The 461,373-nt window shown below is 49.7% G+C and carries 413 protein-coding genes and 1 pseudogene (2 of these 414 only partly in view); 220 read left to right on the top strand and 194 right to left on the bottom strand.

Annotated features, from left to right (window positions below):
• Both ACZ5ZV_RS18235 and ACZ5ZV_RS18230 read right to left on the bottom strand, forming a co-directional pair.
• On the bottom strand, positions 1-151 hold the 5' end (the start) of the coding sequence (locus ACZ5ZV_RS18235; protein ID WP_464118637.1) for an aldo/keto reductase. 806 nt of this gene lie to the left of the window's left edge; only the first 151 of its 957 coding nucleotides appear in the window; it begins with the start codon at positions 149-151; its stop codon lies beyond the left edge, outside the window.
• Positions 152-180: 29 nt separating this feature from the next.
• Positions 181-582: a hypothetical protein gene (locus ACZ5ZV_RS18230; protein ID WP_464118636.1), complete on the bottom strand. Its 402-nt coding sequence runs from the start codon at positions 580-582 to the stop codon at positions 181-183.
• A 151-nt stretch (positions 583-733) separates the two neighbouring features.
• Here ACZ5ZV_RS18230 and ung point away from each other — a divergent pair, with 151 nt between their 5' ends.
• From ung to ACZ5ZV_RS18180, 10 genes are all read left to right on the top strand, one after another.
• Complete coding sequence (ung, locus tag ACZ5ZV_RS18225) at positions 734-1,432, top strand: uracil-DNA glycosylase (protein WP_262552824.1); 699 nt, start codon at positions 734-736, stop codon at positions 1,430-1,432.
• Positions 1,433-1,602: 170 nt separating this feature from the next.
• Positions 1,603-1,914, top strand: coding sequence for a hypothetical protein (locus ACZ5ZV_RS18220; RefSeq protein ID WP_262552825.1), 312 nt, complete (start codon positions 1,603-1,605; stop codon positions 1,912-1,914).
• A gap of 40 nt (positions 1,915-1,954) precedes the next feature.
• Entirely contained in the window at positions 1,955-2,371 is a 417-nt protein-coding gene (locus tag ACZ5ZV_RS18215) for a sll1863 family stress response protein (RefSeq protein ID WP_262552826.1), read from the top strand.
• Positions 2,371-3,423, top strand: a complete 1,053-nt coding sequence (locus ACZ5ZV_RS18210; RefSeq protein WP_262552827.1) for a 3-dehydroquinate synthase family protein — start codon at positions 2,371-2,373, stop codon at positions 3,421-3,423. The genes ACZ5ZV_RS18215 and ACZ5ZV_RS18210 overlap by 1 nt, the downstream gene beginning before the upstream one ends.
• Positions 3,416-4,591 carry a 3-phosphoshikimate 1-carboxyvinyltransferase gene (locus ACZ5ZV_RS18205; protein ID WP_464118635.1) on the top strand — a complete coding sequence of 392 codons (1,176 nt, stop codon included), beginning with the start codon at positions 3,416-3,418 and terminating at the stop codon, positions 4,589-4,591. The genes ACZ5ZV_RS18210 and ACZ5ZV_RS18205 overlap by 8 nt, the downstream gene beginning before the upstream one ends.
• Entirely contained in the window at positions 4,588-6,408 is a 1,821-nt protein-coding gene (locus tag ACZ5ZV_RS18200) for a shikimate kinase (protein WP_464118634.1), read from the top strand. Before ACZ5ZV_RS18205 ends, ACZ5ZV_RS18200 begins: the two co-directional genes overlap by 4 nt.
• Entirely contained in the window at positions 6,405-7,433 is a 1,029-nt protein-coding gene (gene aroC / locus ACZ5ZV_RS18195) for a chorismate synthase (RefSeq protein WP_262552830.1), read from the top strand. Before ACZ5ZV_RS18200 ends, aroC begins: the two co-directional genes overlap by 4 nt.
• Before the next feature lie 10 nt (positions 7,434-7,443).
• Positions 7,444-8,343 (top strand): 1,4-dihydroxy-2-naphthoyl-CoA synthase, encoded by a 900-nt coding sequence (locus ACZ5ZV_RS18190; RefSeq protein WP_262552831.1) that lies wholly within the window; start codon positions 7,444-7,446, stop codon positions 8,341-8,343.
• A 191-nt stretch (positions 8,344-8,534) separates the two neighbouring features.
• The gene (locus ACZ5ZV_RS18185) at positions 8,535-9,611 is read left to right on the top strand and encodes a hypothetical protein (protein ID WP_464118633.1); all 1,077 of its coding nucleotides are present in this window, start codon (positions 8,535-8,537) and stop codon (positions 9,609-9,611) included.
• A gap of 78 nt (positions 9,612-9,689) precedes the next feature.
• Positions 9,690-9,881 (top strand): hypothetical protein, encoded by a 192-nt coding sequence (locus tag ACZ5ZV_RS18180; protein ID WP_464118632.1) that lies wholly within the window; start codon positions 9,690-9,692, stop codon positions 9,879-9,881.
• 51 nt (positions 9,882-9,932) lie between these two features.
• On the opposite strand, the gene ubiE is transcribed toward ACZ5ZV_RS18180, so the two are convergent.
• Entirely contained in the window at positions 9,933-10,649 is a 717-nt protein-coding gene (gene ubiE / locus ACZ5ZV_RS18175; RefSeq protein ID WP_464118631.1) for a bifunctional demethylmenaquinone methyltransferase/2-methoxy-6-polyprenyl-1,4-benzoquinol methylase UbiE, read from the bottom strand.
• Complete coding sequence (gene aroF, locus ACZ5ZV_RS18170; protein WP_464118630.1) at positions 10,639-11,472, bottom strand: 3-deoxy-7-phosphoheptulonate synthase; 834 nt, start codon at positions 11,470-11,472, stop codon at positions 10,639-10,641. Before aroF ends, ubiE begins: the two co-directional genes overlap by 11 nt.
• A 314-nt stretch (positions 11,473-11,786) precedes the next feature.
• Here aroF and ACZ5ZV_RS18165 point away from each other — a divergent pair, with 314 nt between their 5' ends.
• Genes ACZ5ZV_RS18165 through ACZ5ZV_RS18155 form a run of 3 tightly spaced genes read left to right on the top strand, consistent with a single transcriptional unit; the run spans position 11,787 to position 14,961 of the window.
• On the top strand, positions 11,787-12,629 hold the full coding sequence (locus ACZ5ZV_RS18165; RefSeq protein WP_464118629.1) for a chorismate-binding protein: 843 nt from the start codon (positions 11,787-11,789) through the stop codon (positions 12,627-12,629).
• Positions 12,626-14,206 (top strand): 2-succinyl-5-enolpyruvyl-6-hydroxy-3-cyclohexene-1-carboxylic-acid synthase, encoded by a 1,581-nt coding sequence (gene menD, locus ACZ5ZV_RS18160; RefSeq protein ID WP_464118628.1) that lies wholly within the window; start codon positions 12,626-12,628, stop codon positions 14,204-14,206. Before ACZ5ZV_RS18165 ends, menD begins: the two co-directional genes overlap by 4 nt.
• Positions 14,194-14,961: an alpha/beta fold hydrolase gene (locus ACZ5ZV_RS18155; RefSeq protein WP_464118627.1), complete on the top strand. Its 768-nt coding sequence runs from the start codon at positions 14,194-14,196 to the stop codon at positions 14,959-14,961. Before menD ends, ACZ5ZV_RS18155 begins: the two co-directional genes overlap by 13 nt.
• Here ACZ5ZV_RS18155 and ACZ5ZV_RS18150 read toward each other — a convergent pair.
• The 6 genes from ACZ5ZV_RS18150 to add form a co-directional block, all read right to left on the bottom strand.
• The gene (locus ACZ5ZV_RS18150; protein WP_464118626.1) at positions 14,941-15,783 is read right to left on the bottom strand and encodes a S1 family peptidase; all 843 of its coding nucleotides are present in this window, start codon (positions 15,781-15,783) and stop codon (positions 14,941-14,943) included. The two genes, ACZ5ZV_RS18155 and ACZ5ZV_RS18150, sit on opposite strands and share 21 nt — an antisense overlap.
• A 94-nt stretch (positions 15,784-15,877) precedes the next feature.
• Positions 15,878-16,696: a S1 family peptidase gene (locus tag ACZ5ZV_RS18145; protein WP_464118625.1), complete on the bottom strand. Its 819-nt coding sequence runs from the start codon at positions 16,694-16,696 to the stop codon at positions 15,878-15,880.
• Positions 16,697-16,831: 135 nt separating this feature from the next.
• Positions 16,832-17,779, bottom strand: a complete 948-nt coding sequence (gene pip / locus ACZ5ZV_RS18140) for a prolyl aminopeptidase (protein ID WP_464118624.1) — start codon at positions 17,777-17,779, stop codon at positions 16,832-16,834.
• A gap of 108 nt (positions 17,780-17,887) precedes the next feature.
• Positions 17,888-19,627, bottom strand: coding sequence for a gamma-glutamyltransferase (gene ggt, locus ACZ5ZV_RS18135; protein WP_464118623.1), 1,740 nt, complete (start codon positions 19,625-19,627; stop codon positions 17,888-17,890).
• Positions 19,627-20,205, bottom strand: coding sequence for a DUF6624 domain-containing protein (locus ACZ5ZV_RS18130; protein WP_464118622.1), 579 nt, complete (start codon positions 20,203-20,205; stop codon positions 19,627-19,629). The genes ggt and ACZ5ZV_RS18130 overlap by 1 nt, the downstream gene beginning before the upstream one ends.
• A complete protein-coding gene (gene add / locus ACZ5ZV_RS18125) occupies positions 20,202-21,227 on the bottom strand; it encodes an adenosine deaminase (protein ID WP_464118621.1) in 1,026 nt (341 codons plus the stop codon). Before add ends, ACZ5ZV_RS18130 begins: the two co-directional genes overlap by 4 nt.
• Before the next feature lie 37 nt (positions 21,228-21,264).
• On the opposite strand from add, the gene ACZ5ZV_RS18120 reads away from it, so the two are divergent.
• From ACZ5ZV_RS18120 to ACZ5ZV_RS18110, 3 genes are all read left to right on the top strand, one after another.
• Positions 21,265-23,280 (top strand): transketolase C-terminal domain-containing protein, encoded by a 2,016-nt coding sequence (locus tag ACZ5ZV_RS18120; protein ID WP_464118620.1) that lies wholly within the window; start codon positions 21,265-21,267, stop codon positions 23,278-23,280.
• Positions 23,281-23,450: 170 nt separating this feature from the next.
• Entirely contained in the window at positions 23,451-24,548 is a 1,098-nt protein-coding gene (locus ACZ5ZV_RS18115) for a hypothetical protein (RefSeq protein ID WP_464118619.1), read from the top strand.
• Positions 24,545-24,931 (top strand): putative hemolysin, encoded by a 387-nt coding sequence (locus ACZ5ZV_RS18110; RefSeq protein ID WP_464118618.1) that lies wholly within the window; start codon positions 24,545-24,547, stop codon positions 24,929-24,931. Before ACZ5ZV_RS18115 ends, ACZ5ZV_RS18110 begins: the two co-directional genes overlap by 4 nt.
• A gap of 56 nt (positions 24,932-24,987) precedes the next feature.
• Here the strand turns inward: ACZ5ZV_RS18110 and ACZ5ZV_RS18105 are convergent, their stop codons facing one another.
• Positions 24,988-25,392, bottom strand: coding sequence for a hypothetical protein (locus tag ACZ5ZV_RS18105; protein WP_464118617.1), 405 nt, complete (start codon positions 25,390-25,392; stop codon positions 24,988-24,990).
• An 84-nt stretch (positions 25,393-25,476) separates the two neighbouring features.
• On the opposite strand from ACZ5ZV_RS18105, the gene ACZ5ZV_RS18100 reads away from it, so the two are divergent.
• Positions 25,477-25,620 (top strand): hypothetical protein, encoded by a 144-nt coding sequence (locus ACZ5ZV_RS18100; RefSeq protein WP_464118616.1) that lies wholly within the window; start codon positions 25,477-25,479, stop codon positions 25,618-25,620.
• On the opposite strand, the gene ACZ5ZV_RS18095 is transcribed toward ACZ5ZV_RS18100, so the two are convergent.
• Positions 25,617-26,114, bottom strand: coding sequence for a chemotaxis protein CheW (locus tag ACZ5ZV_RS18095; protein WP_464118615.1), 498 nt, complete (start codon positions 26,112-26,114; stop codon positions 25,617-25,619). The two genes, ACZ5ZV_RS18100 and ACZ5ZV_RS18095, sit on opposite strands and share 4 nt — an antisense overlap.
• A gap of 267 nt (positions 26,115-26,381) precedes the next feature.
• Here ACZ5ZV_RS18095 and ACZ5ZV_RS18090 point away from each other — a divergent pair, with 267 nt between their 5' ends.
• From ACZ5ZV_RS18090 to ACZ5ZV_RS18075, 4 genes are all read left to right on the top strand, one after another.
• Complete coding sequence (locus ACZ5ZV_RS18090) at positions 26,382-28,421, top strand: chemotaxis protein CheA (protein WP_464118614.1); 2,040 nt, start codon at positions 26,382-26,384, stop codon at positions 28,419-28,421.
• Positions 28,418-29,290: a CheR family methyltransferase gene (locus ACZ5ZV_RS18085; protein ID WP_464118613.1), complete on the top strand. Its 873-nt coding sequence runs from the start codon at positions 28,418-28,420 to the stop codon at positions 29,288-29,290. The genes ACZ5ZV_RS18090 and ACZ5ZV_RS18085 overlap by 4 nt, the downstream gene beginning before the upstream one ends.
• A 14-nt stretch (positions 29,291-29,304) precedes the next feature.
• Positions 29,305-30,366, top strand: coding sequence for a protein-glutamate methylesterase/protein-glutamine glutaminase (locus ACZ5ZV_RS18080; RefSeq protein WP_464118612.1), 1,062 nt, complete (start codon positions 29,305-29,307; stop codon positions 30,364-30,366).
• Between the two features lie 195 nt (positions 30,367-30,561).
• Positions 30,562-32,589: a prolyl oligopeptidase family serine peptidase gene (locus ACZ5ZV_RS18075; RefSeq protein ID WP_464118611.1), complete on the top strand. Its 2,028-nt coding sequence runs from the start codon at positions 30,562-30,564 to the stop codon at positions 32,587-32,589.
• A gap of 30 nt (positions 32,590-32,619) precedes the next feature.
• Here ACZ5ZV_RS18075 and ACZ5ZV_RS18070 read toward each other — a convergent pair whose 3' ends face one another.
• Positions 32,620-33,381 carry a cyclic nucleotide-binding domain-containing protein gene (locus ACZ5ZV_RS18070; RefSeq protein WP_464118610.1) on the bottom strand — a complete coding sequence of 254 codons (762 nt, stop codon included), beginning with the start codon at positions 33,379-33,381 and terminating at the stop codon, positions 32,620-32,622.
• 147 nt (positions 33,382-33,528) lie between these two features.
• The gene (locus ACZ5ZV_RS18065) at positions 33,529-34,734 is read right to left on the bottom strand and encodes a CCA tRNA nucleotidyltransferase (protein ID WP_464118609.1); all 1,206 of its coding nucleotides are present in this window, start codon (positions 34,732-34,734) and stop codon (positions 33,529-33,531) included.
• Between the two features lie 152 nt (positions 34,735-34,886).
• On the opposite strand from ACZ5ZV_RS18065, the gene ACZ5ZV_RS18060 reads away from it, so the two are divergent.
• The 3 genes from ACZ5ZV_RS18060 (at position 34,887) to ACZ5ZV_RS18050 (ending at position 38,750) form a co-directional block, all read left to right on the top strand.
• Positions 34,887-35,702, top strand: a complete 816-nt coding sequence (locus ACZ5ZV_RS18060; RefSeq protein WP_464118608.1) for an alpha/beta fold hydrolase — start codon at positions 34,887-34,889, stop codon at positions 35,700-35,702.
• Positions 35,703-35,767: 65 nt separating this feature from the next.
• Positions 35,768-37,414, top strand: a complete 1,647-nt coding sequence (locus ACZ5ZV_RS18055) for a DEAD/DEAH box helicase (RefSeq protein WP_464118607.1) — start codon at positions 35,768-35,770, stop codon at positions 37,412-37,414.
• Between the two features lie 100 nt (positions 37,415-37,514).
• Positions 37,515-38,750 (top strand): ISL3 family transposase, encoded by a 1,236-nt coding sequence (locus tag ACZ5ZV_RS18050; protein WP_464117565.1) that lies wholly within the window; start codon positions 37,515-37,517, stop codon positions 38,748-38,750.
• Positions 38,751-38,835: 85 nt separating this feature from the next.
• On the opposite strand, the gene ACZ5ZV_RS18045 is transcribed toward ACZ5ZV_RS18050, so the two are convergent.
• From ACZ5ZV_RS18045 to ACZ5ZV_RS18035, 3 genes are all read right to left on the bottom strand, one after another.
• A complete protein-coding gene (locus tag ACZ5ZV_RS18045) occupies positions 38,836-39,507 on the bottom strand; it encodes an ankyrin repeat domain-containing protein (RefSeq protein WP_464118606.1) in 672 nt (223 codons plus the stop codon).
• A gap of 12 nt (positions 39,508-39,519) precedes the next feature.
• Positions 39,520-40,827 (bottom strand): D-alanyl-D-alanine carboxypeptidase, encoded by a 1,308-nt coding sequence (locus ACZ5ZV_RS18040; RefSeq protein ID WP_464118605.1) that lies wholly within the window; start codon positions 40,825-40,827, stop codon positions 39,520-39,522.
• A 137-nt stretch (positions 40,828-40,964) separates the two neighbouring features.
• The gene (locus tag ACZ5ZV_RS18035) at positions 40,965-41,879 is read right to left on the bottom strand and encodes a hypothetical protein (protein WP_464118604.1); all 915 of its coding nucleotides are present in this window, start codon (positions 41,877-41,879) and stop codon (positions 40,965-40,967) included.
• 107 nt (positions 41,880-41,986) lie between these two features.
• On the opposite strand from ACZ5ZV_RS18035, the gene ACZ5ZV_RS18030 reads away from it, so the two are divergent.
• Both ACZ5ZV_RS18030 and ACZ5ZV_RS18025 read left to right on the top strand, forming a co-directional pair.
• Positions 41,987-42,343: a CidA/LrgA family protein gene (locus ACZ5ZV_RS18030; RefSeq protein WP_464118603.1), complete on the top strand. Its 357-nt coding sequence runs from the start codon at positions 41,987-41,989 to the stop codon at positions 42,341-42,343.
• Positions 42,340-43,020, top strand: a complete 681-nt coding sequence (locus tag ACZ5ZV_RS18025; RefSeq protein ID WP_464118602.1) for an LrgB family protein — start codon at positions 42,340-42,342, stop codon at positions 43,018-43,020. Before ACZ5ZV_RS18030 ends, ACZ5ZV_RS18025 begins: the two co-directional genes overlap by 4 nt.
• Here ACZ5ZV_RS18025 and hemH read toward each other — a convergent pair.
• The 9 genes from hemH to ACZ5ZV_RS17980 are packed head-to-tail and all read right to left on the bottom strand — an operon-like array spanning position 43,017 to position 52,834.
• Positions 43,017-44,039: a ferrochelatase gene (gene hemH, locus ACZ5ZV_RS18020; protein ID WP_464118601.1), complete on the bottom strand. Its 1,023-nt coding sequence runs from the start codon at positions 44,037-44,039 to the stop codon at positions 43,017-43,019. The genes ACZ5ZV_RS18025 and hemH overlap by 4 nt on opposite strands.
• Positions 44,032-45,249, bottom strand: a complete 1,218-nt coding sequence (locus ACZ5ZV_RS18015) for a protoporphyrinogen/coproporphyrinogen oxidase (protein ID WP_464118600.1) — start codon at positions 45,247-45,249, stop codon at positions 44,032-44,034. Before ACZ5ZV_RS18015 ends, hemH begins: the two co-directional genes overlap by 8 nt.
• The gene (gene hemN, locus ACZ5ZV_RS18010) at positions 45,246-46,595 is read right to left on the bottom strand and encodes an oxygen-independent coproporphyrinogen III oxidase (protein WP_464118599.1); all 1,350 of its coding nucleotides are present in this window, start codon (positions 46,593-46,595) and stop codon (positions 45,246-45,248) included. Before hemN ends, ACZ5ZV_RS18015 begins: the two co-directional genes overlap by 4 nt.
• On the bottom strand, positions 46,592-47,611 hold the full coding sequence (locus tag ACZ5ZV_RS18005) for a uroporphyrinogen decarboxylase family protein (protein ID WP_464118598.1): 1,020 nt from the start codon (positions 47,609-47,611) through the stop codon (positions 46,592-46,594). The genes hemN and ACZ5ZV_RS18005 overlap by 4 nt, the downstream gene beginning before the upstream one ends.
• The gene (locus tag ACZ5ZV_RS18000) at positions 47,608-48,282 is read right to left on the bottom strand and encodes a response regulator transcription factor (protein ID WP_464118597.1); all 675 of its coding nucleotides are present in this window, start codon (positions 48,280-48,282) and stop codon (positions 47,608-47,610) included. Before ACZ5ZV_RS18000 ends, ACZ5ZV_RS18005 begins: the two co-directional genes overlap by 4 nt.
• A complete protein-coding gene (locus ACZ5ZV_RS17995; protein ID WP_464118596.1) occupies positions 48,279-49,154 on the bottom strand; it encodes a sensor histidine kinase in 876 nt (291 codons plus the stop codon). The genes ACZ5ZV_RS18000 and ACZ5ZV_RS17995 overlap by 4 nt, the downstream gene beginning before the upstream one ends.
• Before the next feature lies 1 nt (position 49,155).
• Complete coding sequence (gene hemL, locus ACZ5ZV_RS17990; RefSeq protein ID WP_464118595.1) at positions 49,156-50,436, bottom strand: glutamate-1-semialdehyde 2,1-aminomutase; 1,281 nt, start codon at positions 50,434-50,436, stop codon at positions 49,156-49,158.
• Positions 50,424-51,932: a hydroxymethylbilane synthase gene (gene hemC / locus ACZ5ZV_RS17985; protein ID WP_464118594.1), complete on the bottom strand. Its 1,509-nt coding sequence runs from the start codon at positions 51,930-51,932 to the stop codon at positions 50,424-50,426. Before hemC ends, hemL begins: the two co-directional genes overlap by 13 nt.
• Positions 51,923-52,834, bottom strand: coding sequence for a Rossmann-fold NAD(P)-binding domain-containing protein (locus tag ACZ5ZV_RS17980; RefSeq protein ID WP_464118593.1), 912 nt, complete (start codon positions 52,832-52,834; stop codon positions 51,923-51,925). The genes hemC and ACZ5ZV_RS17980 overlap by 10 nt, the downstream gene beginning before the upstream one ends.
• A gap of 123 nt (positions 52,835-52,957) precedes the next feature.
• Here ACZ5ZV_RS17980 and hemB point away from each other — a divergent pair, with 123 nt between their 5' ends.
• Positions 52,958-53,944: a porphobilinogen synthase gene (gene hemB / locus ACZ5ZV_RS17975; protein ID WP_464118592.1), complete on the top strand. Its 987-nt coding sequence runs from the start codon at positions 52,958-52,960 to the stop codon at positions 53,942-53,944.
• 52 nt (positions 53,945-53,996) lie between these two features.
• Here the strand turns inward: hemB and ACZ5ZV_RS17970 are convergent, their stop codons facing one another.
• Both ACZ5ZV_RS17970 and ACZ5ZV_RS17965 read right to left on the bottom strand, forming a co-directional pair.
• Positions 53,997-54,338: a hypothetical protein gene (locus tag ACZ5ZV_RS17970; protein ID WP_464118591.1), complete on the bottom strand. Its 342-nt coding sequence runs from the start codon at positions 54,336-54,338 to the stop codon at positions 53,997-53,999.
• 158 nt (positions 54,339-54,496) lie between these two features.
• Positions 54,497-55,828, bottom strand: a complete 1,332-nt coding sequence (locus tag ACZ5ZV_RS17965; RefSeq protein ID WP_464117094.1) for an ISL3 family transposase — start codon at positions 55,826-55,828, stop codon at positions 54,497-54,499.
• Between the two features lie 44 nt (positions 55,829-55,872).
• On the opposite strand from ACZ5ZV_RS17965, the gene ACZ5ZV_RS17960 reads away from it, so the two are divergent.
• A complete protein-coding gene (locus tag ACZ5ZV_RS17960) occupies positions 55,873-56,244 on the top strand; it encodes a hypothetical protein (RefSeq protein ID WP_464117095.1) in 372 nt (123 codons plus the stop codon).
• Between the two features lie 149 nt (positions 56,245-56,393).
• Here the strand turns inward: ACZ5ZV_RS17960 and ACZ5ZV_RS17955 are convergent, their stop codons facing one another.
• From ACZ5ZV_RS17955 to ACZ5ZV_RS17945, 3 genes are read right to left on the bottom strand one after another with little or no spacing between them, the layout of a single operon-like run.
• A complete protein-coding gene (locus tag ACZ5ZV_RS17955) occupies positions 56,394-56,990 on the bottom strand; it encodes a hypothetical protein (RefSeq protein WP_464118590.1) in 597 nt (198 codons plus the stop codon).
• Positions 56,987-58,015 carry a TolB family protein gene (locus ACZ5ZV_RS17950; protein ID WP_464118589.1) on the bottom strand — a complete coding sequence of 343 codons (1,029 nt, stop codon included), beginning with the start codon at positions 58,013-58,015 and terminating at the stop codon, positions 56,987-56,989. The genes ACZ5ZV_RS17955 and ACZ5ZV_RS17950 overlap by 4 nt, the downstream gene beginning before the upstream one ends.
• On the bottom strand, positions 58,012-58,995 hold the full coding sequence (locus ACZ5ZV_RS17945; RefSeq protein WP_464118588.1) for an A/G-specific adenine glycosylase: 984 nt from the start codon (positions 58,993-58,995) through the stop codon (positions 58,012-58,014). The genes ACZ5ZV_RS17950 and ACZ5ZV_RS17945 overlap by 4 nt, the downstream gene beginning before the upstream one ends.
• Before the next feature lie 122 nt (positions 58,996-59,117).
• Between ACZ5ZV_RS17945 and speB the strand changes: the two genes are divergently transcribed.
• Positions 59,118-60,050, top strand: coding sequence for an agmatinase (speB, locus tag ACZ5ZV_RS17940; RefSeq protein WP_464118587.1), 933 nt, complete (start codon positions 59,118-59,120; stop codon positions 60,048-60,050).
• On the opposite strand, the gene ACZ5ZV_RS17935 is transcribed toward speB, so the two are convergent.
• Positions 60,051-60,548, bottom strand: coding sequence for a hypothetical protein (locus ACZ5ZV_RS17935; RefSeq protein WP_464118586.1), 498 nt, complete (start codon positions 60,546-60,548; stop codon positions 60,051-60,053).
• Between the two features lie 180 nt (positions 60,549-60,728).
• Here ACZ5ZV_RS17935 and ACZ5ZV_RS17930 point away from each other — a divergent pair, with 180 nt between their 5' ends.
• Complete coding sequence (locus ACZ5ZV_RS17930; protein WP_464118585.1) at positions 60,729-61,454, top strand: substrate-binding periplasmic protein; 726 nt, start codon at positions 60,729-60,731, stop codon at positions 61,452-61,454.
• 40 nt (positions 61,455-61,494) lie between these two features.
• Here the strand turns inward: ACZ5ZV_RS17930 and ACZ5ZV_RS17925 are convergent, their stop codons facing one another.
• The 4 genes from ACZ5ZV_RS17925 to ACZ5ZV_RS17910 form a co-directional block, all read right to left on the bottom strand.
• Entirely contained in the window at positions 61,495-62,898 is a 1,404-nt protein-coding gene (locus ACZ5ZV_RS17925; RefSeq protein ID WP_464118584.1) for a sigma-54-dependent transcriptional regulator, read from the bottom strand.
• 100 nt (positions 62,899-62,998) lie between these two features.
• Positions 62,999-64,855 carry a sensor histidine kinase gene (locus ACZ5ZV_RS17920; protein WP_464118583.1) on the bottom strand — a complete coding sequence of 619 codons (1,857 nt, stop codon included), beginning with the start codon at positions 64,853-64,855 and terminating at the stop codon, positions 62,999-63,001.
• A complete protein-coding gene (locus ACZ5ZV_RS17915; RefSeq protein ID WP_464118582.1) occupies positions 64,843-65,523 on the bottom strand; it encodes an HAD hydrolase-like protein in 681 nt (226 codons plus the stop codon). The genes ACZ5ZV_RS17920 and ACZ5ZV_RS17915 overlap by 13 nt, the downstream gene beginning before the upstream one ends.
• Positions 65,523-66,218, bottom strand: a complete 696-nt coding sequence (locus tag ACZ5ZV_RS17910; protein ID WP_464118581.1) for a M14 family murein peptide amidase A — start codon at positions 66,216-66,218, stop codon at positions 65,523-65,525. Before ACZ5ZV_RS17910 ends, ACZ5ZV_RS17915 begins: the two co-directional genes overlap by 1 nt.
• 58 nt (positions 66,219-66,276) lie before the next feature.
• Here ACZ5ZV_RS17910 and glmU point away from each other — a divergent pair, with 58 nt between their 5' ends.
• Both glmU and glmS read left to right on the top strand, forming a co-directional pair.
• Positions 66,277-67,671, top strand: a complete 1,395-nt coding sequence (gene glmU, locus ACZ5ZV_RS17905) for a bifunctional UDP-N-acetylglucosamine diphosphorylase/glucosamine-1-phosphate N-acetyltransferase GlmU (protein ID WP_464118580.1) — start codon at positions 66,277-66,279, stop codon at positions 67,669-67,671.
• An 8-nt stretch (positions 67,672-67,679) separates the two neighbouring features.
• Positions 67,680-69,566, top strand: coding sequence for a glutamine--fructose-6-phosphate transaminase (isomerizing) (gene glmS, locus ACZ5ZV_RS17900; RefSeq protein WP_464118579.1), 1,887 nt, complete (start codon positions 67,680-67,682; stop codon positions 69,564-69,566).
• 59 nt (positions 69,567-69,625) lie between these two features.
• On the opposite strand, the gene ACZ5ZV_RS17895 is transcribed toward glmS, so the two are convergent.
• Positions 69,626-70,123 carry a hypothetical protein gene (locus tag ACZ5ZV_RS17895; protein WP_464118578.1) on the bottom strand — a complete coding sequence of 166 codons (498 nt, stop codon included), beginning with the start codon at positions 70,121-70,123 and terminating at the stop codon, positions 69,626-69,628.
• A gap of 94 nt (positions 70,124-70,217) precedes the next feature.
• Positions 70,218-71,597: a membrane-bound lytic murein transglycosylase MltF gene (gene mltF / locus ACZ5ZV_RS17890; RefSeq protein WP_464118577.1), complete on the bottom strand. Its 1,380-nt coding sequence runs from the start codon at positions 71,595-71,597 to the stop codon at positions 70,218-70,220.
• 276 nt (positions 71,598-71,873) lie between these two features.
• Here mltF and ACZ5ZV_RS17885 point away from each other — a divergent pair, with 276 nt between their 5' ends.
• Positions 71,874-72,488 carry a thymidine kinase gene (locus ACZ5ZV_RS17885; RefSeq protein ID WP_464118576.1) on the top strand — a complete coding sequence of 205 codons (615 nt, stop codon included), beginning with the start codon at positions 71,874-71,876 and terminating at the stop codon, positions 72,486-72,488.
• A 61-nt stretch (positions 72,489-72,549) separates the two neighbouring features.
• On the opposite strand, the gene ACZ5ZV_RS17880 is transcribed toward ACZ5ZV_RS17885, so the two are convergent.
• The 3 genes from ACZ5ZV_RS17880 to trmFO all read right to left on the bottom strand — a co-directional run bounded on the left by ACZ5ZV_RS17880 (position 72,550) and on the right by trmFO (position 75,220).
• On the bottom strand, positions 72,550-73,395 hold the full coding sequence (locus ACZ5ZV_RS17880) for an IS3 family transposase (protein WP_464117088.1): 846 nt from the start codon (positions 73,393-73,395) through the stop codon (positions 72,550-72,552).
• The gene (locus ACZ5ZV_RS17875) at positions 73,392-73,796 is read right to left on the bottom strand and encodes a transposase (RefSeq protein WP_464117089.1); all 405 of its coding nucleotides are present in this window, start codon (positions 73,794-73,796) and stop codon (positions 73,392-73,394) included. The genes ACZ5ZV_RS17880 and ACZ5ZV_RS17875 overlap by 4 nt, the downstream gene beginning before the upstream one ends.
• Positions 73,797-73,897: 101 nt before the next feature.
• Positions 73,898-75,220 (bottom strand): methylenetetrahydrofolate--tRNA-(uracil(54)-C(5))-methyltransferase (FADH(2)-oxidizing) TrmFO, encoded by a 1,323-nt coding sequence (gene trmFO / locus ACZ5ZV_RS17870; RefSeq protein ID WP_464118575.1) that lies wholly within the window; start codon positions 75,218-75,220, stop codon positions 73,898-73,900.
• A gap of 23 nt (positions 75,221-75,243) precedes the next feature.
• Between trmFO and ACZ5ZV_RS17865 the strand changes: the two genes are divergently transcribed.
• Positions 75,244-75,639, top strand: a complete 396-nt coding sequence (locus ACZ5ZV_RS17865) for a DciA family protein (protein WP_464118574.1) — start codon at positions 75,244-75,246, stop codon at positions 75,637-75,639.
• Between the two features lie 7 nt (positions 75,640-75,646).
• Here ACZ5ZV_RS17865 and ACZ5ZV_RS17860 read toward each other — a convergent pair whose 3' ends face one another.
• The 8 genes from ACZ5ZV_RS17860 to ACZ5ZV_RS17825 form a co-directional block, all read right to left on the bottom strand.
• Entirely contained in the window at positions 75,647-78,217 is a 2,571-nt protein-coding gene (locus ACZ5ZV_RS17860) for a hypothetical protein (protein ID WP_464118573.1), read from the bottom strand.
• Between the two features lie 12 nt (positions 78,218-78,229).
• Positions 78,230-79,408 carry a hypothetical protein gene (locus ACZ5ZV_RS17855; protein ID WP_464118572.1) on the bottom strand — a complete coding sequence of 393 codons (1,179 nt, stop codon included), beginning with the start codon at positions 79,406-79,408 and terminating at the stop codon, positions 78,230-78,232.
• Between the two features lie 140 nt (positions 79,409-79,548).
• The gene (locus ACZ5ZV_RS17850) at positions 79,549-80,388 is read right to left on the bottom strand and encodes a S1 family peptidase (protein ID WP_464118571.1); all 840 of its coding nucleotides are present in this window, start codon (positions 80,386-80,388) and stop codon (positions 79,549-79,551) included.
• Between the two features lie 90 nt (positions 80,389-80,478).
• Positions 80,479-80,775 carry a hypothetical protein gene (locus ACZ5ZV_RS17845; protein ID WP_464118570.1) on the bottom strand — a complete coding sequence of 99 codons (297 nt, stop codon included), beginning with the start codon at positions 80,773-80,775 and terminating at the stop codon, positions 80,479-80,481.
• A gap of 128 nt (positions 80,776-80,903) precedes the next feature.
• Positions 80,904-81,719, bottom strand: a complete 816-nt coding sequence (locus tag ACZ5ZV_RS17840; protein ID WP_464118569.1) for an MlaD family protein — start codon at positions 81,717-81,719, stop codon at positions 80,904-80,906.
• Positions 81,719-82,465, bottom strand: a complete 747-nt coding sequence (locus ACZ5ZV_RS17835; RefSeq protein ID WP_464118568.1) for an ABC transporter ATP-binding protein — start codon at positions 82,463-82,465, stop codon at positions 81,719-81,721. The genes ACZ5ZV_RS17840 and ACZ5ZV_RS17835 overlap by 1 nt, the downstream gene beginning before the upstream one ends.
• Positions 82,462-83,250: an MlaE family ABC transporter permease gene (locus ACZ5ZV_RS17830; RefSeq protein ID WP_464118567.1), complete on the bottom strand. Its 789-nt coding sequence runs from the start codon at positions 83,248-83,250 to the stop codon at positions 82,462-82,464. The genes ACZ5ZV_RS17835 and ACZ5ZV_RS17830 overlap by 4 nt, the downstream gene beginning before the upstream one ends.
• Positions 83,250-83,735, bottom strand: coding sequence for a hypothetical protein (locus tag ACZ5ZV_RS17825; protein WP_464118566.1), 486 nt, complete (start codon positions 83,733-83,735; stop codon positions 83,250-83,252). Before ACZ5ZV_RS17825 ends, ACZ5ZV_RS17830 begins: the two co-directional genes overlap by 1 nt.
• 508 nt (positions 83,736-84,243) lie before the next feature.
• Here ACZ5ZV_RS17825 and ACZ5ZV_RS17820 point away from each other — a divergent pair.
• The 17 genes from ACZ5ZV_RS17820 to ACZ5ZV_RS17740 all read left to right on the top strand — a co-directional run bounded on the left by ACZ5ZV_RS17820 (position 84,244) and on the right by ACZ5ZV_RS17740 (position 102,426).
• A complete protein-coding gene (locus ACZ5ZV_RS17820) occupies positions 84,244-87,033 on the top strand; it encodes a tetratricopeptide repeat protein (RefSeq protein WP_464118565.1) in 2,790 nt (929 codons plus the stop codon).
• An 8-nt stretch (positions 87,034-87,041) separates the two neighbouring features.
• Positions 87,042-87,884: a sigma 54-interacting transcriptional regulator gene (locus ACZ5ZV_RS17815; protein ID WP_464118564.1), complete on the top strand. Its 843-nt coding sequence runs from the start codon at positions 87,042-87,044 to the stop codon at positions 87,882-87,884.
• Positions 87,881-88,291 (top strand): flagellar basal body rod protein FlgB, encoded by a 411-nt coding sequence (gene flgB, locus ACZ5ZV_RS17810; RefSeq protein WP_464118563.1) that lies wholly within the window; start codon positions 87,881-87,883, stop codon positions 88,289-88,291. Before ACZ5ZV_RS17815 ends, flgB begins: the two co-directional genes overlap by 4 nt.
• A 3-nt stretch (positions 88,292-88,294) precedes the next feature.
• Positions 88,295-88,738, top strand: coding sequence for a flagellar basal body rod protein FlgC (flgC, locus tag ACZ5ZV_RS17805; protein ID WP_464118562.1), 444 nt, complete (start codon positions 88,295-88,297; stop codon positions 88,736-88,738).
• A 79-nt stretch (positions 88,739-88,817) separates the two neighbouring features.
• Entirely contained in the window at positions 88,818-89,153 is a 336-nt protein-coding gene (fliE, locus tag ACZ5ZV_RS17800; RefSeq protein WP_262552912.1) for a flagellar hook-basal body complex protein FliE, read from the top strand.
• Between the two features lie 23 nt (positions 89,154-89,176).
• Complete coding sequence (fliF, locus tag ACZ5ZV_RS17795) at positions 89,177-90,826, top strand: flagellar basal-body MS-ring/collar protein FliF (protein ID WP_464118561.1); 1,650 nt, start codon at positions 89,177-89,179, stop codon at positions 90,824-90,826.
• The gene (gene fliG, locus ACZ5ZV_RS17790) at positions 90,826-91,860 is read left to right on the top strand and encodes a flagellar motor switch protein FliG (RefSeq protein WP_464118560.1); all 1,035 of its coding nucleotides are present in this window, start codon (positions 90,826-90,828) and stop codon (positions 91,858-91,860) included. Before fliF ends, fliG begins: the two co-directional genes overlap by 1 nt.
• A complete protein-coding gene (locus ACZ5ZV_RS17785; RefSeq protein WP_464118559.1) occupies positions 91,847-92,632 on the top strand; it encodes a FliH/SctL family protein in 786 nt (261 codons plus the stop codon). Before fliG ends, ACZ5ZV_RS17785 begins: the two co-directional genes overlap by 14 nt.
• Complete coding sequence (locus ACZ5ZV_RS17780; RefSeq protein ID WP_464118558.1) at positions 92,632-93,960, top strand: FliI/YscN family ATPase; 1,329 nt, start codon at positions 92,632-92,634, stop codon at positions 93,958-93,960. The genes ACZ5ZV_RS17785 and ACZ5ZV_RS17780 overlap by 1 nt, the downstream gene beginning before the upstream one ends.
• Positions 93,961-93,981: 21 nt before the next feature.
• Positions 93,982-94,431 (top strand): flagellar export protein FliJ, encoded by a 450-nt coding sequence (gene fliJ, locus ACZ5ZV_RS17775; protein WP_464118557.1) that lies wholly within the window; start codon positions 93,982-93,984, stop codon positions 94,429-94,431.
• 3 nt (positions 94,432-94,434) lie between these two features.
• The gene (locus ACZ5ZV_RS17770; RefSeq protein ID WP_464118556.1) at positions 94,435-95,247 is read left to right on the top strand and encodes a MotE family protein; all 813 of its coding nucleotides are present in this window, start codon (positions 94,435-94,437) and stop codon (positions 95,245-95,247) included.
• Between the two features lie 33 nt (positions 95,248-95,280).
• The gene (locus ACZ5ZV_RS17765; protein ID WP_464118555.1) at positions 95,281-97,101 is read left to right on the top strand and encodes a flagellar hook-length control protein FliK; all 1,821 of its coding nucleotides are present in this window, start codon (positions 95,281-95,283) and stop codon (positions 97,099-97,101) included.
• Between the two features lie 67 nt (positions 97,102-97,168).
• On the top strand, positions 97,169-98,173 hold the full coding sequence (locus tag ACZ5ZV_RS17760) for a flagellar hook assembly protein FlgD (RefSeq protein WP_464118554.1): 1,005 nt from the start codon (positions 97,169-97,171) through the stop codon (positions 98,171-98,173).
• Complete coding sequence (locus tag ACZ5ZV_RS17755; RefSeq protein ID WP_464118553.1) at positions 98,173-98,604, top strand: TIGR02530 family flagellar biosynthesis protein; 432 nt, start codon at positions 98,173-98,175, stop codon at positions 98,602-98,604. The genes ACZ5ZV_RS17760 and ACZ5ZV_RS17755 overlap by 1 nt, the downstream gene beginning before the upstream one ends.
• Positions 98,605-98,812: 208 nt before the next feature.
• On the top strand, positions 98,813-100,096 hold the full coding sequence (locus ACZ5ZV_RS17750; RefSeq protein ID WP_464118552.1) for a flagellar hook protein FlgE: 1,284 nt from the start codon (positions 98,813-98,815) through the stop codon (positions 100,094-100,096).
• 262 nt (positions 100,097-100,358) lie between these two features.
• Positions 100,359-101,033 (top strand): response regulator, encoded by a 675-nt coding sequence (locus ACZ5ZV_RS17745; RefSeq protein WP_464118551.1) that lies wholly within the window; start codon positions 100,359-100,361, stop codon positions 101,031-101,033.
• Entirely contained in the window at positions 101,014-102,426 is a 1,413-nt protein-coding gene (locus tag ACZ5ZV_RS17740; RefSeq protein WP_464118550.1) for a sensor histidine kinase, read from the top strand. Before ACZ5ZV_RS17745 ends, ACZ5ZV_RS17740 begins: the two co-directional genes overlap by 20 nt.
• A gap of 157 nt (positions 102,427-102,583) precedes the next feature.
• Here the strand turns inward: ACZ5ZV_RS17740 and ACZ5ZV_RS17735 are convergent, their stop codons facing one another.
• The 9 genes from ACZ5ZV_RS17735 to ACZ5ZV_RS17695 all read right to left on the bottom strand — a co-directional run bounded on the left by ACZ5ZV_RS17735 (position 102,584) and on the right by ACZ5ZV_RS17695 (position 109,668).
• Positions 102,584-103,297 (bottom strand): ABC transporter ATP-binding protein, encoded by a 714-nt coding sequence (locus ACZ5ZV_RS17735; protein ID WP_464118549.1) that lies wholly within the window; start codon positions 103,295-103,297, stop codon positions 102,584-102,586.
• On the bottom strand, positions 103,294-104,070 hold the full coding sequence (locus ACZ5ZV_RS17730) for an ABC transporter ATP-binding protein (RefSeq protein ID WP_464118548.1): 777 nt from the start codon (positions 104,068-104,070) through the stop codon (positions 103,294-103,296). Before ACZ5ZV_RS17730 ends, ACZ5ZV_RS17735 begins: the two co-directional genes overlap by 4 nt.
• Entirely contained in the window at positions 104,051-105,022 is a 972-nt protein-coding gene (locus tag ACZ5ZV_RS17725; protein ID WP_464118547.1) for a branched-chain amino acid ABC transporter permease, read from the bottom strand. The genes ACZ5ZV_RS17730 and ACZ5ZV_RS17725 overlap by 20 nt, the downstream gene beginning before the upstream one ends.
• Complete coding sequence (locus tag ACZ5ZV_RS17720; RefSeq protein WP_464118546.1) at positions 105,022-105,924, bottom strand: branched-chain amino acid ABC transporter permease; 903 nt, start codon at positions 105,922-105,924, stop codon at positions 105,022-105,024. Before ACZ5ZV_RS17720 ends, ACZ5ZV_RS17725 begins: the two co-directional genes overlap by 1 nt.
• A gap of 8 nt (positions 105,925-105,932) precedes the next feature.
• A complete protein-coding gene (locus ACZ5ZV_RS17715) occupies positions 105,933-107,054 on the bottom strand; it encodes an ABC transporter substrate-binding protein (RefSeq protein WP_464118545.1) in 1,122 nt (373 codons plus the stop codon).
• Positions 107,055-107,140: 86 nt separating this feature from the next.
• Positions 107,141-108,130, bottom strand: coding sequence for a 6-phosphofructokinase (gene pfkA, locus ACZ5ZV_RS17710; RefSeq protein WP_464118544.1), 990 nt, complete (start codon positions 108,128-108,130; stop codon positions 107,141-107,143).
• A 92-nt stretch (positions 108,131-108,222) separates the two neighbouring features.
• Positions 108,223-108,495 carry an HU family DNA-binding protein gene (locus ACZ5ZV_RS17705; RefSeq protein WP_464118543.1) on the bottom strand — a complete coding sequence of 91 codons (273 nt, stop codon included), beginning with the start codon at positions 108,493-108,495 and terminating at the stop codon, positions 108,223-108,225.
• Positions 108,496-108,656: 161 nt separating this feature from the next.
• Entirely contained in the window at positions 108,657-108,878 is a 222-nt protein-coding gene (locus tag ACZ5ZV_RS17700) for a DNA gyrase inhibitor YacG (RefSeq protein WP_464118542.1), read from the bottom strand.
• Between the two features lie 46 nt (positions 108,879-108,924).
• Entirely contained in the window at positions 108,925-109,668 is a 744-nt protein-coding gene (locus ACZ5ZV_RS17695; protein WP_464118541.1) for a hypothetical protein, read from the bottom strand.
• Positions 109,669-109,992: 324 nt separating this feature from the next.
• Here ACZ5ZV_RS17695 and ACZ5ZV_RS17690 point away from each other — a divergent pair, with 324 nt between their 5' ends.
• Positions 109,993-110,805: a hypothetical protein gene (locus ACZ5ZV_RS17690; protein ID WP_464118540.1), complete on the top strand. Its 813-nt coding sequence runs from the start codon at positions 109,993-109,995 to the stop codon at positions 110,803-110,805.
• Here ACZ5ZV_RS17690 and ACZ5ZV_RS17685 read toward each other — a convergent pair.
• A complete protein-coding gene (locus ACZ5ZV_RS17685) occupies positions 110,761-111,525 on the bottom strand; it encodes a prolipoprotein diacylglyceryl transferase (RefSeq protein ID WP_464118538.1) in 765 nt (254 codons plus the stop codon). The genes ACZ5ZV_RS17690 and ACZ5ZV_RS17685 overlap by 45 nt on opposite strands.
• A gap of 105 nt (positions 111,526-111,630) precedes the next feature.
• Here ACZ5ZV_RS17685 and ACZ5ZV_RS17680 point away from each other — a divergent pair, with 105 nt between their 5' ends.
• Complete coding sequence (locus ACZ5ZV_RS17680) at positions 111,631-113,058, top strand: cyclic nucleotide-binding domain-containing protein (RefSeq protein WP_464118537.1); 1,428 nt, start codon at positions 111,631-111,633, stop codon at positions 113,056-113,058.
• Here ACZ5ZV_RS17680 and ACZ5ZV_RS17675 read toward each other — a convergent pair.
• Genes ACZ5ZV_RS17675 through ACZ5ZV_RS17660 form a run of 4 tightly spaced genes read right to left on the bottom strand, consistent with a single transcriptional unit; the run spans position 113,043 to position 116,376 of the window.
• Entirely contained in the window at positions 113,043-113,855 is an 813-nt protein-coding gene (locus tag ACZ5ZV_RS17675) for a metal ABC transporter permease (RefSeq protein WP_464118535.1), read from the bottom strand. The two genes, ACZ5ZV_RS17680 and ACZ5ZV_RS17675, sit on opposite strands and share 16 nt — an antisense overlap.
• Positions 113,852-114,421 carry an ATP-binding cassette domain-containing protein gene (locus tag ACZ5ZV_RS17670; protein ID WP_464118533.1) on the bottom strand — a complete coding sequence of 190 codons (570 nt, stop codon included), beginning with the start codon at positions 114,419-114,421 and terminating at the stop codon, positions 113,852-113,854. Before ACZ5ZV_RS17670 ends, ACZ5ZV_RS17675 begins: the two co-directional genes overlap by 4 nt.
• A complete protein-coding gene (locus ACZ5ZV_RS17665) occupies positions 114,418-115,293 on the bottom strand; it encodes a metal ABC transporter substrate-binding protein (RefSeq protein ID WP_464118532.1) in 876 nt (291 codons plus the stop codon). Before ACZ5ZV_RS17665 ends, ACZ5ZV_RS17670 begins: the two co-directional genes overlap by 4 nt.
• A 9-nt stretch (positions 115,294-115,302) precedes the next feature.
• Positions 115,303-116,376, bottom strand: a complete 1,074-nt coding sequence (locus ACZ5ZV_RS17660) for an outer membrane beta-barrel protein (protein ID WP_464118531.1) — start codon at positions 116,374-116,376, stop codon at positions 115,303-115,305.
• Positions 116,377-116,624: 248 nt separating this feature from the next.
• On the opposite strand from ACZ5ZV_RS17660, the gene ACZ5ZV_RS17655 reads away from it, so the two are divergent.
• A complete protein-coding gene (locus ACZ5ZV_RS17655; protein WP_464118530.1) occupies positions 116,625-117,845 on the top strand; it encodes a sensor histidine kinase in 1,221 nt (406 codons plus the stop codon).
• A gap of 1 nt (position 117,846) precedes the next feature.
• The gene (locus ACZ5ZV_RS17650) at positions 117,847-118,377 is read left to right on the top strand and encodes a response regulator transcription factor (RefSeq protein ID WP_464118528.1); all 531 of its coding nucleotides are present in this window, start codon (positions 117,847-117,849) and stop codon (positions 118,375-118,377) included.
• Between the two features lie 10 nt (positions 118,378-118,387).
• Here ACZ5ZV_RS17650 and lspA read toward each other — a convergent pair whose 3' ends face one another.
• The 5 genes from lspA to ACZ5ZV_RS17625 all read right to left on the bottom strand — a co-directional run bounded on the left by lspA (position 118,388) and on the right by ACZ5ZV_RS17625 (position 124,643).
• Positions 118,388-118,903: a signal peptidase II gene (gene lspA, locus ACZ5ZV_RS17645; protein WP_464118527.1), complete on the bottom strand. Its 516-nt coding sequence runs from the start codon at positions 118,901-118,903 to the stop codon at positions 118,388-118,390.
• Positions 118,904-118,963: 60 nt separating this feature from the next.
• Complete coding sequence (locus ACZ5ZV_RS17640; protein WP_464118526.1) at positions 118,964-119,524, bottom strand: hypothetical protein; 561 nt, start codon at positions 119,522-119,524, stop codon at positions 118,964-118,966.
• A gap of 327 nt (positions 119,525-119,851) precedes the next feature.
• Entirely contained in the window at positions 119,852-121,375 is a 1,524-nt protein-coding gene (locus tag ACZ5ZV_RS17635) for a sigma-54-dependent transcriptional regulator (protein WP_464118525.1), read from the bottom strand.
• On the bottom strand, positions 121,368-123,248 hold the full coding sequence (locus ACZ5ZV_RS17630) for a CHASE2 domain-containing protein (RefSeq protein WP_464118524.1): 1,881 nt from the start codon (positions 123,246-123,248) through the stop codon (positions 121,368-121,370). The genes ACZ5ZV_RS17635 and ACZ5ZV_RS17630 overlap by 8 nt, the downstream gene beginning before the upstream one ends.
• Positions 123,249-123,386: 138 nt before the next feature.
• Positions 123,387-124,643, bottom strand: a complete 1,257-nt coding sequence (locus ACZ5ZV_RS17625; protein WP_464118523.1) for a radical SAM protein — start codon at positions 124,641-124,643, stop codon at positions 123,387-123,389.
• A 559-nt stretch (positions 124,644-125,202) separates the two neighbouring features.
• Here ACZ5ZV_RS17625 and ACZ5ZV_RS17620 point away from each other — a divergent pair.
• Entirely contained in the window at positions 125,203-127,125 is a 1,923-nt protein-coding gene (locus ACZ5ZV_RS17620) for a sensor histidine kinase (RefSeq protein ID WP_464118522.1), read from the top strand.
• A gap of 77 nt (positions 127,126-127,202) precedes the next feature.
• Here ACZ5ZV_RS17620 and ACZ5ZV_RS17615 read toward each other — a convergent pair whose 3' ends face one another.
• Positions 127,203-129,173, bottom strand: coding sequence for a hypothetical protein (locus ACZ5ZV_RS17615; RefSeq protein WP_464118521.1), 1,971 nt, complete (start codon positions 129,171-129,173; stop codon positions 127,203-127,205).
• A 194-nt stretch (positions 129,174-129,367) separates the two neighbouring features.
• On the opposite strand from ACZ5ZV_RS17615, the gene ACZ5ZV_RS17610 reads away from it, so the two are divergent.
• A complete protein-coding gene (locus ACZ5ZV_RS17610) occupies positions 129,368-129,628 on the top strand; it encodes a 2Fe-2S iron-sulfur cluster binding domain-containing protein (protein WP_464118520.1) in 261 nt (86 codons plus the stop codon).
• Between the two features lie 47 nt (positions 129,629-129,675).
• On the top strand, positions 129,676-130,656 hold the full coding sequence (locus ACZ5ZV_RS17605; RefSeq protein ID WP_464118519.1) for an MBL fold metallo-hydrolase: 981 nt from the start codon (positions 129,676-129,678) through the stop codon (positions 130,654-130,656).
• An 8-nt stretch (positions 130,657-130,664) separates the two neighbouring features.
• On the opposite strand, the gene ACZ5ZV_RS17600 is transcribed toward ACZ5ZV_RS17605, so the two are convergent.
• Positions 130,665-131,501: a DUF6279 family lipoprotein gene (locus ACZ5ZV_RS17600; protein WP_464118518.1), complete on the bottom strand. Its 837-nt coding sequence runs from the start codon at positions 131,499-131,501 to the stop codon at positions 130,665-130,667.
• A 129-nt stretch (positions 131,502-131,630) separates the two neighbouring features.
• Entirely contained in the window at positions 131,631-133,919 is a 2,289-nt protein-coding gene (locus ACZ5ZV_RS17595) for a transglycosylase domain-containing protein (protein ID WP_464118516.1), read from the bottom strand.
• A 113-nt stretch (positions 133,920-134,032) separates the two neighbouring features.
• On the opposite strand from ACZ5ZV_RS17595, the gene ACZ5ZV_RS17590 reads away from it, so the two are divergent.
• The 3 genes from ACZ5ZV_RS17590 (at position 134,033) to ACZ5ZV_RS17580 (ending at position 136,612) form a co-directional block, all read left to right on the top strand.
• Positions 134,033-134,677, top strand: a complete 645-nt coding sequence (locus tag ACZ5ZV_RS17590; RefSeq protein ID WP_464118515.1) for a co-chaperone GroES — start codon at positions 134,033-134,035, stop codon at positions 134,675-134,677.
• A 10-nt stretch (positions 134,678-134,687) separates the two neighbouring features.
• A complete protein-coding gene (locus ACZ5ZV_RS17585; RefSeq protein WP_464118513.1) occupies positions 134,688-136,067 on the top strand; it encodes an alginate export family protein in 1,380 nt (459 codons plus the stop codon).
• Positions 136,068-136,234: 167 nt separating this feature from the next.
• The gene (locus ACZ5ZV_RS17580; protein WP_464118512.1) at positions 136,235-136,612 is read left to right on the top strand and encodes a hypothetical protein; all 378 of its coding nucleotides are present in this window, start codon (positions 136,235-136,237) and stop codon (positions 136,610-136,612) included.
• Here ACZ5ZV_RS17580 and ACZ5ZV_RS17575 read toward each other — a convergent pair.
• The 3 genes from ACZ5ZV_RS17575 to ACZ5ZV_RS17565 form a co-directional block, all read right to left on the bottom strand.
• Positions 136,548-137,603, bottom strand: coding sequence for a hypothetical protein (locus tag ACZ5ZV_RS17575; protein ID WP_464118510.1), 1,056 nt, complete (start codon positions 137,601-137,603; stop codon positions 136,548-136,550). The two genes, ACZ5ZV_RS17580 and ACZ5ZV_RS17575, sit on opposite strands and share 65 nt — an antisense overlap.
• A complete protein-coding gene (locus tag ACZ5ZV_RS17570) occupies positions 137,600-138,622 on the bottom strand; it encodes a hypothetical protein (protein WP_464118509.1) in 1,023 nt (340 codons plus the stop codon). The genes ACZ5ZV_RS17575 and ACZ5ZV_RS17570 overlap by 4 nt, the downstream gene beginning before the upstream one ends.
• 68 nt (positions 138,623-138,690) lie before the next feature.
• Positions 138,691-140,106, bottom strand: coding sequence for a hypothetical protein (locus ACZ5ZV_RS17565; RefSeq protein ID WP_464118508.1), 1,416 nt, complete (start codon positions 140,104-140,106; stop codon positions 138,691-138,693).
• Between the two features lie 331 nt (positions 140,107-140,437).
• Here ACZ5ZV_RS17565 and ACZ5ZV_RS17560 point away from each other — a divergent pair, with 331 nt between their 5' ends.
• Both ACZ5ZV_RS17560 and ACZ5ZV_RS17555 read left to right on the top strand, forming a co-directional pair.
• Positions 140,438-141,634, top strand: coding sequence for a KamA family radical SAM protein (locus tag ACZ5ZV_RS17560; protein WP_464118507.1), 1,197 nt, complete (start codon positions 140,438-140,440; stop codon positions 141,632-141,634).
• 278 nt (positions 141,635-141,912) lie between these two features.
• Positions 141,913-142,746, top strand: coding sequence for a flagellin N-terminal helical domain-containing protein (locus ACZ5ZV_RS17555; protein ID WP_464118505.1), 834 nt, complete (start codon positions 141,913-141,915; stop codon positions 142,744-142,746).
• Between the two features lie 51 nt (positions 142,747-142,797).
• Here the strand turns inward: ACZ5ZV_RS17555 and ACZ5ZV_RS17550 are convergent, their stop codons facing one another.
• The 3 genes from ACZ5ZV_RS17550 to ACZ5ZV_RS17540 form a co-directional block, all read right to left on the bottom strand.
• On the bottom strand, positions 142,798-144,246 hold the full coding sequence (locus ACZ5ZV_RS17550; RefSeq protein ID WP_464118504.1) for a HAMP domain-containing methyl-accepting chemotaxis protein: 1,449 nt from the start codon (positions 144,244-144,246) through the stop codon (positions 142,798-142,800).
• 256 nt (positions 144,247-144,502) lie between these two features.
• Positions 144,503-144,997, bottom strand: a complete 495-nt coding sequence (locus tag ACZ5ZV_RS17545) for a hypothetical protein (RefSeq protein ID WP_464118503.1) — start codon at positions 144,995-144,997, stop codon at positions 144,503-144,505.
• 70 nt (positions 144,998-145,067) lie between these two features.
• The gene (locus ACZ5ZV_RS17540) at positions 145,068-147,368 is read right to left on the bottom strand and encodes an ATP-dependent helicase (protein ID WP_464118502.1); all 2,301 of its coding nucleotides are present in this window, start codon (positions 147,366-147,368) and stop codon (positions 145,068-145,070) included.
• 172 nt (positions 147,369-147,540) lie between these two features.
• Between ACZ5ZV_RS17540 and ACZ5ZV_RS17535 the strand changes: the two genes are divergently transcribed.
• Together ACZ5ZV_RS17535 and ACZ5ZV_RS17530 are read left to right on the top strand one after the other, a co-directional pair.
• A complete protein-coding gene (locus tag ACZ5ZV_RS17535; protein ID WP_464118501.1) occupies positions 147,541-148,875 on the top strand; it encodes a hypothetical protein in 1,335 nt (444 codons plus the stop codon).
• Entirely contained in the window at positions 148,872-149,468 is a 597-nt protein-coding gene (locus tag ACZ5ZV_RS17530; RefSeq protein ID WP_464118499.1) for a hypothetical protein, read from the top strand. The genes ACZ5ZV_RS17535 and ACZ5ZV_RS17530 overlap by 4 nt, the downstream gene beginning before the upstream one ends.
• Positions 149,469-149,532: 64 nt before the next feature.
• On the opposite strand, the gene ACZ5ZV_RS17525 is transcribed toward ACZ5ZV_RS17530, so the two are convergent.
• The gene (locus ACZ5ZV_RS17525; protein WP_464118497.1) at positions 149,533-150,324 is read right to left on the bottom strand and encodes an SPOR domain-containing protein; all 792 of its coding nucleotides are present in this window, start codon (positions 150,322-150,324) and stop codon (positions 149,533-149,535) included.
• Between the two features lie 133 nt (positions 150,325-150,457).
• Between ACZ5ZV_RS17525 and ACZ5ZV_RS17520 the strand changes: the two genes are divergently transcribed.
• On the top strand, positions 150,458-151,309 hold the full coding sequence (locus tag ACZ5ZV_RS17520; protein ID WP_464118495.1) for an inositol monophosphatase family protein: 852 nt from the start codon (positions 150,458-150,460) through the stop codon (positions 151,307-151,309).
• Between the two features lie 12 nt (positions 151,310-151,321).
• Here the strand turns inward: ACZ5ZV_RS17520 and ACZ5ZV_RS17515 are convergent, their stop codons facing one another.
• From ACZ5ZV_RS17515 to ACZ5ZV_RS17505, 3 genes are all read right to left on the bottom strand, one after another.
• The gene (locus ACZ5ZV_RS17515; RefSeq protein ID WP_464118494.1) at positions 151,322-152,110 is read right to left on the bottom strand and encodes a murein L,D-transpeptidase catalytic domain family protein; all 789 of its coding nucleotides are present in this window, start codon (positions 152,108-152,110) and stop codon (positions 151,322-151,324) included.
• Between the two features lie 165 nt (positions 152,111-152,275).
• Positions 152,276-152,572, bottom strand: a complete 297-nt coding sequence (locus tag ACZ5ZV_RS17510) for a hypothetical protein (RefSeq protein WP_464118493.1) — start codon at positions 152,570-152,572, stop codon at positions 152,276-152,278.
• 33 nt (positions 152,573-152,605) lie between these two features.
• Entirely contained in the window at positions 152,606-152,887 is a 282-nt protein-coding gene (locus ACZ5ZV_RS17505; RefSeq protein WP_464118492.1) for a CsbD family protein, read from the bottom strand.
• A gap of 252 nt (positions 152,888-153,139) precedes the next feature.
• Between ACZ5ZV_RS17505 and ACZ5ZV_RS17500 the strand changes: the two genes are divergently transcribed.
• From ACZ5ZV_RS17500 to ACZ5ZV_RS17435, 14 genes and pseudogenes are all read left to right on the top strand, one after another.
• A complete protein-coding gene (locus ACZ5ZV_RS17500) occupies positions 153,140-153,676 on the top strand; it encodes a flagellar basal body-associated FliL family protein (RefSeq protein ID WP_464118491.1) in 537 nt (178 codons plus the stop codon).
• 9 nt (positions 153,677-153,685) lie between these two features.
• Positions 153,686-154,687: a flagellar motor switch protein FliM gene (gene fliM, locus ACZ5ZV_RS17495; protein WP_464118489.1), complete on the top strand. Its 1,002-nt coding sequence runs from the start codon at positions 153,686-153,688 to the stop codon at positions 154,685-154,687.
• A 125-nt stretch (positions 154,688-154,812) separates the two neighbouring features.
• Positions 154,813-155,064 (top strand): annotated as a pseudogene (gene fliN, locus ACZ5ZV_RS17490) (flagellar motor switch protein FliN); the annotation flags it as partial.
• A 5-nt stretch (positions 155,065-155,069) separates the two neighbouring features.
• Positions 155,070-155,762 (top strand): FliO/MopB family protein, encoded by a 693-nt coding sequence (locus tag ACZ5ZV_RS17485; protein ID WP_464118487.1) that lies wholly within the window; start codon positions 155,070-155,072, stop codon positions 155,760-155,762.
• A complete protein-coding gene (fliP, locus tag ACZ5ZV_RS17480; protein ID WP_464118485.1) occupies positions 155,759-156,520 on the top strand; it encodes a flagellar type III secretion system pore protein FliP in 762 nt (253 codons plus the stop codon). The genes ACZ5ZV_RS17485 and fliP overlap by 4 nt, the downstream gene beginning before the upstream one ends.
• A gap of 8 nt (positions 156,521-156,528) precedes the next feature.
• A complete protein-coding gene (gene fliQ, locus ACZ5ZV_RS17475; protein ID WP_262553001.1) occupies positions 156,529-156,801 on the top strand; it encodes a flagellar biosynthesis protein FliQ in 273 nt (90 codons plus the stop codon).
• Between the two features lies 1 nt (position 156,802).
• Positions 156,803-157,582 carry a flagellar biosynthetic protein FliR gene (gene fliR, locus ACZ5ZV_RS17470; protein ID WP_464118484.1) on the top strand — a complete coding sequence of 260 codons (780 nt, stop codon included), beginning with the start codon at positions 156,803-156,805 and terminating at the stop codon, positions 157,580-157,582.
• Positions 157,583-157,614: 32 nt separating this feature from the next.
• On the top strand, positions 157,615-158,676 hold the full coding sequence (gene flhB, locus ACZ5ZV_RS17465) for a flagellar biosynthesis protein FlhB (RefSeq protein ID WP_464118483.1): 1,062 nt from the start codon (positions 157,615-157,617) through the stop codon (positions 158,674-158,676).
• The gene (gene flhA / locus ACZ5ZV_RS17460) at positions 158,676-160,775 is read left to right on the top strand and encodes a flagellar biosynthesis protein FlhA (protein ID WP_464118482.1); all 2,100 of its coding nucleotides are present in this window, start codon (positions 158,676-158,678) and stop codon (positions 160,773-160,775) included. The genes flhB and flhA overlap by 1 nt, the downstream gene beginning before the upstream one ends.
• Positions 160,765-162,225: a flagellar biosynthesis protein FlhF gene (gene flhF / locus ACZ5ZV_RS17455; RefSeq protein ID WP_464118481.1), complete on the top strand. Its 1,461-nt coding sequence runs from the start codon at positions 160,765-160,767 to the stop codon at positions 162,223-162,225. The genes flhA and flhF overlap by 11 nt, the downstream gene beginning before the upstream one ends.
• Positions 162,222-163,052: a MinD/ParA family protein gene (locus ACZ5ZV_RS17450; RefSeq protein ID WP_464118480.1), complete on the top strand. Its 831-nt coding sequence runs from the start codon at positions 162,222-162,224 to the stop codon at positions 163,050-163,052. Before flhF ends, ACZ5ZV_RS17450 begins: the two co-directional genes overlap by 4 nt.
• Positions 163,053-163,132: 80 nt before the next feature.
• Entirely contained in the window at positions 163,133-163,918 is a 786-nt protein-coding gene (locus tag ACZ5ZV_RS17445; RefSeq protein WP_011165664.1) for a FliA/WhiG family RNA polymerase sigma factor, read from the top strand.
• Between the two features lie 110 nt (positions 163,919-164,028).
• Positions 164,029-164,304 (top strand): hypothetical protein, encoded by a 276-nt coding sequence (locus ACZ5ZV_RS17440; RefSeq protein WP_464118479.1) that lies wholly within the window; start codon positions 164,029-164,031, stop codon positions 164,302-164,304.
• Between the two features lie 168 nt (positions 164,305-164,472).
• Positions 164,473-164,898 (top strand): hypothetical protein, encoded by a 426-nt coding sequence (locus ACZ5ZV_RS17435; protein WP_464118478.1) that lies wholly within the window; start codon positions 164,473-164,475, stop codon positions 164,896-164,898.
• Here the strand turns inward: ACZ5ZV_RS17435 and ACZ5ZV_RS17430 are convergent.
• On the bottom strand, positions 164,895-166,010 hold the full coding sequence (locus tag ACZ5ZV_RS17430) for a sigma-70 family RNA polymerase sigma factor (RefSeq protein WP_464118477.1): 1,116 nt from the start codon (positions 166,008-166,010) through the stop codon (positions 164,895-164,897). The genes ACZ5ZV_RS17435 and ACZ5ZV_RS17430 overlap by 4 nt on opposite strands.
• A gap of 9 nt (positions 166,011-166,019) precedes the next feature.
• Complete coding sequence (locus ACZ5ZV_RS17425) at positions 166,020-166,325, bottom strand: polyhydroxyalkanoic acid system family protein (protein WP_464118476.1); 306 nt, start codon at positions 166,323-166,325, stop codon at positions 166,020-166,022.
• Positions 166,326-166,637: 312 nt separating this feature from the next.
• Here ACZ5ZV_RS17425 and aspS point away from each other — a divergent pair, with 312 nt between their 5' ends.
• On the top strand, positions 166,638-168,452 hold the full coding sequence (gene aspS, locus ACZ5ZV_RS17420; RefSeq protein WP_464118475.1) for an aspartate--tRNA ligase: 1,815 nt from the start codon (positions 166,638-166,640) through the stop codon (positions 168,450-168,452).
• Positions 168,453-168,487: 35 nt separating this feature from the next.
• Here aspS and ACZ5ZV_RS17415 read toward each other — a convergent pair whose 3' ends face one another.
• Positions 168,488-169,147, bottom strand: coding sequence for a hypothetical protein (locus ACZ5ZV_RS17415; RefSeq protein ID WP_464118474.1), 660 nt, complete (start codon positions 169,145-169,147; stop codon positions 168,488-168,490).
• A gap of 86 nt (positions 169,148-169,233) precedes the next feature.
• Here ACZ5ZV_RS17415 and ACZ5ZV_RS17410 point away from each other — a divergent pair, with 86 nt between their 5' ends.
• Positions 169,234-170,004, top strand: a complete 771-nt coding sequence (locus ACZ5ZV_RS17410) for a DUF1266 domain-containing protein (RefSeq protein WP_464118473.1) — start codon at positions 169,234-169,236, stop codon at positions 170,002-170,004.
• Positions 170,005-170,111: 107 nt separating this feature from the next.
• The gene (locus tag ACZ5ZV_RS17405) at positions 170,112-170,537 is read left to right on the top strand and encodes a hypothetical protein (RefSeq protein WP_464118472.1); all 426 of its coding nucleotides are present in this window, start codon (positions 170,112-170,114) and stop codon (positions 170,535-170,537) included.
• 45 nt (positions 170,538-170,582) lie between these two features.
• Here the strand turns inward: ACZ5ZV_RS17405 and ACZ5ZV_RS17400 are convergent, their stop codons facing one another.
• The 3 genes from ACZ5ZV_RS17400 to ACZ5ZV_RS17390 all read right to left on the bottom strand — a co-directional run bounded on the left by ACZ5ZV_RS17400 (position 170,583) and on the right by ACZ5ZV_RS17390 (position 174,177).
• Complete coding sequence (locus tag ACZ5ZV_RS17400) at positions 170,583-171,692, bottom strand: CpaF family protein (RefSeq protein ID WP_464118471.1); 1,110 nt, start codon at positions 171,690-171,692, stop codon at positions 170,583-170,585.
• Complete coding sequence (locus ACZ5ZV_RS17395; RefSeq protein ID WP_464118470.1) at positions 171,689-172,996, bottom strand: type II and III secretion system protein family protein; 1,308 nt, start codon at positions 172,994-172,996, stop codon at positions 171,689-171,691. Before ACZ5ZV_RS17395 ends, ACZ5ZV_RS17400 begins: the two co-directional genes overlap by 4 nt.
• A 74-nt stretch (positions 172,997-173,070) precedes the next feature.
• Positions 173,071-174,177 carry a response regulator gene (locus tag ACZ5ZV_RS17390; RefSeq protein ID WP_464118468.1) on the bottom strand — a complete coding sequence of 369 codons (1,107 nt, stop codon included), beginning with the start codon at positions 174,175-174,177 and terminating at the stop codon, positions 173,071-173,073.
• Between the two features lie 219 nt (positions 174,178-174,396).
• Between ACZ5ZV_RS17390 and ACZ5ZV_RS17385 the strand changes: the two genes are divergently transcribed.
• A complete protein-coding gene (locus tag ACZ5ZV_RS17385) occupies positions 174,397-176,571 on the top strand; it encodes a hypothetical protein (RefSeq protein WP_464118467.1) in 2,175 nt (724 codons plus the stop codon).
• A gap of 53 nt (positions 176,572-176,624) precedes the next feature.
• On the top strand, positions 176,625-177,896 hold the full coding sequence (locus ACZ5ZV_RS17380) for an amidohydrolase (RefSeq protein WP_464118466.1): 1,272 nt from the start codon (positions 176,625-176,627) through the stop codon (positions 177,894-177,896).
• Here ACZ5ZV_RS17380 and ACZ5ZV_RS17375 read toward each other — a convergent pair.
• The 6 genes from ACZ5ZV_RS17375 to ACZ5ZV_RS17350 all read right to left on the bottom strand — a co-directional run bounded on the left by ACZ5ZV_RS17375 (position 177,885) and on the right by ACZ5ZV_RS17350 (position 181,101).
• Positions 177,885-178,772 (bottom strand): hypothetical protein, encoded by an 888-nt coding sequence (locus ACZ5ZV_RS17375; RefSeq protein WP_464118464.1) that lies wholly within the window; start codon positions 178,770-178,772, stop codon positions 177,885-177,887. The two genes, ACZ5ZV_RS17380 and ACZ5ZV_RS17375, sit on opposite strands and share 12 nt — an antisense overlap.
• 10 nt (positions 178,773-178,782) lie before the next feature.
• Positions 178,783-179,262, bottom strand: a complete 480-nt coding sequence (locus ACZ5ZV_RS17370; protein WP_464118462.1) for a hypothetical protein — start codon at positions 179,260-179,262, stop codon at positions 178,783-178,785.
• Positions 179,263-179,358: 96 nt separating this feature from the next.
• On the bottom strand, positions 179,359-180,102 hold the full coding sequence (locus ACZ5ZV_RS17365; RefSeq protein WP_464118461.1) for a hypothetical protein: 744 nt from the start codon (positions 180,100-180,102) through the stop codon (positions 179,359-179,361).
• Positions 180,103-180,110: 8 nt separating this feature from the next.
• Positions 180,111-180,443 (bottom strand): hypothetical protein, encoded by a 333-nt coding sequence (locus tag ACZ5ZV_RS17360; RefSeq protein ID WP_464118460.1) that lies wholly within the window; start codon positions 180,441-180,443, stop codon positions 180,111-180,113.
• A 6-nt stretch (positions 180,444-180,449) separates the two neighbouring features.
• Positions 180,450-180,722, bottom strand: a complete 273-nt coding sequence (locus ACZ5ZV_RS17355; protein ID WP_464118459.1) for a Flp family type IVb pilin — start codon at positions 180,720-180,722, stop codon at positions 180,450-180,452.
• A 94-nt stretch (positions 180,723-180,816) separates the two neighbouring features.
• A complete protein-coding gene (locus ACZ5ZV_RS17350; protein ID WP_262553026.1) occupies positions 180,817-181,101 on the bottom strand; it encodes a hypothetical protein in 285 nt (94 codons plus the stop codon).
• A gap of 251 nt (positions 181,102-181,352) precedes the next feature.
• Here ACZ5ZV_RS17350 and folD point away from each other — a divergent pair, with 251 nt between their 5' ends.
• The 4 genes from folD to ACZ5ZV_RS17330 are packed head-to-tail and all read left to right on the top strand — an operon-like array spanning position 181,353 to position 185,676.
• A complete protein-coding gene (gene folD, locus ACZ5ZV_RS17345) occupies positions 181,353-182,207 on the top strand; it encodes a bifunctional methylenetetrahydrofolate dehydrogenase/methenyltetrahydrofolate cyclohydrolase FolD (RefSeq protein ID WP_464118458.1) in 855 nt (284 codons plus the stop codon).
• Positions 182,208-182,225: 18 nt separating this feature from the next.
• A complete protein-coding gene (locus ACZ5ZV_RS17340; RefSeq protein ID WP_464118456.1) occupies positions 182,226-183,266 on the top strand; it encodes a Rieske 2Fe-2S domain-containing protein in 1,041 nt (346 codons plus the stop codon).
• 1 nt (position 183,267) lies between these two features.
• On the top strand, positions 183,268-184,368 hold the full coding sequence (locus ACZ5ZV_RS17335) for an esterase-like activity of phytase family protein (protein WP_464118455.1): 1,101 nt from the start codon (positions 183,268-183,270) through the stop codon (positions 184,366-184,368).
• A gap of 3 nt (positions 184,369-184,371) precedes the next feature.
• Positions 184,372-185,676 carry a class I SAM-dependent rRNA methyltransferase gene (locus ACZ5ZV_RS17330; protein ID WP_464118454.1) on the top strand — a complete coding sequence of 435 codons (1,305 nt, stop codon included), beginning with the start codon at positions 184,372-184,374 and terminating at the stop codon, positions 185,674-185,676.
• A 233-nt stretch (positions 185,677-185,909) separates the two neighbouring features.
• Here the strand turns inward: ACZ5ZV_RS17330 and ACZ5ZV_RS17325 are convergent, their stop codons facing one another.
• Complete coding sequence (locus tag ACZ5ZV_RS17325; protein ID WP_464118452.1) at positions 185,910-186,197, bottom strand: DUF3817 domain-containing protein; 288 nt, start codon at positions 186,195-186,197, stop codon at positions 185,910-185,912.
• 107 nt (positions 186,198-186,304) lie between these two features.
• Positions 186,305-187,594 carry an Hsp70 family protein gene (locus tag ACZ5ZV_RS17320; protein WP_464118450.1) on the bottom strand — a complete coding sequence of 430 codons (1,290 nt, stop codon included), beginning with the start codon at positions 187,592-187,594 and terminating at the stop codon, positions 186,305-186,307.
• Between the two features lie 147 nt (positions 187,595-187,741).
• Between ACZ5ZV_RS17320 and ACZ5ZV_RS17315 the strand changes: the two genes are divergently transcribed.
• Complete coding sequence (locus ACZ5ZV_RS17315; RefSeq protein WP_464118449.1) at positions 187,742-188,851, top strand: 3D domain-containing protein; 1,110 nt, start codon at positions 187,742-187,744, stop codon at positions 188,849-188,851.
• 34 nt (positions 188,852-188,885) lie between these two features.
• Here ACZ5ZV_RS17315 and ACZ5ZV_RS17310 read toward each other — a convergent pair whose 3' ends face one another.
• Positions 188,886-189,917 (bottom strand): hypothetical protein, encoded by a 1,032-nt coding sequence (locus ACZ5ZV_RS17310; protein ID WP_464118448.1) that lies wholly within the window; start codon positions 189,915-189,917, stop codon positions 188,886-188,888.
• Between the two features lie 111 nt (positions 189,918-190,028).
• Between ACZ5ZV_RS17310 and ACZ5ZV_RS17305 the strand changes: the two genes are divergently transcribed.
• The 8 genes from ACZ5ZV_RS17305 to ACZ5ZV_RS17270 all read left to right on the top strand — a co-directional run bounded on the left by ACZ5ZV_RS17305 (position 190,029) and on the right by ACZ5ZV_RS17270 (position 198,151).
• Positions 190,029-190,583 carry an SLBB domain-containing protein gene (locus ACZ5ZV_RS17305; RefSeq protein ID WP_464118446.1) on the top strand — a complete coding sequence of 185 codons (555 nt, stop codon included), beginning with the start codon at positions 190,029-190,031 and terminating at the stop codon, positions 190,581-190,583.
• A 2-nt stretch (positions 190,584-190,585) separates the two neighbouring features.
• The gene (locus ACZ5ZV_RS17300) at positions 190,586-191,869 is read left to right on the top strand and encodes an O-antigen ligase family protein (protein WP_464118445.1); all 1,284 of its coding nucleotides are present in this window, start codon (positions 190,586-190,588) and stop codon (positions 191,867-191,869) included.
• Complete coding sequence (locus tag ACZ5ZV_RS17295) at positions 191,866-193,134, top strand: MFS transporter (protein WP_464118444.1); 1,269 nt, start codon at positions 191,866-191,868, stop codon at positions 193,132-193,134. The genes ACZ5ZV_RS17300 and ACZ5ZV_RS17295 overlap by 4 nt, the downstream gene beginning before the upstream one ends.
• Before the next feature lie 102 nt (positions 193,135-193,236).
• Positions 193,237-194,658, top strand: a complete 1,422-nt coding sequence (locus ACZ5ZV_RS17290; protein ID WP_464118443.1) for a GumC domain-containing protein — start codon at positions 193,237-193,239, stop codon at positions 194,656-194,658.
• A gap of 6 nt (positions 194,659-194,664) precedes the next feature.
• On the top strand, positions 194,665-195,801 hold the full coding sequence (locus tag ACZ5ZV_RS17285) for a polysaccharide deacetylase family protein (RefSeq protein ID WP_464118441.1): 1,137 nt from the start codon (positions 194,665-194,667) through the stop codon (positions 195,799-195,801).
• Positions 195,802-195,813: 12 nt separating this feature from the next.
• Entirely contained in the window at positions 195,814-196,182 is a 369-nt protein-coding gene (locus tag ACZ5ZV_RS17280) for a YkgJ family cysteine cluster protein (protein ID WP_464118440.1), read from the top strand.
• Positions 196,183-196,312: 130 nt separating this feature from the next.
• Positions 196,313-197,362 carry a hypothetical protein gene (locus ACZ5ZV_RS17275; RefSeq protein ID WP_464118439.1) on the top strand — a complete coding sequence of 350 codons (1,050 nt, stop codon included), beginning with the start codon at positions 196,313-196,315 and terminating at the stop codon, positions 197,360-197,362.
• Positions 197,363-197,407: 45 nt separating this feature from the next.
• Positions 197,408-198,151, top strand: a complete 744-nt coding sequence (locus ACZ5ZV_RS17270) for a hypothetical protein (protein ID WP_464118438.1) — start codon at positions 197,408-197,410, stop codon at positions 198,149-198,151.
• Between the two features lie 148 nt (positions 198,152-198,299).
• On the opposite strand, the gene rfaE2 is transcribed toward ACZ5ZV_RS17270, so the two are convergent.
• From rfaE2 to ACZ5ZV_RS17215, 11 genes are all read right to left on the bottom strand, one after another.
• The gene (gene rfaE2 / locus ACZ5ZV_RS17265) at positions 198,300-198,767 is read right to left on the bottom strand and encodes a D-glycero-beta-D-manno-heptose 1-phosphate adenylyltransferase (RefSeq protein ID WP_464118437.1); all 468 of its coding nucleotides are present in this window, start codon (positions 198,765-198,767) and stop codon (positions 198,300-198,302) included.
• Positions 198,768-198,776: 9 nt separating this feature from the next.
• Positions 198,777-199,559, bottom strand: coding sequence for a metalloendopeptidase (locus ACZ5ZV_RS17260; protein WP_464118435.1), 783 nt, complete (start codon positions 199,557-199,559; stop codon positions 198,777-198,779).
• Positions 199,560-199,573: 14 nt separating this feature from the next.
• Positions 199,574-200,335, bottom strand: coding sequence for an RsmE family RNA methyltransferase (locus tag ACZ5ZV_RS17255; protein WP_464118434.1), 762 nt, complete (start codon positions 200,333-200,335; stop codon positions 199,574-199,576).
• Positions 200,332-201,231 (bottom strand): 50S ribosomal protein L11 methyltransferase, encoded by a 900-nt coding sequence (locus ACZ5ZV_RS17250; protein WP_464118433.1) that lies wholly within the window; start codon positions 201,229-201,231, stop codon positions 200,332-200,334. Before ACZ5ZV_RS17250 ends, ACZ5ZV_RS17255 begins: the two co-directional genes overlap by 4 nt.
• Positions 201,224-201,853, bottom strand: coding sequence for a hypothetical protein (locus ACZ5ZV_RS17245; RefSeq protein WP_464118432.1), 630 nt, complete (start codon positions 201,851-201,853; stop codon positions 201,224-201,226). Before ACZ5ZV_RS17245 ends, ACZ5ZV_RS17250 begins: the two co-directional genes overlap by 8 nt.
• Before the next feature lie 92 nt (positions 201,854-201,945).
• Positions 201,946-202,230: a hypothetical protein gene (locus ACZ5ZV_RS17240; protein ID WP_464118430.1), complete on the bottom strand. Its 285-nt coding sequence runs from the start codon at positions 202,228-202,230 to the stop codon at positions 201,946-201,948.
• A 22-nt stretch (positions 202,231-202,252) separates the two neighbouring features.
• On the bottom strand, positions 202,253-206,029 hold the full coding sequence (locus ACZ5ZV_RS17235) for a tail fiber domain-containing protein (protein ID WP_464118428.1): 3,777 nt from the start codon (positions 206,027-206,029) through the stop codon (positions 202,253-202,255).
• A gap of 72 nt (positions 206,030-206,101) precedes the next feature.
• Positions 206,102-210,430: a tail fiber domain-containing protein gene (locus tag ACZ5ZV_RS17230; protein WP_464118427.1), complete on the bottom strand. Its 4,329-nt coding sequence runs from the start codon at positions 210,428-210,430 to the stop codon at positions 206,102-206,104.
• 77 nt (positions 210,431-210,507) lie between these two features.
• Positions 210,508-211,398, bottom strand: a complete 891-nt coding sequence (locus ACZ5ZV_RS17225) for an EamA family transporter (protein WP_464118426.1) — start codon at positions 211,396-211,398, stop codon at positions 210,508-210,510.
• A 9-nt stretch (positions 211,399-211,407) separates the two neighbouring features.
• Positions 211,408-212,295, bottom strand: coding sequence for a pseudouridine synthase (locus ACZ5ZV_RS17220; RefSeq protein WP_464118425.1), 888 nt, complete (start codon positions 212,293-212,295; stop codon positions 211,408-211,410).
• Entirely contained in the window at positions 212,250-213,299 is a 1,050-nt protein-coding gene (locus ACZ5ZV_RS17215) for a hypothetical protein (protein WP_464118424.1), read from the bottom strand. The genes ACZ5ZV_RS17220 and ACZ5ZV_RS17215 overlap by 46 nt, the downstream gene beginning before the upstream one ends.
• A gap of 109 nt (positions 213,300-213,408) precedes the next feature.
• Between ACZ5ZV_RS17215 and ACZ5ZV_RS17210 the strand changes: the two genes are divergently transcribed.
• Both ACZ5ZV_RS17210 and ACZ5ZV_RS17205 read left to right on the top strand, forming a co-directional pair.
• Positions 213,409-213,912, top strand: coding sequence for a hypothetical protein (locus ACZ5ZV_RS17210; protein WP_464118423.1), 504 nt, complete (start codon positions 213,409-213,411; stop codon positions 213,910-213,912).
• A gap of 86 nt (positions 213,913-213,998) precedes the next feature.
• Positions 213,999-214,757 carry a DUF5020 domain-containing protein gene (locus ACZ5ZV_RS17205; RefSeq protein WP_464118422.1) on the top strand — a complete coding sequence of 253 codons (759 nt, stop codon included), beginning with the start codon at positions 213,999-214,001 and terminating at the stop codon, positions 214,755-214,757.
• Positions 214,758-214,788: 31 nt separating this feature from the next.
• On the opposite strand, the gene ACZ5ZV_RS17200 is transcribed toward ACZ5ZV_RS17205, so the two are convergent.
• Positions 214,789-215,001: a YgaP family membrane protein gene (locus tag ACZ5ZV_RS17200; protein WP_464118421.1), complete on the bottom strand. Its 213-nt coding sequence runs from the start codon at positions 214,999-215,001 to the stop codon at positions 214,789-214,791.
• Positions 215,002-215,084: 83 nt separating this feature from the next.
• Positions 215,085-216,887 carry a protein-disulfide reductase DsbD family protein gene (locus ACZ5ZV_RS17195; protein ID WP_464118420.1) on the bottom strand — a complete coding sequence of 601 codons (1,803 nt, stop codon included), beginning with the start codon at positions 216,885-216,887 and terminating at the stop codon, positions 215,085-215,087.
• Between the two features lie 113 nt (positions 216,888-217,000).
• Between ACZ5ZV_RS17195 and motA the strand changes: the two genes are divergently transcribed.
• Both motA and ACZ5ZV_RS17185 read left to right on the top strand, forming a co-directional pair.
• Positions 217,001-217,867, top strand: a complete 867-nt coding sequence (gene motA / locus ACZ5ZV_RS17190) for a flagellar motor stator protein MotA (protein ID WP_464118419.1) — start codon at positions 217,001-217,003, stop codon at positions 217,865-217,867.
• A gap of 20 nt (positions 217,868-217,887) precedes the next feature.
• Positions 217,888-218,844 carry a flagellar motor protein MotB gene (locus tag ACZ5ZV_RS17185; protein ID WP_464118418.1) on the top strand — a complete coding sequence of 319 codons (957 nt, stop codon included), beginning with the start codon at positions 217,888-217,890 and terminating at the stop codon, positions 218,842-218,844.
• Here ACZ5ZV_RS17185 and ACZ5ZV_RS17180 read toward each other — a convergent pair.
• Positions 218,816-219,514, bottom strand: coding sequence for a TorF family putative porin (locus ACZ5ZV_RS17180; RefSeq protein ID WP_464118416.1), 699 nt, complete (start codon positions 219,512-219,514; stop codon positions 218,816-218,818). The genes ACZ5ZV_RS17185 and ACZ5ZV_RS17180 overlap by 29 nt on opposite strands.
• Before the next feature lie 93 nt (positions 219,515-219,607).
• On the opposite strand from ACZ5ZV_RS17180, the gene ACZ5ZV_RS17175 reads away from it, so the two are divergent.
• Positions 219,608-220,438 carry an exonuclease domain-containing protein gene (locus ACZ5ZV_RS17175; RefSeq protein WP_464118415.1) on the top strand — a complete coding sequence of 277 codons (831 nt, stop codon included), beginning with the start codon at positions 219,608-219,610 and terminating at the stop codon, positions 220,436-220,438.
• Here ACZ5ZV_RS17175 and hflX read toward each other — a convergent pair.
• Both hflX and ACZ5ZV_RS17165 read right to left on the bottom strand, forming a co-directional pair.
• The gene (hflX, locus tag ACZ5ZV_RS17170) at positions 220,435-221,904 is read right to left on the bottom strand and encodes a GTPase HflX (RefSeq protein WP_464118414.1); all 1,470 of its coding nucleotides are present in this window, start codon (positions 221,902-221,904) and stop codon (positions 220,435-220,437) included. The genes ACZ5ZV_RS17175 and hflX overlap by 4 nt on opposite strands.
• 102 nt (positions 221,905-222,006) lie before the next feature.
• Positions 222,007-222,939, bottom strand: a complete 933-nt coding sequence (locus ACZ5ZV_RS17165) for a signal peptidase II (protein ID WP_464118413.1) — start codon at positions 222,937-222,939, stop codon at positions 222,007-222,009.
• A gap of 236 nt (positions 222,940-223,175) precedes the next feature.
• Here ACZ5ZV_RS17165 and dacB point away from each other — a divergent pair, with 236 nt between their 5' ends.
• Together dacB and ACZ5ZV_RS17155 are read left to right on the top strand one after the other, a co-directional pair.
• Positions 223,176-224,600, top strand: a complete 1,425-nt coding sequence (dacB, locus tag ACZ5ZV_RS17160) for a D-alanyl-D-alanine carboxypeptidase/D-alanyl-D-alanine endopeptidase (RefSeq protein ID WP_464118412.1) — start codon at positions 223,176-223,178, stop codon at positions 224,598-224,600.
• Positions 224,601-224,630: 30 nt separating this feature from the next.
• Positions 224,631-225,806, top strand: a complete 1,176-nt coding sequence (locus ACZ5ZV_RS17155; protein WP_464118411.1) for a lytic transglycosylase domain-containing protein — start codon at positions 224,631-224,633, stop codon at positions 225,804-225,806.
• A gap of 71 nt (positions 225,807-225,877) precedes the next feature.
• Here the strand turns inward: ACZ5ZV_RS17155 and ACZ5ZV_RS17150 are convergent, their stop codons facing one another.
• The 11 genes from ACZ5ZV_RS17150 to ACZ5ZV_RS17100 form a co-directional block, all read right to left on the bottom strand.
• Positions 225,878-226,555, bottom strand: a complete 678-nt coding sequence (locus ACZ5ZV_RS17150; RefSeq protein WP_464118410.1) for a TetR/AcrR family transcriptional regulator — start codon at positions 226,553-226,555, stop codon at positions 225,878-225,880.
• A gap of 146 nt (positions 226,556-226,701) precedes the next feature.
• Positions 226,702-227,151: a hypothetical protein gene (locus ACZ5ZV_RS17145; protein WP_464118409.1), complete on the bottom strand. Its 450-nt coding sequence runs from the start codon at positions 227,149-227,151 to the stop codon at positions 226,702-226,704.
• A 151-nt stretch (positions 227,152-227,302) separates the two neighbouring features.
• A complete protein-coding gene (locus ACZ5ZV_RS17140; RefSeq protein ID WP_464118408.1) occupies positions 227,303-228,856 on the bottom strand; it encodes a S8 family serine peptidase in 1,554 nt (517 codons plus the stop codon).
• 75 nt (positions 228,857-228,931) lie between these two features.
• Positions 228,932-229,600: a glutathione S-transferase family protein gene (locus ACZ5ZV_RS17135; protein WP_464118407.1), complete on the bottom strand. Its 669-nt coding sequence runs from the start codon at positions 229,598-229,600 to the stop codon at positions 228,932-228,934.
• Between the two features lie 38 nt (positions 229,601-229,638).
• A complete protein-coding gene (locus ACZ5ZV_RS17130) occupies positions 229,639-230,337 on the bottom strand; it encodes a hypothetical protein (protein WP_464118406.1) in 699 nt (232 codons plus the stop codon).
• 142 nt (positions 230,338-230,479) lie between these two features.
• Complete coding sequence (locus ACZ5ZV_RS17125; protein WP_464118405.1) at positions 230,480-231,715, bottom strand: M14 family metallopeptidase; 1,236 nt, start codon at positions 231,713-231,715, stop codon at positions 230,480-230,482.
• A 109-nt stretch (positions 231,716-231,824) separates the two neighbouring features.
• Positions 231,825-232,838 carry a UDP-N-acetylmuramate dehydrogenase gene (murB, locus tag ACZ5ZV_RS17120; RefSeq protein ID WP_464118404.1) on the bottom strand — a complete coding sequence of 338 codons (1,014 nt, stop codon included), beginning with the start codon at positions 232,836-232,838 and terminating at the stop codon, positions 231,825-231,827.
• A gap of 15 nt (positions 232,839-232,853) precedes the next feature.
• Complete coding sequence (locus ACZ5ZV_RS17115; protein ID WP_464118403.1) at positions 232,854-233,168, bottom strand: PilZ domain-containing protein; 315 nt, start codon at positions 233,166-233,168, stop codon at positions 232,854-232,856.
• Between the two features lie 104 nt (positions 233,169-233,272).
• Entirely contained in the window at positions 233,273-233,782 is a 510-nt protein-coding gene (locus ACZ5ZV_RS17110) for a dihydrofolate reductase (RefSeq protein ID WP_464118402.1), read from the bottom strand.
• A complete protein-coding gene (locus tag ACZ5ZV_RS17105) occupies positions 233,779-234,573 on the bottom strand; it encodes a thymidylate synthase (RefSeq protein ID WP_464118401.1) in 795 nt (264 codons plus the stop codon). The genes ACZ5ZV_RS17110 and ACZ5ZV_RS17105 overlap by 4 nt, the downstream gene beginning before the upstream one ends.
• Positions 234,574-234,632: 59 nt before the next feature.
• Positions 234,633-235,523, bottom strand: coding sequence for a LysR family transcriptional regulator (locus tag ACZ5ZV_RS17100; protein WP_464118400.1), 891 nt, complete (start codon positions 235,521-235,523; stop codon positions 234,633-234,635).
• Positions 235,524-235,676: 153 nt separating this feature from the next.
• Between ACZ5ZV_RS17100 and ACZ5ZV_RS17095 the strand changes: the two genes are divergently transcribed.
• Entirely contained in the window at positions 235,677-236,378 is a 702-nt protein-coding gene (locus ACZ5ZV_RS17095; protein WP_464118398.1) for a pirin family protein, read from the top strand.
• A gap of 115 nt (positions 236,379-236,493) precedes the next feature.
• On the opposite strand, the gene ACZ5ZV_RS17090 is transcribed toward ACZ5ZV_RS17095, so the two are convergent.
• Together ACZ5ZV_RS17090 and ACZ5ZV_RS17085 are read right to left on the bottom strand one after the other, a co-directional pair.
• Positions 236,494-236,952: a copper chaperone PCu(A)C gene (locus ACZ5ZV_RS17090; protein WP_464118397.1), complete on the bottom strand. Its 459-nt coding sequence runs from the start codon at positions 236,950-236,952 to the stop codon at positions 236,494-236,496.
• Positions 236,949-237,425 carry an SCO family protein gene (locus ACZ5ZV_RS17085; protein WP_464118396.1) on the bottom strand — a complete coding sequence of 159 codons (477 nt, stop codon included), beginning with the start codon at positions 237,423-237,425 and terminating at the stop codon, positions 236,949-236,951. The genes ACZ5ZV_RS17090 and ACZ5ZV_RS17085 overlap by 4 nt, the downstream gene beginning before the upstream one ends.
• A 415-nt stretch (positions 237,426-237,840) precedes the next feature.
• Between ACZ5ZV_RS17085 and ACZ5ZV_RS17080 the strand changes: the two genes are divergently transcribed.
• Together ACZ5ZV_RS17080 and ACZ5ZV_RS17075 are read left to right on the top strand one after the other, a co-directional pair.
• Entirely contained in the window at positions 237,841-238,392 is a 552-nt protein-coding gene (locus tag ACZ5ZV_RS17080; protein ID WP_464118395.1) for a TMEM165/GDT1 family protein, read from the top strand.
• 163 nt (positions 238,393-238,555) lie between these two features.
• The gene (locus ACZ5ZV_RS17075) at positions 238,556-239,041 is read left to right on the top strand and encodes a hypothetical protein (protein WP_464118394.1); all 486 of its coding nucleotides are present in this window, start codon (positions 238,556-238,558) and stop codon (positions 239,039-239,041) included.
• A gap of 69 nt (positions 239,042-239,110) precedes the next feature.
• Here ACZ5ZV_RS17075 and hpt read toward each other — a convergent pair whose 3' ends face one another.
• The 3 genes from hpt to ACZ5ZV_RS17060 are packed head-to-tail and all read right to left on the bottom strand — an operon-like array spanning position 239,111 to position 241,556.
• Complete coding sequence (gene hpt / locus ACZ5ZV_RS17070) at positions 239,111-239,641, bottom strand: hypoxanthine phosphoribosyltransferase (protein ID WP_464118392.1); 531 nt, start codon at positions 239,639-239,641, stop codon at positions 239,111-239,113.
• 19 nt (positions 239,642-239,660) lie between these two features.
• The gene (locus tag ACZ5ZV_RS17065) at positions 239,661-240,449 is read right to left on the bottom strand and encodes a uracil phosphoribosyltransferase (RefSeq protein ID WP_464118391.1); all 789 of its coding nucleotides are present in this window, start codon (positions 240,447-240,449) and stop codon (positions 239,661-239,663) included.
• 18 nt (positions 240,450-240,467) lie between these two features.
• Positions 240,468-241,556: a hypothetical protein gene (locus ACZ5ZV_RS17060; RefSeq protein WP_464118390.1), complete on the bottom strand. Its 1,089-nt coding sequence runs from the start codon at positions 241,554-241,556 to the stop codon at positions 240,468-240,470.
• Between the two features lie 47 nt (positions 241,557-241,603).
• Here ACZ5ZV_RS17060 and rsmH point away from each other — a divergent pair, with 47 nt between their 5' ends.
• The 5 genes from rsmH to ACZ5ZV_RS17035 all read left to right on the top strand — a co-directional run bounded on the left by rsmH (position 241,604) and on the right by ACZ5ZV_RS17035 (position 246,241).
• On the top strand, positions 241,604-242,590 hold the full coding sequence (rsmH, locus tag ACZ5ZV_RS17055; RefSeq protein ID WP_464118388.1) for a 16S rRNA (cytosine(1402)-N(4))-methyltransferase RsmH: 987 nt from the start codon (positions 241,604-241,606) through the stop codon (positions 242,588-242,590).
• On the top strand, positions 242,571-242,906 hold the full coding sequence (locus tag ACZ5ZV_RS17050) for a histidine kinase (RefSeq protein WP_464118386.1): 336 nt from the start codon (positions 242,571-242,573) through the stop codon (positions 242,904-242,906). The genes rsmH and ACZ5ZV_RS17050 overlap by 20 nt, the downstream gene beginning before the upstream one ends.
• Position 242,907: 1 nt before the next feature.
• A complete protein-coding gene (locus ACZ5ZV_RS17045) occupies positions 242,908-244,893 on the top strand; it encodes a penicillin-binding transpeptidase domain-containing protein (protein WP_464118384.1) in 1,986 nt (661 codons plus the stop codon).
• Positions 244,894-244,994: 101 nt separating this feature from the next.
• Entirely contained in the window at positions 244,995-245,399 is a 405-nt protein-coding gene (locus tag ACZ5ZV_RS17040; protein ID WP_464117089.1) for a transposase, read from the top strand.
• Positions 245,396-246,241: an IS3 family transposase gene (locus ACZ5ZV_RS17035; RefSeq protein ID WP_464117088.1), complete on the top strand. Its 846-nt coding sequence runs from the start codon at positions 245,396-245,398 to the stop codon at positions 246,239-246,241. Before ACZ5ZV_RS17040 ends, ACZ5ZV_RS17035 begins: the two co-directional genes overlap by 4 nt.
• A 60-nt stretch (positions 246,242-246,301) precedes the next feature.
• Here the strand turns inward: ACZ5ZV_RS17035 and ACZ5ZV_RS17030 are convergent, their stop codons facing one another.
• Complete coding sequence (locus ACZ5ZV_RS17030; protein ID WP_464118383.1) at positions 246,302-247,156, bottom strand: penicillin-binding transpeptidase domain-containing protein; 855 nt, start codon at positions 247,154-247,156, stop codon at positions 246,302-246,304.
• A 191-nt stretch (positions 247,157-247,347) separates the two neighbouring features.
• On the opposite strand from ACZ5ZV_RS17030, the gene ACZ5ZV_RS17025 reads away from it, so the two are divergent.
• From ACZ5ZV_RS17025 to ACZ5ZV_RS17015, 3 genes are all read left to right on the top strand, one after another.
• Positions 247,348-248,931, top strand: a complete 1,584-nt coding sequence (locus tag ACZ5ZV_RS17025; RefSeq protein ID WP_464118381.1) for a RecQ family ATP-dependent DNA helicase — start codon at positions 247,348-247,350, stop codon at positions 248,929-248,931.
• A 73-nt stretch (positions 248,932-249,004) separates the two neighbouring features.
• A complete protein-coding gene (locus ACZ5ZV_RS17020; RefSeq protein WP_464118380.1) occupies positions 249,005-249,748 on the top strand; it encodes a hypothetical protein in 744 nt (247 codons plus the stop codon).
• Positions 249,745-250,617 carry an NAD-dependent epimerase/dehydratase family protein gene (locus ACZ5ZV_RS17015; protein ID WP_464118379.1) on the top strand — a complete coding sequence of 291 codons (873 nt, stop codon included), beginning with the start codon at positions 249,745-249,747 and terminating at the stop codon, positions 250,615-250,617. The genes ACZ5ZV_RS17020 and ACZ5ZV_RS17015 overlap by 4 nt, the downstream gene beginning before the upstream one ends.
• Here the strand turns inward: ACZ5ZV_RS17015 and ACZ5ZV_RS17010 are convergent.
• Together ACZ5ZV_RS17010 and ACZ5ZV_RS17005 are read right to left on the bottom strand one after the other, a co-directional pair.
• Positions 250,606-251,382: a hypothetical protein gene (locus ACZ5ZV_RS17010; RefSeq protein ID WP_464118378.1), complete on the bottom strand. Its 777-nt coding sequence runs from the start codon at positions 251,380-251,382 to the stop codon at positions 250,606-250,608. The two genes, ACZ5ZV_RS17015 and ACZ5ZV_RS17010, sit on opposite strands and share 12 nt — an antisense overlap.
• 179 nt (positions 251,383-251,561) lie before the next feature.
• Positions 251,562-252,248: an alpha/beta hydrolase gene (locus ACZ5ZV_RS17005; protein ID WP_464118377.1), complete on the bottom strand. Its 687-nt coding sequence runs from the start codon at positions 252,246-252,248 to the stop codon at positions 251,562-251,564.
• Between the two features lie 27 nt (positions 252,249-252,275).
• Here ACZ5ZV_RS17005 and ACZ5ZV_RS17000 point away from each other — a divergent pair, with 27 nt between their 5' ends.
• The gene (locus ACZ5ZV_RS17000) at positions 252,276-253,766 is read left to right on the top strand and encodes a UDP-N-acetylmuramoyl-L-alanyl-D-glutamate--2,6-diaminopimelate ligase (RefSeq protein ID WP_464118376.1); all 1,491 of its coding nucleotides are present in this window, start codon (positions 252,276-252,278) and stop codon (positions 253,764-253,766) included.
• A gap of 4 nt (positions 253,767-253,770) precedes the next feature.
• On the top strand, positions 253,771-255,192 hold the full coding sequence (locus ACZ5ZV_RS16995) for a UDP-N-acetylmuramoyl-tripeptide--D-alanyl-D-alanine ligase (protein WP_464118375.1): 1,422 nt from the start codon (positions 253,771-253,773) through the stop codon (positions 255,190-255,192).
• A gap of 22 nt (positions 255,193-255,214) precedes the next feature.
• On the opposite strand, the gene ACZ5ZV_RS16990 is transcribed toward ACZ5ZV_RS16995, so the two are convergent.
• The gene (locus ACZ5ZV_RS16990) at positions 255,215-255,685 is read right to left on the bottom strand and encodes a CBS domain-containing protein (RefSeq protein ID WP_464118374.1); all 471 of its coding nucleotides are present in this window, start codon (positions 255,683-255,685) and stop codon (positions 255,215-255,217) included.
• Positions 255,686-255,885: 200 nt separating this feature from the next.
• Here ACZ5ZV_RS16990 and mraY point away from each other — a divergent pair, with 200 nt between their 5' ends.
• The 6 genes from mraY to murC all read left to right on the top strand — a co-directional run bounded on the left by mraY (position 255,886) and on the right by murC (position 262,457).
• Positions 255,886-256,962 carry a phospho-N-acetylmuramoyl-pentapeptide-transferase gene (gene mraY / locus ACZ5ZV_RS16985; RefSeq protein WP_464118373.1) on the top strand — a complete coding sequence of 359 codons (1,077 nt, stop codon included), beginning with the start codon at positions 255,886-255,888 and terminating at the stop codon, positions 256,960-256,962.
• A 4-nt stretch (positions 256,963-256,966) separates the two neighbouring features.
• Positions 256,967-258,355, top strand: a complete 1,389-nt coding sequence (gene murD / locus ACZ5ZV_RS16980; RefSeq protein ID WP_464118372.1) for a UDP-N-acetylmuramoyl-L-alanine--D-glutamate ligase — start codon at positions 256,967-256,969, stop codon at positions 258,353-258,355.
• A gap of 71 nt (positions 258,356-258,426) precedes the next feature.
• Entirely contained in the window at positions 258,427-258,804 is a 378-nt protein-coding gene (locus ACZ5ZV_RS16975; protein ID WP_464118370.1) for a hypothetical protein, read from the top strand.
• A 76-nt stretch (positions 258,805-258,880) separates the two neighbouring features.
• On the top strand, positions 258,881-260,026 hold the full coding sequence (gene ftsW / locus ACZ5ZV_RS16970; RefSeq protein ID WP_464118368.1) for a putative lipid II flippase FtsW: 1,146 nt from the start codon (positions 258,881-258,883) through the stop codon (positions 260,024-260,026).
• Positions 260,023-261,099 carry an undecaprenyldiphospho-muramoylpentapeptide beta-N-acetylglucosaminyltransferase gene (murG, locus tag ACZ5ZV_RS16965; protein ID WP_464118366.1) on the top strand — a complete coding sequence of 359 codons (1,077 nt, stop codon included), beginning with the start codon at positions 260,023-260,025 and terminating at the stop codon, positions 261,097-261,099. Before ftsW ends, murG begins: the two co-directional genes overlap by 4 nt.
• Positions 261,096-262,457, top strand: coding sequence for a UDP-N-acetylmuramate--L-alanine ligase (gene murC / locus ACZ5ZV_RS16960; RefSeq protein WP_464118364.1), 1,362 nt, complete (start codon positions 261,096-261,098; stop codon positions 262,455-262,457). The genes murG and murC overlap by 4 nt, the downstream gene beginning before the upstream one ends.
• Before the next feature lie 5 nt (positions 262,458-262,462).
• On the opposite strand, the gene ACZ5ZV_RS16955 is transcribed toward murC, so the two are convergent.
• From ACZ5ZV_RS16955 to ACZ5ZV_RS16945, 3 genes are all read right to left on the bottom strand, one after another.
• Complete coding sequence (locus tag ACZ5ZV_RS16955; RefSeq protein ID WP_464118363.1) at positions 262,463-264,283, bottom strand: hypothetical protein; 1,821 nt, start codon at positions 264,281-264,283, stop codon at positions 262,463-262,465.
• A 158-nt stretch (positions 264,284-264,441) separates the two neighbouring features.
• Positions 264,442-265,368 carry a universal stress protein gene (locus ACZ5ZV_RS16950; RefSeq protein ID WP_464118362.1) on the bottom strand — a complete coding sequence of 309 codons (927 nt, stop codon included), beginning with the start codon at positions 265,366-265,368 and terminating at the stop codon, positions 264,442-264,444.
• Positions 265,369-265,456: 88 nt separating this feature from the next.
• Entirely contained in the window at positions 265,457-266,992 is a 1,536-nt protein-coding gene (locus ACZ5ZV_RS16945) for a methyl-accepting chemotaxis protein (protein WP_464118361.1), read from the bottom strand.
• A gap of 204 nt (positions 266,993-267,196) precedes the next feature.
• On the opposite strand from ACZ5ZV_RS16945, the gene ACZ5ZV_RS16940 reads away from it, so the two are divergent.
• From ACZ5ZV_RS16940 to ACZ5ZV_RS16925, 4 genes are all read left to right on the top strand, one after another.
• On the top strand, positions 267,197-267,943 hold the full coding sequence (locus ACZ5ZV_RS16940) for a cell division protein FtsQ/DivIB (protein ID WP_464118360.1): 747 nt from the start codon (positions 267,197-267,199) through the stop codon (positions 267,941-267,943).
• Between the two features lie 121 nt (positions 267,944-268,064).
• Entirely contained in the window at positions 268,065-269,315 is a 1,251-nt protein-coding gene (gene ftsA / locus ACZ5ZV_RS16935) for a cell division protein FtsA (RefSeq protein WP_464118359.1), read from the top strand.
• Between the two features lie 63 nt (positions 269,316-269,378).
• A complete protein-coding gene (gene ftsZ / locus ACZ5ZV_RS16930) occupies positions 269,379-271,019 on the top strand; it encodes a cell division protein FtsZ (RefSeq protein ID WP_464118358.1) in 1,641 nt (546 codons plus the stop codon).
• Positions 271,019-271,780 (top strand): UDP-2,3-diacylglucosamine diphosphatase, encoded by a 762-nt coding sequence (locus tag ACZ5ZV_RS16925; protein ID WP_464118357.1) that lies wholly within the window; start codon positions 271,019-271,021, stop codon positions 271,778-271,780. The genes ftsZ and ACZ5ZV_RS16925 overlap by 1 nt, the downstream gene beginning before the upstream one ends.
• 36 nt (positions 271,781-271,816) lie before the next feature.
• On the opposite strand, the gene hmgA is transcribed toward ACZ5ZV_RS16925, so the two are convergent.
• The 5 genes from hmgA to ACZ5ZV_RS16900 form a co-directional block, all read right to left on the bottom strand.
• Positions 271,817-273,103: a homogentisate 1,2-dioxygenase gene (gene hmgA / locus ACZ5ZV_RS16920; protein WP_464118356.1), complete on the bottom strand. Its 1,287-nt coding sequence runs from the start codon at positions 273,101-273,103 to the stop codon at positions 271,817-271,819.
• 155 nt (positions 273,104-273,258) lie between these two features.
• Positions 273,259-274,434 (bottom strand): hypothetical protein, encoded by a 1,176-nt coding sequence (locus tag ACZ5ZV_RS16915; RefSeq protein WP_464118355.1) that lies wholly within the window; start codon positions 274,432-274,434, stop codon positions 273,259-273,261.
• Between the two features lie 122 nt (positions 274,435-274,556).
• Positions 274,557-277,463, bottom strand: a complete 2,907-nt coding sequence (locus tag ACZ5ZV_RS16910; protein ID WP_464118354.1) for a tail fiber domain-containing protein — start codon at positions 277,461-277,463, stop codon at positions 274,557-274,559.
• Positions 277,460-278,029 (bottom strand): hypothetical protein, encoded by a 570-nt coding sequence (locus ACZ5ZV_RS16905; protein ID WP_464118353.1) that lies wholly within the window; start codon positions 278,027-278,029, stop codon positions 277,460-277,462. The genes ACZ5ZV_RS16910 and ACZ5ZV_RS16905 overlap by 4 nt, the downstream gene beginning before the upstream one ends.
• A 120-nt stretch (positions 278,030-278,149) precedes the next feature.
• A complete protein-coding gene (locus ACZ5ZV_RS16900; protein ID WP_464118352.1) occupies positions 278,150-278,908 on the bottom strand; it encodes a hypothetical protein in 759 nt (252 codons plus the stop codon).
• A 195-nt stretch (positions 278,909-279,103) separates the two neighbouring features.
• Here ACZ5ZV_RS16900 and ACZ5ZV_RS16895 point away from each other — a divergent pair, with 195 nt between their 5' ends.
• From ACZ5ZV_RS16895 to ACZ5ZV_RS16885, 3 genes are all read left to right on the top strand, one after another.
• Complete coding sequence (locus tag ACZ5ZV_RS16895) at positions 279,104-279,652, top strand: NUDIX domain-containing protein (RefSeq protein WP_464118351.1); 549 nt, start codon at positions 279,104-279,106, stop codon at positions 279,650-279,652.
• Between the two features lie 19 nt (positions 279,653-279,671).
• Positions 279,672-282,356, top strand: a complete 2,685-nt coding sequence (acnA, locus tag ACZ5ZV_RS16890; RefSeq protein WP_464118350.1) for an aconitate hydratase AcnA — start codon at positions 279,672-279,674, stop codon at positions 282,354-282,356.
• A 162-nt stretch (positions 282,357-282,518) separates the two neighbouring features.
• Positions 282,519-283,325, top strand: coding sequence for a L,D-transpeptidase (locus ACZ5ZV_RS16885; protein WP_464118348.1), 807 nt, complete (start codon positions 282,519-282,521; stop codon positions 283,323-283,325).
• On the opposite strand, the gene ACZ5ZV_RS16880 is transcribed toward ACZ5ZV_RS16885, so the two are convergent.
• The 6 genes from ACZ5ZV_RS16880 to ACZ5ZV_RS16855 form a co-directional block, all read right to left on the bottom strand.
• Positions 283,322-285,370 carry a S9 family peptidase gene (locus ACZ5ZV_RS16880; RefSeq protein WP_464118347.1) on the bottom strand — a complete coding sequence of 683 codons (2,049 nt, stop codon included), beginning with the start codon at positions 285,368-285,370 and terminating at the stop codon, positions 283,322-283,324. The two genes, ACZ5ZV_RS16885 and ACZ5ZV_RS16880, sit on opposite strands and share 4 nt — an antisense overlap.
• 93 nt (positions 285,371-285,463) lie before the next feature.
• Positions 285,464-286,405, bottom strand: coding sequence for an NmrA family NAD(P)-binding protein (locus ACZ5ZV_RS16875; RefSeq protein ID WP_464118346.1), 942 nt, complete (start codon positions 286,403-286,405; stop codon positions 285,464-285,466).
• Between the two features lie 76 nt (positions 286,406-286,481).
• A complete protein-coding gene (recN, locus tag ACZ5ZV_RS16870) occupies positions 286,482-288,185 on the bottom strand; it encodes a DNA repair protein RecN (protein ID WP_464118345.1) in 1,704 nt (567 codons plus the stop codon).
• Between the two features lie 20 nt (positions 288,186-288,205).
• Entirely contained in the window at positions 288,206-289,117 is a 912-nt protein-coding gene (locus ACZ5ZV_RS16865; RefSeq protein ID WP_464118344.1) for an NAD(+)/NADH kinase, read from the bottom strand.
• Positions 289,117-291,156, bottom strand: coding sequence for a M3 family metallopeptidase (locus ACZ5ZV_RS16860; protein WP_464118343.1), 2,040 nt, complete (start codon positions 291,154-291,156; stop codon positions 289,117-289,119). Before ACZ5ZV_RS16860 ends, ACZ5ZV_RS16865 begins: the two co-directional genes overlap by 1 nt.
• Positions 291,157-291,616: 460 nt before the next feature.
• On the bottom strand, positions 291,617-292,222 hold the full coding sequence (locus ACZ5ZV_RS16855) for a hypothetical protein (RefSeq protein WP_464118342.1): 606 nt from the start codon (positions 292,220-292,222) through the stop codon (positions 291,617-291,619).
• 272 nt (positions 292,223-292,494) lie between these two features.
• On the opposite strand from ACZ5ZV_RS16855, the gene ACZ5ZV_RS16850 reads away from it, so the two are divergent.
• The 11 genes from ACZ5ZV_RS16850 to ACZ5ZV_RS16800 all read left to right on the top strand — a co-directional run bounded on the left by ACZ5ZV_RS16850 (position 292,495) and on the right by ACZ5ZV_RS16800 (position 302,908).
• Positions 292,495-293,010, top strand: coding sequence for a hypothetical protein (locus ACZ5ZV_RS16850; protein ID WP_464118340.1), 516 nt, complete (start codon positions 292,495-292,497; stop codon positions 293,008-293,010).
• 3 nt (positions 293,011-293,013) lie between these two features.
• Positions 293,014-293,769 (top strand): hypothetical protein, encoded by a 756-nt coding sequence (locus ACZ5ZV_RS16845; protein WP_464118339.1) that lies wholly within the window; start codon positions 293,014-293,016, stop codon positions 293,767-293,769.
• A gap of 13 nt (positions 293,770-293,782) precedes the next feature.
• Entirely contained in the window at positions 293,783-294,466 is a 684-nt protein-coding gene (locus ACZ5ZV_RS16840) for an ABC transporter ATP-binding protein (RefSeq protein ID WP_464118337.1), read from the top strand.
• The gene (locus ACZ5ZV_RS16835; protein ID WP_464118336.1) at positions 294,466-295,674 is read left to right on the top strand and encodes an ABC transporter permease; all 1,209 of its coding nucleotides are present in this window, start codon (positions 294,466-294,468) and stop codon (positions 295,672-295,674) included. Before ACZ5ZV_RS16840 ends, ACZ5ZV_RS16835 begins: the two co-directional genes overlap by 1 nt.
• Positions 295,675-295,883: 209 nt before the next feature.
• Complete coding sequence (locus ACZ5ZV_RS16830) at positions 295,884-296,882, top strand: diacylglycerol/lipid kinase family protein (protein ID WP_464118335.1); 999 nt, start codon at positions 295,884-295,886, stop codon at positions 296,880-296,882.
• Between the two features lie 18 nt (positions 296,883-296,900).
• Positions 296,901-297,038 (top strand): hypothetical protein, encoded by a 138-nt coding sequence (locus tag ACZ5ZV_RS16825; RefSeq protein ID WP_464118334.1) that lies wholly within the window; start codon positions 296,901-296,903, stop codon positions 297,036-297,038.
• Between the two features lie 12 nt (positions 297,039-297,050).
• Positions 297,051-297,920, top strand: coding sequence for an SDR family oxidoreductase (locus ACZ5ZV_RS16820; RefSeq protein ID WP_464121431.1), 870 nt, complete (start codon positions 297,051-297,053; stop codon positions 297,918-297,920).
• On the top strand, positions 297,895-300,024 hold the full coding sequence (locus ACZ5ZV_RS16815; protein ID WP_464118333.1) for a dehydrogenase: 2,130 nt from the start codon (positions 297,895-297,897) through the stop codon (positions 300,022-300,024). Before ACZ5ZV_RS16820 ends, ACZ5ZV_RS16815 begins: the two co-directional genes overlap by 26 nt.
• 9 nt (positions 300,025-300,033) lie before the next feature.
• On the top strand, positions 300,034-300,729 hold the full coding sequence (locus ACZ5ZV_RS16810; protein ID WP_464118331.1) for an outer membrane lipoprotein-sorting protein: 696 nt from the start codon (positions 300,034-300,036) through the stop codon (positions 300,727-300,729).
• Position 300,730: 1 nt separating this feature from the next.
• Complete coding sequence (locus tag ACZ5ZV_RS16805; RefSeq protein WP_464118329.1) at positions 300,731-301,798, top strand: hypothetical protein; 1,068 nt, start codon at positions 300,731-300,733, stop codon at positions 301,796-301,798.
• Between the two features lie 12 nt (positions 301,799-301,810).
• On the top strand, positions 301,811-302,908 hold the full coding sequence (locus tag ACZ5ZV_RS16800) for a BtaA family protein (RefSeq protein ID WP_464118327.1): 1,098 nt from the start codon (positions 301,811-301,813) through the stop codon (positions 302,906-302,908).
• An 11-nt stretch (positions 302,909-302,919) separates the two neighbouring features.
• Here ACZ5ZV_RS16800 and ACZ5ZV_RS16795 read toward each other — a convergent pair whose 3' ends face one another.
• Entirely contained in the window at positions 302,920-303,261 is a 342-nt protein-coding gene (locus tag ACZ5ZV_RS16795) for a hypothetical protein (RefSeq protein ID WP_464118325.1), read from the bottom strand.
• Positions 303,262-303,553: 292 nt separating this feature from the next.
• Here ACZ5ZV_RS16795 and ACZ5ZV_RS16790 point away from each other — a divergent pair, with 292 nt between their 5' ends.
• Positions 303,554-304,765: a hypothetical protein gene (locus tag ACZ5ZV_RS16790; protein WP_464118324.1), complete on the top strand. Its 1,212-nt coding sequence runs from the start codon at positions 303,554-303,556 to the stop codon at positions 304,763-304,765.
• Positions 304,766-304,899: 134 nt separating this feature from the next.
• Here the strand turns inward: ACZ5ZV_RS16790 and ACZ5ZV_RS16785 are convergent, their stop codons facing one another.
• Genes ACZ5ZV_RS16785 through ACZ5ZV_RS16760 form a run of 6 tightly spaced genes read right to left on the bottom strand, consistent with a single transcriptional unit; the run spans position 304,900 to position 315,361 of the window.
• Entirely contained in the window at positions 304,900-307,578 is a 2,679-nt protein-coding gene (locus ACZ5ZV_RS16785) for a phosphoenolpyruvate synthase (protein ID WP_464118323.1), read from the bottom strand.
• 2 nt (positions 307,579-307,580) lie between these two features.
• Positions 307,581-308,444 (bottom strand): UbiA family prenyltransferase, encoded by an 864-nt coding sequence (locus ACZ5ZV_RS16780; protein ID WP_464118322.1) that lies wholly within the window; start codon positions 308,442-308,444, stop codon positions 307,581-307,583.
• Positions 308,437-310,845 (bottom strand): alpha/beta fold hydrolase, encoded by a 2,409-nt coding sequence (locus tag ACZ5ZV_RS16775; RefSeq protein ID WP_464118321.1) that lies wholly within the window; start codon positions 310,843-310,845, stop codon positions 308,437-308,439. Before ACZ5ZV_RS16775 ends, ACZ5ZV_RS16780 begins: the two co-directional genes overlap by 8 nt.
• The gene (locus tag ACZ5ZV_RS16770) at positions 310,842-311,582 is read right to left on the bottom strand and encodes a formyltransferase family protein (RefSeq protein ID WP_464118320.1); all 741 of its coding nucleotides are present in this window, start codon (positions 311,580-311,582) and stop codon (positions 310,842-310,844) included. The genes ACZ5ZV_RS16775 and ACZ5ZV_RS16770 overlap by 4 nt, the downstream gene beginning before the upstream one ends.
• Positions 311,579-313,360: an AMP-dependent synthetase/ligase gene (locus ACZ5ZV_RS16765; RefSeq protein WP_464118319.1), complete on the bottom strand. Its 1,782-nt coding sequence runs from the start codon at positions 313,358-313,360 to the stop codon at positions 311,579-311,581. Before ACZ5ZV_RS16765 ends, ACZ5ZV_RS16770 begins: the two co-directional genes overlap by 4 nt.
• 42 nt (positions 313,361-313,402) lie before the next feature.
• Positions 313,403-315,361: a protein kinase domain-containing protein gene (locus tag ACZ5ZV_RS16760; protein ID WP_464118318.1), complete on the bottom strand. Its 1,959-nt coding sequence runs from the start codon at positions 315,359-315,361 to the stop codon at positions 313,403-313,405.
• A 65-nt stretch (positions 315,362-315,426) separates the two neighbouring features.
• Here ACZ5ZV_RS16760 and coaE point away from each other — a divergent pair, with 65 nt between their 5' ends.
• Entirely contained in the window at positions 315,427-316,020 is a 594-nt protein-coding gene (coaE, locus tag ACZ5ZV_RS16755; RefSeq protein ID WP_464118317.1) for a dephospho-CoA kinase, read from the top strand.
• Here the strand turns inward: coaE and ACZ5ZV_RS16750 are convergent.
• A complete protein-coding gene (locus ACZ5ZV_RS16750; protein WP_464118316.1) occupies positions 316,017-316,544 on the bottom strand; it encodes a hypothetical protein in 528 nt (175 codons plus the stop codon). The two genes, coaE and ACZ5ZV_RS16750, sit on opposite strands and share 4 nt — an antisense overlap.
• 95 nt (positions 316,545-316,639) lie before the next feature.
• Here ACZ5ZV_RS16750 and ACZ5ZV_RS16745 point away from each other — a divergent pair, with 95 nt between their 5' ends.
• Complete coding sequence (locus ACZ5ZV_RS16745; RefSeq protein ID WP_464118315.1) at positions 316,640-317,821, top strand: PorV/PorQ family protein; 1,182 nt, start codon at positions 316,640-316,642, stop codon at positions 317,819-317,821.
• 140 nt (positions 317,822-317,961) lie between these two features.
• On the opposite strand, the gene ACZ5ZV_RS16740 is transcribed toward ACZ5ZV_RS16745, so the two are convergent.
• Entirely contained in the window at positions 317,962-318,708 is a 747-nt protein-coding gene (locus ACZ5ZV_RS16740) for a hypothetical protein (protein WP_464118314.1), read from the bottom strand.
• A gap of 207 nt (positions 318,709-318,915) precedes the next feature.
• Between ACZ5ZV_RS16740 and ACZ5ZV_RS16735 the strand changes: the two genes are divergently transcribed.
• From ACZ5ZV_RS16735 to ACZ5ZV_RS16710, 6 genes are read left to right on the top strand one after another with little or no spacing between them, the layout of a single operon-like run.
• Entirely contained in the window at positions 318,916-320,001 is a 1,086-nt protein-coding gene (locus ACZ5ZV_RS16735; RefSeq protein WP_464118313.1) for a PorV/PorQ family protein, read from the top strand.
• 9 nt (positions 320,002-320,010) lie between these two features.
• Positions 320,011-320,997, top strand: coding sequence for a hypothetical protein (locus tag ACZ5ZV_RS16730; RefSeq protein ID WP_464118312.1), 987 nt, complete (start codon positions 320,011-320,013; stop codon positions 320,995-320,997).
• Positions 320,997-322,112, top strand: coding sequence for a hypothetical protein (locus ACZ5ZV_RS16725; RefSeq protein WP_464118311.1), 1,116 nt, complete (start codon positions 320,997-320,999; stop codon positions 322,110-322,112). The genes ACZ5ZV_RS16730 and ACZ5ZV_RS16725 overlap by 1 nt, the downstream gene beginning before the upstream one ends.
• Positions 322,113-322,119: 7 nt before the next feature.
• Positions 322,120-324,843, top strand: a complete 2,724-nt coding sequence (locus ACZ5ZV_RS16720; protein WP_464118310.1) for a PD-(D/E)XK nuclease family protein — start codon at positions 322,120-322,122, stop codon at positions 324,841-324,843.
• Positions 324,819-327,899 carry a UvrD-helicase domain-containing protein gene (locus ACZ5ZV_RS16715; protein ID WP_464118309.1) on the top strand — a complete coding sequence of 1,027 codons (3,081 nt, stop codon included), beginning with the start codon at positions 324,819-324,821 and terminating at the stop codon, positions 327,897-327,899. Before ACZ5ZV_RS16720 ends, ACZ5ZV_RS16715 begins: the two co-directional genes overlap by 25 nt.
• A 27-nt stretch (positions 327,900-327,926) precedes the next feature.
• Positions 327,927-328,721: a PilZ domain-containing protein gene (locus tag ACZ5ZV_RS16710; RefSeq protein ID WP_464118308.1), complete on the top strand. Its 795-nt coding sequence runs from the start codon at positions 327,927-327,929 to the stop codon at positions 328,719-328,721.
• Positions 328,722-328,764: 43 nt separating this feature from the next.
• On the opposite strand, the gene ACZ5ZV_RS16705 is transcribed toward ACZ5ZV_RS16710, so the two are convergent.
• Positions 328,765-329,238 (bottom strand): hypothetical protein, encoded by a 474-nt coding sequence (locus tag ACZ5ZV_RS16705; protein WP_464118307.1) that lies wholly within the window; start codon positions 329,236-329,238, stop codon positions 328,765-328,767.
• A gap of 88 nt (positions 329,239-329,326) precedes the next feature.
• Positions 329,327-334,186 (bottom strand): zinc-dependent metalloprotease, encoded by a 4,860-nt coding sequence (locus ACZ5ZV_RS16700; RefSeq protein WP_464118306.1) that lies wholly within the window; start codon positions 334,184-334,186, stop codon positions 329,327-329,329.
• A gap of 295 nt (positions 334,187-334,481) precedes the next feature.
• On the opposite strand from ACZ5ZV_RS16700, the gene ACZ5ZV_RS16695 reads away from it, so the two are divergent.
• On the top strand, positions 334,482-335,264 hold the full coding sequence (locus tag ACZ5ZV_RS16695) for a DUF5602 domain-containing protein (protein WP_464118305.1): 783 nt from the start codon (positions 334,482-334,484) through the stop codon (positions 335,262-335,264).
• Here the strand turns inward: ACZ5ZV_RS16695 and ACZ5ZV_RS16690 are convergent.
• Positions 335,218-336,006: a hypothetical protein gene (locus ACZ5ZV_RS16690; RefSeq protein ID WP_464118304.1), complete on the bottom strand. Its 789-nt coding sequence runs from the start codon at positions 336,004-336,006 to the stop codon at positions 335,218-335,220. The two genes, ACZ5ZV_RS16695 and ACZ5ZV_RS16690, sit on opposite strands and share 47 nt — an antisense overlap.
• Positions 336,007-336,013: 7 nt before the next feature.
• Positions 336,014-336,868: a hypothetical protein gene (locus tag ACZ5ZV_RS16685; protein ID WP_464118303.1), complete on the bottom strand. Its 855-nt coding sequence runs from the start codon at positions 336,866-336,868 to the stop codon at positions 336,014-336,016.
• A 197-nt stretch (positions 336,869-337,065) separates the two neighbouring features.
• Between ACZ5ZV_RS16685 and ACZ5ZV_RS16680 the strand changes: the two genes are divergently transcribed.
• The 3 genes from ACZ5ZV_RS16680 to ACZ5ZV_RS16670 all read left to right on the top strand — a co-directional run bounded on the left by ACZ5ZV_RS16680 (position 337,066) and on the right by ACZ5ZV_RS16670 (position 339,510).
• Complete coding sequence (locus ACZ5ZV_RS16680; protein WP_464118302.1) at positions 337,066-337,818, top strand: RNase H family protein; 753 nt, start codon at positions 337,066-337,068, stop codon at positions 337,816-337,818.
• 5 nt (positions 337,819-337,823) lie between these two features.
• Positions 337,824-338,600: an SDR family NAD(P)-dependent oxidoreductase gene (locus ACZ5ZV_RS16675; RefSeq protein WP_464118301.1), complete on the top strand. Its 777-nt coding sequence runs from the start codon at positions 337,824-337,826 to the stop codon at positions 338,598-338,600.
• Between the two features lie 136 nt (positions 338,601-338,736).
• Positions 338,737-339,510 (top strand): substrate-binding periplasmic protein, encoded by a 774-nt coding sequence (locus ACZ5ZV_RS16670; RefSeq protein ID WP_464118300.1) that lies wholly within the window; start codon positions 338,737-338,739, stop codon positions 339,508-339,510.
• Here the strand turns inward: ACZ5ZV_RS16670 and ACZ5ZV_RS16665 are convergent, their stop codons facing one another.
• The 3 genes from ACZ5ZV_RS16665 to nadB are packed head-to-tail and all read right to left on the bottom strand — an operon-like array spanning position 339,511 to position 342,605.
• Positions 339,511-340,101 (bottom strand): hypothetical protein, encoded by a 591-nt coding sequence (locus ACZ5ZV_RS16665; RefSeq protein WP_464118299.1) that lies wholly within the window; start codon positions 340,099-340,101, stop codon positions 339,511-339,513. It lies immediately after the preceding gene.
• Positions 340,101-340,952 carry an alpha/beta hydrolase gene (locus ACZ5ZV_RS16660; RefSeq protein ID WP_464118298.1) on the bottom strand — a complete coding sequence of 284 codons (852 nt, stop codon included), beginning with the start codon at positions 340,950-340,952 and terminating at the stop codon, positions 340,101-340,103. The genes ACZ5ZV_RS16665 and ACZ5ZV_RS16660 overlap by 1 nt, the downstream gene beginning before the upstream one ends.
• Before the next feature lie 39 nt (positions 340,953-340,991).
• Positions 340,992-342,605 (bottom strand): L-aspartate oxidase, encoded by a 1,614-nt coding sequence (gene nadB, locus ACZ5ZV_RS16655; protein WP_464118297.1) that lies wholly within the window; start codon positions 342,603-342,605, stop codon positions 340,992-340,994.
• A 125-nt stretch (positions 342,606-342,730) separates the two neighbouring features.
• Here nadB and ACZ5ZV_RS16650 point away from each other — a divergent pair, with 125 nt between their 5' ends.
• The 13 genes from ACZ5ZV_RS16650 to ACZ5ZV_RS16590 all read left to right on the top strand — a co-directional run bounded on the left by ACZ5ZV_RS16650 (position 342,731) and on the right by ACZ5ZV_RS16590 (position 356,133).
• Entirely contained in the window at positions 342,731-344,974 is a 2,244-nt protein-coding gene (locus tag ACZ5ZV_RS16650; RefSeq protein WP_464118296.1) for a sensor histidine kinase, read from the top strand.
• Positions 344,975-346,465: a diguanylate cyclase gene (locus ACZ5ZV_RS16645; RefSeq protein WP_464118295.1), complete on the top strand. Its 1,491-nt coding sequence runs from the start codon at positions 344,975-344,977 to the stop codon at positions 346,463-346,465.
• A 9-nt stretch (positions 346,466-346,474) separates the two neighbouring features.
• On the top strand, positions 346,475-347,674 hold the full coding sequence (alr, locus tag ACZ5ZV_RS16640) for an alanine racemase (protein WP_464118294.1): 1,200 nt from the start codon (positions 346,475-346,477) through the stop codon (positions 347,672-347,674).
• A gap of 3 nt (positions 347,675-347,677) precedes the next feature.
• Positions 347,678-348,505, top strand: coding sequence for an MlaE family ABC transporter permease (locus ACZ5ZV_RS16635; RefSeq protein ID WP_464118293.1), 828 nt, complete (start codon positions 347,678-347,680; stop codon positions 348,503-348,505).
• Positions 348,505-349,269, top strand: a complete 765-nt coding sequence (locus ACZ5ZV_RS16630; RefSeq protein WP_464118292.1) for an ABC transporter ATP-binding protein — start codon at positions 348,505-348,507, stop codon at positions 349,267-349,269. Before ACZ5ZV_RS16635 ends, ACZ5ZV_RS16630 begins: the two co-directional genes overlap by 1 nt.
• A complete protein-coding gene (locus tag ACZ5ZV_RS16625; protein WP_464118291.1) occupies positions 349,266-350,642 on the top strand; it encodes an MlaD family protein in 1,377 nt (458 codons plus the stop codon). The genes ACZ5ZV_RS16630 and ACZ5ZV_RS16625 overlap by 4 nt, the downstream gene beginning before the upstream one ends.
• Before the next feature lie 18 nt (positions 350,643-350,660).
• Entirely contained in the window at positions 350,661-352,421 is a 1,761-nt protein-coding gene (locus ACZ5ZV_RS16620; protein WP_464118290.1) for a tetratricopeptide repeat protein, read from the top strand.
• Positions 352,421-353,074 carry a hypothetical protein gene (locus ACZ5ZV_RS16615; RefSeq protein WP_464118289.1) on the top strand — a complete coding sequence of 218 codons (654 nt, stop codon included), beginning with the start codon at positions 352,421-352,423 and terminating at the stop codon, positions 353,072-353,074. The genes ACZ5ZV_RS16620 and ACZ5ZV_RS16615 overlap by 1 nt, the downstream gene beginning before the upstream one ends.
• Complete coding sequence (locus tag ACZ5ZV_RS16610; protein ID WP_464118288.1) at positions 353,074-354,036, top strand: 3'-5' exoribonuclease YhaM family protein; 963 nt, start codon at positions 353,074-353,076, stop codon at positions 354,034-354,036. The genes ACZ5ZV_RS16615 and ACZ5ZV_RS16610 overlap by 1 nt, the downstream gene beginning before the upstream one ends.
• A 5-nt stretch (positions 354,037-354,041) precedes the next feature.
• Positions 354,042-354,545 (top strand): serine O-acetyltransferase, encoded by a 504-nt coding sequence (cysE, locus tag ACZ5ZV_RS16605; RefSeq protein ID WP_464121430.1) that lies wholly within the window; start codon positions 354,042-354,044, stop codon positions 354,543-354,545.
• 15 nt (positions 354,546-354,560) lie between these two features.
• The gene (locus ACZ5ZV_RS16600) at positions 354,561-354,755 is read left to right on the top strand and encodes an Mpo1-like protein (RefSeq protein WP_464118287.1); all 195 of its coding nucleotides are present in this window, start codon (positions 354,561-354,563) and stop codon (positions 354,753-354,755) included.
• Positions 354,756-355,285: 530 nt separating this feature from the next.
• Entirely contained in the window at positions 355,286-355,912 is a 627-nt protein-coding gene (gene rpsD, locus ACZ5ZV_RS16595; protein WP_464118286.1) for a 30S ribosomal protein S4, read from the top strand.
• A complete protein-coding gene (locus ACZ5ZV_RS16590) occupies positions 355,912-356,133 on the top strand; it encodes a hypothetical protein (RefSeq protein ID WP_464118285.1) in 222 nt (73 codons plus the stop codon). Before rpsD ends, ACZ5ZV_RS16590 begins: the two co-directional genes overlap by 1 nt.
• Positions 356,134-356,174: 41 nt before the next feature.
• On the opposite strand, the gene ACZ5ZV_RS16585 is transcribed toward ACZ5ZV_RS16590, so the two are convergent.
• The 4 genes from ACZ5ZV_RS16585 to ACZ5ZV_RS16570 form a co-directional block, all read right to left on the bottom strand.
• The gene (locus tag ACZ5ZV_RS16585; RefSeq protein ID WP_464118284.1) at positions 356,175-356,681 is read right to left on the bottom strand and encodes a hypothetical protein; all 507 of its coding nucleotides are present in this window, start codon (positions 356,679-356,681) and stop codon (positions 356,175-356,177) included.
• Positions 356,682-356,782: 101 nt separating this feature from the next.
• On the bottom strand, positions 356,783-359,320 hold the full coding sequence (gene hrpB, locus ACZ5ZV_RS16580) for an ATP-dependent helicase HrpB (RefSeq protein WP_464118283.1): 2,538 nt from the start codon (positions 359,318-359,320) through the stop codon (positions 356,783-356,785).
• 2 nt (positions 359,321-359,322) lie between these two features.
• Complete coding sequence (gene rsmI / locus ACZ5ZV_RS16575) at positions 359,323-359,979, bottom strand: 16S rRNA (cytidine(1402)-2'-O)-methyltransferase (RefSeq protein WP_464118282.1); 657 nt, start codon at positions 359,977-359,979, stop codon at positions 359,323-359,325.
• Positions 359,979-360,707, bottom strand: coding sequence for an HAD family hydrolase (locus tag ACZ5ZV_RS16570; protein ID WP_464118281.1), 729 nt, complete (start codon positions 360,705-360,707; stop codon positions 359,979-359,981). Before ACZ5ZV_RS16570 ends, rsmI begins: the two co-directional genes overlap by 1 nt.
• Before the next feature lie 104 nt (positions 360,708-360,811).
• Here ACZ5ZV_RS16570 and ACZ5ZV_RS16565 point away from each other — a divergent pair, with 104 nt between their 5' ends.
• The 4 genes from ACZ5ZV_RS16565 to ACZ5ZV_RS16550 are packed head-to-tail and all read left to right on the top strand — an operon-like array spanning position 360,812 to position 363,892.
• Entirely contained in the window at positions 360,812-361,702 is an 891-nt protein-coding gene (locus ACZ5ZV_RS16565; protein WP_464118280.1) for a phosphate/phosphite/phosphonate ABC transporter substrate-binding protein, read from the top strand.
• Positions 361,703-361,705: 3 nt separating this feature from the next.
• The gene (gene phnC, locus ACZ5ZV_RS16560) at positions 361,706-362,485 is read left to right on the top strand and encodes a phosphonate ABC transporter ATP-binding protein (RefSeq protein ID WP_464118279.1); all 780 of its coding nucleotides are present in this window, start codon (positions 361,706-361,708) and stop codon (positions 362,483-362,485) included.
• Positions 362,463-363,476 (top strand): phosphonate ABC transporter, permease protein PhnE, encoded by a 1,014-nt coding sequence (gene phnE / locus ACZ5ZV_RS16555; RefSeq protein WP_464118278.1) that lies wholly within the window; start codon positions 362,463-362,465, stop codon positions 363,474-363,476. Before phnC ends, phnE begins: the two co-directional genes overlap by 23 nt.
• A gap of 11 nt (positions 363,477-363,487) precedes the next feature.
• The gene (locus ACZ5ZV_RS16550; RefSeq protein WP_464118277.1) at positions 363,488-363,892 is read left to right on the top strand and encodes an acyl-CoA thioesterase; all 405 of its coding nucleotides are present in this window, start codon (positions 363,488-363,490) and stop codon (positions 363,890-363,892) included.
• On the opposite strand, the gene ACZ5ZV_RS16545 is transcribed toward ACZ5ZV_RS16550, so the two are convergent.
• Entirely contained in the window at positions 363,889-364,806 is a 918-nt protein-coding gene (locus ACZ5ZV_RS16545) for a chemotaxis protein CheX (RefSeq protein WP_464118276.1), read from the bottom strand. The genes ACZ5ZV_RS16550 and ACZ5ZV_RS16545 overlap by 4 nt on opposite strands.
• A 222-nt stretch (positions 364,807-365,028) precedes the next feature.
• Between ACZ5ZV_RS16545 and ACZ5ZV_RS16540 the strand changes: the two genes are divergently transcribed.
• Both ACZ5ZV_RS16540 and ACZ5ZV_RS16535 read left to right on the top strand, forming a co-directional pair.
• Positions 365,029-365,820 carry a GYF domain-containing protein gene (locus tag ACZ5ZV_RS16540; RefSeq protein ID WP_464118275.1) on the top strand — a complete coding sequence of 264 codons (792 nt, stop codon included), beginning with the start codon at positions 365,029-365,031 and terminating at the stop codon, positions 365,818-365,820.
• 24 nt (positions 365,821-365,844) lie between these two features.
• Positions 365,845-366,834, top strand: coding sequence for a hypothetical protein (locus ACZ5ZV_RS16535; protein WP_464118274.1), 990 nt, complete (start codon positions 365,845-365,847; stop codon positions 366,832-366,834).
• On the opposite strand, the gene ACZ5ZV_RS16530 is transcribed toward ACZ5ZV_RS16535, so the two are convergent.
• Together ACZ5ZV_RS16530 and ACZ5ZV_RS16525 are read right to left on the bottom strand one after the other, a co-directional pair.
• Positions 366,765-368,576 carry an ABC transporter ATP-binding protein gene (locus ACZ5ZV_RS16530; RefSeq protein WP_464118273.1) on the bottom strand — a complete coding sequence of 604 codons (1,812 nt, stop codon included), beginning with the start codon at positions 368,574-368,576 and terminating at the stop codon, positions 366,765-366,767. The genes ACZ5ZV_RS16535 and ACZ5ZV_RS16530 overlap by 70 nt on opposite strands.
• Positions 368,569-370,326, bottom strand: coding sequence for an ABC transporter ATP-binding protein (locus ACZ5ZV_RS16525; RefSeq protein WP_464118272.1), 1,758 nt, complete (start codon positions 370,324-370,326; stop codon positions 368,569-368,571). Before ACZ5ZV_RS16525 ends, ACZ5ZV_RS16530 begins: the two co-directional genes overlap by 8 nt.
• Positions 370,327-370,587: 261 nt before the next feature.
• Between ACZ5ZV_RS16525 and ACZ5ZV_RS16520 the strand changes: the two genes are divergently transcribed.
• From ACZ5ZV_RS16520 to ACZ5ZV_RS16500, 5 genes are all read left to right on the top strand, one after another.
• Positions 370,588-371,322 carry a helix-turn-helix domain-containing protein gene (locus tag ACZ5ZV_RS16520; RefSeq protein ID WP_464118271.1) on the top strand — a complete coding sequence of 245 codons (735 nt, stop codon included), beginning with the start codon at positions 370,588-370,590 and terminating at the stop codon, positions 371,320-371,322.
• Between the two features lie 461 nt (positions 371,323-371,783).
• Positions 371,784-373,061, top strand: a complete 1,278-nt coding sequence (locus tag ACZ5ZV_RS16515) for an ISL3 family transposase (RefSeq protein ID WP_464118183.1) — start codon at positions 371,784-371,786, stop codon at positions 373,059-373,061.
• 116 nt (positions 373,062-373,177) lie between these two features.
• Entirely contained in the window at positions 373,178-373,915 is a 738-nt protein-coding gene (locus ACZ5ZV_RS16510; RefSeq protein ID WP_464118270.1) for a hypothetical protein, read from the top strand.
• A gap of 43 nt (positions 373,916-373,958) precedes the next feature.
• Positions 373,959-374,735, top strand: coding sequence for a murein L,D-transpeptidase catalytic domain family protein (locus tag ACZ5ZV_RS16505; RefSeq protein WP_464118269.1), 777 nt, complete (start codon positions 373,959-373,961; stop codon positions 374,733-374,735).
• A 110-nt stretch (positions 374,736-374,845) separates the two neighbouring features.
• The gene (locus ACZ5ZV_RS16500; RefSeq protein ID WP_464118268.1) at positions 374,846-376,309 is read left to right on the top strand and encodes a methyl-accepting chemotaxis protein; all 1,464 of its coding nucleotides are present in this window, start codon (positions 374,846-374,848) and stop codon (positions 376,307-376,309) included.
• Here ACZ5ZV_RS16500 and ACZ5ZV_RS16495 read toward each other — a convergent pair.
• The 4 genes from ACZ5ZV_RS16495 to ACZ5ZV_RS16480 form a co-directional block, all read right to left on the bottom strand.
• Positions 376,303-377,079 (bottom strand): HvfC/BufC family peptide modification chaperone, encoded by a 777-nt coding sequence (locus tag ACZ5ZV_RS16495; RefSeq protein WP_464118267.1) that lies wholly within the window; start codon positions 377,077-377,079, stop codon positions 376,303-376,305. The genes ACZ5ZV_RS16500 and ACZ5ZV_RS16495 overlap by 7 nt on opposite strands.
• Entirely contained in the window at positions 377,048-377,902 is an 855-nt protein-coding gene (locus ACZ5ZV_RS16490) for an MbnB/TglH/ChrH family RiPP precursor modification enzyme (protein WP_464118266.1), read from the bottom strand. The genes ACZ5ZV_RS16495 and ACZ5ZV_RS16490 overlap by 32 nt, the downstream gene beginning before the upstream one ends.
• A 9-nt stretch (positions 377,903-377,911) precedes the next feature.
• Positions 377,912-378,517 (bottom strand): YceI family protein, encoded by a 606-nt coding sequence (locus ACZ5ZV_RS16485; RefSeq protein WP_464118265.1) that lies wholly within the window; start codon positions 378,515-378,517, stop codon positions 377,912-377,914.
• Between the two features lie 160 nt (positions 378,518-378,677).
• Positions 378,678-380,108 carry a S8 family peptidase gene (locus tag ACZ5ZV_RS16480; RefSeq protein WP_464118264.1) on the bottom strand — a complete coding sequence of 477 codons (1,431 nt, stop codon included), beginning with the start codon at positions 380,106-380,108 and terminating at the stop codon, positions 378,678-378,680.
• 265 nt (positions 380,109-380,373) lie between these two features.
• On the opposite strand from ACZ5ZV_RS16480, the gene ACZ5ZV_RS16475 reads away from it, so the two are divergent.
• The 7 genes from ACZ5ZV_RS16475 to ACZ5ZV_RS16445 all read left to right on the top strand — a co-directional run bounded on the left by ACZ5ZV_RS16475 (position 380,374) and on the right by ACZ5ZV_RS16445 (position 386,964).
• Positions 380,374-380,862 carry an NADH-quinone oxidoreductase subunit B gene (locus ACZ5ZV_RS16475; RefSeq protein WP_464121429.1) on the top strand — a complete coding sequence of 163 codons (489 nt, stop codon included), beginning with the start codon at positions 380,374-380,376 and terminating at the stop codon, positions 380,860-380,862.
• On the top strand, positions 380,855-382,537 hold the full coding sequence (gene nuoD / locus ACZ5ZV_RS16470; protein ID WP_464118263.1) for an NADH dehydrogenase (quinone) subunit D: 1,683 nt from the start codon (positions 380,855-380,857) through the stop codon (positions 382,535-382,537). The genes ACZ5ZV_RS16475 and nuoD overlap by 8 nt, the downstream gene beginning before the upstream one ends.
• Positions 382,538-382,548: 11 nt before the next feature.
• Complete coding sequence (locus ACZ5ZV_RS16465) at positions 382,549-383,022, top strand: complex I 24 kDa subunit family protein (RefSeq protein WP_464118262.1); 474 nt, start codon at positions 382,549-382,551, stop codon at positions 383,020-383,022.
• Positions 383,022-384,314, top strand: coding sequence for an NADH-quinone oxidoreductase subunit NuoF (nuoF, locus tag ACZ5ZV_RS16460; protein WP_464118261.1), 1,293 nt, complete (start codon positions 383,022-383,024; stop codon positions 384,312-384,314). Before ACZ5ZV_RS16465 ends, nuoF begins: the two co-directional genes overlap by 1 nt.
• Positions 384,295-385,875 carry an NADH-quinone oxidoreductase subunit G gene (locus tag ACZ5ZV_RS16455; RefSeq protein WP_464118260.1) on the top strand — a complete coding sequence of 527 codons (1,581 nt, stop codon included), beginning with the start codon at positions 384,295-384,297 and terminating at the stop codon, positions 385,873-385,875. The genes nuoF and ACZ5ZV_RS16455 overlap by 20 nt, the downstream gene beginning before the upstream one ends.
• Positions 385,872-386,396, top strand: coding sequence for a NuoI/complex I 23 kDa subunit family protein (locus tag ACZ5ZV_RS16450; RefSeq protein ID WP_464118259.1), 525 nt, complete (start codon positions 385,872-385,874; stop codon positions 386,394-386,396). Before ACZ5ZV_RS16455 ends, ACZ5ZV_RS16450 begins: the two co-directional genes overlap by 4 nt.
• A gap of 175 nt (positions 386,397-386,571) precedes the next feature.
• A complete protein-coding gene (locus ACZ5ZV_RS16445) occupies positions 386,572-386,964 on the top strand; it encodes a hypothetical protein (RefSeq protein ID WP_464118258.1) in 393 nt (130 codons plus the stop codon).
• On the opposite strand, the gene thpR is transcribed toward ACZ5ZV_RS16445, so the two are convergent.
• Positions 386,914-387,543, bottom strand: coding sequence for an RNA 2',3'-cyclic phosphodiesterase (thpR, locus tag ACZ5ZV_RS16440; RefSeq protein ID WP_464118257.1), 630 nt, complete (start codon positions 387,541-387,543; stop codon positions 386,914-386,916). The two genes, ACZ5ZV_RS16445 and thpR, sit on opposite strands and share 51 nt — an antisense overlap.
• A gap of 51 nt (positions 387,544-387,594) precedes the next feature.
• On the bottom strand, positions 387,595-388,572 hold the full coding sequence (locus tag ACZ5ZV_RS16435) for a TerC family protein (protein ID WP_464118255.1): 978 nt from the start codon (positions 388,570-388,572) through the stop codon (positions 387,595-387,597).
• Between the two features lie 95 nt (positions 388,573-388,667).
• Between ACZ5ZV_RS16435 and ACZ5ZV_RS16430 the strand changes: the two genes are divergently transcribed.
• Positions 388,668-389,570, top strand: coding sequence for a LysR family transcriptional regulator (locus tag ACZ5ZV_RS16430; RefSeq protein WP_464118254.1), 903 nt, complete (start codon positions 388,668-388,670; stop codon positions 389,568-389,570).
• A gap of 31 nt (positions 389,571-389,601) precedes the next feature.
• On the opposite strand, the gene ACZ5ZV_RS16425 is transcribed toward ACZ5ZV_RS16430, so the two are convergent.
• The 4 genes from ACZ5ZV_RS16425 to ACZ5ZV_RS16410 all read right to left on the bottom strand — a co-directional run bounded on the left by ACZ5ZV_RS16425 (position 389,602) and on the right by ACZ5ZV_RS16410 (position 394,444).
• Positions 389,602-390,018 (bottom strand): hypothetical protein, encoded by a 417-nt coding sequence (locus tag ACZ5ZV_RS16425; RefSeq protein ID WP_464118253.1) that lies wholly within the window; start codon positions 390,016-390,018, stop codon positions 389,602-389,604.
• On the bottom strand, positions 390,006-391,343 hold the full coding sequence (locus ACZ5ZV_RS16420; protein ID WP_464118251.1) for a transglycosylase SLT domain-containing protein: 1,338 nt from the start codon (positions 391,341-391,343) through the stop codon (positions 390,006-390,008). Before ACZ5ZV_RS16420 ends, ACZ5ZV_RS16425 begins: the two co-directional genes overlap by 13 nt.
• Before the next feature lie 170 nt (positions 391,344-391,513).
• Entirely contained in the window at positions 391,514-392,959 is a 1,446-nt protein-coding gene (locus ACZ5ZV_RS16415) for an adenylate/guanylate cyclase domain-containing protein (protein ID WP_464118250.1), read from the bottom strand.
• Positions 392,960-392,977: 18 nt separating this feature from the next.
• On the bottom strand, positions 392,978-394,444 hold the full coding sequence (locus ACZ5ZV_RS16410; protein ID WP_464118249.1) for a class I SAM-dependent methyltransferase: 1,467 nt from the start codon (positions 394,442-394,444) through the stop codon (positions 392,978-392,980).
• 177 nt (positions 394,445-394,621) lie between these two features.
• Here ACZ5ZV_RS16410 and ACZ5ZV_RS16405 point away from each other — a divergent pair, with 177 nt between their 5' ends.
• The gene (locus tag ACZ5ZV_RS16405) at positions 394,622-396,157 is read left to right on the top strand and encodes a YiiX/YebB-like N1pC/P60 family cysteine hydrolase (RefSeq protein WP_464118248.1); all 1,536 of its coding nucleotides are present in this window, start codon (positions 394,622-394,624) and stop codon (positions 396,155-396,157) included.
• 66 nt (positions 396,158-396,223) lie between these two features.
• Here the strand turns inward: ACZ5ZV_RS16405 and ACZ5ZV_RS16400 are convergent, their stop codons facing one another.
• From ACZ5ZV_RS16400 to ACZ5ZV_RS16390, 3 genes are all read right to left on the bottom strand, one after another.
• The gene (locus tag ACZ5ZV_RS16400; protein ID WP_464118247.1) at positions 396,224-396,691 is read right to left on the bottom strand and encodes a hypothetical protein; all 468 of its coding nucleotides are present in this window, start codon (positions 396,689-396,691) and stop codon (positions 396,224-396,226) included.
• Positions 396,692-396,754: 63 nt separating this feature from the next.
• On the bottom strand, positions 396,755-397,861 hold the full coding sequence (locus ACZ5ZV_RS16395; protein WP_464118246.1) for a fatty acid desaturase: 1,107 nt from the start codon (positions 397,859-397,861) through the stop codon (positions 396,755-396,757).
• A 49-nt stretch (positions 397,862-397,910) separates the two neighbouring features.
• Complete coding sequence (locus tag ACZ5ZV_RS16390) at positions 397,911-398,528, bottom strand: porin family protein (protein WP_464118245.1); 618 nt, start codon at positions 398,526-398,528, stop codon at positions 397,911-397,913.
• A 124-nt stretch (positions 398,529-398,652) separates the two neighbouring features.
• Here ACZ5ZV_RS16390 and ACZ5ZV_RS16385 point away from each other — a divergent pair, with 124 nt between their 5' ends.
• Together ACZ5ZV_RS16385 and recO are read left to right on the top strand one after the other, a co-directional pair.
• A complete protein-coding gene (locus tag ACZ5ZV_RS16385; protein ID WP_464118243.1) occupies positions 398,653-399,639 on the top strand; it encodes a hypothetical protein in 987 nt (328 codons plus the stop codon).
• Entirely contained in the window at positions 399,636-400,235 is a 600-nt protein-coding gene (gene recO, locus ACZ5ZV_RS16380; protein ID WP_464118242.1) for a DNA repair protein RecO, read from the top strand. The genes ACZ5ZV_RS16385 and recO overlap by 4 nt, the downstream gene beginning before the upstream one ends.
• A gap of 2 nt (positions 400,236-400,237) precedes the next feature.
• Here recO and ACZ5ZV_RS16375 read toward each other — a convergent pair whose 3' ends face one another.
• A complete protein-coding gene (locus tag ACZ5ZV_RS16375) occupies positions 400,238-401,122 on the bottom strand; it encodes a tyrosine-type recombinase/integrase (RefSeq protein WP_464118241.1) in 885 nt (294 codons plus the stop codon).
• Between the two features lie 187 nt (positions 401,123-401,309).
• On the opposite strand from ACZ5ZV_RS16375, the gene ACZ5ZV_RS16370 reads away from it, so the two are divergent.
• Together ACZ5ZV_RS16370 and ACZ5ZV_RS16365 are read left to right on the top strand one after the other, a co-directional pair.
• Entirely contained in the window at positions 401,310-402,368 is a 1,059-nt protein-coding gene (locus tag ACZ5ZV_RS16370) for a sigma-54 interaction domain-containing protein (protein WP_464118240.1), read from the top strand.
• 71 nt (positions 402,369-402,439) lie between these two features.
• Complete coding sequence (locus ACZ5ZV_RS16365) at positions 402,440-403,549, top strand: hypothetical protein (protein ID WP_464118239.1); 1,110 nt, start codon at positions 402,440-402,442, stop codon at positions 403,547-403,549.
• Between the two features lie 12 nt (positions 403,550-403,561).
• On the opposite strand, the gene ACZ5ZV_RS16360 is transcribed toward ACZ5ZV_RS16365, so the two are convergent.
• Positions 403,562-404,206, bottom strand: a complete 645-nt coding sequence (locus ACZ5ZV_RS16360) for a M15 family metallopeptidase (RefSeq protein WP_464118238.1) — start codon at positions 404,204-404,206, stop codon at positions 403,562-403,564.
• Between the two features lie 487 nt (positions 404,207-404,693).
• Here ACZ5ZV_RS16360 and ACZ5ZV_RS16355 point away from each other — a divergent pair, with 487 nt between their 5' ends.
• Entirely contained in the window at positions 404,694-405,554 is an 861-nt protein-coding gene (locus ACZ5ZV_RS16355) for a hypothetical protein (RefSeq protein ID WP_464118237.1), read from the top strand.
• Positions 405,555-405,621: 67 nt separating this feature from the next.
• Here the strand turns inward: ACZ5ZV_RS16355 and ACZ5ZV_RS16350 are convergent, their stop codons facing one another.
• A complete protein-coding gene (locus tag ACZ5ZV_RS16350; RefSeq protein ID WP_464118236.1) occupies positions 405,622-406,269 on the bottom strand; it encodes a TetR/AcrR family transcriptional regulator in 648 nt (215 codons plus the stop codon).
• Positions 406,270-406,439: 170 nt separating this feature from the next.
• Here ACZ5ZV_RS16350 and ACZ5ZV_RS16345 point away from each other — a divergent pair, with 170 nt between their 5' ends.
• Genes ACZ5ZV_RS16345 through ACZ5ZV_RS16335 form a run of 3 tightly spaced genes read left to right on the top strand, consistent with a single transcriptional unit; the run spans position 406,440 to position 411,681 of the window.
• Complete coding sequence (locus ACZ5ZV_RS16345) at positions 406,440-407,882, top strand: TolC family protein (RefSeq protein ID WP_464118235.1); 1,443 nt, start codon at positions 406,440-406,442, stop codon at positions 407,880-407,882.
• Positions 407,883-407,884: 2 nt separating this feature from the next.
• Positions 407,885-411,103 carry an efflux RND transporter permease subunit gene (locus tag ACZ5ZV_RS16340; protein WP_464118234.1) on the top strand — a complete coding sequence of 1,073 codons (3,219 nt, stop codon included), beginning with the start codon at positions 407,885-407,887 and terminating at the stop codon, positions 411,101-411,103.
• Positions 411,104-411,162: 59 nt separating this feature from the next.
• Entirely contained in the window at positions 411,163-411,681 is a 519-nt protein-coding gene (locus tag ACZ5ZV_RS16335) for a MarR family winged helix-turn-helix transcriptional regulator (protein ID WP_464118233.1), read from the top strand.
• Between the two features lie 37 nt (positions 411,682-411,718).
• On the opposite strand, the gene ACZ5ZV_RS16330 is transcribed toward ACZ5ZV_RS16335, so the two are convergent.
• The 4 genes from ACZ5ZV_RS16330 to ACZ5ZV_RS16315 all read right to left on the bottom strand — a co-directional run bounded on the left by ACZ5ZV_RS16330 (position 411,719) and on the right by ACZ5ZV_RS16315 (position 415,450).
• Positions 411,719-412,867, bottom strand: a complete 1,149-nt coding sequence (locus ACZ5ZV_RS16330; RefSeq protein ID WP_464118232.1) for an aminotransferase class V-fold PLP-dependent enzyme — start codon at positions 412,865-412,867, stop codon at positions 411,719-411,721.
• Between the two features lie 64 nt (positions 412,868-412,931).
• The gene (locus ACZ5ZV_RS16325; protein ID WP_464118231.1) at positions 412,932-413,528 is read right to left on the bottom strand and encodes a hypothetical protein; all 597 of its coding nucleotides are present in this window, start codon (positions 413,526-413,528) and stop codon (positions 412,932-412,934) included.
• A gap of 108 nt (positions 413,529-413,636) precedes the next feature.
• Complete coding sequence (locus ACZ5ZV_RS16320; RefSeq protein ID WP_464118230.1) at positions 413,637-414,410, bottom strand: hypothetical protein; 774 nt, start codon at positions 414,408-414,410, stop codon at positions 413,637-413,639.
• A 206-nt stretch (positions 414,411-414,616) separates the two neighbouring features.
• Positions 414,617-415,450, bottom strand: a complete 834-nt coding sequence (locus tag ACZ5ZV_RS16315; protein WP_464118229.1) for a flagellin N-terminal helical domain-containing protein — start codon at positions 415,448-415,450, stop codon at positions 414,617-414,619.
• A gap of 585 nt (positions 415,451-416,035) precedes the next feature.
• Here ACZ5ZV_RS16315 and ACZ5ZV_RS16310 point away from each other — a divergent pair.
• Together ACZ5ZV_RS16310 and ACZ5ZV_RS16305 are read left to right on the top strand one after the other, a co-directional pair.
• Positions 416,036-418,765 carry a cation-translocating P-type ATPase gene (locus ACZ5ZV_RS16310; protein ID WP_464118228.1) on the top strand — a complete coding sequence of 910 codons (2,730 nt, stop codon included), beginning with the start codon at positions 416,036-416,038 and terminating at the stop codon, positions 418,763-418,765.
• Entirely contained in the window at positions 418,762-419,349 is a 588-nt protein-coding gene (locus tag ACZ5ZV_RS16305) for an AAA family ATPase (protein WP_464118227.1), read from the top strand. The genes ACZ5ZV_RS16310 and ACZ5ZV_RS16305 overlap by 4 nt, the downstream gene beginning before the upstream one ends.
• Before the next feature lie 42 nt (positions 419,350-419,391).
• Here ACZ5ZV_RS16305 and ACZ5ZV_RS16300 read toward each other — a convergent pair whose 3' ends face one another.
• Positions 419,392-419,652 carry a hypothetical protein gene (locus tag ACZ5ZV_RS16300; RefSeq protein ID WP_464118226.1) on the bottom strand — a complete coding sequence of 87 codons (261 nt, stop codon included), beginning with the start codon at positions 419,650-419,652 and terminating at the stop codon, positions 419,392-419,394.
• A 65-nt stretch (positions 419,653-419,717) separates the two neighbouring features.
• Between ACZ5ZV_RS16300 and clpB the strand changes: the two genes are divergently transcribed.
• The 14 genes from clpB (at position 419,718) to ACZ5ZV_RS16230 (ending at position 435,004) form a co-directional block, all read left to right on the top strand.
• Positions 419,718-422,306, top strand: coding sequence for an ATP-dependent chaperone ClpB (clpB, locus tag ACZ5ZV_RS16295; protein ID WP_464118225.1), 2,589 nt, complete (start codon positions 419,718-419,720; stop codon positions 422,304-422,306).
• 106 nt (positions 422,307-422,412) lie between these two features.
• Positions 422,413-422,811: a methylglyoxal synthase gene (locus ACZ5ZV_RS16290; RefSeq protein ID WP_464118224.1), complete on the top strand. Its 399-nt coding sequence runs from the start codon at positions 422,413-422,415 to the stop codon at positions 422,809-422,811.
• Between the two features lie 102 nt (positions 422,812-422,913).
• Complete coding sequence (locus ACZ5ZV_RS16285; protein ID WP_464118223.1) at positions 422,914-424,035, top strand: CapA family protein; 1,122 nt, start codon at positions 422,914-422,916, stop codon at positions 424,033-424,035.
• Positions 424,036-424,089: 54 nt separating this feature from the next.
• Positions 424,090-424,584 (top strand): hypothetical protein, encoded by a 495-nt coding sequence (locus tag ACZ5ZV_RS16280; protein WP_464118222.1) that lies wholly within the window; start codon positions 424,090-424,092, stop codon positions 424,582-424,584.
• Positions 424,585-424,598: 14 nt separating this feature from the next.
• On the top strand, positions 424,599-425,090 hold the full coding sequence (locus tag ACZ5ZV_RS16275) for a hypothetical protein (protein WP_464118220.1): 492 nt from the start codon (positions 424,599-424,601) through the stop codon (positions 425,088-425,090).
• Positions 425,091-425,170: 80 nt separating this feature from the next.
• Entirely contained in the window at positions 425,171-425,509 is a 339-nt protein-coding gene (locus tag ACZ5ZV_RS16270; RefSeq protein ID WP_464118219.1) for a hypothetical protein, read from the top strand.
• Between the two features lie 320 nt (positions 425,510-425,829).
• Positions 425,830-427,029: a hypothetical protein gene (locus ACZ5ZV_RS16265; protein ID WP_464118218.1), complete on the top strand. Its 1,200-nt coding sequence runs from the start codon at positions 425,830-425,832 to the stop codon at positions 427,027-427,029.
• A gap of 85 nt (positions 427,030-427,114) precedes the next feature.
• The gene (locus ACZ5ZV_RS16260) at positions 427,115-427,714 is read left to right on the top strand and encodes a riboflavin synthase (protein ID WP_464118217.1); all 600 of its coding nucleotides are present in this window, start codon (positions 427,115-427,117) and stop codon (positions 427,712-427,714) included.
• A 1-nt stretch (position 427,715) separates the two neighbouring features.
• Entirely contained in the window at positions 427,716-428,846 is a 1,131-nt protein-coding gene (ribB, locus tag ACZ5ZV_RS16255; RefSeq protein ID WP_464118216.1) for a 3,4-dihydroxy-2-butanone-4-phosphate synthase, read from the top strand.
• On the top strand, positions 428,846-429,385 hold the full coding sequence (gene ribH / locus ACZ5ZV_RS16250; protein ID WP_464118215.1) for a 6,7-dimethyl-8-ribityllumazine synthase: 540 nt from the start codon (positions 428,846-428,848) through the stop codon (positions 429,383-429,385). Before ribB ends, ribH begins: the two co-directional genes overlap by 1 nt.
• 15 nt (positions 429,386-429,400) lie before the next feature.
• The gene (locus ACZ5ZV_RS16245; protein WP_464118214.1) at positions 429,401-431,605 is read left to right on the top strand and encodes a sensor histidine kinase; all 2,205 of its coding nucleotides are present in this window, start codon (positions 429,401-429,403) and stop codon (positions 431,603-431,605) included.
• Between the two features lie 42 nt (positions 431,606-431,647).
• The gene (locus tag ACZ5ZV_RS16240) at positions 431,648-433,024 is read left to right on the top strand and encodes a sigma-54-dependent transcriptional regulator (RefSeq protein ID WP_464118213.1); all 1,377 of its coding nucleotides are present in this window, start codon (positions 431,648-431,650) and stop codon (positions 433,022-433,024) included.
• A gap of 13 nt (positions 433,025-433,037) precedes the next feature.
• Positions 433,038-434,537: a proline--tRNA ligase gene (gene proS, locus ACZ5ZV_RS16235; protein WP_464118212.1), complete on the top strand. Its 1,500-nt coding sequence runs from the start codon at positions 433,038-433,040 to the stop codon at positions 434,535-434,537.
• 194 nt (positions 434,538-434,731) lie between these two features.
• Positions 434,732-435,004 carry a KH domain-containing protein gene (locus tag ACZ5ZV_RS16230; RefSeq protein ID WP_464118211.1) on the top strand — a complete coding sequence of 91 codons (273 nt, stop codon included), beginning with the start codon at positions 434,732-434,734 and terminating at the stop codon, positions 435,002-435,004.
• A gap of 38 nt (positions 435,005-435,042) precedes the next feature.
• Here the strand turns inward: ACZ5ZV_RS16230 and ACZ5ZV_RS16225 are convergent, their stop codons facing one another.
• Positions 435,043-437,955, bottom strand: a complete 2,913-nt coding sequence (locus ACZ5ZV_RS16225) for a hypothetical protein (RefSeq protein ID WP_464118210.1) — start codon at positions 437,953-437,955, stop codon at positions 435,043-435,045.
• Positions 437,956-438,060: 105 nt separating this feature from the next.
• The gene (locus ACZ5ZV_RS16220) at positions 438,061-438,543 is read right to left on the bottom strand and encodes a hypothetical protein (protein WP_464118209.1); all 483 of its coding nucleotides are present in this window, start codon (positions 438,541-438,543) and stop codon (positions 438,061-438,063) included.
• 313 nt (positions 438,544-438,856) lie between these two features.
• Between ACZ5ZV_RS16220 and ACZ5ZV_RS16215 the strand changes: the two genes are divergently transcribed.
• Genes ACZ5ZV_RS16215 through ACZ5ZV_RS16190 form a run of 6 tightly spaced genes read left to right on the top strand, consistent with a single transcriptional unit; the run spans position 438,857 to position 458,818 of the window.
• Complete coding sequence (locus tag ACZ5ZV_RS16215; RefSeq protein ID WP_464118208.1) at positions 438,857-443,551, top strand: hypothetical protein; 4,695 nt, start codon at positions 438,857-438,859, stop codon at positions 443,549-443,551.
• Complete coding sequence (locus ACZ5ZV_RS16210) at positions 443,538-448,757, top strand: hypothetical protein (RefSeq protein ID WP_464118207.1); 5,220 nt, start codon at positions 443,538-443,540, stop codon at positions 448,755-448,757. Before ACZ5ZV_RS16215 ends, ACZ5ZV_RS16210 begins: the two co-directional genes overlap by 14 nt.
• A 25-nt stretch (positions 448,758-448,782) precedes the next feature.
• The gene (locus tag ACZ5ZV_RS16205) at positions 448,783-454,971 is read left to right on the top strand and encodes a hypothetical protein (RefSeq protein ID WP_464118206.1); all 6,189 of its coding nucleotides are present in this window, start codon (positions 448,783-448,785) and stop codon (positions 454,969-454,971) included.
• Positions 454,972-455,014: 43 nt separating this feature from the next.
• Positions 455,015-456,190, top strand: coding sequence for a hypothetical protein (locus ACZ5ZV_RS16200; RefSeq protein ID WP_464118205.1), 1,176 nt, complete (start codon positions 455,015-455,017; stop codon positions 456,188-456,190).
• Positions 456,187-457,599 (top strand): vWA domain-containing protein, encoded by a 1,413-nt coding sequence (locus ACZ5ZV_RS16195; protein WP_374000548.1) that lies wholly within the window; start codon positions 456,187-456,189, stop codon positions 457,597-457,599. The genes ACZ5ZV_RS16200 and ACZ5ZV_RS16195 overlap by 4 nt, the downstream gene beginning before the upstream one ends.
• Positions 457,592-458,818, top strand: coding sequence for a hypothetical protein (locus ACZ5ZV_RS16190; protein WP_464118204.1), 1,227 nt, complete (start codon positions 457,592-457,594; stop codon positions 458,816-458,818). The genes ACZ5ZV_RS16195 and ACZ5ZV_RS16190 overlap by 8 nt, the downstream gene beginning before the upstream one ends.
• Here the strand turns inward: ACZ5ZV_RS16190 and ACZ5ZV_RS16185 are convergent, their stop codons facing one another.
• Positions 458,819-459,256: a hypothetical protein gene (locus tag ACZ5ZV_RS16185; RefSeq protein WP_374000545.1), complete on the bottom strand. Its 438-nt coding sequence runs from the start codon at positions 459,254-459,256 to the stop codon at positions 458,819-458,821.
• A gap of 157 nt (positions 459,257-459,413) precedes the next feature.
• Between ACZ5ZV_RS16185 and ACZ5ZV_RS16180 the strand changes: the two genes are divergently transcribed.
• Both ACZ5ZV_RS16180 and ACZ5ZV_RS16175 read left to right on the top strand, forming a co-directional pair.
• Entirely contained in the window at positions 459,414-460,223 is an 810-nt protein-coding gene (locus ACZ5ZV_RS16180) for a motility protein A (RefSeq protein ID WP_464118203.1), read from the top strand.
• A 1-nt stretch (position 460,224) separates the two neighbouring features.
• On the top strand, positions 460,225-461,184 hold the full coding sequence (locus tag ACZ5ZV_RS16175; RefSeq protein ID WP_464118202.1) for an OmpA/MotB family protein: 960 nt from the start codon (positions 460,225-460,227) through the stop codon (positions 461,182-461,184).
• Here the strand turns inward: ACZ5ZV_RS16175 and ACZ5ZV_RS16170 are convergent, their stop codons facing one another.
• Positions 461,185-461,373, bottom strand: the final stretch of a protein-coding gene (locus tag ACZ5ZV_RS16170) for a hypothetical protein (protein WP_464118201.1). Its footprint extends 336 nt past the window's final position; the window shows 189 of its 525 coding nt (coding positions 337-525); its start codon lies beyond the right edge, outside the window — the gene reads right to left on this strand; it ends in the stop codon at positions 461,185-461,187.

Below are 461,373 nucleotides of genomic sequence, written 5' to 3'. Positions count from 1 at the left end.
TTCCGGCTTCGTAGGCCACACGCAGGATGCTGCGAACAGAAGTGAAGTCTTTGACGGTTCCACCGAACGTGGTCCATCCGCCCAAAGAGTAGGCGCCGATTTTTAAACCGCAACGACCGACGCTGCGATAAGGCATATTGGGATTGAACATGAGGGCCTCCTTGCAGAAGCCCCATTATCTTAATGAAGAACTGGATGTTGCAAGTAATGATTGATTTCAATAATTCGGTCTTGTTGGCTGACCACGGAATCTTGAATCGCAATCAATTTTTGCATCAAGTTGTGTTTAGCCATCCGAATTGCTTCGAAGATGTCCTCGTGAACACCTTCAGCCTCGGCCTTCGCGCCGCTTTCGTTCAAAACGATCGCAATGCGATACAGCTTCTTTAGTCCTTCCTTGGTGAACTCGCGACCTTCTGTTTCATACTGGAGCGCAAGTTTTCTCGGGTCCCGGGCTACGACAGCGACCACTGTTTGCGGAGTCACAAAGTGCTCGAACTCCGCGATCTGCTGGTAGATAAAGGACTTAACCTCAGGATTTTGTTCAATAAGCTCAATGGTGGGGTTGAGAAGGGTCGTCATAGGCGGCCTCCTTTTCCTCGTAGTTATAGTGTAACAATGGGGTCGAAATTTGTCTGGTCAAGAAGGTTGGCACCTAAAAAATAATTTGAAATCGAATAGGTTTGCATTAGAATCCCGAACCTGGACCATAGGCTTGTGTCAGATTGAGATAATGGAAAACACGAAATCCGAAATCAAATTAGACTCATCTTGGAAGCAGCATCTTCATATGGAGTTTGAAACAGACCGTATGAAGAAGCTGAAAAGTTTTTTGACCGCTGAATACAAGGCGGGGAAAACCATTTACCCGCGTGGTGATGAATATTTTGCGGCTTTGAACCTGACCCCTTTTGATAACGTGAAAGTGGTCATCGTTGGTCAGGACCCTTATCATGGTCCGGGGCAGGCTCATGGCCTGTGTTTCTCGGTGCGTGATGGGGTGCGCTTTCCACCGTCGCTTCAGAATATCTACAAAGAGCTGCACAGTGATCTGGGGCTGCCGATTCCTAAGAGCGGATCTTTGATAAAATGGGCGGAACAGGGTGTGCTTTTGCTGAATGCAGTTTTAACTGTTGAAGACGGCAAAGCGGCGGCCCATCAGGGTAAGGGCTGGGAAGAATTCACCGACAAGATCATCCATGTTCTGAATGATGAAAAAGAAAATCTGGTGTTCATTTTGTGGGGCTCTTACGCGCAAAAGAAGGCCTCGTTCGTGGATCGAAAAAAGCATCTGGTGCTGGAGGCTGTGCATCCGTCTCCATTGTCGGCACATCGTGGATTCTTCGGGACAAAACCGTTTTCCAGGGCCAATACCTATCTGAAATCCAAGGGGCTTGGCGAAATCGACTGGGATTTGACGAAGTCGTCCTAGTTTCCTTTTTTAAAACAGCAGCTCTCATCCTGGTACGCTGAGGAATTCCTTTGGAAGGACACCAAAGGAATTAAATGGATTTTTGCATGTAAAACAGTGCAAAAGCTCTAGCTATGCCCGCGCGTCTTGGTTAAGATTAAAGAAGAACTCTAAATCTAAAGGAGTGGATCATGAAGTGGCTTCTTGTGGTGGCAATGATGTCCCTGGGGTTGGTGGTCTCTCAAAAGGCGGAGGCCGGTCCGGCGATTCGCATTATTGCCAGCGTGGAAACTGTCAAAGTGGCTGACGTGGTTAGAAAACTGCGCAGCGATAAGGACGGTGTTAAGGTGATGTTTAGCAAGCATCAGGGGTCCTACTACCTTCCGAAAAGCAATCCGCATTATGCGGATCTTCTGAAAAAACTTGAGTCCAGTCTGAAAAGCCAGAAGGCCGTGGATGTCACTGCGGAGCAAGGTCAGCTCAATATTGTTGATGTAAAATAAGCCCGCGTTGTAAACTGGTCTCCATCTTAAGGAGACCTGTATGCGTAGTCTTGTTGTGGTTCTTGCACTTATCTCATTGTCTTCCCAATCCTTTGCCACTTCTGCTGAAGAAGTGAAGCAGAAAACAGCGGAGGCTGCCTCTGCGGCGGCCGAATATTCCAAAGAACAAAAAGAAGAATTCCAAAAAGACATGGAGACCAAGCTGAGTTCCATGAAAAAAGAAATCGCTGACATGAAAGCAGAAGCCTCCAAGAAAACCGGTGAAGCCAAAGCGGAAGTGAATGAACAGATCAAGGCTCTTGAAAAGAAACAAGAGGAAATGAAAAAGGATCTGGCGAAGATGAAGAAAAGCTCCGGTAAGGCCTGGGGCGAGATGAAAGCGGGCATGAGCAAAGCGTGGGATGCGATTTCTGATTCCTACGGCAAAGCCAAAGCTCACCTGTCTGAAGAGAAGTAATGAAAAAAAGTTCTTTGCTCTTTATCAAGGACCTGCCTCGTCTTTCGGATTTGGGAGATGAGCTTTTGCTGATTCACGATGACATTCTTCCAAAGAAATCAGCGGTGTTCCGCAAATGGATGAAGCAGTTTCCGCTGCGCTATTCTGTGAAGGCGGGAGAAACCTTAAAGTCTGTTGATCAATTCCCGGGACATATTTCCAAAATAGTTAAAATCTGCGAAGGCACCTCGGCTCGCCGTCTGACGCTGGTGGTGGCTGGCGGTGGCAGCGTGGGTGATTTCGGCGGCTTTGTTGCCAGTATCTTAAAGCGCGGTGTGCGCCTGGTTCATTTACCAAGCACGTGGTTGTCGGCAATTGATTCGGCTCACGGTGGGAAGACGGCCCTGAATGTGGGGGCGGCAAAAAATCAAATCGGAACATTTTATCCGGCGGACAAGATCATATTGTCACGTGCCCTTTTGTTGTCGCAGCCTGAAGCCCGGGCTTTTGAAGGTTTCGGGGAACTGCTGAAGATCGCTTTGATTTCCGGGGGATCTTTGTGGAAGGACCTTGCGCAGGAATTTGAGGTGCATGCGGATACTTTGTGGAAATATCTGGCGCGCTCTATCGAGGCAAAATACAGGGAAGTGGCCAAAGACCCTGAAGAAAAATCCGGACATCGCCATATTCTGAACCTGGGTCACACAGTGGGGCATGTGCTGGAGTCCTCGTACGAGCTTCCTCACGGGATTGCGATTAATTATGGACTGGACTTTGCTTTGCGTTTTAGTTTGCATAAGAAAGTCATCACTCCAAAAGAGTATGAAAAGCTGATGTTGTCGCCAGTGATGGGCTATTTGCTGTCGCCGATTCGGGATGGATTGTTGCAAAGTAAAGAATCGATGTTGAAGGAGTTCCGCCGTCAGCTTTTAAGTGACAAGAAGAAAACCAGTTCTTCGGTGCTGCGTTTTGTATTTTTAAAGAAACCCGGACAGTGTGTGATTCGTGAAGTTCCGGTGGACGAAATTCTGATGGAGATCGTTCGTCAAAAAGAAGACGAGTTGTATGACTGAGTATCGTTTTCGCGGAGAGATTCCGGGGTCCAAATCCATTTTCAACCGGGCTTTAATTGTAAAAAGTTATTTTTCGGTTTTAGACCTGCAGGGTCACGCAGATTGCGATGATGTTCGCTTTATGCGTGAAGGCTTAAAGGAAATCCGCGAGCGCAGTCGTATTGATTGTGGCGAAGGTGGTACAACCTTCCGTTTTATGGCTTTGAGAACCTCCCGGGTTCGGGGCGTTCATACATTGGAAGCCACTGCGCGCTTGCTGCAAAGGCCTCAGCAGGGGTTGTTGGATTTGCTGGCGCAGTTGGGGGTTCAGACGCAGGTGAAGGGGCGTGAGCTTTTTATCGTGTCCGACGGCTGGAAGCGCTCGCGGTCCCCGATCAGGGTGAACACCACTGAATCCAGTCAGTATGCTTCGGCGTTGATTTTGAATTCCTGGCTTTTGGATTTTGATCTTGAGTTCGAACTGATTGGCGACAAGGTTTCCGAATCCTATTTTGAACTGACTGTGAAAATGCTGAAAGATTTGGGTATGCGCTTGCAAGTGCAGGGGAATAAATATGTGGTGCCGGCCGGTCAGCGTATCAGCAAGCTTGAGTACCGTGTGGAATCTGATCTTAGTTCCGCCTTTACGATGGCCTCAGCCGGTGCACTTGTGGGTGGAGCACAGTTGGATAACTTCCCAGTGAAAAGTTCGCAGCCCGATGCCGTATTCCTGGAAATATTTAAACGCATGAATATTGCGTGGGAATTTCAGGACGGAGCCTTGTGTGTTTCGCCGACGGCGGCGTTGCGTTCTGTTGACTGTGACTTGTTTCAGTCGCCGGATCTTTTTCCGGTGCTGGCGGTGCTTTGCAGTTGGGCCACAGGAATTTCAAAGTTATACAATGCTCCTCACTTGGCGGCCAAAGAATCCAATCGTATTGCCAAGGTGGCAGAACTCTTGGAAAAGCTTGGCGTGACTCATGAAGTTCTGCCGGATGGCATGATTATTCATGGCAATCCTGCACAGACCTTAAAAAAAGGAATTGCTTTTAATCCTGATCAGGATCATCGCATGGTAATGGCGGCCACTTTGATGAAGTTAAAAGGCCATGACATCACGATTGAGCATCCTGAGGCTATCAATAAGAGTTTCCCGGAATTCTGGGGCATGATAGGAATCAAACCATGATTACTGCCGTTGTTGGACATCGTGGAACTGGAAAGACCGAGCTGATGAAGCGCTTGCAGGTCTATTTGCGTGATGCTGCTGTTGATTTCGTGGATCTGGATGAATTGATCGAGGAAAAAATCGGCAAGACCATTCCAGAACTTTTCATGGAACACGGAGAGACCTATTTCCGTGAATTGGAACGCCAGTTGTTTTTGGAAACCCTGCAAAAGCCTCATACGGAAATGTATCTGGTGCTGGGGGCGGGTTTTGATCTGACGGTCATCCCTGACAGCGTTCGGGTTTTATGGGTGCGTCGCCAGACTGATTTGGATGGACGTATTTTCCTGAATCGTCCACGTCTGAATCCTGAGATGTCGCCATTAGAGGAATATCAAAAACGAGCGGCTGCGCGCGAGGATAGCTACCGTGCTCACGCCGACGAAGTGTATCTGATGCCAGAGGGTCTTTTTGAAAATCGCCATCATGCCATGGCTGTTGAAAAAGCTCTTTTGACTCATGATCTGCAGGATATTTCCGGCTGTCTGACTTTGACATCGGAATTGTTTAAATCCGAAAAACGCTGGAATCTGTTCAAAGACCGCTTTGCCAAGAAAGGTGTGTCTTTATTTGAGCTACGGGATGATCTTTTAAGTTTTGAGCAAATTCAAAAGGTTCTGACAGAAATGCCCGAGGAAAAATTTGTTTATTCCTTCCGCATCGCCCGTGAAAATCTGGAGGCAGAGACAGCTTTGCTGGAGCTTTTGCAAAAAGTCCCTTGGGTGGACTGGGCGATTGAACTGGGCAGTCCGGAAAGTTTGTTGGCCCTGGTGCCAGGCACCAAGGTGATTCTGTCTTTGCATGAAGAAAAGCTGAAGGACATGTGGCAGGTCTTTTCCAGACAGGTGGCGCATCTGAAATTTGCGCCGTTGGTGGAAAGCTATGGTGATCTTTTGGAAGGTCACCAGTGGCAGCAGCAGGATGCAGCCCGCCGCAGTTTCCTGCCCCGCTCTCGAACGGGGCGTTGGGAATGGTATCGCCGTTTCCAAAAAGGCAAACAGTTGCTGAACTTCTGGCGCGAAGGCGACGGGACTTCTGGGGATCAGCCTTCTTTGTGGGGCTGGGCCATGACGTCAGCGCAGTCGTCCTCGTTTGCGGCAGTGCTGGGGGACCCGGTTGCGCACAGCTATACTCCAATGGAACATTCAGACTTTTTCTATAAAAAGAACCTGCCGGTTTTTGCCATCGCCATTTCCCGCGAGGAATGGGGAAAGGCCTTCCCGGTTTTGGAAACCTTGGGTTTGTCTTATGCCGCGGTGACCTCTCCGCATAAGGAAAACGCGGCAAAAAGCTGTCAGCATCAAACCTTGTCAGCGGTAAATACTTTGTTCCTGAATCCGAAAACAAAACGCTGGGTGGGAACCTCCACAGACGATCAGGGCTTTATGGAACTGATCGAAGGGGTGGGGATGCTGGCCCCTTTGCAAAAAGAAATTTTTGTCTGGGGCGGTGGTGGTGTGCTGGAAATGGTGGAAAAGGCTTTGCCTCATGCCACCTATTTCTCTTCACGCAGCGGCCGGCCACGCGAAGGTTCCGAACTGTCAGAAGGTGTGACGCCTAAAATAGTGATTTGGGCAGCACCTCGTTCGCCGGAAACAATGTTGCCCCCGGCAAGCTGGAATCCGGCGATGGTTTTTGATTTGAATTACAAAGAAGACTCTATGGGGCGTGAATATGCCCAGCGCTGTGGTGCCAACTATCAGTCTGGTTTGGTGATGTTCACGGCGCAAGCCCAGGGGCAACGGGCATTTTGGCGAGAATTTAAGGAAAATTTATGAGTGCAAGTCAGTTCGGCTCCCGATTCGTGATTACAACTTTTGGTGAAAGTCATGGCACAGCTTTGGGTGTGGTGATTGATGGTTGCCCAGCCGGGGTTCAATTTGATGAAGCCCTGCTGCGCAAAGAGCTGGAACGTCGTCGTCCGGGGCATCATGGCTCAGGTCAGATCGTGTCCGGCCGCCAGGAAGGTGATCAAGCCGAAGTGTTAAGCGGTGTTTTTGAAGGGAAAACTTTAGGAACTCCTATGGCGATCATCGTGCGCAATCAGGATGCGCGGTCTCAGGATTATAGTGCCATCAAGACTTCGCCGCGTGCGGGGCATGCGGATGATATGTGGAAAAATAAATTTGGTCACAGTGATCATCGTGGGGGCGGGCGTTCTTCAGGGCGTGAAACTGTTTCCCGTGTTATGGCGGGTTCCGTCGCGCAGATGATGATGAAACACGTCAGCGGTCCGACCAAGGTGATTGGCTATGCCTCGCAGATTGGTCCGATGACATTGACGGCGGAAGAGCGCTCTGAGGTTCTGAATAAGGATATTGATTCTTTCCAAGGTCGTTTCCCATCTTCAAGAGACAGTGAAGTGGCAGAACTCTTAAAGAAGGCGCAGGAAAACGGCGATAGTCACGGTGGAATCGCCGAGATTCTGATTCAGAATCCACCGGCTTATTTGGGGCAGCCGGTATTTCATAAACTGAAATCTGATCTGGCGATGGCTTTTTTAAGTGTGGGTGCGACCAATGGTTTTGAATTGGGTTTGGGTTTTGAGGCTTCTGAAGTCAAAGGAACTGAGTTCCATAAAAACAGCGCTGGATCGCAATATGGCGGGATTCGTGGGGGAATTTCGACAGGGGAAAGTATTTTACTGAGAGTTTCCTTTAAGCCGACCAGCTCGATTTTGGATGTGGCTAAAAAGGGTCGTCATGATCCGTGCATCGTGACCCGTGCAATTCCTGTGCTGGAAGCGATGACATGGCTGGTGTTGGCAGATCACTATTTGTGGTCTAAAACAGATCGTATCTAATGAGGTGATTATGGTTTCTGATATTTTCAATCCTGAATGGTGGACAGAAGTTCCCGGTTTTAAGTTCCAAGATATTACTTATCACCGCGCCAAAGATCAGGGGACTGTGCGAATTGCCTTCAACCGTCCTGAAGTTCGCAATGCTTTCCGCCCACAAACAGTGGACGAGCTTTACACGGCTTTGGAACATGCCCGTATCACTGCGGATGTAGGGGTGGTTTTGATCACAGGAAACGGCCCTTCGCCAAAAGATGGTGGCTGGGCTTTTTGTTCCGGTGGGGATCAGCGCATTCGTGGCAAAGATGGTTACAAGTACGAAGAAAAAGAAGCGCAAGGAAAAATGGATCTGGCTCGTCTGGGCCGTTTGCACATTCTGGAAGTTCAGCGTTTGATTCGCTTCATGCCAAAAGTGGTTGTGGCTGTTGTTCCGGGGTGGGCTGTGGGTGGTGGGCACTCGTTGCATGTGGTGTGTGACATGACGATCGCCAGCCAAGAACATGCGATTTTCAAGCAGACAGATCCGGATGTGGCAAGTTTCGACAGCGGTTATGGTTCTGCTTATCTGGCGCGCATGGTGGGTCAGAAGCGTGCTCGTGAAATCTTCTTCCTGGGGCGTAACTACAGTGCTCAGGAAGCTTTCGATATGGGCATGGTGAATGCCGTGGTTCCACACAAGGATCTTGAAAAAGTTGCTTTGGAATGGGCCTATGAAATGAACTCGAAAAGTCCTACGGCGATGCGCATGTTGAAATATGGTTTCAATATGATTGATGACGGTTTGGTGGGGCAGCAGCTCTTTGCTGGTGAAGCCACTCGTTTGGCTTACGGCACGGAAGAAGCTGTCGAGGGCCGCAACTCCTTCGTGGAAAAACGTCCAAAGGATTTCACCAAGTTTCCTTGGCACTACTAAAAACCATGCTTGTTAAAGATTGAGTAAAGAAAAGGAGGACAGTGTGTCCTCCTTTTTTGTTCTCAGGTTATTGGTCCAGTGATGTCCGAGCGGACTGGTCCTTATTTGAGCATTTCTTGAGTACGATAATTTATATGATTTCTTGTAATCTGTGTTTACACAAAAACACAAATGGCAAGGAGCCTAATAACATGAAATCTACATGGATGAAGATTCTATTCTCTACACTGGTACTTTCTCTCGCGGCATGTTCCGGTGGTGGCGGCGGCGGTGGTGGCGGCGGCGGTGGTGGGGCCTCCAGCAGCATGAGTGCCCAATTTATTGATGCGCCTGTAAAAGGTCTGAAAGTAAAAGTTAACGGGGTGGCGTCCTTGACGGATGCACAAGGTAAATTCACTTGCTCTGAGGGGCAAACGACAGAGTTTTTCTTGGGTGATTTGAGTCTTGGTTATGCGGCTTGCGGCGAAAAGATCTTCGTACAGGATCTGTCTTCATCCGTTATAGGTCACACTTGGGAAAAGGCAGCTGCTTTGATTCAGTCGTTCTCAGTTGCGGGCGACGGTATTTTAGATATGAGTGTTGTTAATCATAGTGCGCTTAATACCACGTCATTTAGCTATAGCGTTGCTGACATTGATTCTTTGATCACTAATAATACTGCGGCGGTAGCGGATGGTACAACTTTGGCTGCAGTTGATCCTACGACTGCAGCTACTAAAGCTGACACAGACCGCTTGGCGAACTTGAATCTGGATCCTACATTTGCTGGATTCCTGGCCAATTTTGTTTCTGCTAAAGGAGGAACATACTACATTAAAGGAAGCTTGGTATCCGGCTCAAAAGCATACTGTTATACGAACATTTACGCACAAGGTTTGGTTGAAGAAAACAGCGCATCGGGTAAAGATAGCGGCGGTGTATACTACACAAATAAAATTGTGAAGGCTGCTTTGTTCTCCCTAGATATGTTGAATAAGGATACTTTCACTTGCAAATCCCCAGAGGGCTATTCCCAAGTTCCATGTGAAGTTGCGTCCGGCTCAGAGTTGCCACCACTTAAAACTATTGCAGCGCCTATGATTGCTTCTATCTTCAGAGGTGACGATGGCAGCATCAATAATCTGAATTTAAAAGTGACTGTCAAATCCACAGAAGAAGCTGTTCTGAGCGGTAGCTTTATCAATACTTATGAGTATTATCCGGACACTAAAGGCGGTGATCCTGTGACCGTGACTTGCAAATATTCTCTAAGTGAAGATGAAAAGTAGGCTCTGGCCTTAAGTAAGACGGTATCCAGTGTTCTAAAACATCTGCCTCTATTGCGCTCAGAGAGAGACAATAGAGGCATGAAACTCATGCTCTTCTTCGTATTGCTGGCGGTTCTAGGCTTGGCATTCTGGGGATGCCCTTCGAAGAAGTATATTCCTGATCCAACACCTCCACAGCCTCAGGTCATGCGCTATGATGAAGTGCTAAGACAAAATGGTCAGGCGCCGCATGTAGGACCAAGGCAGGATCCAAGACGAATGCTGGCATAAAAAAAGACCCCTCGCGGAGTCTTTTTTATTTTTCAAATGTCGTAATCAGAATTATTTCACTGTGCCTTTGTAGATATAGGCGATTCCGCCGGTCAAAGAGATGTATTCCATTTCAGAATAGGCACCGCTTTCTTTCATCAGATCCAGGAAACCTTCCTTGCAAGGGAAAGCCGCAGAGGATTTTTGTAAATACTCGTAAGCTTCTTTTTGACCTGTCACCAAGCCGCCGATTTTAGGCAGGATGTTCTGGGAATAGAAGTTATAAAGCGCACCGAAAACAGGAATGCTGACCTGACCGAACTCCAACACCATGACTTTGCCACCCGGACGAGTCACACGTGCCATTTCTTTCAACGCTTTCACCGGATCACCGACGTTGCGGATACCGAAAGAGATACTGCAAATATCAAAGCTGTTATCTGCATACTGAAGCTGAGTCACATCGGCTTGTTCAAACTTAATGTCCAGGCCGCGCTCTTGCGCTTTGCCCGGAGCCGGGATCATCATCTCAGCACAGAAATCCGTACCGATAACAGTCCCCGTTCCCACGGTCTTTTTGAACTCAATCGCCAAGTCACCAGTGCCAGTCGCACAATCCAAAACCTGAAGACCTGCTTTGGCGCCGCTGTATTTGACCAGTTTTTTTCTCCACAAGTGGTGAATCCCCATGGAAAGGACATTGTTGCCCTTGTCATAGTTCGCCGCCACTTTTGAAAACATAGAGCGGATGATTTCAGGATTTGGAGAGTGCTTTTGATTAGTGTGCATGAGCGGTCACCTTGTGAAGAGGGCGGTCAATCGCAGTCAGGATCTTATCCAGTTTGCGCATCATCATCTGGAAGTCATTCAAAGTCAGGGCCTGCATGCCGTCGGAAAGAGCTTCCTCGGGGCGCGGGTGAACTTCCACGATGATACCGTCAGCGCCGACAGCGGCCGCCGCGTAAGCCAGATCCGGAACCAGGGCGCGGATGCCCACGGCATGGGACGGATCGACGATCACGGGAAGGTTGGTGTTTCTTTTCGCAAACGCCACGGCATTTAGATCCAAAGTGTTGCGAGTGGCAGTTTCAAAAGTGCGAATGCCACGCTCACACAAAATCACGTTCTGGTTTCCGCCATTGGTGATGTATTCAGCGGCTTTGATCCATTCTTCGATGTAAGCAGCCAGGCCACGCTTCAAAAGCACAGGCTTTTTCTGGCGACCCAGTTCCTTCAGAAGTTCGTAGTTCTGCATGCTGCGCGAACCCACCTGGAAACATTCAACCAGGTCATAGATTTCTTCGATTTGTCTGACGTCGGTGACTTCAGACACCAAGCTCATGTTCAGTTCTTTGCAAACGGACTTTACAATATCGAATGATCCGGAGCCCAAACCTTGGAAGGCTTTGGAAGAGGTGCGCATTTTCCAGATACCACCACGAAGCAAGTGCGCGCCTGCGGCTTTAACTCCGGAAGCAGTTTCCAGGAATTGGGCATGACTCTCGATGGAGCATGGGCCGGCGATCACAGTGAATTGAGGACCCCCGATAGAAAAACCGCCAACATTGACGATTTGGGTTGAGGGACTTGTTTGCATAGTTAGCGTTTCCATAATACGAACTTCTTCTCACCCTGGTTAACGTTTTAACAACTTGAAAGTCGTAAAAAGAGGGTCCTTTTGTGGAACGGCAGAATAGCATAACGCTGGAAGGCATTACAAACTTTTTGGAGGCAGGGGCCCTCTTGCGACATAGAAACCAATGGATTCTCATTGAAGGTCCGTTCAAGGCGGCCAATAGCCCGGATAGTGTCGAAATTTCAGTGTTTTGCCCCGATTTCTATGACCTGAACAGGCCCGCGTTGTGGCACGGAAAGGCCGTCCATAGGCTGTCTTCAGCAGATTTACGCCAGATTTGTGAGGAGTACTTGGCTCAAGGACCCTCTATTGCGGAGTCCTTAGCGAAGGCCGCGTGGGCGGAACCGCGTAAGGAGGATTTTGCCGAAGCCTTGCGTGTCATTCAGAGCAAAATTCAAAAAAATGAAATTCAAAAAGCAGTCCCCGCAGTCTTTGCGCGCACAACGCAGACAGTGGCAGCGCGCGACCGGGCCGAGATGATTTTGCAACTGCTTCAGGCGCCGCAGACCTTGTATGTCTATGGATTCTGGCAACAGGGCGAAGGACTTTTGGGAGCGACACCAGAAGTTCTTTTCGACTATTCGCAGGGTGTCCTGAAGACCATGGCCTTGGCAGGGACCTGCCCCAAAAGCGAAAGCACCGAGCGGGAGTCTCTTCTTAAAGACCCCAAGGAAATGCAAGAGCATCAGCTGGTGGTGGAAGATATCGCCAGACTTCTGGGGCAGTGGGGCGAGGTGCAGGCGCAAGGGCCTCACATTCTGGAGCTGCCGATTCTGTATCATCTAAAAACCGACATTCAGGTTCAGTGTCAGACGCGCCCTGACTTTGTGGCTTTGGCAAAAAGTCTGCACCCGACACCGGCGCTGGGTGTGGCTCCGCGTTCTCAAGGCTACTTGTGGATGCAAGATCTTCCGGGGCAGGAGGGGCGACGCTATTTCGGGGGGCCTTTTGCATTTATGAATGCGGAGGAGGCTCTGTGTCTTGTTGCGATTCGCAATTTGCAGTGGAGCAAAGACTCTGCGATGATTGGTTCCGGCTGCGGTGTTGTGGCAGCCAGCGAATTGGAAAGAGAATGGCGGGAACTTTATCAAAAGCGCCTGTCAGTAAAAAAAGTATTGGGGCTTGAAGTATGACAAACATGGAACTGGCAGCAAAAGTCATTCAGGAACTGGTTCACACCGGAGTGAGAGAATTCATTCTGTGTGCCGGAGCCCGCAACAGCCCCATGGTTCACATTCTGGACGAATGTAAAAATCTGAAGGTGTACTCGTTCTTTGAAGAACGTTCGGCTGGATTCTTCGCTTTGGGTCGTATTGCCAGCACTCGTCGTCCGGTGGCGGTGATCACCACTTCCGGAACAGCGGTGGCAGAACTTTTGCCGGCAGCGGTGGAAGGTACTTATTCCTCGTTGCCATTGATTCTGGTGACGGCAGACCGCCCGAAGCATTATCGCGGCTCGGGTGCGCCTCAGACGATTGAGCAGGTGGGTATTTTCTCTTACTACAATGAAGTGGCCTTGGATCTGGACAGTGAAAACTCGCACTTGTCGTTTAAGTCCCTGTCCTGGAAAAAGCCGATTCATGTGAATGTGAGTTTTGAAGAGCCTCTGATCGACGGTCCGGTGCCGACAATTCATATTCCCAGCGTTTCAGAAAGAACCAAGCTGCCGGCTCAGATTCCGCTGGGCACGTTAAAGGAAATGGAAGACTTCATCAACTCCCACAAGCCATTGGTGATTGTGGGGATTCTGCCGGAAAAAGCCTATGGCACGGTGCTGGAGTTTTTAAAGCAGTACAAGGCGCCGGTTTACTGCGAAGGTATTTCCAGTTTGCGCGGCCATCCGGACATCAAGGATGTTGAGATCCGTTCGGGCGAAAAAATGATTCATCGTATTCTGGGGATGGGGGTTTGTGATTCCATCCTGCGCATCGGCGGGGTGCCGACGGCGCGTGTGTGGCGTGATCTGGAAAGCAAGTACAAGGATCTTCCGGTTTTCTCTGTCAGCTTTAATCACTACACAGGTCTGAGCCGTCCGGCGCAGCATTGCAACTCGTTGGATCTGCTCAGTCAGGTGGAATTCAATTATCCTCACCATGAAAATGTAAAAATCAATATCGAGGATTCTGCGCGGGCCTTGCAGATTCGCCAGCTGCTGGAAAAATATCCTGACTCAGAACAAGGGCAGATCTACGCGCTTTCAAAACGTATGAAGGGGGCTTCGGTTTATCTGGGGAACTCGCTTCCGATTCGGGAATGGGACTCCAGTTCGTCGCACGATTTCCCTCCGGCGCGTGTGGCGGCCAATCGCGGCGCCAATGGTATTGACGGGCAGATTTCCACCTTCCTGGGCTGGGCTCATCCAGAGCTTGAAAACTGGTGTCTTGTTGGAGATTTAACCGCGCTGTATGATTTATCGTCACTTTGGGCAACTTCCCAGTTGGATGCGAAAAAACTGCGTATCGTGGTCATCAACAATGGAGGAGGCCAAATCTTCCATCGCATGTTTAAGAAAGAGATTTTCATAAACAAACACCAGATTTCGTTCGATTCATGGGCAAAGATGTGGAACTGGTCCTATCAGAAGTGGCATACTATTCCAGACGAGGCTGTGACGTTGGACTTTGCAGATCACCAGATCATTGAGCTCTGTCCGAACTGGGAGCACACCCAAGAATTCTGGAAGGAGTACGACTCGTTGTGGAAAGAGTGAATCTCTTTTTCCTTCATGGCTTCTTAGGAAGACCGACGGACTGGGCGCAGGTAAAAGCGCACCTTCCGCAAGTTGAAGGACTGCGCATTTATACGCCTGATTATTTTAAAGAACTGTCTTTGGGGCCCAGCAATTCATTTGAAAGCTGGGCAGAGAACTTCGTTAAACTGGTTGAAACCCACGGATCTGCGGCGGAAAGAAACATTGTCGTGGGCTATTCCCTGGGGGGACGCCTGGCTTTGCATGCTCTGGAAAAGAAGCCCGCCCTGTTTTATAAAGTCGTATTGATCTCGACCAATCCCGGCTTCAATGATGTTCATGAAGCTTTCGACCCTATCTCTGAAGAACGTCGTCAGCGCTGGATGAATGATTCCTATTGGGCGGAGGAATTTCTAAAAGCCCCGTGGGACATGGTGCTGCGTAACTGGAATGCGCAGCCTGTATTCGGTGGTGGGGAGGCCGAACCCCTGCGTCTGGAGAAAGACTATTCCCGGGAAACGTTAAGCCTGGCGCTGACCCAGTGGTCCCTGGCTCAACAAAAGAACATGCGTGGTCTGTTGGCCAAGCAGACGCAGAAACTGATCTGGCTGGTCGGTGAACGGGATGAAAAGTTTGTGGAAATGTCCAAGCGTATCGAGGATGAGGTGGCCGGCTTCCAGTTTGAAGTGATTCCGTCCTCATCCCATCGTGTTTTGTTCGACAGCCCCAAGGATCTGGGCGAACGAATTCGGCAGTTAGTTCAAAAGCTTCTTTGATTCCGTGTCGATCCAGGTGCGGAAAGTTTTAACGTTCATATAAATCGACTTCTCTTTGCAGACATCCTTGTTTTGGATGTACTGATTGCGTTCGTCGGCCTTCACTTCGTCAGGAACTGTCCAGGACACAGCAGAGGCTACACCCACGACATAGTCCTTGCCTTGATATCGCATCAACGCCGGACCACCGGAATCACCACTGCAGATGCCCTTGCCGATTTTTTGATCGATGTAAAATTGAGTTTCATCCTGACTGAACTGCTGGATGGCCAGGTCCACATGACGAAGCTGGCCCGAGCCCTGTGTGTCCGTCGGAGTGCTGCGTTTGCCGGAGATGCGCCCATAACCAGCCGCCGTGAAAACCTGCCCCTTGCGAATCGGGAAAGAGGCGTCGGCCAGTTCTACGGGGCGATAGTTTGAAGGGGCGGGCTCTTTCATCAAGATCAGTCCCAGGTCGTTACGATCTTTGGAGTTTTGTTTTTTGTATTTATCGTGTGTGGCGGTTTTATAAGCCTGGCGCAGAACATAGTTGCCGGTCAGCGGATTGATCCCAAAAGCCAAAGACAGGTCTGAAGCATTTGCTCCCACGCAATGAGCTGCTGTCAGGATCAGATTTCTTTTGATCAGAGTGCCTGTGCAATAGGTCTTTGTCGGGTTGTCATAGATCAATACGACATAATTGGAAACAGTGTCATTTTTGGTGGTGTTCGCACCACCGACAATAGCGCTGTCATTAGGGACAGGCGAAAAACTGTCCTGAGGTTCCGCACAGGCAGACAATGTTAAAACGATCAAAGAGCCAACGTACAACTTCGCTTTCATAGTCCCTCGGTCAAATAGGCCCATGAAATAACAAAAGGGCTGCTTTTTGAGTAGCAGCCCTTGGCGATTGTGAAAAAATTAGATGCTTATTTTATTAAAGAGCTTGCTCCGGATTGACCAGGGATTTGGACAGTTTGGTGGCCATACGGTTGATCCAGATCTTGTAGTACAACGTGCTGGTAAAGGCGGAGAACTGCGAACAGTCGTTGTTTTCGTCTTTCACTCCGCGGCTGGTGACACCCATCAGGTACAGCTCACCCTTGATTTCAACGTAGGCAGGACCACCCGAATCACCGTGGCAGGCACCAGTGCCCTTTGTTTGGTCAACAAGGAACTCTGAAGTGCTGTAATTCAAGTTACTGATGGTGACTTTGGTAGATCGCAGACGGCCTACACCCTCACCCGTGACGCCGTCAGAGATGCCATACCCTGCAACTGTGATTTCCATGCCTGCTTTTAAGTTGCGTTTGTTTGGCAAGAATTTAACAGGCTTGTATCCAGCAGGCACCGTCCCGGTGAAGTGAATCATGGCGATATCGCCCGTGTCGAATTCTTCATTCTGGCGATTTTCCCAGTAAGGGGAGAACTCAACTTTATCCACCTGGCGACGCTCGCTCAGGGCATTGATTTCTGTACCGAAGAAGACATACATGTCTTCAGTGAAGTAGCCGACACAGTGAGCGGCGGTCAGAACGATGTTGTTTGGAAGCAAAGACCCTGTGCAGATTTCGCCTTCGAAGGCGTCGTAAACAGCGACGATGCTGTTTTGAATCTTGTCGGTGGCTTGAACTTCGGTGCCGCCGATGATTCCGTCTCCATTTGTGATAACGCTGGAATTGTTCGCTTGAGGTGAGCAGGCTGTGAGAGCCAAGCTTGTTAGGATCCCCGAAATTAGCAACTCATTCAGCTTCACTAAAATCCCCCCGGATTACGACCTGCAAGCTCTGCAGTTCGTGGGCTGAATAAACCCCATTTTGGCACCACATGACAAGATGATAATACTAATGAGAAACATAAGGGGGACTTATCCCCCTTAGGCTTGAAAGACTTACAGGTTTTTGAAGCTGTCGGTGGCTTCAATCAAAGCTGAACGAGTTCCGGGCTCGGCCGCCGCATGGCCTGAGTCAGGAATGATTGTAAATTTTGCCTCCGGCCAGGCCTTATGAAGCTCCCACGCAGAGGTGGCCGGGCAGACCACATCGTAACGGCCTTGAACAATGACCCCGGGGATATGGCGGATTTTATCCACGTTTTCCAGGATCCAGTTATTGGTTGTGAAGAAGGCGTTATTGGTAAAGTAATGGCATTCGATACGGGCAAAGCTCAAGGCATATTCCGGATCATCGAATTCATCCACGGCTTTAGGGTCCACGATCAGGCGGGAGGTGGCGGCTTCCCACTTGCTCCACGCCTTGGCCGCTTCCAGGCGGATGTCGGCATTTTCGTGGGTCAGGCGTTTGTAGTAAGCTGCAACCAGATCATGGCGTTCGTTCTGCGGAATGGGCTTGAGGTATTCATCCCACACATCCGGGAAGATGTTGGAAGCACCCTCTTGATAGAACCATTTGATTTCAGAAGGACGGCACAGGAAGATTCCGCGCAGAACCAGGGCTTTTACGCGGTCAGTGTGAGTGATTGCATAAGTCAGTGCCAGGGTTGAACCCCAGCTCCCGCCGAAGACCACCCATTTGTCGATCTTCAACATCTCGCGAATGGTTTCAATGTCTTTCACTAGGTCCCACGTGGAATTTTCACGCAGTTCTGCGCAAGGAGTGGACTGACCGCTGCCACGCTGGTCGAACAAAATTATTCGGTAGGCCTTTGGATCAAAGAAACGCCGGTGATCCGGCGCAACACCGCCACCTGGTCCCCCGTGCAGAAAGACGACGGGTTTTCCCTGGGGGTTGCCGCATTCTTCCCAGTAAAGGGTGTGGATATCAGAAACTTTCAGCATGCCTTTGTTGTAAGGCTCGATGGCTGGATAAAATTCGCGCATATTAACCTCGCTGTGAGAGACAAAAAGCCTCTCGCAGATTAGTCTTTAAGTCAAAATGCGCGGAGCCGAAAAGAAGGGGTTGAGAATCAACCCCGATCCAGAGGGAGCTTATTTGGCAATACTGGTGCCGATATCGCGGGGATCAGCCACGCCGTGCAATTTGTCGCCTTCCTTGGTCACGGCCATCACGTTGCATGGAATAGGTTCCACGCGAACGTCATAGCCCATGTCCTTCAGTTCTTTCAGCACTTCAGGTCTTGGTCCTGGAGGATCAATGAACAGCACATCGGGTTGCCATTGCTGGTGATAGCGAACCATCGCGACAGAGTCATAAAGCGGAAGTTTGAACTCCACATAATTCAGGATGGTCTGGGCCACGCAACTGATGATGCGAGTCCCGCCGGGTGCTCCCACAGCCATCACGGGCTTATTATTTTCCAGCAAGATCGTCGGTGACATGCTGCTGAGGGGAGTTTTGCGGGGTGCGATGGCGTTGGGTTTACCACCGATGGCGCCGAACAAGTTGGAGGCTCCGACTTGAGCGGCGAAATCATCCATTTCGTTGTTGAGCACAATCCCGGTTCCTGGCGCCACAATGGCGGCACCCATCCAGCCGTTGATGGTTTGCGTGGAAGCCACGGCATTGCCCTGATTGTCGATCATGGACATATGAGTGGTGTCAGTGGATTCATATTTCAGAGGATCGCCACCATACACTTCCGAAGCTTTGCGGGCGCGTTTTTCTTCAAACTGGGAACGGCGTTGTTTGAGATAATCCTGCGACAGCAAGCCTTCCACCGGGACGTGGCCGAAGTCAGGATCACCCAGATAAACGGCACGATCTGCAAATGCGGACTGCAGGGCCGAAGCCGCCAAATGAATGGACTTGGTGGAAAGGGGACCGGCTTTGGCCAAAGAATCCTCCTCGAGCAAATCCAGGAACTGAATCACATGCACACCGCCGGAACTTGGAGGTGGCATGGAGATCACCTCAAACTTGCCGACTTTGCCTTCAACGGGTTTTCTGAATTTAACCTCGTAGGTGTCGAAATCTTTTTGGGTCAGCAGTCCCTTTCTTTGTTTGGAAAGTTTCAGGATGGAGTTTGCAACAGGGCCTTTGTAGAAACCGTCTTTACCTTTTTCGGCAATGAGTCTGAGTGTCTTTGCCAGATCCTTTTGCACAAGTTTTGTGCCGATCGGGGGAACTTGTCCGTCCTTGGTCAGGAAGATGGCTTTAGCGGCGGGATCCTTGGCAAGAACGTCCGCGCGGTCCATCAGGGCTCGGTGAAACTCAGGATAAATATCAAAACCGTTTTCAGCCAGATCAATAGCTGGTTGCATGATGGTTTTCAAAGGTAAAGAGCCGAATCTTTTGTGAATCTCCAAAAGACCTGCCACCATTCCCGGAACAGCGACAGCCAGGATGCCATCTTGAGAAAGTTTGGAATCCGCTTTGCCGTCTTTTCCGATGTACATGTTCTGTGTGGCTTTTAGTGGGGCGCGTTCGCGGAAGTCGATGGCATAGGTGTCTCCGGTTTTTGCTTCATGGAACATCATAAAGCCGCCACCGCCGATGCCTGTGGATTGCGGGCGCTCAACTGAAACAGTGAATGATGCCGCCACGGTCGCATCGATGATATTCCCGCCCAGATTAAACATTTTCTCTGCCGCCTGGCTGGAGTATCGCCCTTGGGTGGAAATGGCGAACTGGGTGCCGAAGGCCTCCGCCGTGGCGCGGTCGGGACGCTCTTGAGAAGTGCGAATGACCTGGTTTTGAATTGGTTTCGTGCTTTGACAACTGAGAGTCAAAACAGAAAGTGACAGCACGAGCAGCTTTGTTGTTTTCATCAGGCTTTCCTCCAACCTGTTTTATGAGTCCATTCAATGAATTCTTTGTGTCGTTTCATGGGATCGGGTGGGTGATAGTCGCCGTCCATGGGCGTGATCACCAGAGTTTCCAAAGGCGAAAGACCCATCTCGGCTCGGCGGGTGTTAAGAAGTTCTTCGTCCTCTACATCCGTAACGCGCAGGATTCCGTTTTCGTCCCAGTCGGCATTGGTGCCATAGATCTGTTTTCGGCCTTCGTAAAACCGAATGCGATCTATCATAAAGGCCACGTAGGACTTGGGAACTTGGCCGGCCTTTGCAAGATCGGTCAACACCGGTTCCTGTGCGCGCATGAATTCGGGCCAACTGATCGCATGCAGAATTATTCTTAAGGCCGCAGTGCAGGCCTCTTCACCCACCAGTGGAATTGTCGGGAAGCCATTTTTTTCGATCAATTCCTGCAGGCGGTGGGCATTGCGCAGATGAATCTTTTCCATCTGCGGGTGATAGCCGTGAAAAAGCTCGCCCGTACTGGCCAGGACTTCCCGCACGGCTTCGTCTTCTCTGATCAGATGAAGAATTTCTTCTGCATAGGTCATCCGAAGAACTCCGCCATCAGACGATTTTTTTCTTGTTCCGGGAAGAAGCTGGCGTCAAAGGCGATTTGATTGCAGCGATGGAATTCAGCCGCCGTGAATCCATGCACGCGGTGAAGAACCTCATAGTCATCACTCAGGCAGGTGGCAAAGACACCTGGGTCATCCGAGTTGATCGTCACCAAAACCCCGGCATTCATCAGTTGGCGAATCGGATGGGTTTCATAGGTTGGGAAGGACTGGGTCAGGTAGTTGCTGATCGGGCAGACTTCCAACGGAATGCGACGGTCCTTCACAAACTCGAGCACAGAGGGGTTGTTGATAATTTGAATCCCGTGGCCGATGCGTTCCGCCCCCAGGATCTCGATACTGTCGCGAACCCAGGACGCGGACTGTGGCTGTGGGGTTTCGCCAGAATGAACCGTGATACGCAGGCCTGCTTTCTTGGCTTTCTGAAAAAGGGGAGCAAATGTTTTCGGGTCAAAACCCTCTTCATTGTCCGCCAGATCCAGAGCCAAAAAGCTGTCCTTGTTGTCGATGGCGAAATCCACGACCTTTTCCGCGATCTCATAAGATTTGATCCTTTGAATGATGCAAATCAGTCCGATAAGCATAGGGAACTGCTTGCGTGCTTTATCGATGCCTTTTAGCAACGAGCGGTGGATTTTCTCAAAAGTCAGGGATTTGTGCCCGTCAGCAATAAAAGTCGGCGCATAACGCAACTCCAAAAGGCGCACGCCGTCGTTAAAAGCGTCTTCACAGGCCTCGTAGGCAACTCGGGTCAGGATCTCTTCACTGGCCAGCACCTTTTGGGCGTTCATGAATTTATTCAGCACAGATCCCAGATCTTTCATGGGGCCTGTGATCAAAAACTGATCCTTTTGTCCCTGTGAAGTGGGGGCTAAGGGAATTCCCACCTGGGGGGCCAGTTCCAAGATGGTGCTCCAACGCACTGAGCAGTCTAAATGGCGATGCAGATCCACCTTCAGGATGTCGCGAATATTGTGAGAATAAAGCCTTTCCATTTGATGTTCCTCGCTGTGGGCAGTAAAACTATATCCTATGACAGAACCTATTCAGATCAAAACAAAACTCGCAGGCAATCCTACCCAAGAACCCCAATTCAAAAGCTTTGTGAAAAGCAAAGACGGACGTCAGATTCCAGTGGCCGATCCTAACGCGACTCGCGCCCTAGTTTCTTTGATGGATATGAACGCCGTCCTTGGTGGAGCAGCTTCTCACTACGGTGGTCCTGCGGCCTTGGCTGAACTCATGTCCGCATTGCATGGACATGTTTTTGATGTGGCTCAACGCGAAGGCAAGCAGTGGTATGAGTTGTTCCATATCGTGAACGATGCGGGTCACTGTGAAAATGGTCTGTATGCCCTGAAGGCCAACTACAAAATGGCGGGTTTGACTTTGGACAGCCTGAAAAAGTTCCGCTCCATCGAAAGCGGTCTAACAGGTCACGGAGAGGTTCACTGCTTCCCTGAAGGTGTGTTTATTTCTAACGGTCCTTTGGGGTCTGCGTTCCCACAAACTCAAGGTGTCGCAATGGGTGAGGCTTTGTCCGGTCAAAATCGTGTGACAGTGACAACCATCTCTGACGGCGCCTGCATGGAAGGGGAGGCGAAAGAAGCGTTCGCTGCCATTCCGGGTTTGGCCAAAATTGGTAAGATGGGTCCTTATGTGCTGATCATCAGCGACAACAACACAAAACTGTCCGGTCGTATTGATGCGGAATCTTTCTCGATGGCTCCGACATTTGCGTCGTTGAAGGATCTGGGCTGGAATGTGATCCATCTTCCTGAAGGAAATGATCTGCAAAAGTGCTATGACACTTTGGTGACTGCGATCGAGACAGCCAAAGCCAATCCAAAAGCGCCTGTTGTGATTCATGCAAGAACCATCAAAGGGATCGGCACAAAGAAAACTGCCGAATCGGCTTCGGGCGGTCACGGTTTCCCTCTGAAAAGTCCTTCGGAGCTGCCAGCATTTTTGACAGAGATCTACAATGGCGCGGCACTGCCTGAAGTTTACAACACGTGGATTTCTGAATTGTTGAAATGGGAAGCCGATATCAAAGCCAGCGGCGTGAAAGACTCTGGCGAGAAGATCCAGGTGGGTATTTCTTCTGCGATGATTCGTGCCCGTAAGGCGGGTTTGCCGGTTCTGAGTGTGACTTCAGATCTTCCGGGCTCCACAGGGGTTGCGGGCTTCCGTAAAGAATTCCCTCAGGATTCTTTTGACGTCGGTATTGCTGAAAGTAACATGGTTTCCACAGCAGCGGGTCTTTCCAAGTTGGGTTACATCCCGGTGGTGGACACATTCGCTCAGTTTGGTGTAACCAAAGGGGCTCTGCCTTTGACGATGGGGGCTTTGTCTGAAGCGCCGATCATTGCGGTGTATTCTCACACAGGATTCCAGGATGCGGCCGACGGCGCTTCCCACCAGGCGTTAAGCTATGTGGCGATGACTTCTTCGATCCCTCATGTGGATGTTTATTCGTTGTCGTGCAGTGAAGAAGCCGACGCTTTGATGTATTCCGTGATCGAGAACTTTGCCAAAGCTCGCAAAGATGGCAAGGTTCCCAATTCAGCGGTGTTCTTCCTGGGGCGTGAAAACTTCCCTAAATCCTATGTGGCGGGTGCCACTTACGACTTGAGAAAAGCGCAGGTGCTGGCAGATACAACAGCCGGCAAAGCGAAGTCAGTGACTATCGCTACAACGGGTTCTTTGGTGCCTCAAGCTTTACAGGCGGCTAAAGATCTGGAAACCAAAGGTGTGGGTGCTGTTGTGGTGAATGCGGCTTGTGTGAACCACGTGGACGTGGCGACTTTCAAAGCGGCTTTGGGTAAAACACAAGGTCACTTGATCACAGTGGAAGATCACCAGTTGTTGGGCGGCTTTGGCCAGTTGTTGTGCCATGCCCTGCTGACGGCCGATGTGCCGATGAAAGCAAAAAGCCTGGGTGTGCAAGGTGAGTTCGGTCAGAGCGCTTATACGGCCTTGGATCTGTACCGCAAACACAAGATCGATGCGTCGGCCATCGTGGAAACAGCCGGATCTTTCTTCTAGATTAGCGCTCACGGGGCGATCTTAAAAATTGTAATGTTGAGGCCCACAGTGGAAACGCTGTGGGTTTTTTTGTATGCAAGGCTTTGGTCGCGTAAACAGAACTCGGGACTAGTAGGGTGCAAGGTCCTCGGTAAAAATAGAGAAATGAAACTGTGTTTCCCGAGGAGCCTATGAAGGTGTCGTGCATCCTGGCTTTGTTTTTTTCTGCAACTCCTGTGTGGGCGGCCACGATGCCTGCATTTACGAAGTTTGAAAAAAGCGCGTTTGCGGTTCAGCCAAAGTCTGAAGTTGTTGTGAGTATGCCGCGGGTGCAGTCTCAGGATACTCTGGGACTTTGTTATTCCTTTGCCACCTCCGCCATCTTAACTGCTGAAAACTGCCGGATTATGAAAAAAGACTGCAAGAGTCTTCCTGACTCTGAAGTCTTCTCTCCGGTGGATGTGGCCCGGTTCGGCAATCAGCCGGATGGGGAGGTGGGATTTGAGTCTTCTTATCGCGGCATTCGGGAAGGTGGGCCCGGTGCTTTCACCTTGGAAGTTGCGGGGACTTTCGTGGGCAGTTCCGCTTCGCTGGAATGCCTGTCGTTGGATAAGATCTTAGGCAAAATGGGGGGCGCGCAGTTTGGGACGGATGCTCAGTTGGCGGCGTTTAAACGCCTGCGCAAAAAGTATGATGAGTATCAGAAGATAGATAAGAACTGTCAGACGTGCCTCACGGACTTCTTTGCCACCGCCAAGACCGAAATGGATAAGGATTTCAGTCTGGATACCGATCCGACCCGATTGCTGAAGGTCTTCAGTGAGGAAACTTACGAAAAGTTCTTTGATCGCCTGATCTATCCCAAAGAATGCAGCCGAGCCAAGAATCGCGCCTATTTCGAGGGAAAAGATTCGACGGAATTAAAACTCTTCCCACAAAAGGGCCAGAAAGCAGATTATGCCAGTGCTATGGCACAAATTAAAAAGCAACTTGGCAACGGCCATCCGGTGATGATTTCCGGAATTTGCCTGAATGAAAAGTACACAAAAGATTGCTCAGTCCCCGGTGTTGAAGGTGGAAACCAGCATGCCACGGTGATTTCTGGTTATCGTCGGGTCTGTGATAAGGCCAACAAGTGCTACGACGCTCTTCAAATCCACAATAGTTGGGGACAGGCATGGCAGGATATGTATGACGGCGGCTGGGTCGATGCCGAAAGTCTTTTAAAGTACACCGGCTATGAAACCGAGATGCTGGCCTGGCTCGAAGATAAGCCAAAGGGGAAATGATGAAGAAGACGATCATAATTTTTCCGATGCTGATAGGGGCTTCGTGGGCTTCGGCTGACTTGAAAGTCTTTGATGGAAAAAGCTATCAGCCAGTCAAGGTGCAGGAGTATCAGCAGCTGAAGCTTTCAAAAAACTGCTTCAAAGGTAAGACGCCCCAGTGCGAGGCCTGGAAGGCAGCCCAGAAAAAAGCGTCCAGAACAAATCTGCCCCAGGCGTTGGGGGGAAATCCCGCGGCTCGCTATTGTCTGGATGCTGGGGGCGAGAACCGCATTGTCAAATCTGATGACGGGACGGAGTTTGACTATTGCCGATTTAAAGATGGCTCAATGATTGAATCCTGGGGGCTTTATTTCAAGTTCAGTCCGGTCAGTGTCAGAAAATAAAAAAGCCCTTGGGATTCCCAAAGGCTTTTTAGTAATGAGCTTAGCTGTGCGCGGGCTTACTTGACGGAAACTTCGCAGGCGAAAGTGCCTACTTCAGTTTGTTCGCCCAAACCCCACCAGTAAACTTTGGCAGTGTGGTCGACAACGCTGATGACCAGTTCGAACTCATAAGAACCTTCAACCCAGAAGTCATAACGAACTTCAGTGTCAGAAGCGGAACTGGATTCTCTTTCCAGTGCAGGACCGTTCATATCCAAAGTGGAGACAGAGTAGTCGCCAACGCTCAAGGACCAGTTCTTAGCATCTTCGATCAAGAGAACTGTCGGGTTCTTCTGGATGTTGAAATCGGCATTGATTTCAGGGTTTTTGGAAAGCTTGGTTGCCTGGCAGTCAAATACTCTTTGTCCTGCAAAAGAAAGGCTGGAGAAAAGCATCGCAGTCACGAAAAATACTGTTTTCATCGTCTAAGTCCTTTGTTTGATGGGCTCTTGCCTATCAAGACTTTGATGAAAAGTCTGTTTATAATTCTGTTAGCGGAATAAATCGTGAAGTTTTTTGCTGGTTCCGCGGTGGTGACGATCTGGGGGCCTGCTGCGGAGTGGACTAAGTTGCTGTATTTACTGAAAAAAGAAAGCCCGCGCTCTCGGCGCAGGCTTTCGTGGAAATTGCTGTTTTTAAGAGCTTATTAAGCCGCTTTGGCTTCGTCCTGATGGGAGAACTGCGCAATTTGACCCATTTGATCCTGGGAGAACGCCGAAACGATATCCACCAGAATAACCACTTTGTTGTCAACTTTACCCATACCACGCACGAAGGACATGGCATGTTCATTCCCCAGAACCGGAGATGGTTCGATTTGTGACTCCTGAAGATCCACAACCTCTTTAACGGAATCGACGATCATACCCACCTGACCGATGGAGGTGTCGATCACGATAATGCAAGTGTCACGAGTTGTATCTTGCGCCTGCATGCCAAATTTGATGCGTAGATTTACAACGGGAATGATTTTACCGCGCAGATTCATCACGCCCTTCACATAGTCCGGAGTTCTTGGAACAGGGGTGATTTCACCAAACTGGTTGATCTCGCGCACTGTTTCGATGGCCACGCCATATTGTTCAGACATAAGTTGGAACGTCAGATACTGGCCCGGTTTTGCTTTCATTGATACATCGCTCATTTTTATAGCCTTTCAAAGTCGTAAAGGAAGCTTGACCCTGATCTCATCGCGAAAAAGGGCGAACGACTTAAGAGGATTTCTCGAGGGGCATTAAAAAATAATATTCTCGGGTCTGGACTGCCTCATCCTGGGTCAATAGTCCTGTCAAATGTGACAACTTTTATACCTTGGGTGGAACCAGTCTCATTCTGGACCAAGGATGTAAATAGAAGACCTGCAGAGTCTCCGATAGAGGTTTGTGATTTTCTTACCTGATTTGGAGCGACCATGAGCGGTGATAATGCCTTTTTTGAAGAACTACAGATGGATTTCCTGAATGAATCCGCTTTTATGTTGGAACAGTACGAAGAGTACATGATGAGACTGGAAAACAGTGTCGATCCAGCCAAAGACCTGACAGATATCTTTCGTGTCGCCCACTCGGTAAAAGGAGGAGCCGCAGCGGTCGGTCTTGCGGATCTTTGTAAGTTCGCCCACGTGATGGAAGATCTTTTGGATCTGCTGCGTTCCCGTCCGGAACTGGTGAACTCCAATGTGATTTCCTTGCTTCTGCAATCCGGTGATGAGTTGAAGAATCGTGTGGGAGCTTTGCAGCAGGGACAGAACAATCCCTGGGATCCTTCGGCTTTGACGACTGAGCTGATCACCTTGACTGAACAGCTTTCCGGTAAAACTTCGAAGCACTCTCAGGCTTCAGCGCCTTCTGCTGACGAACCTAAGGTTGAAGCGCCTGATGATTTCTTTGCGCAGGCACCAGCAGCGGAAGCCGTGGGCCCTGCCGCTGAAGACGATGTGACTAATCACGATCTTTTAGCCGAACTTCTGGCACAATTGTCACCCGAAGATCAGGCCGAGTTCCACGCCAAAGAAGAGGCCGCAAAACGAGCGGCCAGTGAGGCAGTGCCAAAGCCGTCTCCGGTGACGGCTGTTGCGACTCCGGAGCCTGTTGTTGTTGAAAAGCCAGCTCCAGCCTTAAAGGTTGTTCCATCTGCTCCAGCGACACCAGCCCCGGCAGCCAGTGCCTCAGCAGGTAACAGTGGCGGTGGCAGCAATAAAGGCGGCAAGAACCTGAACAGCACCATCAAGGTGGACACCGGCCGTGTCGACTCTGTTTTGGATGCCGTGGGTGAGCTGGTTGTTCTGAAAAATCAATTGGTGCATGACGAAACAGTTCGCAGTGGTGTGAATCTACGTCTGGAAGCCATCGTGGATCAACTGGACAAGGCTGTGCGCGAGCTTTATGAAAAAACTCTGAGTATCCGCATGACGCCGCTGAAGTCCATGTTTATCAAAATTCAACGTATCGTTCGTGACGTGTCTTTGACTTTGGACAAACCGGTTGATTTGCAACTGATTGGTGAGGAAACCGAGGTTGAAAGAACCGTGTTTGAGCTTTTGGGGGACCCTTTGGTTCACCTTGTGCGCAACTCGATGGACCACGGTGTGGAGAAAAAAGAACTTCGCCAGGAGCGTGGCAAACCCGCAACTGCCAAAGTGGTGGTTTCTGCCAAACAATCAGGTGGTAATGTCATTATTGATATTTCTGATGACGGTGGTGGTATCAACCGCGAAAAGGTTTTGGGGAAAGCCATTGAAAAAGGCTTTGTACCTGCAGGCGTGGATCCGGCGTCCATCCCGGATGAACAGGTTTTCCAATACATCTTCTATCCGGGATTCTCTACGGCGGATAAGATCTCGGATCTGTCCGGTCGTGGTGTCGGTCTGGATGTAGTGAAATCGAATCTTGATAAAATCAATGGTAAAATCAACATCTATTCCAAAGCAGGTCAGGGAACAACTTTCCGCCTGACCATTCCATTGAGCACGGCAATCACGGATGGCATCATCGTGGCTTTGGATGGGGCTCGCTACATTCTTCCGATTCATTCGATTCGCGAAATTGTGCGTGTTCTGCCAAAGGACTACACGCATGTTTCCGGTGCAGGCAAAGTGGCCAGCATCCGCGGACATCTGCTGCCGGTGATTGATGTGACAAAAACATTGGGTTCTATTAACTGGGCCCTGAACAAGAAAGATGCGCAGTTGGCGCAACGTCGCGAAAACTCGTTAAGTGCGCGCCGTGAAGAAACCATGTTGGTGATCATCGAATCCATGACAGGTCAGATGGCGTTCCCGGTGGACGATGTTCTGGGACAGGCGCAGGTGGTTGTGAAACCAATCACCACCGGTCAGGATATTCCGGAGGTCGCGGGTGCTGCAATTCTGGGTGACGGTAAGACGGTTCTGATTTTGGAACCTGGTGCGTTGGTGAGTAATGTGTCCAAAGGTCGGGAGATCGCAGCATGACGGCTGTTAAGAAGAACGAAATTGTAGGATCTCTGTATGATTTTGAAGAGATCAAGCTTTCAGATAAGATGTTTTTGAAGTTCGCAGAGCGCATGTACAGTCTGGCAGGGGTGGATCTTCCATTGACGCCGAAGAATCATGCTCTGATTCGCAATCGTATTGTGAAGTTGCTGCGTCGTCATTCCTTGAAAAGCTATGAAGAGTACTGGTCCATGCTGGAACGGGGCGGTTCTGACCTGACGTCAGAATTTATCTCGGCACTGACGACCAATATGACGTCGTTCTATCGAGAGTCCAATCATTTTGATTTTCTTAAAAGTGTTCTGCCGGATCTGGCGAAGAAGTTCGGGGCCGATTTGCGCCTGTGGTGTGCTGCGGCCAGTACAGGGCAGGAGCCTTACACTATTGCGATGACTTTGAATGAGGCGGCTGCAGAGATGCCACCATCCACGAAACCCCGGGTGCTGGCGACAGATATTGATTTGCAGGTTCTGAAAAAAGCCTCGACAGGCACTTATGAAGATCGCGAAATGCAGGGGCTTCCTCCGGCGCAGCGTGCTCGTTACTTTGAAAAGGTCAAGGCCAACGGGGATGAATACTGGAGAGCCAAGGATCAGATTCACGACATGATTCGCTTTGCTCCGTTTAATTTGATGAATCCCAAGTACGAGTTTCAGCATAAGTTCCATGTGATCTTCTGTCGAAATGTACTGATTTACTTTGATGAGCCGACCACCAAAAGAGTCATCGACAATCTGGTGTCCTGTCTGGCGCCGGGTGGTTACTTGATCCTGGGGCACTCTGAATCAGGCAATGTGAAGCATCCTGGCTTGAAGCCCATGTCGCGCGCGGTTTATCAAAAACTTTAAAAATAGAGGCCCTTATGGCTCAGAAAATTCGTGTTTTGATTGTGGATGATTCGGCGGTGATTCGTAAGTTGCTGGAGAAGATTTTCTCCACCTGTCCGGACATCGAAGTGGTGGGGACTGCCTCAGACCCGTATATCGCTCGCGATAAGCTGGTGGCTCTGAAGCCGGATGTAATGACTTTGGATGTGGAAATGCCCCGTATGGATGGCATCAGCTTCCTGGAAAAAGTCATGCAGCACTTTCCGACTAGAACGATTATCTTTTCCAGTTTGGCGAAAACAGGCTCTGAGACCTATCTACGGGCATTGGAGGCCGGGGCGATTGAAATCATGGAAAAGCCTTCCATCGACGTCAGTCAAAGTCTGGAGTCTTTGTCCCAGTCTATTATTGAAAAAGTTAAAGCCGTTTCAAAAGCCCGCATCAATCCGGTAAAAGTTGTGGTGCCTACTGGGGCTGCAGCGGTCAAAAAGCCTGTGACTTCGTTGGCGCGCACGACGCACCAATTGTTGGCCGTGGCCTCGTCGACCGGTGGAACCGAAGCTTTGAAAGTTTTTTTAAGCGGAATGCCGGCAGATATCCCGGGAACTTTGGTGGTGCAGCACATGCCGCCGGGTTTTACCAAGTCCTTTGCTGAAAATCTGAATAAGATGTTTCCTTTCGAAGTCAAAGAGGCTGAAGAAGGGGATCAGGTTGTTCCCGGTCGTGTGTTGATTGCCCCGGGCAACTATCATATGGAAATCACGCGAAGTGGAGCGTTCTACTATGTGAAACTTCACCAGGGGCCGGCATTGCACAGTGTGCGCCCGGCGGCGGACTATCTGATGAAATCCGTGGCGAAGTTTGTTGGTAAGAATGCGATGGGTGTGGTTCTGACCGGTATGGGTAAGGATGGCGCGGAAGGTCTGTTGGAAATGAAGAATGCCGGTGCTTACACCGTGGCTCAGAACGAAGAAACCTGTGTGGTATACGGGATGCCTGCTGCAGCGGTGGCTTTAGGGGCGGCGGACAAAGTGCTGCCACTGGATCGCATCGCCAACGATCTGCTGAATCAACTGCAAGCTCGTAACGCGGCTTAAAACAATCCACAAATTTTCAGCGAAGACCCCTGCATCTTTTGCGGGGGTTTTTTATTGCCCTTTTCAGGATCTGCTTTCTAAAATGTTCGGATCGCAAGGAGCCCGTCGGTGTCCCAGAAATCTCTAGTGTTACTTTTGTCGTCTTTGTTGTTCATTGGTTGTAAATCGTCTGTGGTAAGAAATGAGGTTGAGGCTATGAATCTGAATGATCCCTATATCTGGCTTGAAGAAGTTGAAGGTCCGAAAGCTTTGGAGTTTGCCAAGGCAGAAAACAAACGCACGCTGGAGCACTTTCAGGGAACCTCGACCTACAAAGAAGTGGAGCAGGGGGTTCGCAAGATCCTGCTGGCTAAAGACCGCATTCCCGGTGTCAGTCTGAAAAAGGGCGAGCTTTACAACTTCTGGCAGGATGACAAGCATGTGCGCGGCCTGTGGCGCAAAACCACTTTGAGCAGCTACAAAACGGCTGAACCTCAATGGGATGTGATTCTGGATATTGATGCACTTGCGAAAAAGGAAAAGGAGAACTGGGTATGGAAAGGCGCCAGCACCCTGGGGCCGAAGCATGATCGTGCACTGGTGTACCTGTCCCGTGGTGGAAAAGATGCGACAGTCGTGCGTGAGTTTGACATGAACACACGACAGTTCGTCAAAGATGGTTTCAACTTACCGGAAGCCAAAGCCAATATGTCCTGGAAGGATGAAAACACTGTCTTTGTCGGAACTGATTTTGGCCCGGGCTCTTTGACTGATTCCGGCTATCCCCGCATTGTGAAGCTATGGAAGCGTGGCACGCCGTTGTCCGAAGCAACGGTTGTTCAGGAAGCAGCCCCGACAGACATGTCCGCTTATAGCTACATCATGGATGAAAATGACAAACGTTATGTTTTCCACAGCATCCGCAAAGGCTTTTACAGCAGCGCCAATTGGTATGAAGACAAAAGTGGCAACAAGATTCGCCTGCCGATGCCTGAAGATTCCGAATTCTGGGGTGTTTTTGAGGACAAGCTGTTCTTTGAACTGAAGTCCGATCTGGGCTCTTTCAAAACTGGCAGTATCGTGTTTATGCCCTTGAGTGAAATTGCAAAAGGCGAGGCTGCGCAGAAGTCTTTGAAGGCCTTGTTTGTGCCGACAGAAAAAAGATTCATTCAGGGGTTAAATCCCACGAAGAATCATATCCTTTTGCATGTAACTGATAATGTTCTGTCACGCATTGAAAAAGTGACGTTCACCTCGCAGGATACCTGGATCACGGAACCCGTGAAGCTGGGTGAAAATGGCATGGCCTACGTCACCTCTACAGAAGAGGAAAGTGACACCTATCTTGCGCAGTATGTGGATTTTCTGACGCCGACTTCCACTTATATCGGAAATGCTTCTGATAAAGGGAATCACCTGGAGCTTTTGAAAAAATCCCCCGAGCGTTTTAACAGCGAAGGGATGAAGACCGAGCGCTTTGAGGCCGTCAGTGCGGATGGAACAAAGATCCCGTACTTTGTGGTTTGCAAGAAGGATCTGAAGCTGAACGGGAAAAATCCGACACTTCTTTATGGATACGGCGGGTTTCAGTCACCGATGCAGCCTTCGTACCTCAACTTTGTTGGCAAAGTGTGGGTGGAAAAAGGTGGCGTTTATGTGCTGAGCAATCTGCGTGGCGGTGGAGAGTTTGGCCCCGCCTGGCATCAGGCAGTGCTGAAGGAAAACCGTTTCAAAGTTTATCAGGACAACATCGCCATTGCTGAAGATCTGATCCGTCGTGGATTTACGTCACCCCAGCACCTGGGGATCTCGGGTCGTTCCAACGGGGGGCTTTTGACAGGGGCTACGTTCACAACACGTCCGGATCTGTTCAATGCCGTGATCGTGGGTGTGCCGTTGTTGGACATGCTTCGCTATCACAAACTGCTGGCGGGGGCGAGCTGGATGGATGAATACGGAAACCCGGAAGAACCCAGAATGCGCGAGGCGATCTTGAAGTACTCGCCTTACCAGCGCGTGCAGAAGGATGCCAAGTATCCAGAAGTGCTGATCATGACCAGCACCAAGGACGATCGTGTTCATCCGGGTCATGCACGCAAGATGGTGGCACGTATGAAAGAACAGGGACATCCGGTTTACTATTATGAAAACATGGAAGGTGGGCACGCGGGCAGCGCCAACATCGAACAGGCCATCCTGTGGAACACGCTGGAATACAGCTATCTGTGGGAGAAGTTAAAATAAGGGCTGCCTTGCAGTCCGCTTGGTCGCGTTTTAGCCCGTCAGGGCTTTGTTGGCCTTTTTAAGGCGCTGGGACAGGGTTTTTACCAAAGCCTTGGCCCACGAAGGGCGCGCGAAGATCACGTTGTCCAAAGAGCCATTGGGGATGGCAATCAACTCCACCTCTGTGATGGCTTCGACGGTGGCGGAACGGGGTTCGTGATTGAAGTGGCCCATTTCGCCGACGAACTCGCCAGGCATGATTTCCCCGAGCATCACCTTGTCGCCATCGCTTCCTTCAGAGTAGGCGCGCAGGCTGCCTTTTTTTACGATGTAAGCCACTTCCGTGATGTCGCCTTCTTTGAAGAGAACATCACCGGGTTGCAGCTGTTTCAGTTCATACTGCGGTTGATTGGTGTCTGTCTTGGGCGAGATGATCTTTGCAACACAGTCCACCAGCGCTTTTTCGCGGTCCGGTTCCGTCAGGAACTGCACACGACCCGAAGCCACTTCGTTTTTGAAAATATCGTGATCCGCGACGTAAGACATGATGATGATGGCGATGTCGTCGTTGTTTTTCTCTTTCAGAATTTTGGAAACAATGTCAAAGCCTGACCCTTTGGGAAGATACTCATCCACCAGAACCGCTTTGGGATGAACGTTGTCGAGCTTGTATTTGGCTTCAAACCATTCCGCCCCATGAAAGACCGAGCAGTTTTCAAAATTCCGTTGCAGGCTTTCGGTGCATTTATGGATGCGCGTTTTATCGCCGCTGACAATAAGGAAAGTGTTCTTCTTTTGGTCGTTCCGTCCCATGGGTAAAACCTTCCATCGTTTTACGTGGATCTTTCAGGCAGTCCACGCTGGGTGACACTGCCTTTATTATCTGCTTTTCACAGGGGAGCTTCAATAAGTTGGTCTCAATTCAATTTGAAATGACTTGAATTGAGACTCTGAGGGAGCTTAGTGGTGGGTTTCCTCGTGTTTGGCCCGGGCGAAGGCGCCGGAACGGGAAAACTTCTCAAGCTGCTGATTCCAGAACAACATCTGCGCCGGTGACAACGAGAAGTCCATGATCGCCAGCTTCATCGCTAGCGGGAAGGCTTCGTTCATCACGAAAGCCGCCTGACGGCGTTCGCCTTTGCGGCTGTACTGCTCGATACGGTGAAGACCCTGCATGACGTGCAAGGCTTTAAAGAACACAGCGGCTTCCTGTTTGAAGATGCCCATTTCCTCTCGCATGAAGTAGGCAAGCTTTGCATCGTTGGCCAGTTCATCGTGATTCCACGGATCTTCGCCATATTGAGCTTTCATAAAGCCCATCATAAAGGCGGCAAACAGCTCCGTCGGATCATTCTTATCAATGCCGGCGATATTGATGCGAGCCATATGCAATTCAAAGGTTTCCATCTTCGCGGGGTTCACAAACACAGACTGCAAGCCCGGAAGGATCTGTTCCAGAATATGCAGATCAAACAGCTCCATGAAAGCCAGGTGTGGCTCTTTCAGGCGCATGAACTTCAGCCATTCCTCACGACGACGCGGAAGAACGGATTTTTTCAGTTCGCCACTGCAGTCAGCAATTGCTGCACGCATGCTGGATTCAATGGAAAAATGCAGTTTGTGCGACAGACGGATGGCGCGCAGAATGCGAATTGGATCTTCGATGAAGCGCTCTTTCGGATCGCCGATCATGCGCAAGACACGATTTTCGATATCCTGAATACCGCCGCAATAATCGATCAGCTTGTGAGCGCCCGGATCATAGAAGACGGCGTTGCAGGTAAAGTCGCGGCGAACTGCATCTTCCTGAACCGTTCCGAAATAGTTGTCACCTTCAATAGTGTCATCACCTTGCTCAGCCAGTTCTTCCTGGGTCACATTGCGACGGAAGGTCGCGACCTCGAACTGTTGATCACCACGCTTGACAAGCACCAGCTTGAAGCGGCGGCCGATCACGTAAGCATTGGGAACTTTTTTACGCACTTGATTGGGGTGGGCACTGGTGGCGATATCAAAATCTTTAGGATGAATCCCTACAAGCAAATCTCGAACGCAACCACCGACAAGGTAGGTTTCAAAACCGGCGTCTTGAAGGTTCCGAACAATTCTTAATGCGTAGGAGTCGATCCAGTCCTCGTGGAGCTGGGGTTTTTGTTGGGCAGTCATTGAGGGTGAATCTACATCCCTTCGCATCAAAATTCAAACGTGAATAATAAAAGACCTGCAGGACAAGTCTTTGATCTTAAGTCATTGAAATAATTGAGGGTCTTTTGAATAAATCAACATGACGGAGCGGATTTGGAGGAGTATAAAAAGTTATGTCTTACCTCAATAATTTCTACCATCATGTCTATGGCCCCGAAGACGGGCGCAAATGGGTTTTCGTTCACGGCCTTATGGGCTATGGGCAGAACTGGCGCAAGATCATTCAGGGGCTGGAGGCGACCGAGCGTTGTCTGGCGTTCGATCAACGGGGCCATGGCCGGTCTTTCCAACCGGCAGAAGGTTACAGCCCGGAAGATTATGCCGATGACCTCAGAATGATTGTGGACGAGTTGGGGTGGGATCAGTTCGTTTTGGTCGGTCATTCCATGGGAGGGCGCAATGTTTTGAACTTTGCCTCCCGGTTCCCGGAATATGTGTCCCAGTTGGTGATTGAGGACATTGGTCCAGAAGCCAACCCTCAGGCTCACGAGTATTACGAATATTTATTGAATTTGGTGCCGGCGCCGTTTGCCACCCGTGAAGAGGCCAAGCGCTATTTCTTTGAGGACTTTGTCAAAACTGCAAAGACCCGCGAGAACATCCAGGTGATGGCCAATTACTTTTATTCGAATATGACCGAGCAGCCGAATGGCACTGTCGATTGGCGCTTTTCTAAAAATGGCATTATTGATTCTGTTCGTTTGGGAAGAACGGATGAGAGATGGGACGAGGTGAAGTCCCTGAAAATGCCGACCCTGCTGGTAAGAGGAGCCAACTCCAAGGAGTTATCGCAGGAAAACTACGACAAGATGCTGGCTAGCAACCCTATGATTAAGGGCGTCGTAATCCCCGGAGCTGGACATTGGGTCCACTCAGATCAACCTCAGGCCTTTACAGAGGCGCTGAAAATGTTTGTGGGCGGCTTTTAAGCCCCTGCTTTGACTTTTAGCCTCCTGCTAAGTAGCTTGGAGGCTTCAGACCGGAGTAATGAAAGTTGAAATTCTCAGAATTGAATTTAGATTCCCTATTAGTATCTGCAATCCAAAAAATTGGCTACGATGATTGCACCCCAATCCAGGAACAGGCCATGCCTCCTGTTCTTGATGGCAAAGACGTTGCTGGTCTTGCTCAAACCGGCACTGGTAAAACAGCGGCCTTCCTGATTCCTTTGATGGAACGTATCTTGCGTGCTCGCCCGGCTCAGGGTGAAGTCTCTGAAGAACAAAAAGCCGTGATTGAAAAACGCGCTTTCGCGGACTGGAAACCTCAGAATTTTATTCTGATTCTTGTTCCAACCCGTGAATTGGCAGAGCAAGTTCAGGACAACATTAACAAGTTGAGCGTGGATTCAGGCCTTCGCGGCTTTGCGATCTACGGTGGGACTGGTTACGATAAACAAAAAGAGGCGCTAAAAAACGGTGTTGAGTTTATCGTGGCAACCCCAGGCCGCTTGATTGACCTGTACAAAGAGCACCTTGTTGATTTGAAACAAGTTCGTGCGATTGTTTTCGACGAAGCCGACCGTATGTTCGACATGGGTTTCAAGGACGACATGAAATACATCCTGCAACGTGTTCCTCGTGAACGTCAGTTGCTGGTGTTCAGTGCGACTTTGAACTTTGATGTTTTGAACACGATTTACCAGTTCGGTTCCGAGCCGGTTGAAATCAACATCAGTCGTGACCAGGCCAAAGCAGAAAACGTGAAAGACCAGATTTTCCACGTGGGAAGCGATGAAAAGCCTCAGCACCTTTTGTCTTTGCTGAAAGTGCATAATCCCAAACAAGCCATCATCTTCACGAACTTTAAAATGAGCGTGGAAAGAATTGCGAAGTTCCTGACTGAAAACGGAATTCCGGCGATGGCGATTTCCAGCCTTTTGACTCAAGCTCAGCGCAACCGCGTGATTGAACAATTCAAGGCTGAAAACGACATGAACATTCTTGTTGCTACAGACGTTGCGGCTCGCGGTCTGGACATCAAGGGTGTGGACATGGTTGTGAACTTCGAGCTTCCGATGGACTCTGAATCCTATGTTCACCGTATTGGCCGCACTGGTCGTGCGGGTACAACGGGTCAGGCGTTTTCTTTGGTGGGTGACAAAGATATCGAATCTTTGGCTCGTATCGAAGACTATTTGAAACACAAAATCGAAGTGGGCTATCTGGAAAATGACCAGCTGGTCAAAGAATTCAAACCGATGTCTTCCCACTTCGAAGGTCATTATCCAAAGTCTTTGGATCGTGCACGTGCGCCTCGTGAAGGCGGCCGTGGTGGTGACAGAGGCCCGCGCCGTGAAGGCGACCGTGGCCCTCGCCGTGAACGCGGTGATCGCGGACCTCGTCCAGAGCGTGGTCCACGTCCAGAAGGGCAGCAGAAGTCTGCGCAGGCCGGTGGTCAAGGCCAAGGTCAACCAGGCCGTCAGGACAACCGTCCGAAAAGACAGCATGAAGGCGGACCAAAACGTCAGCACGACCAAAAACGTGGTGAGCAGAAACCAAGACACGAACAGCAGGCTCGCAAGCCGCACGGTCAACCGCAACAACGTCAGGGAGCTTCTGCCAAGAAAAGAGTTCCAGTGGCGGCGCAAAAATCCATCGGCCAAAAGGTCGCAGGATTCTTCAAGCGTCTGTTCTCTTAATCCTTTCCCGGGATTAAAAAAAGAGGGTATTCCGAGTTTTTTGTGGGTAGCCCGGCGCGCACGAATTGAATTCGCTTAATTTATGAGCTTCGATTTTCGGATGAGAAATCCATCCGATTCACACCAGTTGTTCGAGCAGCTTCTCGGTCTTGTGCCGCCGTGGTCAGTCACTAACGTCAACCTTGATACCGTAAATCGTCTCGTCGAGGTTGATGTCGAGTGGTCGAAAGGCCACGAGCCGGAGTGCCCCGAGTGCGGGCGATCGTGTTCGATCAAAGATCACCGCGAGGAGCGCAGGTGGCGGCATTTGGACACGATGCAATTTCAAACGATCATTCGCTCACGTGTACCAAGATCAGATTGCAAGGAGCATGGGGCGAAGACAATCAACGTCCCATGGGCTGGTCCGAACTCTCGCTTCACTCTGCTTTTTGAGAGGCTCGCGATTGACGTCATGATTGCCGCCAAGAGCCTCAAAGAGGCGGCAAGGCTTTTAGGGCTTTCGTGGGACCAGGTCCATCACATCCAAAAGCGCGCGGTCGAACGCGGTCTTGAGCGTCGCAAGCTTGATGAGATCAAACACGTCGGTATCGATGAGAAAAGTTTTTTGAAAGGTCACAAGTACGCCTCACTGATGACCGACATCGGTGGTGCACGCGTTCTAGATGTCGTCGAAGGCAGAACACTTGAGGCCACAGACTCACTCTGGCAGAAGCTTCCAGAGGAGACGAGATCCGGCATCGATGCTGTTGCGATGGATATGTGGGACGCCTTCATCACGTCAACAAAGACGAATGCGCCCCAAGCCGACATCGTGCACGACAAGTTCCACATCTCAAAATACTTGGGCGATGCGGTCGACAAAGTGAGGCGCCAAGAGCATCGGGCGTTTATGAAAGACGATGTCGAGACACTCAAAGGTGCGAAATATCTGTTTCTGAAAAACCCCGAGAACATGAGCGATGCCGAGACCTCTCGGTTCAACGAGCTTCGCATGGATAAACTTAAATCAGGGCGAGCGTGGTCGATGAAGGAGATGTTCTCGGAGTTTTGGAGCTACACGTATCAAGCTTCGGCGAGAAAGTTCTTCGACCGATGGTATTGGTGGGCGACGCACTCCAGGCTTAAACCGATGAGCGACGTCGCCAAGCTCATGCGCCGGCATCTCGACAACATCTTGACCTACTTACGCCACCACATCACCAACGCGATGATGGAGGGGTTCAACTCGAAGATCCAATCCATCAAAGCCAATGCTCGTGGCTTCAGAAACTTTGCCAACTACCGAATCGCGATCTTGTTCTACTGCGGAAAACTTGAACTCTACCCGGCGTAAGGGCACAAGAACCTCGGAAGAACCAAAAAAGAAAAAGCCTGCTCCGAACGGATGCAGGCTTTTTTATTTTCAATGACTCTAAGTTTTACTTCTTAATTTTTTTGGCTAAAAGAGCCGTCGTGTCTGCATTGCTGGCTTCTTTTGCCACATCCAACGCAGTCTGACCTTTGGAGTTTTTCAGCTTCAGGTTCGCACCGTGTTTGATCAGGAACTGAATGTCTTCAGGTGTTCCATAGCGGGCTACCGAGAACAAAGCTGTTTCGCCCAGTTTATTGGTTTTGTTGATCAGAGCCTTGTTCTTTTTCAGAATGATTTCTGCCGTCTTCTTGTCGTTGGCGGCAGCTCTCATGAATAAAGTGTCCTGCTCGTCACCGGCGACGGTAATATCCACGTTGGCACCAGCGGCGATCAGGGCCTGAGCCACTTCATAGTTGTCATTGGTGACAGCAAAAGCCAGAGCTGTTTCGCCACCGTTATTTTTTAGTTCCAGTTTCACTTTCTTAGAAAGAAGAAACTTGACGATATCCAGGTTCCCGCCCATGGACGCCATCATCAAAGGTGTCATGCCGGTGCTGTCCTGGGCGTTAAGGTCGATTTTATTTTTCGTCAGCAAGGACTTCACTTTGGCAAGATCACCTTGCTCAGCAGCCTCGTTCAGAGCCGCGGAAGCCTTGCCGGTTCCGGCAAAGGCTGTTCCGTGAAGAAGTCCGGCGAAGAAGAAGATCAGCGCAGCCAGGACCATGGATTTCTTGCTCATAAATCACCTTCTCTATTTTTTCGCAACCACAGCTGGCGCAGCTGCGGCTACGAGATAAGATTTAGCATCAAATGGCAGAGGCAACTGCTCGGTGTAGCTGATTCTTTTCGGGCCACCGTTGGTGTTGATCAGCTGAGCCACTTTGTTTTTGATTTGCTGGCTGGCAACACCCCAGTCAGAACGATTTTTGTCCTGATCGGTATGCATAAGCACCGCAAAATAAATCTCACCATTTTTAGTGGAAATACTGCCAGCCAGAGTCTTGGCTTTGTTCACGCTGCCTGTCTTTGCAATCGTGGAGGCTGACATGACGCCGCTGTAGTTCTTAACTGTGGAATCACGATCTTTCCCGGCAACAGCCATCACATCACTTAAATCATATCCTTTTTCAGCCAGTTTTTTATCAAGACGATAAAGAACCTTCACCATCATTTCACAAGTGGCTTCGTTGTAAATTGGTCTGGCAACGGAACCTTCGTTGTTTCCGGAACCATTGTAGAAGACGATGTCTTCATCGCTGGCTGCCAAAGTTGTCTTTACATACTGTTCAAATTTATCAGTGCCACCCAGATTCCAGAACAGGGTGTCTGCGATATAGTTATTGGACTGATTGTTCATTCTTTTTAGAATGGAACGAAGAGGTGCCGATCTCAAAAGAACTGTTTTTGTTTGCGCATCTTTTTTGAATGTTGCTTTGGGAACATAAGCGACGTTGCGAATACTGAGGCTTGGCAACGATTCCATTTTAACGCCGATACGGGCCGCTTTGGATTTAAGCGACTGGTACATCAAAGGTTGCACAGCCGTGCCCAAAGCATTGATGATCGTACTGCGCACGACAGAGGCTTGTTGTTCCACCGTTTCGTATTTAGGAGTCGTGCCGGCCACCAAAGGTTTTTCCTCGGCCTTCCAGGTCAGAAGGAAGTTTTCATCGAACGTCATCTTCTCCACTTTTTTGATTTTCATGCGGTTGAGCTCTGAAATCAGGAAGTAGCTAAGATTGCGACCGAACATAGGGTCGCGGCTGCCTTCAATATGAATGTCCACTGAACCATTGGCTGTCGGGGTGATGTGGAGTTTGGTTGTATAGCGGTAGTCAGGCCCAAGACGATCAATGGCCCAAAGTGCGGTTACGACTTTTGAAATCGACGCCAGTGGGAACTTATCATCCTTGTTCTTGTCACCTTGAACAGCACCTTGAGTTGAATTCGCAGCCATGTGGCACATAGAATTCAGATAGACCTTGGCAGATGCCGCGGAACTAATCAGGAGCGTACCAACAGAAACGTGCAGTATTTTTTTGGTTAGACCTGTAAACATCAACAACCTCTCCTTTGAGACAATCCGGTTATTTCACAATCCGTACCAACATGAGATCCTCCTCAGCCACCTCAGAATCAACGAAGATGTCCATCCCGTTGACGAAGGTGCCCCAATTTGTCGGCACCTTGGGGGAGCTAAGGGGAACACCCGTGCAGGGTGCCCAGAGTCTTATGCAGGCTTTGCTCTGACTTATATATGGAAAGGGCATTTTGAACCTTTTCCAGATGAGATCCCGCATCCTGATTCACCCGGATCAGGGTTATCAGTTTTTGGGCTTCAATCGAGGCAATCTGTTCCGACCTGGTCAGGTTAAGGGAAGGATACGCCTGCTTGACGTCAGCCATTTCAACGGAGCTGAACTCGGGAAGAGTGGGGTCCGTTCCAATATAGACGAAGGCTGTTTGCAGAGACTCTTCCCCGCAGATGACATCCAAGTCAGAGCGCCAGAGATATTCGGCCATCATAATGTTTTCAGCCTTCAAGGCTCTTTGTAACAAAGAGCGGAAGCGTGCATTTTCCGGGCGCAGAATCGTGTTCAGGGTCATCTCCGAGATACGCATGGAATCGGGGATTTCGAAACCTGGATCAGCTGTCAGGTGGTGTTCGGCGTAAATGGCTTTTACGGTGTCCGACTGAAGATAAACTCCGCGAGCCAGGTTAATATAGAAGGTCGAAGGTTTGACCTTAAATTCGATCAGCATTTTTCCGTAACTTTCAGAAACACTGGGATCAATGGCAAGATAAAGCCCTTCCCCAGCAAAAAGCCCTTTGGCAGCGGAGGCCGGAGCCCAGAACTTTGAGGTCGCATATGAAATGCGGTCTAGCATAATCTTTCGTCGTCCCTCGGGAGAGGTCATTAAGGCCTGAGTGGAGCTGTCCTCTTCACGGTAGATATCAAAGTAATGATACAGGCGCTGTTCTTGTCCGAACTGAATCTTGGCAGCACGCAGGTCGCGGGCCAAAAGTGCTTCCGCCGAAAGCGCCAGGGCGTGGGAGGCGAAGGTCAGGCTCACGGCCGCAAATGCCAGGAATCTTCCAATCTTAATCATAGATAAGCTCACTCTCTTTGAATCTGTTTTAAGTGACTGCAAATCGCAGACCCGGATACGACCTCGGCAGTTGTCTCAAAATGAGATAGTGGTATAGTGCGAAGATCATGATTTTAGCTTTATTGATCCTGCTTTCCTTCCAGCTATTAGGTGAAGCCGTTGTGCACTTCCTGAATCTTTTTATTCCCGGACCGGTTCTGGGGATGGTGTTCTTTTTTGTCGCTCTGGTGCTGAAACCGTCACTGAAGGACAAGGTGGAGTCTCTCAGTCGTTCTATTACGGCACACTTGGCGTTGTTTTTTGTTCCAGCCGGGGTCGGTGTCATAGATTACTTTGATCTTTTCGGGCGCTATGGTGTGGGCATGGTGGTGACGGTTTTGTTAAGCACGGTGATCACTTTGGGAGTGACAGCTATGATCTTTCACCAGTTGATGAAGGTTGGATCCAAAGGGGGCCCAGCATGATTGAGCTTCTGGCACTGATTGTGACCTTGGGTTTTTATCTGGTCGCCCGTCGTCTGAGCAGTTGGGGGAAAGATCATCCGTTGCTAAGTCCACCCGTGCTGACCATGCTCGCGGTGGTGCTGGTTCTGCTTGTCAGTAAAATTCCCTACAAAGACTATTTCCAGGCAGTACGACCGATTCATTTTATGTTGGGACCGGCGACCGTGGCCTTGGCGTTGCCGCTATACAATCAGCTGGAAAAGCTAAAAAAAGTACTGGCCCCTTTGATGGTGGCTTTGGTGATCGGTTCGACAGTGGGTATTTTAAGTGCGGTCTTTTTCGGTGCGCTGTTTGGGCTTCCGCATGAAGTATTGCTGGCGCTGACTCCGAAGTCCGTGACGACTCCGATTGCCATGGGTATTGCTGAAAAGATCGGAGGCGCCCCTTCGCTGGCCACCGTGTTTGTCATGATCACCGGGATTGCCGGAGCTATCATCGCAACGACCGTCATGAAGCTGGTGCGGGTGCAGGATCCGGTGGTGAAAGGATTTGCCATGGGCCTGGCCGCCCACGGTCTGGGAACTGTGCGTGCTTTTCAGATCAGCGAAATGGCGGGGGCTTTTGCCGGTCTTGCCATGGCATTGAATGGCCTGATGACGGCCATTCTGGTGCCACTGCTTTTATCTTTCATTCCTTAGACGGACTTTGTCGGCAGGTTCTGAATCAGCTTGGCGAAGCCTTGAACCCATTGTGGATTTTCATTCACACAAGGAACCAGATAGTAATTTTCACCGCCGAACTCGTGGAAGGTCTCTTGGCCTCCCATGCCGATTTCTTCCAATGTCTCGATACAATCGGCGACAAAGGATGGACAGATCACTGCGATATTCTTCTTACCTGTTTTCGCCAGTACTTCCAGACTGTGATCCGTTGCAGGCTTCAGCCACTCGGCTCGTCCCAAACGTGATTGGAAGGAAACGCTCCAGTGACTTGGTTGCAGATTCAGGGATTCTGCGATCTTGGTGGCAGAGGCAAAACACTGCGCCCGATAACAGTTTTTAGCGCAGGCATTCTTCTCAAAGCAGCAGTCCTCGGAGATCAGGCAGCCTTCAATTCTGCGAATGTGACTTTCCGGCAGACCATGGAAGGAAAACAGATAGTGATCGACTTCCTTGTCCTGTAAGGACTCGCGCGCAATTTCGACAGAGGGCTCGATAAAGGCGGGCTGGTCGAAGAAGGCCGGCAGTCGGCGCAGAGGGATCTTAATTCCCTGAGATTTGACCAGCTCATCGACAAGATTGAAGGAGCTTCCATTGGTGGCTTCCGCGTACTGCGGGAACATCGGAGCCACGATGATTTCATCAACTCTGGCATCCACCAGTTCCTGTAAAGCTGTTTCCACGGAAGGTTCACTGTAACGCAGACCGATTTTAACGACATAGTCATCGCCCAGATGTTTTTTCAGATCATTGGCAAAACGACGCGTGTAAACGGCAATTGGGGAGCCTTCGTCCATCCAGACTTTTTTGTAGTTTTCGGCAGAAAATGGGGCTCGGCGAGGCACGATCAGCAGGTTTACCAAAGGCCAGCGCAGCAGGAAGGGAAGATTGATCACCTCCTTATCCATCAAAAAGGCTGTCAGGTATTTCTTCACATCCTCGACTTCGTAAGAGCGAGGGCTTCCGATATTAATTAGCAAAAGACCTTTTTTACTCATGTTGACTCGCAATTTTTTCTGCAATGAGGTCACTGCGTTCTAAAATTTTACTTAATCCGATGCCACTTAGATAATTGCCATGCAGATGAAGATCCTGTGGCAGCTGCACTTGATCTAGATCAGCCAGGGATTCTTCCAGCTGCACATTGTAATAGGGAAGGGCATTCTTCCAGCGGTTGATGCGATAGTCCAGCAAACTGTCTTTTTGTCCCAGAATGCGGAGGCGTTCTTCCGCGATCAGTTTGAGCAGATCCGCATCACTCAGATCCAAAAGCTTTTCTTCTTTGGCGCCGCCCAGGATCCAGGTTTCGTTGTAAGTTTTGTCGCGGTCCTTAAAGATATAGGAATTCATCAGAACCCCCAGAGCTTTCAGATCAAAACCACGTGGGATCAGGCAGCCAAATCCTTTGAACTTGTCCTGGGCCTTTGCGAAGAACAAAGTCACACTCATCAATGACGACATCTGTATGCGCGAAAGAACCTGAGCCACACTGGGGTACCGAACCTTGGTCAGTTCGGCAGCGGCTTTGGCGGAAGTGGCCACCACAACAGGGCCCTGCAGGTTTTCCAGTTTGATGTTTGTATTCAGGTGGATGTTCACGCCCAATTCACGAAGGCGCTGCTCCAGATGATTCACCAAATCCTGCATGCCTCCCGGACCTGTCAGAAGACCTTGGTATTTTCCTTTTTTGGTTCGGGAGAAAATCGGCCCCAGAATCAGACTGGCGCTGAGGTCGGTGATTTCATTGCCATAGATGCCCTGCATGGCCGGTCCCAGAATAAATCGTGTGGGGGCTTTCCCCAGGTGACGCTCGCCCCAGGTTTGCAGGGTTTCCCCGGCCTGCGGCTTAAAGCCTTTTTTTCCCCGCAGAAAAACCTGTGGCAGAACCCGGGCCAGAGTCGCAAGGGTTTCAAACAAACTTAAAGGCCATGTTTTCGGTGAGCCACGGAACAAGAATCTTTTTTTAGAAGACTCCAAGGGCAGGCTGACCGGAACTCCCAGTTCTTTAAACAGCTCCTCTGATTTTTCGGTGCGGATCAGCGCATTGGCAGCGCGTTCAGCGATACCGTACTCCGTTTGATCGGTGCCCAAAAGGCCACCGACCCGATGGGCGGTTTCATAGAGTTCAACTTGAAAGCCTTTTTGGGCGAGTCTTAGCGAAACCGTCAGTCCCGCAAAGCCCGCGCCGATCACGTGCACTGTTCTCATATGGATTGAGAGAAGATCTTCGTTTGAGGTTGTTTGTTTTTCAAGCGCTCATCAAAAAAGACACAAGCGTTACGCAGGAAGGGGCGGCCTTCCTCTTTAACCAACAGCTTGTGATCTTTGACCTCGACCAGGGCATCCTTGATCATTTCAGCCAGGAATTCTTTGGACTTGGTTTCTTGTTCTTCATTGATGAATGACACCTCGAAGTTTGTCATCAGCTGAAGGATCTGCTCGCGGCGGACTTTGTCTTCGTCAGTCAGGATATGACCACGCAGGGTCGGCAGGCGCCCTTCATTCAGAGCGGCCTCATACAGTGGCAGAACCTTTTCATTCTGATGGAAGCTGTAAGGTGTTTCAGAAATAGAGGAAACACCCATGCCCAAAAGAACGTCGGTGCGTTGATCCGTGTAACCCATAAAGTTTCGATGCAAACGCTTTTCATTCATGGCGATGCAAAGATTGTCGGTTGGAAGAGCAAAGTGATCCATGCCGACTTCAACATATCCGCCGTCCAGCAGAATGCCGCGGGCGATTTCATAAAGTTCGCGCTTTTCAGCAGACTTTGGCAGATCTTCGTCTTTAAACAGACGCTGTGCGGGCTTGATCCACGGTACAAGCGCAAAGCTGTACAAGGCAATACGATCTGGTCTTAGTGCCACGGTTGCCTTGGCCGTTTCTGTGATGGATTCTGGAGTTTGTTTTGCCAGTCCATAGATCAAGTCAAAGTTTACGGAAGTGTAGCCCATATCGCGGGCTTCCTGAGTCAGCTTCTGAGTGATTTCCAGGGGCTGAATACGATTCACCAGGCGCTGAACTTCGGGGTGGAAATCCTGAACACCCATGCTGACACGGTTAAAGCCCAGCTCACGCAGTGCTTTAAGCTGCTCAACATTGGTTCGACGGGGATCCACTTCGATAGAGCCTTCAAAATCCTTTGTGTCAATTTTCACGCGGGACAAGATGGGCTTAAGTAACTGGGTCAAGGCTTCTGCAGAAAGGAATGTCGGAGTTCCGCCGCCCAGGTGAATGTGCTTTAGCGGCTTTTCCAGAAGCTCGGGAACACGATCCAGGTAAAGCTGCCATTCTTTCAGCACCATATCCACGTAAGGTGTTTCGCGTTTGTGGTCTTTGGTGATGATGTTATTGCATCCGCAGAAAGTGCAAAGACTTTCACAGAACGGGATGTGCAGATACAAAGACCAGCCGCCAGTGCCTTCCTTCAAGGTCGCGCGCAGATGCTGCACCCATTGGTCGGTGGTGGGGTTGGTTTCCCAGTAAGGCACTGTCGGGTAGGAAGTGTAACGGGGAGCCGGAACATCATATTTTGCTAAAAGATCTTTCATCATGACAACACCTCACGAACAGTATCTACGAGCAGCTTCACGTGCTTTTCCGGGGTCTTTGGCAAGACCCCGTGGCCTAGGCCGCAAACCCAGCCTGCGCGTTGTTCAATGCTCATGTCTTTCATTGGTTTCAAGAAGGTCTGAACGGCTTTTTTGAAATCGCTTTCTTCCATGAACAACAGGCTTTGATCGAAGTTTCCTTGCACAAAACCCTTATTCTGGATGTTGAAGCATTCAGGGATATAACAGCGGTGATCAAAGCCCTGCCCCGCCCAAGGAAGCGCGCGGAAGGCTTCGTCAAAGAACACGGCCTGGGTGCCTTTGGAATAGTAACCGATCTTGCCCGGGTAGTCCTGCGACAGACGAGTCAGAACCGGTTGGATCCATTCCTTAAAGAACAGAGGCGACACTTCGCCTGCGGCAGTGTCAAAGATCATCACGATCTCCACGCCGCCTTCCAGTTGCAGACGGATATTTTCTTTAAGCAATGGATACATCTTTTCCAGGAACTGCGGGAACATCGGAGCCAGTTTTTTAGACTGAATCAACGAGCCAGCGTGAGAACCTTCCACCGCATAAACGAACAGTGTCCAAGGACCGCCGACAAAGCCGATCAAACTTTTATTGGAAGGCAGAACGGCCCGTGTGGCCAGGACAGCTTCTTTTTGGAAGTGCATGAATTTGACCGCTTCTTCCACGCCACCAAGCTGACCCAGGGTTTCCGGGTTCAATTTGAAGCCCAGTTGCGGACCGTGATCCGTGTACTCCAGACCCATACCCAAAGCTTCCAAAGGGAACAGGATGTCGCTGAACAGGATGGAAACGTCAAAGTCAAACTCTGCCACCGGACCACGAGCGACTTCCGCTGCCAACTCGGGCTTTTTGCAAAGTTCATCAAAAGAATGATTCGCGCGCATGCCTTGATAGTGTTTGTGATAACGACCGGCCTGACGCATAAACCAGATAGGTGGCACCGCCTGAGGAGTTCTCTTAAGAGCGTTTTGGAATAATGGATTCATGTTGCCTCCTCTGTGGACCACTGATAGCCAACCCCGCGAACCGAACGGATGTGTTTTTCTCCGTCGTCGCCCAGAAGCTGGCGCAAGCGCACAATAATGTTGTCGATAGTTCTATGGCTGGGGTTTTTATCAACGCCCCAGATTTCATTCATAATTTCATCCCGGCTTAGCACGCGGGGTGATTTTTCAATCAAAAGCTGCAGAATCTTCAGATCCGTCACCGGCGGATATTCGATCTGTCCGGTTTTTTTTGTGACCGACATCTGCGTGAAGTTCACGGTGCAGGTCTCAAGCTGCAGTTCACGCGTCGGCGCATGGGCATCCAGAACGTGTTTCACGCGGATCAGAAGTTCTTTCAAATGGAACGGCTTGGGAATGTATTCTTCCGCGCCCAGCTCAAACCCCTTCAGACGGGATTCCGCATCGGCTTGAGCCGTCAAAAACAGGAACAGAATCGGAGAAGTCTGGCGGATCTTTGCCGCCAGTTCAAAGCCGCTGCCATCAGGCAGTCCCACATCCAGAATCGCCAGATCAAAATCCTTGGTCTTTGAGAACAAAGACCAGGCCTCTGAAAGATTTTTGGCCCAGGCGACATCATAGTCGCGCTTCAGGCGTTCGTTCAGAGTTTCACCCAGGGAAATATCGTCCTCGACCAGAAGAATTTTTCTCATGGCAAAGTTCCTTGCAGTTCGATGTGAGATATAAAGCCTTCATTTTCCTTGGACTCAAACCAGATATCGCCCTTCATCTTTTCCAGAAGGCGTTTGGTCAAAAGCAATCCGATACCGTTGCTGCGAACATCCTGCGACATCAGAATTTCAGAACCGAGTTTTTTTAGAATGCCCTTGAAGCCCAGTCCGTTGTCCTGCAAGGTCAGCTCAATACGACCTTCGCCATGCGGACGGACTTTGATTTTTACCGTAGTGGCTTTTCCATGCAAAACTGAGTTTTGCAGCAGATTGCGCAAGACACTCAGCAGGGCACGGCGATCGCCAAGGATTTTGGCTTCACGCTCAAGCTCCACAGTAAGTTCAGAAAACTCACTGCGCAGACTGGAAAGAAGTTCACTCAAGGAAACCTGCTCTTTTAAAAGAGTTCCGGCTTCCAGATTCGCCAGCAACAAGGAATTTTCAAGCTGCAAATCCAGGCGCTGGATATCCTGAATCAGGCGTTTCATGACGGGATGGGAAGTGGTGTTCAGATCCTCTTCCAAAACTTCGGCCTGCAGGCGCAGACGGGCGATGGAGGTCTTGATGTCATGACTGAAGGTCGAAAAGAAGAAACGCAGACGCTGGTGGCGCTTTTGATCACGGTACGTGAAGATCACCAGCGCAATGCCGCCAAACAAGATTGCTGCCAAAAGGATGGAGCCCTCCCACGCAAACATGCGATGGGAAAACCTCATCTCTTCCAGGGATGCATTTTCCGGACTGAGCTTGATCAGGAAGTAAATCCACCACCATCCCACCAGCGAGAACGTAAAGGCGAACCAGAGGATCGCCAATGCCGTCTTGATATGGGGTTTGATGAAGGATTTGGTCATGTTACTCTGCCGCCTCAATAATGATTTGCGCAGCCTGATCCAGAAGATCTTCGGAATGGGCCATGGACACGAAACCTACTTCGTAGGCGTTTGGTGCCAGATACACGCCGTTGTTCAGGGACTTCAGGAACAAGTTCTTGAAAGTGCCACCCTGGTTTTGCGGGATCTGATCAATAGAGCGGATCGGAGCCGGTGTTTGGCCATGAATCCAGAACAAAGAGGCCACCTGGCTGACTTCCAGGTTCAGTCCTTTTTTCGCAAAGCCGGCTTTCAAAGTCTGTGCGAACTTGTGAGTTCTTTTTTCAAGAACATTCCAGCCATCCAGACGCTGCATTTTTTTAAGCGTGGTCAGACCCGCGCGCATCCCAATCGGGTTCGCACTCAAGGTTCCGGCCTGATAAACATCACCACTTGGCGCCACCATGTTCATCAGTTCCGCTTTACCGCCGTAGCAACCCACAGGGAAGCCACCACCGATGATTTTACCGTAAGTCACAAGGTCAGGACGAATGCCGGTTTTTTCAACCATGCCACCCAAACCTACGCGGAAGCCCGAGATCACTTCATCGAAGATCAGCAAGCTGCCGTTTTTCTCGCACAATTCAGCCACTTTACGCAAAAACTCCGGACGCTGAACCAAAAGACCATAGTTCGCCGGAAGAGGTTCAATGATCACGGCGGCAATGTCTTTGCCTTGGGCTGCAAACACTTCCGCCAGTTTCACTTCATCATCCAACGGGGCCACGACGGTGTGTGCGGCCACTTCTGCCGGAATTCCCGCGCTGGAGGAAGCTGCTGTTCCGGCAAGACCGCTACCGGCTTTCACCAGCAAGTTGTCCACGTGACCGTGGTAACAGCCTTCAAACTTTAAAATCTTTGTGCGACCAGTTGCCGCACGTGCCACACGCAAGGCGCTCATCACGGCTTCTGTGCCGGAAGAAACAAAGCGCAGTTTTTCCATGAACGGCAAAGTGCTGGTGATCCATTCCGCAAGTTCCAGCGAATAAACTTCGGCGGCGCCGAACGTCCAAGCGGTGTCGACCATGCGGTGAACTTCTTCTTTTACCTCTGCATCCAAGTGACCCAGAATCAGCGGGCCAAAGCTTTGGCAGAAGTCGATATATTTTTTGTCTTCAACAGAAGTCAGGAAGGCCCCTTCGGCCTGTTTGAAAAACACAGGGGCGCGATCCAAACCTTTAAAGGAACGAACCGGAGAGTGAACGCCACCAGGGGCAACTTTAAGAGCGCGTTGGAATAATTCTTCCGATGTTACTTTGTGCATTGTTTTCTCCAGTCTTCCTGATCCAAAAATATATGTAAACGCTTGGGATCGTATGATTTTTTATTTTCCAAGTAAGTGCGGATCACCTGGTGGCTGTTGCCGGGGCCTGAAGCGTGGTGTTGGGAAAGAATTTCGGGATTCTCTTCAACCGCTTTCAGGAACTGACTGCCGCTGCTCCAGAAGAAGAACTTTTTACCCTGCAGGGAGTTCTTATCCTGTTGCGCTTTCAGGGTGTAGGTCGGAACCAGGGTTATGTTTGCTTGAGCAGAGTCATAACCGTCTTCGTGGCTCAGCTTGGCCCAGGTCAGTTTTTCACCGGCCAGGATGTCCAAACGGGCTTCTTCCTGCTCGCCAAGGCTTTCCGCACATCCGTGCACCCATATACCTTTTTGAGAGAGGTTTTTCCATGTTTTTAGACCCGCAGTCCACACAAAATCCGACCATTTCAAGTCAGCAGGCCAGGCTTCACTGCGTGCAACGAAAAGCCCTCTGGTGCCAGCTGGAATCTGGTAGGTTTTAAGCGCCTCCCGCTCGGCCGTGACGTCAGAAGACCACAGTTCGTCCGCAGCAAATTGAGGCGCAGGGGATTTTAACTCCAGCTCTCTTTTATCCAGCACCTGGCCTGCGTCCGTCAGGCCTTTCAGTAAGGTGATGCGACCATAAGGGCGGGAAAGCACGGCGATACCGATTTTTTGGTGGCAGCCGCCCCCGAAACTGGAAAGAACATCACGTTCTTTTTGGGCACAGTGGAATGTTTCGGGATCATGAATGGTTTTTAGAATATCCAGAAGATCTGTGCGGGTTTTTAAAACCTCCACAGCCAGGGCTCCTTGTGCTGCCGCATTCGGATTCACAGACAAAGGCAGCACCACCCAGTTCAGTTCCTTGAAGTACTGGCGCAGCTGCTGTTGTCCTTCCAGGAACTCGGGCAAAGAGGCGCTGAACAGGCGGTCAAAAGCGGCTTTGGCCACGATCAGGCCATCTGTTTCCGGTGATTCAATCAGCTTACGCACACGAGTCAGCATGTTGCCGCGCACACTTTCAAATTTGACCTGCTGAAGACCAAAGGGAAGATGTTCCTTGAAGAAACCCGTCAGGTTGTATTCACGGCGTGGCGAAGAGCTGAAAACATTCAATGTCTTGCTGCTTTTGATTTTGTCGAAGTGGGATTTTTTCACCAGCAACAGATCGCGCTGATCGGCGCGCGGCAAAGTCGCGGCAATCACAGTTTCAGATTTGTGTTCGGTCGGAAGGTCTTTCCACGAATGAACCACCAGATCGGTTTCGCCGCGCAAAAGCTCGCCGAAGAAGTCTTCAGTGAAGACGCCTTTTTCGGGAATTTTCCACAAAGGGTCTGTGAGGTTTTTATCCCCCAGAGATTCCCGGAAGCGGTATTCGATCTCGATGTCTGGATTTTTTTCTTTGAGAGCGTCTCCGACCATGTAGGCCTGAAGACGGGCCAGATCACTTTTCCTTGCGGAAATTCTTAAGCGCATATGTCGTCCCAACCAAGTGGGCGAAGCTCTGTCCTTTGTGTGAAGGCCAGGGCTCTTTCAAGAAGAGCGGCTTTAAGGGCCTCCAGTTTAGTTGTTGTATCTTTCTTGGTTTCCTCGATCTCCGCAAAGAATTTGTGAAGACCCATGAAAGCCACATGAGGGAATTGTGTCGCCACGATTTCAGCAAGACGGTTGTCCTCGCCGCGCAGATCATAGACCGCAGAAGGACGGGTGTCTTGTTTGATCATCAGCTCGACAATGCGCTCATCAGTAAGAGGTGCAGCAATTACCAAAGCTTCGCCGTGAATATAAGCATCATTGTAAGTGGAAACAGTCAGGTTGTCGTATTTGTCGGCGAAGACCTGCATTTTGGCAGGATCACGGCAGATCACCTGATTGGACTTCTTCAGGGCCAGCCACGGCAGGATTTCCTGAGCCAGGTGGCCGGAACCGCAGATGGTCACAGAGTCCATGTCTTTGGTGTAGCGACGCAAAAGACTGCCGTAGCTTTGTGAGCCCAGTCCCACAAGATGTTGGGCGCGGGTCTTTTTCACTTCAGCCATGACAAAGTTCAACCACTTCTGATGGTCACCGAAGAGAGGGTCTTGAGCTTGTTTGCGAGATTCGACAAAGAGTTTGAACTGGCCGAACACTTCCGTTTCACCAATGATCGGTGAATGCAGGCCGCACAGAATCTCAAGCAACAAGCTTAATGCGTTTTCGCCACGAAGAATGGTGTCTTCTGGTTCAATGATATCCGCATAGTTGTTCAGCTCCATTTCAGTGCAGAACAAAATCTTGCGCAGGCAGGTTTTAAAGATGGCGGCGTCTTGAAGTGAAGCCGAAAAACCTTCCGCGAAGTTTCTATTGGATTTTCTGTGAACGAGAAGTATATCTTCCATGTGTACGTTAGGTTTATCACTAACCTTTCATTAAAGTGTCATCGAAATGTCATGGACCCTGCGGAAATGAAGCCTAAAAAATAGGCAATGACTCAATATAAGACCCCAGGGTGGAGGCCATATATGAAGCTCACTCAAAGACCGAGACGAAATCGTAATACTGAAGCTTTGCGCCAAATGGTGGCGGAGACCGATTTAAGGGTTTCCCAGCTTGTTTTGCCGCTCTTTCTAGTCGATGGAAAGGGGGAACAGCAAGAGATTAAGACAATGCCGGGCATTTTCCGTCTGAGCCCCGACATGATTTTGAAAGAAGTATCCAAAGCTGTGGATTTAGGGGTTAAGACCTTCGATTTGTTCCCGGCACTTCCGGAAACGCAGAAGGACAAATACGGGACCGAGTCTTTGAATCCGAATGGTTTGGTGCCAACGACCTTGAAAATGATCCGCGACAAGTTCCCCGATGTGACATTGATCACGGATGTGGCATTGGATCCGTATTCCTCGGATGGTCATGATGGCGTTGTGGAAAATGGCAAAATCCTGAATGATGAAACAGTGGAGCTTCTGGCGAAGATGTCTGTGGTTCATGCGCGTGCCGGAGCGGACATCGTGTCGCCTTCAGACATGATGGATGGGCGTGTGGGGGCGATTCGAGAAGCCTTGGACAACGAAGGCTTTATCAACACCGGCATTCTTTCTTACTCTGTGAAATATGCTTCCTGCTTCTATGGTCCGTTCCGTGATGCTTTGGATTCGGCGCCGAAGTTTGGCGATAAAAAAACGTATCAAATGGATTATCGCAACACGCGTGAGGCTTTGCGTGAAATTGATCTGGATGTGGCCGAAGGCGCTGACATGGTGATGGTGAAACCGGCGCTCAGCTATTTGGATGTGATTGCGAAAGTCAAAGCGCACACCCATCTTCCGGTGGCGGCTTACAACGTCAGTGGTGAATACAGTTTGATCAAAGCCGGTCACAAAGCCGGGATCATGGATGAAACACGCGGAATGGTGGAAACGCTTTATTCTATCCGCCGTGCGGGGGCGGATGTGATCTTCACGTACTTTGCTCTGCCGATGGCCGAGTGGCTCAGAAAAAATCAGAACTAAAAAAACAAAAGGGAGTCGGAAGGACTCCCTTTCTTTTTTCGAGCTCCCGCTTTTATCGGCTGCAAGGAGCCATTTTAATGTCGTAAACCCGTATGCCCGTGTCGATCTGGGCAATGATGAGGGTTTTCGTGGCAAGCTCCAGGGTCCTGATGTCGGTCAGTGCAAAATCGCCTCTGTTTTTAATGGTCTTTTGAATGATCTGTTCAATTTCTTCCAGGGTCCCCATGTAGCAGATCTTATCCGTGAGAAGAACATTGGCAGGGATCTTCGTCGCTTGGTCGATAATCGTAATTTCGTTGTAGGCGCTGACGATAATAGCAGCGCGTTGTTTAGCCTGTGCGGCGGTGGCGAACATAAAGGGCAAAGCGGTCAGGAAAAGAAGTTTGCGCATCATGAAAGTCTCCTTGTGTTTTTGTTAAAGCAGTTAAAACAAGGGCTTGCGCGGTTTATGCCAGTTGAGAATGTGAGCATATTTGTACTGAAGGCGTGGCGCCTGTTTAAGCCTCACCGGGAGTGACACCTTTGGGCACTGCGGAAGGTGCCTCTCCGTTTTTACTGGGGGTGGGGGATATGCCAATGCCATCCAGTCGTATCAATATGAGACGAGTTAAGAAGCCCACAGCGTTGCAATATTTTGAGTTCAAAAGATTCTTGGTTGCTGTATCCATACCCCATTCTCTTTAGAACTTTGATTTTATTATTGATGCCCTCTGAGATGGCAGTGGTCAGGTTAGATTTAATATATGCCTGAATATTAAGCCTGTATTTTCGAATCTTCTGAGCAAATTGTTTGAACACTTTGATACCTGATTCTCGAACCAAGTAGTACCATTGCGCCAGAGATTTTCGGAAGTTTGGAAGTGTTTTTTCATCCAGAACTTTATGGAAATAATCAACGATCAACATTCCCGCATTGATGTTTGTATTGAGCATTTTTAATTTCCCAAGAAGGTTTTGTTCTTCGATGGACAAGTTGGGATTGCGTTCCATGAGGATAAATCTGCGCCCCCCTTCGAGCATCCCGGCTTGAAAGCTGTCATTTCTTTTTTTTGCCAGTCTAAACTCGTCTTTGCGGAGAGTATTAAATGTTTCATTAAGGTTCTGAACTAAATGAAATCTATCCACAGCAATCTCTGCATTAGGACATAGCTTGGAAACAGCTCTGAAATATCCAGCATTCATATCTAAGGCAAAATATATAATTTGGTCCCGAGTTTTCTTAGATAAAGTCTTGAGGCAATTTGCTAGAGCCATAGCATCTCGTCCGCCAGCTGTTGCAATGACTTTTGAGAGCTTAGAGCAGACAAGGCTGGTTATATATTGAGTGGTCCAGCGCTCAGAAAAGGGGCTATTCCTTTGAGTATTTACTATAGTTCTAAAGTGTACTTCGTCGGCACTCATGTGACTGACGTTGAGATCATCAGGGAGTTTGTAGAATTTCTTCATGTGCCTCATTCTCCACTGATCCAGATCCCACATGGTTTTGGAATTCGTGCGGAAATAGCGACTTGTAGCTTCGCAGGTAAGCTCTTCCATGAGAAGACCAGCAACCTCAGCCATAGCCAAAGTCATGTTTGAGAATTGAGGGTGAACTCCCTTCATAGGAGACATTCGAAGTTGCCCTGAACACATGTCGCAAACAGCGCGTAATCTACGATAGTGAACTATCACTTCTTTATAAGCCCCCAGAGGGGGAGCTTTTAGTTTGCGTATTCTGTAGTCTTTGACATTTTTTAAAGAAAATCCACAGCTCTCACAAACACAAGTATCTTTTTTTTGCTGCACCCATAATTCACATGTTAGAGTTGATTTGTCAGTTTTGAAAGACTGCAGTACAACGTCTTGCAGACCTATGGAATCAATGATGAGATCAGAGCAGTCCATCCTTGGAAGCCTCCATTAGTAAAAATTTTAGGGAGATTTTATCAATGAACTTTGAACTTGAAACAACACAGCGCACCGTATGGGAGCTTGCCGATCGAGTGGAGTTTTTAAATCGTATGCGGCCATTACTGAATATTAGTGATGCCGAGGCCGAAGAAATCAAAGAATTGCTTCAGGAAAGAGATTTTGACTACTTAGAGATCGCAGCTTATTTGGGCAAGCAAGAAGATCCAGATGCGGCCCTAGTTTTTAATGGGAAAAAAGATATTTACTGGGATATTTTTAACTCAAAAAAATCAAAAGAAATTATCAATAAGATAAGTGAATTAGCGCATCCTCTTACAAAGTTGTCCCACACAAGAGGCCTCACTCAAAGAGACTGGATGAAAAGACTTGAGGCGCTTGGTAGTTTTTAAAAGATTTAAGCGTCCCGGCAATCAAGGCCGAGGATCGAATCTTCGAAAAACAAAGGTCAGAATTACTTGCTCAAATCGAAGATCTGAGTTGCTAGCCTCTCACCCCCATTTAAAACGGGGAGCCGCGGAAGGTCTGTTTCTGAGGTGACTTATTGCTTTTGGGTCGGAGCGGGAGTCTCTGGTGCTGGTACGCTGGTGGCCGTCTTTTTTTCGTCTTCTTTGGACCAGGCAAAGGACTTCATGATCTGGTTGCAGTTCTTCAAAGACTCGCTAAAGGTGGCTTTGTCATCAAGGCAGGTCATCACAGCCACACGGTCATCATGCTTCAGAATCACCTGGCGGATTTGTTTGTTCTTCGAGCGTGACAACATGTCAACCACCAGCGCCGGACTGCCATTGAGTTCAAAGTTCTTGGCAGAGATCACCTCGAAACCATAGTTCGGGTAATCGCGCATCCATTTGCGTGTGTAAAGATCCAAAGAGGCATTCTTGGCGATTTTATCGGTGCGAATACTCAGAGTGCCTTTGCCGTTTTCCTTGGCAGCAAAGCGGACGGTGTCCAGAATGCTTTGTTCAGAGTTGGCTTGGGGCACCCAGGAGGTGCCCTCGGTTTTCAGCGTAAAGCCCTTATGCAGGAAATAAAGCCCTTTTTCCGGATTGGTCAAGGCCGAGGAGCTGGTCGCCGGGTAAGGTGCCGCCAGGGACATGACAGGAGTTAAAAAAAGAAAGGCAATAAAGGTCTTCACTCCTTGATGGTAGCTTGAGCAGGTGGTTCCAAGCAAGGGCCTAAATCAGATGGCAAAGTCACAATGTAAATTTGTTTCTTGTCCTGAAAATTACGCGTGAAGGCCAGGCGTTCGGTGGACTCATCGGACACGGTTGGGGCCGCTAACGAGTCATTTCCCTTAAAGACGACCTGTGTGCACTGCCTTTCAATGTCATAAACCTCAAGCTGGCTGTGCTTTTCTCCTTTGCGTACGATGCTATAGAAAAGACGCAGTGGGGGGCGGGGCGCAAAGAACAAATCGCGATATTCGCCCTCATTGGATTTCAGGACGGACGGGATTCTTTCTTTCAACTTGAAAAGCACCAGGCTTTCCTCGTGGGTCTTTAAGTTCTTTTCAACCCACGCGACCTGCTTGGTGTCCAGGGTCAATGCCGGGAAGCGCTTTTCCTTGTCTTTTTCCGCAGAGATCAGGCTGACCGGCAGATTCTTCAGGTCCAGTCGGTAAATCCCGGTCAGGCCACCTCGACGAGAGGTGAATAGGATGGCAGGCTTGCTGGGGTGAGGCAGGAAGTTGCTTTGACCGTCATAGCCAGGTTGTTGGGTCAGGCGCAAAATCTGTGTGCCATACAGGTCGCTCATGTACAGATCTGACGGAGGAACTTCTTTGTCGAAGTTTTTGTTCAGCAGGGGGCTTTCCTTGATTTCATCAGTGGTTGAAGAATACAGAATTTCAAAAGGACTGATGTAGATCGCATCGAAGGCATCGCCATCAGAAAACGTGATTCTGCGTTCTTTGTTCTTCACCAGATCCATTTCGTAAATCTGCGAGCCCTTGTGGCTGTTGCGCTGACGGCTGCTGTAAAGCAGTTTGCCGCCATCATCGGAAAATCGCGGATGATTGTTGTCGCCCAGGAAAGTGATCTGTTTGGAACCCTTGGCCAGCAGGTAATCCGGAGTCAGAACATCTTTGGTCACACTGAGGTGGGAGCACCCCACGGAAAGAAAACAAAGAGCCCCGATCGCCTGACTGAACCACAACTTCATATCTCAACCTTGTGCAATACTTTCTGGAGTAGTGAAGAAGGATTCACCTTCTTCAGTTCTTTCAAATTCACCCACTGCAGATTTTTACCTGCCAAGGACTTCTTCTGGGTGATTTGAATAAAGATATCATGATGGGTAATGTTGTGTTTGGCATCATAGGCTTTGGGCTTGTTTTTTTCCATGCTGATTTCCCCGGGGAAAATCAACTGTCCCTTCAGGAATGGAGCATAGTCATTCTGTACCAAAGCCACCTTATGGTCTTTGATCGCGACCAGGGGCTTCCAGACCCAGACCTCGGATTCTTTGCGTGGCTTTTTCAGTGGTAACTTGTCCACCAGATTTTTTTCCCGGGACACACAGCTGGCAGCCCAAGGACACAGCATGCAAGTCACCTTTTGTGGTGTGCAGACAGTCGCTCCGAGCTCCATCAGGGCCTGATTGACCACGTCGGCTTGTCCTAACAGGGAAAGCTGATCAGAGATCTTTTGCAGTTGATCACGTCCCTTACCACTCCACCATTCCAGTTTTAATCCATATCGCCGGGACAGCACACGAATGACGTTGCCGTCCAGAACGCCGACCTTTTCACCAAAAGCAATGCTGGCAACCGCACGGGATGTGTAGGGTCCGAAGCCGGGCAGTTGCAAAAGCTCTGCTGCGGATTGTGGAAAGCCTTTTTCGGCCAAAGCTTTGGCGGCTTTGTGCAGGTTGCGCGCGCGCGAGTAATAACCAAGACCCGCCCAGGCTTCCAGAACTTCACTTTCCGGAGCTGCTGCCAGATCCTGAACGGTGGGAAACTTTGTTAGAAATTTCTCAAAATAAGGGATCACGGCAACCACGGTGGTTTGTTGCAACATCACTTCAGATAGCCAGATTCGATAAGGATTTTTATTTTCCCGCCAAGGCAGGGCGCGATGATTCTTTTTGTACCACTGGGTCAGTTGCTTGTGATCTGTCTTGTAATCGTATGGGGCCGTCATGCGCGGTAATTTAGTCGTCGGGTCATGGCAGAGTCAATGCTGGCCCCAAAACGGGGGAGCGTCATTGCCCAACTCCGGCCTGAGGGGTAGGATAAGACTTACTTTCGATGGAGGAGTTCATCATGGAATACAAACCTCTCAGCGGGCGTGAGTTCCCGCGTTTTTCTGCAATTAAAACTTTCTTCAGATTGCCTTATGTCTCTGTGGATGCTGACTACGAGGTGGGTATCTTTGGCATTCCCTATGACGGGGGAGTTTCTTATCGTCCCGGCGGGCGCTTTGCTCCGGCCAAGGTGCGCGAGGTTTCCAGTTTGGGACGTGGTTTCCATATGACCCGTATGGAAAATTTCTTTGAAAAGCTCAAGGTTGCGGACATCGGGGATTGCCCGACAGTTCCTATTGATCAGCATCAGACTTACGAGCGTATTGAAAAGTTTGTGGGTGAAGTATTAAGTCACAACAAACGCTTCCTGGCCGTGGGAGGAGATCATTCCACGACACTTCCGGTGCTGCGAGCTTTGCGCAAAAAGTACGGTCAACCTCTGGCATTCATTCACTTTGATGCCCACCTGGATACTTATCCGGCGGCCTGGGGGCAGGAATATCATCACGGTGCCTTTGCCCGTCATGCGGTTGAAGAAGGGTTGGTCGATCCTAAAAAAATGGTTCAAATCGGAATTCGTGGCCCTTTGGCGGGCGGGGATGATCTGGACTTTGTGAACAAGCACGGCATCCGTGTCATCACAGTGGATGAAATTCGCAATCAGCCCCTGAATGACTTCCTGCGCACACTGCCGGCGTTTGATGAAACGCCGACCTATATTAGCTACGACATTGATAACTTGGATCCAAGTTGCGCTCCGGGAACGGGGACTCCGGTTCCGGGTGGTCTGACCACCTATGAAGTGCAACGGATTTTCCGTGCTTTGAAAATCCCGAACCTGGTGGGTGGCGACGTGGTGGAAATTTCACCTCCGTTTGATCATGCCGACATCACAGCTTTGGCCGGCATGGACGCCCTGTTTGAGATGTTGCACCTGTTTCAGAAGAAGTAACTAATTGCGTTCGCCGTGGGATATCACCAGAATTTGTGACCTGTTGATGTTCACGGCGATAAAACTGACGGCATTCACGCTGGGAAACCAGTAAGTGTCGGGGTCCACCCAAAAATGCTCCAACCCCTGTTTGAGCTGTAGCAAGAACCAGTGATTTTTGGCTCTTGTTTTTTCCATGATCATTCGATCTGCAGGATCTTCATAGCGATTGATTTGATGATTCATGGAACTCATCAGAGCCTCGACCAGCAGGGGCCAGGAAGCTTGCTGCAGACGCCAGTCGTTGAGGTCCTTGAGTTCCTCCAAATCCTGAAATAAGGCTTGTGTTGAGCTTTGATAGAGTTCAAAACGCAGACAGGCAAAATCCGGAAAAGATTCTTCGACGCGGTCACATTCTGCTCGTAAGGCCATTTGATCAGGAGTTGGCGGGATCTCAGTCAACGCCCAGGCCTGTGCGGAAAAACTCAAGATAAATACAATTATATTCACAGATCTCATAAACACCTCGATGTCTTGCGTGTGCAAGGCAGGATCCCTGCGTGAAAGTTTTGAGAGGCCATTTTCAAGATAGGCCCTGTCCGAGGATTGGATTTGCAGACAAAAACACTGACGACAACTTGAGAAATTCTCTATTTTTCATAATTTGAAAGTTCCGGGCAGGGTTGTTAGGATGGGCACATGAGACTAATTATATTTTTGTTTTGTCTGTGTTCGACGGCGGTCGCTCAAGAGGTCTCCACCCCGAAGCCTTTGGTGATGGGCGTTCCTTTTCAAGTGAAACGGGTCAAAGCCATCATGGAGTTCCAGGATTTTATAAGTCAGGCCTTGGCGGATGCGGGCTACAGCGTTGTTATTCAGAACACTCCAGCGCAAAGACCGTATGAGCTTCTCATTGAAGGCAAACTGGATGCGATTCTTTATGATGACAAATCCTTCTCGGAACAAAGGGATCAGACGGTCTCGCTATCCTTTCCTCTGATGCAAACCAGCGGACGAGCCTTCTATCGGGGATCCGACGCGAAGTTTCGAGAGGATCAGCTGAAGGCAGTTAAGGGCGGCATTTCGATCAACAATCATGCTCTGGTGCTGGAGGCCACTCGCCGACGTTTGAAGTTTATCCATACGACGAACCCCATGCAAAGCGTGGCCCTGCTAGTGGATGGAAAAATTGATTACTTTCTGGCGATTCGGGAAGTGGGACTGAGTGCGATAGAGGCCTATCCAGCGGCAAAGGGAAAGGTGGTTATGGGGAAGAAAGACTTTTTGACGCTGCCTTTGTTTCTGACCTTTCATAAAAAGCTGAAGCCGGACCTTCCAAGGATCGAAGCCTCGGTTCGGAAAGCGCTGGCGGGGGATCTAAGCAAATATCCGCTGATTCGGGATAATCTGAACAAGAGCCCTTAAAAAGAAAAAACCCGCTGCAGGAACAGCGGGTTTTGTTTTTTTAAGTCGGGGTGACTTCGTTTGGAGGAGTCAGGCCTTTCTTTTTGATCTTCTCCACCAAAGTGGTGCGGTTCAGTCTTAGCAGGGCCGCCGCCTGGTTGCGATTCCAGCCGGTCTTTTCCAGGGCTTTCAGAATCAGCGCGTTTTCATAAGCATCGACTGCCGAGTTGAAGTCCATGCCCGCGTCGGGGATCTCCAGGCCTCCGACTTCCGCTGAAGCCGTCTTGCCGGATTTATATTTCAAAGGAAGATCAGATATGTCCACCTGGCCCTGACCTTTCAGGATGGTCATGCGTTCAACCAGATTTTCCAGTTCACGGATATTTCCAGGCCAAGGATAGTTCACAAGGCAGTCCAAAGCATCGGACGTGATGCCTGTCAGGCCACGGCCTTTGGATTTATTGAAGATATCCATGAAATGATTCAGAAGCATCGGGATGTCACTCTTACGTTCGCGCAAAGCTGGAACAGTGATGGGAATGACGTTCAGGCGATAGAACAGGTCCTCACGGAACCGCCCATTTTCAACAGCCTCTTCCAGATTCAAGTTTGTCGCTGCGATCACGCGGACATTGACGGTGACAGTTTTGGTGGACCCCACCGGCTCGAAACTGCGCTCTTGCAAGGCGCGCAACAGCTTTACCTGCAAGGACGGTTCAAGATCGCCAATTTCATCCAGGAAGATCGTTCCGCCGTCAGCCATTTCAAAGCGACCCACGCGGTTGGCAATGGCCCCGGTGAAGGCACCTTTCATATGTCCGAAAAGTTCACTTTCCAAAAGTTCAGACGGAATCGCGCCGCAGTTGATCGGAACAAAAGGTCCTTGCGCGCGCGGAGAATTGTAATGAATCGCGCGGGCAATCAATTCTTTACCGGTTCCGGATTCCCCGGTGACCAGTACTGTGGAATCTGAATCCGCTACACGCTCGATCATGCGCAGAACATTCTGGATTTGATCACTGCTGCCGATGATCTGGTCGAATTTGTATTTCTTGTTCAGCTCAGAACGCAGCTGCTGGTTTTCCTGCTGCAGTTTTTTGTGAGTCAGAGCTTTTTCGATCAAGCTCATCAGCTCTTCCAAATTGAAAGGCTTGGTCACGAAGTGGAAGGCCCCTTTTTGAGTCGCACGAATCGCAGACTCAATAGTGGCGTGACCGGTCAGGATGATCACTTCCGTGGAAGGGGTCAGGGATTTCAGGTAAGTCATGAACTCGATGCCATCGCCATCCGGCAGATTCAAATCGACAATGGCCAAATCCACCGGGGTGTCACCCTGGCACAGAACTTTGGCTTCTTCGATTTTGTTGGCAGTGATGACATTCAGGCCTTTGCGATCCAGCACTCTGAACAGAGCTGTGCGGAGCGAGGATTCGTCATCTAATATAAGCACACGTTGATTACGCATGAACCTTCCTTCCATGGTGGGTCCCAGCTGAATTTTCAGCTAGATTTAGGATAGGGGGTTTTTGACGGTACTGTCAAAAAATCCGCGCCTGGTAAGGCTTTCAGGACCTCAAAACTGGACGGGGGAAGGAAATTTTTGCCATATAAGGCTGGCCTAGAGCCGAGGAAAATTCGAGCTCGGCCTCGTGATCCCGCAGAATCTGTGATGCCACGGAAACTCCTAAGCCCATAGGAAGACTTGGATTTTTATCGGTAGGACCATTGTCTTTGATTAAAATAACGGCAGAATCCGCTTCGACATTGATTTCAATGTCGAGAAAAGCTCGAAATCCTTTTTCCTGGCGGATTCTATCTGTCAGGCGGTCGATGGAGTTTTGCAGGACATTCTTCAAAGCCTGCGCCAACAAATTTAAATGTCCTCTGACAGAAACATCGTCTGCCGGGAAGTGCAGCTTCACTTCAATACCTTGGGACTTCGTTTGCAGCTCGACAATTTTTAGGGCTCGCAAACAGATTTCTTTCACGCTGACTTCGCCTTCTCGATCGGCATTTGGATCGCGAGTGAAACCCAAAAGATTTTGCACGATCTCTTTGCAGCGTTGAACGCCGGCCTCCATTTCCACGACATCAGGATACAGAGGATGCTGCGGGTCCATGTCCATTTTGATCAGCTGGGTGAAGGAAAGAATGCCCCCCAGAGGATTGTTCAGTTCGTGTGCGATGCTGGAACCGATGGTTCCCAGCTCTGCCATTTTTGCAGACTCCAGGATCTGTCGCTCCATTTTCAGTTGCTGGGTGATGTCGTGGTAAAGATTCACAAACACCGGTGGCTTTTCGGAGTCCAGTAGCAAACTTTGCGAATAGACCTCAAAGGTGCGCGGGGAGGAACTGCGTGACTGAACGCGGAAGTTACTGCCGCGCTGACATCCGGGGCAGGGCTCGTCACGGTTGTAAAGGACCTTGAAGCACTTGCGTGAAGTTTCCTGGTGCGGCTGTTCTGCCAGTCGTTCTTCCAGAGCCTTGTTGGACTGAATGATGTCGTAGTTCGTATCAATCAACACAACCGGATCGGACATGGAATTAAACGTGGCCTCCCACTGTTCTTTCAGGGACTCGGATTCTTTCAGTTTCTGAATACGATCCAGTGCCAAAGCCACGGCTTCGGCGACACGGTTCAGGAAGTCACTTTCCTCGCGGGAAAAGGGATGATCCTGTGCCCGCAGGAAAAAGATCGAACCAACCTTTTCGTGCTGACGGAAGAGAGGCACCTGGTACTGGGTAAAGCTCAGCTGGCTTTGTACCTGATTGGCAAAAAGTTCGTCCTGTGGATGAAAGAACAGACGAATCCATGAAGTCTGAACCGTCGCTGCCAAAGAATCATTCAAGAGTTGTTCGATTTCCACCACTGAGCTGGCTTCATGCACCGCCATCAGGGCACGTTTGAAGCCTTCGATACGGGAGTTCGTCATAAAGAGTTTGCGGCGGGCTTCCGTCAGGAACTTGGTTCTTTTTTGAACACGTTCTTCCAGTTCAATTTGCAGGCGTTTTAGTTGCGATGTCTGTTCGCGTATCAAAAGAGCCAGATTTTCATCCTGCTTGCGCTGATTGGCCTCTTCCAGGGCGGAAAACAAATGTTGTTCCAGATCAGCATCCTGAAAGCTTTCCATCACGCGTAGGAACGAGTATTCCTCGTGCAGCAAGGCCAGTTGGTTGGCGGAAAAATCCGCCGGCACCACGGCGATAAACTGGGTTGCGGGATGGGCGCGTTTTATTTCGTCGTAGAACTCGCGAAACTTCTTTCCCAAAATCAATGTCACGGACAGGGCGACCACGTCATAGGTGGAATCCTGAATCCAGTGCCAGGCCTGGTTTAAGTCCGTGGCAATGTGAGCACCCAGCTCTTGCAGGCGTGGATCCCAGGGGCCAATTAACAAAAATCCGGCCTTTAAAGTCCGCATGTGGCGATCAAATCCTTATGGTGGGAAACGGTGAAATCCGGATGGTCCTCAGGGTATTGCGGTTTTTCGCCGACGTGCTCTCCATAGGCGAAGTAGCAGGTGTCAGCACCAATGCGCTTGCCGTCACGGATCTCGCTGGACAATCGGTTGCCGATGCTAAGCAGATGTTTGGGGTCGTGCCCCTGTTTGCGAACGATGTCGCGGAAGGCGCTGTCTTTTTTCTCGCCCAGAAAACCGTTCAAAATATAGATTCCGTCGAAGAACGGGGCGATGTTCAGGGCCTTGATCTTTTTTTCCTGGGAAGGGATCGAACCGACCGTCACCAGAAACAGTTTGTAGTTGGACTTCAAAGTCTTCAGATTTTCCAGCGCGCCTGCCATCAGCGGCAGGGATTCTGGAACCTGAGGGTTGTAGAATTCTTCCAGAGCATCGTGCACGGCTTTACCCTGTTGGTTGGTGCCAAAGCGATTGACGATGCGGGTGAAGATTTCCGTGTGAGAAAGCTCAGTGGCCAGTTCGGCGCGCGCCTGCATGCATTCATCCAAAGTACAGCGCAAGCCTGCCGCCAGCATGGCCTCGCATGCACGTCGGGACGCCATCGGAACCAGCAGGCCCGAGGTGTCCAAAAGAGTGTCATCCAAATCAAATGCGAGGCTTTTGTATTTCATCAAGAATTCCGTCCTGTGATCAGCATCTGGAGGCCCGTTCTAAAGTGAGGCCATACCAGATTCAGATCGATATTTTCCTGCTCTTCGATGCACACAACCGGTGTTTGTTTTTCCAGCCAGCCGTACTGTCCCAGACTGCCAGGGGTCGGGTAGCCAATGTCTTCGCGGGCTTCATAGCCCGTGCCGGTTGCAAGAATCTCCGCTGCTATTTTTCCGGGTTGGCCCGTGTAAACAACGCAAGGCTCCCACGAATGAAAGTGTACTATAAGCTGTGGCTTTTCGTCCTCAATGAGTTTTACCAATGCCTGAACTTCCTTTTCACTCCCGGGCGAAGGGCCAGGGTAATATCGAGGGGCCTTGGCTTCCGGGCTCCAGTCTCGGCAGGGGAAGTTGCGATTCAGGTCCACGCCATTGGCATTGGTGCGCTGATTTTGCGCGTAGCCGTCCGGGTTGATGCAGGGAATGAGAATCCAGGGGCGGATTTCCGCACTGCGGGTGGCTTCAGCCTGTTTCAGCCATTGCAGAAATTCTTCGGCCAGGCGGACACCCTCGGGTTCATCACCGTGAACACCGCCAACGAAGAGCACAGGACGTTCGGAAAAACCACTGAGACTGTGTGTTTTTTTATACAGCTCAATCGGCGTTCCCCGAATTGTTGTGGCCCAAGAAGTTTGATGAAAAATTTCTGCTTGCATGAGACAATTAAGCCTGTTTTTTTCAGAGAAGAAAAGCTTTTAAAAGGAAGTTTAAAACATGTCTGCAAATGCATCTGAGAAGTTGACGGTCATCGCTCTTGCGGCAGGAAAAGGGACGCGTATGAAGTCCCCGCTGCCAAAAGTTCTTCATCCTGTCGCGGGCCGTCCCATGATTGAAAAAGTGATTCAAGCTTCCAAACAGGCGGGTGCCGCGGAAGTGCGCGTGATTGTCGGCCATGGTCAAAATTTGGTGCGTCAGGTGGTGGAGCCCATGGGCGTGGCCTGTTATGTTCAGGACGAGCAGTTGGGAACAGCCCACGCCGTTCGTTGTGCAAAGCCTGAGACGATTGAAGGCATCGTCGTGATCATGAACGGGGATCATCCGCTGATCGAAGCGTCGGATATCAAGGATTTTGTGCGCATCTTCCGTGATGAAAAATGTGACTTGGCGGTTGTGACGGCCACACTGAAGAATCCGGCGGAGTTCGGTCGTATTGTGCGCCACAAGGGTGATCTGGCGGCGATTGTGGAAGCCAAAGATGCTTCCGCGGAAACCTTGAAGATCCGTGAAATCAACACTGGCATCTACGTGGTGAAGGCGTCTATTCTGAGCGAATATCTGCCGAAGATTCAAAATAACAACTCCAAAAAGGAATTCTACATCACCGATCTGATTTCCTTGTGCATTCAGGACAAGTGCCGTGTGCAAGCGATTCAGTCCACACCAAAAGTGGCTGTGGGAGTGAACAATCAGGTGGAACTGGCGAAGGCGACACGTTTGCTGTTTAAGCGCAAAGCCCTGCGTCTGATGGAAGAAGGTGTGCTGATGATCGATCCGCGCACTGTTTATATTGAAGACAGCGTGGAAATCGGCGCCGGGACTGTGATTTATCCCAATGTCTTTATCCGCGGCCGCAGCAAGATCGGTTCTTTCACGGTGATTGAATCCAATGCGTTTATCTCGGATTCAGAGATCGGCGACAGTGTTCAGGTGCGTGGGGGCAGCTACTTGGAAAACTCCAAGCTGCACAACAAAGTGTCTGTCGGACCTTATGCGCGTCTTCGTCCTGAAACAGAGATCTTCGAAGAAGCCCATGTCGGGAACTTCGTGGAAATGAAGAAAGTGAAGTTCGGCAAAAAATCCAAGGCCGGTCATTTGACTTATTTGGGGGATGCTGAAATCGGCGAAGAAGTGAACGTGGGTTGCGGAACTATCACTTGCAATTACGCTGCGGATAAAAAGAAATATAAAACGAAGATCGGCAATCGTGTCTTCGTGGGCAGTGATACTCAGTTTGTGGCTCCCATCGAAGTTGGTGATGATGCCATCATTGGTTCCGGCTCCACGATCACGAAGAACGTGCCAGCCAAGGCTTTGGCTGTGGCGCGTGGGAAACAGTTTGTAAAAGAAAATTATACTGCGAAAGCCCCAGTGGCTGAAGAAAAAGAGTAGGTGAGTTTATGTGCGGAATTGTCGGTTATTTGGGACCACAAAACCCTAAAGATGTGATTGTCAGTGGTTTGAAAAAGCTTGAATACCGCGGCTATGACAGTGCCGGTGTTGCTATTTTGAATCAGGGGAAAACCAAGCGTGTGCGTGCGCCTGGTAAATTGAAAGCCCTGGAAGACAAACTGGCGACAGAAACATTCGACGGTCACATCGGTATTGGTCACACCCGTTGGGCGACTCATGGAAAGCCTTCTGAGCGCAATGCCCATCCCCACCAGGTTCGTGGCATCAGTCTGGTTCACAACGGTATCATCGAAAACTATCTGGAAATCCGCGAGGAGCTTTTGGCCGAAGGGGCGGAGATCACTTCCGACACCGATTCCGAGCTGGTGGCCCACCTGATTTCCAAAGAGGTGGAAATCACCAAGGATCTGTTCAAGGCAGTTCAGAACACTCTGGAAAAAATCCGTGGGGCGTTTTCGATTTTGGTGATGTGGGAGCAAGAGCCCGATCGTTTGGTGGCCTTTAAAGACGGCCCACCGCTGGTTGTCGGCTTGGCGGAAAAAGAGATCTTCGTTGCCAGCGACGTACAGGCATTGATTCAGTACACCAAGAACTTTGTGTATCTTGAGGACCGCGAAGTAGCCTCTATCAAGGGTACGGATGTGCAGTTCTTCTCTGCCAACGGTTTCCCGATTCAGAAAAAAATCGTGGAACTGAACTGGAACCCTGAGATGGTGGAAAAGCAGGGCTATGCGCACTTCATGCTCAAAGAAATCTATGAGCAACCCCGTGCCGTGGCGGCGGCGATCGAGCCGCACGTCAACCCAGAGACCTTCTCTGTTGCATTGAAAAACATTGGCTTCGGTGGACATCCGGTTCAGAAATTGGAAGAACTCGACAGCAAAGCGGACTGGGCTAAAACGCAGGAAGTGTTCAAGGGCATTGAGCGCGTATTTATCATCGCCTGCGGGACCAGCAACTATGCCGGCATGATCGGAAAATACCTGATCGAGCAGTTGGCAAAGGTTCCTGTGGAAGTGGATATTGCCAGTGAGTTCCGTTACCGCAACCCAGTCATCCCGCCAAAAAGTCTGGTGATGACAGTTTCTCAAAGCGGTGAGACGGCTGACACTTTGGCAGCTATTCGCATGGCCAAGGAAATGGGTGCGATCACTTTGAGCATCTGCAACGTGAAGAACTCCACGATTGATCGTGAGGCGCATGGACATTTGTACATGAACTCCGGACCGGAAATCGGTGTGGCTTCCACCAAAGCGTTTACGAGCACGATGGCGGTTCTTAATACCGTGGCTATTGCCATGGCCCGCACTCGCGGTGTGATGAGCGAGGCAGAGGAAAAAGACCTGGTAAAATCCCTTCTGGCTGTTCCAAGCCAGATGGAAGGTGTTTTGGCTTACGACAAATACTTTGAGGAAGCAGCTTCTAAGTTGAAGCTTTTCCGCGGCTTCTTGTACATGGGCCGTGGCACGAGCTTCCCCATCGCAATGGAAGGCGCTCTGAAACTGAAGGAGCTGGCCTACATGCACGCGGAAGGTTATGCCGCCGGTGAAATGAAGCACGGTCCTTTGGCACTGATCGATGAACGCATGGCGATTGTGATGGTGGCTCCGACAGATCATCTGTACGAAAAAACCATCAGCAATTTAGAAGAAGCACGTGCTCGCGGCGGTAAAGTGATTTCCATCGGAACAGGCGACAATGAAAAGCTTCGTGGTATCAGTGAATACTATCTGGCGATTCCGAAGGCTCACTGGACTGTGAATGCGATCTTGTCGGTGATTCCATTGCAGTTGATGTCTTACCACCTGGCATGCAATCTGGGGTACGACGTGGATCAGCCACGAAATCTGGCGAAGTCCGTCACCGTAGAATAGATCTCAAAAAACATTTTTTTTATCAAAGACTGGGGCCGGTGATGGATATCACCGGCTTTTTATTTTGGAGTCATAGTTTGGCGATTGAAATAAAGAGCCATCAGAATCAGGATGAATCCCGCTACCATGACCATCATGTGCAGGTACATAAACTGAATCCATTCGTTGCGGATCGAAATCCAGTACACGGGCTCTGGTGCCATGGGATTGGCCCGGTACAGGATTTCGTTAAGTTTGTAGTGCCCCCAGTATGACAGAATGATTTCGTCGACAAGACAGAAGAAGGTCGCTGCGACACAGATGAATTCAAAGCTCTTCCAGAGTCGCCGACGCAGAATCAGCCATAGCGAAGTGCTTAGGATCATGGCGATGTAAAGCGATTGCACCCGGGGCTCAAAGATGGGAACGGCGGTCTGATGGAACTCGATGTATTGGCGCAGCTGCATGGCAAGCAGTGTGGGATTAACGACTGTCACAAAGAAGGTCACGAAGCCCGCAAAAAGGCCTACCAGAAGGACAGTAATAAAAATAGTCGCAGTCAACAGGCGTTCGGCCATTTTGAGCTATTCTATTTTCTGGATTTCAGAATTCAAATTTTAGATCGGTAAGAAAACTAAATGTCGGATGATTTGGGCCAGAGAGGGAGAGCCCTTAGCTGGCAGAGTTCATAAGATTGTAGAAGGACTTCACACGTTCAACAAAGTCCACAGTTTCGTAGCCACGGGCGGGACCGTATTCCAATTCAGCTGCATAATCGGGATCTGCCAGCAATGGCAGGATTTCCCGCATGTGTCTCCAAGAATGAGGATTGCGGCCCATTTTTTCTGCCAACTTTTGTGCGTCCTTCAGATGGGCTAGGCCCACATTGTATGCTGCCAAAGCCAAGGCCAGGCGATCTTTGGGATTCAGGTGGGCAGGAACACGATCCATCAGATAGCGAAGGTACTTGGCTCCACCCCAGATGCTTTGAACGGGGTCGGTGCGATCTTCAATTCCCACATGCAGGGCTGTATCCGTCGTTAACTGCATCAAACCACGCACGCCGGTGTAGCTGCGGGCCTCGGCGTTCCAGTGAGACTCCTGGTAAGCAACAGAGGCGATCAACTGCCATGGCAAATTATGCTCACGAGCTGCTTCACGGAAGGTGTCCTTATAAGTTGGTAAAGTCGAACGTACCTTTTTGAAGAACTGGGCAATGTCACGTTTATCCAACTGGGCCAGATAGGTTTTGTAGCGATCCAGAGTTTGCATGATTTCATCTTCACGCGAAGCTTGCTGATACCAGGACTGCATCAGATGCAATAGTGCTGCATTGTCCGGAGACAGTCTCCAGCTAAGAGAGTAGGGGGAAGTCAGAGTCGTCACTTTTTCGATCGAGGTGTGATAGCGGGAGTAGAAGTCGCCACTGAAGTTTTCGGCGATCACACAGTCTGATTTACGTTGAGCCAGATTGGCCATCAGATCTTGGGTTTTTGTGTTTTCCAGAATCTCTACACGCACTTGCGGGGAAAGCTGGTTCAGGCGTTGGGACAGTCCCAGGTAGTTGTCCTTGTTCAGCAGCGAGATGCTTTTGCCGTTCAAGTCTTTGATGTTCTGAATCTGGGCCTTCCTTTGGCAGTACAGACTCAGGTAAGTTTCTTCGTAAGCTGGGCCCGTCAAGGCCCCCGTACTATTGTGAGGAGTCCTCAAGCGGGCGGCTGCGATATCTCCTTCACCTTTGGAGAGCGCCCGCATCACCGAGTCCTCATCCGGTAAAACGATATACTTCAGTTTAAGTTTGTAATGAGTGGCGAAGTTCTCCAGCAAGTCATGGTCGATCCCGAAGGCGTCGCCACGTTTGGGCTTACTATATATAAGAGGACTTTGTGTGGTCAGGACAACGATCTCACCTTTGGACTGAACCTGAGTCAGGCTCTCCTGTTCGTCCCAGATCATGGCGTCGCAGCCATTCATGGCGACGGTCGTGAACCCAAGAGCTCCTACTAAAAGAGCCCGGGCGATTTTCTGTCGAAATCTTAAAATCGTTCCCATAGCGTGGGGCTTTGGTATCCTTTGGTGCGGCGCCAGTGCAAGCAATAAGCACCTTATTTCCGTCTTTAAATGCGAAAACTTTACGGATCTTGCACAAATTCGTCGCTCAATTGTAAAAAAGTACAGGCTCCGACAGCGCTTACAGAAGGGCGTCACAAAGTCTCAGTTCACTCATTTTTCTGACGCATGACTGTCAGAATTAGGCCAGATCGGGCGTTGACAGCTTTGTCGGATTCCATAATCGTGATTTTAAGAGGGTCACTAAGGGGGGATTTGGTGTCTGAGTTTTCCTATGTCCACAGCCGTGGATGGATTGAAGTTGTTGTAGGTTCCATGTTCAGCGGGAAAACGGAAGAACTGATTCGTCGTCTTCGTCGTGCAGAGTTCGCCCGCCTGCAGATTCAGGTTTTCAAACCTATTATAGATAAGCGCTATAACGATATGGCCGTGACGTCTCACGATCTGACGACGATTGACTCGACTCCTATTCACGATGCCGAAGAAATTTGGTCCTTGTTAAAGCCTGGTACGAAAGTGGTGGGTATTGATGAGGGGCAGTTCTTCTCTCACAATCTGGTGCAGATTTCTCAGGATCTGGCGGATCGCGGTTTGCGTGTCATTATTGCGGGATTGGACACCGACTGGCAGGGTAAGCCGTTTGAGCCGATGCCGACCTTGATGGCGATTGCCGAAAGTGTGACCAAACAGCACGCCGTCTGTGTGGTATGTGGAGCCCCGGCCAGCCGCACGCAAAGAACTGCGGGCGGGGACGGGCAGGTTCTGGTCGGAACTCACGATGCTTACGAAGCCCGCTGCCGTCAGCACTTCAAGCCGGAAGTGGATGCCCCCACAATGGATTGGAAACTAAAACGCGAAATGGAAATCTCCTAAAAGAAAAGGCCCTTGAAGTGATCTGTACCCCAAAAAGTGGACAGATAAATAAAAGGGTCCTCTAAGTGAAACCTCGGCATTCTGCCGGGGTTTTTCCTTTTAAGCCCCATTGGGGACGTTCGTTATTGTAGTAGTTAATATAACGGTCTATCTCTGCTACCAATTCCTCAAACGTATGGCAACTTTGAAGATCCACTTCATCTTTTAAATGACCAAAAAAACTTTCTATAGGCGCATTGTCCAGGCAGTTGCCTTTTCTGGACATGGACTGGGTGACACCCCACTTAGACAAAAGATCTCGATACGTCTTGGATGTATAGTGACACCCTTGGTCCGAATGCATGATCAAACTCTCTGGCTTTCGGCTGAATAGGTCTTCCAGGCCTCGAATCGCAACGTGTAGTCCAGCTCCAGGAGAAACCGTATAGTGGACGATATCTTTCACTGCCAAGTCTTTTACGGCTGACAGATAAGCCCTGTTTCCTTTGCCATAGTCTAAGTAGGTAATGTCTGTTGAATAAACTGTGTCTTTCTTTTCAACATTAAATTGCCTGCTTAGGATGTTCGGACTTACCCGGTGTTCCTCACCTGATGCCCAGCCTTGCTTGTACTTATTCTTACGTCGGATAGTCGCCTGAAGGCCGTACTTCTTCATTAACCGTCTAATTTTCTTCAGGTTCATGTTGATCCAGAAGTGGCGTTGCAAAAGCATCTTTATTGTCCTAGCGCCGGCTTTACCCCTTCTATACGCAAAAATGATTTGCACCCATTCCGCGTCTGTTGTGATGACCTGGGGAGATGCTCTTTGGGCAAACCAGTAGTAATAGCCACTGGTACTGACTTGAGCCTGAGCGCACAGCCTGCTGAGACATAGATCAGGCCGATGATTGACCGCCTTGCTAATCAACGCGAACTTTTCTTGTTTGCGTATTTTGCCTCCAAGGCGCGGAGCTTTTTTAGGAAGTCGTTCTCCGCGCGAAGATAAGCGATTTCATCTTCTGCTGATTTAAGCTTTTTTCCCTTGGGTCGACCTGTAGACTTAGAACCTCGGCGGTCTTTCTTTAATCCACCTTCTTGGGTAGACATCTTTTCCCAACGCTGAAGGCACTTCTTGGCATAATCCACACCAAATAAGGATAGGTTAATACCAGCATCTTTAAAAATTTGACTAGGAGTTTGTCCCTCTTCCCGAAGCCTTAAGGCCCTAACCTTAAATTCGGGGGTATAGGCAACATTGGACTGCGTTACCTTTAGAACATTCGGATTCTTCTCAAGATCTCGGCGATCTCTTTCGGACAGTGAGCCCATGATCTGCTTCCTTTTTATACGAAAATACCCCAAAAATGGGACAGGGTCTTTTATTTTCCTGTCCGAAATTTGGGGTACAGATCAAAGGGGCCTTTTTTATTTTATGGATTCCACTGCTCCATCGCAGCTCTGGCGATGGAGATTTGCTTTTCCTTGCGAACCGTTTTATCGCGCTCTTTTTCTGCCAAGGGTGGCAGCAACGCGAAGTTGATGTTGGTTGGTTGGAAGTGTTCCGCCCGCGTAGGGTCGGTGATCGCTTCCAGCAAAGAGCCAAAGGCGCTCGCTCTTGGCGGAGGATTGAACGGCTGATCTTTTAGTTTTTGGTTCAGGAAGCGGGAAACCATCAGGCCCGTGCACGTGGATTCAAAGTATCCTTCCACACCTGTGATTTGTCCGGCGAAGAACAACCAAGGGTCGTTCTTGCTGGAAAGGTCCTTGTTCAGGCGCTTCGGTGAATTGATGAACAGATTTCTGTGAATGCTTCCCAACTTCAGGAACTCTGCATTTTCCAATCCAGGAATCATCCGGAAGACGCGCACCTGTTCGCCATAGGCCATGCGGGTTTGGAAACCCACCATGTTGTAGGCGGTGCCTTCTTTGTTGTCCTGACGAAGTTGCACGACAGCCCATGGATAGCGGCCCGTGCGAGGATCATCCAAACCAATCGGCTTCATCGGGCCAAAACGCAACGTCTGAGGCCCGCGCTCGACCATCACTTCAATCGGCATGCAGCCCTCAAAAAACTCAGTAGTCTCGAAGTCCTTCGGCTCGATCTTGCGCGCTTTTTGGATTTCCTCAATGAAGCGGTTGTATTCTTCCTTGTTCATCGGGCAGTTGTAGTAGTCACCCGTGCCCTTGTCGTAGCGATCGGCTTTCCAAGCGATTTCCGTATTGATGGAATCCGCATCAATGATCGGTGCAATGGCATCAAAGAAATACAGGAACTCATCGCCGAAGTGCTGGCGCATGCTTTCGGCCAGATCATCGTGAGTCAAAGGGCCCGTGGCAATAACGGCCGGGCGGGGAATGTCGTCCAAGGACTTCACCACATCGTTGCGAACTTCGATGTTGGGGTGATTTTTGACCTTTTCAGTCATGATGGCAGAAAAGACCTCGCGATCCATACCCAAGGCCTGACCGGCAGGAACCTGAGCTTCAAAAGCGGCCTGCAGGATGTGAGAGTTCAGCTTTTTTGCCTCCCATTTCAGTTGGCCGGGAGCAGAGTGTTCACCCAAGCTGCCAAAGGAGTTGGAGCACACAAGTTCTGCGAATTTGTGGGTTTTGTGCGCCGGGGTCATGGTTTTATCGCGCATCTCGTAAAGTACGACACTGTATCCCATGTCAGCTAGCTGTAGAGCGCACTCTGAGCCCGCAAGGCCTGCGCCAACGACTGTAATTTTTTGATTTTGAGTGAAATTTGTCATCTTTGTGGTAGACCTTTTCTTACATGGATCCCAATCAGAAACCCAAAGGCAAATTATCTATCGGCTCGGAAGTACTACAGAGACTTTTCGAAAATGGCAAGTCGCCATTGTCCGAGCAGTTTATGCGCTGGAAGCTGTGGGCGAAGTGGGATGAAGTCGTAGGGCCCACAATTGCAAAAAACGCCGAGCCCGTGGGCTTCCAGAGGGGCGTATTGTACGTTTGGGTGCGAAATTCCTCGTGGATGCAGCAGATGATCTTTATGAAAGATCCTATTCGCGACACCATCAACCAGAAGTTTCAGAATAATTTTGTAAAATATATCAAGTTCACTCTGGATCGCCGTGAAGTTCCAACGCAGGATCAGACGGATTTCAAAGAGATGATTTCCAAGATTGCCCCTGAAAGTGATGATGACTAACAGGGTTCTATTTTAAATTTTTAAGAGCTTCCAACCATGGGGCCATCAGACGTTCCAACTGCGGACGGCTTTCTGCTGGCAAGTAGGGTTTTAGATCTTGTAACGCCAGCAGAGTTTGCAGGCGTTCCGGGAAGCTCAGTTGGCTGCCATCGCTGTTGGTATAGAATTCTTCTTTGGCACTGAACAAAGAGCGGTTCATTGCATAGTAAACTTCCTGTGCAGACCACAGGTAAGAATCAATATTCGTCAGTTGATACGCTTTTAGCAGAGCCCGGATAGCATAGGCCTGTTGCACCACCAGGAAGGGTTTTTTGCCGACCGCTTTACGATCGCTCAGACCCATCTGTGTGATTGCCAGTTTGTTTTCCTGAATCAACTGATTGGAAATGAAATTAGCCACAGCCAAAGCCAGCAGTTTCATATCTTTGCGACCAGCCAGCAAGACATCCAGAGGCGCTTCGTTGTTGGCATCTTTGCTCAGCAAGATAGAGGATTTGGTTTTTTCAACACCTTCCGTGGCTTCCAGGAATTCGCTCATGGCCAGCAGGAACTGGGCAGTGTCCTTGGTGGTCACAAAATTCAGGCGTTCCCCTTTTTTAATGTCCACGATGCCGGCCATGATGGCTGTGTCCGGAGTGCTGCCATAGCTGTCAGCCCAAAGCAGATTGTTCTCTGTCGTGAGCAGGAAGACGGGTGTCGCCTTTTTTGTGATGTCCTGAAGTAGAACGGCCGCATTTCCCAGATTCAAGGCAAAGAGCATGTCCTTGGGGAATAAAGGCTGCTTCAGATCGTCGTGTTCTGCATCGGTGGTCAGATCCTGAGCCATGATGTGCCCCAGTTGCTGATCCATGACGGTTTTCTCCCAGTCGCGAGTCAGGCGCATCATGCGGCTCAGCCCACGCACCTGGGCGGCAAAAGCCGCAGCCGAAAAGTCGCGTTCATAGATCATACTAGGATCGGCATGGTAGGGGTCCTGCAAAGCGATGGTGTCAGGAATACGGAAAGACAAATCCGGATCTTTGGATTCATCGAAGTTCATAATGTCCAGCAGTTTGCCGCGATGTTGGACTGGCGCCAATAAAGATGGAATCAGATTATTGTCGACATCGCGGTAGCCACCGACTGCCACCAGTTTGTTGACCTGAGCCAGCATATGCGAAAATGCCATCGGTCCCAGATTTCCGTCTTTCATCAGAAGTTCCGCACTGGCGGAAAGCCCGGCCCCCACCGTCTCTCCAGAGACATTCAGGGAAGCCGCAACAGTGCTCAGCTCAGTTTCTTTCCCCGAAGCGATATTGACCTTCACGCGGTGGGTTTCAAAACCAGGCAGGCGGCCCTCGGAGTCTGGCAGCACTTTTTTCTGCCAGACCTTGAACAGATTTGAAACGTAGTTGCCATAGCCATCGCGCACACGAGCGATCGCCGCGGCCTTGTCGATGATGGCCGCATCGATGTTGTCAGCAAAGGTTTGTGGCATGGTTTTCACAAACTCAGCCGCGAACGATTCAATCGAACTGATGACATAGCCTCGGGTGGCTTCGTTCATTTCGGCGCGAAGTTTGTCGATGCCGTACTTTTTAATCTTCGGCAGAATGAAAAGTTTCTTGGCAATACCGTTGATAATGCCACCCAGACATCCTTCGGTCTGCAGGCACTCAAGTTCTTTAGCGTCCTGCTTTGTCAGGAAGTCGTACAGATCCTCATTCACCGGCTTGAAGTATTGCGCGCGCTCTTCCGGCGTCAGGATGCGCCAGATGTCCACCAGAACGGCCAAGGAAGTCTGCGGTCCGTTAATGCCATCAAGGCCCTTGGCCAGCTGGCGTCCTTGCTTCATGCTCTTTTGAAGTTCGGGATCCAGTTCAATCTCGAACTTTAAGATGGCCTCGTCAATCAAAGCCAGGGATTGTGTCAGCGTCTTTGTCGCCATCAAACGCTGCAGGAATGCCCGGGCATCGGCAAAAAGAGGTTTGGTTGTGTCGATCAGACCCACTTTCAATCCGTCTTCAATTGTGGGCGTAAGCCCCATGCGTGGGATCTCGGCCAGAACCATATTGGTGAACATCTCCGCTCGAGTCAGCATCGCCCCAAGCCCCGTGACCGGAGTTTGTGGCAGTCTTTCGCCAAGGTTCAGAATATGGGTGCGGATCGTGGGGCGGGCGGCATCCAGTTCTGCCAGAACTTCCCCAAGTGTGGTGCGCACCTGTTCCTGGGTTTGGCCTGTGGCCAGAGCGGCAAATGGGGATTTAGCCAGCTCAATTGAAAGGGTGGAATCAGGTGTCTTATAGAACTTTCGGATCCAGGAAAGCCCGGTGTCTTTGAGTTGTTCCAGCGAAGTTTTTTCGCCCAATTCAATTAAGGTCTCTGCTTGTTCAAAGTAAGTGGCGGACGAAACAGTGTCCTTCCAAATCAGTGACGGGGCAGCCTGACCGTATTGGCGCAAACGCAGATTAAGCTGCGTGTCTTTTGATTGCGGTCCAAATGTGGTCTTGGGCTGGTCAAAGACACGATCTTCGACTTTGGGGGCACAGGCACTCAGAACAAGGGCGGATGATAGCAATATTTTTAAAGACTTTTTCATACGCCCTCCTTTCTAGAAGAACAACATCAGGTTCATTTCCTGAGCGGTTTGACGTTCGATATTCACGCCTGAGAAAGTGTCAGACACCTGGAAGGAAACCATCAGGGGGATCACGGCTGTTTTTTTGAAATAGGATTTGACCGAACTATAGGTGATCTCGGCCTTCACCCGGTGGGCTGTGGAGGCGGTGTTAGTGGCCAGAAGGTCGTAGCGAGTTCCGCGCTCACCAGTGTATCTGTCAGCATCTTTGGTGGAGTAGTCATAACCGCCCCCCACCATCCAACTGTCATTTATTTCATAGAAAAGATTGCCGCCCACGGTGGCGATGTTTCCCAGTGTGCGAGTCACATCTTCCTTGGTGTTGGCGTCTGGCAGGGTGTCGTCTTCATTCAGCGGAACCCGGGCCGTGACAGTGTCGGGAATATTAATCAGGTACGAGACATAAGGCACCATCGACAGACGACCGATCAGGTACTGTGAGTAAGCCAATGAGTTGGTGATATTGGTGCGACCAAAAACATTCAAAGAAGCCAGGTCATCGGGATCAAACTTCGGCCCTGTCGGAAGATTCACCTGCGCCTGATAGGTCAGGACCTTTTCGTTCTTTTCGTACAGTTTGTACATGCTGACGACCTGAATATCACCGACGAAGGTTTCATCGCGATTGTTCAAAGCTTTATAGCCTTTGCCAGTCAAAGTTTCGTTGGTGGCTTTGCTCAAGTCCGTGTTCAGGGCGTCATCCAGCTCAGGATTCAGACCCGAGAACTGCTGACGATAGTATTCGATATTGGAAAATTCCTGCGAAAGGGAGATTTTGTTAGTATAAGAAATAATTGGAACACCAACTCCGACGGTCCATCGGTTGGTGATTCCCCGGGCAAAAACCGGAGCTGAATACTGAACACGTGGCATTGTATCAACGCGCAGAACTCCCAGGTTGAATGAGTCCCCTAAAGCGTGGCCGCCAAAACGGTTCAAAGCATCAATCAGGCGTTTGGCATCAGAATTAAATTTGGCCAGATTTTTAGCATCAAAGACTACAGATTTGTAATCTCCAAGATTCATCAGGCTGCCGGATTCTGTGTACTTCTGACCGATGCCATCAATGATGCCGAAACGGAAAGAAGGGCTGTTGATGCCCTCGGGTAAGGTGCTTGTGGACATCAAGGCCTGAGCGCAAATTGAGCTCATCAGTCCGCAAAATGTTACAAGCAATGCCCGAAAGTTCACAGCATCATCCTCAAGAACGTTATATTGATAATAAAGGCGCAGTTTTAGCGCCTTTTGAAATTAAAGTAAAACTCTTGAAAAACCTGTGCCAACTGTTTGGACTATTGCATGATGAATTTTGCTGACTCCGTTAAAATCCAGTCTAGATGGAACTGCACATTCATGTACTGGCCTTCTAGCATGCACAGATTCTTTTCTTCATCAGGTGCCCACTCCAACTTGTGAGTTGCTTTTGAGGCGACACCCACAACGGTGTTCTTACCGTTGATAAGAGTTATTGCCGGACCACCGGAATCACCTTGGCAGAACCCTTTTCCTTCTTTTTGATTGACCATGAAGTAAGGAAGGGTCGGATCATACTTCGATACGTTCAGGTCCACAGTGCGCAGAATACCCGCATTTCCAGGTTGTGACGGGCGCCCATCCATTCTGCCATAGCCCGCAGCAGTGACCGAGGTCAGCAGCATCGGAACGTCTTTTTGTGGCAGATTCAAGATCTCAACATCAGGGGTTAGGTCTGATTCCAGATAGGCCAGGGCGACATCGAAGTTCTTGTCACCTTCAAGATACTTTGGATGAATTGCCACTTGAAGGGCTTTAAAAGTGATATTTTGCCCGTCACCATTTTTAATGTCCACGCGATGGGTGGCATCTTCTCTGGGAATAATGCAATGGGCGGCCGTCAGGATCAGGCGGGAGCCGATGGCGCTGCCGGTGCATTGAGCGACTTTATAGTAGGTTGTGATGCTCTCAGAGTCTTGTTTCGTAGTAGGGGAGTGGAATACACGGAAATTCAGAGCTTGTTTGGAAACGGGGTCTGAATCATCCACCTGGCGACCACCGACAATGGCGTCGTCAGTTAAAGGCGAGATCTCGCCATTTTGCAGGTTTTCTTGGCAGGCTGTTAGTAGTAGAAGTCCGAATATAAGCAGTTTTCTCATAAGGTGGCTTCTATGCAAAAAAGCAACACACCCCAAGTTGAAGATAACCGCCCTCGGCCTGTCAAAAAGTTAGATAGTGCCGCGAAATGATCAAAAATCCCAGCTGATCTGGGCTGTTGCCCCCACGTTTTCCGTGTTCATCAGGCTGGAAACCTGAACGGATATTGGGGCTTTTTTGAAGGTTTCAGTCCATGAAAAACGGACCTCTCTTTTCTCGTCTTCGGCGCTTTCTTCATCGTGATAGATTAGTTCCGTGCCGAATCGTTTCTCCTGAAGTCCATGAAGGGGCACTTCCATACGGTGTTCCTTGGCTTGTGCCGTGCCTGCCAGAATCAGAAGAAGAGTGATGCCTATTGTAATTGCTTCGAGTGTTTTTGATCTTTCCATGAATCTGAGCCTAGAGAGGCGGCCCGTGATTTTCCACTCAGGTTCTTCGCAATTCCGGACTTAGTGGAGGAAGCTTGCAGAATTAAAATGAAGAAGGCCCCAGAAGCATTTCCTAGGGCCAGCTTTAACTAGTCTTTGGTTTCTTTTTCGATCGATGTTCGCAGAAGCGACTCGACGTGGTTTTTGCGGTTTGAACCGCCCAGCATGGATTTCAGGCGGTTGTGAATGGAAGGGTCGTTAATCAAAGCGCCCAGGCTTCCTTCTCCGCGATCAATCTTTGACAGAATGGCATCCAGTTTGTCGATGGATTTCGCCAGCTTTTCGCCGCCGCCATGTGAATTCAATCCCGCCACAAATTTCTGACTGTCCTTGCTGGTTTGTGCCAGGCTGCTGGCCACGGTGTCCAGGTTGTTCATCACGCGCATCATGCGGTTGTCGACATTCATGGCGTGGGTGATTTTATACAGCTCATTGATAATATCAAAAATGCGCGATGTCTCATTGCCACGTTCGGCGATGATACCCAGCACGTCAGTGGGTTTGGCCACCGCCAGGATATCGCCTTCTTTCAGGTTTTCTGCGCGCGGGTCGCCCGGGATGATAAAGACGAATTTGTCACCCAAGGCTCCTTGAGTGCGGATTTCCACCTGTGATCCCTGACGGATGCGATCAATGTAGTCTTCGTTGATCTTCATTTTTACGTCCAAAGAGTTTTTCTCTGGCAGGAAGGTGATGGATTCGACATTTCCGACAGTCACACCGGACAGGGAAACGACACTGCCCACGGCCAACCCTTGAACCTGATCGAAATGGGCGTGAACACGAACGTAAGACGTGAAGATCGCCTTGTCGGCCCCGAGGAAAAAAATCGAGGCTAAGATCAGGAAAATCCCGATGGTCAGGAAGATGCCGACTTTGACTTGGGTGCTGAAGTGAGATTCCATTAAGCACTTTCTCCGTTAATAAACTGACTCATAACACCAGCAGGTTCCTGCTTGAGCTTTTCAATTGTGTATTGTTCACCGATTTTTCCATTCAAGAGCAACGCCACCTTGTCGCAGACGGCATAAACTGTCGGCATATCGTGGGTGACCAGAATGGAAGTCACACCTTTGGCTTTTAGATTTAAGATGGATTCCTGGATACGTTTGGTATTGTAGGGATCCAGCCCTGCCGTGGGTTCATCATACAGAACCACTTCCGGATGCATCATCATGGCACGAGCCAGACCCACGCGCTTTTGCATCCCTCCGGAAAGATTTCCTGGCAGAAGATTTTCCGAACCAGGCAGACCGAATTCCTGCAATTGATCATGGATCTGCTTGGCAATTTCCTCTTCCGTGAAATTGAAATGTTCGCGTAAGGGATAAGCCAGATTTTCATAAACTGACATCGAATCAAAAAGGGCGCCGCCTTGGAAGGCATAGGCCACTTTTTTGCGGATCTCAATAAGCTGCGTTTCGTTCATGGGGGTGATATCTGTACCTTTGATCAGAATCTGGCCCTTGTCCGGCTTTTCCAGGCCAACAAGGCTGCGTAGCAGAACGCTCTTGCCGGTGCCCGAGCCTCCAATCAGTCCCAGGCATTCGCCTTTGCGCACATAGAAGCTGACACCTTGGTGAACCTTTTTGCTGCCAAAGGATTTATGGAAATCAACGACTTCGATAACGCCATTGCGTTCGTTACTCATATCATTTTCTCCACAATCCAGAAAAGTTTTGACAGGAAGAAGTCACCCACAACAATCAGAATGGATGAAACGACCACGGCTTTGGTGGTCGCGATGCCGACCTCCTTGGTTCCGGCCTTTACATTCAAACCGAAGTAGCAAGAAGGAATCGCGATAAACAAAGCGAAGAAGAAGGTTTTAGCAAACCCTGACAAATAGTCCTGAATCGAAGAGGTGGTCATCACTTTGAGCAAATAGAAATTTGGGTCCAGATTCAGTTCAGTGGCCCCGACAATGAGACCTCCCAGGTTGCCGACCAGATTGGCGATAGAAACCAGAATGGGCAGAGTGATAAGGCAAGCCAGCACACGGGGAATAACAATTTTCTTAATCGGTGAGGTGCCAAGTGCCCGGATGGCATCAATCTGCTGAGTCACCACCATACTGCCAATCTCGCTGGCGATTCCGGCGCCGACACGCGCTGCCAGCATTAAACTTGTAAAGACCGGACCCATTTCACGCAAGATGGTCACGGCCAGAAGTTTTGGGACATAAAGTTTGCCACCGAATTTTTCCAGCCCCAGACCGAACTGCAGCGACATCACCATTCCAATGCTGACGGCAGTGATCACGATCAAAGGCAAAGAACGCATGCCAATCTGATAGATTTGTTCGGCGATCAGTTTGAAATAGATGCGGCCGTGAATGGTTTCACGTAAAACATCGCGGCTCAGCAAGCCCACTCCACCGATAAAGTGGAAGACTTCCATCATAAAAGCTGTCAGAGGAAGTGCGAGGTTATTCATTAGGGTGCCTTAAACTTTGTTTTAAACTCTTCAAAATAGTTTTGCTCAGCCGCAAACTGTTTCTGAACGCCACCATAGCTAAGAGTGTAGTTGCAGTTGTTTTTCTTAAAGACAACCAAAGCCAGTTGAACAGGTATGCCGTCGACAGTGCCCGTGGCCACGGATTGACGGGCCTCACGGCCATTAAACATCACAGATTCAGAGCTCTTCACATCCAGATTCGAAAGAGCCGCCTGGGACTCCGTTTCCATCTGCTGCAAGGAAGGGTCTGCCCCGCCACAGTCAGAAACAAAAGAAATGGTATTGCCCGTGGCCTCACTCAGCCAAGCCTTGTCAGAAGAAGCGGAATCAATAGCTTTAAAGGGCGCCCGAGGAGCAGAAAACTCCACCCCCTTGGCAGGCACGGATTTCCGGCCCGGCAAATTCACCGACACACAGCTCGTAAGCAGCACACTCAAGATGCAAACACCAAAGAAGTTTCTCATAGCACCCATCCATCGGAATAAATTGAGGAAAAATCCAGAGCTTGTCCGTCGAAACAGTGCCTCGGTCTAGGGGAAAGGGGGCAGTGAGCGGCTCATCCCCTTCGGACACATCCTCGCGGACGTGATCCCTGCGGGATCTACTGCTGCGGAACTTGGGGCTGATCCGCTCACTGCCCCCTTTCCCCTAGACCAAGCTTTCTCGTCGTTTAAACAATGCACTTTCCTCTGCTGTTGGCGCACCAAGCTCTTGGCGGAGGGCTTAGGGGAGTCCGACGCAAGTTCCGCAGCAGCAGCCCGAAGGGCGCGTCAGCGAGGACTGTCCGAAGCGGCGGCCTCCCCTAAGCCCTCCGCCAAGGGCCGGGTCGTCAAGCCGTCATTGTTTTGGCGGAGGTGTTGGAAATTCTATGAAACTTTTTGCCCAGCTTGAACTTATTTGCCATCAGGCCTTTGAAAGGGGTGGCACTGTATGTGCAACAGCAAAGCGAAGGGAAGAGAAGGGGTTCAAGGAGTGAACACTTTACGATTTGTGATGATGGCAGGATGCCTGTTCTTTGGTCTAGCTTCAGCAGAAGCTAACAAGGTCAATGGCGTGATCAATTTTCAGGGGGACACGGTTCACCTGGAGCTGACTGGTCAGCAGAACTGGGACTATGACGTTAAGCGCTTGGATAAAAAGGGCCAGACCGTTGTAGAGATGACAGTGCCTGCTCTGGATGAATCCACTATTGATTCTCTTTCTTCTTTTAAAAGTGATTTTGTGACCTCCGTGGCCGTGGATCGCAAGGGGCCGGATGGCAAGAACGTGATTCAGTTCACCTTGTCTGGTGAAGACATTGATACCTTTGATTACCTGACTGATCAGCCGTCGCGTTTGATTATGGACTTTTATGTGAATCCGTCTGCGAAAGCCTCCAAAGCGAGCAAAAAAACTGTGGCGGAAAAAGAGAAACATCTTCCCACAGAGCTGCCAGCTAAGGTCCTAAAACCTATAGCAAAAAACAAAACAGACAAGAATCGAAAGCCCGCGACAGCGGATACTTTGGCGATCGCTCAGCAAGGCGGCGTGGCGGTGGCTCAGAATGACAGTGTGAAGTCGGGGATTTTTGACGGAGGAGATCCAGAGTACGAGCGCTTCTCTATTAAAGATTATGAGATCAAAGAAGATGCCCTGATTCGCGCCAAGGATAACTATTATATCCCGTTCCCGATGCTGGAAACTCCTGTCAGCTATTGGGAGAAGATGAAGGTGACGCCGGCAATCTATCAGATCACGCCGAAATCTTCGGAAGAAAACAAACAGGCTCGTCTGCTTTTGACATTGTTTGAAAAGCAGCGCTATGGCGTTTATCTGAAAACCCAGCAGTGGTTCAAGGATAAGTATCCGCAATCAGAATACAATGAAGTCATCGACTTTATGACCGCCGATGTGCATCTGGCCATGTGGCAGGAAGAGGGTCGTGTAAAAGATTACGATCAGGCGATTCAGAAATACAAAGAAGCCGTGGCGAAGTATCCGCGGTCTCCTTTGGCGGAAAGAACCTCATTGAAGCTGGGCTATCTGGCTTTTGAAAAAGGTGACTATCTGAATTCACTGCGTTTCTTCCAGGAACACATTGAAAATAAGAACTTCGCTGACAAGGAATCCCTGTCCAAGGATCTGGCCCGTTTGGGAATGGGTTTGGATTTCATGAAGTTGAACAAGTGGGACGATGCGATTGCGCACTTTAATCAGGTTGAAAAAGACGCTTTCAATCGTGATCTAAAAGTGGAAGCGGCTTACCGCCGTGGCGATGTCTGGGTTCGCAGCAAAAACTATCCAAAAGCCATCGCTGAATACCAGAGCGCCTTGAAAAAGTATCCGGAAGGTCAGGGACTTTATCCGAATGCTTTCTTCAATCAGGCGGAATCCCTGTTTATGACCAATAAGTATCAGCAAAGTCTGGATACTTACCGTGAATTTGTGAAAAAGTTCCCAAGCAGCAATCATTCGGCTTTTGCCATGACACGCATGGGAGAACTGCTGGATATCTTCGGCGCAGACAAGTCCCGTGTCATGGGAGCTTATCTGGAGACTTATTTCCGCTATGGTGAAACTCCGAATGCTGTGATTGCGCGCTTGCGTTTGCTGAGTGCACGCATGAAAGGCATGAAGCCGAAGGAAGTGAACCATGCCGTGGCAGAAATCATGTCTTTGGCAAAGAAGATTGATCTTCCCAACATTGAACAGTTTGCAACGGTGATGGTGGCCGACGGTTACACCAATCGCGATGAACATCAAAAGGCCATTGACCTGCTGTCAAAGTACTACAAAGAGCATCCGACGTCAGTGGATGTTCCTCTGTTGACCAATCGTATTGTCTCCAACATCAACGACAAACTTGAATCTGAAGTCAATGCTGGCAACTTTATTGCGGCTTTGAAGACACACAGTCAATATGCTGACAACTGGCTGAAAAACTCCAGACGGCTGGATACGAAATACAATGTGGGGCGCGCATTTGAGATGGCGGGCGTTCCTGTTGAAGCCGAACGTTATTACAAAGATGTTTTGAATCGCACCTACGCGATTCGCGGGACCCCGGAAGCCAAGGAAGTTCAGGTAAAAGAACAGGTGCCCTCCGAGGATGAGTTGAACCTGCGATTGGCAACAGTCTTTACTGAAGAACAAAAATACAATCAGGCCTATGACTATCTAAAGAATATCAAAAATCCAGAGAAGATGGATGAGAACTCTCAGATTGAGCGAGTGAATGTGGCTGTTCGCCTGCTGGAAAAGCGTGGCGACAATGACTCCGCCGTTCGTTACCTGGGAGAGCTGTTACGCACTTGGAAGGGACAGCCACAACTGGTGGCTGAGCCGTACCTGAAACTGGCGGATCTTCAGATCAAGCAGGGGAAATCAGATGAGGCCCTGAGATCCTTGGAGATGATTGATCAGCTGCAAAACGATTCCGGCAAAATTGCGCCTGTGATCCATGCGAAAGCTCTTGAGACAATGGGCGATATCTATCTGGAAAAAAAGCAAAGGAATCTGGCCACAGGTTCTTATGAGAAGCTTCTGGAAAAATATGAAGACAGTCGTCCTCTTTCCTCCATTCGCTACAAGCTGGGTCAGATCTACTTCAAGGAAGGTGAGATTCAGAAGGCGGCGGAAGTCTGGAACGAGTTCAAAGGTGATAAGAGCGGCTTCTGGAAGAAGCTGGCTCAAGAACAACTGCAGAATTCGGACTGGAGAGACGGTTACAAGAAATATATCAAAAGAATTCCAGCTATGTCTGAGAACGAACAAGGCCAATAGGAGTTTGGATGTCGTACTTTGATTTTGATGCCCTACACATCGAAGATAGAAGAATGCACGAAGTGAAGCAGTTGAGTCTTCAATTGGCCGGCACCCAGGCCAGTTTGTTGTTGGTAGGTGAAGCCGGTTCGGGGAAAACAAGTCTGGCCCGCTATATTTACACAAAAAGCCGTTCTTCCCGTTTGTATTGTCTGGATTGCAAAAACGCCGGTGGCTTTGATTTTTCGCGTGTGGATGGTGGCACTTTACTGATCGAGGATCTGGATTGTGCGTCTGTGGCCTTGCAAAATGATCTGATGAAACTGGTGGAAAGAACTGACGGCACCCGTCCTCGTTTTATTTCAACAAGTCGTCGCGACATTCGTTCCTTGGTGAAGCAAGAGCAGTTCCGTCAGGATTTGTTCTATAAGTTGGCGGTGGTTCATTTGGAAATTCCAAGACTGGAAGATCGCAGTCTGGATTTCCAGAATATCGTGAACTTTGTTCTGGAAGTATCCCAGATCATGCATGGCAAGTCGGGCTTGCGTTTGACGGCCGAGGCCTATGAGCGCCTGAATGCCTGGAATTGGCCTGGCAATATCCGGGAGCTGGAAAATGTCCTGGAAAGAGCCGTGGTTCTTGCAAAAACTTCAGACATCGGCCCCGAATGTATTCAATTTGAGGCTGAATTTTCGGATATGGACCTGGATTTTGCTCCGGGCATGTCCCTTTCCGAGGTTGAAAAGCGTCTTATTCTACAGACCTTGGAGCTGACGGCCCAGAACCGCACTCGTGCGGCGCAGATGCTGGGAATCAGCATTCGAACATTGAGAAATAAACTTAATGAATACAAGGAAGAAGGTGTTTTATGAGTGGTCTATTCGATAAAACAACCAACGCACTGGCGACCTCATTGCACATGAGGCAGCTTCGTCACAATGTGACGGCGTCAAACATTGCCAATGCGGAAACCCCTGGTTATCACGCCAAGAAGATGGACTTTGAAGGGGCTCTGCAACGAGCTCTGGATCTGGATGGCGCCAACAGCCTGAGCACCAGCAATCCTGAACACTTCTCTGTCGGCGGTGTTTCTGTCGCTAAAACCCGTCCGGATATTTACGATGATCCGGAAGGGGCGGTGAACAACGACGGTAACACTGTGGACGTGGAAAAAGAAATGTCAGCGTTATCCGAGAATGCGATCCTTTACAAAACAGCCCTGCAACTTATCAACAAGAAAATGGCTGCTTTGAAGTACGCGGCTACGGAAGGGCGGTAATAGATGGCTGATTTTTTGACCGGTATGAGAATCAGCAGCAGTGGGATGGCAGCGCAAAGAATGCGCATGAACACCATTGCCAGTAATATTGCCAATATTAACACGACCCAGACGCCGGAGGGTGGTCCCTACCGTCGCAAGGATGTGGTTTTCGAATCCATGCCCGATGCGAAGAACTTTGGTGAGATCATTTCTTCGACGGATCCCGCAGGAAGCTTCCAGCGAGTCCAGGTCACGGATGTGATATCTGACCGAAAGGCTCCGCTGATGAAGTATGAGCCGGACCATCCTGATGCAAATGCAGAAGGGTATGTGGCCTATCCGAATATTAATCTGATGGAAGAAATGACCAATATGATACAGGCGTCGCGTTCTTATGAAGCCAACGTGACAGCGGTGCAGGCGTCCAAGGATATGGCCCTTTCCGCGCTGGAAATAGGCAGGTAATTCCTTCCTAGACCCCGGCAAAAATTAGGGACTTTTTTGTTTTAGTTTATTACAATTTTCATAAGGAGAAGGTGAAGCCATGGAGGGTTTTACTGTATCAAATGCAAACAGGTTTCTCGACACTGGGATCGTGCGTGATTCCAAGTCATTAAGCATCGAGAACACCCCTTCAACAAGTTCGACATCCGATACGGGCAAAAGCTTCGCCGACACCCTGAAAGACGCCGTTGGCAGTGTGAATGAAATGCAGAAGGCTTCAGACAAAGCCATGCAGAATCTCGCAACTGGCAAGACGGACAATGTGGCCGATGTGATGATCGCCGCGGAAAAAGCAGACATCGCCCTGAAGGTGATGGTGCAAGTGCGCAACAAGATCATTGATGCGTACCAAGAAGTTATGAAGATGCAGGTTTAGTTTCTTAGGCTGGAGGGGTTTCCTTGAATAAGATTTTTGGTGGATTGGTTGTCCAGTTTCGCGAGTTCTTCAAAAACCTGGGTCCGACCAAAAGACTTTCAGTAATTGCGGTTACTGTTATTGCGGCGGTGGCACTTTTCACGATGCTGTTTATGGCATCAGGGAAAGACTATGTGCCTCTGTTCACGAACATTCCGACCGAGCAGGTTTCCACAATCGTGGCAAAACTGAATGAAAAGAATGTGCCTTTCCAGCTGCGTGATGGCGGAAAAACTGTCGCTATTCCAAAAGAGCTTTTGCATTCCACGCAAATGACTTTGATGGCGGAAATCGGTTCTCCTAAAATGGGTTCTATCGGTCTTGAGATCTTCGATAAACAAGATTTCGGCATGAACTCGTACGCTCAAAAGATCAACTATCAAAGAGCTTTGCAGGGCGAGCTTATGCGCGCCATCAACACCTTGACGGCCGTTAAGCAGTCCAAGGTGATTCTGGCTTTGCCGAACAAAAAAACCTTCCTTGAAGAAGGCGGTCAGGCCTCTGCCTCTGTTGTGGTTGAATTGCACCAAGGCAAAGAACTGGCACCGGAACAGGTGCGCGGCATTCGCTATTTGGTGGCAAACTCTGTTGAAGGCATGGACGCTGACAAAGTGACAGTCCTGGACGAGCGTGGGAAGGTTCTAACCCGCGTGGCAGATGGAACTACCGGCGGATCCAATGAACTGCTGGACTTGAAAGCAAAAATCGAAGGTGACCTGGAAGACCGTATTGAAGACATCCTTTCCAAAGTTGTCGGTCATGCGAAGGTGGTGGCTAAGGTCGATGCGACTTTGAATCACCGTGTGATTTCTTCTGTGGAAGAATCTGTGGATCCGGACAAAACCGCGATCCGCTCCCAACAGTCCGAAGAGGAATCTTTGGATGGTTCCCGTACAAATCCAGCCGGAGTTCCGGGTTCCCGTTCCAATTTGCCGGGAGCGGAGGATCAAGGCACGGTGGGCTTCCGTCAGGATGTTAAGAAGGAAATCAAGACGACAAACTATGATGTTCCAAAGACGGTCCGCAATATCCGTGAATCTGCCGGGAATCTGGAGCGTGTCAGCGTCGCCGTCGTTGTTGATGGTGTGATGACCACAACAACGAAAGCAGATGGCACGACAGAAACCACCTGGAAACCACGTTCTGCGGAAGAGCTAAGAAAATACGAAGACCTGGTTAAGAATGCCATCGGGTTCAACACCGCTCGTGGTGACAGTGTTAAGATTGAAAACATCCAGTTCCAGCCGGAGGATTTCTCAGAAGCTGAAAAGATCCTGACGACACTGGAAAGAAAAAAGCTGATCCATGCTTTGTTTAAATGGGCATTGCTGGGCTTCAGTTTGGCGTTGTTCTTCTTCATCGTGGTTCGTCCATTCATGCAGTGGATTACTGACAGCTTCCAGGACTCTGTGGAAGAAATGCTTCCACGCACCATCGAAGAGCTGGAAGAGCTTCAGTCGGTGGATAACACCCTTCCAGGCATGTCGACGGCTTTGCCGGTGCTTCAGGAATCCATTGATCCTGAGAAGGCTGAAAGTGAATTGTTGAAAGATCGTATCCTGTCATCAATGAGTCGTGATGAGGAAAAAGCAGCCAATGCATTTGGAATGTGGCTGGTTAGGAAGGATGGCTAATGAAACTTCATAAGGCTGAAAATATTGAGTATGAAAATCTCAAAGGCTTCGACAAAGCCGCTATCCTGATCAATTACCTGGGCAAAGACGCCGTGAAGGTGCTTCTGCGCCGAATGGATGACTCTGACATCCGCAAGCTGATCAATCAGATGAGCAAACTGCGTGTGGTGCCGGTGCATGTGACAAAGCGTGTTCTGGAAGAGTATTACGAAATGATCTCTGAGACAGAAGATTATATCTTCTCCGAAAATATCTCCGCCAAGGACACCATCGTGGATGCTCTGGGCGAGGAAAGAGCCCGAGGTATCCTGGGGGGGTTGAATATCTCCACCGGTGGATCTCGTTCTTTGGAGTCCTTGGAGATGGTCGATGCGAAATCCCTGGCCACATTCCTGGTGAATGAGCACCCGCAGACAGTGGCCGTGATTCTGGCCCATTTGGAGCCAGAGAAAAAAGGCGAGGTTCTGAAGCGTCTGCCAGAGGCATTGCAGGCCGAAGTGGTTTTGCGTATGGCCAATCTGGAACACGTGGACCCTGAGCTTATTGCTGAAATTGACCGCGTTCTGAAAAATCAATTGTCCAATACAGCGACAGTTGAACAGGCAGCCCTGGGTGGTGTTCATCCTGTGGCGGAAATGCTGAACGTGATGGATAAGAACACGGAAACGGCGATCATGTCCCGTCTTGAGGAAAAAGATCCTCTGTTGGCGGAAGAGATCCGTAAGTTGATGTTCGTCTTCGATGACATCGTTAAAATCGATGACCGTGGTATTCAGACTCTTCTTAAGGAAGTGGCCAACGACAAGCTTCTGCTGGCACTGAAAACATCCAGCGAAGAGATTCGCACGAAGATCTTCAAGAATATCTCTGCCCGTGCGGCCGAGATGCTGCGTGAGGATCTGTCGAATATGGGACCTTCGCGTCTGTCCGACGTCGAGTCGGCACAGCAGGAGATCGTGAATGTGGCACGCCGTCTGGAAGCCGAAGGAAAGATCCTGATCGCAAGAGGTGGTTCAGAAGATGCAATGGTCTAATCGCGCGTCTAAGTCTGTCTTGCCCAAGGAGCTTGCCGAGAACACAGTTCTTGAGTTTGTTCCCATGCGCTTTGACTTGGGGACACCCGAGCAGGCCATGAACTATCTTGCTGAGAAGAAGAAAGGTTCGGACTTCCGCATGAACGATGCCGTGCGTGTGCAGACAGGCATCGACGAAGTCGAAAAAGGCAGCGAAGAGGAAAAAGTCGAAGTCGCTGCTTTGGAAAAGCTTAAGGAAATACAAGAGGCGGCTTACCAGGAAGCTTACAAGCTGGGTCTGGAAGAAGGCCGAAAAGAGGCGTTCGAGCAGATTTCTGCGGAGATTGCCGAGCGCATGTCCTCTTTGGATACGCTGCTATTGACGATCAAGGATCTGAAGAAGGACATGACTTCGTTCAACGAAGCTCATTTGTTGAAGTTGATGTTCCAGATGGCCGCTCGCTTGGCGAAAACGGAACTTCAAAGTAATAATGAGGCGATGGTCGGTATCCTGCGCGATGCTGTTGGTTTGGCGCAGGACGAAGAGGAGATCACCGTTCATGTATCGCAGGCGCAATTTGATTTCCTGGAGACTTTGAAGCAGGAAACGGGCCGCGAGTTTGAATTTATCAAGAAAATCAACTTCGAACCCAACCCCGATGTGGCTGAAGGTGGATGTATCGTGGAAACCAATTACGGTGAAGTCGATGCCCGCATTGAGCAGCGCATAGAACAGTTGTGGTCTGTGCTTTCTGAAAACATGCCAAAAGTAAAAGACAGGATTGCCGGCTGATGAGCGAGCTTGAACTGAATCTGGATAAGTATTCTGAAGTGATTCAGTCCATCCATTTGACCAAGGACAGTGGCAAGGTCACGGAAGTCAATGGGATGCTTATCAAGGGTTATCTGCCCGGAGCCAGTGTTGGCAGCATCGTTTCGATTAATCCCAGCGGGACCGAAAAGTCTTTCCTGGCTGAGGTGGTTGGTTTTAAAGACAAGCACGTACTGATGATGGCCCTCAACGATATGAGAGGCGTCGCTTTGGGGTCCAAGATCGTTTTGGCCCGCCAGATCGCCACGGTCCGTGCCGGGGAAGAGCTTTTAGGGCGTGTTGTGGACGGCTTGGGTCGTCCCCTGGATGCCCTGGGTGAAGTCGAAAATTTCAAAGAAGTTCCTTTATACAGTGAAGTCCGAAATCCGTTGGAGCGCAGACCCATTCGCGAGCCTATTGATCTGGGGATTCGCGCCATCAATGGCGCATTAACCGCAGGTCTAGGCCAGCGTGTCGCAATTATGGCGGGTTCTGGTGTGGGTAAGTCCGTCCTTCTGGGGATGATGGCCCGAAACACCAATGCCGATGTCAACGTGATTGCCATGATTGGTGAACGTGGTCGTGAGGTGCGCGAATTTATTGAACATGATCTGGGACCCGAAGGGATGAAACGATCCGTGGTCGTTTGTGTGACCAGTGATCAAAGCCCTCTGCTGCGTATGCGGGGAGCTTACGTGGCAACGGCCTTGGCTGAATATTTCTCCTCTCAGGGAAAGAACGTTCTGCTGATGATGGATTCGGTGACTCGTTTTGCCATGGCTCAGCGTGAAATCGGTTTGAGCACAGGCGAGCCGCCTTCTCAGAAAGGTTATACGCCGAGCGTGTTTGCGACCTTGCCGAAGCTGCTGGAACGTGCCGGTTCCTTTGAAGGTGAAGGCAGTATCACCGGATTCTATACGACCCTGGTTGAAGGGGACGACATGAATGACCCGATCGGGGACTCTGTACGTTCCATCGTGGACGGGCACATTGTTCTAAGCCGTGCTTTGGCGCAGAAGGGACACTTCCCTGCCATTGATGTCATGCAAAGTGCCAGTCGTGTGATGCGGGCGGTTTCATCACCAGAGCATGTGAAGCTGGCGCAGAAGCTGCGTGAGACCCTGGCGGTGTACAAAGATGCCGAAGATTTGATCAATATCGGGGCTTACAAACCAGGTTCTAATCCGAAAATTGATAAAGCTGTGAAGGTTATTGATGCTGTGAACGACTTCCTGAAGCAACGCGTGGAAGATCCGACCAACTTCACTCAGACGATCCGTCAAATGCAGCAAATTCTCTTAAATGCCTAGTGCCCTGACTCGAGGTTTTAGATGAAGTTTAAGTTTCCCCTGCAGAAGGTTCTTGAGCATCGCAAGATCAAGGAAAATCTGGCGCAGAAGGATTTCCAAGAGGTGGTGACCCAGCTCAATGAAGAACAGGGACGGCTGGAGGCCATGCTGGGGCAGGTGCAAAACGCCCATCAGCAGGCGGGAAGCCTGTCACAGGCGGGTGGGGCCCAAGGTCCAGCCCTAAGTCAGATTCATGAATTCCTGAAAGGTCAGGAAGTCCGCATTCAGCGTCAAAGGCAAAAAGTACAAGAAATCGAGAAATTGGTCGAGTCCAAGAGAGAAATTTTGCGACAAGCCGCTCTGGAATATAAAATTATGGAGAAGATGCGTGAGAACAAGTTCGAAGAATATCGGGCTGAGCGTCTTTCTAATGACCAGAAGGAAATGGATGAGCAGTCCATTCTGAGGTTCAAAGCTGTGAAGGAATCATAGTCGATGAAAAGCGGATACGATCAGTTCTTTAAGAATGCCCGTCAGGTGGCGGACAACAAATCAGGTGTAAAGTTTCAAAAAAGACCCCAGTCTGCAAAACTTCATCTGGATTTGGCTTCTGAGGACGTCGAACAGCAGATCCGCCGTCGCATGAAAATGTCGGCTCCGAAAAAATCCAAAAAAGCTCCAGTGCCCTGGAAGATGATCGTGTTTTCCTTTGTGGGTTTGCTGGTGGCGATCTGGGGATTCCAGAACTACGAGGAAGTCGAAAATATCGTTAAACGCGTCGAAGTTCAGATGACGGGCGAAGCCATTGCTCAGGCACCGGCACAGCCATCCGCTCCGGCTCCTGGAGATGCGGGACCTCAGTTGGAAAAAACCGAAGCTCCAGCGGCTTTAAGCAGTGTGGAGATTGATCATCTGCAAAAGTTGAATGAAAGAAAAAAAGAGCTTGATGCGCGTGAGGAAGAGCTAAACCGCATGGAAGCCGAACTGGGAACTCAGAAGGTGGAGCTGGAAAAGCGACTGAAGGACCTTGAAGAAATGCGTGCCCGTATTTCATCCATCCTGGAAGAGCGTGTGAAGGCCGATGCGGAGAAAGTCGATACTTTGGTACAGATGTACACCAATATGAAGCCTCCACAGGCGGCCAAAGTCTTTGAGACGATGGACGAGGATTTGGCCATTGAGATACTTGGCCGTATGAAAAAGAAGAATGCTGCTGATATTATGAATTTGTTGAAGCCTGAAAAAGCTCAGATCCTGTCTGAGATGTTTGCGGGCTATAAGCGTCGTGCTCCTGCGAGCGCGAAATAGTAACAACGATTTTTTCCAGGGAAGGAGGAAGGTTTGTTACAAAGTATCGTACCCCCCATGGCGGGTGCGACCGAGCTGAAGTCACCACCCGGCAGAACGGGGGACAAGGACTTCAAAGGTTCCGGATCCGATTCTTCATTCGGAAAGGCTCTCGAAGAGAAAATAACTTCGAAAAGCCCGAAGGAAGCGAAAGAATCTCCGCAACGGGAAGTGAAGGCAAAGAACGAAAAGCCGGAACAAACCGAAGCGAAGAAGGGGAAAGAACCCGAGGTCAGCCAAAGCGATGGGAAGATAGAAAAGAAGGGAACAGTTCGACAGCAAAAAATTAAAGAATTCATGGACTCCTTCGAGAGTGAATTCGAGATATCCCCCACGCGACTCGTGGAGGCGATGGCCCAGCTGGACGACACCCAACTAGTACAATCCCCGGAAGACACGGCAGAAGCTGTGATCGCGCAATTAGGACTGCCAGAGGAAGACGCTGACAAAGCTCAGGCGATGTACGCTTCCCTGTTGGTGCAATTGCAGCAGGCTCCTGTGCCGGCAAAAGCGCCGCAGTTCACAATAGGCACTGGCGTGACCCAACAGGGCATGCAGATGCGCGTGGATCAGGCGCAAGCCAAGCAGGATCTGTTGGGCGCCACGGTGGATCGCTTAAATCAAAAATTCTGGAAGTCCCCAGAGCCTCAGTCGGCAGCAATGTCCCATCTTGATGCGGGCATGATGCAGAATATGAATCTGGATGAAGCTTCTTTTGCAGAGCCGACGGAACTTCCTTTGGTGGAAGATATGGCTTTGCCGGAAATGCCGCCTCAGGCGCCGATGGCAAAACTTCCAGAGCTTCCTCCACATCTGCAAGGGCAGATGCAGGAAGTAATGTCTCCGGCGTTGTTGGCGGCTTTGGCAGCAAAGAAAGCCGCTGAGGCGCAGGCTGCTCAAGGAACCGGTGTTGCTGAGAGCATGGCCGCTTCTGAAGAAGGGGCTGAGCTGATGGCGGAGTTCACTCAGGCGCTCAAGGCGCCGGAAGCTCCGAAGGTGCCCACCTCGCAGTCTCTGAATCCATTGCAAGTGCAGGCGAAAATGCAGGATCTGATGCGCAATGAATCGCAAGGTTCAATGATGCAACAATCCAACAATTTCATGCAGCAGGGAACAGGCTCTGAGAAAGAGGCGGTCGTTGACAAAATGAACATCAAGTCAGCGGACTTCAAACAAAGTCTGCAGGGACTTGAAGGCATTCATGGTGCTCCGATCAAGGGCGAAACTTTAAGTGTGCCGACGAGTGCGGCTCCGGTTGCCGGCATGGCTCCGCAAGGGCAGGCCAATCCCGCTGAAAACGAAGCAGCGGTGAAGCAGCTGATGAATCAGGCGCAGTACCTGATCAAGCGCGGTGGCGGTGAAATGAAGGTTCAGATGACCCCCGAGGGCATGGGAACCATTCACCTTAAAGTGATGCTCCAGGATGGCAAAGTGAACCTGCAGATGTCAGCAGATACTCAGGAAGCTAAAAAGACCATCGAGTCTAGTCTAGCTGAACTGAAAACCAGTCTTGCTGCTCACAAATTGTCCATGGAGAATGTAAAGGTGGACGTTGTGAACTCGACTTCCGCAGATACGGCGACGCAAAACCAGACGAACATGAACGGCAATCAGCAAAGAGATCAAGCCCGTCAATTCTGGAACCAGTTTAATGAAAACTTCGGTTCACAGGGACGACGTGAATCTTTGACCGATATGCCTTCGTTGAAAGGTTACGGCGGACGTCGGGATCCACTTCAGCCGATCGAGACGCGCTCCACGGCGCCAGCTCGCAAAGTTGAAGGCAAAGGCAGTGGTCTTAATCTAGTGGCATAGCGGCGACAGCCGGCAAAGCTGAAGCCCCGGCAGGGGCGGAAGCTGAAGCAGCAGTAAAGGAGCATAAATGACAATGGTGAATCCGAAATTAGGAGTGAATGCATTCGGAGCGACTCAGGTGAAACCCGAGAACGCTGGCGCTTCTAATATCAGTGCCCACGATAAGGATAAGCTTGGCGGCGAAAATGTCGGCGAGGTTCTGAATAAGATTGTCGATGCCAACTGGCAGGATCCTGCGAAAAAAGTTCGTACCACTGGAAATCCAAACCTGGATAAGGATGCTTTCTTCCGCCTGATGATGGCGCAGATGAAAAATCAAGATCCTACGAATCCGCTGAAGAGTCACGAGATGGCGGCACAGCTTGCGAACTTCTCGTCACTTGAGCAGATGCAGAACATGAACCGAACACTTGATGAAATGAAGAATGGTCAAAAGCCTTCTGAAAATTTCCAGGCATTGAATCTGATTGGCAAAGCCGTTGCCGGGGATTCCTCCAAGGTGGTGCGCGGTGTGAATGATAAAGAGCATGACTTCAAGTTCAATCTGCCAATGGAAGCCAGTGAAGTGACAGTGAAGGTTCGCGATGCAGAAGGCACTGTTGTGCGCACGTACAACTTGAAAGGCCTGAAGCAAGGTGCGAACAAACTGACATGGAACGGTGAGGATGAAAGAGGCATGAAGTCCCTTCCCGGTGAATATCAATTCATGGCGGAAGCAAAGACAGCAGACGGCAAAAAGATGGGAATTAAGACAGACTTCGACGGGATGATCACGGGTGTGAGCTATTCCTCTGAGGGCCCTGTTCTGCACGTGGGGAATCAGGCGATTCGTTTCTCTGACGTGAAGAAGATTACGGACCCACGTCTTATGACCACTGACCAGAAAGTAAATGATGTAACAAACCTAGACTTGAAGAAAGATGATGCTAAAGGACAAACTGTAAAAGAGGGGAATGCAGAGTTACAAAACTCTTCCATGACTCCTGCTCCTGTAGCAAAATCTAACATCATGAACACTGTGGGTTTGTCCCGCGACATGATGGAAAAGATCGCTAAGGAGACAGCGAAGTAATGGTCGATTTAAAGAAGATACAAACTCTTGATCAACTCATCCCGCAGCAACCAGGGAAGGTGAAACAACCGGATCTGGCTGGGGGACCCTCCTTCAAGGAGACACTGAATCAGGTCGGCGGCGTCAAGCCTCAGAACCTGGGACAGATGCAACCTCCGGGGCTTGCAAAAGCTGTTGAAGGAGTGAAGTTTTCGAATCACGCGATTGAGCGGATGAGAACTCGGGGAATTAACTATTCACCGGAAGATATCTCAAGACTCTCAGAGGCGGTTTCGAAAGCGGCGGCGAAAGGTTCCAAGGATTCATTGATTCTGATGAATGACTCGGCACTGATCGTCAGCGTGAAGAACAACACGGTTGTGACAGTGATGGACAAGAATGCATTGAAAGAAAATGTGTTCACGAACATCGACTCAACAGTGGTGCTTTAAACGCAAGCGCTGAAGCTGTCCTGAAGAGACGGATAAAGCGTGGAATCCTCCTTCGCTCATGAATGAGCTACGGCGGATTAATTGTGAAGCTGTCCGGAAGTGGCAGATAAGCAATGATAGTAAAATTTAATATTAGGGCTGGTCCTCGCAGAGGAGGCCCTCCAAAACGGTGGTTCTCGACTAGAACTGCCAACGACATGGAGGTCACATGGGTATTCTTTCTTCATTGTACACGGGTGTTTCCGGTATGACTGCTCAGGGCGAGGCTTTGGGTGTTATCGGGGACAATATCGCCAATGCCAACACGACAGGTTTTAAAGCCAGCCGTGCAGAGTTCCAGGACATCATCTCTAAAAATCTTAAAGGTATCCTTGGTGGTAACCAAATCGGCCGTGGTGTGAAGATCGGTGCCGTAAATCCAATCCTGACTCAGGGTAATATCGACGCGACAGAAAAAGTGACTGACTTGGCGATTTCCGGTGACGGTTATTTCAAAGTTAAAGGTTCTGATGGTGAGTCTTACACTCGTGATGGTTCCTTCCACTTTGACCGCGAAGGTTACCTGGTGACTAACGACAATCAGAAAGTTCAAGGTTTCGCAACAGACGAAAAGGGCAATATCGTTAATAAAATGACTGATATCAAGTTCCCTCGTGCCTTGATTCCTGCCAAAGCGACGAAAGAGTTGAAGTTGGATCTGAACCTGGATTCCCGTATGGAGCCAACTAAGAAGTTCGATATCAACGATCCTTACTCCACTTCTCATTACTCTACGGGTGTTGAGATGTACGACTCTCAAGGTAACAAACACCTTGTCAGCTTCTTCTTCAACAAAGTGAATGACCGTGAGTGGGAATTCAAAGGGTTGGTTGACGGTAAAGAAGTCACTGGCGGCGAAGACGGAAAAATGTCTGAAGTTGCTGCAGGTAAATTGACGTTCACTGTTGACGGTAAGTTGGAGTCTCAGGAAACAACTTCCACAAACTTCAACTTCAAAGGTGGTGCTTTGCAGGACCAACAAGTGAAGTTGAACTTCGGTGATGCGATTAAAGAGGGTGGTAAAGGTTTGGACGGTACTAAACAGTACGGTAAAAACTCTGATCTGATCTCTTGGCACCAGGATGGTGCGGCGGCTGGTACGATCACTGGTTTGTCATTCAATGACGACGGTATCCTGACAGCGGTTTACTCCAACGGTCAGGCTTCTGACCTTGCTCAGATCGCTCTGGCGAAGTTCGAAAATCCGGAAGCTCTGTTCAAAGTGGGTAACAACCGTTTGAAAGAATCCAGAGATTCCGGTACAGCGTCTTTGGGCGGCCCGGGCGCTGCTGGTCGTGGTAAGTTGTTCGCAAAATCTCTGGAAAGATCCACTGTTGATTTGGCGACAGAGTTCGTAAACATGATCCAAAATCAGCGTGGTTTCCAAGCCAATGCGAAGACAATCACGACGACAGATGAACTTCTGAACGAGGTTATCCAGCTTAAGCGTTAATTCTAGATAATCTGCCCTAAACCATAGAAAGACCATGTCACAGGCTCCCTGACCAGGAGCCTGTTTATTTTCGTCTGGCAAGCGGGTTTCAAGGGTGGATTTGTTTCATCTCGGCAATTCTCATCGGGGTAGCGATTAAATCTCTGTAATGATGAGCTTTTCAGGCTACAATATGAATGTTCATCCTTTTGTTTAGAAACAAATCTGCTATAAATTGGCTTACAGATATTACATTAGGAACCCGAAACAAAGGTGACTCGAGATGAGATGCTTAGTAGTCGAAGACGATAACGAAATTGCAACGATCGTAAAGCAGGGCTTGGGCGAGCTGGAAGGCGAAGTCGAAGTTGAGTCCAACGGTCGCCGTGCTTACGAACGTGCACTGACGAATCATTACGATATCATTGTATTGGACCTTATGCTTCCGGAAATGGACGGTTACACTTTCGCAAAGTCGTTGCGTGAAAAAGAAGTGAACACTCCAATTCTGATCCTGAGTGCATTGTGCGAGCTGGATGACCGCCTCAAAGGTTTGAGCATGGGTGGTGATGACTATCTGACCAAGCCATTTGCAATGGCTGAACTACAGATCCGCGTGAAGAATCTTTTGAAAAGATCCCAAAAAGCTTCTGAAGTGACTCAGTTGGTGTTCCAGGATCTGAAGTTGAACCGTCTGAATCGTGATGTGGTTCGCGCGGGTCGTAAACTCGACCTTCAGGAAAGAGAATTTGTTCTTCTTGACCTGTTCATGAGCAATCCTAATAAAATCATTGGTAAGCAGACGATCCTGAAGGAAGTCTGGAACTATGATTTTGATCCCCAAACCAACGTGGTAGACGTACTTGTATGCAGACTCAGAAACAAGCTGGAAAAAGATTTCCCTACACGCCTTATCTATACGGTTAGAGGTGTAGGATATGTTCTCAAGTCGTCTTAAGCCGACGCTATTTCGAATCAGCACCAAGTTGACACTTGCGTACTCACTGGTTCTGATTCTGAGTTCCACCGTTATTTTCAGTTTTCTCTATTTTCAAATCAGCCATGGACTGCAAGACCAGGAAAGAGATCTTTTAACGTCAAAGTTGGAAGAGTATCGAAACCGCATTGAGGTGCGGGGGTTGAGCGAATTTAACGATTACTTTCTTTATATTCCCAATTATGACCGGGATGCCGCTTTGTTGGTGACCGTCTTTGCACCCAAAGGCCAGGTCAGCTTCTTTCATGAACCATTTCCCAGCTTCAAGTTGGATGAAGTCGCCTTAAAAAAGGAACTCGATACCCATCGGGGTCAAAACTTCGAATTTGTTATGCAGGAGCTTCATGGGGGCGATGCCGTCTTTGTGGTGGGTACGACTTTAAAGGATGGAAGCCGTCTTATTGTCGGAAAAAGCCGCGAAGCTTTAAGCCAGCAGCTGCATAATCTGCAAAAGATCTTTTGGTGGCTTTTGGGGCCCGTGGCATTGATTGGCTTCCTTGGGGGCTTGTTCCTTTCAAATAGAACTCTCAGTCCGGTCCGTGAGTTGATCACCTCGATGAAGAAAATTGAAAGTGGATCTCTTTCGACGCGGGTTCCGATCGGGGGCAGCGATGATGAGTTGGAAGAACTAAAAGTTCTTTTCAATAAGATGCTCGACAAGATCGAAGGTTTGGTCAGTGGCCTCAAAGGAGCCTTTGATCATTTGGCCCACGATATTCGGACTCCGGTGACCCGGCTTCGGGGGCGTGCGGAATTGGCTTTGACCAGTGAAGGGGATGTTGAGTCCTACCGCGAGGCTTTGCAGAGCTGTTATGAAAACTCGGATAAAATTCTGAATTTCTTGCAGGTTCTGACGGATATCACTGAGGCTGAAAATCGCAGCAAACGCCTGAAGCTGGAAAAGAAGTTCATCAGTGATCTGGTAAAAGAGATTATGAGTTTGTACGAGATGGCCTTTGAGGAGAAGGACATTAAGGTTATTCAGAAACTCGATCATCATGACTGGGCCATGGTTGATGCAAAACTCATCAGTCGAGTGATTGCCAATTTGCTGGATAATGCTCATAAATACACTCCATCTGGCGGTCAGGTTACAATTGAGACCATCAATCAAACCGAAAACGTGATTATCCGTGTGACAGACACCGGGCCCGGTATTTCAGCGGATGAACACGGTATGATCTGGCAGAAATTATATCGCAGTGATAAGAGTCGATCCGAGTATGGCATGGGCCTGGGGCTGACCTTTGTAAAAGCGGTGGTTGAAGCTCATGACGGAAAAGTTTCCGTGCGCAGTCCCGTTAAGGACGGCAAAGGAACAGAGTTCGAAGTTCTTCTTCAGAAGATGTCTTAAGGGCCTGCACTTTGAATGTTGCTGGAGCTTCGACCAAGGTCAGAGTTCCAGTAGAATCCCGCAATGAGACACGCTTCGAGTTCCCGTGCGCGACGCTGAGGAACATTTACAGACACTGGTCCAGTAAAAAGACAGTAAATCAGTAAGTAGCTCGAATTTAGACGCCCAAATAGCTCTTTCGAACCACGTCGTTGTTTAGCAGATTCTGTGCTGAGTCCTGCATCACCATGCGACCACATTCAAGAACATAGGCTCGGTGAGAGATCTTCAGAGCCATGCGTGCATTTTGTTCGACCAGCAGAATGGTCATGCCTTCCTGATTCAATTTTTTTACGATGTCGAAAATCTGTGCCACGATCAAGGGGGCCAGTCCCAAAGACGGCTCATCCAACAAAAGTAATTGTGGTTTCGCCATCAGCGCCCGTGAAATGGCCAGCATCTGTTGCTCGCCCCCGGACATGGTTCCTGCCATTTGGGCCAGTCGTTCTTTTATACGGGGGAAAAGTTCCAGGCACATGTCCAGGTCTTTTTTAATTTCGGCCTTGTCCTTGCGGGAATAAGCACCCATTTCAAGATTTTCCAAGACGCTCATCTGTGGGAAAACGCCGCGACCTTCTGGAGACTGAGCAATGCCCAACCCCACTCGACGGAACGTGGCAACGGCTGTAAGGTCCTGATCTTTGAACTGCAGTTTTCCAGAGCAGGGAACAATCCCGGAAATAGCGCGCAAGGTGGTGGTTTTACCCGCACCATTGGCACCGATTAAAGAAACGACTTCACCTTTGTTGACTTCGAAACTGACGCCTTTTAAGGCATGAATCGAGCCGTAGAAGACATCCAGGTTTTCGACTTTTAAAAGCGGGGAACTCATTCTTTTTCCTCCACGCCCAGATAAGCTTCAATCACTTTGGCAGAGCTTTGCACTTTGGCTGGGGTCCCCTCTTCGATCTTCACACCATGATCCAATACGATGATGTTTTCACAGATGCCCATGACTAACTTCATGTCATGTTCGATCAGAAGAACGGTCAGTTTGAACTCTTCGCGAATTTTGGCGATGGTTTCCATCAGATGATGGGTTTCGGAATGGTTCATTCCGGCCGCGGGTTCATCCAGCAGGATGATTTTTGGATCCGTCGCCAGGGCCCGGACGATCTCAAGTTTACGCTGCTCTCCATAAGGTAGTGAGTTGGCGGGTTTGTGAGCTTTGTCTTCCAGGTGAAAGATCTTAAGAAGATCAATGGCTTTATCCTGCAAACGACTTTCGTCAGTACGGAAGTTTTCAGTCTGAAAGAGCGTATCAAAAAGTCCGTATTTCACGTGCTGGTGTCCAGCTATTAAAACGTTGTCCAGGACTGTCAGATTTTTGAAAAGACGAATGTTCTGAAATGTACGGGTCACACCACGATGGGAAATTTCGTAAGGCGCCAGACCTTGCAGACTTTGGCCTTCCAGAAGAACTTCGCCTGAAGTGGGTTGATAGACGCCGGTGAGCATATTAAATACGGTGGTTTTTCCGGCGCCATTGGGGCCGATCAGGCCGGCTAATTGACCTTTTTTAATTTGGAACTCCAAAGAATCAACGGCTTTGAGGCCGCCGAAACGCATGGTGATCTTGCGGGCTTCAAGCAGAACGTCTGACATATTTTCTCCAAACATCGCCAAGTTCCATGTCGCCGAAAAGACCTTTGGGTCGCAGAATCATCATCAAGATCAAAGACAAGGAATAAATCACCATGCGCAGATCCACACCGGTCAGTTCCTGCAAGGGGCGCAGTGCTTCGGGCAGAATTGTGATAATGATCGCGGCCACAATAGATCCGGTCATGGAACCCATGCCTCCCAGAACCACCATGATGACGGCATTTACACTTTGCAGGAAGGTAAAGGATGATGGATTGATAAAGTTAGTGAAGTGCGCAAACAGGGCCCCCGCCACACCAGCAAAGAAGCTTGAAAGGACAAAAGCTTTCACCTTCATTCGAGTGGTGTTGATACCCATGGCTTCCGCGGCGATTTCATCTTCACGCACACTAAGGAAGCCACGGCCATGACTGGATCTCATGATGCGCCAGATGGTGAAGAAGCAGATCACAATCCACAAAGAGGCAAATGAGAAGGACCAAAGAAACGAGCCAAACCCCGGAATTCCTGAAAGACCGCGGGGGCCTCCTAAAAAGTCCATGTTCAGCAGGGCGACGCGGATGATTTCACCAAAACCCAAAGTCACGATTGCCAGATAGTCGCCCTTCAGGCGCAGGGAGGGCAGTCCCACCAGGAATCCCGCCGCTGCGGCGACAAGGCCGGCCCCTAAAGTGAAGACAAAATATTGAACTATGAGCAGGGATGATGGAGCAAAACTCCAGCGGGTGGAGGCGTAGGCCGAAAAGTAGGCCCCAATAGCCATAAAACCCGCATGACCCAAAGAAAACTGGCCGGTATATCCGTTGACCAGATTCAGGCTCATCGACATCAGGCAGTTCACGCCCGCAAAAAGAAGAATCAATTGAACATAAGCATTCACGCCAAAATTCAGCGCAAGACCCAGAAGACACAAACCCAACAGAGCTAAGGCGGGATTCTTAAGTGCTTTCATCACACCTTCTCCACAGAGTATTTGCCCAGAAGACCTGCAGGCTTGAAGATCAGAATGACAATCAAAATCCCAAAGGCCAGGGCGTCGCGGTAGGTACTGGAAAGATAGGCCACAACCATTTCTTCAGAAAGTCCCATGATCATGGCGCCGATCACTGCGCCACCAACGTTTCCGATGCCACCCAGCACGGCAGCAACGAAGGCTTTAAGTCCGATCATCATACCCATCAAAGGATCAATTTTCGGGTACTTCATTCCCACCAGTACACTGCCGATGCCAGCCAGGGAAGAGCCGACCACAAAGGTGAAGGCAATAATACGATCCGGATTCACGCCCATCAGACTGGCAACCATGGGGTTGGCACTGACGGCCCGCATGGCTCGTCCGATTTTGGTTTTAAACAAAAGAAACTGCAAAGCCAGCATGGCGGCAATGCCCACGCCAAGAACCGTGACATCGAAAGAGCGAACTTCGACATTTCCGATGGTGAAGATCACAAAATCTTTCATCACTTCGGGAAAGACTTTGGGATCGGCACCGAAAACAACCTGTCCGGAATATTCCAGGAACAAACTGACGCCGATGGCGGTAATAAGCACATTCAATTTGGGAGAGTTGCGTAAAGGGCGATAAGCCAGGCGCTCAATGACCAATCCCAGCAGACTGCAGCAGATCATGGAAACAACAATCAGGGTCAAAAGAGTGCTCAGACCCGGATCATTTTCAATTCCGATCCAGCGTGCGAAGTAGTAAGCGGCAAAGGCGCCCACCATGTAAACATCTGAGTGGGCGAAGTTGATCATTTTTAAGATTCCGTACACCATCGTGTAACCCAGAGCGATCAAGGCATAAATAGAACCCAGGCTCACTCCATTGATCAGATGCTGTACGAAATCTTGCATGTCAATCCTTACGGGTTGATGGTGGTGATGAATTTGCGATTGTTGCCATCCACCTGAATCACCACGGCGCTTTTAACAGCGTCACGGTTTTCATTTAAAGTGATCTTCCCGGTCACGCCAGGGAAATCCTTAGTCTTTGCCAGTTCATCACGAATGGCTTTTCCTGACAAGTCGGGAGCACGTTCAATCGCGGCCACCAGAATTTTTGCCGCATCATAACCCAAAGCGGCCAATGCGTCCGGAGTTTCGTTGTATTTCGCCTTGAATTTTTTAATGAACTCCGTCACAGCAGGATCTGTGGATTCAGTGGTGTAGTGGTTGGAGTAGTAGTTGCCGTTGATCGCCTCTTTGCCAATCTCGTACAGCTTGTCAGAGTCCCAGCCGTCTCCACCCATTAGGGGAACTTTCAAACCCAGTTGACGTGCCTGCTGGGCAATCAGTCCGACCTCGGTGTAGTAGCCTGGGATGTAAATGGCATCAGGGTTCTTCGAGCGGATCTGAGTCAATTGGGCTTTGAAATCGATGTCACCTGCCTGATAGCTCAGGTCCGAAACAATTTCGCCGCCGCGTTTTTTAAATTCGGCAGAAAACACATCAGCCAGGCCCACACTGTAGTCGTTTTTCACATCACGCAAAATGGCGGCTTTTTTTACCTTCAGGTTTTCGCTGGCAAACTTTGCCATCACCAGTCCTTGGAACGGATCGATGAAGCAAACGCGGAAGACGTAGTCGCCCACCTTTGTGACATCCGGATTTGTCGAAGCCGGGGAAACAAACGGGACACCGTGTGATTGCGCAATCGGAGCCGCCGCTTTGGAGCGACCGCTGGCGACTCCGCCAAGAATGGCGACAACATTGTTTTGTGTGATCAAGCGAGTGGTGGCAGAAGCGGCCTCTTCATTTTTTCCCTGATCGTCCAAAGTGACCAGGCTGATCTTTTTACCTTTGACTCCACCCGCGGCGTTGATTTCATCCAAAGCCAGACGAACGCCTTTGTTGGTGCTTAAACCGAAAGTGGCATCACTTCCAGTCAGGGAGTCATATTCACCAATAACAATTTCATTTTCTTTTTTGGTACATCCGCTCAGAAGCGGAAGAGTCAAAAGCAATGCTAGGAAAAGATTTTTCATGAGGACCTCGCTGTGGTTGCTTGAACGGAATATCCTATAGAATTCAAGCATCTACAGCAGAGGTCAAGATAAAACGTGAGGAAGTTTTAAGTCGCTAAAACGCTGGCCAAAGAAATCAAATCCAATTGATTCTTTTTTTCGTTCTTCGCGACAAGATCCAAAGGCACCTGAATAAGTCTTTCGCCTTCAGTTCCGATCATCACGTCACAGTAGCCTTTGAAAAGAGCGTCCACAGCGGCAGCACCCATGCGGCTTGCAAGAATGCGATCCGCAGCTGTAGGGGATCCCCCGCGCTGTTGGTGTCCAAGGATGCAGACTTTCGCGTCCATGCCGGATTTTTTGCGAATGGCATCGGCCAGATCGTACGCGCGTCCTGGCTTTTGTCCCTCGGCCGTGATGATGATGCTGCTGGTTTTGCCACGCGCTTTGGCATCCATGATGCGATCAATGGCTTTTTCCACGGTGGTGTTGGCATCGGGTGTGAAGATTTCTTCAGCACCGCCTGCAAGTCCTACGTGAGATGCGATGAAGCCTGAGTTTCTGCCCATGACCTCAACAATAAACAGACGATCGTGCGAAGCGGCCGTATCGCGAATGCGGTCAATGGCTTCTAGTGCCGTGTTGACGGCGGTGTCAAAGCCGATGGTTTTGTCACTGCCGAAAATGTCATTGTCGATAGTTCCTGGGACGCCGACAACGGGGATTTGATGTTCTTCCCAAAGGGAGTGGGCACCACGGAATGAACCATCGCCACCAATACATACTAAGGCGTCTATTCCGAGTGCTTTGATGTTGGCTGCGGCACGGGAGCGGCCTTCGGGGCGCATGAACTCAGGAGAGCGTCCTGTCTTCAGGATGGTTCCACCGCGCTGAATGATGTTGGCCATATCACGAAGTTGCAATGGTTCGATTTTGTTTTCCATCATTCCAACGTAGCCGTTGTGAATGCCGTAAACTTCAAGTTTTTGAGAGATTCCCACCCGAACAACCGCGCGAATCGCAGCATTCATCCCTGGGGCGTCGCCACCGCTTGTGTACACACCGATTTTTTGAATTTGCTTTTGAAATTGAGCCATGCAAAGAGGCTACCGGAGCTTTAGGATATAGACAAAATAAAAAAGGCGTCCTTGTGGGACGCCTTTACCAGGAAATCGAAAGTTCTGGTTAATTACTTAACCATAGCTTTGAATTCAGCACCTGCGCGGAACTTCGGAGCCCATGCAGCAGGGATTTTGATCGCTTTACCAGTTTGTGGGTTGCGACCAGTGCGAGCTTTACGTTTAGCTTTAGTGAATGTACCGAAGCCAACAAGTTTAACATCGTCACCTTTTTTAACGGATTTTTTGATGTTTTCTACTGCGCAATCAAGGATTGCTTCAGCTTGAGCTTTAGAAACTTTTGTTTCAGCTGCGATTTTTTCGATAAGTTGAGCTTTGTTCATTTGAACTCCTCTTTTGGATACGTTTGTGTATCCGATGTTGATAATAAAATCTTGATGATAACTCTTCGTCATCCAATGACAGCCTCATGAAAAGACAAAAAGGCAAATTCGTCAATAGCAAAATATGAAAAGGTCTCTGACTGCGGCTCTCCGCGCGGCTTCTAGTGTTTGTCTTCGCCTGGATAGTCATCATCATCAAGGGAAGTTAAAGCATCACTTGAAGAGTCCTTGACGGGAATTCTGTAGGATTCACTGGCCCACTCACCAAGATCGATCAGTCTGCATCTTTCAGAGCAGAAAGGACGGAAGGGATTTTCGGTTGAGTACAAAGTCAAACGCCCGCACTGCGGGCATTTGACCTGTCGAGATTGAGATTCGGTCATAGTCGAAATTTATTCCATGTCCTGCTGTTGAAGCAAGACGCAGAGTTTATTGGAAACGTTTTAGTGTTCCTGTTGCGAAAACCGCATTCTGCTTTCCATTTTTGTAAGCCAGATCATACTTGATTTCACTATTCGCCAAAGTGCCCTTATGAGCCTGAATTTGGATCAAATATTTACCGGATAAATTGTCTGCAGCACCATTAGCGCGAATCTCAAAAGCTTGGCTATGATTGCCTTCTTTATCTGGGATAAGGCTAAAGGTATTCTGGCTATTCAAATATAGTGGGTTGTGCGCCATGCCAGCGGCATCGATACCGAAGCTAAACCCATAGCTAAAGTATGAAGCCGGTGGGGGATAAGCTCTCAACACAACGGCAGGAATCATATTAGGCCCAATTGTGAAGCTTAAGAAGAGCGTTCCTGATGTCCACGTGTCGCAATTAGCAAGGCCGTAATCTCTACCCCAGATGTGGCTGTTTCTATCGCAAATTGCTAAGGCTTCTCGAAGAAACTCTTTATACCCACTTTTATTTGTTATTCTTAGGCTTCCGGCAAAATCCCTATTAGCAATGGTATAGCTTGTACTACCATCAGCAAAGCCAACAGTAGTAGTTACTATGTTGCCACCGCCAGTACCACCATTAGGTAGGATACAGGTACTTCCATTCCAGATATATCCGGAACCGCAAACTTGGGGATTCACATAGTTGGAATCACCACCACTTTTTCCACACGCCACCACAAACAACGCTGTGGAGATCGCGATCATCGAAGCTAAAAGCTTTTTCATAATGAACCTCTCTCTCAAGACTTCTCTTCACTACTAGTGCAATACAGGAGTCGTGCCATCGCATCCACGCGGCCGGATGCAAATAAACCCGCAATGATCATGGCAGCTGTGTTTAAGCTTTACCGAGCACGGCCAAATTGCGTCACTTTGTTCTGAGAGAAGGCAGTGACAGCCAATTCCCTCAAAAAATCGTAGGCTTGCGAGAGTGTCTCAAATCAAGACAGCTCCCTGCGCATGTGTGAGTGACAAATCCCGGAACCGAATTGCAATCATTAGCTAATGGGGTTACAGAAAAACTGAACTTGTGATAGATTACCGGCCGCTATGAGCAAAAAGACAAAGAAGTACTTACCCTATATTTTGGCTGTGATCCTGCTGGTGGGCTTGGTTGTGATGGTGCAAACACAAAAGCCCCTGAAAGCCAGGTCCTCCAGTATCTCGTATGCTCAGGATGCGGGATACTTCTATCTTCCACCGGGCAGTGCCAATGTCTCTGATGTGACGGAAGAACAGTATCGTCAGCTCCTTGCAGAGTTTCAGAGTAAGTACATGATGCGTGTCTATCAGCAAACCGGAAAACCTTTGGTTATTTCCTATGATTGGGTCAATCCGTATTTTGCGGGTGGTTCCATGGACAAGGGGACTTATTTGCAGGTGATCTTGTGGGGCGGATTGGCGCGGGCCCCGGGGGCTTCAATGGAAATCCTGGCGGGCATTCTCTGTCATGAGATCGGTCACACGATGGGTGAAGAACCTCGTCAGACCTTTGCTGGGGCCGAGTGGTCTTCTTCCGAAGGGCAAAGTGATTTCTTCACGGGTAGAACGTGTTTACCTGAGTTCTTAAGTGCTCATCCTGAGCTGGCCCAGAATGTCAGTGAGGAAGCCAAGTCCGTCTGTGAGGGCAATTTACTTTGTGCCCGCACAGCTCAGGTTGGTTTGGCAATGACTCAATTCTTTCAAAAGTATGATTCGCAAAAAACCGATGCGGTTTCTTTGTTAACTCCGGCTCCGACGGCGAAAGAACTTTTGCGCAATGTCTATCCGTCAATTCAGTGTCGGCTGGATACTTATGTGGCGGGGGCGAAATGTCAGCTAGGTGGAACTTGTCGTCCCCCGGCCTGCTGGTCTCCGCACTAACAAAAACAGTCCTAAAACTACGATCAGAACGCTGATCCATCCTGAAATCGAAAGTCCCAGCGAAGGACCACGGAAGTCATCGCGGAAGGACTCCATCATCAATCGGCCCAGTCCGTGCAAAACCATCCACAGATAAAAGATGCTGCCAGGATTTTGCAGCCACCGCGGACGAACGGGTCGTGCGATGGCTTCAGTTCCGAGCAGAACACACAAGACCCCCAGTTCCCATAAAGAAGCATAGGCTTGAGTGGGGTGGCGGCCTGCTATCGCCCAGGGAAGTTCGCATGTTTTACCATAGCAGCAGCCCGCAAAAAGACAGGCTATCCGGCCCAGCATGTAAGATAAAGACATCACGGGTGCAAACAAATCCAGATAATCTTCAAAGGGAACCCGGGCAATAAAGATCAGATAGACAACGCTGCACAAAGTGGCCAGAAGGGCCCCGCCATAAAAGACGAAGCCGCCATTCCAAAAATAGAGAATGCGCAGATAGTCTTCTTGATAGTAGGGATAACTTTCATAGAAGACGTGAAACAGTCGTCCGCCAATAAAACCACTGATCATGATGATGAGACTTAAGTCCAGAGACACTTTGCGGGAAAGTTCGCGCTGGTCGGCACGACGGGCAACCCAGAGAAGGCCAAGACAAACGGTCAGGCTCAGAATGAGATAATAGGTCGGTATTGATAGACTGGGTGAAATTGAGATGGTGGGAAACAAGCTTCCTCCGCTATACCGACGATAGACTTAATTTTCTTTCATTACAGGAAATATTCAAGACGATTCTAGTCAAGGGCCTGTAACTAAATACATAATAGTTCCTATATGAAATTGCATCCGGCTGAAATTGCCAAAGAAATTCGGGATTTCTCTTTCTTCAAATCCTTTACGGATAATTTGCTTTTGCAAACCTCTGTCATGATTCATACCGAATCATTTGCAGCTGGAACCATGCTTCTGCAAGAGGGAGTAACAAACAGTTCCTTGTTCTTTTTGCGAACAGGCAAAGTGGAAGTTTCTTTGGCCTCTGAGGTGATTGCCACACTTGATACCCCGGGTGAAGTCTTCGGCGAAATGAGTGTAATCACAAAAAATCCAACCTCGACCACGGTGAGGGCCTTAACGGCGGTGGAATGTTTCGTCATTCGCACCGAGGATTTTGCACACGTTCATCCGAAAGACAAAGATCGGTTTCAAGCTCTTCTATTTCAAATCTACTGTAATGTTCTGACCGAGCGCCTGGTCAAAACCAATGAAAAAGCACGACTTTTTGAAATCCTGAATCGTGAGCTTCACGAGGCTCAGCAGAAAATTGAAAAAGTCGGTGGTCGTGTTCTTTTGGTGGAGCCGGACAAAAAACAGCAACTTCCCGTGCGCATGGCCTTGGGTGGCACCGGTGTTCAGCTGGACATTGCCAATGATTCAGAGGGTGCCCGCCAGTTGTTGGCGGAAAACAAGTATGATCTGGTTCTTTGCGAGGAAGGCTGTGTTGAGATCCTTCAAGAGGTTCATGATAAGAAGGCCGCCAACTATTCCGTGCTTCTGACCAGCAAAGATGTGCAGGGGAATCTGCAGATTCTGCAAACAAATCGTCATGTGGATCATATCGTGTCCCGCGATGCGGAAGATCGCAACACCACCATCAGGTATATTCTGACGGCTTTGGGGAAACTTCTGAACAAGGATCTTTTCGGAATCGAGAAGTATCTGACGTGGGGAGTGGAAGTTCAGAGCAAACGGGTGTCCTGTTCCAATCAGCGCGAGGCGCTGCGAGAAGATCTTTACGGTTATTTCAAGAAGATGGGTGTGCGTTCGACGGTCCTGGATCGGGTGAATACTGTCGTTGAAGAAATGTTGATGAATGCCATCTACGATGCTCCGGTGGATTCGCAGGGTAAGTCCATCTTTAACCATGTTTCTCGTAAAGAGGAAATACAGTTGGACACCCATCAGCAATCACAGTTGCGCTATGCCAGTGACGGAGTGTTGTTGGCAGTGGCGGTCAAAGATCCATTTGGATCTCTGACCAAGGATAATATTATCGATTATCTGATTAGCTGTTACAGCGGTCAGGCCGGCAGTATGAATGCTGGCAAAGGTGGCGCGGGTCGTGGACTGCATCAGATCATTGAAAACGCGGATTTAACCATCTTCAACGTAAAAAAAGGCGTTCGCACGGAAGTGATCTGTCTATTTAACATTGACGGACAAAAGCGTGAGGCCCAGCCTTCTTTCCATTACTTCTTTGTATAAAGCAGTAATCCAATCAGCATCTGCCCCAGCAGTACACAAGGCACTGTGGGCAGATTTGTAGATTGTAGAGAAACGATAAACCCAGCTCCGCTCCCTACCAGAGCAATCACCAACATTCTTAAAAGATAACCTTTCAAGTTGCGGCTGCGTGAGGCCGCGAAGCTAGTTGCGATGAAAAGACTTCCCATCGTGTACAAATAGCCCATGTTTTGAATGGCCATCGTGGTTAGCAGCAAGGTTCCCAGGTCAAAAAGATGATTCTTCCAGCTATTATGTATGGCGCTGTGATTGGCCAGTTGAAAAGAGCGCAAAGAAAGTTTGTGCCAGTTGGTGATTAGATAGAATCCAAAAACCAGGGCCGCCAACAGGCAGCCAATGGCGCCGGTGTCACTCATCACGGCCAGATCACCAAAGTAAGAGGCGGCAATATGGCTTTCCAATGCCGGAGTCATGTAGCTGACCAAGTAGGTCAAAGACAAAAAGAAAACGAACAAGGTCAGGTAGATATGGTTGCGGTCGGACTTCGATTTAATAAGTAAATCTGTCAGTAACAATGTGACCCATCCCAAGGACAGCCCGATCAGCAGGCTGATACCATGAAAGTCAGTTCCTAAAAGGATATTGATGACAAGCCCCAGGACAATCCCAAGGGAGGCTCCTTGTCCCAAAACAAAGATCTGCGCACTTTTTTCGCGCGCCGTCCACTGTGCGCCGACCAGAGCCAGAACACCTGCCATAAAAACCGAAGAGGGAAGTGACCACTTGTAGATTTGCAGAAGGGGAAGCAATGAGCTCATCGAATCTCCAACGAGCGAAGGTTTTTCCAGACGGAACTTAATGGGCGATGAGATACCAGAATCAGAGAACTTTGAGGGTGTTCATTGAGGAAAAGACTTAAAGCCTCTTCCAGAATATGTCCGGACTCCTGATCAACATGATTGAAAGGCTCATCCAGAATCAGCAGGCGCGGCTTTTTTGCAAGGGCGGAGGTCAGAAGGATCTTTTGTCTTTCTCCTCCGCTGGCGGTGTTCCATTTTTTAGTCAGATCCAGATTCTTCAGCAGTCCTTGATCTGAGGGAACAGCGCCCAGTACATCCTGTAAAGTAAGTGGCAGATGAAAGTGCAAGTTTCCCAACTGCGGCAGATACTGAACATCCTGCAAGGGCACGTGAAACTTGTAAGATCCTTTATAAGGCTTGTGCAGACCCAGCAGTGTTTTCAGGAAAGAAGTTTTCCCGGATCCGTTTTCACCTTTTAAAAGCAACACTTCACCTTCCGCCAGATCAAAACTGATCTCTGGGGACAGAAAATTTCCCTCCGGGCTTAGAACCCGGACTTTTTCAACTTGCAGCAAGGACTTCATTGAATCGCGTTTCCTAAAATTTTCTGAAGGGCTTCGATCGATTTTGCTTCACCTTTGGTTTGCACATAGGAAGGAACAGTCACCACTTTGACCCCCGAAAGCTCTTGGAATCTTTCCAGCGTCTTGTGAGGCGCAGAAGGGCTCGCCAGCAGAACTTTCACATTTTGCTCTTTGGCTAGTTTTGCTGCCATTGCCATGCGAGCTGCTGAAGGAGGCATTCCCGGTTTTTCTTCAAGAGACCCTGCGGATGGCAGTCCATAAGAGCTGAAAAAGTAAGTAAACTCTTTGTGGTATTCCATCACTTTCACCTTCGGAAGACTTTTGCTCACCTGGGCGTGCAGATCTGACATGTTCTTTTTAAACGTATCATAATTCTTCTCAAAGAAAGCTTTCTGCGCGGGCAGTAGTGTCGAAAGAACGCGCACAACTTCCTGGCCTCCCTCTGCCAGCTTCATCGGATCCAGATTAAAATGCGGATTTCCGTGGGCATGAACATCACCCAAAGAGCGATCAATGATGCCTTTGGGAATATCCAAGGGCTTCACGGTTTTACCCAGAGAGCAAGAGCCAGTGCCGCCCTCTTGGACTTTCGCGTTGCCAGATTTTGAAAGAACTTTAGGAAGCCAGCCAATTTCAAGTTCCAGGCCCATCGCGCAGACAACGTCGGCGCGGTTGACCTTCAGGATATAATCCGGGCGCGCTTCCGCGAAGTGGGGATCTTCAGATCCACTGAGAAGGCTTTGAACCTCCACTTGATCCTGACCGATGGCTCGAACCACTTCAGCAATATCCGGAGTGGTTGTAACGACTTTGATTTTTGCTTCGCTGACAACGGCCAGGCTGATAATGATTGAGCAGATAAAATACTTCATGGTCATCCTTTAGAATGAGTGTGCCGGGTGCGCGCCCAGAATGGCAACCCACTGGAGCTCAAGCTTTTGGTTGATGGTGTCGGATTCACCCTGATAAGTCTGATTATCATAAGTATAAGCAACACGTAACAACGAGAATTCACTGTTTTTGAAAGTCAAAGTTGGTACCGCTGCATAGTTTAAGTTGCCCTGTTTGGAGCCATCGCTCAGTGACGTGCGGTTGAGCTCTGAGAAGAGGTCCATACGCAGACCCAGGAAGATTCTTTCAGAAAGGGCTGTTTGTGGAAACACATAGGCACCGACTTCTTCCTTGGTCTCATGTCCTGGCCCACTTTGGTTGCGATACCAGATTTCAGATTGAACCAGCAATTGAGTCGTCTTGCCTTCTGTTTTCTTAAAAACAAAATCAAGCCCGTAGAGCTGCGTTTGTAGCTCTTCGGCATCGGTTCTGCCAAGATAGTTGGCGCCCCACTGCAAAGCTCCTCTTTCACCCATGTCGACGAAGTTCACAGCATGCAGATAGTGGGTGGGAACATGTGGTCTTTCGCTTTCCTCGTGACCAGGCTCATCGTGGTGTTCATGAGTTCCAAAGGTGTAGCCGTTGGTCACACCGACGGTGATGTCCCAATAGGCGTCTGTTGGCAATAGGGTTGAAAACTCGGCTCCTGTGTCGGCAACACCCTCTTCTCCAAAGAAGTCCGATTGGACGCGCGGAGCGGAGATAAAGGCCCAGTCATGTCGATGAGTCTGATTCAGTTTGCCAACACCCAGGAAGAATTTTCCCGCGCGGAATCTTGAGTTAGGAATAAGTTTACTGGAGCCCAAATAGGCCTCGTGTACTTCTGCCACGAACTCGCCTTCTTCATTGTGAGCCGCAATGTTCAAAGTGGCATCAAAGGTCGGATCAAGTGGGCCGAAGAAAATCAGTTCAGCCGAGCGGACATCCAATTTGTTTTCAGCAGAATCCTCGAAGTGCAAAGGGGCGACAAGGTCCAGGGCAGCAGCTGACTGCATGTTCTGCAAAACTTGAGAGTGCGCTTGAACAGACGTGAGAAGCGAAAAAACAACTATGAGATATTTCATTCGTGAGCATCCTGTGATGGAAAGATGTTGGTGTTCGATCTTGATTCTGCTTGTAGCACTCTCACTTTCTAAATGCAATATATTTGCATTTAGATGCAAGTGTGAAAGGCACCACAGTCCGGCGTATTTGTAAGTGTTCGAAATAACTGAATATACAAGCAACAGGGGGGCTTTGGAGAGGGGGCAGCGAATCGTTGCATTTCAGAGTCTGCGGTTGCGGAGCCCGGTGGGCTCGGCTACAAGAAGGCATGCCTGGATTGATTCGTTTTCGCTGGATTGCCATTGTCTGTTTGTTGCTTGGAACCATCCCACTTTTGCAGTGGGGCTATTTGGACAAGCGTCATTTTCCGTACATCATTGCTGTGCTTGTGCTGCTGGGAATTTTGAATGTACTGGGGCAGGGCATTTGGCCCAAGAAAGAAGAATACAGTCAAAAGCACGTGTTGGTGCACTTGTGGGTGGATCTGCTGGCGGCGGTGGGACTGCTGTTTGTGAGCGGTTCTGCCAATAATCCGTTTGTCAGTATTCTCTGCATTCATTCATTCCTTGGCGGAATGCTTTTAAGAAAGAAGGCCTCTTACCTGTTCGGGGCTTCTGTTTTGTTTTTGCTTCTGATTTTACAGTACGAAACTTACCTGGATGCGCAAAAGACAGTGGGAGTGGATTTTTCGGAACTGTCGTTGCGGTTTCTATCTCAGTGGGTGTTGATCACGGCTTCGTGGTTTGTCAGTCATTATTTCTCGGCACTTCTGGCTAAGAAAGAGCGTCGCATCCGCCTGCTACAGGATCGTCAACATCAAGCGGATCGCCTGAAATCGTTAGGCGCATTGACCGCGGGGTTTTCACACCAGTTGGCAACTCCGATGAATTCCCTGAAGCTTCGAATGGAAAGAGGTTTGCGCAAACTGGACACCGATGTGATGTCGGCGCGGGAGGAATTGCAAAAGGCGCAGAGTTCCCTGGATGAGTGTGTAAACGTTTTTCAGCACATGGCTTCTGTCTTTTCCCGCTCTTCGCAAAGTGAACTGCAGCATGTCGAGTTGCAAACTTTGGTAAAAGATCTGGTGGCGGTCTGGGAAAAAGAGAATCCTGCGGTTAAAGTGGAAGCGTATCTGACGACAGACGCTTTGCCTTGTCGTTTGCAGACGTTGGCATTTTCGCAGACTCTGTTTGATCTTTTGGACAACGCTTTGGAGGCCTCCGCAACGGAAGCAATCTTGTATGTTCGCCTTTATCAAAGGGATGCCTGGGCGGTGTTAGAGGTGGTCGACAAAGGTTCGGGAATTTCAGAGGAAATTTTGTCGCGATTGGGAGAGCCCTTTGTCACAGGCAAAGAAGCGGGCAACGGATTGGGTATTTATTCCGCGCAGATGATGGCGCAGGCTTCGGGGGGCGATTTCACGATTGCCAATAACACTTCTGGAAAAGGCGTCACGGCGCAAATCCGTCTGCCTTTGGAGGAGAGATAATATGGAACAGCTGCACACGGCGAAAACTATTCTGCTTGTGGAGGACGACAAAGGCCTCCGTGAGGTTCTGACAGAAGAACTGCAAGAGCGCGGTTTTCAGGTCAAGGCCTTTGCTGAAACCCCACAGTGGACTGAAGTCCCACATCTGGATTGGGCGTTGCTGGATCTGCGTGTGGGCAGTGAAAACGGTTTGGATTTTCTGAAAGAACTTAAAAGCCGCTTTCCGCAAGTCAAAGTCGTCATGATGAGCGGCTTTGGCAGTGTGGCCTCGGCAGTGAAGGCCATGCAACTGGGCGCACACAATTTTATCGCCAAGCCAGTGACCGTGGAAATGATTCTGCGGGCCTTCTCCGATCAGGGCGGCGACACTGAACTGCCGGAAGAAGAGATCTCGTTGGCGCGCATGGAGCGTGAATATATAGACTATGTTCTGCAAAGCTCTGAGGGCAACATCACTCAGGCTGCCAAGAAGCTGGGACTGCATCGTCAGAGCCTGCAAAGAAAGCTTCGCAAAAACATTCCCCGCAAATAAAAAAAGGCGCCTATGTGGCGCCTTCTTCTTTTTCGTTATTATCTTTTTTCTTATTTTCCAGGAACATCAATAACAGCAGAAGTCCCACTCCGCCGACAATGGCCATGTCCGCGATATTAAACGCTGGCCAGCTCCAGCGGTTGTAAAGATGGAAATCCAGGAAGTCGATCACATAGCGGAAGCGCACGCGGTCGATGTAGTTTCCAATCGCGCCACCAAAGATGCTGGAAAGAGCGACGATTTGTTTCGTGTCAGTGTCTTTCACTCCACGCAAGATACCCAGGATGATCACCATAGCAATCGGTGGCATGGACAGGAAGAAGATCTCACGGAATGAAGGATGGCTTTCTGCCAGGAAGCCGAAGGCTGCGCCGAAGTTTCTTACATATGTTAGGTTGAAGAAATTCGGGATGACGATCACGGACTCACCCAGGTGGAAATGTGTATGGACGTACACTTTCACCAGTTGATCCATGGCTACCAAGAAGCCGGAAATAAGCACAAGCCAGATATATTTGTTCTTCATATGGGGGGCAGTATAGCCCAACTCCTGTCGGATATTAAATGATTTCGTAGAGATATAAGTTTACTTCAGAAGGGCCTTGGAACGGCTGTAGCCGACTTTGATCAGCATACGAAGGGCTTCAAGGTCTGAACTCAGATTGAATTCAGCTTTGACTTCCTGAATCATGGTTTTGGAGCCACAATCCAGCAGATCCACCAGATCCTGCGTGTGGGATGTCGTGGTCAGCGTCTTTTCGGTGTAGGACATGTGGGTTTGTGTGGCAGGCAAAGACGCCGCAGGCACCGGTTGAGCGACCGGAGTATGGGGAGTCATGACCGTCTGTTGAGCGGGAGCCATCATCGGCTGTGCCTGAACGGCAGCAGCAGCGGCGGCCGTCATGACAGGTCTGTCGAGCTCGCCCATCATGCCTGCCAGACTTTTCAGCTCATTTTTAAAATTCTGAATGGAAGGTCTTTCCAAAGAATGATCACCGTCGCGAGTGGCTTTCAGATACAAACTGACCAGAATGTCCGGAGTCGTCGCCATCTCCTTGATAGAGCTGTTCTGCACCATAAGCCATTGGTAGGCTTTGAGCATCGTCTCTTTCGTGTATGCCTGTGGTGGCAACGGATTCATGGTCATTAATTAAAAACTCCACGGGTGAGGGAGCCCAAACTACAGAGTTCATAACTTTGAGTCAATGCAGACTCGGCACTATTTCCAAACATTATGTGCTCAAAAAATATGCATCTCTAGATAGGGGGCCTGTCTGCCTATTACAAAACTAGAGGCGACGCAGAAAGGCTCTGTTTCTGAAAAACTTTTTCTTGATTTCAACATTTTCGTGTCTAACGGAGCGCCAATGAGATTCGCCTTTTTCCGGGGTGGATGTGTTTCGTGCGAAACCCCATTTGGCAGCCATTGGAAGAAAGAAAACTGCCGGGAGGTCCCGGCAGCTTTTAAGTGAATCTAGTTGGAATAGTCTTTTGCGACAATTCCGTACTTTTCGATCTTACGTAGAAGCGTTTTCTTCGGGATGTTCGCATGCAATGCTGTTTGATTGATGCGACCGCGGAAGGTTTTCAATGCCTTGATGATAAATTCTTTTTCAAAGGCTTCTTTCTGCGCATTGAAATCCAGATTTTCACCAGAGTACGGCACGATCTCGCCATCTTCCAGATCATCCGCATCCAGACCCATGTCACCATCTTCGTCATCACCCAAGGTCGCATGGGCTTGAGCCACAGAACCAAGACCTGCTGCTGCCACCGTCTGCGCTGTTTCCTGAACAGGCGGGATGTCGATCAGGTTCGTGCCTGTCGCCATCAACAACGCTTCCGGCAAAGAAGCAATCGTGATGATGTTGGTCATCTCCAGAACGAAAGCGTGTTCGATCACGTTTTCAAGTTCACGGATATTTCCAGGCCAGGAATGTTTCTTCAAAACCGCCATCGCATCCGGGGCAATTCCATTGATGCGTTTACCGTGAGCCTGATTGAACTTGCGGATAAAGATGTTCACCATGTGTTCCATGTCGTCCTTACGTTCCGCCAAGGCTGGCAGGAATATAGGTACAACGTTCAGGCGATAGAACAAATCTTCACGGAAAGTGCCCGCTTTGATCATTTCTTCCAACGGACGGTTGGTCGCAGCGATGATGCGAACATTGGTTGGGAATTCACGGTTGGAACCCACGGGAGTGAACAGTTTTTCCTGAAGTACACGCAGGATCTTGACCTGCATCAGTTGTGGCATATCGCCGACTTCATCCAGGAACAGGGTGCCGCCTTCGGCAAACTGGAATTTACCGATTTTGCGTTGATCTGCCCCTGTGAACGAACCTTTTTCGTGACCGAAGAGTTCAGATTCAAACAGATTTTCGGGAATGGCAGAGCAGTTGATGGCAACGAACTTTTCGTCTTTACGGGCCGAGTTGAAGTGAATCGCTTTGGCAACCAGCTCTTTGCCGGTACCGGAAGCCCCTCGGATCAGAACGGGAGTGTCAACCTTAGCCAGACGATGGATAATGTTGAAGACTTTTTGCATTTGCGAAGTGTGACCGATGATTTTTCGGCCTTCTTCAACCATAACAGGGGCGGAGGCTGCGATATTGGAAATCAGGGTGTGTGCATTAACGGCTTTGTCGATCAGGGCAATCAGGTCTTCACCAGCCACCGGTTTTTGCAGATAGTTGAAGGCACCATCTTTAACGGCCTGGATGGCGTCGTTCAGGGTCGCATGCGCCGTCATAATCAGGACAATCGTGCCCGGATCAAGTTCTTTGATCTGGCGAAGGGTTTCCAAACCGTTCATGCGAGGCATGTCCACGTCCAGGATCACCACGTCATACTTCTTGTCGCCAGCTTTGATTTTTTCCATGGCATTGACGCCATCGAAAGCCTCATCAACTTCGAAACGCTGAGTGACCGAAAGTGCGGACTTTACCGAAAGTCTTAAGCCCTGATCATCGTCTACAACCAAAACCTTAAGCATGAGTGCCCCCTTGTTCGATGGGTAGTTCTACCGTAAATGTGGAGCCATTACCATGGGAAGATTCTACAAAAATGCTTCCCCGGTGAAGCTCCGTGAAGTATTTCGCCAGATACAGGCCCAATCCAGACCCTTTGATCGGGGAGGATTTGACGTTTTTGGATCTGAAGAACTTCATAAAGATATTCTGCAATTCATCCTGTGGGATGCCCGGTCCCTGATCGGCCACTTGAACGATGACCTTGGTGTCGGTCTCTTCGCTGCTGACCATGATTTTCGTGTCTTCCGGGCTGTATTTGATGGCGTTTTCAACCAGGTTCGAGAAGACCTGCTTCATCAGTTCAGGGTCCACGGGAACAGGGAACATCGGCTCCAGTTCAGACACGATCTGGATGCGTTTCACTTTTGCAAGGAATTCGTGCTTGCGAATGACTTCCTGAAGCAGGTTGTTGATGTCCTTGCTTTGCAAGTTCAGCTGTACACCCTGGCTTTCGATACGCCCATAGCTCAGAATCGCATTGATAAACTTCAAAAGGTCGTCAGAGGAATGTTTGATCGTGTCGACGGCCTCGCGCTGCTGAGCGCTCAGAGCGACATTGTCAGACAGGATCACGTCCGTCATTCCCTGAATTCGCGCAATCGGCGTTTTCAAGTCATGCGACATCATCGAAATGAAGTTGGTTTTAAGTTCTTCCACCTGGCTGAGCAGTTTATTCTTCTGGTAGTACTCCCAACTGCGGCGGTTTTCGACGATCAGGCGATAGGGGATGAAGAAGTAGTAGCAGAGGAAGATAGTTAGAAGAGGGGCCGCCATAGGAAGCCACAGTCCCAGTGTCCAGAAAACAAGAGCTGAGATAATAATAAATCCAGTTAGGGTGGCGCCCAACACCAGAAGACCTCTTGTGGGCTTCATATTTAGAACAACCTGGGTTGTTAGAACCGAAGCAATAAGAATGAAAAGCCAACTGATGTACTTGGAGACTTTAATGGGACCTGAATTCTTAATCAGGGTGTCGATAATATTGGCCTGCATTTCAATGCGGGTCATGGCCATGACGTCACGACTGAACGGAGTAGTGATATACTCGGCCTCACTTAGGCCAAGGTCAGTTCCGATGAGTACGATCTTGTCTTTGAAACGGGAAAGATCCACCTGCCCGTTGCGAATAGCTTCGAAGGAAGTCGAAGGATAAGATTTTGCCGCATGGAAATCGATATAAGCTTGGTCAGTTCCGTAGAAGTCAAATAGCCCTCTGAGGTTTGCAATGTCAGCGGCTGCCGGTGTTACAAGGGCCGCCAGCCTGACTGGTAGCATGGTCTGATCTTGATAAGTCAGAATCATACGTCTGGTAACGCCGTCTTTGGCGAAATTTACCAGATCAGTTGTCTTCGGTGCTGGGACAATGGTCACCTTTTCCAGCGGATCTTGCAGGAACAGTTGATCCTCTTCGCCTTTCATAGGTGTGGTGCGGCCAGCCACATAGGTGTTTGGAGTAGAGATAATTGCGCTTTCCCAAGAGTTCTTTTCATCGACGCTACCGGGTGTTTCGTCGAAGTTAAAGTCATAGGCAATGGCTTTGGCTTGATGGGAGGCCAGCGCCTGTAAAAGAGCTGTTTGTTCTTTGGCCGACGGGAAGCCTTTGTAAAGCTGAACCGTCTGAGGAGTGATATAAATCAGTTCAATATTTCCAGAGGTCGTGCTGCCAATCTTGGTGCGAACACGGAGGTCGTATAGGTAAGACTCGAGATAGTCTAAATTAGTTTGAGCAATGAAAAATGAAATCCCTACCGCGAAGAGCATTCGCAGCACAAGAGCTTTAACGGAACTCTTAGCCGGAGTTCCTGATTTCTCTTCAGAGGAGGGGGGAAGAGTCATGTTAGCCTATCTGTTAGCGAATTGGGATGCAGCCTTCGCCAACACCACCAGTTCCAGGCCCCGCTTTTGGATTTGTGTTTGGTTTGGGCTTTTGAGGTTTGATTTTTTTGATGTGAGTTTGCTGTTCCATATCGTCCTCTAGCAGGATGCCCTGCTTAATTTATAATACATAAAAGTAGTTCCAAGCAAGCTGCGGGTGCGGTAGCAGAAGTGACCGTCCTTTTGATGCTTGTTACCAGTGCTCTTCTTGTGAATGAACATGCAGCCGCCACCGCACATAAATCGTGCCCAGCAGTTTTGGCAGTTGTTCTTTTCAATCAAGGGAGCGTTTTCATTTTCCATTCGGGCGAAATCCACATTAGTGTTTTCGCCCACTTGTTCGTCTTTATTCCCGACTTCCCAAGGGCATGTGTACAAGTTGTTCTTTGCATCCATAACTAGGAAGGATTTCCCGGAACCGCAGAAGTTCTCAGTCTGTTGCTGGGTATCAAGCGCGTTGAAGTATTGATTGAAGATATTAATCTTACGCAACTCAGACTCACCACCCAAAGCGTATGCTTTGGATGCAATAGTGTTCATTTGATCGACATAAAGCCTATTGGTTGCGTCGTCGCTTTCTTCAACAGAATATGTGAACTCATAACGATCTGCGTTCAGTGTTTGGAAGAACTCATAGGCCTTTTCGATTTGCATGTTTTCGCGATTAAAGACGCCGTGTAGAGTTAAGGTACCTAATTCGCTTCTGAACCTTTCCAAAAGTCTAAATCCCTCAACTACCAATGCGGTACTGCCGACACCGGTTCTGGTTGGGCGAGTTTTATCGTTAATCTCTGCGGGACCATCAAGGCTTACTGTAATATTGGCTTTCAGATTTCTTAGAATATTCAAGTTCGTTTCGTTGAACAGAGTTCCATTTGTCACGATGGAAAAGCGACTTGTAATATCTCGGCCCGCTGTCATCAGGCGAACATAGTTGCCGATTTCCTGAATCCCATCTGGATATAGCAGAGGCTCTCCCCCTAGGAACGTGATATTGAAGCTGCCGCCCGCAGGGACACGCTCAAGGAAGAGCTTTAGCTGAGGTAGGGTTTTCTCGACATTAATTTTTGTTTGTGGGGAACCATAAGTACCATCTCCACCCGCTGCGCAGTAGGTGCACTTTAGATTACAGATTTGTGTCACATTGATTGTAAGGCTGCGAATGCCCACAGACAGTTTGCCCGTCTTTACTTCAGGATTGCATTCGCTTTCCCAGGTTGTGAGAGCCTCGAATGCTGCAGACAGGCTTGGCTCCGCCAAAGACATTTCGTTCCAAGTGTCTTCGGAGATTTCGGCGACTTCAAGGTTTCGGGCATGGAAAGCCAAGGGGGAGCCTTGTCCCCATTTGAATGCCACAATGTCCTTGTATCGTCTTTGTTCCATAATCAACGGACTAGCTGCAATAAGCGTTCCATATTGAGACAGCAGGGCTGAAACAATATTTCTAGTAATTACATGTATTTACATCGACTGAGGGTGGTGTAAATTTGGTCGCCCCAGGGGGATGCTGGGGGCAAAAGGAAACTATTTCAGAGATGTCTATTTGGTGTCTAGAGGCCTTAATCCCCTCCCTCAAAGATCCGATAGATCCTAAGTGAAGAATACGTCACTTTTTTACCACCTTTTGCGTCGCCTGACCGTTGCGGGCGGCATTGCGCTGCTCTCCATCATAGGTGCCATTGTCTTGTTAAGTATCAAAATGGACTACCTCGATCACCTAAACTTAGACCTGAACGGATATTTGACGGCGCCGGAATACCCATTCAAAGGTGATGTGGCTGAAGTCTCTCTGTCCTATCTCAAGAGAGGGCACAACGGGGATGAGGGGTTGGATATCAAAGATGTTGTGTCTGCCCTGCAGGCTATCGCAAACGAAAAGCCCAAAGCTATTGTTCTGGCTCTTGGAACTCCAGAGATGAAAGGGGACAGTCAGGCTAAAGAACTGTTTCTAAAAGAGAGTGAGAAGATTCCAAACCTCTTTTACTATTCGAGATGGGGCCAGTCCTCAGGTGGCGCCTTCAATAACACAGATCCATACATCACCTTCAGTCGTCACATCGGGAACAAGTATGCCATCGATACCAAATTGGGGGGACAGGACAATAAGAGCCGCCGTTTGGTTCTTAGCATGAACGGTGTTGACTATGATGATGAACTTGCGCGTTTTGCAGAAGTCATGGGGTTGCGCCTGCCGGAGTTAAAACAAATGCCGGGGGCGTTTAAACTTTTTAACTCTATTCAGGTTTACTTTAGATTCTATTCCGAGACTTCCGTTAAAGACCTGACTGTTCCAGTAGAAAGTCTGTCAAAGGTGAAAGATAAAATTGTTTTTGTTGGCACGAGCGACGCTCATTCTTCTTATTTGGGTATTCACCCTTTTAGTAGATTTGAGATATTTTCTGATCAGACAACAGAGCACTATTTTTCGGAATCCTCCTATCTTTTGACCGTGTATGCAAATTTGAAAGCGGTTTCTTACATCAAACATCCTGGAGCCATTATGAACCATGCGTGGCTTGCACTTGTGCTGCTTGTGCAAATCATTCTTTTGGTGCGTTGGTCCGAAAGACCTCTTATTTATCTTTGTGCATCTTTTGGTGCTTTAGCAGTGGTTTGGATTATTGGAGTTGTGTCATTTGCGTGGTTCAGTGTTGTTCTGGATTTTGCCAGAGCAGCCTTGGGCACCATACTTATTCAATACATTGGAGTTCCGGTCCTGTTCTTGAAGTTTTTGCGCAAGTCAGATCACATGAAGATTGAGCAGAATCGCTATCTTGAACAACAGAAAGTGAAGAATAGATTTGTACTGAAGGCGGCGCGGGCTGATGCGAGTTTGAAGATCGCTGCCAAGATTTCTCATGACATTCGAAGTCCATTGATGGCGCTTCAAATGGCGACCCGTCTGGTAAAGGGGCAAGTGGCTGAAGACTTGGAAGAATTGCTTCGCGAGTCGACTTTGCGCTTGCAAGGTATCGCAGACAGTGCGCTTCATTCCTATAAGGAAATTTCCTCAAATGCCGGAGGACCTTCGGACCTAGCCTTGGCCTCAAAAGAATTGGTGGAGGCGTTTAGGAAACTTCATCCGCAGTGCCAATTTGAAATTAATTTTGATGGGGATCTAAATTGCATTGTTCCTAAATACTCCCTTCAAAGATGTCTTTCGAATCTGATTGTTAATGCGATTGAAGCCCCGGCCGTCGCTGGACGGACCAGAACTATCCAGGTGCATGGAAAAGCAGGTGTTGAGTCTGTAGATGTCGTGGTTAAAGATAACGGACCTGGAATATCTGATGAGATAGCCGCGCGATTGTTTCAGGAGGGGGCAACTTACGGCAAACGATCTGGAACGGGCCTTGGTCTTTATCAGGTTAAAGAAGAGCTAAGTGCCTATGGTGCCACCGTCATTTGTTCTAGTTCTTCTGAAGGTGCTGTCTTTGAGATTTCGATACCACGACAAGCCCCATTGGTGACCTTGCAAACTTCCAAAAACGTTCTGGTCTTTGAAGACGGTGGAGATCTATATCGTCATTTGGTCAGCTCAGGAAGAGAGCAAATTAATTTCATAGTTTGCCAGAGTTTGAAAGAAGCTGAAAGGCACCTTGACAGGATCATGCTGGAGCGCCAGGAGTGGACCGTGTTTATTGATTTGGCAATTAACTCAGAAGATGAAACCGGATTGGATTTATTGGAAAAAATTGATTCCTATGGAGCGGTGAAAACTATTTTGTTTACCTCTCTGAATGATTTCCACGAAATGAAGAATCTTTTGGATAGGCATAGAGTCATTTGTATAAGTAAAAGTCGGTTGCCTTATATTCGTTTTGTCTTGAAAGAATGAGTTTCCAATAAGCGCTCGATCATCTTTTTAGAGCAAAAAAAACCCGACATCTTCTGTCGGGTTTTTAGCTTCTTTGACTACATCAGCGGGGCTGGTTTTGTGTGAGTGCGGAACTCACCATTTTCATCAGCATACAGGCGCAGGTCGAAGCTGCGGTTGTGGATGATGTTTTGGATATACATCAAAGAGCGGTACAGCTTTTCTTCAGCGAAGGAACCGAAACCATATTGGATCGGAGTTACGCCCTTGGCAGAAAGAATCATCTCGTAACGCAGAAGCTGGTGCTGAGACGCCTCCGGAATCAAAGACATCAGGAAGCCGATGCCGCGCTCTCTCCAGATGCCCATTTCCTGAAGGTCATCAAAGGCCTCAAAGCGTTTTTCAACACTCGTCTTAGGATCAACAATCACCGCCAGGCGTGCGCCCACACGGCGGATGTCGCCAGTGAATGCCGCCACCCAGTTGGCAATAGAGCCCTTAGGGATGATAGCGCGGATGGACGGGCCAGAGCGAGGACGGGTCTTGCTGGCGATGTATTTTTCAAAGCGTGCAGACAGGGCTTCCTTGCTCAGATTCGGAAGCATGCTCAGTGCTTCAGGGTTGAAGAAGACTTCCTGCTTGAAGTAACCGTTTACGATCTTGCCGTTGGCAAAAGACCAGTTGTTCCATGGAATCTTGCTGAATTCCTTGTCGCCGATGGTCTCTTGCACGATTTTTTGAATTTCGCGGAAGTCGTGTTTGGAAACATCACGCATTTTCATTTCGTTGCTTGAAGTCAGGGTCACAAATCGAGCCGGTGCCCATTTGCTGTCCGCAGTGAAAAGAAGATTGGATGTATTCAGTGTCTGTTCACCGAACAAACCGAACAGGATCTTGCTCTTTTTGAATTTAGAGAAAGTGTCCAGAAGGAAGTATTGCTGCTGATCGTATTTGTCGAAGGAAAGAACTTTGTTTTCCCCGTAAGCACGGCCAGCTTCAAATTTCAACAGGCTCAGGCTGAACTTGGTCTTGGCATCACGATACATACCTTCAGAAGAACCTTTGAAGATGCGATCAATGCGGCGCTGTTGTGCAGGAATGGTAGAGTCTTCCAAAGCAATCTGTTCAACGTCGGAAAGGTCCGCCAGAAGTTGATTCTGCAGGTCTGTGCGGGAAGCCAGCGGATTCAGGATCTTCACGTCCTTGAACATAACTTTGTTTTGCAGCAGGCTGTCGTAGGCTTGTGCGGCCTGAGGGTTGTTGAGATCAAACACGTAGTCGAGCATGATCACGTCGTTTTTACCCAGGCCTGTGGAGGCCTTTAGGGGAGTGAAGCTCAGCCATTTTTCCAGGCGGTTATCCAGAACGCTGATACCCAGAACTTCAAAGTCCTCGATTTCAACACCGGCGTTGGCCCCAACACCCTCACCGCGTACGGCGATCAGTTTCACGCGCATTTTGTTGTCGGCCATACGGAACATATGAACCATGAAGTTGCCAGACAGGTAGGCGTGGGTAGATGCACCCGCTTCAAAAGTGCCATTAAGGGTGTCGTAACCCAATGACAGAACCAGGCTTAACTTTCCTTCAAAAGCCACGAAGTCGCCCGGAACCAGACGAGTGATGGCTTTTTCTGCTGTCAGGGGCAGATTTCTCATCGTGTAAGGAAGGGACAAAAGGGAGTCTTTCTGGGACTTGAACTGGCGGGCGAAGATGATTTCCGTGCCCTTATCAATGCCAAAGCTAATGGGGCTATCCATGTCGTTGATCAGATCGCCGACATTCACACCCATATTCATCATGTATTTATCAATACGCGTGTAGTAGCCGTCCACATAAGAGGGTTCGGATTCAATTTTATAGCGAAGAGAAGTGGAAATACCGTCAATGATGTCAGCATTTACCAAAGTCAAAGAACCGCCGATTTCTTGTTTGGCGACTTCTTTTTTGATTTTTTCCCAGGCATTGGCAGGTTTTAGAACTTCCCAGCCCGCAGAAGCAGGAACTGAGGTCAGAATAGAAACTCCTGCGGCCAAGATAGCCGTCAGGAAACTTTTTTTGAGCATCATAAGCTCTCCTTTTACATCCATGAACGAAACCGCAACGACTGTTCGATAAAAAATGCGTTACAGTTCGGCAAGACAGATAATAAAGATTCCCATAAAACACAAAGCAAAAACTCTACATCTGGGGGTTTTGCCTAAATTATGCCCAGCACTAGAAAGGGATTGTCCTCATGGAGGGGGGATGCTGTGATATTTACATGAAGATTACATATATAATCGGGAAAAAAGAGATAGAAGTCGACGGGGAGACTGGACGCAGTCTTTTAGACATCGCACTGATGAACCAATTGAACACCCCTTATTCCTGCATGGAGGGGCACTGTGGAACCTGTGAGGCGGTCATTGAGACGGGCTCAACAACAGAAGACCACGAGGGAAGTCGAGTTGTTCGCACCTGTCAGGCCCAACCATCGTCTGATTGGGTGATAGTGAATTACGACAAAAGCCCGACCAGATAATATGTATTTGATTCGTGTTTCTAAACAGTTCATCCTGTTAACCATATATGTCTCTCACGATTAAATTTTGGGGCGTACGAGGTTCATTACCTTCCGCTCCTCCACCGACGGATTGGGCGTACCATGTAGAAGGAGTTCTAAGGAACTTCTTCTCTGCCGGCTATCGTGACCCGTCCCAGATTTCCCGTTACATTCAAAGCCTTGAAGTCCCTAACGTCGGAGGCTATGGAGCTGCCACAACGTGCGTGGAAATCCAAAGTGCCAAAGGGCAGATTATTTTGGATGGGGGCAGCGGTATCCGCAACCTCAGTGAGCGCATTATGACCGGCACAACCGGCCGGGCTAAAGGGCCCTTTCATATCTTCATGACCCACTTCCATTGGGACCATGTGATCGGCCTGCCGTTCTTTACTCCACATTTTATTCCTGGTTGCGAGGTGCATTACTATGCTGTGCAGCCGGAACTGGAAAAGCTGATTCGTGGGATCTTCTGTCGTCCGTACTTCCCTGTGCCGTTTGAGGCTTTAAAGGCCAAGATCTTCTTCCATGTGATGGAGCCGCGCAAGCCCGTGCAGTTGGAGGATATGACTTTAACTCCTTATAAGCTGGATCATCCGGATCCGTGCTGGGGGTTGAAGGTCGAGTCTGGTGGAAAGGCCTATGCTCACTGCGTGGATACGGAGGGGACCCGTATTACTCGTGAGGAGCTGGGTGAGGATTTACCGCTTTATCAGAATGTCGATTTGATGTACTTCGATGCTCAGTACACTCTTCCCGAGCTGGCGGAGAAGGCCAACTGGGGGCACAGTGCGGCTCAGGTGGGACTTGATATTGCCCTTCGTGAAGGCATTCAGAAGGTGTTGTTCGCGCATCATGATCCGGGGGCACGGATTGAGCATGTCATGGAATTAAAGCGTCAGACCCGGGAATACTACGAATCCCGGCAGCGGTTTGCTTCTGCCAATAAAGGTGTTTTGCCTGAAGTGGATTGGGATTTTGCCTACGAAGGATTCGAGATCAAAATCTAAGGCGGGCGTTAACCCGCGTTGGCGATACGCTCCAGCTGAGCGGTTTTTTCATTCAAACTTTCAATCAGGTTTCTTTTCTGTTGTTCGGTCAGGGTGACCATCACTTCTATCACCAGCTTCTTTAGCTGATTTTGATAATTCTGATAGGCGTTCTGGTATTCGGGCAGATTCAGGGCTGTCGGATCATTGTAGTATTGCTTCAGGAACTGGCGACGGGCTTCAGCCGTCTTGTTGCCCTGAAGGTACAGCGAGATGATGTGAGCCTTGTTGCGCGCCTTGAGTTCTCCGGGGAATGGGGCCTCGGTTAAATGGGCGTCGATCAGGGCCTGCTGATCTTTGTTGAGTGAGCCCAGAAACATCTCGAAGTATTCCAGATATTTTTCGCGCATGTCCTTCCGGTACTGAGTGGTTTTTTGAAACCTCTCAAAATCCTCCCGTGTTTTCTTCTGGAAGGCTTTGGCAAAGTAGTCCAGTTGGTCGTTTTGGGTGTTCGAGATAAAGACATTGGCGGTGTCTGAGAACCTGCCATTGATATGCTCGATGTCTTTCATGAACAGATCAAAATAAAACTGAGTGCGTTCGGGATTCAGATTCCCGGTTTTCACCTCGGATTGAATGCTGCGAAAGCGGGCGACCCACTGAGGGATCGGATCCGATTTGAGGTCCTTTAGATCTTTCTTGAGGCCGTCCTTTAAAGAGGCGCTTTGCTTGGAGGAAATGTCAAAGTAGTCGTCGACCTTGGAGGCGATGTAGGTGTCAGCCCAGCGGAAAGCCAGGCCCAGTTGGTTGCAACCGGTTAAGCCCAGAAATCCAAGGCATAAAACAGCAGCCAGCACTCTGTTCATGAAATGTTTTTGCTTGCGAGTTCTTCAGACGGCGTAAAATCAAGATGGGGGACCCGGTTTTTGTAAACTCCTTCCTAAGAGCGTATCAGAGGAAGGAGTTGAATCCGGGCGAAAAAAAGAAACTTCCGTTCAAAGGTCCGGAGCTTTGGCTTTGTCAAAAATGAGTTCCACTTGTGTCGGGTCGCCTTCCTTGTAGGCGTTCAGGGACTCCAGAGTTTGTTGATCCAGCATTACTTTTTCGGTGTTTTCCGGCCAAGGGAAGTCATCGGCAGGGAAGCGTGTCCCCATTTTTTTCATGAACTGAGTCCACACGGGCACGGCGCCGTTGGAGCCCGTCAGCTTATGTGGCAGATTGTTGTCATAACCCACCCAAACCACGGTGGTGATGTAAGGTGTGAAGCCCGCAAACCACGCATCTTTGTTGTCGCTGGTTGTTCCGGTTTTACCTGCGGCGGGATTAAAGAAGCCATTCAAAGTGATAGAGCGGGCGGTTCCGGACAAAATGGTTTGTTTCATCATACTGACCAGACTTGCCACCGCTGCAGGATCAACTGTTGGTGTCGGACGCGGGTTGTGGACATAGACTTCCTGACCATCAGAATTCAGCGCCCTGCGAATGAAGGACAGGGAGGGTTTTTGCCCCATGGCCGCCAGACTCATATAGCTTTGCAGAACTTCGCGGGGATACATTTCAAAGGCCCCTAATGTCATGGCCGGGAAGGATTTCAGCTCGGAGGTCACCCCCATGGTGTGGGTTACATCAATGATATTTCCAAGCCCCACCGCCAAACCCAGGGACGCTGTTGCAGCATTCAGCGAGTTTTTCAAAGCATAGAACATCGGAACCGAGCCAAAATATTTTTTGCCGTAGTTATCTGGCGACCAAGCTTGCCCTTCGTATTTGTATGTGAACTTTTCGTCGTTCAGCAAAGTGATGGGAGTATAGGGTTGATCCGTTTCGGGGTTGTTGTTTATCAGGGCCGTCAGGTAAACGAACGGTTTCATGATGGAGCCAATCTGACGATGTCCATCAATGGCGCGGTTGAACTGAGTCATGCGGAAGTTACGCCCTCCGACGACGACACTGACCAGACCCGTCTTGTTGTTGCCAACCAGCACACTGCCTTCCAGGATGTTGCCCTTGGCTTTCAAGCCAGCGATGTGTTTGTTGGACTTTTCAAGATTTTCCAGGTGATTGCGCAAAGAGTCCTGTGCGACCTCTTGAGCCTCCAGATCCAAAGCGGTGTAAATTTTTAGTCCGTCGGGATTCATGCCTTGGCTGGCCAGTTGTTTGCGAACAGCATCAAGATAGTAAGGGGCGGTTTCAGAGGCCGTGCTTCGTGGGGCCCCCGGCAAAGGTTGGCGATCGGCTTCGTTGAACTGTTCTTCGGAAATGTATCCATAGCCTTTCATTTTATCCAAAACCAGATGGCGCCGGCGTTCCGCATTGACCGGTTTTTTGAACGGGTTGTAAAGGCCCGGACTGTTGACGATAGCCGCCATCAGTGCGCACTCACTGATGTTAAGATCTGTCAGTTCTTTGCCAAAATAGTAACGTGCAGCCGCGCCGTAACCACGAACCTGGAAGGCGCCATTTTGTCCCAAATAGATGATGTTCAGGTAGGTTTCCAGAATCTGGTCTTTGCTGAAACGAGACTCCAGCAAAATGGACATGATGAATTCCTGATATTTTCTTTTTAAAGTACGTTCGCTGGTCAGGAAGTAGTTTTTCACCAGCTGTTGGGTGATGGTGCTGCCACCTTGAGCTTTTCGACCGGTGGTGATGTTTTTTACCAAAGCGCGGAAGATGCCTTTGATGCTGACTCCTCCGTGTTCTAGGAATTGCGCATCTTCGATGGACATGATCGCATTTGAGCACATGGGGGGAACTTCCCCCAGGCTGACGGTCTTCTGCATCAAGGGTTCGTTGCCGATATATTGAGCAAGCAGTGGGGCCTCGCTGAATGCCTCGTGAACCTCCACAAAGGGGGCGCCTTTGTAGATTCGAGAAATCAGGCGGTCCTTCTGAATGACCAGAACCTGCAAGGAGCTGTCACTTTTTTGCGTCGGTGTGTCTTGAGTCACCCAACCAATACAGGCCTCTTGGTTTTCATCAAGGCCGACTTGCAGGCGGGCTGCGCACTGTTCGCGATCGGCAATAAAGTAATCCCCCGGCAGAATCCGCTGATCAAACTCGCGACGGCGGTAGTTCTGACGCAAAAGTTGTTTTTCGACGTCGTTAATTTGCATCAGACTTTGTGTTTGAAATGTCGGCGGAGCTGCATAGAACTCGGTCGGCACAATGAACTTCTTGGACTCCAATTTGGAGACAAGTTCCTTTTCCAGAGCAAAGTAGGAATAGACACCAACCCCAAGCCCGCAGATGATTACAAGCGTCAGAAGGATTGTAAAAGCCAATAAAATAGTCTTTAATCGTGGTCGCAACATAGATAACAGCGTAGTACGAAACTCACTTGCTGAACAACCTTTGAAATGTTTTTCATTAAGTTGCCTTTGTGAAAGGATTGTTTGTGGCTAAGAAGAAATCTTCTGCAAAAAAAGCCAATGTAAAAAAGGCCGTCAAAAAGACGCCTTCCAAAAAAGCTCCCGTAAAAAAATCATCCGCAACCAAGAAAGCGGCACCTAAAAAGGCGGCTGTGAAAAAGTCCGTCACTAAAAAAACGGTTGCTAAAAAGCCGGCGAAAAAAGCCGTGGTGAAGAAGGCAGCTGTCAAGAAGGCTGCTCCAAAGAAAGTTGCGGCTAAGAAAGCTCCTGTAAAAAAAGCAGCAGCGAAGAAGTCTGTGGCGCCGAAAACGGTGGCTATGCCGACAGCTCATTTGATCAAAAACACAGCTCCGGCAAAGAAATTGGATCTTAGCAACTTTGTGACTCCGTTGGATGATCGTCTGATTGTTCAGGTTTCTGGTGCGGAAAAGATGACTGCGGGCGGATTGTACATCCCTGATACGGTGGCGGACACCTCCGGCAACCTGCAAGGTTATGTCGTTGCGGCTGGACGTGGTCACATCAACAAAAAGGGCCATTTGCGTCCGATGGATGTTCAGGTGGGCGACAAAGTCGTTTTCTCTGAATATGCCGGTACTAAAATCAAAATTCAAAACGAAGACCTCATCATCCTGCGCGAAGGCGACGTGATGGGCGTTGTCTCTAAGTAAAGGAATGAAAATGTTGAACAAGAATCTTCTGAAAGCATTGGGTCTTTCTGTGGCGCTTTTGTCCCCAGCGGCTCATGCGATGTCTTTGGACTGGAGCGGCGGCTACCGTTTTGAATGGACAGAGGTGGATCGTCCGTCCTTGGGGACGCCGACAGAAAGAAAAGCCTACGGTACCAACTATCTTTACCTGAGTCCGAAAGTAATCGCAGCGGATGGTGTGAACGTTGTTTCCCGCTTCGATATTTTGAACAGTCAGGCGTATCCGAATTCTCAATTGGGTGATATCTGGGGATTGAACTCAGGTGCGCCTGCCAACTCTAACAACCAGGGCTCTGCGGATGTGAAGGTCAGCCAGTTGTATTTGACTGTGAACCAGGAATACGGCGCTCTGATCGTGGGTCGTTCGCCGTTTGATTTCGGTTTGGGCATGACCTACAGCTCTGGCAAGGGCATGTTTGATCACTGGTACGACACTCGCGACGTGGTTGCTTACAAAATTGTCGTGGGTGACTGGTTCTTTATGCCATCTGTTGGACGTAAGCAGTCCACAGGTTTTGGTCAGGGTGGATCTGTTACGACCATGGGATTCCAGCTTCAGTATGAAAGCGAAGAAAACAAGTCTCTTCTTGGTATCTATCAGGAAACAACCAAAGGTGTGAAAGAGGCACTGAACTATTCTGCGGATCAAATTGCTGCTTATGGTGGCGACAGTGTTAATTCCAACATGAACGTACAAAGAACCAACTTTGTCTTGGGTCGTGGTTTTGACTCCTTCGACTTCAAATTCGAAGCGGGTTTCCAATCCGGTGAAACAGGTGTGACAAATGGCACGAAAGACATCGGTTTGAACGGTTATGGGTTGGCGATGGAATTCAATGTTCCGGCAAAAGAATCCAAATGGGACTACAGAGTTCGTTTGGGTATGGCAACAGGGAATGACTCTTCCAATGACTTTGGTGGATATGCTTTCAACCGCAACTATGACGTGGCAATGCTTCTTTTCAACCAACGTTTGGGGCAAAAAGACTTCCTGAACACCAATGTGGTTAAAGACGGCACAATGAGCATCGGGAATTCTGCGGATGATGAATCTATCAGCAACACGATGTACTTGGCTCCGTCCGTGAACTATGCTTGGTCCGAAAGAATCGATCTTCGTAACACTTTGGTGTATGCACAATTGATGCAAACCCAAAATTCTTCTGTTGATTCTTCAAAAGATCTGGGCCTAGAATGGGATATCGACGTGGTTTACAAACACAGTGATCGTATCCAGTGGGTGAATCAGGTCGGATTGTTGTTCCCAGGCGAAGCTTGGAAGAACGGCAATGACAACCTGGAAAACGGGTTTACATTTGGATTTGCATCTAAAGCCGCCATCAGCTTTTGATTACAGCATGATTGCAACTTGTACGACAGCTTGATGACTACTTGAAACATCTTGTTTGGTGGTGAGCAGGGCCCGGGGGGCGAAAGTCCCCCGGGATTTTTTTTGCCTTAAAACAGCGTGGATAACCTCCGAGATCTTTGTAAGATCAGACTTCCAGGAGGCTATCTATGAAAACTTTCGCTCTATCGGCGGTCTTTCTATGGATTTCAGGTTTCACTTCTTCCGCTCAGGCTTGGACGGAAGTGGCCTATGAAACGATCTTTGCCGACTATCCTGTATACCAGCAGATTGTTTTGCGTAAAGGCAAGGTCGAGTATCAGGAAATCATGGTTCAAGTCATGAATCCGGGCGGCGCCCGCATTCAAAGAGCCGAAGTGATCACGGAAAACGGCTGGTCTTTACCTGCCTGGCGTTTGGAAGGCGATTATCGTTTTGGAATGCAGCAGTCCGACATATTCCAAAAATCCAAAGTCCGCTACGTTAGAATGTACCTGTCCACCCTGCGCCCTCGTGAACCGGTTCGCCTGCGGGTGATGATGCGCTAAGTGATGTTCTGTGAAGCCATGGATACTCTTGCATAGGGGTTACTATACTTTCCAGGCTTCTTATTAGAGGAATTAGTTGCTCTTGTAAAGGCGGTGCAATCCATGAGTCGGAGTATGTGCTAAATGTCGCTATAGGACCTTCTGTATCTAGCGTATACTCGATTTGAGAGGAGACGTTTTTTGGGAGTCCCCCAATAATGCCAGCGATAAACTTTTTCTTTTCTTCTGAAGATGAGTACTTCAACGATAGTTCGAGTAGTGCTCTGATTCCTATCTTTAAAGATTTATTATTTGAAGTAAACTGCAATAGGGTAGTTCTAATTTCATGTGAATCTATCAACGAGATCATGTATGGGTGATCCCATTTTTGATATCTTATTGCTGCTATGATGTATCTTTTAATAGCCTCTTTTATGTATGCTGTCGCGAGGGACTGTACGCAGTGGTTTTGCAACAGAGTAGCAGCAGTTTGGCTGCTTTGACCTGTGTTGTCAGCCATGAAAGAGTCCAGTGTTATGATGTCATTGCAGCTCATTCCCAGATCTTGTAGAGATTTCCATGTGTTCTCTAATGGCACAGGTTGGATAATTGTGTCTTTATAGAGTTTAAGACCCCAGCTTCCGACCAATGCTGCGTTTAGCTTTGAGGTGAGCATGAGCTCATAGGGTTTAGATGCAGAGGATGAACCTTTATGAAAGGGAGAAGCCCCTGCTTTCAGTAGCAAGTATACGATACTGCCGTTTCCTCTGATTAGAGCGGTTTCTAGTAAAGTTTTCCCATCTGATTCTAGAGTCGATAGCTCATGAGCTGGATGTGATTTTAAAAGAGCGGCGAGGTCTTCCACAGACGACGACAAAACAGAATGAAAAAGAGGATTTTCTCTGGTTTTGGCAGCTATTGGAGCATTGGTTTGATCTTCTTTTTTAAAGGCACATGAGCAAGATAACCCGACAAATGCAATAATTAGGCAGAGCTGTAAGAATCTGATCATCTTGGCTCCATATCCGGCACCTGCCAAAATATCCCTGGTTGTTCAGAAAGAGCATCGTTCATGATATCTACCAAAGTTGGATCTTTCAGAATCTCTTCATAAGTTACAATTCGTTCTGCATTTTGAAGATCTTTGCAGTCAGAGCTGCAAATCGCTATTGCATTGCTTTTTGACCAGTTGCTTAGATCCTGGATCTGCGCCGCTAATGACTCATGCTTTGGAGGAATACGACTGTTTCTCCATACTATAAGTGCCGCCGGACTAATATGATAGGTACTGTCCTCCGTATCAAATCTATAGCTGATGATAGAGGGGTGAGATTTGACAGAGAAGAATTTCAGTAGGGAAAAGTGAGGGTTTTCCGAGCTCAGTTGAGTATTAAGTTCTTTGATAAAAAGTTTCGAGGCAGTCTCTTTCTGTTTGGCTGTCAACTCACTGTCTAGGGATGGAGTAGCGATTATTTTCTCGACAATAGACAGAGGAAATTTTGGGTAAAGCTGAAAAAGGCTATCGAATATTATGGTAAGAGGTATATTTAATGTCAGAACCTTACGAAGATAGCCATCGGGATCTTGCGTGATAATTGACTTGATATTCGCTTTTATTTGCGAGACTGCCCGGGAACTGGTGAGGAAAGATTCAATTCTTAGGGAGTCGGTCTCTCCTTTTTTTACAGTTAGGTATGTGTCGTAAAGAGATCGTCCTGTTATTTTGTTCTTAATAAATGGAGACGCCCCTGCTGAAATAATTGCATCAGTGATTTCTGCATTCCCTCTATAAACAGCGGTTTCAAGGGGTGTGCTTCCGTCAGGAAAATGAGTGTTTATTTCTAGTTCTGACTTTGTCTTCAGAATGACATTTAGGTCTGAAAATGAGGAATAGAGAATTGAATGCTGAAAGGAGTTTGCATTCTTGAGTTCAGTAGATACAGGCTCTGCTGGCGTATGTTTATCCTTTGAAAAAGAACAACCCATCAAAATAGTCATCACTGCTAGTGAAATAGAAATGACTCTTTTCATGTTTTTTCTCCTTTCAGAAGGACAAGGGTCCATCGTGGACCCTTGGGAGGATTGGAATTGGTAATATCTTATTGTGTGCGACCGCGGATCTGTTGTCTCATTTGTAGAGCTTCCGCCGTTGCTTCACGAGGAGTTCCGAAGGACACTCCGCCGCCACTTGTGCTTAGCGGAGCCGACAGAGTAGACCCAGTTCTAGTTGATACGGGGTTTGTTGCTGCCGGAGCGGTTGTTCCCTGTTGAGGAATCACACCAATCTGAGTAGTCGGAACTTGAACTTGGCCAGGAATGGTGCCGATGCTTACACCGCGACCTGGATTTTGTAGTCTAGTACTTAGGTCAATAGATTGTGATGTCGGAACATTTTGCATGAAAGTGCTATCTTTTCCACTCAAGATTTGGGAAACAGCATTGCTGATCTCAAGCAGATATTTGTTGTAAGCTGTTGCTTGATCGGAGGTGATATTCTTTTCAGAACGAGCTTCTCTCAATGCGCTAGCTGAGTTAGAGATCAGCATGTCACGCAGGGAATTTACTTCCGGCATGCGGTGAAGCGCTTCATTTGAAAGGAAAAGACCTTCGTTTGTGCCTTTGCTTTGTTCTGCCTGAACGCGAACCTCTTTGTATTGAATAAGTTCTCTTTTTAGAATCTCAGCTTGAAGTGCAACAGCCTTCTGACGCACGACTTCGAACTTTTCCGGAGTGTCTCTCAAAATATCTGCTGAAGCGTCTGCGGCCTTATTTAGAGCCTCGCGTACTTGCTGTGTCGGGTTTTCGAACTCCAGCATATCATTGTAATATGTTGGATCGATCTGAGCTCTTCTCACCGTGGCGCTGATATGTCTGGCTTTTGCAATATCAGAAGCGATGCGAGATTGAATCTCTTCGTTGTAGAACTCCAAAGCTTGTTTAGCTGTGATATTTTTAGCTTTATTCTTGTCATTCAAGATATCAAGATACTTATCGCTGATACAGCTCACATCGGCTTCGTCTGTATAGGATGCAGCTTCACAATCTTTGATGATGTTTCTAAACGGGTCGACAACTTTCTTTTTCACTACAACTTCTTCTTTTTCCTCAACCGCATCTTCTTCTTCCACTTCCACTTTCTTTACGACTTTCTTTTTGGAAGCGGCAGAGTCTTTGGCAAGTTGCTTCATCAATTCCACGTTGAGGGAATCGATATCGGATTTGTTTTTAACACTCAAAGTAATGGTGTCATATCCGCATTTGCCTTCGCAGATTTTACCTTCAGTTGTTTTCTTTGGAACCAGGGCCAGGACTTCCTCATCCCCATTATCAATGTATTTAACGGGCATGACACCGTCAGCGGTGTACACCTTGCTTTCCATCAGATCGCCGCTTGTGGAAGCGAAGTCTGCGGAAGCAATCCCGTCAGAGTGAGAGTTGAAAGATACATTAACACCTAGAGCAGCCAGTAAGGCTGTCGTTAGAACCCATTTCTTTTGTGGGTATGTGAATTTCATAAGTCCTCCTATATGAAGGGAGCATCCAGTCCCTTTTATCTACACAGATGTAAAGCGAAGGCCGGGCCAAAACGGGGTGCCTATGCCAGAGGTTCTAAGCGCATGGAATGTCTAAGGGTTCTCATGTTGAGAAAGCAGATTTGCCAAAGGGCGACTGTAAAACTTGTGGTGTCCCACCCTGAGAATGGGTAAAAACCACGAATTTTCAGCTAGTTATAAGAGTCAAAGGGGACTGTGCGAGATTCCTTGAAAAGCGCCCCTTTCGGTCACTTTTTGCAAGGTAAAGGGCCTTCTCCTTGCTAAATAGAGCCATTTCCTTCATAAAACAGCCATGAAGTTTCATTTCCCGCGAAGCCCGCGCCCAGAATCTATTGCAGAATCCGATTGGAATAATTGGACCTGGCAGCTTCGTCATTCACTTAAAACGCAGGATGACTTTGCGGCTCACTTCGATTTGAACGAAGATGAAAAAGCGGCGTTTGTCGGTGGGAAAGAACTCTTCAATGTTCGAACGACGCCTTATTATGCAAGCCTTGCCAAGCAAGGTCCCGACGGGCAATCGTTGCGCCAGATTTTGATGCCACATCGATTTGAAATCGAAGAAGGCGATCAGCAGATGCTGGATCCTTTGGGCGAGCGTGTGAATAAAGCGGCTCCGCGTTTGATCCATCGCTATTCAGACCGCGTTCTGTTTTTGATCACGGATATTTGCAGTGTCTATTGTCGTTTCTGCACGCGAAAACACTTCACAGGACAAGAGCAGGCTTTTATCCGTAATGAAGAATACGAGCAGGCCCTGGCGTATATTCGCTCGCACACAGGATTGCGCGAGGTGATTCTGTCAGGCGGCGATCCGCTGACCGTCAGCGACAAGCAGCTGGATCGCGTTTTGACAGATCTGCGTGCGATTGAACATGTCGAGATCATCCGTATCGGTTCGCGTATGCCGGTGGTGTGCCCGATGCGTATTACTGACGATCTGGTGCAAATCATGAAGAAGCATAAGCCTGTCTTCCTGATGTCCCACTTCAATCATCCGGCAGAACTCACGGCGGAAGCGGTCGAGGCTCTGGAAAGGCTTGTGGATAACGGAATTCCGGTAATGAATCAGATGGTTCTGCTTAATGGAATCAACAATCATCCGGCGCTGGTGCAGGCTTTAAACCGTCGCTTGTTATATCTGCGCGTGAAGCCGTATTACATGTTCCAGTGTGACCCGTCACAAGGCACAGATCATTTGCGAACTTCTGTGGAAGATTCATTGGAAATTCAAAAAGAGCTGTGGGGGCATTTGTCAGGTCTGGCGATGCCGAATCTGTCTTTGGATATTCCCAACGGCGGTGGCAAAACTTACCTTGTTCCGAACTTTGAGGTCGGGCAGCAGGGGCGAACTCGCCATTATGTCGGCTGGGACGGCGTCAAAGCCGAGTACATCAGCCCTGCTCCGGAAAGAATCCGCAAGCCCGATGCTTCTTTGTACGAAGCCGAATGGGCGCACTTGAAAAACAGTAAATCCGGTCCTTCTTAAAAAAGAAAACTCTTTTCCTTCGCCCAACAGTCTTCTCGGTCTGAGACAACGGAGATGTATTCTTCCGGGAAAGAAAACAAGTTCCCGTAGAATAATCAGCCCTTCGCAGAGGTCGTGTCTTGTTAACGACCGGTAAAATTCGTTCCATAGTCTCGTGAAGTACTTTGCTGAACTCCCGAAAAGTTTTGTAAGGAACAAGTCGTCAACTCGGATGTTGGCGATGAACTGTACAGGGAGGCCGTGGCTATGATGATGACAGACTGATGGGGAAGTAAGAAATGGGAATGAGAGTAACAACCAACATTGCAGCACTCAACGCACAAAGAAATCTGGTGGGCGCGCAAAGAGTCGTTAATGACTCAATGGCCAAGCTCGCGTCCGGAAGTCGCATCAACAAAGCAGCAGATGATGCTGCAGGCTTGGCAATTTCCGAGGGCTTAAAGGCGCAGATCCGTTCCGCAGCTCAGGCACAGCGTAATGCAAACGATGGTATTTCCATGATTCAAACGGCCGAAGGTGGTTTGAACGAAGTGGGGAACATCATTGTTCGCTTGCGTGAACTGGGTATTCAGGCGGCTTCTGATACGGTCGGTGAAACTGAACGTGGCATGCTCAACAAAGAAGTGCAGCAGTTGACCAGCGAGATGCAAAGAATCGCAAAGTCCACGACTTGGGGGACGACGAAGCTTTTGGATGGCTCTGCGCCGAACTTCGATTTCCAGGTGGGAATTGGCAACGATCCGTTTGCAGATCGAATTTCTTTTGAAGCAGGTAAGCACGCAGCTACTTTGGATGCCCTGGGATTGGACGGTTTGGACTTCTCTACAAAAGAGGGAGCTCAAACAGCCTTGAAGAGATTGGATGATGCGCAGACAAATGTCAGTGGCACCCGAGCGTATTTGGGAGCTTTGCAGAATCGTCTGACATCCACAGCAGACAACTTGGGTGTGACGCAGGAAAACCTGTCCGCTGCCAACAGCCGTATCCGTGATACTGACGTCGCGGCCGCTTCCAGCGAGATGGTTAGAAATAATATTTTATTGCAGGCAGGAACTTCGGTTCTGTCGCAAGCAAATCAGGCAAATCAATTGGCACTCAAGCTGATTGGCTAGCCGAAACTCCGTTAATGAAAAGGGGGATCTCGTTTGAGATCCCCCTTTTTTTTATGCTGCTTTATGTCCTTCGATCAGATCGCGCAAATCTGTGATTAATCGGTCCACAGCCTCGGTCTTCTCGTTGAGGTCCCGAGCAATCTGGGACACCTGCTCAGAGGCTTTGGTGTTGTCCTGAGAGGTGGAATCAAGGCTGAGCAAAGCATCACTGACCTGTCGAATGCCCACTCTTTGTTCTTCGCTGGTGGAGGCGATATTCTGATTGTAGGACGATACTTGTTCGATGCTCTTTTGAATGGTCGTTAAGACATTCTGGCTTTGTTCAGCCTTGGCGACGCCATCTTGGATCGAGTGGGCACTAGCCGTTATGAGTTCTGAGATTTCTTTGGCCGAAACAGAGCTTCTTTGCGCCAGGGTTCGTACAGCGTCCGCGACAACAGCAAAGCCTCGGCCAGCTTCTCCTGCGCGTGCGGCTTCTACAGCAGCATTCAGTGCCAGTAGGTTTGTTTGAAAGGCGATGTCTTCGATGATGTTGATGATCTCCTGCATTTTGCGTGAGCTGGAGTTTATTTCATTCATCGATTGCATTAGTTGGTGAACTGTTTTCGAACCATCTGCTGCAGAAGTCATGGATTGTTCCGAAGCCTGCTTTGCGTGAAGGGCGTTTTCGTTGCTGATTCTGACAATGGACTCAATTTGTGTGATGGAGGCTGTGCTTGCTTCCAGCATTGAGGCCGCTTTGTTGGCTCCATCATGGACGGTTGAGCTTGCGTCAGAAAGGTTGCTTGCAGCGCGGTGGACTTCCGTGGAATTCAAAGCCAAAGCATCACAGATATTTTTGACCCTTCTTGCGATAGAGATCGAAGCCAGGAATGAAACAATTCCCGCAAGTGCGATGGCAACAAGAGAGAAAATACTGACCCATGATCGGGCATTCGCTTCGGCATTCTGAGCATTACCAGCTGAGCTGTCAGCATAGTCCACCTGATATTTTGTTTCTACCAGCAGGGGTTTGTAGATGGCTGCGGCCTTGACTTCGCAGATATCGCGGATCAAGGTGACAATCCGGTCCTCATTGTTTTTATAGTCCTTTGCCAGAGTCAGGACCTCGGTTCCAAACTCCTTGAACTCCTGCCAGCTTTTAAGGAACTCCTGAAAACTTTTTCGATTCTTAGATTGGCGGTCAATCTGAGTGTAGGCTTCTATGTGCTTTTCGAAAGAAGAGATTTGCATTTTGGATTGTTCAATATAGTGGTCTACATCCTCCTGTGAATTTCCTGCCAGGCCTATGCTGCGAACATGGATGCGGAGTTCACGGATGGTGGATCTTAAGTCGGCGAGCTCCTTCACAGAGGGCAGGTTGTCTTGGGCGACAACTTTGTATTCGGCACTGACTTTGTGAAGGAAGTAGAATCCGATTGCGCCGCTACTTGCCGAAAGCAAAGCCACAAACAGGCCCATTGATGTTAACTTTGCTTTTAAACTCCACGACTTGATCATCACATTCCCTTGAAGATGTTAAAATAACTTAACATCGCATCGGGTGATTGCCCTAGGGACATGAGCTAATACTTGACGGCATTTTGAATGCGTTGGCGAACTGGACGAATTCTCCTCTTACAGAATTGTTCGGCCAGCTATCTTCCAGATGATCGTGAAGCTTCCTCGGAGAGATCTTCGGGGGACGAATAACATTTGTGAGGTAAAAAAAAGCCCGGGGGTGCCGGGCTTTCTGGAACGCGATTGAATCTTGCAATTAGAAATTGAAAGAGTACACAACCGAAGTGAACGCAGTGCTAGAGAATGTGTCGCTGTCGAACCAGTTCCACGCCTCGAAGCGCTCAAGACCCAAAGCGCCAGCGCCGTTTGGAAGTTTCAACTGACCACCATAACGGAAGCTTGGGCCAACAACAGTTTTATCATCCATGCCATCCATCTTGATCATGGAAATACCAAAACCTGGCGCCAGATAAGCGGTGGCGTTGGAAGCTTCAACAAGTCTCAACATAGAGTGAGCACCGAAAGTAAGAACCTGAGGAACGTTGGCATCTTTCTTTTCAGTTTGCAGGAAGATGTAAGCACCCAAGGCACCCTGATCGTTGTCGAATTCCATTCTGCCACCGATGTTCAAAGCGGAGCTGGACATACCCAGGTTGATACTTGCTGTTTTACCGGAATAGGCAGCCACGTTTCTAGCTGCGAAGGACACGGAAGAAGACAATAGGCACAAAGCCACGATTAGTTTTTTCATTTAAGACTCCTTTAGTTTGTACGCCAAAGAAGTCTGTCAGGATTCATTTTTTTGGCAAGCCAAAACGCGCTTAGACGCGCTCCAGTCGAGCATATTTCACGACAAACTTTTTCACCGTATTGTCCGTGAACATGACACTGACCTTGAAGTTCTCGCCAGTGCCTTCCGTTGCGTAGACAGTGCCCACCCCAAAGGTGGGGTGTCGGACGCGCATGCCTTTTGAAAACGGAGCGCCGCCAGAACTGTCCCCATCGTAGTCCGGGAAGTCCTGCACATCATCATAGCTTTGACTGCGGGCTTTGTTGCGCTCAAAGCCTCCGCCACCGGTGTTGCCCCACTTGCCAGCGCCGCCGCCAAAGTCTGAATCGTAAGAACTGGAGCCATAGCGGGATACGAAGCGGGGAGCTTCGGCCGATGTTTTGAAATCGATCAAATTCTGCGGGATCTCTTTGATGAACCGGGATGGCGGATTGAACTGTTCCTGCCCCCAAACCCGGCGCATTTTTGCGTAGGTCAGCCAGAGCTTCTGGCGAGCGCGGGTCATGCCCACGTATGCCAAGCGGCGTTCTTCCTCGACGTCCTCTTCACTGTCGCTTTCAGCGCTGCGAGCACTCGGGAACAGATTCTCTTCCATTCCAACGACAAAGACATAAGGGTACTCCAGGCCTTTGGAGATATGCAAAGTCATCATTGTGACCGAGTTCTGTTCCTGATCCAAAGAATCCACATCGTTCACCAGGGCCATCTCTTCAAGGAAGCTTGTCAAAGTGGATTCTTCACCGCGCTCTTTGACGAATTGAGCAATGGCATTATCCAACTCTTCCAAGTTTTCGATCCGCGCTTGCGCTTCCGGGGATTCGTCTTTTTTCAGGGCTGCCAGATATTCGGTGCGATCCAGAACGATATGATAGAAGTCCACCAACTTGAAGTCCTTGGCGTTCGCTTGAAGCTCGGTCATCAGCTCCAGGAAACGACGAATCTTGCCGGTCGTTCCCGCATTGAACAGGCGTTCATCGCAGGCTTTAAAGGCCGCTTCGAACATGCTTAGGTTTTTATGGGCTGCGTACTCTTCAATCTTTTCGATCGTGGTCTTGCCGATACCACGTGCCGGGACGTTGATAATACGTTTCAAGGCAATATCGTCCGCCGGATTGATGGACAGCTTCATGTAAGAAAGCATGTCTTTGATTTCCATACGCTCATAGAAGCGCACGCCACCGACCAGGCGATACGGAATCCCCATGGTGCGAAGTTGTTCTTCCAGCACGCGCGACTGCGCATTGGTGCGATAGAAGATCGCATAGTCGTTATAGGACCCTTCGCCTTCATTCATCATGGACTGGATGGTCTTTGCAACAAAGCGTCCTTCTTCGTATTCGTTCTTTTCTTCGCGAACGTGAATCAAGTCACCGGCATCGTTGGAGGTGAAAAGAGTTTTATCTTTTCGTTGAGAGTTGTTTTTGATAACCGCCGTGGCGCCATTGACGATATTCGCAGAGGAACGATAGTTTTCCTCTAGCTTCACCACCTTGGCATCGCGGAAGTCTTTCTCAAAATCCAGGATGTTTTTAATATCCGCCCCACGCCAGCTGTAAATCGATTGATCCTCGTCACCAACCACGCAAAGATTGCGATGGGCAGAAGCCAGCATTTGCACCAGCAGGTACTGGATGTGATTGGTGTCCTGATACTCGTCGACCATGATGTAGCGGAACTTCTTCTGATACATCTGCAAAACATCCGGATACATGCGGAAAAGATCGTAAGTCTTAAGCAGCAAATCATCGAAGTCCAAACTGTTGGCTTTTTTCATTTCGTTTTCGTAGGCCTTGTACACCTGCACGGTCTTTTGATCCATCAGGCGCTTGGAGGACTTCTCAAGCCCGTCCGGTGAAAGTCCCATCATTTTCGCACTGCTGATGCGGCTTTGAAAGCTCTTCGCCGGATACATCTTGTCGTTGATATCCAGAGCCGTCATGACCTTCTTGATCTGACTGAGCTGATCGGAAGAATCATAGATCCCGAAGAAGGGTTTGTAGTCGAGCAAAGTGATGTGTTGGCGCAGGACACGCACGCAGAAGCTGTGGAAAGTGCTGATCCAAAGCTGGGAATGAATCATGGCGCCCATGTCAGACAGGATCTTGTAAATACGGTGCTCCATCTCTTTGGCGGCCTTGTTTGTGAAGGTCACGCAAAGGATCTCGTCCGGGGCGGCCACCCCTTGACCGATGATATTGGCCATACGGTGAGTCAGAACGCGGGTCTTGCCAGAACCAGCTCCGGCAAGAATCAGCAAAGGGCCTTCCAGGGTTTCAACGGCATCCTTCTGGGCGGGGTTCAGATTTTTGGTAACAAAATCAAGTACATCCATGGCGGCTTCCTTCACCTGCGTTCTCGGGGCTGTCAAACTTGTAGTGAGACTGACAAAGTTTGTCTATCTCTAAGTTTTTATTGAGGTTTTGGAGTTTTTTCACTATAACTATAACGCAATAAGTCAAGTGAGCGAGAGAACCCTCCCGTTTATAGAGCTTAGAGAGGACTTTGTGAAGCGCGTTTTTAGCCGGATCACCGCAACAATTTTAGCTGTCGGGACTTTAAGTGCCTGCGCTCCTCAGTCGGAAACGGCCGAGGAAAAAGGCACGGTCCGTGTTCTGGCTCCACAGTCGGATTCCCAATCAGGATATGCGCTAAAGACGGTGGATTTGTTAGGGATCAGTGATCTGCAAACCGTGTCCGGTAAATTTGTGCGCTTCTTTATGAGCCCTCGAATCGTGAAAGGCAAACTCACGGGCCGCCCGGCCGTCAGCCGTTTTATCAAAAACCCAGAGGGCGAGTTTATTCCGGCAAATGAGATGACCCAGCAGTTGGTGGCAATCTATGCCCACACTCAGCGACTGGCTCAGTTGGATGATGAGCTGGGGGCTGGTGGCATCAATAGCTGGCCGCGTGACGTAGGTGTCGGTGTTCGCGTCAAGGGTGGGCAGAACAACAATGCCTATTATGACGGTGACACGGATTCCATGCTGGTGGTGCCATACAATCAAGCGGGTCTGCCGATTGCGATCAATGGCGGAATTCTGGCTCACGAACACTTCCACTCCCTGTTCTACAAAGTGGTTATCAAAGACACAGCTGAAACCAAAGCCACTGCGCACACTCTTGAGAACTTCATTGGAACAACGTCGATTGTGGCCGAAGATCTGACTGCCAGAGGCCGGCTGAAGCCTTCTGACATTGAAGGGGCTGATCTGGAAGAGGCTTCTTTGCAAAAATACTATCGCCAAGCAATGCTGCGCGGTCTGAACGAAGGCCTGGCGGATTACTGGGGTTGGATGTACACCGGAAATCCGGACTTCATCGCACAGTCATTGCCGAAAGAAAAAATGAATCGTTCCATGAATGTGGATGGAGTCTTTGCGACTTACGAACTGCCAAGTGCAACCACAATTAAAAACAGCATTCAGGTGTTCTATAAAGCCGGTGATACCAAGAAATTTGAAAGTTATGTGACTGGCTATGCATATGTTATCGGGACGCAGTTTTCCCGCATGTTGAAAGGTTTTACGGAAGTTTCAGCCAAGGAACGCGGACTGGAATCATTAGCAGCCCGCAAGGACGTGGCGAAAGTGATTCTGCGCACGTTGAGCACTTTAAAGACTGAACTGGTTGAAGGTGAAGCTCCCTACTATCCTGCTGAAAAGTATGTCATGAGCTTTGCCAAGGAACTTCCGGAAATGAAGCAGGCAGAATGTGAATTCCTGGCTGGTGTTATGAATGATTCCACCGATGAGGCCAACACAAGATATTCCTGCAAGAAGAACGCGTCGGGTTTGAGCATTGAATCCAACACCATCAGCAATCAGGAAGTCGTGGAATGAGAGTTCTAGTTGCACTACTTATTCTGGCGATATCAGGAGGGGCTGGGGCTCAGGAATCCCGCATGAAGATCAAAGCTGAAGACACCGTGTCTTTGCTGGCTCTGTATCCCCTGACCTATGAAATGCGCTATGAGCGGGGTAATTCCCAGGATCTTGAAAGCCGTCAGCCTGTTAACTTCGGATTGGGCTATCACCGCAGTCGTTACAGTGTGCTTTTTGAATACAGTCATTTTTCTAATGAGACCGGCAACAGCACCTCGTCCATTGAACGAAAGCATAAGGACTTGTTGATGTGGGGGCGTTACAATCTGGTTTCCGGAGCCGAAGAGCATATGCGTGGCATTGTGTATCTGGGGGCGGGACTGGGGGGCTATGAAGAGGAAGTGATTACGACTTTCATGGGCTCCTCCCGCAGTGACAAGACCGGAATGAAAGTGATGGGCGGAGCAAGTGCTGGCCTGGAGATGTTTATGACCGGCCGCTATGGTGGCGTCTCGGCGGCTCTTGAGACTCGGGCTTTGATGGGCCCTGATTTTGATCCCAATCCAGTCTTCGGCGTTATTCTGCGCCTGGGTTTGGTTCTGCCTTTATAAAATAAAAAAGCCCCGCTTGTGGCGAGGCTTCTTTAAGGAATTTTAAAAGCGGTACTTCTAAAAACTATTCAGTGATTTTCTGAACAATTGCAGAGCCAACTTTGGCTTTCGTCACAAGCTCTGTGCGGTAAGCCTGAGCTTCTTTTTGTGTGGCGAATTGACCAACACTGACGCGGAACCAGGTTTTGCCTTTGATGTTCGCAGGAACATAGAAGGCGCTGTAGCCCTTGTTTTTAAGATCAGAAGCCATTTTCTGTGCTTCACCTTCATCCGCGTAAGAAGCCACTTGCACAGTGAATTTACCCACTGCGAACTGAGCGACATCTTTCGGCAAAGAGGATGGCAGACGGTCTTCTTTGGCAGCCACTTTTTTATCTACAGCTTCCAAAGAGGCCGGGGACTTGCCTGCTGCCACAGTTTTTGCCGCTTCAGATGGCTCGTGGTTCTGAGTCACTGGCGTCTTGTCGGCTTTGATGGGCATTGGTTTGTGCGGATCTTTTGGTTCTACTTTTGTTTCAGTTTTGCTTTCAGCCACTTCAGCGTGGTGGCCTTCAGCTGTAGGGGCTGTGGTTTCGCCAGCAGCGACCGGTGTGGTTTCGTCAGCTACAAATTCTTCAGCCAGTTTGGCAATTTCTTCATCTGTCATTGCGCCCACTTTGCCTTCAGAGGTCGGCTCAGAAGAAGGAACAGATGCAACTTCGCGTTCAGTGTGAGAAGACTTTTGCGGCTCCAAAGCAGATAGAGCGTGTTGGTTGTCACTATACTTTTTGCCGGCAAAAATACCGATAGAGAAGGACAACAAAGAGATAGAGAAAACTAATGTTAGTTTTACCACGACATCCATTTTAGAACCCATTTTTTCAATCCTCATAATTTTTAAACCCGCTTGAATGCTTAAGTTTCGGGCCCTTCCTTTGGCCCTTCAAACATGGTAGCGTTAATCCGCTAAACTGGTCAATCATCCAAGGGTCTGGCCCAAAGGGGAAAGCGTGGAAAACAGCGTAAAATCAAGGGATTGGAAGCAGGTCTTAGGTCAAGCTATCAAGGCTGTCAGTCTAGGGCGGGAAGTGCTTCTCAATTATTTCGGTAACTTAGAGCACGTGGAAGAAAAGTTCCAGGCGGGTCTTGTCAGTGAAGCCGATAAAGAATCAGAAAGAGTCATCGCAGAGCATCTTAGGAAAAATTTTCCTGAAATTGAATTTTTGGGCGAGGAAACCTTTGCCGCTTCTCATGGAACCGGGACCAATGTCGCGTGGAGCAAGGCCGGCCCCAACGGGCGCTGGATCCTCGATCCGCTGGATGGAACCACGAACTATGTTCATCGCTTTCCGATTTTCTGCATCAGTCTAGGGCTGGAAATTGACGGTCAGATTCAGTTGGCTGTGATTGATGTGCCTATTCTAAAGGAAACTTACACGGCGATTCGTGGCCACGGAGCCTTCGTCAACGGGCGCCGTTTAAGTGTCAGCAAAAACACGGAACTCAAAAAAGGTCTGCTGGCGACGGGTTTTGTGTCAGAGCATGAGCATGTGATCTCAGAGCAGTTGCGCATCTTCGATGAGATGGTCCGCAAATGTCGAGGCGTGCGTCGCCCTGGGGCTGCCGCCTATGATCTTGCGCAGGTGGCGCGGGGCGTGTTTGATGGCTACTGGGAACGAAATATCCAGCCGTGGGATGCGGCTGCGGGAATTCTGCTGGTGGAAGAAGCCGGTGGTGTTGTGCAGACTTATCGCGGAGACAAGTACACGCCTTATAAGAATTCGATAGTGGCAGGCAATGCGGCGATGGTGGCAGAGATACAAAAGGTGCTGGTGCCCCATTTGAGCGAAGGCACCAACTAGAAAGATCGACGGTTACTTTGGATTTGTGCCAACGACCAGTCGGCCGCTTTGTGATTCATCCAGCAAAGTGGAGTGGTAGTGGAAAATCACACTGCCTTTTTGCAGGTAAGGAATCAGTTTGTCAGCCATGGAAAGGGAGAGTGCTGGGCAACCCCAGCTAAGCCCCAGGCGGCCGAAAGGCTGACCGGTCTTTGGATTTTTCATATTTATAAAGTCCTCGCCCACATACCAGGCTCCGTGGACAACGATGTCACGGTTATAAGCCTGATCATTGGATTTTTGCAGACCATACATGCGCAAGGTCTTGCCGTAAGAGCCTGTGTAGATCTCTCCCGTCAGGTAGAAACCCAGAGAGGTCTGGCGGGAATCTTTGGTGTTACTAAATTTATAAGCGTAGTTGCCCTCACCACTGCCGATGCCGTGAGAGGCATAATATTTCTGCACATCCCCGGTGCGCATATTTATGAAGTAAAAACGACGTTGAGTGGAAGGGGCAGTATAATCCACGATAGCCACATACTGAGGGTTTTGCAGCGTGACTGTCTTGCTGCTGCGGATACGCTTGTTTTCTTCACAAGGACGGACGCTGGCCGGATCTTTTCCTTCGCAGATGTAGGTGTCCTGATTGAAGCTGCGGCCACGGTTTTCATACATGAATTTAGTCAGTCGAGAGAGCGCGTCGGCCGGAACCCCCGCACTGAGGATCTTTTTGGTGATGGCACTACCGGAAGATTGAGCGTGGGCCGTCAGCCCCAGAGTGCAAATCAGTCCGCCTAAAACCAGATTCAAATACAATTTCATTGGGTCTCCTACTAAATAGGAACCCGTTATAGTATGGCTTGGACAGAATGAAAACTGTCAGGATTTTAGACAGGAATAAAACACAAAAAAGGGACGGAAATTCGCTCTATTGCACCTGGTGTTCGCAAAAAAATAGGAGAGGGGTTGCCTCTCCTATTCTTCGGGTCAGTGGCTGAGTTTGTTTTTGATATCAGCTAATTTATCGCCCACTTTGTCGCCCCATTTTTCCATGAAGCCTTTGACGGTTGAGTCATCAATGCCGACAGTGCTCATGACCTGATGAACACGCTTGTCCGCTTCGTCCCGGGGAATGCCGGTTTTAGCGGAAACCAAGGACACCAGCTCGTCGGGGTTCTTTAAGGCTTTTCGAATTTCCTCATCGGTCAGATTAAGACCTGCGAACTTCTGTTTCAAAGCGCTGGAGAAAGCTCCGAATTTATTTTCGAAGGATTGCTTGTCCATAGATGCTCCTTCCTCGACCTGGGTCGGGATGTGCTAGTGAGACAACTTACTTTTTAGTTTGTCGATTTTTTCATTCACTTTGTCGCTGGCTTTATCTGCACCGCTGGTAAATTTTCTATCCAGGCCCGACATGAAGTCTTTGACCTGACGGGAGGCTTCTTCTTTGGACAGTCCGATCTTTTGTTGAACAAGTCCGCTTAATGCTTCCAAATTGCCTTTTGTTTTTTGGATGTCGTCGTCAGTGAGGTCACCCCATTTTTTGCGGATCTCGCCAGAGATCTCTTTAATTTTTCCCTGGAATATGTCTTTGTTCATAAGTACCTCCTTGAGTGGATTCAGCTATCTTTAGGAGGCTCCCGTTTGGTCAAATAGTCAAATTTCTGCGCCAAAACTTTGACTACTGTCATAGAATTACTACCCGGCAAACATTCACTACAGGGGCAAATTTTGCCTGAAATCAAATGTGTTGGACCGCAGTCTTCCTGACAGGACTTGGGTCCTGTTGGCATCTCTGTTGCTTTCAATCTTGATAGGACCACTATGTGGTCATTCATCATGGAGGATGAAGTGGCTGAAGAAAAAGCGGCAGCATCGGAAGCAGTGTCAGCTCCGAGCGGGGGATCTGGACAAAAGCCTATACTACTTATTGCCCTGGCGGTCATTAATATGCTCGTCGTTGCCGGCGTGGGTTTCATGCTTTATTCAAACCGAAAGAAAGAGGCGGCAGAGCCCAAGATCGAACACGTCATTAAAGGTGAGGCGGAAGCTCAACACAAAGAAGCGACCGAAGAGAAGGAAGTCATCGGCAAGGTGGTTCCTTTGGAAACCTTTATCGTTAATCTGGCTGGTTCTAAAGGCCGTCAGGTGGCCAAGGTGAACATGGAGCTGGAAGTGACCGGCACCCATGCCATGGAGGAACTGGAAAAGCGCAAGGCCCAGATCCGCGATATCATTATTATTATCCTTTCCAGCAAGACTTACGCGGAAGTTTCGTCCCGCGAAGGCAAAGACAGCTTAAGAAGTGAAATCAAGGACACCATTAACTCTTTCCTGGTCCAGGGGAAGATTTCAAACGTGTTCTTCACAGAGTTTATCTATAACTAAGGCAGGACTATGAATCAGGTTCTTTCACAAAGTGAAGTGGATGCTCTGTTAGCGGCGGTCTCCGATGGGGATGTCGCCTCTTCAGAAACATCCAAGCCCGAAGCTCAGAACGTCGGCAAGGTGGACGAGCGTAAGATCGTTTCCTACGATCTGACCAGTCAGGACCGTATTATTCGTGGCCGTCTTCCTCAATTGGAAGTTATCTACGAAAAATTCATGCGGGCCTTCCGGGTATCGTTGTCCTCGGCGCTTCGTAAGATCGCGTCTATCACACTGACCTCCACAGAATTCTTAAAGTTTGGCGAGTTTATCAATACACTTCCCATGCCCACGTGCATGAGCGTTCTGCGCTTTGGTAATCTGCGTGGTTCTGCCTTGTTTGTAATAGAGAGCAAGCTGGCTTACGCGTTGGTGGACAGCTTCTTCGGCGGGGCGGATCGTCCTTATACAAAAATTGACGGTAAAGACTTCACCCCGATTGAGCTATCCATTGTCCAAAAGGTGGTGGGGCTGGCGATCAATGACATGGAAATGGCCTGGGCCTCCATTGAAAAGATCGGTTGTTCTTTTGTGCGTACCGAGGTGAATCCGCAGTTCGTGGGGATTGTGCCACCGACGGACGTGGTTATTGCCTCCACATTTGACGTGGAATTGGAAAATGCGACGGGCACGATTTCCATCGTGATTCCTTACGCGACCATCGAGCCGATCAAACAGAAGCTACAGACTGGTTTCCAGGTGGAAACGGATCAGACGGACAAAAAGCTTTGGACGGCGATCATTCAGGAGCAGTTGCTGGAAACAGACATGGAAATCAAAGTGAACCTGGGTGAAACCGAAATCAAGTTGCGTGATCTGATGAATCTGAAGGTGGGCGATGTGATCCCGTTGGATCAGGATGCGTCCGGTGAATTCGACGTGGCTGTCGAAGGTGTTAGAAAGTTTAAAGGTTATTACGGAATACATCATGGAACCGTGGCTGTCCAAGTGACCAGACCGGTGGAAAAGTAGGGGGATGAATGAGCGACGATACATTGGACAACCTGGCAGATCAGCTGGTGGCCGAAGCCGCAGGAATGGCTGAAGCTGGCAGTAAAAGAGCCTCCAGCGAAATGCCGACACATAAAGATAGAAACTTGAACCTGATCCTGGATATTCCTCTCAAGGTTTCCGTGGAGCTGGGTCGTACCAAAATGCCGGTCAGCGAGCTTTTGAACCTGACTCAAGGCTCTGTGATTGAGCTGAGCAAATTGGCGGGGGAGCCGATGGAAGTGTACGTGAACGACAAGTTGATCGCACGCGGTGAGGCCGTGGTGGTGAACGAGAAGTTCGGTGTGCGTTTGACTGATATTATTTCTCCTGCTGAGCGTGTGGAACAGCTCAGATAAGAGGTATGAAAATGCGTTGGTTGCTTTCTTTGATCCTTGTTGTGTCAGTTTCTGCCCAGGCTTCTGAAAAGACGGCAGGCGCTGTTGTTGAGGAGACGACCTTGACGGCCCCGGTGGATTCTGAATCCCAGGAGCTGTCAGCGGCGGCTACGGCGGATCCAAAAGATCTGCCAAAAGTGGATAATCGCAAAGAGTCAGAAATTCTTCTGAATCTGGAAAGTAAAAAGACAGCCTCCAACGAAGGCAGTGGTGTGTTCCGTATTCTGTTTACGTTGTCCCTGTTGGGTATTGTGGGCACCGGAGCTTACTTCTTCCTGAAAAAATACAAAATCCCGCGCGCGATGAAACATCAGACGCAGATCAAGGTTTTGCAGCAGCACTATCTGGGGCCTAAAAAAAGTCTGGCGATTGTGCGTGTGGCGGGTGAATCCATCCTGATTGGCGTGACAGATCATAATATCTCCATGATCAAGTCGCTGTCTCTTTTGGATGATGAGGTTCCGGAAGAGGCTCCACAGAGCTTCGGGAAGGTTCTGGGGCAGTCCGCTCAAGACGCGGACTTTGATGAGACCGCAGAAGAAGTGCCAGCCCCCCGCAAGCGCAGTGCCAAGGACATGGACCTGGATGAAGAGTTCGCCATCAGTGGTATTAAAGACATCGTCTCCAAACGCCTGAAAGGCATGAGGTCTCTTCAGTGATTAAGAATAAATGGGCTCTTTGGAGTCTGCTTCTTTTGCCTCTGACGATCTTCTTGGCAAGTTCGCCAGCGTTGGCGCAGGTGACATTGCCAACAATGAATCTGGGATTTAAGACCACAGACAACCCTAATGAGGTTGTGAATGCTGTGAAGCTTATCATGGTCATGACGGTGCTGACCTTGGCTCCGGCCATTCTGATCATGATGACGGGCTTTACCCGTATTATCATCGTATTGTCTTTCCTAAGACAGGCGATGGGGGTTCAACAGATGCCACCCAACCAGCTTTTGGTGGGTCTGGCCTTATTTTTGACTTTCTTTGTGATGCAACCGGCGTTCAATGAAATGAACACCAATGGTATCCAGCCGTACATGGCCGGAAAGATCTCTCAGGATCAGGCGCTGGAAAACACGTTGGCGCCGCTACGTAAGTTTATGTTCCATCAGACCCGTGACTCGGATCTGGCGTTGTTCCTGAAGCTTTCCAAAGTGGATAAACCTAAAACTCGAGCGGATGTGCCGACGATGGTTTTGGTTCCGGCTTTTGTGGTTTCCGAATTGAAGACGGCATTCCAGATCGGTTTTATCATCTTCCTGCCATTCCTGGTGATCGACATCGTCGCCGCCAGTGTTTTGATGGCCATGGGTATGATGATGCTTCCTCCAGTCGTCATTTCGTTGCCGTTTAAAATTATGCTCTTTGTTCTTGTGGATGGATGGGGTCTGCTTATCGGGTCCATGGTCAAGAGTTTCGGGTGAGGTGAAAAGTGACAGATGAATTGGTGATTCGACTGGGACAGGATGCGCTTCGAACAACAGCCATGTTGGCGGCACCGCTTTTGATCAGCACATTGGTTGTGGGTCTGGCCGTGAGTGTGTTCCAGGCTTTGACTCAGATCAATGAGGCGACTTTGACGTTCATTCCAAAAATGATCGTGGTGGCGGCGGTGTTTATCCTGGCCGGCCCGTGGATGATGGACGTGATGAGTACTTACACCGTGAATTTATTTGAAAATATTGCCGTGATGGTGAGGGAATAGAGTGCTGAACTGGAGTGCGTTGACAGAGGCTCAGATTCTTCTTTTTGCGTTGGTTCTACTGCGCATGATTGCCTATGTCGTGTCCTCTTCGTTCTTTGGCTCTCCGCTGGTGAATGCGCCTATTAAGGTCCTGCTTTCACTGGTTTTAGCCATGGTTATTTTTCCAGTGGTGAAGGTTGGAAATGTTGATTATGGGCTAATTTCCAATGAAATCATCGGTTTGGCCGTGCGAGAGCTGCTTGTTGGATTGACCTTGGGTTTTTTAACCCGACTGTTCTTCTTTGTGGTCAGTATGACAGGGGATCTGGTTTCCATGAGCGTGGGTTTAAGTGCCGCTCAAATCTATAACCCGATGATGGGTTCCCAAGGGGGCGTCGTCGAGCAATTCTATTCCGCTATGGCCACCCTGGTGTTCCTGGCGATCAACGGGCACCACATGCTTTTGACCGCGATTGCGCAAAGCTATGAGCTGGTTCCGGTGAGCTCTTTGGCATTAAATATCGGGCCGTTTGCAGAAATCGCCGTTTACGGCCAGGCGGTTCTGGTCATGGCGATTAAAATGTGCGCCCCGATTCTGGTGGCGATTTTGATTGTGAATTTGGCGATGGGTATTCTGGGAAGAGCCGTGCCCCAGATCAACGTCCTGGTCACAAGTATGCCAGTGACGATTATGATGGGAATGGCGGTGGTTTTCATCTGCCTTCCTTTGTTGGTTATGGAAATGAATGGAGTTGTTGAAATCACAGCTAGCAAACTGTTCGATGTGATGAAACACTTATAGGGTAAGGCTTTTAAGTTCTAGGAAGGAACGAGATGGCTGAGGATAACGGCGAAAAGTCCGAAGAAGCAACGGACGCGAGACGGGAAGAGTTTCGCAAAAAAGGGAACGTTGCACATACAAAGGAGCTGGCGTCGGCAGTAATTTTACTGGCCGCGGCTGGTGGCGTGTATGCTTTGGGTCGCTTTTTCTTTCAGAACATCTTTGAGATCTTCCAGCATTCCTTCGGGGATGACATGGTCAAGATGGTGCGAGAAGGAAACTTTGTAGAGGCTTTCAAATATTGCGGGATCAAAGCCATGATCCTTGTGGCGCCCGTTTTGCTGTTTACCGGTATTATCGGTGCTGCTTCCTCGATTGTTCAGATCGGCTTCCTTCAGGTCGAAGACGCTGTTTCTCCTAATTTTGAAAAATTGAATCCGGCTGAAGGCTTCAAACGCATCTTCAGCCTTCGTGCCGTTGTTGAGGCCCTGAAATCCATTCTGAAAATGGGCACCGTGGGTTTGATTCTTTACTTCCTTCTGCGCAGTGAAGTGAATCAGGTTCCTTACATGCTGACGTACTCCATCGAACAGATCATCGCCTACGTGGGTGTTGTCGTGGTGAAGCTGCTTGGTGGTGTTGGTGGCGTGATGCTGGTGATTGCTGGCGCGGATTACTTCTATCAGCGCTATGATCTTGAAAAGAAAATGATGATGACCAAGCAAGAGGTCAAAGAAGAGCACAAGCAGCGTGAGGGTGATCCGCTGATCAAATCCCGCATCCGCCGAATCCAGCGTGAAATGGCGAGTAAGCGCATGATGTCGGAAATTCCCAAGGCCGATGTGGTCATCACCAATCCTACGCACATCGCGGTGGTTCTGAAATACACCGACAATCTGCCGGCACCACAGATCGTGGCCATGGGGGCGGATCATGTTGCGGAAAAAATCAAAGAAGTGGCGCGCGAGCACAATGTGCCGATCGTGGAAAACAAGCCACTGGCGCGCACGATCTTTAAGACTTTGAAAATTGGACAAGTTATTCCCCGGGAGCTTTTTGTGGCTGTGGCCGAAGTGCTTTCGTACGTTTACCGTTTGCGTAGGAAGAAAAGATAATGGATCAGTTGTTTCAGTTTCTAAAACGATTCGATAAGATCACGAAGAATACGGATCTTTTCATTGCTGTGGGTCTGTTGGCAGTCCTTGCGGTGATGATCATTCCTTTGCCTCCGGTAATGCTGGATTTGACCCTGACTTTCTCTTTGGCCATCAGCATTTTGATCCTGTTGGTTAGTATTTACACTGACAGAGCTTTGGATTTCACATCTTTCCCGTCATTGCTTCTGATGACGACCTTGTTCCGTCTGGCCCTGAACGTGGCCACGACGCGTTTGATTTTGACTCACGGGCATGAAGGGGAGCAGGCCGCCGGTCACGTGATCGCATCGTTTGCGAACTTTGTGGTGGGTGGAAACTATGTGATCGGTTTTGTGATGTTCTTGATCCTGATGGTCATCAACTTCATGGTTATCACCAAGGGTTCCGGGCGCGTGGCGGAAGTTGCAGCTCGCTTCACCTTGGATGCGATGCCTGGTAAGCAAATGTCCATCGATGCGGAACTGAATGCGGGTCATATCACCGAAGCTGAGGCTCGTAAGCGCCGTAAGCAGGTCGAAGGCGAAGCGGACTTCTATGGCGCAATGGATGGTGCCTCCAAGTTTGTTCGCGGTGATGCCATTGCCGGTATCATCATCACCATGATCAATATCATTGGTGGTTTGGCGATCGGGGTTATTCAAAAGGGTCTTGATGTCGGAACGGCTGCGAAATACTACACCATGCTGACCATTGGTGACGGTTTGCTTTCCCAGATCCCGGCGTTGGTGATCTCGACAGCTGCCGGTATTATCGTGACTCGTACTTCCAACTCTGAAAAAGACGTTGGTGAGGAAGTCACCGGTCAGTTGTTTGTGAAACCTCGTGCGGTGATGATCTCCGGTGCGGTTTTGATCCTGATGGGTCTGGTGCCGGGTCTTCCAACCATCCCATTCTTGTTGATGGGTGGTTTGTTGTGTGGAACTGCCTGGGTTATTAAAAAGGCCCGTGCCGAGCAGGCCGAAGTGGCGAAAAGACAGTCCGAAGCGGCTTTGTCAGCGCCGAAGAAAGAAAACATCGAAACGATGCTTCCGCTGGACATGGTCGAGCTGGAAGTGGGCTATGGCCTTATCAATATTGTTGAATCCGATCAAAGCGGTGACTTGCTTGAACGTATTGTCAGCATCCGCAAGCAGTTTGCTCTGGATCTGGGAATTTTGGTTCCAAGTATTCACATCCGCGACAATCTGCAACTGGCACCGGGCGAATACCGCCTGATGATCAAGGGCAATCGCGTCGGGGGCGGGACTCTTCGTCCGGAAGCTTTGCTGGCGATGGATCCGGGCAATGTGGCCGAAAGAATCGAAGGTATTCCGACAAAAGAGCCGGCATTTGGCTTGGATGCCCTTTGGATTTCGCCTGCGCGTAAAGAGGATGCAGAACTGGCTGGATACACCGTGGTGGATCTGCCGACAGTCATGGCAACTCACTTGACAGAAATCATCCGCACCCATGCGCATGAGCTTCTGGGTCGTCAGGAAGCCTCGGCACTTATTGAAAACTTCAAGAAATCTCATCCGAAGGTGGTGGAAGAACTTATCCCGGATCTGCTTCCGTTGGGATCTGTGGTGCGTGTCCTTCAGAACCTGTTGAAGGAACAAGTGTCCATTCGTGATCTTCTGACGATCTTTGAAACATTGGCGGATGATGCCCCTCGCACGAAGGACATCGAGGTGCTGACAGAGCAGGTTCGCCGCGCTCTGTCTCGTGGTATCACGGCGAAGTACACGACGGAGATGGGCAATATCCCGGTTATGACATTGCATCCTCATATTGAGGAATTGATCGCCAATTCGTTGCTGCAAACTGAGCAAGGGGTGCAGTTGGTGATGGATCCGAACACGGCACATCGTTTGATCAACGAAATTGCCCGCACGGTGGAAAACCATCCTGAAGTGGCCAGTCAGCCGATTCTGCTGACCAGCCCAACGTCACGTCGTCATTTATATAAATTAACGTCCCGCTTTATTCCTCAGTTGGTTGTGCTTTCACACAATGAATTGTCGTCGGATGCGGATGTGAACTCTGTTGCACTCGTGGAGATGAGCCATGCAGGTTAAGAAATTTGAAGCACGTACCATGAAAGAAGCTTTGGAGATGGTCAAGACCCAGCTGGGGCCTGATGCCATCATCCTGTCAGCGCGCGACAACAATAAAAGCTTCGGTCTTGTCGGAGAGGGCAGTGTGGAGATTACAGCCGCCGTTTCTGAAGAGACTTTGCAAAAAAAGAAGTTTGCTGAATCCAGATTGCGCGAACAGGATCGGGTTAAGTTCAATAACAGTTCTGCCAGACAGCAGAAAGAGCTGATCCAGAAGATGGTGGAAAAGCATGTGCAAAAGGCGGCGCCGGCTCAGGCTCAGCCCATCACGCAAAGACGATACATTGATATCGAAGATGAACATGAGTTGAATCGGCAGAACCGAGTGTCTGAAGAACGAGTGCGTTCTGCGGCACAAAGAGCGTTGAATGCCTTCCAGGAGCAGGATGAAATCTTCTCTCGTGGTGGGAATGCCGTAAAAAAGACCAATCCCCAGACAAAAACAACCGCGACGCAGGCACGGCCAGCGGCTCCGGTGGCGGTTGAAACGCCTGAAATTCAGGCCCTGAAAAATGAAATTGCCAGTCTGAAACAAGTTATCAGCCAGTTCCAGCAGATGCCTCAAACCTTTGCCGGTTCTCATCCCGGTGCTGACTATGGCATCAATTATGACCTAAGCTTTGTCTACTCCAAATTGACCGGTGCAGGAATGGCGCCCGAGATCGCTGCGGAAATCCTGACTCAGGCACAGGAAACTCTTCCGGCTCTGAAGCTGAAGAATCGATCTTTGGTCGAAGCTTGGGTGGCTCGTCATGTTCTGGATGCCACAAAGATCGCAACCAATCCAAGTCAGGGGAAGATTCATTGTTTTGTCGGCCCGGCAGGAAGCGGCAAAACCTCGGCCTTGATTAAAATGGCCAGCCACATGGTGGTTCGTGAAGGTAAAAAGATTGCCTTGTTCACGACGGACACCTTTAAGGTGGGGGCGGCCGATCAAATGAAAATTTACGCGCAGATTTTGAATGTCCCGTTCTCGGTGATTCGAACTCAGCAGGATTGGACGAATTTGATGCGCTATCTGGCAAATGTGGATTGCGTGTTGGTCGACTACACAGGTTTGAGCCTTAAGAGCAACGACGAGATTCAGATGTTGAAGAGTCTTCTGCCACCTGCGGCACTGAACCCGAACATTCATTTGACTCTGTCCACCAATGCCAAGGACAGCGACTGCACTGAACTGGGTCGTCGTTATTCCGTTCTGGGGTATAAAGATGTGATCTTCACATCTTTGGATGAATCCACCCAGCATGGGACCATTTATAACTTTATGAAGAGATTCGATGTGCCATTGCACTCGTTCGGGATCGGGCCTCGTGTTCCAGAGGACTTCGAGTTTGCAACCAAAGAACGTTTGCTGGATCTGATTTTCCGTATCACAAAACTTAAACAACAGGACTCTGAAGCTGTATGAGCAGAATGAATTCTTTCAATATGCAGCGCACGCGCACGATCAGTATCACATCCGGCAAAGGGGGTGTGGGTAAAACCACATTGGTCGCGAACATGGCACTGACTCTGGCGCAAAAAGGCAAAAAGGTTTTGATCCTCGATGGTGACCTGGGTATGGCTAATGTGGATATTCTGTTTGGTGTTCGTCCGACAGGAAATTTGCATGACATCATCGCCGGTCGCAAAGAGATGCGCGACATCCTGATGGAAGTTTCCAAGGATGTGTTCTTGATCCCTGGCGGCAGTGGCATCGTGGAATTCAATCATCTGAATCATTTTGAAAGAAGAGCAATGGTGGAGGCGGTCAGCGCACTTCCCTTGGGCTTTGACTATTTGTTGATCGATACCGCTCCGGGAATTGCTGAAAATGTTTTGTTCCTAAACTCTGCGGCACAGACCGTGTCCGTGGTGATCACGCCAGATCCTGCCAGTTTTGCGGATGCCTATGCGTTGATCAAAGTTTTACATAAGCAATACAAGGTCAATCATTTCTCCATCATCTGCAATCAAGTGCGTGATGAACAGGAGGGGTTGGGACTGTATCAACGCTTCAATGATGTGGTTAATAAGTTCCTCTACATAGGTCTGGATTATTGGGGTTCAGTTCCCAATGATGTGGTTCTGCGTAAGGCAAACCAAATGCAGCGTCTCATTGTGAGACATGAAATCGGGGCGGAATCTTCAAAGGCTATTCGTCAAATTTGTAATCAGGTGGAGAAGTCCTGCAAACAGATTGAGTGCGTCGGTGGCATGCAGATGTTTTGGGACCAGGTCGTCGGAAGTGCGTAGGTCCGAGTTTCCAATTCTGAGAGAATTGGACTTTTAGGGCACCGACCTGTTTGATAACATAGATTTCAAGAGGGAAAAATATGGGGAAAAATGCGGCATTGTTGAAGAAATATAAGGAAGAGCCACGTAAGCTCGCTCCCACTCAGAAAGATGACCTTATACGTGAATATGCGCCGTTGATTAAATTCATCGCTCAAAAGATTGCCGTCAGACTTCCCTCTAACATCGAACTGGATGATTTGATCTCTGCGGGTGTGATCGGTTTGATGGATGCCATCGAAAAATATGACTCCACCCGTGACAATAAGTTTAAAACCTATGCTGAATTCCGTATTCGTGGAGCGATTCTGGATGAATTGCGCGCTCAGGACTGGGTGCCTCGTTCGATTCGTGACAAAGCCAAACTTTTGGATAAAACCATGGTTCAGTTGGAAGCGGATCTGGGGCGCACACCTTCAGATGAAGAAGTGGCTAAGGCGTTGAATGTCAGCATTGACGAATTCCACGATCTGGTGAATCAGGTTCGCCCGGTCAGCTTGTTGCCTATTGATCAGGCGACGAGCTTTAGTAATACCGATAAAAAGTCCATCATGGATATTCTGGAAGGTTCCCGCACGAACAGTCCTTTCAATCAGTTGAATGTGAAGAACATCAAAGAAGTTGTGGCTCAGGCGATCGAAGAGCTGCCTGAAAGACAACGTCTGGTTCTATCTTTGTATTATTACGAGGATTTGAATCTGAAGGAAATCGGCCAAGTCTTGCGTGTGACAGAGTCCCGCGTGTCTCAGTTGCATGCACAGGCTGTCGCCCGATTGCGTGCGAAGCTGGCGGCCACTATCGGTGCCGGTGAACTGGAAATCGCGTAACATCCTTTGAAATAATTTGATTTTAAGCAAAAGCCTCCCAAGATATTTTTTCGGGAGGCTTTTTTCGTTTCTGAAGCCTGTGTTAAACAACTCATGGCAGGGTCTTTGCTTTGGGAAGAGAATATAAGCAAGCAAGCTTATATCAAAGCCAAGGAGGAACTCTATGGGCACAGAAAGAACGAACCGGCCACAGCAGCCAGATTCATCCCGAGAAAGAACTCAAAGAGAAGAAAGCAGCAGACATGAAAGATCTGAGCGCTCCTCTTCCTCTGAGCGGAGTTCAAAGGAGCCTCAAAGACCACAGACAGATAGAAGTGAAAGAAGAAACCCAAGTCGCTAAGTATGGCGATGGACTTCTGGATTCCGAAAGGATCTCTTCCAGCTGAAGAGATCCTTTTTTATTTTCTGAAGCACTGTGCGGCAGCAGGGGCCCATCACCCCGGGCGAAGGGGCGAATTGTCTCCAAGCCATGATATGAAATTTTCTTCATGCTGGAAAATGGTTTTGCGGTCGTCCAAGGGACCCTTCAGAATGAGGGTAACCAGGAGGTACTTATGAAAATTCTGCCATTTCTTTTCTTAGGTCTTCTCCTCGCTTCTCCCGTTCAGGCACAAGAGGGGTCCGAAAGCGTTTACGAACACAACCATGAGATTGTCTTTGGTGACGGAGTCCAAGCTCAGGATAGGGACTACTATTTTAACTTTGGAAGAGTTCGTCTTTTTCGTGAAGTACGCGCGAACTTCTATCTACGCAACAACACCAGCATTCCCATTTATATCAATGACCTCGATTTGAACGGAAGCGACGCCTTCAGTTTTCGCGACAATTGCCCTCGCCTTCTTTTTCGGGGGCAACAATGCCGCATTCGGGTCTTTTTTGAGCCGCGCTACTTAGGTTTGCATCGTGGTGATTTGGAATTGGAACTGACTCCACAGGAAGACATTGTCCTGCATTTGCGTGGTCGCGGAGTGCTTCGTTAGCCTTCGGAGTTCTCTTCCATTTTGGCTTTGATCTTTTTCATTAGGCGGGCCTCCATCTGACGGACGGCCTCGCGGGTGATTCCATATTTTTCACCGATCTCCTGCAGAGTCAGGGGATCGTCATTCAAAATACGCTCATCCAGGATGATCTTTTCCCGGTCAGAAAGCTCCGGGCGGATCTCTTCGATCTTTTGTTTCAGGATTTCCAGTTGTTCATTGTGCGCCAGCGCTTCATCCAGGGGTTGATCGGACTGATGGCGCTGCAAGTCCCCCAGGCTTGTGCCGGAGTCCTCGTCAACCGGGCGGTCCAGACTGACATCGCGGCCGGACATTCTCATGGTCATGTCGCGGACCTCGTCTTCCGGAATGCCAAGACGACTGCTGATCAGGGCTGTGTTGGGCTCAATACCCATGGCATCCAGTGCGTCTTTTTCTTTTTGCAACTGATAGAAAAGCTTGCGTTGGTTCTGAGTCGTTCCAATGCGCACCATCGAGTACTGGCGCATCAGGAATTCCTGGATATAACCGCGAATCCACCAGACGGCGTATGTTATCAAACGAGCGCCCTTGTAAGGATTGAATTCACGAACCGCATGCATCAGGCCGACATTGCCTTCCTGAATAAGATCGATCATTTTGGAGCCAAATTTGGAGTATTCAGCCGCAATTTTTACGACAAAACGCAGATTGGCTTTGACTAGTGCCTGGGCGGCTTCGGGATCCTTGCTTTCAAAATACTTCTTAGCCAAAGCCATTTCCTCTTCACGGGTCAGGACTTTATAGCGGCGTATTTCATTCAGATACATGACCAACGGATCCGCCGAGGTCAGGGCCTTGGAAGAATCCGCCAGAGCAAGGGCTTTGCTGTCTTCTTCGATCTCGGGAAGCTCTTCCTCGGGGGCAGGGACGGCGTAGGCTTTTTCAGCTTCCACCGTAGGGCGAATGTCGTCGGTTTGAACGTCTTCAACCAACTCCGCAACGACAGGTTTGGATTCCACTGTGGTCTTGACGGATTTGCGCGCAGGTGTTTTTGCAGCAGCTTTTTTAGGAGCTGCTTTTTTAACCGATGCGGTTTTACCGGAAGAGGTGGATTTTGCCTTCGTTTTCGCCATTATGAATGTTTAGCCAAGGTATTTAGCCAGTTTCCTTTGCAAGGTCTCGGTGACTTTACCTTTGAAGGGAGTCAGCATCAATGGCAGATCCACTGTGACAGAGACTTTGCTCCCTGCGCCAGATGTGGCCACGGTCATATCCGCTTTAAATTGGGATCCTTTAAGGTTGGCGCATTTGCTTCCATCATCGAAGGAGCACTGAATTTTTGGGTCAAAGCGTCGAATGTCCTGATCGTTCGAAAGGAATTCTTTAATCTTTTTGTAAGCTTCTTCTGCGGAATGGGCGCTTTGGTGGTCAATAGTAAATTTGGGCATGCATTCTCCTCGGCTGTTGAAAACGACGCATCCGACGGCGTTGTCGGGGGACCTTCTTCACTCCGACGTGCTTAGAGCACGCCTGCGCTTCGATGGGACCCCTCCGCCTTGCGGCTGCATCGTTTTGAGCAGCCGAAACAGAGGCGGGGATGTTTCAATTCTGAAATTATAAGGGGAAATTTATTGCAAATGAAGCAGAATGCCTGGGGTCGAGGGGGCTCTCTGAAGGTTTTGTTATGGAGGTTATAAGAATATGGTTTTTGACTGGGATGGCACAATATGTAAATCTGGGCCCACGAACAAGGTAGATATATGAAGTTTGTTAAAGAGCTAAAAAGAACACATTATTGCGGAAGTCTGAGCCTTTCTCAGGCAGGTCAAAAAGTTGTATTGATGGGTTGGGTGGATGTTCGACGCGACCACGGAAGTCTGGTTTTCATCGACTTGCGTGACCGTGAAGGCATTGTGCAAGTGGTTCTGGACCCAAACAAACCTGAAACATCTTCTGCAAAGAATCTTCGCGGCGAATTTGTCCTGGCCGTTGAAGGTGTGGTTCGTGCTCGCCCGGACGGCATGAAGAATGCCAAGATCAAAACAGGCGAAGTGGAAGTCGAAGCGGTTCGCTGCGAGATTCTCAATGAATCCGCTGTGCCTCCATTCCAGGTCAGCGACACCAACGTCAACGAGATGTTGCGTTTGAAATATCGTTATCTTGATTTGCGCTCTCCACGTTTGGCAGGGCATCTGATCACTCGTCACAAGGTGGCACAGTTGGTTCGTCGTTTCCTTTCTGACAATGGCTTCCTGGAAGTGGAAACTCCGATTCTTTACAAGTCCACTCCGGAAGGGGCGCGTGACTATCTTGTTCCGTCTCGTGTGAATCCGGGGCATTTCTATGCGCTGCCTCAGTCTCCGCAGACTTTGAAGCAGCTTTTGATGATCTCTGGATACGACAGATACTTCCAGATCGCCCGCTGCTTCCGTGACGAAGATTTGCGCGCGGACCGTCAGCCGGAATTCTCCCAGATCGATATGGAGATGTCCTACATCGATCAGGAAGACATTATGGAGATGAATGAAAAGATGCTGCGCATGATCTGGAAAGAGATCAAAGGCATCGACGTGGGTGCAATTCCTCGCATGACCTATCAGGAAGCGATGGACAGATATGGCATCGACAAACCGGACACACGCTTTGGTATTGAGATCAAGGATCTAAAATCCGTCGTAACGGGTTCTGGATTCAAGGTCTTTGACGATGTTCTGGCGCGCGGTGGGATTGTTCGTGGTATCGCGGCTCCGAAAGGCGGCAGTTATTCTCGCGGTCAGTTGGATAAATTGACGGATATGGCGAAACGCGCGGGCGCCAAAGGTCTTGTGTGGATCAAGTCCGAAGCCGATGGCACGTTGTCTTCTTCTGTTTCCAAGTTCTTCAGCCCTGAAAAGCTGGCTGAAATGTTCAAGACTTGTGGTGGGGAGCCAGGTGACTGTGCTTTGATCGTCGCAGACGATTTCGACACCGCTTGTGCGGCATTGTCCACTTTGCGTCTGCATTTGGGCCGAGAACTGGGTCTTATCGACAACAGCCAGTACAAGTTCCTGTGGGTTGTGGACTTCCCGCTGCTTGAATACTCTCCGGATGAAAAACGTTGGGTGGCTCGTCACCATCCGTTTACGTCTCCGAAGGATGAGTTTGCTCAGGACCTGATCAACAACAACGAAGCGGCTTACGGCAAAATGCTGGCCAAAGCTTACGACCTTGTTTGTAACGGTTATGAGATGGGCGGGGGCAGTATCCGTATCTATCGTAATGAGATTCAGCAGGGCATGTTCCGTTTGTTGGGCATGAGCGAGCAGGAAACTCAGCACAAGTTTGGATATTTCCTGGAGGCTTTGAAGTACGGAACGCCTCCTCACGGTGGTATTGCCTGGGGAATGGATCGTCTGGTGATGTTGCTTTGTGAAACGGATGCGATCCGTGAAGTGATCGCTTTCCCGAAAACGGCCAAAGCAACAGATCTTATGTCTGAATGTCCAAGCGATGTCAGCCGCGAGCAGCTGGCTGAAGTGGGAATTCGCTTAAGTCCAATGGCTGAAAAGCATTTGGAAGAATCTAAAAAAGTGTAGTGAAAGAAAACCCGCCGATGATAAGGCGGGTTTTTTTATTCCTGAGGTTCAACTGTGATCGCGCCTTCCACGGTACGAACTTGAATGTGGCCGACGTTCTGCGGCTGTACCTGCAGGGAAGGGGATGTTTCCATGCGGTTTGAAATGACCCCTTGCACAGACTGCAGGTCCAATTCATATAAAGCATCCTTCGGAAGATGCAAGGTGACGGCGCCTTCCTGGGTTTCAATGTTAATATGGTTTTTGTAGGATTCTGGCAGATAGATTTCGGCTTTAAGTTGAGAATCTGTCGTCTTGCTCAGTTCCTGACCATTGACGTTCATTTGAATCCAGTGACTTGCCAAGGGCTCCAGGAAGGTGACTTGCAGACGGTTCTTCTCAGTGGTTTGTAAGATGAATTTTCCCTCTTCAAAACGGGGAACTTTGCCTGAAAGACGAACTTTCAAAGTGCTGCCTTTGTGAAAGCGCACTTCCATCTCAACACGGCGTGAAGAGAGCTGAAGTTCTTCCATGCCCTGCAGAAAAAACTCCTCATTTTCTTCATGTGCTTCACCTTGCAAGAAGCGGTCAGCAACCGAGTTGAAAGCATTGAATACTGTGCCCGGGTTATTAAAGACGTAACCCATTAAGAGCATCAGTCCGCCAGCAAGAATAAAGAAAAGGGCCACAGCAGCCATCAGTAGTTTCTTTAGCATGCGAAGAAACTAACACATTGAAAAGGCATTGAAAACGTAATTGAATGAAGGAGTGTCGTCGGGCTTCTGAAAATAAGGAGGAGTGTATGCAGCGTATATTGCCAGAGACAGATCTTGAACGAAAGCTGATGTCACTGGGTGCTCCTTTTATTGAAGAAAATCAAGTTCTTGATGAGCTGTTTCAAGTTTTGGGACATGACCTTGGTGAAGACCAGGAGTTGTCCCCGGAAACCAAAGAACAGGTGTTGGATGAGATCGGCGAGTACTTCTTTCGTTTGGATATGAACTACGGTCCGGAGATCAAGGCTGACTGCATCGGGATCCTTGAAGAGTTTTGGAGCGTTGTGGATCGTGAGAGCTGCCAAAAAACTTTGGAAAATATCCGCACCCAAGGACATCGCACAAAGTTCAATGTCCTAAGATCAGCTCTGCCTGTGGATGGCAGCATAGATGCGGTCTCTATGGAAAAATTCCGTCAGATTTTCAATTTCGATTTGGAAGACGGGCAGGATCTGCAGATGACAGAGGCCGACTACAGCAAGCTGGCCCTGTGGGTGCAACGGACTAACAAATATCTTAAAGAGCCGGGTATTCTGGCCTGGGATGTCTCCCGCTATATCCATCTGGTTCGTCTCAGTTTTGTCGCAGGTTATCTGTCTGATATTCAGGCATGGTCTGAAATCTTGAAGCTGGCACCGATCGTGGAAGGGAAGTTTGAAAACTGGATGGATTTTTCCCAGAGCTTTCTGATTGGTCGCACCTTCTGGTCGGGGGCGGATGACCCCCGGGTGAAGAATATCTGCGAGAAGCTTCTGGGCCATCCGGCAAGTCCGTGGCAGTTTATTTCGTGGACTTAGGTCCAGAAATCCTTTTTTCGTCTCAAGTTTAAACGTTCGATTCCGATACGTTTCCTGTGAAGTGAAGACCAGGATGGCCTTCAAACACGCACACACGGAGGTGTGATATGGAAAAAATCAGCGGAATCCTGCCGGCTTCGGCGCGGACCAGAGCGATTGACACTTCGGCATCCCAGCCTGCGCGTCCCGGCGCTTTGGCCTTGGGGCGACCGATGGGAAAGAACTCGCTGGGAGATCGCATCACCTTAAGCAAACAAATGGAAGAGATGCGGGCGACCGGTCAACTTCCGGAGCTGGAAGCCTCTCCCGTTTATAAAAATCCAGCTGAAGTTAAAAAGCTCAAGGTGATCGAGGACCTGAATCAGAAGTTCTTCAATAATCCGAAATCCGTGGCTCGGGAAGGGGATCAGACCAAGTCTGAAGAAGCCTTCACCAAAGCCAGCGAAAATGAAGGGCTGTTCTATGTGGAAAAGGATCTCAGGGCGGAAGCCGCTCCTTTGACGCCACAGAAAGACACCACTAAAGTTGCTTAAAAATAGAAACCCGGAAGGCGCCCCTCGCTTTCCGGGTTTTTAGTTTCAGATTTCCTTTTCCAGAAGAAATCCATTTTCTTCCAATGAACAAAGGCGATAAACACCTTTGAGTCTGCGCTGGCCCGTTGGTGTGCGCTCGGCCACGATCACGTAATCCAAAGACATCTGAATCAGTCTTCGAATGGCGGTCAGACTCCATTGCGGAGCCCCCATTTGAATCAGCATTTCCAGACGGATCAGGGCCTGCGCCGCATCTTGCGCGTGCAAGGTTCCGAAACTTCCGCTGTGCCCGGTGGCCAGTGCCATCAGAAAATCTTTGGCCTCGGGCCCACGAACTTCCCCCATGACCAGACGATCCGGGCGTAAGCGCAGAGATCGACGCACCAGTTGCCCTTGTTCGACGGACGGAAGCACACCTTGCGGATCCTCGCGTGTTAAGAGTTTCAGGCTGGCGTTGTTCGGCAGCGATATTTCAGAGGTGTCTTCGATAACGACAAGACGCTCGTTGGCAGGCATCAGATTCAGAAACGAATTTAAGACCGAGGTCTTTCCAGAGCCGGTGGGACCGACAACCAGAAAGTTCTTTCGTTCCGCAATTAGACGGGCCAAAGCATGGACCTGTTCATTCGAGCACCATTGGTGTTCCGCTAGGCGGGGGAAGGTCCAAGGGTTCTTCGGATGGCGTCTTAAAGTCAGATGTGGATAGCTTTGGGTGAGCTCTGCCCCCACGAGACTGAGGCGGAAGTCAGCAAAGCGCCCATCGGCGCAGGGAAACTCGGTGGTGATGTGAGCCTTGGCCGCATGACTGATCCGATCCAGGAAATTGCGGTAACTGAGATCCGAGAAAAAAATATCCTGATGGTGATGCAGTTGTCCTTGGCGTTCAAACCAAATTGCCATGGGACCGTTCACCAGGATTTCAGTGATACTTTCATCCTCTAACAAGTCCTCCAAAGGCCCCCACGAATGAAATTCGCTCAAGACACGGGCTTTGACTTTTTCTGAGGCAGTCTGCGTGTGCGTCGCCAGAAGGTTTTCCACTCTTTGGGAGCGCAGCAGATTTTCATCATCACTACTCAGCAGAAACTCATTCAAGGGGAGGCGCTGAATGTCCTCGTGAATGCGTTCATAAATTCTTTGGGCCTCCTGAATCATTGAATGCCTCCGCGATAGGTTTTCAGGTGCTGGGGGGACTCCTCTTGTTCTTCCCCTTCATGAACGATGGAGGGGCGAACAAAAATGACCAGCTCGGTGCGATTTTCCAAAAAATCATTGCTGGAAAAAAGCGCGCCCAGAATCGGCAAACGCGACAGAAAGGGCAGACCTTCATGGCCTTTGGCGTCTTCGTTTTTGATTAAGCCTGAAAGAGCAATCGTCTGGGGACGTGTCAGGTCAAAGTGGCTTGAAACCCGGTTGGTCAAAATGCCCGGAATGTCACCCACCGCAGTGGCTTTGTCCATGGTGGAAACCTCGGTTTCAATCGACAGACTCATGCGTCCGGCAGCATCGGCCTTGGGCTTCACCCGCAGCAGAATTCCGTAGCGCTTCCAGACGATATCCTGAATTTTATAGTTCATGATTTTGATGGGGAACTCGCCGCCGGCCAGGAATTCGGCTTCTTTTCCACTGCGGCATAGAATATTCGGACTGGCTAAAATCTTCCCCAAACCCTTTTGTTCCATGGCGCGCAGATTAAATGGCAGCTCGTCCTGCGAAAAACCTCCGGCTGGCAGAAGGCGGGCGGAATAAGCCTCGGGCCATTGCAGTCCATACTTCAGGGCAAGATTTTTTCTGATCTCAGCCACTGTGATTTGCACTTTGATGGTGGGAGCAACATCCAAACTGTTTTCATCGCGCAGGACCTGAACTCCATAGGGCGTCAGCAACTTTACGTATTTCTTAAAGGCCAGATCGCTGGAGCTGATGCGTACCTCCAGCGAGGGCTCAAAGATCAAAGTTTGCGGGGGCAGTTTGGCTTTTTGAAAGAGCTGTTCGAAATAGGCTTGCGCCTCTTGTTGGCGTGCGCCGGTCATCTGGGCCCGCATTTGGTAAGAAAGATTTTTGTTTTTCATAAAGTCCGCCAGCTGCACCCAGTCCTGCAAGCGGTACAGATTGCCCTGAATCAGCAGGTCTCCTTCACTGAGGGCCGCTTTCAGGCCCAGGTGATTCTTCAGTTGGGACTGCAAAGCGCTGAACGAGGATTTTTTAGAGGGGTGCAGAACCTGAACGGAATAAAGTTCCGTGCCTATCTTGATTGTGGTTTGCCCTTCCTGGCGTCCGCGAATTTGCAAGTTGCGTCCCTGGCCTTCGGCAGTCAGGATGTTTCTGTCCTGAATCCAGATTCGATCCTGGGATCTTACGGACAAGGTGATCTGTTCCCCCAGCCCCAGAGTCAGCTCTATCTGGGCCGAAGCAAAAGAAACGTAAAAGAATGTCAAAGTGATAAGAAGTGTTTTCATCACGGGGCTGTGAAGCAACCCCCGTGCTACGATCAGGGCCTAAGCTTTTGAGAAGACGGACGACATCCGGACAATCAAACCAGAGGCAATTCGAAGAACACCATCACTCCTTGCGCGGTGTTTTTAAACTGAAGGGTTGAGCTGTGAGATTTTAAGATCGACTGACAAATGGTCAGACCTAGCCCGGTGCCGGTGGAGTGATGCATGACATCCTCGTCAATATAGAACGGCTTCATGATCTTGTCGGAAACGGAAGAGGGAAGCTGGGGACCCATATTGGAAACAACAAAACGCAGATTAGAGCCGCTTTTCAGGCTTTCCACATGAATCTCGCTGCCGTCATTTCCAAATTTCGCCGCATTGTGAATCAGGCGCAACATGACCTGCTTGATAAGGCGAACGTCTGCGTGAACGGCCAGGGGCTCAAGCTTGCTGACAAGTTTTTGCTGCTTCTTTGCGATCAGGTCCACGACTTCTTTTGAAAGCGCCTCATCAAACTGAGTAAACGCCACCTGCTGCATGTCGATTTTAAGCTGATTGGTTTCCGCACGAACCACCAGCAAAACATCATCCACGAGTGTTTTCAGCCGGTCGGCGCTTTTCATGATTCGATTCACCATCAGTTTGTCTTCGTCATTGAGTTTGGATTCAGCCAGCAAAGACGAAAAGCTCAGGATGGAAGTCAGTGGAGTTTTCAGTTCGTGATTGATCAGAATCATAAAGTTGGATTTTGCAACATCCAGACTTTTTAATTCTTCCAGGGCGCGTGCCAGCTCCTGATTTTTTTGTTTGAGTTCCTGTCCAAGAGCAAAGCGTTCAATCGCATGCTCTACGGTGTTGGAAAGATCGGTCGGATCCCAGGGTTTTGTCAGGTAGCGGAAGATCTGACCTTTGTTCACAGCCATAATCACTGACTCAAGATCTGTGTATCCAGTCAGCAGAATTCGCACTGTCTCAGGATGAGACTCCAGAGTTTTCTCTAAAAATTCCACCCCGGTCATCTCCGGCATTCTTTGATCCGTGATGATGAGTGCAACAGGACCTCGATGTTCGTCGAGAACAGCCAAGGCTTCTTTTCCTGAGGTGGCCTTTAGTACGGTGTACTTCTTCCGAAAGAGCCTCTCAAGCGCATCTACGTTATCTATTTCATCATCTACACAAAGAATTGTGTGCTTAGTCATAGAAGCTAGTGTAGGATTGTGGAAAGATCTGTGCAAAGTATTTTGTGCGGGTTTGTTGTCATGGATGACGATGCGGAAAAATTGCAGAAAACTATGCTGGCCATCAGTCTAGTTTCACAATGTTTCAATACTTTTGCTCAAGAATGAGTCAAGTTCAAGTCGACTCCTGACGATAATAGAGACGATAGAAGTATTTTTATCCTTTTCAGGAGATCGTGTATGAAGTTTTGGATGCGCATTGCAGCTCCCGTCACACTGGTGATGAGTATTGCAGGTGGTGCTCAAGCTCAAATGTGGGGTACGGGGATGTACGGAGGCATGCAAGCATGTCCTTATAACTATTCCGCCGGTGCCGGTTCCTCCAGCTATCTTGATGAAATCAAAGAAGCACAGGCTGAAATCAGTGAAGCTCAAAAGCAGCTTCGCTCCAAGCAGTCCGAACTGAAGAAGATCGACAGAGCTTTGAAGCGCTCTAGCGACGCTGTGAATGGTGTGGTTTCCGGTGACTACACAGAATTCATGTTCGAGCACATCTCCAACAACGTGAACTGTAAAGAGTATAAAGGCCTGGGGGCGGGTGATGAGTTCATCGCTCAAGGTCAGGAAGGTGATGCTTCCATCCAGGCACCAGCCACACGTGAAGTGTACGGCTTCCAGATCCAGGAATGGGCGCGTCTGTGCGATGCAAACAAAAATGGTTCCGTTTCCGGCGCTGTCTGTGAGAATCCAAAATATCGTCAGGGTGAAAAAGGCCGCTTTACAACCGCAGATTGTAAAAAAGGTCTGACGGACATGAGAAAGAGCTATGCGGAACGCAACAAAGTCACTCGTGAAATCGATGCTTTGAAAGCCCTTATCGAAAACAGAAAAGAAGATATCAAAATTGCCAAAGAAGACTATGCTGACGAACAACGTGAAAGACGTCGTGAGCAGTTGGAAGGTGGCGTTTGTATCGACTGTATCGCACAAGGTTCCGGCTATCAGTATCAGAAACCAGAAACAAACTGGGGCTCTGTGGTTGGTAACGTGGCGTTGGGTCTTGGTTCGATCTTCCTTGGTTACAAAACAAATCAAATGGTTGCTGACGCAAACTCCAACATCGGTTGGCCGACAGACCCTTGGGCATCCATGGGTTATGGTTATGGGTTGGGAGCGATCGGAACTGGTATCGGTCAGATGATCGGTGGTGGTAGCGGTATCTACGGCTCTATCGGCGGTGGTATCGGTGCGGGGGCCTTCGGTTGTGCCGGTAACAACGGTGGACCTTACGGTATGATGGGTCCTTATGGTGGTATGAACGCTGGCGGTATGTGGGGGAACCCGTATGCAATGGCAGGCCTAGGAATGGGCGGCATGGGCGGCGGTATCTTCATGCCGGGTATGGGTCCTTGGGGTATGGCCGGTCCTTGGGGCATGGGCGGACCTATGGGCGGTATGGGTGGCATGATGGGTGCTTACCCTGGCGCGATGATCGGTGGTTTCGGTGGCGGTCTCATGGGCGCATATCCTGGCGCTATGATGGGCGGCATGGCTGGTATGGGCGGCATGATGGGAGCTTACCCAGGTTCTATGATGGGTGGTATGGCCGGTATGATGGGCGCTTACCCAGGTGGAATGATGGGCATGGGTGCCTTGGCTAGCGGAATTATCGGCGCTTATCCTGGTGCAATGATGGGTGGTTACCCTGGCGCGATGATGGGCGGCATGGCCGGTATGGGCGGAGCTTTCCCTGGCGGCATGGTTGGTGGCATCGGTGGCGGTCTCATGGGCGCATACCCAGGTGGTATGGGCATGATGGGTGGTTACCCTGGCGCGATGATGGGCGGCATGGCCGGTATGGGCGGAGCTTTCCCTGGCGGCATGGTTGGCGGCATCGGCGGTGGTATGATGGGAGCCTTCCCGGGCGCCATGGCTGGTGGTATGGCCGGTATGATGGGTGCTTACCCTGGCGCGATGGTCGGAATGGGCGGTCTTGCTGGTGGCATGATGGGCGCTTATCCTGGCGCGATGATGGGTGGTATGGCCGGCGGTATGGCTGGCGGCATGGCAGGCAGCCTGGGTATGTTGCAAATGCAACAACAGATGATGCAAATGCAGATGCAGCAATACCAACAGTATATCCAGCAGCAGCAGTCTTATATGCAACAACAAATGCAAAGACAGCAGGTTGTGGCAAGCTTGCAGCAGGAACTTTATGGTCTGTTGTATAGAATCCAGCAGGTTCAGTACGGTGTGGGCGGCGTTGGCGGCTCTATCGGAATCGGTGGTGGTATCGGTGTAGGTGGTGGAGTTGTGCCAACACCAATCGGTGGCGGCACAGGAACAAGCCCCATCCCAGTTCCGGTTGGAAATGGAACGGGGACAGGCACTGCGCCAATTCCTTCTGCACGATAATTTCAACAAAACAGTTAAATAAACGAAGGCCCTCTGCTAAAACAGAGGGCCTTATGCTTTTCAGAATCCCGCGTCTTTATGATAGTCACACTCACTTTCTGGCCACCGGCGAATTCGCCTCGGGCCTGCGTTTGGAGGATGTCAACTCCAAGCAGGATTTGCAGAATATTGTGCGAACCAATCCGGGTTACTATCGCCGTCATTGGCTTTTGGGCTTTGGCTGGGATGAGCGCAAGTGGCCAGCTTCTGAACAGCCACACAAAAATCTTTTAGACGAAGTTTTCCCTGACATTCCTGTTTTCTTTGCGCGCCTGGATGGCCACAGTTGCTGGTTGAATACCAAAGCTTTGCAAGAAATGAATCTTCAGTCTGAAAATGGAATTCTGACAGAAAAAGATCATTTGCGCGCCTGGGACCAGCTTCCTGGTTTTACCAAGGAACAGGAGCGCTCTCACATCCTGCAAGCCTGCCGCACTTTCAACAAAGCCGGATTCACGCACGTGCGCGATATGAGCTGCACGGAATCCCTGTGGAGCATGCTGTGTGAAGTGGCCGACGCGGGTGATCTGACTCTGGCGATCGAGGAAAACTTCACCTCTCACGACATGAATGATTTTGAAACCATGCTGAAACTGGCAAAGTACGCCCGTCAGAACGAGCGTCCCTTACTGCGGGCCAAAGGCATCAAGGTTTTCTATGACGGCTCTTTGGGTTCAGAAACGGCGTTGTTATCCAAACCTTACAACGGTATTCGTGGTGGCAATCAGGGGCGTGTGCTGTGGGATTTGGCGGACATTGAAAATATCATGAAACAAACCTGGGCAGCGGGATTGGAGTTTTCCGTTCATGCGATCGGGGATGAGGCGTCTCACCACATCGTGCAGACGGCGCGCAAAATTTCGGCGCAGGGGGCATTGGGGCGTTTGAATCTGGAACACGCGCAAGTTTTGCGTCCGGAAACAATTCAGATGATGAAGCCTTTGCATGTGCGTTGTCATATGCAGCCTTGTCACTGGCTGAGTGACCGGGTGTGGTTGTTGGACAAACTCAAAGACCTCTATCCCTATGCCTTCCCGTGGGAAGCGCTGCGCGCGGCGCAGATTCCAATTTCCTTTGGCTGTGACAGTCCTGTGGAGCCGTCTTCTTTCTGGCGCAATAAGATCGCACTGGATGAAAGCCCGAAAGAAAGGATCCGTAAGTTCACAGGTGATTTGACTGTTGTGCACGCGCATCCCGATAAAACTTTTGCGGATTCTTACACGGTCATTGAGGATGGCGTCGTCAAAGAAATCAACTTCAATGGAAAGCCCTTGTCACTTGAATGACGACGTATCAATCACCAGTTTTTTGTCTTTCATAGCATAGATCCCACCGCCGATCAGTAAAGCTGCCGTGGGGTAAAGCCAGGCTTTATTACGCTGAATCCAACTTCGCTCTGATAAGTCGCTGTCTTGTCCTTCTTGCAGGCGACGCAGGCACTGGGGACCCCAAAAAACAGATCCTTGGTTTAAAACAGTCATGTTTTCAATATCAGCCTGAAAGCTTTCGCAGGTTCCAGAGACCAAACCAGTGCTTGTCAGATGTTGAGCTCTAAGCTCTGCATAAGTTCCATAAAAACTGACAGGCTTGTGCGTATTGGACAGCAGAGTGAAGTGATAGCGCGCTGAAGAGATCAGCAAAAGCCGACGGTTGTCCTCCAGCGGGTAAACAACACTTTCCACCATCAGGGTGTTCGCCCAAGAATTTCTGATGCGCAGCTCTTTCAGGTCCATCTGTTCTAAGGGACATTCAGAAGACGCAGCATTTTCCCCAAGCAGAAAGTTCACTTTGCAGGAAAGCTGAGTGACCGAATTTTTGGTGAATTTGCTTTGAGGCGTGACCGCAAGCCAGCGTCCCAGCAGGTCTTTTAAAAATTGCAGACTTAGGCTTGAAAGAGCGGTCTTTCGATTGATTTGCTCAACGGTTTCAAGACCGGCTTGAATATCGGAGGGGGGCAGATCGGCAAGAACAAAAAGCTTTTGCTCTTGCGCTGGTTGATTCTGCATTTCCACGATAGTGAAATTTTGAAATGACTGAACCCGGGGATTCAGGCTCAGATAGTTTTCAAACTCTTTCGGGGAAGTTCCCGGTCCTTGTACAAGAATTTGAGACTGGCCCAGCAAAGGCCAGAACATCGTCAGCACAACCATAAGTTTTTTCATGGGAACTTCCTTAGTTTTGATATTCCACTTTTAGTCGCTGAACAGAAGTCGACTTGGTGACCTCGGTGCCTTTTTCTTCGGGGTTTTGCACGACTGCGATAAAGGGACCGTTGAAGCTGAGCAAACGGGGACTTTCAGTGTCTTTCACCAAAACGGCGTATTGGTCAGGGTTCAGTGGGGCTCGCAGCAGCTTCAGTTTGCTGCCCACTTTCAGCCCGCCTTTTTGCCGATCGTTGGAGGCCAGGTAAAGATCCACGACGCCTCCCATGTCGCCGACAAGGGAAGCCAGGGATTCAGCGTTGCTGATTTCCAAAGGCACCAGCACGAAACCTCGGGGGATGTAGGTGTCTACAGAAGCCGGTGAAGGAACAGTCTGAAGCGCATCCTCTTTTTCGGATTTTGGACTTGAGATAAAGGCCACCAATCCAACAAGAATAAAACCTGTTAAAGGCCAATTACTTTTTAACTGGGAAAGTGTCTTTTGAAACATAAGACTTCTCCTTGATAAACTGGTGTTTGCGTTGGGCGGTTTTAAGTTCAGAGATTTTTGAAATAGCGGCAAAAAATATTAAGAAGATCAGGCTCATCACCAGACAGACTTCAATGAGTATTTGCCCTTTGTTATCAGAGTGCTCCATCCACGTACTTCCCGGGTTAATGTGACGGCGCAAGCTTTTTCGAACTGGAATGAACCAGATAGAAAGTAAGACAGAGGCCCGCGCGGCGTGAGCTGGTACTGCCAACGGTGGGCCAGGGCCTGACGTGTTTCAAAATTTTCTTCGGGGCTGTAAGTCGGAGCAATATCCGGTGAGTCCGGACGGACAGCCAGACGAGGCGGGCTTTCGGGAAGAGCGCGAAGGCTTAAGTTCAAAAAAAAGAATCGGTTTTGTATTTCCATCGATCTTTGTCGAATCTGATAGCCAGTGGAGCTGTGGTGGCGAGCCAGTGAAATATTGCTTTGCTGGATAAGCTGCTTTTGGCGGATGTCCAGTTCCTGCTGCCTCTGCTTTACCGCAGCCAGTTTGACTTTCAAGGCAGCAATAAGAGGCAGGTTCCCCGCGGCGGTGGCTGTCGCTAGTTTTGTCAGTAAGACGGTTTCCTGCATTTTCAAGGTTGTCGCCAGAGGGTTCAGCGCCAGCAGAGTTGTCAAATGAGGACGGACAGCGGCCTGGCCACTGAGTCCTCCCGTGCGGCATCGATGTTTCAGCTCCAGATCGATCTGCAGAAAACTCATCAGGACTGTGATTAGAAAAAATCCCGCCAATAGGCAAGGGAGTAAAGACACAATAAGAATCGCAGCAAAGCCGTGATTTGATTTTAATGATGCCATGAGGGGTCCTAGTGTGGAAGAGTCAGCTCTTTGGTGATTTTCATCGCCGGATGAAGATGAATGGTGACTTCTCCGGAGGCTCGGTATTTTTGCAATCGCACGGCCACGACCGTTTGGGCTGGAAGAATTTTACGCATCTGATTCTTCAGGTGACTTTCGCAGGAATAAGTCGTTTCGGAGGCTCCGCAAAGCAGAGCCTCGTGCAGGTGATAGTCGGCGATATAAAAGACCAAAGATCGATACAGCAGTACAGTCAGCACGCTGCCCAGCAGGAAAAGTAAGGGCAAAACCAGCACGGATTCCAGCAGACCTTGTCCTTGTTGTGTCTTCAGGAAATTCATGCTGATTTACTTTTTGTCGGCTTTGGAGTCGTTGACTGAGCCTTCAAAGAAATCACTGAAATCGCGTTTTTTATACATGCTTTCAGTCACAGCGTGTGCAGTCTTTTTGCGGCTGTCCGTACCGCCCAATGCTTGGGCCACATTGGCAAATTGAACGTCGATATTGGCGCCGACAACTTTGATGACCGAGATGCTGCCGATAGCAACGATCGCCACGATAATCAGATATTCGACCAAACCTTGGCCTCTTTTATTTTTAATATGGGACTTGTTTTTCATAGAACCTCCGAATGGGAGGCCTAGCAAGGTCTGTACGGCTGTGGGGTGCGTTTAAACCAAAAAAGAAAGTCCGGAAGATCCGGACTTTGTAAGCTTATTTTTTTTTGCCTTTTGCTTCGGCTTTTTTAGCAGCAGCTTTTTCTTCTTTAGCAGCGGCAGCAGCCTCTTTCTTAGCGCCGGCTTTTTTCGCCTTACGCTGGAAGATAATACGATCCAAAATATCGAAAGCTTCTTTTTGCAGGTCGTTTTCGAAGATAAAGCGATAGAAGCCCTCGATCTCAGGACTTTGACGGAACTTTTTTAGAGACGTAGGAAGGCTGTCAGATTGAACGAAGTCAATGGAACTACCGTCTTTTGAGAGTTTTACTTTTTCAGCCATTCGAAAATCCCCTAGTGTTTTAAAGGGTTTGTACAACGGAGGAGGGGGCGGAAGCAAGAAAAAAAGCCCCTTAGAGTGGTGAAAAAGGCCTATCTGAATGTGGGGCCCGCCCGCGCTGCGAGGGCCTACCTCCGCCTTGCATATGAACCTTTTTGGCGGGTCTCGATGGGGGCTGGGGACTTTCCTAATAACTATTGAATTTCTTTGGGAAATAGCGGAGATTTAAGACTTCAAAAACGGGAGGTCTTTCGGTGCTGATTCTTAACGGAAAAGAAGTCGCAAAGGAAGTGCGTTCTGCCCTTGTTCCCCGGGTTGCAAACTTCAAAGATAAGACCGGTCGGCCCCCTCACTTGTCAGTGGTCATTGTGGGCGACGATCCCGCCAGTCATACCTATGTAAAAAACAAGAAAATTGCCTGCGAAAAGGTGGGGATGACTTCCACGATTCACAGTATGCCGGCGACGACCACCCAGGCCCAGTTGAACCAGGCCCTTGAAAAGCTCAATGCAGATCCCGAGGTCGATGGGATTTTGGTTCAGTTCCCTCTGCCGAAACACTTAAGTTCTGATGAGGTTTTGCGTCTGGTATCGCCGGAAAAAGATGCCGATGGGCTGACCTATGCCTCTTTGGGTTATTTCTTTGCGGGTAAACCCTTTGTCAGTCCCTGCACCCCGGCTGGAGTCATGCAGATTCTGAAGCACTATCAAATTTCTGTTCAAGGGCGCAACGTGGTGGTCGTCGGACGCAGCAATATTGTTGGCAAGCCCATGGCGCATATGTTGACAGAGGCGCATGCGACAGTCACATTGTGCCACTCAAAAACCCAGAATCTGTCCGAGGTGACTCGACTGGCAGATATTGTGGTGGTGGCCGCCGGTAAGGCTCGCTTCCTAGGGAAAGAAGACTTCAAAAAGGATGCAATCGTGATCGACGTGGGAATGCACGGATCTGGTCAGGGTGGCAAACTGTGCGGCGATGTCCGCTTTGAAGAACTTGATGGCTGGGTTAAAGCCGCAACACCTGTTCCAGGTGGTGTGGGTCCGATGACAATCGCGATGCTTTTGCAGAACACCTGTCTGCTGGCGGAAAAGCGCGCCGGATTTTAGTTTGTAGGTGAGGATTTTATGTTCAGTGGATTCTTGAAAAATGTTTGGTATGTGGGACTTCCAAGTGCAGAGCTGGCTGTGAACAAAGCCACTTCTCGCAAGATCATGAATGAACCGATTGTGTTCTATCGCGACTCCAATGGAATAGTTTCCGCCATGCGCGACATCTGTCCTCATCGTGGCATTCCGCTGAGCTATGGCCGTGTGGTGAATGATCAAATTGAGTGTCCTTACCATGGCTGGAAATTTGATGGCACCGGCATGTGCACAGAGATTCCATCCCTGTGTCCTGATCAGGATTTAAATCCGAATAAAATCAAAGTGCGCGGTTATCCTGTTCACGAGGCTCAAGGTTTGATCTGGGTGTTCGTGGGTGACAAGGATTACGATGTTTCCAAGGCTCCGGCGATTCCGGTGATGAAAGCCTTCCCTGCAGACGTGAAGCCGAAGTTGACCTATGTGGTGAACTTCCCATGCCACGTCGATCACGCGGTGATTGGTTTGATGGATCCTGCTCACGGGCCTTACGTGCATAAGAGCTGGTTCTGGCGTTCTGAAAAGACCATGCTTGAAAAGAAAAAGAAGTTTGCTCCGGTCAATTACGGCTTCCAGATGGTGCGCCACCAGCCTTCGAAAAATTCCAAGGCCTATAAAATTTTAGGCGGAGCTCCGACAACCGAGATCACTTTCACTTTGCCGTGTGTTCGCGTCGAGCACATCGAGGTGGGGCCTCGTAATTTCTATTCCTACACGGCATTGACTCCGGTGGATGAAAACAACACACGGGTGACTCAGTTGGCGTATTGGGACATTCCATGGTTGAGTCTGATTAAGCCTGCGATCAACAGTTTCTCTAAAACCTTCCTGGGACAGGACATGGATGCGGTGACCAAACAGCAGGATGGTCTTCGCTATGATCCAAGTCTGATGCTGATTAAGGACGCCGATACCCAAGCGAAGTGGTACTACGCTTTAAAGACCGAGTATCATGATCATCTTCAGGAAAAGCGCGACTTCAATCACCCGGTTAAAGAAACAGAGCTTCGCTGGAGAAGTTAGTATGTCTTTTCTGACCCACGCTCTGCTGATTTTATTCATGGGCGGACAGGCTCAGGCACTCAGCCTGAGTTATGTGGGGGAGACGTCCATCGCAACAGGCACGGAATTTCAAAAGACCACCCTTGGCGGTCTTTCTGGCATTGTCTGGCGCGACGGCAAGCTGCTGGCGCTTTCCGATGATAAGGGCCGGATGGGCGAGCCGCGTTTTTATGAGTTCGACTTAAAAATATCGTCTTCCGAGGTCACTTTAAAACCACAGAAAGTTCATTTTATTTCAGGGCTTCCGGCGACTGGGGAAAAGAAGGCTTCTTTGGATCCTGAGGGACTGGCTGGGCTTCCTTCCGGGGATCTGGTGATTTCCTCTGAAGGCAATAACGACTCCAAACCCCGTGAAATGCCAAGAGTTTTCCAGATCTCTGCCACGGGAGCGTGGAAGACGGATCTGCCTGTGCCGGAGAAGTTTTTGCCCGAGCTGACGGGGCAGCAGAAAAAAGGTGTGCAGAACAATGCCGCGTTCGAGGGGCTGTCTGTGACCGCGGATGGCAAGCATGCCTTTGTGGGTGTAGAAACTTCTCTTTTTCAGGATTATGTGATCGGCGAAGAAGAAAAAGGCGACTGGATTCGAATTCTCAAGTACGAAGAGAAATCGGAAAAGGGTTTTCAGCCGGTGGGGGAGTACGCTTATCGCATTGAGCCTCTGAAGGATGCTCATGGCGGCAAGGAAGTCTTCCGCGGGGTTTCGGAAGTTCTGGCGGTCAGTGATACAAAGCTGCTGGTTTTGGAAAGAGGCGTTCGCCTTTTTCCCAAAAAGATCTGGGCCAACACGGTGGCTTTGTATGAAGTGGATCTCAGCAAGGGCAGTGATGTTTCGGGTTTCAATAAGCTGGAAGGGGCCAAGTTCACCGGAGTCAGCAAAAAACTGCTGGTGGATTTTGAGGTGGATCTGAAAGATCGCAAGGATAAAAAAGTTCAAAACTTTGAATCTTTGTCCTGGGGACCGAAACTTTCCGAGGGACGTCGCAGTTTGCTGGTGATGTCCGATAATAATTTTTCAAAAAAAGAAATCACCGAGTTAGTGGTTTTCGCAGTTGAGGGTGAATAGTTTATGATGACAGTGTGGCGTCTTCGTCCGGGTGCTGATAAAAGAATTCGCAGCGGACATCCTTGGGTGTTCTCCAATGAACTTTCCGCAAGTCCCAAAGGGCATCCTGCCGGAACTCCGGTGGAGCTTCAGGATGCAAAGGGGCAGTTTCTGGCCCGTGGATACGGCAATCCTCATTCCTTGATTGCGTTCCGGGCTTTGAGCTTTAATAGTCAGGATAAAGAACCCACCAGTTTTGATTTCCTTCACGAAAAAATCTTCAACTCTTGGCGCGTGCGCAAAGCGGCAGGTTTCCGTGGCAGCTTCCGTCTGGCTTTTGGTGAATCTGATTTTATTCCGGGCTTGGTACTGGATTACTACGTCATAGAACAAAATGGCAAAAAGGCCCAGTTGTTTGCAGCCCAGCTGGTGACCGCTGGGATGAATGAAGCTTTAAAGGATGCCGAGGGCTTCTTTAAAGGTTTGGCCGAAAAAGCCCATGCCCAAGGTTTGTCCGAGTTTTCATGGGAACAAACCGCTGTGGTGATTCGCAACGACGTGGGTGTGCGCAAGCTGGAAGGCCTGCAAGTCGAAGAACCGCGCCTGATCAAAGATCTTCCGGAGATGAATCTACGCGATGTCGAAATTCTTTTGAATGCCGCCGGTGATGAAGGTTTGGTGAAGATGAGCTGCGATCTGGTGGAAGGGCAAAAAACGGGCTTCTTCCTGGATCAGACTCATAATATCTTCCTAGCGGTGGGGCTTTTCAAAAACTGGGCGAAAACTCAAACCCCACGCAAGATCCGCGTCTTGGACCTGTGCTGCTATGTGGGTCACTGGTCCACGCAGATCACGCGTGCTTTGAAGTCTTTGGGCTTTGAGGTGGAAGTGTCGTTGGCGGATATCTCCAAGACCGCTCTGGCGTTCGCGAAGAAGAATGCGGAACGTGAAGGTGCTGAAGTCGTCGTGCATGAAATGGACGTGTCGGAAGGGCTGACCCAATTGGCCAGCACGCACTACGATATTGTGATTGCAGATCCTCCGGCGTTTATTAAATCCAAAAAAGACATTCCTATTGGGAAGCATGCTTACTTGAAAATGAACACTCACGCTTTCCGTCTGGTGAAAAAGAACGGCTTTGTCGCGTCTTGTTCCTGTTCAGGACTTTTGGAAGAAGAAGATTTCCGCGATGCCATTCGCAAGGCGTCCTTAAGAAACTACGCCGAACTTCGCAGCGTTCTGCGCGGCGGTCATGCGGCAGATCATCCGACGCTCATGCAGTTTCCAGAGGGTTTCTACCTAAAAATGTACGTCCACTATATTCATTAAGCGGTCGGTGAAAAAGGCCCATCTGACTTCGTTGGAGCTGAGCCTTCTCGCTCCGACGTGCTTGGAGCACGCCTGCGCTGCGAGGGCCCACCTCCGCCTCGCATCTGGACCTTTTTGACCGACCTTGAATCCTTGGGTCTCGTGGCTTTTAAGGCGGCTTTATTGAGCAGACGGGAGTGAATTTCCTGGCGCCGTTGCAATTTGTTTTAACAGGCGAAGATATCAATTCCTAACTAAGCGACTTCTTTTTTATCCAGATACTTTCGTTCAAACCAGAAAGTGCCTGCTGGCAAGACAGAGGCTACGAAAGCCAGAAGTCTGGTTTTCATTGACCAGTTCAATTCACCGGCAATGAAGTTCGCCATCAGGACATAACCGATGAACAGGAAGCCGTGGATGGGACCCAAGGACTTAACCAGGGCGGGATTGCCGGCCATGTATTTTACGGGCATGGCGATCAAAAGAAGAGCCAGGAAAGAAAGTCCTTCGAGCCAGCCTAGAATACGGAATGCTTGAATCATTTATCACCTCTCAACACGGGGTTGATACTCACTTTTACTCTATTATGCAGCTTAAAAGTGCTTCTTGAGGCGCAACATATTACTGCGTCTGGTAAGAACTCAATCTTTTAAACAACTTGCTGCCCATTGGCGACGAATCCCGCGGCCTCGGTCAGTCCGGAAAGAACCGAGTGGAAGTGGGACTGAGTCTGCAAACGTTGTGGGCCGAAGCGTTTTTCAAATTCTTTCTGGATGAACGGCACCTTGGCCGTGCCTCCGGTCAGGCAGACTAAATCCACCTGATCCACGGTGACATTGGCGTCTTTTAAGCACTGATCCAAAGAGTTGAATATATTCTGTCGGGTCTCTTCTGCCCATTCCACAAACATTTTGCTGGTAAAGTGCTCCCGAATTTCAAGGCCTGGATAGTCGAAGGTAAATTCAGTTTCCTCTGAATTCGAAAGTGCTCGTTTGGTTTTTTCGATGTTCTCAAAGAACGGGAAGATCTGCTGGTCTTCAATAAGGATGAATAATCTTTCCACCGCCGAGGCGTCTTTGGCGGTCAATGAGCACTTCTTCACCTCACGAATGAACTCGTAGGTGTCTTTTTCTTTCAAGTGAACGATGTGAGCCGGATGATTCAAACGCAAGGTCACACCCTTGGGCATCGTCATCACGTTGCTTCCCATCGGCAGTCGATAGCGGGATTTCGCGCCGAAATACTCATTGAGCTTGTGGCTCATGAACACACTGTCCAGAGCATCTCCCGCCAGGGGGCAACCATCGATTGCCAGGACATCTTCCTTGGAAAAACCAGAAGGGCGAAGTTTGATCAAGGTGAAATCTGACGTTCCCCCGCCGAAGTCACCGATCAGAACGATTTTTTCTGCTGTCAGCTCACGCCGATAATCAAAGGCTGCTGCCAGCGGTTCCGGGACAAAATGAACTTCTTTAAAGCCGGCAAAGGCTGCGGCCTTCTGCATGCGATGAAGGGCAAAACCATCTGCGACGGAATCCATGGAATAACGAGCCGGACGACCGATCACGGCTTTTTCGACCGAAGTGTCTAAAGTTTGTTCAGCTCTTTTTTTCAGCTCCAGCAGGAAGGTCCCGATCATGCTTTCCAAAGTCAGGATGCGATTGTCCAGAACGGTTCCCAGATAGTTCTGGTTCGGCAGATGGGATTTGAAGGATCTAAACAGGCGGCCTTCCATGTCCTGTTCAATGTATTGCTCAATGGCCTCAGATCCGTAATAGCACAGGTCCGGATTGGGGAAGTACAGCAGTGTGCGCATCATGGTGGGATCGTTGGCTTTTTTGTCCAACGTGAGGGCCTCGTAACGTTTTCCCTGATGGTAGGCACCCACCAAAGAGTTGCTGGTCCCGAAGTCAATAGAGAGATAAGTGTCTGTGCTCATAGGCTTACAAGTGTAACATGGCACCATATTTCACAGGTAACTATTTTCGGCACCGGATTTTTCTTCTTTTCAAGTGATTCGTAAATCTCCCGCAAGATCCCAGGGAATTGTTATTCTTGCTCTTGTCTTTAGGTTAGGAGTTTAAATATGACAGGGAAACATATTAAAATACCTACACTAATTTTCACTCTTCTGGCTCTTGCGGCTTGTGGAAATATGAATGTTGGTGTCACTTCCTTTGAAGCGAATTCTCAGGGCTCGCCTTACGGGCAGCAGGTTGATCAAGGGCCTGCACAGCAAGCAGATATGGGAAGCAGTGGTTACTATGGTTATGAAGAGGCCATGGACACCTACGAAGAGGTGGTACAGGAAACTCTTGCCCCGGCCAAAGACAAAAAAGACGCCAATTCAACTAAGACAACGTCGCCGGCACCAGCCAAGTCCAGCTCTGCCAAGAATGAAGCTGAGCCTGCTAAAGAGACCGAGGAAAAAACTTCTGGCAAAACTTCAGAGGTTGCTGAAGAAAAAGCGGAGCCCAAGGCTGAACCTAAAAAGAGCGAACAGCCTGCACCTAAAACAGAAGAGCCTGTACTTTCTAAAACTCCCAATGCTCCACGCAGTGAAGTGGTTGGGCCTGGGATTTTGAAGCCCACAGTCTATTTCTTTGCGATTCTTAACGAAGATAAAAATGGCTGTAAGCCAGAAACCAGAAGAACATTGCATGGAGCTGGCAGCAAGCCTCTGTTGAAGGTCTGCCCGAAAACGGCGGCAGCATGTTCCCTGCAGGGTTCCTGCGGTGTCATTCAAAAAGGCAAAATGCACACCTTCAATATTATCGGCCGATTTGACGGGCAGGATCGCTACTTTGAAATTCCAGAAGATGGTTGTCGCTTCGGTTACGGTGTGAACAGCAGCTGTCTTGATCCGTTCTATACTTTGGCAGCGGATCTAACCATCTACAAACCCGGTGAAGTGATCTTCGTTCCTGCAGTCGTTGGTTTGGAGCTTCCGGATGGAAGCAAACACAACGGTTACTTTGTCATTCGGGATAAGGGTCGCGGCATCAAGGGAATGGGACGTTTTGACTTTTTCTCTGGTCACTACAGCTGGAATGACTCTGAAAATCCGTTTAAGAAAATTGGATTGGGTGACGTGAACACCAATATCCCTTACTACAGAATCAAAGGGGAGGCGGCGAAAAAAGTGCAGGCCTCCCGAGCCTTCCCAAGCCTGCCACCACATGCGGTGACAGAATAAAAAAAAAGCCCGGTTCTTGCCGGGCTTTTTTCGTTTAGACATTGGATTGTTGCTGTTGCTGCGGGGCTTGGTGCTGCATTTGTACTGAGCTGCTCCCTTGAACCTGAGCGGCAGCGGCTTGAGCCATCTGCGCCACAGTCATTTGCGCCTGCTGAGCCTGTTGGTGGTAGTAGTTCAGCTTCGCCACGTATTCTTTCAAGGCTCCATTTTCCTGCTTCAGAACCCCCAGTTGGGTGAGGGCCTGTTGCAGATGACTGTAGTAGTCCTGCGCTTCCAGAGCCTTTTTATCCAGAGCCAGTTTCATTTCCACGATCTTGGTTTCAGCCACCGACATCAAGTTCTTCAGGACATCGTTCTGTTGCTGGGCAGAGGCTTCCACTTCGCTAAAGGATGTCGAGATTTTTTCAATCTCTTCGTTCAAAGAGGAAATCGTAGAGTCTCTGTCAGCCACCGTCATCTGCAGCTCTTCGACGTTCTGTTGCAGGTTCTGACGTTCTTCCTTCAGGCTGTGAATTTCTTTTTCAAACTGTTCGCGCTGTTCTTCCCAAAGTTCCTGTTCTTTGGCGAAAGCACTTTTGGCTTTCATCAGTTCCATCGCGGTTTCGTCTTTCAGGGCCTGATTCAGTTCCAGGTCTCTTTGCAGTTGCTTGTTCTTTTCAAACAAAGCCTGGCTGTATTTCTTTTCTTCGCTTTGCATTTGCAGGGCGCGCGCTTTCAGGCCTTGAATCTCCAGTTGAAGCTGAAGACTCAGCTCCAATGACTTCGCCAGATCACCACTGAGTTTGGTGTTATTTGCGCGCTCTGCGATCAATTGGTTTGCCAATTGCTGCAGTTGTGCGTCCAACGTTTCAGCGCCGTAAGACACGTTTTCCAGGGATTTGATCTTCTCGCGAAGTTCTTCCTGGCTGCCTTTCAGGTCTGAATGGAATTTTTTCATTTGAACCTGCATTTGCTCATACTTTGGTGGAGGCGGGACTAGACCCTCTTCAGGGTTGGTGCCCAGCTCGTTAAGTTTGCTGCAGATCTCATCAAAAAGTTTTTCGTGCTCAGGAACGGAGTTCGTCATAGACTTCATTGTGAGGCACAGACAGAAGTCAAGTCATCGAAATTTATTGACATGAGTCCAGCCTCTCGATTTAGGTCCAGTGTTGAATAGTCATGATTTGGGAGAGTTAAAATGAGTATCCAAAAGTCTTTGCAGTTTGCGATGGCTGTTTTAATGACGATCACTTGTGTAAGTACCGCTTACGGGCAGCAGGAACTGGGGTTGCTAAGTGACATCAAACCACCTCAACAATCCTCAGAATATATCTTTCGCTCTTCCCCCAAAGAATCCTTAATCAGCGTCCAATTGCTGGGGGCGGTCTACAAGCCGGGGATCTATTACATTCCGGCTAACACGGAATTGCTCAAGCTTCTGACGTTGGCTGGTGGAACCACCAATGGCGGGGACCTTTCCGAGATTCTGGTGCGTAAGTCAGAGCCGAAATCCTGGGCGGACCTCAAAATGAAGGCTATCAATGAATACCAGGGCGCATACGAAGTCGATGCTGAAAAAATCATCAAGTTTGGTGGGGGCAAGAATCTGAAACTGGGGCAGGATGATTTTGTCTATGTTCCACCACGCACTCCTTGGATCAGCAGCGAGGCCTCCCGAGGGATCACGATCGTTTCTGTGGTTCTGGGGATTGTGTTAACGGCTGTCCTTATTGATAAAAACACCGGGAAGTAAAGATGGTTGGGGCCCGCGACGGTCGAATTTTATTTTTGATCAAAGCCCTTGTGGCCCTGCTGTTTATCTCCAAAATTTCTTTGGGAAGTTTTCTGCTTCCTGTTCCACACAGTTTTTCCTATCTGATCTTCCAGCAGGGGCTGCATCCGTATGTGAACGTCTTTCTGTGTTTTCTGCTGGGGCTTCCGCTGGCCTTGTTATGGCTGAAGGTACGAGACCGACATCATCTCAGCGGCTTTTATAAGCTCTTTATCTTCCTTCTGATGCTGACGCTGATTGCGCAGACTCTTTTACAGATCAGCTATGTGAATACAGAGGAGTCCCCGGTTATGCAGGTGGGGGCCTTGCTGGTGTCCCTGTTCATGATCGTGGTCTATGGGGTTTTGATCCCAAGTCTTTGGGATGTTCGCGACTTTATGCGCTTTGTGCAGAAGTGGTCGGGTGTTCTGGTGCTGATGTCTTTGCTTTTGTGGGTGGTGGCCGGAGGTGCCGTCTTCAAAGGGGGACGTTTTGTTGGTGTTTTTAAACACATTCCCCACATGGTGACCTGTGCTACCGTGGCCTTTATTTTCTCTTTGGGGACCTTGCTGGACGACAGCAAAATGAAACATAAGGTTTGGGATGTCCTGGTGCTTGGAGGAAGTTTTCTGGCCATCATCCTGACAGGAACTCGCTCTTCCGCGGCGGCAGCCCTGATGGCCTTTGTTGTGACGATGGTTCTGCATAAAACGGCAACCAATCAAGGGCGGATCTTTAAGTTTGCCTTTTTGTCTTTGCTCGTGACCTTCACCCTGTTCTTTGGGAATCAGATCTATGACTTCGCCCGCGGGATTGCGACGGGCCAGAGTTCTTTGGGATCTCGCGAGGCCCAGGACGGCATTGCCTCCCGTTGGGAAGAGGTCGAGCGTGGCAGCCAGATTTTCCTTCAGGAGCCTTGGCTGGGGCATGGACTGCTTTCCAAATTTGCGGCCGGCAATGAGGTGGATGTTTCCAACTACAATGCCATGAAGGATCCGCATAATATCTTTATCTCGGCCGGGGTGATCGGTGGCTGGCCCCTTCTTGTGTTGGCGGGCATTTCATTGATTCTGATGGTTGTCGGTTCTTTCAAAGCGCTTTTGAGTTTTGACATTTCTAAACGGCAAGTGGCGATCTATTTGCTGTCCCATATTCCTATCCTCATTATCTATCACATACACTTGTCCATTGGGGGCATGGCCGACCGTCTTTATTGGATGGTCTTTGGCTTTATTGCGGCGTCGGTCTCCAGGATAGGAAAGAAATGAAAGGTCCTGGCTACGGCTTTGCGGAATTGGGAATCAACTGCGTTGAAATCTTCCTGCGTCTGCATTTGCTGGTCTTCTATACTCAGGAAGTAGGATTGAGCTCTTCGTGGGCCGGACTGGCTTTGGGGCTTTCCATTTTTTGGGATGCGCTGATTGATCCGCTCATCGGCTATTATTCTGACCGCGTGCGATCCCGTCGGGGAGAGCGTTATTCGTTCTTACCCTGGGGGCTGGTGTTTTTATCGGTTTCCATGATGGGTTTGCTGAACCCTCCTCCGATGACTTCCATGACAGCGAAGTTTTTCTATCTGCTGACGTTTTCCCTTTTGGTGAACACGGCCTACACCTGTTTAAGTGTGCCCTATTCCGCTTTGGTTGGTGATCTGGCTGGGGATTCCGCCGAACGCTCTCGTTTGATTGGCTGGCGACTGGCATTTGGAAATCTTGGCGCTATTTTTGGTATCGCAGTGCCAGGGTATTTTTTGATAGCCAGAGATTCCAAACCTTACGCGCAGGCTGCATGGATGATTGTTGGGCTGTTGTGTATCGGCACGCTGGTGTCCTGGTTGACGGCTCTGAAGTACAACCGTCCTTTGGCAGAGGGCAAAGCAAGCGCCAAGTTTTCGATGTGGCAGCCTTTGCACAATAAGAACTTTGTACCACTTTTGCTGGCTTACTTTGTAGCCAATATCGGGCTGACTTTTAACTCCTCTGTGGCGCTTTATTTTTATCGGGAAGGTCTTCGATTTTCTGAGACGGAAATCACCACCGTTCTATTGTTGTTCCTGCTTTCATTTACTTTGTCGATTCCGGGCTGGCTGTATTTGATTCGCTATGTGCCCAAGCGCAAGGCGCTGATGTGGGGAGTGTTTTTGTTGGGAATGGTCAGCTGCTTTATATACCCAATCCTGCCAGTGGAGCAGGTGGGGTGGGCCCTTCTGTGGGCCTCTTTGATCGGAGGGATTCTGGTGGGCTCGGCAGTGCTTTTAGAGTCCTTGCTGACAGATATCGTGAAAGCGGAAGAAGAGCGCACCGGGCATGACGAACTGGGCCTGTATTTTGGGGTCTGGAAAATGGTCGGCAAAATCTCTCGCGGGTTGGCGTTGGCTGTTACGGGACAGCTTCTGACCTGGGCGCTGACAAAAGAGCCAGAGACCACGCATTTTCGATTGAGTCTCGCCTTTGGCCCCCTGGTGGGCGGTCTTTTTATTCTGGCGGTCCTTGTGCTGTGGAAGCTGTCAAATGGGCGCCCTGCCGTGAAGTAATTTCAAACTCTTAATCCTCATTGCACATTAAACACAGGCCAAGGCTGAAAAACGGTGGCACAACCAATGCTTACGGTCTGTTAGATGAAAAGGTGGGGAAATATGAGTGATCAGCATATGGAACCGGAACTCACGGTAGGCGAAATTATCAAACTGTACTTATCTCATTGGCGGATGTTTGCCGTCTTTACGGCCGTGCTGTTTGCTATCAGTGTTCTTGTTTATATCGTTAAAATTCCGTTTGTGGCGAATTCCACGATAGTTATTCACGATTCCCAGAACTCTTCTTTGCAAGCCTTTTCCAATCAGTTCTATGGACTTTCAAAATCTGTTCAAGAGTCAAAAAAAGGCAGTAGTGTCTTATCCAAACACATCGAATACCTTAAAACCCGTGAGTTCTATGAGGCCCTTTTAAAGCGCATTGAAGAGCGCGGAAACAGCCAGGAAATCACTCTAGAGGAACGTAAAGGATTTGAGATCTTCCGTGACAAATATTTGAAGGACCTGGAAGGCAACCCTGAAGGCCGGGTTCAATTATTGCAAGTGCTGAATGCTTGGACTCGCATAAATCTGGATTCAGATTTCGAGATCCGTGTGGCAGCTGTGACCCCCGTAAAATCCATGTCCTTGTTCCTTTCGAACACGGCATCGGAACTGGCGGCAGATATGCTGAAAAAACGGGAACTGGCGGAAATCAACCGTGTGGAAGATTTCATGTCCAAACAAAAAGTCGATGCTGATCAGAAGCTGGTGGCCCTTGGGAAGCAACTGGCGGAGATGCAGAATAAAGATGAAAACCTTTTACCTTTGGCTTCCAAAGATAAAATGGGTGATTACGTGTCTGACCTTCTGGTGCGATCCAATGAGATCAAACTGAAGATGGCAGAAAATAGAAAAATGATCGACTACCTTCAAGCAGGACGTGGGAAGCAGAAGGAAAGTGCCCTTTATGGTGTGGGTGGTCGTATCGAAGCATTGAAAATTGAAAACAACATCCTGGCCGGGAAACTTGGTCAGGTGCAGGCTTCTATTGCGCGCCTGAAGAAGGAAGTGAAGGATCTACCGTTCGCAGCGCAAATGGTGGAAGACCTGAAAAAGAAGTCCGAGCTGGAGTTCAACCGCTATAAGGAACTGAGCACAGCTTTGACCAAATTGGATGCGATGAAAATTTCCATCGACACTCGTTTTGAAGTGTTGGAGCGCGCTCGTTGGGAGACGACATTGCCACAGATCGGACTTTTAAGTCTGGGGCTGTTGTCATTGCTATTAAGTCAGTTTGTGGGCTCCTTGGTAATTTATTTCCGTTACCTGTGGAATCCGCATGTGGTGACAGCGCAGGCGTCCCGCAACCTGGTTATTTTCGACAATCACTCTGTGGATCCACGGGTGATTATCGAGAATTCCAAAATTAAGTTTAGTTTGAAGAAACCGGAAACCAAGAAGGATGAAGTTAACGAGGACGAACAGCAGAAGATGGCTTGGAACGTTCTTAATGTCGGTCAAGGGACCGATGTTTCGCAGTAGGTGACTATGAAGAAGTTTGTTTTCGGGGGTATGATTTTATTATCTGCGACTTCCCTGGTGGGGTGTGGAAGTCAGATTGGCAGCAGTGTTCGTCAGGCAGTGACGGTCAACCAAGAGGCTAAGAACCTGGTTGAATGGGAAAACTCTGAAGCCAACCCGGAAGCCTTGTTCGCCAACTGGCGCCACGAGTTCATGGTTGATTCCACAAAGCGTGAAACCATGAAAGAAGAGTTGTGCGCGGAGCTGAACAAACTTGATGGTCAGTCCTTGACGATCTTTGAGAATGAAATCCGTGATGAAAATAACCGTGCTTTGGTCAGCTCTTGTAAAGAGGAGCTGTTACAGAAGGTGGATGAGCACTTCGACAAAGAACGTGAGACTTTGGAAGTTCCAGGTCACGCCCTTAAGGCGGTTTACTCTGGCAACAACTTCCAATTCCCGACGAATATTCAAAAACGCGACACTTCTAAGGGTTACTATGCAGTGACCGGGGATGTGGCGCGCAAAGAAGTGATCATCACTTTTGATGATGGTCCGAATGGTCAGTACACCGATGCAATCCTGCGTGCCTTCAGGGAAGTAAATGCGAAAGCGATCTTCTTCCACATGGGTAAGGCCGTCCGTGCAAACCCTGACATTGTGAAGCGAGTGGCGGCAGATGGCCACTCTATCGGAACGCACTCGACGACACACGCGTGCTTGGGCAGCAGCTCTGCCTGCCGTAAGACCAATGGTCGTAACCTGACTTTTGATGAAGCTGTGGCTGAAATCAAAGGCGGACACCAGGCTGTTTATGATGCCATTGGTTGGGTGGATCCGTTCTTCCGTTTCCCTTATGGTGAGGGTTCCCCGGAGCTGAAGAACTTCCTGAAGAACAGCTCCACAGGTGAATTCTTCTGGTCTATCGACAGCAATGACTGGAGAGCTCAGACGAATGAAAACTTGCTGCGCACCACAATCGCGGAAATTGAAAAGCGAGGTCGTGGACAGGTTCTATTCCATGACATCCAAAGGAAAACGGCGGAAATCATGCCTCAGTTCCTGCGTGAGCTTTACAACCGTGGCTACAGTATTGTACTAATTCAGCCCGCAGATTTGTCTGCGCGATACAACAGCAAGCTGGTTAAGAAAAGACTGCCATAGTTTTAAAAGTTCATGAGAAAAACGGATATCGATCGTCCATCAACCTGGAAGCCCTATAAGACGGGGATGTGCAATGGCTGCTTCGGCGGCTGCTGCACCATGCCGGTTGAAATCAAACTCTCGGACCTCATCCGGCTTGGTGTTGCCACCGAGGATGAGGCCCAAACCTCGATTAAAAAGTTAGCAAAACGACTGATAAAAGAAGGCATTATCGTCTCGTATCGATCCGGGACAGAGTTCTTTATGCTCTCTCAGAAGGCCAACCGGGACTGCCTGTTTTTAGATTCTAAAACGCGCCTGTGTACGGTCTATGAGAAGCGTCCGGACACCTGCCGTCAGTTCCCTTCCATTGGCCCCCGTCCGGGGTTCTGCCCGGGCTAGTTGTCGAAAATTCTGACAGGGGGGTGCTCTTGTTGGGCTCTGTCTCAGGGTGGGGCGTGCCAAGGCCTTTATATTCGCTCTGAAGTGGCATAAGCGCTGCTCTTACTCCTGATAAGAACAGGAGGCCCTTATGAGCTTCACAGATAAAAAACTCGAAATCGCGATCGCAGGCTTTGCCCTTCTTATGATTGGCGGGATGGGTTATCTGCTGAAGTCCCCTGTTCAAAGCGCTATCGGTGAAATGGAAGTGATCTACGAGATGCCTCGTCCTAAATCCATTCTGGCGGCGTTGTTTGATCTGGGGGATCGAGAGATTTCTCGCGATTATAAGAATCCGTTTGCAAAGAAGAAAGCTGACGAAAAGAAAGTGGATGCAAAGGCGGCAGCGCCTCAGCAGGCTCCGGCAAAAGCTGTTGCCAAGAAAGCGGATTCTAAGAAAACTCCGACTCCTATCAAAAAGCCTTCTGTGGAAGTGAATGTGGTCGATGCAGCGCCGGCTTCTGGTTTGACCTCTGACGACATCACCGTGGGTGATGGCAATGTTCCGCAGAACTATCAGCAAAATACAAACAAAACAAATACAGCCAATACGACTGACACCAAGAACACTCTTTCTGGTGACCAGTGGAGAGCCCTGTTGCAGGCTCAGCCGACCAAAGAAAACCTGGATAAGCTGATTGCCGCTTACAGTGCAAAAGAAGTGGATGATCAGACGTTCTATACAATCGTGACAGAGCTTCTTCGCAGCAATAAAACAGAGACGCAGGATCTGGGCTTGGCGGCGTTGAAGGGCACTTACAGTCAAAAAAGTTTCGCCGTGGCCGCTCAGTATTTCGATCAGGTGGCTCCGGAAGTGCAGACAAAGCTTCATTCCTACATGTTGAGTTATGCGGTTTCCGGTCGCATGGGAATTCTGATGTCAGTTCTAAAAAGCGACAATTCAGAATTAGTGACGGTGGCAACTCAGGTCGTGATGGAAGGTTATGTGGCGGCTAAGGCGGGCACGAACTTGAATGATCCCCGTGGGTCTCGCGGTGATGTGGCTATTAACTCTGTGGCTGGGTATGCGAAGTTTATCCCCGTCTTCCAGCAGTTGGCGCAAAGCCAGGACAGTGAAATCGCCAGCTTGGCCTCTGCAGCCTTGAGTCAAATCCAAACCTCGGCCGTTGCGGCTCTTTAAAACTGGACAGGCCCGCCTGTTTTCGACGAGAATAAGCCCATATTTATGGGCTTTCTTCATTTCTGGCGAAACATTCTTGTGATTGCTTTGATAGCTGGGACCTCTCAGGCCTTTGCGGCTACAGATTTGCCTAGAAATTTGGACGCCAAAGATCAGACACGCGCCCTGCAGATACTGGGATTTGGTTCGGCCTCCAAGATTTTGGACAATCCCTATCCTCTGGGTGGTTACACCGGAATTGAAGTGGGACTGTCCTCTGAATTTATTCCCGCCGAAGATTTGGCAAGCCTGGGAAGCAAGACCGAAGACAAAGGGGAGTTTAACTTCTACACCCTGACTGTCGGCAAAGGCCTTTACTACAACATCGACACCCTGTTTTATTTCACACCCACGATTCAGGGCGAGAAAATGCAGAACTACGGCGCTCAGTTGCGCTGGGGCTTTTATGAAGCCAGCTTCTTTCCTTTGAGTCTGACTGCGATGTTGTATGGTGGTGGAGCCAGTTTTTCCAACCTGATCAATGTTTCCACGATGGGGCTGGATCTGATTGCGACCGTGGCGATGGATCGACTTGCCATCTATACGGGATTTGGACGTGTTCGTGCGACAGGAACTTTCATCGGTGGAGCGGACGGCATCACGGCCGATCAGAATACGGTGACTCAGGATGTCGTCGAGGATCACGCTGTGTTTGGGCTTAACATCGATATTTCCAAGATGTTCTTGGCGATGCAAATTGATCGCTATTCAGACTCGGTCTATAGCGCCAAAATAGGCTTCCGCTTTTAGATCGGTGAAAAAGGCCCATCCGACTGCGTTGTCGGGGGACCGCCTTCGCTCCGACGTGCATTGAGCACGCCTGCGCTTCAGCGGGACCCCTCCGCCTTGCATATGGACCTTTTTGACCGATCTAAATAATTTATTTGTATAGGCTTTTTTATTTTTGGGCTTTTTCGATGAGTTTGGTGGTGGATTTTCCGTCCACAAACTGCAAGGACATGACTTTTCCGCCGTAGGACATAACAAACGGCGCGCCGACGATGGAGTCAATTTTCCAGTCGCCGCCTTTGACTAAAATGTCAGGCTTCACTTTGTGAATCAGATTTTCGGGTGTGTCTTCGGTGAAGATCACCGTGAAATTCACAGCACCCAAGGCTGCCAGAATCTCTGCGCGGTCGTTTTCAATTTGGACCGGGCGGGTAGGGCCTTTCAGGCGTTTGACGCTGGCATCAGAGTTCACACCCACAACCAGGATATCGCCCAGGCGCTGGGCTTCCTGCAAGTAGCGAACATGCCCTACGTGCAGAAGATCAAAGCAGCCATTGGTGAAAACGATTTTTTTGCCTTGAGCGCGAATCGGGGCCAGAGTTTCTTCAATATTTTCAAATGTGCAAACCTGACCCATAGATGTCTTTTATGCTTTCTTGTAAAGCTGTGCGCCGGTGATAGCGCCTGCGAAGTCTTTATTAAACAGAACAGATAGAATTGGCATCACCACGAAACCTGTCGCGATCACGAGCAGGCTGCGGGCAACCACTTTCAAAGAGTAAGCGGCTTTGTTCAGCTCTTCCGGCTTGCCGATTCTTTGATCAAACGCCCACTCTCCCGGAGTGCAGCCCACAAAGATACGATTCACTGTCAGATAAATGAACGCCACACCCGCAAACAGGCAGAAGGTGGAAAGATAGATCATGCCTTGAGCATCTGGATTGGTCAGATTGCCGATCAGATCCACTTTAGTGATCACCAAAAGGATGATCATGCACAGCAAGCTCGCAGCGATCACTAACATTCCGTCCAAAAGCGCTGCCGAGAAGCTCCAGGTCGTCTTTTTGAATTCTTCTCTGGCTGCCGTTCCAGTGATTTTTTGAGGCGCTTTGTCCAAATCCAAACGGCGATTTTTTTGCAGTGTCTTCAGGATCTCATCAACGGCTGTGGATGAAGCCGCACCATCACCGCCCACTTCGGTCAATGAACCCGGAGCTGGTGGGACAGGGGAGGCTTTTTTGCGAGGAAGTGGTGGACGAAGAGGATCCGTTGAAGCTTCTTCGATAAGCTCTAGACCTTTATCCTTAAGAACCGGGCTGACAGAGAAAGCTTCAGCTTTATCCTGAGCGGATGCATTGTTTTGTTTTTTCTTGTGAAAACCCAAACCATCGGTGAGCGGCTTAAATTCAAATTCCTCAAAAGGATCCATGCCTTCTCCTTAAATCAACACATCAGATCAAAGTCATACTTTAGGACGGAGACCAAGGTCATGCAAGCCGTTTCAACTCGCAGAACCTGGGGCCCTAAGGTGACTGGATGAAGGCCTAGTTTTTGGAATTCCTCAACCTCGCGGTGAGAGAATCCCCCCTCACTGCCCACGATAATCCAGATGTCTTTGATCCCTTGAGGACGGTCAGATTTAACTTTGGTGACATAATCCTTGATGCTTAGAGTCGCCGGACCCTCATAAGCAAATAGACCCACACCGGCGTCATTTCGGTTAATTAAATCCGAGATCTTTTCAAACGGAATGGCCGGATGGATCTTCATCAGGTCGCCACGTCCACTTTGTTGAGTGGCGGATTTGACGATTTTATCCCAGCGATCGGTTTTATTATCCGACAGCTTTTCCCCTTTTCTCAAGAAGCTAAATTCAGAGAAGAAGGGATGGATGCTGGAAACGCCCATTTCCACCGCCTTTTCCATGATGGCATCCATCACGGGAAAGCGGGACAGAGAAAGAACAAGATGAAGGTGAGGTTCTTTGAGAGCTGGGATATCCCGAGTTTCAAGAATCTGCGCGGTGGCAGTCTTTTTGGAAACCTGGGTGACTTCAACGAAGTAAGCTTTGCTGTCTTCAGTCAGCACTTCAAATTTGGATCCCACTTCCTGACGACAAACATCGAAGATGTGATGAAACACATCCCCGGTGAAGTTCACCTGATCTTGAAAGAGATCTTTTTTGTCGATCCAATAACGTCTCATGACTGAACCCAGTAACCAACCCACTCGTCTTTTTCAAGGCGACGGATCACAGTCAGGCCCGAGCCTTCCAGGAACTTTTCGAAGAAGTGGTTGTCACGCTCTTCGAGAATACCCGTTAGCAGCATGTGACCACCGGGTTTCAGAACGCGCATAAGGTCTTTTTTGATATTGATCAGAACGCCGTCGATGATATTGGCCACGACCACATCGTACTGTTCACGCAGGTCTTCGATCAAAGACTCGGGGATGGAGATTTGTTCCACCTTGTTGAGCTTGATATTTTCGCGCGCCACTCGGCGGGCTTCAGGGTCAATTTCGATCCCGGTGACCAGGCCCATACCGGCCATCTCTGCCAGCATTGCCAAAATGGCTGTGCCAGTGCCGACATCCAACATCGTCCAGTTGCCGATTTGATCTTTGTATTTTTCAGCCAGCTTGTGAATGAAAAAAGCCATCATCTGAGTGGTCGCATGAGTGCCTGTTCCGAAAGCCATGCCCGGATCAATATAGATCGGATGTTTGCATTCTGGAGGAGGCGTCAGCCAGGAAGGGACAACCCAGAAGTCACCGACAAGTTTGAACGGCTTGAAGCCCTTTTTCCATTCTTCCAACCAGTCTTTGGTTTCTTCTTCATGGATATGCCACTTGATGTCTTCGTTAAGTTCGATCAGGCCATCAAAGAAATTGCAGCCCGGGCGCTCTGGAAAAAACACGTCCAATTCATGGGCACGCACGTGAAGAATTTGAGGATCATAAGTCAGATCAGGCTGTGTGAACGTCAAGGCTTCAGTGACGCCCGAAGCGCCACATTCAAAGCAATGTGTGGTGATGATGTCTTCAAGTTCAGCAGGAACCTGGCTTAGGCGGATACGGAAGTAGGAATTTGTGTCACTCATTCCGAGTGGTGTTATCAGAAACCACCGATTTTTCAAGCTTTTCTGCGGTTTGCAGGGACGCCTGAACCACCGTGGATGTCACTGGTGGAGGGTTTGCAGAAACTACAGGGTTGGCGGTCTCTGGGGCCAGGTTGGGAGTCGTAATAACCTGCGTCTGAACCACGGTCACTGCCGGGGAGGGGGTGGCGGCCGGGGTATCAGCTTCGGCAACCTTGCGCCGTTTGGGTTTGGAGTTGTCAATAAACGAGCCCCCCAGATCAATGCGGTCGCCGGTCATAATGCCAATTTGCTCCAGCATGGGGAGCTCATCCCTGGATAGCAGGGTGAATTCGCGTGCCACGGCCACACGGTCATAGACGGCGATGATTTTAAGTTGTCCCACCGGGACCATGATTTCACCAACAGCATTGGCACCACTGGCATCACGCACGTTGATTTTTCGGACGGCGGTGACCACCAGATTCTTCTTTAAGTCAGAGCCGGGAGTGACATTGATGTAGAAGTCTTTGTAGACGGTGTCTTCTTCAGACAGCGTGATGTTTCTGCGCACATCCACCACTGACATGTCAGCGGCCTGCGATGGCGTCGAAAGTCCCAACAGGAATGCAATTAAGAACATCATAAGAAAACCCTTCCATGGTTTGTCTGTTCCCTTTATCGGCTGTCTTATTTTGAAACTTGAGGGCTCTGGACCTTGGTTTGACCGAAGGTCCGTCAGTTGGAAACGATGGCGCCCGGAACAGAGCTGTAGACTTTGTAGGTCTTGTCTTCGGTGGTCTGCTCGATACCGGACATGTAGTTACCCACAGTGCTTTGCACATGATAAGTCACACCGCCACCTGTGGCGGTTCCTGTCTGAGTGGAGCCGGAAACCAAACCGGTTGTTTTGGCAGGATCCTGAAATTTAATTGGAGAGTTCTCTGAAATTTGCTCCAGTGACGCATCCATCGAGCATCCTGTGGCAAGAATCATAAGTGAAGCCAGTACGATCCATTTCACGTGCAACCTCCGCACAGATTACTTATCGGCTGGAAGCCGGAGTTCTTTGAGTTTTCTCGTTTTGAGACCTGATATATTTCATTAGATCTTCATTCTGTTGGCGTAGATCCTCATTTTGTTTTTGTAAGGCGGTCATTTGCTTTTCCAACGCCGAAATTCGATCTTCGTGATTCATGAGCATCGCTTTGAATTTGTGATAAAGCTCCTGCACAGCGCCAGTGATCGGGGCGATCATGTTCATGTAAGACACGGACTTGATGCCACTTTTGTTCTGATCGACAACATGAGGGTAAATCTGTTCTAGTTCCTGGGCGATAAAGCCCATTTGCAACCGAGGATCCGCATAGGGGTCTTTCCAATGATACGAGGACGGTTTGAGCTGAAGGATCTTTTCCAGACTGCCTTCAAGAGTATGAATGTCTTTCTTCAGGCGGATGTCCGATGCACCGTTGACGGTGCCCACGGTCGTCAGATTTCCGACAGCAGACAAAACCATTTTGGGAGATATCGAACCGCCGTTTTTCGTGATGAAGTGCATATCGCCCCCCTCCATCTCGTTGGCGATGTTAAATAGTGTGCTCCCCGTGGTTGGTATGCCAAGATAACCGCTTCGAGTGGTGGGGCTTGCGGTGCGGGCAAAGAACTGAATATAAGTGTGATCGCCCGTGCCGGGCTTCAGGCTGAGTATTCCCATCCCGTTAGAGCCGGATTCACCCAAAGTCAGCAAGCCTGACGCATCCAAAGACATCAGCATCTGACCTGAACCCAAATTGCCTTTATAGAAATTCAGGCGACGGGAACTCCCAAATTCATTCACGATGTGGAAGTTGTTGGTGACAGTGGCGTCACTGCCGATCTGGAAAGAAGAGTATGCCGTATTACCCGCACCCGAGCTGCCAATATGCACGTTGGCCAGGGGCGAAGCGGTGTTAAATCCGGTAGGACCCGCAAAATAGTTCTTAGCCGTGCCGCTGGCTTGATAGACGCTGTATCGGTTCGTCGCAGTACCACCTGTTGTCGGAGCTGCCAGGAGAAGATCGTACATGGTTCCGATGGTTCCGGATTGAAGTTGGGGTAAGACATGTAACCCAATGGCATTGTTTGTTGTGGGAGAGTTGCCTGCTTCGAAGCCTTCGTGTCCGTACATAAAGCTTGCGGCTCGCAGGTCGCTGACGGTCCCGGCGTCTATATTGCCGGCATAGCGATTGCGGGTCGCCGCTGTATACAGCGCCTCGTTGGTGCTGGTGACGGTGACACCCGCGGGAACATTCGGCACAACAATACTGACCGACGCGTGGGTGGACAGTGTCGAGTTGGCAGACGGGTTGAAGCGTTGATAGACTCCGCTGCCAGTCAGGTTGCCGGAGGTTTCGGTGTTGTTGCGTAAAACCGCCATCTGAGTTTCAGTCGGGATGACGGAATAAGCTGCAGGGAACGGTGTGAGATCCCCGATGATGGCTCCACCTTTGACTTGAAAATTGGTGGCGGGGGTGGCTGTCTTGATCCCCACCTTTCCATCCGCCTTGATGGTCATCCAGCGATTGACTCCCATCATGTCAGTAAAGTGCAGGTCCGCGGAGGTTGTGTTCGTGAAGTCAGTGCCGGACTCAATATAGTTGACTCCGTTCTGAGTCAGGATGCGCAGAGTGGAGGGATTGGCCACTGATTTGTCATGAAGGCGAATGTCTGTGGCCCCCGTGCCCGACACCATAAAACTTCCCGTCGGGGAGGTTTCGTTGATACCGACAGCGCCGTTTGAAAGAATTGTCATTCGAGGCGAGCCATTGGTTTCCAAGGTCAGAGAGTTGGCATCGTTCGTTCCCAGAACCGCCGCAGTTCCGAAGCTGTTGCCTCCATTGGCGAAGATTCCTGAAGATGAATAGTTAGTGCAGCCCATGACACCTAAGGCATCAAAGGTCACCATTTGCCCCACAGCACAAGTGAAAGGCACGATGCTAGAGCCGGTGCCATCCGAGGCCAGCAGGCGATTTGCGGTGATCGAGGCAACGCCGGTTCCGCCATTGGTAACAGGCAAAGTGCCAGTGACTTCCGAGGCAAGATTGACGGCGGTCCCATTGGCAGCCGCAGTCAGGCGGCCTTGCGCATCGACGGTGATATTTGCGCGGGTATAAGACCCCGCAGCCACCGTCGTGTTTGCCAGTGAAATCGTTCCGGTTGTAGTGATTGTTCCACCGGTAAGTCCGGTTCCGGTGGCGATGCTTGTGACGGTTCCCCCTGAGGAAGTGTCGGTGTCATTTGCACACTCCCAGCGGTTGTTCGCAGAAACCCATTTCAGAACCTGGCCGTCCGTACATGCCGTGTTGTTCGGGCGATAGATAAAGTACTTTCCGGCAGCGTTACCGATATCACCCACATCCAAGGTCACGGAGCCTGTGCGGCCCGCAACGCTGGTGACAGGGAAGGCGATCGCAGCATTGGCCGCTGCGGTTAAACGCCCTTGTGCATCGACGGTGAAAGTGCCGACTTGAGTTGTGGACCCATAAGAGTTCGGCGTGACCGTGGTGTTGGCCAGAGAAATTGTTCCTGTCGTCGTGATCGGTCCACCGGAAAGACCGGTTCCCGTGGCAATGTTGGTGACGGTGCCGCCTGAGTTTGCATCGTTATCGGCGGCGGGCGCCCATTTCGTTCCATCATACTTCAGAACCTGCCCTGGCGTGAGGCCGGTTGTGTCGACAGCAACACCTTTGATTTTATTCACGGTCACAGCTCCGATGGTTCCACTGACATCACCAGCGACAGAGACATTGATCGCCTGACAGTTAAAACCACTCACCGCATTCCAGTACATGGTCTGGTGAGCACCACAACCCGCATTTGCAACAGCATCACTGAATTCCGCATCGGTCATGTAGTTGTTCAGTGTTGTGTTGAGTCCGTTGACGTCGGCTGTGTTGATTTGCGCGGACAACCACTGGGTGCCGTTGAATTTCAAAAAATGCCCATTGGTGGGAGCGGCGTTGGAGACAGCAGTCCCCTGAAGCGCGACAACGCTGGGATTTGGGTAAGTTCCACCCAGATCACCTGCGGCGGCACCCGAGGGCGTTCGTGCATCGCTTAGACGAGGATCGTTCCCCACGGTCACAGTGTTTGCTGTGTTTCCCACCTGCAAAGTCAGTTGCGGAGTGCTGGTTCCATTTGTGATGGTGATGAATCCATTGGCGGAGGTGACCTCTGAAACTGTTCCTCCATTGGCTCCGGTAACCCCCGCACAACTTAAAGCCGTGCCATTCCATTTCAGGAACGTGCCATCGGGACACGTTGGCAGAGCTCCCTTAAGCACGAAGTCTTCGGCTTTGTTTTGCCCCAGTTTTTCCGAGGACAGGGCATAGGCTGCGTAGGGAACCGTGCGAATTTCATTGGACGGGGAGATGACTTTCCAGCCCGAGCCGTCGTGGAACTGCACTTTCAAAAGACGCGTATCCCCGGCTTGTGCGGGATAAGTGGAGTTGCCATAGCAGTTGTGTGATTTGCTGTTGTTAAAAGCATCCAGCAAAGTGAAGAGAGGATCTGAGGGAAACAGTTTGGTTCCAGAGCCGATCGGAACATCAAAGACCCCGGCGGAGTTAAGCATGTTGATGCCATCTTTTTGTTCGCGATAGATGACACAACTGCCGTTGGGGCTTGTGATTTCAAATAAAAAGCTGACGCTGCTATTTTCCAACGGTTGACCATTGGATTTGATAATCCGGCCCTGATAGGTCAGAGAATTGGGCGAGGCTTCAGCAATAAAAGCGCAAAGCCATGAGAGTAACATTAATAAATACGTTCCATTTCTCATGCTTAACTTATCGGCTGTTCGGAGGATTCGAAAGAGGTAAATTATCGAATTTCTGCAAGAATTTAACGAATCTTACTTCTTTTTTTGGCAGATTTTGGCCTTTGGATTGACCTCGCAGATGGCTTCGCGCAGTTCTTGATTTTCCTGCTTTAAGGAAGCAATTTCGCGCTTCTGGGCCTGAAGCAAGGCCTGAACCCCTGAGATGGATTTATAGAGTTCCTTAAAGGCTTCGATCATCGGGCCGATTAATTTGGTATAAGCCACGGCACGGAAGCCTTTCTCATCTTTGTCGACGGCTTCCGGGAAGACTTTTTCAACATCCTGAGCGATCACACCCATGTCCTTTTTGTCGATCAGATCCAGATCGGGACGGACATCGTGACGCCAGTTGAAGGTCACACCTTTTAGAGACAGTATTTTTTGTAAGGAGTCCGGTATGATTTCGATATCCTGCTTTAATCGGGCATCGGATAAGTTTTCCCAGGCTGCGGTTCCTCCGGAAGTTCCATTGACGAACAGTTTCCGCGAACCTGTGTTGCCGCCGATATAAACGTTTCCGCTGTTGGTGACCGTGATAATGTCCGTGGTGCCTGTTGTTGGGCCTGGACGAATCCAGAAGTTGCCGCCGTCGACACCCATGAAGAATTTTTGGTTCGCATCAACTTCTTCAAAGCCGATGTATGGCGCCGTGGCGTTCTTGATGTAGAAGGGAGCCCCTGGAGTTCCTGCCATACCGACTCCGACCCATCCAAGAGCGGAGATGCGCATTCGTTCTGTGGGAACCAACATGGAGCCCGTGCCAGAGTTTACGGCAAACACCAAATCTGCTGGAGCCGAAGTTGAAGTCCAAGTGGCAGAAGCTTCACTGTAGATATTGGCACCAAGACCCACGGTCGTTGCATCCCCATAACCGTTGTAAAGCACATTTCCCAATGTGTCGCCGCTTTGAACGGCTGCTTTTGCTGATGCGGTTCCTCGCGACTTCATCAGTTGAATACCCGGGCCGGCGGTGGCGTTTTCATTGCGCTCAAGGGCTGCGGAAGAAGCATTGTAGTTGGATCCTTGCACATGCAATCGCACGCTCGGAGAAGTTGTTCCGATTCCTAATTGTCCCCCGCTGGTGATTCGCATGCGTTCACCGTAGGATCCATTGGAGATGGTTGAGAAGGCCATATAGGCAGACTTGGCTGTGGCATAGTCGGCTTCGGCATAGGAGCTGATGGCCGTGCTATTGGAGTAAGCGGTGCCGTCCCAACCGCGCATTGCCAAGAATCCTAGTGAATCACCCGTCAACACAGGGGACTCGGCACCCGCATTGTCCCGAGCCTTGGTCAAAACAACAGCGGCTTCGGCCGTGTTGCCGACACTTTGAATGTACAGGTCATCACTGATGCCGCCGCTGCCCTTCATATGGAAGCCACGCTCGGGACTGGTTAAGGTACTTCCGATGGCAATGCCTCCGGGAACGACCAACTTCAAATCCTGAGTCGAACGCCAGTCCCCTTGGGCATTGGCATTACCCAAGCGCACGGTACTGCTTGCAGGATTGGCCACAGGCCCGATTCCCCAGTAACCAGTGCTATTCCAGTTACCAACAAACTGTGCCTGCCCCAGAGTGTTGTGATAGGAGCCGACGAATACGGCGTTGTAGTTGGCCGTAGCATCCCACTGTCCGACCTGCAGACGAGCGCCTGGATTGATCGTGTCAATTCCGACCTTTCCGTCGTTGGTAACACGCATCTTTTCGACATTGTTTGTGTCAAAAATAATATGAGCGTTGGTTCCGTTGGTTACATAGAGATTTGAATTGGTGGCATCGGTATAGCCGATATTTCCCAGCCAGGCGGAATCGCGGATGTATTCCATTTCCACTTTGCCAGCATCAGGTCCTGAAAGAATAAGAGCTGATTTTGTTGTGGCTGGGGCTCTGACGATTAGAGAAGCATTGGTATCCGGAGTTGTATTGATACCGACATATCCATCCTTGTGGATGGTCATACGTGTGATGTTGGTGGTTTCAAAGTTCAAAGAGAAAGCGTCGTTGGTGCCCAGTGTGGCATTGGCTGCCAGAGTATTTCCACCATTAGCAAAGAAGCCGGCTGAAGAGAAATTCGTGCAGCCCATGATGCCTGACGCGTTGAAAGTGATCATCTGAGTTGTGCCGCACGTAAACGGAATAACCGCCGATCCCGTACTGTTAGACACAAGCAGACGATCAGCTGTTAAGGCTGTGGTACCAGTCCCGCCCTTGCTCACTGGAACTGCAGAAGGGAAGTTGGCCGGATCCGCAGAAATTGTACCCGCAGAAACGGCGATACCAGAGCCCACTTGCACCACGCCTTTGGTTGTCGTGGTGGCATTGTCAACCGAGATCACGGGTGTGGTTGTGCCGGTGGCGACTTGGATGGGAGCAGTCCCCGTGACATTGGTCACAGTGCCGACTGTTGGAGTCGCCCACTTCAGACCCGAAGCTTGTGCAGAATCCGCGGTCAGCACCTGACCGTTTAGGCCGACGGGAAGACGGATGTTGTTGGCGCCATCACGAATCAGAACATCCCCTTTGGCCGTCAAAGGGGATAGGGCATTGAAAGCCGCCAAAGCCGTGGTCGCTCCAGTTCCGCCGTTGGCAATCGGTAAAGTGCCAGTAACTTCAGAGGCCAGGTTGATGGCGGCACCATTAGTCGCAGCAATCAAACGGCCTTGAGCATCGACGGTGATATTCGCGCGAGTGTAAGCTCCAGGAGTGACCGCCGTGTTGGTCAGGGCAATGGTTCCAGTGGAGGTGATAGGACCTCCGGTCAAGCCCGTGCCTGTGGCAATGTTCGTCACAGTGCCACCGGAAGAAGTGTCTGTATCCGTGCCGCATTCCCATCGATTGTTGGCAGCAACCCATTTCAGGACCTGTCCGTCAGTACAAGCTGTATTGTTAGGGCGATAGATAAAGTATTTCCCTGCGCCATTGCCGATGTCACCCACGTCTAATGTGACAGCGCCCGTGCGGCCGGCCACAGTGGTTACCGGAAAGGCAATGGCCTGATTGGCGGCAGCAGTCAGGCGCCCTTGCGCATCGACGGTGAACGTGGCCACTTGAGTAGTGGAACCATAGGAGTTCGGAGTCACCGAAGTGTTTGCCAGGGAGATCGTCCCCGTCGTGCTGATCGGGCCTCCGCTCAGGCCGGTACCGGTGGCTATATTAGTCACTGTTCCGCCGGAATTTGAATCGTTGTCGGCCGCCGGAGCCCATTTGCTTCCGTCATACTTTAAGACCTGTCCGGTGGCGAGACCGGTTGTATCCACGGGGACACCTTTTATTTTGTTCACAGATGTTGCGCCGATAGTTCCACCGACATCCCCGGCAACAGACACATTGATCGGCTGACAGGAGAATCCAGCCACAGAATTCCAGTACATGGTCTCATGCGGATTGCAGCCCGCGTTCGCCACAGCCGCACTGAATTCGGCGTCAGACATGTAGTTGTTCAAGGTCGCTGACAAGCCACTGACATCACTTTGGCTGATTGTCGATGGTGTCCATTCTGTACCAACATACTTTAAGAACTGGTTTGCGGTCGGTGCTGTCGCAGTGACGGCAACGCCCTGGATTTTTGCAACCGACGGTGAAGGGTAGTTGCCAGACAGGTCCCCACTGGCTGCCCCGATGGGGGCACGAGAGTCTGTGAAACGAGGATCATTCCCTGCTGCCACGGTTCCTGCAGTTTGGCCTATGTTCAAAGTGATCACCGGAGCTGTTGCATTGTCAGTGATGGTCAAGGCGGCGCTGCCAGAGCTGACATTGGTCACAGTACCACCATTGGCGCCAGAAATACCGGCGCAGGACAAGGTGCTGCCCGTGCGAGTCAGGAAGCTATTTGCCGGGCAGACGGGAAAGTCAGATTTTAAAAAGAAGTCATCGATGACATTGGCGCCCAGCATTTCCGCGGACTTGGCATAAGCCGCATAAGGAACTGTGCGAATTTCATTCGCCGGAGAAATCACTTTCCAGCCGGAGCCGTCATGAAACTGCACTTTGAGGAAACGAATATCACCGGAAACAGCTTGATACTTGGAGCCCCCGGCGCAGTTGTGCTCCAGGGTGTTGTTGAAGGCATCCAGCAGTGTAAATAACGGGTCCGTCGGGAACATCTTGGTGCCGGAACCTATGGGAACATCAAAAACCCCACCGGAGTTTTGCAGGTTCACGCCATTTTTTTGCTCGCGATAGATGACGCAAGTTCCGTTGGGACTTGTGATCTCAAAAAGAAAGCTGACGTTATTGTACTCAAGACCTTTGCCATCACTGTTGATAATGCGCCCTTGATAGGTCAGAGAATTCGGAGCCGCACCGGCGATTCCGGCGCACAGAAACACGATAATTTGTATCAGGTACGTACCGCTTCTCATGCTTATCTTGTCGGTTTTTTAACAAGAAACATGAGCTTTTAGGGTCTGGATTGCACTATTAAAAGGGATCCCTGAGTTTAGCTCTGTCTCACTTTGAGAGTGGTCGTGTTGATGACGAGGGCCGCACCAATCACAAGGGCTCCAAGGATCTGAATAGGGCTCAGGGACTCTTTAAATATAACAGCTCCCATGATGGCCGCTGTGATGGGCTCTATCATCATCAGAAGGGCGACTTCGGTGCTTTTTAATTTTTGCAAAGCTGCCAATTCAAAGGTCAGAGGGATGATGGTACAGACCAAGGCCAGGCCCAGAATACTGGACGCCTGAATATTGGAAAGATTCTGAATCGCTGAAAAGTGCGGATGGTGGAAGAGCGACAAAGCCAGGGCCCCGAAAGTAATAACATAAAGAGACGAAGAAATCGGTCGGACGTTTTTCTGCAAACGCCCAGAAAGCAAAACATAGATCGCATAGCTGATCGCAGAAGCCAGTCCGGCGCCGACGGCCCAGATATTTTTAACTTCGATATGTCCCCATAAAAGAAGTACCAGACCACTGGAAGCCGCCAGCAGACACAGGGCCTCGCGACGGGAAATCTTATCTTCCGTAAAGAAGTGTGAAAAAATATTCACCCAGAAGGGATAGGTGTAAAGCAAGAGTGCTGCCAGCGTGACACTGAGGCCTTGAACAGCCGTGAAATACAAAGTGGAAAAGAAGGCGTAACCGAAGATTCCCAGCAAGGCGGCGATCACGGTCTGGCGCAAGGTCAGGCGAACCCATGAGGGGCGGAACAACAGCAGGCCGATCCACATCAGAACTGCCGCCAAAGTGAAGCGATAGGAAAGCACTTCGCCGACTGAAAGGCCTGAATCAAAACCCCATTTTCCGAACACTCCTAAAAAACCAAAACCCACGCTCGCCAGGGATATTTCAATAGTTCCGCGAAGACGTGGGTTCATGTTTTTCATAGGCAGGGATTATTTAACTCGTTGGCCGTTTTTATATTTGCTTGGTTTTTTCTGAGTCTTCACTTTGGAAGCCGGTTTGGCCGTCTTCTTGATGGAAGTCGCGCGTCCTTTATAGGTGCGTTTTGTTTTTACTTCTTCCGGATCGTCGGCAAGGAAGACACGTTGAGCGGCCGCTTCGTTCAAGTAGGCCAGTTCGCCGGTTTTAATGGCACCCATACGCAGACGGCCGATAGCCACGCGCTGAAGTCTCATCACATCAAAACCGATTTTAGCAAACATCTGACGGATCTGACGGTTCTTACCCTCAGTGATCACGATTTTGTACCATTCGTACTTTTCAGATTTGTTCTCGCCAGTTTTTTTGACTTTTTCAATGTGGCGGGCCGACACGCGACCGCCCACGATGGAAACACCTTTGCGCAGTTTATCCAATTGCGCGGGTTCGGGTTTGCCGCTGAGTTTGACCAGATAAGTCTTGGTTACTTCGGCCTTTGGATGCATCACCTTGTTGGCGAAATCACCATCATTGGTCAAAAGCAGCATTCCTTCAGAGTCCCAGTCCAGACGCCCCACCGGGAACACACGTACTGGAATGTCAGCCAGATATTCGGCCACTGTCGGACGATCCAAAGGATCTTCCATTGTCGTTAACACGCCTGTGGGTTTGTTCAGAATGGCATAGATTTTCTGAGTCAGAGGTTTGCGCAAAGGTTTGCCGTCAACCAGAATACGGTCATTTTGAGGATCTACTTTGACACCCAACTCGTAAACGCGCTTACCGTTTACAGTCACTTGTCCCTCTTCGATCATGCGGTCTGCATGACGACGGGATGCCAAGCCACTGTCAGCAATTAGTTTATTAAGTCGAACTCTTTCAGAGGAGTTATTTTCAGACATTCTTCATCGGCCTCGGGTAATTGTTGAGTGATCAATATATCACTACTGAGGCCGGAAGAGGAGATATTCTTGCGGTTGTACTCGGCGATGGCATGGCGGAGGTCACGAGCCAGCAGAGTCATGAGTTTGTCTCCCAAAAAGACGTTATCCACGGCTGTTTCAGCCTTGGAAAGAACAATAGAGGACCATTTCAGGGCTTCAGAGTCACCCTGTTGGATAAGAGCACAGGTTCTTTCCAGTTGGCTGACCAGATCCTGATAATAAGGATCGGTACGGCGATCGACAAAGAACTGCTCCAGGCGTTTGATCGGGAACAAAAGACGGGTTTGTTCCTGCAAAGGCTCATTTTTCATCTCAAGCAGCTTTTGGAAAACGTAGCCGCGCAAAAGAGACCCCGTTACCTTGTCATTCACGACGCGGAACTGGGCGGTGATGTAGGGGGCCACCTCAATTTTATGAGTATGCTGGGAGCTGAGTTCCAATTCAGACGTATAGTAAAGCACCAGATCCTTGCGCAAAGGCTCCAAAAGCCCGTTGCGGATTGTGAACTTGCGATCAAAAGTACGGACTTCCAGGGATTTGTCTTCGCGAAGGATGATCGCCACGGCCCGTTTGTTCTGATCTGGCAGGATACGGAACTTCTCACCTTCGGCGCATTGGGTCTTAATATATGAACTCACCGCGTCAATAAGGTCGGAGAAATGTTCAATCTCAATAAGTTGGACCGTTTGCGGGAAGCGAATCGGGGTTAGGTCAAACTTCTGCTGATAAAAGCCATTGAAATTTTCTAAAAGAAACTGAACTTCATGGCCCAATTGCTGCTTATTGGACGCCCAGTGCGGGTAGTCCATGCAGTAATTGAAGAACATTTCGATCAGTTCCGGAGTCAAAACGTCATCAGGATGAGGGAAACCACGAAGGAAATTGAAAAAAGACAGACGCGTCGGAGTGTTCTGCGGATTTAAATCAGAAACAAACTTCAAAAGCTGTCCAACTTTTAGCATTTTTCCCCTCTCTGCATGTCGGCCCTAAAGTATGAACATTTGAATTTTTAGTCCAGAGAAAATATACTGGAAAAGCAGAATTTTTTAAGTCCTACGGAGGGGCCCGATTATGCATAAAGAATTGAATCCAGAATTGTTTGGGGAAAAGAAAGTGGCCAAGAGTTCCGCTATGGACAGCGTTTCTGCCATGGGGACAGCCCCGAACAGCTACTTGAATACGGACCGGCAGATTTTTGAACTGAAAGCCCAAAACCAGGCGTTGGCAGAACAGTTGAACAAGGTCGTTGCGACCGTGAACGAACTGATCAAAACATCCAACATCAAGTTTGAAAAACAGCACCACATGCTGAACCGCCTGGAGCAAAGCCACAACGGGCTTGCCACAGAAGCCGGCCAAAAGATCACTCAGCTCAGCCAGCGTGTGAACGAACGCAAAAGCTTGGATCTGAAAGTTCAGGAAATGGTGGATCGCCACAATAACGTGATCAAAAGCTTTGAAGTTCGTATGAACCATCTGCAAAAGCTTCTTGCGGAAAAAGAAGCTCAGATGATCGCAAGCCAAGCGGCTTTGAATGAAGCCAAAATGGAAATCTCCCGCTTGAAGCGTCTGTAAGATCCGAATCCTTCGCGGGCGGACCGTTGTCGGCGCTGCCCGCTACTGAACAGTACTTCCGCATAGAAAACTGAATGCGAGTTGTTTTGAGTTCGTCGAGATATCTAACCTATTTCGACATGCTTAAAAACATAATCACTCTTCTGACGCTTTTTCTTTCCATCACAACTCAGGCCGCCAATTGGTCTCAGACAAACGTTCAGGTTCTTCACGGGGATTCTTACAAGAAACCGGGGGATATCGCGTATTCCGCGACTGTCGTGACGTTTGAGCACCTCAGTCAATGGGACTACGGTACCAACTTCTTTTTCTTCGATATCACCAGTCCCGACACGGAAAGCAGCACGTCTTATTATGGTGAATTCTCACCCGCTATCAGTCTGAGCAAGATGGGGTCCTTCACGCCACCGGAATCCCTCCTGAAAGATGTTCTGTTGCAACTGAACTTTGAGATCCCGCAGGGACCCGCGCGCCGGGTAAATCTGGCCGGGGTGACTTTGGAATGGAAAGATGTTGGCTTTGACTATCTGGCCACGCAGTTTCTGTATCGCGATGCCATGGGGATTGATGGGCATACGGGGCAATTGACCGTGGCATGGTTAAAGCGTGCCGGTGGGGATTGGCTGCCGCTGGAGTTTTCTGGCTTCTTGGATTGGGCCGGGGTTGAAGGCACTTTGAAGGACAACGTGCACATTCAGGCAAACTTCCTGTACGACCTGAGTCGCAAGACAGCCCAAAAGGTGCCATTGAAAGTTGGTTTGGAATACAAATACTGGAGTAATAAATACGGCATCGATGGCCTGACTGAAAATGTCCCCCAGGCCAAGGTGCTTTGGATTTTTTAGAAAAGCGGGTGCTGGAAACCCAGCACCGAGCTTACATTTTCATGACTTTTTTATATCGGCAGGTGTTCAGGCCAAAAATCTGATAAGCTGGGCACCAGCCGACCAAACCTGTGACTAAGGGGATTGCTCCCAGCAGGAACCACGGATTTGCGGGGCCCACAAAAGCAAGACTGACCAATACAAGCCCGACGACGATTCTTAAAGTTCTATCTAATGAGCCTTCGTTTTTTTGAAAGACAGACATAAAGGCCTCCTTTTATAGGACAATTATATCCCCAAAGAGACCTGCTCGAATATGATCCAGGACATAAAACCCCGGTTGAAAGTCTATTGAGACGCTTTTTCCATACGTTTGATGAAATCCGGCGCCTTTTCAAACTGGGTCAATGTCAGAGCGTCAATCCACATACCGTGAGGATTGATAAAGACAACCGTTGGGAGTCCTTGGATATTGTACTTTTTCTTAAGCTCTTTGAGTTCTGCCGAATCTTTTGTGGCATCGAACTTCAACATGACGAATTTTTCTGAAAGTGCCCGGACTCGAGGATCTGTGAAAGTGTGTTCTTCCAGTTCGTGGCAGGCAGCACACCAGTCAGCCCAGAAATCAATGATCACGGGTTTTTGATCTTTGGCAGCCTGAAGCAGCAGAGCCTCAGAATAAGGTTGCCAGTTCATTTTCTGTATCTGATTGATGCTGGCGGTTCCCATCATCTGACTGCGTATGTAGGGACGCAAATCAAACGTTGCAATCACCATGTATCCGATACCCACAATTAAAACGGATTGCATCAGACCCTTTTGAATGTGTTGCAATGTGGATTTTCCCGCTGCTGGCAGGAAAGCTCCGTAGACACTGGCCAGAATGATCAATCCAACAGCCAGGGCGCCATCGAACCAACGATCCGGCAACAGCAGCTCCAGATAGTAATAGAAGGCCGACAACATCAGGGTGCCCAGAATGAATTTAAAGGCATTCATCCACGTGCCGGATCTTGGCAAGGCTTTCGCCAACTGATTGAAAAGTCCCAGTGCGATAAAGATCAAACCTAATCCCAAGGCATAAACGAACAGGTAAATGAATCCAAGGGTCTTGTTTTGTGTGGAGGCCACGTAAGTCAGAATCGCCACCAGCACCGGCCCCACACAAGGGCTTGCCACGATACCGGCGAACAATCCTGTCAGATAGACGCCTACAATTCCTTTTTTCTGGGTCCCACGTCCAAACTTATTGCGCAGGAATGCTGGCACTTGCAGATCATAAAGACCGTACATGGAAAGCGCCATTGCCAGGAAGATTGCACAGATAACGGAAAGCACATAAGGATTGCCCAGGCTGGCACCAAAGATGCCACCGCTGGAAGCTGCAATCAGTCCAAGAATAGAATAGGTCGTCGCAATCCCCAGAACATAGATACAACTGGTGAAAAAGTTTTGCAGACGTGTGCGTTCGTTCGAATGATTTCCCAACACGGCCAGGGTGATTGGAATCATTGGGAAGATGCACGGAGTGAAGCTGGTAAAGATTCCGGCCAAGAATACAAAGATCAGCCCGGCAAACATGCTGGAGCCAAGGTACTTCTGGAAGTTATCAATGCTAAAGAAGGATGTCGGTGCAGCCGTTGGTTGCACATCGGCTTCCATGATCTGAGATTCGCCTTCGACCTGGGTGACTGTTATGGGGACCTCAAGAGTTTTCACTGTCGGGAACAGGCAGAACTGATCGGAGCAGGCTTGATAAGTGAGCTCCATCTTCATTTTTGTATGGCGCTTCAGGAAGCGGTGAGGGGCTTCAATGTGCGCCGTCAGTGTGGCTTCGTTCTCTATCCCTGAGCGCATCTTTTTTGAAAACTTGTCATTCCAGGTGATCAACGGTTCGATCTTAAAGGGAGCCACCTTAAATCCATCTGGCTCCAGAATCACCACACTGAATTTATCTTCATAGGCGTGATAGCCAGCAGGCAGCTTCATTTTTATTTCAATGCTTCCGCCCTGACCCGGGCTCCATTCATAGGGAAGGACTTTGGTTTCCGCCAAAAGAGGGTCCGTGTCGTTTGGATCAGCGGCCCAGGACTTAGGACTTGCGAATAAAGAGAGAATTAAAACTACAACGTAAAACAGGCTGAATCTCATGTTTTTCCTCTTGGCCCGTCATAGTCCGTCTCCAGACTATGGGCAAGTTTATTTGCGGCTGCCTCAATATTAACACAGTTCGGTCCGATAGAGAAACTGAGAGGTCATAACTTATGGGTTTTGTAGGTATTCTCGTCGTATTTGTGATGGTTTTCGGGGGCTTCCTGATCGCAGGCGGTAACATGTCTGTGATCATCAAGGCAGCTCCACTGGAGCTGATGATTATCGGGGGCGCCGCATTGGGAGCTTATATCATTGCCAACCCAATGAAAATTATCAAAGCCGGTTTCAAACTCAGTATCAAAGCTATGACGGCCAAAGGGCCTCAAAAGCAGGATTACGTTGAGTTGTTGCAGATGATGTTCCAGCTTTTCCAAGCCTTCAGAAAAGAAGGGCCTCAAGGGATCGAGAAACACATTGAAGAGCCGGATAAGAGTGACATCTTCAAAGCTTATCCCAGCTTTATGCACAATCATCATGCCGTTCATTTTCTTTGTGACACGATGAAAATCACATTGTCTGCTGAGATGTCTCCGTATGACGTCGATGACCTTCTTGATGCAGATATCAAGGCGATTCACCACGAAGAACACATGGCTGTTCACGCAGTACAGACAGTGGCTGACGGTTTCCCTGGTCTGGGGATCGTTGCCGCGGTTTTGGGTATCGTAAAAACGATGGCCCATTTGACCGACGGGGTTGAAAAGATCGGTGCCTTGGTTGCAAGCGCCCTGGTTGGTACGATGCTAGGGGTTTTCGGAGCCTACGGTCTGATTGGTCCCACAGCGACGAAAATGGGCGCAGATATCGATGCTGAAGGTCGCTATCTTCAATGTATCAAAGCTGCGATGGTGGCGTTGCAAAGAGGCGCACCACCGATTGTATGCGTAGAGTATGCACGCCGTTCGATCATGCCAGAAGAAAGACCTTCTTTTGAAGAGATCGACAAGGCTACAAAAGAAATTAAGAAAGCCGCTTAACCGGCGACTGGAACTAAACTATGGCAGAAAAAAAACAGACGATAGTCATCAAGAAAATTATCGTATCGGGCGGCGGTCACCACGGGGGTTCCTGGAAGGTGGCCTTGGCCGACTTTATGACAGCATTGATGGCCTTCTTCCTGGTGATGTGGCTGGTGGGGCAGTCTGAAGAAACCAAAAAAGCGGTTTCTGATTATTTCTCCACTCCGTCTGTTATTGAATACAACTTCCAGAACTTCGGTGCGGAAATCACTCTTGAAAAATTGTTCCTGGATATTTTGAACGAGCCTTTGAAGGCCTTCCAAAGCTTCATGGAACCGGCGGACAAAACCCCGAACCTGCTGGATATGGGCTCCACAAAAGTGGTGGCGGCTTATCTGGCGGATCAGATGACCGACGTGGCGAAGAACGTCACAGTGACTCCGGAAGGGTATGACTTTGATATTCCTGATTACATGTTGTTTGAACGTGGTTCGGCGACACCGAATGCGAACTTCGTGAAGGTCATGGACAAAATCAAAGGCATCACAACAGGCTTGAAAGATGCCAATATCAAACTGACTTCCGGTTTGTTCGTGCAGGCAGTTCCCGATGCCAGCCTGATGACGGCTAATAAAGTGGCGGCGGAACGCTATGATATAGTTCGTAACAAGATTCTGGCTTCTTTGGAAAATAACACCGTGGATGTTTCCGGTGGTATCAATGTCAAAGAAAAACGCGGGGAAGTGGACCCGGCAAAACTGGTGGGCTTCATTCGTGTGAAGATCGCCCAGAAGGAAATCACTTCCGATGGCAGAAAGCCACGCAAGCTGGACACCTTGTTCGGGCCTTCGCGTGTGGATATGTCTGTGTATGACAACTTTGTGAACCAGATCAGCAACCGCAAGAAAGCGGAAAAGCCGGATCTAAAGCAACAGGTCGATCAGGATCTGAAAGAAGAAGCGGGCTTCACAGCTCCGTCTTCGCAGACAGAATAAAGAAGTAATCCCCAGCGCCGTTAAACTGAGGGCTTTCACTGGTTCCGGTGAGAGCTCCTTCAAAGAAGATCACACCCCATTTTCGTCCTAACCCTGTGCGGGCATCGAAGTAAGGATTGATGGAATCCACCTCGGGGGTGTTGTACCCAACCTCGTTATCCCATTTCCAGTTACCAAAGACATCCATGGTGTTTCCAAAAGCAAAGCGTGCTGAGCGTTCTTTGCTGGCTTCCCAGTTGGACAGGGCATCGTACATGATCCGTGATTTCCACAGATGCAGGTGCAGACTCAAAATGTTGCCGTTGTGATCGCCACCGTTATAAAACTGGCTTTCGCTGTAACCGATAATCAGGTTGGCATTGGGTGAAAAATCAACTTTGATATCGGCATTCAGGCGCAGATTGAAATGATCGTCACCTTGTTCATAGTTTGTGTTGGAACCCCAAACTCCAAGTCGGAACTGCGAGCCAAAGTTAAACCAGAATGAACCCTGCAAAGCCGGTGAATGGTCTGATTGGGAAAGTCCATATTCCACATAATGGGAAAGCAGACTCACGTCTCCGGAAAGATCGAAAGTGGGGGACGTGCTGGCTTTGGAGTTTAAGGCCCCTAAAGTGCTCAATAGAATAACGGTAAAAGCAATGTATCTTCGCATAGATAGTCGTCTCATTGTGACTTAAAGACGTGGGAAAAACAAAGTTTTCGCAGGGCCCCTGCAACGGGAACTGGACCAAAAGCCCAAGGACGGGTAGATTGGCCCGCTATGAATCTGGATTTGCCCCTAAACGAATACACATATGTTGCCTTTGATACTGAAACCAGCGGAGCTTATCCGATCGGATTTGACGTGGTCGAGTTCGGGGCCGTGAAGTGGTACAAGGGGGAAGAAGTCGGGCGCTTGCAGTTTTTGTTCAAACCGCGCGAACTGATGAGTGACTTTATCATCGGCATCCACGGCATCACCAATGAGATGGTAAAGGATGCCCCTTTAATCTCTGAAAAAATCCAGGAGATCCACGAATTCTTCAAGGGTGCTGTGGTGATGGCACACCATGCCCCTTTTGATCTGGGATTCATGGCCATTGATTTTGAAAAGGCTTTTCTGCCTGTTTTGACTGAGCCTGCTTTGTGCACCAGTCTGCTGTCCAGAAAGTGGATTCACGGCGTGGACAATCACAAGCTGCAAACCTTGGTGAAGCACCTGGGAATTGATGGCGGTCAAGCGCACCGGGCTTACGACGATGCTAAGGCCTGCCTGCACGTGGGACTGGCTTGTTTTGCCAAGATGCCACCGGAAATGACTTTGGCCGGAGCCATCAAAAGTCAGGGGAAGAACCTGCAATGGAAAGACTACTCCATCAATGCGCTGACGGCGGCGCCCATCAAAACTCTGATCGATGCCATTCAGACCAAAAAAGATGTCGATATGTCCTATGAAGGTGGATCCAACAAAGGTGAAACCCGCCGGGTCACACCGATTGGCATCGTTCGCAATCCCGATGGCGACTATCTGTACGCCTTCTGTCACAAAGATCAGTCGCATAAAAGATACTATTTAAATCGTATCAGTGATGCCCAGGTGATCTGGATTTAGTCTTCGTCGATATTCCAGCTAAGTTTGCTTTTCTTTTTGGACTTGTTTGGGGTCAGGTCAAAGCGTTCTTTCATTTGTTCCAGATCCTGTTTGTGGGCGCGGATCTTCAGCACAACGCCATTGCCTTCATAGTTTTCTGAAAGCACGCGCATTTTGCTGCGGATTTCGCCGATGGCCCCTTGAGTTGTGTAAGGAATCAGGACGTCTTCCTCGATCATCTCTTCTTCAAAGTGTTTGACCAGTTTGGCATGCAAAGCGGCCACATCGTCAGGGTTCTTTGCAGACATGAAGTGAGCAGTTGGGAATTCTTTTGCCAACTCGGCTTCTTGTTCCGGCGTCAGGCGATCGCGTTTATTGAAAATCAGGAAACTTGGCAGATCGGCCGCACCGACTTCGGCCAAAACCGTGCGCGTGACTTCCAGCTGGGATCGGAACGTCGGATCAGAGCAGTCCACAGTGTAAAGTAAAAGCGAAGCATTGGCCGCTTCGTCCAAAGTGGATTTGAACGAGGCCACCAGATCGTGCGGAAGTTTTTTGATAAAACCAACGGTGTCGGAAACCAGAATACGAGGACGGGTCTCTGGATAAAGAACACGGACCGTGGTGTCCAGGGTCGCAAACAGTTTGTCGGCGACAAGAACATCACTGCCAGTCAGAGCACGCATTAAAGAGGACTTTCCAGCGTTGGTATAACCCACCAAAGCGACGGAAATTTCCTGATCACGACGAGCCCGGCGCTGATCCAGTTCCTGTGATACGGCGGCCAGCTCTTGTTTCAGTTCTTTGATGCGGTCGCGGATTTTACGGCGATCCAATTCGATGCTGGTTTCCCCGGCACCTTTACCACCACCACCCTGACGATCGTCATCCCCTAAAGCCTCGCGCATGCGCGGGGCTACGTATTTTAAGCGAGCGATTTCCACCTGGGAACGAGCCGCTTTGGTTCTGGCATGACGACTGAAGATCTCAATGATCACACCCGTGCGATCCAAAACCTTGGCACTGGTGGCGCTTTCAACAAGCTTTAATTGGGAAGGCGAAAGGTCACAGTCAAAGACCACAACTTCGGCCGTTTCTTTGGGAGCTGAGTCAGCAGAAGCATCCAGATCCTCTGCTCCTTGTTCGACATCAAAGACCTCTTCGACGTCGTCCCCGAAAAGATCGTCCTCTTCGTCCTCTTTGTTTTTGCTGAACTTCAGGGCGGCCTTGTGTTTCTTCTTCACAAAAGACGGCGCCACTTTTCCAGTGCCACCGGTCCATTCTGCCAGTTCCATCAGTTTTCCATCCCCAAGGACTGTTGCTGTCTTCGTGGACGTACGACGCTGGGACATTTGGCCGACAACCTCATAGCCCAAAGTGGTGACCAGACGGGAAAGCTCCGTCAAGGACTCTTGGGTCTCTTCATAAGTGGTGCGAGGGGTTTGGATGCCGACAAGGACTGCCTTCAGAGGTTTTGTTTCGTTCATGGCGAACGGTATAGCACAGGCCCATGGAAAAGCCAGCGAAACCCCTGAAATTATTCAGGGTTCAAAGATGAGTTCGGGTCGGAGTGTAACAAATACCTGGGCTTATTCGCTTTCAGAGTACTCGATGACGTTGACGGTGCGCTCTTTTTTGATCTGGTGCAGGCGTTTGTTGACCTCTTCCGCCAATTCTTCCAGATGCTTGAACTCGTCACCGGCGCGCAATTTTAGATTGGCGTTGGCTTTTCCTTCCAGGGCTTCATTCAGGAACCTTTCAAATGCATACAAAGGCCCTGCGATACGGTGGGAGATCAGGCGACCGACCGCGAACAGGATCGCGCAGAAAGCGACAGAGATAATCAGGAACGTGATTACAAACGGCACCAGAAACTTGTTCAGCAGAAAAGCATTATTTCCGACCAGCTCCTGAATCGTTACGCGCATATAGGTGTAGGAAAACACCGAGCAAATCAAAGTCAGACTTAAACCCACGCCCATCAGAATGAAGCAGTATTTCAGCTGGAAAGGCATATTCACCCAGTACTGCTTGCGCACGTTATTTTCCGGCCACAGCAGTTCTCCCTCACGAATGATCGCATAGACGATCAATCCATAGCCCAGCCATTGCAAGGCATCGGCGATGTTAAAGGCCGGACTGGACAGGGACGGAGTTCCCAGGACAATGAAGTCGACCACGTAACCCCAGACGATACGGTCGGTGACATTCCCGATGATCCCGCCAATCAAGATGGACAAACCCGAACGCAGAGTCAGGGACTTGATCGGCAGCAGATACTGAATCAAGGCGTAGGTCGCCAGCAGGAAAGCACCGCCGGTGGATAAAGACACAATACGCAGAACAGACGGAAGGTCTGAAAACAGTCCCAACATCGCACCGTGATTGTGGTGCAGAACGAAGTGCACCGGACCGAAGGATTTAATCTGGGTGATGCCAGTGGCCCATACTTTTGTGATGCGGTCCAAAGACCACGTCGCTAGAAGAGGAAGAATCACAATTAGCCATTCGCGTTTTTTCATGCACTTCAGTCTAACAATTCACACAAGGACTTGCGAACGAAAAAACCTCTCATTACCATCGTCTAGAAAGCGGGTGAAAAAGGTCCATCCGACTGCGTTGGCGGGACGCCTTCTCACTTCGACGTGCCACGGGCACGCCTGCGTTGCGAGGGCATCCCTCCGCCTTGCGGCTGAACCTTTTTGACCCGCTTTCTTTTGCTTCTGAGCTGGCTTTTCTCATTGGGATTGGAGACTTCGTGAGATTTCTTTTGAATGTTTGTTTGATTGTTTTTGTAGCAGTTTCGGCGCGGGCCGATGAGAAGTTTGGGGATGTTCAGAGAGAGTTTGAGGCTTTGGCTAAGAAGTATGGGGTGAGTACCAAGGATGTTGGTATCTATGCGACCATTGGTGAGGGGGAGGAGCTGAAGACTTTGCTGGACGTGAATGGTCAGAAGGTGATGATTCCGGCCTCTATTTCCAAGGTGGCGACGGCTTCGGCGGTTTTGGCGTCTTTTCCACCGGGGTACAAGTTCAAAACTCAGTTGCTGACCACAGGGGATGTCAAAAATGGCACCTTGAAAGGGAATATCTATCTGAAAGGCGGCGGTGATCCGTCGTTTGTTTCTGAAAATATGTGGTTCCTGGTGAACGCGTTCACGCGTGCGAAAATCAAGAAGATCGAAGGGGATATTGTCGTTGATGATTCTCTGTTTGATAAGATTCGCTACGACATGAGCCGCCAAAAAGAGCGGGTGGATCGCGCCTATGATGCGCCGGTCGGGGCGATGAGTTTTAACTGGAACTCCGTGAATATTTTCGTTCGTCCCAACGGTGTGGGAAATGGGGCGGATGTTTCCATTGATCCTGAAAATGATTACATCCGTCTGGTGAACAAAGCCAAGACTGTCGCGGGTTCGGCGAACAAACTTTTGGCGGACCGTCAGGAGGACAAAAAGTTCGATGGTGATGTGATTCATGTCGGCGGCAGCATCGGGCAGGGTTTGAAAGAGGTGGTGGTCTTTAAGAACATCACGCAGCCCGACCTTTGGGCAGGCTACAATTTGAAATCTTTTCTGGCACAGCGGGGAATTCAACTCACCGGAAACATCAAAAATGGTGTCACACCAGAGAAGGCTGAACTGGTTGCCGAATCAGAAAGCAAGGCGATCGAAGCCATCGTGGCCGACATGAACAAGTTCTCAAACAACTATGTGGCAGAGATGCTGACAAAGAATATGGGGGCCGTGAAAAAAACAAAGGGTGCTTCATTGGCAGATGGCGTGGCTGTTTTGAATGAGCACATGCAAAGTCTGGGTGTGCCGGCGGATCAGTATCATTTGCAGTCGCCGTCGGGTTTGACTCGCGATAACAAAATGTCATCGTTCGCTATGTGGAAGGTCCTGCAGCATTTACGCAACGACTTCCGAGTCCAGCCGGAGTTCCTGACCTCCTTGCCGATAGCAGGGGTTGATGGCACGCTGAAGAAGCGCATGAAAAACTCTCCGGCCGAACGCTGGGTGCGTGCGAAAACGGGATTCCTGACTGGCGTTGTCTCCTTGGCGGGTTATGCGGGTTTGGAGGACGGTCGAGTTGTGACTTTCTCTTTCGTTTACAATGGTTCTACGGATGAGACGAAGATTCGTTCGTTTTTTGATAATTTACTTATCTATCTTGTAAAATAAGCCGAATAAAACTGTGGAAGGTGGACCTCCATGATGAAATTTAGTGTCTCAATTCTATACGCAGTTCTTTTGAGTGCGCCGATGGCGATGGCTCAAGGGGATCTTGCTTCTCAGGTCGTTCCACAAGTGATGGGAAGAAATCCGGAGGAAAGTCGTCCTTGGCGTGCGCCGGTGTTTTCTGGTCAGGAGTCCTTCTTAGGCTATCATGACGAAGCTTTTGCAATCCCGAAGGGCATGGAAAAGCAGGTTCAGTTCTGGGTGGATATCTATACCAAGTACTCCACGAATCAGGGTGTGATCCATGATGCTGAAAATGTCGAGACCGTTTATGAAGTGGTCGATTTGACAGGTCTTGTGGGTGAACGTGCCCAGCAGAAGAAGATCGATGAGGTTAAAAAAGTCATCGGTTTGAAACTTTCCCAGGAAGAAAGGGACCGTCTTCGCTTCCAGTTGGGTCAAAAGGATCGTATGCAGGATGCGATCTTCTATTCCGGTCGCTACATTGAAGAGATGGAAAAGATCTTCCGTGATGCCAAGGTCCCGGTCGAGCTGACTCGCCTGGCATTCGTTGAAAGCAGTTTCAATATTATGGCGCGCTCCAAAGTCGGGGCGAGCGGTATCTGGCAGATCATGCCCTACACGGCAAAACCTTATAAAATGATTACCCCGACAGTGGACAAACGCAACCATCCGATGGAAGCAACCAAGTTGGCGGCGAAGCTTCTTCGTCAGAACTACGGCATGTTGCAATCCTGGCCTTTGGCGGTGACGGGTTACAACCACGGTCCTACGGGCGTGCGCAAGATGACGGAAAATTATAAAACCCGTGAGTTGGGTGAGTTGATTGCCAATGTTCGTTCACGCAAAAGCTTCGGCTTTGCGTCCCGTAACTTCTACGCCAGCTTCCTAGCGGCAGTGGAAGTGGAAAAGAACGCAAACAAATATTTCGGATCTGTGGTGTGGTCCAAGCCTTTGGATGCCCAGGATCTGAAGTTGCCAGTATCAGTGAAGTATAAAGAGATCGTCAGTTGGTTTGACGGTGATGACCGCAAGGCTCAGATCTTCAATCCCCACCTGACATTCAAAGCCCGCAAAGGTCATCCGATCCCTGCGAAAACAGTGATTGCCGTCCCTAAAGACAAGTACAATGTGGCTTTGATTTCCCTGGCCCGCCGTGACCGCATGGTGGCAATGGAACGAAAATAAATCCGAAATTAAATCAGGTCACAAAAAAAGGGAGCTTTGCAGCTCCCTTTTTTATTTTCTAAAAGTCGATCTTAGATGAAGTCACCTTTGCTGCGGTTTACAGTCGCCGCAGGAGCCGGTGCCGTTGCATTCATATCCAGATACTTGTGGAAGAGCTGATAGATCTCTTCAACGATGGCCGCATCATGGATGGCAGTCGGGTTGTCGATCGCCATGGTGTTAGTCAGGCCGATAAAGGCATTGACCATGATGTAGGAGATCTTTTCCATATCGCGACCCGGGATCTGAGGCAGGTTGTAGCGAACAACTTCCTGGAAGAACCGGATGGACTCGGACATATAAGCAGCTTCGGCTACATAGTACTGAATGGTGGTCAGTTTAGAGCGAAGTTCTGAGTTACGGCGAGTGGTCTCCACAGCAAGTTCGATCATTCCCTTCACACGCTGTTCCGGTGGAAGTGGAGAGATGGCGCGCATTTTCTCACTGAAGATGCGTTTGTCTTCCTCCAGGATATTCTTCACCACGGCCTGAACCACGGATTCTTTGTTGCCAAAGAATTGGTACAAAGACCCGATGCTAACGCCAGCCTCTTTGGCGATTTTATCCGTCGTGATAGAGTAAAAGCCTTCACTTACTAGCAGGCGAGAACAGGCATCCAAGATAGTCGCAACTGTCTGGCGTGAACGTTCTTGAGTAGGTGCCTTGACGATAATCTTAGTTTTCTTCGTTTTTTCTTCCGGTGGCATCATGATTAACGAATACCCTTTCTGTGGACCCGAAGTCCGTGAGGACAGAATAGGTTCGTCTGGACGCGTGGGCAAGTCTGGTTTTTTACAAACCTGTAATGTTTGTAAATAAAATCTTAAGAATAATGTGAGGCTTTCTTCGACGAAAACTACTGAAGCTCTTGATCGCAGTACTGGAGCGCTCTTTGCCCGTTCGCAGGGTAACTCATGCTTTGGGCGAGTTTATTACACTGCTTCTTTGAGATCGTCTTATTAAAGTGACGCAGGCACTCCCAACGGGCTTCATCTCCTGAATCTGGGAACTCCATAGCCTTCGTGATGGTATGGCATTCCTTTAACGTCGGACGCGTGCGCAGATCATAAAGGCAAATCAAACGTGCATCTTCGGCGTTAGTAGAATACTCCATGTTGGCCGCGATGTTAAGACACTGGGCCACAGAGATCTGTTGTTTCTTTTGTTTAAGGCATCGCAAGCGCAGATCGTCTCGTTGGTCCATGGCAAGCTTGGCGGTCTTGGAAACCTGGCAAAGACCCGAAGCCTGAGCCTGGGACAACCCAAATCCGATCATAACTGCAGCAGCCAACAAGAACTTCAACATACGTAAAAACCTCTCTCAAGGAATCCAGACATCCATTTAGCAAGGCTCTGGCCAACCTTTTATGCATTTAGAGGCTACCTGAAGGCAAGTGACTGTCTCAATATTTGACAGCAGGCACATTATTGGCTGGAAAGACTCCACCCCGGGTCGACTATTTCAAAAGTCGTTGGGCTTCGATGACAGCGGCTTGTGCATCAACCAATCCTGCGCCGAACTTGTTATGATCATTCGGAGTTAATGGCAGGGCTGTCTTTATCAGCAGGGACTTGATCTGTGCGGGAGTCAGTTTTTTGTTGGTGGCTTTGATCAGGGCCACGACCCCCGCGACGTGCGGTGAAGCCATGGAAGTTCCAAACGTTTCAAAGTAATTGGTCCCAATCGTCTGCAAAGACACGACCGGATTTTTCCCGGCAGCAAGCAAAGATCTCAGCTCCCAACCCAGTTTCGCATCAATCAAGTAGGCGCTGGCAAAGAGCGAATTTTCTTTTTCAAACAAACGGACGTCCGTGTATTGGTCATCCGTATTGTAGATTAGAACGTGGCGAGAACCTGCAAGCATGGCTGACCTGATCTGATCTGCAAAGTCCTGATTTGTTTTTGCAACCAGAGCGATCTTTCCAGTCAGATCTTTTCCCTTAAAATCCTCGGGACGACCCCAACCGCAATCGACGACCGTCATATCCTGAGGATTCCAACTGGGCGTGGTTCCCATCATCAAATCAATCGAAGACTGAATCCGGCGGGCACCCACCTTCAAAGTCAAAAAGCTTTTGCGACCTTTGCCCACTGGATAGGTTGAAATCACCTCCACACCCGGAGCCACCACGGTCACTTCTGGTCCGTACTGGGAAAACGACGCGATTTCCATATTTCTATCCACGGCCCCGACAGCAATCACTGAAGGATAGGCCGCGGGGAAAAGAACACTGTCGATGCCGTAATTGCCCGTCGCCGCCACCACAGAAATACCGGCACGATCCGCACGCAAGATCGCCTCTTGTTCTGCGGGGGACGAACTTGTAGAGCCCAAAGACAGATTGATCACGTCGACTTTTTCACTCACGCCCCAATCCAGTCCTTCAATCATCGCAACGTTGTTGCAACCCATTTCACTGCATACGCAGCCAGCTAGAATTTTAGCTTTCGGGGCCACACCGGCAAAGCCCGCATTGTTTTCGACCGCGGCCACCGTGCCTGCGACGTGAGTTCCGTGACCGGTTTGATCAGTGAAGTCTTCACCTTTGCTCAGGCCGGTAAAGTCACGGCCTTTTTCAAAGTTGTCTTTCAGGGAGGGGTGTTTTGGGTCAATGCCGGTATCCAGCACCAGCACGCGGATGCCCTGACCTTTCCCGGCGAGGTCCCAGGCTTGGGGGGCTTTGATAGCTTCCAGGCCCCAGGTTCTTTCTGCTCGGTCAATGGCGATATTAGCCAAACGGGATTGTTTTTGCGGGCGCAGGCCCAGGGGATGGTTGTGCTCCTTTTCCACATAGCTGACGCCGGGAAGATTTTTAAGAGCTTGCAGCTGCGACTCGTGTGGGGCTTCGACGATGAAGGTGTTTAAATTCTTTAGATGCTTTTGAACTTTGACGGGAAGTCGTGCGGTTTCAAAGGCCTGGCGGTCCTTCATGAACACGATGGCGCGACCGGCCTGGGCAGCAGGAGTTAAAAGAACGCTCAACAAGAAAGTAAAAAAGGTGAACTTCATCGTCGCTAGAAGTTCACCTTTTCATGTCTTTATGTAAAGGGGTGGCCGGGGGGCCTTGAAAGCTTTACCGGAGTGTCAAAAGACTTTACGGGCGATTTTCTCTTTCAGAGCTTCTGCCACCCAGAACTGCACACCGTGATGTTCTTGGATGTTCTTCATGTACTGGCGGACCGTCTTGTCTTTGATCTGCACGTTGTATGATAGGAAGCGGAAGACGATCGGCGCAAAGAAGGCATCGGCGATACAGAAGTCACCAAACAGATAAGGTCCCTCACTGACTTTTAGGGCGGTTGTCCACATCTGTAAAATGCGCTCAATGTCTTTGATAGTGCCCGGAGACAGATGTCTGACGTCCCCTTTGTGTTGCAGATCCATGCTTAGTTGTGCCCGCAAAGAGGCAAAACCAGAATGTACTTCCGCGGCATAACTTCTTGCCAGGGCTCGGGCTCCGATGTCTTCAGGCCACAGCTGCGCTTCAGGGGAAAGTTCATTGATATATTCAGCAATCGCCAAAGAATCCCAGATGATGATTTTGCCATTGCGAAGAGCGGGAACTTTGCCTGCAGGGGAGTATTTCAGGATCTTCTTTGCCGTGTCAGGCTGATCCAGAGTGATATTGATTTCCTTAAACGGCAGGCCGGACTGAACGGCCACCAGCCACGCACGCATGGACCAGGAAGAAAATGTTTTATCCCCGATGATCAAATCAAAGAAAGGCTTGTCGCTGTGAACGTGATAGGCCACGAAAATACCTCCGGTATTGTTGAAGTGGTGCTGCCAGTCTAAACGGCCGGGGGACTCTCGGCAAGGGTCATCTCAAACGGTGGTGGTGATGCCGAGCTTCTTTCTTGTTTCTTGTGAATATACTTGGCCCAAAGCTTTTTCACCCAGTGGTGAGTCAGAGGATTGGCAAAGTGGCGCTGATCTTTTTTTTCAAAGACCGCGATGGCACATTTGTAGTTCATTTTCTCGATGTGACCCTGGATCGTAGCCCCCAGGCGTTCACACATGGAATCCACTTTCAGATCCACGCGGGGAGTCCCGACCACCAGGTCGGCAGGTGATTGATCCATGTAGAATAGTCCCAGTCCTGTCAGTATCTCGCCCCAGGGAATTTCCTGGGACTGCTTGCGCCAAAGGGGCGACAGGGTGAAGTATTCCATCGTCATGATCTTGCTGCCTTGTTTAGTGACTGATTTTACAAATTGGGGATCAAGATCTTTGAAGTAGTTGTGGTTGCGGTGGGCGTGCAGATTCAGATCGAAAGTGGTGAATAGATTAAATCCCACCACTTCATTTTTATAAAGCAACACCCCGGCGGCATGACAGCGGAAGAAGTCATCGTAATCCAGTTCGACACCGGCGCTGTTAAGCACATGACCGAACGTTTCTTCCCAAAGTCCGAAGACTTCATTGAGGAGCTCTTTTTGGGAATCGCACACATGATGAAGAGGAATGATTTGATAACTGATGCTTGGCATACATCAAGCATGAAGTTGATACCGTTAAAATACAGAGTCCAAATCTGAGAAATTAGACCTTTGCAGGAGTATCTGTGCTAAAAAACAAAAAAGGACGCCAAGTTCAGCGTCCTTTTTAGAGTATATTTTGTTTTTACTTTCCTTAAGGCTTGAAGATCGGACCGCCGCTTTCCAACACCCGGTAAGGGTTGTCGGCGTATTCGATCATGTACAACACCGGTTCTAAATTCTTTCTTTGCACTTCGGGAATGATTTGAGCACCGGGATAGAAGCCTCCACCGCCCCAGCCGCTGTTGGCTGGATCCAGCTCAAAGGTGAAAGAGATGATTTTGTGTTGCCCATAGGACCAGTCGGTGGTGTCTCCACTGGCAATATATAATTCAGAAGACTGTTGAGGGCGATAGCCGTTCCATTCTGCCATCTTTTTTGCCATCACTTCATGAACTTGTTTGTCGCGGCTGTTGGCGATGCCTTCGTACTGATGCCCCCAAGGGTAAAGAATCAACTGTGAATAGGTGTGGAAGGAAAGAAGACTTGTGATATTCTCGTGCGCTTCCACATAGTTTTTGATCGCTTGAGTTTCCGGTTCGCTAAAGGCGGAAGGTCCACGATAGGTATCACTGCCAGGGCTTGTGCTGGCACCGCCGCCGCCCCAACCGTAGCCATAGTTACGATTCAGATCGACTCCGTAGGTGCCGTTGCTGTTCTGGCGGCGATTTTTTCTCCAGGATTTATAGCTGCCAGTGGAAATGTCATACTCAGCACCATCTGGATTGACCATTGGGATGAAGTGCAGATCGCGTCCGTTCACCAGACGTTGGATGCGCGGATTGCCGTTGGCGTATTCCGTTAGCAGGTATTCGATGTAATAAATTGGCAGCTCAATGGACAGATGCTCACGGGCATGGTGTCCGCCCATGAAGATCGCCGCCGGGAATGAATCCGCCTGAGCAAGGTCCCCAGAGATTCTCACAGCCCAGATGTCACGGCCTTCCAAAGATTTTCCTATAGAGTTCATTTGAGAAATACCGGAGTGTTGTTGCGTCAGGGTGCGGAGCTTGTCGGTCATTTCGGCATAGTTATGAAAAGCGGCATCCTTGGCAGGGAAGTCCATGGCTTCAGTCAATGGGAAGCTGACCTCCAGAAGCCCCAGTTCTTCGATGGCTTTCTTTTCATCCAGGCTGCCCACTGCAATCACATAGTCTTCGCGCGTGGTTTCAATCGTCGCACCGGTATCGGCAATCAGACTTCGTTGAAACTTGTCGGTCGCGCGAACTTTCATCCAGTATTGATTGGTATCGACAGATTGTGCGTTTTGGATTGGCAAAAGTGCCATCGCTGCAACGGCGACAAGGCTCAGCCATTTTGTGATTTTCATAACCCCTCCTTGGGTTTCTGAGATTCTCAGATACCATATTGTGAGAGGATTTTATGTTAGGGTACAAGGCTTAGGTAGAGTCGTGCCGACCTAGGTCCAGCTTGTCGGGCTACCAGCGAATAGGTTCGGGTTCAATATCCACGCCGAATTTGTTTTTCACATCCAGGGCCACCTGACTTGCCAGCCGCCAAACATCTTCCGCCGTCGCTCCACCGTGATTCACCAACACCAGCGCCTGCTTTTCGTACATGCCCACGGGGCCAAGAGTTCTGCCCTTCCAGCCGGTTTGATCGATCAACCAGCCTGCAGCCAGCTTGAACTGACCTTGTTCATAAGGGAAGCTGACCAGATTGGGATAAGTGATCAGAAGTTGATCCCGCAAGGCCTGTGTGACAATCGGATTTTTGAAAAAGCTCCCAGCATTGCCGATGACTTTGGGATCCGGCAATTTACTTTGACGGATATTGATCACGGCTTTGGCAACGCTGCGTGCATCCAAAGTCCACCCCTGGCGTTCGACTTCCTTGCGGATATCGCCGTATTCCAGTCGTAAGGTGTTTTTCTTGGGCAGACGGAAAGTCACATCCCAGATCAGATACTTGCCGGCACCTTCTTGTTTAAAGAAACTATCCCGATACGAGAAGCGACAATCCTTGTTCGAAAAGACTTTCGTTTCACCAGATATCAGTTCCAGGCAGGTGACTTCCCACAGGCTGTCTTTCACCTCAACACCATAGGCGCCGATATTCTGAATCGGGGCAGCCCCCACGGTTCCGGGGATCAATGAAAGGTTCTCCAGTCCCCAATAGCCTTGCGCCAGGGTCCATTGCACAAACTCGTTCCAGATGTCGCCAGCCTGGGCTTTGACGAACCAGTAATCAGTGTCTTCGTTGATCAGGGACCAGCCTTGATTGGCGACTTTCAGAACCAAACCCTGAACCTTGTAGGGGAGTACCAGGTTGCTTCCGCCTCCCAGGATCTTCCAGTTCATCTTTTTGACTTGAGAATCATTCAATAATAAGTGCAGATCTTCGGGCTTATGCAATTCCACGTAATGCTCGGCTTGCGAACGCAATTGAAGGGTGTTGGAAGAGCTAAGGTCTTGATTTGTGTGAATCTGCATTAAGCAGAGATCATATTAGAAGCTGCCAGTTTTGGCCATCATTCTTTCGAGGATTTGGTCTTTATGGATAAAGCAAATGCCAAGTCCCAACCCTTTGCTCCAAATCACCTCTGCGGCCACGTTGTGAGTCCGTTCGACGGTGTCTAGCTTAACTGTGAGATTTAGCAAATCACCTTTTTGAGGGACATAGTCGCCTTGAGACACTTCCAGGAATGCGCCGGTTTGCGAGAGATTGCGAAGTTTGGCCACCAAAATCCCGATGTGGCCATAGACTTCAATATGCGCCATCTCTTTTGTTCTATAGCGTTTTGCGGCTGTCTTTGAACTCATCCGACACTCTCCGGGATAAAGTGCTTGCTCTTATTCTCGGAGAAAAAATCGTGTTGGTAGAGTCCAAAATGGTGCGTTCTCAAATTGGGACCTGATTCTGGACCCTACTTTCGCAAGTAGGTCAGAAACGAAAAAGGTATGGGCGTTTCGACATCCCGACGGTGAGTCTGGGTGAAAACATTTTGGTCAATTTCAGGGTAATAAGTGTCGCCCGGAAATTCTTGGTGGATCAGCGTCAGATAGATTTTGTCCGTGATCGGCATAGCTTGTTTGTAGATCTCACCACCACCAATGATGAACACTTCATCCCCCCACTTTTCAGTCAGGGGCTTTGCATGTTCAACGGCTTCTTCGATCGAAGATACAAAGACCACAGGACTTGATTCGGTCGAAGGGAAGCTGTGTTTGGACGGATCGCGCGTGATGACGATGTGATAACGGTTTGGCAGTGCACGACCGTTGAAGGAATCAAAGGTCTTTCGGCCCATGATCATGACGTGACCCTTGGTGGTCTCGCGGAAAAACTTCATGTCCTCGGGAAGATGCCAGGGAAGTCCCCCTTGCGCCCCGATCACGCGGTTTTCAGAGCAAGCCACCACATGAGTCAAAATCATACTGCCACCTCGGCCTTGATCGCCGGATGTGGATCGTAGCCGACAATTTCAATGTCTTCATACGTGAAGTCGAAAAGATCTTTCTTCGCAGGATTCAGTTTCAACTGTGGCAGCGGGCGAAGGTCGCGGCTGATTTGCAGCTTGGCTTGCTCCAGATGATTCAAATACAAATGAGCGTCCCCCAGTGTGTGAACAAAGTCACCCACTTCAAGGTCACAAACCTGCGCGATCATATGAGTCAACAATGCATAGCTGGCGATATTGAACGGAACGCCCAGGAAGATATCCGCGCTGCGCTGATATAGCTGGCAGGAAAGCTTTCCGTTGGCCACGTAGAACTGGAAGAAAGCGTGGCAAGGCGGCAGGGCCATTTTGTCAACGTCACCAGGATTGAACGCCACAACCAGCAGACGGCGGGAATTTGGATTCTTTTTGATTTGTTCCACCACATTTGTGATCTGGTCAATCGTGCGTCCGTCAGCGGTTTCCCACGAGCGCCACTGTTTGCCATACACCGGACCCAGGTTGCCGTTTTCATCGGCCCATTCGTCCCAGATGGTCACTTTGTTGTCGTGAAGATACTTGATATTGGTGTCACCTTTAAGGAACCACAAAAGCTCATGGAAGATGGAGCGGGTGTGAAGCTTCTTGGTCGTGACCAGGGGGAAGCCTTCCTGCAGGTTGTAGCGCATCTGATACCCGAACATGGAAATCGTACCCGTGCCTGTGCGGTCTTCTTTTTTTACACCCTGTTCAAGCACTGTTTTGATGAGATCATGATACTGCTTCATTCTGCCTCCTTGCGATCGCCCGCCCCGGTGAAAAGCGGGTGTTTCTGTCGCCGAACATTCTATTTTAGCTTCTTGCCTTGTCCACGTGAAAAGTAGTCCCAGATGAATTTGCCGCAGGGGCCTAACTCCTTTGCGGAGTGTCGAGCGATGCTGGCGTGAAGGGTGATCGGCTTTTGTCCTAGCGTCACGAGGGATTTTTTCTTGATTTCCTCTTTAATTGCGAAGTCGGGCATGCGGCCGTAACCCAAGCCGCCCTCCAGAAACACTTTTTTGGTTTGCAGATCCTGCACGCTGATGGTGTTGGACTGATTCACGATACCACCTGAGCGGTCGGAGCTTTTCACCGTGCTGGAAAGAACAATCTGAGGATACTTCTTCAGATCCTCGGTGGTGGGTTTTTTCAGTTTTGCCAAGGGATGCTTGGCTGAACACACCATCACCATGTCCACAGTGAAAAGCTCCTCAGTGATGAGGAGTCCTTTTTCGTTAAAGATCGTGCCTAGGGAAATGTCGGCATGGTCCTCCAGCAGTTGTTCATCTGTACTGAGAACATCGTGAATAATTTTGATCTCCGTCTGGGGGAAGCGTGAAGAGAATTCCTTCAGCGCGCCGACCAAATTCGGGAGGGGCCACAGCGCACTGACGGCCAGACGGATGATCGGTTCATGTCCTCTTTTTAAAAACTCAGCAGTTTCCCCCAGTTCATCGAACTGAAAGATCAGGTCATTGGCTTTCTTTAAAAAAGCCCGGCCCTGGGGGGTCAATGTCGGACGGTACTGGTCGCGGCTAAATAATTTAAACCCCAGTTCGTCTTCCAAAGTGCGCATGGAGTAACTGACCGCGCTCTGGGCGCGATGCAATTCCTGGGAAGCGGCTCGGAAGCTTCCGGAAGTAACAATGGTTTTAAGGACTTGCAGTTGATCCAGCGTCATACCAGAAAAGTATATCAAAAAATTAGATCATGTTAATAGAAAAATTATAATTTTTTTAGATCATTTTATTTTGTATGATATTTCCTGACGCCAACAACTATGCAAAGAAGCAACAGTACGGGCGCAAAAATATAGCTACAATGGCGTAGCGCTCGAAGAGAGGAGTTCTTTATGATGTATCAACGTAAATCTGCCGACAGAGGCTATGCGGAATTTGGCGGCTGGCTGAAATCCATGCACACATTCTCGTTTGCCGACTATTACGACCCTAAATTCATGGGCTTCCGTGATTTGCGTGTGATCAATCAGGACTGGATTGCGAAATCTTCCGGTTTCCCCACTCATCCTCACCGCGACATGGAAATCATCACCTATGTATTGAAAGGAACTGTGGAGCACAAAGACAGTCTGGGGAACGTCGGCCAGATCAAAGCGGGCGAAATTCAGACCATGCACGCCGGAACCGGCATGCGCCACAGCGAGTACAATCCGTCACCAACGGAAGAGCTTCAATTATTCCAGATCTGGATCATGCCGGATGTGGCCGGGGCTAAGCCGGGTTACACACAGCAGTCCTTCACTCGGGAGCAGAAGCTCGACCAGTTCAAGCTGATTGTTTCCAAAGACGGTCGCGAGGGCAGTCAGATGATCAATCAGGACGTGAACTTGTACGCGTCTGTTTTCACTGAAGGTCATGAACAGGAATTCAAACTTCGTCCCGGTCGCGCTGCCTGGTTGCAACTGGCAGAAGGCGAGCTGGAGGTCAACGGTCAGGTGTTGAAATCCGGCGATGGCCTGGCGGTGGAACAGGAAGAGTCCTTGCAGATCAAGGCTCTGAAGGAAACCGAGTTCCTGCTGTTTGATCTGCGCTAGGTTTTTAAAATAAAAAAGGCGGAGTGAATGCTCCGCCTTTTTTATTTTGAGGAAAGGCGTTGCTCGCAGAGAGTGCCTTGGCCGAACGTCGGGGGAATGAAATGTCCCCCGCTTTCTAGTGATGATGATGTCCTTCCGGTTTTACGCGGGGAATGACTTTGAAGTCATAGGTTTCGCTTTTGCCATTCACTTTGAAGGTCACTTTCAAAGTTTCATCCGCCTTCACTTCGCGGATCGGGTCGAATAGCATGATGTGATTGCCGCCCGGTTTCAGATCCACAGAGCCCTTCGCGGGGATTGTCAGCTTTTCCACTTTTTGCATGGCCATGCGGCCTTCCTTTTCGATGGTCTCGTGCATTTCCACGGCTTTAAATGGCTCCACTTTTTCGATAGTCACGGCGACTTCTTTGCCGGTGGTGTTGGTGAAGGTGCCATAGCCCGCTGTCGCCGAGCTGCCTTTCAGTGGCGCAAAGATGCGCGCTTCAATGATGTTAAGTGAGTTCTTGGTTTCTTTGGCTGCAAAGGCCACGGGACTGAATGCCAAGGCCAAAGCGGCCAGAGTCATCATTTTCATAAATTCTCCTTAATTTTTTGCACAATCTCTTCGGCAGAGCGTGGGCTTGGAATGGAATCCACGACGATGCCTTTTTTATTTAAAATAAAAATACGATCCGTATGCGCGATGGAATAACCCAAGTAGGATTTTGGATTTTCCTCAACCATATAGGTGGCGCCGAAGGGTTTGATGGCCAGATCAATGGCTTCCTGTGTTCCAGTCAGCCCGATAAACTCCGGATTGAACTGTTTGGCATAAGTGGAAACCGACTCGGCGGTGTCATTCTTGGCGTCCACACTGATAAAGATCAATTGCACTTGAGAGACCTCTTTGGAGGTCAGCATCTTAAGCGCCTGTGCGGAAAAACTTAAAGCCATCGGGCAGACATCCGGGCACTTCGCATAGCCGACATAAAGCAAATTCAGTGGTTTTGCGTGTTCAGAAAAGGTCCACATGTTCCCTTCGTGAATCAGGCTAAAATTTCCACCCATCCGGGGGCCTTGTTGGGAATACCACAAGCTGACGCCTAAGGCGGTTAAAGCGAGGACGGCGGCAAAGAAAGAGGTAAGTATTTGTTTTTTGAGGGAGTTCATTGTTTGTATATAAAACCCAAAGGGGCGTTCCGCCAAGCTGTAGCATCGCACGTGCAACATCATGCTGCGGGGAAATTATCTTTTGACTTTCATTTCGGCCTTTCGTAGTTTGGCCCGGTAGTTAGGGAGTAGTCGAAAATCTTCCCAGATTTTGTTTAGGCCGACATACTGAGTGATGAACTCCGGTTTAAACGCAAAGGATCCTCAAGATCCGCTGTTGACGAGACTGACACGAGTGTTTTTAACAAAGCACCGTGTGGTCTCGTTTTCTTTTTGAAGCAGCCTCACGGTCATAACTGTATCGAGGGTGCAAATGGAAGCAATCATCAATTCATTCTTACTAGTCGCCGCCACAGAGATGGGTGACAAGACCCAACTGTTGGCGTTGGTTTTAGCGTCGAAATATAAAAAGCCCTGGCATGTGATGGGTGGTATTTTCGTCGCCACAGTATTAAACCATGCTCTGGCCGCCTGGGCGGGGGGATGGATCGCCTCTACGATCCCAAGTCAGTGGTTAAGCTGGGGATTGGCGCTGACTTTCTTTGGATTCGCTCTTTGGATTCTGATTCCTGACAAAGATGATTCCGACACCAATGATATGAAGTGGGGAGCCTTCTGGACGACAACAGTTTTGTTCTTCTTCGCAGAGATCGGTGACAAGACTCAACTTTCCACAGTGGCATTGGCGGCTAAATATCAAAGTCTGACTCTGGTCACTTTGGGCACCACGATGGGGATGTTGTTCGCCGATGGCTTGGCCGTGGTCTTTGGCGAAAAGTTGACGCAAAAAATCTCTATGAAGTGGATCAACTATGGGTCGTCCGCTTTGTATGTTTTGTTCGGTGTCGGCATATTGATGCGTTAAGGGCTGTATAAAAAGGTGACAGATAAGTTTTGCAAAAGCCTAAGTGATTGAAAACAAAAGGTCTTTCCCCCTTTTCGCAGAGCCGATTATTGCGTCTGGAAAGGGGGGCTTGGGGCTCCTATACTCTCACAGTTTCTAAGTTCTATCAGCCTGTGGGAGTATTATGAAAAAGCAAACCACCATGTTCTTCACTGTTCTTTTGGCAGGAGTTATCTCTCAGGCAGCGCCTGTTGTGAGCAAAACCACCACAGAAGTTTTGGGGTTTTCCAATATTCTGGGGACGGATGCAACTTCGTGCAGTTACTCGGTTGAAAACCGTAAAGATTTAAAAGGCCGTGATGAAGTGGTGGTATCGCTGGCATCAGATAAGGAAACGTCGATCACGGACTCCATCCGTATTCCAGCGGACAAGCTGCCTTTGAAAGAGGGCGTGTTGCAGGTGCGTCCCGGTTTAAGCATCACTTACAAAAAAGGTGTTCTGACTAAAAAAGAAAAACTGCCGTCTGAAGGTCCTTCTGGCCAGGACTATCAAGTGATGATGGTGAAGGTCAGTCCGGATTTGAAAGTTGTTTCCTTGGGCTATGCGCTGGATTCTGTGAAAAGTCTTTTCTCTGAAAAAGCCCTGGCCGAAATCAACTGCACTTTCTAACCAAGCGACGATTCTGAAAATAAAAAAGGAGCCTTGTGGGCTCCTTTTTTGTTTTCATCCCAGTGGATCTTACTGGAAGTTCTGAACTTGCGCGATGTAGGGAAGGTTTCTGTAGTAACCCTGATAATCCAACCCGTAACCCACAACGAATTCGTTTTGGATTTTGAAGCCCACGTGGTCGATATCGCATTTCACTTTCAAAGCGTCCGGTTTTTCCAGCAAAGAAACTGTTGTCAGGCTTTTTGGTTTGCGGGACTGGATGGCATTTTTCAGGTAGTTCATGGTCAGGCCGGTGTCCACGATGTCTTCCACCAGAATCACGTGGCAGTTTTCAATCGGGCTGGCCAGATCCAAAGTCACTTTCACTTCGCCGGAAGAGGAAGTCCCGCCGTGGTAAGAAGCCACACCGAAGAATTCACAAGTGATGTCAGCGTCAATTGCGCGAACCAGGTCGGAATAGAACATGAAGGAACCCTTCAGGACACAAACCGCCACCACTTTTTCGTTTTTAAATTTTTTGGAAAGAGTCGCGCCCAGCTCTTTTACTTTTTGCTGGATTTGCTCCTCAGTGATGTAGGGTTTCAAGGAAAGATTCGTCATGGTGGTCCTTTCTCCAACTTTATACGAAGGAGTTGTTCATGATTTCGCCAAAGCCCCCGCCGCCTGGGACAATGTATTGTTTGTCGTTCAGGCCTCGTTCTTGATCCCAAAACTGTCCGGGAGTTGCCTCTAAAACTGCCTGAGGGGACAGTCCCCGGTCAAGTCTTAAGGCATAGATTACGACCTCCGGATGAGCAGCCAGTACATTCTTCAGATATTCCGGGGTCACGATCAGATTTAGGGCGATAAATTTACGGGCCGGGCCCTCGATATGGGTCTTGTAGTGTTCAATCGCGGTCACCATGGTGTTTCCAGTGGCACCCATCGGGTCCGGGAAGATCACATGGGCGTCTTTGACATCGCCGCCGATCTTCATGCCGCCAAACTCGGCCCCCGTCACAGCCTCTTTGCTGTTTGTCACGCGGGCAGCAAAGATATGGTCCTGACGAACATTCTGAGCAGGCAGGGCATAGTGCAGGAAGTTGTAACAGATATGGCTGGGATAAGTTCCCGCCCGGGCCAGATTCACGCTGACAGCCTTTTGTGTTGTCTGGACTCTGTTGCCGGAAAGCTTTTGTTCGGGATGGACCGCAGTCATGCGCGTGTCTTGCTTGAATTTTTCGATCTGGAATTCATTGTTGATCGTGATCGAAATCATGTGGGTGTAAAGAACTTCCACGATGCGGTTGATTTCGGGCTGGAAGGTTTCCGGGGAGCACAGGCGGGCCAGAAGACCATTCAAGAAAGGATTGTCGATAAGATGCACTTGCGGCCCATAGTGATGAGCCAGTTCCTGCTGAAATGTCATGATGTTGCCTTTGGTTTTTTAATTGCCTTTTTCAAAATCGACAAAGATCACAAATTCACTCTGACCAGCACGGAAGCGGGGCGAGCGCAGGATTTTGTAGATTTCAAAGTTCATCAGATCATCTTCGATAGGGCGGTCGATGCCGGAGCCTGGGGGCAGGACGCCGGACATAAAGAATCCTGTTTCACCGCCAATTTCAAAAATAGCGGGGAAGGATTTTCGTTGAAGTTCAAAAGATCCGTTCGGGGAAGGTTCCAGCCAGTTTCGTTGAATTTCCAGATTGCCACGCAGACTGTTGTTTTCAAGATCGCTGAGTTCGAAGAAAGTCGTCAGACCGATCTCCATGGATGGGTTCATGCGGTTTTTGGCGGCATAGGACCACTGCAGGGTGCGGCTGGTGCTCAGAGTTCGGTCTTCTTTGTGCAATATCTGAATGTCGGACTGATCCAGGACATTTTTTTTGAAGTCCGGCAGAATCCCGGCGGTGTATTCGTTAAAGTTCATAAACTGACCGGTGGATCTGCTGGCTGTAAAGATCGCATTCAAGCGGCTGCGCGGCACTTCGGCGTAATAAACAATCAGGTGAGCCCCGGTTCTGGCCACATTGCGCGGATTTTTGCTGTCGGTCTCGGGGGCTGGCGTCGGAGAGGTCCCCGGCGTTGGCGCCGCGGCCAGGGCAGAGGCCGGTGGAGGTTCCACCTTGTAGGCATCCACCACGCCATCAGCAGCTTCTGAGGATTGCGACGTGGAGTCGACATTGCTCTCGGCCACGGGAGCAGCTTCAGCAAGATCCGGAGTTCCATGGGTGGAGTTGATCTGCACAGAGGACTTCAGGTACTGCACCCGGCGCTCCAGATTTTGCTGGCCTTTTTGATACAAAGTGATTCCGACGCCGCCGGCGACGACAACGACCAATGAGAGCTGAATCAGCGGATTGCCAAAGAAGCGCTTCCAGAGGGGTGGTGTTGCGGGTTTGAAGCTCTCCATGTCAACGCCACACTGCGCACAGTATTTGTCTTCAGGTTGTTGAAAACCACAGCGGGGGCAGTTGATAAGCATGCAATCAGGGTAAGACAAAGCGACTTGACGCTCAATAGAATAATTCATACCTTGAAAATCCCACAGGAATTTCAAACTAGCGAAAGCGCGCGATCATGAAGAAGTATAAGCCCAAATCCGGTGAAAAAATTGAACGTCACGAAGAAGAGATCCCGCCCAAGGTCGAGCTTCCTTTTGAATTCTCTCCTGAACACTATCCTGTTTTGCTTCAGGAAGTGTTGGGGGCCTTCTATCCTCTAAGACACAAAAGTGAATTGAGTTACTTCGATGGGACCTTTGGGCGCGGTGGCCACTACATGGCGATGAAGTTTGCCTACCCCCAGATCAAAGCCACGGTCATGGACCAAGATCTGGCAGCTATTGCCTACGCGCAAACCCGCTTCCAGACTGAAGTCGAGAAGGGCCAGTTAAAGATAATCCACGGTAATTTCTCGCAGTTTTCAGAACACAATCTAAATAACTTTGATATGATGCTCTTAGATCTAGGTGTGAGTTCTCCGCAATTAGACCAGGGGGAACGAGGCTTTAGTTTTTATAACGATGGCCCCCTGGACATGCGAATGAACCAACAGCAGGGATTGACGGCTGAGGTGCTTATTAATACGGCTTCTGAGGATGAACTCATTCGAATCTTCAAAGAGTACGGCGAGGTCTATCGCCCTTCCAGAGTCGTACGTGCGATTGTTCACGATCGCAAAACCAAAGCATTTCAGACAACGAGCGCCCTGGCAGGCCTGATTGAGCGTGTGGATGGGTGGCAGGTAAAGGGTCATCATCCGGCGACCAAGTACTTCATGGCTTTGCGGCTGGCAGTGAATTCCGAGCTGGAGGTGGTGGCCGAGTCCTTGCCGAAAATGATCCGGGCGTTGAATCCGGGCGGTCGTTTGGCAGTGATTTCCTTCCACTCATTGGAAGATCGAATTGTTAAGAATATTTTCCGTGCCTCTGAGGATATGGGGCGCACGGTAACTAAAAAAGTAATTGTTCCCACTCAGGAAGAGTGTGACAGAAATTCTCGCTCGCGATCTGCGAAATTGAGAATCTTCGAGAGGAGTGCTCAGGATGAGCAAGGAAAACTTTAAACAGCTAAAACCGTTCTTCAGCATCCTACTTATCATTTCCACGCTGTTTTCCATCGTCTTCCTGCAAATGGAGGAACGTCGCATGGGTTACAGCGTTCTGAAGCTGACCCGCGAACACAAAAAAGTCTGGGAAGAAAAGCGCACCAAAGAAATTGCTCTGGCGAAAATCACTCGTCCGCAGTTGCTGGATTCCGTGGCGCAGCAGAAGTTTACACTAAAAAAAGTACAGGCAAATCAGATCATTCATCTTGGCGGTCCGTTGGCCAGCGACATGAATTCTGTATCTGAAAAAGGTATCGCAAAAAAGGATCTGTAGTTTGAAATCACGTATTGTTGTCATCTTCGTAGGGATTCTGGTTCTGTGGTCCGCGCTGGCGATGCGTGCGGCTTATCTGCAATTTTTGCCAAATGATCGTCTGAACTCTTTGCAGAACCGTCAGTTTCAAACCAAGGTTTCATTGCCGGCCCGTCGCGGGGCGATTGTCGACAGCAATGGCCGGGATCTGGCGATGTCGGCGGCGGCATATTCCTTGTACGCCGATCCGAAAATTCTGGAAAATCGCAAACAGGTGGCTAAGAAGTTAGCGAAAGTTCTGAACCAATCACCAGAATCCATTTACAGCAAAATCAAAGACGGCAGTCGTCGCTTTGTGTGGATTCAGCGCATGTTAGAGCAGGACAAAGCCGATGAAATCAAATCCTGGGACATTCGTGGTTTGTCCTTTGTTGAAGAATGGCGCCGGGTTTATCCGAATGAAACCCTGCTGGCTCAAACCTTGGGCTTCCTGGGCAGTGAAGGCCAGGGTCTTGAGGGGTTGGAGCTCAGTTATAATCAGGCTCTGACAGGAAATAAGAAAAAAGTGATGGTGAAGCGTGATGCCCGTGGCCGTCCCTTGATTAATGACGGTCTGATGTTCATTGAAAATCCAGAAGGAAGTGAACTGAAGCTGACCGTGGATTCTGATCTGCAGTATCGCCTTGAAAGTGAATTGGCCAATGCCGTTTCCACCTTTGAGGCCGACCATGCGGTGGGTGTGATTCTGGATGCCAAGACTTCTGCGGTCCTGGCGCTGGCGTCGGCTCCGACTTTTGATGTGAATAAAGCCGCCAAAGCCCCGGCAGAATATCGTCGCAATAAGATTGTCACTGACGCCTTTGAGCCAGGCTCTACGATGAAGGCCTTCGTGATTGCGGCGGCATTGCGCGATGGACTGATTCAGCCGAACAGCAAGTTCTACTGTGAAAAGGGAAGTTTCAAAGTGGGTGATCGTATCATCCGGGAAGCTGAAACCAGAGAAAAGTTTGAAGATCTGACGGTGTCAGAAATCCTGGCAGTGTCTTCCAACGTTGGTACAACCAAGATCGCCTTTAAAATGGGGCAGGAACGACTTCGTCAGGGCCTTTTGGATTTCGGCTTTGGCCAGCGTTTGGGTGTGGATCTTCCGGGCGAAGCACGCGGGATGGTGCAGGCTCTTCCCTGGAGACAGCATTTGCTTAGTAATATCTCTTTCGGTCACGGTATTTCCACCACACCTTTGCAGATCGCCAACGCGTTTGCGGCGATTGCCAACGGTGGTGTGTTGAACACGCCTTACATCGTTCAGTCCATGCGCGATGCTGAAACCGGGGAACTGGTGGAAACTCAGCCTAAACCCATCCGCCGAATTCTTTCTCCAGAGCAGGCCGCTCAGATGCGGGCCATGCTGGTGGGGGTTACGACGAAGGGTGGAACCGGTGGCAATGCCCGTGTTGATGGTTTCATGGTGGCGGGTAAAACTGGGACAGCTCAGAAGGTCAACCCGAATGGCCGAGGTTACTTGAAGGGTGTTTATGTATCCAGCTTTGGTGGATTTATTCCTGCGAATGATCCCAAATTTGTGATCTACATCGCTGTGGATTCTCCGCGTAAGTCCTATTATGGTTCGACAGTGGCGGCGCCGGTGTTCTCGCGAGTCGCCTCCTATGCGGTTCGCAAAGAGGGCATTGCCCCATTGCCGCTGGCCGAAGAATCGACCGTGAACCCCAAAACACGCAAGATCGCCGCGGAAAATCCAAAACCGGCCAAAAAAGTGACTGTGGCGCCGGCAATTATCACGGCAGCCGAGTTGGATAAAGTGACTGAGGTGGCCACCGGTGAAACAGTTCCCAATCTGCTGAACATGAGCACTCGCGAGGTTCTTCGTCGGGTCAGCGGGCAGGAGTTGAAGGTGAAATTTGTGGGGCAGGGACTGGTCAGTGATGTGCAGCCTGCTCCGGGATCACAGCTTCCGGAAAACAAGGAAATCACGGTGATCTTGAAATAAAAAAAAGGACTCGAAAGTGATCTGTACCCCAAATTTCGGACAGGAAAATAAAAGACCCTGTCCCATTTTTGGGGTATTTTCGTATAAAAAGGAAGCAGATCATGGGCTCACTGTCCGAAAGAGATCGCCGAGATCTTGAGAAGAATCCGAATGTTCTAAAGGTAACGCAGTCCAATGTTGCCTATACCCCCGAATTTAAGGTTAGGGCCTTAAGGCTTCGGGAAGAGGGACAAACTCCTAGTCAAATTTTTAAAGATGCTGGTATTAACCTATCCTTATTTGGTGTGGATTATGCCAAGAAGTGCCTTCAGCGTTGGGAAAAGATGTCTACCCAAGAAGGTGGATTAAAGAAAGACCGCCGAGGTTCTAAGTCTACAGGTCGACCCAAGGGAAAAAAGCTTAAATCAGCAGAAGATGAAATCGCTTATCTTCGCGCGGAGAACGACTTCCTAAAAAAGCTCCGCGCCTTGGAGGCAAAATACGCAAACAAGAAAAGTTCGCGTTGATTAGCAAGGCGGTCAATCATCGGCCTGATCTATGTCTCAGCAGGCTGTGCGCTCAGGCTCAAGTCAGTACCAGTGGCTATTACTACTGGTTTGCCCAAAGAGCATCTCCCCAGGTCATCACAACAGACGCGGAATGGGTGCAAATCATTTTTGCGTATAGAAGGGGTAAAGCCGGCGCTAGGACAATAAAGATGCTTTTGCAACGCCACTTCTGGATCAACATGAACCTGAAGAAAATTAGACGGTTAATGAAGAAGTACGGCCTTCAGGCGACTATCCGACGTAAGAATAAGTACAAGCAAGGCTGGGCATCAGGTGAGGAACACCGGGTAAGTCCGAACATCCTAAGCAGGCAATTTAATGTTGAAAAGAAAGACACAGTTTATTCAACAGACATTACCTACTTAGACTATGGCAAAGGAAACAGGGCTTATCTGTCAGCCGTAAAAGACTTGGCAGTGAAAGATATCGTCCACTATACGGTTTCTCCTGGAGCTGGACTACACGTTGCGATTCGAGGCCTGGAAGACCTATTCAGCCGAAAGCCAGAGAGTTTGATCATGCATTCGGACCAAGGGTGTCACTATACATCCAAGACGTATCGAGATCTTTTGTCTAAGTGGGGTGTCACCCAGTCCATGTCCAGAAAAGGCAACTGCCTGGACAATGCGCCTATAGAAAGTTTTTTTGGTCATTTAAAAGATGAAGTGGATCTTCAAAGTTGCCATACGTTTGAGGAATTGGTAGCAGAGATAGACCGTTATATTAACTACTACAATAACGAACGTCCCCAATGGGGCTTAAAAGGAAAAACCCCGGCAGAATGCCGAGGTTTCACTTAGAGGACCCTTTTATTTATCTGTCCACTTTTTGGGGTACAGATCAAAGAGTCCTTTTTTATTTTACCAAAGGCCCTCTGCCTTCAGTTGTTCAATAGTCAGATCTTTGGCGTAGCGGCTTCCGAATTCGCCATTTTCAACATCCACGGTGTCCGTGAAATTTGTGGCAAACACATATTGATGATCTTTGGTGGTGAGTGTCCCGACAAACCAGCCGATACGGCGTTTTAGTGTCGAGTCGGTATAGCCAGAGCCGGTTTTTCCACTGAATTTATTCCCTGTTGGCGTGGTTTCCAGGAGGATGATTTTTTTGGTCAGCTCTTGGGATTGTTTGCTGGCTGGAAGTTTGTCGTACAAAAGTTTTTTCAGGAAGTCGGTTTGCTGAAAGGCAGAAATTTTTAGGGAAAATCCTTTTTCTTCGTTAATAAACGAAGCCGGTGTCAGCCAGGCTGTTTTGATTCCACCGGAAAGATCCTGATTTCCATAGTCGAATTTGCGCAGATAGTTTTGCAGCTTCTCATAGCCCAATTTTCCGGTCAGAACCTGTGAATACCAAACCGTGGAATTTTTCATCCAGGACGCCGCCGTTTGATCCTGATTCCAGGCTTCGATGGAATGCTTTTGTCTATTCCACTTAAATTTGGTGGTTTCATTTTTTAATATTCCAGAATCAAAGCCCATCACCGCCAGAGGCACCTTGAAGGTGGAGCAGGCCGGAAGCTGGATGTTGCAGTTTTCTTCGTTCACGGACTTTTGAATCTGTCCTGTTTGTGCATCAATCAGCAAAAAACACACAGCTTTGCCGGGATACGGATCAACTTTGACCGGCGGTGCTGTGGCAGCGGGTTTGCCTACAGGGGCCGGAGATGAGCACCCTGCAGTCAATATGAACAGTGAAATTAGAAGATTTCTTTTCATGTCAACTCCTTGAGAGGTTTCAGCGTCTCATAATTCCATTTAAAGGTCTCGCATATTTCTGTCTGAAATTCGGAAGCGAAGGAAACTCCGGTGGATTTTCAAGGGTTTATGGCGGTGTTTGGATTTTGCTGAAAGGCTTGCGCAGCAGCAAAATTAACCATGCAATCTTGTTGCTATCAAAGGAGCTTTGCATGAAAGTGTCGTCTATGGAATTTGCCGTCAATCCGCAGGAAAATCAGCTCAAAAAATACTTCAATCTTCCCGGATTCCGACGTGGTCAGCAGGAGATTATTTCTGCCGTTCTCTCCGGTCGCGATGTTTTGGCGGTGCTGCCGACAGGGGGCGGAAAGTCCTTATGTTATCAGTATCCCGCCGTGGTCATGCAAAAACTGGTGATTGTGATTTCGCCACTGATCGCCCTTATGAAGGATCAGGTGGCTTCTTTGCGCCGTTATGGCATTCCTGCAGGGTGTCTGCACTCAGGGCAATCAGATGACGACAAGCGTGAGGTCTTCGCGGAGATCAACAAGGGCGGGGCCTTCGTGCTGTACTTGTCGCCAGAGCGCGCGCAGAAAGAGGGTTTTCACCGCTGGGTGCAGGCTCGTCAGGTGGGGCTGTTTGCGATAGACGAGGCTCACTGCGTGTCGCAGTGGGGGCATGATTTCCGTGGAGAGTATGCTCAACTGGGTATTTTAAAAAAGCTCTGTCCGGATGTTCCGGTGCTGGCACTGACGGCTTCGGCGACGCCGACTGTTTTGGATGATATTTCCAAACAATTGCAGCTTAAAAAGCCCGAACGCATGGTTCACGGATTCTATCGTTCCAATCTGTTTTATCAGGTCGAGCTATGCGAAGACGAAGAGGCGAAGATGGCCTTGTTGCTTCAGGGGATCAAGCAGACCCCCGAGGGGCGTATTATCGTTTACTGCGGTACGCGCAAGGTCACGGAAAGTATTGCGGCTTTCCTGCAAAAAAAGTTCGGTGCACAGGTGGGCTTCTATCATGCCGGGCTGACTTCAGAGCAGCGCAACTCGACTCAGGAGGCCTATGCCGAAGGTAAGTTGCGCATTCTGGTGGCGACGAATGCGTTTGGTATGGGGATCGACCAGCCGGATGTGCGTTTGGTCATTCACTTCCAGATACCGGCGAATATCGATGCCCTTTATCAGGAAATGGGGCGTGCCGGTCGTGATGGGCAGGAATCTACCTGTCTGACTTTGTATGCAAAGAAAGACAAGGGCTTGCAGTCGTATTTTATTCACAGTTCAGAGGCTCCGGATCATATCAAGGATGCGCGCTGGAGAAACCTGGACGCCTTGGTGAACTACTCTGAAGGTGGTGAATGTCGCCATGCTGAGATTCTGACTTATTACAAGGATTCCCAACGTATCGAACGTTGCGGGCACTGTGACAGTTGTGATGCCCGTTCCAGTCGGAAGGTTCAAAAAGTGATCACACCGCTGGAAAAGCTGGATATCGCTGTTGAAAAAATCAAAGCCGTTGCGAAACCGAAAAAAGCCAAGGGCGGGGCCCAGGATATTGTTTTGGACGAAATGCAGGAGCAGCGTCTGGCACAGCTAAAGCGCTGGAGAAAAGAAAAAGCCAAAGAGCTGGATGCTCCGGCCTTTGTGGTCTTCAGTGACCAGACCCTAAGGCATCTGGCACAGAAAAATCCGCGCAATCTGGATGAGATGAGAAACATCTATGGTATCGGAGACGCCAAGCTGGAAAAGTTTGGCTGGGATGTCCTGGCAGAGCTGGGTCAGCACAGATAGATCCTGTGGTTTCAATTAGCAGTACTTGATAACCGGGGCTGGTGAATCCCCCGGGGCTCGCCGATGATAGGGTATGAGCACTTCTTTTCAGCGGGAACAACTGGTAGAAAAACTAAAAACAGCATTGAACTCTTTAGTCGAAGCGGACGCCGCCTGGCTGGGGGGCTCGCGTGCAACAGGCAGCGAGGATGTCTATTCAGACACCGATATGGTCGTCGTATCATTGCATCCAGAGCGGATCTTTCAGGCGGTGGAAGACACGTTGCAGAGCCATTATGGTCTTGAGCGCATCTGGCCTGTCACAGGGCCTGCCATGTGGAAAGGTTTTGTTCAGAAGTTCTATATTCTGTCAGGGACACCGGACTTCTACTATGTGGATTTCGGTATCTTTGTGACGGATCAGGCGCAGGATTTGGCAGAGTTCTTTAATCAGGATCGGCATGGCAAGGCTGATATTCTGTGGGATAAGTCCGGCATCCTGCAAAGAGCCTCCGCCCTGACCACCTTTGAGAAAGCAACGCCACTTGGTCCACTTCAGCAGGCCCATTTTGAAGTTCTGTACAGGACTTTTTTGAAGGAATCCCTGCGCGGCAAATACATCGACACATACTTGTTTTATCAACGCCTGGTGGGGATGTTTGTTCAGTTACTGCGTTTGCGTCACAGTCCTCAGAAACATGATTTTGGTTTGCGCTATCTTTATAAAGATCTGCCGTTATCGGACTCACAGCGGATCGAGGCTATTTTAAAAGCCAGTGCGGATATTTCCAGTATGCAGAAGTGTGCCGCGGAAATGAGAAAGGAGTACCTGCGATGAAAATTCTGATTATGGGTGGAACCCGCTATTTCGGCCGCCGTCTTGTTCATAAGCTGCTTGAGAAAAACCATGAGGTCACCGTGCTTTCGCGTGGGAATGTGCCGGATGATTTTGGCTCACGGGTGCAGCGTTTGAAAGCTCATCGCGGGGATGAGGCGGCGATGTCGGCCGTGTTGGCGGGACACACTTTTGATGTTGTGGTGGATCAGGTCTGCATGACTGCTCACGATGCAGAGTTGTCGGTGAAACTGTTCGCTGGAAAAATTTCTTATTACCTTATGACCTCAACCATGTCGGTTTATGATTTTGCCGCCAATCTGCCGGAATCGGCCTTTGATGCCAGATCTTATCGGCCTCGCAAGGCGACAAATCCGGCTGAACAATACGCCGAAGGAAAGCGCGCGGCAGAGCATGTTTTTACGACTCAGACGGCCTTCCCGGTAGCTTGTGCGCGCTTCCCGGTTGTTGTGGGGGAAGATGACTATACCGAACGCCTCCTGGGGCAGGTGCGGGCGGTGAAAAATGGAGAGGCGATCTACTATCCTAATTTGGATGCTGAGTTTTCTTTTATCACCTCCGAGGATGCGGCCAGAGCTTTGTTGTGGTTGCTGGAAAATAGAAAGACCGGCCCCTACAATTTTGCGTCGGCTGATGCCTTTTCACTCAGGGACTTGATTCATAAAATTGAAGTTGTCACCGGAACATCGGCCAGACTCTTATCGCAGGAAAGTGGGGGCGTCGGCTCACCCTTCGGCATCCCATCAAGCTGGTACATGAATGTGGACAAGGCGTCACGGGAAGGGTTTACGGCCTCTTTGCATCAGCAATGGTTGGTGCCTTTGCTGCAGACTTATTTTTCAAAGCTGTAGCTTTTCGCGCAAACGGAAGATTTGCGGATAGAAGGCTTCCAAAGTATCAATCGATCTTTGCATCTCAGGGGCATAACATTCGTCGTACTTCATGTAAGCCTCCGAGCAATTTAGAAGATTCCATTGATAAGCCAGGGATTCTGCCAGACTCAGGCGATAGTGCTCTTTCTGATCTGACGGCGACGAGGACGCCAGTGCTTCCGTGATCCGCAAGGAGCTGAACTTCTGTAGCAGCTCGGTGTTGAGCTTCATTGTCAGTTCGGACTTGTTCTGTAGGGTCTGCAGTGTCCCGATAAATATCAGGAATTCTTTCAGGCGACGAAGGCTGTCGTCCTCTTCAAATTCGTTTTGCCGCGCTAATACCTGTGCCGGATCCTGGCAGCGGTAAGCCTTGGCCTGGGCGGTTTCTTTGTTGTCAATCTGACTGAAAAAGATGGATTTTTTCGCCGCGTGCAAAAGATATTTTCCCGGTGCGGGGTCGCCAAAAACTTCCTGATGTTTGCTGCCATACAGGCTGTTTTTTTCCAGGATGTTCTTCGCGCTTACGGCCACAGCGGTGTGAATCAAATGTCCATCTTCGCTGTAAGTCAACAGTGTCAAGGGTTCGAGTTTGTTTAAACTTAAAGGGACTTCCTGACAGTGGTATTTCAGATGGTATTTGATTTCCGCGCTGGAAGCGTAAAGTGGTGTGTCGGTGTAGCCCAACGCACGCAGGGAGGTGTTGAAGCAATTGGGCCCGTCTTGATAAGAGCTCGTCTTTGCCATTGCTGAGGCCCTCTCCACAACGCTGAAAGCATGACCTGTTGAGGTCCAAGCGAAAGTCAGAATAAGGCAGGCTAAAAGGCGTTCGAGCATAGTGGCTTTCAACAGCAAGCCCGGTGCCACGATCCCTGAGGTCCTATTGATTCTGGCCCCCCAGGGTGTCAAAGTCTTCGACAGAGCGGTTACGGCAAGGTCACCGAGTTGAGATAGTCGCCGATTTTCATCAGAACCGGCATCGGGATCTCATGGCCTCCGCGGAAGCCCACCAAGGAACCTTTCATGCCGTTTTGGTTCAAAAGAGTCTCAAGTTTCTGTGCCTGCTTAAAGCCCAGAACGGCATCGTATTCGCCGTGGCTTTGGAAGAATCTTTGGCCCGCACGCTGGGGAACGTACTTCTTCCATTCATCCTGATGCACCAAAGTGCCAGACATGATCACAAGTCCCGCCGGGGTTTCCGGGGCGCGCAGATAAAGCTCTGTTGCCAGCATGGCTCCTTGACTGAAGCCACCCAGAACGATTTTGTTCCATGGAACTTTCAGCTGTTTAATCATTTCCATGGCCATGTCATAAGCCTTGGACATTCCTTTGGGAGTGTCATTGCTGAAGTCGCGATGCTCACCGCGCTCTTGTGCGCGCTGAATCTCCATCATGTCAATCGACCACCAGGCGCGCCCCGTCCAAGCCGGGCCAATCGGGACTTCCAAGATTCCATTTGGGAAAAGCCAGTTGAAGGGTTTCTTGGTGGAAATGATTTCTCCCAGCGAAAACAGGTCGTTGGCGTCAGCGCCATAGCCGTGGAAACAGATGACCCAGGGCGCATCGTCGTCGCGATTTATTTCTTGGCAATGTATTTTTCCGAGTTGTCTCATATCTGAGTCCTAAGTTACTCTTAGTGCGTGAAACTGCAACATCTCTTTTCCATTCTTCCGGGAATTCCTGAAAACGCATTTGCTCATATCGAAGTGACAGGGGTTTTCAATGACGCTCGTCTGGTGACGCCGGGCTCGGTCTTTGTTGCCATTCGTGGCAGCAAGTTAGACGGTCACAGTTTTTTGCCGGATGCGGTTGCCAAAGGCGCTGCTGCTCTTGTCGTGGAGGACCGCAGTCAGGTTCCGGCGGAATTTGCAGGCGTCGTCCTGCAGGTTGCCAACTCACGCGAAGTCCTGGATATTTTGGCCAGTCGGTTTTATTGGGACCCGGGGCAAGAGTTATTCTGTGTCGGCGTGACCGGGACCAATGGAAAAACGTCAGTGACTTACATGACCGAAGCCATTTTGAATCATGGCAAAATTCCCACTGGAGTGATCGGGACTGTGAATCATCATTTGGGTGAAAAAGTCTGGCCGTCAGAGATGACCACGCCGGATCCGATGTTCCTGCAGCGCCGCTTGCGCGAGTTCCGGGCCGAAGGGGCCTTGGCAGTGGCGATGGAAGTTTCCTCTCATGCCTTGGATCAAAAGCGCGTGGACAGTGTTCCCTTTAATACGGTGATTTTCACCAATCTGACCCGCGATCATTTGGATTATCACCAGACGATGGAAAGTTATCTTGAGGCCAAACAGCGTCTGTTCACGGATCTTCTGTGGAAGACTCACAAGCGTCCTTGTTTTGCCATCATCAACACAGCCGACAAGTATGGCCGTCGTTTGCGCGTGGCCGACCCTGCGGTGCTTTGGACCTATGGTGCCAAGGACTCGGACATTCGCTATGAAATTATCAAAATGGACTTTGCGCTGACTCACTTTAAAGTCTGGACTCCGATGGGGGAAAGCGAAGTGAAGCTGCCTATGTCAGGTGTTCACAATGTGATGAATGCGCTGGCGGCGCTGGGCGCGGGGTTGTCGGCCGGTCTGCCCTTGAGTGTCTGTGTCGAAGCTTTAAATTCCTTCACGGGTGTGCCGGGTCGATTGCAGTCAGTGCCGAACAATAAGGACCTTTCAGTCTTTGTCGATTATGCCCATTCTCCGGACGCCTTGGAAAATGTTCTGACTTCGTTGAACAAGGTTCGCGAAAGTCTGCAGTCAGAAGCCCGCATCTGGACCATCTTTGGTTGTGGTGGGGATCGAGACAAAGGCAAGCGTCCGTTGATGGCGCAAATGGCATTGAAGTATTCAGACGAAGTTGTCATCACCTCGGACAACCCGCGCACGGAAAATCCGGAGACCATCATTCAGGATATTCTGGCCGGGGTCGCAGGCGGTGAAAAAAATAAAACCACAACGATTGTGGATCGCAAAGAGGCGATTCATGAAACTTTGAAGAAAGCTCGCCGCGGGGATGTGATTCTGATCGCAGGCAAAGGGCATGAGGACTATCAGATTATTGGGACTCAGAAATTCCCGTTCAGCGATGTGAAAGTGGCCGAAGAGGCCTTGCAAGGAAGGTAGTGCGATGAGAGCAATGGATCTGCAAACAATTGTCAAAGTCACAGGTGCCAAAGTTCTAAGTCAAAAGGATACGCAGTTTTCCGGCATCGGCACCGACACTCGCATGAACCTGCAAGGTCAGCTGTTCATCGCTTTAAAAGGCGAGGCCTTTGATGCCCACAGCTTTGTGGATAAAGCGGTGGAGCAGGGGGCTGCGGCACTTTTGGTGCATAATGAAAGTCCCCTGGTGGCTTCTTTAAAAAGCAAAGTCACGATTCTTCTGGTGCCCGATACGCTGAAGGCCTTGCAGCAGCTGGGGAATTGGGCTCGTCATGAGTCCTCAGCACGCATTGTGGGGATCACTGGCTCTAACGGGAAAACCACGACCAAGGAATTTACGGCCGCTCTGGTCGGCTCAGTGATGGACGTTCACTACAACAAAGGCAGCTTCAACAATCATTGGGGGGTGCCTTTCACACTGTTGCAGCTTCATCCCAAAAAAGATGTCGCCATCGTGGAAATGGGGATGAATCACGCCGGTGAGCTGACCGAACTTGTGCACATTGCAGAACCTGACGTCGTTGTCTGTACAATGGTGGGGCGTGCGCACATGGAGTTCTTCGGAACAATCGAAAAGATTGCCGAAGCCAAAGAGGAAATCTATGAGGCGGCCGGTGACAAGACCATTCGTATCTACAATCTGGACAATGCGCAGACCCACAACATGTACGTCAAAGCGCGCGAGAAGTTCCCGAAGGCCCGGATTTTGACGTTCTCTTCTGAAGATCCTCGTGCGGATGTGCATCTGATGATCTCTTCGATGAACATGAACGAGATTTCAGTCAAGGGAAGCATTGGGGGCGTTGAAAACACCTCGCGCATTCAAGTTTTCGGTGCGCAGAACCTGACCAATCTGATGGCAGCAGCTTCCATTGGTCTGGCGGTCGGATTGACTCCGGAACAGGTGTGGGCGGGACTTCCTGCTTGTAAAACGAACTGGGGTCGCAATCAGTTGGTGCATTTAAAATCCGGCGCGCAAATGATCTTTGATGCCTATAACGCCAACCCTGACAGCATGAAGGCTTTGATCGACAATATGAAGTTGTTGTCCGTGCAAGGGCGCAAAGTGGGGGTCTTCGGTCAAATGCGCGAACTGGGACCGGCGTCAGCTGCATTGCATGAAGAGTTGGGCGCTTGGGTGGGGAAAGCCGGTTTTGATAAGGTCTATTTTATCGGCGAGGATGCGGAAGCCTTTTCCAAAGGCCTGTCCAGTGCTGGGTATAAGAATCCGTCGTGGGTTGAAAAAGACTACCAGGAAAGTGCGGGTCAGGATCTGGCAAAGTTCCTGAAAAAAGACGACATTGCCGTCGTAAAAGCCTCGCGTGGAACCAAGTTGGAACGTTTTGTGTTTCCTTGTGAACCTTTGGACTTCGCAGAAAAGCAATAATCCAAAGGTTCCCGCTTCTTTTTTAGACGCCTGTTTGGCCGACCAGATAGGCGGTTCTTTGCAGAAGGGGATTTACGAACAAATCCCCCAGAACCCAAGGGGCGTCCGAAGATTCATCTTTTTTTAGAATTTGATCCAATAAAACCAGCATGTCCTCTGAAGTCACGATGCCGACGACTTCTTCTTCTTTAGTGATCAGAAATGCAGAAACTTTTTCTTCGATCATGGCATCGACCACACTTTTCATTGGCGCTTCAATAGGGAAAGTCTTAATCGGAGAAGTCATCAATTGAGACACCGGAGTGTCGGGGTTGGGAGAACGCAGAAGATCGCGCTCTGAAAGCATACCGATGATATAGTCCTCATCTGTATCCATCACGGGCAAATGGCGAATCCAATAGTTGTTCATCAGACGAAGAGCTTCGGCTGCCGGGGCATCCTTGTTCACAGTGATCAGCTTTCTTGTCATATGGTCTTTCAGCGCAATTTTCACAACGACCTCCTTAGATGTACTCAGTCTAGCACTTCCTGGGGTTAAGAACATGACCTGTGTCATCTATCAGAGATTATATAAAACCAAGTGAAATCATATACTTAACAAGTTTTCCTTGATTTTAGGCTGGCGAATGTGCTAAATCCTTTAAGTTCCTGAAATATTTTAATTTTTAGGTCGCAACAGGGGATCTTCACAACATGCTTTATCAATGGCTTTATTCAATGGCAGATGAGTTCTCGCCGCTGAATGTTTTCAGATATATCACCGTCAGAACTTTCATCGCCTTCTTCACGGCATTTTTGCTTTGCTGGATGTGGGGACCACACTTTATCAAACGTCTTCAGTTGAAGCACTTTGGTCAGGCGATCCGCGATGATGGTCCTCAGACCCACAAGAAGAAAGCCGGCACTCCAACCATGGGTGGTGGATTGATTCTGCTTTCCACTTTGATCCCATGTCTTCTATGGGTCGATATGATGAACCCCTTGGTGTGGGGCGTTTTGATCGTCACATGGGGCTTTGGTTTGATCGGTTACATGGATGACTGGCTCAAGGTCAGCAAAAAGAACTCCAAGGGTCTGTCTGGAAAAATCCGTCTTGCCGGAGAATTTTTGATCAGTGGTCTGGTGGTGGCAGCGCTGGTGCACTTCCACGGTATGAGCACGGCTGTGACAATTCCTTTTATTAAGTCCGTGTCGATTGATCTGGGTTACTTCTATGTCGTGTTTGCATCTTTGGTGATTGTGGGAACCGCGAACGCGGTCAACCTGACGGATGGTTTGGATGGACTGGCGATTGTGCCGGTGATGATCTCGGCTGCGACCCTGGGGTTGTTCGCCTATGTGACGGGCCACTTCTCTATTGCGAATTATCTGCAGATTCCTCACGTGATGGGTGCCGGGGAGCTGACTCCTGTGGCGGCCACGATCGTGGCGGCAGGTATGGGCTTTTTGTGGTTCAATGCCTATCCGGCGCAGGTGTTCATGGGGGATGTGGGTTCACTTTCCTTGGGTGGATTCCTGGGCACAATGGCTGTCATTACTCAAAATGAACTTCTTATGCTTGTCTTGGGCGGGGTGTTCGTGGTGGAAGCCTTGTCTGTGATCACTCAGGTGATTTCCTTTAAAATGACCGGGAAAAGGGTTTTCAAAATGGCTCCGATTCATCACCACTTTGAGCTGGGTGGTTTGACGGAAACCAAGATCATCGTTCGTTTCTGGATCATTTCTATTTTGTTAGCGGTTTTAAGTTTGGCCACTCTGAAGTTGAGGTAAGAAAATGTATAAAGAGTATAGTGATTTAAAAGATAAGCGCATTTTGGTTGTGGGCTTGGGGAAAACAGGTGTTTCCTTGGCGCATTTCCTGACCAAACATGGCGCGCAAGTGACTGTGACGGATCATAAATCCAAGCCTGAATTGTCTGCACAGTTGGAACAACTGGGTGATTTGCCAATCAAGTTTGAATTGGGCGGGCACAGTCCCAAGACTTTCATTGCACAGGATCTGGTGATTCTTTCCCCAGGTGTCCCAAGCAACCTGAAAATCTTTGAATACGCGCGTTCTCAAGGAATTAAGATCACCGGTGAGTTTGAATTCTCTGCTGGCTTCATCAAAGAACCGATCATCGGTATCACAGGAACTAACGGTAAAACCACAGTGGCAAAAATCACTGAGGCGATCCTGACAGAGTCCGGTGTTAAGACATGGGTGGGCGGTGCCAATGAGAAGCCGTTGGTGGACTACCTGCGCCTGGAGGACCGAGCTCAGGTTGTTATTGCAGAGGTTTCCAGTTTCATGCTTGAACACTGTGACACCTTCAATCCGGGCAATATCGTTTTCACGAATCTGGCGGAAAATCATTTGGATCGTTATCGCTCCATGGAAGAATACGTTAATGCAAAACGCCGTATCTTCAAAAACACCAACCAGGCAACAACCAGCATCCTGAATGCTGATGACAATGCCGTGGTTGAACTGGCACGTGACCCGGCGGTTCAGCGCGGTCGTATTTTCTACTTCTCCCGTAAACCGGCTTTGGAGCCGCAAATCATGAACATCGGTGGTGCCGTGAATATCGGCGATGAAATCCGTGTTCGCACAGGTCCTGAGATTGAAAGCTTCAGCATCAAAGGCATGAAAATGCGCGGGAAACATTCCGTGGAAAACATCATGGCGGCGATTCTGGCGTCCCGCGAACACGGGGCGACTCGTGAGGCGGTTCAGAAAGTTATCAATACTTTCACGGGTCTTCCACACCGCATCGAATATGTGCGTAAGGTGGGCGGAGTGATGTTCTACAATGACTCCAAGGCTACGAACGTGCATGCGGTTTTGCGTGCCCTGGACACTTTTGATGAAAACGTGATCCTGATCGCGGGTGGTAAGGATACAAATCTGAACTACGAGCCATTGCGCACATCCGTAAAACGCAAGGTGAAAACCTTGATCTTGGTCGGGGAAGCCAAAGAACGTATTAATCGCGACCTTGGTGACTTCTCGGAAACCTTCCTGATCGGTACATTTGAGGAGGCGGTTTTGATCGCTTACCAAAAGTCGAGAATTGGCGATGTGGTTCTGCTGTCTCCGGGCTGTTCGAGCTTTGACATGTTTGACAGTTTTGAAGAACGCGGCGATTATTTCAAAGAAATCGTGAGAAAGTTTCACTGATAAAAACAAGCAAAGGGCCTCGAGGATGAGGCCCTTTGAGTATGTACACATGAATTTGCCAGGAGGGCTTTGTGTCTCGTCATTTTCTATTTTTAATTCCCGCTTCCGCTTTAATTCTTTCCGGCTGTGCTTCCGGAACATTCAAAGCTCGCCAGCAAGAGCGTGAACGACTGGCTGCTTCTTCCGGTATGTACTGCGAATTTGTCAGTGGGGATCTTTTCCCGGATCTGGATGTGGAACTAAGCATGTCTATGGCCAAGCGCTGTGACTCCAGCAGAAACTTCACTGTGACTAATTACAAAAACTCTTCCGACCATTCCGGTGTCATCTACTGCTGTGCTACGGCCAACCGCTCCGAAAGAAGAGCGGCCGCGCCCAAGAAGTCCGCACCGGCCACTCCAGCTAAGTCGGAAACAGCAGATTCCGACGCTGAAGTTGTCTCTGAATAATCGGGTCCAGCTTTTTTACCAGTCATAGACGATAAAATGGATTCCTGATTAAACTAAAGGTCGGGAGTCCATTTTTATGTTGAGATATCTGTCCAGCAGCCTGTTTCTTGCCATCATCACTCTTTTGGGAATAGGTCTTGTTCAAGTTTATTCATCCAGCTTTATCTTCGCGATCGAATCCTACGGGGACGGTCTTTTCTTCTTCAAGCGACAACTGATATTTGCGGTTCTTGCAATGGGTATTCTGATCGGGACTATCCACATTCCTTTCCGCTACATTGAAAAATACGGCTGGGCCTTGTGGCTGGCAGCAACTCTGGGAGTGTTGGCGACCTTTGTTCCGGGCCTGGGGGTTCGAGTGGGTGGAGCGATTCGCTGGATCCAGTTGCCATTCGGTGTGCGTTTTGAGCCGGGTGAACTTTTGAAGATCGCGTTCAGTGTCTGGTTTGCCAGTTTGTTGTGTCGTCAGGAAAACTTCCTGGGTCGGGTGAAGTGGCATTGGCTTATTCTTGCCATGATCGCCCCGTTGGGTCTTTTGCTGAAGCAGCCTGACTTTGGAACTTTCGCCATTATTTTGATGGTGGGTGTGACTTTGTTGTTCGCTTTCGGTCTGCAGTGGAAGTACATCGCCGCAGCGGTGGCGGTTTTGATCCCTGCCTTCTACTTCCTGGTGATGTCAGTTCCTTATCGTCGAGCGCGTGTGCTGGCCTTCCTGGATCCGTGGGCGGACCCGGCGCAAAAAGGCTTTCAGGTGATTCAAAGTATGCTGAGCTTTCACTCCGGTGGTTTGACCGGGGCGGGATTGGGTCAGGGGCAGGGGAAATTGTTCTTCCTTCCTGAAGCTCACACCGACTTCACACTGGCTGTGCTGGGTGAGGAAATGGGCTTTGTCGGATTTGTCTTGATTCTGGCTTTGTACGGATTTGTGGTTTTCCGTGGAATGCAGATTGCGGTCAAAGCTGAGGAGCCATTCAAAAGAGCTTTGGCTTTGGGATTGTCAGTGACATTTGGGTTGAGTGTCTTTATCAATGCAGGTGTTGTGATGGGCTTGCTTCCGACCAAAGGTTTGACCTTGCCGTTCCTAAGTTACGGCGGTAGTTCTTTGGTGTCCTTGTGCTTTATGTTTGGTCTGATTCTGAACATAGAGAACTCATTTGAAGAGGATAAGTTTTCCCGTCGCTTCGGTTCTCGTTGGACGACATCAAAGGTGAATAATAAATGACTTCTAAGAAAACCATCGTGATCGCCGGGGGAGGAACTGGCGGACACATTTATCCGGGGATTGCGATTGCCCGGGCGTTGCAGAAACTGGATCCTGAACTGGAAATCCATTTCGTGGGGACCAGCCAGGGCCTGGAGGGGAAGATTGTCCCCCGCGAAGGCTTTCCACTGCACTTCATTGAATCCGGAAAATTAAACGTAAAAAGCCCTCTGCAAAGAATCAAAACCTTGCTCAAGATCCCTGTGGGGTTGTGGCAATCCGTTCGTTTGCTGGGGCAACTGAAACCCCTTTATGTGATCGGGGTGGGTGGCTATGCTTCAGGTCCCTTTGTGCTGGCTGCCAGTATTATTGGTTTCAACACGGCGATTTGGGAGCCTAATGCGATGCCGGGGATGGCCAACCGGCTTTTATCCCGCTTCGTGGACAAGTGTTTCGTGGTTTTTGCTGAAGCCAAGAAATATTTGAAGAACAGTCAGATCATACAAGCCGGTATGCCGGTGCGTGCGGAAATCGAAAGTGCCGTACATCAAAGTACTCAGAACGAAAAGTTCCACCTGCTGGCTTTTGGTGGCAGTCAGGGGTCACGAGTTCTGAATAACTGTCTCAGTGATGCTGTGATGGCGGGAGGAGCCTGGGTTCAGGATCTTTCTGTGGTTCATCAGGTCGGGTCAGCCGATATCAAAGCCATCACTGAGAAATATCAAAAGGGGGCGCCTTGTGAGGTGCAGCCGTTTGAGTTCATTTACGATATGGCCAAGTACTATCAGTGGGCCGATATTATCGTCTGTCGGGGTGGGGCTAGCTCCATCGCGGAGGCCGCGGCCTTCGGGATTATTCCGATCATCATTCCACTGCCCGCTGCGGACAATCATCAGCAGAAGAATGCTGAAAGTTTGGTCGAGAGAAACGCAGGCCGCATGATTCTGCAGAAAGATTTAACCCCGGAAAGGTTGATTTCAGAAGTCCAATCTTTGCGCGGTGATAAAGCTTTGCGTGATCAGATGGTTCAGAATATAAAGAGTTTCTATATCCCTCAATCTGCGACGGTGATCGCAAAGGAAATTCTGCAATGAAACTACAGCACGCTAAATTTCATTTCGTCGGTATCGGTGGTATCGGTATGTGCGGTCTTGCGGAGCTTCTGCATAACATCGGCGCGAAAGTTTCTGGCAGTGATATGGCCGAAAATGCCAACACGGAGCGACTGAAAGAACTGGGAGTCAAAGTTTTCAAAGGTCACGCGGCCTCCAATGTGGGGGATGCGGATGTGGTTGTGTATTCCAGTGCGATTCAGTACGGCAACCCGGAAATCTCAGAGGCCCGCGCTCGTCAGATTCCGCTGATTCCCCGCGCGGAGGCGTTGGCCGAAATCATGCGACTGAAGCGTGGTATTGCAGTCGCAGGAACGCACGGCAAGACGACGACAACTTCCATGACATCCGCGATTTTCCTGGAGGCGAACTTAAGTCCGACGATCGTGATCGGCGGACGTTTTGAGCTGATCAAGTCCACAGCGATGCTGGGCTCGGGCGAATGGCTGGTGGCGGAAGCCGATGAGTCCGATGGAAGCTTCCATAAGTTGTCCCCGGAAATCGCCATCATCACCAATATTGATTCCGACCATCTGGAGCACTTCAAAACTTTTGAAAATGTGCAGAAATCCTTCCACGACTTTGCTTTGAAAGTTCCTTTTTATGGCAAAGTGATTGTGTGCGGGGATGATCCGTTGGTTCGTCAGATCTTCGAAAATTTCCCGAAGCGTATTTTGTTCTATGGTTTTGATGAAAAGAACGATCTGGTTGTGTCCGGTGAACAAGGTCACTATGCCGTTCATCGCAACGACCGCTTGCTGGGGACGAAACATCTGGTGGGCGAATTCAACCTGAAGGTGCCGGGACGTCACAATGCCCTGAATGCAGTGGCGGCGATCTGTGCAGGGGTGGCTGCGGGGATTCCGTTTGCAACTTGTGCCAAAGGTCTTCAGCGCTATGAAGGCGTGGATCGCCGATTCCACTTCAAGGGCGAGAAAAAAGGCATCAAGATCTACGACGACTACGGACACCATCCCACAGAAGTGCGTGCCGTGTTGCAGGCCTTCCGTGAGAAGTATCCGCAGCAGCGACTGGTGGTTTTCTTCCAGCCGCATCGTTATTCACGCACGCAGCACTGCTGGCATGATTTCACCACGGCATTCATGGAAGCTGACGAAGTTCTTCTGACGGATATCTATCCGGCGGGTGAAGCCCCGATTCCTGGTGTGACCAGTGAAAAGCTGGCGCAGGAAATGAAGCATGAACATGCTCACTATTTTGTGCGCGATGAAAAGGCGACGCAGAAGATTCTGGGCATGTTGAAAGAGGGCGACGTCTTTGTCACCCTCGGTGCCGGAGATGGTTGGAAGCTGGGACTGGATGTCCTGAATCACCTGTAAGAATTTTATTTAAGACGGTTCATACAATTCCAATTGGCTTTAAAGCGGTTGCCTTGAATTTTCATCGAGGACGCCAGGGCCAGGCACTCGGAACGGCTCAGCTGATTTTGCTGGGACAATTTGGACCAGCAGTACCAGCGCACGTCATCAGAGTTTTCCGGATCAGCAATATGTTCCGCTGAAGCCAGGCAGGCCCCCAGATGGATGTCTGTTTCAAAGCGGGTTAAACAGCTCCAGGCAATGCCGGTCACACTTTGAGTTTCAAACTGACCTGCAAATTCATGGCACTTTACCGGTGAATCAACGGATATCTCATGGCTATTGTAACAGCTCCAGCGGGCACCGTCCCGATCCGAGCTGGTGCTGCCCCTGGCTGCATTTTTCAGGCAAGCCTGAACATCAGCGCTGAGCCACTCCGTGGGACTGTTCAGTCCTGTGCTGTACTTCAGTTCAAAACGGTCCCGGCGAGGCCATTGGGCAGAGGCCTTAAGTAGCTCGCGATAGTCTTGAGAGTGAAAGTGCCCCTTCAAGGCACGCAAAGACTCTCGACGCATGGATGGGTCGGCACTGTACATCATTTCTTTTAGCAGTCCCTCAACGCCGGCATCGTATCCGCCGAAGCACTGACTCAGGCGGGGAATAAACTGAAAGGCGTCCGGGGAGGCGCGAAGCCACGAGGCTTTGAGTTCAATCTCTTTAAGCTGATCTTTCATCGCGCAGAACTGATCTGTGATGATGAAGTTCAGTCCCTCGCCAAGGCGCCGGCGGATCATTTGTTCCTGCAGATCGAATTTCACGACCTCTGGCAGCAGTCCCAACTGGTGTTGCAGATCAACGATTTGCATCTTCATCTTTAGCGGCAGTGAACGGGCAGTGCTGATTTCGGCAAAGAAGGATTCAAAGTTCCGGGCGACCTCGGGGGATTTTTCCAGGGTCTCTTTCAGCAGCTTCATAAAGACAGGATTTTCGGTCGCCTCTAAAAGGGGCTCATAATACTTCTTCAGGTGCAGTTTTTGGGACAGAAAGGCAATCGCATCCTGATTATGGTTCGGGCTGCTGGAAAAGGCATTGCAAGTCAGGGTTTTATAGCTTTGATCCAGTTCTTTGCGCGGCTCCACGATGCGGTAACTGCTTCCGGCAAAAAGTTTATTCAGGCGGGTGGTGTCCGGGCCTTTGCTGAAGAACGTTTCCGCGCTGGTTCCGCGCAGGGCCTGGCGCAGCAGGGGACCTGCCACCTTTCCCAGGGGGCCTGTGCTGGAAAACCCATGCAAGCGCTCTGCATGAGGGAAAGCTGACGCAAAGATCTGGCTGATACTCATGCCGAAATCAGAATAGCGAGAAAAGGCCACGCGTTCGGCTAAATCCCGGGGAAAGCCATTCTTAATCAAAACTTCCACGTATTCTTCGATGGATCTTTTGTCGCGGGTTTTGGTGGCCAGGGTGTTGCATCCCATCAGGAAGACATCTTTGGGTTTCTTTAAAATTCCCGGGCAGGAGTTTGAGCAGCTCAAGCGTTCAAGTTCTTTCAAATCTAAAGTGGTGCTGACGCCTTCACCAAAGAACACACCGCCAAAGTGACCGGAAACCAGCAGCACGTCACACTCGATCCCGGCGTTGCAGGCATTCTGCAGCCAATAAGGGTTTTTGTTCTGGCTTGGAACCAGCTCGATGACTTCGACTTTTTCCGATGCATAAAGGTCTTGCAGAACCTGCTTTTCGTCGGCTGAATTCAGGGTCATGGTGCAGATTCTTTTTGTTTCAGCCTGACTGGCCAGAGCCAAAAAAGTGAACAGGATATTTGTGAGCGCAAGACACATTCGTTTCATGCCCTGTGAAGGTGCAAGAGTCCGTCCACTTCATAGGAAAACCAGGGGCTTACGATCGTCCAATCGGTGAGCAAGTGACGAAGAGGGGCCGGCACGCAGGACAAAAAAACGCGTCTCAGATTGAGACGCGTTGAAATCACGGAGTGCTTTTGATGTGTCTAGCCCCGGACGACGACGACTGGAACCGGCGACTTTGCGATCATATCTCGCAAGTTGCTTCCCAACAGGGAAGTGAACAGGCCGCCACTGCTATCATCGCCCATGCAAATCAGATCCATGGAATCTTTATGGCTGGCTAGAAGTGTGTCGGCAAAGGGGGTCTTTTCCATTTCAATGTGGCTTTCACAATCAATGCCCTTGGCTTTCAGGCGAGTCACTCGCTTTTCCATAGATTTAATGGCGTCTTTTTTGATGTCTTCAAAGATTGAGTCAATGCTGGGAGTCGCTTCGCCGGAGGCAAAGACATATTGCTCGACCGTGCGCAGAGTTTCTGCGGCAGAATGATAGAGCAGCACTTTGGCTCCCAAGCGCTTGGCTAAGCTGATTCCGTAGGTCTCAGCAGCCCGGCATTTCTTGGTCAGATCCGTGGCGATGATCAGTCGCAGTTCTTTTCTTTCTGAAAGTGCGTATTGATCATTTTGTGTTCCAGGGCCCAGGATAAAGACGGGGCGTTTGACATAACGAACGACCTCTTCGGCGACGCTGCCAAGGAAGAAGCGATCCATGCCGCTCAAAGCACGGGAGCCCAGAATCAGAGCCTCAATGTTGTGGGAATCCTTAACGGCATTGGAGATCTCGCGCAGAGGCGAGCCAAACTTAACGATCAGTTTGCCAGGGCGAGTGAAGCTTTTCATCACCGGAGCCAACTGTTGTGTTTTCTGGGCAATAAGTTTGGATTTTTCGCTGGCGTTTAAAGACAGACGACCGGGGATGTCCTTAAGAGTTTTAACATAGATCAGGTCGACGGAGCACTGTAGGCGAACAGAGAGGTCCGAGGCGAATTTGCGATTGACCTGGGACCTTCTCAGAGTGACCTCGTCTTTGCCCTCAAGCTCATCGGCGATTAGAAGTGAATGGGAACTCATGTGTTATCCTCCTTCGTCTTGAATGAAGGATAACACTTTAAGTTTGCTGGTCCATGATTCAGATCATATTTGCAGCAAAGAAATGACTTTAGGCGGACTGTTGCTGCTTTCCTGCAATGATAACATTGAGTTGCTGGACTGCTTCTTCCATCACAGATGACTGACGCGTAAGCTCTTCAGAGGCCGCAGCGCACTCTTCCGCGGCAGCGGCATTGGCCTGGGTGATCTTATCCATGTCGTTCAACGCACGATTGATCTGGGTGATGCCCTGCTCTTGCTCTGTGCTGGCAGAAGAGATCTCAGTGTTCAAAGAGGAAAGTTGTTCGATGGTCGTAACAATCTCTTTCAAGGATTCGGCGCTGGTGCGAACAACCTCATGTCCGGCCTCAATCTTTTCGACACTGTCGTTGATCAGATGAGAAATCTCTTTGGCGGAAGTGGCACTTCGTTGAGCCAGACTGCGAACAGCTTCGGCAACGACGGCAAAGCCCTTGCCGTGTTCACCCGCTCGCGCGGCTTCGACAGAGGCATTCAGGGCCAGCAGGTTGGTCTGGAAGGCGATATCGTCAATGACGGTGATGATCTCTTCAATCTTTTTGGAGCTGGAAGAGATGTCATCCATGGAGGTCGTCAGTTTTTGGACTTCATTTTCACCCACACGCGCTTTTTCCTGCGCGGTTTGGGCCAGATCCCGGGCTTTGTTGGCGTGCTGGCTGTTCATCTTAACCATGCTGGAAACCTCTTCTGTGGAAGCCGAGGTTTCTTCGATAGAGGCCGCAGCCTTCACCGCTGAATCACTCAGATTCTGACTGGAGGTGAAAATCTCGTTTCCAGTTGTGGAAACCTGCGCACCGGCTGAGTTGAGTTTGTTGATAGCCGCAAGCAGGGCATTCAGCGGGGAACGCAGAAGGATGTAGGACACTAACAGAATCAACAGAGTGATCATCAGGGACCAGATCAGAATGGACGTGGTGGTGTTGGTAGCCGCGGTGGCAACACCATCGGTGGAGGAAGTGACAGCGAACACGCCGTGCAGTTTGCCGTCCTTCCAGTTTTCCATAGGGAAACCCAAAATGTCTTTGCCATTCCCCCACGGGCTGGTCGCCGGGTTTCCATGGCATAGCAGGCAGCCCTGGGATTCGGACAGGCGGACAGGGCGATAGACAATCACTTGATTGTTGTCACCTTCAATAATTTCTTTCAGTTCAGGATTGGCTTCAAAGCGCTTTAGAATTTCCAATTCAGTTGCAGTGGCTTTGTTCTGATCACGTCGCGGATCCTCTGCAAAGACACGGAACTTGTAGCCATCCTGCTCAGCATTCTCAAAACCGACGACAATCGAGGCGAAGATGGGAACTTTGCGCAGAAGATTTTTGCGCACCTCCTCTGGAAGTTTGCCATCGGGATAAGCTTCAACAGTGCGGGCGAATTCGGTTGGCAGGTTGTCGCTGAGTGCGATGTAAGAACGAATGGACTCCAGACGCGAAAGGATGGCGCGGGACTTGTCGATCAACTGATCGCGACCTTGCTGATGGATTTTTGAATAAGAGATGCCAACAGCAGCGATGGTGCAAATTACACAGGATATTGCGACGTTAAGGATCACTTTGCTGCCAAACTTCATGCTGAACTCCTTTGACATCGCTGTATCGGAGAACATTACAAAAACAATATAGTTCTAAATTCGTATTCAATGAGTTTAATTGACAGATTGGGATCTTGGTCGGGGCAGAGACCTAGGTCTTGTTTTGCGGACAGCGTTTCATTGTTGGCGATCTTGTTGCTAATCTAAAAGTCACGGCAGCAAAGGATTTGCGGAGTCACTTCAGTGAAGAAGTTCGTTTTGAAACTTATCTTTGGATTTATTATCTTACCGCTTTCATTGGCGGGAACGCTTTTCTATCTTAATAAAAACGGCTTCTTTGATATTGGTAAAGTGGAAGTTATTTTGGAAAATCCACCCCCAGGCCAAGAGCAATTCCTGCGCCCTCACGTGGATCGCCTGGAGGCTTCGCTTGAGAAGTACAAGGGACTATCGCTTTGGAACATCAAACTGAAGTCCGTGTCACGCGATGTGAAGGCGATGAACTGGGTGGAAAGCCTGAACATCAAGCGCAGTTGGCCGACAACTTTGTCAGTGCGTGTTCGTCCTTATGAAGTGAAGCTTCTTTATATGGGCAAAAATGGAAAGCTGGTTCCCATCATTAAGGGAGGAGAGCTTTTGGATCCTGTTGAAAGCAAACAGGCTCCGGATGTTGTCCTTCTTGAGGGCGACAGCTTCATGAAGAAAGCAGAGCTGCGCAAGAAAGCCGTGGATCTGGTCGAGCAGATTCCTGCTGAAGGATCGTTCAGTCGAAAAACAATTTCTGAAATTCGGTACGACAACAAAGAAGGCTTCTGGATGACCATGATCAAAACGGGAATCCAGGTGAAGATGGGCGAAGACCAAGTGTCTTTGAAGTCTGCACGAGTCAGTCAGGTTGTCGATTATCTCGAATCCCGCCAGTTTGACGCGCGCGTCATAGACGCGAATCTGTCAAAGAAAGTCCTTGTCAGGTTGCGTAAGGATCCCTAAGCTTAAGTCTGGAAGACCGATCAAAGTCGGGTAGATGCCCCACTTTATAGCCCCTTGAAATGATTTTATCGGGTGGTCTTACAGAAGCTTTATTAGTTTAGGCATCCGTGAGGACTTAAGGATGAGTACATCGAAACCCAAAGCTCCGGTATTGGCTGGCTTGGACATTGGTTCTACCAAAGTCTCTTTCGTCATCGGCACAGTCAATCCCGAAGGAAAAATTGAAGTAGCAGGCGTCGGCACCGCTCCCAACACAGGGATTCGTCAAGGTGTCGTTGTTAACATCGAAGCCACTACGGATTCCATCAGAAAAGCCAAAGAAGAAGCAGAATTGATGTCCGGTTACACTGTCTCAGAAGTCTGGGTGGGTGTTGCCGGTTCTCATATTTCCTCTTTTGATTCCAAGGGCATGGTGGCGATCAAAAACCGCGAAGTCACCGCCTCTGAAATTGACCGCGTGATCGAAGCCGCCAAAGCGGTGGCTGTTCCGGCGGATCGCTCTGTTCTGCATGTTCTTCCAAGAGAATTCAAAGTCGATGGCCAGGACGGGATCACCGATCCTATCGGCATGTCGGGCATTCGTTTGGAAGCCAACGTGCACATTGTGACCGGTGGTCAGAGCGCCATCAATAATACAGTTAAATGTGTTGAAAAAGCGGGTCTTAAAATCGCAGGCCTGGTTCTTTCTCAGCTCGCTTCGGCGACGGCTGTGATCTCTAACGATGAAAGAAATCTGGGCGTGTGTGTGGTTGATATGGGTGGCGGCGCTTGTAATGCCGTTTACTTCGTCAATGGCAGCATGGCGCACTCCTCTGTGATTCCAGTGGGTGGTCAGCACTTTACTCACGACGTGGCTGTGGGGCTTCGCACCCCTCAGGTTGCGGCGGAAGAGCTTAAAAAGAAGCATGGCTGTGCCATGGCTTCCATGGTTAATGAAAGCGAAACTATCGAAGTCGAAGGTGTCGGTGGACGCAAGTCCCGCGTGATTCCTCGCAAAGATCTTGCGGATGTTATTGAGGCGCGTGCAGAGGAAACTCTGAATCTGATCGCCAATGACATTCGTATGAGCGGTCTGATGCCGATGCTGGGTTCCGGGATCGTGCTGACGGGCGGTGCCAGCAATCTGGATGGCCTGATTGAGATGGGTGAGTTTGTTTTTGATATCCCGGTTCGCAGAGGGGCTCCTCGCGAAATCGGTGGCCTGACAGATGTGGTGAAGTCTGGAGAATTCTCCGCCGCTGTTGGCCTTCTGATGTGGGCATTGGGGCAGAGAAAAGATCTGCTTCAGGCACAACAGCAGGAAGTGAACATTGGTGAATCCTTGGACGGCATCACTAAGAAGATCAAAGACTTTTTTGGACAGATTTTTTAAATTTTTTACTCTGTGTCCGCCGAAGCCTTAGCGCTGGTGGATGATTCTGTGGGGAGGATCGAAATGTTTGAATTGGAAGAAAATATCAATATCGGAGCAAATATCAAGGTCGTTGGCGTAGGCGGTGGCGGAAGTAACGCTGTTGCCACGATGATCGAGTCCGGCATGAACGGTGTGGAGTTCATCGTTGCCAACACAGACATCCAAGCTTTGAACGCCAGCAAATCCCCGAACAAAATCCAATTGGGACTTGATCTGACAAAAGGTTTGGGCGCAGGGGCGAATCCGGATGTGGGTCGCAGAGCTGCGATTGAATCCTACAACGAAATCGTTGAAAAATTGGAAGGCGCAGACATGGTGTTCGTCACTGCCGGTATGGGCGGTGGTACTGGAACAGGTGGCGCTCCGATCGTGGCAAAGATCGCTCGTGAACTGGGTGCTTTGACTATCGGTGTGGTAACAAAGCCCTTCTTGTTCGAAGGTAAAAAACGTGGCAAGCACGCTGAAGGCGGTTTGGCGGATCTGAAAGAAAACGTGGACACTCTGATCGTGATCCCGAACCAAAAACTTCTTTCCATCGCAGCTGAAAGAACTCCGCTTCTGGAAACTTTCAAAAAAGCCGATGAAGTTCTTTTGCAAGCTGTTAAAGGTATCTCTGATCTGATCAATATCCGCGGTCTGATCAACTTGGACTTCGCAGATATCCGTACAGTTATGTCTTCCAAAGGCATTGCGATCATGGGAACTGGTGCTGCTAAAGGTGACAACCGTGCGGTTGAAGCGGCAACAGCAGCAATTTCTTCTCCACTTCTTGAAAATGTAAAAATCGACGGTGCAACTGGCATCATCATCAACGTGACTGGTGGTTCTGATCTATCCTTGTACGAAGTGAACGAAGCGTCCACTCTGATCACAGAAGCAGCTCACGAAGACGCGGAAATCATCTTCGGTGCGGTTATCGATGAAAGCATGGGCGATGAAGTTCGTGTGACTGTGATTGCGACTGGTTTCGATTCTCACGATGTGAAACTAGTGAACGACATGGCGCAAGTGAACCAAATGCAAAACTTCCTGAACCAAAATGCAGCGCAGTTTGGCGGGATGAACATGCAGATGCCGCAAATGCCACAAATGGCGCAAATGCCACAGATGCCGACCATGCCGCAAATGCCTCAGTTCCCGCAAATGCCGGCAATGCCAAGCATGCCACAAATGCCTGCGATGCCTCAGATGCCAGCGGTTGAACTTCCGCCGATCTCTGCGGTTCAGTCCCAGGTTATGACTTTTACGCATCAACCACAGCAGACAGAGGCAGCTCCTCAGGTCACTGAGACTGTGGTTGTTCCTCCTGTGGCTGCCGTGACTCCGCAAGTGGCTCAGCAGGCCGCACAAAATGTGGCTGCTCAGACTCCGGTGGCTCCTTCTCAGGAAGTGGCAACACCGATTCAACCGCAAGTGGAATCTTCACTGTCTCCACGTGACATGTTGTTGGCAAAAGCCCGCGCTTTCAAAGAAAGCCAGGACTTGAAATCCAAGCACAGCAATCCAGAGCAGTTGTCCATGAACGTAGATCATGAACAACAGTCCTTGGAAGAAGCTCGTCGCATGGCTCGTGAAGTTCTAAGCTCTCCATTCTCCAGCCAGAATCTTGAAGTTCCTGCCTTCATCCGCAAGAAACAAGGTTTCGATCTGAATAAAGAATAGTGGAAGCCTGGTTCATATCCGACATTCACTTGAAAACCGCTGAAGAGCGCAATGGGAAAATCCTGTTGCGCTTTTTGCGTTCTTTGCTGGCGGGAAATCCGCAGCAAGTTCACCTTTTCATGCTCGGGGATATCTTCGATCTGTGGGTGGGCGGACACACTTACTTTGCCAAAAAGTTTGATCCTCTGATGAAAGCTCTGGGTGATTTGCGCAAGGCGGGTGCCCGTATCACTTTCATCGAAGGCAACCATGATGTGCATGTCGAAGGTTATTTCCAGAAGCGTCTGGGGATCGAAGTTTTTGTCGAGGCACAGTACTATCTGATTGATGGCGTTCGCGTGCGTTGTGAACATGGCGATCTGATCAACATGAACGATCAGAAATATCTCAAATACCGCAGTATCATCCGTAATCCCTACGTCAAGCCGTTGGGAAATATTTTGCCGGGTAAATTCTGGGATCATCTGGGTAACAAAGCCAGCAAAAAAAGTCGTGAACGCAGCGGGCACTACCGAATGTCCAATGAAGGTGAACTGATCTCAATGATCCGCGGGCATACAGCCACGGCTTATGCGCAAAAGCCGTTTGATCTGATTGTATCAGGCCACATGCATGTCTTTGATGATCACACAGAAACAATTAACGGACATCGTGTCCGCGCTATTAATCTGGGCTCGTGGTTTGAAGAACGTGTGAAAGTTTTCTGTCTGAAAAACGGCGTGGGTGAGTGGGTTTATCTACCCTCTGAAGATGAGCCTTAAAGCAAAAAATAGAAAGCCGGGTTGCCCCGGCTTTTTTTATTTGAAGTATTTTTTAAAACCTTGCCAGCAGTCCTGATAATCGCTTTGCAGGAAATCTTTTTCCATCGCGAAATCAGTCACCATATAAGGTGAACGGCACTCAAACATGAAGGCCATGGTGGCTTCGATCTTGTGCGGTTTCAAGTCCACGTTGCTGGCATTTTCAAAGGCGTCCACGTCAGGACCATGGGCAGAATAGAAGTTGTGCAAACTTCCGCCACCCGGCACGAAGCCTCCTGCGGTCTTGGCGTCATATTCACCATAGATCAAACCCATATATTCGCTCATGCAGTTGCGATGGAAGTACGGTGGGCGGAAGGTGTGTTCACCCACCATCCAGCGTGGCGGGAAGATGGCAAAGTCCACATTGGCAACACCCGGCGTATCGCTGGGTGAAGTCAGTACCGTGAAGATCGAAGGATCTGGATGGTCATAGCTGACAGTGTTGATCGTGTTAAACTTGCGCAGGTCGTATTTGTAAGGAACATAGTTTCCATGCCAAGCCACAACGTCCAAAGGCGAATGACCCATTTCGGCGGACCAGAGTTCACCGGCGAATTTTCCGATCAACTCAAATTTTCCTTCAAGATCTTCAAACGCTGCAACCGGAGTCAGGAAATGGCGACGATGAGCCAAACCGTTGGCGCCAATAGGACCCAGATCAGGCAGGCGGAAAGGAGCACCAAAGTTCTCTCCGATGTATCCTGTACAAAGATCCCCGTTAAGAGGGTTGATCTGAAACTTCATTCCTCGGGGGATCACGGCGATTTCGCCAGGCTCCAGCTCCAGGAAGCCCATTTCTGTTTTTACCTGCAAAGATCCTTTTTGAGGAACCAGCAGGAAGTCACCATCAGCGCTCATGAAATAACGTGAACCCATGCTCTTGTTGAAGGCATAAAGGTGCGCACTCAAACCTCTTTGTTCCAGAGCAGAGCCAGCCCCGCAAACAGTGCGAATGCCTTCCACGAAATCTACAGGCACGGATGGTGCTTTTAATGGATTCCAGCGCATTTGATTGGGATTGATATGCTGAGGTTTGAAGAAGGTCTTTGCTGTCAGATCCTTTAGTGGCACAAAAGACTTGTGCATGACCGACGGACGAATGCGATACAGCCAGGAGTACAGATTGGTATGGCGAGGGGCTGTGAAAGCCGAGCCACTGAGCTGTTCGGGATAAAGTCCATGAGGCGCTTTTTGCGGAGAGTTTTGATCTGCGGGCAAAGCGCCCGCGCGAGCTTCTGAAGAAAAATGATTGCCAAAACCTGACAGATATTTTGTTTCCATAAGGGACAGATAATCAGGTCCCGGGGGCAAAAGTCAACTGGGATGCCCCTCAACCGGGGAGCTGAATAATGCGGGAAGCGTCAACCAAATGCCTCTGTCAGTCGTTGTATTTTTGGTCCCGGCTTCAAGCTTGAAACCGGGATGAGAAATAAGAACTAGGGCAGAAGCAAGATCGGCTGACTGCGAACTTCTTTTCCTTTGGCATCAACACTGATGGCCTGGATCTGATACTGCAGACCATGGATCAAGCCGTCCAACACGGCCACGTGGTTTGTGACCAGTTCGGAATCCAGCGTGGTGTACATTTCCTCACCCGTGAATATATTCACGATATAAAGCTGACTGCTGGCTGGCAGATTGGTGGACCATGTGATTCGGGCTGTGGCACCGGAAACAGAGGCCACCTGGAAGTTACTGATGGCTAAATCCGGCTCCACGCACGGGTTGGGTTTTAAATCCGGCATCTGGAAGTTGGCGGGGGCAACAACATCCCAGCCCATGTGCTCCAGCACCTTCATCGCGGCCTGCTTCTTACCGTTGTTAGGATTGAAGAAGAAAGTGTTACTTTGAATGCCGCACAGGGAATGAGAGGCAGGCTTCTTCCAAGAGTGGGCTTTTTTATGATGCTTCCATAACATCACATTGGCGATATGATAGCGTGGTCCCTGATAGTAAAGAAGTTTGATCGGAATGGCCGAATCTTTTTTCAACTCAATCGTTCGGTACGGGCAGCCCAGGCGGGTCGGGTGATTGCCGTCGTTATTCACCAGCTCGTTCCAGCTGTCCCCCTCCTTGACAAACAAGCGCGCTCCGTCGTCGGACAACAAAGAAATTTCGTAATGGCCTTCACGATCCTGGTCCGAAAGCTTCAGCACGGAAGTGTATTCGATAGCAAAGTTTTCAATCAATTTTTCGCCATTGGCATCCAGCAGGACTTCTCCGGACTTTGTTGAAAAGCCGGAAGTGAACGGGCGGGTCGGGACATTGACATCAGCAAAATATAAATCCTGCTCCAGGCGAAGGCCTTTGTTATAGAAGTCCATCACCGATCTTACCGGCGTCGTCATCTCAGGTCCTTTGACGATCAACTTTGCAAAAAGCCCCTGGTTGGTATTAGAACTGCTTTCACCCGAAAGCGGGTCGCACACCGTTTTTTCGGGATCCGCAAAATCAATCGAACCAATGCTCTCTCCTGTCGGAGTTTTCCCATGGCCCTGATAGCTGCAGGATATTTTTTTCAGCAAACCGCGGGTTCGCAAAGAACCTTGCTCCAGCTTGTTCTTTTTGGCGGATGCAAAAGGGGATATCAGCAACAGTGCGACTAAAAGCATTTTTGTCATCGTACGTACCTCGACAGTCAGATACCTATAAGTTTAACAAAAATGTAAGAAGTGTGGAGAAAAGCGTGGCCCTCGTTTTACATTGAGACACAAGAGCGGTTTCGCTTTGGGAATTACTGAAGGCCCAATTTGGCTTTAATCAGCTCAAGATCTTTTTTGAGACTTTGATTTTCTTCCTCGAGCTTTCGGATGCGTTGATCTTTTTCCGCGGCCTCTGTTTCCAAGGAAGCAACGCGACGGTTGATACTTTGGATTTGTTCCTCAGAGGCTTTGCACATGCCATGCAGTTCCTGCACGGCGTTCACTGTGGCCCAGTGAATCGGGTCCACATTCAGTTCCAGATAGCCACGCGAATTAGTGCGAACGGCATCGGGGATGACCTTTTGAACTTCCTGGGCGATAAATCCTGTCAGCGGTTGATCCGCCGGCAGTTTCATTGGATTGTCCTTTTTGTAGTGATAGCGAACAGTGCGAAGTTGCAGGATTTCATTCAGACCGTATTCAAACTGACCATCAACATCTTTCAGTCTCTGGTCTGAAGCCATGGTCCACGCCGTGCTGGAACTTAAAGCAGCAGTTCCTGTGACCTGCAGAGTGTAAAGTGGGTTTGGCGTTGCGATACCAACATTGCCACTGGCGCGGTCAATAGTCATGGCAGAGCCCAGAACAGATCCGGCATCACTGTGACGCAGAATCGACAGATTCGATCCGGCGTTGGAACCGGTCTCAAGGTTGGCATCTACCATAATAGTCCAGCGTTTCAAGCCAGACTTCTTCATTATCAGGGATGGATTGTAATTGGTGGCGGTAGTGTCGACGGCGATACCGCCGGTGCTGTTTGAAATAAACTGAGCGACTTCGCCAGAGCCAGCGACCGTCAAAGGCGCACTGGGGGCTCCGGTACCGATACCCACACGGCCGGTTTCATCCAAAGTCATACGAGTGGCATTGTTCGTTTTAAAGCTCATAGGCTGGTTGTCATTTGTGCCAATGTTAATTGGAGCAGTAAAGCTGTTGCCGCCATTCAAAAGAAGGCCAGCCCCGGTATAAGTTGTACATCCCGGAACGTTTGAGGCATTGAAGGTGATGATCTGCCCCAGGGCGCAACTGAACTCGGCGAGTGCGTCGCCAGTGCCATTAGCCATCAGCAGCTTATTTGCCGCCAGTGTCGTTACGCCTGTTCCACCCTTGCTGACCGGTACGGTGCTGGGGAAAGTTGATGGATTGGCGGAGATGACCCCAGCGGAAACATTCAGACCGGATCCAATCTGAACCACACCTTTGGCGCTGGTCGTGGCGTCGTTGACACTGATCGTAGGGTTTGTTGTCGAGTTCAACACTTGCACAGGGCCACTGCCATTGACAGAAGTGACCGTGCCACCGGAGCCCGCAGGTATCTGACAGGTGAAGCCTGTGGCTGTCCAAGTGGGGACTTGTCCGGCGGTTGAACACACGAAGCTGAAGAACTTTCCAGCGTTATCGACAAACATCATGCCTGAAGTTGCTGCGTTGGTTCCGCCAAAGTTCAGATCGGCCTTAAGAATTGTGCTGTCCAGAATTTTTCCGGTTGTCACGGCATTGGAGGAAATCGTGGCAGGAACAGAGCCAGCACCTGAAGCTGTGACATCACCCGTAAGACTTGTAATTCCCGCACCGGCAGAGCCCAGCGCCACCGCGGCCGAACCATTCCAGTATTTAATCTGATTTGAGGTGGAATTGTACCAGCTGTAACCCACGTGCACCGCGCTCAGGGTGCCGGTCAGCGTGGTTTCTTGTGCATCGGTATAAGTTCCCAGGCGCAAGGTTTTTTGCGAGCTCATGACGATGTGGCCTGTATTGACCAGGTCGTTACTGCCCATATTCAGGGCACCACTCATCACGTCACCGGTTTTCATGACGGCGTCCGTGATTCCGTATCCAGCAATCGTCGTCGGTTTGCCCGAAGTGATTTTGCTCCAGTCCAGATTCGGGATATCCCCAGACACCAAAGAGGCAGAGCCTGAAGTCACACGACCCTTGGAGTCGGTCACAACTTTAAAATAGGTCCCGGCAGTATTGACCGAGTTCAGAGTCAGGGTCCCGACATTGCTCAGAGTGGCATCCCCACTCACAGAAACGGCGGTGGCCACGCCGCCATTGCCGACAAAAACTTTTCCGTCAGCCAGAGTTTTATCCATCTTATTGCTGAAGGTTGTCCAGTCACTGGCCGTCAGATAGCCGCCGGAAGTCCCATTGGCTGCCGGCATGGAGATCTCCGGAGTGGTGGTTCCGTTGTTGACCACCAACGGCGACAGGGCCGTCACACTGGTCACGGAGCCCGCACCACCGGAGGCACTGATCGTGATCGAACCCGGACCGTTGGTGATGTTGATACCTGCTCCTGCTGTCAATGTGGATGGACTGAAGCCGGTGCCGTTGCCGATCAGAATCTGTCCGTTCCCTGCAGGGGCGGAATACAAAGTAAGAAGTGAGTCTAAAATGGAATAGCGGCTGAAGATATTCTCAGCTCGGCTTTGTGAAATATTCGCGCTGGTTTGAACAAAGTCGCTGGCTCTTTTGTCTTCCAGGCGGGCGGCATTGATTGCAAAGGGAACATTGTTGATGACGATATCCGGAGTCAAGGTGGTGGCACCGACCTGCACTCGCAGTCGGCGTTGTGCGTAGGATCCAGAGAAACTTGTCGTGCCGCCGGAGGTGCAGGTTGCCGAGCCGCTGACTGCAAAAATGCGATCGGCCGTATTGTTGGTGGAATCCGTGCGTGTTCCACTGCCGACAATCACACTGAATTCGCCCTGACCACCCGGAGCGACGTTGTGAGTTTCCTCGTACATGGTGCATGTGCTGTCGCCAGTTGTGATTTGCAAAGTCACCGTTTGCGGGGAGGTGATGGGTGTGCCGGCCGTGTCCGTCAGCAGGCCTTCATAGACAAACATTGCTCCCGCAGAGGGCGAAGCCGCCTGGGCGGCCGCTGGCAAAAGCAAAGAACTTAAAAAAGCAAAGATTCTGCCTAGGGATGTCATTCAGTGATTCTCCCTTGGATGCGGAAGTTTCCACCCGTGGCAACATGCTGGGATGAGGTGCGCAGACGGCTTTTCAGTCGCAGGCCCGAGCCATTTTGCTCGGTCGCAGAACCGACAAGCATGTCCTGACTGCGCGAGGTGGAAGGTGTGTACTGGATTTCAACTTCCTTGTAGAAATAGTGACCGGGACGAGGCTGTGCGCGGAACTTCACCTTCAACGTCTGACCGGAGGTGATGTTCATCGTATTCCAAGGGGCTTTGAGGTTGGAAAGCTGAACCTGGAACTTTCCGTCTTTACAGGAACTCGCCGCGGAGTTGTCATAGGCGGACGGAGACAACCAGGTGGCTCCGCCATCCAGACTCATTTCGATGGTGTTCACATACTGTGCACAGCGGGCTTGTATCGGTACGGAGGTGAGGCTGGAAGTAACAATCGATTGAGGATTAAACGTCAGATCATCCAAGGCGCGCAGAACCTGCACTTGCGGATTGCTGTCAGAGCATCCTGCAAGTATCAGCCAGAGGGATCCTAAAATAGCGATTTTACTGACGTACCTTGTGCGCATCTTATTCAAATTATCGGAATAAAGGAGGGGGGACTAAAGTCTCAAAGCGGGAATAAAAAAAGGGTCTCGGTTAAAGAGACCCTAGGGTGTGTCGAGTACTGATTTAAGACGAATTTCTTACTAGAAGTTCATGGTATAGCCGATCAGGCCCTGAACTCCAGACATGGTTGTTGCCAAGTCCTTGCCATCGCGTTCAACTTCGGAACTGCCACCACACTGACTGACGCCTGGAATATCGTTGGCCGCCGCACAGTTGCCTCCGGTGGTCAGATTGCGTTCGATTGGCATATATCGAAGATTGCCCTCTACAGTCAGGCAATGGGATTCTGTAAAGCAGAAGTCCACGCCGATACCACCCATGGCCCCAAAGGCGCTTCCTTTGAAATCCAGGTTTTTTGTGCCAGCAGTGATTTCACCATTCAGACTTCCGTAACCCAGGCCTGTCTGCATATAGAACTTGATGAAAGAGTTTTCCAGCGCATAGATGCGGAAGATAGGGAACACCGTGTAACCGGTCAGCTTGTAATCATAACTGCCGTCATTGCCCTTACCTTCTGTGGTCTGAGTGAAATAAGAGGGGCGGAAAACAAAGGCGTACATGGTGCTGCTGAAGCGATAAGACCAGTTGGCATAAAACTCCCAAGCACTTCCCAGATCCTTGGTGTCAGCCGCTGCCGCGCTGGCCCCGGCAGCATCAATCAAAGAATTCATGTCATTCTGTCCGGCCGAAACAGTTGAAAGACCGATTCCCAAAGACATGTCGCCCGAAAGGCTTGGGCCACGGCTGGAGCGTCTTTGTGCGTTGGCGTCTTGAACTGAGATAACGGACACAGCAATGACGGTGGACAAAAACAGTCCCACCTTATTCAAGGCTCTCATAGGGATCCTCCTGATCTGACTTATAAAATTCATCTTATCCAACTGAATCTTGTACAGATTTATTCTATACAAGACTCGTGTATTCAACAGCTATGAGCAATGTTGATTATACACCTTTTGGACAAAGGACGGGACCATCTTTAGTCCAGTCACTATTATTGAGACAACATTGTCCCTGTATGAGATTCTGTGTTTATGAAGCATTTGGAAGAAAAAACTCTCTCATCAAAACAAATTTTTAAAGGACGTTATCTGAAAATCGAACAGGACCAGGTGCAGGCTCCTGACGGCAGAACGTACACCCGCGAATATATTTTGCACCCGGGCGCAGCCATGATGATTCCTTTGTTGGCGAATGGAAATGTCGTGATGATTCATCAGTACCGTCATGCTGTGAAACAGGTCTTCATGGAATTCCCTGCTGGCAAACGTGATCACGGTGAAGAAACCCTGCTGACAGCAAAACGGGAGCTGTTGGAAGAAACCGGTTATGAAGCCAAAGAGTGGAAGTTCCTGACCACAATTCATCCGGTGATTGGATATTCTAATGAACACATCGATCTGTATCTGGCAAAAGATCTTGTGCAATTGGAACAACGCCTGGATCAAGGGGAATTTATTGAGGTTGTCGAAGTAAAACCAGAAGACTTGATGCGCCTGGTTTTCGAGGGAAAAGTCAGTGATGTGAAAACCCAGATCGGGGCTTTTTGGCTTGATAAATTTTTAAAAGGAGAGTGGAATTGAGAGGCGGAAGGAGCCTCTCATGTTCATTCAATCCAAAGACAGTTTTAAAACAAAGTCTCAGCTTCAGGTGGGCTCACAGAGCTACACGATCTTCAATCCTCATAAAATTCACCATCCTAATCTGAAAAAAATCCCGGTGTCGCTGAAGGTTCTTTTGGAGAATCTTCTGCGCCACGAGGACGGCCTGCATGTCAGTAAAGAAGACATTGATTCTCTGCTAAGCCTGAGCAAAGAGTCTTTGAGCCGTGAGATCTCCTTTTTCCCTGCACGAGTTCTGATGCAGGACTTTACCGGCGTTCCGGCGGTGGTCGATCTTGCAGCCATGCGCGATGCGATGAAATCCCTGGGCGGTGATCCGAAAAAAATCAATCCTCTGGTGCCGGTGGATCTGGTCATTGACCACTCGGTGATGGTCGATTCCTTTGCCTCTCCGAAATCCTTTGATGAAAACGTCAAGATGGAGTTTGAGCGTAATCACGAGCGCTATGTTTTCCTGAAATGGGGACAGCAGGCATTCCAAAACTTCAAGGTGGTTCCTCCAGGCACAGGAATCTGCCATCAGGTGAATCTGGAATACCTGGGAAAAACCGTTTGGTCTGAAAATGGTTTGAACGGTCACACCGCCTTTCCGGATACTTTGGTGGGAACGGACAGTCACACCACAATGATCAATGGTCTGGCTGTGCTGGGCTGGGGCGTTGGGGGTATTGAGGCGGAAGCGGTGATGCTGGGACAGCCTTTAAGCATGCTGATCCCGGAAGTGGTGGGCTTCCGTCTTGAAGGTAAAATGAAGGAAGGCACAACGGCAACGGATCTGGTTCTGACAATCACACAAATGCTTCGCAAAAAGGGTGTGGTTGGTAAATTTGTCGAGTTCTATGGGCCGGGCCTGACTTCAATGTCCTTGGCGGATCGTGCGACGATTGCCAACATGGCGCCGGAATACGGTGCGACCTGTGGCTTCTTCCCGGTGGACGAACAGACGATCAAGTATTTGAAACTTTCCGGACGTGACTCGGCAACGATCGCACTGGTGGAGGCGTACGCCAAGGAAACCGGTTTGTGGCGTTCGGAAGAGGCGGAACAACACTATCATTTTAACGACACTTTACATCTGGATATGTCAACAGTTGAGCCGTCATTGGCAGGTCCCAAACGTCCTCAGGATCGTGTGGTGCTGGCCCAGGCGGCCCAGGATTTTTCCAAGCAGCTGATCACGGGCTTCCAAGTACCGGCGGATAAGGCATCGAAAGCGGCATCGGCGGTGACAGTGGATTCTCAGGCCTATTCCCTGGGGCATGGGGACGTGGTGATTGCCGCAATCACGAGCTGCACCAACACGTCCAATCCTTCAGTGATGATTGGTGCGGGTTTGGTGGCCAAGAAAGCCGTGGAAAAAGGTTTGAAAGTGAAACCGTGGGTGAAGACGTCTTTGGCGCCGGGATCCCAGGTGGTGACGGATTATCTGGAACGTTCGGGTCTGCAAACTTATCTGGATCAGTTGGGCTTTAACCTTGTGGGTTATGGCTGTACCACATGCATTGGTAACTCTGGTCCCTTGGAAGCACCCATTGCTCACGCGGTGGAAAAAGGAAATCTGGTGGTGGCATCGGTTCTTTCCGGTAACCGAAATTTCGAAGGCCGCATTAATCCCCATGTGAAAGCCAACTATCTGGCATCCCCGATGCTGGTGGTGGCGCATGCTCTGGCGGGTAATATGATGATTGATATTGCCAAAGATCCGTTAGGTAAGGATTCTGCCGGGAATCCGGTTTACCTGAAAGACATCTGGCCAAGTTCTCAGGAAATTCAAGACACCATCAACAAGACAGTGGAAACGAAGATGTTTGATGTGCGCTACGGAAATGTCTTTGCCGGAACAGAAGACTGGCAAAAAATCAACACGACCGCCTCACAAACCTACGCTTGGGAGAAAAGCACTTACATCAAAAATCCTCCGTACTTTGAGGGCATGAGCGGAAGCCCCGAAAAACTTCATGATGTCACAGGGGCCCGGGCCCTGGCTATTTTGGGAGACTCTATCACCACGGATCATATTTCTCCGGCGGGCAGTATCAAGAAGGATTCTCCGGCAGGGCGCTATCTGACTTCGCATGGGGTGCAGCCTCATGACTTCAACTCCTACGGTTCACGCCGTGGAAATGATGAGGTGATGGTGCGCGGAACTTTTGCCAATATCCGTATCAAAAACGAAATGCTGGCCGGGGTGGAAGGTGGCATGACCAAGTATCTGCCAAGTGGCGAAACACTGGCGATCTATGATGCGGCAGTAAAGTATCAGGCTGATGGTACGCCATTGGTGGTGATCGCCGGGAAAGAGTACGGCACAGGATCCTCCCGTGACTGGGCGGCAAAAGGAACTCGCTTACTGGGAGTGAAAGCGGTGATCGCAGAGAGCTTCGAGCGTATTCACCGCTCCAACCTGATAGGGATGGGAGTGTTGCCTTTGCAGTTCCATGCGGGCACGGATCGCAAAGCCTTGCACCTGGATGGCACTGAAACGTTTGATATCCGCGGTATCGAAACGGGGATGAAACCACAGCAGGATCTGACGGTGACGATCCATCGCACAGACGGCAGTCAGCAGGAAGTGAAAGTCCGCTCACGCATCGACACGGCAGTGGAGCTTGAATACTATAAAAATGGAGGAATTCTTCACTACGTTCTTCGTAAGCTTGTCTAGGCAGCAAAAGAAACGCTGTCAAACTTTTAGACGATCTGACAATACAGGGGGGTGGAGCACCCCCCTTTGTTATTGAGGATCAACAGGTTGCTCGTCACTGTCTCAAAATGTGGCAAAGTATTTGCTGGGAAGACTTCGTTCTATAAAAGAAACGGAGTGTATATGAAGAACGTTCTTAAATACGGTGCCGTGGCAGCCGTCATGATCATCAGCCAAACGGCTTCGGCCTCGTTCTGGGGGAAAGTAAAAAATCAATTCAATGACTGTAAGTATTCCGATCAGGAATACAGTCAGACGTATGCCTACGAAAAAATGGTCACACCTCGCTTGACCGAACATCTGGGCAGTCAGGAATTCTCCGAAAACGATTTCTATTCCAAACCCTGGATGCGCGATTTCCGCTATGTGATCGTGATCAACAAATCTGACCGGGGTCGCACCGCCCAGACGATGCGCGTTTATGAATATGGCCGTCAGATTATCAACAGCAAAGTGTCCACGGGTCGTGAAAGCCTGGAACTGAAACGTAAAAACAAGGTTTGCACAGGTGCTCCGGCTAAATCCTACTGGTCTCAGACTCCGACAGGATACTTCACACCGAAGTTCCTTTCTAAAGATCACGTTTCCAGTTCTTGGGACTCTTCAATGCCGTTTGCGATCTTCTATGATGTTGATAACGGTCTTGCGTTGCACGAGGTTTACAGAAAGTACACTGACTATCTTGGCAGCCGTGCTTCCGGTGGATGCACTCGTCAGGATGGCAAAACCGCTGAAGAGCTGTTTAAACGTGTCGAGGCAACTGAAGGGGCTACCATCCCTGAAATCAATCCGGACGGAACTCCGGTGCTGAATGAAGATGGCAGCGTGAGATATATCAACAAACAATACTGGACAAATCAAAGAACGGGCGAAGTTGTGAAGTTCAACACGTTCAGTGCTTTGATCATCGTTCAGGATGTTCGGGACTAATTTTTAGTCCCGTTTACCATCAGAATAAACGCATACTCCGTGGCCGTTTCTTTCAAACTGTCGAAGCGGCCCGAAGCTCCTCCATGACCGGATTCCATATCCGTCTTCAGAAGAATCATCGAAGTTCCCTTATTGTGCTCTCTTAATTTAGGAACCCATTTTGCGGGCTCCCAGTATTGCACCTGGGAATCGTGGAATCCTGTGGTCACCAGAACATTCGGATACGCCTGGTCTTTCACATTGTCGTAAGGGGAGTATTTGCGAATGTATTCGTAGTCTTCCTTCACGTTTGGATTTCCCCACTGGTCATATTCACTGGTGGTCAGGGGAATGCTTTCGTCCAGCATCGTGGAGATCACATCCACGAATGGAACCTGCGCAACGATGCCTTTGTAAAGGTCCGGGCGCAGATTCATCACGGCTCCCATCAAAAGGCCTCCGGCGCTGCCACCCATGGCAAACGTGTGTTCAGGCTTTGCATAGCCATCTTTGATCAATGCTTCTGTGACGTCGATAAAGTCAAAGAAGGTATTCATCTTGTTGTGAGTACGCCCCTGATCATACCAATGGCGGCCCATTTCAGAGCCCCCACGGATATGTGCTTTGGCGAAGACGAAACCACGATCCACCAGGCTGAAAACAGAACTGCTAAACCACGGGTCCATATTGGCGCCATAAGAGCCATAGCCGTAAACCAGCATGGAACCGGAAGAATCTTTTTTGAAGTCCTTCTTCATGATCAGGGATACGGGCACCTTTATACCGTCGCGAACAGTCAGGAATACACGCTCAGTTTTATAAAGTTCCGGATTGTAGTTCGGAACCTCTTTGGTCTTTTTTAAAACCTGTTCTTTGGTTTTCACGTTCAGATCGTAAACGGAATCAGGCAGACGCATGGATTCATAGTTGTAGCGCAGCCAGTCCGTGTCGTATTCACGATTATCGCCGACAGAGGCCAGGTAGCTTGGGTCTGCAAATGTCAGCTCGTAAGGATTTTGAGCATCGCGGTCTGCAATGCGAACCTGAGTCAGACCGTTTTTACGCTCGTCCAGGGCGATGAAGTTCTTAAAGACCGTCACACTTTCCAGATAGACATCCTTGCGATGAGGAATCAGCTCTTTCCAGTGCTTCTCATCGGTGTGCGCAGGGTCCGCCACCATCAGTTTATAGTTGGGCGCATTCTTGTTTGAAATAATATAGAACTTATCACCGCCGTCCGTGACGGAGTACTCGTGGGCGCGCTCGCGGGGATTGAAGACTTTGAATTTCTCCTGTGGTTTGTCCGCCGGGAGGAACTGCACTTCGGTGGTCAGGGTGCTGTAGGACGTGATGTAGATGTACTTCTCGGACAGGGCTTTATACACATACACACTGAAGGTGTCGTCTTTTTCGTGATAGATCAGATCCTTCTTGTGGGTTTTAAGATTGTAGCGATAGATCTTTTCCGTGCGCAGAGTTTCCGGATGCTGCTCGGAATAGAAGATCGTTTCATTGTCATTGGCCCAAGCCAGGTTGCCGGTGACGTTTTCAATTTTCTCTGGCAATGTTTTTCCGGTTTTTAGGTCTTTGAAATAGATCGTGTAGAAACGGCGACCCACGGTGTCCACAGCATAGGCCATCATCTGCTGATTAGGACTCATACGGGGGCCTGTGGAGCTGAAGAAGCTGTGACCCTTGGCAAGTTCAGGCACGTTAATCAGAATTTCTTCCGGCCCCTGAGGGCTGCCTTTGTGGCGGGTGTGCAAGGGGTACTGCTGACCGACTTCATAACGGGCGGAATAGTAGTATTCGCCATCTTTAGCCGGAACGAAGGATTCGTCTTCTTTGACACGGCCTTTGAGTTCCTGGAAGATTTTTTCCTCCAGCTCTTTGGCTGGCTTCATCATGGATTCTGTATAGGCATTTTCTTTTTTCAGGTAATCGACGACTTTTGGATTTTCGCGTTCGCGCAACCAGAAATAATCATCCATGCGGACGTCGCCGTGCTTGGAAAGTTGAGTGGTGATTTTTTCAGGTTTTGGATAATCAAGATAGTTTTTATGCATGCAGGACACTCCCAGAAGAACAATAAGATAGACACTTCTTTTCATTCAAAAAAGCTATCACTGTCTTCCGGGAGTGGGAAGCATTTGCCACAATCAAGGTCTAGCCTCTCCTGACGGGGACGGTCTGGATTTGCGCAGATCTTCTTTCCCGGCGGCACGATTGTAAGCTTCCAGGAAGGTCGTTCGTGCGAACTCTTCAATCGAGGTTGCGGTGGTGTTCTTTTTGTCCCTTTGAACGGTGCCACTGATGGTGCCATTCCCCAGGGATGTGCCCAGTTCGATGAAGGCATCGGCCCAGTCCTCTGTCATGCCGGCACCAATCAGGTAGTTGCGCATTTCTGCTGAAGGGACTTCGACATATTCCAGTTCTGGTCTGTTAATGGCTCTTCCCAGGGCTTTCATGACATCCAGATGATTGATCTCCCGTTCCCCCAGCAGGTATTCGACGTTGTGACCTTTGAAGTCCGGATTCATCAAAAGAAAAGACGTCCGTGCGGCAATGTCCCGCGTGGCGACCATGGAGATGGGAACTTCGGCAGGAATGATTCCAAAATAACGGTTCATGGAAAGAATGCTGGGAATTCCTCCCAAAAGGTTTTCCATAAAATAGGCGGGGCGCAGGTGAACAATGTCGGCATGGGTGATGGCATTCAGGCGCTCTTCCTGATCATGCAGCCCCAGCACCGGTCCGGTGCCGCTTTCAAGATCTGCCCCGATGCTTGATAGATTGACGACTTTTTTGACGCCAGCTTCTTCGATGGCTTCGGCGATCACTTCGCCGAATTTATTTTGATAAAACCGCACTTCTTTCGCGGACATGTTTGGAGGGATCATCGTAAAGATGGCGGAGCATCCGCGCATGCAATCCATCAGGAAGCCGACTTCGTTGGCATCACCTTGCGCCAGCTCCGCACCACGAAAGGCCTCTTTGTTGGGGAAATGGCGGGCCACGCAGCGGACTTTTTGCCCATTGGCCAGCAGATGTGCGGTGATCTTAGAGCCGATGTTGCCCGTGGCTCCCATAACGAGAATCATAAAAAAACCTCCTTGTTAGAAACCCATGGTAACTGGGAGACAAGGAGGTTCTGAACTTACAATTAGGAAAGGACTTTTAACGGCTGGATTTCGCGTCAGTCAGCAGTTGTTCTGCGTGGGCCAGAGATGTCTTGGAGATCTTTTCGCCACTGATAAGGCGAGCGATCTCCTGGACACGGTCTTTTTGTTTGAGTTCTGACACAACCATGCTGACGGAATCCTTTTGCGGGGACTTCTGAATAAAGAAGTGGATATCCCCGAAAGCTGCCACCTGCGGAAGGTGAGTCACGCAGACGACTTGCTGTCCTTTGGCAATGGTGCGCAGCTTGCGGCCGACCTTTTCTGCCGTCTCGCCAGATACACCCGTATCGACTTCGTCAAACAGATAAGTGCGTGGTTGATTGCTCGAGCCCACCACACGCTTCAAAGACAACAGAATGCGGCTCAGCTCGCCCCCCGAGGCAAACTTCGCCAACGGACGTTTGGCGTCTTTGGCCGAGGTTTGGCTGAGGAATTCCACATCGCTCATCCCCGTGGACGCCAGCTCCTGAAGCTTTTCAGTCATGACATGGAAGGTGACGCCTTTCATGTTCAGATCCAGAAGTTCCGCATTCACGCTGTCCGCCAGAAGCTCGGCTCCTTTTTGACGGCGTTTGTGCAGTTCCGCGCCCAGGGTTTCCAGTTCTTTCAGAAGAACAGCGGCTTCTTTTTTCAAAGACTCCACTTTGGATTCAGAGTTTTGCAGGTTGGAGATTTCAATTTCCATCTCCATCAAAGCTTTCAGAATATCATCGACCGTGGAGCCGTATTTTTTTTGCAACTTGCGCAGATCGCTCAAGCGGCCTTCGGCTTCTTCCAGGCGCTGAGGATCGGCATCAATCTTATTTGCATACTGGCGCAGGTCATAGATGCTTTCATCAATCAATGTCTTGGCTTGTTCCAGATTTTCCAGCTTCGCCGCAATCTGCGGGTCCACGCTGGAAAGCTCCAGACCTTTTTTAAGGATGGCATTCAGACGGCTGATGGCGGAATCGTCGTCATTGTACAAAGCGGCTTCAGCCTGATCCACGAAGGCGCCAATGCGGTTGGAGTTTTTGAGTTTTTTAACTTCGACTTCCAGCTCAACATCTTCGCCCGGGGACAGATCCAGGTTGGCGATTTCATCGCGCTGATAAGTCAAAAAATCCAGACGCTGGGCTTTTTGTTTTGCATCACTTTCCAGCTTTTTGATTTCTGCAAAGATCGCATGATAGCGATTGAATTTTTCAGTGAAAAGCAGGCGCTTGTCCCAGGTGCCCGCGTATTGATCCAAAAGATCCAGATGATAGTGCTTGGACATCAGATTGCGGTTTTCATGCTGACCGGTCATTTCAATCAGCGGGGCGGAATGTCCGGCCAGCTCCACCATGGGTGCCACGATGTCACGCAAGCTGTTTAAAGTGCTTAAGCTGCCGTTCAGGTAAACCTTGGATTTGTCACCAGCGCTCAGGATGCGACGAACGATCAAAGTGTTTTCATCCGCCTCGATACCCATATCGTGCAACATCTTTTGAATGTCCGGACGGGATGAGATATCAAAAGAACCCTCGATGGTGGCTTGTGTGGCCCCGGTGCGAATGGTGTCGCTGGAGCCTTTGCCGCCCATAAGCAGGGACAAACTTTTGAGCAGAACGGATTTACCGGCACCGGTTTCACCGCTCATGATGTTTAGCCCCTCTTTGAAAGAGATGTGCAGACTGTCGATAATTGCAAAATTGGATACCTTCAACTCAAGTAACATAATCTTTGTTTCCTATAAGATCAGTTTCGATCGCCGAACTTTAATTTTTCACGCAGCAAATGGAAGTAGTTGTGATTGGGCTCACGAACCATCCAATGATCGTAACAAGAACGACTGACCACCACTTCGTCTTCTGCGGTGATCTCAGTCACTTTTTGTCCATCCACGATAAAGTGCGCCTTTTGGGTTTTACCTTCCAGCTTAAATGAAAGCTCTTTTTCATCTGGGAAGATCAAAGGGCGCGAGGTCAGACTGTGCGGCGCCACCGGGGTCACGATAAACACCGGCGATTCAGGATGGCAAATAGGGCCACCTGCCGCAAGGTTATAAGCCGTGGATCCCGAAGGGCTGGCGACGATAAAACCGTCGGCCTTCACCTGACTGACCAGGAACTTTTCAGAATAAATGGCGGTGTTGATCAATTGAGACATCGAGCCTCTTTCGATCACCATATCGTTCAGGGCGTGGTGCTCTTCACGCACTTTCCCTTTGCGTAGAATCTTCGCAAAGATCATAGAGCGCGGACGTTGCACCATTTTTCCGTCCAGAGTCTTTTCGATGATCTCAAAGCAGGAATCGGCATTGTGGGCGGTCAGGAAACCCAGTGAGCCCATGTTAAAGCCCAGAATAGGAACACTGCGGCCTTCCAGCAGGCGCACGGCACGCAGGTAAGTCCCGTCACCACCAAGCACGATGACCAGTTTCAGATCATCCATGTGCTTCTTGGTTTTTGCCGCCTTCGTGCCCGCGACGACTTTTTGATCGGGGCAGGTGAAGACGTCAAAGCCGCGTTCTTTCAAAAACTCCGCAACCTTCTTAGCCAAAGAGACCGCAAGTGCTGTCTCCAGGCGATAGACCAAACCAATGCTGCCGTTTTCCTTCAGAATCAGTTTGCTCTGTTTGGTGTCTTTGTTCATCGAACTCTTTTTCATTAAATCAATCCATCACGACGCAACAGAGCGTTTGGATCCGGCTCACGACCGCGGAATTTCTTGTACAACTCCATCGGGTGCTCGGTGCCGCCGCGGCTCAGAACATTGTCTTTGAACTTCTTGGCCACTTCCTGATTGAACAGGCCTTGCTCCTTGAAGTACTCAAAGGCATCTGCATCCAGAACCTCTGCCCATTTGTAGGAATAATATCCGGCAGAGTAGCCACCTGCAAAGATGTGCCCGAAGCTGCAAGAAGAATTCGCGCCATCCACTTTAGGGAACAGACGGGTTTCGGCCGTCGCCAGTTCCTCGAAGGAGTCCACGTCCTTGATGGTTGCAGGATCTGTGGAGTGCCAAGCCATATCCATCAAGCCGAATTGCAGCTGACGGCAGGACATGTAACCGGCCTGGAATTTTTGCGAGCGTTTGAGTTTCTCGATCAATTCCGCAGGCATTGGCTGGTTGGTTTCATAGTGACGGGCAAAGATATCCAAGCCCTCTTTTTCTCCGACCCAGTTTTCCATGATCTGGGAAGGCAGTTCCACGAAGTCCCAGTAAACGTTCGTGCCGCTCAAAGACGGGTACGTGCACTCAGACAACATTCCGTGCAAAGCGTGACCGAATTCATGGAACAAAGTGCGAACTTCGTCATAAGTCAAAAGGGAAGGCTTGGTCGGAGTCGGCTGCGTGAAGTTGCACACGATGCTCACGTGTGGACGCTTCATTTCACCTTCGATCAGGCCCTGACTGCGGAACTGAGTCATCCATGCGCCACCTTTTTTGGTCTCGCGTGGGAAGAAGTCCGTATAGAACAGACCCATGTATTTGCCGGAAGCGTCTTCATAGATTTCGTAAGCTTTCACTTCCGGGTGGTAAACGGGGATGTCCTTGTTTTCTTTGAAAGTCAGGCCATAAAGTTTCTTCGCGTGAGCAAAGACACCTTCCACCACGTTTTCAAGTTTGAAGTACGGGCGCAGGTCCTCTTCATTGAAGGCGTATTTTTCCTCTTTCAATTTTTCAGAATAATAAGCCACGTCCCAAGGTTTGATCTCGGTCAAGCCGTCCAGTTTGGCCGCGAACTCTGTCAGTTCCTGCACGTCTTTCATTCCGGCGTTTTTAGAGGCCGCCAAAAGTTTGTTCAGGAATTGCATGACAGTTTCAGGGCTCTTCGCCATACGCTCGGCCAGAACGAAATCAGCGTGTGTGCTGAAGCTCAGGATTTTTGCGCGTTTGTTACGAAGCTCAACAATTTTCAGAACGTTGGCCTGGTTGTCGAACTCGCCCTTAAAGGCTTTGGAAGAAAACGCACGCCACATTTTTTCACGAAGCGCACGGTTTTTCGCATAAGTCATGAACGGAAGGTAAGAAGGGATCTGCAGGTTGAAGAACCATTTGCCTTCGTGACCTTTGGCTTTGGCCTGGGCTGCAGCGCCTTCCAGAATACCTTCTGGCAAACCGTCGACGTCTTCTTTTTTGTCCAGAATCATTTCAAAAGAGTTGGTCGCTTTCAAAACATTCTCAGAGAACTTGGGCCCAAGAACGGAAAGTTCCTGATCGATCTGGCGAAGAGTTTCCTTGTCGGTCTCGTTCAGCAAAGCGCCGTTGCGAGTGAAGGACAGGTAGGTCTTTTCCAAAAGGCGGTTTTGTTCGCCGTTCAGATTCAAAGTCGCACGCTTGTCGTAAACCGCTTTCACGCGACTGAAGATTTCAGCGTCCAAAGAAATATCAGAAGCCAGAGCCGTCAACTTTGGATAGATGTCTTTGGCCAAAGCCTGCAAAGCCTCATCTGCATGAGCCACTTCCAGGTTGCTGTAGATCGTGGAAATCTGATCCGCCAGCAGGGAAGCTGCCTCCAGGGCCACAATCGTATTTTCAAAATCAGGAGCCGCAGGATTGGCTTTGATTTTTGCCACATTGTCCTTGGCAACTTTGATCGCTTCTTCCACAGCCGGAACGTAGTGCTCCACTTTGATCAGATCAAAGGGCACTGCCTGGTCTTTGTTTGTGAAGGGTTTTAAGAGAGGATTTGTCGTATTCATAGGAACCTCCAAAGAGTGATAAAACACCCCTCTTTTTTTCCATGAAAACAGAGCGAAATAAAGGGAAAACCACGGATTAAAAAATGACTCAACAGGGCACCACCGACCAGCCCAAAAAGCAGTACTTTAGAGGCTTTTACGGCCATCCTTTGGTACTGCCATCCACACAGCAAACACGCGCCACTGAAGGCTGTTTTTATGATCGGCTTATACTGGGAACTGAGCCCTTGGGAGGGGGAGTAGCCCTTTTATGGGGCCTCCGGCCCAGGATGGTCGCGAAGCGAGTGCCGGCAGAGGGCAGGAGCCCGTGCCCCATAAAAGGGCTACTCCCCCTCCCAAGGGCGCCGGTCGCGAGCACAAGACAAAAAAAGAAAGGGCCCTCAGTGGTTTTACCTTCTGAGGGCCCATGATGTTGCGGCGTATTATTCCGTAAGAACGGTCGAGAGTCCGCCGCGGCTCTCTAGTTTTTTACACAGACGCCCAAGTTTGAGCCAGCAATCACTTGGCGGCAGGTCGCCCCTGTGTCGCAAGAATTGGCCTGGCTCAGAATGCAGCTGCGGGTCAGGTTCTGGGAGCAAGAACCGAAGCTGTTGGGTGCCGATGGAATATTGGAATACTGAGGGAAGTTCGTCGCCACCTGTGGTGCGGCTGGAACGTAACTCCAGATGTAACCATAGGTGTAGCCATTGGAGTAAGACCAATAGAACAACTGTCCTGGTGGGTTGTCATAGATCAGGTTCTGTTGGATACAGCCCAGGCCCATCGTTCCGTTGTAAGTCGGAAGATAACCGTGAGGGCATCCGCAGAAACCTTGATTGATGAAAACGTTATTGTAGTTGAAACCGTAATTGTAGCCGTAGCCATAGCCGTTGATGTACGGGAAGTTATAAGGCTGGAAGCCCTGATAGTACCCATAGGCATTCGTATTACAGTTCGATGTTCCATTGATACAGTTCAGTTGCAACGGAGTTGTGGCCGTTGTTTGATTGCCGCCGCCGCCATCTTTGTCGGGTTGGCAGGCAGCCAAAGCGAAAACGGTGAAAAGTAAATAAATGAGCCTTTTCATAAAGCACTCCCAAAAGTTAAAAAATTCTTCAACATGGATCTGTATTCCAAGTTTCGTGCCTTCTTTTGAGAAACTCAGGTGCCATATATTCGTCCTTAACCCCAGACTTTACAAAAAGCTGCCCAAAATCGTCACTCGGCGCCCCAAAAGGTTCGGACTTACTTTTGGCTGCACACTTGCTCTGTCAAAAGTAAGTCCGAACTGAGTTTGGGGGTTGGCAGACGGCTTGTTCCCCTTTAGGCTTAGAGGGTGATGATCGAAAGGAGTCGACCATGATAAAGTACATTGGATGTGTAATGGCTCTGCTTTTGGCTGTTCCTGGCCAGGCAGCGATTTCTTCTAAAAATACAAAACCTGTCGCGACAAAAATTCTTAGCGGCGAGGGAGCCAGCTACGGTGGTTTGGCTGGCAGTGCATTTACTTTGATGGATGTGCGCCGAACTGCAGACGCGAAAAAGAAAGTCGAGCGTTTGGTCTTTGATGTCGGTGATATGAACGGGGCTCCTTTGAAGGGTTGGCCCGGATATTATTATGCCGAACTGAAAAAGAATCCTCAGCGTCTGGTGATCGACTTTGCACAAATGCCTCGCTCTAATGTGGACCAAAACAGACTGGCCGCGATTATGAAATCTTCATTGGCAGTTTCCCGCACCCAGATGAGTCTGGACCCGGTGGACGGTTCTTTGAACCTGACGATGGATCTGAAGAAAAACACCAAAGTGCGTGTTTATCAGGTGGCTGGTAAAAAAAGCACCAGCAAAGTCGTTATTGATTTGATCACGGAGTAGGAAGTGAAAGTGCACTTCCTGCTCTCTGCAGCCCTGATTTTGACGGCAACCTCGGCACAGGCCCGGGTTTTCAACATCAACAAAGAATCCTTCGCAGCTTATTTCGGTGTCGGTGCCGGAGGTTCTCAGGTGGGGACTGCGGCTTTGGATAACGAGGCCTCTGCTTCTTTCAGTTACAGCGGAACGGTGAACTACAATTACGCGGGCGAGTTCGGGTTTATTTATTCCCGGCCAGCGGCCAGTTTGCGCTTTGGATTTGAAGTTTTAAAGCCTACAAATCTGGAAGGTTCCCGTGCGGAAAATGCCGGGACCGAACTGTACAGTGCCAACAGTGAAATTCTGGGATATGCACCAAAGCTGGCTCTGGAGTTGAACCTGCACGGGAACAACACCTCTCGCTCTTTTGTTTCCGTCGGTGTGGGCAGCGCCAGTATCACCCTGAAAAATGACTATACTTTGACCGCCGCCGGTCAGGCCGCCTATCCGGGTGTCACGGATCATGGGATCGAGGCCAAGGGTTCTGCAACGATGCTGAATGCTTCGTTGGGGTATGAAGGTTTGTTGACAGACACGACCACGATTGTGGTGGAGTTCGGTTATCGTCAACTGAATATCGACAATCTGGAATACACCAAATCCGTCACAACATTCAAAGGCCCCGTCAACAGTGGCGATAAAGTCACGGATGCTTCCGGCGACAGCCGGGACTTGAATCTTTCTGGCGGCTATATCACTCTGGGTTTCCGTTTTTATCTTTAAAGGAGTCAGCAGCATGAGTGCTCTTTATCGTCTTAAGGGACTCGAATATTCCTATCTGTGGAATGGCGAACAGGTGCCGGTTCTTAAGGGCATTGATCTGGAACTGGAAAAAGGATGCTTCACCTGTATCGTCGGGCCCAGTGGAACGGGAAAAACCACTTTGCTGAACCTTTTGGGTTTGATCGATACTCCCAGCAACGGCCATCTGGAGTTCGCCGGTGAAGACGTCACACATCTGAAGGAATCGGAAAAAGAAAATGTTCGTTTACATAAGGTCGGTTTTATCTTTCAGGCCTTCTATCTGATTCCGACCCTGACGGTTCTGGAAAACACCTCTTACTTCCTGCCTTCCTTGGGTTACAACCAGTCCAACGCCCACAAAGTGGCAATGGAAACTTTGGATCTTCTGGGTCTTGCGGACCATGCGAAAAAGAAACCTCTGGAGCTTTCCGGAGGTCAGCGTCAGCGTGTGGCGATTGCGCGTGCGATTGCCAAAAAGCCTGCGGTGGTCCTGGCGGATGAGCCCACAGCCAACCTGGATTCTGTGACGGCGGAAAAGACCATCAACGCGTTTAAGGAACTGCAGAAGTCTGAAAATACCAGCTTTATCTTTTCAACTCATGATTCGCATCTGGTCAGCTTTGCCAAGTCGGTGTATCGCATGAAAGACGGGCAGATTGATAAAGGGGCTGTGTAATGTTGGAACTTCTAAAAATCTCCTGGCGAAATCTATTCCGTAATCCGCGCAGAACCTGGGCCAGTCTTTGTACGGTGGCTTTGGGGGCGGCAGGCTTGCTGATCTATCAGGGCTTCAACACCGGCGTGATGAATCAGTATCGTGAAAATGTCATTCATGGTTACTACGGCTATGGCCAGGTGTTCCCGCAGAATTATTATGGCAAGGTCCATGAAACCCCATGGAAGTTGTGGTTTGAAAACCCTGAGGAAATTGAACAGCAGATTCGCAGCTCTTCGGCGGTGACTCAAGTGTTCCCGCGGGTGTCGTTCTATTCCTTCATCGTCAAAGGCGGCATTACATTGGGCGGTAAAGGCGAGGGTGTGATCCCGGAAAGGGAAAACACATTCTTCACCGAGATGAACTTTATCGAAGGTCACGATCTGCAGGGACAAGATCAGATCATTCTTGGAAAAGGTCTGGCAGAGAGCATCGATGCCAAGGCCGGGGACGTGGTGACTTTGCTGACACAAACAGTGAATGGTCAGCTGAACGGCGCGGATCTGACGGTGGCCGGGATCTTCTTTACTGGAAAAAAGATCATTGATGATTCCTTCTATCGTGTGGACCTGAAGCAAGCCCAGCAGTTGCTGGATACCCAGCGTGTGGAGATGTTCTCGTTAGCAACAAAAGGTGTCGAGACGTGGTCTCAGGTGGACAGTGATTTGCGCAAAGCCAATCCACAACTGGAGGCTGTGCCGTTTGAGATTCTGGATAAGAACTACTATCAAAACTCGGTGGACTTCCTCAATGCGCAGTTCTCTTTCATCCGCTCTATTATTCTGGTGATTGTGGCCATGGGAATCTTCAATGTGATTTCCGTGGGTTTGTTAGAGCGGGCGGGTGAGATGGGGGCCCTGCGCGCCAATGGGGAAAAGCGCAGTCGCTTGTTTAAGATCCTGATGATCGAAAACAGTTTGCTGGGAATTCTGGGGGGCTTTTTGGGAATCTGTCTGGCCGTTTTGGTGGACAAGACCTTGCTTTCCAAAGGAATTCCGCTGCCTCCGGCTCCGGGAATCACAAGGCAGTTCTTTGTCTTTTTGGATATTCAGGCGGGGCACTATATCCAGGCGTTGTTGTTACCCATGATTGCCACGGTTCTGGCCAGCTTGTGGCCGGTGTGGAAGTTGTTGAAGAAATCCATTCCCGAGCTTTTAAGATCCACTTAAGCTCCATGACAGTAGCGTAAAGAAAAGCGGCCACGAAGGCCGCTTTTTTATGAGTCATCTGTTGTCTCAAAGTGATCACTTTTTGGTCAGCGGTGCCAAAATGACGTTTTAGCCCCACTTCTAGAGTCTGAGATCTAATCTAATTGGTTCCCATAGCGATCGATCCGCGGTACGAGACTTGCTTCATCGTTATTTCGGAGTGAAATAATATGCGAGTCTCTGTTCTGGTGAATTCAAAAGCAGGCTCTGTGAATGCAGAGTTGATCGAGGCGAAGGTGCGTGAAGCGCTTTTCCGCTGCGATCTGCGTTTCTGTCGTCCTTCGACGATGATGGAAATGTTTGATTTTGTTCAGGAAGAGATGGCTCAGAAGACGGATCACTTTATTATCTGTGGTGGTGATGGGACGATCAATGTGACCTTGCAGTGCCTGATGAAATATCGGGATGGCGCCCACATTCCTCCGATTGCGATTGTTCGATCGGGAACAGCGAATGATCTGGCGCACGAAATTGGCGTTTCTCATAGAATTGATACCGCCGTTCGCAACATCTTTGAAGGTGTCGTGAAGAACATCGATGTGATCGAAATATCCGCGCAGGATCAGCGCGCCTATATGTTGACCAACGGAGGCCTGGGTCTTCCGGCCAAAGCTGCGGAACTGGCCAATAAATTCCGTTCTAATTTGCAGGCTCTGGCCAACAATCCGAAGTCGGCGAAAGCCTATCGTTTCCTGGCAGAGAAAAGCTATCATGCCGTTAAGAAAATGGGCCCGAGCGTATATTCTATGATGACGGCCGAGGCGATTCGCACCTGGAATCCTGAGGGCTGGGGATTGGAAATTGAAATTCCCGGCAAGGTGAATGTCGAGACCACCTCTCCCATTGTCCTGGTCAACAACCAGCAGAAGATCGGCTCCAGCTTTGTGCCGGCTCCGTTTACTTCCAACACAGATGGAACGGTCAATTTACTTTTATCTGAAACCAATAATATTCCGTCGCAGGCTTTGGCGGCTTATCATATCCGCCGTGGCACCGTGGAAAAGTCGTCGGCATTCAAGTCGTTCGAGCTTAAAGAGTTCAGACTAAAGAGCCAGAATCCCCAGCGTTCTTTGACTTTCTTCGGGGATGGCGAGATCCTTCTCAGAGACGTTCAGGACATCACCGTCCGCTGCATTCATCGCGGACTTCCCGTGATGGTCCGGCAGTAAGTCTATTCGGAGGTCACAGTGACCAAACCACGCATTCTCGTAACGGGGGGCACAGGCTTCCTTGGCAAGCGAGTTCTTCCTTTGCTTCGTGAAAAATTCGAAGTCGACGTTCTGTCCCGTTCTGGCAAGACAGAAGTCCAGGGGGATTTGTGTTAGTGGAATGCCGGTCTGGACCTGGAATCCCTGCGCTCAAAAAACTATTCCGTCTTTTTGCACATGGCGGGTCTGTACGATCTGACCGCCGCGAAAGTGGACTGCTATCAGCACAATATCTCTGCGATGGGCACGGCATTAAAAGTTGCCGAAGCTCTTCGCATTCCTTTCTTTGTGAACACCAGCACCGTGGCGGCGGGAATCAACTCCAGTCTGGGTGTTGTAAGACCTCATGACTTGAATTTCGTCAAACCCTTTCCTGATGCGTACTCTGAATCCAAAGCTCACGGAGAACAGGTCCTGCAGAACTGGCCGGTGGGACACACCACCGGAAGAATCAATCTGCGTCTGGGCGTTTTGGTTGGTGACACGAAGGCCGGGGCGATTGAAAGGATCGACGGGCCTTATCATGCTGCTGAAGCATTTAATAAGATCCGCGCGGTGGTGGAATCCATTCCGACGTCATTGCCTCTTCCAGGGAATGAAAAAACACGTTTGCCTTTGGTGCCCGTGGATAAATGTGCGGAAGCGATTGTAAAGTTCTGTGAATGGGCGGTGCAAGACAAACCCCAGGGCTATCACAGTTTCCATGTGACTCCGAATCAAGGACTGTCAGTGCGAGATCTGTATACGTCGGCTTTGAAATTCCAGGCCATTCCTCACAAGGGCGTTGTCCTGGTGGACAAGATTTCTGAAGCTTTGATTTTAAAAATTTCCAGTTTCATCGCGCGATTCCCGGAAGAGGAATTGCACTATCTGATGAATTTCCCCATCTATGACACCACCGCCACCCGGGCAATCCTGGGCGAGACATGGTGTCCAGAATTCTTCCAATACGAACAAAAGTTCTGGAGCGGTTATGAAGCGTACGTATCGAATCGCTGAGATCAGTTTCGGTCGTCCGCATTGGGATGCCGCTTATGAATTTGATTTTGCCGGGGACCATTACGAGGTTCAGCGTTTCAGTGCCAATTTTTCTGTGGAATCTGTCAAACGCCTGATCGAAACTCTGCGCAACCAAGTCGATGCCTTTGCATTGACCAGTCTTCCGCCGGTGATCAAACTGGATCAGAAAAGTTATGTGCACAGGCAGTATCTTGAGATTATGGCGACACCATCGCCCGTGCCTTTGTGTGACGGGACGGGGTTGCGTGAAATTGCCAATATCAACTCCCTGGTAAAACATATCGAATCCGGTAGCATTCAGCCCGAGCGGGGGACCTTCTTCCCCACGGCGGTGCTTTCGACAGAGCTTGAAGAGTACATCCGTCATCGTTACCGCAAGTCTGTGTATATCGGTGATGCGTATTCTTTGTTGGGCCTTCCCTGGATGATTCAGCCATTCCCTGGATTGATGACGATTTCAAAGCTGGCTTTGAATGTTGCCAGTATCAAGGATCTGAAAAACAACACGCCTTTGGCGCAAAGCAAGTTGCAGAAAATCAGTCGATCCTCGCTGGCGGCGCAGGTGGAGGACGTGCAGTACGTCTTCTGTGACCTGCCGCTGTTGCTGCTCTTTGATGCGGCCACGGACTTCGTGCGCGGGAAAGATCTGGTGATCTGGTCTTCGCATCCGGCGATGGAGGAAGAGGCGAAAAAGTACTCTCCTCGCAGCATTATTAATCTGTTCCCTGAAAACTACCGCGTGCATCCTTACATGAACTATTCGGTTCTGGATGCGATGCTGCGTCTGTCGCATAAAAGAACAGCCGCTCTTTCCATTGAAGAATGGGAACAGCTGATCACCGAAGATGTCGAAATCCGTCAAGTTGCGCGTAAATATGTGATGACAAGGAACTCTTCGACACAGACGAAGATATCTCAGGGGATCAACTCTGTTCGCAATAAGATATTCAAGCAGCCCGAACCGGACTTTGCCTTCGTAATCCATGCACTTTCTCACAATGACTTTATGCATGTTCCGGGTTTGGGAGTGTTGAAGCATATGCCGAAGGAATGGAATGATTCCTTTGATCGAATGGCTGCCAAAGCACCGCCATTCGTGTATGGTCACATCAAACACATTATCAGCGCCGAAACTGGAAAAGAGATCAATGGTGTAATCTATGCGCTGCCAGCAACACCCAAGGTTTTAAAAGCCTCCGACCCCGAGGTGATCTATCGCAAGATTGAAAGCATCTGTTACGATGCCGCCAACCGGGGAGCAAAAATGATCGGACTGGGGGCGTACACCAAGATTGTGGGTGATCAGGGTGTGACTATCAATCAGAACAGTCCGATTCCGGTGACAACCGGAAACAGCCTGAGTGCATCGGCAACCTTGTGGGCTCTGGCCGATGTGGTGCAAAGAATGCACTTGTTGAAACAGAACCCGGAAACTGGCTATGTGGATGGAATGGCGATGGTCATCGGGGCCACGGGCTCTATCGGGAAGGTTTCTGCCAAACTGCTGTCCATGATTTTTAAAAAACTGTGTCTGGTGGCGCCTCGTCTGAATCGTTTGGAAGAACTAAGGCAGGAAATTCAGGCCATGTCACCAAAGTGCGAGGTCATCATCACCACGGACGCCAATGAGCTGGCACCGGACGCGGATGTGCTGGTGACAGCGACGTCCGCTTTCGATCAAAAGATCGTGGATGTGATGCGCTTAAAGCCAGGTGCCGTGGTGTGTGATTGTTCACGCCCGTTGGATTTTGATATCGAAGATGCCAAGAAACGACCGGATGTTTTAATCATTGAATCAGGCGAAGTGGTTTTGCCAGGGCCTGTGGAAATGAACTTTGAAATGGGACTGCCGGGAAAAGCCGTGTATGCCTGTCTGGCCGAAACGGCCCTGCTGACTTTGGAAGGGCAGTATGAACCCTTCACCATGGGCCGTGATATTGAATGGAACAAGGTGAAACAAATCTATCGCATGGCACGCCGACATGGAGTTCAACTGGCCGCCATTCAGGGGCACACTGGGATCATTACGGATAAGGAAATTGCCCTGACCCGAGAACTCGCGTTATCTAGAAGGAAGAAATAAGGAGATGTCATGAAGACACTTTTGGCGATCAGCAGCTTGTTTATCTCTTTGCATGCATTTGCAGAAAATCCGGCCGAGTGGGTGAAAAAGGCCGACAATATCCGCAACCCTGCTGAATCTTATGAAATGAAAATCAAAGTTGAAACTCCGGAAAACACCTCAGTGTTTCAGGTGTACTTGAAAGGTCAGGATAAAACCCTGATCGTGACAAAAGAACCAGCCCGCGACAAGGGTCGCAACATGCTGATGTTGGACCGTGACTTTCATGCCTATGTGCCGAATTTGAAACGCTCCATGCGTTTGTCATTGGCTCAGAAGCTGAGCGGTCAGGTGGCCAACGGTGATATCTCGCGCACACGCTGGTACGGAGATTACGATGTGACCAAAGAAGCCGAGACCAAGGATGAAGTGCAGTTGCTGCTCAAGGGAAACAAGGACAATCTGACCTATGCATGGGTCCGTCTGTGGTTGAAAAAGGGCACCTTTGCCCCTCAGCGTGCGGAATACCTGGGTCTTAACGGCAAGACGGTTTTGAAGAGGGCCAGCTTTGAAGACTACAAAAACATCTCTGGTGCGGTTCGTCCGACCACTTTGAAAATTGAAGACACCAACAAGCAGGTCAGCCACATCCGTATTCTTTCCATGGATAAGAAGGACTTCAATGATTCCTTCTTCACAGTTCGTAATATGGAGAGCATGAAGTAAAGTGCTGCGCCTGATTCCGTTATTTCTTTTATTGCTGACTCCGATGGCGAGGGCGGACCTGGTGTTTGCCCCTCGCTATGAGTATATTCGCGGCAAAGAAGACGAGCTGGCCAACCGCCTGATCGTCAAAGGAAAACTTAACAGCAATATGGGGCCTTTCGGTGTTTTCGTGGAAGGTTTTGGTGAATTTGAAGCCAATGAGGATCAGGCCTTTATCCGTAAATCACCTTCGCGTGGCTATCTGCAGGAAGCCTATCTGGAATTTAAACTGGATTCATTCTATGTGCGAGTCGGTCGTCAGGCCATTCGCTGGAGTGAAATGTGGTCACAGCCTTCTTTGGATGTATGGTCCGGCCGTCGCTGGTCACGTCTGTTTTTTGATCCGTTCCAGGATCAGTTGACCCATCCAACGGGAGCGTCTTTTTCCTATGCACGAGAATCCTGGTCCCTGGATCTGGTGGGTATCGGCGAAACGGCAGAGACCACATATCCGGTCCCGGTGCCTGATCTTAAAGAGGATAAAAACACCAGTTTTGGCGGCCGGGTGAAGGCCGATGTTTGGGGCTTCAGTCTGTCAGCCATGACGGCACAGATTCTAAACGTCAACCACTATGGTGTGACGGCCAACTATGCCTTCGAACAGGCCGTGCCGAAATTTGAATATGGCTATGTGGACGATACGACTTTGCCTGATTCGGTGAGGAGTGATCGCAGCTTTGGGACCCTGGGAATGGATCTGTTTTTGGGGAACTGGATCGTGCTGCCTCAAGTGACTTACTTTCAAGTGAACAGTTTGACGAAGTCTGAATACCAGACCTCGTATTACGTCAGCGCGCAGTGGAACCCCAGTCGTCATGACGTGTTCATGCAGGTCTATCAGAATGTTAATACCAACGATCTTTTTGTGAATGCCAGTTATGGCTATAACTGGACGGACTATTTAACCACGTCGGTCTTTGCCCAGAATTATGAGGGCAGTGATGGCGGACTTTACGATATGTATGAACAAATCACCGGAGGCTATGTTGTTGGCCTTCGTTTGGAAATGACAGGCAGCTTGCCTTTTTAACAGGAGTCGGCAATGGCAAAGGAATACTTCTCAGATTTAAACTACACTCTGTCGAACGAAGACACCCGCATCGAGTTTGATCTGTTGCCGGAAAATGCCGGGCGTGTGTTCAGCATTGCGGGCTCTGGTGCCCGCTGTCTTCCTTTGATTGCACGCAATCCGAAAAATCTGGATGTCATCGATATGTCTGTGTCCCAGCTTTATCTTTGTGAACTGCGTTTGCAGGCGATGAAGACTTTGACCTATGAAGAATATCTGTTCCTTCTGGGATATCGTGGGGCTTTGCAAGGCGGCCACGACGAAGGCGACAATCGTGTGGAGCTGTATCAGCGCCTGAAGCTTTCGCCGGAAGCTACGCAATACTGGAATGACCGTGTGGACGGCTGGAAAGAAAAGGGCTTCATCCTGCTGGGGCGCTGGGAGTCTCACTTCCAGAAGCTGGGTTATCTTTTCCGCGATGTTTTACAGTGTGATTTTAGCAAGGTTTTTGCCGCTCAAAGTTTGCATGAACAGATCGAGCTTTATGAAAAGCACTGGCCGAAGATCCGTTGGAACAGCTTTATCCGTGTGGCTGCCAGTGAGTTTGTTTTTAACAAATACCTGTATAAAGGCCACTTCAGCGGTCGCGCCGAACATAAAACTGAAGAACGCGCTCCCTGGCAGTTTATCACGGAAGAGTTCGATCGTATTTTCCGCACACAATTGGTGCGCAAAAACTATTTCATGCAGATTCTTTTCCTGGGTCGTATTGCCTATGAAGAAGGCCTGCCCTTGGAGGCTCATGAACATATCGTGGCCGCGGTGAAAAAGTCCAAAACCGAAGTGCGCTATCTGCATGGGAATTTGCTGGAAGAACTTCCAAAGCACGCCTATGACTTTATTTCTCTGTCTGACACAATTTCTTATCTGGAACAGCGAGACGCCAATCAGATCCTTCAGCGTTTGAATCCGGAATCCAAAGCCGGGACTCAGATGGTGATCCGCTCATTTATGCGGGCGCCAACGGCTATTGATCTGAAGGGGTGGACTGAACTGATTGATACGAATCAGTGGGCGCAAAAAAAAGATGGAACAGGCGTTTACCAGTTCCATATCTTCAAAAAGGACTAGTTAATTTAGGATTATTTGTTGGTGCACGTCACGTCGATGACGTCACCATCAAGAGCCAGAACGCCGCGACCCGTCTGCAGGTTGTAGTTCAGAATCACGCCGCGGGATGAATTTCCGCCATCCAAGGCATTGTCCTTAACGGCCACGATAGAGCCGGCGTTGTTCTGCAATACCAGGAAGCGCTCTTTCTTTTCGCTGAGATAGTGAACAGTCACGGTTTCTTCGCCACCGTCACGATCCAAGGTCATAAAGTCAATCTTATGAGTCTGAGTTGTGCACTCCAAACCATAGGCAGAAGCCGTTGTTGCCGAAAAACCCAATACCAGCAAAAGAAGAGAAGACAGAACTTTCATATAAACACTCCAATAGTTGCAGTTAAACTCATCGGGAGAGATGCCAGTTCTATGCCCGATTCCAGGGCCTTTCTGGCGTAGATGAGGGCCTACAGCCTGTCTAAAAACGAGACAAGTGACTTTTCTGAGTTATTGTTGAGAAGCAAATCTGTCTAGAAAGTTGACACTCTTCGGCCTGGCGCTGAAGTCTTTTCATGTGCCAGAGCAGAAATCTGAGGGCGCTTTTGGAAAAGGGACGGGGTGTGGTAGAACCTTTCTCGCTTAAATAAATATCTTTTTAGATGGGGTTGTTATGAAGATGAAACTTCTGATGGGTGCTCTGGCGCTGGTGGTGGGCTCTTGGGCACAAAAAAGTGAAGCTTACTTTATTGCCTCTGAACCGACGAAGCTTCGCCCAGGTGTTCCGACGGACGTCTTTGTCGCGGGCTTCGGTAACGATCAAGGCACTCAGTTCCTGAAGTCGGCGATCTTGGGGGCCGCTGTTTCCCGCGATCGTTTCCCGCAAAGACAACGTGTGATTATCAGTGCAGTGAACGAGTCCTTCTCTATGGAAAGATCCATGCTGGCGAAGGAAGGCTTTGGTTTTCGCAAAGAGGATAATGACGACCTTAGCAAAGAGCGCCTGGTTCTGGCACTGCAGTATCTGAACGTGCCTGTCAGTTCTTTGCAGTTCTATGGACACGCCAATACCTATAATGGCTTCCGTCTTCAGGACAAACGTGATCGTTTGGATCACGAAGACCCGGAATTTGCTGAAATTGGCAAAGTTCTGGCTCCCAACGCTTTTGTGGTTTTCCATTCGTGTAATTCCGGCTGGCTTTTGGCTCCGGCAGCAGCCCAAATGTGGCGTCGTCCGGTCTTTGGTTCTTTCGCATCTTCTGATTTCCAGGAAATGATGAGTGATGGCAACTGGTACTATCACGACGTGGGTTACTATCCTGAGAATCTCACTCGCATCGGGACAACGTCTCGAATCATTCAGAAAACTTTGGAATGTACAACGAAGAAATGTCTTCGTCTGAAGCCTGTGAATTCTCCTTATGTTGATTCCTTTGGTACATTCACGCGCGGTCTTGGTTTCTATAAAGTGTTCTCTCCGGTGGATTCTTTGATTCCTCAGGCGACGATCCACTTCACATTGCTGACGCCAACGGTGAAACCCCTTTCTTTGCAGTCCTCCCGTGCGGATATGATCGAAGCGGTGAAGGACTGGATGTGTCCTTCTGATAAAAGCGGCAACAGACGCAAGGCCTGCTCTGAGGCTATCGACACGCAGGCTTTTATGAACAACCCGACACTCAGTTTCTTTAATGGTAAGGCCGTGGCTTGTAACAACACCCGTTGTTCGACGGTGACAAAGTGTAAGGTGCTGAAGAAGTTGATTGGTGCTGTGCCATGTACAACGGTCGATCTGGACGAAAAGGTCTCCACAGTCTTCTCAGACCAAATGAAGGCCATCTTTAAAGGCCTCGACCAACTCGAACAAGGCACCCTCAACCTCTAAAAGGTACCTGCTCACTTTTACAGAAGCTCTGCGGCAGAAACGAAAACGGCCCATTTTAGGGCCGTTTCGCATTTTTAAGATTCCGATTTCGGACAAATAACTCGCCGCTTCTGCAGAAGTGAGCAGGTACCTCTTTAATCGAGGATTTTAATTGTTCCGGCTTTGGCGTCGATACGGACCCGCATGCCGGTTTTTAGTTTCTTGGTCAGTCCCGGAATACTGACAATCGCGGGGATACCCATCTCACGGGCGACGATGGCTGAGTGAGACAGTAAGCTTCCGCGTTCCACCAGCAAGCCTGAAATCGACGGGTACAAGGGGACCCAACCCGGATCGGTTCTGGCCGTGACCAGAATCTCACCGTTGAGTTCCAGATTGTCGCTTGGGTTGATGATGACTTTCACCACGCCTTCCAGCACTCCCGGACAGCAAGGCAGACCCTTCAGATCCCAATCACCCGTTTCAGACGATGCAGGCAGCTCTTCTTCTTTGATGAACTGATTATTCCAATAAACCGCGCCACGGGTTAAAACACGTGGATCGGTTTCTTCGCCGAAAACGGCGTAGTCTTTTTTGCGAAGCTCGACAATGGCTTTCAGGTTAAAGGACGGCAGGGTTCCATTGTAGATTCCAAAGACTTCCTCAATGGTCAGCCAGAAAATATCCCGTGGATGATCCAGAGCTCCCAGCGCCGCCAGATCTTCACCGATGGACTGGAAGATGGTGCGGGCAATGCCATAGATACGTGTACGGGCAAAGCGTGTGTTTTCGCGATTCTTCACAGCTTTACGGGCGTGTTTTAGCACCCAGAAATAGATCTTCTTTTTGAATCCCGTCAGATGTCCGGCGACTTTTTCCTCGGCTTTCTGGCGCAGATTCTTTTCGTGGCTGTCGTCGTGGACCTCAACCTGTCCGGATTTTAAGTAGTTTTTCAGGCAGACAAACAGATAGCTTGGATCCGTCAGAAGATCGATTTCCTCCAGCTTCATTTCGCTCATGCAGCGGAAGCCGAAGCGATCCAGATAGTCCAGGACCATCTTGTAGAATTCAGTGTACGGGGATTGATTCAAAGCCTCCAGGCCCTCTTTCGGGTCCGTGGTCTCAATTAGCTGGCGCAAACCTTCGTTCTGATGGGCCTTGTGAGCCAGTCGTAACAATGCCTTTGTAGGTTCTGCACTTTCCAGTCCGCCTTCACCGGCCAGAAGGTCATTCTGAATCGTGGAATCAAGCTCCTTCAGCCAGGTGGTGGTGAGCTTTCTTAATAAACCGAAGTGCACCATACACAGGAAGTCATTGATGATCGGTGCCTTCCAGCGGCCCAGCATGTTTCTTTCCACATCCATATAGACGCGGATCAACTGATCGCCCCGCATGCGCTTTAAAGGCATGGCGCGGAAGCGATCATAATCCTTATGGAAGGTTGTCAGGAAGTCGTCGACCACCTTTTGAATCGTGAAGTGATACTTGATAAAGTTATATCCCGTCACCATTTTGCGCACGCGTCCCATGGGTGTGTCCCACGACGGGTGAGGTTTGATACGGTCGGCGATTTCATCACTGAGAGCTTCAGAAACACCCATCATGGTTTCCATGAATTCGCGGTTCTGCTTAAAGCCCGGTAAAACACCCACCAGCTTGTACCAGTTAAAAAGATTGTAGTACACGCGACCGTTCAAAGAACCCAGCATGTAACTTAGGTAGGAATCCATATCCTTGATGATGTCGTTGGGAACCCCCAGAACCTCGCAGAATTGGACATAGACGGCCTTATAGTTACGAAGGGCAAAACTAAAGCTCAAAGGTGACGTCAGACCGCCATAGGATTCAATGATATTGGAATTGTCCCACAGATTCGGATACCCGATCAGATCCTGATCCAGGCTGGTCACGGGACGAGTTTGCAAAATATAGATTTTGCCACCTTCAACGGCCCACTCGATGTCCTGGGGGCGGTGATACTGTTCCTGAATCTTGTGCCCCAGGCGATAGAGGCCCTGAAGTTCGTCGGTACTCAAAGAAGATGTATTCACCTTTTCTGCAGCAACGGGCTTCATTTCACAATGACCCGACGCGGACTTTTTCATCATCTCTTTCTTTTCAACCAGTTCTTCCCGCAGCAGTTTGCCAGTTTTGGCATCCAGCCAGAAAGAATCCGCATCCAGCGCCCCGGACACCAGACCCTCACCAACGCCATACACGGCAGAGACCACATAAGAATCCGTTTTCTTGGCCACAGGATCACAGGTGAACAGAACCCCGGATTTATCCGGGTCTATCATTCGCTGTAACACCACAGAGACAGATATCTTTTTTAGATCGATTTTGTTTTCCAACCGATAGACCAAGCCGCGTTCCGAAAAGGCCGAAGCCCAGCACTGGCGGATGTACTTCAAGATATCTTCTTTGCCAGAGACATAGAGAAAGCTTGAAAGTTGCCCGGCAAACGAGTGTGCGAGGCTGTCTTCATCAGCGGCAGAGGAGCGCACCGAGAACACCTTATCCGCGCCCAGATCTTTCAGTGCGGCCTCCAGTGAAGTCGCCACAGTCGGGGGCAAATCGGTTTGTTCAAACAGGGCATTGATGTCTTTTTCGGCCTGAGCCGCCGTGATTTCCTGACGGAGCAGACGATCCAGAATATTTTCCAGATTCAGCTTCACGTCATCAGATTGCAGGAAGTCATGGAAGTATCTTTTTCCGAAAACCACCCACTCAGGAACAGGCAGACCTGCTTGTGACATCAGGTAAAGGTTAAAGCCTTTTCCTCCGGCCTCATTCTTTGCAAAAAACAGGGTCGATTTCGGGGTGACTAGCATGATTAAACTCCCACGATGTAGACGAGGATAATGTAATGAAGCAACAAGTAAGCACCAGACAGATTTCTAAACAGAGAGGCGGTCTTTCTGGTTTTGCGCAGCAGGTAGGCCAGACTGACGGCCACATACAAAGTCAACGCCAGAGGAGGCAGGATGTGCGGCTTTAAATAGAAGATCACACCCACACCCAGCACCGCCTGACTGATGGAAAGAGCCCAGGCGCCGTAGCAGCCAAAGATGTTGGAATAACTCGGCACATGGTCCCGTTCTTCCTCGGGAGCGAACGTCTTTCGGGCAAACTCAAATAAGTTGAAAAAGGCCCAGTTCATCAGGAAAAAGAGCGCATGATGCCAGGTGAGCTGCGAAAGCTCAACTCCCGTCATGGCAATTCCAGCAGAAAGGCCCAGCAACGTACTGACGAAAGTGTGTGTCACAGCATAAGTGGTCAGATGGGGACGAAGCAGGTCTCCGATAAAGAACTCTTCATACATCATCAGACTGTAGCCAATGGCTATGGCGTGAATCAGGAAAGGAGAAAGGCCCAGCGATCCGGCCACCCCAAGTTCAAAGACAATCAGCAAAAGCAGCGCCTTTTTAACCTGAGCCACCGACAGGACTCCGCGCGCCAAGGGGCGGGTGGGGTTGACCTTCAAGTCCACTTCATAGTCTTTGATTTCATCAAACAGACGCATGCGGAAAAAGAAGGACAGCAACAACACAAAGACCATTGCAAAGCGGCCCCAATCCCAGTCCATTTTAAATGACTGGGAAAGATAAAGCCCGTTGGCCCAGGAGAAAAGAAAAATCATGGGCACATAGGAAGCGGGACTGAATCTTTCTTTAATCAGTATCCACCACTTAGCCAATCACAACTCCCGGCTCCTTCAGTTGATCGCGCAGGACCTTGTATTCCACCTTGGAATGGTGACGCGGATCCATTGGAACCTTGTTGACGAATTTGATCTCATCCACGGGGATTTTATTTTTCTCAAAGACCCGTTGGATCTCCTTTTTGGCAGCGGCAAAGTCGAAAGTGGTTTTGTCGATGCCCTCTTTGAGCTCCACCACAGCGTACGTGGCTTGTCCCAACTTGGAGTCCTCCACGCCCAGGAAGGCACAACGGTAAGTGAAGTCCATACGTTTCAGTAAAACCTCGGCGCGCACGGGGAAGTAGTACTTGCCAGCGCGCTCGATCGCGTTGTTCACACGGCCCACGATCCAAAGATTCTTCTCGGAATCAATATAGGCCAGATCGCCGGTGCGGTGCCACACGCGATTCTTTTCATCCAGAATCTTGGTGGTCTTAAAGGCGTCCGGATTGTTGTAGTAATCACGACAAACGTGATCCCCGGTGCAGATAAATTCCCCGACCTCACCGTCAGGCACTTCAATCTTCGACCACGGGGAGTCCTTCAGTTCAATCGGGCCATCCTTGATGCGGATAAAGCGATAGTCGATATCTTCGCTGATATGGCCGACGTTAACACCTTCTTCGATGATTTCCGGGTCAGTGATATTGCTTTCCTTCAGCATGTCACGTCCCTCGATGTGGGCCATGGGTTCAGCTTCGGTGGAACCATAAAGAATCCACAGATCCGTTTGTGGGGCGATCTCATAGAACGCTTTCACGTCATCTTTGGAAATCGGCGCACCACCCGTGACCACTCGGCGCAGCCCGGTCAGTTGGATGTTGTTTTCTTTGCAGTATTTCGCCACACCCACAAGCATGCTTGGGGAAAGGGTTGTGCAGTTGATATTTTCACTTAGAATCTGGCAGGTCAGTAAGGCCGAATCATGGGCGGCCGGAGCCGCCAGATTCAAGGCTGGCAAAATGGTCGTCACACCGGACGCCAGATTGTTCAGACTAAAGATAGGGAAGGCCGGCATGTCCTTGTCTTTCTCAGTGTAAGGAATCACGTGAGAAAGTGCGTGGTGCTGGGCCGACAGGAAACGGTGAGTGCGGTTAGCACCCTTCGGTTTCCCGGTGGAGCCGGTGGTGAACGTGATCAAGGCTGTGAATTCACTTTCAACCGGTTCGATAGGGGAGGGTTCCTGCTTCAGTAAGTCTTCAAATTTGTGAGTGAACTTATCGCCCGGACCGTACAGGATACGAATCGGCATGGATTTAAACTCTGGAACCTGATCCACCAGATCGAACGCCATTTTAAAGCTGATCATGGCTTTCGGACCCACGCATTCTGCCGAAGCGCCCAAGTGATGGCTGCGAGCCCAAGAATCCAGGAAGACCGCAATGGCGCCAATCCGCTGAACGGCAAACATCGCAGTGTACATGTCCAGACTCATCGGCAGGAAGATGATCACGCGATCACCTTTTTTAATGCCAATGTCCATCAGGCCGCGGGCGAAGGAATTAATACGGGCGGCGAAATGGCGGTAAGTGATTTCGTCGTGTTTGATCGGAGTTCTGGGGTTGCCATCCCATTGTGCCAAGGCTTGTGGGTTGGCCCAGCGAAGAGCGACTCTTTCCGGGAACTCACGCAAATGTTTTTCCATGTAGGTGATGACGTTGTTGCGTTCATCACTGCCGGGATAATAGCCAATTTTATGGCCTGCGGCGGCTGTCTGAGGAGCCGCTTTCAAGACGCTGAGTAAATCGGCTACATGCGACCACAAAAGGCCATGACCGGCTTTTTCGAGATGGATGATCTTGTGGGATGGGTATTGCTTGATGATTTCAAGCTGCACGGATTCCTGACTGATCTTGTCGTCTTTACCGAAAATGGCCGTCACGGGGACTTTGCATACATCACTGGTGCTCCAGGGATTATCCTGCATTTTAATCTTATTAAAAGCAGTCTTCTGCCACAGCTTCCAGTCCTGCAAACGATCCTGCACCTTTTTTAGATACGGCAAAGCATCCGACTTCAAGGGATAGATCAGGTCAGCAAAAAATGAATCTTTGGCTTTGGCGTGACTGGACTGGATCAGCTTGTCACCTAATACTGGCAGCTTCAAAAGACCTTTTGCCAATCCCGGAAGTTCGCGTTCGGGCCTGATGTAAGGGGCTACCAGAAGAACCTGTTCAACATATTGCTCATACTTGGGCAACGCTTTCAGGATGCGATAGCAGCCCCAGGAATGGCCGATCAGAACTTTTTTTGAGGTGTCCTGAGTCAGCAGGCGAATCCATTCCTCGCTTTGGGCATCCACGGCCAGCAGGTTGAAGTCCTGACCCAGGGCTTGCTTAAGCAAATCCCAGTCTTCGGGGTGGCCCGGATTCCCGTGAAGAGCAATGATGGTTTTCATATGCTGACTCCTTTGCTGCGCAACCTGTAGAAGTCCCGCAGGCGCGGATTGCTTCTATAAACTGTTGTGTCTGTTTTCAGATTTGCCTCCCCTAAGATCTTGCCGCGGGAGGAAATATCCCGCAGAACGTTCGAGGCTGCTTGAGCTTCCAAAGAGGCACCAAGATCCAAGGAGGCCAAATAATCCTTTTTATCGGAGGGAACTTCCACGACCTTTAGCAGGGAGCCGTCATCGAGCTTTGAGGTCATTTCGTGAATGGAAAAACCCGCCGGAGTGTCAAACAGATGAGCCCAGAAATCACACATCAGTCCGCGCTGATCCGGCAGCAGACCGTGATGGATATTGATACATCCCATTTTGGGAAGAGCCAGCAGTTTCTTCTTAAAGAAAGACCGTGTTCGTGCATTCAGAATCAAGTCCGGTTGCAGTTCGTTTAGCAGCTTCAGGCTTTGCTCTGAATTGATGTCATCAACCACAAAGACCTTCTTGCCCGCAACTTGGTAGGCGGCCTGTTTTCTTTTCAGAGAATCATCAAAGAAGTTTTTCAGCAGATGCCATCCCATCCTGGGGGCGGCCAGACTCAGTATCAGCAGAAGGGCTTTTAAGACGATGTCAAAGCTGCGGTTATCAATAACAACCAGAGCTTCAATGTGGGGGTCTTTTGCCAGAGGCAAAACCAACCCGTCGTAATTGTGAGGAACAAAGGTCACCGCCGAGGTGACCAGGAGTGTTTTCATAGATACAGCTCTTCAATTTTATCCTTGAAGCGTTGATCCAGTACTTTCCTTTTTACTTTCAAGGACGGGGTCAGCTCGCCTCCCTCAACGGTGAATTCGTTGGGAAGGACCACATATTTTTTAATGCTCTCAAAGCTTGCCAGATGAGAATTGGTTTCTGCCACTGCTTTGCGAACCAAGTCCTGCACAAAGGCGGATTGAACGAAGTTGACCCAATCGGACGGATCGACCCCTTTTTCGCGCGCCAGATTTTCTACCGCGGGACGGTCCAGGGTGATCAAAGCGACGATGTATTTTTTCTGGTCGCCGTGAACCAGAACATTGGCAATATAGGGCGACAGGGTCAGCAGACCTTCCAGGCGTTGTGGTGCCACGTATTTTCCACCCGCGGTTTTGATCAGATCCTTTTTGCGATCGGTGATCTTAAGATCCCCACTGGCCAGGATTTCTCCGATGTCGCCGGTGTGGAACCAGCCATCCGTGAACACCTCTTTAGTGGCTTCCGGATTTTTGTAGTATTCTTTCATCACTTTGTCGCTTTTGACCAGAATCTCGCCGTCATCAGCGATCTTCAGTTTTACTTCCCCAATCGGGCGACCCACACTGCCGAAACGATAGTTAAAGGGTGTGTTCACCGTGATAGCGGCTGTGGTTTCGGTCAGGCCATAACCTTCCAGAATCAAGATGCCTGCGGCATGGAAAAACAGGGCAATTTCTTTGGAGATCGGGGCACCACCGCTGATGGCAAAGCGCAGGCGACCACCGAAGGCCTCGGTGATTTTCCCCAAGACCAGCTTGCGCGCAAGCTCATACTTCAACAGCAGATCCAGGGGCAGCACCTGCCCGCTCATTTTGTATTCGCCGACCTTTTTGCCGATGTCCAGGGCCCAGTTGAAGACTTTCATCTTCATGGGCTGAGTTTGGATCTGGGCAAAGATGGCGGCATAAATTTTTTCAAAGATGCGGGGGACCGAGATCAGGAAGGTGGGGCGGATCTCGGGAAGATTGCCGCGGATCTTTTCAAGGCTTTCTGCAAAGGCCAGGGTGAAGCCGATGTAAGTGTGACCCCAGTGTTCAATACGGCCAAGAATATGGGCATAGGGCAGGAAGGAAAGAGAAATATCTTTCTCCGTTGCTCCACAAAGTGGAAACGCCTCGCTCACTTCACTGATAGCTTGAAGATGAGTCATGACGACCCCTTTGGGGCGACCCGTTGTTCCTGAAGTGTAAAGAATTGTCGCCAGATCTTCAGGCTTCAAAGAACCGCACAGCTCGTGGAACTGTGACGGATGTTTTGCCAGATAAGCCTTGCCCAGTTCCATAAGACGGGGCCAGGTGAGAATATCCGGATCGGGGCAGGTCTCATCAAAGACCACGACCTTTTCAACCAGCGGGCACTTGTCCTTCACACTTTCGAAGGTTTTTAAAGGCCCGCGCGATTCCGTCAGCAGAATACGCGCTTCACTGTTGTTCAGGATGTATTCGACATCTTCCGGGGTGTTATTCTGATAGATGGGGACAGTGACGGCTTTGATCCCAAAGATTCCCAGATCTGACGTGGACCATTCAATCCGGGTGTTGGCCATGATCGCGACACGATCTCCTGGTTTAATCCCCAAGGACAACAGGGCGCAACCGACAGTTTCGATGTCGGCATAGTACTCTGCCCAGTTTTTTGTTTTCCATGCATTGTTGGCTTTAAATTGCACGGCCACGTTATGAGGGTTGCGGCTGCGCATGCTTAAAATGGATTGTCCCAGGGTGGTGGGCTTCGTCATGATGAAAACTCCTCAGTTGCTGCAAACGAACGACGAAGTGAATTATTTCAGATACAAATCTACAATTTTTCTCTGGTCCGCAGGAACAGTAATTGTGGTCTCTGCAGAGAGTCCTGTCGTCTTATTTCTAGCTTGTATTTTAACACCAACTTCCGCCTGGATCAGGTACGCATCACCACTGGGTTTAATCGCCACAGGAACTCCGGCAATGCGCAGTTCAGGGTTGGCTCCACCATTGACGATGTTGATGATCAGCGAGGCCACACGTGGAAGTCTTTGCAGAGTTCCTGTGAAAGAGTAAGCCTCATAAGTCGGAGTGATTGTTGTTACCAAATCTGTATAACCTTCCTTAACCAAGCGCAGGCTGTAAGGAGTGTTGGCTTTGACGGTTTTGCGAACCGGAGTGAATTCTCCAGTATCCACGCCATCGATCACCACACGGGCGCCGCCCGGATTGGAGTAAATGGTCACAGTGTATTCCGGCGACGTTGCGGCCAGTTCTGCCTGTTGCACACCGTGAGCTGACGCTGGATTTTTTCCAGCCGGGCTTGGTGTCAGGCCGGCGGTCGCTGCTGTTTTTGGAGCAGATTTTTTTGCGAAGAAGTTGGTGTAGCCCCACCACAGCCCGACAACGACCAACAGGGCCCCGACAGCTTTCATGGCAAGACCGGTGATGTCCTCCATAGAGGAACCAGCCTGATGCTTCGAAATGGAGGTTCGGGTCCCCATCTGCGATAGGCTTGAAGGGGTGCGTGTCATTGCATTCGGCCCGGACGTGAAAGTGCCGGTTGCCTGAGTGCGTGTGTGAGTAATATTGGTATCTGTGGCGTTGACTCCGGGCACCTTCGGCATCGAAGGCTTTGGCGGAGTTTTCAGATTGTCCAGATTCACACGGATATCTGTGGAAGTGTCCAGATCCAGCTTTTCTTCACCATCCGGTGCCTCGGTCGGAACCTGGGCGGGACGGGAAGGCGAGCGCATGTCCGTTTGTGTGACAATCGTTTTATCCTCTGACGTGGGTTGGGCCTGAAGTTTCGCAAACTCCACGAGCTTGCGACGCTGTTCCAGGAACGCGGCAGAGAAGGCGTTTTTCATGAATACACTGAAGTCATGCGGAGAGAACTCCGGATACTGGGTGTTCAGGAAACGATTCAGATCACGGTGCAGAGCCGCCGCGGTCTGATAGCGAAGACTTCTGTCTTTGGCCAGCGCCTTGTTGACGATTCTTTCCAGTTCCGGTGGAACGGAAGGATTGATTTTGCGAATCGAAGGGACTTGGCACTCGCGAATCTTGCGCAGGATGGCCGCTTCACTGTTAGAAGTGAACAGGCGGTCATTGGCGAGAAGTTCCCACAGCACAATACCCATTGAGAAAATGTCTGTGCGCGGGTCGATCGCCTGACCGTCGGCTTGTTCCGGACTCATGTAGCCGTACTTCCCTTTGAGGGTCCCGGCTTTGGTGGCTTCCATCTGGGTTTCAGCTTTGGCGATACCGAAGTCGATGATTTTGACTTCACCCTCGAAGCTCACCATGATGTTCTGAGGACTCATGTCACGGTGAACGATGTTCAAAGGTTTTCCTGTTGTCCCATCCAGACAGCGGTGGGCGTGGTCAAGACCTGCAGCCACCTCTTTAATCATGTAAACGATTTGTTCGATGGTGAACTGAGTGCTGGTTTTTTTAAGTTCATTCAGAATCTGGCGAAGGTTTCGGCCTTCGACGTATTCCATAACCAGGAAGAACTGTGCCTTCTCGACACCGAAATCATAAATTGAGACAACGTTCCCGTGATTCAGATTCACGGCGATCTTTGCCTCTTCTTTAAACATCTCAATAAAGTCCTGGTGGTCAGAGTACTGGGGCAGAATGCGTTTGATAGCGACAAACTTATTGACGCCCACGGCGCCTGTGGATTTCGACAGATACACCTCGGCCATCCCGCCGGCGGCGAGTCTCTCTAGAAGAATGTATTTACCGAACTGTTCCACAGCTTGAGACATGAATTCATGTTCCCCTTTGAGAGGACTATCGGTAAAATAAAAGTAATCCTTAAGGAGTTTCAAAGATGAAATGGATAGGACTGACCGGAGGTATAGCTTGCGGTAAAAGTACGGTGAGCAGAATGCTTCGCAGTCACAATATTCCGGTCGTGGACGCGGATGAGATTGCCAAAGACGTTGTGAAACCTGGATCTTCTGGACTTAAGTCTGTTCTGCAAGAGTTTGGATCAGAATTTCAGACTGCAGAAGGGGGCTTGGATCGGCGCAAGTTAGGGCAGCGTGTCTTCGGTGACCCTGAGCAATTGCACAAGCTGGAAGCCATCTTGCACCCGCTGATTCGTGAAGAAACCCGTCGCCGCCTGCACGAGGACATGGGCGCGGCTCTGGCTATTTATGATATCCCCTTGCTTTTTGAGACCAAAGCCAAAGATCAGTTCGATGCAGTCATCGTGGTGTCTTGCACACGAGAGCAACAAAAAGAGCGTCTGCGCCGCCAGGGGTGGACGGAAGATGAAATCGATATGCGTATCGCCTCGCAGATCTCATTGCAGTCCAAAGAGCAGCAGGCGGACTTTGTCCTTTATAACAACCGGGATGAACAGCATTTGATTCGAGAGGTGGACCGTCTTTTAAAGTGGCTCGACGGTCTTAAGAATTAGAACTGAAAATTATATCCGAACTGCGCATATAGATCAGGGCCGGTCACTGAAAAACCGGTTCCGAATTCTCCGGTGAAAGTCTCGCCAGCACCGACACTGGCGTGAACACGCCAGCGGCGAATTTCGATGAATCCCGTGATGCCATCGGCTGTGTCCAGATAGGCGTGGCCTCCCAAGCGCGCGTAGGGAACAAAGCGATCCTCCGGAGCAAAATACCAGCGGTGACCAACGCCGGCGCCGAGGAACTGCTCGTTATTGACAGAAACCTCATAGTCCCAGACCGGGAGAGGATCCCGCTTGATGGAACTCAGCCTTACGACCAGATAAGGGCCTTGAAGCCATTCGTCGCGCTCAAGATAGTTTCCACTTTGATAGCCCAGTGAAAGATTCAGCAGATATTCTTTTCGGGGAGGGAAGTCCGACGCCTTCAGGGTACCGAGATATTCGTCGTCTTCTCCCGTCAATGGAGATGTTTCTAAAGTAGTCGTGGTTGTGGGTGCAGCATGAAGCTGGATTGAACTCACGACCAAGGTCAAAAAAAGCAGGCAGGTAAAAACTCGCATAAGACAAAGTATAAATTATGTCTACAATCAATGGTAAGAATTTTGGAGGCAAAAATATGTCTAAAAGAGGATTCCTGCTCCTCGCGGGCCTGTCTGCGATGATTTCCGGAACAAATGCACAGGCTGAAAGTATCAGCACGACCATTCACCATCACTATCAGGCTCCTCGCGCTCTGGGAATGGGCGATGCCTTTGTTGCAGTTGCCAACGATTATTCGGCTATCTTTTATAATCCCGCAGGTCTGGCTCGCCGCGAAGACGGCCAGATCAACTTGTCTTTGAGTGCCGCGGGAACGCCTAAAGCCATGGACTTCTATAATGAATTTTCAGATATCGACAAGAGCAACCAGACTGAACAGCAGAAAACACAAGCCTATCTGGAGCTGATTGAAAAGAATTACGGCGAAGTCTATTCTTTGCGTTTGTCACCGATGGAAGGCTTCTGGGTTCGTCCCAATTGGGGTATTGCACTGATTCCGGCTGATATCTCGATTGAAATGGCGATGCACCAACTGGTGGGCCCAGCGGTGAATACGACGGTTTATGCCGACACGACTTTGGGTCTTGCTTATGCGGATGATATGAAGGGCGTTGAAAACGGTCGCCTGTCCTGGGGTGTGACGGGGAAATTTGTGAATCGCGGATTTTACAGCAAACCTATCAGTGCCACGGACTTTGCTGAAGGCAGTGAGATCCTGAAAAAAGAGGACATGCTGGAAGGTTATACAATTGATGCCGATATAGGCTTGTTGTGGACGCCGGAACTGCCGGATCAAGGATTCTGGTCGGTGTTGCGATTGGCACGTCCCACTTTCGGTATGGTCGTCAGAAATATTGCTGAAACCGGTTTTGGGTCTTCCTTGAAGTTGTTAAACAAAGAAGCAACGAACGGTACGCCAGAAAAACTTTATCGTGTTGTTGATCTGGGAACGCGCTGGGAATATCCATCTGCGTGGATCTTCGGTGGTCGCGGTGTGCTTGATGTCAGAGATCTGGGCCATCCGGATTTCAACTGGAGAAAAGGCGTTCACATCGGCTTTGAGTTCGACTGGACAGTGACATCCTGGTGGAAAGGTCACTACCGAGTGGGCTTGAAAGAGTCGTTCTGGACGGCAGGTCTGTCTGCCGAACTAGGAATCTTCAATCTGGATCTGGTCAGTTATGCCAACGACGTGGGAACAAAAAACACGCCTATCGAAAGCCGTGTCTACGCCACACGCCTAAACCTAGACTTCTAAGAGGTACCAGCTCACTTTTGCAGAAGCAGTGAGTTATTTGCCCGAAATACGGATTATGAAAAAAGCAAAACGGCCCTTATGTGGGCCGTTTCCTTTTGTAAGGCAAGGCTTCTGCAAAAGTGAGCAGGTACATTTACCTTTTATGGCGTGGGTTGCCACTGTTCTAGCAGGGCCTTGCCGATTTCGGCTAGATTCTCCTCGGTCGCAATATCAATTCCAGCAGCAGCAGCAGCCTGATTTATATCAGAGCAGATTGAGGAGTTTGCTTGAGAAGAACTATTGCAGGTTGTTGTGTAAACAGTCTGAACGGCGGCTGCAATCTCTGACACGTTTTCAACTGCACTTTCATAGGCCGCCCCAGATCCCGTAGAAAGATCTGCTAGAAGCCCGTTGATTGTAGACTCAATCATGTCGGCATCGCAGCTTGATAGGTCAGTGCCGCAAGATGGGAAAGAAGAAACGGCATTTGCCAGAACCGTCGCGCTTTTTGCCATTGCCCCAATTAGAGCTAGTCCCTTTTGCCCCGACTTGTTACATGAGTCGAATGTTTTGTCGGCTAGAGATTTGCTCTTAAAATTTAGAATACTCAGCATGGAGGTCGCGCCAGCGCCTTGATCCGTCATGGCATCCAGAGCCTTTGAAAGATTCTCTGCGCTGGTAACTTCAGCTGAAATAAAGCCGGCGGCACAGCGAAGTGTGTAGGCTTGCGGGGATGTCAGACCTGCGATTTTACTAACACAGGCATTGGCAGAAGCCTCATCGCGGGCCTTGTCCATACAGAACTGCGCCTCTGCGATCATGTCCTTTTCAGTCTGTTCAGCCTCACATCCCGTGAGAAGTGCTGCACCCAATCCTAGAATCAATGTTGCCATTTTCTTCGAAAACATCCTGGAACTCCTTATAACGGTCCTAAGTATAGTGAACTTATCGGCACTATCCGAAGGTCCTTAACTCATAAATTTAGAACTCCCAATTTCGTAATCATCACGAAATGGCGGGACCTAGGAATGTATTTTTGTGAAACGTCTCAATGTGAGGCCCCATTCTGCCGATATATCCATTGATTTATCTCAACCAATTTAAGCGAGGTATCTATGAAAAGGATTTTATGGATAACGCTGATTCAAACTCTCCTGTTGATGGCGTTCACCCCGGATGTGAACGCGCGTGAGCGCCGTAGTTTTTACAGTGGGGTTCGTTGCCAGGGGATGGGCGGTGCCTGTCTTGCTGTGACGAATGATGAAACCGCATTGTTAGTCAACCCAGCGGCATTGGGCAAGCTTCGTGACTTCTATGGAACGATCTTGGATCCAGAGCTGGAGTTCGGCTATCAGACGCAAGGTTTCTATGGCGAAAAAGCGTTTTCAAATCCTTATGCACTAGAGGACATAAAAGCGGCACTGGATGCCAAAAGAGGCGCCTACTATCACGCCAAGGCTCAGGTGTTTCCATCCTTTGTCGGAAGAAACTTCGGCATCGGCTTGTATGGAAATTATATTCTGGATGCTGAGATGGCGCAGGATGGATCGACGATTGATACCTACTATAGAAACGATCTGGCCTTTGTTTTGGGCTTTAACTTCCGCTTGTTTGATGGGCGTGTGAAGTTGGGTTTTAACACCAAGTTGATCAGCCGTGTGGAGGTCGATAACCCCACTGTGGCTGCGGCGGGTCCGTTGGACTATGAATCCATCGGTACGGAAGGCGTGGGCCTTTCTACCGATGTGGGATTGATTCTGGCAGCACCTTGGACATTTATTCCAACTATCTCCGCGGTGGTGCGTGACGTGGGTGGTACCAGCTTCGATCAGTCTCATGGTGTCCGAATGAGCACAACAGACCGTCCCAATTTGGTCAAACAGGACGTTGATGTCGCAGCTGCAATCTTTCCGATTCATTCTAGATATGTGAGATCGGCATGGACAGTGGAATACCGTGGCTTATTAACATCAGCGGATGAAGAGGATAAGGCCAAGTTGATTCACGGCGGTCTCGAATTGAACTTCGGAGATGTGCTTTTCTTAAGAGGCGGATATAATCAGAGGTATTGGACAGCGGGCATGGAACTCGCCTCAGAAAAGTTTCAGTGGCAGTTCGCCACTTACGGCGAAGAGATCGGCACCTCGGATTCACCTCGTGAAGACAGACGTTACACTTTCAAGTTTGCATACCGCTTTTAAGGATGAAGCATGACAGGTTTTAAAAGGACTTTGATATTACTTCTATCTTTGACTCTGACCACCTCCTGTGGTCAGCCCAACCTTCTGACGGATGTCTCTGAAACAGACTCTGATGAGGCTCTCTTCTTTGAAGCCAAAAAGAAGATTGATGCGCTGGAATGGGACACGGCTATTGATATCATCGAAAATCAGATGAGCGATGGCTATGCGGCCCAAGTGGACGTTCAGGAGGCTCTTGCTGGAGCCTATGCGGGAAAATGCGGATTCACCTTTGTAGACATTATCAACGGTTTGAAGAACAGTCCCTCGAGCAGTATTTTTCCGTTCTTTATGAGTATTTTTGCCGGCAATGCTCTGGACACCAGCGCCTGTGATCAGTCGATCAGTATTATCACCTCTTTTGGATCGGTTCTGGAAAGAACCAACGATCAGAATTTGTTCCTGACGATTCTGGGGATTGCACGAATTGGAACGACCCTTGGAGCAAAGCTGGATCCTACTCAGGATGGCGTGGCGGACGGAGTTTATAAAACAGACTATAACATCTGCCATAACTACAGTGGTGGTGCGGGGTCGGCAGCAACAGACGGATGGCCTCAGGGTGATCCGATGCAAAATCCTTTAAATATTCCGCTGCCCGTGGCGTCTCCGGCGCGCGCAATTACTGATACAGAAGCAAAGAAGATTGCCTCGGGGATTGGGATTATTTTTGAAAACATGTCGGCTCTCGCAGCGGTTTTAAGCGGCGGCAACTCAACCTTGACGGCGCTGCAGGATGCTCTCACTCAGTGTGAAACGGTGGCCGGAGCTGGCAATTGCACGGCGACGAATATCGCAGCAGTGACTCCAGAGCTGCTCTATACAATTCGGGTGTTAATGGATTCTTCAGCCATGGGCTTTGGGACCTGCACTCCGGGAGTGATGCCGGATGACCCGGGTGATGATTTGAACAACCCAGCTTACTGCTGCATTAGATTGAAACCGCCGGTGCTGTAATGAAAATTGTTGCTGCGATTTTTATTTTAATAGTGTCTTCCCGGGTCTCCGCGCAGGAGATCAACCAAAGCTATCGCTCCATACGGTCGTTGGGAATGGGTGGGGCGGCTTTGACGACGACCCGAGGTGCTGAGGCTTTGTTTGTAAATCCCGCAGCGATGGATCGAATTGAAGGTTTGGATATACACCTGCTTGGCGTGAATGTCGGTGGCCGGATGTTATCGACTGAAGACCTTGATGCGATTTCTAACTTGGATGAAAATGATCCTTCCACTTACAATAATCTTTTCGGACGTCGTATCTATGCCAATGCCACAGGCAGTGCGGCGGTGGCGTTGCCGTTTTTAGGATTTGGATACTACACAGACTATAATGTGTCCCTGGAACTGCACAATCCTGGGTATCCTTCTTTTACGACCTATTTCCGTAATGACGAAGCCTATGTGATTGGTGGTGCTTATCCCTTGGGGCCGAAGACCTCGTTGGGGTTGGCACTTAAGAGAATCAATCGCTGGGGTGGGGATGTACAGGAACTGGGGCTTTCCACGGTGGCCAATGCGGGAGATTTACAAAGCGTGATGGACGAGTTCCAGAATAAGGGAACAGGTTATGGTGTCGACTTTGGATTGATGACGGTTGCGGACACACCTTTAAATCCGACTCTCACGGTGGTGTGGAAGGATATCGGGGACACGGCCTTCACAAAAACAGCGGGGAACGATGCGCCCTCGCATATTCCGCAGAATCTTGGAGCAGGTGTTTCGTTGGGCGTGGATTTGCCGGGCCTTGACTGGGTGATTGCCTTGGAAGGCCAGCATCTTTTGGATCCCGATATTCAGATTGGAAAGAAGCTGCACTTGGGGACCGAGATTTCTTTGCCATTCTTGGATCTGCGCGCGGGTGTGAATCAGGGTTATGTGTCCTATGGTGTGGGAATGGACTTCTTCATTTTCCGCATTGATGCTGCAAGTTACACAGAGGAGCTGGGTGTCTATCCCGGTCAGAGTGCCGACAATCGCATTATGGTGGGCCTCAGCATTGATTTAAGCTTTGATGCTAACTTCAAATTCACGGATAATAACGGCAAGAAAAGAAAACTGAAACAACGCCGGTAATCCAAAAATGCTGAAAGTTATTTCCATCGAAAGCAGATCTCAAATTTCCGAGATCTTCGCCAACTACAATCCGAAAGAACAGTCCTGGCTGGTTTCGGATCTTCGCACTAAATTTGAACTTCAGCAGAAAATTCTGGGCCGTGACGGCCAATATGTCGACGAATCCGTTTTGCGTGCCAGTGACCTGTGGAAGATGTTGTTGAAGCGTCTGGATCCGGGGTTGCGTCTGGTCAGTGATCCTTTTGCCAGATCTCTTCTGCGCACCATCATGGATGAACACGCCGAAGTGCTCGGGGTAAACTCTTCTGCGGAAGACACCGTGTTTAGTTATATCGACCAGATGGCGGCGGTGATCTTTCACCCGGAAGGAACTCAGCGCCTGACAGAATGGTTTGAAAGCCATCCCGAGGCGATGAACCGCTGGAAGGAATGGTATTTGCGTGCGCGTTTCTGCGCCCTGAAACTTCTGCAGGACCAACGTGTGATCACTGCGGATTGGATCACCGCATACCTGCAAAACTTCAACGAACTTGAAAGAGTCTGGAACATCCCCTTGATTGTGGATCTGAGCGGGGAGATCACACGGGTTGAGGCCGAGCTACTGCACGTACTTTCCCGGTCTGTCGATGTGGTGATATTGGAGCCCAACCCCGAATGGCGCAAAGACTTCCACTTCCTGCTGAAACCCTATGATGACTTGCGCGCTCAGAGCGCCAAGACGGAAAAACTGCCCAAACCCGCCGAAGTGACAAAGAAAATCGAGGTTCTGCGTTTCTCTGGAATGCTGGCGGAAATCAAAAACAGTGTGGGCACAGTTCGCCGCTGGGTGGAACAGGGAATTGCGCCCGATAATATCGCCATCATAGCACCGGATATTGAAACTTACTGGCCGGTGCTTCAGGCCTATCTGGCAGAAGAGGGAATTCCCGTTCAGAAGGACATCACCCACAAAGCGCAAAGTCTTCCTTCTGTCACGCGCTGGCTGGCGCTTTTGCGTTCCAAAAGCGGTCGTCTTTCCAGTTCGGATCTGGAGATTTCATTCTTTGAAAAAGAAGAGGCGCAGCAACTGCGCTATGAGGAATTCCGGGCCTTGTTTAAAAGCCTTTACGTCAATGAGGACCTGGCCCGGAATGAAATTGTGCATAAAGTATTCTTTGAGCAGATGGACCTGACCGGGTTTCTTAAACGCGACGAGTTTGTGGCTAAGGCGTTGATGTCCTGGAGCGCGGATGAAACAGACATCGTCCAGGTCATTCTGCGTGAGCTTCTTCAGAATGCCGTGAGTTCGACCTCCTTGACGTGGAAAGAATGGTTAAGCTATCTGGAAAGCATCGTCGCTGCGAAAGAGTACACTTTGGAAAAAGGGGAGCCTCGCGGTGTGATGGTCACAAAGCTGATGTCGGCACACAGTGAAAAAGCGCGACGACGTATCTTCCTGGGCCTGACGGATGAGTCTTTGAAAGGTCGAAATAAAACCCAGTTGTCAGGCCAGGATTACTTTGAGTTGGCCAATGACATTGGCTTCTATCTGGACAATCCGGATCAAAGTGATTTGGAGTTTGAGCTGCGATTATTGGCTCAGGCTGATAGTGATGAGGACCTGTACTGCTTTGGAGCAACGGACTTAAGTGGCTCTCTGTGTTCGCCAGCGACATTCTGGATGAGCCTGCAGGGAGAGCATGAGAAGCTGACCGTTCCTCTGGAAACCCGCTGGGATGAGTTGCAACATTCGCCGCAGCGAGGGGATCGTCCTTTGTTGGCAGGCCGCAAGCAGCAAGTGGAAGAGCGTATTTTACAGGATTTGGGTAAAACCCCTTCGGCTCCTATCCAGGGAACAGAGCTGCCACGAATTTCGGCTTCGTCTATTGAAAGTTTCCTGGAGTGTCCGTTTATTTTTGCCGCCCAAAGATACTTCAAACTGAAGGATTTGCCGGATATTGATTTGGATGTGGATCATCGCACCCGGGGACAGTTGGCCCATGCGATCTTTGAACAGCTGACAATTGAACCCATGCGTTTTGATTGGACCGTGTCGGAGCTGGAAGAGCTTCTGGAAAAGGTCCGAACCGAAAAGAAACTGATTTTTGCAGATGATCGCCTTTGGATCCCTTTGAAGAAACGTCATGTCCAGCTGGGTTTGCGTTTCCTTGATTTTGAAAAGCGTTGGCGCGAGGAGTTTAAAAAAACACGAACCATCGGACGGGAAAAACGCTTCGAGTTCTATCTTGATCCAAATACAGAGGAAATCCATCGCGAAGCCAAAGACAACTGCTTCCGTATCTCCGGTCAGATCGACCGGGTGGATTCGGATGGTGATGGCCACCTGGTGGTGGTGGATTATAAGAGCTCCTCGGGCGGAATTTCCGCCCATGCCTCGTGGCTGAAGAATCACGAACTGCAACTGCTCTTTTATATGTGGGTTCTGGAAAAAGGCCTCATGGAAGACGTGCAGGGTGAAGTGATCGGTTTGTTCTACTATGTGTTCAGAAACTTTGAGCGCAAGGGCTTTAAGGTCGAGGACTTGGCGGGAACCCTTTATCCGGCCTCCAAGCGCAAGGATAAAAATGCCACCTATGAAGCCAAGGAGCGCTATCTGACCGAATTCAGTCAGATCCTGATGACGACACTGGATCGGATCAAAAATGGCGAGTGTGACGCTCGTCCTGCGGATTATAAAACTTGTACAACCTGTGAGTGGAGGCGCCAATGTCGGGCACCACATCTGAATTAAAAAACATCATCCTGCGAGCCGGTGCCGGTGCGGGGAAGACCACCACTTTGACTCAGACCTTTCTGAAGTTTGCCAGCGACTTTCAGTCTCAGCATGGAAAGTTCCCCCGTATTGTGGTGACGACGTTCACCCGTAAAGCCACCCAGGAACTGAAAGAGCGTCTTTTAGGGAAAGCTCTGGAGGAAAAGCGTGATGATCTTTTCCAGTTTGTCAGTTCCAAGTCTCAGGTGCAGATTTCCACCATTCACGGTGTGCTGAGCCTGTTTCTGTCCCGCTATGGTTCAGCGATCGGCCTGACCCCGGACTACAAAATCATGAGTGATTCTGAAATCCGCAAGGGCGCGCGCAAGATCATGCGCAAATATCTTCTGGAGAATCCGCAGTTGCAGGAGCTTTTGGAAGAATACGACTTCCAGACTTTAGAGGGCGCACTGCTGAAGTATTTCTCTGAGCATGTGATCTTTCCGGGGATGACCTTTATTTCCCGCGGTGAACTGGAAGCTGAGACCGTCAAAGTTGTCCAGCAGATTGCCAGTCAGTTGCGCCGTGTATGTCTGGAAATTTCCCAGGAGACCTCGAATGACAAGTGGATCGAGTATGCCGGTGCGATGACCGGTTTTTCCTGGAATGTGAATAATTCGGAGTGGGCCCAGTTCTTTGAGCGTTTGGAAAGCTTCTGGGAACACACCAGCAAGCCGGTCTTTCGCAAAGCATCAGCGCCGTTCAGTTTAAGCCTGAACGAAGAGCTGGAAGAAGTGCGCGACCGCATTGATGTCCTTTTGAAGGAGCCGCGCTATCGCCCCGAATATTGGGATCGCCATCAGCGCAACTGCGGTCTGTTTGAAGAGCTGGCAAAGAACTTCAGCCGTGATTTTATGCAGACTAAAATTGAAAATGGTCTGTTGTCGATGAGCGATCTCGAAACGCTGGCCTATAAAATCATCATGGAGCAACCGGAGGCTGCGGTGAAGTTTTCCCAGGAATGGGACTTCTGGATGGTCGACGAATACCAGGATACCAGCCCGGTGCAGGTGGAGCTGTTGCGCCACTTGGTGGGTGAAAGACCGGTCTTCATTGTCGGAGACCCCCAGCAAAGTATTTATCTGTTCCGCGGGGCTCGTTCCGAAGTCTTCAAGGAAAAAGTGGACGAGATTGCGGCTCAGAATGGTGATGTGCAAGTAAAGCTGGTGAACTACCGCTCATCACCGGAGGTTCTGGAGTTCTTCAACCATTATTTCACACGTCTTAGTCCGCAGTTTGCGGCAATGACTCCGGATGAAAGAAAAGAAAAAAAAGGCCCGGCCATTCCTGTTGTGCAGGTTCTTCTGACAGAAACCGGCGACGAACACGAGACTTCGGCCGAAGTGCTGGCAACAGTTTCCCGTATTCAGGAGCTTTTGCAGCAGGGGGTCAGTCCAGAGCAGATTTGTGTTCTGGGGCGTACTCACAAGACGTTGGAGGACATTGCCAAGGTCGCACAGGAATACGGAGTTCCGTTACAGCTTCATAGCGGCAGCGGGTTCTATGAGCGCCGAGAGGTTCTGGATGCCCTGGCAATCCTGAAGTTTTTGGTCAATCCCCATGACAACGCCAATTTCGTGGCTCTTTTAAGATCCCCGTGGCTGGCTTTGCCGGACTCTGAAATTGTGACCTACTGCCATTCTTTCCGTCACTCCTTCTGGAAGGAAGCACAGAAGCACATCGACAGTCGGGACGAGCAGCATCCGTTGCGCGTTTTGAAGACACTTCTGGGGCAGGCCGAATCCAAAGGTCTTTCGTTCACTTTAAAAAAGGCTTTGATTGATCTGGGGCTGTTTGATTACTCGGCCCGCATTGATTCCACGGGCCGGCGTGAAGCCAATCTGTGGAAGGTGGTGGCGTTACTTTCGCAGGAAGAGCGACGCCCGGGCTTTAACTATCTGGATTTCCTGGATGCGAGTTTGGAAACTTTGTCTACGGATGAAGGCGGTGAGGATGCGGATGCCACACCGGTGATTGAGCCCAAACGTGTGAACTTCATGACGGTCCATGCCTCCAAAGGTTTGCAGTTTGATCAGGTGATCTTACCGGGAATGGGCAGTGACCCCCGCGCCAGTCATGCGCCTGTTTTAAGTATCCACGAAAAAACCGGGTTGTGGTCTTTGAAGATTCGCAACGAAGAAACGCAAGCCATGGCTGGCAGTGTTCTGGCCGATCAGATTGTGGAAGAACTGCGCCGCCGGGAAACGGAAGAGTTCAACCGCGTGCTTTACGTGGCGTTGACACGGGCTAAGTCCGGCGTGACATTGTTGTGGGATAAGAAGATCGGCAAAAAGTCCTGGGCAGCCCAGTGTCCGCTGAACTTGGAAGAGGGTTTGCATGAGGAAAAAGATTTTTCTTATGTTGTCCGCGCCGAGAACTTGCAACCTGTTCGAATGATGGAGCAGGACCTGGCTGAAAAGGACGTTCGTGCTCCATGGTCTGGGGCGGAAGTTTCGGAGAAGCGTAAGTATATTTCTGTAACAGAATTAGTAACGCCGGAAGGTGTGCAGGGGGAGGGATACACCCCCAAGGCGACCCAGCTTGGAAAAGGTCTGGCTCGAGCCCAGCAAGGGACCAATGCCCATCGTCTGTTTGAAGCCTTGAAGTTCACACCTTTTGAGGAGCTTTTAAAGATTTCAGACGAGGATCTGCGCAAACCGTTGCAGTTCTTGGCCCAGACCTCGGAGCTTCCATTGCTCAAGATTATCGAGAATGGCTTTGTAGAGTGGGGGTTTGCCCTGAAATACAAAGAAGCTTTGATGCAGGGACAGATCGATCTTTGGGGTGTTGTGGACGGAACTTTGTGGATGGTGGATTACAAGACCGGGTCGCAGAGGTATTCGGATATGGCCTTCCGTCAGTTGGAAGCCTATACCTGGGCTCTGCATCGCATGAACTATCTGCAAGGGGTTTCGCAAATTAAGCTGGCAGTGGTTTATCCGATGGACGAGGTCGTGAAGATCGAAACGGTGACTGATCCCGTGGAATTGAACAAACAGCTAGAGAGAAGCATCGACAACTATTTCCTTGCATAGAAATTCAGGGTTCCATATCATTTTGTTATGAAAACAAAACCGTGGTCCCTGATCATTCTTGCACTTCTTCATATCCTTGCCCCTGTTGGAAATCTTGTTTTGAATGCCCTGCGCTCCGGAAGAACTCTGGGACAGCAGTGGACGTATTGGTTTGAGGTTCTGCCAAAACCATTGCTTTTGATTTATCTTGTAATCCCGGTTCTGGCGGGAATCTTTATATATGTGTGTAAGCGCTGGAGCTACTGGGCTTATCTGGGATGCCTGTTGATCGTTCTGGCTTCAAATGTCTATAGCTACATGACGAATATGAATCTGAGCACATTGCTGTTGTTGATTTTGGTTGTGGTGGTGGATCTGTTGGTCGTTGCGTATTTCGTGGTTCCATCTGTGCAGAAAGTATACTTTGACCCACGCACTCGCTGGTGGGAAGCCGCTCCACGCTATCACTTTAATCATATGGGAATGGTGAATGGCGAAAAGGCCTTCGTGAAAAGTATCTCTCAAGGGGGATTGTTGCTGTCATCAGCACCGGCGATGAGTGAAAATGAGGACGTCACAGTAAGTTGGGACTTCCAAGGGCAGCATGTTGAAGTTAAAGGGAAAGTTGTATACAAGCTTCAGCACGGCGAGATTCCGCAATACGGAGTCCGCTTCGAACACGGCGGCGACAGTGACCGTCAGATTAAAGAACTGATCGCAAGGCTTCACAATGAAGGATTGATTGTCACAGAAAGACTGCCGGGACCGGAGGATGGCTTCGGAGTTTGGTTGAAAAAACTTGTGACACGCGGGGAAGGTTTGTTCCCCAAAATGAGAGCATAAAAAAAGGGAGGCCGAGAGCCTCCCTTGCATTTTCAGATTCTGATTATCGGGTGTACTGGCAGCTTGCGGCAGCTTTTTTGCCGAGACCGAAGGCCACACCCTCAAATTCTTTTCTTAGCAAAGTCAGTTTGCTTCCGTCCTGGGAAAGTTTCATGGAAATGGTGCTTTCCTCACGCGTGGCGGGAACACCCACGAAAGAGCTGGTTCCTTTGAATTGGAAGGAAAGAACCCCTTTTTCCAGGGTGACCTGTTCATACCCCTTGGTACTGCTCAACGCTTCGCCATGGGAATAGGATACTTTACGTTTTGGACCATTCACTTCGCCTGAATAGATCATGTATCCGTCCCGGTTGAAAGAAGCTTCATTGCCATTAACCTCGATGGTGAAAGAATCATAACAGAAGGTGTCGCCTTCAACTTGAGAACTGGTCAGACGATAGGTGCCCGCAAACTGATCTGCGGAAGCCAGAGCCGAGGAAGCGGACAAGAGAAGCATGCCAAAGATTACCTGTTTCATTTTAAACTCCAATTGTATTGTTCACTATTTATTTACATAAAAAAGCCCGGGCTCTGAGAGAGAGAAGAGCCCGGGCCGGAGAGTCTTATTATTGTCTGTTCAGCTCTGGGTTCGTCATCAAGCTTAGCTTGTTGAGGAACTCAAGGTTCTTCATGATGATTCCGTAGGAAACTTCAAGGTTGGAACCATTCACCAATTGACCGACCACGTCACCCAATTGTTCCAGAACTTCAAAACCTTTGTTTTTGCTCAAAGCCGCACCTGTTTTTTCCAGGCCGGACTTCACAGCCGTGAAGTTCAGAGAGAACAATGGCAGAACTTCCTCGATCTGGGATGCTTGATCAGCAAGTTGCTGAGCTGCTTCCTGAGCACCTTTCTGCTCTGTCAGAAGGGCGATGGATACAGAGATGATTTGTTTATTCAGCTCTTCCATCATTGCAACCTGACCTTCAACAGAAAGCTGTGGATTTGCTTTTACAAGCTCCGCAGAAACCAGTTTTCCGTCTTTGTTCAGCTCATTCAATTTCGCAGTCAGCGCTTCTTTCGCCGCTTTCACCTGTTCAGCCATCTTACCTTGAGTCAGAAGATCCTGAGTTTGCAAAGCAACCATCTTCTCGATCATTGGCACGATAACATCTGAAGCCTGAAGAACGTTGTTCTTTTCCGCCGCAACCTGCAACAAAGTGCCGGATGCCAAAGCGTTGTCCACTGCCCAGTAAGTCAGGCGTGTTTTGCTGTCCGCAGAAACACCCAACTGGCTCAGGGTAATACGGTCTGTCGGAGCCGCACCTACAGAAGTACCTACCTTGAACAGGTTCGCAAAGTTGTCTTTGTCTCTCAGCGTAGAAGCTTCAAGATTCAAGACCGAGAAGATACCTGCGTAAGCTCTCATTGCTGGGGTGACAGTCGCTTTCAAACCTTCTGCCAGGCTCAGGATCGCGTGAGCATTCGTGAACGAAGGTTGCAACTGATCCAGAAGCATACCTGTGATTGTGTTCACATAGATGCTGCTTTCTGGAGACATGCCCAGGATGTACTTCTCGAAATCCAGGAAAGAGAACTGGATGCTGTTCGCATAGTACTTGTATTCTGGGTAACCTTTCATAGTCAGGAAGTTCATCGCCATCAATTTGTCGTATTCGATACCCACGGTATCCAGACGATCTTCGGCCATGGCCATGTCCTGCAAAGCACGTTTTTCAACGATTTCGATATCTGTGATTACTTTGCCAGTTTCTTCACCTTTTTCATTTGTCTCCTTGTACTGGTATGGAATCGCTTCAAAGCGGTCCGCGCTCAAGAACGGAGAGTTTGCATCCGGAGTCTTCAACAACTGATTGAAGAAGATGTACGCTTTCAATGTCGCCTGCATGTAGTCCTGACGCTCTTCCTGGGAGCCGATGCCCAGAACCAGCTTGTAGAACAACTCGTCCATAAACTGACGCATCAAGAACATGGTGTGCATGGATCTGCCCGTAGCAGCTGCAGAAGAACCCAGATAGAAGTTGTTACGACCCCAAGAGTGGTAGTTCGTGACGTATCCATCGTCGTAGTCTTTGATCAGGTTTTCCACGATTTCAGTCGCAGAGGTACCAGAGTCAAAGCGTTGGCAAGTTGGTTCAAGCTGTACGTGGATGTCCGTGCAGTATTTGTATGGCTTCAAGTACTTGGAAACAGCGTTCGTAGTCACATTATTCCAGGACTTCATAGCATTCTTGATCTGGTCAACGTGTACGTATTTACCAGCCTGAGAGCTTTCCAGCAAACCTGTGTGGGAAGCGCGCAAAGCGTGGATGTCGTATTTACCGATACCATCCCAGCTGAAGGAACCTGGAGCGTAGTAGTCCATAATAGAGGAGTAGTTACGCTTGGACTCAGAGCCGTCCATATTATTGAAGTTCGCTTTATCGAAGGAACCGATGAAGTTGTGAGTCAGACCTTGAGAGTGACCCATTTCATGGGCCAAGTCGAAGTACAACATCTCACGAAGAGCATCTTTGTAAGAGCTTTGAGCGTATTTACGGCCCAAGGATTCACGAGCAGTCAGCATACAGCCCGGAGAGTTCTTGAAGTGAGAGCTCAGCTTCGTGCGGATGTCCCCACGACGAGTCATCGCTTCCAACTGGTTTCTGTCGCGCTGATTCAGCTTGGCACCTTTGGAAGCAAGCATTTCTTTGGCAACCAGGCCTTCAAGTTCAGCCACATCCATGGATTTGTTTTCATTCAACTTGCGAAGAACGCGATCCAACCAGCCGCTTTCCATATTTGGCGAAGCATATTGGAAGGCGGAATCGCCACCCAGGGACTTACGCAACTGAGCCGCAGCTTTAACATTTGATGTTACTGCAGAAATGTTTTTAGTCTGCACCTTAGTGCCAACTTCTTTTTTGTGAGCCAGGGCTAGTTTGGCAATTTTCTTTGCAAACTGAGTTGCCGTCTGAACTTTTTCTTCAGTCGTGCCACCAGCTTTTGCGCCCGCGGCGGCCTGCTTTTCAGCCGCTGCTTCGGCTTCTTGCTGTTGAGTCAACTGTTTCAAAGCCGCCTGACGGAAGGCTTCTTTTTGGTCGTTCCAGGCAACAGTGATCTGCTGGTTGCGTTGAGTGCCGGCAATGTACTGTTGCAAGTTACCCGCGTAAACAATCAGGGAGTCCGCTACCACGATACCAGAGCGTGGGTTGTAACCAACCTGAGACACACCCAAAACGCCGTGATTGTCGTTGAATTTATTTTCGAAGTGGATGATGTTTCTGTTCAAATCACCAACTTTGGCTTCGATACCATCTTGACCCGCGAACTGAACCTCGACATAGCGGCCAGTGCGTTCAAACGGAGTGCCCTTGAAGGCTTGTCTGTAAGCCAGGTCCCATGCGTCAACAACTTCTTTGGTTGTATCGATGAACAACTGACGGATTTCAGGTTGAAGTTTCGCGGAAGGCTCAAGACCCGTGACTGTGTAAAGCAGAGTTTTGCCATCACGGAAGTCGTGAACAACCGTCATATTGCGTTCTTGACCTTCACGGCCATACAGACCTGTTTCAGTCGGGTTGATTTGACCGATCGTCCATACACCGTAACCCATTGCATTTTGTGCACGGAATGGAACTTCCGGAGCAAAGGCTTTGTCGGACTTACCGTCGTTTAGTTTGAAGGAAACACGCTCTTTCATGCGAGCTGTTGTGGAATAATTCGGAGTTCCGTTATAGTCATTCGCAACACGGTAGTCAGAAATACACCACGCAGCCAGACCCACAGAGTAGTTGAAGGTGAAGTTCAGGGAACCTTTTTCCAGGTTCATGTTTACATCGGACACTTGAGTGTCGGCGATAGAGCGGATGCAGGATTCCTGCAAAGACTCATACGGAGAGTAGTCAGATGACAGGGTGTTGCGAGTCCAGTCGATTTCGATGAGCTCAGCATCCACGCGTGTGGCCGGAGCCATACGAACCATCGAGTAGTCAGCACCAGACGCGTCTTTTTTGTCGTGTTTGAAGTACTTAACCGGGATGGACATCAACTCTTCGTATTCCATCGCGTTAGAACCGTTTTTATGGTTCAACAATTTATCAGCTTTACGAACCACCAGACGGTTTTCTTCCAGGTCGAATTTAACAATAGTCAACGCACCTGCCATACCAGGAGGGAAGATCGTTGTTTCTGGAGCATCTTCCAAAGTGCGTTTGAAGAAGAACTCTTTACCTTTGATGTCCGCCACACGAAGAGTCGTGCGTGGATCCATTTCGTTGTTAGCTTCAATTTTCTTAGGTTGAACATTTTGTTCGATCTGTACCAGACCCGTGTTTTCAACTGCGCGCACTGGCTTGAAGGAGACCGTCGCATCCTGATTGCCATCATAATCCACCACTGGCAGTTCAGCGCGAACATAGGAAACCGGAACATCATAACGAAGGATCAGGATACAACCTTCCTGAGCTTCTGCAGGAAGAGTTTTCACCAGCTCCGCAGAACACTGGCGCACATTGGACTTGTTGGAACCCAGTTTCAACTGTTGCATTTGGGAATCGCTCAATTCGGTTTTGCCGATTTGACCGATTTCAAAGACATGCAAAGCATCCACATCCAACAAAGTCAGAACGCGGGCATTTTCCTGCATTGCAACTGGGATTTGGAACTCTTCTTTCAGAGTTTTCGCAGTCATGACTTTGTTATTGATGCGGTCCATGACAAAAGTGCGATCCAGATCGCCGCGGGAAGCGGCGTCAATGCCCACTGGCATACGGTCAGATGGATTGATGGACATCTGGAAGTGAGTCGCATCCGCCCAGTCTGTTGTTTTAAGACGAAGTGTGGATGTTTCTTCATTCAGTTGGTTCTTTGTTCTTTGCAGAACGCCGTAACCAGTGATTTTGAATTTGAACAATGGAACCAGGATCTTGGCGTCTTTTTTAGCCAAAGCTGTCGCTTTTTGAGCGCGGACCTGTTTCAGATTTGCCAGAAGAGATTTTACTTTGGAGTTGTCTTTGGCTTTTTGCAGTTGTTTTTGCAGAACAACTTCTTCTTTCACCTGAGCCAACTGTTTTTCAAGAATGGAAAGTTCAGAAACATCCGATACAATTTTGTAGGCTGTGACGAACTGTCTGTCTACAGACAGAGTGATCGGGTAGGAGCGACCCGCTTGTCCTGTCATTTCAAGCCCTTTAAACATGAACTTCAGACGGTTTGGAACTTTAACGTCTGTAACTGCAACCACACCTTTTTCAGCAGTGGCTTTGGAGGCATCACCCAAGCTCAAGTTTGTCAGACGCTCGTCAGTTGTGACCTGCATATCTGCAGATTCAGCCTGCAAGGCATCTGTTTCTTTGATCGCAAAGATGGATTCCTGAGCTTCTTCGGGCAGCGCCGCATCTCTTTTCTTCGTACAACCCGAAGCAAACAGTGCGAAAGCAACCAGAGCGGTCAGGGCCTTTGCGTATTGAGTCTTGTTAGACATAACTCTCTCCATTCCTAAAATGTCACCCTCTGAAGCCCATATCGAATATAGGGGCTTTGCCAAGGATGACTCTCTCCTAAAAGGAATAAATGCATCGAAGGTGCCACGGTGCTTTGGTCCCAGTTGGAATTATTTGCATTACAGCGTTGGAAGCTGTCGAGATTTTAGTCAGGGGACAATTCGGGCCTTTTTAAATTTGAGCCCAGATCCGTTCTGATTCCCGACATTTTTTCGGGATGAATCTTGTCTCAGATTGAGACGCGGATTTAGCTATGGTCAAACATGGGGGTTATTTATGAAAAGGTTTTCCTTCGCTTTTCTGATTTCATTCGCGCTTTCATCTATCGCACAGGCAGTCACGATCTGGGGGCCGCCAGTGGCTCTGGGGGGCGCCACTGTAAGATCCTTTGTTGAAGCCTCGGACACAGGGGAGCCTCTGGCTATTGGCGTGGCGTTTCCCCGAGAGGCATTGCAGGGACTTCCTGAGCACGAGCCGGGTCAGTATGTAGTGTCTTTGCCGACGGTGGTTTTCTTGCCACCTTACAATCACATTGTTTTAAACTGGATGCCGCATGGACACGAACCTGACAGTATATACGGTAAACCGCACTTCGATTTCCATTTCTATTTGATATCTCCGGCTCAGCGAGAAGCCATCACCTGCCAGGGTGATGATCATGCCGTTTGCATGCAGATGGCTCCCGCAAATCAGATTCCACCGTTTTATGTGCCAACACCAGAGCCAGTTCCGCAAATGGGATGGCATTGGGTAGACCCGCGTTCGCCGGAATACAACGGGCAACCGTTCACAAGTACCTTTATCTACGGATTCTATGGCGGCAAGATGAACTTCCTGGAGCCCATGATCACCCAAGAGTTCATCCAGACAACCACTGCTTTTGAAAGTCCCATTCCCATGGCCGAAGCTGTCGCGGAGACAGGATATTATCCAGCCCGCTACACTCTGGAGTATAATGAAGAACTGGGTCTGCACATGATCACGATGAGGGATTTAATCAAAAAAGAGGCTGCTAAAGAGCAAACACCTTCTGGCAGGAAACTGCGCGCGGGGAATTGATCAGGCGAGCTCCGTAAAGGCGAGCCAGGGGGCTTGCGGATTTGAGATCCCACAGACGGGAAACCTCATCAGCGAAGTAAGTCCCCTTTGTTCTGCTTTCTTTGAGGGCTTCATCCAGAAGGTGAAGCCATACCAGGGCCTTCTTTCGTTCTTGCAGCCATTCAGCGCGGGTTTTCGGAGCATAGGATTCCCCCGCCAGTGGAGCTTTGAATTCCGGGCTGAAATTGAAGAACCCCAACGAGGACACGGCCTTATAGGGCTTCACAGCGAACTCCACTTGATCGTCGATCAGAATGGTGCGAGCGGGGTGGGATTCGGGCATCACGAGTGCCAAATCTTTTTTGTTGCGCTTGGAAAATCGGATGGTCTCGTCTTGAGACACCACCTTCAGATGTTCCTTGGAAAATACACGATATGCAATGTCCCGCAAAGACCGACCGTCAGGTAGATGCACTTGTTCCAGTAAAGCTTCATTGCGGGATCTGTCTCCGCCGCTGAAGAAACTGATGCGCACTTCGGGATGGCGCAGAAGCAGGGTTTCAATCACCTCTGGCAAAAAATCCGTATAACGATAGGTTTTGCCTTCGACAGTGCGCTGTTGAGGGTCATTTTCGTTGGAATTTTCAATGGAATAAAAGGTTGTCCAGTCGATGTCGAAGACAATATCAACGGCAGGCGTGGCCAGAGAAATCCGGGGTTGGAAGCACACAAATAATAAGAATGCCGCCAGCCAAAACTTCATACGGTTCCTAGAAAACAAATGTTGCCGAGGCGTAGATCAAAGAGCTTTCCTCATCCAGCAATTTGACGTTGGAATCAGTGCCGTTGGGTCTGAGTGTGGAACCTGAGTTGGTGTGACCTGCGGCGATGTTGAAGGACGGGGAGATGTCATAGCCAATTTCCTGACTGAAATCGAAAGAGTCTCTCATGACGTTCTGGTAGGACCAGGTGTTCATGTGAGTGAATGTGGCGGACAAGGCGACTCCCGATTCAAAGGAATAAGAAATGGAAACCATCTGAGAAGAGCTGTATTGTGTGTTCACGGCTCCATCCAGCGCAGTTTCATATTGGTGGAAGTTGCGTGTAACGCTGACGCCGCCCAGAATGTCCAGTCCCGTAATGAGACGATCCGGGTTGATCATCAGGTCGCCACCGGCGGTGATCCCGGTCAGCAGGTTCTGTCTTTTATATGCATCTTTGGAAGTCGGGGCAATCATACCCACACGATAAGTGCCTTTGAAACTTTGGTTCAGATCAAAAGGTGCGCGACGCAGGGATACGGAGGTGTTGCTGAAGTCATCATTTTGGGCGTCTTTCAGGTCTTGCGAATAGCCCCCCTGCACGCGCAAGGAGAAATTGTTGGTCAGCTTCAAATTCAAACGGGCCAGATAGTCCATGACGTCGGACTGAGTGCCATCGTCATGGTTCACCAAATTGGTCGATCGGCTGGCGCTGACAAATCCACTCCAGCGGCGGCCGTCTTTCTTAGGGGTCTGGATGACAGAAGTGGGGGAGGTGACAGAAGCATTGTTATTGGCAAACACCGGTGCTGCCATCAGCGCCGTCAGTACAAAACCAATAAGGGGACGAATTGCAATAACCATAGCTTCTCCTCAGAGCTTAAAAAGCTCCTAAAGTCCTGTCCGTGAATATTGTTGCGAAGACGATGCCAGTAATAAATTCAGCCTGGGCCATTATAAGCACACAGGACTGTCCAATGTTTAGCCACCAGCCCCAAAAGGGGCCGGCTTGAGAAACGGGTGGCCTTGACAGTCCCGGGCAACACGATGAGGATGATCGGGTGCAAAAACCGAGAGATTATATTCTGATTTATTCCGATGGTGCGTGCTCTGGAAACCCGGGTCCTGGGGGCTGGGGCAGCGTTCTGCTTTTCCCTGACAATCAAGTGCTGGAGCTGGGGGCGGGAGAATCCTCCACCACCAACAATCGCATGGAAATGACGGCCGCTCTGGAGGCCCTTCGTGCTGTGGCTCACTTGAAAATGCCGATTCATTTTTATACTGACTCGACCTATCTGATCCGCGGAATCACGCAGTGGATCTTCGGCTGGCGCCGCAAAAACTGGCAAACCGCGGAAGGCGGTGAAGTTTCCAATCGTGATCTTTGGGAGGACATCTCTCAAGTGGTGGCGGCGCGTGGGGCTCAAGGGAAAATTGAATGGTTGTATTCCCGCGGGCACATGGGAACTCCGGGGAATGAACGCTGTGATCGCATTGCGGTGGCCTTTTCTAAAAAAGAATATATCCAGTTGTATCGTGGCGACCTGGAACACTATGGAATTGATCTTTTGAATGTTCCCACGAACACGGCGTTGCCGGAAATGAAGGGTAATGGCGAAAAGAAGAAAGAAGCCTTCAGTTATCTGAGCAATCTGGGGGGCTTGGTGTATCGTCATCGAACTTGGCCTTCATGTCAAAAGCGTGTCAGTGGCCAGTCGGGTGCCAAGTTTAAAAAAGCCATGTCCGCCGCTGAAGAAATCGAAATCTTGAAATCCTGGGGTCTGGGCCCTGGAACTGAAATCAAGGAAGGATAAGCACTATGGAAATCAGCAACAGACAAATTCTGATCACCGGAGCCAGCCGCGGAATCGGTCGTGCTTTTGCTAAGATGTGTGCCGAAGACAAGGCTCATCTGCATGTGGTTTTGCGTAAGTATGACGAGGAAATCGTTAAAGAGTTGACAGAGCTTGGTGCTAAGTCCGTCACTGTGCATGAAGCAGATTTATCCACGCGCGAGGGTGTTGATGCGCTGCTGGCGCAATTGGCGGAGGTGCCGGTGGATATTCTGTTTAACAACGCTGGGATGTTGACGGGCGGATTGATTGAAAAGCAGCCGATTGACGATATCTACAAGATGCTGCAGGTGAATGTGAACGCTCTGGTGCATCTGACGCATGGAATTCTGCCGGGCATGTTGAAAAGAAAACGCGGAAAAATCATCAATAATTCCAGCGTTTCGGCTTATATGCATTTTCCCTGTGCTTCGACTTATGCTGCCTCCAAGGCGGCCGTTGTGGCCTTCACAAACTGCATTCGTCTTGAGCTGAAGGATACCGGAGTGTCCACGCTGTTGCTCATCACGCCGGCGGTCCGAACCCGCATGTTTGATGAAGTCGAAAATCTTTATTCCAAAAACTTCGAGGTTCCTACGGACACTATTTCACCAATGAAGTATGCCCAGGTCATTCGTGAAGCGATCTTGCATGATCTGGAAGTCGTGGAACCCTCGGGTTTGACCGGTGTGGGGCTGAAAATTGCGAAGATGGCCAAGCCTCTTTTTGAGATGGAAGTTCTTCGTCGCTTTAAGCGCTCTTGATGCTCGCAAGGCCTCTGTAAATCTTAAGAGTCTGTAACTTTCTTAAAACCTTACTCAAGGTTGCCGAGAAGAGGTTAGGATTTGAGAGATGATGTTGCCGAGGCTGTTTTTTTTCTTTTTGTTATTGGCGTTTCTTGTGCGCGAAGTTCCTGCGCAGGATAAAGAGGCTGTCAAAAGATCCGCGACCTGCACGCGCCGTTACCTTGTGGATATCAGTGATTTTGAACCCCTGGCGATTCTCAAGAATGGCCGTCTGCAGGGGTTGGCTCATGATCTCACCGTCGAACTTCAAAACCGTTTGGGCTGCACCTTTATTGAGACGGAGCGTTCGATGCCGGTGGGGATTGAGAATATGTCCCGTGGCCGCTCCGATATTGTGTTGTTAGGGGCCGAGCAGTCGGGTTATGCCAAAGGGGGGCACTTCGTTCGCCTTTATACCAACTATCGTGAAATGCTGGTTGCGCAAAGCAGCCATCGACCAGACTGGAAAATCGAAGACTATCTTCAGGATAAAAAGATCAAGTTTGCGCATCTTATCGGTGGCTGGAATATGATCGACAAAGAGCAGGAGGAGCAGCTTTTGAAAGAAGGCCGACTGTTGGGCACACCGGGCCCCGAGGGAGCTTTTCATCTGCTGAAAGCAGGGCGTGTGCAGGCGGTTCTTTTTTCTGGAATCGTCAATTCACATCATATAGCCAAACTAAAAATGGAAAAAATGGTGGCGCGGGTGGAGGACCCTTCTGTGCGGGTCGAGATTGGGGCTTTTATATCAAAGCGCCGGGTCAATCAGCAGGAACGTCAGTTGCTGGAAAAAGCTTTCGATGAAATGAAAAAAGATGGGAGTTTCCTCCGCATCTTTTCAAAGTACGTCAGTCCTGAAGAGGCCCGACATCGAATGGAATCGAAATAATCACGGTTTGATTGTCAGTGTTCCTGAGCCCACCGGACCCGTCATGGTGACCTTCATCTCTTTGCTTTCAATCGAAAGCATTGGAACCGGGAAAGTGAAAATATAAGGCGTGGCAAAACGATTGTGGAATGGATAGATCCCTTGAATTTCCGCCAGGGGAAGTTTCAAACGAGTGGCCTTGCCTTCAAAGCGGCGACCATCGACATCCAGGAAAATTCTCCACATCGTGGTGTCTTTGAAAAGATCGTCGTTCTTTCTTTCCGGAGTGAAGAAGCTGACAAAGAATTCTGCCTGTTTGCTCAAGCGCTGTTCAAATTTGATCTTTTCTTCCTGATATTTGCTGTCACTCCATTGATACAGACGCACGTTCTGATCCAACTGGGCCGCGGCCACTTTGGAATTCAAGGCAACGCCTTCAACATCCAGAATATTATAAAAACCGGAATAGCTGCGGATCTTGTCAGAGTGCTGTTCCAGAACTTCCATGTATTGATCCGACGTGCGCAAGGTGCGGCCCGAAGGAGTGACTTCGTAAGTTGTGGCACAGGCTGAAAGAAGGGTGACAAGGATAAGACTGAAAAGTTGTTTCATTACTTGGACTCCAAAAAACCATCGAGAAACTTTTTTATATCCGCAAAAACTGTTTGGCGGATGGTATCGTTGATCAGCTCATGCTTGGCATTGGGATAAACGAAGAGTTCTTTTTGAGAACTTCCCAGATGCTCATACAAAGCTTTGGTGGCCGCCGTGCTGATCACCGGATCGGAATCCGAAACAATCACCAGAGCAGGTTTTGTTAATTGATTGGCGCGGGGATTGACGTAATCAAACGACTCCAGGAAGCCCAGGAAAGCACCCGGGGACACGCGCGTGTGGCGAAGGGCATCCTGTTCGTATTCGCGAATCACATCCGGATCACGTGTCAGCATGTCGTTGGTCAGCTCGTTCCCCATTGTGATCTGCGGCAGAATCTTGTTCAGCAGACCTGCTCCGACGGATTTAAACGCTGGCACGGGAACTGTCAGTCCCAGCAGCGGAGCGCTGATCACCATGGCTGTGAAATCAATATCAGAGTTTTGCAAAAGAGTTTTTAGCTGAATCAATCCACCCATAGAGTGGCAGTACAAAATCACCGGCCCTTTGCGAACTTTTTCCTGTTGCAAAACCATGTTCAAAAAGATTTTGTAGTCCCTGCAGTAGTCGTCAAATTCCGCAACGTAGCCGCGACGTCCCTCGGATCGACCGTGACCGCGCAGATCCCAGCCATAGAAGCTCCACTTGTCATTTTCGAACGCCTTGATCAGGCGGTGATAAGACTCGGAATGTTCACCATGGCCATGAGTGATGATGACCGTTCCGCGCGCTTCGGGATTGTCCCAAATCTGGAAGAACAAATTGATGTCTTGATAGCCTTTAAAGAAACCTTCAGATCTTTTGTACATACTGTCTTAGCTTGCCGCGACCCCACCCACACGGGCAAGTCAATTCAGGCCTCGAACGACGATTGTATCCTGAGCGGTCTTGCTCTTTTCTGGATAGTCGAGGTTGTAATGGATGCCTCTGGACTCATGTCGACGAAGAGCACATTCCACCGACAGGTCGGCAACGATAGCAATGTTACGCAGCTCTAAAATGTCTGAATGAATTTTCATGTTGGAATAATATTCTTTGGTCTCTGAAAGAATATTTTTAAGACGATGCTGGGCGCGTGCCAGACGTTTGTTGGACCGGACAATGCCCATATAGTTCCACATCAGGCGACGGATTTCGTCCCACATATGATTGATCACGATCATCTCGTCATCGTTGGATTCCTGAGGATGAGTCCAGGGTTTGGGCTCTTTTGCGTACAAGGAGTAAGAGTTCCAGTGCGCCTTAATTTCTTCAGCGCAATTGTGAGCTGTTGTCAGGCATTCCAATAAAGAATTGGAAGCCAGGCGGTTGGCTCCATGCAGGCCGGTGCAGGCGGTTTCACCGACGGCCCAAAGGCCGGTGATGTCCGTGCGCCCGGTCACATCTGTCAGGACGCCACCGCAAAGATAGTGAGCGGCAGGAACCACCGGAATGGGTTGTTTGCTCATGTCGATGCCGAATTCTTCACATTTGTTGAAGATTGTCGGAAAGCGCTGTTTAAGGAACTCACGATCCAGCTTGGTCATGTCCAGATAGACACATTCCGCGCCGGTCTTTTTCATTTCTTTATCAATCGATCGGGCCACCACATCCCGCGGAGCCAGTGAACCCAGTTTGTGATACTTGTGCATGAAGGCATTGCCTTGGGCGTCCACCAGTTCTCCACCTTCGCCACGCAGGGCTTCGGAGATCAGGAAGTTGCGGGATTCGCGGTGGTACAGGCAGGTCGGATGAAACTGCATGAATTCCAAATTGGCGATGCGTGCCCCCACTCGGTAGGCCATGGCAATGCCATCACCGGTAGCTCCGCTCCAGTTGGAGGTGTACAGATACACCTTGCCGGCGCCTCCGGTGGCCAGGATGGTGTTTTTTGCTATAAAAGTATGCACTTCGCCGGTTTCTTTATTCAGGGCATAGCTGCCCACGCAGGTCACCGGGGTCATGTCCGTGGGGTCGACCTCTTTGTTGACGATAAGGTCGATCGCATAGAATTTTTCCATCAGTGTGATGTTCGGATTCTCCCAGGCACGAGCCAAAAGCGTGCGGTGAATTTCCAATCCCGTTTGATCTTCGAAGTGAAGGATGCGTCGTTTGCTGTGTCCGCCTTCGCGCGTCAAATCGATTTCGTAGGTCTCTTTGGTGCCTTTGCGACGAACGTCAAAATGGACGCCCCAGTTTGTTAAATCCTTAATCCGTTCAGGGGCTTGCTCTACGTAATCGCGAACCACAGTTTCTTTGCAAAGACCCGCTCCGGCCTCCAAAGTATCCTGCACATGAGACTCAAAGCTGTCTTCCTCGGACATCACGGCCGAGATGCCCCCTTGGGCCATGGCCGAATTGGTGCCGCCCGCACTTTCTTTGGCGAGGACGACGACTTTTCCTTTTTCAGACAGCTTCAGTGCCAAAGCCAATCCAGCAGTGCCAGAGCCGATAATCAAAACATCGCAGCGGTGAGTACTCATAGTGAGGATCTTCTACTCCTTTTAGTGGCATTTGCAAAGGACTCTTGCTTGATTCTTACCAGTTTCTAAAACTACAATGAAATCAAAGGTATCTCGTTCATTTTTCCAGGGAAGGAACTGCCTCAATGAAAGTTAAACTCATCGTCGTTCTGATTGCTGTGGCGGCGCTGTTTATCAGTGCTGTTTTGTGGCGGACCGATAGCTTCGTCTATGGTGATCGCATGAGTTGGGTCGAGGCGCAGACACGCACGCAGTTGGGGGCCATCAATCACTCTTTGGCGGTGGAGCTAAAATCCCTGCAACGGGTGGTGGCGAATCTGAATGCCGACAACTTCCAAAAGGGAAAAATGAACTGGAATTCATTGGCTCCCTATTACGCGGTGGGGGCTTTCTCGGTGCGTGGCAATGAACTTGATCCGCAGGCTTTGTCTGTGCGTGAAAATTCCAAAGCTGCCAACTGGAACAAGGAATTCATCAAAGCGGCCATCGGTAATCTGACAGGTCGAAGTGGTGACGAGCGCTTTTATGTGAAACCTTTCCAGGACGCGCAACGCGGCCGTTATGTGGCACTGGTGTTCATTGAAGGCTCCCGTGCTTATGCTTTGTTTGGATCGGGCGAAATTTTCCAATCTATGATCGATGCACAAAAAGGCAGCCTGAGCGCGTTTTCGATCGTCACGTCCTCGGGTCTGACCGTGGGGCATTCGGTGCCTGAGTATCTGGGCACGGTGATGCGCGATGATCCTGTTTTCCAGGAAGCACAAAAAAGCGGTTCATCCCACGGCAGTTCTGTTTTCAAATTGAAATCCGGTCAGGAACTTTACGGTATGTATGAGTCCATCCCGCAGAGCAATCTTCTGGTGTTGAGCTCGGCTCCGCTGAAAGAGGCCATGAAGGGGCGCAGCGGCTTGTGGTGGCAGTTCCTTCTGTTGGGGGCGGGACTTGTGCTGGTAGGGACAGCGGCGGCCCTGTGGGTGATTTCCCCGGCGGAAAAGGAAATTGAAAATCTGGAGCACGCGCTGGCTGAAGCCAAGGCCAAGCCGGCACCAGCACCTGTGGTTGAAAAAGTTGTCGCTCAAGATCCCGAAATTGCCCACAAAGAACGCCTGAATGCCGCCACTCGTGTGGCGTCGGCACTGGCGCATGAAATGCGCGGACCGTTGGCTTCGATTCTGGGCTATTCACAGATGATTCTGGCAAAGCATCCGGATAGCGAAGTGGTGCAAAGCACGGAATCCATCTTGCGTGAAACCCGTGCGGCCCGCAGTGTGCTGGATAAACTTCTGGGTTATGCCGGAGAAGAAGTGAAAGAGAAAAACGCCGTCCGTGTCGAAGGTCCCGTGGTGCGTGCCTTGAAGGAAATGGACAGTCTGCTTTCGCAAAAAGGCGTGAAAGTGATCAAGAACTTCCAGGATGCCTTTGCCAAGGACATGGATGTGGATGCCGTCACCAAGGCGTTGGTGAATATCTTGACCAACTCTGTGGAAGCCATGGAGCGCATGGCGAAAAAGGAAATCAAACTGGATATTTTCGAGGATGAGCGCGGAACTCATCTGACCATTGAAGACTGCGGTGAAGGTATCGACGCTGCCAACATTGAAAAAATCTTTGATCCGTTCTTTACGACCCGCTCGTTCCAGAACCACATGGGGCTGGGATTGTCTGTGGCCTTCGGGATTTTAAAAGAACACAACGCGGAAGTGCGGGTGGAATCCCAGCGTGGTCAGGGAACCAAGGTGATGATCCTGTTCAGAAAGACCATGGGTGTGCCGGTGATGCAAGCGCCAGTGGCCCCGCAACCGGAAGTTCACGAAGAAGTGATCGTGATGCAGGATCTGCCAAGCTTAAAGCTGGAATCCGAGCATCGCGCCGAAGCTGTGGCAAACTTCGAAGAATCCCAGCAACCGGCAATGGAGGCGGCGCCAGCGTCGCCTTTGGATGTGAACATCGACAACCTTCTGGAAGAGTTGCCAGAGGTGGCGGAAGTCAAGCCTGCTGAAGAAGCGGCCCGCCCCGAAGTCACAACCAAAAAAGTTGTGAAGAAGATGAAAGTGAAAAAACAAGTCCCTGCGGCGGAAGATGAACTGACGTTCATTGATGGCTTTATGGGAGATCAGGCAGTTCAGGAAGAAGAGGTTGAGGTGGAAGTCGAGGTTGAAGAGGAAGTCTCTGTGGCGGTCGAGGAAATCAAAGCCACTGCGGTGAAAGCAGAACCTGCGGCGGGTGCAAGCCTGGCAGAGATGGATGCCATGGATGATGAGTTGACGCCAGTGAACCTTATTGTTCCACCCAAAGCGGCAGCTCCGGTCAAAACCTCGAAACTGGACAGTTACCACGTTGAAATTCGTCGCCCTGGAAAGAGGATCTAATTGAACATTCGCGACTATAGTTCTCAATTTACGGTTTTTGTCTTCACCACGGACGTGGATATTGGAGCTTCTACGAAAGTTTATCTTTCGCAGGCGGGCTATGATGCCTATTTCTTCCAGGACCCCGAAACGCTGGAACAAAGACTTAAAGAGAACGCTCCCCATATCTTGATTTTCTCCACGGCCGCCTTGGGGGGCAGTCTGAGTGATTTCGTCACGTTGGTGCAGAAGATCAACGAAGAGATCCGTTTTATCGCGGTCAGCGCTATTGGTCAGTTTGATATCCTGGCGCAGTATAACGAGCACGGCTTTGTGGATGTGATTTCCGACGAGCCTGTGGCTTTGGAATCACGTCTGGTATGGGCGGTGGATCGCGCCTGTGAAAAATTGTATCTGACTTATCAGAACGAGCAGCTTTTTGATGATTTGAATGCCACCAAAGCGCAGGTGGATCAGGTTCATGAAGCCGCGGTCAAGAGTATGAAGCAGGCTGAGGCGGAAAAGACCCCGGCACCGGCTTTGTCGACCCGAATCGGCGATTATCGTTCGGCACAAAGCAAAGAGGATCTGATTCAAAAGTATCTGAATCATATTCCCGGCAACTTGTGTGTGTTCTTTAAGTTTCTGCCTTCTGTGCGTTCGTTTGTTGCAACTCATGCCAGTGGAATCCCGGCCTCGGACATCCAGGGTGTGGGTGTTCAGCTTGAGTCGGCTGATATGAAAGAGCTGAGCGGTCAGATGGCCGTGGGCCTTTTGCCGCCGCGTTTTTCAGAGATGCTGGTCGAAGCCTTCCGATTTAATCCTCCTAAAGCTTTGCCATTGTATGCGCACAGTTCGTTGGAAGGTGTTTTTGTTTATTCCGGCAATTTGCCAACGGATGAAGTCACAAAGATGGGCGAGGAGTTTTCCCTGCTGTCCTTGTGCTATTCAAATTTTGCCCTGGAAAAGAAGGTGGATGCGCTGGAGGTTACGGATTTCGTGACCGAGGTTTATAACCGCAATTATTATCAAAAGGTTCTGGGGGATGAAGTGTCCCGGGCCCGCCGTTTGAAGCAACCCCTTTCGGTTGTGAAGATCTCCATGGATGATTTTTATGAGATCGAGTCATCTTTGGGTGAAGCGGTGAGAGATGAGTTGCTAAAAGGCGTTGCCACGATCATTTCTAAGACAAGTCGAACGAATGATGTTACCTGCCGTACCGGAGCCAATGAGCTGGCGATGATTTTGCCACATTGCCCGAAGAAGGGGGCGGCCCTGAGAGCAGAACGGGTGCGACGGATTATCGAAAGCACTTCGTTCTTGGATAACGGAATAAAAGTTTCCGTCAGCTTGGGTGTCAGTGAGTATCCGTCGTTGTGTGATTCCGCCAAAACTTTGGATGAGACCGCGACCAAGGCCTTGTTGCATATCACGGACAAGGGCGGAAATAAGATATGTTTGTATAAAGCCCCTGAAACTCACCGTCCCGAGTTTGAAGTGAGCGCAGAATAGAGATTAAGAATGGAAATGTACCGACGCACCTTTGCGGAAATCAACCTGGATCATCTTCAGCACAACATTCAGGTGCTGCAGCGGTCGTTCCCGCAAGTGCCTTTTTTGTGTCCGATGGTGAAGGCCAATGCCTATGGCCATGGGGACGTGCAGTTGGCGCGCTTTCTGGAAACTCTGGGAATTCGTCATTTGGGTGTCTGTCTGATTGAGGAAGGTTTGCTGCTGAGAAACTTCGGTGTGAAAGCCGAGATTCTGGTTTTTCGCGGTTTTGATCGCGAAGGTGCTGAAAAGATTCTTCAGTACAATATGACCCCGGTTGTGACGTCGTGGGAACAGATTGATTACCTGGAAGCGGCGGCGACGGGGCCTGTCGGGATTCATTTGAAGTTTGATACCGGCATGAACCGTTTGGGATTTCGTCCGGAAGAAGCGCAAAAGCTTTTTGATCGACTGTGGCAGAATAAAAAGATCCGCCTGAAAGCATTGGTGACCCACTTGTTTAACGGTGAAGATGCGATGGACCCTCAGGGTTTTAGCGCGACTCAGTTGCGAGCACTTCATAAAGTCAGTGAGTTGTTCAAACCATTTAATATTTTCTGTCATGCTTTAAACAGTGCGGGGATTTTAAGCGCCATGCTGTTGCGGGATCAGGGGGCGGCGGCGGACCATCCGATGTTCCTGCAGAACTGGGGCTTGCGCCCGGGGCTTTTGATTTATGGTTACAACCCGCTGGTGCAGAAAAACTTCGGGGACCTGAAGCCGGTCATGAGTTTGAAATCACACGTAGCAACCTACCGGCACCTTCGCATCGGTGAAACGGTTTCTTATGGTGGCACCTGGAAGGCTCAGCGCGAGTCTGTTATTGCTGTAGTTCCTATTGGATACGCTGACGGTTATCATCGCATCCTGTCCAATCAGTCTTCGGTTTTATTTGCGGGGCAAAGAGTTCCTTTGGTCGGCAATATATGTATGGATTATCTGATGCTGGATGTGACAGATGTTGTGCAGGGGCGGGACTTGAAGCAGTTTAAAGACCAGGAAGTGACCTTGTTTGGTCACGGATCTGATGGTACTTTCCTGTCCCCGGAAGAGCTGGCTGCGCAGGCGCGGACCATCACCTGGGAAATGCTGACCAGTGTGGGGGAAAGGGTGCCTCGTGTTTACACGGGGGCCGCCGCGGGTTTTATTTCGGAAGAAGTTGGAGGTTAAATAATGACTCTGTCGCAAAAACTGTACAGAGCCGTGTTTGGGTTGGGACGGTACTTTATGGGTACTGTGTCGGGCCTTGTGACCTCGACAGGTAAAATTATTCTGTTTTTCAATGAAAGCATCCGGCTGATTTTCGCCAAGCCTTCGCGTTTTGCCGAAATCATTCGCCATATGGAGTTTATCGGAAATCAGTCCATAGGCATTATTTGTCTGACCGGTGGTTTTACGGGTCTGGCGCTTTCGTTGCAGTTGTATCTGGGTTTTAAGCTTTTTAATGCTGTGAACATGGTTGGTCCGACGGTCGCTCTGGGGATCACGCGTGAGCTGGGGCCTGTATTGACAGGATTGATCGTGGCAGCTCGTGCCGGTGGTGCGATGGCGGCGAGATTGGGAACCATGCGCGTGAATGAGCAGATTGATGCTTTGGACGTGATGGGTGTGAACACCAAGCAGTACCTTGTTTCGCCTCGCTTGGTGGCGGCTTTTATTTGCATGCCATTGCTGGTCGCTGTTTTTGACTTTGTGGCGATGTTGGGAAGCTGGTTCCTGTGTGTAAAAATGCTGGCTTTGGACGAGGCCGTTTTCTGGCAGAAGATTGCCGAATTCATTGAAATCCGTCACATCAACGAAGGCCTTATCAAAGGCATGATCTTTGGTGTTTATTTTGCGCTGATGTGTACATACCGCGGATTCAATACCACGGGTGGAGCCAAAGGGGTGGGAGAGGCCACGAATCAAGGGGTCGTGCAAAGCATGGTCGGAATTATTATCCTGGATTACTTTGCAACCAATCTGATCCGCTTGTTCTATAGTCTGGTGGGGATTACATAATGGCGACTGAATCAGCAATTTCATTACGCGATGTGAAGAAGTCCTTTGATGGCGGGCACGAGTTCGTGCTTAAGGGCATCAATCTGGAAATCCCCAAAGGCAGTCTGACTGCGATCATTGGTTTTTCCGGGACCGGAAAAAGTGTGATGTTGAAGCATCTGCTGGGATTGTTTAAGCCGACCTCTGGCACGATTGAAGTGCTGGGGACGGATCTTTCGACCTTGTCTCCGGATGAACTGACCAAGTTTCGTTGTAAGTTTGGAGTGTTGTTTCAGTCGGCGGCGTTGTTTGACGATATGACGGTACTTGAAAACGTCTGCTTCCCCTTGCAGGAGCATCGTCGGGATTTGAAGCCCGCACAAGTCCTTCGTATAGCTGAAGAGAAGCTTCATCAGGTCGGTTTGGAGTCCAAACATTATGGCAAACTTCCAAGTCAAATCAGTGGTGGTATGCAGAAAAGAACAGGCCTGGCCCGAGCTCTCGCCCTAGATCCAGAAATTCTGATCTATGACGAGCCGACCACGGGTTTAGATCCCATTCTGACTGAAATGGTGGATAATTTGATTCTGAGTACTCATAAGTTAAAGCAGGGCGTAACTTCCATCATGGTGTCCCATGATTTGTCCGCCGCATTTAGGATTGCCGACCATATCGCGATGTTGGATAGTGGCCGGGTTCTGTTATTTGGTACTCCAGAGGACTTCTTCAACACCGATATTGAACTGGTGAAGAGGTTCGTGAATAAAGGGATGAAACATCAATGAATTGGCTTCGCGCAGCTGAATTTAAAGTTGGATTAATGGTGATTGTGGTGGGCTCTCTCATCGCGGTCATGTCTATGCAGGTCAGCGACGATCCATCGTATCTTGGCCGGTCCAAAAAAGCCTGGTTCCTTCTTCCCAATGCTGGCGGACTGGTGAAAAACTCCGCAGTTCGTTCCGCAGGTATTCCTGTCGGTGTTATTAAAGACATCCGTTTGCAGGACGGGATGGCCCGTGTGGATATCACTTTGAAATCCGACATTCCGCTGACAACTTCAGCCGCCATCGAAATTAAGGCCCAGGGGATTTTGGGGGATAAGCACGTGGAAGTGTATCCCGGGTCTCCGACGGATCCTCCTTTGGAAGACAATGCCCAGATCCTGAGCATTCGTGAAGGTGGTAATCTTGAAAACCTGATGACTCAGGTTTCTGAAGTGACTTCTTCGTTGAAGGAAGTGGCCCGCAATCTTCAGGAAGCGACCTCTGCGGATGGCACTCGCGCCCATGTTCTGGGCCGCATCGTGAAAAACATTGAGACCTTGACCGGTGATCTGGCGCAAATGACGACGGATAACAAGGAAAAGATTGGCGACATTGTGGATGATATCCATGATATCACGGCCAACCTGCAAGAAGTCATGAACGACAAAAGCGAATCGGGCTTGAAAGAAACCTGGAAGCGCTTGTCGAATTCTGTGAAAAACCTGGATGACATCACCACGCGTATCAACAAGGGTGAAGGCGCATTGGGTAAGCTGATCAGCGACGAACAAACTTCCGAGAACCTGACGTCAGCGATCGACGGCCTGGGCGGCATGCTGGATTCAGCCAACCGCATCCAGACAGCGTTTGATTTCCGCGGCGAATACCTGGGTGAAGTGGGTGCGACCAAGACCCATATCGGTGTGCAGATCCAGCCAGGGCTGGACCGTTACTATTATATTGGTGTGGTGGATGATCCTGCAGGTGTGGTTGAAACAACCCGCACTCAGATCACAGGTCCAGGGGCAGGGACGGTGGGTCCCGGTGATTACACTGAGAAGAAAACTTACGAGAATAGAATTAAGATCACGGCTCTTTTTGCCAAGAACTTCTGGGATCTGACCCTTAAAGGGGGCGTGATCGAAAACAACGGTGGTTTCGGTATCGACTACTTCTTCTTCCGCCGTAAACTGAAGTTCACTGCCGAGGCTTTCCAATTCAGCAATACAAATGTACGAAGTTCCTTGTCCTACACATTGTACCGCGGGATTTATATCACCGGGGGGATCAACGATGCGTTCGATCAGCAGGGAGCTCGATCGGGTTATCTCGGAGCAGGTTTGTTCCTGACGAACGACGATCTTAAACTACTTCTAACCAAGGCGCCTTTTTAACATATGAACGGTGACAACGTGAGCAGCTCAGAGAAGAACTGGTTAGTAAAATCTTCCACGAGGATTCTTGGACCCTTCACTCTGGCTGAAGTTACCGAGCAGCTGCGCACTAAACAAATCTCGATCATTGATGAGGTTCGCCAGACCGAAGGTCGCTGGAGCTACATCCGCGAAAACAAGCTGTTCATGGATATCGTAAAAAACATTCGTGAAGAGCAGGACAGCAGCTCTGAGCAGACCATGACCCAGTCCATCGCTCATCATACGATGACCCGCACGGACGTACTGCCGATTTCTGATGAGATGACACTGACACCAACGCCGGTGCCCAATCTGGATCTGACTCCACCGCCGATTCGTGACATCAAGGATGTCACTCCGATTCCGCAAAGTCCGGCCAGCCGAACAACGGCCACGGCCACCGTCACCAAAAGCTACGGCGCTTCGGGCGACGCCCGCTTGCAGGACAAAATTCGTGGCAAATCCAACATCATGCGCTGGGCCCTTTTGGGTGCGGCAGTCGTGGTTGTCGGGGTGGTGTTTGTTGTACTGACCCAAAAAGATAAAAACAAAGCCATGGGATACGACGAGCTGATGAGCCAGGCTTTGCGTTACAAGTCCCTGGGCTTGTATGAAAAGTCCCTGGAAGCTTATCAACGTGCTTCCAAGTTGAAAGAACCGGACATGGAATCCCAGGTTCAGATGGCGACGGTGCTGATTTCTGAAGACCGTCAAAGTCTGATGGGTCGTCGTATTTTGGAGCGAGCCCTGGTGCAGGAAAATCGCAGCCGATCAGAAATTGTGGACGCTTATCTGGGGATTGCCGTTTCTTACATGATGGATGGTGATCTAAAGCAGGCGGAAGACACCTTACAAAAAGCCATCGGTCATGAGCCGTTTAATATTTCCGCCCTTTTGAATCTGGCGATCATCCAGCTTAAAAAAGGGAACTACGGCGAAGCCATGCGTGATTTTGATGCCATCTATCGCAAGAATCCCGCTTCTGTTCTGGCCTTGTTCGGGAAGGCCATGGCTTCTGTGGAATATGCCAAAACCTCCAACGATCCGAACTTCCTGAGCACTTTGGTTAACGACATCAAAGCCAACATCCAGAAAACGGGTTATCTGCGCCAGGAGCTTTTGTTGTTCCTGGTTTATGCACAAAGTTTGATGGGGGATGTGGACGGTGTGAACCGCGCTGTGGTGCAGTTCCTGGCGGAAATGCCCGGACAGGCCCGAAACTACATCCATCCATTGCAGGTGGAATGGCGCTTTACCCAGTGGGACTATCTGGAAAAATACTGTGCGGAGGCTTTCAAAAAGCAGCCACCTCATGCTGAACTCAAGGCTTTGCGCTCGATCTGTCTGATGGAAGTCAATCGTGATTCCGATGCTTCCAAAACCCTGCAGGAAGCCTTGGCTGAAGCTCCGAAAGATCCTTATGTGCTGATTACACAAGCCAGCTATCTTTCCAAGGTAGGTCGCTTGCCGGAAGCTCTGGCTATTCTGAAAATGCCGGAGCTGTCCCAGATCTCAGTTAAAAATTTGTTGATGGGTGACATCTGTATCATCACTCAGGATATGGCGTGTGCTCAGGCCGCCTACACTCACATCTATGCCAGTGACAAGCGAAGTGCTCCGACTTTGTATGGTCTTGCCTGGGTGATGATGAAGAGCAATAATCGTCCTATGGCTTATGACTATGTTCGCGCTGGTTTGCAGGCGGAACCCAACTATCTGCCTTTGCTGGAGTTGAGGGATCAACTGGAGTCTGAGTGATGAAACGGTCCGTCCAGGCTTTAAGTATCTGGATGTTTCTTTTGTTGGGCGCCTGCACGAAGGAGCCCGGCTATCAGGTATCTGAATATCACGAAATAAAAGCGGACGACCTGCCAGACGAGGTCAAAATTCCACGGCAGGCTTGGGACCTGATGGAATTTAAGACCTCGGCCGAAGGCGCTGCGGTGGTTTCCAAGAATTTGATCTTCTCGGAAGTGAATGTTTTCCTGGTCGAAAAGAATCCCGGTGTGGTCGAGGGGGAGGCGCTGAAAATCGCCCTTCCCAAAGGTGGTGGAACCATTGATCTGTCCCGATTTATCACCGGAAAACGTGGGACATTCTATGTGGGCTTTGAGTTCCCGGCATTCGCGGATGCGACAAACAAGAAAGTTCTGTTTGTCAGCAAAGCCCGCAAGCGCCGTATTGGCAGTGAAGTTTTTGGGGCTGGCTGCAATCAATTCTTTGATATTTCGAACGAGTTCTTTAAAAAGATGCAGGCCGAGGGTCTGAAGGTGAACAGCACACAGGAACGCCACTTGAGTGTGTTGGGCGGCAACTTCCTGTTTGCCGCGGAAAAAGACACGGATGTCTATCTGGCCCAGGTGAAGTTCACGAACACTCAATTGCCCCAGTATTTCTGCGAGGAGCGCTGATGGAAAGACAAACAGTTCAGAGTCTTCAGGATAAATCAAATGTGGACTCTCTTTTTCTGGTGAAGGAAAAGAACGTTTCTGTCGGTAAAAACGGACGCCCTTTTATGGGTCTTCAGTTGGGTGATGCCACGGGCAGCATTGATGCACGTCTGTGGGACCGGGTCGATGAATTGTCGCGCGAATTTGAAGTGGGCGATATTCTGAAAGTGAAAGGTCTGGTGCAGATCTTTCAAAATCGTAAGCAATTGATCGTTCATCGCCTGGAGCGGGTGGAAAGTTCGACGGTTGACATGGCGGACTTCATCCCGGCAACGGCTCGTAATTCCGAGGATATGCTGGTGGAGCTGCTGCAGATGGTGCGAACCATGAAGAACGATTGTCTGCGCCAGTTGGTGTTGGATACTTTGGAAGATCCAGAGATTCGCCCTTTGGTTTTGCGTGCTCCGGCTGCCAAATCCATTCACCATGCGTGGCTGGGTGGATTGCTGGAACATATTCTTTCTATCTGCAAAATCATGGATTTTATGGGGACTCACTACAGCTTCCTGAATCGGGATTTGCTTTTGTTTGGCGCTATCTTCCATGACATCGGCAAGGTGTGGGAATTGTCGTATGACAACGGCATTTCTTATACGGACCGGGGTCGTTTGATCGGCCACATGCAGATCGCCTGTGAACTGATAGATAAAAAGTCCTCTCGTATTCTGGGGTTCTCTGAGGAACTGCGTGACATCTGCAAGCATATTATCTTAAGTCATCATGGCAAATTGGAATATGGATCTCCGAAGCGTCCTAAATTCCTGGAAGCGATGGTTGTGGCGATGGTCGATGATTTCGACAGTAAAGTGGCCACGGTAAAAACCATCATGGACAACGAGCGTGGCTCCGGGGAAAAGTGGTCCCGGTACAGTGAACTGTTTGACCGCTACTTCCTGCTCGACGATATGAATGAGAAATACTAGTGATGATGTCCCGTGTGTTGGAACTTTTAAAGACTTATAAGAACTATGATCCCGCCGCCAAATCGCTGTGGGAAATTGGTTTGCTGTATCCGGGGCCGAAGGCCATTGCTTTGCACCGAGTGGCTCATTACTTCTATATTTTGAAGTTGTATTTTTTGGCCCGTCTGGTGGCTGAAATTTCCCGTTGGTTGACGGGGATTGAAATTCACCCCGGGGCGACTTTGGGAAAACGCCTGGTGATCGATCACGGGTTTGGTGTGGTGATCGGGGAAACAGCGGTTATTGGTGATGACTGCATCATCTTTCATGGTGTTACTTTGGGGGGATTGAAGTTTGATCCGGTCAAACGTCACCCCACAGTGGGTAACAAAGTTCTGATCGGAACTGGTGCCAAAATTCTGGGACCGATTCATATCGGAGACGGAGCGATGATCGGAGCCAATGCGGTGGTGATTCGCGATGTGCCTGCAGGCGCAACCGTTGTAGGCCCCCTGGCCACGCAGAGATAACAGCCTGCAGAGTCTGTGAGCTTCCTTCTTATTTATGCGATCGGTCAGGTTATTTCACCAATCTGGCCCTTGGTCCTGATTTTTGTTCTGGCGTGGATAGGGCAAATCATTGACCATAGTATCAAACGAAAAAAGCCTTCATTTTTCAAATACTTACGGTTTTCGCTCGCCGGGAGGCTGCGGGTCGTAAAACCTCTTTTAATGACCTGAATATTCTCATCCTATTTTCATGACCCAAATCTCACACTAAAAGCTTCGCATGCCGCTGCGCTTCTCTGCGATACTAGAGGAGTTCTTAATCTAGGCGAAAGGAGTTCGGCTATGAAGCAGACAGAAGCAATCCAGACGGTACCAGCTTCGAACACCCATCAAGGGGAGAGCAGTGGAACAAGTGCTCCAGTTCGAAAAAGAAGTCGTCGTCGCCGTTTGGCCGGTTGGTAATTGACCAACCTTAGCCGGTGAAAAAGGCACACCCAGTGATTAGAAAGCAAATCCTGGCTGCCCCTTTTTGACCGGCTTTTTTTTTTGCCCGCCTCAGAACCTCATCTGCTGCGTTGGGCGTTCGTCGGCGTACATAGAAGTACGCCTTGATTTTTCTGTTTTCAATTTGTTTGCAGTCTCAGTTTCTTTTCAGTCGGTTTTCTTCGCGCTTTCAATCAAGTCTGTTTTTTATGAATTGCTGTTCTTTCTGTCAGAGTCCTTTTAAATCAACGACACGACAGTGAAGGATAAATTGATTTATGAACAGACAAGGTAAAACACCACGCTTTAAAAGACAGAGAAGACTCTTGACCGAACTTCCCGGTATGGGGAAGGCGGGCGCTCTGGAAAGACGCCCCTATCCTCCAGGTCAGCACGGCTTGCAACGCCGAAAGTACTCTGAATTCGCTTTGCAACTTGAGGAAAAACAAAAGCTGAGATTTCACTACGGACTGCGCGAAGAACAATTTCGCCGCTTGATTAACAAAGCCAAAAAGTCCAAAGCCACCAACTGGGTTGAAGCACTGGTGAATATTCTGGAAAAACGTTTGGATAACGTTGTCTTCCGTCTGGGTTTTGCCGGAAGCATCCCAGCGGCAAGGCAGCTGGTTTCTCACGGCAAGGTTTTGGTGAATGGCAAGAAGGTGAACATCGGTTCTCAGGTGATCAAAGTGGGTGACAAGGTCGCGTTGACTCCTGAAGCCTACGAAAATCAAGTGTATCTTCAGGCGAAACAAACGCCGCGCCTGCCACTGCCGTCCTTCCTGGTGAAAGAGGATGTCGCTGGCACAGAGCAAGGTCGTTTGACGGACGAACCCAATCTGGAAGCGGTTCCATTTGCTTTCGAACCAGGTTTGGTCATCGGCTTCTATTCAATGAGGGGCTAATGAAAACATCGAAGTTCATCGAGGCAGAGCAGATCGCATTTGAAGAAATCACTGAAAACTGGGTGGCCGTTAAGTTCGGTGATGAAAAGTTCGTGATCGACATGGATACTTTGTACGATCTGACGTTTCGTTCCGCTTCTTTCCTGGCGTATCTGGAATCTCGGGAAGAACAGCAGGCCGTTTGCTCCTGTGAAGCCCCGACAGAGCTGAAAGTTCACTAAAATACAAAAGGCCTCTTTTCAGAGGCCTTTTGTAAAGTCATCTATTTGTTTTTCGGGCCTTTGGTGTTTTTGGCCAAAGGTTTTTTGGCAGTTACCTTCCAAGTGTCTTCTTTGACAGCCGTGAAATGAACTTCCTTGGTTTCAGTCGGGAAGTCAGACATTGCCGGAGTCCGCTTGTCTTGCGCCCGCAGCTCTTCCCAGCCTTGTGCTAAGGTTTGACCTTTTTTATCCATGCCCTCTGCCGCGAACATTAACAATACAGCCAGACCGCCCGCTGTTTTGTCTTCGGCCGTTGTTACTTTGGCGACACCTTCGGCTTTGTTGCCGTCCACTTTTACTTCGACAATTTCAACTTTAAATTTGGAATTTACCAGATTGACATACTCTGTCCAGACTTTGCTTTTTTCGCTGCCCTTGTATGTTTTTGCCATCTGGTCGTAGTAGCTTTTTTCAATTACTTCCTTGGCTGCTGATCGGACCTTGGATTCCTGCCCACAGGCAACCAAGAACGACAAAGAGAGCGCTAACAATACGTACTTCAATTTCATGGATCCTCCAGCGCAGTAGCGCCGGAGGATTCTTCGGATTTAAAGAGGGGAACTTGACTCAAGAGTTCTTCAAGTTTCCATTTGTAATCTCGCAATGAGATTTACTGCCGTCTTCGCCCTTTGGCTTCTGGAACTCCGTCTGCAGGGTCTTCGGGCCATTGGTGCTTAGGGTATTTGATACGCAACTCTTTGCGAACCTCCGGATAGCCATTCTTCCAAAAACTTTCCAGACTGGAAGTCACTTGCACCGGACGGAAATTCGGCCCCAGCAAATGCAGTGTCACGGGAATGCTTTTGTGCAGGACTTTCGGGGTTTCCATCAGGCCGAAGACCTCTTGAATACGCACTTCCAGATAGGGTGGTTTGTCCGGTGGATAGACCACACGAATTTTACTGCCGCTGGGAACCTCGATACGGTCGGGAACTTCCCTGCGTAGGGTTTGTGCGATCTCCGCAGGCAAGACACTTTCAAAGAAGAAACACAGATCTTTTTCCATCACCGGCTGCATTTTGCTTTCGCCCATGCAGGCTTGAGTCAGGGCCTCGACTTTCAACTTTTCGAAATCCACAGACAGCGGTTCATGCCGGTGCAGGAACTCAAGACGCTCCCACCAATGGGCCAGAGCTTCGTTGTTTTTTAGAACTAGATCAAACTTGTCGGTCAGAATCTGTGGAAGTTTTTCTGCGATCTCGGAGCTTGAGGCTGGAGTCAGGCTGGGTTCTTCCAGGGGCAGGCCGTACAGCGAGCGATATTCCCGGGCAAAGAACTGCCCCTTTTCCTCGATAAAGGAAACGTCCTTGGTTTTTTGAATGCCGTCTTTGAAAAGTTCCAGAATAAAGTCTTTGTCCGCGCCACTGGCCAGACTGACCATGGTTTCAGCGTCCGAGCTTCCCTCAACGCCATTCAAGGCGACAAAGAACTCAGAACTTTTCACCAAGGTTTCGTTCTGCAGTTTCACGCCCCGGCCTCCAACCATCAGGGCCCGTTCAGTTTTGCCGCGTCGTCGGCACAGACGATCGGCATAGGCTGTGAAGATGATTCGTTTGATTAAAGCCAGTTGTTGGTCTTTTTTCAGACCCTGGACTGAATTGGAGTCCTTTTGCAGGCGACGGGCCAAATCCAAAATCTGCCGCGCAGATTGATCCACAGTTTGCAGGGAATAATACTGGGCCCCTGGGGGCGCCTTCTTGCTGAAGCGGAACTGATGTAAGGTCTCCAGTCGCGCACTCAGATCGCACTCTAGATTGTCCCCCAGAAAAGCGCTTACGGCCTCTTTGCGCAGAATGTCCCGCTCTTGCAGCAGGGCGGCCATCTCGGAGGCCAATTCACTTGCGCCCAGATCCAGCCCCACCAGCATCAGCTTGGCCAGGCGAACAGGGAGAGGGAAGTGAAGAACTTTTTTTCCCAGAGCCGTGATCTTGTTGCTCTCATCGAGGGCTCCGGAAATGCGCAGATAGCGAAGAGCATTTTCGATAGCGACTTTCTGGGGCTTTTCATACCAACTGAAGGAATCAAAATCAGTCACACCCTGCGCACTGAGGAATAATAAACTTTCTGTCAGATCCACACGCTGGATTTCGGCCACTTCGGATTTTCCGAAAGACAGCTCATCCATCTTGTTCCACATGCGATAGCAAATCCCCGGGAACTGACGGGCCGCTCGACCTGCGCGCTGAATGGCGCTGGACAGGCTGATGCGTCCCAGCTCCAGACGGGAAAACCCGGTGCGATGATCCTGCTTCATATTCTTGGCAAGACCGGAATCAATCACCGTGTTCACGCCATCCAAAGTGACCGAGGATTCGGCGATATTGGTGGATAGAATCACCCGCTGCGCCGAGGACTTCTGTAAAGCTTTGCGCTGGTCTTCAAGGCTGAGTGAACCATGCAAAGGGATCAGTTCAATTGATTTGCTGTCTGCCCAGGTCTGCAAGGCCTCTTTGGCCCGGTCAATTTCACCGACACCGGGAAGGAAGACCAGGATGTCGTGTTTGGTATTGAGCTGTGCTTCTTTGACTGTCTGAACGACAGAATCAAAGAACTGTGGAAAGGTCTGTAAAACCTGTGAACCTTTTTGGTACCGGATATCCAGCTCAAATAATTTCCCCGGAACGCTGACGATCGGACAGTCGCTCAGGTAAGACGAGATCTTTTCTGCCTCCAGGGTGGCGGACATGACCAGAATTTTAATATCGCGACCCAGTTCCTGAAGTTCGCGCAAAAGCCCCAGCGCCAGATCCACATGCATGGATCGTTCGTGGAATTCATCCAGTATCACAAGCTCCACATCCGCCAGCTCTGGGTCATCAATCATTTGCCGGGCCAGCAGGGCCTCGGTCATAAATACCAATCTTGTTTTTGCGGAAGTCTTGTTGGCGAAGCGGACCTGATAACCCACCTCTTCGCCGACCGTCCACCCATTTTCCTCTGCGATCCGATGAGCAGCGGCAATCGCTGCCATTCGACGTGGCTCAAGGACGATGATTTTCTTTTTGGTGATTTGTAAAAGAGCCGGGGGAAGGCGCGTGGTCTTGCCGGCTCCGGGAGCAGCCGTGATGACCAGGTTTTGTCCCTGATTCATCAGGTTCTGAATTTCAGGAACAAAACTGTCGATAGGAAGACGCAGATCCTGAAGCATGTCTAAACCGGATAAATCAAAAGCATGAACTCGGCTTTGTCGGCCCGAAGCCCCGCTATCAGTTTGTCGATAGAGCCTTCAAGGACCACTTCTTCTTCCTGTGAAAGATTCATGGTCAGCAAAAAGCGACGTTGGGAAAAATGATCTTTCATGTCGTTAAGAGTTTTCTTAAGACGGTAGGGTGTGTCCATCACAATGATGGCACGCTTTTCCTTGGTCAGCTCTTTCAAGGCCCGCGCCCGAGCCTCATTTTCCGCAGGCAAAAATCCACGAAAAACAAATTCATCGATACGCTGACCACTCAAAGATAAAAGTCCCATCAGGGCCGAGGCGCCCAGCACAGATTTTACCGGAACATTCTTTTGGCGACACAGACGGACCAGATCGGCGCCCGGATCGCAGAAGCCTGGTGTCCCGCAATCAGACACCAGAACCACATTTTTGTCAGCGCATAAAGGAACAAGAGCCGCTTTGTCTTCAGGGGTGGAATGTTCATCCAGCACTTCGTAGGTTTTTCCAGAGATGCCATGGGCCCGCAGAAGTTTGGAGGCCTCTTTGGTGCTTTCGCAGATCACGACATCGCAGTTTTTCAGGACTTCCAGAGCCCGCAGGGAAATCTCACTGACATCTCCGATCGGAGTGGCAACCACGTACAGCATCAGGACTCCTTTTGATTCAACAGAAAGTTCATGATTCGCGGCAGATCTTCTGGTGGCTCTGCCTTGCCAGCGTGAGTGCTTTCAAAGAAAATCATCTGAACTTTGGGACAGTGTTGAGCCAGGTGCACCAGGTTCACAGGCTCATTTTCAAAGAAATAGATTGTTTCATAATTTTTCTTTTCCGCGGCGATGAACCAGTCTGTCTTGAACTGAGCATCGTCCATACTGCGATGAGGTTTCAAAACAAGCTCGGCTTTTTCGTGTAAAGGGAAACCCCATTGCTCCAGAATTTCGCCGGAACTTCCACCCATTCTTTCCACATCACGACCCGTCAGGTAGGCCACATGCGCACCGGCCCGGCTGACAGCATTGACGAAGTCCACGGCCCCTTCATAGGGCTCATCAAACTGCAGGTAGTGGTTGGAAAAGAAACTCTTCTGCCAATAGGCACGAACAGCCTCCTGGAAGTCCTGATGATGGCCATCCAGGCCCGCACGAGTCAACGCACCGACAATACCCCAGTCAGAACGCAGAGTTTTGATATTTTTTAGCAACGTCACTTGTTCAGGGAAACGTTTTTGATTCAGCGGAGAGGCTGCGAAATCCAGAAGAATTTTTTCCAGACGGGGACTGACATCAAAAAGTGTGGAGTCGAGGTCGAAGACAACAAGACTGGTTTTTCCCTGACTGGAAAGGTCCTGAATATTGACAAGAATCTGCTCTAACATATGGGGCCAATGTACAGTGGGCGGCTTGGGCAAGTCCAGTGAAATCAAAGAGTTTCTTGCCCGTCACCGGGCCTTTTCTATAATGAATGGTGGAGGCAATCAGCATGAGGATTTTCTTTCTAGTTGTGGTCCTGATGGGGTCGATTCTGAGTGGATGTCACTTAAAAAAAGACATTCTGGGCACGCCGGAAAATCCAATCAAGTTTCATCTGGTGCCCGCAGTGGACGCCAAGGTGTTGACGGACAACTCCAAGGTCCTGAAAGAGTATCTTGAGGCACACACACCTTATAAGTTTCAGATCACGATTCCGCAGAACTTTGTTGCGGTGGTTGAATCTTTTGGCACCCATCGCGCGGATGTCGCGGCCATTAACACTTACGGCTACTATATGGCCCATAAAAAGTATGGGGCCGAGGCACGTTTAACGGTTATTCGTTATGGGTCGGCAACTTATCAGTCTCAGTTCCTGGCTCGTGCTGACGGCAAAATAAAAACTCTGAAGGATCTCAATGGCAAGAAAGTGGCCTTTGTGGATCCGGCTTCCACTTCCGGTTACCTGTTGCCGCTGAAAACGTTAAAAGATCTGAAGGTGGAGCCCAAAGAAACCGTTTTTGCGATGAAACATGATTCCGTGGTGACCATGATCTATCAAGGGCAGGTGGACGCCGGGGCGACCTATTACAGCCCGCCTCAAAACGGACAGATCGAAGATGCGCGCCGCCTGGTGAAGACTCAGTATCCCGATGTCGATCAGAAAGTGAAAATCATCGAGCTGTCGGAGCCCATCCCCAATGACCCGATCGCCTTTCGTAAGGAAATGCCCGAGGAAATGAAAGAAAAGATTGTTGATACCTTACTGCAGTTTGCGGCCACGCCGGAAGGAAAGAAGGCATTGGATCTGATGTTGGGTGCAACCAATCTGAAAAAAGCCACGGACAGCGATTATGACACTGTTCGCGAAATGCTTCGCCAGTTGGCCCCCGAGGGGAAGTGATTTGTGTCAGAAACTTTACTGCGTGTCGAACAGCTTTCCAAAACTTATTCCAACGGTGTGCGGGCATTAAAGAATGTTGATCTTGAGGTGCAGCAGGGCGAATTTCTGGTTATCATCGGTCTGAGCGGTTCGGGAAAATCAACCTTGTTGCGGTGTCTGAATCGTCTGCAGGAGCCCACCTCGGGAAAGATCTTTTTTCAGGGCCGGGACGTCAGTCAGATGCAGGACCCCAGAGATGTTCGTGAAGTCCGCAGGCAAATGGCGATGATCTTTCAGCACTTCAATTTGATTCCCCGTCAAAGCGTTCTAAAGAATGTGATGATGGGACGTTTGGCCGACAAGACCTTGTGGCAAAGTTTTTGGGGTGTCTTTTCAGCCGAAGAAAAGAAGCTGGCGCTGGATAATTTGCGTCTGGTGGGAATTGCCGACAAAGCCCTGCTTCGCGCGGATCAGCTGTCCGGGGGGCAGAAGCAGCGTGTGGCCATTGCACGCGCACTGACACAGAAGCCCGTCCTGTTGCTGGCAGATGAGCCCGTGTCTTCTTTGGATCCGGCCACATGTCACGTGGTGATGGATTATCTGCGCAAAATCAATCAGGAGCTGGGAATTACGGTTATTGCGAATCTGCATTTTCTGTCGTTGGTTCGTAAGTATGCCACCAGGGTCGTTGCCTTGAAGGATGGTGAAATTGTTTTCCGGGGACGACCCGATGAAATCACCGAGGAATGGTTCCGCCGTATTTACGGAGAAGGGGCACAGGATGTTGCGCCGAACGATCTTTGATGGGGTGATCTTTGGCTTTCTGTTCTCGGCACTGGCTGCTGCTGTGTTGGCTCCCGGTGAAGAACAGTTGCTGCAGTTGGGAATGGTCAGTGTTTGGATCCTGACGTTTTTTGCCGTGGGATGTGCTTTAAGTCTGGTTCTTGCCGGACGGCATGTGAATACTTTAGGGGCCGCATTGTTTGGGCCATGGGCGCAACCTGAGGTCGAGGAACGTCCGTGGTATCAGCTATTTTGGAAGTGGCAGTTGGTGACGTCCCTGGGGGCGGCCTTAGTTGTTGCAGTTGTGAAGACGGAATTTTCGTTCATCGAGCTGTTTGATCAGCAGGGATTTGCGGGGGCGGTTCGGCTTTTTCAGGGACTTTTGAATCCCAACTGGGATGTGTTACCACGTGCTGTTTTAAATATTATTGAGACCATCTTCATGGCTTTTTTGGCCACCAGTCTGGCAATCCCGGTGGCGTTTGCCTTAAGTTTTCTGTGCGCCAAGAATATCATGCAGGGGACTTTTGCCAGGGGTGTGTACTTTGTCCTGCGAACTTTTCTGAATGTGACACGTTCGATTGAAGCCCTGATCTGGGCCATTATTTTTTCTGTGTGGGTGGGGATTGGTCCCTTTGCCGGAATGCTGGCGTTGATGATTCACTCGGTGGCTTCGCTGGCCAAGCAGTATTCTGAGATGGTGGAGTCCGTCGAAGAGGGTCCGATTGAAGCTATTGAATCCACAGGGGCCAATAAACTTCAGACGATTTGGTATGCGATTGTTCCTCAGGTGCTTTTGCCTTATATTTCTTTTACGGTCTATCGCTGGGACATTAATGTTCGGATGGCGACGATCATCGGCCTTGTAGGCGGTGGTGGTATTGGAACCATGTTGGTGCAGTATCAAGGGCAGGCCATGTGGCGTGAAGTGGGTTGCATCATTGTGGTGATTGCCGTTGTGGTGTGGGCCCTGGATCAGGCCTCAGCCTACATCCGCGAAGCCTTGAAGTAAGGAGACGTATTATGTCAGCGCTGAATTCATATAAAGTCGTGATCAAGGAACATCATGTGGACTCTCTGGGGCACATGAACAACGCCACTTATCTGGCATTGTATGAAGAGGCTCGTTGGGAGGCCATCACGGCACGCGGTTTTGGGTTCAGGGACATTCAACGTCTGAAGCAGGGGCCGGTCATTCTTGAAGTGAACCTGAAGTTCCTGCGTGAAGTTCTTTTGCGTGAAACAATCACGATCACTTTGGAAGTCCTGGGCTATAAAGGCAAAATTGGTCAGATGAAACAGCAAATGGTTAAAGAAGACGGAACTGTCGCCAGCGAAGCGGTGTTTACGTTCGGGCTGTTTGATATGAAAGAAAGAAAACTTGTCGAGCCTACCGCCGAATGGAAGCAGGCCGTCGGATTGGATTAAGCGACTTTTGCCATTGGAAGTGCAACAACGGTGATATAGAATTTCCCTTTGCCGGTGGCGAAGGGAATCATCATTCCTGCGGATCCCTGAGGGCAGGGGACCGTCTGACCCGCGCCAAGGATGACTTTAGGGACGGTCATCTGAACGCCATAGGAACTTATTTCCGCCTTGGCATTGCCGAAAATAATATTATTGATTTCACCGACGGCATCCTGGTTGTCCGGGGTCAATTCGGTTTGTTCTTCCATCAACATGCTGGAAACCACTTCCAGAAAACTGCCTTTATCAAAAGAAACACACAAATGCCCCTGGAAGGCCTGACTGCGAATCTCGACGATGGAAGACACTTCCCCCATCAGCGGATCGTGAGGAGATTTCGGTCCGGCCTTTTCCATTTTAACATCCGCACAGCCAAACTGACCCAGGACATGAGTTGTCGCCTTGATCACGGCATTGATCACGCGCACATCCACGGCATATTTTTGTGCTGCCGCAGTCGTCGCAGGTTCACGTGCAGCAGTGCCATGATGTTCGGCATTGAGCACGGTGATCATGGCATCAATAAGCTCGGTAGGGGACACGGGCTTTTTGAAAAAGCGTGAGGAGCGCAGGCTTTCCGGAAGGTCCGCCGCATCCTTCTGCGAAACCACGATCAGATTCGCGTCCTGTGTGTTTTTATAAGTATGTATTCCGTACACGAACCCACCGTCCATCAAACGTGGAACTTCAGTGTCAATCAGAACCATGTCGAACTTCTGATTTTCGGATTTAATTGCGGCCTCGGCACCATCTTTTGCGCGCACAACAACCGGAGCAACACCTGAGTTTTCAAGTTGCTTCAACAACGGCTCTTTCACCAGTTGCTCGAGCTCACAGTTGTTATCCACGATCAGGATGTTTTTACGCTGTTTCATTTCTCTCTTCTGTATAAAAACCATAAACTCTACTCGGTTTAAAGGGCCAATTTCTTAAGTGGTAGCAATCTTGTCGGGAAAGCATGAGGAACCCTTTAACTTAGTTACTTGTCGACAATTTCGACAAAATTCTTCAAACAAATTTCCAACAAATTGTCTAATTTCCTACAGTTAAGTCAGGTCCTGTTTGTGCCGATAGACCTCTCAAGGAGTAACGAGAGCATGGCAAAACAGTATTATCTTTCTAACAATGGCACTCATATTGGTCCGTTCAATCTTGAGACGGTCCTGAAAAAGATTGAGTCCCAAGAAAATCAATGGACTGACTACATCTATGATGAATCCATGGGTGAGTGGGTTATGTTGCTCGAACATCCTGAGTTCTCAGCCAAACTGGCGCAAAAACCGGCGACTCGTCCCCAGTCGACTCCGGCCGTTTCTTTGAACAAGCATCTTCTGAAAGACAAAGAATGGTTCATCCTGAAGGAAGGCAACAACTACGGTCCTTTCTGTCAGTTAGAGCTGATTCAGATGCTTCAGGAAAAGGCACTGTTTGAATACGACTATATCTGGCACTCGAAGCTTCCCGCGTGGAAAAGGGTTGCCGAAGTGGAAGACTTCGCTCCGGAAAAAATCCGTGTGATGAAAGATTCCAAAGAAGCCGATGTGGCAGAAATCTTTTTCCGCCGTCGTCATGTGCGCGCGTCTTATGGCGCTTCTTTGATCGTGCATAACAATAAAACCGTTTTCCGCGGTCAGGCGCTGGAAATCAGTGCTGGCGGTGCCGGTGTCTTGATTGACAGTCCGAACCTGCAGCCCGGACAGTCGTTGTTCCTGCATTTTCAGCCGGGGGATGGGGTTCCGCCCTTCAATGCTGTCTGCCAGATCGTGAGCAAACAGTATGTTAAAGACGGCAGCAGTGCGGTGGAGCCGGTGAAGTACGGTGTGAAATTCACAACGCTAAGTCAGTCCGCTCGCGAATCTATCAAGAACTTTACGACGAAGGCTGCATAAAAGCGGCCTTTGAGAGGATGTCCCATGATGAAAATGGATTTTCGACTTTCACTTCTGGCAATCTCATCGGTTTTGCTGATGGCCTGTGAACAGAATGTGGCGTTCGATTTGCCGCCTTCTCAGGACAATTTCGGTCAAAGCATCACTTATAACAACAAAGTCGACATTCTTTGGATTGTGGATAATTCCACCTCCATGCTGAAGCATCAGCAGCGCCTAAGTGATCAGATCCCGGATCTTGTGACAAAACTGAATTCCCTGAAGATGGATTATCACATGGCTGTGGTGACCACCAGTATGGGTGGCGACAATCCGGATGGGGGACGCTTTATCGGAACTCCCAAGTATGTGACCTCCAAAACACCTGATCTGATTAACAACCTGAAGGCCCGCATGATCGTGGGTGAGGCGGGGAGCAATCTGGAACGAGGATTGGAGTCCATGGAACGAGCTCTTTCATCCGGCTATCTGGCCAATGAAGGCAAGGGCTTCTTCCGGGACGACGCACTCTTGGTGGTCGTGGCACTATCGGATGAAGATGACTTTAGTAAGTCCAACTCTTCAGCCGGTATTTCCTATTACACAAACTTCCTGGACAGTATTAAAACTCCATGGGTGGACGGCAGCAGATCGTGGATGTTCAGTTTTATCGGTGTGCTCAGTCTGACCTCACAGTGCAAGACCTTTAATGACTTTGCTTCTGCGGGATTAAGCTATATTGGTCTTGCCGATGTGTCAGGCGGGGTGAAAGAATCCATCTGCAGCACGAACCTGGCATCATCGGTATCCAACATTCGCGCCCGCATCTTCCAGATTCTGACGGACTTTAAGCTTTCCAAGCTGCCGGTGATTGAATCCATCGTGGTGACGATCAATGGTCAGAAGGTCCCGCGCAGCTCCCAGAACGGCTGGGATTATCTGGAGGCCTCCAACTCCATTCGCTTCTATGGATCGGCGGTCCCGGCGGCCGATGCATCCATCAAGGTGGACTTCAAACCCAGAGAAGCGAACTGATAGTACATTCCCTGGGCTTTCATAAGTTCTTCGTGAGAGCCCACTTCCGCGATTTCCCCCTGATTCAAAACCACAATCCGGTCGCATTGCTGAATCGTTGAAAGACGGTGGGCAATAATGATACTGGTGCGCCCGCGCGTGATTTCTTTCGTGGCTTCCTGGATGATGTGCTCACTTTCAGAATCAATATTGGCCGTGGCTTCATCCAGAATTAGAATGTCCGGATTGAACGCCAGAATGCGTGCAAAGGCGATCAGCTGACGCTCGCCCACGGAAAGATTGGAGCCACGTTCGGCCACAGGGCTTGAAAGATCCCGTCCTGTGCGTGACAGCAGTTGGCTGTAGCCCGTTTTATCGCAGGCCTGTTGGATTTGTTCTTCGCTGATGCGAGGATCCCCCAGTCCGATATTGTCACGAACCGTCCCGCGGAAGATAAAGTTGTCCTGCTGTACCACGCCGACGTGATGGCGGATTTCCTCGCGCTGGATTCTTTCCAGGGCAATGCCGTCTACAAAGATCGTCTTTTCCGGAGCATCATAGAATCTTTGCAGTAAGGAGATAAATGTGGACTTGCCGCTGCCGGTACGACCCACCAGTGCGATGGACTCTCCGGCTTTGATGTTCAAGCTGATGTTCTTCAGTACCAGAGGCAGATGGCTTTCGTACTGGAAGTTCAGGTTGCGAATTTCCAGCTCGCCACGCAAAGCCCCCGGGCTGGTCAGCTGTTCAATCTCGAATTCTTTGGGTTCATCCATCAAAGTAAAGATACGCTCGGCACTGGTCAGGGAGTTTTGGAACTGTTGATACTTTTCCAGAATTTCGCGTAAGGGAGGGATAAAGTCCTGAATGTTCATCAGGAAAGCCACCAAAGACCCAATCGCAATCGAGTTCTGCGCACTCAGGAATCCGCCAAAGTACAAAGCCGAAGTGATCGTCACCGCATTGAACAAATTCATAATCGGCTGCATCAGGGCATAGGCTTTGATCGAGCGCATGTTGGTGTCGCGATAATCCGTCGATAACTCGGCGAACTTGGCCCGATTTTTAGTAACCCGGTTGTACAGCTGCACCACCTTGATGCCATTGAGGTTTTCTGCCAGGAATGCATTGATCAGGGACAGTTTCTTTTTCTGCTCGCGAAGAATCTCGCGGATTTTATTGGATAGATAAAAGGACGCCCAGATAAACAGCGGCGCCAGGAACAGGGACACGACCGTCAGCTTCCAGGAAATCAAAGAAAGCGCGATAACGACAGAAGCGATCATCACGGCATTTGTGAAGACAGAAATGACACCTTCGGTGAAAAGCTCTCCTAATGACATGACGTCATTGGTAAGACGGGTGACAATACGACCGGTGGGGGTTTTGTTGAAAAACTGCAAAGGCAGGCGCTGCACGTGGTTCATCAGATCTTCGCGCAGATGGAAAAGCATGCGATTTCCGAACAACTGGAACAGATAGGCATTCCCAAACGAAAACAGCGAACGCATCACTTCCAGTGCCAGATAGGCATAGGCCACATTGGTGAAGACCTCGTAGTTCTTATCCTTCACACCGTGGTCGATGGCATACCCGATCAACGCGGGGATCAGACGAGCCACAGTGGCGCCGCCAGCGACCGCGAAGATGGCCGAAAACAACAGAATTTTTTCCCGACGGGCATACGGCCAAAGCCTTTTAAAGAGGACTGGATAAGTTACCTTGGTTTTTACCAGGTCTTCGTTCATGAAATTATCATTCATGATGTTCCCCCTGTCCTTGAATCTGAACGGTTTTTTGGAAGGTCGGGCTTGTTGCCAGAACCTGATCAAAAGTGCCACAGGCTTCGACCTGGCCGTCTTTCAGAATCAGCAGGCGATCAACCCCTTTTAGCGACGACAGACGGTGGGCCACGATAATGCGGCTCATGCCACTGTGATTCTTTCGAAGCTCCTGTTCAATGGCTTTTTCAGTGCGAGTGTCCACCGCACTTAAGGAGTCATCCAGCACCAGCACCGGTGTTTTCATGATAATTCCACGGGCAATGGTCAGGCGTTGTTTTTGTCCGCCGGAAAGATTCACCCCACGTTCACCCAGTTGTGATTCAAACTTATGTGGCAGGGATTCAATTTCTTTGGTGAAGTCCACCATTTCTGTCATGCGCTGGATTTCCAGATCCGGGGCCTTTTCGGCAAGACCGAAGCTTAAATTCTCAGACACGCTTTCGCTGAACAAGAAGGCCTCTTGCGGAACCAGCAGGAAGGTGCGCCGCAAGGATTCCTGAGTCACGGATTCAATAGGATGGCCATTGACCAGAATCTGTCCTTCATTCAGTGGGTACATCCGTGTCAGCAAATGCAGCAGGGTCGTCTTGCCAGCCCCCACAGGGCCCATAATCCCCAGGCTTTCGCCAGCGTGAAGGGTGAACGACACATTCTTCAGGGCATAGACAGAACTGTCCTGGTGTTTGAAGGAAACATTTTTAAATTCCAGGGAGTGGAACTTTTCGATTGCCACCGTGCCCTGGTCAGGAATGTCTGTTTCTGTTTGCAGAACTCCCTTGATACGGTCGAAAGAGGCATAGCCTTTTTGGAAGTTGGAAAAGCCCATGCCCAGAGCAGTCATCGGCCACACCATTTTCTGAATGTAGCGATGGAAGGCAAAGAAGGTCCCCAGGGTCACCGCACCTGAATACAGATCATCCTTGGCAACGAAAAGTAAAATAACACTTCCTGAGGTCACACCAAACTCCATCACCGGGATGAAGTAAGAGTCCACACGGGCCACCTTGTTGCAGGCTTTTTCAAAGGCGGCGCTGACGCCATTGAAAAGATCGGTGCGGTTTTTTTCCTGAGCGAAGCTTTTGATCACGCGGATGCCGCCCACGGTTTCCTGCGCCACTCCTGTCAGTTCAGAGAACCGGTCCTGCTGGATCTTATAGTTGGCATGAATCAGGCGCATGACTTTCCAGATTAGGAAGGGAACGATGGGCAGGAAGATCAGGGTCTTCCACGTCCAGTCCCAATTCAGGGACATCATGATTGGCAGATTCACACAGATGATGATGATACCGTCAGCCAGAATCAGCAGGCCGGGGCCGATCGCCTGGCGGAAGGACTGAACGTCGTTGGTCAGCAAGCTCATCAGCTCGCCCACGGGATTTTTGTGGAAGAAGTTCGGCCCTAACGAAGTGATATGTCGGAAGATCTTTTGGCGGATGTGCTCGGCTGCAAAGGTATGAAAGCGACCGAAGTGCGCACGCCAACCGTAGCGAGTGATCGCCAGCCCGCTCATGATTGCCAGGAAAACAAAACAAGTTTTGCCGATCGCGCTCAGCGGAGCCTGGCTTTCGATCTGATCGATGGCCGCCTTCATGATCAGTGGATAAACCCCGTCCAAAGCATTGGTGAGCACAAGAAAAAGCATCCCCAGGCCGAAGGCGCGGGGATTGTTTTTGATATAATACCAAAGAGGACGCTTATAGAGGAGATTGTTGTCGGCTGCAGTTTGCATTCAAGGAAGGACTGTATTTAATCCTTCCAGAGTCTGCAAGAAGTTTGGGCTGAGCCGAAGGTTTGCTCCTGGCGTCGTTCAAAGGCCCTTTGTTCCCAGCCGTAAAAGAATGGTCTTTGTTCAGTCAAACGAACGAAAATAGTCCTAAGAAAGTTCATTGCGGACCTCCTTTTGTTATTCCTAGGATCGGCAAAGTGGTCCTAATATTCAATACCCTTGCTTGAGGTATTGATATACGATACTCTGGTTTTGGAGGTTGAGATGTCACAAGTTGACCAGTTTTTGAATGCCTTAAAACGATCCTTAAAAGCGAAGAACATTCTATATAGAGATCTCGCTAAGGCGCTGGACTTGAGTGAGTCTAGCGTTAAAAGAATCCTTTCCAGCAAAAGTCTCAGCCTTGAAAGGCTGGAAGAGATCTGCCGCATTGCGGACCTGAGCTTTTCTGAGATCGTCAAGTCCGCGAATTTGGAAGAGGCCAACCAGCCCATGATCCTCAGTGATGAGCAGGAAAAGGCTTTGGCGGAAAATGCGCGCCTGCTGCATTACTATATGATGTTGCAGGAAGGAAAAACGCCGCTGAAGATTGAAAAGGAATATCAGATTCCCAGTTCCGAATCGAAAAAATATCTGCTCCAGCTGGATCGTCTGAATCTGATCGAACTGCATCCACGCGACAAAGTGAAGCTGAAACGTCAGGGCTTTTTGCGCTTCCGCCGGGATGGACCTGTCGGGAAAGCTCTGTTTGATCAAACCAAATCCAACTATCTGAATTATGATTTCCGCCCGGAAGATTATATTCGCTTCACCCTGATTAAGATCAGCACGCCCACGCTGGCCAAGTACAAGGCCAAACTGGAACGCCTGATGATGGATATGCAGGAAGAGTCCCGCTACGAAATCGAGCACAATGTGTCGGTGGTGGATACGGGGGTTTTGCTGGCGTTTAGGCCGTGGCAGTATTCCTACATGGGAGCCATCAAGAAAAAAGACTAGGGCGGTCGGTGAAAACGGCCCATCTCCTGCGTTGTCGGGGGACCGCTTTCGCTCCGACGTGCTTGGAGCACGCCTCCGCTTCAGCGGGACCCCTCCGCCTTGGATATGGACCGTTTTGACCGACCTTGGTTCCCGGTTGTGGGTGGGCTTGCTGCCTTTGGCAGCTCGCTGGTGGGGGCGAGGGCTTGCTGCCTTTGGCAGCTCGCTTGGGATCTTTCTAAAATAAGTGGGTCGGCTGTGGATAAGTCCCTTTAAACGGGATACGCCATCCAGGCTCAGCCGGCTTCTTGCCCGCCAGTAGGCGGGCGCAGGCATCCTGCCTGCCGGAGATCCCTTTTTAAAGGCACTTACCCACAGCCTACGCGCTAAAATAAAAAAGCCCCTGCTTTCTGTGCATTTGTCTGTTTTGATTTTGTTACTACGCAATATCAATACGACAACACAAAGAGCCGAGGCTTCAGATGTACATTCCTCATTGTTTCAGATCCTTTCAAGGATTTTCTGTTAAAGACATCAAAGAATTTCGTTTCCGACAACACATGGAGCTAATTTTAGAGTCTGAAACCTCGCGGAAACGACTTTGCAATGTCTGTGGAGAAGAACTTGGGGCCATGCATGATCGATACTGGGTTTCTGCGAAACATCTTAGAGCATTCGGGTGGACTGTCTCTGTAGGATTTTTTCGAGAAAAACGAGAGTGCCATAACTGTAAAAAAGTTCGCAGTGAGTGGATTGACTTTCTTTGCCCCACAAGCCCACATATCACGATGGAACTAGCTTGGTGGATCAGTCGCCTTTCTGAGGTTACAACGGTCTTACAAGTCTCAAAACTTGAATCTGTCGATAAAATGGCCTGCTATAAAGTCGACAAACATATTTTACAGAGGCTGCTGCAGGGATACTCCATTCCCGAAGTCACTCATATCTCTGTTGACGAAGTTTACGCTCGCGGTACTGCCCAACTCAAAGAGGGGGAAGGTCGAGATGATCTGTTTTTAACTGTGATAATTGATCACCGAACTCACAAAGTAATCTGGGTCAGTACTTCCAGACGCAAAGAAGCTCTGGACACCTTCTTTGAAATGATCGGCCCAGAGGCCTGTCAACGCATCAAAGTCGTCACCTGCGATCAACATCGTGGCTATGCTGAGAGTGTCCGGCAGTACTGCCCAACTGCAGATATTGTTTGGGATCGTTTTCACTTAGTTCAGTCTTTCAACGAGACTCTGAACCAAGAGCGAAGAGAGGTCTGGACTAAAACACAAAAGATCTCCGACCACGGCTATCTCAGCGGAAAGTATAAATACCTTTACATCACCAAAGCGAATAACAGATCAACGCATGATAGGGAGCTCATTATGAAGGTCATGGGAGAAAATAGAATTGTTGGGCAGCTTGAGATGATCAAAGAGCGCTTTCACAGGATGTTCGATATTTGTGGAACTCCAGATGATGCCATGAATGAACTTACTTTGTGCTATGAGTGGAGCGAAATGATTGGAGCAAAGTATTTAGCTAAGTACTTTTGGAGCCTTCTAGATAGACCCGAATTTACGGCGTACTTTGTTCATCGTCTAACTTCTGGGGTGTCGGAGGGCATAAATCGAGCTATAAAAACCTTAAAATGGGTGGCATATGGCTACAAAGACATGAGCTACTTTGCTTTAAAAATCATGCAAAAGTGCGGGTACTTGAACTCTAAATACGCATTAAGTTGGCTTTATAACCAACCGGCTTAACCCACAAAAAGAAGAAAGACCGGCTCGCTTGTTTAGGGATTTGACGGGTGGGGCTTTTTTTCATGGGGGCGTTCCTTTGACTCAGGGGGAACGTGGGGTGTGGTATATAGCTTCTCATGCGGATTTTGGTGACTTTGCTTTCATTGCTGGGTCTTTCTTTATTGCCTGTGGCGGCAGGGGCTGGGCTTCGGGATGTGCGACCTTGCTTGTCTGAACACATTCGCGAGGCGATGGATCTGAATCAAGAGCGCAAGTCCTTGTATGCGCGTCTTTCCAACGGCAAAAGCAAAATTGTTTCTGACAAATTAATCTGGATGGAGCGCAAGCTTGTCGTGGCTGTGCCGTTTGCGGATGCCTGGGCCGCCCCTTATCAGGCGGCTGGTATTCCCATTTTGTGTCAGGATTTTATTTCCATGTCAGAGACTCCGAAATTCCAGGCGCGCCATCCTGACGGTAAAGATTCTTTGCACAATTATCGTCGTCCGGATGTGGAAGGTATCAAAGATCGACTTCTGGAACTTTACAAAGCCAAAGCCTATGGGACCTTGGCGCACTTTGCAGATGCGCAGATCAAAGAGCTGGATCAAAAGCCCCGGTACAACTGCATGGTGAAACACATTCTGGAATCTATTCGTCGCATGGCCGCTTTGACACCAGTGCATGCGGCAAAGTCCAAGGCTCTGAACAAAGTGTCGAGTGAATATCTTTCCCGTATTGTTTTGAGATCGCACATACTTCTTCTTCAGGAATCTGCTGAAATTGATGCAGCGGCGGCTCCTTTGCAAGCCGATGCTTTGCCGATTGTCTGTCAGGATGTTCCCTATATCCCTTGGCCCTCGTCCGACTCTTTCTGATTCTTAATTTGCCGATGTTTGCTTCTGCCTCGACAGTGGAGGAATGAATTACTCGGAAAAAAATCACTCAAAACTCATCTCAGGTGTTCTGGTTGTTCTTGCGTTTGTGACGATGTTCTTCGCCTCCTCCAGTTATGCCGAGTCCATGTACAACCGTCGTGTGGCTGGGGGACGACTGCTATTTGATGTCTTGCTGGAGCAGTATGTGCCTCGTGAACCGTTGGATCTGATTTTTCGCATGTTTGACTACAATGAAGGGCGCATTCCTAACACCGATTATGCCGTGCTGGTGGATTACTCCCGGCCCTCTGTGGAAAAGCGTCTTTATTTGCTGAATCTGCGAAGCGGGCGTGTTGAACGTTTCCATGTGGCCCACGGGATTCGTTCCGGAATTTTAGAAACGCGCAGCTTTTCAAATCTGCCGGATTCCTGGAAAAGCTCCCTGGGATTTTACTATGCCAAGGGAACTTATCTAAGTAGCAAGAACGGACTTTCCCTTTATCTGGATGGTATCGATCGATCGAACAACAACTCTCGCATTCGCAATATCGTTCTGCACGGGGCGACCTATGTCAGCGAGGACTTTATTCTGCGCAATGGGCGCTTGGGGTGGAGCGAAGGGTGTTTTGCCGTGGGACTGGAGCATGTGCAGTACCTGATCAATACTCTTCAAAATGGCAGCATCCTGCTGTCCTATCACAAGGACCTGATAGCATACTCTCGACGCTATCCTTCTGAACAGTCGTTGTTCGGAGATGAGATCATACCTCCGGGGGTGAATACCCGGAGAAACCCAGGCGAAGGTGGCGGAACGGACTGATTTGGGTCACATGGGATCCAAAATCTTCCTCATAAAACGTTGAGATATATTCAGTAACTATTAAGTCTTCCGAAGAGTCTCCTGACGGTCTACTACAGGAGTATGAGTCTATGCTGAATCGCCTTTGGAAAACACGCAGCTATCGTTATAAAACCCTGGCCCTTTTGATTGCGGCGCTAATTCCGCTCTGGGCTATAGTCCTGTTTTATGTACTGCCTTTGGTGCGTGAAAGCATGTACGAGGATCGTCGTGTGGCCATTCGTAGCACGGTGGATATCGCCTCGAAAGTTCTGGCTCACTATCATGAGTTGTCAGAGCAAAAAGTACTTTCTGTGGAAGAAGCACAAAAGCAGGCTTTGCTGGCAGTTTCCAAACTTCGTTATAACGGCAATGAATACTTCTGGATTAATGATTTGCATCCAACGATGTTAATGCATCCTTTTAAGCCTGAACTCAACGGCAAGGACCTGAGTGATTTTAAAGACCCCAACGGGTTTCGTTTGTTCGTAGCCTTCGCTGAAAAAGCCAAGGCCAAGGAAGGAGAAGGGTTTGTGCCTTATTTGTGGCCCAAACCGGGTTCACCAAATCCGGAGCCGAAAATCAGCTTTGTGCGCAACTTCGCTCCGTGGCAGTGGGTGGTCGGCAGCGGCGTCTATGTGGATGTCGTCGAGGCGGCCATCTCTTCGTTTCGCAACAAGGTGTTGATTGGTTTTTCTGCGGCCTCTGTTTTGGCGTTTGGTCTGTTCTTTGTCTTTGCGGGTCGCCTGATGAACTTCCTGGCTCGCACGGTGAATGAAACTCACGGTGCCAGTCAACAGGTTCTGGAGGCATCCAATATGCTTTCCAGCGCCGGACAAAATGTGGCGCAAGGGGCGGTGGAATCTGCGGCTCGTATTGAAGAAACTCTAAGCTCTATAAAAAGTGTGAATGATATCGTTCAGGCCAATCAGGGGCGGGCCCGTGAAGCTGCCGAACTTGCAAAAAATTCTGAGCAGGGAGCTTCGCAAGGGGCGCAGGAGGTCAAGCGCCTGATTGAATCCATCAATGTCATGGCCAAGATCTCTGAAGAAATCACTTCGGCTATGAACATTATCGACGACATCGCCTTCCAGACAAATCTGCTGGCTCTCAATGCCGCCGTGGAGGCCGCCCGGGCAGGAGAGCAAGGGAAGGGCTTCGCTGTTGTTGCAGAGGCGGTACGCTCTTTGGCGTTGAAGTCTGCCGAAGCAGCCAAGGAAGTCAAAACAGTGATCACCAATAATGTGACGCAAATGGAAGTTTCTTTGCAACTGGCGGAAAAAAGCGACCAGGTTCTGGATGGTATTGTCAGCTCCGTTCAGAAAGTGAACATCCTGAATCAGGAGATCTCTGAAACGACAGCACATCAGTCTGAAGGTATTCGTTCCATTCACGAAGCCATGGGTTCATTAGAGCGGCAAACCCAGGCATTTTCAGCCGCGGCAGAGGAAACTGCCGCGACATCCGAAGAAATGTCGGCCCAAGCCAGCACCTTGCAACAGATGGTCACCAGCATGGCGACCGAGGTGATTGGGAAATCGGCCAAGGCTCAATAGGATTCCGCCGGCGTCACGTCGGCGATAATTCCATTTCTCATCATCATTTCGATAAGAGAAGTGATTTTCTCAGGGCTCAACTCATTGGCATGATGACTGAAAGCTTCAGCCAATGAAGCCCCTTCCTGCAGTTCCTGAAGAACGAGGGCTTCAGCCTTGGAAAGTCGCTGAGTCTGCACGCGCTGTTGTTTTTTGTAGATCAAAAGATGTTCGGGCACGGACCAGTTGATATCTTCGAACATGTAGGCCGGATCTTTGCGACATTTCCAGATATCCTGAACAGAATAATCGCTGCTGAAGACTCGCATGCCTTCAATCATTCCGATGTGAACGTCCTCCTGACTTAACAGTTCCCGAATTTGCTCGATGGGTAAAGGCTCCGGGGTCGGGGCCTCCAACACTTCTTTATAGGTCCATTCAAAGCGTGCCAAGTCAGACAAGAAAGAGATTCCTTTGGTGGTGGCTGAATCTTTTATAAAGCCCGGGAAGGTTTCCCCATAGACCGACAGATTGTAGGACACAGAGGGTTGCGCTTCTATGTAATGCCGACACAGCTCTGCAAACAGAGCTTCGCCCAGCACCCAGGCGACGGCTTCAAAGGTGCCTTTCAAAGACTGTGTCAGGCGATTGATGTAGCCGCGATGATAGATCTGAAAAGCCTGCTCCAGGGTCAGCTTTCCTACGGGACTTAGATTGTGCAGCTCTCGGGGGTCTGCTTCCGGGATCATCAGATTTCGTTTAAACAGACTCTGTATTTCGCTCAGCTTCATAGGAGTTCTCCAGTATATGAACAGCTTTCATCACTTCGACTTCCAGTTCGCGGAAGTTCGGAATGTCTTCGTTTCTTTCAATCAAAGTGGGCAGGTGGCGGATCTGTGGAGCCAGCAGACGGAACAGGTCCCAAACTTGATCGGGGATCTCTTGCGAATGGCTGTCGTATAGCAGTCCACCGTAATTGCTGGGGCCGGACAGATGAATTTGCGCCACTCGTTCCAGGGGAATGTGATTGATGTAGTATTTGGGATCGAACCCCTGGTTGTGGGAATTTACATAGACATTATTCAAATCCAAAAGCAGAGCGCACCCGGAGCGACGGCTGACCTCGGTGACGAAATCCCACTCATTCATATTGTTGTGGGTGTAACTGATGTAGGTCGAGATATTCTCCAACACCAACGGGCGGCGCAGAAAGTTCTGAACGAAATCGATATTATTGACCAAGGTGTCCAAGCTGTCTTCGGTGAAAGGTAGTGGCAGAACAGTGTGCAGATTCTGTCCGGAAACAGAATTCCAGGACATGTGGTCCGACACTATGAAAGGTTCCACGCGTTCAATCAGCTCGCGCAGTCCCTGAAGGTAGTCCACACGAATGCCTTCAGGTGATCCTATATTCATCGAGATCCCATGCAGAGCCAAAGGATAGTCCTGCCGGATGGTTTGCAGCATTTCCAGCGACCGGCCCTGCGTATGAATGTATGTTTCGGTCTGTGCCTCGAACCACGCGACTTCGGTGACAGGTCGCTGCTCCAGGTAAGAAAAATGAGGTGGGCGTAAGCCCATCCCCACTTTATGGGAAAAAGATGAATTGCTCATGAACGGCCCCTATTTTTTCTTAGGAACGGCGGAAGAGGCCAGCTTTGCTTCGCCTTCAATCTCAATCTTGATGTCATCACCGACGACAAAGCCGCCCTTGTCCATGGCCTTATTCCAGACCATGCCGAAATCCTTGCGGTTGACTTTGGTTTCCGCATCGAAGGCGACCACGCGGTTGCCCCAAGGGTCTGTCACGGCTCCTTTATAGTCGACTTCCAGAGTCACCTTCTTGGTGATTCCGCGAATGGTCAGCTCGCCTTCCACTTTCTCGGGCTTTCCTTTTTCGTACTCCACTTTGGTACTTTTGAAAGTCATATCCGGAAATTTGGTGACATCAAAGAAGTCCGGGCTTTTCAGGTGCTTGTCGCGATCGGCCTCTTCGGTGTTCAGGGAAGCTGTCTTGATCGTGATATCGACGTCCTGAAGTTTCATGGAGGTTTCATCGAAATCAAAGGCTCCAGCAACCTGATGGAAGCGTCCTTTGACTTTGGAAACCACCAGGTGAGGAGCTGTGAAGGAAACATGTGTGTGGGCCTTGTCGATTTCGTATTTTGCGGCGAAGGCGGAGCTCGCCACGAAAGAGGTCGCAATAGCAGAGTAAAGTAGAATGCGCATACAGATCCTTTCAGTTGATTGCACGTTCTACTGTTTGGGAAGAAGAGGAGATTTACAAATTAAGATGCTGCAAACTTAAAATTGATCACTTCGAAAGTTGCCATTTGGCAGAGGTGAACAAATCAAAAAAAAAGCCCGGCTTTCACCGGGCTTGATCGTCTTAGTAGTTCATCAAAGATTTAACATCCAGTTTGCCGCCGGAAACAGATTTGTTTTCCAGGGCCGGGATCTTTCTGGCAGATCCGATGATGGCAGCTTTGACTTCCTGCCATGTCTTTTCCGGGTGCGCTGACCAGTAAAGTGCGGCGGCTCCAGCAACATGAGGGGCTGCCATGGAGGTGCCATCCCATGTGGCTTTGAAGCCGAACTTGTCAATCACCGTGTCGCTGTAACCTTGTGCAACCACAGTCGAGAAAACTTTCACGCCCGGTGCGCCGATATCCACTGCACGGCGGCCCCAGTTTGAGAAAGAGCCCAAGCGGTCGGAAGAATCCAATGCCGCAACAGAAATGATGATGTCGTGATCGTAAGAAGCGGGATAAGCCGGAAGATTGTCGGTGTCGTTATCGTAGCCCACGCCTCGGTGGCCGTTGCCCGCGGCTGCTACAAACAGAACGCCTTTGTCTTGAGCGTATTGAACAGCGTCGCGCAAAGCCTGATTTTCTGGAGCACCCGGTTCTTCACCTTCGGAGCCCCAGGAGTTGTTCATGATTTTCGCACCGTTATCCACGGCGTAGCGAATGGATTTGATCGCATCAGCTGTTGTTCCGCCGCCAGTCATGCCGATGAAACGCAAAGACATGATTTTCACGTTCGGAGCCACACCCGCAACACCCAAACCATTGTCGCCACGCGCGGCCACGTTGCCGGCACAGTGAGTTCCGTGGCCAGGGTTTCCGCCTTTGAACAAGCCATCCAGGGTGTCCACAGCAAGGTCATAGGGCTTATTGTCATTTCCGACAAAGTCCCAGCCGATGACGTCGTCAATATAACCGTTGTTGTCGTCATCGATGCCGTTGTTCGGGATTTCGCCAGCGTTTCTCCATAGATTCGGCAGCAGGTCTTCGTGAGTGTAGTCCACGCCCGTGTCGATCACGGCCACGACCATTTCAGGGTTTCCTTTGGTCACTTTCCAGGCATCCACCACACCGATGTCCAGCATGCCCCATTGTTTACTGAACAAAGGATCAGCACCAGTTGTTGTTTGCGGAGCGTCAGGAATCGCTGGGTTGTCTTGGCGAGCAGCCGCGCGAAGCTGAGGATTTCTAGAAAGCATCTTGGCCAAAGCGGCACGGCGCAGAGGGTCTTCAATACGATAGTCTTCTAGCAAAGAGACTTTATAGTTCGGTTGGATGTACTCGACGGCTGGATTTTTCTCCAAGGACAGAAGGCTCATACGGCGGGGAGCTTGAACACGAACCCATGATTCGCTCAGTTTTTCGACTTTTGCGCCTTGAATTTCCAATTCTACGAAGCCTGGTGCCAGTTTAATAAGCAAATCTTGGGTTTTCGGATTCGCCAAAGCCATTTCGCCAGACAAACCTGCCACCGCAAGAAGGGCCGAAGCAACGTACAATGCCATCTTCCTCATGTGAGTTTTCTCCTAAATTTGTTGAGTCTAAAGTCTGTGGTTAAACGACAGGAGAATCAATTTCATTTGGCCTCCTTTGGGGGGGGGTGCGTTGAAGAAATCCGTGGAGCGTCCCATAATACATATCTAGTTGTCAGGATTACGGTTTTTCAGTAACTACTTAATGATAGCTAAATGAAATTGCAGAGGTGTATTTATGCACAACGATCAAGTGCAGGGCTTGGTATCCCACGACGGGATGACCGGGACCCAAGCTGTAGATGATATGTCACGAGGTTTTGCTTTCACGTCAAAACTAGACGCCATAGTTGCGTGGGGAAGAAAAAACTCTTTGTGGCCAATGCCATACGGTACTGCTTGTTGCGGTATTGAATTCATGTCCGTGATGGGTCCCAAGTATGACTTGGCTCGTTTCGGTGCAGAGGTGGCTCGTTTCTCTCCTCGTCAGGCGGACTTGCTTGTCGTTGCCGGAACAATCACTGAAAAGATGGCACCGGTTATTGTGCGCATCTATCAGCAGATGCTGGAGCCTAAATACGTGATCTCCATGGGAGCTTGTGCAAGCTCCGGTGGTTTCTATCGCGCTTATCACGTTCTTCAGGGCGTGGATAAGGTGATCCCTGTTGACGTTTACATCCCAGGTTGCCCTCCGACACCAGAAGCGGTGATGGACGGTATCATGGCTTTGCAACGTATGATTGCGACTCATCAACCTCGTCCTTGGAAAGACAACTGGAAGAGCCCATATGAATAAGCTTGAAAATCTGAAACAGCTTCTGGCTGGCAAATTTAAAATTGAGAACTTCAAGTTCACTCACGCTGTTGGCGATGACGTGATTGAAGTTCCTAAGGAAGACGCTCCGGCGCTCTTGTTGTTCCTTCGTGAAAGCGGTCAATTTGACTTCCTGATGGACGTGTGTGGTGCGGACTATCCGAACCGTGAAAAACGCTTCGATGTGGTCTACAACCTGTTCAACTCCAAAGATGCCTCCCGTTTGCGCGTGAAAGCTCAAGTGGGCGAGGGGGAGTCCATCGGTACTGCAATTCCCGCTTACCGTGGCGCGGACTGGTTTGAACGTGAAGCATACGACATGTTCGGTATCATCTTTGAAGGTCACCCGAACCTGCGCAAGATCCTGACTCACCATCAGTTTGTCGGTCATCCTTTGCGTAAGGACTACGATGCCAACCATCAGCAGGCGTGCACGACTTCCATGCCGATTCACTTCAACAATGAACCAGGATCCCCTGGTGATGTGTTGAATGATAAATATCTTCCATTGAACATCGGTCCTTCCCATACAGCGATGCACGGAACTTTGCGTGTGATGGCTGAAATGGACGGCGAGACGATCGTTCGTTGTAACAACGAAATCGGTTACCTGCACCGTTGCTTCGAAAAAATGGCAGAGACTCACCCGTACAATCAGGTGATCCCTTACACAGACCGTCTGAACTACTGTTCGGCTCCGATGAACAACATCGGTTACTGCAAAGCGGTTGAAAGACTTTTGGGCGTGGAAATCCCGCCAAAAGCTCAGGCGATGCGTGTGATCCTGGCGGAACTTTCCCGTATCATTGACCACACAATTGCCCTGGGTACAGGTGCGATGGACTTGGGAGCTTTGACGGGCTTCTTCTATATGTTCGGTATGCGTGAAAAAGTTTACGGCTTGTTCGAGAAGCTTTGTGGGGCCCGTTTGACGGTCTCCATGACTCGTATTGGTGGTATGGCTCAGGACGCTCCGGAAGGTTGGTTCGACGAGGTTGTGGCTCTTTGTAAAGAGATCCGTCGTGGCACCGATGAAATGGCGGGAATGGTTCTTGATAACAAGATCTTCATTCAGCGTACACGTGATGTATTGCCAGTTTCTGCTCAAGACGCGATCCAATGGGGTTACACAGGTCCCATGCTTCGCGCTTGCGGTGTGAATCTGGATTTGCGTAAAGCGCAGCCATACTATGGTTACGACGCTTTGGACTTTGATGTTCCAGTGGGCACGAGCGGTGACATCTATGACCGTTACCTGGTTCGTTTCGAGGAAATGCGTCAGTCAGTTCGTATCATTGAACAAGTCTGCAAAAATGTTCCTGGTGGTGATTACACTATCCGCGACAAGGGAATTGTTCTTCCAGAGAAAAAAGACGTTTACGGCAACATCGAAGGTTTGATGAATCACTTCATGCTGATCATCAAAGGTCTTCGCCCACCAGTGGGTGAAGTTTACGACGCGACAGAGGCAGCCAATGGAGAGTTGGGCTTCTATCTTGTCAGCGATGGTTCCGCGAACCCTTACCGTTTGAAAGTTCGTCCGCCATGCTTTGCAATCTACCAGTCCTTCCCGACTGTGGTTAAAGGTGCGATGTTGGCCGATGCGATTGCAACGGTGGCTTCCATGAACTTGATTGCTGGTGAGCTGGATAGATAAGGATATTGAATATGTTTAAATTGTCTGATTCTGGCTTGGCTGCAGTAAAAAGTGAACTGGCTCGCTACGAAGCGAAAGAGTCCGCTATTATTCCAAGCCTTTACATTGCTCAAAAAGAAAACAACGGCTTCATCACGCCGGATATTATCCGTCACCTTTCTCAGGTGATGGATATTCCAGAGGCGCGTATCAATGAAGTCTTTAAGTTTTACACCATGTTCAACCAGAAGCCTGTGGGTAAGTACCACGTTCAGGTTTGCACGAACATCTCCTGCGCTCTTGAGGGCGGTCGCGAGATGGCAAACCACATCTGTCATGAACTGGGTGTGAAATACAATGAAGTCACTGCAGACGGTCGTTTCACAGTTTCCAAGGTTGAATGTCTTGGTTCCTGCGGAACTGCGCCGATGATGCAGGTGAATGACACTTACCATGAAAAGCTGACTCCAGAGACAGCGATGAATCTGCTGAGAGGTATGAAATAATGTCTGAAGTTAAATTGCTTACAGAGTTTTACCATCTGCCGGAATATCAGACTTTGGCTGGTTACAAAGCCAAAGGCGGTTATGAAACTCTTCATAAAGCTTTCAAAATGCAACCTCAGCAGATCATCGACGAAGTGAAAGCTTCGGGATTGCGTGGTCGCGGTGGTGCGGGTTTCCCGACAGGAATGAAATGGGGCTTTTTGCCGAAAAACGGAGAGCCACGTTATCTTCTTTGCAACGCCGATGAAGGTGAGCCTGGAACATTCAAAGACCGCATGATGATGGAGCGTGCTCCACACCAATTGATCGAAGGCATGATCATTTCTGCTTTCGCGATCGGTTCCAACAAAGGTTACATCTACGTTCGTGGTGAATACGTTTATCCAATCGAATGTCTGAACAAAGCGATCAAAGAAGCTTACGCTGCAGGTCTTTTGGGTAAGAACATCCTGGGTTCTGGTTTTGATTTCGATCTGGATGTTTACCGTGGCGCAGGCGCTTATATCTGCGGTGAGGAAACAGGAATGATCTCTTCTTTGGAAGGCCTGAAAGGTCAGCCGAAGTTGAAACCACCGTTCCCGGCGGTTCAAGGTTATCTGAAAAAGCCAACCATCGTGAACAACGTGGAAACGTTGGCAGCGGTGACTTATATCATTAAAGATGGCGCTCAGGCCTATCGCAAACACGGAACTGAAAAGTCAGCGGGAACCAAGTTGTTCTCATTGTCCGGTAACGTGATGACTCCGGGGAACTATGAAGTTCCACTGGGTTACTCTTTGATGGATTTGATCATGAAAGAGGGCGGCGGTATGAAGCCAGGCCGCAAACTGAAAGCAGTTATTCCGGGTGGTTCTTCTGCTCCGGTTCTGACAGCCGAAGAAGTGGCCAAAGCCAATCTGGATTATGAATCTTTGGCAGGTCTGGGCACAATGCTTGGTTCCGGTGCCGTGATCGTGATCGACGATTCCCAGTGCATGGTTGATATGCTGGGTGTTTTGACTCACTTCTATGCCCATGAATCCTGTGGTCAGTGCACGCCTTGCCGTGAAGGTACAGGCTGGCTGAACAAAGTTCTTCATTCGATCCTGGAAGGCCGCGGCCGTTTGCAGGACATCGATTTGTTGATCAAAGTGGCTGACAATATGAAAGGTAAAACCATTTGCGCGCTTTCCGATGCAGCGGCTTTGCCGGTTCTCAGCTTTGTAACTAAATTCCGTGATGAGTTTGAATTCTACGTTCGCGAAGGACGCTCTAAGGTAAAAGGAACGACATATGCCGAAATGCACCATTAATGGCAAAGAAGTCGAAGTAAAAGAAGGCACGTCGATCATCGAAGCCATGCAACAGTCTGGCGATCGTATCGCTCACTATTGCTGGCACCCAGGTTTGAGTGTTGCCGGTGTTTGTCGTCTTTGCATGGTGGAGATCGAAGGAAATCCACGTGTTCAGATCGCATGTAACACCATGGTGACTGAGGGCATGAAGATCAACAACACGTCTGAGAAAGTAAAAGACGCTGTGAAGTGGGGCTTGGACTTCCACTTGATCAATCACCCGTTGGATTGCCCTATCTGTGACCAAGCAGGTGAGTGCGGCTTGCAAGACCAGTACATGGAGTACGGCAAGTACGATCCTGAAATGGCCGAGCACAAGCAGAAGAAACACAAGGTTGTGGATCTGGGTCCGACCGTGGTTCTGGATTCTGAAAGATGTATCCTGTGCTCTCGCTGCGTGCGTTTCACTGAGGAAGTATCCAAAACCAACGAACTGGGTCTGTTCAACCGTGGTGACCGCACTGAAATCGGCACTCACGATGGCATGCCATTGGACAACAAATACTCTTTGAATACAGTGGACATCTGTCCGGTCGGAGCTTTGACTTCCAAAGACTTCCGTTTCCGTCAGCGTGTTTGGTATCTAAAGGATGCTGAAACTGTATGTAACGGCTGCTCTACAGGTTGTAACGTAAAAGTTTACTACAACAAGGAAGGTTTCTTCCGCGTGAAGCCGGTTTACAACGAACAGGTCAACGGTCACTGGATGTGCGATGAAGGTCGTGACATCTACAAGTTTGTGAACCGTGAACACCGTCTGTTGAAAGCTCAAGTTCGCAATGCTTCCGGCTGGTCTGAAATGACAGCAGGGGCGGCAGCGAAGAGTGCCCATGAAGTTCTGAAGAACACTCAAGGTGACTCTTTGGCGTTGGTTCTGACAGCTCAGTACACAGTTGAAGAGTTCGATGCGATTGTTTCCACTTTCGTGAATGAATTCAAAACGAAGAAGGTCTTCTTCTGGATCAACAACAAGGAATCCTTCGACAGCTTCGATGGCTTGCTTCTTCGCGGAGACAAGAACCCGAACACGAAAGGTTTGTTGAAGGTTCTGGAAAAGCATGGAATCACAGCGACTTGGTCTGATCTTTCCTCTGGCATTGCCAGCGGTGCGATCAAGACGGTGGTTGTGGCAGGTCCTGAAAACATGGGCGCATTCCCTGACTTCGCAGAGCGCGTGAAAGAGCTTTCCAAAGCTCACAACCTGATCTGGCTGCAAGCGGGTAAACACGATGCTTTGATGGCTTTGACTGGCAATGTTTGGTTGATCCCAACTAAAACATTCGTGGAAAAAGACGGCACGTTCATCAACCATGCGGGTCTTGAGCAGAAATTCAAGAAAGTAACGACAGTTGTTTCTGAGGCTTTGACTTTGACCGAAGCGGCCTTGTTGATGGTCGGCAAGAATCTGGCTATCCCAACGACAGTAAGTCCTTTCATGCCAACAAATCAGCGTGAAGATCAGGTGACGTTGGAAGCTCGTAAGAAGAACGAGTTCGTGTTCAAGAGAGGTAGTCTATGAGCGTAATGCAAAACAACTCTGAGAAGTCGAAGTGGTTCTTGCCAGGGATCTTTGGTGGTCTTGGCGTTACCATGAAGCACTTGCTGAAGAACTTGTTCAACCGTAAGAAAATGATGACCCTGAACTATCCTGAGGAGAAGTATGAGTACTCTCCTCGCTTTAAAGGGAATCACGTTCTGACTGTGAAAAAGGACGGTTCTTTGCGTTGCACGGCTTGTATGTTGTGCGCGACGAACTGCCCTGCGGAATGTATCAAGATCACGGCGGCGGAACATAACGACCCTACGGTTGAAAAGTTCCCGATCAGCTACGAGATCGACATTCTTCGCTGCGTATTCTGCGGTTTCTGTGAAGAAGCGTGTCCAGTGGATGCGATCCGTTTGGGACCTGAGTGGCAAACTCCAGGTGTGAACGGTTCGAACTTCATCTACGACATCAATCACCTGGCTTACCGTCCAAACCTAAAAGGCGGTATCCTGACTCACGTAGACGACCAAGAACGCCACAAAGCCGGCATCTAAGCGCGGCTGATGAAAAAGGCCCATCCGACTGCGTTGTCGGGGCGCTAAAAGGCGCTAAAAGGTGCCTGGTTGTTTTTTCTGGCTATAGTGCATTAAAAGGGAGTCGAAAGACTCCCTTTTTGTTTGCTTGCACGCCGACACACCTGCCAGACTTAGGTCATAGAAGGGGGATTCTATGAAAAAGTTTTTGATGGCTCTGGCTTTGGTTTTCGCTCCGGCATTGGCTTTAGCTGATGTGACTGTGCAACCTTTAACGGTTGAGGCAAAAGCTCAGGATCAATATCTTAACTACAACTTCGGAACTTCATTTGTTCACTCTGCAAGATTTCAGGATTTTACTTTGACGGCGAATGGACCTGATTCCACGTTCATTCGTGGGTTGGGGATTCATGGGTCATTTGCATATCGCGTGGACACCAACTGCCCACAAATTCTGATGCCGGGTCAAAGATGCACGATTCGTGTGATCTTCCACCCGACGGTTGAAGGCAGCCACTGGGGTGATGTGACGATCTATCTACGTGATAGCAATATCTACATCCGTCTTTACGGGAATGCCATCCGCTAAGTCGGCTTCTCCGGTCAGCTTACATCGAGCAAGGGGTTTGTACACAGGGAAGGCCCCTTGCAGTGTAGATTCGTACAATACAACTTCATCCACCTGAATCTTACCGAAGCTTTTTCTTTTAAAAGGCGAAATCATATCCTTCACGCTGCGCGGATTGCGCAGGCGCCCCACGGTCAGATGAGGGGAGTAGCTTCGCTCTTCCAGTTGCGACAGCAGATTCTTCGCAACGAGTTCCTGATCCAGGGCATCTTTGAACTCGCCCAGATACCTTTTATTTTGAACTCCCAGCCATAAGACACGGGCATCGTGTTCGTTAGAGAAGGCTCCAACGTCTTCGATTTTCAGTTCAAACGGGGTAAAGCGTGTGCAGACTTCCGCCAAAGTTTCAGCCACCTTGCTGATGTCTTCTTCCGGAGTCTCTCCCAGAAATGTGACAGTCACATGGTAGTTGTCGACAGGAACCCACTTCACGGTCATGTCGCGGCGGTCAGCATTGATTTTCAGCTTTTTCAGGGTCGGCAGAAAGGTGTCGGCCAAAGGATCGGTCGCATTCAGAGCCAGGAACAGTCTTTTAGTCATAAAAAACCCCCTAAGAATATGATCTCTTTTCTTAGGGGGTCTGTCTATAAGTTAAGCTTTTTTCTTTGGGAACATCAATGAAGCTGCGATTGAGCCACCGATAAAGGTGAAAATAATCGCCAAAGAGATGCCGATCGGGAAGTGGCCGCCGAACAACTTGTTCAGCCATACCATCTTAAGGCCGACAAAGACCAGGACCAGAGCCAGACCATACTTTAGCAGGTGGAACTTATCAACTACACCAGCCAACAGGAAGTACAGCGAACGCAGGCCCAGAATCGCAAAGATGTTAGATGTGAACACCAAAAGAGGCTCTTTTGTGATTGCGAAGATCGCAGGTACGGAGTCCACCGCAAAGATGATGTCCGTGAATTCCAGGAACACCAGGGCGATGAACAGTGGAGTCGCCTTTTTAATGCCATCTTCTTTGATGAAGAAATGGTCTTCATGCATGCGGTCAGCCACAGGGATGTGCTTTTTAAGCCATTTGATCAGCCAATTTCGAGAAGGATCCACTTCTTTGTCCGGCTGGAACATCATCTTCACACCAGTGATGATCAGGAAGATACCGAAGATCAAAACCACAGCTTGATACTGCATTAACACAGAGCCCATGGCGATAAAGATCGCACGGAAGATAAGGGCTCCCAGTATACCGTAGAAGAGCACGCGGTGCTGGTACTTGTTGGGGATTGAGAAGAACCCGAACACGACAACAAAGACGAAGATGTTATCGATAGAAAGGGACTTTTCGATCACATATCCGGTGAGGAACTCTAACCCCACCTGCTTGGCAATGCCCGGATTTTCAGGGAACCGCATCAAGGTATAGTAGTAAAGACCCGCGTTAAAGATCATCGCGATGGTGACCCAAACGATAGACCAAATCGTGGCCTCGCGGAAACTCACCGTATGTGAGTGTTTATGAAATACGCCCAGATCCAGGGCAAGCATAGCGATCACGAAAGCTATAAAGCCCGCGTAGAACCACCAATAGTCAGCAAAAGGGAATAATAAAACTTCGTTCACAGTTAAACCTCCAGGGCGCAGTATAAAGACTTCCTGTTGTTTTAAAAATTAGATAATCTTTATTAAGTTAATCGCTAAAAACAATGAGGTTTGGCATGCCCGTTAAAATCAATGATCAAATGCAGTGGCTGAACTATCATCACCTGCATTACTTCTATGTGATCGCCAAAGAAGGGACCATTGCCAAGGCTGCAGAAAAGCTGAACATGGGGCAGCCGACTCTCAGTACCCAATTAAAACAACTGGAAGAGTCCTTAGGGAAGAATCTTTTTGAAAGACGCAAGCAAAGGCTGTTTTTGACAGAGGCCGGTCGAATTGCCTTTGAGTATGCCGATCAGGTGTTCCGTTTGGGCTCTGAGATGGTGGAGGTTCTGCAGGATCGTTTGCAGAACAATCGTGTGCATGTACAGATTGGGGCACTCGACAGCGTGCCCAAGCAGATTATTTTGGAAGTGGTTTTGCAGGCCTATAAGAAGGGCAATTGTGCGGTGTCAGTGTTGGAGGGCGCAGGGGGAGATCTCTTGCGTGAGTTGAGTGCTCATCAGATCGATCTTCTGCTTTCCAATTATCCGCCGAACGTGGATTTTCAAACCGTTTATGCCAAATCCATTGCTCAGTTGGATGTGGTGGTGTGTGCTTCACCGGAGTTCAAACATCTGCGTCGGGGATTCCCGCATTCGCTGGAGGGGCAACCGTTTATTTTCCCAACGATTCACAGTCGGTTGCGCCGGGATCTGGAGCACTATTTCACGGTGAATGGCATTCGTGTGGATCGTATCGCGGAAACCCAGGACACCAGTCTGCAAAAGTTGCTCGGGCAGGAGGGGGTTGGTTTAATTCCTATTGTCGAGTTGGCGGCTGCGGATCTGATCAAAGAAAAGAAGCTGGTGGTGCTGGGCACCTTACAAGGGATCTACGAAGAGATCTGGCTGATGGCAGCAGATCGCAAGATCGACAACCCGATCGCAGCCAAACTGATGAAAGAGTTTTCATTATAAAAGAAAAAGGCGGGGGGACCCGCCTTTTGTGTTATGTGCTGCAAAGAGCTGTAAGAATTTTCAGAGCTTCAACGGCCTCAGGGACCACGCCACCGTCGCGGCTGGTGGATCGTTCGATATGCATTTTTGTAGAGGTGCAAGTCTTGGCATCCACTTGGCGCATACGGATCAGATTCACGTAATTATCAAACTCGGTCAGACTGCGATACTCTTCCAGGCGAGGATCGTTATCTGGAGTTTCAGTCAAGTCGGGGATTTCAATTGTATTCAAACGCTGATACAGGAAGTTCTTGTAAGCGTCCATGATACGCAGACGTCTTTGCATGTTAGTTTCAACCTGCATTCTTTCAATCAGCTTGTCAGTGGCCTGATAGGTTTCGAAATCCTGGAAAGCCCACGCTGAACTGCTCATTAGAATCATTGTCACGATCATAATTAGTTTACGCATGAGCCACCTCCGACAGATTGCTCGATTGTATTTAAAGTCTTAGTGATAGATGGGAAATAATGCGAAGTCTCTTTACGACGAGCGGATGACTTGTTCGCACTGGCCGGGAACTTCTGCATATACTGTTGCATTTGCTGGATGAATTGATCCGCATTTGTCACGGTCTTGCCGCGATAGAAAGTGTTGAGCAAAGCCTTTGCTGGAGTCCACGTTCCTGCAGGGCCGGTGTTATGGGACCAAACCATCAAAGCACGTTTGACTTTGTTCAAATCGTAGTCCGACAGACGGAACTTATTTTTATAGTTCTTGTTATTGAAGATCATCATATCCATATCGGATTTGATACCTTTCAGATAAGCGTACGTGTAGATCATGTTCTTCATCGGATTGCCGTTTTTCAACGACATGCGATCACAGGAATAGTTGCTGGAGGCGCGCATTGGAGACATTGTGTCCAACAGCTCCAGAGACAGGCGAGAGCAAAGAGGGTTCTTGTTGCCTTCCAGAGAGATTCTGACAGCATTCAACTCATTGGCGTTCACATCCTGAATTGCGGACGCGGTGAATTGACCGATACCACCAGCCCCGGTCCCGCTGCGGGCGTTGACGTGGAACCCGGACTCAACATTGATCAAAGCGTAAACGGCGCGAACATCCAGATTCTGGGTTTCTTCACCGGCGCCAGGGGCCAGGAATTCCTTCATACAGGAACTGACGGCTTCAAAGCTGTTATTGATCATCTTGAAATAGTTTTCAGAAATACAGGGGCGGAAAGCCTGGCGGGCAGTGCCGTTTGCAGAACATTCACGGAAGGTCTTGCTGCTGGCGCCGAACTTCATATTCATACCCATCTGAATACAGACAGGCTTGATGATGGAATTTGTTTTAATCGGAGCACGGATAATGTCGCCCAATAAGCCTTTGCTTAAAACGGCAGTCGCCATTTCAGACTCAAGATAGTCATTTTGCTTATTGCATTGCATGTAGCGCATATTGCGAATTTCATCTTCGCAAGAGGAGCAGTTGCGATTGGCCGTGTTATCATTCCAGCCAAAAAGACCTTGGAAGCCCTTGGCACTTTCGATCTTATCCAGCGCGTGCTCAATAATAGGAGTAGGTTCTGTGGGTTCTTCCTCAGCCTTGTCCTTGTCTTTATCAGATACAAGTTTGGAAATGGGAGGCACCGTAATTGTGAAAGGTGCAGACAGACCTTGTTTGTCCTTGGAAGCTAGGTCTGTGGAAGAATCCACAGGGTTGTTCCAGCCAATACTGAGGGTAAGGCTTAGGAATAGCATCTTGTACAAAGGGGATGTGGTCACTTTCATAGAAGCACCTCCTCAGGTACTTCTTAAAGCAAGAGCTTTGCCAAAAAGGATTCCACAATTATCAGATACTTACAGCAGGTCCCGTCGTCTCAGTATGAGACTGTTGGTGTCAGAAGCCTAAAGAGTCATAGCCCTGTCAAATGCCTCAACAGTGGTCTGGGGAGGGATTTTTAGTTGGCAAGCAGGGTGGGAGAGCCCTCGGCTGCCTCGTAGTTGCAGGTGCGGCACTTCATGACGAAATGTCCGTGCGCATTTGTATCCAGATACAGAACTGAATCCGGACAGTGTGGGCAGCCTGAGTTAGCATGTTCTTTACGAGCTTCCGGAGCCTGAATCAGTTCAAAGACATAGTGAGTGTCGTCTTCAAACCCTTTGATGGTGCGGGCGCCGATATTGCGGACTTGGAAACCTTCAGCCATCAGTGATTGCGCAATATCAGAATCAATCAGAATCTGTTCGGGCTCAGCCAGATTTGTCAGGCGGGAGGCAAACGGCAGAGGCGCCCCGATGGCGGTGTAAGAGCGGAAGAATTTTTTGTTTCCATAGAAGCCGACATTGGCATATCCGGCGGAAATCCCGACTCGAATCTGCATCTCTTTCTTCCAGTTCATAAGATAGAACTCACGGTCCTGGCGCAAGGCTTGGCGCACTTCCAAAGCCGCCAGACAGGTTCTTTGCATGAAGTCTCCATAGCGGATGGGATCGTTTGCGAAAGCCAGAATGCCGTCGCCCTGGAACTTGTCGATAGTGATATCGTATTTCAGGAAGATGCTGACAACAGTGTCCATGAAGCGCGCAAGCACCATGTCCACTTTAGCCTGGTCCAGTCGCACGACTCGTTCTGTGGAGCCGACAATGTCCACGAAGATAGCGCAGATCTGAGACCTGCGGACGCCCTTTTCGATATCAACGCGGCCGTCGCGAATGGCTTGCACCACCTGCGGGCTGAATTGAGTGCTCAGGGTGTTCAGGCGCACAGCTTCTTCGGTTTTACTTTTAATCAGGTTGTCGCGATTGGCGATCTCGGCTTTCAAAGCCAGACGGCTGTTGATTTCGCGCATACGAAGCTTTTCGTGGAAGAAGCGAATCAGGAAGCAGATGACGATAGAGCCGACAATAAAGAACGAGTTCAGCACCACCGGCCAAAGATCCGTCAGGTTCTGAATCTTCAGGGCGGCAATGACAAAGTAAGGTAGATAGATACCCACGGCCGTTGCCACAAAAAAGGCCGTGGAAAACGGAATGAATGAAAGGCCGCCAAGTGCGACCAGATTCAGACCGGCATAGTAGCCGGTACCGACATCCGGGATCATGTAGATCATGATATTAATAGGCAAAGCCACCAAGGTCGCATACAACGCAGCGACAAATTGGGTTCGGATGGCCGTGCGTTCTTTCTTCAGTTCTCTGTTCGCCAGGAAACACAAAGGAATGATGGTCAGGCGCAAAGCCAGAAAGTGCCATTTAAACTGGGGTACATAAATCAGATCCGCGACCCAGAAGGCCATAAACAAAGGCACTGCCATCCAATTGGCGACAACCTTTAGAACAGATCTGATTTCTTCAATCACCTCGAACTCACGAAGTTGCGAGGTGGTAATTTCATTCCCCAGCATAAAAGTGGCCTTGAATCCCTACTTTTGAATCACTACAAAAAGGTTCACGCCCAGAGGCTCTTTCTCAACCCAAACTTTTGATCCCATGCCCTTGAACATGCGCAGAAGGTCCTCTTCAGAGCGATAGATCAGATGCCAGTCCAAAACCAGCTCCATGAATGGTACACATGGGTTGTCTTTGCTGAAGTTTCCGATAATGACATGGCCACCGGGTTTTACAGAGGCCAGCATCTTCTGCGCTGCCATTTGAGCGACGGGTTCTGTAAAGTAGTCAAACAGGCCAGCAGAGTAGATCATGTCGTAGTCCGTTTCCGGCAATCCTGCGGCGATCACATTGCGAATAGCCATGTTGTTGAACTTGAACTTGAATCCGGACTTCACAAAGCGCTCAACTGAGTGCAGTTGTCTTTGTGCGTGTTTCAAAGACTCTTCGTCCTGATCCAGGCAAGTGAATTCAACCGGGCGGCCGTAATGTGCTGGTGAATTCTGCAGGAAGATTTGCTGTTCCATCGCAGGACCGCTAGCCACAGACAGAACCTTCAAAGGCGATGTCGGGGAGGTCTTGTCGAACAACTGAGTGATCTTTTCAAACAAATACTGACCACGGTTTTTCACTGCCGCCCCTGCGGGTTCGTCGATAAAGTATTTGTGCATACACTGGTCAAACAAAGTTTTCCCGACCAATTCATCGCGATAAAGGTGATTCATCATTTCGTAGTCACCGGCATAGCCGCGAGGCTTGTAATAAGCGCGGTTGGCAAAGGGAGCGCCATAAACCAGATGACCGATTTGTTCACGGGCAAACTGGGTGGCCCATTTCAATTGATCCGGCGTGAAGTTTTGAACGAAAGCCGGGATTTGGGAATACTTCATTGGCAGCACATGGCCCAAATAGTCGGAAACCGCATCAGCAATTGTCATGCGATAGTCCTGAGCTTCCTTCCAGTTGTCCACTGGAGATTCTGCTTCCAGCTTGTCGATACGGCTTTTCAGCTTTTCCAGCCAGTCTTTCATTTCATATACAAAGGTTTTAAACTCTGCAGGAAGTTGCGCCAGATTGGTGGCATACTCTGTTTGCGACGCAATGACTTCGGCAGAGGCTTCCAGTGCTTTGATGCGTTCCACCTTCAGGGGTTCACCCAGAACCTCAAAGCCCACGATCATTTCGCCGGTTACGGATTTACTGTGATTTTCGGAACGAGCCCAACGCAAAGCCACATGCTGTGTTTGAATATTTTTAAAGAAGACATCCGCTTCCATGTGAGAATGCTGATTGTACCATTGCTGAAAATCCTGATAGTCCGCGCCCGGAACCAAAACCGCACAACCAAAAGAGCTGATGTTTAAGACTTCCAGTTGACGACCTGGGATCGAAAGGAAGCAAGTTCCCGGTTCGACGTCATTTCTATCCTGACGGATGACTTTCTTGCGGGTGTTTTCGTCGATCTGGAAGAATTCCTGTTTCATTGCGCCTTGGGCACTCATGCTGTCTCCTCAAAGTTGGTAAATCTTGTCGTAATTTTTGACAGCCTCTTATCGTAAAGACGGGCGAGAAAATACAGGGGGCCAATGGTCGGGGGGCACACTTCCTGTTCAAAGGTCCAGTAATGTGTAGTCCACTGGATGCCGAAAAATAAAAGGTCACATTTAGGAGAATACATTATGAAGAAGCTCGTTTTGTTGGCTGCTGCGACGGCAACTGGATTATTCACGGCTTGTTCCAGCACGCCGAATAAGTCTGCGGAATTTAAGTCTTATCGCAATCCCGCCAGCACGAATGAATTGATCACAGGAAGTCAAAAGGTGTTGTCGGATATTAACAATCCGCAGATTTTCAACCCACAAACCTGTGCCAGCTTTGTTAATAAAGTCACAGACTATCTGTACTATCTGCCGGCTGATCATTTCATTCCCAAAACTTCTGCGGAACAGGAAAATCTAAAGAAATTCGGCCCGGAGGTATTGGACACCATCTTCCAGATCCGTGTGTCTTTGCATGAAAAGTTGCAGGCCTTTGATGCCCGCAATGAATTGAGTAAGGAATGTATTACTGAGATCCGTGAAGGCTTCCAGTATGCGCGCTTCTCGGAAGAATATCTTTTGGATTGGTTGTACACGAACAAAGTTTACACGTTTAAAAAGACCCCGATCATGATCAATGAAAAACCCAGCACCTGGACCAATCCAAAGTACGCTGGCTTTGAATTGAAGTCCGGCGACGTGATGCTGATTCGTGGTAAGTCCTATGTGTCTGCCATGATTGCTCGTATTGCGGATGAAGAAGGCAACTTCTCTCATTTGGCTCTGGTGGGTGAAGATAAGGCTGGGAAGAAATATGTCGTGGAATCACTGATTCAGTACGGAGTGATTGTCACACCGTTGGAAAAATGGCGTCAGGCTGAAGATTCCCGTGTGGCCTTGTTCCGTTCTCCAGATCAGGCGATGGCGAAAAAGGCGGCTCGTTTTATGTACGATCACGCCAAAGCCGCTTTGGACAAGAAAAATGGCATTCACTATGACTTCGCCATGAACGATGACGACTATTCTTCGATCTTCTGTTCTGAAGTTGTTCGTATGGCCTATGACAAGGCATCAGCGGGGCAGTTTATTGTCCCTAAGTTCCGCAGCACGGTTTCCAAGTTTAAGAACACGGACTATCCACGTAGCTTGGGTGTGACGAAGACTTCTTTGTTTGCGCCTTATGACATCGAAGTGGATCCACGCTTTGATTTCGTTGCTGAATACCGCTTTATGCCATTGCTTCGTCAGGTGCGCATGCAGGATGCGGTTTTGCAAAGTTTGTATGGCTGGATGATTGAGAAGGACTACACATTCCACTGGGCTCCTCAGCACAGTGTAAAGGCTTACTTCGCCAAGATGGTTCGCCAGTTTGGAGTGGCAAAGGACACATTGCCGAAGTATATGCCTGTAGACAGCATCAAAACCAATGTGCAGTTCGAAGCAGTTGCGAAGGTGCTGGAAGAGAATATCTATAAGCAAGAAGCTGAATTCTATAAAAAGAAAGGCTATCTGCCATCCTTCCAGGACATGCTGGCGATGAATGAGGCTTATCGTGTCCAGGACTGTAAAGTGCATCGCGAGTATCTGGATCAGAACCGCACGGTGGATGGTGCCCCTAGTGCCGATCGTTCAAAATTCCATTGGTTCTTCTATAACAAATCCAAAAAGTGTGAATAGTTAAGATTTTTGGTCAATTTAAAGCCGCAGGCACAAAGTGTTTGCGGCTTTTTCATTTTGGGAGGATCAAGGTGAAACGCTTTGATAGAAAGACTTAATGGGGGAGGCTTTGGTGTTCTTGATCACCAGGCGGACGCCGTCGTGTTCAATCTGTGTTTCAGTGCCTTCACCGTGTCCTGCTTCGGATTCTTCTTTGATGATAGATTCAGGCAATTGGGCTTGGATGTCTTTCAATGACACTTTCCCTTCCGGAAGACGGAAATAGAACGACTGCACTCGATCGTTCTTAATTTCCACAGTCGTGTCGTAGGGGATGTGACCCGTTTTAAAGAACAGCAGACTTCCGTTGTTTTCTACTTTTAGAGGCTTTCCGAAAGACTTCAGAATCTCTTTTTTGGAGGTTTTGCCCGGTTCAACGGCGGCCAGTTTCTTCGGCAGATATTTGGCTTTGAATTGAGTGGCAAATTCACCCGCTTGTGTGACTGCCGGAGCCGACAAAGACAGACTGAAAAACAGAGTCAGAATGAATTTCATAGAACCTCCAAAAACAAAAAACCCACAACTATTTAAGTTGTGGGTTTGTGTTTGAGTCAAGTCTTAGACGGATCTGACGTAGACTCTCCATTGTTTCATTCCCATCTGGAATTCCAACTTGGCGATTTCCATGTCCCGGCGAAGTTCGACCAGTTTATAGTCGTAGGCTTCTTTAAGCTCTTCGCGTTTACGGGCGGCATCCAGTTTGAATTGCTCGTAGTCTTCACGCAGTTTTTTCATTCTGTTCTGCGCTTCCAGGATCTTTTCTTTCATCTGCGCCAGCTTTTCTTCAGCAAAACCATGTTTGGTCAGTTCTGCCGCCTCTGCTTGCAAGAGGGCTTTAAGAATTTCGACGTTGGAAATCTGGCGAAGTTTGGTCGCAAGTCCCATCAGGCTCAAGCTGCGGATCACCCATTTTGTCGGATCCCAGTGGTACCATTTGATTCCGTTGCGATAGTCGATTTGGAACTTGTGGTGGAAGTTATGATAGCCTTCACCGTGGGTCAGCAATGCAACAAACCAGGAATCACGTGCTGAGATTTCTTTGGAGTAAGTTTGTTTGCCCAAAGTGTGGCACAGGGAATTGATGAAGAAGGTGCTCTGTTGAGTCAGGGCAATGCGAAGACCGCCACCGATTACCAAGCCGCCCAGCCATGAGCCCATCATCCAGCCAATCAGGGTCGGAGCCAAGAAGCCCGTGATGATCGCTACGGGAACGTAGTAGTCATTTTGGAATTTAACCATCCAGTCTTTTTCAAGATCCGGAGCGTGAATCTTCTGGTCGACGGATTCTTTATAGAACATCCAGCCCATGTGTGCGTACCAGAAACCTTTTTCGATGCTATAAGGATCTTTCTCGCTGTCGATGTGGGTGTGGTGACGGCGGTGATCTGAAGACCATTTCAAAGCAGAACCCTGGAAGGCTGAAGCTCCCACCAGCAGGAACATGGCTTTAACAAATGGGTGAGCGTCATAGCTTTTATGGGAAAACAGGCGGTGATATCCAGCCGTGATTGCCAGGTTTGTTGCAGCAGCAAAAATCAAAGCAAAAAGCAGGATGTCCCATTGAAATCCGTAGAAATAGAAATAAACCGGGGCCAGGATCAGCGTGATCAGTGGGTTTAGCACCAAGAATAGGGCCACTGGCCATTCAATTTGTTTTTTAGTCATAGGGCACCTCTTATTTCTTAGTGTAACAGAGGTGCCAAGATTTCAATAATTAAATAGAAAAGCCAAGGATAAATTTACCGTAAGTCCCACTCATATTGATGTCTTGTTTGGGTGCGTTACCAGTAGAATCTGTCGCGTCATCCCAGCGGAAATCCTGATAGCCCAGTTCAGCTCCAACAGAAAAGCCAATGAGTTTAACTCCTGCCTCTAAACCGACGGAATAAGACTTGGCGGAACCTGCAGAAAAGCTGGCTTTCTGTACGCCAAATTCCGTGACTTTATAATCCGTCGAATGGGAAAGACCGTAAGTCAAAACAGGACCCGCAAAAATCAAATTATCAATGGGCCTCCAATTAAGTAGCAAAGCTGTTCGACTGAAATTGGCTTTATGATCCTGTCCTGATTTGGTCGTGGAAAGTTCCATATTTTCGTAGCGCAAGCCAAGGCCCGGAACGAAAGGCAGCGGCAGAGTCAAGATGCCGTCTGCTCCCAAACCATAAGCAGGGGTGACGCTGGGGGCAGAGGTGGCGCAGCTGGTGCAGAGGGAATCCATATTGGGATTGGCGTTAAGCATACCGTATGAAACACGGGCTTCAAAAAGATCCCGGGCATAAGCTGTTGGTGAAACAATGAGAAGAACGAAAACAAGATACAATGGCATACGCATAAACGAACTCCTGACAAACGACTTCATTGTAATGTCCCCGGTTCGCATTCTCAAAATACCGTCTTAAAATAAGACCTTCGTCGCACTCACTTTTATAAGGCAATCTGATATCTTGATACACAGTATGCTCATCGATGTTGTGCGCCCTGAAGCCTGGGAAGAGTTGAACGATCAAGTTAAATCCTATTTGGGGCTGGCGCCGCGAGTTCGGGCCCGTGTTTATAATGGCCTGTTTCAGGCTGTCTACGAGATCTCTCAAAGTACGGCGCAGTTTATGTCTCACAAAAAGGCGATTGGTGTGATTCTGGGGCAGACCTCGGCTTTTGAAGGGCTGCTGGGTTACTATTACAAAGAAACTTACGAGGTTCATACACGGTCTCATACGCAAATCACTGATGTGAAAGAGTGGGTGGAAAGCCTGAAGAAGGACACTTGCTTCGTCCTTTTCAGCGAAGACCATCCGGTCACAGGAGAACTCTATCCTTTTGCAGATGAGCTGGATCGCCTTTTGAATGAGAAAAGAATTTTTTCCTTCCGTGTTTCGCATGCCCAGCATTTTTACACGCCATTAGAAATTCGACCGTACTCAGTTCGTCTGTGTTCATTTGAGCCTCACGCCGCCGTGGCCCTGGTGGGAGAAAGATTCCGCTCGCCTTCGATGATGGCGCACAATATGAGCTGGGGTGGGGTGGATTTTGTTTCTATCCTGGAAAAGTCCAAAGCGGGACGAATGCAGAACACGCTTCTGATGGAGCAGATAGAAAAGGATCTTTCAGTTGTGGCGGAACCCTACTTTAAAGCCGGGCAGTCCCGTCTTTCAGACCGGGCCGTGATGGTCTTTAAGGATGTCAGTGCGGAAGCTCTGGCGCAGAGGATTTTTCAGCAGCTTGGAATGGATTTAAAAGAGGGGTGGCGGCAGTTGGCAACCACCAACATGTGTCACTGGTCGGTGGTCAAGATGTTCCATCACTGGTGGGAGCCTGCTCCCAGTCTGGAAACGCTGCGAGGGATGCTGATTATCGGCCCCGATCTTTTGAATACAAAAGACTTTGCCAAGATCGTGATATCTTCGTATGAAGATATCAAATCCCAGCAAAGTTGGACTGTGTGACCCAGGCGCAAAATCGTTTTATCATCCTGAAAAAAGTGAAATACGGTGAATCCGATTTGATTTTGCATGCGATTTCCGTGCAGGGGGAAAAGCTTTCTTTTATCGCTCGTGGCGCCTTAAAAAGCAAAAAGCGCTTTGGCGGCGGTGTTCTGGAGCCCACTCACTTTGTCAGTTTTACTTACAAGCAGGCTTCCGAAGAAGGCAAAATGCATGTGCTGCAAGAAGCCACTTTGGTGAATGATTTTGTTGGATTGCGAACGGACTATGATCGTCTGGAACTGGCACTGCATATCCTGGAGTGTGTCAGCAAGGTCAGCCAGGAGGGCGATAAAAACTCCGAATTCCTGTTCAATCTTCTGGGCCACACGTTGCGGGCTCTGGAAACGGCTCAGGACCCTCTGGTGGTGAAGATGCATTTCTATTTGAAATTCCTGTTGCAGCAGGGGGTGGTGGATGCAGAGCCGTGGATGGCGCCATTCCTGAAGACCAATCTGGCGGACTCCAATCAACTCGTGTCCTATCGTCAGATTGTGGATGAGGAACTCCATAATGTGGAGCTAATGGTTCGACACTACATCGAACACGCCATGCTTTAAGTTTATTTGCCTTTACCCAATGGATGCAGGTTTTCCATCGTGCGGGCCAGTTGATCAATTCCCAAGTGAGTGTATTTCTCGGTGGCTTGCAGGCTTTCGTGGCCCAGCAGCTCTTGCAGGGTTCTTAAGTTGGCTCCGCTGCTTAGCAGATGAGTGGCAAAGCTGTGGCGAAGAGCATGGGGATGCAGGGGCTTGAGAAGTCCGGCGCGCACGCCACTTTGACGAACCATCTCATAGGCGGTTCTGGAATTCAGGGGCTTTTCACCCAGGACGTACTCGTTAAAGGAACTTTCTTTTTTCCACTTCAGCAAAACTCCCACCGTCAGAGCGGGGAGAGCCACCACTCGCTCCTTGGAACCTTTTCCGGTGACTCGCAAAATCTTCTGCGAAAGGTGCACTTCGTTCCATTTCAGGTTGCAGGCCTCACTGACACGCAAGCCGCCACCATACAACAGCAGGAACAGAACCTTTTCTCGCAGAGGGACTTTGTCGTCAGCATCAAAGCTTTTCAAAACAGCCAGGGCTTCATCCACACTCACAAAGTGCGGCAGCTTCTTCGGGACTTTAGGGCAGGTGATCTGCACGGACAGATCTTTCTCGGTCAGGCTTTCTTCAAAGGCCCAGGAAAAGAAGCTCTTCAGAGTGGCGGCTTTACGATTGCGAGAGGCCAGGGACAGGTGCGCCCACTGGTTGAAAGCCGCCCGAGCAGTGGATAGTAATTCGGACTCCGAAATAGATTGAGCCTTAACTGAGGGATCTTCATAATTAAAGGCCTGCTTCAGATCCAGGCTGTAGTGCTTGATCGTCAGGGGGGAGGCAGACTTAATAAAAGTCATGTATTTCAGGTATTTATCTATATTTTCAGAAAGCCTAAATGCCTTCGCCATAGCCCTGAAGGTCCCTATATTAGGGCTCACACCCTAAAAAAAAGTTAACGTCATGCATTATTTTTATTGCAAATACTACACGACCAAAGTTATAACTCAATGCGTTGTCGCGGCGTATCAAGTTGAGATATTCAAAATGAGACGCCCACCCAAGTTTAAAAAAGTACGTAAACCGAAAGGTGGAGCTATGAACGAAAACAACTCAACGACTGTTTTGCCCTCTTCTCAGAATGCAAACCAAGTTATGTGGAACACAAATCAAACTTCCAAAGTGGTTGAAAACAAGACCATCGTCTATCAGTCCGAAGTGATGGGCAGCTTGATGAAGATGATCGACCGTGTAGCTCCCTCCCAGGCCAACATCCTTGTGTTGGGTGAATCCGGAACTGGTAAAGAGTTGATCGCTCGCGCGATTCACGACCGCTCCGGCCGCAAGAACAAGCCGTTTGTTGCCATCAACTGCGGTGCTCTTCGTGAAACATTGCTTGAATCCGAATTGTTCGGTCACGAAAAAGGTTCCTTCACTGGCGCTTACAACCGCAAGATCGGTTTGGCAGAAGCGGCTAACGGCGGGACTCTGTTCCTGGATGAAATCGGTGAGTTGGACCCGGCTATCCAGTCGAAGCTTCTTCGCTTCATTCAAGAAGGTGAAGTTTTCCGCGTGGGTGGTAAAGACCCGATCAAAGTCGACATCCGTTTGATCTGTGCGACCAACCGTGAGTTGGATCAGGAAGTGACTCGTGGCAACTTCCGTGAGGACTTGTTCTATCGTATTAACACGATCGTGGTGAGCGCTCCGCCTCTGCGTCGTCGTAAGGAAGACATCCCTGCTTTGGTGAATCACTTCCTGAACAACTCCCAGCACGCGTACTTGAACCGCGGTCGTACTGTGAATGAAGAGGCGATGAAAGCTTTGGTTCGCTATGAGTGGCCAGGTAACATCCGTGAACTTCAGAATGTGTGTGAAAGACTTCAGATCTTGTCTGACGGTCACATGATCATGCTGAATGATATTCCAGAGAATATCCGTAACGGCGAGGCTGAAAAAGACGTGATCGCTTACGATCCGGCGATGACTTTGCATGAGCTTGAAAAGCGTTACATCCTGAAAGCGTTGGCTCACTTCGGTGGCAACAAAACTCAGGCTGCCAACAACTTGGGGATCACGATCAAGACGCTTTATAACAAACTTCATGAGTACGGCGAATTCGAAAAATTCGCGGTTCACACGAAGCCGATGAAGTAATTTCTTACTAGCTGCCCGGAGTGGTTTCTCTCTCTTTCCACTCCGGGCTTTTTTTTGTCCGGAGAGTTGCTATGCGGTCATTAGTAATTTTGCTTTGTTTGGGGGCGATCCTTGGAGGGTGTTCTTTTGCGAAAGATCCGAAAGGCAAAGAGTCTGTTTCCAATCTTTCAAATCCAATTAAGGATTCCGTCACTGCTTTCGATAAGCTTCTTGTTGGTATTCGAACCAATGACACTAAGCTCTTTGAAGAGGGGTTGAAGAAGGCAAGTTTTGATGACCTTAACACGCTAACTTTTTCTGGGCAGTCCTTAGTGGAACTGTGTGTTCAGTACGAACGCCTCGAGTTTTTTGAGAAATTGGTGGCCGCAGGTGCCTCTACTTTTCGACCTTCGTTCTATGCGGTCGATGGATTGCGAAGAGTCCGCATTAAGGATAAAAAGTTTAGATTGGCCTATATCGATGCAAAGTCTCGTGAACTGAACCTCGCCTATGTTGAATGTATGAAAGGCACTCCTTTGGAGTTTGCTGAATATTTAAAGAGGCGGTGGATTTCTCCACTATATTCTGTTTGTGGTCAAAATCGAAACTTCTTCGATCACTTCTTCTCAGAGCGAATGAGGCAAAATAATGAAGATGCACTCGTAATTCTGGATTCCTACTTAAATGCTGCACACCTCTCCAAATCTGACGTACTCGGAGCTGCAGTCGCTGCCGCTCTGCGAGCAAAAAACGAATCTGTTTTTGCTGTTTTGGAATCTCATTGTCTGATTCATGAATGTGATCTGAATTACGACAGAATTTTGAATTTTGTCAGGGATGGCTTTATTAAAGAAGTCTTGGATGGATATGAAGTTTTAGTGAAGAGATATCGCAATAGTGTAGGTGGGCTTCCGAGTTACTTTACTCGTAGTAGTAATGGCATTTCTACTGTTATGGAATCGGATGATGAAGCGAGATCAGCAATAGAAGAACTTCCTCAAGAAAGTTATAAATACTTTGATAAAGAAATCGATATAGCTCTAATCAACAGGCGTTCTGAGATGACCGATATTGACGAAAGTGAATATTTTGACAAAAGAGCGAAGTCACTAGGTTTGGATCTATCGATTCCAGCAGGTAAAACAAGTACTCCTAAGCCGCTATCGCGCCCTGGCCCCAATCCATATGATGAGGTTGAATAAAAGAAGCGAATTTTATTCTAAAACCGGGTGTTTGCCGTACACTTGATCCTTGGGCAAGGCATTGAAATGCCACCATTCGTGCTCCAGCACTTTGAATCCCTGATTCTCTAGAAGCCTTCTTAGTAACAGTCTATTTTCTAGCTGAGCCTGCGTTAATTCTCCGGTTTTCAAGAAATGATTTTCTAACTTTGGCTGCGCAATATCCCGAAAATCATCAAAGTAAGTTCCCATATCCAGAAGCTCACCTTCCTTCGTTTGCAAGGTGAGGTCGACAGCCATCCCAAAGTTGTGTAGCGAGCCCGGGAAGGGATTTGCGACATAACTCTGAAAAGGTGTTCCCGCCAAGAAGTCGAAGAACTGGGCTTGGATGCTGCGCGGACGAAGGGCATCCCAGATGCGGAACTGCAAGTGGGGTTGCTCTTTGCGCAGGACTTCGCAAGCTTTCAAGAACATCTCGGCCGCCAAAGGCGCCATAAAACAGCGGTGAAAACCGGCATAGACATCCTGGTTCATGAAATTATCTGCTGTTGAATACTTCAAATCTAAAACCACCTCGGATGAGGGAGTAATTTCCTGAAAGTTTTCTTCAATCCACTGGGTGCGCGTATAGAATGAGTTCATGCCGGAAAGGCTATCCCAGAAGCCTTGGGGTTTCATCTGATTTTTGCCTCCCGCCTCATCTGCTAGGCTTTAAAGTCTCAAATTGAGACAGTGTAGCGGCGTCAGGAAGGCCTTGAGTTCAGAGGATATGCACCGATATTTGAGGCGGCGTAAAATGGCATCTTTGTCTAAAGCCTATCCATGGAATTTATATCAAATCGTCTTAATTTGAGAGCGCTTTGGCGCAGGCATTGCATTTCCCCTCGTGAATGTTGAGGTTTCTATGAAACGATATGTACTTGCAATGTCCGTAATTATGGCTTTTTCAAGTGTTTCTCACGCTGGCCTATTTGGCTTAGGTAAGAAAAAAGAGGCATCAGTACCTGCTCCTTCTAGAGCTGTCCACTATAGTAGAATTTCTTGCGCGGAAGATATTTTCTCAAGGTTAGCCATTTTTCCGTCTACAGCAGAAAAAATCTGCGGCATACGTGGAGATACTGAGGAAGATTTAGGTAGGTTTGATAGGGAATTCCAACAGTGTGCAGTGGATGTTCTGTTGCAGCTGGATTGGGCGAAATATGATAAGAAAGTTGATTCTATACAGGTTGCTTATGCTGAGACAGCTACTTACTATTGTCAGTATGCGAATTCCCCTGGCTTTGGTATGTGTATCTCAAACCTATTCCTGCGGGGGGGGCAGCATTTCAATCATGCGGTAGAGCTGTGCCAAACGCAAAACGAAAGACTGAACACATGTATCGTCGATGAGTTCCGTCGCTCCAACGGAGATGCTCAGCGTGCCGTTCGCGTTTGCCGTGCCCAACATGACCCAGCAGAACGCGCCCGCATCGAAGCTGAAAAACGTCGTATCGAGGCGGAAAGAAAAGCCGCTGAAGAAAGACGTCGTCAGGAAGAAATGCGCCGTCAGCAGGAAGAGCAGCGCAAACAAGAGGCAAAGCGCCGTCAGGAAGAAGCTCGCAAGCAAGAAGAGAAACGCCGCCAGGAAGAAGAGCGTCGCCGTCGTGAAGACGTAGTTGTTCAGCCAGAATTGCCGAAGCCGGGTTCTTCATCCGGAACTTCTTCAGGTTCTTCTCAGACTCAGGAAGACAAGCGTCGACAGGAAGAGGCTCGCAAGCAGCAGGAACAGCAGCGCAAGCAGGAAGAACAACGCCGTCAGGATGAGCAGCGTAAGCAGGATGAGCAGCGCAAACAAGATGAAAAGAAACGCCAGGAAGAGGAGCGCAAGCGCAAGGAAGAAGAAGAGCGCAAACGTAAAGAAGAGCAGGAGAAATCAGGCTCAGGCTCTACGGGCACAGGAACCGGCAGCACCAAACCGCCGAAGACTCCGCCACCTCCAGTGGCCGATGACGGTGGTGTGATCACGGATCTGCCGATTCCAGAGTAATAAAGCAATAAAAACGAAAAAGCCCACTTGTTAAAAGTGGGCTTTTTTTATTGTGCGTTTGATGGATTTATCGGCAACAGCCCTGGGTATAGCGGCCTACAAAGCGAAGGGCCCGGCTAAGAACTTCTTTTTCCGGAACCTCTGCCAGAAGTATGTCGAAGAGGAAGACGCCATGAATATAGGCTTCCAGATCCTGGCAGATGTCGGTGAGGGTGACTGACTCAGGAATTTTGCCATCGTTTTGCAGGATCTCCAGACGTTTCAGAAGATTTGGATCTGTGAACATCGGAATTCTTTCCAGGGCCTTCTTGCGGAACTTATTGTCAGTCAGACACTGCACAATAATGATTCTACCAAGGCAGTCTCGATCGTCTTTGGTGCTCAATTTGAATGTGATGTACTGCTCAAGCTCTGCCGCCAAGGTCTCCTGAGCAGGGTAAGGTAGCTCTTCGGTGCGCCGATCCTCAATGAACCTTTCAATAATAGACAGCAGCAGGCCCTCTTTACCGTCAAAATAGCGACCGATCAGTGACTCATTCACGTCGGCTTTTTTAGCGATCATTTTAGTGGTTGCGCCGTTATAACCGTGCTTGGAAAAGATCTCGATTCCAGCGGCAATAAGACGCTCTTCGGAAGCAGATCGATCGCGCTTTTTACCATTCTGACCCTCAGCACCTTCGTCGGGCGTGGTCTTAAGTTGAGATGTTTCAGACATGGAATAGCCCCCTAAATACCTAAAATCACTATATATAGAATACTGTATCATAAGGTCAATTGGTATTCAATTAAGTAATTGATTGCATACTTATGACTGTTGGGGTACTTATTTGTATGTAAGCGATTACATATTCAAACGGTCAGTAATAGGACTTTGGAGATTCACGTATGGAAAACAAGAAGATCATACAATGGGGAGCAAAGCTTCTCATCTGTGGGACTCTTTTGCACGGAACGGCCTCATCAGCCCTCACGCTCAATGAGTACCTGGAACAAGTTAAGAGCGGAAGTTCAGCCTACAAAGGCAGTGCAGAACAATCAGAAGGTGCGGAGCTGAAAGCTCGTGAAGCGGATTTGATTTTCACGCCGAAGTTGTTTGCAGAGGCGCGCATTGGTTCCGATGGCAAGCCTGGCAATCCCAAAATGTACGATGAAGTGAAAAGCCAATATTACTCCCTGGGTGTATCACAACAGTTCAGCTTCGGTCTGCAGACCAAACTATATTATGATATGAGCCGCACCGAATTCGAAGGCCTGGCTCCGACTTCGCCGATCAATCCTCAAAAATACTGGGATGCAACTCCAAAGCTGGAGTTGGCAATGCCCTTGTGGGGGAATGGCTTCGGGCGTTCGGCTCAAGCCAATGAAGAAGCTGTTCGGGCACAAAACATGGCAGAAAAATTCTCTGGCCAAGGTCAGTCCCTGAACATTCTTGCGGGTGCCGAAGCGGCTTATTGGAAGCTCGCCGCCTGGCAGGACGTGGTCACAATTCAAGAGCAAGCCAAGCAGGCCGCTCAGAATATTCTGGATTATGTGACCAAAAAAAGAAGAATGAATTTGGGTGAGGACGCCGACGTCATTCAGGCCCGAGCCTTGGTTGAAGCACGCACATTGGAACTGCAGGTTGCCAACAATGAAAAACTGGAAGCACAACGCTCCTTTAATAAGTTCCTGAACCGTGAGGCTTATGCTCCTGTAGAGACCCTGGAGAAGGTGAACTACAAAGCACTGGAAACTTTGTCCATTCCGGAAAAGCGCCCTGGCAGTCGCGCGGATGTGGAAGCCACCAATGCCCAGTTGGCAGCGGCGAAAGCGTCTGCGGTCCTGACTTTGGAACGCAACCGTCCGACCTTGGATGTCTATGCGAACTACTCTTTGAATGGCCGCGATGAGGAATTTAACGAGGCTTTGAAAAATGCCGGTAAAACCGAGCAGGACACGGGCTTTGTGGGCATTCGTTTCAGCATGCCTTTGAATGTCTCTGCTGCCGGCGATGCCAAAGCGGGTGCTAAAAAAGCCGAGCGTGCTGCGGAACTAAACCGTCAGTATGCCTATTATGCCCAGGAGCAGGACTGGGTTAATCTAACCCGCAATCTTCAGGATGCCCGCGACAATCTTCGTTTGTTGGCGCGCATTGAAGACGCTCAGAAAGCCAAGTTGGAAGCCGAGCGCACACGTTTACGTCAGGGACGTACAACGACGTATCAAGTATTGTTGTTTGAGCAGGACTATTCTCAGTCCGCTTTAAGCAAAGTAAAGTTAGCAGCAAATATCCTTGGTCTGCAGGCTCAGATCAAGCTTTACCAAGCCTCTCCTGAAGGAGGGAAGTAGTCATGAGTTTACCAAAGTTATCGATCAGTCGTCCCATCTTTATTACGTGTGTGACCATCGCGATGGTGGTGGTCGGTTGGGCCTCGTTCAAGTCCATGTCCGTGGATTTGTATCCGGATGTGTCCATTCCCGTGGTGACTGTTCAGACAGTGTACGCCGGGGCCGGTCCTGCTGAAATTGAAACCCTGGTCAGTCGGCCCATTGAGGAAGAGGTCAGCACCATTTCCGGGATCAAACGTCTGACGTCCAAGTCCCTGGAGGGTGTTTCTCAGGTTATCGTGGAGTTCAACAGTGAAGTGGACGTCAAGCACGCCGAACAGGAAGTGCGTGATAAGGTGAATATCGCCAAATCCAAACTGCCTGACGAAGTGGAAGATCCGCTGATCAAACGGTTTGACCCTGCGGATACACCTATTCTGACGGTGTCTTTGACGGCCAAGGATCTGGGGGATGCCCAGTTGTTTGATATTGCCGATCAGTTCGTGAAGCCCCGTCTGGAGCAGGTTCAGAACGTGGGGGCCATCGAGATCATCGGGGGGCGTGAGCGTGAAATTCACGTCCTTCTGGACCGCAAGAAACTGAAGAACCGCGAGATCTCCGTGTCTCAGGTGGCGGCGCAAGTGGGTGCTTCGGGACAGAACATTCCTTCCGGTAAGGTCAACCAGGGTGAAAAAGAACTGGTGTTCCGTGGTCTGGGCGAGTTCAACTCCGTTCCGGAAATTTCTGACACTCTTGTGAATCTGTATGGAAACGAAGTGCCGACCCGGGTGGCTGATCTGGGCGTGGTCATTGACACGTTGGCAGACGAAAAGTCCCGTGCCTATGTGGATGGTGAAAAGTCCCTGTTCCTTCAAGTTTACCGTCAGTCCGGGTCCAACACCGTGAAGGTGGCTCAGGACGTGATCAAGCAGATGGAAAGAATCAAGCCCGAGCTGGCCAAGATGGACGGTGCGCCTGTTGTGGCTGTGATGACCGATGCCTCTATCAAGATTTCGGACAATCTGTATGACGTGTACGAAACGATTATCATCGGTATCATTCTGACAGTTATTACTGTGTTCTTCTTCCTGGGAAGTCCTCGATCCACCTTCATCACGGCGTTGTCCGTGCCGATTTCTTTGGTCGGTGCCTTTATGGTGATGAAACTGGCGGGTTTCTCAATCAACATCGTGTCGATGCTGGCTTTGACCTTGGCGGTCGGTCTTTTGATCGATGATGCGATCGTTGTTATCGAAAATATCTACCGTCGTATGGAGCTGGGCGAAGAGTCCCTCGTTGCTGCGGAAAAAGGGACGACAGAGATCCAGATGGCCGTCATGGCGATCACTCTGGTTGTTATTGCGGTGTTTGTGCCTGTGGGTACAATGTCCGGCACCATCGGTCAGTTCCTGAAACAGTTCGGTATGACTGTCGTGTCCTCGATGGCGATCAGCTGGTTTGTGGCGATGACTTTGATCCCAATGCTGACGGCGTATTTCGGTGGTTCCGGTCATCATGGGGGCGGTCACGGTGACGCTCACAAACCTCAAGGTCTTTATGACAAAACTCTGGGTCGCTTGGTGAAGGGTTTTGACCGCTTCCAGACGTGGCTTGAGAACATGTACGAAAAGCTGCTGAAGGTCTCATTGGATTGGCCAAAGGTGACAATCGGCCTGACAGTTGTGGTGTTCTTCCTGAGTATCTACACAGTGACCAAAGTTCCAGGGGCCTTTATTTCAGATGACGACAGTGGTGAATTCACTGTGACTCTGGAGCTGCAGCCAGGAACCAGTCTGGATGGAACCGAGGAAGTGGCTCGTCAAGTGGACAAGATCCTTCATGACAATCCGGAAGTGAAGTTCACGAACATGATTGTGGGAAGCCTTTACGGGGAGTCCAACAAAGCCAGCTTCTACGTGCGCATGAAGGACGGCAAAGAGCGGGGCCCTCTGACAACCGAACAGTTCCGGGACAAGATTCGCGGTCAGTTGACGCATCTCTCCCAGGCTAATCCTGTTGTTAAGAAGTATGACGCAACAGGCGGTATGGGTGGTCAGCCATTCATCCTGAACATTATCTCCGCGGATCCAGTTGAACTGGAAAAAGCGGGAACAAAAATGCTTGAACTTTTGAAGAAGGATTCACGTCTAAAGGACGTGGACTCGAACTATCGCCCGGGTAAACCGGAAATGCAGGTTCATCTGAAGCCTGGTGCGGCCAAAGCCTATGGTATTAATACATCAACCATGGGTTCTGAACTGCGTGCGCAGGTTGAGGGCTTCACACCGGCGAAGTTCCGTGAAAAGGGACGTGAATATGAAGTCCGCGTCCGTCTGCAAGAGGACCAGCGTGACTTGTTAAAAACGTTTAACGACGTTTATATCCCGAACGTGAACAGAAAACTGGTTCGCTTGAGCGATATTGCCAAAGGTGATTTGGAATCCGGTCCGGCTTCCATCGAACGTCAGGACCGTGGTCGTTATATTCAGATCACAGCCGGTTTGGCGCCGGGAGTGGGGTTGAGTGAGGTCGTGAATACCGCGGTGTCAGCAATGACAACGGGTGAAAATGCTCTGCCTCCAAGTGTGCGCTTCGGATTTGGTGGTGACGCGGAAAACATGCAGGAACTGATGACATCCACGGTGATGGCATTGGGCTTTGCGATTCTGTTCATTTACCTGATTCTTTCGAGCTTGTATGAGTCCTTTATCACACCGATCACGATCATGGTGGCGTTGCCACTGGCTCTGTGTGGTGCGTTCCTGGCCCTATTCCTGACGGGCGAGATCCTGACGATCTTTGCGATCTTCGGATTCTTCATGCTGATCGGGGTGGCTGGTAAGAACGGGATCCTGCTTGTCGACTTTGCCAAGCAGATGATGGAAGAAGGTAAAAGCCGCCGTGAAGCCTTGATCATGGCTGGTAAAACACGTCTTCGTCCGATCTTGATGACGTCGTTTGCGTTGATCGCCGGGGTTATTCCGGTGGCGATTGGTATGAATGCGGCATCCAAGACCCGAACGGCGATGGGGGTTGCGATTATCGGGGGGATGATTTCATCCACAATCCTGACTCTGATCGTTGTTCCGGCGGTGTTTACATATGTTGATCGATTCCGTATCTGGGCGAACAACTTCGGTGCACGTTTCACTTCCCAGAAGAAAATGGAAGTGGAACCCCGTGAAGCGGTCATTGAAGAAAAAGTCAGCAAGTCTGACGACGGAATGGTTCCGGTGAAGTAGTTTAGTACAGGGCGGATCGGTAAAGTATCCGCCCGTTTTTAGAATTAGTTGGAGGCCTTATGGCGAAACTTTATATCCAAGACATCCCTTCCCAGGAAGAGGTTCAAGCTTCTGTTCAAAGTCTTAATTCAGATGCGAATTCTGCGGCACTTTATTCCAATCTGCTGTTTATGAAGGTGGCCAGTGAAATTGAAAATAGTCTGGATGGACTGCTGTCGAAGTACAACTTGTCGTCGGGTCGATTCATGTTGTTGTTCTTGCTTCGCAACGCCCCGACGGGTTTGCGTCCTTCAGAACTGGCAAACCAGGTCGGTGTGACCCAAGCCACGATTTCGGGTTTGATCAACAGTCTTGAAAAAGCCGAATTGGTTATTCGTGAAGGGCATCAGTCCGATGGTCGTTCTTTTGTGATCAAACTGGCAGCCAAAGGCGAGCAGTTGATTCAGGAAATCTTCCCTCAGTGGTATCCTCGAGTGGAGAATTTCTGGAATGTGGTTTCAGAAGAGGAAAAAGGCTCCATCAATAATTTGCTGGCGAAAATGATTCAGAATAAATCAGCCTTAACCCCAAGAGGTTAAAATATAAAGGCCGTCTTGCGACGGCCTTTTTTCTATTTTAAAGTCGACTGATCAAATCCCGAACATCCTGTTCATCGTGATATAGTCCGAACCCGAAACGCAGGCGATTGCCGCGGGAATCCGTTTTGATCCCTTTGCCAGCAAGTTCTTTCACAAGCTTTTGCGTGTCTTCAGTGGAGGGCAACTCAAACGTCAGGAAGTGCCCATGCTGCTCTGGGTGGGTCATCAGGACTTTTGATCCCTGCAGCAAAGGATGGGGCTTGCCGGAAAGTTCCTGCAAAAACAGCTTCTGATTTCTTTGCACCACCTGATGAATAACCTCTGCGCTCAGGCCTTCCTTTTTGAAGGTTTCCAGTGTGGCTATCAAGCGATAGACTCCAGAAAAATCCATCGTGCTGCCGGCGTATTGAAGGGCATTTGTCGGGTAGCCAACTTCATTGCCCACAGCAGACAGATGTGACAGCTCAGCAAACCAACCGGTGTACAACGGACGGTGGCGGGTGCCAGTGGGTACATAGAGGAAGCAAGCCCCTTCGCCGCCTTGGGCGTATTTGTAAGATCCTGCCAAATAGAAGATGCGTTCTTGTACAGAGCTAAGATCCGTCGGCACGGCCATAAAGGCATGATAGCCATCAATCACCACCATCGCCGAAGCAGGGGCCTTTGCAGCCAGTCGGGAAATATCCGCCACCAGACCAGAGTTAAAGAACACCTGGCTGAAAAAGATCATATCCCAGTTTGCAGAGCCCAGAGCCTCTTCAAACCTTTCATGGAAAGTTTCAAAGGGCAGGGTGGGAACCTTAACCACTTCAAATTCAGGAAGCTCTGAAAGGCGATTGATCTGACGGTCGAAACTGTAAAACTCAGAATCAGTGGTCAGGATGCGGACCGGCTTTTTCCAGTTCAGGGAACTGAGCAGGCGGAAGACGAACTCATGCGTGTTGGGGGCAAAAACAATCTGCTCGGGGTGAGACAGGCCCAGGTTCGCGGCAATGAGTTTCTGTGCCTGAGGGACTTTCGTGGAAAAGATATAGCCCCATTTGTCGTCTACATATTTGCAGGAATCATCCCAGTATTGCAGGTGAGCTTCACGGGTGCAGTCCGGCCAGTAGTGGTGGCTGTGACAGGCAAAGTGCAGTTCAGAAGGGTGGGCGGCCAGAAATCTTTGATAGAGATGTTTGTACATGGCCTGATGATAATAAAAAAGGGAGTCAAAGACTCCCTTTTTTATTTAGCTGTGTGCGCAGCGACTAGAAGTAACCTTCGTCATCTCCGAAGTCGTCATCTTCATCATCGTCGTCGTCATCGCCATCGTCATCTTTGGAAGTGATGTCGTCTTCAGCTTCTTCGTCCTCTTCAAAGGAACCTTCAGCTTCTTCAGACTCTTCGCCTTCATCTTCCCATTCGTCGGATTCGTCAGAAACCGCTTCTTCTTCGATGTCGATCATGCTGTCCATTTCTGCTTCGTCGTCAAAGTCAGCAGAGATGTCTTCGATCGCTGGTTTGATGATTTCAGTAGCAGCAATGCCACTAACAGCAGCCTTCGCTACTTTTTCTTTTTTAGGAGCGGCTGGTTTCTTGGCTGCTGGCTTTTTAGCAGCAGGTTTTTTCGCAGCGGCTTTCTTGGTCGCAGGCTTCGCAGCTTTTTTAGTCACTTTTTTCGCAGCGGCTTTTTTAGGAGCAGCTTTCTTTGCAGGTTTAGCTGCTTTCTTTGGAGCCGCTTTTTTCGTCGCCTTTTTTGCAGGCTTTGCAGCTTTCTTAGTTACTTTTTTTGCGGCAGCTTTTTTAGCAGGTTTAGCTGCTTTTTTTGCTACTTTCTTTGCTGGTTTTGCTTTTTTCTTTGCCATGATTCGCTCCCTGAAATGTCCTGGTTCAAAATGGAAATGCCCCCTTAGACTAACGAGATTTAAGGGGGCAGGCAAATCAAAATAGATTTCTGGTGGGGACGGTCTTGCTTACTTGATAATACCACTCAAATGGTCGTCGATGATCTTGGCCAGATCGTTCGGCAGAATGAAGGATAGGAAAAGCCCCCCATTATAGCCCCCGGATTTGGGCACGATCGTCAAATACCCCAGGGTGCGAGTCCCAGCGGCGTTCTTTAGCGGCGAAGTCATCCCAAAGTATTCGGGGAAAAAGGAACTTTCGACGAACATTCCGACCGCACTGACTCCGAAGTACAGGTAAAGCTTGTTGCTGGAATTTGGGTTCAGACCCAGGCCTAAGGACGGTAGCTCTCCGCTAGGCATCATTGGCAGGGCGTTGCCGTTGGGGAGGCGAGAGGCTGGCAAAGTTGTAACTTTGTCCTTAACAATCAGTCTTAACGGAATACTGACCGCGACGCGGGCTTTTTGCTGGGAATCCAGCACCGTTTTGATTTGAACACCCTTCACCTGAGGAACATCTATATAGAGTTGGCTGAAGGCGCCAGGCAGGGGAAGGTACAGAAGCAAGGCGTTGTTGGCCTTGTCTAGCGACATCACCTGTTCGTTTTCGTAAGCACCACCACCCACATGAGCCGACAATTCCAGTTTGTCGTACGCGCTTGGTGGAGCGGGAGTCACTGGGGGAGTTTCCGTCCCCTGGCCGGAGTTGTCTCCGCTGCTAGACCCTTGGCTGGTGTTACCGGTGCCCCCTAAGGATTCAAAGCCTCCTTGGTTGCTGCAAGCGGCAAGAACTGCGGTTGCGAGAAGAGCCCCCATCAATCTTGCTGTTTTCGCCTTAGTCATATCGAACCTCCATGCTTCGTACATATTTTTCGGAATGTTTTCGCCTAGACTTAAGCTAAATATTTGAAATTATTGGTAAATAAGTTCGACAGTTTTTTGTGTGATGAAAAGCGGGCCAGGGTGGCTGAAAAAACTTTGGGCAGAAAAAATAAAAAACCCGGAGGGAAGATCCCGCCGGGTTTTAGGTTTTGGTTATCTTATTCCAATTAACCGATCAGCTTAAGAGCCAATTGATTGGATTGGTTAGCCTGAGCCAAAGTGGAAGTACCAGCTTGCAACAAGATGTTGTTACGAGTCATCTCAGAAGATGCTTGAGCAACGTCTGTGTCACGGATACGGCTGTTAGCTGCAGACAAGTTCTCTTGAGCTACACCCAAGTTGTCCACTGTAGAAGTCAATCTGTTCTGAAGCGCACCCAGGTTGGCGCGAGTTCCAGAGATTGAAGTCTGAGCAGCGTCAAGTTGGCTCAAAGCTTCCTGAGCACCTTCTTTAGTGGAGAAGTCCACACCAGAAAGACCCAGAGCATCCAAAGTAGCTACGTTTTCAGCCGCGTTGAAGGAGATACGATCTTCTTCAGCGTTGTTGAACAAACCTACCTGGAAGTCGAAGCTTGGAGAAGAACCATCCAAAAGCTTTGTAGTACCCCAAGTTGTTACAGAAGCGATACGTTGCATCTCAGATTTCAACTGTTGAACCTCTTTATTCAACATACCACGCTCTGTCTCACCAACAGTGTCAGAAGCAGCTTGGATACCCAACTCACGAAGACGAACCACGATGTTACCGATTTCGTTCAGGCCACCCTCAGCAGTTTGAACCATGGAGATACCATCGTTCGCGTTGCGTTGAGCTTGAGCAGCAGATCTGATCTGAGCTTTCAAGCCTTCAGAGATCGCCAAACCTGCAGCGTCGTCAGCAGCTTTATTGATGCGGCTGCCGGAAGCAAGTTTCGCCATAGAATCGTTGATCGCTCTTTGAGAACCTACCAGGTTACGTTGAGCATTCAATGCACTGATATTTGTTGTTACTCTCATTCCCATTTTAAATTCCTCCGTTAATATTTATTTTTCATTTTCAATACCCTCCCTGATTTTGTTTTTGGCATCAGCGAAACCTACTTTCGCTTTGCCGGCACTGACATCCGAGTCTGTGCTTTTTTGTATGGCCTTTTTATTTTTGGGCTTTAACCCATCGCCTGCTAAGTCCGCATCGGGGGTTTTACCCCTCCTGCTCCTGCGCAAAGCGCGTGAACAATCTATTGTTCTATTTTAGTTTCATCCTTGAAGGCCCTCCTTTCGGTTCCGCAAGAGAGTGACCATCTCTCTTGACTCCTTCTGAGTGAATCATTGATGTGCATTAGATCGGGATTTGGTATGAGGTCTTGACAGGACGTCAGGCGGGTTTTGTTTGTTTTTCACAATACTGGTCATTCGACTGATCCTGATATCCGGACGTAAGCTTGTCCTGAATCAATTGGACACAGTACTTTCAGAGGGAAAAACGATAAAAACACAGACTATGGAACAGTCAATTTTCCGAATGGGACCATGGTTTTGCTGAATGGCTCTGCTGAAATTGAATTTCTTTGTGAATCGCCAGGCAGGAAGGGGTTGAGTTGAGGTTGTTTGACACTGGAGCTTACTTTGTTCCGGACGGGTGTGAATGATTATAGAATGGATTTGGAAATCACATCGGCCCATGAGCAAAAGATTTCGAATGTGATCACAGGCCTTAATTCTTCGGAACGAGGTCTGTCCTCGACAGAGGCCCTTCGAAGGCTGGCAGTTCATGGACCCAATATCTTTCCTACGCGCCCACCGACCCCTTTTATTGTGATCTTTCTTCGTCAGTTTCTAAGTCCTCTGATCTATGCTCTGCTGATTGCCGTGCTTCTGGCTTTATGGATGCGGGACTATGCAGATGCCGTCTTTATTTTTGCGGTTTTGTTGATCAATGCCTCCATCGGAGGAGGTCAGGAGTACAGCGCGCAAAAAAGTGCTGCGGGACTCAGGCAGGTTCTTGCCGCAAAGTCGCTGGTCGCGCGAGACGGTGTGATCCACGAAGTGGACGCCGAAGAATTGGTGCCCGGGGATCTGATTTTGCTGGAGTCCGGGATGCGCGTTCCCGCGGATATCCGGCTTGTTTCAACACACCATCTGGAAATTGATGAATCCCTTCTGACCGGAGAGTCTTTGGCAGTTCTGAAAGATTCCCAAGTCGAATTGCCTGTGGAGACTCGGTTAGCCGAGAGAGTCAATATGGCGTTCACCGGATCGCTGGTCGCTCGGGGCCGAGGCCGTGGTGTGGTGGTCGGAACTGCGCTCAGAACGGAGTTGGGTAAAATTGTGGACTCCCTGGAAGCTGAGCCCGGCGCCAAGCCTCCGTTGCTGATCCGGATGGAGCGCCTGACTCGAAAGAGCGCTGTTTTTTTGTTGCTGGCCACTGCGGTGATGGCGGTGATCCTGGTCTTGCGTGGGTACACGCTTTATGACGTCTTGATGGTCAGTATTGCGATGGCCGTGTCCGCCATTCCTGAGGGGCTGCCAGTGGCACTGACGGTCGCGTTGGCAGTGGCCAGCCGACGAATGGCAAAAAGAAACGTGATTGTGCGGCGATTGGCGGCCGTCGAGGCCCTGGGCTCTTGCACTTACATCGCCACAGATAAAACGGGCACGTTGACAGTCAATCAGCTGACCGTGAAGAAAATCGCGTTGCCGGAGCTGCCCGCATTTGGGGTCGGGGGTAGCGGTCTAAAGCCAACAGGAGATTTCGAGCGCCTTGAGGGAGTGCTGGGGCCGATGCAGCAGGGAAAGCTGCGGTCCCTGGCCCTGGCAGGAGCTCTGTGTAATGAGGCCCAGCTTTTCGAGGAGTCAGGAGAGTGGGCGGGTCATGGTGACTCTGTGGACCTGGCTTTTCTGGTACTGGCGGAAAAAGCCGGTTTGCCCGAATCGGACCGGGCTCAGCACTACAGTTTGATGGATGAAATTCCCTTTGAACCCGAGAATCAATTTGCAGCAACGTTGCACCGCGGGCCCCTGGGAAATTTGATTTCCGTCAAAGGCGCTGTTGAGAAAGTACTGCCCATGTGCAAGGGAGTTGAGTCGGAACATGTGCTGACTCAGATGAATGAGATGGCTGAAGAGGGCTATCGGGTTTTGGCTCTGGCCGGTCTTCTTTCGTCGGTGACGCAGTTGAAAGATCAGCTTCAGGGGCTTTCCTTTTTAGGTCTGGTGGGAATGATGGATCCACTTCGTGAAGAAGCCAAGGAAGCCATCGATCACTGTCGAAGTGCCGGAATCACAGTGTCCATGGTGACGGGGGATCATCCGAAGACGGCCTTGGCGATTGCGAAACAACTGGGATTGGCCGGGCATCTAGAGGCTGTGGTCTCAGGACCACAGCTCAAAGCGGCTGGCGAAGCCGACAGAGATCAGTTGATCTCTCGCGGGCGGGTTTACGCTCGTGTCGAGCCTCAGCAAAAGTTGGAGATCGTGCAAAGTCTTCTGGCCGCGGGTCATTTTGTGGCCGTGACGGGTGATGGGGCTAATGATGCTCCGGCTCTTCGTGCCGCCAATGTCGGGGTGGCGATGGGAAAAAGTGGCACCGATGTGGCCAAGGACGTCGCGGATCTTGTTATCACAGATGATCGATTCGCGACAATTGTCGCCGGCATCGAAGAAGGCCGTATAGCCTACTCCAATATTCGGAAGGTCGTGTATTTGCTGATTTCTACCGGTGTTGCTGAAATTCTGATGTTCTTCCTCAGTCTCATCCTGGGCGTGCCTCTGCCTCTGACAGCGATTCAGATTCTTTGGTTGAATCTGGTTACAAACGGGATTCAGGATGTGACGCTGGCGATGGAGCCCGGCGAGGGGGATGAGTTGCATCGCCCGCCGCGAAGGCCTGAGGAACCCATCTTTGATCGTCTGATGTTGGAAAGGGTCGTCTTGTCTTCGGTGGTGATGGGAGGAATCTCTTTTTCATTCTTCTACTCGCAACTCCGGGAAGGGGTCAGCCTGGAAGTCGCACGCAACCTGACTCTGCTTTTGATGGTCTTGTTTGAAAACGTCATGATTGGCAATTGTCGTTCAGAGACCAAGTCTGCTTTTTCCATGAGTCCGCTGAAAAATCCCTATCTTCTGGCTGGAACCCTCGGGGCCCAGCTGCTGCATATCGGGGCGATGTACATCCCATTCTTTCAGACCACCCTTGGGGTTGCCCCTGTGCATCTTTCTGACTGGATTCGTCTGCTGGGGATGGCTTTGTCTGTTTTGCTTGTCATGGAGATTTATAAACTCGCACGTCACAGCCCCTGGTTGTCCCGATTCACGACCAGCATTCGGAGGCATTTATGAAACGATGTTGTCGAATTGTTCTTACTGGAGGCCCTGGCGGTGGCAAAACCACGGCCGCTGATTTGTACCGTCGGGAGATCGGGGACCAGGTGGTGGTTGTGCCCGAAGCCGCCACGCTGCTTTACACGGGGGGATTTCCGCGAATGGGGGATTTTGGCGTCCGACAAGCCACCCAAAGAGCCATCTATCATGTCCAGACCAACCTGGAGGATGCGCAGGCCGCGCATTATCAGAGCCGGGTGTTATTGTGTGACCGAGGAACTGTGGATGGAGCTGTGTACTGGCCGGCTCAACCGATGGACTTTTTCAGAGAGCTTGGAACGACCTTGGAGGCCGAACTAAGACGGTATGATGCGGTGATATTCTTTGAAACTGCGGCGGTGGGTGGGATTTCCATAGAAGGGGGGAACCCCATGCGGATCGAAAGCATTCAGGAAGCACTGAAGCTGGATATGTCCTTGCGGGAGCTTTGGTCCCAGCATCCCCATTTTATATTCGTGCCTCACGAGGCTTCATTTATACGCAAGGTGAATCGGGGACTTGAAGAGGTGGCCCGGGTGGTCTCCGGACACCAGTCAAAATGAAACACCACTCGTTAGACGGAGGTCTGGTGGTCCATTTCGAGCTCAATCGATTTCCAGGAACCTGCAGAAGGCCATGTTCCCCGCCAGTTCGTATTGGTGGGTTTGGACCGCTTTCAGATGGTGCTGGGGGTTGTAGCCAATCGTACAGACTGTTTTGTCTCCGTCAAAGTGAGAGCAGTCCTCGCAGGAAAAACGAGTGTCATACTTCAAATAGTCCCGGGGGTTGACTGTATCCTTTTTGATGGAGGGGTGCAGACGCGGCTGGGACTTGCCTTTTCCTTTGGGATTAACGATTCCTGCCATTCTGAGGGTCCTTGGTGTTGACAAAAGCGAATTAGAACTCATCCTTTATTTCAGATGGAGGCTCTATGAGCAATGATATTGAAAAAATGACGCGAAAAAGCCAGGAGGCCATGCAGGCCGCCGCAAAGTTGGCCGAGCGTAAACTTAGCCCCTCCGTGGAACCTGAACACCTTTTGATGGAGCTGGTACAGCAATCCGAAGGAATCGTTCCTCGTATCTTGGATAAAGTGAATGTTCCCCAGGCCCAGTTTTTAACGGACCTGAGAGCCCGTATTGATAAGTTCCCTCAAGTCACTGGTGGCAGTCAGAAAATGTACGCCAGTCCGCGTCTGGAAAAGATCTTCCAGGCCGCTGAGACAGAAGCGCAAGAGTGGGGTGATTCCTACATCTCCACTGAACACTTCTTTATGGCCATGCTGAAGGGTGGGGATTCCGACCTGCAGGCCTTGTTCCGTAAGAACAAGATCAACGCCGACTCGGCAAGAACTGCTTTGACGGAGATTCGTGGCAAACAAAAGGTGACCGATGACGATCCTGAAAATAAATATGAGGTTCTCAAAAAATATGCCCGTGATCTGACCGCTCTGGCGGCCGAAGGCAAACTTGATCCGGTGGTGGGGCGTGATGAAGAAATTCGTCGTGTTGTGCAGGTACTGTCCCGCCGAACGAAGAACAACCCCGTACTGATCGGTGAGCCGGGTGTGGGTAAAACGGCCATCGCCGAAGGTTTGGCTTTGCGTATTATCAAGCAGGACGTGCCGGATAATTTGATTGGCAAAAAGCTGATGTCCCTGGATATGGGAGCCTTGATTGCCGGTGCCAAGTACCGTGGCGAATTTGAAGACCGCTTGAAGGCCGTAATCAAGGAAGTCACTTCCAGCGATGGGCAGATTATTTTGTTCATCGACGAGCTTCACACTTTGGTGGGCGCTGGTAAAACAGAGGGTGCCATGGATGCGGGGCAGTTGCTGAAGCCAGCCTTGGCGCGCGGAGAACTGCGCTGTATCGGTGCAACCACTTTGGACGAGTATCGCAAGTACATTGAAAAGGATGCGGCCCTTGAGCGTCGTTTCCAAACAGTGATGGTGGAAGAGCCCAGTGTCGAGGACGCGATCACCATCTTGCGGGGTCTAAAAGAAAAATACGAAGTCCATCACGGGATTCGTATCACTGATGCGGCGTTGGTGTCGGCGGTGAAGTTGTCTCATCGCTATATCACCAACCGCTTCCTGCCGGACAAGGCGATCGACTTGATCGACGAAGCGGCCAGCAAACTGGGTATTGAAACCCGCTCTGTGCCGGAAGAGGTCGATAAGATCGAACGCGAATTGATGCAGCTTCGTATTGAAAAAGAAGCATTGAAAAAAGAAAAAGACGAAGGTGCAAAAGAACGTCTGGCCGTGATTGATAAAGAAATCACTGAGCTGAATGCGAAGAACCAGCTTTTGCGCGAACAATGGGAATTTGAAAAAGGCGGCATTGAGCAAATTAAAAAACTCAAAGCCGACATCGAAGACCTGAAGGTCGCAGTGGCGAAGGCCGAGCGTGAGGGTGATCTGGGGAAAGCCGCCGAATTGAAATACGGTCGCTTGCCAGAGACCGAGAAAAAGCTCAAAGCCCTGGAAGAGCGCAGTAAGGAAGGGGCTAAGACGGCTTCTGAAAACCGCATGCTGAAGGAAGAAGTCGGCCCTGAGGATGTGGCCGAAGTCGTGGCGAAGTGGACGGGTATTCCAGTCAGTAAAATGCTGGAAAGCGAATCCCAGAAGCTTCTGCATATGGAAGATGAATTGAAGAAGCGCGTGGTGGGTCAGGATCATGCATTGACCATTGTGGCTGATGCGATTCGCCGGGCGCGTGCTGAAATCTCAGACCCGAATCGTCCGATTGGAACTTTCATGTTCCTAGGTCCAACTGGTGTTGGTAAAACCGAAACCGTGAAAGCCTTGGCAGAGTTCCTGTTTGATGACGAACAGGCCGTGGTGCGCATCGATATGAGTGAGTACATGGAAAAGCATGCCGTGGCACGTCTGATCGGGGCGCCTCCGGGCTATGTGGGTTACGAAGAAGGTGGTCAGTTGACCGAAGCCGTTCGTCGTCGCCCTTACAGCGTGGTGTTGCTGGACGAGGTGGAAAAAGCTCATCCGGACGTGTTCAATATCCTGTTGCAGGTTTTGGATGACGGTCGTCTGACGGATGGGCAGGGTCGCACGGTGGATTTCAAAAACACTGTGCTGATCATGACTTCGAATGTGGGTTCGCAGTCGATTCTGGATCCAGCCATGTCCGAAGAAGCCAAACGTGAAGCGGTGAACGAGGCTTTGCGTGAAAGATTCCGTCCGGAGTTCCTGAACCGTATCGACGAGACGGTGATGTTCAAGTCCTTGGGCGAATCGCAGATTTCCGGCATCGTCAAGGTGCAGTTGGATCTGGTGGCGCAACGTTTGCGAGCGAAAAAGATTGCCATCGACTTCAACCAGGAAGCCATCGACTTCCTGGCGAAGAAAGGCTACGACCCGGTTTATGGTGCTCGACCTTTGAAGCGTGTGATTCAGACAGAGCTTTTGAATCCACTTTCCAAAGAGATCATCGCAGGCAAGGTCAAGGCGGGCGATACAGTCCACGTCAAAGGCAACGGAAGTTCACTGGTATTCTAAAATATTGGGATCAGATAATGGTAAGAAGCCCTCACAAACGTGGGGGCTTCTTGTTTTTCAAGAGAATACCATGACAGATCCCGGCGCCTGCCTCTAGAATGACATTATGACGACAAACCCCAAAGTTAAGACAAAAAAGAAAAAGACCCTTGCTCTGATCGCTCACGACGGAAAGAAAGCCGTGTTGGTTTCATTTGTTCGGGATCATCTGGAAGACTTCAAAAACTTCAACTTGATCGGGACCGGCAATACGGGGCGCCTGATTCAGTCCGCCGGTTTGAAGGTGATTCGCAAGCTTTCGGGACCTTTGGGGGGAGACGCCCAGATTGCCGCTGAAGTGGCGACCGGCAAGTGCCACGGGGTGATCTTTTTCCGTGATCCACTGGGAATGCATCCCCACGACCCGGACATTTCGATGTTGATGCGCATCTGTGATGTTCACAACGTGCCGTTGGCGACCAATCCGGCCACGGCTGAACTGCTTATAAAGGGCCTGCCAGGTTAGCTTCGACAGGGACCGCTGTCGCAAGTTTAGACAGAGCGGGCATATTTTTCTGTGACGGACCTGTCAGTTGCGAAAAAACGGACCAGGCTTCATCTTAGGCCCATGCGCGGCTTTAAATCTCTTCTGATATCAGGTCTTTGTCTTGTCTCCATGGCAGTGTCGGCGGCTCCGACCAAAGGGGCTTATTGCCAGGATGATTCGGTGGTGTTGGGTTTTGTCGGGGACATTCTGGTTCACGATGCACTTTACAAATCCATTCTTCCCAAACAACGTTTTACCTCTTTATGGGAAAAAGCCATTCCACTTTTCAATAAAGCCGATTATATGGTCGCCAATCTTGAAGGGCCCGCGGCTTTGGGGGTTGAAAAGTCCGGCCGTGATGTCGGTGATCAGGGATTTACATACGATCTGAATGTGTATTCAGGGACTAAGTTTTCTTTTAACTTTCATCCGCAGATTCTGCGCGATCTGAAATCTTCCGGTGTTGATCTGATCAGCACGGCGAACAATCATTCCTTGGATCGACAGTGGCGAGGAATTGACCGTACTTTGGAAGCGGCAAAAGAGGCGGGTCTTGCAACCGCGGGAACACGCCCTTCTTATGCTCCGAATGAACAGTTTTATCACCTGGCGGATGTGCGCGGCTACCGTCTGGCCTTTATTGCCTGCACCGAAGCCACCAATGGAATTGCTGATACCAAGGGGCAGGTGTTGTCTTGTTACAGCAAGTCCCAGCAGGTGGAAGGTCTAATCAAGCAGTTGCGTGGACGCTCTGATGTTGATGCGGTGATTGTTCTTCCGCATTGGGGTGTGGAGTACAGTTCCAAGCCTGACAAGTCTCAGACCAATTATGCCCGTCGGTTTCTGGAGGCCGGTGCCGCGGCTGTGGTGGGGTCTCATCCTCATGTCTTGCAGCCGTGGGAAACCTACAGAACTGCGGATGGTCGTCAGACGATGATCGTTTATTCATTGGGTAATTTCCTAGCCTTCCAAGCGGGCACAGAAAAGAAAACCGGAGCGGTTGTTTACCTGCGCCTTAAAAAAGATGCTGCAGGACGTACACAGCTTTCGACGGCCTATTACACTCCGACTTATCGCGACGGCTACACCGTCTATCCGGTCAGCAGTCGGGGCAGTAAAGAAGCCTTAAAAGAGTCCGCAAAGCACTTCGGCACGCAGAACCGCTTTGAGCCGGAGCAGAAATTCCCGGGCTGCCATCTCTGATATCACTTTCCCCGGCTCAGTTTTATGTGCTTCAATAAGACTCGGGAGAGTTTTATGGAAGAAACCACACCTCAGTTCTGGCGTAAATGCAGTTCCTGTAAAAAACCAATTTCTTTTGGCGCAAAGTATTTCGTGTGCAGCGTCTCAACGTGCAATAACGAACGTACGGGCTATGTCTTTTGCAGTGTTCCTTGTTTTGAGACCCATTTACCAGGGGCACGTCATCGTGATGCCGGTGCCATTGAAAAGATCGCTCCAAAGACGGCGGCGGAAGAAGCCCATCGGGCCCCAGCAAGAATTATTGTCAAACCCACGTCAACGTCGTCACCTTCAGCGGTGGTGAAAGGTTCTGCTCCGCAAGAGGTGCTGATCATCGCTTCGCGCCTGAAAGACTACATCCAGGCGCGGTCCGATTTTAACACCTCGGCGTCGGTGATGGATGTGTTGTCGGATCATGTGCGCATCATCTGTGACCGCGCTATTGAGAATGCCCGCGCTGACGGTCGCAAGACGGTGATGGACAGGGATTTTGAGTTTTTAAAAAAATAGATAAAGAGGTTGATATGAAAAAGTGGATTGCCGCAGTGACGATCATGTTTTCCTTCTCAGCCCAGGCGCAGTCGCGCTTCAGCTATGATCTAAGTGGAGCCTCGGGGACACGAGACAATGAGTCTTTTACGGAGATTCATCTGGGCCTGAACTATTTTGTAAAGGACTGGTTGAATTGGCGCAACTCAGTGTTTACTCAGTTTGGGACGGATATAAACACGGTCTATGGTTTGGATACCGCAGCACTTTTCAACTATGAATTTTACAATCACAGTCGCACACTGGGAGTTGAATTCTTTGCGGGTCCGGGATTGCGTTTTGCCTCTGAAAATTCAAATGCGGCTTTTGGTAAGGCGGGCATCACCTTTGGATTGGGTGGTTTGCGCATTGGGGGAGGCGTTCAGCATTTTCTGTATTTCGAAGATCGCACGGATAAAAATGACAACACCTTAAACAAAGATGAGACCCAATACTTTATCACGTTGTCCGGCGGCGGCAGCTTCTAAAAGATAAAGCTTTTTGTGCAAACATGATTGCCGTCATTTAGTGAAAACGGCTTCCTCCGACAAGAGCGTCGGAGGAAATTATGAAGCTCGAAGATATCATTTTAGCCCACGCGAAATACAAGCTCAGTCTGCGCAACTTTGTGGAAAAGTGTTCGGAATTGGAAATTCCCGAGGGGGATTTGTTATTCTGGCTTCAGGAACAGGCGCGGGAACTAAGTCATCTTCGCTCTTTCCGTATTCTGCAACGGGAGCACGAGGCTTTCGTGAATTACGTTTCAGCGGTATTAACCTTGGTGGCCGAAGGGCAGCGGGCCCAGGCGCAGGAATTGATGTCCAGTGAAATGTTTGTGCTGATCTCTGAAGAAATTGTCACCACCGTCAGCCTTCTTGAAAGAGAGCTGAATCGCAAGACTCATTGAAGACGGTTTGCACCGTCTTCTTTCCTTCCTTCTGATTTTAATTTTTAGTGATCAAGCTTTTGACGTTCAGAGTATTCACACTAGTAAAACCGTCTTTCAACTTTTCTTAAACAGTCTATTCTTTCGACAACACAAATTTTTTTGAAAAATGCTTATTTGAATTGTCGCAAGTTATTTCCAGCACTTAGCGTGTCTCAGAATGAAACCGGTTTCGTTTTTGCAAATGAGTCCGCAAACTTACACCCGGTTTAAGGTCCAGCTCTTTCATTCCGTATACTGTGCCTGAACCGCCTCTAGTGAAAGATTGGAAAGGGACAAACATGAAATCACAATCGGGCACCGTGAACTGGTCAAAGAAGATTATGAAAGCCGGCATTCTGATTGCCGGTGCTGCGATGACCATGGGAAATCAGAAGTGCGAGCAACAGCAGGCAGTGGCTCCACCACGTGTGCTTAAGAAAATTGTCGAAATGGGTTCCATCCGATCCAGTCCCTTGATGCTGCCGAACGGCTCTTTCGATTTTCAGTTTGTAGCGAATCAGCAGGTGTATGGAGTGCTCATGGAGAGCAAAGAGTTCGCGCTAAGATATGCGCCTCCCATCGCGGTTCCCCCCGAGCAAGTACGCAATGGGGATCAGAGCTTCTTCAATCTGACCAAAGCGGACGGTCAGATGATGAAGGCCTTCGCGCAGGCGGCAGGCAAGGACAACTACAACGTCCAATACGCCAAGACGGCGTGGTGCATGGTGAACATCCCGCAGGCGAAGATCTCCGGTTCGGTGAACTCGTTTGAGTTGATCGGCGGGGGAGGTCTGACTGTGGGCTTTAATCCGGCCGGGGCTTATCCAACGAATGGATTGACCTCTGCGGGATTCAATGTGGAATGGGCGCAGCTGGATTTGTCCATGATGGCTCTTCGTCCGCTGACTTCAAAAGTGATGACCGCCACCAATGTGACCACCAAGCAGACTAAAACCAAAGTGAACTTCGGTCTGAACTTCGGCGCATTTACGATTGGGCCCAGCGCGTACTATCAAACTCCGCTGGCACAAGTCACCAAGAACGCTTTGGTGAAAGCGGTGGGAGAATTAAACACCGGACTGAAATCAGAAGAGTGGTATTCACGTGTGATGGCCAATCATGACACACATCTGGTCGTGGTCGGCGGAACTGATGTCGGCTTGGAGGCCGGAGATCAGTTGTTGATTTATAACGAAGACTATTACTGGGAAGGCGAACCTTGTGACTCGAAATACCTGGGTGGTGGCGCGGCGGCAGGGTCAGCCGTGGCAAAAATCGAGATCGACTGGGTCGGCGATGAAATTTCCCGCGGTCGCGTGATTGAGCAAAACGACAATAACGCTGTGATCGGCGCGAAAGTGAAGCTCTTTAAGTTCCACGCGCCGGATTATAAGCCCCAGGATCCGGGTGTGCAGCCGGTAGATTCCAATACAGGCAGCTCGGGCTCAAATGGGAATAGCGGCACCCCGCAAAAACCCAGCAAGCCGGGTCGTACTTAAGGGCTTTCTCAGAGTGTAAAAGTGCCACTTTCCTTGCCAGAGCAGGGTGAAACGTGTAGGGTCTCGGCCACAAGCAGAGGCCCTTATGTTTTCTGGAATCGTCGAATCCGTCATGCCGATTGAGAGCTCCGAAGAGCTGTCTAACGCCTATCGAATTAAAATCAAAAAACCCAGTGAATTCAATGATATAAAGCTTGGCGACAGTATTGCCTGTGATGGCGTCTGTCTGACCGTGGAAGCTTTCGATGATTCCCATATGACTTTTGCGCTGGCAGCGGAAACCATCAAGGTTTTGGAATGGAACCCACAAAGCTGGATCGGCAAACAGGTCAATCTTGAGAGATCTTTGCGTTTTGGCGACCGAATCCATGGTCATCTGGTGACCGGGCACGTGGACAGTCTGGGGACGGTGACTCGGGCGGATCTTCAGGGGGAATCCTTCTTCCTGGATGTGAAAGTGGCCGACACGATTCTTCCGTATGTTTGGAAAAAGGGCAGTGTGACTCTGAACGGGGTCAGCCTGACGGTGAATGAACTTGAAGGCAACGTCGTCTCTGTGTGCCTGATCCCGGAGACTTTGAAGCGCACGAATCTTGGTGGCTTGAAACCGGGCAGTCGTATCAATGTGGAGCCTGACTATATGGCGCGAGCTATTCAGCGCTCTTTGGAAGTGAGAAAGGGCTAACATGGAATTTAATACCATCCCTGAAATTATCGAAGACGTCCGTAACGGAAAAATGGTCATCCTGGTGGATGATGAAGATCGCGAAAATGAAGGCGATCTGATTTTGGCGGCTGAATTTGCCACTCCTCAAAATATCAACTTCATGGTGAAAGAAGCCCGCGGTTTGGTTTGTCTTTGTCTGACGGCCCAGCAGGTCGAGCGCTTGCAGTTGCCACTGATGGTTCGCGATGATTTGAACTTTGCTCCGAATAAAACCGCCTTCATGGTCAGTATCGAAGCCTCCGAGGGGATTTCCACGGGGATCTCCGCCGCGGACCGCGCATTGACCTGCCGAGTGGCGGCGAACCCTCACGCCAAACCCACAGACATTCACATGCCAGGCCATATCTTCCCGATCCGTGCCCAGCAAGGTGGGGTGCTTAAGCGTGCAGGTCACACCGAAGCCAGTGTGGACCTGGCTCGTCTGGCGGGATTGAATCCAGCAGCGGTGATCTGTGAAGTGATGAATGACGACGGCACGATGGCGCGCGTGGGTGACTTGCGTGAGTTCGCTAAAAAGCACAATATCAAAATTGGCACTATCGTGGACTTGATCGCGTATCGCCTGGCGAATGAGACTTTGGTGGAAGAGCTGGCCAGCATTCCCTTGCCGGCGTCCTTTGGTGAAAACATGCAAGCGCGTGTTTTCCGCAGCACGGTCGATGGCCTTGAACATCTGGTGATTCAAAAAGGTGAAATCAAAAAAGACCAGCCGACGCTGGTGCGTGTGCACGTCGATAACTTCACACGCGACTTTATGGCTGTTATTCAGCGCGGGGCTTCGTCTGTTCTGGAAAGTGTGAAAGCGCTGCAGGGGGAAGAATCCGGCGCCTTTGTTTTGCTGCGTGGAAACAACCGCACGGCAGGTCTGGTGCAAGAGCTGAATGTCTTGATCGGAATGGAGGATGTTCGTCCTTCCACTCCGCTGATGGATGAGCGTGACTATGGCATCGGGGCGCAGATCCTGCGTGAAATCGGCGCCAATAAGATCCGCCTGCTGACCAACAAGCCTGAAAAGAAGGTCGGTTTGAAAGCGTTTGATATTGAAATCGTTGAAATTGTCGCAATGGAAAATCTGAAGGGATCAAAATAATGGGAAAAATCAAAGTTGGTGTTGTTACAGCTCGTTGGAATCAGGAAGTCACTTCCAGACTTGAAGAAGGCGCAATCAGCTATCTGGAGTCCTGTGAGGACGTCGAGATCTTTGCGGCCTTGGTTCCGGGCGCGGTTGAAATCCCGCTGGCTTGCCAGGCTTTCCTGGAGGCCGGTTGTGACGGTGTTGTGGCCTTGGGTGTGGTGATCCGTGGCGACACTTCCCACTATGACTATGTCTGCAACTCGGTGACTGACGGCGTGACTCGTCTTATGCTTGATTACAAGAAACCAATTGGTTTCGGCGTTCTGACGACTGAAAATGAAGAACAAGCCTTTGCCCGCGCCGGTGGTGATCATGGCAATAAAGGGGAAGAGGCGGCTCAGGTGGTGATGGAAATGATCGGTCTGACCCAGGAAATCCCTGCGGCCATGAAAACGGCCGTGATGCTGGCCAAGAAAGCCCCAGCAAAGGCCGCCAAGAAGCCTGCAAAAGCTGCGGCAAAAACACAAAAAAAGAAGAAAAAAGTAAGAAAGTAATCTAGCATGGGGCCTATGGAAAATACGCCCCTTAAGGATGAGTTTCTTCCTCCTGGTCCGCAGGAGTTCAAAAAGCGACGCCGTGAGATCATTTTGGTTCTTGTGGTGTCGTTTTTATTTGGTCTTCTGACGTGGTTTGAGATCCGCCTGTTCGCCACCAGTCAGCAGCTTCCCTTTGTTCACAGCATCTTCTTTTTCGGTCTGGTGAACTTCAACATCATCTTGTTGCTGCTTCTGCTCTTCATGATCTTCCGCAATGTCGTGAAGGTTTTCGTGGAAAGGCAGGGGAAAGTTTTCGGCAGCAGTCTGAAGGCTAAGCTGATTGCCGCGTTCGTGGCATTCAGCTTTATTCCGACCGTGCTGATGTTCATCATCTCGGTATTCTATATCAATTCCAGCTTCGACAAGTGGTTTAGCGCCAAAATGGCGGGTGTCCTGAAAAGTTCCATCGAAGTCACCAACGCCTATTACTTCAACGCGAAGAAAAAGAACTATCACTTCGCCCATCAGATTTCAGATGCGATCCGTCCGCTTAAAAGCCAGAAAGAAATCCAAAAAAAGGTCGAACAACTGCGCAAGGATTTCAGTTTGGATGCGGTGGAATACTATCCTTCACTTTTCGGTAAACGCGTGGTGGTGTCGGCAGAGGATGACAACGTTCCCACCGTGCCTGCCGTGTCGCTTGAGTTCCTGCAAAAGGGGATCAAGCTTCAGGCCGAAGCCAGTATCATTCATCAGTTCGGGGATGGAAATCTGGTGCGGGTGATCGTGCCTGTGCAAGAGGGCGCGGAAAAAGGCGCTGTGGTGGTTTCAAGCTTCCTGCCGCTGTCTTTGATTTCAAAAATGAACGATATTTCGACGGCCTATGATGAGTTCCGCGACATCAATCCGTTGGAATACCCGCTAAAGTCGATCTATCTGTATATCCTGGTCTTGATGACCTTCGTGATTCTGTTGGCGGCGACCTGGTTTGGGTTCTATCTGGCCAAGCAGTTGTCGGTGCCGATCGTTCAGTTGGGGCGAGCGACCCGTCGGGTGGCCGGGGGGGATTACACTCCGCTGGAAGTAAAATCCGGTTCTGAGGAAATCAATGACCTGATTACAAGCTTCAACCAGATGACGGTGACTTTGGAAAGCACACTCGAAGAACTGGATCAGCATGCGCGCTATACAGACACGGTTTTAAAGAACGTCAGCGCCGGGGTTATTTCGGTGGATAAGGCTGGCGTTGTCACCACGATCAACCGTCATGCGGCTCAGCTTTTGCGCGTGGACCCGGAAAAATACATCGGGCATTCGGTGCGGGATCTTCTGACTTTGGAATACTTCCGAACTTTCGCGGAGCTACAAAAGACGATGCACGATCACAAAATCGAAAGCTTGCAGAAAGAACTGCGCCTGAATGTCCAGGGTGAGGCGGTGCCATTGCAAGTGACGCTGTCCATGCTGAAGGATGAAAAAGGCGAGGACATCGGTAAGATTCTGGTCTTTGATGACATGACTCCGATTGTGAATGCACAAAGGGCCGCAGCTTGGACGGAGGTGGCCCGCCGTATCGCGCACGAAATTAAAAACCCTCTGACTCCGATCAAGCTTTCGGCAGAGCGCTTACAGCGTAAGTTTGGCGCGACGATCACGGACCCCGCCTTCAGTGAATGCACGACCATGATTGTGAAGCAGGTGGATGGGTTGAAGAACCTGGTGAACGAGTTCAGTAACTTTGCCCGTTTGCCGCAGTCCCGCCCTGTGGTGGCAAATCTTAATAGTGTGGTGGCGGAGTCTTTGGGGCTTTATCGTCAGGCACACCCGAACATCGAGTTTGAATTTACCAAGGACGAGGATTTGCCGGATTTCAAGTTTGACCCGGATCAGATCAAGCGGGTTTTGGTCAATTTGGTTGATAACTCGGTTTCGGCTGTTGCAAAAGAGCCACAGCCGAGCGTGAAAGTCGTCACCCGCTATGACAAGGACATCAAAACCGTCCGTATGACTGTGGCCGACAACGGGGAGGGCATCCCTGCGGCGGATCGAAGTCGCATTTTTGAGCCATACTACTCTACAAAAGAGGGCGGAACTGGGCTAGGATTGGCGATTGTGAAAAGGATCATCGAGGACCACAACGGCTTCATTCGGGCTACGGCCAATGAACCTAAGGGGATCAAGATGGTCATTGAGATGCCCGTAAATGAGATAGGCGCCTGGAAACCCTCCGACGCGTGAACCGGTCCAAAGGGCTGGGAAGAATTTGAGAAAGAGGTCGTTATGACGGCACTGAGTACTAAGATTTTGATCATTGATGATGAGGCTCCGATCCGGGATGTGCTTTCGGCATCTTTGCGTGACGAGGGCTATCAGGTTTCTTTAGCCCATGACGGAGAGTCTGGAATTCAGGCGATTCGTGATGTGCAGCCGGATATTGTGTTTTTGGATATCTGGATGCCGGGCAAGTATGACGGGATCGAAGTTTTGAATCTGGCCCGCAAGGAATTCCCACATGTGGAATTTGTGATGATTTCCGGTCACGGGACTATTGAAACAGCCGTGAAGGCGACGAAGCTCGGAGCGTGGGACTTTATCGAAAAGCCGCTCTCCATGGATAAGATCCTGATTGTGATCTCAAATATCCTGAGCTACCAACAGCAAAAAGAAGAAAAGGCTTTGTTGTTGAATAAACTTCGCAAGTCGATTGCTTTGATCGGTGAGGCTCCTTCCATCGTGGCCACCAAGCAGATTATTGCACGTGTGGCGCCGACGAACTCCTGGGTTTTGATTCAGGGTGAAGCCGGCACAGGCAAAGAGCTGGTGGCACAGAATATTCACTACATGAGCTCCCGTGCCAGCCGTCCGTTTGTTGAAATCAACTGCGGCGGGATCCCTGAAGATCTTCAGGAGGCTGAAATCTTCGGAATTGAAAAGGGTGCCATGCCTGGCGTGGATCGTCCTAAAAAAGGAAAGCTCGATTTGGCCTTGGGCGGGACTTTGTATATCGCTGAAATTGGCGAATTGAATCCGGCGGCCCAAAGTAAGCTTCTGCAATACCTGGACAGCCGTAAATACAGCCGCGTCGGCGGTGTGGAACTGATTGAAAATGATGTGCGTGTGATCGCTGCGTCCTCCAAAGATCTGGAAAAAGAGGTTAAGGAAGGTCGTTTCAGAGAAGACCTGTACTATCGTTTGAACGTCATTCCTTTCCGCGTTCCCGCTTTGAAAGAGCACCCCGAGGACATCCCGGTTCTGGTGTCTTATTTCTCTGACAATGTTTCGCGTGAAAGCGGTTATCCGAAAAAAGTATTTTCGGAAAAAGGGATTGAAAAGATGCTGGCTTACCAATGGCCAGGAAACGTTCGTGAGTTGAAGAACTTCATCGAACGTGTTTACATTTTGACTCCGGGTGATTTTGTCGATGTGCATGACCTGCGCTTTGCCGGTTTGATCGACAAGGATGATGAAAAAGCCGTTGAGATGCAGGATCTTTCCACCTTCAGGGAAGCGCGTGCGCAGTTTGAAAAAGACTACCTGTTGCGCAAGATCAGCGAAAACAACGGCAATATCTCTCGCACGGCGGAAGTGATCGGTCTGGAAAGAAGTTATCTTCACAGAAAGATCAAAGCATACGGAATTGACTCAAAAGAAAACTAAGAAAGAGACGACAATGGCAGATACAGCAATTACCCCGACACGTTCCCAAAACTATCCAGAGTGGTATCAGCAGGTGATCATCGCCGCGGATATGGCCGAAAATTCTCCGGTGCGCGGTTGTATGGTGATCAAGCCCTGGGGCTACGCTGTCTGGGAAAACATGCAGGCGGTTTTGGATCGCAAGTTCAAAGACACAGGCCACGTGAACGCGTATTTCCCCTTGTTGATTCCACTGAGCTTCCTGGAAAAGGAAGCGGCTCACGTCGAAGGCTTTGCCAAAGAGTGTGCGGTGGTGACTCACCATCGTTTGAAAGGTGATGGCAACGGCAAGCTGATTCCGGATGGCGAGCTGGAGGAGCCACTGATCATTCGTCCGACCAGTGAAACAATCATCGGCCATCAATTTGCAAAATGGGTGAAATCTTACCGTGACCTTCCGATTCTGGTGAATCAGTGGTGTAACGTGATGAGGTGGGAAATGCGCACGCGCATGTTCCTTAGAACTGCTGAGTTCCTGTGGCAGGAAGGTCATACCGTCCATGCAACGGCCAAGGAAGCTCAGGAAGAAACTTTGCAGATGCTGGATGTTTATGCGGACTTCGCTGAAAATTACATGGCGATGCCGGTAATCAAGGGTATGAAGACACCGGATGAAAGATTCCCAGGGGCGGTGGATACCTACACTATCGAAGCACTGATGCAGGATAAAAAGGCGTTGCAGGCGGGAACTTCTCACTTCCTGGGCCAAAATTTTGCCAAAGCTTCCGAGATCAAGTACCTGAGTGCCGAAGGTAAAGAAGAGTTCGCATGGACAACTTCTTGGGGTGTTTCCACTCGTTTGATCGGTGGTCTGATCATGACCCACAGTGATGATAACGGTTTCGTGGCACCGCCAAGACTGGCGCCTTTGCATGTGGTGATCATTCCGATCTATCGCAATGATGAAGAGCGTGCGCAGGTTCTGGATTACGTAAAAGCTTTGGAAAAGGACCTGAAAGCGCAGAACTATGTGGGCTCATCTGTTCGTGTGAAAATTGATGATCGCGATATGCGGGGCGGTGAAAAAGCATGGCAGTACATCAAGCAGGGTGTTCCTGTACGTGTGGAAGTCGGTCCTCGCGATATGGCCAAGGGTGAAGTCTTCGTAGGTCGTCGTGATCGTGGGCCGAAAGAAAAGGCTTCCCAGTCCAGAGACGCTTTTGTGCAAAATATTGGAGCCCTTTTACAGGAGATCCAGGATGGTATGTTTGAACGCGCTAAGAAAATGCGTGATGAGAGCATCAAAAAAATCACAAATCTACAGGATTTCGAGAAGTACTTCTCTGGTGGAGAAACAACGGCGCCAGGCTTTGCCAAGGTTCCTTGGTGTGAGGCTGGTATGGGCCACGAGTTGTTGGCGCAGCTGAAAGTGACTCCACGCTGTATGCCTCTGGAACAGGAGCCGATCGAGGGGAACTGCATCTTCTCCGGCAAGCCCGCCACAAAGTGGGTTCTGTTTGCAAAATCATATTAGTTCGAACAGCCCTCTTCGGAGGGCTTTTTTTGTCAAAAAACCGAAGAAATTTATAAAAGTTGTTAAAGATTCTTTAACGTGTTTCTGTCGTCGGGATGTGTGAACACTTTGAAGTCGTGTCTGTACGGCGGCCCATTGCGCTTCCTTGAGTTTTCATTTAGCATGAAGCTCTCAGTGACGGAGGAGATGTTTTTGTGGTTACGGCGGAAAATCAGTTGGATGAAGTTCGAACTCGTATGGGAAGAGTTTTGCGTGAGGTGGTGCAGGAAATGACGGCCGGTGCTTCAGGGGTGGAGGTCAGTTTCACAGCCGGAGACCGCACGACGATCTATCGAATCTCGGTGCCCCAGGAGCATCGAGGTAAGCTGATTGGGGCCCAGGGCAAGAACATAACTTCTTTGCGAAACATCCTGGGCGCCATGGCCGGAAGTTATGGATTCCGGGCTATTATCGAACTGGTGGTATAATATTTTTTGTAAAAAAAGAGCTCCCGAAGGAGCTCTTTTTAATTGATATCAAGGAAGCTGGCTTCCGACCAGGGCGAACTTTGAGAACTGCTGCGACCTCTTATACGGAAATACCAGCGTCCGTTATCAAGGCCTTGTTTAAGGTAATAATCACGGGCCTCCACTTTATAAACAGTGCTGCCAGTAAAGTCGGTGTTTTTTGATAGCTCAAGCTCATACCAGGCGGCTCCAAGAATCTGCCCCCAAGCAAAGCGAATGGCATCGCCGCGTTTGAATCTGTTTCCTTTGTTCGGAGCCTCCAGGGCTGCCGGCTGCAAATCTTCTTGCTTGCGATATTCGACGGCATAGACCTGTGAAGGAGTGTCGAAAAAATCTGTGCTTTCCGAGCGCGGAATCAGACGGAAGTAGTACCAGCCTTCTTCGGTGACCGGCATGAAGAACTCAATATTTTTGGTTTCCAGTCTCTTGGCGTCCTTAAGATCTTCGCGGCGCCCGACCTCCAGAAAGTACTTCTTTGCATTTTTACGATGATTCCACAAAATGTGCAGCTTGTCTGAATCCTTCTTGTCATCGATATTGCCAAAGGTGATTTCATAGCGATCCACGGAAGGGCCCGGCAGAACGCCTTTGACTTTAAAGACCTGCGATGCCGGAGAAATTTCACCTTCTGCGGAACGGGCTATGACACGAACAAAACCAGGATCTCGGGTGGAGTGTTCAATCGCATATTGCTCATCGTTCACTGCGATCGTCAGCTTCTTAGAGCCAAAGCCTGGCGTGTCCGACATCTCGATCAGATAGTCTTTGGCGTGGGGTACGGGCTTCCATTGAACGGTCACGCGCACAAGTGTCGGGTTTACAAGCTCTTCTTTCTCTTTTAAAAGCTCAGGGGCTTGCAGGGGAGGGCGGACGTCTGCCGTTGCGGTGTTAGACCAGCCTGAGGCAGGTTTGTCTGCTAGAAGTTTCTGCGCGCGTAAATAGTATCGTCCAGGTTCAGAGACAGGAATTCCCTTGTTCAGTGTCCCTTTGTAAGAAGCCACAAGGGTCTTGAAGTCTTCGCTGCGACTGAGCTCCAGTTGGAACGTTTCTGCTGCCCTGGCATTGCGAACCTTGGCAAACACTTCCCAGCGGCCGCGTTCAATGAAGCGCAAGGAGGCTTCTTCCAGATTGATGTCAGTCATGGGCACAACAGACAGATGGCGGAAATCTGATCTTTGTCCGTTGGTTTTGATCAAGCGCCAGTATAAAGGACCGGCATTTTTCCTGGTAATTTCAAAGCTGCTCAAACCCACCGTTTTGAACTTCTCCACATTCTGTGAGAATCCGGCAACAGGGGAGATTTCCAGCGCAGCCGCAGATCCTGTCCACTCAAAGCGCACGGGTTTTCCGGTATAGGCGACAGCATTGTTCAAGGGGGTGAGAGGTTTCAACTCGGTCCCGACAGAGGAGGCTGTCTGTGTTCCGTGTGTTTCCATGGCGGTCGCTGCCAGAGCTTTTAGGCCAGCGGCAGAAGGTTTTAAAGTGACAACATTTGAAAGCGGAGAAACTTCACCCTCGACGGATTCCGCCTGAACTGCGACGTACAGATTCTTGGTCAGATTTTCGGTGATACGGTATTCGAGTTTGTCTTTGGGAAGGCGGATGATTTTGGAGGATTTGAAATCCGCATCTGGAGATGTGCGTAACAGGAAATTTTCCGAATAGACATCTGCACTCCAGGTGACCTCAGCAGTCACCGCACCTTGGGTTTGTTCTTTGTTGGAGGCGAGGTTTAGTGTCGGAGCTGAGATCGGCGGACGAACCTGAAGGGTTTTGACTTCGGACCAGTCAGAAAGCAGATCGTTGTTGTAAAGTCGTCGAACGCGCACAAAGAACTGACCGCTTTGATCAAGGAGAGAACGAAACGGAGCCAGGCCGACAAAAGCATCGTAAGGTTCGGTGAAGGTGTCACTTTTGCTGACTTGGAATTCGTAGCGTGCATTTGTATCTGTGCTGTCAACGGTGGCTTCGAGCTGCCACTTTCCACGCTCCAGGAAACTGACTTTAAGTTCCTTGAGGTGTATGGGTTGTAAGTTAGCGACTTTGAAGTAAGAGGGGCTTGAAAAATGCGGAACTCCTTCTTTGTAAGTGACAATGCGCCAGAAAATATCCCCCTGCATTTTCTGGGAAGGAATCGGATACAGTTTCTGATTTGTGACGTCGATTTCAGTCAGGTTGTCAAAAAAGTCGGGGTGAGAGGAGTATTCCAGAACCTGTCGATCTGAAGTGGAGTGACTTTCCCAGCGGAAGGTTTGATCTTTATCGCTTTTGTAAACGATCTGTTTTTCTTGAGGATTGATCAGGCGGATGGAGGGATCAATGGATTGATCAATGTAGAGTTCAACTTTGTTGGGTCCGTCAAAGCCGCGCTGGGAGAGGGCGTTGCGGTTGCGGACGATGACGCTTTCACCTTGTTGCAGTTCTGTTTTCTCAGCGACGCCATCCATTTGCAGGTGGCCCGAGGCCAGTGAAAGTCCCAGCGCTTTTTCTTTTTTCTTTACATAGAGATCGTACTTATAGCCCGGGCGGATCTTAAGGCCGCCTTCATCAACTCTGAGTACGACACTGCTCTGGTCTGTGGGGAAACTGCGAATATTGAAAGAGCCATCGTTAAGAGTCAGGATCAGATTGTTTTTGTCGGTGTTATCTTCAGAGATTCTCAGGAGCGTATTCTCTGAAAGACGTGCGCGTCGGCTGCCGGAGAAAAAGAGAACTGTGGAGGACTGGCTGCCGACAAAAATCTCTGAGCCATTGAAAAGTTTTTGTCCCTCGTTGCTTGTACGCCAGAAGAAGTCTCCGGGGTATTTGTGTCGGACTTCTCTGTTGAGGTTTCGGATGACGGCAAGAGGTTTGCCAAAAGAAGTTTCATCCACGCTGGTGTTCGGACCCAGAACACCGAAGTAGTAAGTCACTCCTCCGGCGAGGGTCACGGCCACAATCAAAGTTGTAAACCAATTTTTTTCATGCCTTACTATTAACGATTTATGTGTCGATGTACAAGTCCTTGTGAAGGATTGTCACGATTTCTTGAGGAAGCTGAATGTCTTCTCCACGATGAAATCTGGCTCCATTGTTCCGCCACATTTCGCGCACTTTAAATCTTCTGGAAGTTTTATTGATGCTTGTGACTGATCACTGGCGTAGATGTAGTGAACATTCTGCGACAGTTTTACTATCTGTTCGTGTGAACAGCTGTCGCACAAGTAAGGCGCAAGGAAGGATGTGATCGCGGCACCTTGCGGCACAAAGCCGTGGACGATGTTGACTTGGTTTACAATCACAAAAGGACATTCCTCGAGGTAAAGTTTAGCATTTTTTGGAACTCGAAGAGTCCAAAGAATCCAATTTTTCACGCCGATGGAATTGATGAATGTGACCTTGGAGAGATTGAGTTTGATCTCTTTGTATGTTTGCAAATTTATGTCGAACAATGATGTTTTCTCGCTGATCGGTCCTTCGAGGGAAATTTCAATCAAACTACCATTTATTTTTGTGTTCATCGCTCACGCCTTCTGGATGATTTGTGGGATCACAGAATTTATATTCTGGATCAAAATAGGATGTCCTGCTCTCAGGATTTTTCCACACTTTTACAAACTGTTCCCTCTTTGGGATAAGAGGATCGTTCTGATCTAGACCTTGTAATAGGATTGTATTGCCTCTACTTCATTTAAGAGTCTCAAAATGAATCCTTCAGGCATAAAGGCTGGGAAAGTGTCGATTTTTCCTAGACTGTACAATGATCTGTGACGTTTTAAACACCATTTCAATTCTGTGTAACTGAAGATAGCCTTTAACTATATGAAATGTTTTTTGTCACTACTCTTGTACGTTGCCTGTGGTGTTTTGATTTCCTGTAGCCAAGCAGGATTGCAGGGCACCAACTTGCCTTCGAAGTTCAATGGATTGGACTCGGCCGTGGCTATTTCGCCAACGGCTGTGAAGCTTTCGTGGCCTCTTCAGGCGCGATTTAAAGAATACAAGATTTATCGCAAAGGGTTTAACTCTCCGATCAAACGCGAAACGTTTGCCACAACAAAGATTGATAGCTTGTCTGCTGACACTTACTACGAGTATTCCGTCGCGGGTGTGGACGCGATGTCAGACGAAGAATTTGGTTTTGATCAGTACATGACGGTGAAGACAATGTCGAACTTCAACGGCATTCCGTCCTCTGGCGTTACCAGTCAGGCCAACGGTTCTGTGGAAGTCAGCTGGGTTAAGAACGGTGAAGGGGTTACGTATAAGATTTTTGCCAAGCGCGAAAGTGACTCCTGGGATCTGACTCAGCCGGTGGCTACTGCGATCAACAAAAGCACGATGCTCATTAGCACTCTTCCAAGTGGTTCCAAGTATTGTTTTTGGGTCATGGCGTTCTATGAAGATGGAACCTTCGAGCCCTCAAATATGAGCGAGACCTATTTGAACTCCAAGGCTCCTTGTGCCTTGGTTCAGTCTCAGTTGGCAAATCTTCCTAAGGTGTACATAAACTCAGCCTTCATCGGCAGCTTCCCGTGGTTCTGGACTGAGGGCGGGGACACAACTTATAAGACAGAGATCTTTGAACGCTTTACCGACATTCGTCTGGCCACGGTCAACGGGATTGGATACTTCCGTTCCATCATTCCAATTTCACCAGGTGTGAAGGATATCTATGCGAAGGTGAGTTCAGTCGACGGGAAAGTCACTATCGTTGATGTTTTGACCAAGGGACCTAATGATCAGGTTCTTACGAAGAAACCAAAAGTGCGTGCTCTGGAAGGTGCCGGCGCAAAGGTTCCTCTTGTGCCTCGTTTGGTCGGAGATGGTCTGGGCATGCAGCAGCTTGGGAATGGGATCGTCGTTGGGGACTTCAACTGCGATGGTTATAAGGATGTTGCAATCACAGCGCCACAAGCGACACCATTTTTGAGTGCCCGTCACTATGATGCGACGGGAGCCGTCTCTGTGTTCTACGGTTATCAGCCACCCGATGAGATTGATGGAAACGGTCAGATCGTTCGTCCCAAACCACGTCTAAAGACAGACTTGGCGCCTGCGGCGGATGCTTCAGCCCCGGACCCTCAGTTGATTTATTACACCGATATGACTTCCAATGCCCGCTTGGGTATGCGGGTTGCGGCGGGTAACGTGAATGGCGACTGCTTCAGTCGTTATACTCCACCAGAGGGCACGACCGATACGGATCCCAAGATAAATCGGGTGGGTCTGTGTGATGATCTTTACACGCCGATCACGCCACCACTGAATCCTGAGAAGAGCAAAAAGATCTATACCTGTGATGACCTGGCCATCCAGACAAATGATGGATCTGTTTTTGTAGTCTATGGTGACCCGGTCCGCGGACTGGTCAGTGGTTCGGGCGGCAGTGCTTACGGTTTGAACGAGGCTACTTGTGACCCGGCATCCTTCAAGTGTCGTCCAACCAAATATAAAAGTGCGGCTACGCAGTATGTTCGTGCGATTACGTTTGGTGACTATAACAACGATGGATTCGACGACTTGGCGGTGGGACTTGAACTGACCAATGGTAAGCGTCAGGTGCAGGTTTTGCGCGGGGACCGATCTGGTCTTCTGCCGATGTCTTCCACGAAATCTCATGCGTTGATCGACGCAGAAACAATGCTTGTCTCGGAACTGACGGATGGAAGTTTTGTGGGCAAGAGCTCGGCCGAAAGTTTTGGGGATGCCGTCGCGTCTGCCTATAATTCACGCCGCTGCGAAAATGGTGGTGGCTACATTTATCGATCAGCACCTGCGCCGAAAGCGCTGGGTTTTGATTTTGATAAATGTGATGACCTTGTGATTGGTGTTCCTGGGCGGGCCTCAGGACGCGGCTCTATCATCGCTTGTAAAGGCGAGCAGCCCACTGTCGGTATCGACCGTCAGCAAATCACGTCGTGGGAATGTAAAGAATCCTATCCGGATAACACTTTGGGAAGTCCGACGTATCCAATTTCACATATTGATATCAAGGGCTACGGATTCTCATTGTTGGGTGTCCCCAATCAGGGTGGGTATCCACTGTTCGAAGTTTCTGGAGGTTTAACTCCTAATATCAGCGGTGCTCTGTTTGTGGGAGCTCCCATGTCGACGGTTTCAGGTGCTGCGGAAGCCGGGGTGGTCTTCGGTTATTACATGACTCCAAGATCCTCGGATTTTGCCACTGGCGGTATTGTTGGAATTTTAGAGCCTCAGCAGACGGTGATGGCGGCGAATTCAATTGCCTGCGACAAACGAAACCGAAATGTAGTGACTGGAAGTCTTGAGCATTGTGAAAATCAAGCGATCCACACCAGTCCCGCAGAAGCCGGAGTTCAATTTGGACGTTCTCTGGGTAGCGTAGAGGATATTGAAAACCTGACGCGGGCGATGCCATCGTTGGCCATCGGCGCCCCTTATCGTACGGTTACAAGTAGTGACGGAAAGAAAAATATTGGTAGTCATGGTGTCGTTTATTTGTATAAACCAGACGTTTCCACCTTTGGCTATGACAACGGAATTCGTGTGGACGTGCCGAAGTACTCACCTGACGACTCTCCAGGCTGCACCGTGGGTTGCACCTGGTATAGTGGTGGCGTGAATCCGTTTGGTGCCTCGATTATCTACGCGACCGACATGACACCCGGGACGACTCTGGGTGGTGGAGGCTTGGCCGGGGCTGACTTCAACGGTGACAAAACGGGGGATCTGATTATCGGTGCGCCGAATCTTGCGTTGCCGGCTTATCAGAATGGTGCCTCTTACATCTTCAATTCGACCGGAACCTTCGCGGCCGCTGTGACTAAGCCGGATCAGTCGATTAAAGTTAATTTCAGCAAAGAACTGAATTATCACTATGAGCGGGCCAAGGTCGTTGGGGATCTGAACGGTGACGGATACTCTGACGTTATCACTCACATTTCTGTCGCAAGCACGGTTGAGCTTGTGGTGTTTTATGGAAGCTCCACAGGACTTGTGACGACACCAGAGCCGTCTCGCAACCCAGCGTCGCCTTTGGCGCCGTTAAAGCTTGTTGTTGATACGGATCCTGGGTTTGGTACCGAGTTCCATCGAGTGGGCAGTGTCAACGGCGATGCCTATGACGATATTTTGGTTATCGGCAATAATGGGACTTATATATTCTACGGTTCTTCCAGTGGTGTGGTCTTCGCAAGTGCGCCCTCCGTGGCTCCGGTTGGTCAGAACCCTCTGAGATTTGCGATTGGCGACAGCGATGGACTTCCGGTCGTGACATTCCATGGCAGCACGAAGATGCATGGGACTGTGCCAAACACGCTGGCTTATAGCACATTTGACCCGATGAACAGAGCTGTGGCCTACGGTGATTTCAATGGCGATGGTTACAGTGATTTCGCTCTTGGAACGAATTCTGCCGAAACCCCTTCTGTTGACGTGGTTCCGGGGGCTTTGAACATGAGCCCGACAAACAAAGGCCGAGTCTATGTGTTCTATGGTTCATCCGCAGGACCCCAGACCAATCGTTCGACAGGAAAGGTTTTGTTGCAGCAGGCAGATGGCTCTGCTGCTGACGTGGCCGTCGAAAATCCGTGTACGGAAACATTGCCCAAGTCTTGTAAAGTTCAGGCGCTGGCGTCTCCGGACACGGGCGTAAACTATGGCTGGCGTTTGGTGGGTTTGAACTCCCTGGATGTCATAGCCGGTGAAGAGACTTCAGAACTTGTGGTGACCGATCCTTCTTATAGTGCCTTCAAGGGGCGGGTTTATTTGTACAAGGGCGGAGCTCGAGGTCTAGGGTACACAAGCTTCCAGAAAATTGATCCGGCGGCGGGCGCTGAAAGATTCGGTTATGATCTGGCAGCAACTGGTGACATCAACGGAGATGGAATCGTCGATATGGCGGTTTCGGCACCAGCGGTGGGTAAGGTCTATGTGTTCTATGGTGGTGTGGTTGGTGGAACGTCCTATGCGTTCTTTGGACCAAGCAGTTTGGCGGTAACAGACTTCTTTGTGGCAGGCCAGAACCCGATTGCCGTGAATATGCTTCACGCCAGTGAGTCTTTGCCGAAGCCCCAGCGTATTGACGTGATCAATGGTGGTATTTTCGTCCTCGGTGATAATTTTGGTGTGGGGCTTGGTGGCATTGGCGACATCAATAACGACGGATTTGCAGATCTGCTGGTGAATATGCCAGGTAAAGACTTCGATCTTGAAGACACTCAAGAGGATTCTGGTGCTTATGTCGTCTACTTCGGCAGCAACTTGGGCCTGAAGCTGATCGCGGCGAAAGAACAACCCACGGATCCGACAATCCCGGCGGTGCCGACGACGACTCCACGTTGTTATAACGGGGGGGCTGTCCCGGCATGTGAGCCTTTATTGCTCTATCTGCCAGAGCGATCTGCTTATGAGTATTCTTATATATCCAGCACTCCAAGTGGTGATATCAACGGCGATGGAATTCCAGACGTAGTCTTGGGAACTCCGGGAAGAAATCACCCTTCAGGTAAAGCGTTCTCGACAGGAGTCGTCTATGTTCTCTATTAAAAGGATTTTTTATGGTGTTTTAGCGGCCAGCATGCTGATGCTGGCTTCTTGTACCGAGAAGTTAGAGACGGGAAGTCTGCTGCGCGATTTTACCGGAGCGTCCGGCGTTGAGGTGCTTTCGCCCACGGCCGTCAGAGTTTATTGGGATCTGCATGAGCGCTATCGCGAGTATAAGGTTTACTATAATCTGAGTCAGGACCCGTTGGAGACCACGTCATTCAATGAAGTGACCATCCGTAATCTGAATCCGAATTCCACCTACACTTTCAAAGTTGTGGCGACAGACGGCACCAACAGTGTTGGGGGGAACAAAGAAATAACTGTGACGACCTTTAAGCCTTTTGAAGGGGCGGGTGCCGTCACCAAGGATGCCGATGGAAACCTTATTCTGACTTGGGAATATCCTAACAAGGTTTCCGAGTATCAGATTTTCTATAAAGAATACGAAGACCCCACGGCAGAAAACACGACAAACTGGACAAGTGTTAATAAGACGTCCATCGAACCACGGTATATTTTCCGTGGTTTGCCGGGCTCAACTCGTTATCACTTCGTTGTGCAGGTAAAGTATCTTGATAACACCTTTGGTCGTCCTACGAAGGTTGTGACGGCCTCTACAAACTCATCGTTCCCGACACCGGCTTACGAGTTGAGTCCGATTTCAATCGGTTCTTTGCCTTTTGCGAAGGTGAACCCGGTTGTGAATTCCGAATACAGAAATGAGAACTATGTCAGCCGTGTTTATCGTGGTTCTGAAGCGGTTTCAGATCCTCTGGTGGGGGCGGGGACGATCGTGTTCTCTCCTTCAGCAAGTTGGAACATCGGTAAGGTCGATGATCTTTCGATTCGTGTGAATTACAATGATGGCAGTAAAAATGAGACGCTGATCTTTGATAACTTGAGCACCTATATCAAGGGTATTCCAAATGTGAAAGAGATGCCTCCAATGCTGGCCGCAGATGCTGGAATCTCCTTTATGGGCGAAGCTGTGACTTCCGGCGACTTCAACTGCGACGGATATCCGGACTTGGCTGTGGGCTTGCCAAATATGGCCATTGCTTCATTGGGTGTTAAAAATTCGGGCGCTGGTGCCGTGTATGTTTATTACACTTACAAACCGGTAGGTTCTTCGACATACAGATTGAAAACGTCCCCTGCGCCGGAAAGAAATCCGCTGGTTCCTGGGGTCGATCCTCAGCTCATTACTTTCGAGGATCTCAGTCATCAGGCTAAGTTCGGAAAGTCCCTGTCTGGAAGCGGAAATTTGAACGGCGACAGTCATACCGGTCTAGCATGTCAGGATTTGCTGGTGGGTGCTCCAGGTATGGATACCCCTGAGACTGGTGAATACAATGGGGCCGCGTTTGTATTTTTTGGCAGTCGGCAGGGTTTAAAAGCTCCTACGAAAGTCAAGGACATGCAGCAGAACTTCGAAACCTGTAACGGTCTTGTCGACGGGGCGACATGTTCTGCGGTGATGCTGTGGCCCAATACGGCATTGTGGCCTACAGATAAGTGGGACCAGAATCTGAAGACTTATGAAGCAGGTAGCGTCGAGTTTGGCTATTCTGTTTCGTTTATTGGGGACTTCAACGGAGATGGTTACGATGATATTGCCGTTGGTGCGCCATCGGGCGACTGGGATGGTATTCCAGCTCCGAATCTGCCGGGAGATTCCAAGTACGAACGTGATACAGGCTATGTGGCGCTGTATTTCGGCTCCAAGTCCGGTGTTGGATATGAAACACCGCTGGCGACGTCCGCTCCGACAGGAACGGATCTGAAATTCCGTTTCTTGAAGATTTATGCTCCAGTACCTCATGCTGGTGCTCGCTTCGGTCATTCCGTGCACGGCGGAGCCGACGTGGATGGGGGCTTCCGTATTCGCAACGTGGATGGGAATTTGGTCGGTGGGGCCGATATGATTGTCGGGGCTCCAGGAGATCGCTATCCGCAGCCGGGTTCAAATAAAGTCAAGGCTACTACGATAAACTGTACGACTCCGGACACCTGTGCCGCAGTGACACCTGCGGAGGGTGGGGCTGGGATCACGGTGGGTTCATTTAACTATCCGTCGAATACAACCATCTATGGCTTGCCTGTGACTCAGGCGCTTTATGGAATCGGTTCAGCCCCAGGGGCCGCCTATTTGTACTTTGGTCGCTCTGCACCTTCGGCGTCGGCACCAACGGACTCAACTTTCCGGGGTACTTTCTGGCAGTGTGGTAATCGAAAAATGGATGCTAAAGCGCACTTCTCGTGTCTGACGAAGAACACCGGTTTTAGAGTCCTGTTCCCAAGAAGTTTCTATAAGGAAGATCAACCCGGAAACACGACGAAGATGCCAAGTAAAGGTTTTGGAACGTCTGTGGCTTTGGTGGGTGATTCTTCTCGTTATGACAGCACCAACACTGCCATCACGAACCCATCGGATTCGAATGGGGATGGTTGGGCGGAAGCAGTCGTCGCCAGCAGTTTGTTCGATAATGGCAGTAAAACATCTTCCGGCGCTCTATGGGTCTTCTTTGGAAATCCAAGCAAGCTCTATGAAATTGAAGCCTTCCGTGTGATTGATACAGCAGCCTCAACGACAGCCTACAGCCGTCATTGGGTGGATGGTCCTCCTCAGTGTACCTCATTTGCGGTGGACAACCTTGCCAGCCGTGAAATGTGTGCGCCTACGCTGATTCGCTCCAACTCCATTGGATCGGGCTTCCGCTTGGGTTATTATCCTGAAGCCATGGCAGTGGCCGATGTGACCGGGGATGGTTTGAAGGATGTGGTCGTCGGTGCCACCGGCGACAGCACTAAAGCCACGAATTCTGGTGCAACCTATGTGTTTACAAGTTTGCAGAATGCAGGTCTGACATCCAACTTCCTGCATATCTACAACTACCAGGGTAAGGCCAATGACTACTTTGGTCGCGCTGTCACGGCTGGAAACTTTGACGGTGATTTCAATGGTCTGCTGCCGCTGAATGATGTCTTTGTTGGTGCCTATTTGGACAAGTCCCAGAAAAATGGTGGCGGTGCCGCCTATGGATACTACTCCAAGGGTCAGCCTTTGGCTTCTGTCAACTCCGTTCCGGAAGAGCGGCTGGTGGACTCAGCCGCCAGTCCGCAAAGTTTGAATTTTGAAACAATCCGCTTGGTTGGGGATATCAATCGGGATGGATATGATGATGCCGTTGGGCAGATCTCCCGACCTTCTCCTGATTCTACTGCGTCGACAACTGATGCGGTTGTGTTCTTCGGGTCTAAAGTGGGTCTGATTACGACTTCATTCTGCCGTGAGAATCTGAGTCGTATCTTCAAAGCTCAAAATCAGAATGAGACTTATTGTTATCCTTCGGTAAATCCCGCTCAAGGGGTGACTCTGGATGATATCGCTCTTCCTCAGTTGATCACACGACCGACGGGCTTTAGCGCCGGTTGGGCGATTCGATCCTTTGCTGCCGGGGATGTGAATGGTGATGGTTTTGCTGATGTGGCCTTTATTGATTACAATAGCGGTGGTCAGATCCTGATGTATTATGGATCCCGTGGTGGTTTGCAGGCTGTGACCAATCCAAAATGGATTCCAGCCGCGGGTGATCCTCAGATCATCTCCAAATTATGGAATGTCATGCCAACGGGGACCGACTCTTTTAACAACATTTTGGATGAAGCTCGTCCGTGGAGCAGACAAATGATTCATCACGGGGACTTCAATGGTGATGGATATTCTGACATCGTGTTGAGCAATCCCCTGGGTTCTTCATTCTTCCGCATGAACAAAACCGGAACTGTGATTGATACGACTCCTCCAAGTGGTGGGGCTGTTGCCGCAAATAGTGGTTGGCAGTGCGAGCCGGAGCCCGACTCTGGATGTACCAATGGGGATCCGGCCATTGAAATGGGTCGCGTGTGGATCTACTACGGCTCATCCGTAGGGGTGCAAACTCCTAAGTTAAAAGGCTTTGGCCCGGGGGATGAACCTACGGTTACAACGGCTCTGGCATCCAGCAATGCAACTTACATGGTGGACACGTACGGCACTGAATCCGCGGCCCTGGCCGGGAAGCCATGTAACAACGGTGCCTGTAAAATGCAGTTCTTGTACAGTCCCATGGTTCGCAACGTCGACTATGGATACCAACGCATGAGACACATGTTCGGAATGAGCCTTGCGGTCTTGGACATTGATAAAGACGGCAAAGACGATCTGGTTGTTTCTGCTCCAGGCTGGGAAGATCTGGCTTGTTATTATGATGCCAGCCCGCGAAGCAACTATGGTCGTGTGTTCCTGTACAAGGGCAGTGCGAATGGTCTGCAGGCAGGACCTAGAGAGGACTACTACAACGCGGATTATTCCGGAGGCTCCTGCACGGATGATACTTTGTTCCAGAGTGTGGATCCGACGTTGGATTCTTCAGGTGCAAGCGGAAAAGTGACGGCACTTATGCCACCAATTCTAAATGGTGCACTGGGTGTAAATAACAGGGACGGACGTTACTTCGGCTATCGTGTTGCCTCCGCGGGGGATTTGAACAACGACGGATACGAAGACTTGGTTGTCACTGCGCCACGGGAAACCCCCAAAGCTGGATTGGCAAATGCGGGGGTCGTCTATGTCTATTATGGTCCTCTGTGCGGCTCAGACAACAGAGATGTGATGTGGGACTATCTCGGCAGTCACTTGAACAAGCAGATGGAGTACACAGATCCAAGTCTGCCTGGCGGAGCTGCGGGGATCCAGTGTATGCGCTCGGTGGGGACGCCAAAACCTGCGCCACAGATGTTCTACGCCTGGGATTCAAGAGCCTCTGACTTCCTTGGCTCTGAGGTGATGTCAGGTCGTATGAAGTCCGGTGATTTCAACGGTGATGGGTTCGATGATATTATTCTTGGAAGCTACGGCTACGATGATCAGGTTAATGGCATTACAAACCTGGGGCGTGGAATTACCTTCTTTGGTTCCAGCAAGGGGCTTCATTCCGAAGACTATCCGGATACCGTTGTCGTCGCTGATGCTGAAGGCAAATACAAACCATTTATCATCAGCAGGGAAGAAACAGAGAATTCTCCGAGTTATTTCTTCTCTAATACCTCTTCAGGTGACATTAACGGTGATGGAACTATGGATATCTTGGTTCCAAGTGAAACGCATGATGGGTACGCGCCGATGAACGGAATTGATATCGGGACATTCTTCTTACTTTATTGAGGGACGTAGTTAGTTGGGGGCGGGGATGCTGAAAGCTTTGGTGCTAATTCTGGCGACGGTCTGGTTGACGGGCTGTCTAGAGGAGCAGGGGAGTTCGAGTGAAATCGTAATTCCTCCGGGCAGCCTATTGCAATTTGACCTGACTCAAGCCAATGTGGTCAGTACCAAGAAGTACTCCATGTATTTGTCGGAGTTCGATCAGGAAAGTAAGAAGACCAAAAATCTTCTGGATATGACGACAGAAGCAAAGCCGGATTATCTCCGTTCGATCATGCCTAAGGGGTTGACGCCCACTGGAGCTTTGGTTCTTAAGATTGTCATGGAGTATCGAACTACACCTTGGTTTGCGCTCGTATATCCCGGAGAAACCATTTCTCCAAGTCTTGAAACCACTTTGGTGTATAATCTCTTGTCCAACTATCCGGGGCGAGCTCTGAGTACTTACACTCCCCAAGAAATCAAGGCTATCACCGATGCCGTGATTCGTTTTAAAGAGGACAGACTGGCGATGTTTGGTATCGCACCGAACTTCAATCCGGATCACCTGTACCGCTTCCTTCGTAACGGTCTTTCAAACAGCTATGACTTTTTATCTTTACTAAAAGGCTACGGTGTTGAATTTGTCTTCAACTCTGACGGTGATGTCACTCAGGAACCCTATCCATTTGGCATTTTAAATCGGGCACCTGTTCTTGACTTAAAAGCCACAATCAAGGTCAGTACACAGCGTGTGGAGGAAGGCAAAAAGCTGGAGATTCGCGCTGTGGCGGTGGACCCTGATGGTGATCAGGTGTTCTTCGCATGGATGTTTGAAGGCTCTTTGGTCACTTCTGAAGACGGTGTCGTTCGCTATGAACCTGATTATGATAAAGGACGTCCGGATCCCTACACCATGAGTGTGCTGCTTTCTGACGGGGGTAAAATTGCACGGGTGGACTGGCCGGTGCAGGTTGAGAACGTCAATCGACGTCCGACCTTTAGTCACAGCTGTACCATGCAGGTGAATGAAAATCAGCTGTGGACGTGCCGGGTTCGCTTTCAGGACGAAGACGGTGACCCCGTCAAGGTGAGCAGTGACGGAATTGAGGGCTCGACAGCGGTCTATTTAAACGGACAGGCTACGCCGACCGAAGTTGCAAATGCAAACGAAGTTGAAGTGCGTTGGACGCCTAATAATGAAGACGCGCGCAAGGGTGTTAATACGATTGCTCTGCAACTTGTAGACTCTTTGGGCGGCCTGACTTTGGCAAATTTGCAGGTCAAGGTGATCGATACCAACTCGGCCCCTGTGATGCTGGGCGGGGTGAATCCGGTTTATGACAACCCCATTGAGTGGGACTACTGTGCCTCGGAAAATCCCGATGGCGTGGAGCCTTATCAGTTCTATCTGGATTTCCAGGATCCTGACAATGTGGCGGCCATCCCGGCAAATCCTCTGGACGAAATCACATTGACGACGGCCGGGACTTTAAAAAGCTATATCACTCAGCTGGGCAGCGCTCAGGTTCTGGCCGATCGTGTGCGATACACTTTTGTGTGGAAGCCATTGCATTCATTGTTAAAAGGAACGTTCATTGTGACTTTGAAGGACAATCACAATGGAACTACTCCACCGATCACTTTGAATCTGACTGCGGCAGATCGAAACACCAAGCCTTGTATGGGCGGTGGGGATATGACATTGCAGGTACAGTCCAATAAGCTGCAGCATCAATCTACCTTCTCTGTGAGTGACCGAGACAACGATCCCCGGTGGCTGGAGGCTTACGATTTCTCTATGGCGGGAACTCCTCTTTTGAAGGGGGCTGCGGATGCCTTAAGTAATCTGCAGGATTGTGGAACTAATCAGCCTCTTATCTTGCGGCGTTCAGTGGGAATGACGGAGCCGACTTATCGTCGGAATGCTTCCAGCTTCTGTATAAGAGCTCACCATACTTCTGAAAACGTCAATGGTGGCGTGGCGGGATATGTGCGTTTTGTGCGTGCAGCGGACGATACGGCAGTTCGGACTTTCTCGACGGCAAATACGTTCACCGATCCTGCGACAAATATCGTGTTCAAACCGCGTGTGACTGTTACCATTAATCCGGGAGACCTCGAAGTCTGGTTCCCGGTCTTTACCGAAGTCACAGCGGCGACGGCCGCCGCCAATACTCTGACTGTGATGTCACCGGCGGTGGCCGGAGTTACGGCGACAAATCCCTCTGCGTTTTACGACCGTGGGGTGATTCGTTTTACCAGAGCGTCGACTGCGACTTCTGTTCCGATCCCCAAGTTTACGATTGTCAAAACGGCTTCAGGCCGCTTGATTCAGGCCCGAACGGCGGATGATATTGTAATGGCTGTTGGGGTCGCTACCGTGGAGGTCCCGATTTGGCGTGTACCCCAAATGATAGCGAACAATACCGAGCTGACACCTTCCAACACATTGCCGGGTTCGCCAGCCTTTAAAATCCACGCAGTTTCGGGTGTTGTGACGGCGGGCAGTCTGCCGAATCCGCCGGGTCTGTATGATTGGAACGAAAATCTGGTGCATCAGGGAACTTCCAACAACGTCTTGCTGCAAAGACGTTTCCGTGTGCGGGTGATAGATGGTTATCGTCTTCCAGGCAATGCGGTTCTGACGTTCCTGGATGCTCCACCCGCCGGGGCTAGTAACGTCACTGTGAAGAATACGGCGACAATCTTTCAACATGAAGGAAAAGTGAACTTCACGCGTCCTTCCGGTGCGGGGGCTGCTGCGGCAATTACTTTGCCGGCCGGGACTCGTTTAAAGACAGCCAACAGAACTCTTTATGAGATCATCAACCCAGTGTCCATGGGTATCAATGTAACTTCTGTTTCAGCATGGGTTCGTCGTATCAATAATATCGGAATGACGACGACGGCCGGGGTTAACAATCGATTTGCCACGATTCAGTTCCGTGATGTGAACATACCGTCAGTCATGGTAGGACCATCCGTAATTACAGCCTATGAGGGCGTGACCTTGCAGGACGGCCTGGTCCAGATGGCCGACAGCACCCAGGAATTGCCTGTTCCCTATTATAAAAATCACGAGTACTGGTACCCGTTGGATGCCCCTGACTTCTTCAACTTTAGAATTGAGAAGATCGGCACAGGTCCGGCGGGGCAGTGGGACTATTGTCGGGTGCCGGGCAATCCCACCGCAAATGGAGTAAGTTGTGCGGCCAGCCGTTGTGATGTCGACCCTGTCGTGGCGGACCGGGCTTTCTTCAGATCTAACAGATGTTATTTGCGCTATGTTCCTCACGCCAATGATCTATCCGGTACGTTCAACTTCAAGGTGACGATTACAGAAAGAGCTCCGTGGGGTAATACTGGCAACATTCAGACGATTACTTTGAATGTAAAAGAGATTAACAAAAAACCGGTTCTCACCGACAGCAACTTCGCTCCTCTGGCAGGGGGAGTGGGTTCGGCCTTGGGGAACCCTCAGGTGTTGGGTGACTATACAGAGGGAACAGAGTCTTTCTATAACATCTATGCGATAGATAGAAATAAAGGGGCTGAGCTGCAGACAGTGAACTTTGAGCTGGACACTCAAGTTTATGATCTTAAAAACAGCGTTTGGCGACCAGCACCGAGCGGTCTGGTTGTGCAGGTTGATAAGCGAGAGGCCTTGACGCCGGGGCCAGGTACGAAGACCACAGCAAAATTGTTGTGGAATCCAACCGACGAAGAAGCAAAGAAATTTGGCGGTACAGACGGATTGATCGTCAAAGTTAAGATTTATGACGCCAAAACGATGCCAGATGTGCGCGAGTCCATCGATGCATACTTTAAAGTGCGTCTGATTAACAAGAACCAGATTCCATCCATCGCGGAAATTTCTGCGGGCAATGAATTTACCATTTTCGCAGACACGTATTTCTATAAAGATATCTATCTGTACGACAAGGATGCTTACACTCCGGAAGGCGGCAGCTTCACGACACAGCTGACCTTGTGTCGTGACTCGAATGGGGTGGCATTGCAACATCCCACTCTGGATCCAGGCGCCGCAAACCCATTCATCTGTCATGCTACGGTGGCCACATGGGCGACAGAACTGACCACCTACGATGCGGCCTACAAGCGTAATGTCAGTGTTACGAACTGTGGTGATGGCACCAATTTGAATGCAGATCTGGCCGTGCCGAAGCTGACTCCGGTTGGCTCTCCAGAGGTTATTAACGGAGTTCATCGCCAGCGCTATAAAATGGAATGGTGTCCACAGCGTTCGCACATTGGAGTTTATTCTTCAGAGCTATTTGTGAACGATAACGGGGACCAGGATCGAGATGGCACAATGTCTGGCAGGACCGTGAGCGCGACACCGCTAAGAATTAAAGTGGTGGCGCCTGCATTCTTCGTCAGTCCAAGGCAGAATCTTGCAGGGGATCCTATTCACTTCATGCCTCACACCAGTGCAAGTATGCCGTCTGCGCCATTTAAGTACCCTGTTATAGTTAACAATTCTCAAGGAAATCCCTTGGAGTATTCTTTGGTGACATCGCCAAGAGCCTGCTCTGAAGCCAACGGGATGTGTATTGACGCTGCCACAGGGATCATCTCCTGGAATCCTGCTTATCCGGGGGATGTGACTGCGGAAGGGGCGGCAGGGCACCTAGTGCGAGTGAAGGTCAAAGATTTAAAAACACAGGAAACCGATGTGGTGGGCTTCTATCTGAAGGTGCAAAATCCACTGGCGCCGTTTGAGGTCTCTCCAACCCTGGACAGCTTTATGCCGGCAGGGACTGATGTTCTGGCCTCTGAGAAAAATCCGGTGGCCTTCTCGGTGACGGCCTCGGATCCGAACACCAATGACACACTTTTCTATCGTTGGTATGTGAATGATGAGTTGATCAGCGATGAGGGGGCCAGTTTTTCCTTTAAACCCAAAGACACTGATGGATCTCTGGATCCGGATGGTTCTGGCCCGCTGAAGGCCGGGGAGTTTGTTGTCAGGGCCGAAGTGACTGACGGTAACTACATTGCTGCCAAAGAATGGAAAGTTAAGATTCGAAACAACTATCTGCTTGGAGAGTCCTTGTTTGACCTGACCAAGGCTCGTCCAGAAAGTCTGCCATCTCAGATGCCATTAAGTCTGAACTGGAATCTTGAAAGTTATATTTCCGTCAGCTTGGGTGCAACCATGGTGGACCATGTGATCTTCGCAGGGACCTACATGATGGGGGTGTTTAAAAAGCATTTCTTGTGGGACTTTAGCTTGGTCAACGGCGTGGTGACGAAGCCCAATGGAACATTGATTAATCCTCCTTGGAATTTCTATGAGGATCTTCCCTGGTTGTCCGGAACAGAATCCAAACGTATGGGGCTGGTCAGAACTAATGGCAGCTTTGATATTGTCCTGACTTCGCAGTCAGGGCGTGCGGGTCCTTTCGGTTTGACCACTGAAGCCTTGCGTATCCCGGCAGGTGATTTAACAGGGCTGTCCTTGGGCTCGGGGAACAAGTGTATCGGTGACTGTCCCCAAGATCTGTTCTTGACCTCAATGTATTCGGATGCTCGTTTTACGGAGTCAATGGATTCGACTTATGTCTTCTATTCCTCTGACAACAAGGACAAGCTGATGTACGACTATTTGGGTCCGGCGTCGCCGATCCAGATCTATAATTTCGGTTCAGCAAAGATTTCAGGAATGGCATTGAACAAGAACCTGAATCGAATTTACGTCACAACCCAGCAGACCAGTCCGTCTGTTTCACACAAACTTTGGGTCTTCAATGTTGCTCCGATCCGTTCGGGGGGGGCTGCAACCCTTGTCGCGCAGATTACTTTGTGGGATGGAGTCGTGGGACATGAAGACTGTAAGCCTTCGGATCTGGTTATCGACACCGTCAACCATCGTGTCATTGCGTTGCTATCCGGTACGGGTGGAGTGGCCGTCCTGACCGATGGCCCGGCGAAGACGCCGACAATTTCGGACGTTCAGTTTGTGGGAGTCAATGAAATCAGCAGTTCCCCATTTGATGTTCCGGGGCAGGGAAAGCGTCTGGTGATTCGTCCAGAGGACCGAATGGTGATTGGTACGATGAAAGACGCCAATCAGGTCTTCACGATTGATCTGGATAGCTATCATGTTTATACGAATTCAGTGCAGGATCCGATCGACAGCATCGGCAGTTTCGACTCTGGTCAGATCCTGCTGATCAGTCGAAGCAAGGGCCGGATTTACCGCGCTCGATAGCTTTGGAATTGTAACTTTCAGACAGGCCTCATAGACTTTAAGGGTGAGGCCTTTCTTCTTTTTTCTGAGTATTTTCTTATTCCTGAATGCGGCTTATGCCAGCATCATCAATACGGATATCATCCGTCGAAACTCTGTTCCTGTTGTCAGCGTCAACGACGATGTTGTCATGGTCAAACAATCACCTTTGATTCGCGTGGGGGATCTGGTGGTGATCGCGCGTATTGTTCAGGATGACATCGAGGTCATCGCACGCGGATCGGTTGAAAATGTTCAAAACGGCTTGCTGCTGATTCTTTTAGATTCAAAAACAATCACGAAGTTTCCCAAGGCCCGTGACAGGGTGGTCAGTCTGGCTCGCTTGCAGGAAAAAAAATATGAAGAGCCTCCCGTGCCACCTCCGGGCGATCTGATTCCGGATGAACCCGATTCCTATGAACCCGGTTATGCCCAGCTTGATTTTGGCCCTTACAAAGGAAAGTTTGAAAGTGGTTCTCCGAATCAGGCCAATCAGTACAAGATCTTTGAGTTTGATTTCATGAACACCCATCTGATGTGGTACTTCGATTTTCTCTGGCGAATTGGGATCGAATATCAAACTTCGGGTGGCTCGGTGCCTTTGCGATCTTACAATCGTGAAGAAAAGCCCACAAAGTTTCAGGAAACCACACTGGCCATTCATTACCGTCTTCTGCCGATTTGGAAAGAGTTGCGTCCGACCTTCAAGCTGGTCAGTCGATCGACTAAATTTACCACTGAAAATGATGATGAATATGTTCTGAGCAGCACAGCGACAGGGACCGGCCTGGGGGTAAACCTGCACTATTTGTTCGGGGACAATAGATTTAAGTCGAATCGTACATTTGACTGGAGCTTCAACAGACTTTATTTCGACCTAACTTATTTTCCTATGTATTCGGCCAAAGACGAGGGTGTGACACGCGGGGAAAGTTCCACGGGCTCAGCGATGGAGCTGGCGGTGGGGGCAACAACGTTGGTGCATTTGGGGTTTGTGCCTTTCTTTAAAAGATTTTCGATCGATATCAGTATGGGGATGAGCGAAAGCCAGGTTGCCTTCTCGGGGGCACCGACGAACTCCCCGGATGGATTCTATTCCATACCCGAAGGTGGCACTTACAAAGAAACGCAGAACTTCGTTAAAATCATGATTGGCCTTCGTATGGAAGATTTCGTTGGAAAGATGTTGAAACCGCGATGAAAAAGATTTTATTCACAGGCCTGCTTCTTTGGGCCGGCCTTGGCGTTGCACAGACTGCTGAAGATAGTCCTTCGGTGCCGTTGGGAATGACCCAACTGCAGGCGACGGATCTTCTGGATAATATGGACTTTGACCCTGCGAAGGTTCCGGTCAGTCCCGAGGGGATTGCGACGGCAGAAAATCTTCCGGTGGAAGCCATTCCTTTGGTGGAATACATCATCGACAGTTCCGGCTCCATGGGGCAGTTGATGGGTCCCAAGAAAACCAAGATCTATGTTCTAAAAAAGCTTCTTTCTCGCTATCTGATGTCCCAGTGGACTGAAAAGACCAACAGTGGGCTTCGCGTGATCGGTTCCCGTCGTAAAAAGGACTGCAAAGATAACTATATCGCTATCCAGCCGGGACAGTCGAAACTGGGTGCGATCGAGGGGATTGTTAAAAGTTTCGAGCCGGTGGGCATGACACCGATTGGGGCGGCCTTGAAGGACGCTTACAAGGATCTGGAAGGCTATAAAGGACCTAAACGGGTGGTGCTGTTCACCGACGGAGAGGAAACTTGTGGTCAGGATCCTTGTAAGATTGCGGCAGAGCTTGCCGGCAAAGATGTGGATTTGAAGTTCTTTGTGGTGGCTTTCGGGTTGCAGAATCAGCCGGATGTTTTGGACAAGCTGGCCTGCATCGGCGAGATGAATCAGGCCGATGACGAAGAAAAGCTCGAGGATCTTCTGCAGGATCTGGATAAGAAGCTCAATCCAGGGAAAAACCTTTTCGTCAGCAGTCCACAACCCAATGCGACTGTCTTTTTGTTCCGTGCAGATTCACCTGGCGAGATCTATAGAAAGTTCCACGCCTCAACAGGAATTCAGGTTCCTCCGGGGAAGTATCTGGCAATTGTAAATATCAAACCCAAGTATAAGTTTGCCGAATTCGTGATTCCACCGGATAAGAAAGTAACTTTGAAAGTCCAAGGCAGCGGCTTCTTTCAGGCAAACTTTATTGAAAAGCTGATGAAGATCGAACTTTTGGATATCAACCGCAAGGTGGTTAAAAGATTCACCAGCGATGTCCGCACGCCACTACCGACCGGAAAGTGGGCCTTGCGACTGTATCGTGACCCGTTCTTCGAAAAGACCATTGAAAATTACCTGATTGTGCCTAACGGCGAGTACACCTATGATATTCAAGAGGCGGGGGCTGTCGTGGTGGAAGATCCCAAAGTGCGTGGAATATATGTCTATGATGGACGTTTTGCCCTGCTGGGAAATCACCTGACCAATGTTCCATTTGTCTTGGGTAAGGGTGTTTACGAAATCAGAGTCGATGAGAAATGCGTCTTTAAGGATGTGATCATGGGTTCGAACTCCGGCCTGGTGAAGCTGGATTGCAGCAAGGTGAAAAAGAATGAATAGCAAAAGCAACAGGTCGATTCCCTTTTTCGTCAAGGTGCCCCTGATTCTGGCGGCTGTGATTTCTGTGGGACTGCTTGCCGTGATCTTTTTAGAGGAGCATAAATCCCGAGCGGATCTTCCGCTGTGCACGACGACCCAATCCGGGAAGTTTGCAAACACAGCCATGGTTGTCGGGCTGGATAGATTTTCGGATGGAGAATACCGCGCTGTCAGCTTGAACCCGAAAGGGGACTCCTGGGTTCTGAATAAGCTGACTTTTAAGTCGGATTTCGCACCACATTTAGAGCCACAATCCACCACGGCCAACGCGATGTATGCGTTTGAGGAAGTAAAATATCAAATCGTGAATTCCTCGGGGGACATGGCTTTTCTTAGGTCCTCGACGGGAAGAATCTTGCCCATTCGCTTTGACAGTGAAAGGGTCGAGATGTTGAATCAACTGGGTATCTGCGGCAATCAGTGGTCGGCAGAGGTGCACTTTCTTCGTCTGAACCAACGGACCTTTGTTTCTTTGGAACCTTCCGGTCGATTGGGTTTTTACGACAGCCGCAGCTGGCAGAACGTGATTCCTCGTGAAGCCCCGCGCTCACCCGACACGTTGATGGGGGTTGAGGCGGGAAATACACTCAGTGTTCTGGCATGCGGTCAGGCTTATTCCAACAGCAAAGCGCGTGTGCGAATTATACCGGGGATGCTGGCGTTTTCCTCTGGAGAAACCAATGACTTTGCTGTCTATAAGGTGGCTTCTGAAAAACTCAGCCTGGAATCTCAGCGTATGTCTTTGAGTGGTGCCTCCAATCCTTTTGCGGATTTTGTGCTAGCTCCCTATGATCAGATAGGTTTTAAAACCAGTTCTTGGTTAGAGCGCGATGAAAAATGGGATTTCTATCCACTTCGCTATTTGCAGGGGGCTGCGGCCACACCAGTTTCTGTAGGTGAGCCTCTGGAAATGCGTGAAGAGTACCGTGTGATTGGGGAATCAGAACCGCAGGCTGTATGGTTCGCCGAACGCCGTCGCCCTTATAATCTGTTGAAAGAATATGGGTTGACCGTGGCAGCACCGGCCGGAGAAGCCAAAAAGTATGTCCTGAAGGATGAAACGGCAATCAGTGCAGTGACTGAGCGGGGATTGTGGACGGTTCTTCCCGGGGGGCGTCACTTGTTTATCCAGAATAAGAAAGACACTGTCGACTATTCTATCGTTCAGTGTCCTCTGTAACTAAAGGAAATCCACGTTGGTCTGATAGCTTTGACGATCAACGTATTGGCTGGCAGGTTCGCGCGCGGCAGGCACTTCCCAGTAAGCAGGCTGGCTTGGAGTTTCTTTTTTCGCGGCGGGGGTGCTTTCTCCGCGCACCACTTTTTGGGCCAGGTAAGTCAGCTGGGTTTTTGCCACATGCAGTTCGTGACGCATGTTCTTTTCTGATTCCAGGGCACGGTTCCAAAGCACATAGATGCCCTGAACCTCATTTCGGGCATCAGCCAGTTCTTTTTGGGTGGCAACCAGACGTTCGCCCAGAAGATTCTTTTCTTGATTGGCCTTATCCAGTGCAGATTGCAGCTTGGTATTTTTTTGCATCTTAAAATACTCAAGCCCTATCAAAATTCCTTCGACTGCAAAGATAAGTAGGCAGACCCCAATAAGAAGGTTTGTCATTTTCACTCCCTGTTCCATTTCATTATATAGAATTGCGGAACAAGTAATTTAGGCTTAACTGCGGAACACGCCAAAATCTAAGCCTTGGTACAGTTAGGGGGGCTGAAATATACGCCGAAAGGTGCAAGGTAAGGATTTACCTTTTTTCGGAGGAACTATGAACTTAGCGGGGCTTTTAGGTATTTTGGCTGCAGTGGGAATTGCAGCGTTCTCCATCTTGGATGCTGCAAAGAACCCGAAAGTGTTTGCAGACGTGCACGGAATTGTCCTAGTCATTGGCGGAACTCTGACTGTTGCGCTGATGAGCTTTAACTTTAAAAGCTTGTGGACGGCGCTAAAAATCGTCACTCGTAAAATGTTGGGCCGTGAAAGGGTTGACTACCTGGGAACGATCGCGACCATTGTCGATATCTCTGAAGCCTACCGCCGTGATCCAAAATCGGTTCAGGCCATGATCAAGCCGGACACGCATCCATTCATTAAGGACGGTGTGCAGTTGCTGGTGGAATATGGTTTTAGCTATGACGAATTGGCTGATGTCCTGACAAACTCTTTACGTGGTAAGAAAAAACGCGATGAAGAGGAAATCAAAGTATGGCACACGATCTCCCGCTTCCCACCAGCCTTCGGTCTTTTGGGTGCGACGCTGGGGATGATCTCTTTGTTGCAAACATTGGGTGAGCCTGGAGCTCAGGATCGCATCGGTCCTGCCATGGCAACGGCCCTGGTGGCGACTTTCTACGGTCTGGTTGTGGCCAACCTGGTTTTGATTCCGATCTCTGAAAAATTGCAGACGGTTTCCAAGGCGGACGTGACTTTGCGTGAAATCATTAAAGAAGGCATTCTTTTGGTTCACGAAAAGAAGCATCCATTGTTCATCAAGGAATATTTGAAGTCCTTCCTGTCTCCAGCGCAAAGAAGCGATGATGCGGCGGGATCTGCGGGTACTGTGAAGAAGGCGGCTTAATATGGGTGAACGCAAACAGCGCAGCCGAGTGCATCTGGAGGAGCATGAGCATGAAATGGCTCATGACGAATCCAACTGGCTTGTCAGTTATGCTGACATGATGACTCTGTTGTTTGGTTTCTTCGTTCTGATGTATTCAATGACCCGTTTTGACAATACCAAGTTTGATCTGGTTCGTAAGGAAGTGGCAAAGTACTTTGGTGGTAACATCAAGGAAGTCAGTGCCGTTCTGATGGCCGAGCAAAAAATTGTCAATATCCTTAAAGGCTCCGGCGAAATGAACGGTGTCGAAATCATTCGTGATGGTGATAACACCTTGCTTTTGAAGTTCGACGGCGAAGTGCTCTTTGACTCTGGTGCCGTGGAAGTGAAAGAGGCGGCCAAGCCTAATCTGCGTAAAGTGGTCAGCGCTCTGCGCTCTATCGAAGGGATCAATAAGATTGCCGTGGAAGGTCATACAGATGGTGATTCCATGAGCAGCGCGGGACTGGTGAAGTCCAACTGGGAGCTGTCGTCTTTGCGGGCGGGTTCCGTGGTTCGTTACTTTGAAGAAAGTGGTGTGGATTCTGATCTTTTATCCGCGGTCGGTTATGGTTCCTCCAAACCGCTGGCGCCTGAAAAGGACAAGGCGGGGCTGGTTCTTCCGGCGAATAAAGCTCTGAACCGCCGTGTGGTGGTGGCCGTGACGTTGGATGATGCGGAAGCAGCGTACAAGCTGCAGCAAAAGCAGTTCTCCAAACAGCTGACCAAAGAGGAAATCGAACACCAGAAGAAAGAAGCTGATCTGCAGGCGAAAATGAAGCTGGCCCAGGTTCGGTTCGAGGAAGCTCAGAAGCGCCACAAAGAGCAGATGGAGCAGCGTCGTAAGGAACAACAGTTAGAAAAGTTGCAGCGTAAAATCGAGGATCTTGAGAACAAGGCTCAGAAGTATGAGTCAGAACTCACACCTCCTGCGCAGTAACTAGTAATAGGAAGTGGTGAAGGAGATTCCGATTCCGAATCCGGAATAGCTCAACTTCTCTTCACCACTGCTGGAGCTGGCATCACGGGTGCCCAGCTCTACGGCGATAAGAGCGTTGGGACGAATAGGGTATTCGTAGCCCACACCAAGACTCATTTCATACAATAAAGCACTAAACGAGAATCCATC

It is taken from the genome of Bdellovibrio sp. HAGR004 (assembly GCF_055397015.1).
This window is presented reverse-complemented; position numbering and strand designations above follow the sequence as displayed.

Excerpts from the sequence above, each read along its gene's own strand:
- ACZ5ZV_RS18230 (WP_464118636.1), bottom strand. The coding sequence starts at position 582 with ATGACGACCCTTCTCAACCCCACCATTGAGCTTATTGAACAAAATCCT.
- ung (WP_262552824.1), top strand. The coding sequence starts at position 734 with ATGGAAAACACGAAATCCGAAATCAAATTAGACTCATCTTGGAAGCAG.
- ACZ5ZV_RS18220 (WP_262552825.1), top strand. The coding sequence starts at position 1,603 with ATGAAGTGGCTTCTTGTGGTGGCAATGATGTCCCTGGGGTTGGTGGTC.
- ACZ5ZV_RS18215 (WP_262552826.1), top strand. The coding sequence starts at position 1,955 with ATGCGTAGTCTTGTTGTGGTTCTTGCACTTATCTCATTGTCTTCCCAA.
- ACZ5ZV_RS18210 (WP_262552827.1), top strand. The coding sequence starts at position 2,371 with ATGAAAAAAAGTTCTTTGCTCTTTATCAAGGACCTGCCTCGTCTTTCG.
- ACZ5ZV_RS18205 (WP_464118635.1), top strand. The coding sequence starts at position 3,416 with ATGACTGAGTATCGTTTTCGCGGAGAGATTCCGGGGTCCAAATCCATT.
- ACZ5ZV_RS18200 (WP_464118634.1), top strand. The coding sequence starts at position 4,588 with ATGATTACTGCCGTTGTTGGACATCGTGGAACTGGAAAGACCGAGCTG.
- aroC (WP_262552830.1), top strand. The coding sequence starts at position 6,405 with ATGAGTGCAAGTCAGTTCGGCTCCCGATTCGTGATTACAACTTTTGGT.
- ACZ5ZV_RS18190 (WP_262552831.1), top strand. The coding sequence starts at position 7,444 with ATGGTTTCTGATATTTTCAATCCTGAATGGTGGACAGAAGTTCCCGGT.
- ACZ5ZV_RS18185 (WP_464118633.1), top strand. The coding sequence starts at position 8,535 with ATGAAATCTACATGGATGAAGATTCTATTCTCTACACTGGTACTTTCT.
- ACZ5ZV_RS18180 (WP_464118632.1), top strand. The coding sequence starts at position 9,690 with ATGAAACTCATGCTCTTCTTCGTATTGCTGGCGGTTCTAGGCTTGGCA.
- ubiE (WP_464118631.1), bottom strand. The coding sequence starts at position 10,649 with ATGCACACTAATCAAAAGCACTCTCCAAATCCTGAAATCATCCGCTCT.
- aroF (WP_464118630.1), bottom strand. The coding sequence starts at position 11,472 with ATGGAAACGCTAACTATGCAAACAAGTCCCTCAACCCAAATCGTCAAT.
- menD (WP_464118628.1), top strand. The coding sequence starts at position 12,626 with ATGACAAACATGGAACTGGCAGCAAAAGTCATTCAGGAACTGGTTCAC.
- ACZ5ZV_RS18150 (WP_464118626.1), bottom strand. The coding sequence starts at position 15,783 with ATGAAAGCGAAGTTGTACGTTGGCTCTTTGATCGTTTTAACATTGTCT.
- pip (WP_464118624.1), bottom strand. The coding sequence starts at position 17,779 with ATGCGCGAATTTTATCCAGCCATCGAGCCTTACAACAAAGGCATGCTG.
- ggt (WP_464118623.1), bottom strand. The coding sequence starts at position 19,627 with ATGAAAACAACAAAGCTGCTCGTGCTGTCACTTTCTGTTTTGACTCTC.
- ACZ5ZV_RS18130 (WP_464118622.1), bottom strand. The coding sequence starts at position 20,205 with ATGACCTATGCAGAAGAAATTCTTCATCTGATCAGAGAAGACGAAGCC.
- add (WP_464118621.1), bottom strand. The coding sequence starts at position 21,227 with ATGGAAAGGCTTTATTCTCACAATATTCGCGACATCCTGAAGGTGGAT.
- ACZ5ZV_RS18120 (WP_464118620.1), top strand. The coding sequence starts at position 21,265 with ATGACAGAACCTATTCAGATCAAAACAAAACTCGCAGGCAATCCTACC.
- ACZ5ZV_RS18115 (WP_464118619.1), top strand. The coding sequence starts at position 23,451 with ATGAAGGTGTCGTGCATCCTGGCTTTGTTTTTTTCTGCAACTCCTGTG.
- ACZ5ZV_RS18110 (WP_464118618.1), top strand. The coding sequence starts at position 24,545 with ATGATGAAGAAGACGATCATAATTTTTCCGATGCTGATAGGGGCTTCG.
- ACZ5ZV_RS18105 (WP_464118617.1), bottom strand. The coding sequence starts at position 25,392 with ATGAAAACAGTATTTTTCGTGACTGCGATGCTTTTCTCCAGCCTTTCT.
- ACZ5ZV_RS18095 (WP_464118615.1), bottom strand. The coding sequence starts at position 26,114 with ATGAGCGATGTATCAATGAAAGCAAAACCGGGCCAGTATCTGACGTTC.
- ACZ5ZV_RS18090 (WP_464118614.1), top strand. The coding sequence starts at position 26,382 with ATGAGCGGTGATAATGCCTTTTTTGAAGAACTACAGATGGATTTCCTG.
- ACZ5ZV_RS18085 (WP_464118613.1), top strand. The coding sequence starts at position 28,418 with ATGACGGCTGTTAAGAAGAACGAAATTGTAGGATCTCTGTATGATTTT.
- ACZ5ZV_RS18080 (WP_464118612.1), top strand. The coding sequence starts at position 29,305 with ATGGCTCAGAAAATTCGTGTTTTGATTGTGGATGATTCGGCGGTGATT.
- ACZ5ZV_RS18075 (WP_464118611.1), top strand. The coding sequence starts at position 30,562 with ATGAATCTGAATGATCCCTATATCTGGCTTGAAGAAGTTGAAGGTCCG.
- ACZ5ZV_RS18070 (WP_464118610.1), bottom strand. The coding sequence starts at position 33,381 with ATGGGACGGAACGACCAAAAGAAGAACACTTTCCTTATTGTCAGCGGC.
- ACZ5ZV_RS18065 (WP_464118609.1), bottom strand. The coding sequence starts at position 34,734 with ATGACTGCCCAACAAAAACCCCAGCTCCACGAGGACTGGATCGACTCC.
- ACZ5ZV_RS18060 (WP_464118608.1), top strand. The coding sequence starts at position 34,887 with ATGTCTTACCTCAATAATTTCTACCATCATGTCTATGGCCCCGAAGAC.
- ACZ5ZV_RS18050 (WP_464117565.1), top strand. The coding sequence starts at position 37,515 with ATGAGAAATCCATCCGATTCACACCAGTTGTTCGAGCAGCTTCTCGGT.
- ACZ5ZV_RS18045 (WP_464118606.1), bottom strand. The coding sequence starts at position 39,507 with ATGAGCAAGAAATCCATGGTCCTGGCTGCGCTGATCTTCTTCTTCGCC.
- ACZ5ZV_RS18040 (WP_464118605.1), bottom strand. The coding sequence starts at position 40,827 with ATGTTTACAGGTCTAACCAAAAAAATACTGCACGTTTCTGTTGGTACG.
- ACZ5ZV_RS18035 (WP_464118604.1), bottom strand. The coding sequence starts at position 41,879 with ATGATTAAGATTGGAAGATTCCTGGCATTTGCGGCCGTGAGCCTGACC.
- ACZ5ZV_RS18030 (WP_464118603.1), top strand. The coding sequence starts at position 41,987 with ATGATTTTAGCTTTATTGATCCTGCTTTCCTTCCAGCTATTAGGTGAA.
- ACZ5ZV_RS18025 (WP_464118602.1), top strand. The coding sequence starts at position 42,340 with ATGATTGAGCTTCTGGCACTGATTGTGACCTTGGGTTTTTATCTGGTC.
- hemH (WP_464118601.1), bottom strand. The coding sequence starts at position 44,039 with ATGAGTAAAAAAGGTCTTTTGCTAATTAATATCGGAAGCCCTCGCTCT.
- ACZ5ZV_RS18015 (WP_464118600.1), bottom strand. The coding sequence starts at position 45,249 with ATGAGAACAGTGCACGTGATCGGCGCGGGCTTTGCGGGACTGACGGTT.
- hemN (WP_464118599.1), bottom strand. The coding sequence starts at position 46,595 with ATGATGAAAGATCTTTTAGCAAAATATGATGTTCCGGCTCCCCGTTAC.
- ACZ5ZV_RS18005 (WP_464118598.1), bottom strand. The coding sequence starts at position 47,611 with ATGAATCCATTATTCCAAAACGCTCTTAAGAGAACTCCTCAGGCGGTG.
- ACZ5ZV_RS18000 (WP_464118597.1), bottom strand. The coding sequence starts at position 48,282 with ATGAGAAAAATTCTTCTGGTCGAGGACGATATTTCCCTGGGTGAAACT.
- ACZ5ZV_RS17995 (WP_464118596.1), bottom strand. The coding sequence starts at position 49,154 with ATGACCAAATCCTTCATCAAACCCCATATCAAGACGGCATTGGCGATC.
- hemL (WP_464118595.1), bottom strand. The coding sequence starts at position 50,436 with ATGCACAAAGTAACATCGGAAGAATTATTCCAACGCGCTCTTAAAGTT.
- hemC (WP_464118594.1), bottom strand. The coding sequence starts at position 51,932 with ATGCGCTTAAGAATTTCCGCAAGGAAAAGTGATCTGGCCCGTCTTCAG.
- ACZ5ZV_RS17980 (WP_464118593.1), bottom strand. The coding sequence starts at position 52,834 with ATGGAAGATATACTTCTCGTTCACAGAAAATCCAATAGAAACTTCGCG.
- hemB (WP_464118592.1), top strand. The coding sequence starts at position 52,958 with ATGAAGCTCACTCAAAGACCGAGACGAAATCGTAATACTGAAGCTTTG.
- ACZ5ZV_RS17970 (WP_464118591.1), bottom strand. The coding sequence starts at position 54,338 with ATGATGCGCAAACTTCTTTTCCTGACCGCTTTGCCCTTTATGTTCGCC.
- ACZ5ZV_RS17965 (WP_464117094.1), bottom strand. The coding sequence starts at position 55,828 with ATGGACTGCTCTGATCTCATCATTGATTCCATAGGTCTGCAAGACGTT.
- ACZ5ZV_RS17960 (WP_464117095.1), top strand. The coding sequence starts at position 55,873 with ATGAACTTTGAACTTGAAACAACACAGCGCACCGTATGGGAGCTTGCC.
- ACZ5ZV_RS17950 (WP_464118589.1), bottom strand. The coding sequence starts at position 58,015 with ATGAAGTTGTGGTTCAGTCAGGCGATCGGGGCTCTTTGTTTTCTTTCC.
- ACZ5ZV_RS17945 (WP_464118588.1), bottom strand. The coding sequence starts at position 58,995 with ATGACGGCCCCATACGATTACAAGACAGATCACAAGCAACTGACCCAG.
- speB (WP_464118587.1), top strand. The coding sequence starts at position 59,118 with ATGGAATACAAACCTCTCAGCGGGCGTGAGTTCCCGCGTTTTTCTGCA.
- ACZ5ZV_RS17935 (WP_464118586.1), bottom strand. The coding sequence starts at position 60,548 with ATGAGATCTGTGAATATAATTGTATTTATCTTGAGTTTTTCCGCACAG.
- ACZ5ZV_RS17930 (WP_464118585.1), top strand. The coding sequence starts at position 60,729 with ATGAGACTAATTATATTTTTGTTTTGTCTGTGTTCGACGGCGGTCGCT.
- ACZ5ZV_RS17925 (WP_464118584.1), bottom strand. The coding sequence starts at position 62,898 with ATGCGTAATCAACGTGTGCTTATATTAGATGACGAATCCTCGCTCCGC.
- ACZ5ZV_RS17920 (WP_464118583.1), bottom strand. The coding sequence starts at position 64,855 with ATGCGGACTTTAAAGGCCGGATTTTTGTTAATTGGCCCCTGGGATCCA.
- ACZ5ZV_RS17915 (WP_464118582.1), bottom strand. The coding sequence starts at position 65,523 with ATGAAATACAAAAGCCTCGCATTTGATTTGGATGACACTCTTTTGGAC.
- ACZ5ZV_RS17910 (WP_464118581.1), bottom strand. The coding sequence starts at position 66,218 with ATGCAAGCAGAAATTTTTCATCAAACTTCTTGGGCCACAACAATTCGG.
- glmU (WP_464118580.1), top strand. The coding sequence starts at position 66,277 with ATGTCTGCAAATGCATCTGAGAAGTTGACGGTCATCGCTCTTGCGGCA.
- glmS (WP_464118579.1), top strand. The coding sequence starts at position 67,680 with ATGTGCGGAATTGTCGGTTATTTGGGACCACAAAACCCTAAAGATGTG.
- ACZ5ZV_RS17895 (WP_464118578.1), bottom strand. The coding sequence starts at position 70,123 with ATGGCCGAACGCCTGTTGACTGCGACTATTTTTATTACTGTCCTTCTG.
- mltF (WP_464118577.1), bottom strand. The coding sequence starts at position 71,597 with ATGGGAACGATTTTAAGATTTCGACAGAAAATCGCCCGGGCTCTTTTA.
- ACZ5ZV_RS17875 (WP_464117089.1), bottom strand. The coding sequence starts at position 73,796 with ATGGGCTCACTGTCCGAAAGAGATCGCCGAGATCTTGAGAAGAATCCG.
- trmFO (WP_464118575.1), bottom strand. The coding sequence starts at position 75,220 with ATGACAAATTTCACTCAAAATCAAAAAATTACAGTCGTTGGCGCAGGC.
- ACZ5ZV_RS17865 (WP_464118574.1), top strand. The coding sequence starts at position 75,244 with ATGGATCCCAATCAGAAACCCAAAGGCAAATTATCTATCGGCTCGGAA.
- ACZ5ZV_RS17860 (WP_464118573.1), bottom strand. The coding sequence starts at position 78,217 with ATGAAAAAGTCTTTAAAAATATTGCTATCATCCGCCCTTGTTCTGAGT.
- ACZ5ZV_RS17855 (WP_464118572.1), bottom strand. The coding sequence starts at position 79,408 with ATGAGCTCAATTTGCGCTCAGGCCTTGATGTCCACAAGCACCTTACCC.
- ACZ5ZV_RS17850 (WP_464118571.1), bottom strand. The coding sequence starts at position 80,388 with ATGAGAAAACTGCTTATATTCGGACTTCTACTACTAACAGCCTGCCAA.
- ACZ5ZV_RS17845 (WP_464118570.1), bottom strand. The coding sequence starts at position 80,775 with ATGGAAAGATCAAAAACACTCGAAGCAATTACAATAGGCATCACTCTT.
- ACZ5ZV_RS17840 (WP_464118569.1), bottom strand. The coding sequence starts at position 81,719 with ATGGAATCTCACTTCAGCACCCAAGTCAAAGTCGGCATCTTCCTGACC.
- ACZ5ZV_RS17835 (WP_464118568.1), bottom strand. The coding sequence starts at position 82,465 with ATGAGTAACGAACGCAATGGCGTTATCGAAGTCGTTGATTTCCATAAA.
- ACZ5ZV_RS17830 (WP_464118567.1), bottom strand. The coding sequence starts at position 83,250 with ATGAATAACCTCGCACTTCCTCTGACAGCTTTTATGATGGAAGTCTTC.
- ACZ5ZV_RS17825 (WP_464118566.1), bottom strand. The coding sequence starts at position 83,735 with ATGAGAAACTTCTTTGGTGTTTGCATCTTGAGTGTGCTGCTTACGAGC.
- ACZ5ZV_RS17815 (WP_464118564.1), top strand. The coding sequence starts at position 87,042 with ATGTCGTACTTTGATTTTGATGCCCTACACATCGAAGATAGAAGAATG.
- flgB (WP_464118563.1), top strand. The coding sequence starts at position 87,881 with ATGAGTGGTCTATTCGATAAAACAACCAACGCACTGGCGACCTCATTG.
- flgC (WP_464118562.1), top strand. The coding sequence starts at position 88,295 with ATGGCTGATTTTTTGACCGGTATGAGAATCAGCAGCAGTGGGATGGCA.
- fliE (WP_262552912.1), top strand. The coding sequence starts at position 88,818 with ATGGAGGGTTTTACTGTATCAAATGCAAACAGGTTTCTCGACACTGGG.
- fliG (WP_464118560.1), top strand. The coding sequence starts at position 90,826 with ATGAAACTTCATAAGGCTGAAAATATTGAGTATGAAAATCTCAAAGGC.
- ACZ5ZV_RS17785 (WP_464118559.1), top strand. The coding sequence starts at position 91,847 with ATGCAATGGTCTAATCGCGCGTCTAAGTCTGTCTTGCCCAAGGAGCTT.
- ACZ5ZV_RS17780 (WP_464118558.1), top strand. The coding sequence starts at position 92,632 with ATGAGCGAGCTTGAACTGAATCTGGATAAGTATTCTGAAGTGATTCAG.
- fliJ (WP_464118557.1), top strand. The coding sequence starts at position 93,982 with ATGAAGTTTAAGTTTCCCCTGCAGAAGGTTCTTGAGCATCGCAAGATC.
- ACZ5ZV_RS17770 (WP_464118556.1), top strand. The coding sequence starts at position 94,435 with ATGAAAAGCGGATACGATCAGTTCTTTAAGAATGCCCGTCAGGTGGCG.
- ACZ5ZV_RS17760 (WP_464118554.1), top strand. The coding sequence starts at position 97,169 with ATGACAATGGTGAATCCGAAATTAGGAGTGAATGCATTCGGAGCGACT.
- ACZ5ZV_RS17755 (WP_464118553.1), top strand. The coding sequence starts at position 98,173 with ATGGTCGATTTAAAGAAGATACAAACTCTTGATCAACTCATCCCGCAG.
- ACZ5ZV_RS17750 (WP_464118552.1), top strand. The coding sequence starts at position 98,813 with ATGGGTATTCTTTCTTCATTGTACACGGGTGTTTCCGGTATGACTGCT.
- ACZ5ZV_RS17745 (WP_464118551.1), top strand. The coding sequence starts at position 100,359 with ATGAGATGCTTAGTAGTCGAAGACGATAACGAAATTGCAACGATCGTA.
- ACZ5ZV_RS17740 (WP_464118550.1), top strand. The coding sequence starts at position 101,014 with ATGTTCTCAAGTCGTCTTAAGCCGACGCTATTTCGAATCAGCACCAAG.
- ACZ5ZV_RS17735 (WP_464118549.1), bottom strand. The coding sequence starts at position 103,297 with ATGAGTTCCCCGCTTTTAAAAGTCGAAAACCTGGATGTCTTCTACGGC.
- ACZ5ZV_RS17730 (WP_464118548.1), bottom strand. The coding sequence starts at position 104,070 with ATGTCAGACGTTCTGCTTGAAGCCCGCAAGATCACCATGCGTTTCGGC.
- ACZ5ZV_RS17725 (WP_464118547.1), bottom strand. The coding sequence starts at position 105,022 with ATGAAAGCACTTAAGAATCCCGCCTTAGCTCTGTTGGGTTTGTGTCTT.
- ACZ5ZV_RS17720 (WP_464118546.1), bottom strand. The coding sequence starts at position 105,924 with ATGCAAGATTTCGTACAGCATCTGATCAATGGAGTGAGCCTGGGTTCT.
- ACZ5ZV_RS17715 (WP_464118545.1), bottom strand. The coding sequence starts at position 107,054 with ATGAAAAATCTTTTCCTAGCATTGCTTTTGACTCTTCCGCTTCTGAGC.
- pfkA (WP_464118544.1), bottom strand. The coding sequence starts at position 108,130 with ATGGCTCAATTTCAAAAGCAAATTCAAAAAATCGGTGTGTACACAAGC.
- ACZ5ZV_RS17705 (WP_464118543.1), bottom strand. The coding sequence starts at position 108,495 with ATGAACAAAGCTCAACTTATCGAAAAAATCGCAGCTGAAACAAAAGTT.
- ACZ5ZV_RS17700 (WP_464118542.1), bottom strand. The coding sequence starts at position 108,878 with ATGACCGAATCTCAATCTCGACAGGTCAAATGCCCGCAGTGCGGGCGT.
- ACZ5ZV_RS17695 (WP_464118541.1), bottom strand. The coding sequence starts at position 109,668 with ATGAAAAAGCTTTTAGCTTCGATGATCGCGATCTCCACAGCGTTGTTT.
- ACZ5ZV_RS17690 (WP_464118540.1), top strand. The coding sequence starts at position 109,993 with ATGAGCAAAAAGACAAAGAAGTACTTACCCTATATTTTGGCTGTGATC.
- ACZ5ZV_RS17680 (WP_464118537.1), top strand. The coding sequence starts at position 111,631 with ATGAAATTGCATCCGGCTGAAATTGCCAAAGAAATTCGGGATTTCTCT.
- ACZ5ZV_RS17675 (WP_464118535.1), bottom strand. The coding sequence starts at position 113,855 with ATGAGCTCATTGCTTCCCCTTCTGCAAATCTACAAGTGGTCACTTCCC.
- ACZ5ZV_RS17670 (WP_464118533.1), bottom strand. The coding sequence starts at position 114,421 with ATGAAGTCCTTGCTGCAAGTTGAAAAAGTCCGGGTTCTAAGCCCGGAG.
- ACZ5ZV_RS17665 (WP_464118532.1), bottom strand. The coding sequence starts at position 115,293 with ATGAAGTATTTTATCTGCTCAATCATTATCAGCCTGGCCGTTGTCAGC.
- ACZ5ZV_RS17660 (WP_464118531.1), bottom strand. The coding sequence starts at position 116,376 with ATGAAATATCTCATAGTTGTTTTTTCGCTTCTCACGTCTGTTCAAGCG.
- ACZ5ZV_RS17655 (WP_464118530.1), top strand. The coding sequence starts at position 116,625 with ATGCCTGGATTGATTCGTTTTCGCTGGATTGCCATTGTCTGTTTGTTG.
- ACZ5ZV_RS17650 (WP_464118528.1), top strand. The coding sequence starts at position 117,847 with ATGGAACAGCTGCACACGGCGAAAACTATTCTGCTTGTGGAGGACGAC.
- lspA (WP_464118527.1), bottom strand. The coding sequence starts at position 118,903 with ATGAAGAACAAATATATCTGGCTTGTGCTTATTTCCGGCTTCTTGGTA.
- ACZ5ZV_RS17640 (WP_464118526.1), bottom strand. The coding sequence starts at position 119,524 with ATGACCATGAATCCGTTGCCACCACAGGCATACACGAAAGAGACGATG.
- ACZ5ZV_RS17635 (WP_464118525.1), bottom strand. The coding sequence starts at position 121,375 with ATGCTTAAGGTTTTGGTTGTAGACGATGATCAGGGCTTAAGACTTTCG.
- ACZ5ZV_RS17630 (WP_464118524.1), bottom strand. The coding sequence starts at position 123,248 with ATGACTCTTCCCCCCTCCTCTGAAGAGAAATCAGGAACTCCGGCTAAG.
- ACZ5ZV_RS17620 (WP_464118522.1), top strand. The coding sequence starts at position 125,203 with ATGAAAGGGGACAGTCAGGCTAAAGAACTGTTTCTAAAAGAGAGTGAG.
- ACZ5ZV_RS17615 (WP_464118521.1), bottom strand. The coding sequence starts at position 129,173 with ATGATGCTCAAAAAAAGTTTCCTGACGGCTATCTTGGCCGCAGGAGTT.
- ACZ5ZV_RS17610 (WP_464118520.1), top strand. The coding sequence starts at position 129,368 with ATGAAGATTACATATATAATCGGGAAAAAAGAGATAGAAGTCGACGGG.
- ACZ5ZV_RS17605 (WP_464118519.1), top strand. The coding sequence starts at position 129,676 with ATGTCTCTCACGATTAAATTTTGGGGCGTACGAGGTTCATTACCTTCC.
- ACZ5ZV_RS17600 (WP_464118518.1), bottom strand. The coding sequence starts at position 131,501 with ATGAACAGAGTGCTGGCTGCTGTTTTATGCCTTGGATTTCTGGGCTTA.
- ACZ5ZV_RS17585 (WP_464118513.1), top strand. The coding sequence starts at position 134,688 with ATGTTGAACAAGAATCTTCTGAAAGCATTGGGTCTTTCTGTGGCGCTT.
- ACZ5ZV_RS17580 (WP_464118512.1), top strand. The coding sequence starts at position 136,235 with ATGAAAACTTTCGCTCTATCGGCGGTCTTTCTATGGATTTCAGGTTTC.
- ACZ5ZV_RS17575 (WP_464118510.1), bottom strand. The coding sequence starts at position 137,603 with ATGATCAGATTCTTACAGCTCTGCCTAATTATTGCATTTGTCGGGTTA.
- ACZ5ZV_RS17570 (WP_464118509.1), bottom strand. The coding sequence starts at position 138,622 with ATGAAAAGAGTCATTTCTATTTCACTAGCAGTGATGACTATTTTGATG.
- ACZ5ZV_RS17565 (WP_464118508.1), bottom strand. The coding sequence starts at position 140,106 with ATGAAATTCACATACCCACAAAAGAAATGGGTTCTAACGACAGCCTTA.
- ACZ5ZV_RS17560 (WP_464118507.1), top strand. The coding sequence starts at position 140,438 with ATGAAGTTTCATTTCCCGCGAAGCCCGCGCCCAGAATCTATTGCAGAA.
- ACZ5ZV_RS17555 (WP_464118505.1), top strand. The coding sequence starts at position 141,913 with ATGGGAATGAGAGTAACAACCAACATTGCAGCACTCAACGCACAAAGA.
- ACZ5ZV_RS17550 (WP_464118504.1), bottom strand. The coding sequence starts at position 144,246 with ATGATCAAGTCGTGGAGTTTAAAAGCAAAGTTAACATCAATGGGCCTG.
- ACZ5ZV_RS17545 (WP_464118503.1), bottom strand. The coding sequence starts at position 144,997 with ATGAAAAAACTAATCGTGGCTTTGTGCCTATTGTCTTCTTCCGTGTCC.
- ACZ5ZV_RS17540 (WP_464118502.1), bottom strand. The coding sequence starts at position 147,368 with ATGGATGTACTTGATTTTGTTACCAAAAATCTGAACCCCGCCCAGAAG.
- ACZ5ZV_RS17530 (WP_464118499.1), top strand. The coding sequence starts at position 148,872 with ATGAGAGTTCTAGTTGCACTACTTATTCTGGCGATATCAGGAGGGGCT.
- ACZ5ZV_RS17525 (WP_464118497.1), bottom strand. The coding sequence starts at position 150,324 with ATGGGTTCTAAAATGGATGTCGTGGTAAAACTAACATTAGTTTTCTCT.
- ACZ5ZV_RS17515 (WP_464118494.1), bottom strand. The coding sequence starts at position 152,110 with ATGAAATTGTATTTGAATCTGGTTTTAGGCGGACTGATTTGCACTCTG.
- ACZ5ZV_RS17510 (WP_464118493.1), bottom strand. The coding sequence starts at position 152,572 with ATGGACAAGCAATCCTTCGAAAATAAATTCGGAGCTTTCTCCAGCGCT.
- ACZ5ZV_RS17505 (WP_464118492.1), bottom strand. The coding sequence starts at position 152,887 with ATGAACAAAGACATATTCCAGGGAAAAATTAAAGAGATCTCTGGCGAG.
- fliM (WP_464118489.1), top strand. The coding sequence starts at position 153,686 with ATGAATCAGGTTCTTTCACAAAGTGAAGTGGATGCTCTGTTAGCGGCG.
- ACZ5ZV_RS17485 (WP_464118487.1), top strand. The coding sequence starts at position 155,070 with ATGAAAATGCGTTGGTTGCTTTCTTTGATCCTTGTTGTGTCAGTTTCT.
- flhB (WP_464118483.1), top strand. The coding sequence starts at position 157,615 with ATGGCTGAGGATAACGGCGAAAAGTCCGAAGAAGCAACGGACGCGAGA.
- flhA (WP_464118482.1), top strand. The coding sequence starts at position 158,676 with ATGGATCAGTTGTTTCAGTTTCTAAAACGATTCGATAAGATCACGAAG.
- flhF (WP_464118481.1), top strand. The coding sequence starts at position 160,765 with ATGCAGGTTAAGAAATTTGAAGCACGTACCATGAAAGAAGCTTTGGAG.
- ACZ5ZV_RS17450 (WP_464118480.1), top strand. The coding sequence starts at position 162,222 with ATGAGCAGAATGAATTCTTTCAATATGCAGCGCACGCGCACGATCAGT.
- ACZ5ZV_RS17445 (WP_011165664.1), top strand. The coding sequence starts at position 163,133 with ATGGGGAAAAATGCGGCATTGTTGAAGAAATATAAGGAAGAGCCACGT.
- ACZ5ZV_RS17435 (WP_464118478.1), top strand. The coding sequence starts at position 164,473 with ATGAAAATTCTGCCATTTCTTTTCTTAGGTCTTCTCCTCGCTTCTCCC.
- ACZ5ZV_RS17430 (WP_464118477.1), bottom strand. The coding sequence starts at position 166,010 with ATGGCGAAAACGAAGGCAAAATCCACCTCTTCCGGTAAAACCGCATCG.
- ACZ5ZV_RS17425 (WP_464118476.1), bottom strand. The coding sequence starts at position 166,325 with ATGCCCAAATTTACTATTGACCACCAAAGCGCCCATTCCGCAGAAGAA.
- aspS (WP_464118475.1), top strand. The coding sequence starts at position 166,638 with ATGAAGTTTGTTAAAGAGCTAAAAAGAACACATTATTGCGGAAGTCTG.
- ACZ5ZV_RS17415 (WP_464118474.1), bottom strand. The coding sequence starts at position 169,147 with ATGCTAAAGAAACTACTGATGGCTGCTGTGGCCCTTTTCTTTATTCTT.
- ACZ5ZV_RS17410 (WP_464118473.1), top strand. The coding sequence starts at position 169,234 with ATGCAGCGTATATTGCCAGAGACAGATCTTGAACGAAAGCTGATGTCA.
- ACZ5ZV_RS17405 (WP_464118472.1), top strand. The coding sequence starts at position 170,112 with ATGGAAAAAATCAGCGGAATCCTGCCGGCTTCGGCGCGGACCAGAGCG.
- ACZ5ZV_RS17400 (WP_464118471.1), bottom strand. The coding sequence starts at position 171,692 with ATGATTCAGGAGGCCCAAAGAATTTATGAACGCATTCACGAGGACATT.
- ACZ5ZV_RS17395 (WP_464118470.1), bottom strand. The coding sequence starts at position 172,996 with ATGAAAACACTTCTTATCACTTTGACATTCTTTTACGTTTCTTTTGCT.
- ACZ5ZV_RS17390 (WP_464118468.1), bottom strand. The coding sequence starts at position 174,177 with ATGACTAAGCACACAATTCTTTGTGTAGATGATGAAATAGATAACGTA.
- ACZ5ZV_RS17385 (WP_464118467.1), top strand. The coding sequence starts at position 174,397 with ATGAAGTTTTGGATGCGCATTGCAGCTCCCGTCACACTGGTGATGAGT.
- ACZ5ZV_RS17380 (WP_464118466.1), top strand. The coding sequence starts at position 176,625 with ATGCTTTTCAGAATCCCGCGTCTTTATGATAGTCACACTCACTTTCTG.
- ACZ5ZV_RS17375 (WP_464118464.1), bottom strand. The coding sequence starts at position 178,772 with ATGAAAAAACTTATGGTTGTGCTGACGATGTTCTGGCCTTTGCTGGGC.
- ACZ5ZV_RS17370 (WP_464118462.1), bottom strand. The coding sequence starts at position 179,262 with ATGTTTCAAAAGACACTTTCCCAGTTAAAAAGTAATTGGCCTTTAACA.
- ACZ5ZV_RS17365 (WP_464118461.1), bottom strand. The coding sequence starts at position 180,102 with ATGGCATCATTAAAATCAAATCACGGCTTTGCTGCGATTCTTATTGTG.
- ACZ5ZV_RS17360 (WP_464118460.1), bottom strand. The coding sequence starts at position 180,443 with ATGAATTTCCTGAAGACACAACAAGGACAAGGTCTGCTGGAATCCGTG.
- ACZ5ZV_RS17355 (WP_464118459.1), bottom strand. The coding sequence starts at position 180,722 with ATGAAAAACAAGTCCCATATTAAAAATAAAAGAGGCCAAGGTTTGGTC.
- ACZ5ZV_RS17350 (WP_262553026.1), bottom strand. The coding sequence starts at position 181,101 with ATGGCTGAAAAAGTAAAACTCTCAAAAGACGGTAGTTCCATTGACTTC.
- ACZ5ZV_RS17340 (WP_464118456.1), top strand. The coding sequence starts at position 182,226 with ATGTTCAGTGGATTCTTGAAAAATGTTTGGTATGTGGGACTTCCAAGT.
- ACZ5ZV_RS17335 (WP_464118455.1), top strand. The coding sequence starts at position 183,268 with ATGTCTTTTCTGACCCACGCTCTGCTGATTTTATTCATGGGCGGACAG.
- ACZ5ZV_RS17330 (WP_464118454.1), top strand. The coding sequence starts at position 184,372 with ATGATGACAGTGTGGCGTCTTCGTCCGGGTGCTGATAAAAGAATTCGC.
- ACZ5ZV_RS17325 (WP_464118452.1), bottom strand. The coding sequence starts at position 186,197 with ATGATTCAAGCATTCCGTATTCTAGGCTGGCTCGAAGGACTTTCTTTC.
- ACZ5ZV_RS17320 (WP_464118450.1), bottom strand. The coding sequence starts at position 187,594 with ATGAGCACAGACACTTATCTCTCTATTGACTTCGGGACCAGCAACTCT.
- ACZ5ZV_RS17315 (WP_464118449.1), top strand. The coding sequence starts at position 187,742 with ATGACAGGGAAACATATTAAAATACCTACACTAATTTTCACTCTTCTG.
- ACZ5ZV_RS17310 (WP_464118448.1), bottom strand. The coding sequence starts at position 189,917 with ATGACGAACTCCGTTCCTGAGCACGAAAAACTTTTTGATGAGATCTGC.
- ACZ5ZV_RS17305 (WP_464118446.1), top strand. The coding sequence starts at position 190,029 with ATGAGTATCCAAAAGTCTTTGCAGTTTGCGATGGCTGTTTTAATGACG.
- ACZ5ZV_RS17300 (WP_464118445.1), top strand. The coding sequence starts at position 190,586 with ATGGTTGGGGCCCGCGACGGTCGAATTTTATTTTTGATCAAAGCCCTT.
- ACZ5ZV_RS17295 (WP_464118444.1), top strand. The coding sequence starts at position 191,866 with ATGAAAGGTCCTGGCTACGGCTTTGCGGAATTGGGAATCAACTGCGTT.
- ACZ5ZV_RS17290 (WP_464118443.1), top strand. The coding sequence starts at position 193,237 with ATGAGTGATCAGCATATGGAACCGGAACTCACGGTAGGCGAAATTATC.
- ACZ5ZV_RS17285 (WP_464118441.1), top strand. The coding sequence starts at position 194,665 with ATGAAGAAGTTTGTTTTCGGGGGTATGATTTTATTATCTGCGACTTCC.
- ACZ5ZV_RS17280 (WP_464118440.1), top strand. The coding sequence starts at position 195,814 with ATGAGAAAAACGGATATCGATCGTCCATCAACCTGGAAGCCCTATAAG.
- ACZ5ZV_RS17275 (WP_464118439.1), top strand. The coding sequence starts at position 196,313 with ATGAGCTTCACAGATAAAAAACTCGAAATCGCGATCGCAGGCTTTGCC.
- ACZ5ZV_RS17270 (WP_464118438.1), top strand. The coding sequence starts at position 197,408 with ATGGGCTTTCTTCATTTCTGGCGAAACATTCTTGTGATTGCTTTGATA.
- rfaE2 (WP_464118437.1), bottom strand. The coding sequence starts at position 198,767 with ATGGGTCAGGTTTGCACATTTGAAAATATTGAAGAAACTCTGGCCCCG.
- ACZ5ZV_RS17260 (WP_464118435.1), bottom strand. The coding sequence starts at position 199,559 with ATGGATCCTTTTGAGGAATTTGAATTTAAGCCGCTCACCGATGGTTTG.
- ACZ5ZV_RS17255 (WP_464118434.1), bottom strand. The coding sequence starts at position 200,335 with ATGAGACGTTATTGGATCGACAAAAAAGATCTCTTTCAAGATCAGGTG.
- ACZ5ZV_RS17250 (WP_464118433.1), bottom strand. The coding sequence starts at position 201,231 with ATGAGTGACACAAATTCCTACTTCCGTATCCGCCTAAGCCAGGTTCCT.
- ACZ5ZV_RS17245 (WP_464118432.1), bottom strand. The coding sequence starts at position 201,853 with ATGATGTTCTTAATTGCATTCCTGTTGGGACTTTCGACGCCATCGCAG.
- ACZ5ZV_RS17235 (WP_464118428.1), bottom strand. The coding sequence starts at position 206,029 with ATGAGAAATGGAACGTATTTATTAATGTTACTCTCATGGCTTTGCGCT.
- ACZ5ZV_RS17230 (WP_464118427.1), bottom strand. The coding sequence starts at position 210,430 with ATGAGAAGCGGTACGTACCTGATACAAATTATCGTGTTTCTGTGCGCC.
- ACZ5ZV_RS17225 (WP_464118426.1), bottom strand. The coding sequence starts at position 211,398 with ATGAAAAACATGAACCCACGTCTTCGCGGAACTATTGAAATATCCCTG.
- ACZ5ZV_RS17220 (WP_464118425.1), bottom strand. The coding sequence starts at position 212,295 with ATGTCTGAAAATAACTCCTCTGAAAGAGTTCGACTTAATAAACTAATT.
- ACZ5ZV_RS17215 (WP_464118424.1), bottom strand. The coding sequence starts at position 213,299 with ATGCTAAAAGTTGGACAGCTTTTGAAGTTTGTTTCTGATTTAAATCCG.
- ACZ5ZV_RS17210 (WP_464118423.1), top strand. The coding sequence starts at position 213,409 with ATGCATAAAGAATTGAATCCAGAATTGTTTGGGGAAAAGAAAGTGGCC.
- ACZ5ZV_RS17200 (WP_464118421.1), bottom strand. The coding sequence starts at position 215,001 with ATGTCTGTCTTTCAAAAAAACGAAGGCTCATTAGATAGAACTTTAAGA.
- ACZ5ZV_RS17195 (WP_464118420.1), bottom strand. The coding sequence starts at position 216,887 with ATGAGATTCAGCCTGTTTTACGTTGTAGTTTTAATTCTCTCTTTATTC.
- motA (WP_464118419.1), top strand. The coding sequence starts at position 217,001 with ATGGGTTTTGTAGGTATTCTCGTCGTATTTGTGATGGTTTTCGGGGGC.
- ACZ5ZV_RS17185 (WP_464118418.1), top strand. The coding sequence starts at position 217,888 with ATGGCAGAAAAAAAACAGACGATAGTCATCAAGAAAATTATCGTATCG.
- ACZ5ZV_RS17180 (WP_464118416.1), bottom strand. The coding sequence starts at position 219,514 with ATGAGACGACTATCTATGCGAAGATACATTGCTTTTACCGTTATTCTA.
- ACZ5ZV_RS17175 (WP_464118415.1), top strand. The coding sequence starts at position 219,608 with ATGAATCTGGATTTGCCCCTAAACGAATACACATATGTTGCCTTTGAT.
- hflX (WP_464118414.1), bottom strand. The coding sequence starts at position 221,904 with ATGAACGAAACAAAACCTCTGAAGGCAGTCCTTGTCGGCATCCAAACC.
- ACZ5ZV_RS17165 (WP_464118413.1), bottom strand. The coding sequence starts at position 222,939 with ATGAAAAAACGCGAATGGCTAATTGTGATTCTTCCTCTTCTAGCGACG.
- ACZ5ZV_RS17155 (WP_464118411.1), top strand. The coding sequence starts at position 224,631 with ATGATGAAATTTAGTGTCTCAATTCTATACGCAGTTCTTTTGAGTGCG.
- ACZ5ZV_RS17150 (WP_464118410.1), bottom strand. The coding sequence starts at position 226,555 with ATGATGCCACCGGAAGAAAAAACGAAGAAAACTAAGATTATCGTCAAG.
- ACZ5ZV_RS17145 (WP_464118409.1), bottom strand. The coding sequence starts at position 227,151 with ATGTTGAAGTTCTTGTTGGCTGCTGCAGTTATGATCGGATTTGGGTTG.
- ACZ5ZV_RS17140 (WP_464118408.1), bottom strand. The coding sequence starts at position 228,856 with ATGAAGTTCACCTTTTTTACTTTCTTGTTGAGCGTTCTTTTAACTCCT.
- ACZ5ZV_RS17130 (WP_464118406.1), bottom strand. The coding sequence starts at position 230,337 with ATGCCAAGCATCAGTTATCAAATCATTCCTCTTCATCATGTGTGCGAT.
- ACZ5ZV_RS17125 (WP_464118405.1), bottom strand. The coding sequence starts at position 231,715 with ATGAAAATCACAAAATGGCTGAGCCTTGTCGCCGTTGCAGCGATGGCA.
- murB (WP_464118404.1), bottom strand. The coding sequence starts at position 232,838 with ATGCAGATTCACACAAATCAAGACCTTAGCTCTTCCAACACCCTTCAA.
- ACZ5ZV_RS17115 (WP_464118403.1), bottom strand. The coding sequence starts at position 233,168 with ATGAGTTCAAAGACAGCCGCAAAACGCTATAGAACAAAAGAGATGGCG.
- ACZ5ZV_RS17110 (WP_464118402.1), bottom strand. The coding sequence starts at position 233,782 with ATGATTTTGACTCATGTGGTGGCTTGCTCTGAAAACCGCGTGATCGGG.
- ACZ5ZV_RS17105 (WP_464118401.1), bottom strand. The coding sequence starts at position 234,573 with ATGAAGCAGTATCATGATCTCATCAAAACAGTGCTTGAACAGGGTGTA.
- ACZ5ZV_RS17095 (WP_464118398.1), top strand. The coding sequence starts at position 235,677 with ATGATGTATCAACGTAAATCTGCCGACAGAGGCTATGCGGAATTTGGC.
- ACZ5ZV_RS17090 (WP_464118397.1), bottom strand. The coding sequence starts at position 236,952 with ATGAAAATGATGACTCTGGCCGCTTTGGCCTTGGCATTCAGTCCCGTG.
- ACZ5ZV_RS17085 (WP_464118396.1), bottom strand. The coding sequence starts at position 237,425 with ATGGGTGGAAATTTTAGCCTGATTCACGAAGGGAACATGTGGACCTTT.
- ACZ5ZV_RS17080 (WP_464118395.1), top strand. The coding sequence starts at position 237,841 with ATGGAAGCAATCATCAATTCATTCTTACTAGTCGCCGCCACAGAGATG.
- ACZ5ZV_RS17075 (WP_464118394.1), top strand. The coding sequence starts at position 238,556 with ATGAAAAAGCAAACCACCATGTTCTTCACTGTTCTTTTGGCAGGAGTT.
- hpt (WP_464118392.1), bottom strand. The coding sequence starts at position 239,641 with ATGACGAATCTTTCCTTGAAACCCTACATCACTGAGGAGCAAATCCAG.
- ACZ5ZV_RS17065 (WP_464118391.1), bottom strand. The coding sequence starts at position 240,449 with ATGACATTTCAGCAGGAACTGGCTCATCACTATGGGCCGCAAGTGCAT.
- ACZ5ZV_RS17060 (WP_464118390.1), bottom strand. The coding sequence starts at position 241,556 with ATGAATTATTCTATTGAGCGTCAAGTCGCTTTGTCTTACCCTGATTGC.
- rsmH (WP_464118388.1), top strand. The coding sequence starts at position 241,604 with ATGAAGAAGTATAAGCCCAAATCCGGTGAAAAAATTGAACGTCACGAA.
- ACZ5ZV_RS17050 (WP_464118386.1), top strand. The coding sequence starts at position 242,571 with ATGAGCAAGGAAAACTTTAAACAGCTAAAACCGTTCTTCAGCATCCTA.
- ACZ5ZV_RS17040 (WP_464117089.1), top strand. The coding sequence starts at position 244,995 with ATGGGCTCACTGTCCGAAAGAGATCGCCGAGATCTTGAGAAGAATCCG.
- ACZ5ZV_RS17030 (WP_464118383.1), bottom strand. The coding sequence starts at position 247,156 with ATGAAAAGAAATCTTCTAATTTCACTGTTCATATTGACTGCAGGGTGC.
- ACZ5ZV_RS17025 (WP_464118381.1), top strand. The coding sequence starts at position 247,348 with ATGAAAGTGTCGTCTATGGAATTTGCCGTCAATCCGCAGGAAAATCAG.
- ACZ5ZV_RS17020 (WP_464118380.1), top strand. The coding sequence starts at position 249,005 with ATGAGCACTTCTTTTCAGCGGGAACAACTGGTAGAAAAACTAAAAACA.
- ACZ5ZV_RS17015 (WP_464118379.1), top strand. The coding sequence starts at position 249,745 with ATGAAAATTCTGATTATGGGTGGAACCCGCTATTTCGGCCGCCGTCTT.
- ACZ5ZV_RS17010 (WP_464118378.1), bottom strand. The coding sequence starts at position 251,382 with ATGGCAAAGACGAGCTCTTATCAAGACGGGCCCAATTGCTTCAACACC.
- ACZ5ZV_RS17005 (WP_464118377.1), bottom strand. The coding sequence starts at position 252,248 with ATGAGACAACTCGGAAAAATACATTGCCAAGAAATAAATCGCGACGAC.
- ACZ5ZV_RS16995 (WP_464118375.1), top strand. The coding sequence starts at position 253,771 with ATGAGAGCAATGGATCTGCAAACAATTGTCAAAGTCACAGGTGCCAAA.
- mraY (WP_464118373.1), top strand. The coding sequence starts at position 255,886 with ATGCTTTATCAATGGCTTTATTCAATGGCAGATGAGTTCTCGCCGCTG.
- murD (WP_464118372.1), top strand. The coding sequence starts at position 256,967 with ATGTATAAAGAGTATAGTGATTTAAAAGATAAGCGCATTTTGGTTGTG.
- ftsW (WP_464118368.1), top strand. The coding sequence starts at position 258,881 with ATGTTGAGATATCTGTCCAGCAGCCTGTTTCTTGCCATCATCACTCTT.
- murG (WP_464118366.1), top strand. The coding sequence starts at position 260,023 with ATGACTTCTAAGAAAACCATCGTGATCGCCGGGGGAGGAACTGGCGGA.
- murC (WP_464118364.1), top strand. The coding sequence starts at position 261,096 with ATGAAACTACAGCACGCTAAATTTCATTTCGTCGGTATCGGTGGTATC.
- ACZ5ZV_RS16955 (WP_464118363.1), bottom strand. The coding sequence starts at position 264,283 with ATGAAACGAATGTGTCTTGCGCTCACAAATATCCTGTTCACTTTTTTG.
- ACZ5ZV_RS16950 (WP_464118362.1), bottom strand. The coding sequence starts at position 265,368 with ATGAGTTCCCATTCACTTCTAATCGCCGATGAGCTTGAGGGCAAAGAC.
- ACZ5ZV_RS16945 (WP_464118361.1), bottom strand. The coding sequence starts at position 266,992 with ATGAAGTTTGGCAGCAAAGTGATCCTTAACGTCGCAATATCCTGTGTA.
- ftsA (WP_464118359.1), top strand. The coding sequence starts at position 268,065 with ATGAGTACATCGAAACCCAAAGCTCCGGTATTGGCTGGCTTGGACATT.
- ftsZ (WP_464118358.1), top strand. The coding sequence starts at position 269,379 with ATGTTTGAATTGGAAGAAAATATCAATATCGGAGCAAATATCAAGGTC.
- hmgA (WP_464118356.1), bottom strand. The coding sequence starts at position 273,103 with ATGGAAACAAAATATCTGTCAGGTTTTGGCAATCATTTTTCTTCAGAA.
- ACZ5ZV_RS16915 (WP_464118355.1), bottom strand. The coding sequence starts at position 274,434 with ATGCTTTTAGTCGCACTGTTGCTGATATCCCCTTTTGCATCCGCCAAA.
- ACZ5ZV_RS16910 (WP_464118354.1), bottom strand. The coding sequence starts at position 277,463 with ATGACATCCCTAGGCAGAATCTTTGCTTTTTTAAGTTCTTTGCTTTTG.
- ACZ5ZV_RS16905 (WP_464118353.1), bottom strand. The coding sequence starts at position 278,029 with ATGCGCACAAGGTACGTCAGTAAAATCGCTATTTTAGGATCCCTCTGG.
- ACZ5ZV_RS16900 (WP_464118352.1), bottom strand. The coding sequence starts at position 278,908 with ATGAGAGCCTTGAATAAGGTGGGACTGTTTTTGTCCACCGTCATTGCT.
- ACZ5ZV_RS16895 (WP_464118351.1), top strand. The coding sequence starts at position 279,104 with ATGAAGCATTTGGAAGAAAAAACTCTCTCATCAAAACAAATTTTTAAA.
- acnA (WP_464118350.1), top strand. The coding sequence starts at position 279,672 with ATGTTCATTCAATCCAAAGACAGTTTTAAAACAAAGTCTCAGCTTCAG.
- ACZ5ZV_RS16885 (WP_464118348.1), top strand. The coding sequence starts at position 282,519 with ATGAAGAACGTTCTTAAATACGGTGCCGTGGCAGCCGTCATGATCATC.
- ACZ5ZV_RS16880 (WP_464118347.1), bottom strand. The coding sequence starts at position 285,370 with ATGCATAAAAACTATCTTGATTATCCAAAACCTGAAAAAATCACCACT.
- ACZ5ZV_RS16875 (WP_464118346.1), bottom strand. The coding sequence starts at position 286,405 with ATGATTCTCGTTATGGGAGCCACGGGCAACATCGGCTCTAAGATCACC.
- recN (WP_464118345.1), bottom strand. The coding sequence starts at position 288,185 with ATGTTACTTGAGTTGAAGGTATCCAATTTTGCAATTATCGACAGTCTG.
- ACZ5ZV_RS16865 (WP_464118344.1), bottom strand. The coding sequence starts at position 289,117 with ATGAAAAAGAGTTCGATGAACAAAGACACCAAACAGAGCAAACTGATT.
- ACZ5ZV_RS16860 (WP_464118343.1), bottom strand. The coding sequence starts at position 291,156 with ATGAATACGACAAATCCTCTCTTAAAACCCTTCACAAACAAAGACCAG.
- ACZ5ZV_RS16855 (WP_464118342.1), bottom strand. The coding sequence starts at position 292,222 with ATGAAAAGGCTCATTTATTTACTTTTCACCGTTTTCGCTTTGGCTGCC.
- ACZ5ZV_RS16850 (WP_464118340.1), top strand. The coding sequence starts at position 292,495 with ATGATAAAGTACATTGGATGTGTAATGGCTCTGCTTTTGGCTGTTCCT.
- ACZ5ZV_RS16840 (WP_464118337.1), top strand. The coding sequence starts at position 293,783 with ATGAGTGCTCTTTATCGTCTTAAGGGACTCGAATATTCCTATCTGTGG.
- ACZ5ZV_RS16835 (WP_464118336.1), top strand. The coding sequence starts at position 294,466 with ATGTTGGAACTTCTAAAAATCTCCTGGCGAAATCTATTCCGTAATCCG.
- ACZ5ZV_RS16830 (WP_464118335.1), top strand. The coding sequence starts at position 295,884 with ATGCGAGTCTCTGTTCTGGTGAATTCAAAAGCAGGCTCTGTGAATGCA.
- ACZ5ZV_RS16815 (WP_464118333.1), top strand. The coding sequence starts at position 297,895 with ATGAAGCGTACGTATCGAATCGCTGAGATCAGTTTCGGTCGTCCGCAT.
- ACZ5ZV_RS16810 (WP_464118331.1), top strand. The coding sequence starts at position 300,034 with ATGAAGACACTTTTGGCGATCAGCAGCTTGTTTATCTCTTTGCATGCA.
- ACZ5ZV_RS16800 (WP_464118327.1), top strand. The coding sequence starts at position 301,811 with ATGGCAAAGGAATACTTCTCAGATTTAAACTACACTCTGTCGAACGAA.
- ACZ5ZV_RS16795 (WP_464118325.1), bottom strand. The coding sequence starts at position 303,261 with ATGAAAGTTCTGTCTTCTCTTCTTTTGCTGGTATTGGGTTTTTCGGCA.
- ACZ5ZV_RS16790 (WP_464118324.1), top strand. The coding sequence starts at position 303,554 with ATGAAGATGAAACTTCTGATGGGTGCTCTGGCGCTGGTGGTGGGCTCT.
- ACZ5ZV_RS16785 (WP_464118323.1), bottom strand. The coding sequence starts at position 307,578 with ATGCTAGTCACCCCGAAATCGACCCTGTTTTTTGCAAAGAATGAGGCC.
- ACZ5ZV_RS16775 (WP_464118321.1), bottom strand. The coding sequence starts at position 310,845 with ATGAAAACCATCATTGCTCTTCACGGGAATCCGGGCCACCCCGAAGAC.
- ACZ5ZV_RS16770 (WP_464118320.1), bottom strand. The coding sequence starts at position 311,582 with ATGAAAACACTCCTGGTCACCTCGGCGGTGACCTTTGTTCCTCACAAT.
- ACZ5ZV_RS16765 (WP_464118319.1), bottom strand. The coding sequence starts at position 313,360 with ATGACGAAGCCCACCACCCTGGGACAATCCATTTTAAGCATGCGCAGC.
- ACZ5ZV_RS16760 (WP_464118318.1), bottom strand. The coding sequence starts at position 315,361 with ATGTCTCAAGCTGTGGAACAGTTCGGTAAATACATTCTTCTAGAGAGA.
- coaE (WP_464118317.1), top strand. The coding sequence starts at position 315,427 with ATGAAATGGATAGGACTGACCGGAGGTATAGCTTGCGGTAAAAGTACG.
- ACZ5ZV_RS16745 (WP_464118315.1), top strand. The coding sequence starts at position 316,640 with ATGTCTAAAAGAGGATTCCTGCTCCTCGCGGGCCTGTCTGCGATGATT.
- ACZ5ZV_RS16740 (WP_464118314.1), bottom strand. The coding sequence starts at position 318,708 with ATGTTTTCGAAGAAAATGGCAACATTGATTCTAGGATTGGGTGCAGCA.
- ACZ5ZV_RS16735 (WP_464118313.1), top strand. The coding sequence starts at position 318,916 with ATGAAAAGGATTTTATGGATAACGCTGATTCAAACTCTCCTGTTGATG.
- ACZ5ZV_RS16730 (WP_464118312.1), top strand. The coding sequence starts at position 320,011 with ATGACAGGTTTTAAAAGGACTTTGATATTACTTCTATCTTTGACTCTG.
- ACZ5ZV_RS16725 (WP_464118311.1), top strand. The coding sequence starts at position 320,997 with ATGAAAATTGTTGCTGCGATTTTTATTTTAATAGTGTCTTCCCGGGTC.
- ACZ5ZV_RS16720 (WP_464118310.1), top strand. The coding sequence starts at position 322,120 with ATGCTGAAAGTTATTTCCATCGAAAGCAGATCTCAAATTTCCGAGATC.
- ACZ5ZV_RS16715 (WP_464118309.1), top strand. The coding sequence starts at position 324,819 with ATGTCGGGCACCACATCTGAATTAAAAAACATCATCCTGCGAGCCGGT.
- ACZ5ZV_RS16710 (WP_464118308.1), top strand. The coding sequence starts at position 327,927 with ATGAAAACAAAACCGTGGTCCCTGATCATTCTTGCACTTCTTCATATC.
- ACZ5ZV_RS16705 (WP_464118307.1), bottom strand. The coding sequence starts at position 329,238 with ATGAAACAGGTAATCTTTGGCATGCTTCTCTTGTCCGCTTCCTCGGCT.
- ACZ5ZV_RS16700 (WP_464118306.1), bottom strand. The coding sequence starts at position 334,186 with ATGTCTAACAAGACTCAATACGCAAAGGCCCTGACCGCTCTGGTTGCT.
- ACZ5ZV_RS16695 (WP_464118305.1), top strand. The coding sequence starts at position 334,482 with ATGAAAAGGTTTTCCTTCGCTTTTCTGATTTCATTCGCGCTTTCATCT.
- ACZ5ZV_RS16690 (WP_464118304.1), bottom strand. The coding sequence starts at position 336,006 with ATGAAGTTTTGGCTGGCGGCATTCTTATTATTTGTGTGCTTCCAACCC.
- ACZ5ZV_RS16685 (WP_464118303.1), bottom strand. The coding sequence starts at position 336,868 with ATGGTTATTGCAATTCGTCCCCTTATTGGTTTTGTACTGACGGCGCTG.
- ACZ5ZV_RS16675 (WP_464118301.1), top strand. The coding sequence starts at position 337,824 with ATGGAAATCAGCAACAGACAAATTCTGATCACCGGAGCCAGCCGCGGA.
- ACZ5ZV_RS16665 (WP_464118299.1), bottom strand. The coding sequence starts at position 340,101 with ATGAAACAACTTTTCAGTCTTATCCTTGTCACCCTTCTTTCAGCCTGT.
- ACZ5ZV_RS16660 (WP_464118298.1), bottom strand. The coding sequence starts at position 340,952 with ATGTACAAAAGATCTGAAGGTTTCTTTAAAGGCTATCAAGACATCAAT.
- nadB (WP_464118297.1), bottom strand. The coding sequence starts at position 342,605 with ATGAGTACTCACCGCTGCGATGTTTTGATTATCGGCTCTGGCACTGCT.
- ACZ5ZV_RS16650 (WP_464118296.1), top strand. The coding sequence starts at position 342,731 with ATGAAAGTTAAACTCATCGTCGTTCTGATTGCTGTGGCGGCGCTGTTT.
- alr (WP_464118294.1), top strand. The coding sequence starts at position 346,475 with ATGGAAATGTACCGACGCACCTTTGCGGAAATCAACCTGGATCATCTT.
- ACZ5ZV_RS16635 (WP_464118293.1), top strand. The coding sequence starts at position 347,678 with ATGACTCTGTCGCAAAAACTGTACAGAGCCGTGTTTGGGTTGGGACGG.
- ACZ5ZV_RS16630 (WP_464118292.1), top strand. The coding sequence starts at position 348,505 with ATGGCGACTGAATCAGCAATTTCATTACGCGATGTGAAGAAGTCCTTT.
- ACZ5ZV_RS16625 (WP_464118291.1), top strand. The coding sequence starts at position 349,266 with ATGAATTGGCTTCGCGCAGCTGAATTTAAAGTTGGATTAATGGTGATT.
- ACZ5ZV_RS16615 (WP_464118289.1), top strand. The coding sequence starts at position 352,421 with ATGAAACGGTCCGTCCAGGCTTTAAGTATCTGGATGTTTCTTTTGTTG.
- ACZ5ZV_RS16610 (WP_464118288.1), top strand. The coding sequence starts at position 353,074 with ATGGAAAGACAAACAGTTCAGAGTCTTCAGGATAAATCAAATGTGGAC.
- cysE (WP_464121430.1), top strand. The coding sequence starts at position 354,042 with ATGTCCCGTGTGTTGGAACTTTTAAAGACTTATAAGAACTATGATCCC.
- rpsD (WP_464118286.1), top strand. The coding sequence starts at position 355,286 with ATGAACAGACAAGGTAAAACACCACGCTTTAAAAGACAGAGAAGACTC.
- ACZ5ZV_RS16590 (WP_464118285.1), top strand. The coding sequence starts at position 355,912 with ATGAAAACATCGAAGTTCATCGAGGCAGAGCAGATCGCATTTGAAGAA.
- ACZ5ZV_RS16585 (WP_464118284.1), bottom strand. The coding sequence starts at position 356,681 with ATGAAATTGAAGTACGTATTGTTAGCGCTCTCTTTGTCGTTCTTGGTT.
- hrpB (WP_464118283.1), bottom strand. The coding sequence starts at position 359,320 with ATGCTTCAGGATCTGCGTCTTCCTATCGACAGTTTTGTTCCTGAAATT.
- rsmI (WP_464118282.1), bottom strand. The coding sequence starts at position 359,979 with ATGCTGTACGTGGTTGCCACTCCGATCGGAGATGTCAGTGAGATTTCC.
- ACZ5ZV_RS16570 (WP_464118281.1), bottom strand. The coding sequence starts at position 360,707 with ATGTTAGAGCAGATTCTTGTCAATATTCAGGACCTTTCCAGTCAGGGA.
- ACZ5ZV_RS16565 (WP_464118280.1), top strand. The coding sequence starts at position 360,812 with ATGAGGATTTTCTTTCTAGTTGTGGTCCTGATGGGGTCGATTCTGAGT.
- phnE (WP_464118278.1), top strand. The coding sequence starts at position 362,463 with ATGTTGCGCCGAACGATCTTTGATGGGGTGATCTTTGGCTTTCTGTTC.
- ACZ5ZV_RS16550 (WP_464118277.1), top strand. The coding sequence starts at position 363,488 with ATGTCAGCGCTGAATTCATATAAAGTCGTGATCAAGGAACATCATGTG.
- ACZ5ZV_RS16545 (WP_464118276.1), bottom strand. The coding sequence starts at position 364,806 with ATGAAACAGCGTAAAAACATCCTGATCGTGGATAACAACTGTGAGCTC.
- ACZ5ZV_RS16540 (WP_464118275.1), top strand. The coding sequence starts at position 365,029 with ATGGCAAAACAGTATTATCTTTCTAACAATGGCACTCATATTGGTCCG.
- ACZ5ZV_RS16535 (WP_464118274.1), top strand. The coding sequence starts at position 365,845 with ATGATGAAAATGGATTTTCGACTTTCACTTCTGGCAATCTCATCGGTT.
- ACZ5ZV_RS16530 (WP_464118273.1), bottom strand. The coding sequence starts at position 368,576 with ATGAATGATAATTTCATGAACGAAGACCTGGTAAAAACCAAGGTAACT.
- ACZ5ZV_RS16525 (WP_464118272.1), bottom strand. The coding sequence starts at position 370,326 with ATGCAAACTGCAGCCGACAACAATCTCCTCTATAAGCGTCCTCTTTGG.
- ACZ5ZV_RS16520 (WP_464118271.1), top strand. The coding sequence starts at position 370,588 with ATGTCACAAGTTGACCAGTTTTTGAATGCCTTAAAACGATCCTTAAAA.
- ACZ5ZV_RS16515 (WP_464118183.1), top strand. The coding sequence starts at position 371,784 with ATGTACATTCCTCATTGTTTCAGATCCTTTCAAGGATTTTCTGTTAAA.
- ACZ5ZV_RS16510 (WP_464118270.1), top strand. The coding sequence starts at position 373,178 with ATGCGGATTTTGGTGACTTTGCTTTCATTGCTGGGTCTTTCTTTATTG.
- ACZ5ZV_RS16505 (WP_464118269.1), top strand. The coding sequence starts at position 373,959 with ATGAATTACTCGGAAAAAAATCACTCAAAACTCATCTCAGGTGTTCTG.
- ACZ5ZV_RS16500 (WP_464118268.1), top strand. The coding sequence starts at position 374,846 with ATGCTGAATCGCCTTTGGAAAACACGCAGCTATCGTTATAAAACCCTG.
- ACZ5ZV_RS16495 (WP_464118267.1), bottom strand. The coding sequence starts at position 377,079 with ATGAAGCTGAGCGAAATACAGAGTCTGTTTAAACGAAATCTGATGATC.
- ACZ5ZV_RS16490 (WP_464118266.1), bottom strand. The coding sequence starts at position 377,902 with ATGAGCAATTCATCTTTTTCCCATAAAGTGGGGATGGGCTTACGCCCA.
- ACZ5ZV_RS16485 (WP_464118265.1), bottom strand. The coding sequence starts at position 378,517 with ATGCGCATTCTACTTTACTCTGCTATTGCGACCTCTTTCGTGGCGAGC.
- ACZ5ZV_RS16480 (WP_464118264.1), bottom strand. The coding sequence starts at position 380,108 with ATGAGGAAGATGGCATTGTACGTTGCTTCGGCCCTTCTTGCGGTGGCA.
- ACZ5ZV_RS16475 (WP_464121429.1), top strand. The coding sequence starts at position 380,374 with ATGTCACGAGGTTTTGCTTTCACGTCAAAACTAGACGCCATAGTTGCG.
- nuoD (WP_464118263.1), top strand. The coding sequence starts at position 380,855 with ATGAATAAGCTTGAAAATCTGAAACAGCTTCTGGCTGGCAAATTTAAA.
- ACZ5ZV_RS16465 (WP_464118262.1), top strand. The coding sequence starts at position 382,549 with ATGTTTAAATTGTCTGATTCTGGCTTGGCTGCAGTAAAAAGTGAACTG.
- nuoF (WP_464118261.1), top strand. The coding sequence starts at position 383,022 with ATGTCTGAAGTTAAATTGCTTACAGAGTTTTACCATCTGCCGGAATAT.
- ACZ5ZV_RS16455 (WP_464118260.1), top strand. The coding sequence starts at position 384,295 with ATGCCGAAATGCACCATTAATGGCAAAGAAGTCGAAGTAAAAGAAGGC.
- ACZ5ZV_RS16450 (WP_464118259.1), top strand. The coding sequence starts at position 385,872 with ATGAGCGTAATGCAAAACAACTCTGAGAAGTCGAAGTGGTTCTTGCCA.
- ACZ5ZV_RS16445 (WP_464118258.1), top strand. The coding sequence starts at position 386,572 with ATGAAAAAGTTTTTGATGGCTCTGGCTTTGGTTTTCGCTCCGGCATTG.
- thpR (WP_464118257.1), bottom strand. The coding sequence starts at position 387,543 with ATGACTAAAAGACTGTTCCTGGCTCTGAATGCGACCGATCCTTTGGCC.
- ACZ5ZV_RS16430 (WP_464118254.1), top strand. The coding sequence starts at position 388,668 with ATGCCCGTTAAAATCAATGATCAAATGCAGTGGCTGAACTATCATCAC.
- ACZ5ZV_RS16425 (WP_464118253.1), bottom strand. The coding sequence starts at position 390,018 with ATGCGTAAACTAATTATGATCGTGACAATGATTCTAATGAGCAGTTCA.
- ACZ5ZV_RS16420 (WP_464118251.1), bottom strand. The coding sequence starts at position 391,343 with ATGAAAGTGACCACATCCCCTTTGTACAAGATGCTATTCCTAAGCCTT.
- ACZ5ZV_RS16415 (WP_464118250.1), bottom strand. The coding sequence starts at position 392,959 with ATGCTGGGGAATGAAATTACCACCTCGCAACTTCGTGAGTTCGAGGTG.
- ACZ5ZV_RS16410 (WP_464118249.1), bottom strand. The coding sequence starts at position 394,444 with ATGAGTGCCCAAGGCGCAATGAAACAGGAATTCTTCCAGATCGACGAA.
- ACZ5ZV_RS16405 (WP_464118248.1), top strand. The coding sequence starts at position 394,622 with ATGAAGAAGCTCGTTTTGTTGGCTGCTGCGACGGCAACTGGATTATTC.
- ACZ5ZV_RS16400 (WP_464118247.1), bottom strand. The coding sequence starts at position 396,691 with ATGAAATTCATTCTGACTCTGTTTTTCAGTCTGTCTTTGTCGGCTCCG.
- ACZ5ZV_RS16395 (WP_464118246.1), bottom strand. The coding sequence starts at position 397,861 with ATGACTAAAAAACAAATTGAATGGCCAGTGGCCCTATTCTTGGTGCTA.
- ACZ5ZV_RS16390 (WP_464118245.1), bottom strand. The coding sequence starts at position 398,528 with ATGCGTATGCCATTGTATCTTGTTTTCGTTCTTCTCATTGTTTCACCA.
- ACZ5ZV_RS16385 (WP_464118243.1), top strand. The coding sequence starts at position 398,653 with ATGCTCATCGATGTTGTGCGCCCTGAAGCCTGGGAAGAGTTGAACGAT.
- ACZ5ZV_RS16375 (WP_464118241.1), bottom strand. The coding sequence starts at position 401,122 with ATGGCGAAGGCATTTAGGCTTTCTGAAAATATAGATAAATACCTGAAA.
- ACZ5ZV_RS16370 (WP_464118240.1), top strand. The coding sequence starts at position 401,310 with ATGAACGAAAACAACTCAACGACTGTTTTGCCCTCTTCTCAGAATGCA.
- ACZ5ZV_RS16365 (WP_464118239.1), top strand. The coding sequence starts at position 402,440 with ATGCGGTCATTAGTAATTTTGCTTTGTTTGGGGGCGATCCTTGGAGGG.
- ACZ5ZV_RS16360 (WP_464118238.1), bottom strand. The coding sequence starts at position 404,206 with ATGAAACCCCAAGGCTTCTGGGATAGCCTTTCCGGCATGAACTCATTC.
- ACZ5ZV_RS16350 (WP_464118236.1), bottom strand. The coding sequence starts at position 406,269 with ATGTCTGAAACATCTCAACTTAAGACCACGCCCGACGAAGGTGCTGAG.
- ACZ5ZV_RS16345 (WP_464118235.1), top strand. The coding sequence starts at position 406,440 with ATGGAAAACAAGAAGATCATACAATGGGGAGCAAAGCTTCTCATCTGT.
- ACZ5ZV_RS16340 (WP_464118234.1), top strand. The coding sequence starts at position 407,885 with ATGAGTTTACCAAAGTTATCGATCAGTCGTCCCATCTTTATTACGTGT.
- ACZ5ZV_RS16335 (WP_464118233.1), top strand. The coding sequence starts at position 411,163 with ATGGCGAAACTTTATATCCAAGACATCCCTTCCCAGGAAGAGGTTCAA.
- ACZ5ZV_RS16330 (WP_464118232.1), bottom strand. The coding sequence starts at position 412,867 with ATGTACAAACATCTCTATCAAAGATTTCTGGCCGCCCACCCTTCTGAA.
- ACZ5ZV_RS16325 (WP_464118231.1), bottom strand. The coding sequence starts at position 413,528 with ATGGCAAAGAAAAAAGCAAAACCAGCAAAGAAAGTAGCAAAAAAAGCA.
- ACZ5ZV_RS16320 (WP_464118230.1), bottom strand. The coding sequence starts at position 414,410 with ATGACTAAGGCGAAAACAGCAAGATTGATGGGGGCTCTTCTCGCAACC.
- ACZ5ZV_RS16315 (WP_464118229.1), bottom strand. The coding sequence starts at position 415,450 with ATGGGAATGAGAGTAACAACAAATATCAGTGCATTGAATGCTCAACGT.
- ACZ5ZV_RS16305 (WP_464118227.1), top strand. The coding sequence starts at position 418,762 with ATGAAACGATGTTGTCGAATTGTTCTTACTGGAGGCCCTGGCGGTGGC.
- ACZ5ZV_RS16300 (WP_464118226.1), bottom strand. The coding sequence starts at position 419,652 with ATGGCAGGAATCGTTAATCCCAAAGGAAAAGGCAAGTCCCAGCCGCGT.
- clpB (WP_464118225.1), top strand. The coding sequence starts at position 419,718 with ATGAGCAATGATATTGAAAAAATGACGCGAAAAAGCCAGGAGGCCATG.
- ACZ5ZV_RS16290 (WP_464118224.1), top strand. The coding sequence starts at position 422,413 with ATGACGACAAACCCCAAAGTTAAGACAAAAAAGAAAAAGACCCTTGCT.
- ACZ5ZV_RS16285 (WP_464118223.1), top strand. The coding sequence starts at position 422,914 with ATGCGCGGCTTTAAATCTCTTCTGATATCAGGTCTTTGTCTTGTCTCC.
- ACZ5ZV_RS16280 (WP_464118222.1), top strand. The coding sequence starts at position 424,090 with ATGGAAGAAACCACACCTCAGTTCTGGCGTAAATGCAGTTCCTGTAAA.
- ACZ5ZV_RS16275 (WP_464118220.1), top strand. The coding sequence starts at position 424,599 with ATGAAAAAGTGGATTGCCGCAGTGACGATCATGTTTTCCTTCTCAGCC.
- ACZ5ZV_RS16270 (WP_464118219.1), top strand. The coding sequence starts at position 425,171 with ATGAAGCTCGAAGATATCATTTTAGCCCACGCGAAATACAAGCTCAGT.
- ACZ5ZV_RS16265 (WP_464118218.1), top strand. The coding sequence starts at position 425,830 with ATGAAATCACAATCGGGCACCGTGAACTGGTCAAAGAAGATTATGAAA.
- ACZ5ZV_RS16260 (WP_464118217.1), top strand. The coding sequence starts at position 427,115 with ATGTTTTCTGGAATCGTCGAATCCGTCATGCCGATTGAGAGCTCCGAA.
- ribB (WP_464118216.1), top strand. The coding sequence starts at position 427,716 with ATGGAATTTAATACCATCCCTGAAATTATCGAAGACGTCCGTAACGGA.
- ribH (WP_464118215.1), top strand. The coding sequence starts at position 428,846 with ATGGGAAAAATCAAAGTTGGTGTTGTTACAGCTCGTTGGAATCAGGAA.
- ACZ5ZV_RS16245 (WP_464118214.1), top strand. The coding sequence starts at position 429,401 with ATGGAAAATACGCCCCTTAAGGATGAGTTTCTTCCTCCTGGTCCGCAG.
- ACZ5ZV_RS16240 (WP_464118213.1), top strand. The coding sequence starts at position 431,648 with ATGACGGCACTGAGTACTAAGATTTTGATCATTGATGATGAGGCTCCG.
- proS (WP_464118212.1), top strand. The coding sequence starts at position 433,038 with ATGGCAGATACAGCAATTACCCCGACACGTTCCCAAAACTATCCAGAG.
- ACZ5ZV_RS16220 (WP_464118209.1), bottom strand. The coding sequence starts at position 438,543 with ATGAACACAAAAATAAATGGTAGTTTGATTGAAATTTCCCTCGAAGGA.
- ACZ5ZV_RS16210 (WP_464118207.1), top strand. The coding sequence starts at position 443,538 with ATGTTCTCTATTAAAAGGATTTTTTATGGTGTTTTAGCGGCCAGCATG.
- ACZ5ZV_RS16205 (WP_464118206.1), top strand. The coding sequence starts at position 448,783 with ATGCTGAAAGCTTTGGTGCTAATTCTGGCGACGGTCTGGTTGACGGGC.
- ACZ5ZV_RS16195 (WP_374000548.1), top strand. The coding sequence starts at position 456,187 with ATGAAAAAGATTTTATTCACAGGCCTGCTTCTTTGGGCCGGCCTTGGC.
- ACZ5ZV_RS16190 (WP_464118204.1), top strand. The coding sequence starts at position 457,592 with ATGAATAGCAAAAGCAACAGGTCGATTCCCTTTTTCGTCAAGGTGCCC.
- ACZ5ZV_RS16185 (WP_374000545.1), bottom strand. The coding sequence starts at position 459,256 with ATGACAAACCTTCTTATTGGGGTCTGCCTACTTATCTTTGCAGTCGAA.
- ACZ5ZV_RS16180 (WP_464118203.1), top strand. The coding sequence starts at position 459,414 with ATGAACTTAGCGGGGCTTTTAGGTATTTTGGCTGCAGTGGGAATTGCA.
- ACZ5ZV_RS16175 (WP_464118202.1), top strand. The coding sequence starts at position 460,225 with ATGGGTGAACGCAAACAGCGCAGCCGAGTGCATCTGGAGGAGCATGAG.